Raw genomic sequence first — 461373 nt, 5'->3', positions numbered from 1 at the left:
TCGTTGTTAGCGGGTGCAAATATACACTCTTTTCTAAAACTACAAACAACTTTTCAAAAAACTTTTTCGGTAAAAAAATCCACTAATTTTTGTTAGCGGATAGAGTGCAAATATACGTTCCTTTTATATTAAGAAACTAATATTTCTTTGACTTTTTTTTAAGTAATCTTTAACTCATTGTATTTTAAACGTTAAAGCCACTTTGAAGAGGCTTCAAAATAGTCTATATTTAAAACACTTGGTTGGTTATCTAATATATTACGCTGAAATGATCTCTGTAGAATGTCTTCAATTAAAAAATCTTCTCTATTATTTACTGGATTATATTCACTTTTTAATTCGATATCAAATAAACCTGCAGTAGTATCATACCAAAAAGCTCTCCACCCACTTCTCAAATTTTTGATTAATTGAAATGTTGTTACCCCAGTTTGTCTATGAATTAACTTAACTAAAATTTGACCTTCTGTCCTAGTAAGTTTTTTTAACTCTGCAGCAAACTGCTCCTCGATATACTTTTGAACTATTTTTGTATACTTTCTTCTTTCTGATTTAGATTTAATAGATGCCAATCTTGCATTTAATTCAGAAAGCCTTTCGGATGCAAGTTTTGCATATGGCCAAACCTTTCTTGTCTTTCTTCTTAATATTAAGTATCGCCTTCTTTCTAGGTCTGAAGTGAACTTAATTTTATTAAGTATAATTACTTCTTCAAGATCTATAAATTCTCTTGGGATAGTATCACCTTCAATAATCATGTAGTCATATTCTCTTTCTGTAGAATCTTGTGGTTTACTTTCTACTTGAGAATATGAAAATGACATATAAAGTAGTCCTATTATATATATGTAATATTTCACTGTTATTATTTAGATAATAATTAAATCTAATATCATACCAAATTTAGATAATGTAAGTATGAGTTCTCTTAATTTATATTTAAATTCGTTTAAAATCAAACGAACAATGACAGATAAAAGTATATTGAACAAAAAGTCTTTAAAGTTTTTAGAAGAATATTTAAATAATGCTTCACCTACCGGCTATGAATGGACAGGTCAAAAATTATGGATGGACTATTTAACACCTTATGTAGATGAGTTTATTACGGACACCTATGGGACAGCAGTAGGTGTTATTAATCCTAAAGCAAAATATAAAGTTGTAATTGAAGGACACGCAGACGAAATTTCTTGGTACGTAAATTACATTACTGATGATGGTCTTATATATGTAACAAGAAATGGTGGTAGTGATCATCAAATCGCAACCTCTAAACGTGTTAATATTCATACTAAAAGTGGAATAGTTAAAGGTGTCTTTGGATGGCCGGCAATACACACACGAGATAAGAGTAATGAAAAAGCACCTAAACCAGATAATATATGTATTGATGTTGGTTGCACTACCAAGGAAGAGGTTTTAGAGTTAGATATACACATAGGCTGTGTTATTACCTATCCTGACGATTTTATGATCTTGAACAAAAACAAATTTGTTTGCAGAGCATTAGATAACAGAATGGGTGGGTTTATGATTGCTGAAGTTGCTAGACTCTTAAAAGAGAATAAAAAAACTTTACCATTTGGTTTATATATTACAAATTCTGTACAAGAAGAAATTGGTTTGCGTGGTGCACAAATGATATCAGATCGTATTAAACCAAATGCAGCCATTGTTACAGATGTAACTCATGATACTTATACTCCAATGATTGAGAAAAAAGTACAAGGTGATGCAAAAATTGGGGATGGACCAGTAATTGCATATGCTCCAGCTGTACAACAAAAATTAAGAGACCTTATAATTAATACTGCAGAAGATAAGAAAATTCCATTTCAAAGAGCTGCATTATCTAGAGCTACAGGTACAGATACAGATGCTTTTGCATATAGTAATGGTGGTGTTGCATCTGCATTAATATCATTACCATTAAGATATATGCATACAACTGTGGAAATGGTTCATCAAGATGATGTAGAAAATGTGATAAAACTAATTTATGAAACGTTACTTACTATGAAAGATGGAGAAACGTTTAGCTATTTTGATTAATGACCTTAACAGATAAACAACTTGAGGCAATTTTAAAAGATCCTGAAAAAGCTGCCCAATTTTACAACCTTACTTATGTTTACGACAATCAATTAACTATTGATCGTCGTAAGCATGGTAAAGGTTTCAGATATTTTCAAAATGACAAACCTATTACCAAAAAGGATCTTATTAATAGAATTAAAAGTTTAGTAATTCCTCCTGCGTGGACAGACGTTAGAATAACCGATTTGGCAAATGGCCATCTTCAAGTTGTTGGTAGGGATGAAAAACACAGAAAAGTTTATAAATATCACGATTTGTGGACAGCTTTCAGAAACCAAACTAAGTTTCTCAAAATGTCTTCATTTGGAAATTCACTCCCGTTATTAAGAAAACAAGTTGAAAAAAATCTGCAGCAAGAAGAAATGACCAAATCTAAGGTTCTTGCAATTGTAATTACATTGCTTGAAGAAACACATATTAGAATAGGCAATTATTATTATGCCAAGAATAATAACACCTATGGTCTTTCTACTTTAAGGACTAAACATGTAGAACATATTAAAGACAGTATTCAGTTTCACTTTATAGGAAAGAAGAATAAAGAACATCAAATTAAAATAACCGATGATTCATTGATAGAGCTTGTAAACCAATGTGAGGAAATTCCTGGTTGGGAATTGTTTCAGTATTTTGATGAGGACGGCACTAAACAACGTCTCGATAGCGGAGATATTAATACCTACATTAAAGAATTAAGCGGTGAGCTATTTACTGCAAAGGATTTTAGAACTTGGTCTGCCAGTAAAATTTTCTTTGAAACATTAAGAGATGAACCTTATGCAGAAGATGAAAGCGAAAATAAATCATTGAGATTAAAGGCATATGATAAGACTGCTGAAGCACTTGGTAATACTCGAAGTGTTTGTAGAGAATATTATGTGCACCCTATGCTTAATGATTCTTATAAAGATGGTAGTATTAAACCTTATTTTTCTAAACTTAAGAAGAAGAAAAAATCTTCAAATAAGTACCTATCTCAAACCGAAGAGCTATTGTTGGAAATGATTAGTGATTACGAAATTAGTCTGGAAAAGAACTAATTTTTTTCTTTATCACGTTTTAGTAATTCTACTTGCTCTCTAAGTAGTTTGTTGGTTTCTGTCATTAATTGAATATTCTTAGGAGTAGAAACTGTTTTGTTAGTATCATCTTCTGCTTTCTTTTTAAGACTATTCATCACCTTTACAACTAAGAAAACTACAAATGCAATAATAATAAAATCAATAAAAACTTCTATTAACTCTCCGTAACCTACCGTTATTGCTTTTAACTCTTTACCATCTTCTCCTACTCTAGCCTCTTTAAGTACAATATTTTTATCGGCAAAATGAATACCGTCTGTAAGTAATGATAGAGGTGGAAGCATTACTTTTTTTACAATAACATCTACTACGTCTTTAAACGCAGCACCTATAATTATACCTATAGCCATATCTACCATATTACCTTTTACTGCAAACTCTTTAAATTCTGAAAAAAAACTCATTTAAAATTTATTAAGGTTGTTAAATCACAAACCCCACAAATTAAAAGGTTGCAGGGTTTAAACTAAATGTTAGTAAATACTAGTCTTCATCATCAAATAAACTAGGCTGATCGTATTTGTTTTTTGAATCTAAATTGTTTGGAGCATCATTTGCACCAGTTGTATGTATTTCTTCGTCATCAATAACTTCATGTTCTTCAGCCTTTATAGGTTCAGGAATTTCATAAGGTTCAGGTTCTAAAAGCGTAATTGTATTAACTTTTTCGGATGTTAATTGGTTACCAAGTGCTGTGATTCCTTTTAAAGAAATAAATTCCTCAAGCTTTACAGACTCATTAGGTTTTCTGTCTTTTCCTGGTTTTTTTGTGTACTCTAACTCAATTACTGGAAGATAGTCTGTAGATACAATTTCTAAATATGTTTTAGGGTGTTCTGTAACCACAAGTTCTTCCTTATCTTCATTTTCTATTAAAAAGCGTTTTACATAAAACTTCTCTCTTTCGCCATCCCAATAAACTATTGATATTGGTTTTTTAGGTTGCCATTTTTCCAAAACAATCATATCGCCATCAAAACGTGTGGTTAATTCTGGCTTGATTGTTTTTACAATTCCGCCTTGTGTAATAATAAGGAGTCTGTCTTCTGCTTTAAATTCTCCTAGTAAATCTCCTCGATCATCTACATTTAAGCGCTGCACTGTATCATCAAACCAAATACGTCTTGGTTTTAATGTCGAAACACCTTCTTCTTTTAACTCAATTCGTTTTACAGGATGCTTGGTAACAATATTTCCTTTAACACCTCTGCCTTTTATAGCCATGTCTGAGAAGTCTACCTCAAATTTCAATTTCTTTACTTGTCCAACTTGTCTCAAATAAACTGTTACCACTTCTGCTTCACCATTAGGATTGGCAGAGAAATAGAAAACTTTTGTGTTCTTTTTATCAGAACCCATATTGTATTCTCTATCTCTAGTCATACTAGTTACAGCAAAACGCTTCATATAAGTATTCCTACTTTTAGCGTCTCTATAAATCATATTATATATAGTACGCTTGTCTTTTTTCTTGAAGACCGCTACGTGAATAATATTTTTACCAATAAACGTTTTTGAGTCTACTTTAGTTACCATCATAGTTCCATCTTCTGTAAAACAGATAATGTCATCTATATCACTACAATCTGTAACATATTCATCACGTTTTAGAGACGTACCTATAAAACCTTCTGCCCTATTAACATAAAGCTTGGTGTTTCTTATTACCACCTTAGTGGCTTCAATATCTTCAAAAGCTTTTAGCTCTGTTTTTCTATCTTTATCTTTACCGTAGTCTTTTTTAAGATTAGCAAAATAATTTATAGCAAACTCTACCAAATGATCTAAGTGATGCTTTACCTCTTCAATCTGATCTTCTAAAGCATCTATTTTTTGTTGTGCTTTATCTATATCAAATTTAGATATCCTTTTAATTCTAATTTCAGTTAGTCTTACAATATCTTCTTCGGTAACTGCACGTTTAAGGTGTGCGGTGTGTGGTTTTAAGCCTTTATCAATTGCTTGTATTACACCTTCCCAAGTTTCCTCTTCCTCTATATCTCTATAAATTCTATTTTCAATAAAGATTCTCTCTAAAGAGGCATAATGCCATTGGCTTTCTAACTCATCTAATTTTATCTCAAGATCAGACTTTAATAAGGAGACCGTGTGGTCTGTACTGCGTCTTAATATTTCTGAAACGCCTATAAATTCTGGCCTGTTATTAATAATGATACAACTTAACGGAGAGATAGATTCTTCGCAACGTGTAAATGCATAAAGTGCATCTATGGTTTTATCTGGAGAAATATTTGGTGGTAAGTGCACCAATATTTCGACATTTGCTGCTGTATTATCTTCTATCTTCTTAATCTTAATCTTGCCTTTATCATTGGCTTTTAAGATTGAATCTATTAATGTTGTTGTGGTTGTTCCATAAGGAATCTCAGAAATGAGTAACGTATTTTTATCCTGCTGAGATATTTTAGCGCGTACTCTTACTTTTCCTCCACGCAGACCATCATTATAATTAGAAATATCTGCTTCTCCTCCAGTTTGAAAATCTGGATATATTTTAAAACGTTTTCCTTGTAAGTGTTTTATTGAAGCATCTATAAGTTCAATAAAGTTATGTGGTAATATTCTTGTACTTAAACCTACTGCGATTCCTTCGGCACCTTGTGCTAATAATAACGGAAATCTTACCGGAAGATTTATAGGTTCTTTTCGGCGACCATCATAACTTAATTGCCAATCTGTAATCTTTGGGTTAAATAAAACTTCTAAAGCAAATTTTGAAAGTCTTGCCTCTATATATCTTGAAGCAGCTGCACGGTCTCCTGTAAGAATGTTTCCCCAGTTACCTTGCATATCTATAAGTAGGTCTTTTTGTCCTACTTGTACCATAGCATCTCCTATACTTGCATCACCGTGCGGGTGATACTGCATAGTATGTCCTACTATATTTGCAACTTTATTATAACGGCCATCATCTAAATCTTTCATAGAGTGCATGATACGGCGCTGAACAGGTTTAAAACCATCTTCGATTGCTGGTACAGCACGTTCCAGAATTACATACGATGCGTAATCTAAAAACCAGTCTTTATACATACCGGTTACTTTGGTCAACACATCATCTTGTGTTGGCTCAAGTTCTGGCTGTTCTAAATTATCATTAAGATGATCTTGAGGGTGTTCTTCTGGATTTAAATCTTCGTTGTGTTCTTCGCTCATTGCTACATTATAGTCTTTAGACTGTGGTCACTCTTTATAAATACTTGTGTTTCTCTTTTATTATAACTTAAAGGTTGTATTATCTAAGCTTCTTCAATAACATCTAATTCTACTTTAAGATTATCAATAATAAACTCTTGTCTATCAGATGTGTTTTTACCCATATAAAACTCCAATAATTCTGCTATACTCATATCTTGGTCTAACATTACAGGATCTAAACGAATATCTTCTCCAATAAAATATTGAAACTCATCTGGAGAAATTTCACCTAATCCTTTAAATCGAGTAATCTCAGCTTTTCCTGAGAGCTTTTCTATAGCTTCTCGTTTTTCAAATTCTGAATAACAATAAACTGTCTCCTTTTTATTTCTTACTCTAAATAATGGTGTTTGTAATATATATAGGTGTCCTTCTTTTATAACTTCAGGAAAAAACTGAAGAAAGAACGTGATTAATAACAAACGTATGTGCATACCATCGACATCGGCATCTGTTGCTATTACTATGTTATTATATCTTAAATCTTCAATTGAATCTTCTATATTTAAAGCTGCCTGTAGGAGGTTAAATTCTTCATTTTCATAAACAATTTTCTTACTTAAGCCATAGCTATTAAGTGGTTTACCTTTTAAACTAAATACAGCTTGAGTATTTACATCTCTAGATTTTGTAATACTTCCACTTGCTGAGTCACCCTCAGTAATAAATAGTGTCGTTTCTAAATAACGATCTTTTTTATGATCTCCTAAATGAATTCTACAATCGCGTAATTTCTTATTGTGCAAACTTGCTTTTTTAGCGCGATCTCTGGCTAATTTTCTAATCCCAGATAAATCCTTACGTTCTCGTTCTGCTTGCAGTATTTTTTTCTGAAGTTGATCTGCTACGTCTTGGTGACGGTGTAGGTAATTATCTAATTTAGTTTTAAGAAAGTCATTAATATAAGTTCTAACAGTAGGAAAATCGCCACCCATATCTGTAGAGCCAAGTTTTGTTTTAGTCTGACTTTCAAAAACAGGATCCATTACTTTTATAGCAATGGCAGACACAACAGATTTACGTATATCACTACTTTCATAGTTTTTTCCATAAAACTCTCGCACTGTTTTTACAATAGCTTCTCTAAAAGCAGATTGGTGTGTACCACCTTGTGTAGTATGTTGCCCGTTTACAAATGAATGGTACTCTTCAGAATATTGGGTTTTACTGTGTGTAATTGCAACTTCAATATCATCTCCTTTTAGATGAATAATTGGATACAACCTATCATCTTCTCGTATGGTATCACTTAGTAAATCTTTTAATCCGTTTTCTGAATAAAAACGCTCTCCATTAAAAACAATGGTAAGACCAGGATTTAGATAAACATAATTTTTAAGCATTTTAGCTACATACTCACTTCTGTATTTGTAGTTCTTAAAAATAGCTTCATCTGGAATAAAGGTAACTTTTGTACCACGACGTCTTGAGGTTTCATCTAAAAACTCTTCGTCTGTAAGGTTACCTTGTGCAAACTCTGCGGAAGCACTTTTACCATCTCTGGAAGACTCTACCCTAAAATAAGATGACAATGCGTTTACAGCTTTGGTACCAACACCATTTAAACCTACAGATTTCTTAAAGGCTTTGGAGTCGTACTTTCCACCTGTATTCATTTTAGAAACTACATCCTTTACTTTTCCTAAAGGAATACCACGACCATAATCTCTAACAATTACACGTTCGCCTTGTATAGAAATTTCGATGGTTTTACCTGCATTCATAACAAACTCATCAATAGAGTTGTCTAATACTTCTTTTAGTAAGATATAGATACCATCATCTGCACTGGAGCCATCACCAAGTTTCCCGATATACATTCCGGGACGCATACGTATGTGCTCTTTCCAGTCTAATGAACGTATATTATCTTCAGTGTACTTAGTTTCTTGCTCCATAGGCTTTCTTAAATTGGGAATGTGTGCTAATATAAAGGTATCCGCATCAAAATAAAATATACAAAAGTGAAAGTAATTAACAAATAAGGGTTAAGTTTTGTTAATTGCTGATAATCAAAAAACCAGCTACAAAATTTTTGTAGCTGGTTGTTATGTTTGAAATGTAGATATAAGCTTTAGTTGTTGTTGAAAGACTTGGCAATGTCTTCAAATCCTTCAACGTTTATCATATCATTATCTACCGTTTTGAGCATCTCTATTAATTTTTGAGGATTCATTTGGTTTCCTAACACTCTAGCAACACCAAAACCTTTTTCATAATCCTCACCATAAATAATTATCTCATCTATAGCATCTTCTTCTCCAAGGTATAGAACTTTCGCATTCATCCCATTTTGATTAAACTTCATTAGCACATGAAATTTATCATCTTTAAGAATACTATTTATCTTGGCTTTCTCTTCTTCAAACGCTACAGTATTTTCTTCTTTTTTTGGAAAAGCTAATACATTTACTTTCTTAACAGTTGAAAGTGTTTCTTGTTGCTCTTTGGTCATATTGTCATTAACCATTAACAAGCTAGAAGGCAGATCCAACGATAAAAAGTTTTCATTGTCTTGATTGTCTACATAATATTCTTGTAAACTTTGTTTTCCGTTACAGCTAAAGAATAAAACAACTGTTAGGCTTAAAATTAATTTAGTTAGCGTCTTCATTTACTTTTGTTTTTTAATATTCTTTAACTCTTCAGATCCTGGTACTTTTAAATCTGATGCTAGTTTAGAAACCTGTTTTAAGTTTATATTTCCTGTAATTTGAAGTATAACAGTGGACGGTTTACCATCTTCTGTACCATCTAAATGCATAAATAGCTCATTTACAAAATCATCATTTTTACCTGGTTTTATGTAAAAATTTACTGCTTTACCATCTTCATTAATTCTCATAAGTTGCTCTAAGCCACCAGAAGAAATGTATGATTTTGCATCTGCATTCATAGTAGTTCTTACATCACTCCTATCTGTTACAAAAACTCGTATTTCATTAAGGTTTTCAATAAGGTCTACGTAGTTCTGCATTTCTGGGTCAGAGCTGTTTACATCTATTTTATTAAGTAACTTAAACATCTTACTTGTCATTACCATACTGGTAACGTCTTTCATAGTCTCATACTTACTAAAATCCTGAGCTGTAGCTGTAACACTAGCAAACAAAATTGCTAATACTAAAATTAGGGGTTTTACTGTTTTCATTATCTTATTTATTATTGTCTGTTATTAATTTATTTTTGGTGGTTTCTATTTCTTTAAGGTACACCAATTCATCATTTCCCTCATTCATATAAGCAGAAACAAGGTTGAGGATTGCCTTTGTTTTCTGTAGTGCTATTTCTGGGTCTTCATAGGTACCCAAGTCATTACTGTTTTGTTGTATACCATTATTGTACCAAATTGCAGTTGCAATTAAAACAACACTTGCAGCAATAGCCATCCACGGTTTAAATAAAGGTTTAGAGGTTTGTGGGGTATTGGTGGCAACTGTAAACTGTTCTTTTTTTGCTTTAGCAAAGTAATTAAACAATGGCTTGTAAGACTCTAAATGAGGCGCTACGTTATCACTTAAGTAATAATGCCTTAATTGGTCTTCTTCTTTAAGAGACGTCTCTCCTTCAAGATATTTTTGGGTTAGTATTTCAATGTTCTGCAATTCCATAGTCTTGTAAATTTTGCATTTGCGATCTTAATTTCTTTCTTGCTCTAGAAAGGTTTACGCGTACTGCAGTCTCATTCATATTTAATATTTTGGCAATAGCATCATACTCCATTTGCTCTATTTCTCTTAGCTGTATAATTACCTGCTGTTGCTGTGGTAACTCATTTATTAAATGCTCCACCAACTCCAGTTCATTCTTAGTTTCTAATTGCTTTTGCAACCCTGTTTGGTGGTCTTCATAATTATTATGAACTATCCTAAGGTTGTTGTTTCGTTTTAACCTTAACTCATCTAAACAATGATTTTTAGTCACCGTCATAGCAAAAGCTTCAAGATTATCATATGTTTTTAAGGTCTCTTTGCGTTTCCAAAGTTTAACTAAAACATCTTGAGTTGCATCTTCTGCTGCTTCTTTAGATACTAATAACCTTCTAGCCAAGCGAAACATCTTGTCTTTTATGGGTTCTATTTGTTGTAAAAACCTTTTTTGGTTCATTAGTGTTGGTTATTAGGCAGCTATGCGACTTACTATTACGACGTGTATGTATAAGTTTTGTTACATCTGCCTCTTAAATTTATACGAAATAGATATTTTTGAAGTTACTTAGACACAAGATAAGCCTTATGAAAGCTATAAAAGTTATATTACTTACAGTATTAACCTCAACTCTATTATTTAGTTGTTTTGAAGATCAAGACGATAGTATTGGTAATGCTTCAAACTTAGAAATTAATAACTTCATATATAGAGGTATGAACGCATACTACCTATATAAAGCAGACGTTCCCGAATTAACTAATGGCGCATTTGAATCTGCTACTGAGTTAAATGAGTTTTTAGATAACTATGATAGTCCGGAAGATTTATTTTATAATGGCCTTTTATCTAACCAAGATAGGTTTAGCTTTCTGGTTAATGATTATGTGGCTTTAGAAGAATCTTTTAGTGGTATTACTAAAAATACAGGGATGAAATTTGGTTTGGTAAGGTATCCTAGTGATCCTAGTTTGGTTTTTGGCTATGTACGCTATATTGTACCAAACTCGCCTGCTTCGACTACAATATTAGAAAGAGGAGATGTTTTTACAAGTATAAATGGCACACAGCTAACAGATACAAATTTTAATTCTCTTCTTGCTGCGGAAACTTATAACCTAGGTATGGCTAATTTTGATGGAGAAACTGTTACTGAAACAAATGAAACAGTAAACCTTACTAAAGTGGAACTCACTGAAAACCCTGTACACCTTGCCACAACACTTACTATTAATGGTCAAAATATTGGTTATTTAATGTATAACGGATTTATTGGAGATTTTGATGCTCAACTTAATGAAGCTTTTGGTCAATTTCAGGCAGGCAATGTTACAGACCTTGTATTAGATTTGAGATATAATGGTGGTGGCTCTGTAGAAAGTGCCATAGATTTATCAAGTATGATAACTGGGCAATTTACAGGTGAAATAATTACAACCGAACAGTGGAATGCCGAAATACAAGCAGCTTTTGAAGCTCAGAATCCAGAACGTTTGGTAAATAGATTTGATGATAGAATACGTACAAACGCCGCTACAAATAGTTTAAACTTAAATAGAGTTTATATACTAACATCGCCAAGAACGGCATCTGCAAGTGAGTTTGTAATAAATGGTCTTAATCCATATATAGATGTTGTACAAATAGGAACTAATACCACTGGAAAATTTCAAGCTTCTGTAACTCTATACGATGCTGAAGATTTTAGAAAAACTAATGCCAATCCAGGTCACAGATATGCTATACAACCATTAGTATTAAAAGAAGTAAATTCAGTTGGATTTACAGATTTCATAGATGGTTTAGAACCAGATACGTTTATTGAAGAAGATTATGCTAACCTTGGTATTTTAGGAGATCCTAATGAGCCTCTTTTATCTTTGGCTTTACAAGATATTGCTGGTTTTGCACCATCACAAGAAACAGAAAACAGTACACACTTAAGAACAACATCTCTTGAAGAAATTGGTGAAAGCAATATGAATAGTCCTCTATACCAAAAGATGTATAAGGAAGATCTTTCTGGAATACCTCTATTCAACTAAAGTTACCATTGTCTAAATTCTTTATAAGCAGGACCTTTTTCTTCAAAAAACTCGAATAACTTTAGTTTATCTTGTTGTTTTAAAAGTGGCTTATACCGATCATCTTGAGCACAAAAGTAAATGAAATCTGAAATGTAAGCTTCTGGCACACCACAATATTCCTCAAAATAATGCACTGCCATAGCTTGTTCTCCTTGTACAACCAAACGGTCTAGTTTTGCCCATTCGTTAAGTTTTCTCAATTTTTTAAGCTCTCCATTTAAAGTATTTATCAATAAATCTAAAGGTCCCGAAGATGCTGTATAAATTCGCCTTTCCTCAATGGTTGGCAAAGGTTTTGTAGCTTGAGGCAATCCCAAGTTAGCTGCACTTAAATAGGGTTGTAACGGAATGTTTTTAATATCTGTTTCTTCAATTCCTATTAAATCTACACTACTTAAAAGTACCTCTTGTAACTCGTTTATTTTTGGAAATAGAAAGACCATATAGTTTGGGTCTTCAAGTATTGTAGAGGTTACTTCTACCTCTAATGGTTCAAACTGTATGGATGAAAAATAAAGGTTCTCTCCTATCGAAACATCAATCTTAAAGTCACCTTTTTCATTAGTAACTACACCTGTTTCTCTAGAGAGATTTAAGACACTTACCTCAAGTGTATCTCTTGTTTGTGCAATAACACGTCCAGATAATTCAAATGAGTTTTGAGCTATACAAGTAAAATTTACAAATAGTAGAATAAAAATAAGTAGATGTTTAATCATAAGATTTTGGGTATGCTTTACTTGTGTCTAATAGAAACTGAATGAGCTCTAGTTTTTTAGGAGACTTTATAAGCTTTATAGTTAAACCATTATCCTCTGCATAAAAGATAAAGTTATTTATTTCTTTAAAAGGTATATTAAGTTGTGTTGTGAAAAAAGAATCATTAAACTGCTTACGCAGCTCTACATCCATATCATAAAACCCTTGTGGCGGAAGATTTTTATCTGTCTTTTTCTTTTTAAATACCTTTCTTATAATATTAGCTATGTTAGCACCATTTTGCAGACTTAAACTTTTAAGAGCAACATTATCTACAGAGCTTTCTGGTGTATCTGTAAATTCATAGTTATAACCATATACTGCATCTAGAGAATTAATATCAAAAACAGCACCTGCATTAGTCTCAATATAATTAATATCAACCTCAAAGTTTCCAGACAAATCATAAGGCCTTATAAACACTTCTTCTAAAGTATTTACAGAAGGAACTACCTTAATACTTATGGTTTCAGTATTAATTACACCTTTGTCAATAATAATTGTAAAGACCGAGAATTGTACAGAAGAAAATTCTAGCAAATCATTTTCAGCAACATCAATCTTAAATTTTCCGTAGCTATCTGTTACTGTTCCTTTACTAGAGCTAACATTAAAAACGGTAATTCCTTCTGCACTCATAGAAGATGATACACTTAATTGTCCAGTAACCTCTACTCTATCTTGAGCATTTAAAGAGCATAAGCCTATTGCTAAAAAAAGTAAAAGTATTAAGGCTTTCATAATATTTAGGTTATACCTGATGCGTTATCTAAATTTACAGAAATTTGAGGCTCTCTATTAAAAAGACCCTTAAAAAGTTAAGGTATTACAGAAAATATAAAATTTATGATAAATGCAATAGTTGCAAGTACATCTACAATACACGGCAGTAGCTACCTAGAATACTTGAAACCGGCATTAAAAGAACTATATAAAGCTAGCAATGAGGTTGTATTTATACCGTATGCTAGACCAAGCGGACTTACCCATGATGAATACACTAAAATTGCAGAAAACGGATTAAAAGATTTGGGAGTAAAGGTTATTGGTCTTCACACTTTCAAAAATCCACAACAAGCGTTAACAAATGCAAAAGCAATTTTTACAGGTGGCGGAAATACGTTTCAATTAGTACATATGCTTCACCAACTAAATCTTATGGAAACATTGAAAGAAGCTATAATAAAAGGTACACCGTATTTGGGAACGAGTGCAGGAAGTAACATTTGTGGCCCGACAATGCAAACAACAAATGATATGCCTGTAGTATATCCTTCTAGTTTTAAGACTACAGGTATAATTCCATTCAATATAAATGCACATTATTTAGATCCAGATACGTCTTCTACCCATAAAGGAGAAACACGAGAAACACGCATTAAAGAATTTCATATATATAATTCAACGACAGTTTTAGGTCTAAGAGAAGGCTCTTGGCTTAAAGTTAAAGGAGATGATATTATTTTAGAAGGAGACCTAACTGCTAGAGTTTTCATTAAACAAAAACCGCCATATGAAGTTGAAAAAGGCTTCAACTTTAAAGAACTTATATAAATGGATTATCAAAGTATATTAAACACAATAGAACAGAAGTTAGATAAGCGTAACTGTAAAGGAAAAGTAGCTGCTTATATTCCAGAGCTTGCTAAGGTTCCTGCAGATAAATTAGGAATGCATTTGTATTGTATAAATTCTGGGCATTATAGCTTTGGAGACAGTAATGAAAAATTTTCTATACAGAGTATCTCCAAAGTTTTTACGCTTGCTTTAGCCATTCGTTTTGTTGGTGATAAATTATGGGATCGTGTAGATGTTGAACCTAGTGGAGATCCATTTAACTCACTTACACAATTAGAGTATGAAAATGGTATCCCTAGAAATCCTTTTATAAATGCAGGCGCATTAGTAGTTGCAGATGTATTGGTAACACATCTTGAAAATCCTAAAAAAGAGCTTCTCGATTTTGTACGTCAACTTTGTGAAGATGATACTATCGATTATGATGAACGTATTGCTAAAAGTGAAGCTGCAAGTGGCTACCGAAATGTAGCATTAATGAATTATATGAAGTCTTTTGAAAATATTAATAACGATGTAGATGAAGTCTTAGATTTCTATTATCACCAATGTTCCTTAGCAATGTCATGTAAAGAACTAGCTAAAGCCTTTATGGTATTTGCAAATGCCGGAAAACAACTTAGTACTGGCAAGAGAATTTTAGGAAAGCAAAAAGTAAAACGTATGAATGCATTAATGCAAACTTGTGGCTTTTACGATGAGGCAGGTGAATTTAGTTTTAAAGTTGGTTTGCCAGGAAAATCTGGAGTTGGTGGCGGTATTGTGGCTGTTCATCCACAACAATATTCTGTTGCGGTCTGGAGCCCAATGTTAAATGAGAAAGGAAATTCAGAACTTGGTATGGATGCATTAGAAGAGCTTACTACACTTACAGGTTTAAGTATTTTTTAATTACAAATGTTTCACAAAGTGATAGCCTTTTATATCATAGCCTAAATTCATATAAAATTTATGGCTAGGATAATTGTTTACATAACTATTAAGCTCAAAAGTCTCGCACCCTTTAGAGATGGCATAATTAAAAATCCATTCAAATACTTTTTTACCTAAACCACCATTACGGTTTTCTGGCAGAATATAAACGTGATCTTGCTCACAAGATTTACCTGCATAATGCCTGGTCATAAACCACAATCCAAAAACACCAATTAAATTCTCATCATCGTATATACCAAAACACTCATAATTTTGCTGAAACATTTCAGAATATCGTTGTTTCAAAAGTGAATTGTCTACTGTGTGTCCCATTAATTCATGTACTAATGGCGAAAAAAGATTGAAGTCATTAAAAGTGAGTGGTCTAATGTCTGGTATCATACTGTGGTTTTCTCCTTAATAAATAGTATTTTTAATCGCATAAAATTATAACAACTCAACATTCTTATGACTAAGAAAACATCAAAAATACAAGACTTAATAGATAGTAACTTTTTAGAGGAACGTAAAGTGTTTCTTTGGGGACAGGTAGATGATAAATCTGCAAAACATGTTGTAGATCGTCTTATGTATCTAGATAGCCAAAGTAATGAGGAAATACAATTCTTTATTAATAGTCCTGGTGGTTATGTAACTGCAGGATTTTCTATGTACGATACCATTATGTCATTAAAAAGCCCAGTATCTACAATTGCATCTGGATTATGTGCATCAATGGGTAGTATATTATTATCTGCAGGTAAAAAAGGCAGACGTTTTATACAACCTCATGCAAGAGTTATGATACACCAACCTAGTGGTGGCGCAAGAGGACAAGCTAGTAATATAGAAATACAAGCTCAAGAGATTATAAAAACAAAAGAGCTTAGTGCCAAAATATTAGCAGATAATTGTGATCAAGATTTTGATAAAGTTATGAAAGACTTTAACAGAGACTATTGGATGGATGCTCAAGAATCAATTGACTATGGTATTGTAGATGCCATTTATAAATAATGTAATTATGGGAAATTCAATTTTGCATAAAGAGAACAGTACACATGGTATGTTCTATATAAAAAAGGATAAGGGAATTGCTTCAGAATTAAACTATAAGCTTCATAATGATATTATGACGATAGACCATACTGAAACAAAACCTGAATTTGAAGGCAGAGGTTTAGGTTCTAAACTGGTTGAAGAAGCAGTAAATTACGCAAGACAGAAAAACTTTAAAATAAATCCGTTATGCCCTTTTGTTGAAGTGAAATTTGATGAAACACCTGCATATGAAGATGTGCGCGCATAATGGCTTATGTTGTTAAACAAATTACAGCTGCTGAAACTATTCCTGTAAGACATCAGGTTTTAAGACAAGGAAAACCAATTGAAAGCTGCGTGTTTCAGAACGATGAAGATTCTCAAACATTTCATTTAGGAGCTTTTCATAAAGATGAGCTTATAGGTGTTGCTACATATTTAAAATCAAAAAGCAGCCATTTTTCTCAACAGTACCAATATCAATTAAGAGGAATGGCTGTTTTAAAACACTACCAAGGCAAACAAATTGGCAAACAATTACTACAATTTGGTGAAGAAAAGTTGGCTTTACTAAAAGCTTCACTTTTATGGTTTAATGCAAGAGAAAACGCTTGGAGTTTTTATGAGCGCAATGGATATTCAAAATTTGGCGAAGAATTTATGATTCCAGATATAGGTAAACATTTAGTGATGTATAAACAACTATGAATAGAAGACACTTTATAAAATGTTCATCTGCAATAGGTGCTTTAACTATGCTCCCTATATCCTTATGGTCTCAAGCTACCACAGTATATTCTAAAGATATTTTAACAGGAAAAGGTAATCCGCAGTTGTTTGGAGATGGCTATAGGCTTCAAGAAAAAGCTCATAAAGCATTTAAAGCTATGAAAAGTGAAGCTTTAAAGGAGAATATAAATATACAAGTAGTCTCAAGCTATCGAAATTTTGATCATCAAAAAAGAATTTGGGAAAGTAAATACGCTAGATTCACAAAACAAGGGTTAAACCCAAATCAAGTAATTTCAAAAATCATAGAGTACTCTACTATTCCTGGTACATCTCGGCATCATTGGGGAACAGATTTAGATATTATTGATGCAAACAGTACCTATAAAGGAGATGTATTAGTACCATCTAAATTTCACGGTACAGGTCCTTTTTGTAAACTTAAAGAGTGGATGGATAATAACGCCGCAAACTTTGGGTTTAAATTAGTGTATACAGATAATCCAGCTAGAGAAGGCTTTAAATACGAACCTTGGCACTACTCTTTTGCTGAGATTTCTAAACCTATGCTTTCGGAGTATAGAAATATAGACCTAAAATCATTTTTAAAAGAAGAAAAACTCTCTGGTTCTTCAATTATTACAAGTAAGTTTATAGACGATTATATTACTAAAAATATTCTTGATATAAACCCAGAACTTCTTTAAGAACCTGAAATCAAATTTAAAGACGCACTCAAACTTTCATTCCTATTATATTTAAAAGATGCGTCAGAAAAACTATAAACCATTCTCTACTACAGAAGATTTTTCTAATATAGATCATATAATTATAGGATCTGGTATTGGCAGTCTTACTACTGCCGTATGGCTGGCTAAATCTGGGAAGAAAGTTATTGTTTTAGAACGCCATTACGTTCCTGGCGGTTTTACTCATAGCTTTAAGAGAAAACATGGCTTTAAATGGGATGTCGGTGTACATTATGTAGGTAATGTTGGACCTAATGATTCTCTCAAACCATTTTTTGATTACCTAACTCAAGGAAAATTAGATTGGGAATATATGGGTGATGTATATGATGTAGCTCATATAGATGGTATGGTATATAAGTTTAAAGCTGGAAAAGATCAGTTTATAAATCAAATGATTTCATATTTTCCTCAAGAAGCTCAAGCTATCAAACAATATATTAAGCTTGTTGAAAATGCAAATAAAAGAAGTTCAGCATATTTCTTTGAAAAGGTTTTTGAACCTATTCTTCAAAAGACTTTAGGTAAAATTATAAAGAGTCGATTTAAAAGGTATGCAAAACCAACAACTTTTGAAACCATAAGTAAGCTTACATCAAATAAGCGTTTAATAGCTGTTTTATGTGCACAATGTGGAGATTATGGTTTACCCCCAAAACAAAGTAGTTTTGCTGCGCACGCATTAATTGTTGGTCATTTTCTTAATGGCGGCTACTACCCTAAAGGAGGTTCTGAGCAAATTAGCCTTAAAACGATAGATACATTAAACGAGTTAGGAAGTAAAGTTTATATAAACGCTGAGGTATCTAAAATTGTAATCAGTAATAATAAAGTAACTGGTGTAATTGTAAATAACACATTTCTGCCTAGCAAAAGTATAATTAGCGGTGTTGGCATTTCTAATACAGTAAACCATTTATTAAAAGGCCAAGACAATAAATTAAGCGCAATTAACTTTAAAGCCATTAAACCATCTATAGCGCATATGTGTTTATATGTCGGATTAACTAAAACTAGTGAAGAACTAAACTTGCCGAAGCATAATATTTGGTGGTATGATAATGATAATATAGATGCTATTCTTAATGACACACCTTTAGATGAGGTTTCAGATAAATTTGCATATGTCTCCTTTCCATCTTCTAAAGATCCTTTATGGGAAGACTATAACCCTAACACTAGTAGTATACAAGCTATTTCATTTGCCAATTACAAATGGTTTAAAGAGTTTGAGGAGGAGCCTTGGAAAAAAAGAAGTGTAAAATATGACTCACTAAAGCAAGAATTTGAAACTAAAATGCTTGAAAAGCTATATTTGCTATATCCACAAATAAAGGGTAATGTCTTAGTTACAGAGGTTTCAACACCATTATCTACAAAACACTTTTCTAACTACAAACACGGAGAAATATATGGTTTAGACCATTCTCCTAAACGATTTTTAGAAAGCGACATTAGGCCTAAAACAAAAATTAAGGGTCTATATTTAACTGGTCAAGATGTAACAGTTGTAGGTGTAGGCGGTGCAATGATGGCAGGTGTACTTTGTGCTACAACAATTTTAAAAATGAATAGTTGGAAGAATTTTAGGGAAATGGGAAGATTTAAAAACAAAAAAGACTAACCTTAAAAAGATTAGTCTTTATATGTAGCGTGGGGCGGGCACGATCCGCCGACCTCAGCATTATGAATGCTGCGCTCTAACCAGCTGAGCTACCACGCCAAAATTTCAATTGCTAAGTTAGTCACTTAGCGGGTGCAAATATAATAACATTTCTGAGCGTGGCAAGCACCTTTAAATTTTTTTTTTAGCCAAATTTGTTTTGCCGTTAACAATTAATAATTATATTGGCCAACCAACAAACTACACAACTAATGGAAGACAGAATAAAATATGAAATGGAGTTCGTTATACAGTCGTCTCCTTCCTTGCTTTACAATTACCTATCAACACCTTCAGGTCTTAGTGAATGGTATGCCGACAATGTTAACTCTAGAGGCGAACTTTTTACTTTTATTTGGGAAGGTAGTGAAGAACAAGCTAAACTGTTAAGTAAAAAAACAGATGAACGCGTAAAGTTTAGATGGATGGATGATGTAGATAATGAAGAATCATATTTCTTTGAGCTTCGTATACAAGTAGATGAAATTACCAAAGACGTTTCTTTAATGATAACAGACTTTGCAGATGATGAAGATGAAGTAGAAGAAGGAAAAATGCTTTGGGAAAATATGGTATCTAACCTAAAACAAGTGCTAGGTTCTACTTAAAAAAAATATCATAACCGTATCTTTGACCCGATTTTATAAATCGGGTTTTTTTATGGTAAATTTTAACGGCAATCTAATACCTCAGGAAGAGGCAAAACTTTCTATTACTAATAGAGGCTATTCTTATGGAGACAGCCTTTTTGAAACCATTCGTGTTTTAAACGGTAAGGTAATATTTTGGGAAGATCACTATTTTAGATTAATGTCTTCAATGAGGATATTAAGAATGGATATTCCTATGGCCTTTTCTCCAGAATACTTAGAGACACAGATTAAAGAAACTGTACAATCTAAATCTTTAACTAATGCAAGAGTAAAATTACAGGTGCATAGAAAAGAAGGTGGTCTGTATTCTCCGAAAGACCGTGGCATAGAATTTATAATTATGGCTACAGAACTTAAGGAGCCCTTTTATATGGGTAAAGACCAAGCCTATGAAATTGAACTTTTTAAAGACCATTACTTAACTAGCGGCTTACTATCTTCAATAAAATCTAACAATAAACTAATAAATATTCTAGGAAGTATTTATGCTGAAGAAAATGATTATGCCAACTGTCTTCTTATAAATGAAAACAAAAGTGTTGTAGAAGCTTTAAATGGTAATCTTTTTTTAGTGAAGGGCAATGTTATAAAAACGCCACCAATTTCAGATGGTTGTCTTAATGGCGTTACTCGAAAACAACTCATAAATATTATTGGAAAACTTGAAGATTATACTTTAGAAGAAGCATCTATATCTCCGTTTGAGCTTCAAAAAGCAGATGAGCTATTTATTACAAATGTTATTGTAGGAGTACAATCAATTACAAAATACAGAAAGAAGGAGTTTGAAAATACAACTGCAAAGTCTCTACTAGGAAAACTTAATGCTCACGCAAGGCTAAGTTAATTATAACTTGGATTTTCTGGCGCGTTACTCCAAATTAGGTAATCACCACCTAGTTCGACCATTTTTTCTTTCCAGAAACTTTCTGAAGATTTGCCAATAATATTATTCTTATCTTCATTTTCTAGTACAATCCAAGAGTTTCCAGAGAGCTCATCATCTAATTGGGTTGCATCCCAACCAGAGTAACCTAAAAAAAAGCGAATATCCTCTTCAGATACTTTTTTGCTCATAATAAGCTTAGTGACTTCATTAAAATCTCCAGCCCAATAAATTCCATTAGATATTTCAATACTATTTGGTATAAGATCTGGTACTTTATGAATAAAGTATAGATTGTTCTCCTCTACAGGACCTCCTTTATAAACTGGAAATGTATTTTCTATCTCAGGGATTAAATCACTTAACTCGTAATCTGAATGTTTATTAAGAATAAAACCAACAGAGCCTTCAATAGAGTGTTCTGCTAAAAGAATTACAGACCTATTAAAAGAGACATCTGCTAAAATAGATGGCTCTGCAATAAGTAAATCTCCTTTTTTCGGTTTTGGTGTAAACATTAAGGTGTGGTTGTAAGAAACTAGTTAAGCTAATCTAGATATAAAATACCAATATAACAAATAAGGCTTGTAATAAAAAAAGCCCTGCAATTTTGCAGGGCTCTCATATCTAATAAAGATAAAACTTAGTTTACAGCTTTCTGTAAATCTGAACCTGCTTTAAACTTTACTACGTTTTTAGCAGCGATTTTGATAGTCTTACCAGTTTGTGGGTTTCTACCTTCACGAGCAGCTCTTTTAGAAACGCTCCAAGAACCGAATCCTACTAAAGAAATACGGTCACCTTTTTTAAGACCTTTTTCAATGTGTCCTAAGAAAGATTCTAACGCTTTTTTTGCTGCTGCTTTAGATACTCCAGCATCTTCTGCCATTGCATCAATTAAATCTGATTTGTTCATGAGAATGAATTTTTAAATAATGTTGGTTAAACTTATGCTTAATTGCTCTACAAATTTATACGGATTTCTTTACCACGCAAGGTATAGCAAGGGAAATGCGAGTATTTGTTAATAACTTTAACCTAATGTTGATAAACACAGCTTTAAATCTTAAGATTTTAACAATCCCAACACCAATAAGGGGTTAGACCACATAGCTATCTTCTTTAAAGCTAAATCCATTTAAAAGATCTTTTATTGCCATTTTACGCTTTCCAGGAAGTTGCAACTCTTCTACCAAAATAAACCCATCTTTAGCTGCAATTTTTAAGGTAGAATCTTCAATGTTTATTGTTCCAGGTGATTTCGAATGTTCTTCCTGTCGCATTCTAACTTTGTAAAGTTTCATACGCAACTCCTCATTGTCTTGATAAAGTATTGTGTATGCTACAGGAAAAGGATTTAAGCCTCTTATCTTATTATACACCTCATTAACTGGTAAAGACCAATCTACTCTTGTATTGTCATTATTTAGCTTGTAAGCCGTTTTTAATGTAATATTTTGTGGTTGTGGTGTTGTTGTTACAGTATCTTCCGATATTAGTTTTAGGGTTTCAGTAACGGTACTACATCCCAAATTCATTAATTTATCGTGTAGGTCTCCTACTGTTTCATCTGGCGTAATAGTTGTTTCTTTTTGTAAAATCATTTCACCAGTATCAATCTTTTCGTCTATAAAAAATGTTGATACGCCCGTTGTAGTCTCTCCATTTATAATTGCCCAATGAATAGGTGCTGCACCACGATATTGTGGTAATAATGATGCGTGAAGATTAAACGTACCATATTCAGGATACTGCCAAACTTGTTTTGGTAACATCCTAAATGCAACAACTATTATTACATTAGGATCTAACTCATTTAGTTGCTCACTAAATTCTTCAGATTTTAAATTAGTAGGTTGCAATACTTTTAACCCTTTTTTTACAGCATACCCTTTTACGTGAGACTCGTGAATTTTACGACCTCGTCCTGCTGGCTTATCTGGTGCTGTAACCACACCTACTACATTGTAATCTTCATTAATTACATGATCTAATATAGTTGTGGCAAACTCTGGAGTGCCCATAAATAATATTCTTAAATCTCTCATCGTATTTTATATGTGTTTTCTGGTGTCCTCATAATTAACTCTTCACTTACTAATAAGCTTAATACTTGTAATAAGGTTTGTTTAGGCAGTTTTATAGCTTCTGAAAGCTCATGTGAGGACTTATTAGATTGTTTTAATTGAAAAAAAATAGCTTCTTTAATACTTTTAAAATCTGTTTTTTGTGATTTAGTTTGTTTAGTTGAGCACACAGAGCAAATTCCACAAGGTGTTCCTTCAGTTTCATCAAAATAGTGTAATAGCTGAAGCATTTTACAATCTTCATCATTCTTTACATATTTTAAAAATGAAGAGATTTGGTACTCCTTATGTGATTTTTGTTGATTTATATACGGCACCAAAGGATTAATAGTATGATCATCTTCCCTAGGTTTTAAAAAAGTAATCTGAGCGTCGTGTTTAGAAAATTCAAATGTTATGATTCCTTGTTCATCCAATTCTTTTAACAACTGTAATGCTTCTTTCTCGTAAGTGCCAGCTTTTGCTAAAACCTGCACTAAATTTATTGAAACAGGAGCTTCAAAAATACCTCCATAAGAACGCAAAATGGCTTTTATAATTGGTTCATATTTAGGATTTTCTTCAATAAAATAAAGTAATTGTTTATTTGTAATAATAAACTGCACCTCACTTTTTTTAGCATAACGCTGTGTTAGAGTAATCACACTCGCTCTATCTAAAGTCTGTAAAGTTTGGTATGTTAATAATGTATTTAATTGGTAGTGTTGGCAAAATTCATAAAAATTAAAACTAAATGTTTCTCCTTCACCTTCACCAAAAGCTATTCTAAAAAAACTATTAAGTTTTGAGTACACGTATTTTACACCTTCAACGCTTGGAAGGTTTTTAAGAAAAAGATCTTGTATTAAAACAGTATCGCTTTCATTATAAATCATTACGGCCTCTGCCCTATTACCATCTCTTCCAGCACGTCCTGCTTCTTGGTAATAGCTTTCAAGACTATCTGCAAAATTAAAATGGATAACTTTTCGTACATCTGCTTTATCTATTCCCATTCCAAAAGCATTTGTTGCTACCATAATTTTTTTGGTACCATCTAACCACTGCTTTAGGCGATCTTTCTTTTCTGAGTTTGTAATACCACCATGGTAATTTGTAGCACTAAGATTATTGGTGTTTAAAAAGTTAGAAATATCCAACGTTAACTTTCTATTTCTTAAGTATACAATTGCACTTCCGGAAATGTTTTGCAGTTCCCTTAAGAGAGTTTGGTATTTGTTATTAGATTTTAGAGTTCGCAATGCTAAGTTCTCTCTCTTAAAAGACTGTTTTATTACCTTGGGTTGGTATAAATCTAATAATTGTATTATATCTTTCTCAACATCCTTCTTGGCTGTTGCTGTAAGTGCTAAAAATGTTACTGAAGGATGTAATTCTCGTAAAATTTTAATCTCTCTATATGCTGGTCTAAAATCGTGACCCCATTGAGAAATACAGTGTGCTTCATCTATAGCTATAAGGTTTACATTCATAGCTTTTATACGCTCCTGAACTAAATTTTGCTGTAAGCGTTCTGGAGATAGGTATAAAAACTTATAATTACCATATATGCAATTATCTAAAGCAGCATCTAAGTCTGAATAGCTCATACCACTCGTAAGTGCCATTGCCTTAATTCCTTTATTTTTAAGAACATTAACTTGATCTTGCATAAGTGCAATTAGCGGAGATATTACAATACAAATACCTTCGTTTACCATTGCAGGTACCTGAAAGCACAACGATTTACCACCACCTGTTGGCAAAAGTGCCAAGGTGTCATTATGATCTAATACAGAAGAGATGACAGATTCTTGTGAAGGCCTAAAAGCTTCAAAACCCCAAAATTTCCTAAGGGTATGTTCGGCTTTTATCATAAACCTTTAATATGTGATAGGATAAATTCTACACGTTCACTTACACCAGTTTTAGGTACCATGATTAAATTATAACCTAAGCCTTTATATGTTTTTCTTAAAAACTCGTGTATCTCTAAAGCTTCTTCATAGCTTTCGTAACGCTCATTATCTTGCTTATAAATATCTTTCCAAACAGGGAAATAAAAAATTAAATCATATTTATAAGTTTCATTTGTAATCGTAAATCGCTCTGGGTAAGGTGTTTCCTTATAATCCATATAGGCAGTTACATCTGGAATACCTCTATCAAAAAATATATATTCTTCATCAATTGTTTCTGCATCTATGTATTGCTGTACTCTACCATTCATGAGCATCTCACTAAACAATAATGGCTCTTTTAAAAACAATTGCTCTATACCTTCCTTTTGAGCTTGAGCTGTTACATCTCTAGAAATTTCGTGAAAACATGTATAGCCTTCATCTTCTATAGCTCTTATAACAGATGTTTTTCCTGTACCAGGACCACCTATCATTACAATTTTTTTACTTTCCATGTGACAAATTTCGTGAATTAATGCCATATACTAAACTCAAACTAATTTCAATTTAACAGATTACAAAAATGGTATGATTATGGTATTTTTGTAAATAAACTAATACTATGACAGATAAAAGTGACGCATTTTATAAAAAATTAAAAAGTCAATTAGCAGATACTGCTTTATGGCCTACAGAATACTTATATAAATTTATAATTCCTGCAGATGAGGATAAGGTAAAAGAAATACATACTATCTTTAATGATATGGGCGCTGTAATTAACACGAAAGCGTCTAGTAAAGGGACATATTCTAGCGTGTCTGTTAATGTAAAAATGAAAAATCCAGATGCTGTAATTGCTAAATATAAAGAGGTAGGCGAAAAAATTGAAGGTGTTATTAGCTTATAAGGTTAAATTTATCTTTAAAACATTTTAACTTGCATATAATTTAGTATTTTGCAGTCGTGCTAGATACTTCGGCACCTATTGAGATACCTAATATAAACAACTCATTTTGACAAACGATTTAGAATATAACTCTGAAAGGAGTAAACTCATTATTCCTGAATATGGCAGACATATTCAAAAAATGGTAGAACACGCAGTAACTATTGAAGATGATGCAGAACGAAATAAAGTAGTTAAATCTATTATTTCGGTAATGGGAAATCTTAATCCCCATTTAAGAGATGTGCCAGATTTTCAGCATATGCTTTGGGATCAGTTATTTATAATTAGTGACTTTAAACTTAATGTAGAGTCACCTTTTCCTATACCAACTCGTGAGGAATTATACGAACGCCCAGAAGGTTTAGAGTACCCTCAAAACTTTCCTAAGTATAGGTTTTATGGTAATAACATAAAACGAATGATTGATGTGGCTGTAAAATGGGAAAAGGGTGATAAAAGAGATGGCTTGGTTTATACTATTGCCAACCACATGAAAAAATGTTTTCTCAACTGGAATAAAGATACCGTTGATGATGATGTGATTTTTGATCACCTTTTTGAATTGAGTAATGGTGAAATTAATATGAAAGTTAAAGATGAAGACTTGTCTGAAGCTTCAGATTTAGTTAAACATACTAATAGCCATAACTCAAACAGAAAAACCTATAAAAAGAAATCTTACAGCAATAATAGAAATAAAGGACGCAAAAGACGTTAAACCTTAATCATTACATAACAGTTTCAAGTTTGTAATAGCTTACCTTGAGATCTGTTTAAATTTCAATTTAAAATCTTACCAGACCTTATGGGAACCTTTAAAATAGAAGGTGGTCATCAATTAAAAGGTGACATACAGCCTCAAGGCGCAAAAAATGAAGCATTACAAATTCTTTGCGCAGTTTTACTAACTTCAGAAAAAATCATAATTAATAATATCCCAGATATTAGAGATGTAAATAAACTCATCACTATTCTGGAGCACTTAGGTGTAAAGGTTGAAAAACTTTCTAAAGGCAGTTATAGTTTTCAAAGTGATGATCTGGATTTAGAGTATTTAGAAGGTGAACTTTTTAAACAAGAAGGTAGTGGCTTAAGAGGTTCTATAATGATAGTTGGTCCTTTACTAGCTCGCTTTGGAAAAGGTTACATTCCTAGACCTGGTGGTGATAAAATTGGAAGAAGACGTTTAGATACGCATTTTGAAGGGTTTATTAAGCTTGGTGCAAACTTTAGATATAATAAAGAAGAACGCTTTTATGGCGTAGATGCTCCTAACGGTCTTACAGGTACCTATATGTTATTAGATGAAGCATCTGTAACTGGTACTGCAAATATTGTAATGGCAGCAGTTTTAGCAAAAGGAGAAACTACTATATACAATGCAGCTTGTGAGCCTTACTTACAACAACTTTGTAAAATGTTAGTGTCTATGGGTGCTAATATTGAAGGCATAGGATCTAATTTACTTAAAATTACAGGAGTTGAAACTTTAGGAGGCTGTACTCACAATGTCCTCCCAGATATGATTGAAATAGGATCTTGGATAGGTCTTGCTGCAATGACCAAAAGTGAGGTTACTATAAAGAATGTAAGTTGGGACGATTTAGGATTAATTCCTAATACGTTTAGAAAACTAGGAATTACTGTTGAAAAACAAGGCGACGATATACATATTCCTGCTCACACCAATGGTTATGAAGTACAGAGTTTTATAGATGGTTCTATAATGAACATTAGTGATGCGCCTTGGCCAGGTTTTACACCAGATTTATTAAGTATTATGTTAGTAGTTGCTACACAAGCAAAAGGTAGTGTTCTCATACATCAGAAAATGTTTGAGAGTCGCTTGTTTTTTGTGGATAAACTAATAGATATGGGCGCAAAGATTATACTCTGTGATCCTCACAGAGCAACTATAATTGGACATAACTTTGAGTCGCAATTAAAAGCAACTACAATGACAAGTCCAGATATTCGTGCAGGTATTTCATTACTTATTGCTGCATTGTCTGCCAAAGGAACGTCTACTATCCATAATATAGAACAGATAGATCGAGGTTATGAAAATATAGATGAACGCTTAAAAGCTATTGGCGCAAAAATTACAAGAATTGAATAATCTTTAAGATGCAAATAAAAAGCCCGAAGTTAAAACTTCGGGCTTTTTTTATATCTCATTTATAAAACTAAACATTTTCTGCTGCAGTGTTCTCACAGTGAAACAGTTTCTGTTCCTTTATTAACTTTACCGTGTTAGCAGGTAACATATCTTCCCAATCACTTTCTCCATTCAGAATTTTTTGTAAAACTTCTCTAGAATAGATATTTAAAATTTCAGGGTTGTAATCTTCAACATCAACAACTTTACCATTGTATTTAAAGAATTTGTAAAGCTCTTTCATTCTTGGATGCACTTTCAAGTTTTCACTATTAGTAATTTCACCTGTCTCAGGATCCATTAATGGATATAGGTAAACTTTTAAATCTTTAAAGAATAATTTACCAAAGGCTTCTAATATACCACCACTTAAATGACGGTAGTATTTCTCATCAAAGACATCAATTAAATTATTTACACCCATTGCAAGGCCCATACGTTCTTTAGTAAACCTTGAGAAGTATTCTACAACTCTATAGTATTCCTGGAAATTAGAAATCATAACCGTTTGCCCTAAAGAACATAACAGCTTAGCACGATCCATAAAATCTTCTTCGTCTATCTCTCCTTCTGCTCTAAGATTAGAAAGCGTAATTTCGAAAATACAAACAGAGCGCTCTGGATCTACTTTATTTTCATCTAAGAATAGCTTGTATGATTTTTCATACATATCCATATTAACTTTAGTAACTGGCCTAAAGCTACCTCTTAAAGCTAATACATTTTTCTTGTATAAAATACGTGCTGGCAATACATTGTTCCCATCTGGAGCAAACATGACAGCTTCTGTCATTCCGTTTTTCACAAGCTGTAAACTCATTAATCGGTTATCTACAGTGTCGTCAAACTTTGGTCCAGAAAAGTTAATGGTATCTATCTCTATCTGATCTTTATCTATATGATCGTATAAATATCTAAGTAGTTTTTTAGGAGAATCATATTTATAATAAGCTCCATAAATAAGGTTTGTACCTAATATACCAAGTGTATTTTGCTGTAAACGTGCATCGTTTTCATGAAACCGTACGTGAAGTATAATTTCATTGTAATCTTCAGTAGGATCTACTTGATATCTAATGCCTACCCAACCGTGACCTTTATATTTTTTAGCAAAATCTATTGTAGCAACAGTATTAGCATAAGTAAAGAACAACTTATTAGGATGTTTTTCTCTATCTAATCTGTTCTCCATTAAATCACACTCATGCTTAAGCATTTTTTGTAGGCGAGCTTCTGTAACATATCGCCTATCTTCTTCTATACCATAAATTGCATCACTAAAATCTTTATCGTACGCACTCATTGCTTTTGCAATGGTACCAGAAGCACCACCAGCTCTAAAGAAATTACGTACAGTTTCTTGTCCTGCACCTATTTCTGCAAAAGTCCCGTAAATATTTTGATTAAGGTTTATTCTTAATGCTTTGCTCTTTATGGAAGGAACATTTTCAAATTCCTTGTCGCCCATTATAGTTATTGGCATAACGTGTTTTTAAGTATTCTTTTTCAGTACACATCAAAGGTAGCAAATGCAATGCCAAAAGAAAAAATAATAATTACTTTTGTAAGCAAAGAATTAGATTGAAAATTACCTATCTCGGCACTGGCACGTCTCAGGGAATTCCTATCATTGGAAGTACACATCCTGTTTGCTTAAGTGAAAACATTAAAGATAAACGTTTACGTGTTTCTGTTTTAATAGAAATTAACGGAAAAAATATTGTGATAGATTGTGGTCCAGACTTTAGACAACAAATGCTTACTAACCCTATACCACGTTTAGATGCTATTGTATTTACACATGAACACAGTGACCATACTGCTGGCTTAGACGATATAAGACCTTTTTTCTTTAAACAAGGTGCTATTAACTTATATGGTAATGAGCGTGTGTTTAACTCTCTAAAGCAACGATTCGCCTATATCTTTGAAACAGAAAACAAATATCCTGGAGCACCAGATGTTGTATTAAACCCAATTAAAAATAAACCTTTTATGGTTAACGGTATTTCTATTATACCAATTAGAGTGTTACATAATACATTACCGGTTTTTGGGTACCGAATTGAGAATTTTGCATATATAACAGATGTAAAAACAGTACCAGATGAGGAGTTACACAAACTTAAAAATTTAGAAGTACTAACAATTAGTGCATTAAGAATAGAGCCTCACGCCTCACATTTTAATTTAGAAGAAGCCCTTTCTTTTGTTGAAAAAGTGAAACCTAAAAAAGCATATTTTACTCACATTAGTCATCTTTTAGGATTTCACGATGAAGTAGAATCCCAATTACCAGATCATATACATTTAGCCTACGATAATTTAAAAATTACCCTATAATGAGAAGTCGCATATTTTTATACCTATTTATTTTTGCAGTACTATATATCATATTTCAATATGCCAATGCAAAAGGGGTTTATGAAAATCAAGAATCACAGATTGAAAATCTAAAATTAAATGTTGAAAGATATAAGTCTGAAAATGACTCATTAATTAATGTTGCACTAGAGTCTCAAAAATTCACACTAAGCAGTAATGCATATGCTAGCGAATATTTTTCTGAAAGAGGTGTAACACCAGAAGAAATAGAAGTTTTAATTGAAGATGCCATTATTGGAAGAAATAAAGCAGATGCAGATAATGACCTGGTACCTTATGAAGGTATGGAAGGTTTTATGAGAATAAATAGTATTAAGGTAATTAACAATAAATGGATTTTAGCCAACTTTACAGATGGCACTTATTGGGGAGACCTTTTATTAGATTATTATATTAGTGAAGAAGGAGAACTAACCCTAACCACTAAAGACCAAGTTCTCTACCCTAAATACGACTAAGACTTACCGCTTAGATTTTAATTTCACTGTCCACTCAAAGTGAAATTCTGAAACAATTATACCGTCTTCATTTTTACCAACACTTTTCATCCATTGTGTTTGGCCTTCTCCTGTTGCAATAGTTTTATCTATAGCTTCAGCAATTGCTTGACCATCTAAACACTCAAAGTAAATACGTCCTGTAGCTTTTTTGGTAAATGTAGCTTTGTTGTTTGCTACTAGCATAGAAACTGGTTTTCCTTTTGCTCTTATACTATTCATAACCAATGCACCTGTAGATAATTCAGAGGCCATTGCCTGAACAGCAAAATACATAGACTTAAATGGGTTTTGATTAAACCATTTATGTTTTACACTAACGCTTGCTCTATTAGCATCAATTTCTTTCAACCTTACTCCACACCACCATGCAGAAGGTAATTTAAAAAACAGGAAGGTATTGATTTTACTAGGACTAAGACTCATAATTAGTGTTTTATAGCTTCAAAAATACAACAAATAATCTGCTATAATAAGATTATATAAATGTTAAATTTTAAAATTATATGGTACTTTGTATTGCATAATACCTTTTTTTAACCATATATTTGTATAAGAAAATAATAGGTATACTATTTTTTCTCATTCATCAATCAAAAAATCGAACAGTAATGACATTCAAAAACTCAGTGTATGAAGATTGAAAACACCAAAGCGCAAATGCGCAAAGGCGTCTTAGAGTATTGCATTCTCTCTATTCTTAGAGATGAAGATGCATATGTGGCAGAAATTCTGGACACGTTAAAAGACGCAAAGCTACTGGTAGTAGAAGGAACAATTTACCCTTTGCTAACCAGATTGAAAAATGCAGGCTTGTTAAGCTACCGTTGGGAAGAAAGCACAAGCGGACCGCCACGTAAGTACTATGGCCTTACAGAAACCGGAAAACTATTTTTAAAAGAGCTCTCCTCTACTTGGGATGACCTACACAATGCAGTAACTAAAGTAACGACCAAAAAAACTAAACAAGATGAATAAGACCGTAAACATAAATCTCGCTGGATTCTTTTTCCACCTAGACGAAGAGGCTTACAATAAGCTTCAACGTTACTTGGAGGCTATAAAAAGATCTTTTACAGATGCTCAAGGTCGTGATGAAATTATACACGACATAGAAGCTCGAATCTCTGAGTTATTTTCAGAAAAAATTGAAACAGACAATCAAGTCATCACTTTAAAAGAGGTAGATGAAGTAATTGCAGTAATGGGTCAACCTGAAGACTATCAATTAGATGATGAAATTTTCGAGGATGATTATTCGTCTAAAAAACAACCTAACTACAAGCAACTGTATAGAGATCCAGACCATAAGTATATTGGTGGTGTGTCTTCCGGATTAGGACATTATTTAGGTATAGATGCATTATGGATGCGTTTATTATGGGTGTTACTTACCATTTTTTCTAGTGGTGCTTTCATATTAATTTATATTGTCTTCTGGATTTTTGTGCCAGAAGCACACACAACTGCAGAAAAACTTGCCATGAGAGGTGAAGCAGTGAATATAAGTAATATTGAAAAAAAGGTACGAGAAGGCTTTGATACCGTTGCCAGCAAAGTTAAAGATGTAAATTATGACCAATATAGTAATAAAGCAAAATCAGGTGTTTCTGCAATTGTTGAAGCTATTGGAAAAATCATCATGTTTTGCCTTAAAGTCTTCGTGAAAATTATTGGCGTATTCTTATTATTAATTGGTGGTGTTACTCTTATTGCTCTATTTATAGGACTCTTTAGTGTTGGAACATTTGGTATAATAGATGCTCCTTGGACAGATTATGTCGAAATGGCAAACGTAGGCGCTCCTATTTGGGTGGTTTCTATCTTAATATTTTTTGCAGTAGGAATTCCTTTTTTCTTTGTCTTTTACCTTGGATTAAAAATTCTGGTCAAGAAATTAAAATCTATTGGTACAACAGCAAAATTTGTATTACTTGGGTTATGGTTAGTATGTTTATCGGTTTTAGTTGCATTGGGAATAAGACAAGCAACGCAACGCGCTTTTGATGCCGATGTAGTAAAAACTGAAATCTTACCTATCACACCTAATGATACACTTTCGGTAAGAATGAAAAATAATCCACTTTACAATCAAGGCTATTATAAGCACGGAGATTTTAAAATAAAGTATGATAGTAATGGTAATAAAATACTTTATACTCAAGATGTTGCTTTAATAGTGAGATCTACACAAGATAGTGTTGCAAGTATACAAGTACTTAAAAACTCCGAAGGTTCAGACTATAATGATGCAAAACGATTTGCTTCAAACATTGAGTACAACTATACTTTTACTAACAATACGTTAGCGTTAGATTCTTACTTAACTGCAAATCCGTTAGATAAATTTCACGATCAAGAAGTAGAAGTTACCTTGTTTCTTCCTGTAGGCACAACGCTTTACGTAGATAAAAATGCATCTAGTTATCACAGGAACAATTGGAATAGCAATGACATCCTCGAACATGATATGGAAGAACATTATTTAACCATTGCTAAAGACAAAATTATTTGTGAAACCTGTCCTATTGATGAAGATGATGACGATTGGGATAGTGATGATGACGAAATTAATGCCAGGTTAAATATAAATAACCAAGAAGTTGAAGTAAAAATCAATAAAAATGGTGTTGAAGTTAATAAAGAGAAAGTTAACTCAATTAAAATTGATGAGAATGGTATAGAGATAAATAAGGTTTCTAACGATTCACTCAACTAAATCAACAACTGGGTGAAATTATATTGCTAAACAACTTAATTTCACCCAATTTTATCATTCATAATCAAAAAAACTAATCAAAATGACCACTCTAACTAAAGTAATTATAGGCATAGTTCTTAGCATATTATTAAGTTCTTGCAGCTTCATTTCAGGAGTTAATGGTAATGGTAATGTTACTAATGAAACCATAACTCTTCAATCTAACTTTAATAAGATAGATGCAGGGCACGGCTTAAATGTTATCCTAACTAAAGGTAACTCTCAAAATGTTGTTGTCGAGGCAGATGAAAATCTACAAGAAATCATTTCAATTTATGTAGAAGAAAATACCTTAATCATTAAAACTGATGCAAATATTGGCAGCTCAGAGCGTAAGCACGTATTTGTAACTTATACAGATTTAGAAGAGATTCACGTAAATTCTGGAGCGCAATTAGAGAATGATGGCCAATTAAATGCAGAGTCTTTAGAGGTTAGCACAACAAGTGGCGGCAATGTAACACTTTCACTTAATACAAAGAATTTAGAAGCTAAAGCCACCAGTGGTGGTATCCTAAAATTACAAGGTAATACCAATACATTTAATGTAAAAGCTACAACTGGTGCAAATCTAAATGCAGATAACCTTATAGCTCATAACGTAGAAGCTAAAGCTACAACAGGTGCCAATATAAAGGTAAATGCAAATAAAAAAATTAGCGCAGACGTCTCAACTGGCGGCAATATAAAATACAGTGGTAATCCAGAAGACACTAACATCTTTGATGATAGTACTACTGGTGGAAATATTTCAAAAGGATAAAACTCTTAATTTGTTTAGTTAAATGTTGATTAGCCTCCATTATGGAGGCTTTTCTATTATATTTGTGTTATAATAAATTGAATATGAAAACCAAATTTTTAGCAACAACACTCTTATTTGTATTAACTTTTACAACAATACAAGCACAAGAAAAAATAAAAGGCAGCAGGAATGTAACTGTTGAACAAACTGAAATAGAACCGTTTACCGCAATGGAAATAGGTGAAGAGTTTGAAGTCGTTATTGTTAAAGGACCAACTGCAATGATTGAGATCGAAGCAGATGACAACCTACACGAAGTTATAGATATAGATGTTATAGGAAACGTACTTTACTTACAGACTATAAAAGAAATACGAAGAAGCAAACGTTTGCGTGTAAGAGTAACCTTTACAGATGCTTTAAATGAAATTAGAGTAAAAGAAAAGGCAGAAGTTAGTGGTTTAACAGATTTACTCTTTAACACCGTAACCATTAAGACATCTGGAAGTTCAAGATTTTATGGTACCATTAAGGCAGAAACGTTTACCCTTATTAATAATGACAACGCAAAAGCAGAGCTTAATGTAACTGCAGAAAATACAGTGTTTCAACTTAACCAAAAAAGTGATGTTGAAGCCTTAGTAAATTCGCCTGAATTTAAAGCAGACTTATTAGAAGATGCAGAAGCTAAAATAGAAGGTGATGTGAAAGAGTTTACATTAAGAGCAGATAATTCAACTTCGTTTACTGGAGAAAAATTGACTTCTCAAACCTGTACAGTAATTATTGAAGGCAGAGCAAAAGCTTCAGTAAAAGCAGATAACGCTATAAATATAACTGCTAAAGGCCGTTCGGAGCTTACTATATATGACAGTCCAGACTTTAATATCGTAGAGTTTGCAGACCAAGCCAGTCTGTTTAAAAAGTAAACAGATAAAAATTTAGGAATTTCTTAAGTCATAAAAAGTATCCTTTTGGGTATCTTAAAATAAAAACGACTTATGAAATCTATCAAAACACTTTTATTAGCCTCTTTTTGTACTATTGCAATGTCTTGCAGCAGTGATGATGACGGCACAACCGCTAGTTCTAATGATGGCCCAAATGCAGATATCGAAACAAATATTGAAGGCACCTACACTATAACAAGATTAGATGTAGATAATGTTGCCAGTGAGCAGGATTTTCAAGGCTTCACTTTTCAATTTACAGCTAATGGTACTGTTATTGGCGAAAATGATTTATTTGCGGAAACTGGTAGCTGGAATTATTCAACAACATCAACTAATGATTCATTAAATGAATTTTTGTTTTTAGACTTTAACCAACAAGATCCTTTTACAGATTTAGAACGCAATTGGGTATTAACAGAACGAATAGATAATGAAATTACATTATCAGACACTACAAGTACAAACGTAGATAGGTTAACGTTTACTATACAATAAGCTTAATTTTTATCCTCCAAAAGAGGAACAAACCTAAACTCGCCAAAAGTGGTTTTCTTAAACTCCTTTTGGCTTTTTCTTTCTAACAATGTCATTATCTGAACTTCATCTCCTACAGGAATAACTAACCTGCCTCCTACTTTTAACTGTTGCATTAAAGGTTTTGGTATAAACGGTGCACCAGCAGTAACTATAATCTTATCAAATGGTGCATAATCTGGCAGTCCTAAATAACCATCTCCAAATGTGGCATATTTTGGCCTATACCCTAATTTAGGAAGAAAGCGTTCTGTTTTCTTAAACAATTCTCTTTGGCGTTCAACAGTGTAAACTTTGGCACCTAAGTAACAAAGCACCGCAGTTTGATAACCACTACCTGTACCTATTTCCAAAACTGTGTCACCTCTTTTAATTTGTAAAAGTTCTGTTTGAAAAGCAACTGTATAGGGTTGAGATATGGTTTGGTCTGCAGCAATAGGAAAAGCTTTGTCTTGATAGGCATGATCTTCAAAACTACTATCCATAAATAAATGTCTTGGTATACTACCTATGGCCTTTAAAACCTTCTGGTCTTCAATACCTTTCTCTTGTACAATCTTTACGAGCTGTTGGCGTTTGCCTTGTTGTCTATGGGAATCTTTCACGAGGATAAAATTGATAATTCTTCTTAAACTTTCCAAACAGATTGAGAAATCTTATTTTTGTTGAAAATCATAACACTTATGCTAAAAGCAGGAGTTCTTGGCGCAGGACATTTAGGAAAAATACACTTGCGTCTTTTACAGGAATCTAACCGATATGACCTTGTTGGTTTTTACGATTCAAATAAAGATTACGGAAAAGAAATAGCAGCGCAATTTGGCTATAGGCAGTTTGACACAATTGAAGAATTGTTGGAAAATGTAGATATGGTAGATGTTGTAACACCTACAACATTTCATTTCGAAAATGCCAAACAAATTATTAAGGCTGGTAAACACCTTTTTGTAGAAAAGCCTATAACAAGTACAGTTGAAGAGGCTCAAGAATTACTTCAGTTAGCTAAAGACTATAATGTAAAAGGACAGGTAGGACACGTAGAGCGTTTTAATCCTGCATTTAAATCTGTTAAAGATGAAATCTCCAATACTATGTTTATTGAAGCACATAGATTGGCAGAGTTTAATCCTAGAGGAACAGATGTTCCTGTAGTATTAGATCTTATGATACATGATATAGATGCAATCTTAAGTGTTGTAAAATCAAAAGTTAAACACGTAAGCGCAAGTGGTGTTTCTGTTATTAGCGACACGCCAGATATTGCAAATGCTCGTATAGAGTTTGAAAACGGTTGCGTTGCCAATCTTACAGCTAGTAGAATTTCTTTAAAAAACATGCGTAAAGCAAGATTTTTCCAAAAAGATGCATACATCTCTGTCGATTTTCTAACTAAGAAATGTGAGGTTGTAAAAATGAAAGATGCTCCAGAACAACCAGGAGATTTTGATATGATTTTGCAGAATGCCGAAGGTGTTAAAAAACAAATCTATTTTGACAATCCAGAAGTTACTGAAAATAATGCCATTTTAGATGAGTTAGAGACATTTGCAGACGCAATTGAAAATAACACGACGCCAATTGTAACTTTAGAACAAGGTGCAGAAGCTCTACGTGTGGCAAAACTAATTATAAACGAATTTTAATTAACCCTTTAACCTTCATAGGTTAACTGAAACTTATAAATAACTTACATGAAAAATATAGCAGTAATAGGTGCAGGAACAATGGGCAACGGTATAGCACATACTTTTGCGCAATTTGGTTACAAAGTACAACTTATAGATATTTCTGAGGCATCTTTAAAACGTGGTATGGATACCATTACAAAGAACTTAGACCGTATGGTTGCCAAGGAAAAAATTACTGAAGAAGACAAACAAAACACATTAGATAATCTTTATACTACAACAAGTATAGCTAAAGGTGTTGAGTATGCAGGTTTAGTTGTAGAGGCTGCTACAGAAAATGTAGATTTAAAATTAAATATTTTTAGAGAGTTAGATGAGGTTTGTCCAGACGATACCATCTTGGCAACAAATACTTCTTCTATTTCTATTACACAAATTGGCGCTGTAACGTCTAGACCAGATCAAGTAATCGGGATGCACTTTATGAATCCTGTACCTGTAATGAAATTGGTCGAAATTATTAGAGGTTACAATACTAGTGATGAGGTTACCAATACTATTATGGAGCTTTCTAAAAAGCTAAATAAGATTCCTGTCGAGGTAAATGATTATCCAGGATTTGTAGCTAACCGTATCTTAATGCCTATGATAAATGAATCTATCGAAACACTATACAACGGTGTCGCTGGTGTTTATGAAATAGATACAGTTATGAAATTAGGAATGGCACATCCAATGGGACCATTACAATTAGCAGATTTTATTGGTTTAGATGTTTGTCTTTCTATTTTAGAGGTAATGTATGAAGGCTTTAAAAATCCTAAATATGCTCCTTGCCCACTATTGGTAAATATGGTTCGTGCAGGTAAGTTAGGTGTAAAGTCTGGTGAAGGCTTTTACGATTATTCAGAAAACAGAAAAGCAGAAGTTGTTAGCAAACAGTTTGCTTAAATTCATTAACCATACACACTAATTGTGGCAGTAATACGTCCTTTTAATGCTGTACGACCAACACGTGATAAGGTAAGCCTAATCGCCTCTAGATCGTACCAAAGTTACACGCCAGCAGAGCGTGAGGCAAGACTAGACCACAATCCGTATTCGTTTTTACATATAGTAAATCCTGGTTATAAGTACCAAAAGGTTATTAATGGTGAAGAACGTTTTGAGCTTGTAAGAAATAGATATCAAGAATTTAAAGAAGATGGCATCTTTATAAAAGATAAGGTGCCATCTTTATATATCTATAAAATTATTGATAGAGACTTTCAAGAGTTTACGGGAATTATTGGTGCTTCCAGCGCAGAAGATTACCAAAACAATATTATAAAGAAGCACGAAGATACTATAGAGTATCGCGAAACCTTGTTTAAGGATTACCTTAAAACTGTAGGGTTTAACGCAGAACCTGTATTACTTACCTACGAGGAAAATGAGACCATATCTTCTATAATGAAAAAGGTTATGGCTTCTCGAGCTGAGTATGAGTTTACTACCACATATAGAGACACCCATTACCTATGGCCTATTACTGGCACTCAAGAAATAGATACTATTGTAAAAGAGTTTGAGCAAATGCCGGAGCTTTATATAGCAGATGGCCACCATAGGTCTGCTTCTTCAGTTTTACTAAATCATGATATGTCTTCGAGTAAAGATTCTAACATAAATGAATCTTACAAGTATTTTATGAGTTACTATATTTCTGAGGAGAATCTAAAAATTCATCAATTTAATAGGTTGGTAAGAGATTTAAATGGCCTTAGTAAAGAAGAGTTTCTAATTAAACTCGATATGGTTTTCAGAATAGAAAATAGAGGCACACAACAATACAGGCCTTCTAAAAAACATCATTTTAGTATGTATTTAGATGGGCATTTTTATTCTTTATATCTAAGAAAACGCTATCGTAATTTCAATAATCCATTAGAAGCCTTAGACACTCAAATTTTATACGATATATTACTTAATCCAATATTAGGAATTGAGGATGTTAGAAACGATAAGCGCTTATCTTACATTCACGGTAAAAATGATTTGGTAGATGTAAAGTACGCTGTAGATGCTAAAGAATTTGAAGTAGGGTTTGGTATGTTACCAATTACTATGGAAGAGTTAAAAAGTATTGCAGATAACAACCTAACAATGCCACCCAAAAGTACTTATATAGAGCCTAAATTAAGAAGTGGTATCTGTATATATGAGTTTTAATAAAGTACTTAATAAATATTAGACATTCCCATTACATAGCTGTATTTTTGCAGTGTTATGAATATATCAGAACAAATAAAATACTATAAAAGTCAACTTCCTGAAGACGTTGTATTAGTTGCTGTATCTAAAACTAAACCAGAAGAAGATCTCTTAGAAGCTTATAATGCTGGGCAACGTGTGTTTGGTGAAAACAAGATACAGGAAATGACAGAGAAATGGGAAAACTTACCTAAAGATATAGAGTGGCATATGATTGGTCATGTACAAAGCAATAAAGTTAAGTATATGGCAGAATATGTAAACTTAGTTCACGGTATAGATAGGCTTAAATTAATTAAGGAACTTAATAAGCAAGCACAAAAACATGACCGAACAATAAACTGTCTTTTGCAAATAAAGATTGCTGAAGAAGACACTAAGTTTGGAATGGATATTAATGATGCTGAAGCTATCTTGAATAAAGACTTTAAAAAAACGTACCCTAATGTAAATGTGGTTGGCTTTATGGGTATGGCTACATTTACTAATGATGAAGAGCAAGTACAAAGAGAATTTAAAACACTTAAGTCTCATTTTGACAGACTATCAAAAGATCACAACTCATTAAAAATATTATCAATGGGAATGAGTGGAGACTATAAGTTAGCCATAACAGAAGGAAGTACAATGGTTAGGATTGGAAGTGCTATTTTTGGAGAACGTAATTACAATTAGAAGAGATAAAATAGATTGTACGCAATATTAGACATAGAAACTACTGGCGGAAAGTATAACGAAGAAGGCATAACAGAAATAGCCATCTATAAGTTTGACGGTCATGAAGTAGTAGATCAAGTTATAAGCTTGGTAAACCCAGAGCGTCCTATACAACCCTTTGTAGTAGGTCTAACCGGTATTAACAACGATATGTTACGCAATGCTCCTAAGTTTTATGAGATAGCCAAACGTATTTTAGAAATTACTCAAGATTGTATACTAGTAGCACACAATGCTAAGTTTGATTATAGAATCTTACGTACTGAATTTAGAAGGCTAGGCTATGAATACGAACGTGAAACACTTTGTAGTGTAGAGCTCTCTAAAAAACTATTGCCAGGTCATGCCTCTTACAGCTTAGGAAAACTAACCAAAGCATTAGGAATACCTATTTCATCAAGACATAGAGCAGATGGTGATGCTATTGCTACTGTAAAACTTTTTAAACTCTTATTACAGAAAGATGTAGATAAAGAGATAATTAAAGCCAATATTAAAACAAAACCTAAATCTTCCTTAGACACTAAACTCATTAGGATTGTAGAAGAGTTACCATCTTCTACAGGTGTGTATTATATGCACGATGATGATGGCGAGATTATATACGTAGGTAAAAGTAAAAATATTAGAAAGCGGTTAAACCAACACTTTACAAGTGAATCTGTAAAGAGCCGTGAAATGCAAAATGAAGTTTATGCTGTAACTCATGAAGCTACTGGAAATGAGTTGGTAGCATTACTGAAAGAAAATCAAGAAATTAAAAAACTAAAACCTAAGTACAATAGAGCTTTAAAACGTTCTGTTTTTAATTACGGGTTATACCAAACCTATGATGATAATGGCTACTTAAAACTTTACTACTCAAAAAACCAGACTAAAAAGACTCCTATAACTACGTTTACCAATAAAAATCAAGCACGATCATTTATGGATCGTATAATTGAAGAATTTGGTTTATGTTTAAATTTAACAAGCATTTCTAACTCAGATAGCGCTTGTTTTAATTATTCAATTAAAAAATGTTTTGGTGCTTGTGTTTCAGAGGAATCTGTAGAGGTTTACAATAAACGAATACAAGCTATAATAGATAAGTATAGTTTTTCTAATCAAAATATGATTGTTGTAGATCGTGGTAGAGAAACTTCAGAAAAAAGTGCATTACTTATAGAAAATGGTGTTTTTATGGGTGTTGGGTATTTTGATTTAAATCATCAAATTTCTCATCCAGATATTATAAGATCTATTATTACACCAATGGAAAATGATAGAGATGCACAGCATATCATACAATCTTATATGCGAAGAAATAAACGCCTTAAAATTGTAAAGCTTCAGGCAGATAACTAATTTAGGCTTTTAGTTATCTAATTTCAGAAAGAAATAGCCCAATGTACTATGAGTAAAGGACAAACTAGAGACAAAATTCATGAAATAATTTACGAGGCAGATACGCCTATGGGTAAGTTGTTTGATGTGGTTTTACTAATCTTAATCTTGATTAGTATCATTTTTGTTATGCTAGAAAGTGTGGCTGGATTAGATAAATGGATCTATGAGTGGCTTTATTATGGCGAGTGGTTTATTACAATTTTCTTTACAATTGAGTACATTCTTAGAATAATATCAATAAGAAAGCCTTCAAAATACATCTTTAGCTTTTATGGTATTATAGATTTATTGTCTACTCTTCCACTCTACTTATCATTCATTTTAGCAGGTTCTACTTACTTGCTTACAGTACGTGCTTTAAGACTCTTAAGAGTTTTCAGAATACTGAAAATCGCCCGCTTTATTGGTGAATCTAACAAACTAGTAAAAGCCATAAAAGACAGTACACCTAAAATACTTGTATTTTTATTTAGCGTATTGGTTATGTGTATTATATCTGGGACGCTAATGTATTTAATAGAAGGTGAAGCTAGTGGCTTTAAAAGTATCCCAGTTAGTGTGTATTGGTGTATAGTTACACTTACTACTGTTGGCTTTGGAGATATAGCACCAGTTACGCCTTTAGGACAATTACTTGCGGCTATAATAATGATATTAGGTTACGGTATTATTGCTGTACCTACAGGAATTGTAAGCGCAGAATATGTAAATAAAGATAATCATTCTAATAAAGGAGATATTAAAATCACTAAAGAAGAACGTGATGCTTTAGTACATATTAATACACAGGTTTGCAGGCATTGTAATGCAACTAAGCATCAGGACAATGCTAAATACTGCCATAAATGCGGTTTTATACTTAATGAGGAATAGTTATGGCTAAGACTTTAATAGCAGTAGTTGGTCCTACAGCCATTGGAAAAACAGCCTTAAGTATTAAACTGGCTAATCACTACAACACTGAAATAGTTTCAGCAGATTCGAGACAATTTTATAAAGAGATGACAATTGGTACAGCTGTTCCTTCAAAAGAAGAGTTAAGCGCTGCCAAACATCATTTTATTCAGAATCTAAGTGTCACAGAAGATTATTCTGTGGGAGATTTTGAGCGTGATGGATTAGCATTGTTGGAAAAGCTTTTTAAACTTCAGGATATCGTTATTTTAGTTGGTGGTAGCGGTTTGTATGTAAATGCTATTGTTAAAGGGCTTAATCACTTTCCAGATGTTGATGAAAGCATAAGGCTTAAGTTAAATGATAGTCTTAAAAATGAAGGCCTAGAGCCACTACAAAACCAATTAAAAACTTTAGATCCTAAGTACTTTGAAAAGGTAGATATTCACAACCCTCATAGAGTAATTAGAGCGTTAGAAATTTGTATTGGAACACAAAAAACTTATACTTCTTTTTTAGAACAAGATAAAGAAGAACGTCCTTTTAATACTATTACAGTTGGTTTAGAAGCAGATCGAACCAAGATTTACGAACGCATTAATGATCGTGTAGATATAATGATGGCTGAAGGTTTGCTTAAAGAGGTTAAATCTTTAGAACCTTATAAAAACTACAACGCCTTAAATACCGTTGGTTATAAAGAACTCTTTAACTATTTAGATGATGAGTGGTCACTAGAGTTTGCCATTTCTGAAATAAAGAAAAACACACGCCGATTTGCTAAAAGGCAACTTACTTGGTTTAAGAAAAATAGTGACACGCTTTGGTTTAATTACAAAACTACTGAACAAACAATTATTAAAGTTATAGACAATAAAATGCAATCCCAATAACTTAATTACTGAGATTGCATAGTATATATAACTGGAAACCTAACGTTTATTCGTCTTCTTTAATAACAAGTCTAAATCCTTCTCCGTGTATGTTCAGGATTTCAACAGAATCATCTTTATCTAAGTACTTACGAAGTTTAGCAATATAAACGTCCATACTTCTAGATGTAAAATAGTTATCGTCTCTCCAGATTTTAGTTAGTGCTAGCTCTCTTGGCATTAAATCATTAGCATGTAATGCAAGAAGGCGTAACAATTCGTTTTCTTTAGGAGATAATTTTTCTGGCTCTTGTTCCTTAAACGTAAGGAATCTTAATTTAGAGTTTAGGTGGAAATTACCAATGTTAAACTCAAATTGCTTACTGTCTGCAACTGTTTCTGTACTCTTACGTTGCATGATAGCTTGAATCTTCATTAAAAGCACCTCACTATCAAACGGCTTATTTAAGTAGTCATCTGCTCCAACCTTATAACCTTTAAGGACATCTTCTTTCATTGCCTTAGCAGTTAAAAAGATAATTGGTACTTCCTCGTTCTTTTCTCGTATTTCTTTTGCTAAAGTAAAGCCATCCTTATAAGGCATCATTACATCTAGAATACAAAGATCGTAATCGTCTTTTTTAAATTTTTCAAAGCCTTCCATACCATTCTTGGCATGAGTTACTTCGTAATCATTCATAGATAGGTAATCTTTAAGTACGATTCCAAAATTTGGATCGTCTTCTACCAGTAGGATTTTTTTGTTTTCAGTTTCCATTTGTTATTGATTAATTATTGGTAATTTAATTATAAAGGTACTTCCTTTCCCTCTTTCAGAGTTTACGGTAATTTCTCCATAATGCTCTTCTACTATTCGCTTAGAGTAAGCAAGACCCAATCCATGTCCTTTTACATCATGCACATCTCCTGTATGTGCTCTGTAAAATTTATCAAATATATTAAGTCTTGTTTTTTTATTCATACCAGAACCTTGGTCTCTTATTTTAATTAAAATATGGTTCTTAACATTTTCTGTGTAAATATCTATTTTAGGAGCTTCTGGTGAATATTTATTAGCATTGTCTAAAATATTTACAATAACATTTGTTAAGTGAGACTCGTTAGCTAATACATTTGTTTTTAATGCTCCAAAGTGGCTTTTTAAATAACCATCTCTATTCTCCACAAGAAGTGTTACGTGATCCATAGACTTCTTAATAAGATCGTGAATATTCTTTGGTTCTTTCTTAATATCAAGTTCATTCTTCTCTAGCCTACTTATTTGCAAGATGTTTTCTACTTGACTGTTCATACGCTCATTTTCTTCGCGTATCATCCCTAAATACCTTTGTAGTATTTCTGGTTTAGATTGGGCTTTTGGGTTCTTCAAAAAGTCCAAAGCCAATTTTGTTGTAGCAATTGGCGTTTTAAACTCGTGCGTCATGTTATTAATAAAGTCTGTCTTAATTTCTGAGATTTGACGCTGTCTTATTAATTGGGTTAATGCACTGGTATACGCCACAATAATGATAAGCGTAAAAATGATTGATAATACAGAAAGTAATGTTATACTACTCAGTATCAAGCTATTCTTTTGCGGAAAGTTTACATATAAAGTATAACCACTTTTATTTAATTGCGTGTCAAAAAGCGAGATGCCATAGGTTGAAGATGACTTTAACTCAAAGTCTTCTGTACGAACTTTAGTTGCTAATGAATTACTATAAATACCATATTCAAAATCTGTATTTAAGTTTCTAATCTCAAGCTCTTCAGTTAGATAATCTCGAAGTACATTTTTTGGCACACGCCTATGTATAGGCAGTTTAGATCCATAAATTTGTACAGCACGCCTAATATAATCCTTTTCAAAGGGATCCATATTTATAAGCTCCTGAATACGCTTATCTGATATTTTCGGAGATTTCTGAGCGCTTTTCTCTTTTATAATACGTTCAGCTTGTTGTTTTACAAGCTTTTTAAATTTTAAACTATCAACATTGGAGTTTAAGAATGATGATGATATCTTATAATCTTCCTCTAATAAGCCATTGGAATATATAAATGTCTCATTTGTAAAATCGTCTTGCTGAATTTTGAAGAATTCACCAAAAGAAACATCTTGGGCAGAACCTATACTATCTGCAACTTTCTTAAATGCGAAGTAATATATTTCTAACTCACGTAATTCTAATCTGTTAGAAACATCTAGAAGAATTTGATTGGCTTTTAATGAAAACTGTTGTTCATTAACCTCTACGGTATTTTTAATCCAATACCCTTGAACAAAAACAATCCCAATAAGTGAGACACTCATTAGGGTTACCAGTAAGTAGAAAAGCCTTTTATTCATTCACTCAAATGTACAATTTTAACATTCATAATTGTTAAATTTAACAAATTGTTAAGAATTGTGTTTCTTTATTAATTGACTATTAATTATAGATACTTGTGCTTTTGTGTGGTTTAAATTATCATTTTCAATTACAAAGTCGGCTAAAGGTATTTTCTTTTCATCAGACCATTGATTATTCATTCTTTTCTGTAATTCTTCCTTAGTTGTATTATCGCGTTTTATTAAACGGTCCAATTTCAAATTTTCATCTGCGGTTACTAAAATTGTATAATCAAATTCATTCTGCCTTTCTAGTTCAAAAATAATAGCTGCTTCATATACCGTATAAACTTCGTCTTTATGTTTTTTAAGCCAACGGTTATAGGATTGGTGTACTTTAGGATGAACAATTGAATTTAGTATAGAAAGTTTTTCCTTATTATTAAATACAATACTTGCTATAAATGGTCTATTTAAACCTGTTTCTGTATAGGCGTTATCACCAAACTCTTTAATTAGCTTACGCCTAATAATTTTAGAGGAATTCATTAAGCGTTTTGCTTCTATATCTGCAATAAAAATCGGGATGCTTAAATCTTCAAACATTTTTGCAACGGTAGATTTACCACTACCTATTCCTCCTGTTAAACCTACTGTTATCATTGCTTTATAATAAACTCTACCTTGGTATCTAATACTCTAGATTCTGTAGATAGTTGTGAAGTTTTGTACAATTTAGGGATAAAATAATCTGATTCAGATTTTAATTCTTTAAAGTCTTTAACTACTCTAAAATCTTCAGATGAAATTAAATTGAAATTCTCTAAGCTTGCTTGGTAAACCACATATACCTCTTTAGGAAATATGCTTACAGACACGTTATTGGGAACATTAATTATTTCAATAGGGACTTTAACTCTACCTTCTGTAAACTTGGCTACTTCAATCTCATAAGAAATTTTGGTTTCATAAAATGTAACATCTTTATATTTAGCTTGGTTCACAGTAACTTCTCCAGTAATACTATTGTTTACATTATCATACTTTACTTCTTCTGTATTGATAACTTCCAATGTGTCTAAAACAGATTTTGGACCACTTACTTTAATTGAATCTGGGTTTGTTTTAAAATCACTTACATTAGAAAATCCTACAGCGTATTTAATATTATGTGCAATATTTACAGGAAGTATTTTTACAGTTTTTTGACTAAAAGGAATATTTATTGATTCTTTTTTTAAAGAAATAACATCTTCTGATATTTTTAATTCCTTAGCAATAAACTCTTTATTTTCACTGATGTCGAATATAAATTCGTTTGATGCAATTTCTAAGTTAGATAAATTTATATCTATATAAGGTTTAAAGAACGTGTAACTTATTAATCTAAATCCTGTGGTTTCTATGGTAACTTTTAAGCTATTATCATTATTCTCCACTAATTTATCCTTAGGAATATTTGTGTACCTAATATCAAAATCTAAAGTTTGTTTATAGGGTTTTGCAAACTGTACAAGTATCCAAACAACAAAAGACATGCAGAGAAAAAACAAAAATGCCTTAAAGTTAGATTGCTTAAATTTTTTAAATATAGAAATAGGCTGCTCTTTTTTTCTCATTTAAAAAAAAGATTTGGGAATTGTTGTTGTTCTTGTCTTTTCATAAGTCCAATATATAGTTTTGAAACTGCAAATCCTGTACCATAGCCATAAAACTGAATACACATTGCCAAAACCGAATAAAAGCCAATTTTAATACTTTTATTAATAATAGTAGAGTGAATAAATAGTACTAATGTATAACCAAAATAGCAGTATAACAAAAAGTAAAAATTAAAGAATACTCCTATTAAACCTAGTAAAAAGCCTAAACAAAACAGTAGAGGAAACCAAAATGTTAGTTTAGCACTTGTAGGATGCCATTTAGTTAGTATTGGTCTTACCTTACCAAATTTATTTACCTGAATATAAAATTTATGCCAATTTATACGTCTTTTATGAAAGACCTTTGCTTTTTCTAATAGTTGAGACTTAAATCCTAGTTTTAGTAATCGTAATGATAAATCTGGATCTTCACCAGGATGTATTTTACCGAAGCCTTTAGACGCTAAAAAAGCTGTCTTAGATAATCCCATATTAAAGCTACGTGGCTCAAAATTTATAGTAGACGTTTTATTACCTCGTATTCCACCAGTGGTAATAAAAGAAGTCATCACATAATTTATAGCCTTTTGTATGTCTGTAAAAGAATCATGTGCTGCATCTGGTCCTCCAAAACAGTCTGTGTAATTAGCAGATAAGCCTCTATCTACTTCTAAAAGGTAGTCTTGAGGTAAAATTACGTCTGAATCTAGTATTAAAAAGTAATTTCCTTTGGCTTTAGACATTCCAAAATTTCGAGAATCGCCTGGACCAGAATTTTCTTTAAAATAATAGGAAATATTTAAGCTATTTTTAAACTCATCTACTACAGATTTAGATGAAAGTGTAGAGCCATCTTCAACTATTACAATCTCAAATTCTGATGTAAAATTTAGCTTCTGCATGCTTTGCAGAAGTTCATCAATTTCTTGTGGTCTATTAAAAACCGGTATGATAAAAGAGTACGATAATTTCACTCTGTAAAGGTAGCCAAATAAAAAATCCCGAAGCAAATGCTTCGGGATTTTGAATTATAAAATCTAAATAATAAAGTCTTAAAGATTACTCTTTAATAAAACGCATTGTTTTCTTAACTCCATTATTATCAATAGTTACAACATACATTCCAGTACTTAAATCTGAAACATTAATCATATTCTGTGTTTTAGTTGAAAGAACTTTCTGACCTAACATATTAAATATAGATACGTTAGTAACTTCTTGCAATCCAGAAATATGTAATTCACTAGAAGCAGGATTAGGATAAAGGAAAATATTAGCATTTTCATTAATATCCTCTACACCTACAACATTTGCATTGTAAGCAGAGATTTGGAATTCTCCAAATGCATTATTACCATACTCCCAAGCTCTTACATAAAGTGTTTGGTCTGCAAGTGTCATATCATTTATCTCGATTAAAGAGAATGCACCTTCTCCACCATCGTCATCACAAGCTACAGCTACTAAATCACCACAAGCTCCAGAGTATACATCTATTGTAGTATCTCCTATAGGACTACCAGAAGCTGATAATGTTTCAATAGTAAGAATACCATCACTAGGTACTGTTACTGTAAACCAAACATCTCCTCCATTAAAGCCAAATGCACCACAAGAAGGATCTCCTTGCATAGAATCTGTAGCCCCAATATTATTACCGTTTACAGGGAAATCTTCAAAATCTTGACCTACTGTAAGGTCTGTAGCTACGTCACATTCATCGTTTTGTGCTGGACAAACAAATGTTACTATTTCATCTATATTACAATCTGCATCATCTCCACCTAAAGTCATTAATACATCTGTACTAGAAGCATAAGGACCAAATGTGTAAGTTCCTGTCATTGTTATTGTTTGTGTTGCAGAACCTTGATCATCAAAAGCATCAATAGTAGAGAATGACCCTAAAGAAGTTACATTTACCTCTATTGAAAATTCTCCTGTATCACAACTATCTACTGTACTAAACTCAGCAACTGGTGGCTCACAGTTTAAAGGAGTTCTTACAATAAACTCATCGAAGAAGAAATCATAGTCTTCTGAATCATTAACTGTTCCATCTGTAGCCCAGATTGCAAAAACTGCATTACCTGTATAACTAGATAAGTCTACTATTTCTGTTTGACCTAAATGAGATGGAATGTTTGTTACATCATATGTCATTAATGGTGTCCAAGTAGCTCCATTATCTTCAGAAATCAACATTTGAACAACATCATCCGTACCCATTCCGTTACCTTCTGGCTCATTTGAGTTGGCAAAATCTGTAACCGCAACATTATATACTAATTCATAAGTATCTCCAGACAGGTCGAATGTTGGAGAAATTAACCAATCTTCTCTGTTGTTTGTATACAAATTGATACTAGCTGAATTATCAGAACCACCTGATGCTACAGTATCATTTAAGTAATCATCGTCATTCCAAAGACCAGAACCTAGATCCATTGGTCCAGTTGTAGGATCTCCAGAACCTGCTTCCATCCAACAATCAGGAGCAACAACTCCACCATCAAAATCTTCAGTATAGTTAGGAATTACTATAGCACAAGGAGTAGTAAATGATTCAACATCAGAAAAATCGCTCATTCCATCTGTATCACCACAATCTGCGCTTACGTAAGCATCATATTCAGTATTTTCAGTTAATCCTGAAACTGAAGCAGTAAGAACTCCCATTGCAGTAGTTCCTGTTGCTACTGGTGTGTTAGCTGTATCTGTAGGATCTTCTCCATCTAACATAATTACCCAAGTATATCCATTTGAAGCATTAGCTACTTCTTCCCAAGATAAATCTGCTCCTGTTACTGTAACATTTTCAACTAATAAATTGCTTGGTGCTTCACAACTAATTAGCGTCGTAAATTCTGCTATGTCAGAATATACACTTAAACCGTCTGTGTCTCCACAATCTGCTAATACGTAAGCATCGTATGCTGTATTAGATTCTAAACCAGATACCGAAGCTGTTAGTACTCCAGAAGCTGTAGTTCCTGTTGCAACAGGCGTATTAGCATCATCTGTAGGATCTTCTCCATCTGCCATTACAACCCAAGTATAACCATTTGAAGCATTAGCTTCTTCATCCCAAGATAAATCTGCAGTAAATGCAGTAACTTCTGAAACTGTTAAGTTATTAGGATCTGGACAAGCTGGTGGTGCAATACACGTAATTGCTGCTTCCCAACCTGGATTTGGAACTACTGTTGAAGATATAAATTCGAATATAAGACTACCATCTGCAGCTTCTGAGGTATAAACTAAAGTTTCACCATCAGCTAAATCTGGAATTAATTGAAATCCATTTCCATCTCCTATATCAACACTAAGATCATCAAACGTTGAAGTGTCTACTAAAGTAAATGTAGCAACAACTAAATCTCCTGCAGTATCTGGTAAAATAGTTACTGTATAGTCTTCATTGTTCATGAAATCCATATCAATACCACCAGTATCATAGAAATTACCACCACATACTGGATCTGGAACAGTTGTAGAAACTGTTATCATTTCTGATGTAGATTGACCATCTTCTGTACCACAATCTGCTGTTACATAAACGTCATAACTATTTGCTGCTTCTAAAGTTGAAATTACTAAAGTTACATCTGTAACAGTTTCCGAATACACAGCAGTTGCTGTTTCAGGGTCTGCCTCAAAATCATATACTTCAACTAAATATCCAACTGAAGCATTTGCAACAGCATCCCAACTAATTGAAGCACTTGTTTCGTCTACACTATCAACAGTTAAATTTGAAACTGATGGACAAGTAGGTAATGTAGTAATTTCTACTATATCTGAATACTCGCTTATATTATCTGTCCCGCAATTAGATCTTACATAAACGTCGTAATCTGTTTCTGGAGTAAGCCCTGTTGCAGTTGCTGTAACTTCTGTTGAAGCTGCCGTTGTACCTGTTGCTACTGGTGTATTTGCAGTATCTGTTGGGTCTTCTCCATCTGTCATTACTACCCATTCATAACCTGAGTTTGCTGCTGTAACTTCATCCCAAGATAAATCTGCAGAAGTACTGCCAATATTATCTGCAACTAAGTTAGTAGGTACTTCACAAGCTGGAGGTACTCTAACTATAAATTCATCAAAAAAGAAATCATAATCTTCAGAGTCACTTACTGTACCGTCTGTAGCCCAGATTGCAAAAACTGCATTACCCGTATAACTAGATAAATCTACTATTTCTGTTTGACCTAAATGAGATGGAATGTTTGTTACATCATATGTCATTAATGGTGACCAAGTAGCTCCATTATCTTCAGAAATCAACATCTGCACAACATCATCTGTACCCATTCCGTTACCTTCTGGCTCATTTGAGTTGGCAAAATCTGTAACCGCAACATTATATACTAATTGATAAGTACCTCCAGACAGGTCGAATGTTGGAGAAATTAACCAATCTTCTCTGTTATTTGTATACAAATTGATACTAGCTGAATTATCAGAACCACCTGATGCTACAGTATCATTTAAGTAATCATCGTCATTCCAAAGACCAGAACCTAAATCCATAGGTCCAGTTGTAGGATCTCCAGAACCTGCTTCTAACCAGCAATCTGGTGCAATAACACCACCATTAAATGTTTCTGTGTAATCTGGAACCTGTACAGCGCAAGGTGTTGTAAATGATACTACGCTTGAATATGCACTAAAACCGTTTGTGTCACAGTTTGAAGCAACATATGCATCATATGTGACTTCAGCAGATAAACCACTAATAGTTATAGTCGTATCTGAAGATGTCATAGTTGTACCTTCTGCAACTGGTGTATTATTAGCATCATCTGGATCTTCACCTTCATTCATTACTCTCCAATCATAACCTAATGTTGCACTTACTTCTTCGTTCCATGAAAATTCTGCTGTTGTTGCAGTTACATTTTCAACTAAAGTATTTGAAGGCGTAACACAAGCTGGTGGCGTGTAAGAAAACGCTTCAGAAACCTCAAGTTCTTGTTCCTGTGTATTCCCAAATGCACCGCCTGCGTCTTCATCAGTCCCATCATCTGGAGAAACGCCGCCATTGTTTGCTACCACATTTCCAGAAGCGTCTGTAATGGTGTAAACACCACCATTCCAAGAATCTGCATAGCTATCATAAGCATTTATGTAATAAGTTTCGCCATCTGTTGCACAAAACGGCTCATTGGTTAAATTTCCTGACCCATTACCATATGTACCGTCTCCTTGTGCATAAATAACTGTGCCTGCACCATCTGGTTCAGAAGTTACAGAAACCCATTGTTCAGAAGGAAAGCTTCCGCCACTCGTTGTGATGAAGAGTTGTGATTCTCCAGGATTGCACTGCGCAGATCCGTAGAATACACTAAGCATCATTAATAATAACAATGTAATTTTTCTCATAATTGTTTAGTTTTAAGTTTAAAGTAACTCAAATCTAATCAAAATTTGATTATTCCTTAATCTTTTGTTAATAAAATATACATTTTAACGTTAATCTGATTTAACTGCACGATTACAAACCCTATTTTAACAAATAATATGTAATACAAAAAAGAGCGCCAATTGGCGCTCTTTTACATATATTATATACTTATAACTTACTCATCCATAAACGTTTCCATTACTGCTTGGCTAACTCCCATATTTGAAAAGCCACCATCATGAAATAAGTTTTGAAGTGTTACTCGTTTTGTAAGGTCTGAAAATAAACTTACAGTATAGTTAGCACAATCTAAAGCTGTTGCATTACCCAATGGAGACATTTTATCTGCATACGCTATAAAGCCATCGAAACCTTTAACACCTTGTCCAGCAGTTGTAGGTGTTGGAGATTGTGATATTGTATTGACTCTAACTTTTTTATCCTTACCAAAGAAATATCCAAAGCTACGTGCAATAGACTCTAAATAGGCTTTATTATCTGCCATATCATTATAATCTGGAAATACACGTTGGGCTGCCATATACGTTAATGCAACTATACTACCCCATTCATTCATCGCATCCTTTTTATAAAGAGACTGCATAGTTTTATGAAATGAAACTGCAGATACATCCCAACCTTTGGTTGTATAGTCATAATTCATATCTGTATAATGATTACCTTTTCTTACATTAACAGACATTCCTATTGAGTGAAGAACAAAGTCCAGTTTCCCTCCTAGTTTTTCCATAGCACCATCAACTAATGCTTCAAGATCTTCTACTTTGGTAGCGTCTGCAGGAATGATTTCTGAACCTGTTTTTTCTGCAAGATCTTTAATTTTTCCCATACGCATAGCTATAGGTGCGTTTGTTAAAACAAAAGTTCCTCCTTCTTCATGTATTCTTTCTGCTGTTTTCCAAGCAATAGAGTTCTCATCTAAAGCTCCAAATATAATCCCGCGTTTTCCTTTTAATAAGTTATATGACATTGATATTGGTTGTTTTTATTAGTTAGGGGTAAATATAACAAAACTATTAGTTAAGTAAAGACTTTGCGTGTGCCAAGACAGCTTCACTTTTAGATTTGCCGCCTAGCATTTCTGCAAGCTCAATTACTCTATCTTCTGTTTCTAATTTTCTTATTTGTGTAACTGTTGTATTGTTTAAATCTTCTTTATAAACCTTATAATGGTGTTGTCCTTTAGCAGCTATTTGAGGTAGGTGTGTTATAGATAAGACTTGTAAATCTTTACCCATATCAAACATAATATCTCCTATTTTTTTTGCTATCTCACCAGATACTCCTGTATCTATCTCATCAAAAATTATAGTAGGTAGTTTACTTTTCTTAGCCAGTAAACTTTTTATAGCTAGCATAATACGAGACAATTCACCACCACTTGCTGCTTTTTTAATGTCTGAATAATGTCCGCCTTTATTTGCTGAAAGTAACCAAGCCATATCTTCACTACCATAGTTTGTAAAACGCTCGACTGGATTTATCTCAATTTTAATCTTTGCATTAGGCATGCCCAACTCCGCTAATAGCTTTTCTATATTAGAAACTAATTTAGGTACAGCTTTTAATCGTTTCTGTTGAAGCTTTAAAGCATCTGCCTTAAGTGCTTCTTTATTAGTCTCTATTTTTGAAGTAAGGCTTTTAATAGCGCCATCTGCATTTTGTGATATAGTTACAGTTTCTGCTAACTCTTCTTCAATTTTTAATAGTTCTGAAATAGACTCAACGTTGTGCTTTTTAAATAGGTTGTAAATTAATTGAAGCTTATCATTGGTGCTTTCCAATAATTTAGGATTGTCTTCTAAATTTTCAAATTCTTCTTCTATTATTTCAGCTACATCTTCTAATTCGATAATACTGCTTTCAATACGGTTTAAAAGCTCTGCATAGGTTTTCGAAAAACCAGAGACTGTAGATAAGTTTCTTTTTATAGTCCTTAATTGCTCCAGTACACCTAACTGTTCTTGTTGCAGATCATTTGCAGAACTTCCTAAATGCTCTTTTAAAAGTTCTACATTACTTAGTTGATCTTGAGTTTCTTCTAACTCCTCAAGCATTCCTTTTTTTAAAGCTGCTTTTTCTAGCTCTTCTAATAGAAAGACATTATAATCGTAAACTTTATTAGCTTCAGCTTGATTAGATTTTAAAACTTCTAATTCTTTATATAACCTTCGCAGTTCAGCTAAATCATGTTGGTATTTATGAAGCTCTTTTAGTGAATTTCCAAAAGTATCTAAAACTAAATATTGATAATTAAGATCTCCTAAACTTAAGGTTTCATGTTGACTGTGTATGTCAACCAATTTACTGCCCAAAGCCTGTAATGCAGAAAGGTTTACAGGTGTATCATTCACAAAAGCTCTCGACTTACCAGATGGTAAAATCTCGCGTCTTATAAATGTTTGGTCTTCATAGTCTAAATCTTCATCTTTAAATAATGTGGAGAGTTTATAAGCTTCAATATTAAAGACACCTTCTATAGTGCATTTTTTTGTTGAATCTTTTATTGCACTTAAATCTGCTCTTTTACCCAACAGCAAAGATAAAGCTCCCAAAAGAATAGACTTTCCTGCACCAGTCTCTCCAGTAATTATTGAAAACCCTTCGTTTAGCTGAAGGTTGACATCTTCAATTAATGCAAAGTTTTTTATAGATAATGATTGTAACAAGTCTTGTAGTTTGAATTGGTCTAAAGATACGTGAGAAACCTAAGCTTAAAAAAAAGAAATCTTAGAATTTAATATTTCTCCAATTGTCCTTATAAAACGGTGCTATTCGGTTAAGGTTGTTTACCGTTTCTTTGATTGATAAAGATGGGCCACCAGAAAATATAGCTTCAATTTCATCTGATTTTGCATCGAAGAATACTCTATTTAATAATGAATTAGGTCTACTATTATACATATCCTTTAATAAGGTAATAGAAGATGCTATACTCTGTTTAGCTAACTCCTGATCTTCGTGCATAAGATCTAAACCTTGCCTATGGTAAGTATACATTGCAGTTCTGTAATTAGTAAATGCATTTGCTAATAAATCTGCATTTAACCTAAAGCGTGATTTATTTCCATCTGTAGCTCTCCAACCTGCTGTATTACTCTGTTGTGCAGTATTTACAATTTGTTTTGCTTCTTCATGATACATTGTACCACCTTCCTGCTCAAAAGTGTCTGCATCTAACCCTAGTATTGTATATACATAAAAACTAATTACAGATATTAAATTTGAGTCGAAAGAATTTGGGTCATATGCTAATGGCTGATACTCTGTATAAATAAAGTTGAACTGCTCATCATTAAAGTTAAAAGTTGTGGTTTCTAATGAAGAACCATAAACAGGCCTTGTTGATTGTACTTGTATAGTAGCATTAAAGTTTGTGCCTTCTTGTTTATTTACTGTAATAAACATACTACAATCTATACGTTCTTGTTGGCCAAAGTTTTTATTTGTCCAAGTAGTTTGGTTAATAAATTCCTGTACAGATTTCTCTAAGGTTTTAAATACAGATAAATTAGAATTAGAAGACTGTTGTGCATTAACCACAACTTGACAATTAAGTTCTTGAGCGTTTAAAGACCACCCAAATAATACTAACGCTCCTAATACTAAAAATTTACGCATTTAATTTTGCTATAACTTCATTAATAATATCCTTGGCAACTTCTGCTTTTGATTTTAAATCAAAACTCTTAGCATTGTGTGCCTTATCTATAATTGTAATTTTATTGGTGTCTTTCTTAAATCCAGCACCTTTGTCGTTTAACGAATTTAAAACAATAAAATCTAAATTTTTCTTTTCAAGTTTCTTTTTAGCATTTGCTATTTCATTTTCTGTCTCTAAAGCAAACCCTACTAAAAGTTGATTTTTTTTATGCTGTCCCATAGACAGTAATATGTCTGGAGATTTTTCTAAAACAATAGTCATCTCCTCTCCAGCTTTCTTAATTTTCTGGTCTGCGACTACTTTAGGTCTATAATCTGAAACTGCTGCTGCAGCTATACCAACATCTACAGAATCATAATGTTTGTGTACCTCATCATACATTTGTTGTGCAGTATTAACTCTAATAAGAGTTACACTATCATCAACAATAGTTAAGCTTGATGGTCCACTTACTAAAATTACATTTGCGCCTTGTTTTGCGGCTTGTTTTGCAAGCTCATAACCCATCTTACCGCTTGAGTGATTACCTATAAAACGTACAGGGTCTATTGCTTCGTATGTAGGACCAGCTGTAATAATTACTTTTTTATGTAATAAAGGAGCACTAGCTTTTAGGTGTTGCTCTATAAAAGCAGCTATTTCTTCTGGCTCTGCCATACGACCTTCACCATGTAAACCACTTGCTAGCTCTCCAGAACCGGCAGGAATCATGATGTTTCCAAAAGATTGCAATGTTTTAAAGCTTTGTAAAGAGGATGGATGTTTGTACATATCCAAATCCATAGCTGGTGCAAAATATACTGGACATTTTGCTGAAAGATAAGTTGCTAGTAGTAAATTATCACTTGTACCACTAGCCATTTTTGATAATGTATTAGCGGTTGCAGGAGCAATAACCATAAGGTCTGCCCAAAGACCTAGATCTACGTGGTTGTTCCATTGCGCATTTTCGTCTTCTTCATTATAAAATGACGAAAACACCTCATTTTTGGAAAGTGTAGATAGTGTTAGTGGTGTTACAAAATCTTTAGCAGAAGGTGTCATCACAACCTTAACCTCTGCACCATATTTAATAAATTGGCGTACTAATAGTGCAGACTTGTATGCTGCGATACCACCAGTTACGCCAATAAGTACTTTTTTTCCACTAAGTAGACTCATAAATTATGCGTCTTGACTTTCTTCTTTAGTATTTCTGTAGTAGATTTTTTCTTCTAACCATTCTTGTACAGCCATTGCGTGTGGCTTTGGTAAACCTTCGTAAAACTTAGAAACTTCAATCTGTTCTTTGTTTTCAAAGATTTCATCAAGACTATCTGTATAGGTAGCAAACTCATCTAATTTCTCGATAAGCTCTTTCTTAATCTCAGAGTTTATTTGAGTAGCACGTTTAGCGATAATTGAAATTGCCTCATAGATATTATCTGTAGGCGCATCCAACTTATTCTTATCGATAGTTGTTGTGTTTACTGGTGCATCAATCTTCTTAACGTCCATAGTCGTTCTGTATATAAATTATGAATATTCTTGTAATCTTTCTTCTATATCTGCTTTAAGCTCATTGGCTTTTACAGACAATTCTCCATCTTGGTAATACTTAAAGTAATTATCAAGATAACTTTTAGCTACTAATAAACGCTCTTCAACTAAATAATCATAGCTGTTAATTGCCAATAGATAAGCAGACTCAAATTTGTAATAAATTGCTTTTTCTCTGTACGATGAGCCAGGATAATCTACTAAATAATTATCAAAAGCTTCAATAGCAGGTTTATAGTTTTCTGTATGATGGTATTGCTTAGCTATTTCGTAAGCTTTCTTCTCAAGCTTTTGTCCAAGCTCTGTAGCCATTACGTTTGCTTCCTCAATAAACTGGCCTTCTGGATAGGTAACAAAGTATAATTGTAATTTATCTAAAGCTTTGTCTGTATCTGCTTGATCTAAGGAATATCTTGGAGAGCCTTCATAATAACTTCTTGCACTTTTAAATGCAGCTTCTTCTACCCTATCACTATCTGGATATGCTTTTGTAAAACGTTCAAACTGGTATCCTGAAAGAAAATAATCTTCTAACTCGTAGTATGAATTTGCATAAACAAAGGCTAATTTTTCACCTTGAGGTTTTCCTCTATATTGTGGTAAAATTTGCTCAAACAACTTTATAGCTTTTCTATATTTTGCTTTAGGCCTTTTTGCGCCATCTTGTGCTTGTTCGTAATACGAAATACCAAGTTCGTATTTCTTAGCAATATCATCATTTTTCAATGCTTTTTGATATTCGCTACAAGACGAGAACAAGATAATAGTAAGTAATGTAAAAAATAAGTGCTTCATGTGCTGTAAAAACATCTGGCAAAAGTACTGTATTCTGCCGAGTTATAAAAATTAAAGTTATCTAGTAAAAACAACCAGATTAATTAGAAATTATTGTCTTAGTAATTTGGTTGTCTTTTAGAAATACGATGAATAGTTGCTCTTATGACAAGCTTGTCATAAAATCTTTAATTTTAGCCTGTAAAACTGCTGAAGCTTTTATCAATGGTAGTCTTACTTCTGGAGTGCAATAGCCTTTGTACTCTAGCACAGACTTTATTCCAGCAGGATTTCCTTCTTCAAAAATATAATCTATCACTGGTGCTATGTTATGATGAATTTTAAATGCCTCTTTAGCATTACCCTCAAGGCCGAGATTAACCATTTTTGTAAATTCTGAAGGTAAACCTTGAGCTATTACAGAAATTACACCAGAACCACCAGCCAAGACCATTGGCAAGGTAATCATATCATCTCCAGAAATTACCATAAAATTATCTGGTGTCTCTGCAATCATTTTCATAGCCTGAACTATATCTCCTTTAGCTTCTTTTATCCCAACAATATTGCTAAAATCTTTAGCCAGTCTTGCTATTGTTTCAGGTAAAATATTAGAAGATGTTCTTCCTGGCACATTATAAACTATAATTGGTTTTGTTGAAACTGCAGAAATTGCTTTATAATGTTCGTATATACCGTCTTGAGTTGGTTTGTTGTAATATGGAGATACAGAAAGTATAGCTTCAAACGCTGAAACATCTGTAGTTTTAAATTCTTCTACAACTGCACTGGTATTATTGCCGCCAATCCCTAAAACTAACGGTATACGTTTATTTGTTTGCTTTACAATAGTATTGATAACCAATTCTTTTTCAGATTTGGTTAGAGTTGCATTCTCTGCGGTTGTACCTAAAATTACGATATAGTCTATATTATTTTCAATCTGAAATTCGACTATATTCTGTAGTGCTTCTACATCTACATTTTTATCTTGATCAAAAGGTGTGATAATTGCTACACCTGTTCCTGTTAAGCTTTTCATTTATAGTTTATTGAGTACTTTTAAATATTTTACCATTTCGGTTTTAAATGTATTAATATCTGTAATATCACAGCCTATTATTAAATCATTTAACTGCGGATTAACATTACCTAATCCTACCTTAAATTTTGCAGAACTTTTTGCACTTAGCAATGCAAGGCCTAAAACGTCTTTATTATAGTAATTTATAAGCAAATCTGTTGGTTGTTCTATGATATCCTTTATTTCAGAATCTTTAACCACACCTTTCCAGCCAATCTTTGTGCTTGTAAAAAGCAACCCAGAATAAGTTTTAATGGTTTTCTTTTGAGCTGAATACCCTATAACCTTAAAATCTTTTGGTTTTACACCTAAGGATTCTGCAAATTTATCTAGTTCTTGAACTGTACTAAACACATCGATATCTACCAAACAAACAACTTTCTCTATTTTAGAATTATGGTTTTCTAAAACTCTATTTGTAGTAAGTTTTTGTATGCTTCGTTTTATTGAAGCCCGTTTCATTTTATTTAATACCATAGCTCTTTAAAATCTCGACAAAAATACAATTTATTACTGCAGGTTTTCTTCTAAATACAGAGCGTCTTCTTCAGATTCTTCTTCCAGAATAAATTTCATAAATGAGAATTGAAGTAATGCATAGGAACCAATTACTGGAACTCTCAGAATATCAGAGTTTAAAAAGAAAACCTCTATACTAAAAAGTACAGCCGTAGAGAACATACAAATACCACTTATAAGCAAATAACTTGTTTGCCTACTACTCCTTAAGAAGTATGTGTAAAATGAAAGACCACAATACATACATACTATAAAACCTCCTAAAATAACTAACCAGAAATTACTTTCTAAGTTGTCTCTAAACAAATAGATTTGATATGCAGCAATACACAACAAAGGTGTTGATGTTGCTAATACGGCTAAGAAATTACGTTTTCGGGTTTGTTTAAGAATATAAAATATAAATATTGTGAGATACCCTAAAGAACACAGAACACCAAAGAATAAAAAACTAGGAATACTTCTATCTAAAAATAGGATGTTACTTATAAATGCAAAGAGAAGGCCAGCTTCATAAAGCAATGCTTTTTTAGTTTCTAAACGTTTATAATAAAAGTATAGGCATAAAATTATAAAAGGTTTAAACAACACCTGAAACTCAAAAACGTCTAAATATTCAAATAACATAGTTAAGAGAACACTTATTATAAATGCGTAAAAAATGTGTTGCGTTTTTAACCTCATTGTATTTTATCTAAAAACTCATCTTCTGTTATAATTGGAACATTTAAACCTTCTGCTTTTGTGCGTTTACTAGGACCCATATTTTCTCCTGCAACCAAGTATGTAGTTTTGGAAGATATTGAACTGGATACTTTACCGCCATTATCTTCAATAGCTTTTTTAAGTTCTGTTCTACTTAGTTTATTAAATACACCAGATACAACTATTATTTCGCCTTCAAGCTTATTTGTTTGTCCTTGTAATTGTTCTGCAGATATCTCTAATTGAACACCATACTCTTTTAAACGTTGTACGGTCTCTTTTTTATACTCATCACTAAAAAAGACTACAACACTTTCTGCTATCTTACCTCCTATTTCTTCTACCTCAACAAGCTCTTCCTCTTTGGCATTTGCTAAGTTTTCAATTGTTTTAAACGTTTTAACAAGTGTTTTTGCTACAGTCTCACCAACGTGTCTTATGCCTAAACCAAATAATACACGTTCAAAAGGAATTTGTTTTGAAGCTTCAATTCCATTAATTAAATTTTCTGCACTTTTTTGAGCCATACGTTCTAATGGCAATACATCTTCAATTTTTAATGTATATAAATCTGCATAATTCTTTATAAGACCTGCATTTGCTAATAACGCGACAGTTTCTCCTCCCAACCCTTCTATATCTAAAGCTTTACGTGATATATAATGTTGAATTCTCCCTACAACTTGTGGTGGACAACGTTCTTCATTTGGACAATAATGTTGTGCTTCGCCTTCGTTTCTCACTAACGGCGTTTCACATTCTGGACAATGCTCAATATATTGTGTAGGTTTAGAGTTTTTATCTCTTTTTGTAAAATCGACACCTATAATTTTAGGAATAATTTCTCCACCTTTTTCTACAAAAACAGTGTCTTCTTCTCTTATGTCCAGTTTTTCTATTTGATCTGCATTGTGCAACGAGGCTCTCTTAACAGTTGTACCAGCTAACTGCACAGGTATTAAGTTAGCAACAGGTGTAATGGCACCAGTGCGGCCAACTTGATACGTAATTTTCTCTAATACTGTAGAAACCTGCTCTGCTTTAAACTTATAAGCCATTGCCCAACGTGGTGCCTTAGCAGTATACCCTAACTCTTCTTGTTGCTGTAAATTATTTACTTTTATTACAACACCATCTGTTTCATATGGTAAATCGTGACGATGGGTGTCCCAATAATTAACAAACGCCATAACCTCTTTCGTGCTTTTTGCTAGTGTTGCAACTTCTGGTACTTTAAAGCCCCATTCTCTTGCCTTTTCTAAACCTTCAAATTGGGTTTTGAAATTTAAGTTTTTGCCAATTATTGAGTATAGCAAACAATCTAATGGGCGTTTTGAAACTTCTGTACTATCCTGTAATTTTAAACTTCCAGAAGCTGTATTTCTTGGGTTAGCATAAGCTTCTTCACCGTTGGCTACGCGCTCTGCATTCATTTTTGTAAACCCTTCTAAAGGTAAGATAATTTCACCCCTAATATCAAATCGTTTAGGATAGTCTCCATTTAATTTTAAAGGAATTGAACGTATTGTCTTAACATTATTGGTTACATTATCTCCCTTAAAACCATCACCTCTTGTTACAGCTCTAATAAGCTCTCCATCCTCATAAGTTAAACTTATTGAAGCGCCATCATATTTTAACTCACAAGTATAATGCACATCTCCATCTACCATCTTCATAATACGTTTTTCCCAATCTTCTAAATCTTCTTTAGAATAAGAATTGTCTAGAGAATACATACGATAGTCATGGGTAGTTGTATCGAAGTTTTTAGTGACTTGCCCACCAACTCTCAACGTTGGCGAATTTGCATCATAAAACTCAGGGTTTTCTGTCTCTAAATCCTGTAACTGTTTTAATTTTTGATCAAAATCATAGTCCGAGATTTCTGGCTTGTCTAATACATAATAATTGTAATTATGTTGCCTTAGCTCTTCTCTAAGTTGTTGTATCTGATCTTTAACTGTCATACTATACTTACTCTAATGTTTTATACATATTATGCATTCCTCTATATTTTGGATGCATTCGTTTAAAATCTAACCTAAAGTTACTCGTTATTTTATACCCGCAACGTTTATAAAATTCTAATGCTTGCACTTTAGTATCCATAGCTTCTAGCCAGACACCGTGAAACTTATTATCTTTTGCATACTGCTCTACCCAAGTCATTATATGTTTGCCTACACCTATTCCATGAATGCTATCATCTAAGTACAACCTATGCAATTTTAAAGATTTTAGATCTTTTTTGTCTTTAAACTCTGCATCTCTTACAAACCTTAAAATACCTTTTGCTTCATTTTCAACTAACACAAAATAATAGCTTGCATTAGGATCGCTTAATTCTTTTGATATCTGACTAGGTGTCCAGTTAAGGTTTAAATACCATTCGCCTTGTTCTTCCCAAAGATAACTATAGGCTTTTGTATAAACGACTTTCATTAATTGAAAAAGTGAGGTCGAATCTTGTTGTGTAATCTCTTTTAAGCTTATTTGGTTGGTAATGCTTATCATTTTTAAGCTTGGTCTTTATTCATCCACTCAGGAACTGGTAGTGGTGTAAAGCTTTCCATCTTTTTAATTAATTGGTCTAAATCTGAATCTACCAACAAGAGTTCATAATTTTCTTTAGTAAGCAATTCTTTGTTAACCATTGTTTTTAACATCACTAGCAAATCATCATAGTACCCATTAGTATTTAAAATTCCTATTGGTTTTTTATGAAGTCCTAATTGTGCCCAAGTTAGCATTTCAAAAAGCTCTTCAAAAGTGCCAAAACCACCAGGTAACGTTATTATACCATCACTTAATTCGTGCATCTTAAGCTTTCGCTCTTGCATAGAGTCTGTAATAATTAACTCGGTTAAATGATTGTGTACTACTTCTTTTGTTCTTAGAAACTCTGGAATAACACCAATTACATTTCCGCCTGCATCTAAAGCTCCTTGTGCGACCTGACCCATTAAGCCCAATTTACTTCCACCAAAAACAATATCTAATTTATGAGTGGCTAAGTGTTTTCCAACACCATAAGCTGCTCTAAAAATTGCATCATCATTACTTGGGCTGCTCCCACAAAATACTGCAATAGCGGTTAGTTTACTCATAATTTTATAAAGTTAAAGTGGCTTTAAGCATTCTATCTTTTCCAAAGATATCTTTCTTTAATTCAATATTGGTAAAAGAATCTGAATCTAAAAGAGCTTGAGTTGCCTCTCCCAAAAATTCATTAATCTCTAAATATAATGTGCCATTTGGTTTAAGGTGCGTTTTAGATAGACTTATTATTTTATTATAAAATATTAAAGGGTTATCGTCTTCAACAAATAATGCTAAATGTGGTTCGTGCTCAAGTACATTGTTACTCATTAAATCCTTCTCTAAATTTCTCACATAAGGAGGATTAGAAACTATAACATCATAGTGTTGTGGTAAGCTGTCTGAAGCAAGAATATCTTTAAGTAAAAAATGAATATTAGTATTATTATTCTCAGCGTTTTCTTTAGCGATAGCCAATGCACTAGTAGATATATCTAAAGCAGATACTGTTGCATCTTTTAAATATTTACTAAGACTAATTGCTATACAACCACTGCCTGTACAGAGGTCTAAAACGTCTAAATTCGTTTTGTGTTGGTCCTGTATAATCCACCTAACTAAATCTTCGGTTTCTGGACGTGGTATTAATACATCTGGAGTCACTTTAAAATTAAGGTCGAAGAATTCTGTTTCTCCAATTATATATTGAATTGGTTCAAAAACTTTTAGTCGTTTAAATGCTTCAGTAAAATTAGCAAGAATAGCAGCTGAAACTACAGTGTCAGGGTTCATTACAATATCTAAACGAGACATTTTTAAATAAGCTTCAGACAGTAGCACAAAAAAATTGTGAATTTCTTGTACAGGATACACATCTTTTAATTCTTCTTGAATAGTATGCTTTAATGTAGAAATCGTCAAAACCTAAACCTTTACTGTATTAACTTGTACTGCAGGATTTCCTGCCACTATAACATTACTAGGAACGTTTTTAGTTACAACTGCATTACTGCCAATAACTGCATTTTCTCCTATAATAACACCTTTTAAAATCACAACATTATTACCTATAAAAACATTGTTCTCAATTTTAACTGAAGAAGATGTTCCTTTATTTTCCATTCGATTAGTTGAATGTAAGTCGTGAAAATTAGAATCATATATCTGTACATTGTACCCGCAAACCACATTGTCTCCTATTGAGATAGAAGCATGTTCTGCAACTATGCTAAGATTATTGTTTGCATTAAAATTATGACCAATTGTAACACTAGCGGTTACTTCTCTAGCCTCTATATAACTATATCCTGTATAATAATGTGGAGATCTTATGACACCAAAATGATTGGCTCTCCCAAATTTTAACTCTCCTAACCCATTAAGCAAAAGAGGTTGGTGTTTAATAGGCGAACCTACAACTCGTTTAGCTGAAGATAGCCACGTGTACTTTACACGTCTTAACGTAACAAACAAAAGATTTGACAAACCCATAAGAATAGTATCTTTACAAAGATAGCATTATCCATCATTATGAAGATTCTTCTTATTGGCGAATATAGTGGGTTTCATAACTCCCTAAAAAAAGGCTTACAACAATTAGGACATACTGTTGTTTTAGTTGGTGATGGTGACAACTATAAAAACTATCCTGTAGATATTTCAACAAAGCCTGTTTGGTTCTCTAAATATTATATTCCTAGAAAATTTAAAAATGCAATTTACACCTTATTCAAAATAGATCTTCTAAAGGTAGAACAAGGCGTACGTTACCAATTTCTAAAATCTAAGTTTAAGAATTATGATGTTGTACAACTTATAAATTCAGATGCTTTATTTACATATCCTTGGTTGGCAAAATCTGTATTACAATCAATTTTTAAACATAATAAATCTGTTGTTTTAAGTGCTTGTGGAGATGATACTCACTTTGTAGATTGGTTGCTAAATAATGACAAACCCTATAATTTATTAACACCTTTAAAGCATAAAAAGGTAACTGCAAGTGCGTTTAAATATACTTTAAAATACACTTCAAAAGCTTATAGGTCTCAATATAGCTATGTTGTAAATAATGTAGATGCCATAATTCCTACAGATATGGACTATCTATTATCACTAAAAGGGAATCTTAAAACGACAAAATTAATACCAACGCCAATTGATCATAATGCATTAGAATTTCCTTCTGAATTGCCTACAACGCCTATTCATATTTTTCATGGTATAAGTAACAGTAATTATATTAAGAAAGGAAACGCCTATTTTGAAGATGCTTTAAAGAGTATTAAAGAGAACTATAAGGATCAAGTTAAAATCACTTCTACGTATAGTTTGCCGTACAACGAGTATGTTAGAGCTAATAATTCTGCTCATATACATTTAGACCAAATTTATTCTTACGATCAAGGCTACAATGCTCTAGAAGCTATGGCAAAAGGGAAGGTTGTCTTTACTGGAGCAGAACGTTGTTTTTATGAGCACTACAATTTGCAGGAAGACGTCTGCATAAATGCAAAACCTGATGTCACATATTTAGTGGAAAAGCTTAGTGAGCTTATTGAAAACCCTAAGAAGATAGCATCAATAGGATATAATGCTAAACTATTTGTATCCAAGTATCATAACCTTGAAACCGTTAGTAAACAATATATTGAAGTTTATAATTCAGTAAAAGAATAAATTCTCCTTCCTTAAAATTTGAGATTAAAAAGAGCTTTCCTAAATATTATAAGTACTACTATAAAGTGTATAGTATAACTAAATAAATGTGCCATAGAAGCACCTACAAAACCATAAGTATTTATAAAATAAAGACTAGAAAAGTAAATGGTTAAAACTGAACCTACCTCGACAAAAATATAATGCCAAAACATATTCTTTGCTAGGAATTGATAGGCGATTACAATACTTGCAATTTTTACTAGGTCTCCACTTAGCTGCCAAAAGAATAAAGATGACATTGGTAAAAACTCATCTGTAAGAACAATTTGTATGATATAGGTTTTTAACACATATATAATTAACATTCCAGCAGCAAATAATGGTAAAATGGTTTTATAGAAGCCAAATATTTCTTTTCTAAATGCTTTAGGATCATTAATCTCAGAGAGCTTAGGAAGAATATATAGTGTAAGTAATGTGGTGAAAAAGACCAAGTAATAGTTAGAAATTCTATTCATTGCTTCCCAGTAACCTGCTTCTGTGGCACTTTGTACTGTTACTATTTCAGTTCTTATGGCAATCATAATTAATGGTAAACTTATTGCCGAAACTAATTTCATAATAGCAAAACTCCCTAACCGTTTTATGTAACTATTAGAAATTGAATTTAAGGTAAGAAACGATGCAAAGTTCTTTTGGTTTAATATAAGAACCAACGTGACTAAAAAATTTAATGCAGGTACTACCACAATAGCATACAATGCGCCTGTTAATTGCTGTTGCCATATTAATGTAACAGTTATGAGCATACCAAGTAATGTTGATGCAAATGTGATTAACACATAATTTTTGTACTTAGAAAATCCATTTATTATTGCAATACAAAAAAAGTTAAGCGAATAAAATGGTAACGCAAAGGATATGGCTTTAATTACACTTGTATAATCTTCGCCTTCAAAAAGATATGCATTTATAACACCAGCATTAAAATATATGATAAGCGCACTAAGTATGGTCGAGAACGCACCAAAATAGAAGCTTGTAGAAAATAGCTTTTTAAGCTCAAGGTTGTCGTCTTTAAATTCTGCGGTATATTTTACAATACCATTATACATACCTAGAATACTAACTTGTTGTGCGGCGCCTAAAAAATTTCTAAGATTTCCTATAAGCGTCATTCCTTGTGGCCCTACAAAAACTGCTATTACTTTAGATATTATTAAACCACATACCATTTGGGCTATAACACTCAAAGAATTAAGAGATGTTACTTTTAAAAGTACATTACCACCTATAAGCCGATTTAAAAACTTCATTTATAAGCATTAACAACGTTAATAATGGTAGACACTTCTGTATCAGTTAACATAGGATGGCAAGGTAAACTAATTACTTCATCATGTATTTTCTCTGAAATTGGAAAACTCAATTTACTTAACTCTTGTAATGCTTGCTGCTTATGTGGAGCAACAGGATAATGTATATTATATCCTATCGCGTTATTTTTTAAATAGGTTGAAAATGCAGTTCTATTAGCTACCCTTACAACAAACAGATGAAATACGTGACATTGAGAATTATCATATAATGGTAAAATTATGGCCTCGTTTTGTATCTCAGTAACATACCTTTTAGCAATATGTTGCCTAGAGGCATTATCCTCATCTAGGAATTTAAGTTTTATATTTAAGGTGCTAGCCTGCACGTCATCTAATCTTGAGTTTACGCCTTCATAATCTGCCACGTAGCGTTCATTAAACCCATAATTTCTCAAACTTTTTATGCGTTCTGCTAATGTGTTATCGTTTGTGGTTACTGCTCCAGCATCTCCTAAAGCTCCTAAGTTTTTTGTTGGATAAAAACTGTGTGCAGAAGCATCACATAAATTACCACTAATTAATTTGCTGTTTAATCGCGCGCCATGAGATTGTGCGCAATCATCAATTAATATTAATTGGTGGTTATCACATATACTTCTTATTGCATTTACATCACACAATTGTCCATATAAATGTGTCATTAAAACCACCTTAGTATTTGGGGTTAGGCTATTTTTAATTAAACGACTATCAAGGTTAAACGTGTTAATATCTGGCTCTACCAAAATGGGCGTTAATCCAGCTAGTTTAACTGCTAAAATTGTAGCTATGTATGTGTTAGATGCTACAATAACTTCATCACCTTTACTTAATTTACCTAAAGACATATAGCCTTTTAAGATTAATGTGAGTGCATCTAGACCATTTCCTGTTCCAATACAATGCTCTACCTGGCAGTAACTTGCGTAGTTATATTCAAAAAGAGAAACTTGTTCACCTAATATATAATAGCCAGAATCTAATACATCACGATATGCATTTTTAAAAGCAGTATCGTATTTAGAATTAAGTTGACGTAGATTTAAAAAAGGAATCATAATAAAGACTGTGTTATAAGTTTATGATTCTTAGTATTAATGCTATAAGTATCATGTACTACTGTTCTCGCTCCAAAACATTCTTTCCAATAATTTAAACCTTTATTTAGGGTCTTACCATTATTTGCATTTGAAGTTCCAAAACTAAAGTAAGACTTATCAGAATATCTTTCATTAATTAAATAATCAAATAGAAAATCTAAGCTGCCAAAAGCTTGCCTATCTTCATTACTCGCAATGTACTGAGTATGAGCTACCACATCTGTTTCAAAAATAGTGGCTCCAGCAATTATTGTATTATCGTGATATACATTAAATTGTTTTATATGCTGTGGAAAATTATTTGCCAGTGTAGTTATTTCATTCAATGAGTGCACAGGATTGACATCAAATTGTGTACGTAATGTTGGTATTAAAATTGACTCCCAAAATCTATTAAAATTTATTTCTTCTTTTATTTCAAGTTGATGAGCCCTTGCTTTCTTTACACCTTCTTTTCTGTTAGATTGAATTTTAAATGGCTTTTGTAAATTAATAACAGAAGCTGCTTCACGCTTTTCTAATTTGGCGTTCACCAAGAACAAGGCATAATCTAGGTCTCCAGTAAATTTAGATTCATAAATTTTAGGAAGCGGCTTAAGCTCTAAAGTTTCAATAGAATTATCCTCTAGATATTTAAGTATAGTCTTTAGAATTTCAAGAACATTTGGCAGCTTTACTTTAGGACTCAAAACCAATCCGCCATAAGTAAGGCCATTATGACTATAAAGTGCATAATCTGTTTTATGAGCCGGCAATACAGCTACTAAAGCTTCATCCTCAAAAACCATTAAAGAGTAGTCTTCAAATCTATCCTTATGGTATTCCATAAAATCACGTTGCAAAAGAAATGTAGCATTCTTAGAATCTTGGCAAAACCGATTCCATAGATCTTTAAATTTGCTTGAATAACGGGAAATCTTAAGGGTTTTCAATAGTAACAGTCTTAATTCTGAAAAATACGATAATTATGTCAATCACAATTTTTCAGTATCTTAGTTTTCACAAACCAATTATAATGAAACAAATTGTATTTTCTCTGCTATTTCTAGCACTTCTTCAAAGTTGCAACACCAAAACACCTGTTGATTTAATTGTCTACAATGCAAACATTTACACTGTAGATGATAACTTTAGCAAAGCCGAAGCAATGGCTATTAAAGACGGTAAGTTAGTTGCTGTAGGAACTTCTGAAGACATAACGAACTCCTATACATCTGATGTTCAAAACGATATTAATGGCCAAACCATATTACCTGGTTTTATTGATGCACATTGCCACTTTTACAACTTAGGTATACAACAACAACGTGTAGATTTGGTGGGAACTAAAAGTTTTAGTGATGTTGTTGAGCGTGTAACAGCATTTCAAAAAGAAAAAAATGTTCCTTTTATTACAGGACGAGGTTGGGATCAAAACGACTGGGATGTTAAAGAGTTTCCAAATAAGGATACGTTAGATGTTTTATTCCCAGATACACCAGTAGCTTTAACAAGAATAGATGGTCACGCGCTTATTGCTAATCAGAAAGCTTTAGAGCTGGCCGGTATTACAAACACTACAAAAGTTGAAGGTGGCGAAGTAGAATTAAAAGATGGTAAGCTTACCGGTATTTTAATAGACAATCCTATGTCTCTTGTTAGAGATGTTGTGCCTAAGCCAGGAAGAGAGCAACAAATAGCGGCTTTAATGGAAGCTCAAGATATTTGTTTTAGCTATGGCCTTACTACTGTAGATGATGCTGGATTAAGTAAAGACGAATATCACCTTATTGATAGCTTACAACAAGCAGGCGATTTAAAAATGCGTATATATGGTATGATTAGTAATACCGAAGAAAATTTAGACTACTACTTAAACAAAGGAATTATAAAAACAGACCGACTTAATATTAGGTCTGTAAAAGTATATGCCGATGGTGCTTTAGGTTCTAGAGGTGCTGCACTTAAGCAACCATATTCAGATAAGGACAATCATTTTGGAGCAATGGTTATTGGTCCAGAAGACTTTAAAACCCTTGCAGAACGTATTGCAGCTTCAGAGTATCAAATGAATACTCACGCAATTGGAGATTCTGCTAATATTGTGGTGTTACGTACGTATGACAAATTACTTTCTAAAGAAGAAAATAGAAGATGGCGAGTTGAGCATGCACAAATTATAACAGATCAAGATTTTGATTATTTCTCTACAAATATAATTCCGAGTGTACAGCCAACTCACGCTACTAGTGATATGTATTGGGCCGAAGATCGTGTGGGTGAAGAAAGAATAAAAGGTGCTTATGCTTATAATACGTTACTTGACCAAGCTGGCATAGTAGCGTTAGGGACAGATTTTCCTGTAGAGCAAGTTAGCCCATTCTTAACATTTTATGCTGCAGTTGCAAGACAAGATACTTCTGGATTTCCTGATGGCGGATTTAATATGAAAGAAGCCTTAACTAGAGAAGAGACTTTAAAAGGGATGACAATTTGGGCAGCATTCTCAAACTTTGAAGAAGATGAAAAAGGTAGTTTAGAAGCTGGTAAATTTGCAGATTTTATTGTTTTAAATGAAAATATAATGGAAGTTGAAGCTTCTAATATACCTACTATTAAAGTCCTTGAAACCTACGTGAACGGTGAACAGGTTAACTAAAAAAAAAGCTCGCAAATTGCGAGCTTTTTTTATGATGTTTCCTAAGACTATCTTCCGCCGTTAGCTTGTAAATCATTTATACATTGAGGATCTAGAGAAGGTACACTATTCATACCTATCATACCAGATGCAAACTCAATAGAAGCTATCATAAGGCAATCTTCTACATTACAGTGACCTTGAGAATCTGGATCTACGTGTGGAGTTTGTGCTTCAGTTCCTATATCTACCAAACCAAATAAATGAGCAAACTCGTGTTGTAAAGTAGCAGACTCAATTTCTGAAACAGAAGGTGTATTTAAAGGTTGCCCTGCATTATCTATAGTTTCTTTATATAAAACTAAAGATGTATTTCTATATGCAGTTCCCAATGTAACACTGTTACCTTCATCATTTTCACTTTGTCCACTTAAATAAAGAATAAATACTGCTATTGTATCTTCTGTATTATATAATGTTCTGTTATTATCTTCTATACTCACAATTTCAGAGTTAGAATATGGAGACATCTCTGGAGACTCAATAGTACGCTGTGTAATTGTAATATTAGTCTTAAACGTTCGTGCCTCTAAAAATTCTTCTAAATCTATTAAAGCAGAATTACTTACACTTACATTATCATCTACTGCAATTTCAATTGCTAAATTCGAGAAGTTTTGATCACTAAGCAAATCATTTGCAGAACTCCCTAAAGGTAATTGGTTGCCAGCTTTTGGGTTATTAGGATCTACATTTCCATTATCATTATCTGAATCACTACTACAACTCATTAAGAAAACTCCTACAAATAGGTAAATAATAATTGTATTTAATCTCATAACTCTTTTTTAAATTTATATTAGCGTATCAAAATTACAATAATAACGACCCTATGAGATTATTTGGTATAGCAATTACAATTATTTTAACGTTTAATACAATTACCTACGGGCAAAGCAATTCTTATAATGAAGATATTGTAAGTTATTTAGAAGTGAATGGAACTGAGACGCAATATGCACAAGCAGTAGAGCAATTATTTGTAATGCTTTCAAAACAATATGCAGGAAACAATATATCTAATGATGTCTGGAGACAATTAGAAACTAAATATAAAACCAAAGCCCTTAAAAGTATTAAGCTATTACTTGTTACACCTTATAGAACTACGTTTTCCCACGATAATATTAAACGTATGTTAGCATTTTACAATACAGAGGCTGGCAAACAAATGATGATAGATCCTACAAAACTTACAAAAGCTCAAAAAAGTGTAGCTGGAGATTTTTATGCATCAGATGCTGGAGCTAAACTTTTAGAAAATAAGACTAGCCTAGAACAACGCGTAGCAGAGGTTTCTGAAATTTGGAGCAGAGATTTATATAGAATGGTAACAGAAGATTTACAACAAATGGGCTATACTACTGGACAGTAAGCTTTGCTAAATAGTCATAATGCTCACCTTCATAAATTATATCGCAATTAAAACCGTGTAATTTAGCTTCCTCATTTAAATTATCTTTATCTAAAAACAGCCAATTAAACCAGTCTGTCTCTATAGATTTATAGGACAATTTATATTCCATTTGACCGTAATAACCTTGTACTAAATCATCTTCATCAAACAGGTAAATCAAGTCTGAAGAGTCTATCAAAACTTGTCCGTTTTTGGAAAGGAGAGATTTTAATTTATCAAAAAACGCAGGTATCTCTTGTAACGACCCAATAATTCCTGTACCATTCATTAATAGAATAATGGTATCAAAAGTACCTTCTACTTCTAAAAATGGGAGTTGACGAGCTTGAACAACACCACGCCTTTTACAAGTGGTTATTGCACCTTCTGAGGTATCAATTGCTAAAACATCATGACCTTGCTCTTGTAGGTATAAAGCATGACTGCCAGCACCACAACCAACATCTAATACAGAGCCTTTAGTATTTTGTAATGCAAGTTGTTCAATCTTTGGCATCTCACTAAAATCTCTAAAAAGATAATGAACAGGAATTGTGTCATCTTCAAAATCTTTAGAGTGTACAGAGATATCTGCATCGTTTATACCATTAAAATAATCTGTAATTGCCTTACCAAAAACATCTTTCATAAGAGATGGTTTAATTTATTATAAGCTGAACTAATTTAAAAATACAAGTACCTTTGCAGGATGAAAGATTTTATAGACCAGCTTCCAAATTTGGCCAAAGATAAGCAACAAGAAAATAAGAAATTCTTTTCTAAGCTTAAGAAAAAAACGCCTAAGCACTTGGATAGTTTAATGGTAGAGTTACACGAAGAAGAGTTTTCAAGAACAGACTGTTTAGATTGTGCAAATTGCTGTAAGACAACTGGTCCCCTATTTACAAATAAAGATATTGAACGCATTTCTAAAAAATTTAAGCAGAAACCGCAGCAATTTATTGACCAGTATTTAAGAATAGATGAAGATAATGATTACGTGCTACAATCTGTACCATGTACATTTTTAGACGCAGAAAACCATTGTTTAATTTACGATGTAAGGCCAAAAGCTTGTGCAGAGTTTCCTCATACAGACCGAAAAAAGTTTCAACAAATATCTAATCTTACTATAAAGAATGTAGGCATTTGTCCTGCAGCTTACAATATAGTTGAAGAGATGAAAAAAAGAATTAAATAATATATTTTACTTCTGTCGTATCTGTGAAAAACTAATACCTAAAGTCTTTTCAAAAAATCTAAGCTGCTTTAATTCTTTTGAGTTTACTATAGCTAAAGACATTCCTTCTTTACCAGCACGAGCTGTACGACCACTTCTGTGAGTATAAAATTCATCTTGGCTAGGCAATTCATAGTGAACAACAAAGGCTAAATCTTCTACATCTATACCTCTTGCAGTTAAATCTGTTGCTACTAAAATACGTAAGCTTTCATTTTTAAAAGCACGCATAACTTTATCTCTTTCCTTTTGAAGCAAATCACCATGAATAGCATCTGCAGAGATGTTCTTAGCTATTAATTGTTTTGCTAAAGTCTTGGTAGTGTTTTTAGTTTTACAAAAAACGATACCACGTTCTTTACCTTTAAATTTTAAATATTGTAATAATGTGGTTAGCTTATCTGCATCTTCAACAAGAATATACTTATGCTCAATTTTCTTATTTACTACATTTTTTCCGCTAACCTTAATTTTGATGGCATTACTAGATAAATGAGAGTTTATAATCTGCCTGATGCCTTCTGGTAATGTTGCAGAAAATAACCATCTGTTTTTTGTAGCTGGTAAAGCACTTAAAATGGTATCCAAATCTTTTTTAAAACCCATACTCAACATTTCATCTGCTTCATCTAAAACCACAGTTTTTACGTTAGTAAGGTCTACTACTTTTTTCTTCATTAAATCTACCAAACGGCCTGGCGTTGCCACGATAATATGTGTTGGCCTTTGTAAGGCTTTAATTTGTTTATCTATTTGAGCACCACCATAAACTGTTTCAGAGAATATTTTATCTGAGTATTTTGTAAACTTAAATAGTTGCTTAGAAACTTGCATAGCTAACTCTCTTGTAGGACAAAGTACTAAAGCCTGTACATGATTTTTAGAAGCATTAATAAGCTCTAACATTGGTAAACCATAAGCTGCAGTTTTACCTGTACCTGTTTGTGCTTGGCCTACAAAATCTGTAGGCTTTTCCAATAGTACTGGAATAGCCTGTTCTTGTATTTCGGTTGGATTTATAATCCCAAGTTCAGTAAGTCCTTTAACGAGTTTAGGAGAAATGCCTAAGTCTGAAAATGTCTTCAAAATATATATCTTTAATGAAGTGCAAAGGTACAGATTATAAGCGGTCTAATACTAAGTTCTAATTAGAATAGAACTAAAGTTTTAATATCCATTTAACACTACATTATTTTAGCAGTTTTTAATTGATTGTATCTTGTAGTGAAATCTGTAATTATGAAATATCTTATATACACGCTTTTATTATTTTCTACAGTACTTACTGCACAACAGGACTCCATTAAAGCCTTAGATATTAATTTGAGTAACTATTCATATCCTTACGAGGTTTCTACCCTTACTATTCAAGCTCAAAACCAAAACCTTTCTTTTGCCTATATGGATGTTAAGCCCGATAACTATAATGGTAAAAATGTTATGCTCTTGCACGGTAAAAATTTTAATGGAGCATATTGGGAAACAACTATTAATGCTTTAGCAAAAAAGGGATATCGTGTTATTGTACCAGACCAAATAGGGTTTGGAAAGTCTACAAAACCTGAACATTTTCATTATACATTTCAGCAATTGGCTTTAAACACCAAGAACTTGTTAGATACTTTAAACATTAACAAAACTGTAGTTTTAGGACACTCTATGGGAGGAATGCTGGCTACTCGTTTTGCTTTAATGTATCCTGAAACTACACAACAATTGGTATTGCTTAACCCTATTGGTTTAGAGGACTGGAAGCTTAAAGTGCCTTATAAACCTATAGAATGGTGGTATGCAAATGAGTTAAAGAAGGATTATGAATCAATTAAAGCATACCAGAAAAAAAATTATTACGACAACACTTGGAAACCTGAGTATGATGCTTGGGTAAACCTTTTAGCAGGTTGGACATTAAGTGAAGATTATGAAAGAATATCTTGGAATGCTGCACTTACCTATGATATGATTTTTACACAACCAGTAGTATATGAATTTAAACAAATTGAAAGTCCTACTTTATTAATCATAGGCACAAGAGATCGTACTGCGTTAGGAAAACCATTAGTGTCTGAAGACGTAAGAGCAACAATGGGATTATACGACCAACTAGGTAAAGAGACTCGAGATAAAATACCAAATGCTACTTTGGTAGAGTTGGAAGATTTAGGCCACTTACCTCATATAGAAGATTTTGAAAGGTTTATAACACCTTTATTAAACTATTTAGAGCGCCAGTAACACTAGCGCTCTAAACTCAATCTTATATATGTTTCTTTTATTAAAGTGCCTTTAGTGCATCTTTAATAGGAGTTTCACCTTCAATCATTTCAAAAATTGCATTTTGAGCATAATCATCTGAAACTACTGTAGCTAAAGTTTCAGCTACATCTGCTCGACTAATTTTTCCGCCTTTTTCAAATTGATCTTTAGTTTCAATCTTGCCAACAGCATCATCATTCTTTAAAGTACCTGGTCTTACAATAGTGTAAGTTAAACCACTTGCTTTTAAATGTTCATCTGCTAAATGTTTTGCTTTTAAATACACTTGTAATGAGTCACTGTCTTCCGGATGTCCTGCTCCTATTGAGCTTAACATTACAAATTTTTTGATGCCGCTAAGCTTAGAAACATCTATTAAACGTTTAGCACTTTCTTGGTCTATAACTATTGTCTTCTCGTCTGATGTACCACCACCAGAACCAGCTGCAAATACAACGCGATTTACATCTTTAACTACATGAGTTAAATCTTTTTCAAGGTCTCCTAATATTGTTTGTATGTTTTCGGTTTCAAATTGAGCTTTCTGGTCTTCTTTTCTAACCATTGCTACGGGTTCAAAATTAGATGAATCTTTAAGTTTCATCACAATTTGCTTTCCTGTTGTTCCGTTTGCGCCTACTATAAGTACTTTTTCCATGTCTGTTTTTTATTTAAAATTAAAGGAAAAGTACAACCTAGATAGCTGTAAGGTGAACTTTATCATTTTATTAATACTCTTACTTAACTCAGATTAGCTTTAAATGTTAAACCCTTATTAAGAGTAACTTAAAAAGCACTTAAAACTCCTAAAACACTCCGCATTTAAGGGTGTTTTAACAAGTGCTACTATTCTATATTGTTTAAAACAAAGTATCTTGTGCTAAACAAAAATTCACGTTACTTTGAATCGAAAAATTACATTTCTAGTACTGTTTACAATATGTACTTTTAGCTTTTTACAAGCACAACAATTATCTAACCAAGACATATCTAAACGAATTGAAGAGTACAAATCTTTAGATCGTGGTCCTTATAAAAAAATTGAATGGTTTTGCGAAGATGGTACTCGTAGAGACTCTAAAGACCCTTGTCCAGATAAAATTGGTGGTGGTATACAACACGCTAGTTACAAGGATAATTTAATTGAAATTCAGAAGAAAAACCATTTATTTTTCTCAGATATCTTAGCTTACACAGAGCAAGGAGAGTTTTGGGATAGCAGAAATAACAATTCTCACATTAAACAATATCAACTTAATAAATACCTACAACGTATAGATGATGGTTGGGTAAACAGACGCGCACAATATTACAGAGGTTCTGTTCAATCTGAAGATGAAGAAGAATGGGGTATAGATTTTTATAACTGGTTATTATGGAGTGATGCTCGTATAGATGCAAATTACTTTTTAATTAGAGAATCTGTAAAAGACATTCCTCACAAATCTGAAACACAAGAAGGTGCAATTATCAGAACACTATCTAAAACTATAGGCGATAATTACTCTAGGTTTATGGATATTAGGACTAAAATTCATAACCAACCAGAAAAGGCCAATATTCAATTAGTTGAAGAGTTTCAAGAGAAAAATGCTGAAAAGCTTCCTGAGAAAATAAAAAAACAAACCGATTCACTTATAAAAGTGATGACTGCGTATTACCAACCTATTGATATTAATGAATTTAAAGCTAATGCAAGGGTGCTACCAAACGGTTCATACTTAAGGACTAAAATTGAAAAATTTACTGAAATTCATAAAGACACTATTATAACTTCTGAGTTTATTGAAGATGCATCAAACCTAATGTGTGATATAAGAACAGAATTAACAAGTATTAGAAGCACATCAGACAGGCTTGCAGCTTTAGATATTTCCACAGATTTAGAAAACCTTATTTTTAAAACAGCTCCAGATTGGACACCTACAACTGTCGCAGAGCTTTTAGATAAGATTTACGCACTTAGTCAAGCTTCAGCTAGTGCAGGATTTGTAGAATGGTGGGAATGGAATGAGGTAGACCATTTACTTCAAAATTCAAAAAACAAAGCGCTTACATTAGATGAGCTTAACCAAAAATTAGATGTTGCAAGAAGTCAAGTTGAATGGAGTGCAGGAATGGTAAATGCCATTTATGGTGACGATGTTGAAACTTATGCCGGTTTTGAGCCTAAAGCAAATTCTTTTATAGACGATCGCATAAGATCTTCATTAGCATTACAATTAGGTAATAGTGTTGGAGAACTTGGTAACTTTATTGCAGAAGAAGCTAATCTCTCTAATAAAGTAGAAGGTGTAAGCAACCAAAGCAGTATAAGAGGTCTAAATCCTGGGTATGCACTTGGTGAACTTGTAGTTGTAAAAAATGCAGTAGACCATTACGATGTATCTCCTAATAAGATATATATTTTTCAAAGACCACCTTCAGATCTTAAACCAGTTGCTGGTATTGCTACAGTTACAGAAGGTAACTTGGTATCTCACGTGCAGTTGTTAGCTCGAAATTTAGGAATTCCAAATGCTGTTATTTCTAATGAAACTATAGATGATATAAGTAAGTATCATGGCGAACAGATGTTTTATGCTGTTTCTAATAAAGGAACCGTTATCTTGAAGCCAGCAGATGATATGAGTAATGATGAAGAAGAGCTTTTTGAAGTAAAAGAACGAGATCAGGAAAAAATTGCAGTACCAACTCAAAAAATAGATTTAAGTAGAACAACTCCTATGGATCTTAGTGAGTTAAATGCTGCAAGTTCTGGTAAATATTGTGGTCCTAAAGCAGCCAATTTAGGACAATTAAAACAAATGTTTCCAGATAAAGTGGTTAATGGTTCTGTTATCCCTTTTGGGATATTTAAGGAGCATATGAACCAAGATATGCCATTACAAGAAGGCAGTTATTGGGATTATCTTACAGAGACTTTTGCTCAAGCTTCTAAAATGAGAACAGAAGATTTTTCTGAAGAGCAAGTACAATTATGTACTTTGGACAGAATGCTTCAACTTAGGGAAGCTATCGCAAAAATGCCATTAAAGCAAAGCTTCTTAAATGATTTAGAGCAGAGTTTTCAAAAGAACTTTAATACTTCAATTGGCGGTACACCTGTATTTTTAAGAAGTGATACCAATATGGAAGATTTAGATAGCTTTACAGGAGCAGGTTTAAATCTTACTGTTTTCAATGTAAGAGATAGAGAAAAGATTTTAAAAGGAATTAAAGATGTTTGGGCTTCTCCATATACAGAACGTAGTTTTAAATGGCGGCAACAATATTTAAATAATCCTGAAAATGTATATCCTTCTATTTTGATCATTCCTTCTGTAGATGTTGAGTATTCTGGTGTATTAATTACAAAAGGCATAAGCAACAATAATGAAGACGATTTAACAGTAGCTTTCTCAAGAGGTGCTGGTGGCGCAGTAGATGGTCAATCTGCAGAGGCTTGGTTAATTGATACCTTTCAATCTGCACGTTTACTTTCTCCTGCTAGAGAACCCTATTACAACAGGCTACCTGCAAATGGTGGGTTAGAACGAAACATTGCAACGTTTGAAGCTCCTATACTCTCAGAAAAAAATATTGGAGATATAAGAGATTTGGCCAAAGATATAAGAGTAACCTTACCTAAAACTACTACGGCAGATAATACTGGACCTTATGATGTAGAGCTTGGCTTTTTAAATAATAAACTCTGGTTATTTCAAATTAGGCCTTTTGTAGAAAATGACAATGCCAAAAGTTCTGAATACTTAAAATCCATTAGCCCAGAAGTTGATGGTTCAAAAACTATTTCTTTAAACACAACATTATAATATGAATACATTTTTAAGATACATAGCGGTTATAGGAGTTTGCCTTATCGCATTTGCATTTACAACCACTAAGTCTTATCCTATAGATGGTTATGCAACAACAGGTATAAAGCGCCTATTACAATTAGAACGTATACAAAAAGACAGTACTAAAGAATTTAGAAGAATTAGAAAAGGAGCCCTACTTCCTTTAAACTGCATAAAACTTAATCTTACAGGAAAACAGAACAGTACTCTGAATGAACTTTTAGTAGAAGACCCAGAGTTTTCTAAAAAGCTTAAAGCAATCTTACCAAGTACTAGAGGTTATTCTGTAACTGTAATGGATATGACAAATCCAGACAATTTAAAATATGCAGGTTATAATGAACGCGCAGGTTACCAACCAGGTAGCGTAGGAAAGATAATGGTAGCTAATGCTTTATTTTCACAATTAAAGAAAATTTGTCCTGAATCTTGGGATGCTCGAACAGAGATTTTAAAAAATAAGGTTATAAGAGCTGGAGATTGGGCATTATACGATCACCATACAGTGCCAATTTACGATGTAGAAGATGATAAACTTATAAAACGTACAGTAAGAGCAGATGATACGTTTACACTTTATGAATGGGTAGACCATATGATGAGTGTAAGTAACAACGGTGCTGCAAGTGTGGTTTGGCGAGAAGCTGTATTAATGGAAGCCTTTGGTTACGATTATGTTAGCCTTACAGAAGAACAAGCCAATGCGTATTGGAAAGATACAGACCGTAGAGAGTTAACTCAACTCTCTAATGATGTTGTAAACAAACCAATTCGGTTTTTAGGTATTACTGAAGATGAGTGGCGTTTGGGTAGTTTCTTTACAAGCGGAGCAAACAAACATGTAGGTGATATTGGTGGAAGTATTGGTACACCGCTCGGTCTAATGAAATATTTAGTACAGTTAGAACAAGGTAAAGTTATAGATCCTGAAAGCAGTTTAGAGATTAAACGTTTGTTGTATATGACGGACCGTAGAATTAGATACGCCTACTCTCCTACTTTAAATGATGCTGCAGTTTTCTTTAAATCTGGTAGTTTATACAGTTGTGATCGTAGTAATGGCCAATCTTGCGCAAAATATGCAGGAAACGTTTACAATTATATGAACAGCGTTGCTATAGTAGAGCATCCTGATGGAAAAAAATATTTAGTATGTCTTATGACAAACGTATTAAGAAAAAACTCTGCGTATGATCACCAAGCGCTTGCTGGTAGGATAGATAATTTAGTAACAGAACGAAATGCACCTGTCGAAGTTTTAGAAGAAACAAAAGACGAGAGCTAAATTTTTTAAATTATATATTTAAAGAAAGCCTCTTCCGGATAGTGTGAAGAGGCTTTTTTTATTGCTTTAAATCATTCTCACCCCATTGGTCCAAACCTTTAAGAATATCTTTTAAGCTTAAACCTCGAGAGGTTAATTTATACTCTACTTTAGGAGGTACAACTGGATAAACTTTTCTAGCAACCAAGCCATCTTTTTCTAATTCTCTAACAGTTTGTGTAAACATTTTGTTTGATATCTCTGGTACTTTCTTCTGAAGCACACCAGATCGTAAAGGACCATCTAACAAATGAAATAACACTAAAGGTTTCCATTTTGTTCCAATTAATGACATTGTATAATGTAACGGACAAGAAATAGTTGTTTTCATAATCTATATAACATATTGTAATTCTGCATTTTACTCCTTTAGGTAACTATAGTACATTTAGGTAAGTTATTGCTTTTGAGGTAAATATAAAGTAATTTTACATCATAAAATTATAACTATGAAAGCTAATAAGAATTATCCTAAGTCTTTTTCACACATAGGTATTACCGTTCCAGATATACAGAAAGCAGTATCATTTTACTCAGAAGTTATGGGCTGGTATGTTATTATGGAACCTTCAAAAGTTAAAAAGGAAACAGATACAGCAATAGGCCAAATGTGTATCGATGTATTTGGTAATGATTGGGAAGAGTTTGAAATTGCTCACTTGGCAACTTCAGATGGTATTGGTGTAGAGCTTTTCTCTTTTCCGCAAGGTGTAAAGGAAGCTCCAGAATTTAATCCTTTTAATACTGGTTTATTTCACTTTTGTGTTCAAGATCCAAATATTGAAGACCTTATTGAAAAAATTAAAGCTTATGGTGGTAAACAGCGTATGCCAATTAGAGAGTATTATCCTAAAGAAAAACCTTTTAAAATGTGTTATGTAGAAGATCCTTTTGGGATTGTTTTCGAAATCTATACACACAGTTATGAGTTAACTTACTCTTCTGGTGCTTACACAGGTTAATACTATTTACAGGTAGTAGCCCTATAAATAGCTACTACCTGTATTTATAAAGACTGCAAATTGTCCTTAGCCTGTATTGCAAACGTTCTAATTTTTTTGTGATGATGATTAATAAGTGGCTTTACCAATTTTAAATAACGCTTATCATTTAAATGCTTGAGAAGATATAATACTGCTAGTTTAATTTTAAGATCTCTTCCCTTAAGCAAGCGTTTAAAACATGTATATTCTGAAGGAATGTCACTTAACATAGTATCAGACACATCATTAGATGCAACAAGAGTTGTATTCTCGACAATTGGTAATAAAGTACTTTTTAAGTTAGGTGTTAGCAGCGTATCTAAAAACTCGATAGCATTGGCTTGCATATCTTTCTTTTCGCTTATAATACCTTGATATGCAATATCTATATCCTTTTGCTGGTAACGTAATCCTAATAACTGAAAAATTTGTTCCAAACCATTTTCTAAACGTCTGTCTAATAAATCTATTAAACTTTGTCGTGCAGAAAATTCATCTAAATCGTAATCAAAATTATTTTGATCTTCAAACCTAGAACTTATTTGTTTCTGTAAAGACATAGCACTTAATGTCTCCTGATACATTTTACATTCAGTTAAAAGACGTCTTACTATTCTACGTTTACTAAATGTTAGTTTTGGTTTGTTATTCTTAATCTTGTTTAATGCTTTGGCAGACTCTAACCTTAACACAATGTCTTTATGCCTTAGGAGTTTAAATAACTCGTCTACAGCAGACTGTGTTTCAAATTTAGCCATTATTGCAGGTATAAATTGCTTTGCATTTTCTGCTACAGAGCCCTTATGAAGCATAATTCGTAACGTCTTAATCATTTGTGGGCCAAACTTAAAGAGAGCTTCCATAGCTTCTTCTCTGTATTTTTTTAATAGAAGAAAGTCTAATAAATAGTTTATAAAGACTGCAGCTGCACTATCTCCTGCTGCACGAATAGCAGCCAATACTACACGTTCATCTCTATTGTTAAAATGTGCTGTTATAAATGAATAATATTTAGGGTCGTGAGAATAACCAACAGCTCTTAAAAGCTCAATTGTTTCTTCAGTACGATGGTGTTCACTAGGTAGGTTTAAGTTTATTATAGCTTGCTCCAGTCTATTATGTAAATCATATTGTCTTCCTATTGATGCGTTATCTCTAGATTCTTTAGACAAACATAAAAGTGCCACAGATGAGATATATGGATCGTCATGATTTAAATAAGAATTGAAAATCTTTAGATTGTTTACGTACGTATGCGTTAAAAGATATTCCATTGCTGAAAATACGACGTAATCATTCTTAGAGTGCACTAGTTTTTCAACCTCAACAATAGCGGTTCCTTTGTCTAAATGATATAGGTTAGAAATAGCTTCAGCTTGAATTCTTGGGTTTTTATGATGAAGTAATTGAATAACTAAAGTCTTTAATCGTTTATCTGAAATAGAATTGATACGTTTCAACATATATAATATTTCAGAATCTTCACCTTTTTCTAGTACCTCTATAACTGTTTCCTTTGTAGCCTTTGTTACTTTTTTGGGTGTTGTAGAAGATGTTTTTTCAGCGAAGCTTAATAAATTACTTCTAAACGCATTATAATAGCTTTTCCTCACCTTAAAGATTACGATAACCCAAACTACAATTAAGATTAAAATAATAAGGGTAACATATATTGTAGGCAGTTTTAAACCTCTTATTACAAAGATGAGAAGACAACCTGCTATACCAGTTGCAATACTATCTACAACAACATCTATAAAAGCTTTAGTTTTCTTTTTTAAATCGTTAGAAACTGGTAGATAAAGTAACTCTGTAGATGCTTTATTAACAGATTGCTTAAAGCTTCCATCTATCGCTTTTATTATAATTACAACCCATAATTCTGGGAATACCAAGAACAGGACAGCTGCAACACCAATTCCTATTGGCAATAATAATAAACTGGTTGTAACACCAAGAAAATTGAGTACACGCCTTGTAAAGAATAACTGTATTCCCAATGAAATAACATTAAAGGTGGAAAACCAAAATCCGAAGAATGAAGCCAATTCATCTGAATCTGGAATTTTACGATATGCCAAATCACTAAACAGATAATCTACTAACTTAGCCATTAAAACTCCCAAACCAATAATTCCCGCTATGTAAGTAAGGTGTTTAGATTTTAAGACAAGTTTAAAAGAGGTGTCTTTAGAGTATTCACTTCGTTGTTTTTGCCTAAAAAACCCTAGTTTCTTAACGTGTCTATTCCATATGAAATTTAGTATTGGTATACACGCTAGTATTAATACAGCCGCAATTAAAATTAAGTTTTCATTTCCGATTTTTGGCGCTAATAAGGTTGTTAGGTAACCTCCTACAATACCACCAGTTATGGCACCTGCACCAATGAACCCGAAAAGTCGTTTTGCTTGCCGTATATTAAATACAAGATTGGCAAGCAACCAAAATTGAGATGTAGTTAATAACGCGAATAATGCTACCCATACATAGTATATATACAAAAGCCATTCTGCAAAAAACTTAAGGCTGAGAATAATTTTTAGTGATATAAACACTAAACTGGACACCAAGATGGTTACCGTAATTATCTGATTTAAGGGAAAGTGCTTTAATGCTTTATTATAAAAAAAAGATGTGGCAACAGCTACTAAAGCTACCAACAAAAATGCATAAGGAAGCGCCTCTGATGTAAGCTCAGAAAGAAATAATGCATTTACCGTAGGCTTTACTATTAAAAGCGTAGAAATAATGATAAACACATATAGCTGTAATAGCAAAGAAACGGCAAATTCGCCGCTTCTTATGCCAAATGTTTTTAGAAAAAATTGTTTAATTTTCACAAAGTGAAACTAAACATAAATTAACTGTTTTCAAAGGATCGCAGTTTTTTTATGATTTTTTCAACAGGAACTACTAGGTTACGTATAATCTGTTCACCATTAGGATCATCGACCAAGGCTACCAATATATATTTCCTGCCATCTTCTCCCCAAACAAGTATAGAATCTGAGTGGAAATTTCTCCAAGATCCAGATTTTCTAAACAACCTTGCATTAGGTGCTATTCTGTCTAAGGTATTTACAAATTTATGATGTAATGCTGGGTTTTCCATGATATCCAACATTTCTTGAGAGCGTTCTTTATTAACCAAGTTACCAGTAACTAATTTGTAGTAAAACCTACAAACTTGCTTAACTGAAGCTGCGTGACTTAATCCCTTAATAGGATCTGGCACTCTATTTCCTTGTGCAGCATAACGCTTGCCTACCCAAAGACCACCTTTTTCTCTATCATAAAGGTTGTATTTAGGATCTGTTAATATGTCTGATATTTTTTTGAAGCCTACACGATCTATCATACGGGTTGTAGCTTGGTTATTAGATTTACTAATCATAAGCTTCATATCACTACGTACTTCTGGTGTAGGTATAAGTTCACATTTATCTATAGCATCCATTGCTGCCAAAAGGACTGCAATTTTAGGTAAACTAGCGGCATACATCATCTCTTCGCTATTAATACCTGCGTATTGCACAAAATCTGGATCATTTAAATCGATAATTCCAACAGCAAGACGTTTTTGAGAAGCCAACTTTTTCCAATAAGGCTGACTCTCTATTTCTTGTTCTAAAAACACCTGCAAAGGACCATTATCTATTTCAGAAATGGGTTGAATGGTACTGCTTGGTAACGGTAATTCGTTTTGCGCAGTACTACTTAACGTTGAGGCAATTAATAGAACAACAAATGCACTAAAAATTCTTTTTAACATAAAGTGTTTTAAAATATTACTAAATCATATTATTCACAACGAATAATCTACACAATATTGTGCAAAGACTATACCTATTTTACAATAAATATCTCATTTTTAATATTTAACGAGAAAATTAACTAAATCATCGCTGAAAGAAATGTTTAGCAATGAAATATTACTGTCAATTATATTTAATGTGAATCTAGCGTATTAATATTGCCATTTACGTTCTTTATTTAATTCCTCTTCAGCTTGTAATTCTTCAGTAGGAATTACTTTTAAAAATGAAGGATGTTGCTCAATAGCAAACTGTAATTTTTCTACTATATCATCTACACTATCGTTTTCATAATCAAACTCTAAAGGTTGTTTAATTTCCATTGATTGTAGTATACCGCGTTTTTTTATACGTAATCCTTTTTTATCAAAAGATCTTCTAAAGCCATCTATAACCACAGGTACTACAATTGGCTTATAATGCCTAATGATATGCGCTGTACCCTTTCTAATAGGTTTCCAAGGTTTAGTAGTTCCTTGTGGGAATGTAATAACCCAACCATCATCCAAAGCTTTTGCTATATTGCTTATATCACTCATCTTAACTTGACGGTTTACTTCCTTGCCTTTTGCACGCCAAGTACGCTCTATAGATATAGATCCTGCGTAAGCAAATAATTTTGGAATAAACCCAGATTTCATAGTTTCTGCAGCAGCTATGTAATACATATTTAGCTTAGGATTCCATAAATAACCAATATTCTTAATAGAGTCTACTCTGCCACTTAAACTTGCATTAAACACATGAAACATGGCTACAACATCTGCAAAATATGTTTGGTGGTTAGATACAAAGAGTACATTGTTATCTGGTAGATTTTTTATAATCTCAGAACCTTCAATCTGTAATTGATTAAACCCTTTAAAACGCCTGTGCGTTAAAGCCCCTAAAATACGAATGAGCCATTTTTTTAATATAAGTTTATGCCCGAATGGATTGGTTTTAAATAACCCCATATAATGTCTATAATTAAGTTTTTATTAAAAAACAGAACTTCAAAGATACAAAACCGCTCTTAAAGCACCTGTTTAAACAAGGTTTTGATTTCAGATAGCATCATTGCTGTTGCACCCCAAACCACATGACCATTTAAATGAAAGGCAGGAACTGTTAGTTCTGTAGCATAAGATGTAGTTAATGTTTCTTCAATAAGGCTATCTTCATTTAAGAAATCATCTATATCAACCAAAACTATATCTTCTACTTCATCGTCTTGCTTTATTAGCTTAGGAGTGTCTTCTATATAGCCGATAAAAGGATGTACATTAAAATTAGATGGCGGTATATAAGCCGTTGTCATTTTTTTAATTAGCTGTATATCATCATATGGCACTCCTACTTCTTCTTCTGTTTCACGTTTGGCAGTATCTTTTAAGTCTTTGTCTTCTGGCTCTACCTTGCCTCCAGGAAAACCTATTTGAGCAGAGTGAACACCTTTATAAGTTTTCCTTAAAATGAGAATTAAAAACGTCTGGTTGTCTTTATTAGGATAAAATAATGCGGTTACGGCAGCTTCTCTAGGATTTAATGCTTTAATATCTACATCTTTTAATTCCTTAACACGCTCCATTGGCGCCATTTTAAACAACGCTTTTTTTCCAGGAAGTTCTAGATTCTCTACTTTTGATGCCAATACTTTAAAATCATCAAATGTCATTTTATAAATTCTCTTATTTAGCGTTAATCGTAGTTGTTTTACTTTCGGGTTGTGAAGATAAGCAAACCCAGAAAAAAGGAAACACCAAGACCGTAAGTAAGGATCTTATTCCAGATTCTATCCCAGATGTTGAAACTATTGCAGAACGTAGAGCAAGATTTGAAGCAGAGTTACCAGATGTTGAAAAAATTGAGCAGGAACAACTTATACCCTTTCTTACTGCCTATGGTAAAGACAACCCAGAAAATCGTGTTGTTATAAAAACAGACTTGGGAGATATTTATGTTACGCTGTTTAATGATACTCCTTTACACAGAGCAAACTTTATTAGGTTAGCAAAACTTGGATATTTTGACACTACCTTTTTTCACAGAGTATCTCCTAACTTCGTGATTCAAGGTGGTAATAGCGATCGTACAGACACAGCCAAAATGAGAGGCAAAGTTGGTTCTTTTTTAATTCCTTCTGAATTTAAAGCTGGTTATTCTCATATAAGAGGTGCATTTGCAGCTGCTAAATATTCAGAACAAAATGTTAGCAAAGCATCTTCTCCGTTTGAATTTTATATTGTTCAAAAGAAAAATGGTGCTCACCATATAGATAATGATCATACAGTCTTTGGAAGAGTTACTAAAGGTATGGATGTGGTAGATAAAATAAATGCCGTTGAAACAGACGATAGTGAATGGCCACTAAGAAATATACCTATTACAGTTGAAGTCTTAGACTAATTTAAGTTTTCCAATTCTTCTTTCGAGTAAATTGTAGGCAGTATCCATTTGTAATGAACTGCTAGTAGCCTAAATGTAATTACTATTGATCCTGCTATAACAAAAATAATACCTTCTGGTATAGGAGTTAAGAACAATAACACAAAGTAGGAAACACCTCCTAAAATACAGGCAGTAGCATAAATCTCTTTTCTAAATACAACTGGTATTTCATTACAGAGTATGTCTCGTATTACACCACCAAATGTAGCTGTAACTGTTCCTAATGCAACACAAATTACTGGAGACAAATCTGCAGATAATCCCTTTTCTATACCAACTACGGTGTACAAACCAATACCAATAGTATCAAATAGAAATAAAGAGGTTCTTACATGTCTTAATTTTCGTCTAAATAAAATAGCTAAAATTGTGCATCCTATAATAAAGTAAACATAATAAGTATTGCGTATCCAAGCTACGGGAAATCCTACTAAAAGGTCTCTTAACGTACCACCACCAATTGATGTTACAAAAGCAATAATAATAATGCCAAAAACATCCATACGCTTCTTGGTGGCTGTTAAAACACCAGAAATTGCAAATGCTATTGTTCCTATAAGATCAACAAATACAAAGAAATCCATTACAGTTGGGTATAGTAGTTATAGTCTTTAATGACAGTTTCAATAAACAATATAGGCTTTTGTTCTGTTTCTATATCCATTACTACTTTAAGTTTAGACGCGAGCTTTAATATAATATGATGTTGGCTTTTTGCTTTAGCTCGGTAAAAGATTGTTTTTATATTCTGTATTTCATTATCTGTAAATACCGTAACTTGAGGATATACAGGTTGATAATTTTCTTCTACACTAGAGTATATTATATCATTAAACTTAACTTTTCCTTTAGTTGTAATTACAGTGGTCTTAGCAGCAATATCTCCCAAACGTTGTCCTTTTCCGCTTAATAATAATGTTACTATTGCTACACTACCAGATGTAAATGATATATCTACCAAGCGCAATAACCATCTTATTAAGTAATTTGAAAAATTAGGGTTAGAACCATCTAACATTACAACCCTTATTCCTACAGCTGCTTTACCAGGTGATCTTCCATTCCAAAACGTTTCCCATAACAAGTGGTATAAGAACATTGGCAACATTATAACCATACCATACATCCATTCGTCTTCAGAAGAAATATTTACACCTGAAAGCGATAGCATTACAAGAATAACGTAGGCTATATAAATACAGATATCAACAAAAAAAGCTAACATACGCTCACCAATACCAGCAACTTGTTGTTGTATACTAATATTTTGAGCAGTTTCAATTTGAAAATTATCCATTTAATCTGTTTCTTTGAGGAAATATATCTCTAAATGCGTGAGGCCGCTTTTGTGAAGCAAAATAAAGACAAATGGTTAAGATTTGAAAACATCTTATCTAATAACACACAAGTGTCTCCAGATGAAATTTCTAATCTTTATGTAGAGATTACAGACCACTTAAGCTATGCGCAAACCTTTTACCCCAAAAGTAACACGCTAACCTATTTAAATGGCTTATCTGTAAAAGCTCACCAAAGTATTTATAAAACCAAAAAAGAATCTAGAAATAGATTTTTAAGCTTTTATGTAAAAGAGTTTCCGTTATTTTTTTATGCCTATCATAAGCAGTTACTATTAAGCTTTTTAGTTTTTGTATTATTTACAATAGTTGGCGCTTTTTCTGCTTCTGGAGATGGTGCATTTGTTAGAGCTGTAATGGGAGATGCATATGTAAATATGACGTTAGAGAATATAGCTAATGAAGATCCTATGGCCGTTTATAAACAAGCCAGTGAAATGAACATGTTTTTAGGTATCACCATTAATAATATAAGGGTTTCTTTAATGGCATTTGTATTAGGCATATTTTTAGGAATAGGTACACTGTTTTTAATTATGCGTAATGCCATTATGCTTGGCGCATTTCAATATTTCTTTTACGATAAAGGTGTCTTATGGGAATCTGTGAGAACTATATGGATTCACGGTACTATAGAAATTTCAGTAATCATAATTGCTGGCTGTGCTGGTTTGGTTGTAGGACAAGGTATTTTGTTTCCAAATACGTTTACCAGACTTACATCTTTTGTAAATGGAATTAAAGCAGGTTTAAAAATTGTAATTAGTACAATACCTTTTTTTATAATTGCTGGTTTTTTAGAAGGTTTTGTAACCCGACATACAGAAATGCCAGACTGGTTAGCTATATGCATAATAGTTATATCCTTAGCTCTAATTTTATTTTATTACGTTATTTATCCAATACAACTTCACAAAAAACATGAAAGACAACTCAATACAATTTAAGCGCCAGCGTGAGCTAGGAGAGATTATAACAGATACTTTTAAATTCTTCAGAGAAAACTATAAAGCTTTGTTTAAAGCATTAATAAAAAATGTGGGCCCTTTTTTCCTCATATTGGTAGCCGCTACAATTTATTACAACTACTCTACTCTAGGCTCTTTAGCTAGTGGCGAGTTGTTTAAAACATTTGATACCGGTATGGGCTTAGGAAATTTATTTGCTTCTATGGCATTTCTTATTATTTCAATCCTTATTTATTATGCTTTACTCTACGGTACCATTTTAAATTTTATAAAAGATTATATACAAAATGACGGTAGTATATCTCAAAGTAACATCTCCTATCAAGTAAAGTATACCTTTTGGGAACTAATTGGTCTTGGTGTAGTGTCTTCAATAATTTTATTTTTAGGTTTAGCGTTATGTGTTATTCCTGGCATTTATGTAATGGTTCCCCTAACGTTAGTTTTTGCCATACTTATTTTTGAAAAGAAAGACATATTAGGTAGCATAAGCCATAGCTTTCAACTTATTAAAAGTAATTGGTGGATGTCTTTTATTACGATTTTCATTTTTGGTATTCTGCTTTATATTATTGGTTTAGTGGTTCAAATACCAATGTTTATGTACACATTTGTGAAAGCCTTTACTATATCATCAGAAATTTCTCAAGGCGATCCTAGCTCAATGTTCGATTGGGTTTATGTTACATTAAGTGTTATAAGTAATGTGTTTCAATATCTACTATATATTTTTTATGCAATTATGACATCATTTCTTTACTTCAACCTAAATGAACGTAAGAATTACACTGGTACTATTGAAACTATAGATAATTTAGGAAACCGCTCTAATTCAGAATTATAAAAACATTTCTTTACATATTAATATTCTGCTTTAGCTTAGTTACTAATGCCCAAGTAGACACTATTGCTAAACCCGATAGGCAAATCTTAATTGATGATACTGATGTAAATCCATTACAAATAGACAGGTCATTTATTAAAGACTTAAAAAAAGATTCAGACTTCAATTATGTAGAAATAGTTGAAGAAGTAACTTGGTGGCAAAAAATCAAACGCTGGCTTAATACAAAATGGATTCAATTTATGAATTGGCTATTTGGTGATTATGAAGGCAATGCAATTCTTCTATTTCTAGTAAATTATTTACCATATCTAATTCTTGTTGGCATAGTAGGGTTTATAGTCTGGCTTTTTATAAAATTAAATATTGGTAATCGTTTTTTAAAATCACCAGATTCTGGAGAGGTTTTAATGAGTGAAGATGAAGATATCATAAAGAGACAACACATACCATCTTTAATTGAAGATGCATTAAATAATAAACAGTATAGGTTAGCTATAAGGTACCATTACTTATTTGTTCTTAAGCAGTTGACAGATGCTGAACAGATAGACTATGAATTTGATAAGACTAATACAGATTACCTTAACGAGATCACCAATAAAAATCTAAAAAACGGGTTTACAAACATTACCAGAATCTATGATTTTATATGGTATGGTAACTTTAGTATTACTCAAAAAGACTATGTAAAAGCCAAGGCGCAGTTTAATGAAATTGAAACACTACTATGAGTAAGTCTTACAAAATAATGTTTGGCATTTTCATAGCATTTTTAGCGGGATTAGTTATCCTAGAGTCGCTAGAAAAAGAGCCCGTAAATTGGTTTGAGAGTTATATAAACCAAGATAAAATACCGTTTGGAAGCTATGTCTTATTCGAAAGCTTATCGCAAAATAAAAGTACCGATATAACCTTAGTTGATGTACCTCCTTATGAATTTTTACAAGATACAGTACACCAAGGCACCTACTTTTTTCTTAATAATAACGTTTATTTTGACAAAGATGAATTAAACACATTATTAAATTGGGTTTCAAAAGGCAACAACGTATTCTTATCTGCTAATAGCATAAGTAAACCTACGAAAGATTCACTAGGATTACAGACAGAAACGTTGCTGTCTACTAAGGATATGAGGCAAAGACCTCTTTTAAATCTTTCGAATCCTAAATTTAAGCAAGACAGCGCATATGACTTTGGGAGAACTAGTTATGTATCATATTTCAACGAAATAGACACGCTTAAAACTACAATTTTAGGTTATGCAGACTATCTTAATGAAAATAGAGCGATAAAGGAAAACTACGTAAATTTTATAAAATTACCATATGGTAAAGGCTCGCTTACTTTACATCTTTTTCCTAAAGCATTCACCAATTACTTTATGTTAATGGAAGACAACATAAGCTACACAGAACACGCTTTAGCTTATTTAAATACTAATGACAAAATATATTGGGATAGGCATTATAAAAGCGGTCAAACATTTCAAACCTCATTAATGTATGTGTTGTTTAGTAATAAGTATTTTAAATGGTCTTATTATTTATTGTTAATAACAGGAGTCTTATTTGTAATTTTTGAAGGCAAGCGAAAACAAAGAGCCATTAAAGTAATTACACCACTAAGCAACAAAACTTACGATTATACCAAAACTATTGCAGGTCTATATCTAGATAAAAAAGACCATAAAAGTATTATTAATAAACAAGTTTCTTTGTTTATGGAATATATAAGGAATGAGTTAAGGTTACAAACCACTACTTTAAATGATAATTTTTACAGACAAGTAAGTGCAAGAAGCAATAATACTTTTGAAGACACTAAAGCATTATTTAATTTTTTAAAACAGATGGAAGCAACTAAACATCCTAAAAAAGAAGATGTTTTAAATGTTAATCTACACATTCAAAAGTTTAAATTGAAATAAACCTACAATTATGACCAAAGCTGAAAAAGTTCAATTTGTAATAGATAAACTCCAGGAATTATACCCAACCATACCTATACCATTAGATCATAAAGATCCTTATACGTTATTAATAGCAGTACTTATGTCTGCACAGAGCACAGATGTTAGGGTAAATAAAATTACACCACTCTTATTTGAGGTTGCAGACAATCCTTATAAAATGGTAAAATTATCTGTTGAAGAAATTAGAGATATAATTAAACCTGTAGGTCTTTCTCCTATGAAAGCAAAAGGTATACACGGTTTGAGTGAAATCTTAATAGATAAATATGATGGCAAAGTTCCTGCAGATTTTGAAGCTTTAGAAAGCTTACCAGCTGTAGGGCATAAAACAGCAAGTGTTGTAATGAGCCAAGCTTTTGGCATTCCTGCTTTCCCAGTAGACACTCATATTCATAGGTTAATGTATCGTTGGAATTTAACCAATGGAAAAAATGTGGTGCAAACCGAAAAAGACGCAAAGCGATTATTCCCAAAAGAGCTTTGGAATGATCTTCACTTACAAATAATCTGGTACGGCAGAGAGTATTCTCCAGCAAGAGGTTGGGACTTAGACAAAGACATTATTACTAAAACCATAGGTAGAAAAACTGTATTAGCAGATTACTACAAAAAGAAAAAATAGAACATAAAAAAAACCCATTCGGCTAAGTAATGGGTTTGTTAGAACAATCTAGATGAGACTAGTTTAAAATTGTCTCAAACTTTAGTGGGTCACAATCAATAACTCGCAATGCCTTCGAATAATTCAACAAAAAGGCAATTGTTTCTTTTTTTGGTTTTAATTGAGAAACCTCTTCAGAAGATGTATTTGAGTAAAGTTTTGGCATGGTTTAAATTTATGCGTTAGTTATTCCTAAAAACGCCTAAAATTCAAACATATTGTATTTAGTAATTGGTTAATACAATATTATGCTCCTCTATAACTTTTCTCAAATTAATTAATGCATATCTCATACGCCCTAAAGCAGTATTAATACTCACATCTGTCTGTTCTGCAATATCTTTAAAGCTCATGTCTTTATAAATACGCATTATTAAAACTTCTTTTTGATCTTCTGGCAATTCATGTATTAATTCGCGTACATCGCTTTCTATTTGCTCTTTAATGAGCATCTTTTCAGCATTTAATGTATCTTCTTTTAAAACATCAAAAATGCTAAAGTCACCTTTACCTTCAAACTTAGGCATGCGACTGTTTTTTCTAAAGTGGTCTATAACAAGATTATGAGAAATACGCATAACCCAAGGTAAAAACTTACCTTCCTCATTATATTTTCCTCGCTTAAGAGTTCTTATAACCTTAATAAAAGTGTCTTGAAAAACATCTTCTGTTATGGTACGGTCAAAAACCTTAGAATAAATAAAACTATAAAGTTTTTGTTGGTGTCTATTTATTAGAGTGCTTAGTGCTGTTTCGTCACCATCCATATATTTACGGACAAGAGCTGCATCTGAAGTTGAATATTGCATCATACATGTTACTTTTAGGTGCCTCGAGAGAAGCGATCATAAATTTTTTAAAGTAACTGTATGCTATAGGCAATATGATTTAGTGTGATACGTTGGGCGTAAATATAACAACATTCAAATCAATTATGCAAAATTAAACTTAAAACTTTAACATTTAATGTTTTAAAACCTCAGGATTAAAGCAAAAATGCTTTGCTTATCTTTGCAAAAATTGCAGTTTACTACATATGAAAGTCCAAGATATAGATGTTAATCCTAAGAAAAACATCATCATAAAAGGCGCAAGTCTTCATAATTTAAAAAATATAAATGTTGTCATACCAAGAAATAAATTGGTGGTCATCACAGGACTTTCTGGTTCTGGAAAATCTAGCTTGGCTTTTGACACGTTGTATGCAGAAGGCCAACGCCGTTATGTAGAAAGTCTTTCCTCCTATGCTAGGCAGTTTCTTGGCAGATTAGACAAGCCTAAAGTAGAAAGTATTAAAGGAATAGCTCCAGCAATTGCTATTGAACAAAAGGTTAATAGTACAAATCCTAGAAGTACTGTAGGCACATCGACGGAGGTATATGATTATTTAAAACTTTTATTTGCTCGAATAGGACGAACATATTCCCCTAAATCTGGTCAAGAAGTAAAAAAAGATACAGTAGCAGATGTTGTAAAGCATATCTCCAACTATGAGGAACGTACAAAACTCCTACTATTATCTCCTTTTTTAATTGAAAAAGGAAGAACCCTAGAAGAAAAACTAAACGTATTATTACAACAAGGGTACAGCAGAATTTTGGTAGATGGTGATGTACAACGAATAGATGAAGCCAATCTTCCAAAAAAACCTAAAGATTTGTTTTTAGTGGTTGATAGAATTATCACAAAAAATGACGAAGATTATCTTAATAGACTGGCAGACTCCATACAAACTTCTTTTTATGAAGGTAAAGGCGAGCTTTTTATTGAAGAACTAGATACTAATAAACGTTATCATTTTAGTAATAAATTTGAGTTGGACGGCATTTCATTTTTAGAGCCAAATCCGCATCTTTTTAGTTTTAATAATCCCTATGGTGCGTGCCCTAAATGTGAAGGTTACGGAGATGTAATTGGTATAGATGAAGATTTGGTAATTCCTAACACAGGACTATCAATTTATGAGAATGCTATATTTCCTTGGCGTGGTGAAAGCATGAGTTGGTATAGAGATCAATTAGTTAACAACTCACATAAATTCGACTTTCCTATTCACAAACCTTATTTTGAGTTATCTCAAGAGCATAAAGACTTAGTGTGGACAGGCAACAAATACTTTACTGGCTTAAATGACTTTTTTGCTGAGCTAGAATCTAAAGCCTATAAAATTCAAAACAGAGTAATGCTATCTAGGTATAGAGGTAAAACTAGATGTACTGTATGTAAAGGAAAAAGACTTAGACCCGAAGCCAATTACGTTAAGGTTGGCAATGCAACTATTACAGATTTGGTTGAGCTTCCTCTAAATAATGTAAGAGATTTCTTTACATCTCTAACTTTAAATGAATATGATGTAGTTATAGCAAAGCGGCTTTTAAAAGAAATTACGAGCAGGTTGGAGTTCTTATCTAATGTTGGTTTAGATTATTTAACACTAAATAGAAAAAGTAACACACTTTCTGGTGGAGAATCCCAACGTATTAACCTCGCAACATCTTTAGGTAGTAGTTTAGTAGGATCTATGTATATTTTAGATGAACCGTCCATTGGTTTACATCCTAAAGACACAGAGCGTCTTATTGGTGTTTTAAAAGATTTAAGAGACTTAGGTAATACCGTGATTGTAGTAGAGCATGACGAAGATATCATGAAAGCTGCAGACGAAATTATAGATATTGGTCCAGAAGCAGGAACACATGGTGGTCACGTAGTCGCTACCGGAACCTATAACGATATTTTAAAATCCAACTCTTTAACCGCAGATTATTTAAATGGCACTAAGGAAATTCCCTTACCCGACAAAAGAAGAAGTTGGAAGTATGAAGCTACAATAGTTGGTGCTAGAGAAAATAATTTAAAAAATATTGATGTTACGTTTCCTTTAGGTGTGTTTACTGCTATTACTGGAGTTTCAGGTAGTGGAAAAAGTACTTTGATTAAAAAATTACTGTATCCAGCAATGTTAAAAGAAGTTGGCGGTTATGGTGAAAAGGCTGGACAATTTTCTGAACTTAAAGGTAAATTTGGAAATGTAAAAGCTATCGAGTTTGTAGATCAAAACCCTATAGGTCGCTCTTCTAGAAGTAATCCAGTAACGTATATAAAAGCCTATGATGATATACGAAGTTTATTTGCTTCTCAGAAATTATCTAAAATAAGAAATTACCAAGCAAAGCACTTTAGCTTTAATGTTGATGGTGGCAGATGCGAAACTTGTAAAGGCGAAGGTGAAGTTACTATAGAGATGCAATTTATGGCAGATGTTCACTTACAGTGTGAAACTTGCCAAGGAAAGCGTTTCAAAAAAGAAGTGTTAGAAGTTAAATATGGTGATAAATCTATACATGATATCTTAACTATGACGATAGATGATGCCATTTCATTTTTTGATGAGCAAGCAGAACTTAAAGTTACTCGAAAACTAAAACCCTTACAAGATGTTGGTCTTGGTTATGTACAATTAGGCCAAAGCTCTTCTACACTTTCTGGTGGCGAGGCTCAACGTATTAAGCTTGCTTCTTTCTTAGTTAAAAGCACATCAAAAGACAAGGTATTATTTATTTTTGACGAGCCTACAACTGGATTACATTTTCACGATATTAATAAGCTTTTAAAATCGTTTAATGCACTTATTGAAAAAGGACATTCTGTAATAGTTATAGAGCATAATATGGACCTTGTAAAATGTGCAGATTACATCATAGATCTTGGCTTGGAAGGTGGTGAAACTGGTGGTCAATTATTAGCATATGGCACTCCAGAAGAAGTTGTGAAGAATAAAAAAAGTTACACCGCTAAATACCTAAAAGACAAGGTTTAAATTTACATTCTAATGTATAATAAAAAAACGCTGGTAATTTAATTACCAGCGTTTTACATATTAGTTGAATTTAAAACTTATTCTTTTAAAATAGATTTTACCACAGTTTTACCATCTATTTGTGCTCTTAAGAAATACTGCCCAGCACTTAACGTAGTTAAGTCTAAAGTATAATCTTGGCTATTAGGCTTCTGTTTAATTAATTGCTGTCCTAATAGATTAATTACTTCAACAGAATCAATAGTTTCTTTAGAATTAATAGTTAAATGTCCAGTGCTAGGATTTGGATAATATGTAAAGTTAGTTGCACTAAACTCATCCACAGATAATGTAGCACAAGTTACGTCTGCTAACCAACCTGTCTCTTCAACTGAACTATCTGAAGTAAAAACAATAGTTAATGCACCTGAAGGATCTGTTGATGTAAATGCATCTCCAACAGATAGTAAACTTGTATCTACAGAAGGTGCACCACCATCTCCACTCTCTTCACCACAAAGTGTTTGTGCTAAAACTGGGAATGTGGTATCTGGACCATTATAAATGGTCATAAAATCCCAACAACCATCTTGACTTCCTGCAGCTGTAGCTGTTTCAATATCTACGTAAGTAAACGTAATAGTAACAGCATCTCCAGCGTTGTCTGGTGTAATTGTAGTTGTAGTAACCTCACTAGAAGAATAATTACCATCTACTCCACCACTATCGCTAAAAGTGCCATCACAAGCTGGTGGCGTTATTAAGGTTTCAAACTCTATGTCTGTAGTTTCTGATATACCATCTGTATCACAATCTGAATAAATATAAGCAGTAAACATTGAGTTAGTGTCTAACCCTGTTGCTGTTGCTGTTAAAGTTCCAGATGCAACAGTTTCTGTATAAACAGGCGTTCCAGATCCTGGACTATCACCAAAACTATAAACTTCTAAAACATATCCATTTGTTGCATTAGTTTCTTCATCCCAAGTAAATGTAGCTGATGTATCTGTAATTGCTGAAACATCAAAATTAAGTGGTTGTAAACAAGCCGCTGGTAAATCACAAGTGATATCTGCTTCCCAACCTGCATTTTCAACTACACCTGAAGATGTAAATTGAAATGTTAAGCTACCATCTGAAGCAAATGAAGTATATGAGATTGGAGTGCCTCCCATAGGTATTTCTGGTACTACTTGAGGGCCACTACCATCACCAGTATCTACAGTAAGTACATCAAATTCTGTATTGTTTACAAAGGTAAATGTGGCAGTAACTACATCTCCTGCATCATCTGGAGCAATTATAGTTGTGTAGTCTTCGTTATTTTCAAAGTCACCATTTGGTCCTCCAGTATCATAAAATTTGCCACCACAAGCAGGATCTGGAAAATTGGTTTCAAATGTCACCGAGTCTGATGCAGACAAACCGTCGGCATCACAATCTGCAGTGATGTATGCGTCATATATAGTAGTATCTGATAAACCTGTTGCTGTAGCTGTAAGCGTTCCTGCAGGTATATTTTCTGTATAAACAGGAGTTGCTGTTGTAGGGTCTGCTCCTTCGCTAAATACAGAGAAGATATACCCATTATTAGCATTTGCAACTTCACTCCAACTAAATTCTGCAGTGTCTGTAGTAACATTATCAAGTACTAAATCTGGTGCCATACAAACAGGAGGCACATCGCAAGAGATAACGGCTTCAAATCCACCAAAGTTAAAGACTTCATCAGATGTAAATACAATTGTTAATGCTCCAGACATATCTGTTGATGTGAATGAATCACCTATTTCAAGATTACTTGTATCAACAGATGGTGTTGCTCCAGAACCACTAGCCTCACCACAAAGAGTTTGTGCTAATACAGGAGACGACGTATCTGGTCCATTATAAATGGTTAGGAAATCCCAACAACCATCTTGAGTTCCTGCGCCTGTAGTATTTACTTCAATATCAACAAACGTAAAAGTTAAGGTTACAACATCTCCATCATTTTCAGGAAAAATTGTAGTTGTAATTAACTCACTGTCCTGATAATTGTTATCTCTTCCTCCTGAATCTAAATAACTGTTACCACAAACAGGATCTTCAATAGTAGTTGAAAAACTTAATGTGTTTTGAGCAGAAATTGTACCACCACAATCTGAATTTATATACGCATCGTAAGGTGTAGTTGTAAATAAGCCTGTAGCTGTTGCCATAGTTGTTCCCGCACCATAATTAGCGCTAAACACAGCAGTTGCAGTAGTAGGATCTGCGCCAGCTTCAAAAACTGATAGTGTATAACCATCAACAGCACCTGGAACATTATCCCAAGTAAAATCTGCATTTTCTCCAGTTGGGCTTACTACAAAGTTTTCAGGTGCTAAACAGCCTGAAACTTGTATACAATTACCGCTTATAGTAATTACACTATCTAAGCCGCCATCATTTAAAAGCCATTCATTAGTTGCATTTCCATCATTATCAAATACAGATAACTCTCCTATTACACCTACAGAAGTTGACTCTATACCAACACTTGTTCCTGCAGTATTTGGGTTTCCTTCTAATTGAACCCAATATCTTACAGCTTCTGTACCTGTGCCTGCAAAAGAAATTGTGCTTGGTAAATCTAAAACTACATCGTGTACATCAAATCCAAAAGCTGTCCCTATAACATCTTGAGATGTTGGGACTAAACTAATTATTGAAGCACCTATTTGTGTACCAGGCAAACCAGCATCATCTTCATAAAATGTAATATTAACACTTTCTAAACCACCTTGTGTTAGTATGTTAGCACTAATTTGGTTAACATCAAACGTGTCTGTATTTATTGAAACAAAAAAATCATCTGCAACTTTTTGACCGCCAGCTTCAATAAATAATCCATTTTCAAAATTATTACTTACCTGCTCTTGGCTACAGCTTAAATCGCCTTGAAGGTTAAAACCAGATTGTACGTGTGAGGATTGAATTTCTGTAGATCTCTGTAAAGAATTACTAGACATCTTAAGAGCTTTAGGCGCTTGTTGCTGTGCAGAGATATTTACACGCCTTTCAAAAACTTCTTTTTCCAAACCAAATAGGGTTTGAAGTTTTGCTTCAATTTCTTGTTCTTGTGTTGTTGTTTGTCGCTTTTCTTGCGCTTCCAAAGATGTTAAGGAAATTGTAAATATTAACAAAAAAAGCCAATAAGTAATTTTTTTCATAAGAGGAAATTTAAAATTTGTTAAATAAATTTATACAATTAACATTATACCTATTAATAATATCTTGTTAAAGTTTATTCCTACAAATGAATTTAACAAAAAACACCTACAGCGTTAACTGTAGGTGTTTTTGTTATTAAAATAAAAAACTTAAGCTTTTATTGTTTTTTAAAAACAGGCAATAATTTTGTGGAAACTTCACCAAAACCTAACCTTATGTCTTTATTCTCACAGTAACCTCTAATAATTACCGTATCATTATCTTCTATAAATTTACGATCACCACCTTCTTTTAATTTCACTGGCTTCTCTCCTCTCCAAGATAACTCTAACATAGATCCGTAAGAATCTGGTGTTGGACCAGATATAGTACCACTACCCATCATATCTCCAGAATTTACAGGACAACCATTAATAGTATGGTGTGCTAGCTGCTGGCTCATATTCCAATACATGTATTTAAAGTTTGTATTAGCAACAACAGTTTCTACTTTATCTTCTGGTTGTATTGCAACTTGAAGTTTAATATCAAAGCTCTTTTTCCCTTTGTATTGAAGGTATTCCAACTGTTTCTTTAAAGGTTTTGGGCTGTCTGTCCTAAAAGGTTCCAAAGCGTCCAGAGTAACAATCCAAGGTGATATTGATGAGGCAAAACTTTTTGCTAAGAAAGGTCCTAATGGCACATATTCCCATTTTTGAATATCTCTAGCACTCCAGTCATTAAATAATACTAGTCCAAAAATATAGTCTTCAGCTTCATCTATAGGAATTGGTTCTCCTAAATGATTAGCATCTGTTGTTATAAAAGCCATCTCAAGCTCAAAATCGACTAAACGAGATGGTCCTAATTTAGGGTTATCTGCACCTTTTGGTAATTTTTGACCTAATGGTCTATGTACTGGAATACCACTTGGTATTATAGAAGAACTACGACCGTGATATCCAACTGGTATGTGCAACCAATTTGGTAATAACGCATTATCTGGATCTCTAAACATTGTACCTACATTGGTAGCATGTTCAATAGAGGAATAAAAATCTGTATAATCACCAACTTGTACTGGCAATTGCATTTCTATTTCATCCATTGCAAAGAGAACACGTTCTTTATGCTCATCGTGATTTTGTAAAGATTTATCTTTAACATCAAAAAGCTCTGCGATTCTATTTCTTACTAAACGCCAAGTTTTCTTTCCATCGGAAATAAAGTCGTTTAGCGTATCCTGTAAAAAAATATCATCTGTTAAAGGAATACCCTCAAAGTATCCTAATTGGTGCAATGCTCCAAGATCTATAGCGGTATCTCCAATTCGTGTTCCAATAGTAATGACATCGTCACGTGTAAGGAATACACCAAATGGAATATTTTGAATTGGAAAATCAGATTTATCGGGAACCGGCAACCACGTTTGTCGTTTTGGGTCGTTAGCGGTTATTTTCATAGAGTTTATATGTTTATATGTTGTGCAATAAAGTAATCAAATATATACATTAAAGACAATTTTACACTTGCTTTTTGTTATTTTTGGGCTTTCAATTAAAGATTTACCTCCTATGCAACGTGATACTGAAATATTCGATTTAATTTCTAAAGAAAAAGAACGCCAAACAAATGGTTTAGAGCTTATAGCAAGTGAAAATTTTGTTAGTGACCAAGTTATGGAAGCTGTTGGGTCTGTACTTACAAATAAATATGCCGAAGGTTATCCTGGTAAGCGTTACTATGGTGGTTGTGAAGTTGTAGATGTTGTCGAGCAAATTGCAATAGATAGAGCAAAGGAACTTTTTGGAGCTTCTTGGGCAAACGTACAACCTCATTCTGGATCTCAAGCTAACACTGCAGTTTTTGCAGCTTGCTTAAATGCAGGTGACAAATTTTTAGGTTTTGATTTATCTCATGGCGGTCACCTAACCCATGGTTCTCCAGTAAACTTCTCTGGTAAATTATACAATCCTGTTCATTATGGTGTAGAACGTGAAACAGGACGATTAGATTATGATAATATTCAGAAAATTGCAGAGCGCGAACAGCCTAAGCTTATCATTGCAGGAGCTTCTGCCTATTCAAGAGAGATAGATTATAAGCGTTTTAGAGAAATTGCAGATAGCGTAGGCGCACTTTTAATGGCAGATATTGCGCATCCTGCTGGTTTAATTGCAAAGGGCTTACTATCTGATCCTATTCCTCACTGTCACGTTTGTACAACAACTACTCATAAAACATTACGCGGTCCTCGTGGTGGTATGATTTTAATGGGTGAAGATTTTGATAATCCATTTGGATTAACATTTAAGAGTGGCAAACCTAAAAAGATGTCTTCTTTATTTGATAGCGGCATTTTCCCTGGAAACCAAGGTGGACCTTTAGAGCACGTAATTGCAGGAAAGGCTATTGCTTTTGGTGAAGCGCTTACAGATGAATTTTTACATTATATGGTTCAGGTTAAGAAGAATGCTCACGTTATGGCAGAAGCTTTTGTTGAAAGAGGTTATGATGTGATTTCTGGCGGAACAGACAACCACATGATGCTTATTGACCTTAGAAATAAAAATGTAACAGGTAAACTTGCTGAAGAAACTTTAGGTAAAGCAGAAATTACTGTAAATAAAAATATGGTTCCTTTTGATACTGAGTCGCCATTTGTAACATCAGGAATACGTATTGGTACTGCTGCGGTTACTACTCGAGGTTTGGTTGAAGATGATATGAAAACTATTGTAGAGTATATTGACCGTGTAATTAATAATATTGAAAATGATAGTGAGTTAGATGCTGTTAAAAATAGCATTCATGATATGATGAACGGCAAACCTTTATTTGTTGTTTAATCTAATTTTATAGATATTCTAAAAAGCCTGTCTTCCTAAAAAGGCAGGCTTTTTTACTTAAAAGGCATAAAAAAGTATTCTTGTTAATTTCTATGTTGAAAAAAATGCCTTATCACTTGCATAACATTTACCAGCTTTAGTATCTTTGACAAACTTTACGAAAAAAACTGTTATGTTCGATTTTGACCAATACTTAGGCTTTTTAGCATTCTTAACTATTTTAACCATCGGTTTTTGGTTAATGATATTTTTAGCATCTTTTATTCCTTATTGGATTGGTGGTGCAATTATGGAAATGGTAAAAGAAAAACAAGCTGAGCGTAAAGCTAAAAAACAGGCAAATAGCTAAAATCTTATTTAGCTTTATTTTATAAAAAAACCCTTCTAAATAATTTTAGAAGGGTTTTTCTGTTGTAGAGAGTTAGCTGTACTAACCTTCAAACTCTCCACCTTCATCATCTCCTCCATCGTATCCTCTTTCTCTTTTCTTTTTCTGATTAAATCTATACGTTAAAGAAAGTGTAGCTTGGCGTTGTCTCCATTGGAATTCACTTTCGTTAAAAAATGTATCTGTAAAGGTTTCAGAGCGTCTTTTTCTACTATTAAAAACATCGCTTACATTAAAGCTAATAGTAGCTTGTTCTTTAAATATATCTTTACTTAATGCTACGTTGGTAGAAAATACACCTTCGCTTTTAGACTGTGCATCTTCACTAGGACCACTATAAAACATACGTGTCTGGAAATCTATATTTGCAGGTAACGTAACTTTACTATTTAATCTTACAAAATAACTTGTGTTGTCTGCTCCAAAATCTTGGCCATTAAACGTACCTTCTGTCTTAGAGTTGAATAAGTTAAAGTCAGAATTTAAGGTCCACCATTTTGCAGGCTTGTACATTAATGTTAATTCAAAACCATAACGGTCATTACTGCTTAAGTTTACAGGAAAACGTCTTACTACAGCATCTCCATTATTGGTAACTTGGCCAGTATCTTCACTTATAAATTCAAAAACATCTGTACTTCTTGTATAATAAATAGATGTATTTAGAGTAAAGCCTTTCCAACGTTTAAGGTATCCTAAGTCTACACCATCAGAAAATACAGGGTCTAAGTCTGGATTACCTTGAAATAAGTTTGTTTCACTACTTCTTGATGGAAACGGATTAATAAAACGACTACGAGGTCTTCTTATTCTTCTATTATATCCTAAAGTTGCACTACTACTTTCAGTAAACTCATATCCTAAATTTACAGTTGGGAATAAGTTTGTGTAATTTTTCTTAGCTAAATTATTTGTGGTTATCTGGTCTATAGTAATTTGAGTATTTTCTAAACGTAATCCCAATAACACAGAAAACTTATTAATCTTTTTACCATATTGAGAGTATAACGCATTTACACGCTCTCCATAAAATAACACATTACTTAAAGAGTCATTTCTTATAAAATTGTTATTATCATCTATAGCAGATACTGTATAATCTGTAGTTAAGTCATTAAAGGTTCCTCTATAACCTGCTTCAAACTGAGTGTTTTCATCTATTGGCCAAACGTAGTCTGCCTGTAGTAAAATTTCATTTTGATCTTCCAAAGTTTGTACTCGCTCTTGGTCTGTCACTAGCTCGGCAGGAAATGTGTCTGTATCTGTAATGTTAGAAAATTCGTCTTCACTACTCTTTTCATATTGAAAATCGAATGTTAGCTTGTGGCCATCATCATTAAAATCTTTCACATAGTTTAAAGAATATTGAAATGTTTGGTCATCTTCTGTTTCTGTATCAAAACGTCTGGAAGCGTTAGACAACGCATCTCTTGTATCCTCATACCGGTTTGTAATTGTATTATTTTCTGAAGAGTTGTCTTGGTTTCTTATAAAGAATGAATTTGTAAGAGTAGAGCTTTCATTAATAAACCACTCTAAACCAATATTGCTATTAAATCCTTTTCTAAGCCTTTCAAAATCTCTGTCTTCATCTACAAACCTGTATTGTAAATCCTCATTAAAACTTTCTCTATTATTAAAGCCACCACCATTAGATTTTCTGTAAGAATATCCAGTATTGGTAAATAGGTTTATATCCTTAGTTCTATAATTTACACTTGCAGAAGCTGTATTGTTTGCAGGATCTCCTACTGTCACATTTACGCTTCCATTAAATCCTACAAGTTTATCTTTTTTAAGAATTATATTTAAGATACCACCAGTACCTTCTGCATCATACCTAGCAGAAGGAGATGTAATAACCTCAACACGCTCAATAGCCTCACTAGGTATTTGTCTAAGACCATCACTACCACTAATACCTACTAGTCCAGAAGGTTTACCGTTAATAAGAATACGTACGTTATCATTTCCTCTTAACGCCACATTACCTTCAACATCTACAGATACACTAGGAACATTATCCAATACATCACTCACCGAACCACCACGAACTAGCAAATCTTTACCTACATTGTAAATTTTCTTATCTAGTCTTATATCTACTTGAGTTGTTTCTGCTCTAATAACAACCTCATCTAAACTGTCTGAAGCAAAATCTAAACTTACAGTACCTAAGCTGGTAGACTCTGTTATTGATTTTTCTGAAATTATATAAGGCTCAAAAGAAATATACTCGATTGTAATTTTATAAGTGCCTACAGGAACCTGGATAGAATACTTACCATTTGCATCTGTTACGCCACCAGTTAATTTTGTAGCATCATTAATACTCTGAAATGAAATTGTAGCATACTCCAACGGTATGTTTGCAGATTTATCTACAACAGTTCCTGTTACAGTAACTTCATCTCCAGAAGACTGTTGTGCTAAAATTGAATTAGAAAAAGTTAGTATGCTTATTAAAGCAACTAGAAGGTTTTTAGTCATTACATTAATTTTGTGTGTTTGACTACCTAAGTGTAGAGATGTAAAATCTATAAGAGTTAAGATTGTGTTAAAAGAAAAAAGACCGCAAAATTGCGGCCTTTTAAAATTTAATATGTTGTAAAAAATTACTTTTTACCCAATAGTGCTACATATTGGTTATACTGGTCATTAGTTAGAATTTGCTTTACAGACTCTAATCTATAAGTTTCCATTTTTGCAATTTTTTCAGATTTTGCTGTTGCAGAAATATCTGCATCCATAACCTGTTTTTTGTGAGCTTCAAATTGAGATAGATTTTGCTCCATCAATTTAACCTGCTTTACATCTAAATCTAAAGTGCTTTTAAGTGTTGCAACCTTAGCTTTAGCAGCTTGCTCAATAGCCACATCTGCTTTTTTAGTGCTTGCAGATTGGGCTTGTGTTGTAAATGTAAACCCTACAACAAGGGCTAATACTAGTAATAAGCGTTTCATAAGTTTAGTTTTAAGATTTTAAATATACAAGGATTATATGAAATTCCTAAACTTAAATTGGTTCTTGATTAGGTTTATCTAATAATTCTTCAATTTTTTCTGAAGGTCTTCCTATTACGGCACCATAATCTGTAACAACAATAGGACGCTCTATAAGTTTAGGGTTATTAACCATGGCATTTACAATATCTGTTTTGCTCAAGTCTTTACCCTTATAGTCTTCTTTCCAAATCTTTTCATTTTTCCTTACAAGATCAATTGGTTGTATTCCAATTTTACCAATTATTTCTGTTAGTTCTTGAAAAGAAAGGTTGTCATCTAAATACTTAACAGTTTTAAATTCTTTCCCAGATTCTTCTAAAACTTTTACGCCATCTCTAGATTTACTACATCTTGGATTGTGATATATTGTTATCATGTTGTGTTAAATTGGTTAATCTATTTGTTATCGTCTTTGGTGCTTAGCATCTTTAAATATAAGTCGTATTGTGGTTTTGTAAGTATATTTCTAGTTGCTCTTATACGTTGTTCTTCTAAAACATTAATTTGAAATGTCTTGTTTTTCTTCGGGATGTCTTTTTGTAAGACCTCATCTATTTTTAGGGAATACTTAATTGTATTTCGTTCAAATTCTTTAGCCTGCTTATCTGTTAACCCTAATTCTGAAGCTAGTTGTTCAGTTTGTTGTCTTACCTCTTTTTCAAGTTCTTCACTGGTACGTTCTTGCGTAATACTTTGGGCGTTAAAAGCCACTGTATTAGCTATTAATATGGTAAGTATTATAAGTATACGTTTCATCACTATATATTTTAAATTCTTAAATAATATAATGCTAAGTATATGGACCATCAAAAAAATGCTCTTAAACTTTTCTAAAACTATAGGGTATCTTCTTCTTGTTTTTGTCCTGAAGCCATAAGAAAAGCTTTAAGAAATGCATCTATATCACCGTTCATAACTGCATCTACGTTACCAGTTTCGTGAGCCGTTCTTACATCTTTAACTAACTTATAAGGATGCATAACATAATTCCTAATTTGTGAACCCCATTCAATTTTCATTTTAGAGGATTCTATTTCATCACGCTGTGCTTGTTGTTTGCGCAACTCAATCTCATACAATTGCGATTTAAGCATTTGCATAGCTTTTTCCCTATTTTCTAGTTGTGAGCGTGTTTCAGAATTATGTATCACAATTCCAGAGGGATGGTGAGTAAGTATAGCTTTGGTTTCTACCTTATTTACGTTTTGGCCACCTGCACCACTACTTCTTGCAAAGTCCCAAGAAATATCTGCAGGGTTTATATCTATTTCAATAGAATCATCTGCCAATGGGTACACATAAACCGAAGCAAATGAGGTATGCCTTTTTGCATTGCTATCAAAAGGTGAGATTCTTACAAGCCTATGCACTCCATTTTCGCCTTTTAACCAACCAAAGGCAAAGTTCCCTTCAATTTCTAAGGATACTGTCTTAATTCCTGCAACATCGCCATTTTGTAGGTTAAGCTCTTTAATTTTAAATCCGCGCTTTTCTGCCCACATTAAATACATACGCATAAGCATTTCTGCCCAGTCGCAACTTTCTGTTCCTCCAGCACCAGCAGTAATTTGAAGTACCGCACTTAAATCGTCTCCTTCTTCGCTTAGCATATTTTTAAACTCTAAATCTTCAATAAGATCTTTAGCTTTTGCATAGCGTTCTTTCACGTTGGTTTCTTCTGCTTCGCCTTCTTTGTAAAATTCAAAAATAACTTCTAAATCTTCAACAAATGTAATGGCTTGTTCGTAATCTTCAACCCAAGTTTTCTTTACGTTTAGCTCTTTCATTACAGCTTGAGCTGCACGAGGATTATCCCAAAATTCTGGGGCAAATGTTTGTTCTTCTTCGTTGGTTATCTGTATGCGCTTTGCATCTATGTCAAAGATATCTCCTCAAGCTTTCCACGCGCTTTTGGAGTGATTTTATGTGGTCTGTGGTTATCACGATTGCTAGTAGTTTAAATATTTAGCTCAAAAGTAAGGTTAATGATATGTTGTACCAAATTAAACGGTTTCTATGAATATCTCAATAACGTAATCTTTACATAACGCTCCCATAACGAGCTTTTTTATATCTGCACATATTTTTGTTGCAAATAAGATATATGCAATTCAAGCTTTACACACTGTACTTCTTAATATGTACCATTATTTTTGGCACCACACTAAATTATAACTCAACTAGTGTAAATAACGACTACTACTCTACTCAGATAATTGAGGACAGTAACGCGTTCTTAAATGCAACTAAAACTTTGGATAGTGTAGCTCAACAATTTAGTGCTTCTAAAAGCTCTGTGTCTAACTTAAAGGAGCAATTAGCTACCGCAAGACATTCTTTTAAGCGCATAGAGTTTTATACCGCTTTTAAATATGCAGAGTTTATAGAGTCTCATATAAATGGTGCGCCATTACACAAAGTATCTTACGTAAAGAACCGTTCTGAAATTAAGCCGCCAGAAGGATTGCAAATTTTAGATGAGCTAATTTACAGTGAGGATGTTCACAAAGAAGCCATTAACATTGCCTCTCTTACTAAAAAACTTTATTTCTCCAGCTTAAGGTTACATAAGAATGTACAACAACAACATCCTACACATTCTGTACTAATAACAGCATTAAGAATTGAACTTATTAGAATTTTTACCTTGGGTATTAGTGGATTTGATACGCCAGGATCTTTAAATGGTATAAGCGAGACTAAGGTTGTATTAGATAATATGTCACTTCATCTTAATAAGATTGATAAGCAATCACATCATAAGGCGATAACTCATTCATTGTCGATATTAAATAGAGGTGCTACTTACTTTAATGAAACTAATTTCGAAAATTTTGACAGACTTGGTTTTTTAAAAGAAATTATAGATCCTTTATATAAAACATTGGGAGATTTTCCTTTAGATGACGAAAGCTACAGCTATATCTTAAAATCACTACCCTTGAATTTAAATACAACGTCATTATTTGATGATAAGTTGTTAGATCCTTATTTCTATACAGACCTTACAGAAAAAGAAGATTCTGAATTATTAACGTCTTTAGGTAAAAGCTTATTTTACGATACCAAGTTAAGTACAACAAATACTGTAAGTTGCGCATCTTGCCATAATCCTAAATTGGCTTTTACAGATGGCTTACCAAAACCTATAAGCTTTAAAAATGGAGATACCTTACAAAGAAATACACCTACATTATTAAATGCAGTATATGCTAATCGATTTTTCTATGACTTAAGGGCTTTTAATTTAGAACAACAAGCTGAGCATGTTATCTTCAATGAAAACGAATTCAACTCCAGTTATACAGCAATTCTTAATAGCCTATCAAAAAATGAAGCCTACACTTCTAAATTTAAAAACACATTTGGCGATACTTTAATATCTAGAGAACGTGTTTTAAAAGCCTTGGCATCTTATACAAGTTCTCTCAGATCTTTTAATAGTAGTTTTGATCGTTATGTTAAAGGAGAATCTCAAACCATTCCAGAATCTGTTGCTAATGGATTTAATCTGTTTATGGGAAAAGCCAATTGTGCTACCTGTCATTTTGCTCCTACTTTTGCAGGGTTAGTACCACCATACTATAAAGATTCAGAAAGCGAAGTGCTTGGTGTTTTAAAAAACCCAAGAACAACACACAAAGAACTAGATGATGATAAAGGTAGAATTACAAACGGCATACATACTGAAAGTGCTTGGATGTATGTAAATGCATTTAAAACAACCACTGTAAGAAATATAGAAGTTACTGCTCCGTATTTTCATAATGGCGCTTATAAAACTTTAGAAGAGGTCATCGATTTTTACAACAATGGTGGTGGCAATGGCGTAGACTTAAACGTAACTAACCAAACACTTTCTGAAGACTCTCTAAACCTTTCTGAAGCGGAAAAACAAGACCTCATCGCATTTCTGAAATCTCTAACAGATACTGCTTCATTTTGAATTAACATACTTTATCTACAATTAAACTTGAGGTAACAAAAGGGTAAGATTTACTTAGTTTCATTACAAGTTCATCAGTGTATTTTTATTGAAAATTAACCAACCAAAAAAATATCAAATGAAAAGACATTTACACCTTATAAGAACACTTATAGTATGTTCTTTATTTGTTAGCTACAACCAAAGCAAAGCACAAGATGCAAACAATTGTATATCTTGTTTTACTTCTTTAGCTCCAACAGGACAAGCAGAAACTTTAGATATTCCTAGCACGCATAGATTTCAACTTATTTTTAAGCAAGGTGAATCTTACACCGTACAAAATGACGTGATTGCTAACAATACCGTACCAGGTAATCACGATTTTACAGGTTATGTTCCTATTTCAGGAAGTAGTACTTTAGGATATGTTGCTGTGAATCACGAAACCAATCCTGGAGGCGTTTCTGTCTTAGATGTAAGCTTTGATACAGAAGAAAATTTATGGAGTGTAGATGCTACCGAAGCTGTAGATTTTTATGATGAAAACCTAGTTACAACTATAAGAAACTGTTCTGGTGGCGTTACACCAATGGGAACAATTATTACAGCCGAAGAGTCTTCAAGTGATGACTCCAATAATGATGGCTACCTTGATGTGGGCTGGTTAGTAGAAATAGATCCTGTAACCAAACAAGTTATGGACTATGATAACGATGGCATTAAAGATAAACTTTGGGCTATGGGAAAAATGAACCACGAAAACGTTGTGGTTTCTAATGATGGAACTGCAGCTTATTATGGCGAAGATGGTGGTACACAATGCATGTACAAATTTGTACCAGACACACCTTTCGATTTATCTTCTGGAGACGTATTTGTATTAGTTGCAGACATAAACGATTTACCAGGTATTGGTACTGGAGAAGTTAATAATCCTAGTGCCACTTGGGTACAAGTACCTAACGACACACAAGAAGAGCGCAACAATATAAGAGATACGGCAGCATCTTTAGGAGGTACAAATTTTAATGGTGTAGAAGACGCCGAAATAAGTGTGGTAGATGGTCACGTTTATTTTGCATCAAAAGGATATAGTAGGATATACAGATTTACAGATGATGGTTCAACTACTGCAGATTTAGAAACTTTTGTTGGTGGTGTTACAACAATGTATACGCTACAGACAGAATCTGGACCAAGCGTAGCACCTTGGGCAAACGGAAACGATAATATCACCATAGACAATGATGGTAATGTATGGGTATTACAAGATGGCGGTAATAATTATGTATGGGTTGTAGGTGTAAACCATACACAACTTAATCCAGATGTAAGAATATTTTCAAGAACACCTACTGGAGCAGAGCCAACTGGTTTAACTTTCACTCCAGATAACAAATATGGTTTTTACTCTATACAACATCCATCTGGTACAAATGGTACACAAACAGATGCTACAGGAAACGATGTTAGTTTTAACGGTTCTGCTACTGTCGTATTTGCTTTAGAAGAAAATTTAGGTGCAGAAGTACTTTCTACTGCAGAGTTTCAATCTTTAGAAGGTGTAAGCATATACCCTAACCCAACAACAGGTATTGTAAATATTGAGCTTAGTAGTATACCAGAAAAAGCTTCAGTAAATGTGTTTGATATGTTAGGAAGACAAGTATTAGCAATTTCTTCAAATGACTTAACTATAAATCAAAATACAATAACTGTGGATTTATCTCAAGTAAATTCTGCTAATGGTATGTTGCTTTTACAAGTAACTGCAGATAATAAACGTTTTGAATACAAGGTGTTAAAAACTACAAAGTAGGTAATTTAAGTAGATTAATGAAAAGGCTGGCAACATTTATATGTCCAGCCTTTTTTAGTTATAAACTATTATGTTTAAAGTATTAAAATTTAGATTCTGTATTGGTTTATTTTGTTTGGCAGCAATACCATTTACAAAAGCACAACAACTTAGTCCACTAAAAAATAAGGTGTATTACTCTGTAGAAGATGCATTAACTGAAAATTTACAAGCAAGACAACTTAATTTAAGAGATCAGGAGTTATTACACATCCCAAATAATGTAGAATTACTTGAACAACTTCAGTTTTTAAACCTAATGCGAAATGATATCACATTTTGTTCTGAAGCATTATTTAACCTATCTAATTTAGAAACGCTTAACCTTAAGTTAAATGGGATAACAGTATTACCGGACAACATAGGTAATCTTAAAAAGTTAATTCATTTAAATATTTCGGCAAATAAATTAAAATCACTGCCTAATACAATTGGTAACCTTAAAGACTTGAAGGTGCTTTACCTTTCTTTAAACGCTTTAACTACGCTTCCTACAAGCATAGGACAATGTAAAAACCTTACAGATTTAGATTTACAGAACAACCATATTAGCTACCTTCCAAGTAGTTTTAAAGAGTTACAAAATTTGAAACTACTAGACTTGTCTCATAACCAACTTTATGAATTAGATAATTCTTGGATAGCATCAGCTCAACTTGAACGGCTTAATTTAGAAGATAATGTATTAAACTGGCTACCAGAATCATTTGGAAATTTAACAGGTTTAAAGACACTTAATTTGTCTAATAATCAATTAAAAGTCTTACCAGAATCTTTAGTACACTGTGAACAGCTTGAGCTTTTAATACTATCAAACAATAAACTTACACACTTGCCTAAACACCTTAACAGGTTAAAATCTCTTTCAACACTTACTGCGTTACACAATAATTTTTCTGAAAAAGAAAAGCAGCGCATTAAGAATGCACTGCCTAACTGTAATGTTTATTTTTAAAATTCTTATTGGTTTGGATACCAATCTAACTGTATAACGTTTATTGAAGCATCGCCTTCGTTTACTAGTGATTTAAATTTGGAAACATCACTCAAACCTTCGGTACCTCTATAATGGTATGGATAAACTTTGTTTGGTTTAAAGTCTAAAACAGCGCTTGCAGCATTTTCAACTGTCATAGTATAAGGTAAGTTCATGCATACAAAAGCAATGTCTATATTTTGCAGGCTTCTCATTTCAGGAATATCTTCTGTATCTCCGGAGATGTATACTCGTTTGTCATTTTTTTCAATTACATAACCATTACCACGACCCTTTTCGTGAAACTTTTTAGCTTCTTCGCGCAGGTTATACATAGCAATCCCTTTAATATTAAAATCGCCAATATTGGTATCTTGATCATTGTTTAAAACAGTTACCTTGTCTTGCCATTCCTTCGGTAACTTATCCTTTACCGCTTTAGGAGCAATTATTTTTGTATTTGGTTGGTAAACAGCTGCAACAGTTTCGGCATTAAGATGGTCTCCATGTATATCTGTAATTAAAATAACATCTGGTTGTTTTTGGTCTTTATATGCTTCTGCTCCACCAACAGGATCCACATACATTACAGTATTATCCCAGTTTAAAATTAAGGATGCATGGGATATAGGTGTAATACCTATACCGTTTTCTGTAAGTGTTGTGGTACTCACTTTTGTTTCTGTTATTTCTTTATCTACTTCTGCAGTTTCAGAATTAGGCTCTGTTTCTTTAGTCTCTGTCTTACAACTTATAGCTATAAGTGATAATAGTGTGATAAATGCTATTTTTTTCATTGTTATTAATTTAGTTAAGTACTTTTTCTATTTCTTCTTCTGTATTGTTATTAGAGTTTACCAATTCCATGATTTCTTCTGGAGACATATAAAACTTCATTATTCGCTTTTTGTATTTAGGAGATATTGATGCGTGATTAAGTATAAAGTTTTTTGTTGCTAAAATATACTCATGCATACCGTAATTTACAGCATATGTATCTGCAGAACGCTCTACTTCTTGTATATGAGATTTAGAATATAGATACTTTAATCCAAAAAATATCATGCCTAAATTAGTACGTTCTCTATAGTCCATAACATGACCAAGCTCATGACCAAGCCAACCTATAAGGACATCTTCATCTACATTATGAATATCAAACTCTTCTTCTTCAATATGAAACTTCTCACTAATAAGTATAATGTATCCTCTATCTTCTTTAGATCTAAAAAAACTAGCCCAAGTAGGTTGTGCCTGCATGGTAGACTTTTTTATTGCTTTCTTAAATTTAAACTCGACTGGAGTATCTTTTAATTCTGGATAAAAGGATAAAGCTTTTAGTGCTTCTTTTTCTATACTCTTAGGTATAATTTTATTTTGATATTTCATTAAGGGTTGTGTAGTAGTTTGAGCCTTTACATAGCTAGCCGCTAATAATAGGCTTAGTATGACAAGGCAATGTTTCATAACACTTTCAAGATAATAGAAAAAGCATCAGTTTGTGTTAAAATTTAGGTAAATGAGTATTAAAATTATACTATCAAAACTGTGAAAAATGTACTATAAACTAAATATAGCATAGTATCTTTGTACACTAATAAACGCTTGTGATCCTTTCTAACTATACCAAAGAATTTAGTACCAATCTTAAAATTGCATATCCAGTAATGCTAGGACAGTTAGGTCACGTACTTGTTGCGTTGGCAGATAACTTAATGGTAGGGCAATTAGGTGCTGCAGAATTGGCTGCCGTATCTTTAGGTAATAGTTTAATATTTATAGCTTTATCTTTAGGTATAGGATTTTCCTTTGCAATAACACCTTTAATTGCTGAAGCAGATGGCGCAAATGATATTGATGCTGGAAGAGATTACTTTCAACATGGTGTTATTATGTGCACCTTAAACGGAATCCTTTTATTTTTCTTATTGTTGTTGGCAAAGCCCATATTATATGCATTAAACCAGCCGCCAGAGGTTGTTGCTTTGGCAATTCCATATATGGAGATTGTGGCATTTTCATTAATTCCATTAATGACGTTTCAAGCATTTAAGCAATTTGCAGATGGTTTATCACAAACCAAATATGCAATGTATGCTACATTGGTTTCTAATATTGTAAATATAATCTTCAACTATTTACTTATTTACGGATTTTGGATTTTCCCAAGACTTGAGCTAGAAGGCGCAGCAATTGGGACATTAATTTCAAGATTTTTTATGCTTTGGTTTTTATGGTTTATCCTTAAACGCAAAACAAAATTTGCTCAATATTTTACCACATTTAAAAGGGATCATTTAAACAAAAATGTATTTAAACGATTATTTGCATTAGGATTTCCTACAGCATTACAAATGTTTTTTGAAGTTGCCATTTTTACTGCTACTATTTTTCTTGCAGGTATTTTGGGAACCAATCCTCAAGCTGCAAATCAGATTGCATTAAACTTATCCTCTATGACGTTTATGATTGCGGTTGGGTTAGGTGTAACCGCAACAATACGCGTGGGCAACCAAAAAGGTATGCATAATTATAAAGAGCTAAGACGTATAGCACTGTCTACATTTCTTCTAATTTTCATAATACAATCTATTTTTGCTTTAATGTTTATTCTAACTAAAGATATACTACCTACTTTTTATTTAGATAATGTTGAAGTTATCGTCTTAGCATCTCAGTTGTTAATCGTTTCTGCTATCTTTCAATTAAGCGATGGAATTCAAGTTGTGGTATTAGGCGCATTAAGAGGTCTTCAAGATGTAAAAGTTCCTACAATTATATGTTTTATTGCCTATTGGATAATTGGTTTCCCTATATCCTATTACTTTGGTAAAGCAGAGCAGTTAGGAAGTATGGGCATATGGTTAGGTTTATTGGCTGGTTTAACGGCTAGTGCTATTATGTTATACATCAGGTTTAATTATTTATCGAAAAAGTTGATTTTGACTAAAACTAAAATTCCTAATTTTGAAACCCATTAGGTTAACCACTTAATTTATAAAAGCTTTTTTTATGACACTTCCTAAATTTATTCTTGGAGACAATACAGATCACCCAAATGCCATTTATGTAATACATACAGACTTTCCAAGGTTTATTATTAATCTTGAAGATGATGAGGTTGAATGGCTTGAGGAATTTGATGACCAAGACCAGAAAATAATAGAAGAAGAAATGGAAAACTTCATAAATGAAGCTACTGCGTTTTATGATCGTGAAGTAGAACGTTACCAAGACTAATGGAAGAGTTATTAGACTACGATAAAGATTTATTTTTATACCTGAACAGTTTAGGTTCAGAACAATGGGATATTCTTTGGCTTACTATTACCAACAAATGGATGTCTATCCCAATTTATATTTTGTTATTAGTATTGCTGTTTAAAAAATTTGGCTGGAAACCAACTCTACTCACATTAGTACTTGTTGCAGCAATGATTACTTGTACAGATCAATTAGCAAACCTATTTAAACATGGGTTTGAGCGCGCCAGACCTTGCCAAGCTCATGCCTTAGGAGATTATGCTCGTGTAATTGCTGTACGCTGTGGCCGCTTTGGGTTTTTCTCTGCACACTCTGCTAGCTCTATGGCACTAGCATTGTTTATAGGGTTTCTATTAAAATCTAGGTACAAATTTATACTACCTTTTATGTTATTTTGGGCTTTATTAGTTGGTTATAGCCGTATATACGTAGGTGTACACTATCCTTTAGATGTACTTGTAGGATTTAGTATAGGAGGTTTAATAGGGTTTGGATTTTACAAACTTCATGTATTCTTACACAAAACCTATATAAAATAAATTACTTTAAGTTGAGTAAGTAGGAAGCAGCTTCAAAAGCTGTGGTTTTATGATCCTCAATAGCTTTTAGCTGTTCCTGTAATGCAGTTTTAATATTAGGCTTAGAAAAAAAATCTGCTTTTAAGCGATCTTGTATGGTTTGCAACAACCAAAATTTATTTTGTTCTTGGCGTCTAAATTCAAAATAACTAGATGCTTTAGTTGAAGTTTTGTAATCCTCAATCATCTCCCAAACTTCAGAAATACCTTCTTGTTTTAAAGCACTTGCCAATAATACCTTTGGTTGCCATTGGCTTTCTTTTTCTGGGTATAGATGTAGTGCTTTTCTAAATTCAGACTTAGCTTGCTTAGCTGCTTTTATATTCTCTCCATCTGCCTTGTTTATAACAATAGCATCTGCCATTTCAATAATACCACGTTTTATGCCTTGCAACTCATCTCCAGCACCGGCTAGTTTTAGTAACAAAAAGAAATCTGTCATACTATGTACTGTTGTTTCACTTTGCCCTACACCAACAGTTTCTATTAAAATAACATCAAAACCAGCAGCTTCACATAAAATTATAGACTCTCGTGTTTTTCGAGCTACACCGCCAAGAGAATCGCCACTTGGTGATGGTCTTATAAATGCATTGTCTTCTTTTACCAAATCTTCCATTCTGGTTTTATCTCCCAAAATACTACCATGGGTAACACCGCTTGAAGGATCAACTGCTAAAACTGCAACTTTATATCCTTTTGATATTAATGATGTTCCAAAGGCTTCAATAAAAGTACTCTTCCCTACTCCAGGCACTCCTGTAATCCCTATTCGTATAGAAGGTTTTACATGAGATAAGCAGGCTTCAATTAATTGTTTCGCTTTTTCTTGATGGGTGCTTTGTTGACTTTCAATTAAAGTTATGCCTTGGCTTAAAGCAACTTTATCGCCTTTTAATATTGCTGCTGCTAACTCACTAACTGATTTTTGCTTTTTACGATGCTTTCTTATACGTTCTGCAGCAGATTTACTTAAGTAATCTGGTTGTTGTATGCCATCTTGCTCTGATAATGCAGATTTATGTTGATTTGTGTTAGCCACGTTTATATAAGATTTAGCACAAATTTAGGAATTCCCTTTTTGTTGTAGTAACTGTTAGTTCTTATATTAGTTGAATAACATAAAAACAGAACAATGAAAACATTATATACAGCAACAGCAATAGCAGAAGGTGGTCGTTCAGGTCATGTAAGTGTAGATGATGGTCCTATAGATTTAGATCTTAGCGTACCAAAATCTATGGGTGGCGATGGTGGAGATGGCACCAACCCAGAACAATTATTTGGTTCTGCTTATGCAGCTTGTTTTGGCGGTGCTATACAAGCGATTGCAGATAAGAAAAAAATTGAGCTTGATGAGATTAGTGTAACCGCACACATCTCTTTTAATAAAGACGATGATGGTGGCTTTTTATTAAGTGCCGTTTTAGATGCTTATTTACCTGGTGTAGATCAAGAAACAGGTGAAGATCTTATAAATAGCGCTCACGAAATTTGCCCATTCTCAAAAGCAACTAGAGATAATATAGATGTAGAGCTTAACTTGTTAATGGACGAGTAACCTTATACTATCTATAATAAGAAAGCCCTATCAAATATTTGATAGGGCTTTCTTATTAAATTATACATTTTTATTTAGCAGAAGTTATTGGTAAAGACACCACAACATCGTCCCAAGAAAACAGAACAAGTATTAAGTTTTCAGATTCTTTAAAATCTATTGTAAACTGCTCTGTAACTTTAAAATTCTTATTAACTGGCACTTCAACAACTAATTCATCAAACTTTTCTATTCTTGGAGCCTTACCTGTTTGCCAGTCTGCTCCCCAAGAATATGCCCTGTTATTAAATACTATTTCCCACGATTCTTCTTTTGGTACGGTGAATAATGAATATTCACCAGCTTCAAGCAAAGAACCATCTACCAAAATATTTTTATTTGTAGTAAATGTAGTTTGTTCATTAGCTCCAGTTCGCCAAGTTTCGTTATAAGGAACAAGATCTCCAAATATCGTTCTACCCTTTTTATATGGTCTGTTATAAAATATCTCTAAATTTAAATGGCCGTTGTCATAAACTACGGTATCTTCGGGACTAAGCTTCTTAGTTTGGTATTGCATAACCTGAAGACCTATATATCCCAATACCAATACAGTAGCTACACCAATTATAATCCACTTTAAAGATTTGTTCATCGCAATTATTTTTTTTTATAAAGATATTCAATATTTAAAAAATATTTGCAACATTACAAACTCTAGTTCGTAATTATAAAAGAACAGCAACACCACACTAACCAAAGTTAATGGCATATTGTTACAAACTGAACTCATAGAAAAAGTCAGGAATAACGACCGTAAAGCGCAGATGACTTTATATAATAAGTACTGCGATGGGATGTTCTACGTGGCACTAAGGTATATGAAGAATTCTCATGATGCCGAAGAAGCTATGCAAGAAGGTTTCATTAATGCATTCACAAAACTGCATCAATTTACAGGAGAAGTAACATTTGGCGCTTGGCTTAAACGTATTGTAATTAATAAGTGCCTTGATATGATTAAGGCACGAAAACTTGAAACTGTCGCTATTAACGAGCAAATCTTATCTGTTGTAGAAGATGATGATTCGGGTTGGCATGTTGCAGATCACGTAACCTTAGATCATGTTAAAGCTGCTATAGATGAGCTGCCAGAGCGTTATAAATACGCTGTGCAATTATTTTTGGTAGAAGGATATGATCACGAAGAGGTTTCAGAAATATTAAATATTACACCAGTAGCATCTAGAACCCTAGTACATAGAGGTAAAAAGAAGCTTCAAGATTTATTAAAAGACATCTATGATGGCACAGGATATTAGAGAATTATTTAAAAACGACAACAGTATTCCTAAAGGAAAGTTGTCACAAGGACATCAAGACCGCTTTGCTGCACGTCTTAATGCACTTCATCAAGACCTAGAAGACAAGTCTGTGGTTACAATGAACACCCCTAAGTCTAAATTTCCTTGGATGAAAATTGCAGCTATTTTTATTGTAGCATTAAGCATTGGTATACTAGGATATAATCAACTTAGTGCGCCAACAAATGAAGCCACTACTGTTGTTAATTTAAATAAGGTAGATACAAATAATACACCTACCGATGTTGTTCCGGTGTATTTAAGTGAAGTATCTCCACAGTTTAAGGAGGTTGAAGATTATTACTTAGCAAGCATTAATTTGGAGATTGCCAAACTTCAAGTTAACGATGAGAACAAAGAGCTTATCGATGCATTTATGACCCAATTGGCAGAACTTGATGAGGAGTATGCACAGTTAAACCGTGAGCTTAAAGAAGCTGGCGTTAACGAGCAAACTGTAAATACACTTATCGCTAATTTACAATTACGTTTGGAGTTGCTGTTCAAACTAAAGAGTAAGTTAAATCAATTAAAGAACAATCAAAATGAAACTATTCAAGGTGCGAGAGCATAAATTATTAGTTGTACTGTTGTTAGGTTGCATAGGGCTAAGTTATGCGCAGAAAAAAGAACCAGTACTTAAGGAACGTTTTAACGTTAAAGATGATGTAACCATTAAAGTGGATACACGCTATACTAATGTAGTATTTGAAACTTGGGACAAGAACGAAGTTTCTGTAGAAGCATTTGTTGAAACCACAGATGATGTTACCAAAGATGAAATTAAAAAAATTGCAGATAATTGGAAGATTAATGCAAATGGCAATAGTGGTGAAATAACTATTACTTCTGCTGGAAACCTTAATTGGAATGGTGATATGAATTTAGATTTGGCAGCTCTACAAAGCTTGCAAAATTTACCTCTAGATTTTATAGGACCTATGGTTGAAGGTATTATAGTCCCAATGACCGAAAGTATTGCAACAGAAATGCCAAAAGACTTTTATAAGAATATGCGCGACATAGACTTTGATTACAAAGCCTATAAGGAAAATCCAGACGCGTATATGAAATCTTATGAAAAGCAGATGAAAGAGCATTTTGGAGATGATTATGAAGGTGATCTAGAAGCTTGGGGTGAAGATTTTGGGAAAAAGATGGAAGCTTGGGGAAAACAGTTTGAGGAAAACCTAGGTGATGATATGGAAAAATGGGGAGAAAATTTTGAAAAAGAATATGGTCCTAAGTTACAAGCTTGGGCTCAACAAATGGCAGAACAGTATGGTGGTGAATATGCCACAACAAAATCTACCAACCCAAATGGTAGCTCTACAACCACAATTGTAAAGTATAACACAGTTAAACCAGGCAACTTTACCAATGATAATGTTAAACGTACAATTATCATTAAAATGCCAAAGGAATCTAGGTTAAGATTAGATGTGCGCCACGGAGAAATTAAGCTTGCAGAACGTATTAAAAACATACAGGCCAAATTGTCTCATACAAGATTAGCTGCAAATATTATAGATGGAGGGCAAACCTCCATCTCTGCAGCTTATTCACCTGTGTTAGTAAAGCAATGGAACTATGGTGAACTTAATACAAACTATGTAAAGGAATGTGTTATAGATAATGCCAAGAATATTAAATTGGTATCTAAGTCTAGTGATGTTGTAATAAAAAATCTAGAGGAGATTGGTGTAATATCTGGTACATTTAGCAGAATTGCCATCCCAGAGATTAATCAAAGTATTACAAACTTAGACGTTGTGCTTGAAAATAGTGACTTTATTGTCTCATTGCCTAGTAGTGCATTCAACTTTACATTTAATGGTAACAGGAGTGGTTTAAAATATCCTCCAAGCTTGCAAGTACAAACTGTAAAGAATGCAAATAACGACCGCGTTACAGGATTTCACAGATCAAGAAATACTAGTGCAAATCTTGCTATCTCTGCTCGTTTCAGTAATGTTATTTTAAAATAATTAATTTATAAATTTTATAAAATCATTTTAATTTCCTTCCTATTTTTGTGTGATGAACACATCACAATTCAAAGAGTTTCTTAACTCTATATCTTCTGAATTTATACCGATTATAGATTCTAAATACACTAAGGACGACTATATACACATAGATCTTTCAACAACTAATGAAGACTTAAAATCTATTGACGTTTCTTCTTCTTCACAATTTGAAATTTATATAAAAGACTATCTTAAAAAGCACGATAAAAAGGTAGCATATGGTGGCTATATTGAAACAAGAGGTATTTATAACAGAAGCTCTCACTTTAACCAACAAGACCCTAATACAGAACGGAATATACACTTAGGATTAGATGTTTGGGTACCTGCAAACACTAACGTTTTAGCACCTTTAAAAGGAACTGTACACAGCTTTAAAAACAATACAAATTTTGGTGATTATGGACCAACCATTATCCTAGAACACCATCTAGAATCTATTGTATTTTATACGTTATATGGACACCTAAGCACTAATTCATTGAAAAATATAGACATAGGACAAGTAGTTGAAAAAGGTGATTGCATTGCACAGTTAGGAGTAGCAGAAATAAATGGTGATTATGCACCACACCTTCACTTTCAAATTATAAAAGATATGGGGCGTTATTCTGGAGATTATCCTGGCGTTACTTCTAAGCTTAAACTTAAAGAGTTAATGGCTAATGGAGAAGATCCAAAACTATTACTTAATCTACCTTCTTAGACCTGAAGAATAATGCAACAATTGCAGAGGTTACAACACCCATAGCCAAAGCTCCAAATGCAGCTTGAGCCATATAAGAGTATAAGCTAAAGTATGCTTCTGCAGCCTCTTGTTTCATAACTCCTTTTTCTACAGTGTAAGCAATTACATTCTCAAAATAATTAGGAGTGATAAACTCGTGTGTAAGGTATTGGGCTAATGGAGATAAGATTGCTACAACTACACTTAATATAGTTCCAGATATAAAGCCTTGTGTCCAAGTCATATTACCATTATAAAAGTTTTGCTTTTTGTCTTTCATAAACAAGACATAGACAGCAATGGCAACTATGGCGAAAATATTTGTATAAATGGCATGTTTAGAAATTAACTCATCATGCCATCCAAGTGCTTTTTCTACATACATCCATGCTAGGGCTGCTATTGTAAAGTAAACACCCCATTTTAATTCAATCTTAAATTTATTCATTGTTGTATGTAATTGGTTAGCGCACTAAAATTAGTTAATTTTTAGATGTTCTAAAGTCTGTTTTAAGATTAAGAGATAGTACTAACCTATCAAACGATTGGTTCTCTAAGCTAATTTTTTGATATCCTGCTCTAAACCTTAAATCTTTATTGATGGCATAAGTTAGTCCAGCACCTAACCAGTTTTGAGCAAATACTGGTGAGGTAGTATTTAAGAATATTTCATCATAAACATCTACGCTTAGCTTTTCTGTAATAGGGTGACTTAACTTTAGCATATAGCGTAACCATAAATTGTCATCATTTGTGGTCTCATCATTAAAAAGACGTTGTTCTGCTCTATATCTGTGCGTTATATTCAAGGATTTTAAAGCATCTTTATAAAATACATCTAACACTAATCTATGTTCTGTGAACTTTTGAGGTGTTTCTGCTAAATAGCTAGGGTCTGTTCTAAAATAAGCATATCCTAAAGCACCAGAAACTTTATCTGTAAACTGATAGTTTAAGCTTGTACGAATTTTAAACTGCTCAATCTCACTGGCTAGTTCGTATGTTCTTACTTGAGATTGTAAATTAAAAGTAAGATTATCTGTCATTTTATTATTTGTAGATAGGATATACCAAGTCCCAAATTCATCTTCTGCAGTATTTTGAGCTGAAGCTATTGTTACTATAAATAATAAAACGATGGTAGTTAGTGTACTTAAATTTTTCAAAATTCTAATTTTTGGCAAATATATTTGTTGTGTTGGTAATCACCAAGGTAAATTGAGGTTGTATTATACTACAAATCGTCAGGTTCTATATGAATAAGTACTTGGCCTAAATCTGGTATATCCTGTAGTAATCTATCTTTAAGTTCATGAGAGAGCCTATGTCCTTCTTTTACTGTAATGTGAGCATTTACCATGGCATGCAAATCTACATGGTAGGTCATACCAGATTTTCTAATCATGCATTTTTCTGTTCCTGTAATGCCTTCTACTTTTAAAGATGTTTCTCTTACTTTTTCAATGACATCATCATATATATGCTCATCCATTATTTCTGCTAAAGCAGGTCTAAAAATGAGGTAACTATTATACAAAATTATGAATGATGCTAAAAGCGCTGCCCAATCGTCTGCAGTTTCATATCCTTCACCAAAGTAAAGTGCAATAGTTATACCTATAAATGCCATTATAGAGGTTATTGCATCGCTTCTATGGTGCCAAGCATCTGCTTTAAGAGAACTGCTATTTGTTTGCTTACTACGCTTTAAAACCCATCTAAAAGATATCTCTTTCCATAAAATAATAGCACCTAATACCCAAAGTGTCCAAGCTTTTGGAGTTTCATGAGGTGTTTGTATGTTTTGTATGCTCTCATAAGCAATGATAGTTGCAGATGTCACTAAAAAAGCTACTACCAAAAATGTAATAAGTGGCTCTATCCTACCGTGACCATAAGGATGGTTTTCATCTGCAGGCCGTTTTGCATATTTAAGTCCTAGCAATACTAATAACGAAGAGCAAATATCTGTTGTAGACTCGATAGCATCTGCTATTAATGCATAAGAATTACCGAAAAAACCAGCTAAGCCTTTTATTAAAGCTAGTAGTGTATTCCCAAGAATACTAAAGTATGTGGTTTTTATTGCGGTATCTACTTTTTTCATCAAGCAATCTTTGTTAACTAAAGTTAGAACAAACTTAAAGAATTGTTTAAAAGAAAAACTCCCAAGCATACATACTTGGGAGTTTTTTATAATAACTGAGTAAGATGACTTAGTCTTCAACTAATACCCAATCGCCTTTATCTAATAAAGGAATAGCTTGTTTATATTTCATTGATTTGTTTTCTCCACTCATCACATTCTTTATAGTCACTTTATCATTACGGCCAATTTTAGGACGCTCTCTTATTATAGTTTCTATAACGTCTTGCTTAGATTGTGTTTGACCAGCTTTACGAGCTTCTGCAGCACGCTCATCCATATTTTGGATTTCTTCTTTTTGCGTCTCTACTTTTTCTCTTTTTTGTTGCTTAGCCTCACTAATCTGTGCATTTTGCTGTGGTATTTCACCTTTAAATAAAAATGAGATTACATCTCTATTTACTTGATCAATCATAACCTTGAATAGCTCAAATGCTTCAAACTTATAGATAAGTAATGGATCTTTTTGCTCGTGAACAGCTAATTGCACACTTTGCTTTAATTCATCCATTTTACGAAGGTGAGTTTTCCAAGCATCATCTATAATTGCAAGAGAAATATTTTTCTCGAAATCATTTATAAGTTGCTTTCCTTCAGTTTCATATGCTTTCTCTAAATCTGTAGCAACTTGCAATGTTTTGGTTCCATCTGTAAATGGTACTGCAATACGCTCAAACTTATTATCTGGACGTTCGTAAACTTGCTTTATTACAGGGAATGCCTGCTCTGCTGCAATCTCCATTTTTTGCTGATAATGCTTATATGCAGCTTCGTAAACTTGCTGTGCAATCTTTTTTGAATCTTTTTTCTCAAATTCTGCTTGTGTTACTGGAGAACTCATAGAGAAGTAACGAATAAGCTCAAACTCAAAATTCTTAAAGTCGTTTGCCATTTTGTTACTTTCTGTAATACTTTCAGAAGTATCAAAGATCATGTTTGCAATATCTACCTTTAAACGCTCTCCATAAAGTGCGTGGTAACGACGCTTGTAAACCACCTCACGTTGTGCATTCATTATATCATCATACTCTAATAAACGCTTACGTGTACCAAAGTTGTTTTCTTCTACTTTTTTCTGCGCGCGCTCAATAGATTTAGAAATCATAGAATGCTGAATTACTTCACCTTCTTCCAGACCCATTCTGTCCATTAGTTTAGCAATACGCTCAGAACCAAATAAACGCATTAGGTTATCTTCTAGAGATACATAGAATTGAGAGCTTCCTGGATCTCCTTGACGACCAGAACGACCACGTAATTGTCTATCTACACGTCTTGAATCATGACGTTCTGTACCAATAATGGCTAAACCACCTGCATCTTTAACTTCTTTACTTAACTTAATATCTGTACCACGACCTGCCATGTTTGTAGCAATGGTTACTTGTCCTGCCTTACCTGCTTCTTCTACAACATCTGCCTCTTTCTTGTGTAACTTTGCGTTAAGAACGTTGTGAGGTACTTGACGAATTTTAAGCATTCTACTTAATAATTCTGAAATCTCAACAGAAGTAGTACCAATTAACACTGGTCTTCCTGCTCGAGAAAGGTCTGTAACATGATCTATTACAGCATTATATTTTTCACGCTTCGTTTTATAAACCATATCTTCTTGGTCATGGCGTGCAATTGGTCTGTTTGTAGGAATCTCTACAACATCTAATTCATAAATTTCCCAGAATTCACCAGCTTCTGTAACAGCAGTACCTGTCATACCAGAAAGCTTGCTATACATTCTAAAGAAGTTTTGTAATGTAATAGTAGCAAAGGTTTGCGTGGCATCTTCAATTTTTACACTTTCCTTAGCTTCAATTGCTTGGTGAAGCCCATCGCTATAACGACGCCCATCCATAATACGACCTGTTTGTTCATCGACAATTTTTACTTTATTGTCCATCACTACATACTCCGTATCTTTTTCAAACAATGTATACGCCTTTAATAACTGGCGCATAGTGTGAATACGTTCAGATTTTACTGAAAATTCTCTGAATAATTCTTCTTTCTTCTCTGCCTCTTCTTCTTTAGATAATCCTAATGCTTCGATTTTAGAAATCTCCATTCCCATTTCTGGCATTACAAAGAAGTCTGGATTTTCTTTACCACTTAAAAAGTCTACACCTTTATCTGTAAGCTCTATCTGGTTGTTTTTTTCTTCAATTACAAAATACAACTCTGCGTCTACCTTAGGCATCTCGCGGTTGTTATCTTGCATGTATTGGTTTTCTGTTTTCTGTAGAAGTTGTTTAATTCCTTCTTCACTCAAATACTTGATTAGAGCTTTGTTTTTAGGAAGACCTCTGTAAACACGTAGTAATTTAAAACCACCTTCTTTTAAATCGCCTTCTGCAATTAGTTTCTTAGCTTCTGCTAATACGCCTACTAAATACTTGCGTTGTACTTCTACAACACTAGAAATTTGAGGTTTTAACTCTTCAAACTCGTGAATATCTCCTTTAGGAATTGGTCCAGAAATAATTAATGGTGTACGGGCATCATCGACCAAAACAGAATCTACCTCATCTACAATCGCATAATTGTGTTTACGTTGTACTAAATCATTTGGTGAATGACTCATATTGTCACGCAGGTAGTCAAAACCAAACTCATTATTTGTTCCGTAAGTAATATCTGCATTATAAGCTTTGCGTCTTGCTGCAGAATTTGGTCTGTGGTAATCTATACAGTCTACACTCATCCCATGAAACTGAAAAATAGGCGCCATCCAAGCGCTATCTCGTTTTGCCAGGTAATCGTTAACTGTTACAAGGTGTACACCTTTACCACTTAAGGCATTAAGGTATACAGGAAGTGTTGCTACTAATGTTTTTCCTTCACCAGTTTGCATTTCTGCAATTTTACCTTGGTGCATAGCCACACCACCAATAAGTTGTACATCATAGTGAATCATATCCCAAGTTACCTGCTTTCCAGCTGCATCCCAAGAGTTTTTCCAAATAGCTTTTTCTTCTCCACTAAGTGTTACGTAATCTTTCTCTGCAGAAAGTTCTCTGTCAAAAGGAGTTGCTGTAACTTCAATTTCTTCATTATGGCAAAAGCGTTTTGCTGTTTCTTTAACTACTGCAAAAGCTTCTGGTAAGATATCATTTAATATACCTTCAGTTATTTGGTAAGCTTTCTCATCTAATGCATCAATCTGAGCATAGATATCTTCATTTCTATCTATATCTGTTGAGGCATCTGCTTCACTCTTTAAAGATTCTTTTTCTGCATTTATGTCTTTAAGTGCGTCTTCTATTTTAGCTTTAAACGCTACAGTCTTGTTCCTAAGTTCATCTATAGAAAGAGCTTCCATAGCTTTTTCATGAGACTTTACTTGTTCTACAATTGGCATTATAGCCTTTACGTCTTGTTTGGCTTTATCGCCCACAAATACTTTTAATACGGAATCTAAAAAACCCATAATAGTCGGTTTATAAAATGTTGTTAAGTGCAAAAAAAAAGTCTCTTGGTAGAGACTTTTTTTGAGCGTTATATGTTATTAATATTCATCCTCATTCCAGAGGTAATCGTCGTCTGTTGGATAATCTGGCCAAATCTCTTCGATAGAGTCATAAGAATCTCCTTCATCTTCAATAGATTGTAAGTTTTCAACAACTTCTAAAGGTGCGCCAGTTCTAATAGCGTAATCTATTAATTCATCCTTTGTTGCTGGCCAAGGTGCATCACTTAAATACGATGCTAATTCTAAAGTCCAATACATGTGATACTAATTTTCTGCAAAAATAAATTTTTAGTTCAAAAAGTCAAGTAAAATCGTAATTATTTTAAAGAACGTGTGTTATTTATTTTCAACTTACTAATTTTCATAGCATTAATTACTGAAATTTAAATAACTAAATGAACGGTTAATATACAGCTCTTATGGTAAAGGAATGCAATCTTACTACATCTTCTCGGGTATCCACTTTACCTCATCTGCTTGTAAATCATAGGACAACTTTCGTGCCAGCACAAAAAGGTAGTCAGAAAGACGGTTTAAATACTTAAGCGTTGCTTCTTGAAAAGGCTCTATTTCATAAAGTGCTGTTGCTAAACGTTCTGCACGGCGACATACGCATCTTGCTATGTGACAATATGACACCGTAGTGTGACCGCCAGGAAGTACAAAATGCGTCATTTCAGGAAGATTTTCATTCATTTTATCCATCTCTTCTTCCAACTGCTTTATGTCTTCTTCAGTAATTTTAGGAATATTTAATCGCTCCTTGCCACTTTTTAGCATTGCTTTTTCAGGGTCTGTTGCTAATATTGCACCAACTGTAAAAAGTTTATTTTGTATAATTACTAAAATATCTTTACTGTGCGTATCTATTTCTTGATCTCGTACTAAACCTATGTGAGAGTTTAACTCATCTACAGTTCCATAAGAGTCTATACGGATATGATGTTTTGGTACACGAGTACCGCCAAATAAAGCTGTAGTTCCTTTATCTCCTGTTTTTGTGTAAATTTTCATTTGTATTTACTCATTTATTTATCTTACGAAGTTAGTGAAAGCACTTACAAACACCTTACATGTGTTGCGAAGTTTGTATTTTTGATGTGTCTATGAAAAACAATATTAACATAAAGAACCGTAAAGCAAAGTTTGACTACGAGATTCTTGATACCTACACTGCTGGAATTAAACTGGTTGGTACAGAAATTAAAGCTATTAGAGACGGAAAAGCATCAATTGCAGAGAGCTTTTGTGAATTTAACGACGCAGAAGAATTATTTGTGATAAATATGACCATTCAGGAATATTCTCATGCTACTCACTTTAACCACAATCCTAAAAGCGAGCGTAAACTTTTATTAAATAGAAGTGAGCTTAAAAAACTGCACAAAGAGGTTAGAAATTCGGGTTTAACTATTATTCCGCTTAAAGTGTTTATAAACGATCGTGGTTTTGCAAAGATGAATATAGGTCTTGCAAAAGGTAAAAAACTTTATGACAAGCGTGATGCTATAAAAGATAGAGAAAATAAAAAGCGTTTAGACAGAATACAAAAGGCTTACAAATAATTTAATCTAAACAGCCATTTTCTATAAGCTTAGGTAAGTTTTTATTTAACCATTTATATTTATTAATAATCATAGCGTGAGTTCCGCCAGGTAACACAATAGGATTTTCTATGTGTTCAATAGGAAATACTATATCGTGATCTCCATTAATTTGTATAATCTCAGTTAAGGGTTCTTCTTGATCCCAACACACCATTTGTTTAATAGCCCAATCTAAATAGCGCTTATCCTTTACAGATAGATAAGTTCTATATAATCTTGCTCGTTTTTTAACCATGTTGCCTACTGGCAAATCTTCTAACTTGTGAACATAGTTTACCAAACTTGTAGGTAGCAACTTGTAAATACCTGTTTTGCGTGCCATTTTCATACGCTTAGGTAATTCATGTTTACTTTTTACACTGGAAATTATAATAAGCCTCTTAACATCTATATGCTTGGCCATTTCTTGTACTACTACACCACCAAAAGACACACCAATTAATGTAATGTTATCGTGCTTAATTTTTTCACAAAGCCGCTTAGCGTAGTCCTGTAAGGTTTCTTGCGTATCTGGAATCATCCATTCTAAAAAATGGACACTATAAAATTCTTCTGAAAGTTTAATGTTCTCAAAAATTGAAATATTTGCAGCTAGTCCAGGTACAAAATAAACGTGTTGCAAAGCAGATGTATTCTTAGAAGTATTAGGCATTTTAACAGTGATATAACAATAACTCTAACGGTTTACTTTTATCTTTGTAGATAACATACGACCAAAAGTACTGGAATGACCTTTTATTAATGGGTCTAATGACGTTAAATAAATGAAAAAAGTACATCATCCTTCTCAAACACGTGGAAAAGCTGACTTTGGTTGGCTTAAAGCAAATTACTCTTTTAGCTTTGCAAGTTACTTTAATCCAGAACGTGTGCAGTTTGGTATGTTAAGAGTTTTAAATGATGATACCATAGGTCCTGGACAAGGTTTTGGAACACATCCTCATGACAATATGGAAATTGTGACCATACCACTTTCTGGTTCATTAGCACATAAAGACTCTATGAATCATGAAGAAGTAATTCATTCTGGTGAAATTCAGGTTATGAGTGCTGGTACTGGTGTAACTCATAGTGAGTATAATGCTAGCCAAACAGAAGCTACCAACCTATTACAACTTTGGGTATTTCCCGAACGTAAAAATGTAGAGCCTCGTTACGATCAAAAAGCATTTGATTTTAAAAGTCGTAAGAATGAGTTAGTCACTGTGGTATCTCCAAAAGATGCAGATTTAACTGATGCACTTTGGCTAAACCAACAAACCTATTTTAATTTAGGCGAATTTGACAACAACCAAACCATTGACTACAAACTACATAAAAAAAACCACGGCGTTTATATTTTCGTAATTAAAGGTAGTGCTATATGTGATGACACAGCATTAAAAACCAAGGATGCGTTAGGCATCTGGGAGACAGAAAGCGTGTCTATAACAACAACTTCTGAAGCCAAGATTTTGGTGATAGAGGTTCCTATGAATTAAAAATTGATATTATGATGACAGAAGGATCACTAGAGATTAAAGACAACGAGTTTTTAAGACAGTTTGAGCTAGATATAGAAGGAGATATCGCTAAAATTGAGTATGCACAACAGGAACGTAAAATTTTCCTAACTAAGCTTGTCATGAGTGACGCTCTTAGAGAAAAAGAAATGGTAGAGCCATTTTTAAAAGCAGTTTTTGATATTATTGCAGAGCGCAATACTCGTATTGTACCTAGTAGTCCAGAGATTGCAAAATTTATGAAGAAACACAAACGAAAATATAGAGATTTATTACCTATTGGTATTAATATCTAAAACACAAAAAAACGCCTAAATGGCGTTTTTTTTATATCTAAAATATCAAGACTGCTATAAAACAGAAGCAATTGAAGATTCTTTAGTTGTACTTAAGTCTTCTCCAGCAATAGCTACTTTAACCAAACCATCTTCATCTATTTCAGTTAGGGTTACATCTTGTAACGTATTAACCAAATTAGGATTCCAAGGTGCTTTAATCTTTACATAGTTTTCAGTAAAACCGTGTATATATCCTTCTTTATTTTCTCCTTCAAACAGTACAGTTAAAGAGTTGTTTATTTGAGTTTCATAAAATGCTCGTCTTTTCTTAGCAGATAAGCCTCTTAACATCTTGCTACGTTTCTTTCTAACTTTTATAGGTACAACACCATCCATTTCTGCAGCAAGTGTGTTATCACGCTCAGAATACGTAAAAACGTGTAGGTATGAGATGTCTAAATCATTTAAAAAATTATAAGTCTCTAAAAACAATTCTTCTGTTTCTCCTGGAAAACCAACTATAACATCTACTCCTATACAAGCATTAGGCATAACACTTTTAATACGCGCTACCCTATCTACATACAACTCTCTATTATATCGCCTACGCATAAGTTTTAAAAGCGCATTGCTTCCGCTTTGTAGTGGAATATGAAAATGCGGCACAAACTTATCACTATTCGAAACAAAATCTATAGTTTCATTTTTAAGCAGGTTAGGTTCAATTGAAGAAATACGCAAACGCTCTATACCTTCAACCTTATCTAAATTTTCAACTAATTCTAAAAATGTGTGTTCGTGACGTTTGTTTCCAAACTCACCTTTTCCATAGTCACCTATATTAACACCTGTTAAAACAATTTCCTTAATATCCTGTTCGGCTATTTCTTTCGCATTCTGTAATACATTTTCCATAGTATCACTTCGAGAGATACCACGAGCTAAAGGAATTGTACAGTACGTACATTTATAATCACAACCATCTTGAACTTTTAAGAATGCTCTGGTCCTGTCTCCTATTGAGTAGGATCCTACATAAAAATCGGCATCCTCTATTTCACAAGAATGTACCTCACCAAGATCATTTTTAGTAAGATCGTTTAGGTAATTGGTTATATTAAACTTTTCTGTGGCACCGAGTACAAGATCTACACCATGAACATCTGCTAGTTCTTCAGGCTTTAACTGCGCATAACAACCAATTGCAATCACGAAGGCATCTTCATTTATCTTCTGTGCCTTTTTTACAATATCCTTAAAGCGTTTATCTGCATTTTCTGTTACACTACACGTATTAATAACATATATGTCTGCGTGCTCATGAAACTCTACACGGTTAAAGCCTTCGTGTTCAAAAGAGCGTGCAATAGTGCTAGTCTCAGAAAAATTGAGCTTGCAACCTAACGTATAGAATGCAACGTTTTTGGTATGTGTTTGTGCGTTGTTCAAGACTTGTTTTTTATCTTAGCTGAAATATCTTTATTTGTAGTGATAGCTAGCAATTTGCTAGTCGAAATTCGGACTGCAAAATTACATCAAATTACTTAGTTGAAAAAATTGAAAAACATCAAATACGTTTCAGTATTTTTATCAGTATCAATTAGTTGCTTATTTCTTACTGCTTGTAAGGAGCAAGATTCCGAAAATAAAGACCATTTAGTCTTTAGGTATAATGAACATGCAAATATTACATCTTTAGACCCAGCATTTGCAAAAGACCAGCGCAATATTTGGGCTTGCCACCAATTATTTAATAGTTTGGTTGCTTTAGACGATTCTCTAAATGTTACACCAGATATAGCGAAATATTGGACGGTAAGCGATGACGCCCTAACATATACATTTACTTTAAGAAATGATGTTTACTTTCATAAAGATGAAAGGTTTGGCAAAGATTCCACAAGAACTGTAAAAGCAGAAGATGTTACCTATAGTTTAAAACGTTTACTGGATAATAGCATTGCCTCACCAGGACGATTTGTTATGCAAAATGTAGCGCAAATGTCTACTCCAAACGACACAACTGTTATCCTGAGATTACAAAAGCCTTTTCCAGCTTTTTTAGGCTTACTTTCTACAAAGTATTGTTCTGTTTTGCCTAAAGACATTGTTGAAGCCGATACCAATTTTAGATCTCATCCTATTGGCACAGGTCCTTTTAAGTTTAAGCGTTGGGAAGAAAATGAAAAATTAGTATTTAGAAAGAATAATTTATTTTATCAAAAAGATAGCCTAGGTAACCAACTGCCATATTTAGAAGCTGTTGCCATAACGTTTTTACCAGATAAACAGAGTGAGTTTCTTCAGTTTGCACAAGGAAATATAGATTTATTAAACGCTTTAGATCCTTCCTATAAAGATGAATTACTTTCTGGTAACGGAACTCTTAAAAATGCTTATAAAAACGAAGTTAATATACTTACTGAGCCATTTTTAAATACTGAATATCTAGGTATTTATTTAGACTCTGAAACCTCTGAAATTTCAAATTTAAATCTTAGGAAAGCTATTAATTTTGGCTTTGACAGGCACGCCATGATTACTTACTTAAGAAATGGAATTGGAACGCCAGCCGAACAAGGGTTTATCCCAAAAGGATTGCCTGGTTTTTCAAAACAACGTTATTACTCCTACCAACCAGAAAAGGCGAAAGCCTTTGTAGAAGCTTATAAAGCAGAAACCGGAAACCAAAACCCTGAAATAACAATATCTACAAATGCAAATTATTTAGATTTAGTAGAGTATATACAGCGTGAATTAGGTAAAACAGATCTTAAAGTAAATGTAGATGTTATGCCGCCTAGCACTATTAGGCAACAACGCAGTGCAGGAAAATTAGATGTATTTAGAGCCAGTTGGATTGCAGATTATCCCGATGCAGAAAATTACCTTTCTTTATTTTACAGTAAAAACCACTCGCCTAACGGACCTAATTATACGCATTATAAGAATGAAAGTTTTGATCTTTTGTTTGAAAAAGCCCTTATTACCTCTAAGACTGAAGAACGTATTAAAATGTACAGCAAACTTGATTCCCTAGTAATGTCTCAAGCGCCCATTGTACCTTTATATTATGATGAAGTTGTAAGATTTACCCGTAAGAATATTTCTGGTATGCAGATAAATGCACTAAACCTTTTAGATTTAAGAACAGTAAGAAAAACTATTAAATGATATATTCAAAATCTTATAAATTAGTTGAGTTAGTCTTATTGTTTATACTACTACCTTTAAGTTTTTTATTAGACTATGATTTTAAAGTTAAAGCTGGTTTAGTCATTCTTGGCTTTATTTATATCCTTACAATTCTATTTAAGTTTACAGATGCTTCATTTAAAATTAAATCTTCATTAAACTGGTCTAAGTTCTTTAAAGTTACGGCCATAAAATTTATTGTGATTACTCTAATTACTACGTGTTATGTCCTTTATATTGATAGTAGCTTATTATTTTATGTGCCATTAAACAACCCTAAACTCTTTGTAGTAATATTAGGCGTTTATACGTTTTTATCGGTTTGGCCTCAGGAAATAATTTACAGAAGCTTTTTTTATAAACGCTATCAGGACTTATGTTCTTCTAAAATTGTGTTTATGGTTTTGAATGCGGTAATATTTAGCTTGGCTCACGTTTTTCTAAAAAATATATTGGTGCTAATCTTAACATTTATAGGTGGCTTATTATTTATTTACACTTATACTAAGACTAAATCTACAACCTTAGTAAGCATTGAGCACGCGTTGTATGGAAACTGGTTGTTTACAGTTGGTATGGGACAAATGTTAGCATTTCCTGGAATGGAAGCATAAAAAAAGCGGCTTATTTAAGCCGCTTTAAATATTAGTTTGTAATTGAATAATTATTTTCTAATAACCTGCTTAACAGATCTATAATTTTCATTTTCAATAACTAAGAAATAACTACCAGAAGCTAACTGCTCCATATTAACTTGCAATACATTACCATTAAATACAGACGCATTGTTAGAAATTACTCTTCCGCTTAAATCGATTACTGAAACTTTAGCATCTTTAAGATCTTGTCCAGAAATATTTACAATAGTATTTGTAGGGTTAGGATATATAGACAATCCTTTAAACTCATTATTTGTAGTAGCAAGTACAATCTGGTCTGCTTCAACTACAAAATTATCTACTATTACACCTTCTTCATTTACAGCAGCGTCAGACTGAAATACAAACCTAAACACCATACTAGTTTCGGCACTACCATCATTATCAAAAGCACTAAGGCTGTAACTATATTCGTGCATTGTAGCGTTTAAACCTCCACCTGAGTGTGCGTCTTCTCCTTCACCTGTCCACTGAGAACCAATACAATTAAAGCAATCTGTACCGTCTGGAAGCCTATCGTTATTATACCAATTAGCATCTGATGCTGTTCCTAAAGTTTGCCAAGTTGAACCACCATCTGTAGTATACTGCATATACATAATATCCCAATTTTCTTCAAGATCGAAAGCCATATCAAATTTTAATATAGCATTTTCTACAGAAGATAAATCATAACATTGTGAAACAAGATAAGCTATAGTACCATCTGGATGGTTTCCATCTAAATTAGTTCCGTAAACATCAGATCCTCCAGCAACTGCATCACTTAAAAGCGTTCCTTGAGCTACTCCTCTTTCCCATAAGCTTGAAATAACACCATCATTATAAGAGATTAAAGACTCTTCAACAGTATCAAAAGTATTTACTACATCTACTTCAGCAGCATCGTTTACAACTACTAATACTGTTCCTGTATTGTTTTCTGGACGACCATCGTTTGTTGTAGTTACATCTACGTTTAAAACATTTGCGCCACGAGTTAAAGATCCAATATCTAAAGTTAGAGTAGTAGACTCACAAGTTCCCAAGTTAACTGTTTCAGTAACTGTTGTAGTAGCTGCACCATTTACTGAAAAAGAAATGTCTACATCTCCCAACATATTTGTACCTCCATTAGAAACTACAATTTGAGGGCTAAATGTACCTGCGTCACACCCAACTTCTGTATTGTTTGTAATAGACATTAACGACACATCATCTGCTGCTTCTGCAAATTCTTCGCCTACGTTTACGGCATACCAAGCATTAGTTACAGAAATAACTTCTGGACTGTTTGCGCAATATATAGAGCTAGCTACAGCAATAGTTGCGTTACGAGCATCAAAATATGTTGCATTTGGAGTTAAATAATCACGTTCTGCCAAATAAGCAATCTCTGCAGATTTAACCATACCTATTCCTGCAACATCATAAGTATCTGGTGTTGGCGCATTATTTGTATCTGCAGCACCTTCTGTCAAGATATAAAACCAGTGATTTAAAACACCACTATTGGTGTGAACACCACAATAATCATTTGTTGTTGCATCTGGCACACAAGTACCTTCATCTCCAGTAGATACCCAGTTATCTCCTAAATAAGTATCTGGATCATTTCTTGAATTAGGATCACTCATAGAGCGTAATGGTGGTGAATTAAGGTCTTCACCTATTAACCACACATTAGGATCAATAGCACCATCTATAGAACCTGTTCTTCCGAAATGCTCTACACAAGCACCCCAAATGTCTGAGTACCCTTCATTCATACCTCCAGATTGATTTTGATAAGCTAGATCTGCAGTAAATGTACATACAGCATGACCTATTTCGTGACCGCATACATCTGCCGCTGTAAGAATATCAAAAGTATTTCCGTCTCCATATGTCATTACAGATCCATTCCAAAAGGCGTTATCATAACCTGTATCTAAAAACAAAGGTTCGTCTGCATCATCGTAATGTACGTAGCTTATAATTTGAGCTCCTTCATCATCAAAACTATTTCTGTTAAATATATCTTGCCAGAAATCATAGGTTACTTCTGCTCCCCAATGGGCATCTAATGCACCATTATCTTTTTCATCGTTATCATATTCTGCAGCTGTCCAAGCGTTATCATTATCAGAAAAATGTAAATCTTGATATGCATTAAAACCTTCGCAATTGTAAGTAACAATTCCGTCACCTCTTGTTGTATCTAACAGTATAAATTCAGATCCTTCAGGAGTTGTTTCAATTGGCCTTGTACCACTGTAACGAGTATCTGCAGTTCCTTCAACAAGCGCAGAGTTTAACGTATTCTCAAGTTCTTTTGCCTTTGCTGAAATTTCATTATTAGAAATTAAACGGTCTGCGTGTTTTATAATTGGGTTCTTAAATAAAATATCTCCAGAGTGTGCATCTACATAAACTTCATTACGAGATATAGGTGAAGTAGAATATACATCATACATATACGCTAAATGAACAATACCTTTGTTTACATCTGGAAATATTACCAACTCACCTACGGGTTTTGAGTAACCCATAAGAGCCGCTTGTGAAGCGTCTTCCCACAAGTAAGCGTTAGCATTAGTATGCTCAATTGCACGTTGTAAACCTACTTCTTTAGAGAGGCTCGGTACAGTATTAATAGTTTTTGGATTGTATAATTCACCATTTATTAAAGAGACGCTACCTTGTTTGTTGTGAACTATCATTACACCAAACTGTACCTTAATACCATTAAAATATTGCTGATATCTACTATGAGTATTTCCTAACTTGTCTGTTGTAGTTCTGTACTCTTGAAAAGTTGAGTTTTCATCAAGTTCATAAGATTTGGCAAAATTAGCTATGGCTTCTTGCTGGGACTGGTGGCCACTAACTGTCATCATAGTTTGATGAGCCACATTATCCCTTAATTTGTTTTTATCCTGTGCGTTAGCAACCAGAGTTCCTAAGGCTAAAACAAAAGTTAAGGCGTAATTTAGTTTCATAATTTTATTTTGAAGAAAGAGTTATTTCTCGCAAAGTAGAACTAGAAAAACTAAATGTGTAACATTTTATAATTGATTAACACACTATATGTAGTGATTAGGTGAAATACATATTTATCCGACAAAGAACAATACCCTTTTAAGATAAATTATACAATTACTTTAGATAATTTTGAAGCTAATTTAAGTGCTTGCTCAATATCTGCTTTAAGATCTGAGACCTCTTCTATTCCCACAGAAAATCTTAATAATCCATTTTTTATGCCTTGTTCTTCTCTTTCTTCTTCAGAAAGTAGGCCGTGAGATGTAAGGTGTGGACTTAGTATTGTACTTTCTACACCAGCTAAACTCATAGAAGATTTTATTAAATTTAAACTGTCTTGAAATTGTTTTGAGCATAAATCATCTTTTAATTCGAAAGACAACATGCCTCCAAAGCCTTTCATTTGCTCTTTTGCCAATTTGTAATTAGGGTGCGACTTTAATCCAGGATAATACACTTTGGTTACTTGAGTGTTTTTTTCTAACCATTTTGCCAACTTACGTGCATTTCTGTTTTGGCGCTTAACTCTTAAAGCCATAGTTTTTAGGCTACGCTCTAATAACCAAACAGTAAAATCACTCAATGTGCCTCCAAAGTTTTTGCCAGCATTAAATATGCGCTCTATGTTGGCGTGGCTAGATACTACTGCACCAGCTAAGATATCACTATGACCACTCATGTATTTAGTAGCAGAGTGTAATACAACATCAATCCCAAAAACTATTGGAGTTTGATTTATAGGAGATGCAAACGTATTATCTATCATAGATATAAGCTTATGTTTTTTTGCTAACTCAGCAATAGCTTTAATATCTGTTATTTCTAATAATGGGTTACTAGGAGTTTCTATATAAATAACCTTTGTGTTATGTGCAATCACTTTTTCGTAACTAGCAATATCATTACTCTCTACATAAGAATACTCAATACCAAACTTTTTAAACTCCTCATTAATTAAGTTTCGAGTTCCTCCATAAATAGCATTTTGCAATACCACGTGATCACCACTCTGTAAGAAAGCTAAAAGTGAAGTCATTATAGCCGCCATACCACTTCCAAAAATAAGACCTGCTTCACCATGTTCTAATGCAGCAACTTTTTTTGATAAGCCTTGTTGGTTAGGTGTGTTAAAATATCTTGGATATCGCTTTTCTTCTACGTCTTGAAAAGGGTAAGATGTAGACATATATAGCGGAGAAACTGCTCCACCAAATTGGTGATCCTCCAGTTGTCCTGCGTGTGTACAAATTGTGTTTTTTCCGTAGCTCTTAGATTCCATGATAAAAATTAAATTAGACCCTAAAATTAACCAAGTTATCCTGCATTTGCTAACATACGCGTTATTATTTCGTTAAAGCTTTTCTATCTTTACACTATGGCAATATTACTTAAAAACATAAAGCAACTTTTACAAGTTAGAGAGGCAACTGTTGATAAAGTTTCTGGGAAAGACATGAAGCATTTACCTAAAATTGACAATGCATTTCTTTTAATGGAAAATGGGGTGATTTCAGATTTTGGACCAATGTCCCAACTCCCAGAATCTAAGAATTTTGAAGAAATAGATTGTACAGGTAGGTTTGTCTTGCCAAGCTGGTGTGATAGCCATACACATATTGTATATGCAGGGAACAGAGAGCAAGAATTTGTAGATCGTATAAATGGCTTGTCTTATGAAGAAATTGCCAATAAAGGTGGCGGAATTGTAAACAGTGCAGAAAAGCTTCAACAAACCTCTATTGAAGATTTATACCAACAATCTGCTAAACGTTTAGAACAAGTTATGGCATTAGGCACAGGCGCTGTTGAAATTAAGTCTGGATATGGCCTGACTACAGAAGCTGAGCTTAAAATGCTTAAGGTTATTAAACAACTTAAAGACAAATATAACATTCCTATAAAAGCTACTTTTTTAGGAGCTCACGCAGTACCGAAAGAATTTAAAGGAAATAAGAAAGGGTATCTTAAATTAATTGCCGAGGAAATGCTTCCGAAGATAGCAGAGCTACAGCTTGCAGACTATATAGATATTTTTTGTGAAAAAGGATATTTTGATCTAGATGACACCAACTATATACTTTCTGCAGGAAAATCTCACGGCCTTACTCCTAAAGTACACGTAAACCAATTTAATTCAATAGGTGGCGTAAAGGCTTCTGTTGATCAAGGTGCGTTAAGTGTAGATCACTTAGAGGTTATGACTGCAGAAGATATTGATGCATTAAAGAACGCCACTACTATGCCAGTAGCTTTACCTTCTTGTTCATTATTCTTAAGTATCCCTTATACTCCAGCACGCAAATTAATTGATGCCGGCTTACCCTTAGCTTTAGCAACAGATTTTAATCCAGGCAGCACACCAAGCGGAAATATGAATTTGGTGGTAAGCCTTGCTAGTATTAAAATGAATATGACACCAGAAGAAGCTATAAATGCAGCAACTATTAATGGTGCTTATGCTATGGGATTAAGTAACGAAGTAGGCAGTATTACAAAAGGAAAAAAAGCTAATATAATTCTTACAAACCCAATTCCAAGTTACGGGTATTTACCATACAGTTTTGGTGAAAATTGTATTGCTTCAGTATTTGTTAACGGAAAGATTTTATAGTGAAACATTTAAAAATATTTAGCACAGAAGATCTAAAAATGTACACCTCTCCACGAAAAGGTGAAATTAAATTTGGTGAGCGTATTGGTACAGTAAACTCTTTAGAAACATTGAAAGAAAGCACTGCCAAATACGTAATCTTTGGCATTCCAGAAGATATTGGTGTTCGTGCTAATTTAGGTAAAAGTGGTACTAAAAACGCTTTCAATACATTTTTAAATGCTTTCTTAAATATACAAGTTAACCAATTTAACACACCAGAAAATGTTTTGTTACTTGGCGAAATAGATTGTAAAAACTGGCTTATAAAAGCTTCGCATATCGAAGATAATGACCCGAACATTTCAGCTAAATTACATGATATTTTAATTGAGATAGATGCAGAGGTTTCTCAGTTGGTCAAGACAATTATAAGCTTAGGGAAAATCCCTATCATAATTGGTGGCGGTCATAATAATGCCTACGGAAATATTAAAGGTGCTTCAGAAGCTATTTCTAATCCTATTAATGTTATTAATATAGATGCTCACACAGATTTAAGAACTACAAATTATAGACATAGTGGTAACGGATTTAGTTATGCACAAGAACAAGGCTATTTAAATTTTTATCACATTTTTGGATTGCACAAAAATTATACGCCAGACTATATATTTAAATCTATGAATGCTTCAAAATTTATAGACTACACGTTATTTGATGATATTTTGAGTGATACTATTGCCATACAATCTTATAAAGAAGCTTTAAACCAAATTTCTAAATCAGCTTTTGGTTTAGAAATAGATTGTGATGCCATTTCGGGGTTTCCTAGCAGTGCACAAACTCCAAGTGGTATGTCTTTAGAAACTATTAGGCAATGTATTGCCGAAAGTATTACACATAATACGTGTCACTATTTACATATTTGCGAGGCAAAACCATCTGAGTACTACCCTACTGGAAAAGCCATTAGTTATATGGTTTCAGATTTTATTAGACAACAATGATTATAGATTACAACCCTAAATACGCTCAAGATTTTAAAGCGCTAAATATTGAGTGGCTAGAGACATTTTTTTATGTTGAAGATTATGACAATGAAGTGCTCTCTAATCCAGATAAATATATTTTAGATAAAGGCGGAAAGATTTTCTTTAGCTTACACAATAATAAAGTTGCAGGAACTGTAGCTCTTATGAAAGTTACAGATACTGTTTTTGAACTTACTAAAATGGCTGTAAACACTAATTTAAGAGGTCTTAAAATTGGGCAGAAATTAATGACACACTGCTTAAACGAGGCAAAAGTAATGGGCTTAGAGAAAGTAATCCTATACTCCAACACTAAACTAGAAAATGCCATTTATATTTATAGAAAATTTGGCTTTAAAGAAGTGCCCTTAGAAGAAGGTGTTGCTTATGAAAGAGCAAATATTAAAATGGAATATATAATTAACTAGGCATTTTTATGTAATGCCTCTGCTTGTCCTTTCCAATTATCACGTTCTATACGACCTGGAAAAAACTCAATTAATGCGGTTACATTTTCTATATCTTCCTTTCTAAATTTACTTATCTGTTCATACGTATATATACCTATACTATTAAGCTTTTCTTCAATAAATGGTCCTACACCACTTATTTTTTTAAGATCATCTTTGTCAGCGATATCTGCTTGACCAATTACAGAAAAATCTAATTCTGGTTTTTCCAGAGGTGCAGCTCTATTAACTACTGCTGCTCCAGAGCGCTCTCTAGTTTTTATTGCTTTTATATTTCCTGGTGTAATTATATCTGTATCGTAGTTTTCAACCTTATTTGCAGTATTAGCAGTGTTTATTTGCCTGTCTGCTGTAGCATTATAAGAATATTGCGAGGCTTCTTCAAGCTTTTTCTTGTAATACCAACGCGCAAAAAGATACCCAATAAGAAAGGCAACAAACATTAGTATAAATATCTCTAACCAAGCAGTAGATCTTGCTAAAGGGTTTAACTGTTCAAACATGGGCTTATTTAATTAATTCACTTTTATTTCTATACGTCTGTTCTTTGCTCTATTAGCATCTGTTGTATTTGGAAACTTAGGATCAGATTCTCCTTTGGAGCTTGCTGTCATTTTATTAGCATCTATACCTATTGATATTAGATATTTCATTACTAATTTAGCTCGTTGTTCTCCAATCCATAAATTATCTTCCTCTTCTCCAACAAAATCTGTATGCCCTACAATGCTTACTCGCTTATTTGGGTGTTTCTGTAAGTAAGACTTTAATTCAAGCGCATAACTTTTTAGTGTTGCATCTGGTTTAAAATTCTGTTGTGCAAATGAGGAATATAGCGTTTTATTGGTCACACTTTCCTCTATAGCTTCAACCTTGGCTGAAGAAAGTTGTTTAAACTCCACAACAATGGCTTCATAATTTCTGCCACGAGTATCAAACTCTAATGGGCGTTCAATAGCTTTGGTAGATATTCTATGCTCATTTAAACCATACCTTAAAATTCTATTTTTTAAGAAATTGGCTCTTGCTATTCCTAAAGAATCGGTTGTTTGCTCTGTTGTAGGACTGTATGCGCCATAAACAACCATCTCTGTATTAGGATTGGTGTTCATGTAATTTACAGCTTTAGTTATAAACCCTAAATTTGGTTGTGGAACGTAAATGTTGGCTTTATTTTTATAAGCCGTTAATGGGTTAGGATAATAAAATATAGTATCACCACTTGGCTGTAGTGTTCCAAGAAAATTAGCATTTGTGAACTTATTTTTTATCCTATCAGTTTCAATTGCGAGTTGCTTTAATGAGTCTTGCCTAACCCTTTCTAAACTATCATTATAATGTTTAAGCTTAGCTTGTTCTTGGGATTTTAATTCTTCAGCTGTCTGTTCTGTAGCTTTAGTTTCATTAAAGAAACTAATATCGTTACACAATCCTTTTATAACACAGCTGTAATACCACATTCCAAAAATTGCCCAAATACAAAAGAATAAGAATGCCGTAAAAAAGTTTTTCATGTAGTATGCCTATGTTCTGCTTATAAATTTATAAAAAGTCTTCAAATTGTATATTAACATTTGGATAAATGTGATAAAAGACAGATTATTCTGATAAACGAATGTGAAAATTATGTTATAAGCTATAATTAATCAGTAATATATATTACTTTTGTTGCCATAATGAGAAACACACATACACATCACCATTTTTCTAGCAACGCTCAAGCGATGTAGATTTGGTATGTGAAAAACTATAAATCTAAAACCCGTTTGAGACATTCAAACGGGTTTTTTGATTTTATCCGTTTGCCAAAACTGTTCTCAAACATAAACTGTAACCAATGAGTACTATTAAAATTGCCATTCAGAAAAGTGGCAGATTAAATGAAGATTCTCTTCAAATTCTTAAAGATTGTGGCATATCTATAGATAATGGTAAAGACCAACTTAAAGCTAGCGCCCGTAATTTTCCCTTAGAAGTTTTTTATTTACGCAATGGTGATATACCACAATATCTAAGAGATGGCGTTGTAGATATAGCTATCATCGGAGAGAATGTATTAATAGAAAAAGGTGAAGACATTGCAATTGCAGAAAAGTTAGGCTTTTCTAAATGTAAAGTATCTCTGGCAATTCCTAAGGAAAAAGATTACAATGGTATTTCAGATTTTCAAGGCAAACGCATTGCTACTTCTTATCCAAATACCGTTCAACAGTATTTAAACAAACATAATATAGAAGCAGATTTGCACATAATTAACGGGTCTGTTGAAATTGCTCCAAATATAGGTCTCGCAGATGCTATTTGTGATATCGTTTCTAGTGGAAGTACCTTGTTTAAAAATAACTTGAAAGAAGTTGAAGTCATGTTAAAAAGTGAAGCTGTGTTAGCTGTCTCACCTAAAATAACAAATGAAGCTAAAGAGACGTTAGAAAAGTTACAGTTTAGAATGCGTGCGGTTTTAAACGGCAAAAACTCTAAATATGTATTGCTAAATGCTCCAAATGATAAGATTGAAGCTATTATAGGTATCCTGCCAGGTATGAACAGTCCTACTGTTTTGCCACTTGCAAAAGAAGGTTGGAGTTCTTTACACTCTGTTGTTAAGGATAACGAATTTTGGCAAGTAATTGATGATCTTAAGGAAGCTGGAGCAGAGAGCATTTTAGTTGCACCAATTGAAAAAATGGTTTTGTAATTATGAAGTTTGTATCCTATCCTAAAATAGAAGATTGGCAAGACCTGTTAAAACGCCCTACTCAAACGGTTGAAGATATTGAAGACACCGTAAAACAAATCTTTTCTGAGGTTGACTCTAAAGGTGATGAAGCCATTAAAAAGTATACCGAACTTTTTGACGGCATTAAACTAAATCAATTAGAAGTTTCAAACTTAGAAATTAAGGAATCAGAATCTCTTGTTTCAGAAGAGTTAAAACAAGCCATTACATTGGCAAAGTCTAACATAGAGTTATTTCACAAAGCACAGCGTACCCAAAAAATAGAAGTTGAAACCACGCAAGGTGTACGTTGTTGGCAAGAAAAAAGACCTATTCAAAAAGTAGGCTTATATATTCCTGGTGGTACAGCACCACTCTTTTCAACCATTTTAATGTTGGCTGTTCCTGCCTTAATTGCAGGTTGTGAGGAGATTGTGCTGTGCACGCCACCAGATAAAAAAGGAAAGATTAATCCCGCTATTTTATACACCGCAAATCTTTGTGGCATTTCTAAAATTTATAAAGTTGGTGGCATTCAAGCTATTGCAGGTATGACATTCGGTACAGAGTCTATCTCAAAAGTTTATAAAATATTTGGTCCAGGAAATCAATTTGTAACAGTCGCTAAACAATTGGCTACCAAATTTAATGTAGCTATAGATATGCCTGCAGGCCCAAGTGAATTGTTAGTTGTTGCAGATGATACTGCAAATGCTGCTTTTGTAGCTTCAGACTTATTAAGCCAAGCAGAGCACGGCAAAGACAGCCAGGTTATTTTGGTGAGTACCTCTATGGATCTTATAAAAGATGTCGAGGCAGAAATATCAAATCAACTTAAAGAACTCCCAAGAAAAGATATTGCAGAAGTTGCTATAAAACATTCAAAATCTATCTTAGTTAAAGATAATGTAGAAGCATTAGATCTCATTAACACTTATGGTCCAGAGCACTTTATAGTATGTACAAAAGACAATGACTTTTTTGTAAATGGTATTCAAAATGCAGGCTCAGTATTTATTGGAAATTACACACCAGAAAGTGCAGGAGATTACGCAAGTGGCACCAATCATACGTTACCTACAAATGGTTACGCCAAACAATATAGTGGTGTAAACCTAGACAGTTTTATGAAGAGTATGACGTTTCAGGAAATTTCTAAAACCGGTATCCAAAACATTGGTAATGCTATTGAGCTTATGGCAGAAGCAGAAGGCTTACAGGCACACAAAAATGCGGTAACATTACGTTTAAAATCTCTAGACAATGAATAAAGATTTTAACTTAGATACCTTAGTTCGAGAGAATATAAAAGCGATGAGTGCCTACTCTTCTGCTCGAGATGAGTTTACAGATTTTGAAGATGATATGGTATTTTTAGATGCCAATGAGAATCCCTTTGAGACCAAAGTAAATAGGTATCCAGACCCACAACAATTAAATTTGAAGACTCAGCTATCTTCTGTAAAACGTGTTCCTATAAATCAGATTCTATTAGGTAATGGTAGCGATGAAGTTTTAGATTTAATCTTTAGAGCATTTTGTGAACCAAATCGGGATAACATCATCACATTGCCACCTACTTACGGTATGTATAAGGTGTTGGCAAATACCAATGCAATAGAAAATAAAGAGGTGTTACTTGTAGATGATTTTCAGTTAGATGTTAATGCTATTTTGGCTGAAGTAGATGCAAATACAAAACTTATCTTCATCTGCTCTCCTAATAATCCGACTGGAAACTTAATCGCTTCAAAAGCTATTGAAACAATCTTAAGTAGCTTTAATGGTATTATAGTAATAGACGAAGCTTATATAGATTTTGCTGAAGCTGAAAGTTGGACGACGCGATTACAAGAATTTCAAAATTTAATTGTGACTCAAACTTTATCTAAAGCTTATGGTATGGCAGGAATTAGGTTGGGTATGTGCTTTGCTTCTAAAGAAATCATTTCTATTCTAAACAAAATAAAACCACCATATAATGTTAACGTATTAACGCAGCAAGTGGCTTTAAAACGAATTTTAGAAGAAGAAAATGTTCAACTAGAAATAACAAAACTAATCTCTGAAAGAGAAAAGCTTATGAACCAATTGAACACAATTAACTTTATAAATCATAGTTATAAAACAGATGCAAATTTTATTCTGGTGAAGGTTGATGATGCTAATAAACGCTACAAGCAACTTATTGAAAACGGAATTGTAATACGTAATAGAAGTACCCAACCACTTTGTGAAAACACATTACGATTTACGGTTGGTACAGCTTCTGAAAATGAGAAATTGATTACAACTTTGAAATCAATTTCGAAATCCTGAACTGGTTTCAGGAACTTTTGAATACAACCTACTAAATTAGTTATGAATGATGAAGTGAAAATCTATTACTGCTATATACTTTCAAACAAAAACAGAGGTGTATTGTATATTGGTTACACTGAAAATTTAAAAGTAAGGTTAGAAAAGCATAAAAAAGGGACAGGTGCAGTTTTTACAAAAATGTATAATGTTCACGACTTAGTTTATTATGAAAAGTTTGACATTAAAAAACAAGCAAAACAAAGAGAGAAGCAATTAAAAAATTGGCATAAAGACTGGAAATGAAATTTAGTAAAATCAGTAAATCCAGAATTAAAAACAATTGATATTTAAAAATTAATAATATTAACTGAAACAAGTATTCAAAAACCACTCAGTTAAGTTTAAAAAGACCCTGAATCAAGTTCAGGGTGAAAATTTCAGAATATGAAAAAAGTACTATTCATAGACAGAGACGGCACAATCATTAAAGAAACTGTAGATGAGCAAATTGACGCGTTTGAGAAAATGATATTTTACCCTAAAGCATTTACATTTTTAGGAAAAATAGCTAAGGAACTAGATTACGAATTGGTTATGATCACTAATCAAGATGGTTTAGGAACAGATGTGTTTCCGGAAGACACCTTCTGGCCTGTCCATAATTTTATTATGACATCTTTTGAAAATGAAGGCGTCACCTTTAATAAAGTCTTTTTAGACCGTACGTTTCCGCACGAAAATAAAGATACCAGAAAACCAGGAACAGGATTACTTACTGAGTATTTTTCTGAAGACTATGATTTAGAAAACTCCTTTGTCATAGGTGATAGGCTTACAGATATGGAGCTTGCTAAAAACTTAGGTTCTAAAGGCATTTTTATAAACGACGACACCAATTTAGGAACAGGCGAAATATCAACTTCAGAAAAAGAATTGGAGCAACATATTGCTATTGAAACTAATGATTGGGAACGTATATACGAGTTTTTAAAATTAAAAAACAGAACCTATGAAATTACTAGAAACACCAACGAAACTAAGATTAACATAACACTTAATCTTGATGGAAAAGGAAATAGTAATATAGATACAGGTCTAAAGTTTTTCGATCATATGTTAGATCAATTAGCTCGACACGGTGCTATGGATTTAGATATAAAAGTAGATGGCGATTTAGAAGTAGATGAACACCATACAATTGAAGATACAGCCATTGCTTTAGGCGAAGTATTTGCCAATGCATTAGGTAACAAAATGGGTATTGAGCGTTATGGATTCTGTTTACCTATGGATGATTGTTTAGCACAAGTTGCCATAGATTTTGGAGGTAGAAACTGGCTTGTTTGGGACGCAGAGTTCAACAGAGAGCACGTTGGTGATATGCCAACCGAAATGTTTATACATTTCTTTAAAAGCTTTAGTGATGGTGCAAAAGCTAACCTTAACATAAAGGCAGAAGGCCAGAATGAACATCATAAAATTGAAGCTATTTTTAAGGCATTTGCAAAAAGTATTAAAATGGCAGTAAAACGTGATGTAGAAAAGATGGTGTTGCCTAGTACTAAAGGTGTTCTTTAAAGTTAAAAGCTGTAAGTAAAAAGATCTATCGAGCTTACTGCTTTAATAGCTAATTCAATGAAAACTGCACAAACAATATAGATATACTATGTATTCAAAAATAATAACCTCAAACCTTTCACTTCATACTTCTTACTTATTATGAAACTAGTAATAATTAATTATGGTGCAGGCAATATAAAAAGCCTTCAGTTTGCATTTAAACGTCTAGGTGTTGAGGCGATTTTGTCTAATGATACCGAAACGATTAAAAAAGCCGACAAGGTTATATTTCCTGGTGTTGGTGAAGCAAGTTCTGCAATGAAGAAGCTGAAAGAAACTGGTTTGCACAAACTAATACCTACATTAAAACAACCTGTCTTGGGAATCTGTCTAGGTATGCAGTTAATGTGTAATTATACTGAAGAAGGACAAACAGAAGGTCTTGGTATTTTTGATGTTGATGTTTTAAAATTCGATTCAACCTTAGTAAAAGTGCCCCAAATTGGGTGGAATACAATTACCAATTTAAAATCTGAGTTATTTCAACAAGTTTCAGAGCATAGTTTTATGTATTTAGTACATAGCTACTACGCTCCTATTTCTACTGAAACTATTTCAACAAGCGAATATCAAATACAATATAGTTCTGCTTTACAAAAAGACAATTTTTATGGTGTGCAATTTCACCCTGAAAAAAGTAGTAATGACGGAGAACAACTTTTAAAAAATTTCTTAAACCTATAGCATATGCGAATTATTCCAGCAATAGATATTATAGAAGGTAAATGCGTAAGATTGAGTAAAGGCGACTACTCTACTAAAAAAATTTACAGTGAAGATCCTTTAGACATGGCAAAACGATTTGAGGATCACGGCATTAAATATTTGCATTTGGTAGATTTAGATGGTGCAAAATCTAAGCATATTGTTAATCACAAAGTTTTAGAAAATATTGCCACAAACACCTCTTTACAGATTGATTTTGGTGGTGGTCTAAAAACCGATGACGATTTGAGAATTGCTTTTGAAAGTGGTGCAAAACAAATTACTGGAGGTAGTATTGCCGTTAAAAACCCTGAAACATTTTCGTCTTGGATAAATACCTACGGTGCAGATAAAATTATTTTAGGTGCAGATGCCATGGATGAAAAGATTGCAGTTTCTGGCTGGTTAGAAGAAAGTGACAAAGCTTTAATTCCTTTTATAAATGAGTATCAAAATAAAGGCATAGCCTATGTAATTTGTACAGATATTTCTAAAGATGGTATGCTTGAAGGACCAGCATTTAATTTATATAAGCGTATTTTAAATGAAACCGAAAATGATCTTAAACTCATAGCGTCAGGAGGAATCTCAACATTTGATGAACTTCCAAAATTAGCCGAAATTGGTTGTGAGGGCACTATAATTGGTAAAGCAATTTATGAGAATAGAATCTCTTTAAAGCAACTTGAATCCTTCATTTTAAATTCAAATTAAGAAATTAGAAGAGGCAAATTCCTAATCTTTAAAACCTAATCCCTTGTTAACAAAACGAATAATTCCTTGCTTAGATATAAAAGATGGCCGCACTGTAAAAGGTGTTAATTTTGTTGGGCTACGAGATGCCGGAGATCCTGTTGAGCTCGCGAAACGCTATGCTATTGAAGGTGCAGATGAATTGGTATTTCTAGATATTTCTGCTACAGAAGAAAAACGAAAAACATTGGCTAAGCTTGTCCTTCAAGTTGCAGAACAAGTAAATATACCTTTTACTGTTGGTGGTGGCATCTCAAGTGTTGAAGATGTAGATATCCTGCTTCAAAATGGCGCAGATAAAGTTTCAATTAATTCATCGGCAGTTAAAAATCCGCAGTTAATAAATGACTTATCGGCTAAATTTGGGAGTCAATGTGTAACAGTAGCTATTGATGCTAAACAAGTTAATGGCGAATGGATGGTGCACCTAGTTGGTGGTAAAGTACCTACAGAACTCAATTTATTTACTTGGGCTAAAGAGGTAGAACAGCGCGGTGCTGGTGAGATTTTATTTACCTCAATGAATAACGATGGTACAAAAGATGGTTTTGCTAATGAAGCGTTACGTAAGCTTTCAGAAGAATTAACTATACCTATTATTGCATCTGGTGGTGCAGGAAGTATTCAGCATTTTAAAGACACCTTTCACTTAGGGAAAAGTGATGCAGCATTAGCAGCAAGCGTATTTCACTTTAAAGAGATTGAAATTGTTGATTTAAAGAAAGCCTTACAGGCCGATAATATTGCTGTAAGACTCTAAATTTTAAAATAAAGTAAGTAAGACGACTAAAGATAGAAGAAACTATGACAATTAATTTTGATAAATATACAAACGGTTTGGTTCCAGCAATTATACAAGATTCTGAAACTAAGAATGTGTTAATGCTTGGTTATATGAATGATGAAGCAGTATTAAAGACACAAGAACTAAAGCAGGTTACTTTTTTTAGCCGAAGCAAACAACGTCTTTGGACAAAAGGCGAAGAAAGTGGTAATGTTTTAGAATTGGTTTCTATTAAAGTAGATTGTGATCAAGATGCATTGTTAATTCAGGCAAAACCTAAAGGGCCAACGTGCCATAAAGGAAATGATACTTGCTGGAATGAGAAGAATGTTCAGAATTTTGGATTTCTTTCAGAATTAGAAACTATAATAAGTGAACGTAAAGAAATTTCAGAAGTTGCTCCAGAACAACGTGGTAAAGATGCTAAGAGTTATGTGGTTTCATTATTTGATGAAGGTATAAATAAGATAGCTCAAAAAGTAGGCGAAGAAGCTGTTGAAACGGTAATTGAAGCCAAAGATGATAACGACGACTTATTTCTAAATGAAAGCGCAGATTTATTATTCCACTATTTAATTCTCTTAAAAGCTAAAGGATTTAGCTTAAAGGATATCGAGGCTGTACTAAAAGGCAGACACTAATTTTTAAGTAAGTCTTCCAGAGCTAATTTAATGTGATGGTATTCATAAACAAAACCAGTTGAAGCTATTTTGTGATTGCTAGCCATTTGGCTGCCTAAAACTACGGTAGCCATTTCACCCAACATTAATTTTATAACAGGTTTTGGAATATTTGGTAGCCAAAGTGGTTTGTTAAGGGTTTCTGCAATATACTGTGTAATCTCCTTATTTGTCTGTGGTTTAGATGTAGCTGCATTATAAACACCATCTAAATGTTGGTCTACAACGTGTACAAACATTCTCGCTAAATCGTCTATATGAATCCAAGATTGCCACTGTTTCCCACTACCAAGAGGAGCACCAACACCAAGTTTAACAGGCTGTGCTAATTTAGGCAATGCACCATCTTCTTCGGCTAATACTAACCCTATTCTCAGTTTTGCTACATCTATACCTATGGTTTCAAAAGCATCAATAGCAGCTTCCCATTTAACAACAACATCTGCAATAAAAGTATCATCAACTTCTTTATGCTCTTCTGTATAAAATTTGGTGAGAGAACTTGGATAAATACTTATACCACTAGCCGACACAATATGCTTAACGTTATGCTCACGCTGAGATAAAGATTTTAAAAGAAGTTCTGCAGTTTCAGTTCTACTTTTTATAATCACTTTTTTGTAAGACTCTGTCCAACGCTTTGCAATATTGGCCCCAACTAAGTTAATTATAGCGTCTACACCTTCAAAACAAGAAACATCTATTTCACCTTCCCTAGGATTCCAGTAAAATCCCTTATAGTTAGGCTTATTTTCAATTTTGTCCTTATCTGTTGTAAGATAATTTACAGTATAACCACGCTCATGACAAACGGCTGTAACATGTGTTCCGATTAATCCTGTAGCGCCTGTAATTAATAATTTCATTTGGGGTAATAAGTTTGCTATAAAATTAACTTAGATTATAATACAAACCATAATATTTAATGGCTTTAGAAAACATTTAACGCATTTAACTCAAATACAAAAAACTATCTTAAATTAATGGATAGTCCTATTGCTTAATTTAATACTTGTCTAACCAAATATACAGTTGAGTCCTTAAATTTTACAACTGAGTTATTTTAAATGTAACAATGAAAATGCAAACTATAAATTTACAGGTATAATTTAAAAAAACAACTCATGAAAACTCTTGCATTTGCTATTGTATTACTAGTATTCGGAAATATTTGTTCTGCTCAAAACGAAACTACCAATTTAGAAGTTACTATTAACAACGTTAAAAATGACAATGGTGTGGTTTTAGTTGCGCTTCATAGTGAAGACACTTTTATGAAATTAAAGCCTGTAAAATCGCTTCAAGCTAAGATTGTAGATGGTCACATTAAAGCTACGTTTACTGGTATTGCTAAAGGTGAATATGCTGTTTTAGCTATTCATGATGAAAATGAAAATGGGACTATGGATTTTAATACAAACGGAATGCCTAAAGAAAGTTATGGCGCATCTAACAACGACATGTCTTTTGGTCCTCCAGTTTGGTCAGATTCTAAGTTTATTGTTGGAGAAGAGAATCAATCAATTGCAATTCGATTTTAAATTTGTTGTTATAATTGATTTATTTCTATAGAAAAACACCAATCTTAACATAGCTTTTCATAAGTATTATTGATAGCTTTCTTATTTTTGAAGTCTATAACAATCATTATGACAATTACCCAACTTAATTATGTGCTTGCTGTTGCAGAACATCAAAACTTCACAAAAGCTGCACAAAAAGTATTTGTAACACAACCAACGTTGAGTATGCAAATACAAAAGCTTGAAGATGAACTGGATATTCAAATTTTTGACAGAGGTAAAAAACCAATCGAATTAACCGATGTGGGAAGAAAGATCGTAGCTCAAGCTAGAAATATAGTTAATGAGAGTGATCGTATTAAAGATATTGTAGACCAACAAAAAGGTTACATTGGCGGCGAATTTAAAATTGGGGTAATTCCTACAATTATGCCTACACTATTACCTATGTTCCTTAGCAATTTTACTAAGAAATATCCTAAAGTAAAACTCTCTATTGAAGAGTTGCATACAGAAGCTATAATTGAGCAATTAAAAGAAGGACATATAGATGCTGCAATAGCTGCAACACCATTAGAAGATGAAGAAATTAAGGAACGAGTTTTATACTTTGAACCATTTGTAGGTTATGTTCCTAACAACCATAGATTACAGGGAAAAACTAAAATTGATCCTACAGATTTAGATGTTGAAGATATCTTATTATTACAAGATGGTCATTGTTTTAAGGATGGTATTTTAAACCTGTGTAAGATGGCAGATAGGTATGAGGAAGACCGTTTTAGCTTACAAAGCGGTAGTTTTGAAACGTTAATAAAACTTTCTAATGAAGGTTTGGGTATGACGTTATTGCCTTACCTACATACTTTAGATTTAAGGGACCAAGACAAGTCTCATTTAAGAATGTTCACAGATCCTATTCCGGCTAGAGAGGTAAGTATTATATATCATAAGAGTGAACTTAAAATGCAAATAATTGAAGCATTACAATCTGTAATTGCAGGTGTTGTAAAAGGTGCAATTACATTTCAAAATGTTCAGATAATAAGTCCTATATCTAAATAAGATTTTGCTCTTTTATACACCATAAAAAAATCCCGCATTATGCGGGATTTTTTTATGGTGTAAGATAAATCAAACACTGATTTAAATTTGGATTGTCCTTGGTAAGTCCTTCTATAAATAATTTTAATTCCTCAATCTCATGAGGTAACAGCCTTTTAATTGCCTTCTGAACTTCCTTGCAGAACAACTGTACATCAAAACTAACCTTATTAAGGATTGTTTTAGTGTATTCAAACATAGCTCTCGCCATAATACATTAGTTTTTAGTTAGGTAGGTAGTGGTTTTTTATAGGCGTCTTATTTAGATTACTTAAATATAGTACAAAAAAATTACATTGTAAACGATTGTTAATAAATTGAATACTTAAAATCTGTTGTCACCATCTATCAAGTTACCTAAACCACCAAGTATACTTCCTTCTCCTTTATCTTTACCGCCACCTTGTGGTGCTGCAGCCCATACTCTACTTGCAAGCCTACTAAATGGTAAAGATTGTACATACACAGTTCCAGGACCTGTAAGTGTTGCAAAAAATAAACCTTCGCCACCAAATAATGAGTTTTTTATTCCGCCTACAAACTCGACATCGTAATTTACATCTTTAGTAAAGCCAATAATACAACCTGTATCTACCTTAAGAGTTTCTCCTGGCGCTAGTTCTTTTTGAGCAGTAGTTCCTCCTGCGTGGACAAAGGCCATACCAACACCTTCTAATTTTTGCATAATAAAACCTTCGCCACCAAAAAATCCTCTTCCTAGTTTTTTACTAAACTCCACTCCTACACTAACACCTTTAGCCGCACATAAGAATGCATCTTTCTGGCAAATAAATTTATTGCCAAAACGGCTAAGGTCTATAGGTAATATTTTTCCGGGATAAGGAGATGCAAAACTTAAGCGTTTTTTTCCAGCAGTTTCTGCATGATAAAAAGCAGTCATAAAAAGACTTTCTCCAGTAAGTAGGCGCTTTCCTGCTCCCAAAATACTTTTTAAAAATCCTTTGTTTTGTTCAGAGCCATCACCGAAAATGGTATCCATTTTAATACCGCTATCCATCATCATAAAACTACCGGCTTCTGCAATTACACCTTCTTGAGGGTCTAACTCTATTTCGACATATTGCATTTCTTCACCGTAAATATGGTAGTCTATTTCATGTGCATTCATAAAATGATTGTTTTTTGATTGATTACATTTATAAGTACGTAGCTTAAATAAAATGTTACAAAATATTTAGTCTCAAAGTTTTAATCTTAGTGACACTATGCTGGTTTCTAGCTTTTTCCTTCTCCTTTAAAATGCTGACTTTTATTTTTAAACAGTACATTAAACGTGGTAAGGCTTCCGTAAATTCTTGTAATATATTGTTGCAAGTCTACCTTATCTTGGTCATCTAAACCTTTATGGGCGTTAATCTTTTGTTCCATAACTCTCAGCCTATCTCTTAACAAGACTATTTTATGAAAGAATGTACTAATAGGAATGTCTTTTGAGGACATTGTACGGTCTTCAGGATATAAGGTCATTGTACCTTTTTTATACTTATCTGCAATAGGCACTATTTCAGAAACATCACTGTACTGTTTTAAAATAGACCTTAAGCTTCGTTCTACCTCGTAAAAACTTACAGTATCTAACTCGTCTTCTATAGCTTCAATTACCTCAAAGTTATCATCTAACGGAATGGTCTCAACACCATCGTTTTGAAAAGTAACCCAATATTGAGATGCATCTACATTGGTAACAACACCAAAGCCTAATTCTTCGTGATTAATTCTACTACCTATTCCTAAAATTTGTTTACTCATTTGTCATTATCTTTAAGCTTCTAAAATACAGAAATTCTATAAGTCATGCGAAAATTCTTCAGTGTCTTACTCAAGTTTATAGGTATAATAATAGTCTTGCTAATTATTGGCTTTGCTATAATTTATGCATTATACAATGAGCCACTTCCTAAGGGTAAAAGTGGAAAAGAGGCAGATGCATTAGCGTGTAAGGTTTTAAATGCTGTAAATGAACCAGACTACCTGGAAGCTAGATACGTAGAGTGGAGTTTTAGAAAAACATCCTATAAACTTGACAAAAGAGCACAGTTAGCAATATGCACTTGGGAAGATTATAAAGTAAATCTCAATTTAATAGACACTTCACAAAGTAATGTTTTTAAAAATGGCCTCACCATTCAAGGTGAAGAGCGGGAGAGTGTTATAAAAAGAGCACTAAAGCACTTTAATAACGATTCGTTTTGGGTGTTGGCACCTTTTAAAATATTTGATGAAGGAACAAGCAGACAGGTTATTACATTAGATAACGGCAACAAAGCACTTTTAGTTACTTACACTTCTGGAGGTACAACACCTGGTGACAGCTATCTTTGGATTTTAGATAATAACTACATACCATCTTCATTTAAAATGTGGGTAAGCATTATACCAATTGGTGGCTTAGAGGCAAATTGGAATAATTGGAGAACCACAAATAGCGGTGCTAAAATAGCTTCTAATCGTGAAATATTAGGATTAGAATTACCTCTTAGTGCTATAAAAATTTATAGTAATCCTGAAGATGAATTGGTGGAGACTATTACTAGTGATCTCAAACTTAATACGCAGATTAAAGATATTATAATTACAAAACAAATGCGAAAAGATGCATTACAAAGACATTATTCTAAGAATAAATTTGAAGCTGATATTAACTTTATAAGACCTGTACTTTCTGAGAACGATATTAATCGATTTGCAGAAAATATTATGCTGTTAATGCAAACTAATGATAATGTAGAGCAATTCACATATAATGAAATCTTAAGGTTTAAGATGAGAGATTCTCTTTACTAAATTTAATATATGAATATTACCAACGTTGTAGACGCACAAAAACAGTATTTTAAAACTGGAGCAACACTTCCTATTTCCTTCAGGTTAGCTGCATTAAAGAAGTTGCGCAAAGAAATAACTGCTCAAGAAAACGCCATCTGTGAAGCGTTACACTTAGATTTTAAAAAGCCATATTTTGAAGCAGTAATTACTGAAACCTCTATCATACTAAAAGAGCTAGATGAATTTATAAGTAATTTAAAATCTTGGAGTAAAACAGAAAAGGTAACATCTTCCCTACTTAACTTTCCGTCTTCAGCTTATATTTATAAAGAGCCATATGGCAACACATTAGTTATCTCACCTTGGAATTATCCTTTTCAACTAGCCATTGCGCCATTAATTGGTGCTGTTGCTGCAGGAAACACCGTTATCTTAAAGCCTAGCGAACTTACACTACATACTGCTAATATTCTTTCTAGTATTATAGCTAAAGTGTTTGATAAAGGGCACGTAACTGTTGTACAAGGCGATAAAGATGTATCACAAGAATTACTTTCTAAAGTTTGGGATTATGTATTTTTTACTGGTAGTGTTAGAGTAGGAACTATTGTTGCTAAAGCTTGTGCAGAGCATTTAACACCTGTCACTTTAGAGTTAGGTGGTAAAAATCCCTGCATAGTTCATGAAAGTGCTAAGATAGCAACGACAGCAAGGCGATTGGTTTGGGGTAAATTTATTAACGCAGGCCAAACCTGTATTGCTCCAGACTATATTTTAGTACATACAAGTATTAAAAAAGTATTAGTTACGGCACTTAAAAAAGAAATTGAAGCGTTTTATGGCAGTGATCCAGAGCAATCTCCAGATTTTGCTAGAATTAGCCACAAAGGAAACTTTGAGCGTCTTAGCAAGATGCTTAAAGACTCAAAACTAATTTGTGGTGGCACAACCAATGAAGAAGATTTATACATTAGTCCTACACTTTTAGATGAACCAGCATTGAACAGTAATGCTATGGAGACTGAAATTTTTGGTCCTATACTTCCTATTATATCTTATACTACAGAAGAAGATATACACAAGTATGTATCTCATTACCACAAACCCTTATCGTTTTATGTCTTTGCAGAACAAAAAGCTTTTGCTGATAAATTATTAAAAAAATATAGTTTTGGTGGTGGTGTTAAAAATGACAGCATTGTTCACTTTGTAAATAAAAATTTACCCTTTGGAGGCGTTGGTCAAAGTGGTATGGGAGCTTATCACGGCAAGCGTTCTTTTGAAACATTTTCTCACAAAAAATCTGTAGTTAAAAGAGGAACTTGGATAGACATCCCTTTAAAATACGCACCTTACAAGAATAAATTAAAATGGATTAAAAGTGTATTAAAATGGACATAAGTAAGTTAAAAGTCTACAATCTGAAACTTTATCTTACTACCTAAGGGCTTTTGAGCTAAGCAATTTAATCCATTTTCAGATACTTGCAATACTCTAGCATAACCACCAGTAGTTTGACAATCTCTCATTAGCACAATTAATTTTCCACTTGGTGTAAGCTGCACTGTTCCGGGTAAAACAGGTCCCGTTAAAATATCTGAAACAGAACATTGTATTGTTTCATCAAATTGATATGCCATTCTGTTACTTGCAGCACTTATAGTTAATTGATTAACTAACTTCGCTTTAACGCTATCTGTAAGCAAATCAAACTCTACACCTTTATAAACTTTTATAGTTGTTTTAGACAAATAAGATTCTTGAAACTTAACAGAAGATTGTTGTACAGTCTCTTGAGTTGTATAATCGTTATATTCTAACTCATCATTGTCACTTAACGTTGACAATTCACTAACAGGTTTATAAAAACTACGACTACCTAAAAACTCCTTGGTTTTGAAACCATCTTTAATAGCTAAGTAAGTTCTAAACCCCAATGTACATTTGCCAATTTTTAAGACATCATTCTTTTTTACTGAAATTACTTGATCTTGATTAAAACTCTTATCATTTACTTTAACGGTTGTTCTTGCTCCTGAAATTACAATTTGAGTTGGTGCGTTAAATAAAAAAGTAGCACCAGAAAAGGTTATTTCGATTACAGCATCTGTTGCTGTATTACCTAAAAGTAAGTTTGCAAATTGAGCAGAATATGTATCTAAAACACCACTTATTGGGACGCCTAAATGTGTAAAATTATAACGTCCTAAATCCTGAATAGAACTATAAATACCAGATGAAATAACACTTAGTTTAGCCAACTTTTTCTTTTTTAAGATTAAAATTATGCGTCTCAAAATCGTGTTTTATTTGATGATATTCATCTAAACTTACACTGTAAAACTGTAATTTATCACCGATAGAAAATGGAGAGTAATTTTGCCAATAATTCCCAAATATACTTATTGGGCAGTTCCCTATAATTTGCCAACCGCCAGGAGATTCTTGTGGATAAATTCCGGTTTGTTGTCCTGCAATACCTACTGAACCTTTTAACACGTTTTGCCTAGGAGAAGATTTTCTAGGGCAATATAAAGAGCTGTCTAAATTTAGTAAGTAAGGAAAGCCTGGTAAAAAACCTAAAAAGCAAATCAAATACTCAGTAGAAGAATGTCGCTTAATAATTTCCTTAATAGACAAATTTGTGTGTTCTGAAAGCTCTTCTAAATCTAGTCCAAAACTCTCATCATAACATACTGGCAACAAAATCTTATGTTGTTGTGAGGCACCACTAAGCTTAGCTTCACTTATTAGCTCTAAAAGCGTATTTTTAAGACTATAGAACTTATCTATAGTCGATACATAATTTATTAATAATGAGTTATATCCTAAATTTATATAAAGTATAGATTTAAAATATTTTTCATTGATAATTTGCCTACATCTAACAAGCTTTTTAAGCAGGTTTTCATCTGCAGGTTGTTCAAAAGTAAGTAATATTGAACGTTGAGAATACTGTTTTATAAGAATATTTTCAATGCCCATAAGGTTCAATTTTAATTGAATTTTCTATTAGAAATTTATGCAAATCATCAAGTAACTTAACTGAGTTTTCAGTATCACTATGCATACAAAGCGTTTCAATTGTAATTGGAATAAATGAATCTTTTGACACTTCTACTCTATTGTATTTTAAAATTTGCAATACATGACGCAACACCTCTTCTTTCAATTTTAAAACTGCACCATCTAATTTTCTTGATTTTAAAGTATAATCTGTATTATAAGATCTATCTGCGAAACCTTCTGTAATCATATCAATTTTTCCCTTAACTATTTTTGATATAATAGATTCTGGTGCAACAAAAATTGGAATTTCAGAGTTAAACTCTTGGACTGTTTCAATAATTAACTTTGCTATTGGCTCATCCACATTAGCATCATTGTAAAGTGCTCCGTGAGGTTTTATATGAGTTAATGGATAGTTGTGAAAACTAGCAATATCATTTAATGTATGGAGCTGATTTAGGAGAGAGTCTTTAAGGTCTTGCTTTGGCATGTCTTTAAGTGATACCCGACCAAAATTTTGATGATCTGGATAAGAAGGATGTGCTCCAATTTTAACCTGATGTTGCTTGGCCAAAACTACAGCAGAGTTCATAGTATCTATATTACCAAAATGACCTCCACATGCAATACTGCAAGACGTAATTAATGGCATAAGTTTATGATCATACAAACCACCTTCTCCCAAGTCACAATTAATATCTATTGTTTTCATAACACCTCAATAACTTTAAGTATAGACTTAACTCCCAAAACAACAGTTAATCCTACTATTAATACCCCTAAAATATTCTGTAAAGCATTATTTCTATAAGATCCCAATAAAGATTTATTATTTACCAACCATAATAAGAGAATGGCTACCAACGGAAGCACTATACCATTGGTTATTTGTGCAAACTTTATAATTTCGATAGGATTTATCTTTAATGACGAACAAAATATACCTGTAAGCAAAATAAACATCCAGACCAATCTAAACTTATAGGATGTTTGTGCTTTTTCCCAACCAAAACAACCTTTTGCTACGTAGGCTGCCGCAAGCGGTGCAGTAATTGCAGATGTTATACCTGCAGCAATTAAACCAATATTTACAACTAATGATGCAAAGCTTGAAAATAAAGGCGCTAGGCCTTCTGCTAAATCTGTCACTGCATTTACCTTTGTAAGCCCTGAAGATGCTGCGCAAATTAATATAGACATAGAAACCACGCCACCAACCAAGACGGCTACAATTAATTCTTTTCTAGCCCAAGAAAGCGATGTTGTGTCTTTCCATTTTTCTGAAACTAAAGAAGTGTGTAAAAAGATATTATAAGGTACTACAGTGGTGCCCAACAAAGCGACAACAGTTAAAATATTGTCTGAAGTTAAATTTGGCACTAAAAGCCCTTTTAAAACATCAATAAGATTAGGTCCTGTAATTACCATAGCGATAATAAATGAAATACTCATAATTACCACCAACGCAATTAAGGTGCGCTCCAACAGCTTATTGTTTCCGAAATAAAGCAATACAAAAGCTATGATACCTATAAGTAAAGCTCCTTTATTAAAGCTATCTGAAACTAAGGAAGGAAAAATACCTTGTAACCCTAGTGAAGCACCACTAATATTACCAGCCTCATAAGCTGCATTTCCTATTACTATTGCAGAAAAAATGAGGACTATAACAGGCCATTTTACATAAGGAGACTTGAGTTGATCTTTTATTACATCAGATAAACCACGTTGCGTAACTATCCCTAACCGTGTAGTCATACCTTGTAATATAATACACGTGAAAATTGCTATTAATAAAGCCCATAATAATGAAAATCCAAAATTAACACCAGCCAATGTACATACTGTAATTGTGCCAGGACCAATAAATGCAGCGGTTAATACAACTGAAGGACCTATGTTATCTAGGAATTTTTTCATTCCATTTTCGAAGTATTCAAAGCATATATAGCAAAGCTTCCTAACCAATGACCACCTTCGTAAGAATCTCCCACTAAGTTAGGGTACGAATGATTTACATGTTGATTAGCTAAAGCTCTTAAATGCCCAAATTTTTGTGGGTATTGCTTTGCTAAACCATACAAAACCCAAGCTCTACTAAAGTTTAAACCGTCTAAATGCACAAGTTTACCATCCTTACGGTCTGAAACCTCGCCAACAGCCAAAGTAAAATCCTTATTTAATAATTGCGGCATAAAGTCTTGCATCCAAAGCAAAAAAGCTTCTTTTGGCAGTACTCGCCTCATAACATCTATTTCCTCAAGACAAGGCGATAAAAAATCATAGCCGCTAGGCTCCCAAGTTATAGGACAAGAGTTATCATTTAAATAAAAATCTTTAGACCTTACTTTCAGGAGCTTTGCAAACTCTTCATTTTCGGTTGCTTTAGCATAATCCAATGCAAATGAAATACCAAAAGCCGAGTTTGTATGCTCACCAACTCTAATAGGGTAATTTAACTTTGGCAAAAACTCCTTATAGCGCTCAATAATTAAATTAGTAAGCGGTTTTAGATTTTCTTCTAACTCCTTTGCCATAGGAGATTCCCAAGTGTGTAATTCTTCAGAGAGCTTTAAAACCCAAGCCCAACCATATGTACGCTCATAAGATTTATTGTGTTCTTTTTTAAAATACTCTACCTCAGCTATAATATTCTCCTTAGATAAGTTACTCTGAAGCGTCTCTTTTATAGCTTCCGCTTTTTTTAAGTCTGGGAATTGTTTTAACAAAGATACCATAGACCAATGCGCATGTACAGATGAATGCCAATCAAAACAACCATAAAATGCTGGGTGAAGCTCATTAGGTTGCGCTATATCTGCTTTACTTGCCAAGGTTTGCCCTAATTTATTTGGATATTCTGTATTAACACAAGACAATGGTAAGTTAGCAAGATTGTTAGCTTGCTCCAACGTTAGCACTACAGGCTCATCCTCTAGAGTACCAGCAACATCATCTATAATAGAGGTTGTATCTGTTTCGGAAGTTGAATTATTTAAATCTGTAGTAGACTTCTTACAGCTAAAAATTACAAGTAATAATGCTAGTGAACAAAGATGCTTCATAGTTGTGTATAAATTACGTTCTAAAAATAAGAAATAATAGCTAGCCTAACCAACCTTCACGATCAAGACTTCTGTATTGTATGGCTTCTGAAATATGTGTACCTGTAACCTCGTCTGAAGCTTCTAGGTCTGCAATAGTTCTTGCAACTTTAAGAATACGATCGTACGCCCTTGCAGATAGGTTTAAACGCTCCATTGCAGATTTTAATAACTGCATCGAGGCTTCATCTAGTTTGCAATACTCTCTAATTTGACGTACTCCCATTTGCGCATTATAATGTATAGTATCTAGGTCTTTAAAACGCTCAGTTTGCACTTCTCTAGCTTTGGTTACACGTTTTCTTATTTCAACACTACTTTCTGCTTTTCTGGCATCTGTTAGTTTTTCAAAAGGCACAGGTGTAACTTCAATATGAATGTCTATTCTATCTAATAGTGGTCCGGAAATTTTACTTAAGTAACGCTGCATTTCTGCTGGAGAAGAACTTACCGGCGCATCTGGATCATTAAAATAACCGCCAGGACTAGGATTCATACTGGCAACCAACATAAAACTTGATGGGTAGGTTACTGTAAATTTAGCTCTCGAGATAGTAACCTCCCTATCTTCAAGAGGCTGCCTCATTACTTCTAAAACACTTCGTTTAAATTCTGGTAACTCATCTAAAAACAATACACCATTATGAGATAAAGAAATTTCTCCTGGTTGTGGGTACGCACCACCACCTACAAGAGCAACATCACTAATAGTATGATGTGGACTTCTAAATGGTCGCTCTGCCATTAAACCAGAATGCTCTCTCATTCTACCAGAAACACTATGAATTTTAGTTGTTTCCAAAGCTTCTTTTAAAGACATTGGCGGCAAGATAGATGGCAAACGTTTTGATAGCATGGTTTTTCCAGAACCTGGCGGACCTATAAGAATTATATTATGACCACCAGCAGCTGCAATTTCCATACAGCGTTTAATTGATTCTTGTCCCTTTACATCGGCAAAATCGAATTCTGGATGATCCAATATTTTGTAAAATTCTTTTCGCGTATCAATAATAGTCTGCTCAAGTTTAATGTCTCTATCAAAAAAGTCGATTACTTGAGATATGTTATCCACACCATACACTTTTAGGCCATCTACAATAGCAGCTTCTTTTGCGTTTTGACTAGGTAATATAAAACCTTCAAAGCCTTCTTCCCTAGCCTTAATAGCTATAGGTAATGCGCCTTTTATAGGTTGTAAAGAGCCATCTAACGAAAGCTCTCCCATTATAATATACTTTGCTATTTGTTCTGCTTTTATTTGAGACGATGCGATTAAGATTCCTAATGCTAAAGTTAGGTCGTACGCAGATCCTTCCTTTCGCATATCTGCAGGAGCCATATTTAAGGTGATCTTTTTACCTGGAAGTTTGTAGCCTACATTTTTTAATGCTGCTGCTATACGATAACTACTTTCTTGAATTGCTTTATCTGGAAGACCTACTAAATGATAACCAATGCCTTTGTCAACATTTACCTCTACAGTGATAGTTGTAGCCTCTACGCCAAAGACTGCACTACCAAATACTTTTATGAGCATGTGTGCTTGTTTTCTTTAAAAGTAGTGAAAATAAAAAAAGAATGCTCCGAGTGGCTATTGTAACGTGTTTATGTTGGTTAATACATCACGTATTATATACTCTAAAGTATATAAATCTTTACAGGTTAAGTGCGGTCAACAACTTGAGGCCTGTTAGAATTTGGAGCATTCTATTTTTTCTTAAAATTGGTACTTCAAAATTTAGTTGAAATTTACAGTAGCTATAAATACAGTAAGCTATGTTATTTCATTTAAAATACTTTTAGTTTTCAAAGAGGTGGATTTTGTTCAAAAGAGTGGAGTTAAATCCTAATTTGGGGCAAAATAAATTTCCTATTTCGAACATTGTTTAACCAATGTGCTTAGTTGGATTTATTCTCCACTCTATTTAAACTTCATCTATAAATAGACTCTAACAATTAATCTGATGTAAAAATACGAGGATATTGAGTGTTAAGAGTGATTTTACCCTTAACATAGTTATGGCTGAACCATACTATTTAATTTTTTAATTAAAATTTTAAAGAAAACCCTGTTCTTTAGCTTTTTGGATAAGAGAAACATCGTTTCTTGTGCTAATATCAAACAGTTTTCGTAAAGATTTCTTTCGCTTTTCTATTGCATTAATAGAAAGTGAAACATATTCTGGTAAGTCTTTTGTTTGAACACCTTTAGAAAGATGAAATAATATTTTTCTATCCAGCTCATCTATAACATTTCTATTTGTCATGTCATTTCTTATAAACTGCTTAACAGATTTACTATAATATGGAGGATCGTTATTTATTGTATCAAAAGCCTTTACCAACTCAGATGAGTTTACATCACTCTTTACTAAGAAGCCGTCTGGGTTCACATTTTTAAGAATACTATGAATACGGTAATTATCATTAAACATAGTTAAGAACACAAGCTTAGAAGACGGTGATAACCTGTTTGCTCGTAATCCTAAATCTTCGCCAGATAATATTCTGCCATCTTTAGATGGAGGCAGCTGTATATCTAAAAATATAATATCGTATGGTGTGCCGGTTGTAGAGTTTTGAATCTTCTCCATACCTTCATCACAATCTTGAGCAGATTCTATGATAAGTTCATAATCATCTGATGACATATCTTGGAGAGCATTCTTATAGCCCTCGATAATCATAGGATGATCATCTACAATAAGGAGTTTAAGCCGTTTTTTTGTCAAAATAATTGGTTTTAGGGACTGTAACCTCTATTAAAGTTCCTTTAGAAAGTTCTGAAGTGATTTTTATTGTTCCCTGCAAATCCTTAACTCTTGATGTCATATTTGACAAACCAATTCCTTGTGATTTTTTCTGAACATTAAAACCTACACCATCATCCTCAATAGTAACTTTAATGTGATTTTGATTGGCATTAAAGGTAAGCAAAACTTCGGTAGCATCTGCATATTTATTTATGTTCTGTATGGCTTCCTGTAGTATTCTGTAAATGTTAATTTTAACCTTACCATCTATCATATCCCAATCCAAATCGGTTTGAGTTTGTATAGCATAATTAAAGTTTCCGGCTTTTGATTGTATTTCCAAAAGCTCTTCAATTAAAGAAGTAAAAACCTGTTCCTCTTTTAACACCTTACTTTGTAGGTTATGAGAAATACTTCGTATCTCCTCTTCTATTTCCTTTAACCTATCTATATAGTTTTGCCTGTTATTAATTGCACTTTCATCATGCTTTGTATTTAAACTCCCTAAGCTTAAACGAGTACCAAATAAACTTCCTAAAACACCATCATGGAGTTCTTTAGAAATTCTCTGTTTTTCACGTTTTCTTCCTTCAGAAATTTTATTTTGCTGATCTATCATTAAATTATAAATCTGCTCATTTGCTAACTGTTGTTCACGTTCTAACTTAAGTTGATTGTTTTTAGATAATTGACTCTTTATAACGAATAGTAACCCAAAAACCACTAATGCAATTAATAAGCTTATAGTAATATTTCTAACTCGCTCGCTTAACGCATTGTTCTTATCTATATACTCATCTGTCTCATATCTAATTCTAGCAAATTTATTTTGCATTAAACGTTCTTGAGCTTGCAAACTGTCTGATAAAACTATGTACCTATTTGCATAAGCTCTAGCATTAAGCGTATCTAATTTAGACAACTTGAGTAAGGATGCTAGTATATCATCTGTATAGTTTGATTCTTCTGAAAGTTTTTTTGCTTCCTTGGCATAACTTAACGCCTTATCATAATTTCCTTCTCCCAAAAAGTAATCAGATAAATTTAACCTGCTTTCTATCATACCAGGATCAAACTTTATACTATCTCTTATTTGTTTTGCTTTGTAAAAAAGGTATGGGATCTCTGCATTATTACCGCTCTTAAAGTTAGAGAAGGCAATATTATCTAATAGCGCAGAGTAAAGAATCGTATTTTTATAGAATAAGCTATCAACTGTTAAGGCTTGATTAAATGATGTAATTGCATCATCATAACTACCCTTATTTTTATAAACAACACCAATATTATTAAGAGACACAGCCTTTAAAGTAGGATCACTTTCAAACCTATCTAATGTTTTTAAAGCTTTGCGGTGATAGTATAAGGCATCTTGATATTCTTCCAACTCATTATTAATGATACCAATATTGTTATAACAGCTATATAAATACTGTTGCTTTCCTAAAGGTTCAAATTTATTTATGGCTGTAATCGTTGTATTCTCACTACCTATGTAATCCCTTACATTAGTTTGAATGATTGCCATGTTAAGTAACATTTTAGCAGCATTATAATCATTCCCTAAATCTTCGAATATAGATTTGGCTTTAAAATAACGTTCGTAAGCTTCTTTGTTTTTGAGTTGTTTATCTCTATAATAAGTTGCAGCATCCCATAATAAAATTGCTAGCGTTGTGGAATCATTTATTTTTTCAGAAAGCTCAACCCCTTTATTGTTTACATTTAAAAAGTTGGAAGTATCACCTAATTTATAAAACTGATATGAAATTCTTTTGTAGTAATTATTTTTTAATGAATCTGAATTTATTTGTTCAGCAAATTTAAAAGCTTTTAACAGTATATTGTTTTTCTGTTGGTCAGTTAAATCTTGTCTTTTGTATTCATCAATATAAAATTTAAGGCTATCATTTACTGCTAAATTCTTTTCATGAAAATCAAATCCCTCAGAACAAGAGAGTAAAAAGAATAAAATTAGATATATGTAATATTTATATTTCATACAGAGTTCAAATATATCTAAAACCAATAAAAAAGCCTTTGAAAATTATTCAAAGGCTTTTTTATTTTTTTAAATGTAAAAACTATTATAGTCCTTCATCTTCTCTGTCTGCAGGTACTTGTACCTGATCTCCTACACCGTTGTCAACGTCTTGTGGTAATTCATCTGCTTCACAAGCTGCGAATGAGAATGCGAATACTGTAAGAGCGAAAGTGTAAATTAATTTTTTCATAATAATGATATTTGTTAGAGTTATATTGTATTAAATTGTAATCAAATTAACTAAATAAGATTCTTATTTTAAATCTTACACTACAAAAATATATACAAACTGTTACATACCAACATTTTAAACCCTATCATATGTATGGTTGAACCATACAATTGGTATGGCTATTTATTTGCTGGCTATCCAAGCTTCTACTTTTTGAGTTAGAATATCTAACGGTAATGCACCGTCTTTAAGTATAATATCATGAAACTCTTTAATATCAAAATTGCTTCCTAGCTTTTCCTCAGATAAGTTCCTTAATTCTAATATTTTATTCATTCCAACTTTGTAAGCGGTTGCTTGGCCAGGCATTACTATATGACGTTCAACCATTTTTATACAGTCGCTTTCTGCATTTGGTGTATTCTTTTTATAATACTCAATACCTTCTTCACGTGTCCATTTCTTAGCGTGTATACCCGTATCTACAACTAAACGGCAAGAGCGCCACAATTCCATGGCTAAACGACCAAAATCTGAATAAGGATCTTTATAATACCCTACTTCTTTGGGTATATATTCTGAATATAATGCCCAACCTTCTACATAAGCTGTGTAAAAACTATGCTTTCTAAAAGCTGGTATGTTTTCTAGTTCTTGAGATATTGCAATTTGCATGTGGTGACCAGGTATGCCTTCGTGGTATGCTAAAGCTTCCATTTGGTAGGTAGGCATAGCACTCATATCATAAAGGTTAACATAATAAGTGCCAGGTCTAGATCCATCTATTGCTGGCTGTTGGTAAAAGGCTTTACCTGCACTTTTTTCTCTAAATGGCTCCACTGCCTTTACTACGAGTTCTGCTTTTGGCTTTGTATTAAACAATTTATCTAAGGTACCTTTCATGGTATTGATGATTGCTGTAGCCTTATCTTTATAAGCTTGCTTATCTTCTACCGTATTTTTATAGTAAAACTTTTCATCTTCACGCATAAATTTAAAGAAGTCCTGCAATGTACCGTTAAAACCTACATCTTGCATAATTTGCTCCATTTCCTTGTGTATACGAGCAACTTCATTTAATCCAATCTCATGTATTTCATTTGCTGTGAGACTAGTAGTGGTAGTTCTTTTAAGTGCTAAATTATAAAATTGATCTCCTTTAGGGAATTTCCATACACCATTTTCAACTGTAGCTCTTTGTTGTTGGTCCTGCATTGTAGAAATTAAACCCTCAAAAGCTGGTCTTACTTGTTCTGTAAGTGCTTTTTCTGCTTTATTTAATAAGTCCTCTTTTTCATCCTTAGGTATTGAAAGTGTATTTACTTTGGTCGTAAAATCTTCCATTAACGCACTTACTTCGTTACTCTTTTCAAAAGGTCTTCCTTTAATTAGATTCTTACTATCTCCTATAACTTTCTCAAAAACAAACTTTGGAGGCATTATTCCATTAGTTTCACGAATGCTCAAATTTTCAGAAACGTCTGCATATACTTTTTCTAAACCTTTTAACCTAGAAATATAAGCCTCTGCATCTTCAACAGAGTTTATACTATGCATATTGATAAGGAATGCAGGAATTTCGGCATGCATACCGTGCATTTGATTAACAGGATAATTGTATAATCTAAACGCATAATCTTCAATAGTATGCTCTAAATCTTGTTTGTATAATGTGTAGCTAAGTGCAGTTTCCTTATTTAAAGCGTTTACATTTAGGCTGTCATTTAAATAAGCCAACCTGTTTTTTGCTCTCTCAAGTTCTTTTGCTTCTGCTTGGTTAGAAAAATCATCCCATTCTCCATAATTAGTTTTTACTCCTAATTGTGTTTGAAGCATAGGGCTAATTGAAACATCTTCTTTAAATGAGGCTTCAAAAAAATCATTTGCCTTTTTACTTTCTGTTGCTATTGTTTCTTCAGAAATAGGTTCTGAATTTTGTTTGCAAGAGAAAAGCGCAACGACTAGCGTTGCGCCTATTATATATTTATTCATAAATTAATTTAATATTGAAAACTCAATTGCACTATCTCCAAAAACAGAATGTGTTTGTGTCTTAAAGTCTGAAGCTTTTGCCTCAAAAATATTGTCTACGTAAGTCTGCGGATTTAAATCAATATAAGGGAACCACGTGCTCTGTACCTGTATTTGTAGTTTATGACCTTTCTTTATGGTATGGTGTACATCTTGTAGCTTTATAGTAACTGGAGTTTTTTGGTTTGGCACAAACGGTTCCGGTTGCTCAAAACTGTTTCTAAACCTACCTCTTAACACTTCACTTCTAACCATCATATGGTAATTACTCATTTTAAGGTGGTCTTGTGTTTCTTCTGTATCCTTAGCATCTGCAGGATAAACATCTATAACTTTTACAACCCAATCTGCAGCAGTACCTGTTGTTGCCACTTGTAGCTTAGCTAAAATATCTCCTGCAAGTGTCATATCTTCTGTCATTACTGGTGTTTCAAACACCAAGACATCTGGTCTTCGCGCTGCAAAGCGCTGATCATCTGTCATATATTTTCTAGGTGTAAATACCATTTTAATATCTTCAGAATATGGTACTGGCTTATTTACATCACTAATAAACTTAGTTTCCTGAGTTGCTTCTGGCAGGCTGTTCAACTTTTGTGAGCTGCCTAAATACATTGTTTTTTTAGTAGCATTTTCTGGAGGCCAAGAATCATAAGATTTCCATTCTTTAGTTCCAGAATCATATATTCTCGCTTCACTTAAATTTACGTCGCCTTTACCATCATTCTTAAGGAAGTGCTCAAAGAATGGTGTTTCTAAATCCTTTTGGTAGTAGTCTGAAATATTATCTCCAAAATATACATTACCTATTGCTTGGCGTTCTTTGTTACGCGCCCAATCACCATGACTCCAAGGTCCGAAAACCATTATGTTGAAGTTATCACTCTTAGCTTCAATATTTTTATAGGTTTCATAAGGACCATAAAGATCTTCTGCATCAAACAAACCACCTACTGTCATTACAGCTGGCTTAATATCTTTTAAGTGCTGTATGATACCACGAGATTTCCAGAACTCATCATAATTAGGATGTTCTTTTAACTGTGTCCAAAACTCATTATCTTCTTTATAGTACTCATCTAAATTACTTAATGGACCGTTATCTAAAAAGAACTGATATTGATCTTGGGTATCTAATTGTGGGAAATCATACCAAGACTCTGTAGTAGGTTCTGTCTGGTATCCGAATACAGCTGTTGCTCTCCAATAACTTAATAAATAAGCACCGTTATGATGAAAATCATCAAAAAAGAAATCACCTATACAGGCTTGAGGAGAAACCGCTTTTAAAGCTGGATGCGAGTCTAACAATGAATATGTAGCATAAAAGCCTGGATAAGAAATTCCCCAAGTTCCTACATTACCGTTATTATTGTCTACATTTTTAACTAACCAATCAATCGTATCATAGGTATCACTTGCTTCGTCTACTTGACCTTTTTTCTTATTAGGTATATAAGCACGCATATTATCATAATCTCCTTCACTCATCCAACGACCACGCACATCTTGGTATACAACTATGTAACCATCTTTCATCATATATTCGTTTGGTCCAATTTTAGATTTAAATTGGCCTTCACCATAAGGTCTTGAACTGTATGGAGTACGTTGCATAATCATTGGATACTTTTTAGAGGTATCCTTTGGAGAATAAATTGTGGTATGCAGTGTCACACCATCGCGCATAGGTATATCTACCTCTTGCTTGTTGTAATGTGCAGAAACATCATAAACTGGTTCTGCGCTATCTTGTGCGCAGCTAATTTGAAAGCACGCAAAGCATACTAAAATAAGGGTAACGTAATTTTGAATTTTCATTTGGATAATTTTATCTGCTAAAGATAGAAATTAGCATTACCCTAAACAATTAATGAAACGTTAACATATTAAAGTAGTTTTTAAGATTCCATCCACTTATCCAGCTGTCGTCTTAAGGAGTTTTTAATTCTTGTGGAAGATTTTCTTAAAGCTTGTCTAATTTTAGTTTTAGGTTCAGGTTGTAATTCATGTACGTAGTCTTCTGAAACTAATTTGTACATGCCATTAATAATTTGAAGCCTTTCATTAGGTTGTTGGTAATTCATAGTAAGAGGTAGTTGGTTAAACTACCAACGAAATTAGAACACATTACACAGGAGGATCTCAAATAAATGCCAAACATTAGTTAATGAAATGTTATTGTAGCATAATCTTCAATTATAACCTGAATTACAACTTAATTATATTGGGGTTTACCGATTAAGGTATTAACAAAAAAAAACGCTTCAAACTTAATTGAAGCGCTTTTCTCCTTTTCATAGCAATTTAATATCTTAAATTACCATTCTGCAATTTCCTTCTTTAATTCTTCTTTTGCTTTACCTGTCTTCTCTTGAAGACGTCCTAGCATCTCGTCGAATTTTCCGTCGGCAAAAGTGGTATCGTCATCGGTTACTTTACCATATTTTTGTTTAAAATCACCTTTTACTTGATTCCACTTACCTTCTAATTCAGTCTGATTCATAATTCAATTTTTGTGGTTCGTAATACTTCAAATTTAACGATGAAATTGACCTTTTCATCACAATGAATTCCTATTATTTCCTTAACAATATGTTATTTTTGCCAAATGAAATTTAAACAAATAGCTTTAATACTTTTAATATCAACAAGTTATTCTTGCAGTAGCTTAAAAGTAAGCAAGACACCTACCTATAAGGTTAATTATTTAGATGATTATATTTATCCTAAACAGGTGTTTATTGATGGTAATGAGATAGGTGGCCTGTCTGGAATAGATTATGATGGTAATGCGTATTATTTAATTTGTGACCAACCAAGCAAGCCAAGGTTTTATGAAGCAGATATTATATTAAAGGGCACTACAATAGATACTGTTGTTTTTTCTAAACAACATTTTATTAAAGCACCAAAAGCTATTAACTCTCAAACTTTAATGGATTTAGAATCTATAAGAAAAGTTGATAATGGATTTATAATTTCCAGTGAAGGCAGCATTACAAATAATAAAACGCCAATGGTCTTTTACACAGATAGTACTGGTGCGTTTATAAAATCTGCTTCAATACCAGAATACTTTACTTCTAAAGGTCCTCAAAAACCTAGAAACAATGGAGTATTTGAAGGGTTAACTAAAGCACATCTCGGTAAAGGATTTTGGGTAGCCACAGAGCTTCCTTTAGAATTGGATGGCCCAGAACCTAAAGTTTTTAATACAACCTCTTTAATAAGGTTTACTTTATTTAATGATAATGGTATTGCCATTAAACAATTGCCATATAAATTAGAACGCCTTCAGAAATTACCTTTATTACCATTTGGAGTAAATGGATTAACAGATATGCTACAAATATCTGAAAACCAATTTTTGGTATTGGAACGAAGCTACTCTGCTGGCTATGGCACAAACGGTAATGTGGTACAATTAATATTAGCTACTAATAATAATGCGACTAATACATTAAGCGATACTATCTTAGAAAAGAATGAACTTACTTATCTTGAAAAAGAATTTCTCTTCAATTTTAAATCTGTAAAAAAACAACTGACTAAGAAAAGTATAGATAATATTGAAGGTATTACGTTTGGTCCTAAATTGCCGAACGGAAATTTATCGTTAATTTTAGTGTCAGACAATAATTTTAATAGCTTAGGAGAGCAACTTAATCAATTTATCTTACTAGAGCTTATACCCCAATAATTATGAAATATTTACTTATACTTTTATTAGCAGTTGCTTGCAAGGGACAATCCCATCAATCTGATGATACGGTGTACTACTTTATAAGACACGCAGAAAAAGACAGAAGCAACAGTAATAATAGTAATCCACATTTAAATGCAATGGGTAAAGAGCGTGCACAAGAATGGAAAACTAGATTAGGAGACAAAGGCATTAATGCCATATATATTACAGATTTTAATAGAACTAGGGAAACTGCAGCACCTTTGGCCACTTATTTAAATTTAGAACCGAAAATTTATAGTGCAACAGATTTATATTCTAAAAGTTTTAAAGCTGAAACTAAAGGACAAACAGTTTTAATAGTTGGTCATAGTAATACAACGCCAGCATTTGTAAATTCAATTTTAAACGATACTACTTATAAAGAGTTAAATGACTCTAATAATGGCGCCTTATTTAAGGTCACATTTATTGATGGAAAACCACAAGTAAGCCTACAACAATTTGAAGACGGATTTTAATTTTTCAACAAAAGTTAAAGTTTAAATAAATGTATGATTTTCTGTAATTTTTCGGACTCTTTTTCGTCTAATTATGTAGAGAACCAATAAATTATATTTTACGTAAGTATTGTTAATCAACCAGTTCAATTAAAAAAATTACTCTAAAGAATATTTAGAAGCTTTGAAAAAGAAAATTAGTTGGTGTTAATATTTTGGCATCATAATTGAATTAATAATTTTGGTTGGTTAGTTAGAAAAACCTCGAATCGCTTTATAGCATTCGGGGTTTTTCGTTTTTAATAGTTTTTTTGCCCTTTAAACACTTCTACTCTAACACAATATCACATATACAACTGGTAATTAGGTTTTTACATTTTTGGCACGCTGATTGTTTATAGATTAACAACTCAGTTAAACAATTTAATTGAGATGTAACATTAAAACCCTAAGCTATGAAAAACTTAATGACATTACTTGCGGTATTCTTTATAGGATATACAGCAAGTGCAGACACAGGGAAAGATAGGAGTACCACAACATTTAACTATTATAATGGTGAGAGCTTTATTTTCACAGAAGGTAATGTAGAGTTTTCTGTTTTTCCAGATGGACAATTCGACTTTAGATATATAGGCCCACAACAAGGTACACATGTTTCAATTGGTGGCCCAAACGTAAATATTAGTTTTAACGCTGGTTACGATTATGCTCCATATATACAACGTGACGATTATGGTGCTGTAATACAGATTGAAGATGTGCCAGTGTATTATGATTACTATGGTAGGATTATTAGAGCAGGAAATATTGTATTAGATTATAACAGATTTGGACTTGCACAGGTTGGTAACTTATATATTAATTATAACAATTACGGCCGTTATGTAGGCACAAGAGGTTTTATTAATGTATATAACAGACATTATGTTTATAGACCTTGGCACCAGTATTATGTAAGACCTGTATTTTCTAACTGTATTGTGTTTACAAGACCTTACAGAGCATATTACAATCCTGTAAGATATAGTTATGCTGTTCATTATAACTATTATAGAACAGGATGGTATAAGAAGCATTACAAGTCTAATTATTACAGACCAGGACAGAAAGTGCGTTCTTATAATAGAGGACAGCGTTTATCAAGACAACGTGATCTTGCACAAGTAAGAAACAGAAGCAATCAATCTTATGCAAGAACTAATACTAGAGTAAGCAGATCTAACCGTGAAGGTTTATCTAACCAAAACTCTAGAAGCAGAACCGATAGAACTATAATTTCTAGAACAGGAAATACGAGAAGTAATAATGCTGGACGTGCTACAACGAACACTAGAGGAAACTCTAATGCAACAAGAACTCGAAGCAATACAAGCTCAAGAGCTGTAGCACCAAGTACGAGAACAAACTCTAGAGTAAAAGCTACTACTAGAACTACAACACCTAGAGCTACTCGTACAAATACAACAAGGTCGAGAAATAACAGTGCTAGAGTAAAAAGTAATACGAGTAGAGCGTCTAAAGCTGTAAAGAGTAATAGAACATCTAGATCTTCAGCAAAAGCAAGAACTTCTACTAACTCTCGAGTTAAAGCTAGTTCTTCAAGAGAATCTTCAAACAACAGAGCCTCTTCAACAACAACTAGACGAAGAGGAAATTAAAATTTTTGGTTGGTTAGTTTGACAAGCCCTAAAGCAAATAGCTTCCCCAAGCGAATTGCTTTGGGGCTTTTCTTTTTATCCTATCGCTTTAAATAAGTATCTATAACTTGAGAAACATCATTAGAGAGTTTCAGCTTCCAAGAAAATCCAACAAATAACAATCCGAGTATTACAGATTTTAAAGCAATATTAAGTAGTGGTTGAAAATTGAAATCCCAAAAATAAAAACTAAGTGTAAATAGAGCTATGAGACCTAATGAGACCCATGTTCTTGATGAAAATGGATGCATCTTAAATTTTTTCCAAACCACAATTAGCTTTACTGTATTATAGGTAAAAAATGCAATAAACGTTGCATAACTAGCACCGTACACACCAAATTTTGGAATAAGTAAAATATTAAGTACTACAGCCATAACAGCACATAGCACTCCTATTGCTAAGACTAACCTATAATAATCTGAATTAAATAAAATACTGTTATTATTCCCAATAAGATTTTCATACAACTTAACAATGCCTATTAAAATTACAATTGAAAATCCAATATGGTAATCCTGTGGTATCATCTCATACAACTCTCCAACATTACAAATTATAAGTAAGAATATAAGTCCTCCAACTATTAGCAGTGTGTTCGAGCTACGTTGGTATAAATTCTTTAACCCTGCATAATCCTTATCATTTAATAATTGTGCCGTAAGAGGATATGTAATTTGATGCATTGCTCTACTTGGGACAGCTATTACAGATGCTATATAAATTGAGATACCATATATAGCAACATTTTCAATTGGCAAATAATACTCAATCATCACTTTATCTAAGTCTAACAACATCATAGCAACACTTCCTGCTATGAAAATTAGTGCCGAATATTTTATAACACGTGATGCATTATCCGGTAATTTAAATTGAAGTTTAGGCAAGTGCAACTTAAATGCAAATACCATCATCAATAACGTTCTTAATACATATACTGCCGTCATTATATATAAAAACAGCGGAATATCTATGACATTAATATAAAGTAACCCTAATAAGATCATAATGCAGGCTCTATGAAATACTTCTCGCATTATGTTCCCAAATGTGCTTTTTAAAAATACTTTACTCCAAGAAAAGAAGAGCTCGAAGTAAGCCATAGCAAAGGTTATTACAAAAATGAGCCAGGCATAAGGTTTTACCAATTCATTTTCTCCATTAAAATAAGACAGTACAAACGAATAGCCAAAATAACCTATTAAACCTAAGACTAAACCAACTAAGAGAGGCAATACCAAAACAAAACTAAATAGCTTCTCTTTTTCTTCCTGTTTAGAATACGAAGAGTAAAATTTAACCAATGTATTGTGAGTTCCTAAAGCCATTAATGGCCAGAACAACATACTCGCAGATAATATAAAAGATACCAAGCCATAATATTCTGGCGTCATGAAATTAGGATATAAAAACAGCACATTAATGGCACCCAACCCAAAACCTGCATAGGTACTCACTAAATTTTTAAAAGACTGTTTTAAAACAATACCCATTATGTGGTAACTTTTAAGATAACTTCTGAAAGTTGTTGCGTTAATTGTTTTCTAGAAAACTGCTCGATATTGGTAGAATTTATATGAAGCATCCCATTTTTGTAATCCTGAAATGCACTGAATATATAGTGTTTTAGAATGTCCTTTTCTTCATAATGAAAGACCTTACCAGAAGTTGTATCATTTATAATTTTAGAAACATCCCAATTTTTTGGACCTATAGCTAATATTGGTCGTTTAGCTAAAAGGTACTCAAATACCTTACCTGCAATTATACCTTTAGTCTCATCAGAATCTATTTCAATTAACAACAAAAGTTGGGCGCTCTTCATTTCTTTGAACGCACTTTCATGAGTAATATAACCTAGTAAGTTTATATGGTTTTTTAAATTATAGCTTTGTATGGTAGAAAGTAAATCCTCGCTAACTTTGCCTGCTAATTTAAGCTGAAATGCTTCTGAAAAATCTTTATGCTCTTCAATTAATTCCTGTAATGTCTGCCATAAAACCTGCGGATTTCTATCAGAAAGTAAAGAACCTATGTGCGCTAAAGTAAATTTAGCATCCAAAGCTACTTTTGTAATTAACTTAAAATCTGAAGCATTGTAACCATTTGTAATAACTGAAATTGGTTTTTCAGTTAGCGCTTCAAATTCTTTTTTTGTTGTAAAGCTAGTAGTTATAATATGATCTGCAGTGTTTAGGACTGAGGCTTCTAATACCAGATGTTTACGTTTTGCCCAAGGCATTAGCTTTAGCTTTTTATGATAACCAATTGTTGTCCAAGGATCTCGAAAATCTGCAAGCCAAGTAACATCCATATGTTCTTTAAGTTGCTTTCCTATAAGATGGAGACTGTGTGGAGGTCCTGTTGTTATAATAGCATTTACAGGATTGTTATTTAAGTATTCTTTTAAATAACATACCGAAGGCTTAACCCATGACTTTCGGGCATCTGGAATGAAGAAATTTCCTCGAACAAACAACAAAAACTTTTGTACTAAAGATTGTTTTTTCTCCTTAGGAATTAAGCCAGAGCTTATTGAAGCTGTATCTTTTTTAGAAAAAAAATTAGCAAATCTATAAGGTTCTGAAATGGGTTGTTTTAAAACCTCAACATCTGTTATTTTAGATTGTAATGTTTCATCTAGTATTGGATAACTAGGGTTGTCTGGAACATATACTATTGGTTGTATATTAAAATTTGGTAAGTAATTTACAAATTGTAACCAACGTTGTACGCCAGGACCACCAGCTGGCGGCCAATAATAAGCTATGATGAGAACTCGCTTCAATTACGTTTTATTTTTTTCCTTAAACTCGTAAAAAATACCGCCTAAGATTAATAACATTAAAAGAATAGAGCTTGCTAAAACTATAGTACTACCAGTTTTAATAACTTTAGGTTCAAACCTAAATACAATTTCATGAGTTCCAGAAGGTATTTCAAGACCTCTTAACGTATAATTGACTCTTAAAATATCGACTTCTTTTTCATCTATAAAAGCTTTCCAACCGTTTTCATAGTAGATCTCTGAAAAGACAGCAAATGCATCTTGAGAAGACTTACTCTCATAAATTAATTCGTTAGGTTGATAACTCTTTAAGTTTATAGTAGCCGTAGAATCTTTTTTAAATGTGTGCTGCTTTAGGTTTGAAGTAAATTCTGGAGTAATTAACGCTTTCTCTTTTGTGTTTAGGAAACTTAAATAAAGAATTACTTCATTATCAGTTCTTGTTTCTTGAATACTATCTACAAACCAAGCGTTTCCGTTAGCATAAGGATTTCGTTGTGCAAATAGGTTTCCTTCATTTTTAATAATATTATACTTAACATTAAGCATATTTAAAACCGCTTGATTGCCTTCATACACATGAAACTCAAACAAGTCTTGCATACGTTTTGGCTTTGCACCGTGATATCCACCAATTGAGTTATGAAAGAATGATGCTCTAGCTGAATTTAATGGGCTTCCGCTTAAATCTAAAACACGATAGTTTCCTTTATCTTTTAAAATTTCCTGGTCTGCACTGTTAGGTTGAAATGGCTGATCTATTAAATATTTAGACACAAAGTTATCATCATTAACGTAACGCTTATCTACACCAACTAAATCAAATAAGACTAAGATCACCAAACCTGCCACTACAAGCTTTTCATTTATTTTTTCCTTAATGTAACCAAAGATTAAAACAGCAACTAGCGCAATAAGTATTAGTGTTCTTAAAGTATCTTCAGATAAGAGTGTAGCACGATCTTCACGGATGGCCTTTACAAAATCGACACCCATTTGTTCTATAAACATAGTATCATAAGGGCTTTCGAAATTGAAAAGTGTGTTATTAAAGGCTAAAATTATTAGTGTTATTCCGCCAAGTATAATACTAGTCCATTTTAAAGCATTTAATTTTTCTTCTTTACGTACTACGTTATTAAATAGTTGAGTTAGTCCAAACACAGCTAAAATAGGTATACACAACCTTAAAATAACCTGAGTTGTAGATACAGCTCTAAACTTATCATACATTGGTACATAATCTATAAAGAAACGTGTGAGAAACTCTAGATTTTTTCCCCAACTTAAAAACAGAGATAATACAATACCTGCTACTACCCAATATTTTAATCTGCCTTTTACCATAAACAAGGCAAACACAAATAAAAATATAATAGTAGCTCCTATATATGCTGGTGCTCCAACAAAGGTTTGATCTCCCCAATACATTGGGACTTGTTGTACAAATTGATTAGCTTGTTGAGGTGAAGCTCCTAATTTAATAACTTCCTCAACTGTTTTAGAGTCCTCAGGAAGCGACTCTAAAGAAGAGCCACCCATAAATCTTGGAATAAATAAATTTAAGGTTTCTAAAATACCATAGCTGTATTCAGTAATATAATCAAAACTTAATCCATCTTGTTTTTCTGAAATCGAGCCATCTGTATTAACTGTAATAGCAGATTCTCCTCTTGTACTAAATGCTGTGTATTCTTTAGTTGCTAAAAGACTGGTAGCGTTTGTGGCTATACCAATAACCACAGCAATTATCATAATACCTATACATTTAAAAAAGTGCGGCAGTTGTTTTTTCTTAATAGCATCTATTAAATAAACTATACCAATAATCACTACTAATAACAATAGGTAATATGTCATTTGAAAATGGTTAGCCATTATTTCCAAACTCATACTAACAGCCAATAAGAGAAAGCCCCAAATATGACGTCCTTTAAATATGAGTAAAATTCCTGCTAGTACTAAAGGCATATATGCAATAGCATGAGCTTTTGCATTGTGGCCGGCACTTAATATATCTAACATATTGGTAGATAACCCAAATGCCAAAGATGCTATTATAGCTAACTTCCAGTCTACCTTTAAAATAATTAACAGTATGTAAATACCAATAAAAAACAAGAACATATAATCTGCTGGTCTAGGCAGAAAACGTAACGTTCTATCTAACATTTTGTTGAAACTATAAGGGTACTGCGCGCCTAATTGATAGGTAGGCATTCCACCAAAAGCTGCATTTGTCCAATAGGGTTCTTCACCAGTAGCATCTCTAAAATCTGTTTGCTCTTTAGACATCCCTTTATACTGAGCTATATCACTTTGATTAAGTTTTTTGCCCTCTAACAATGGACTGAAGTAAGCCATTGAGACTATTATAAAGCCTATTATTACAAGTATGTGAGGAATTAGTTTTTTAATGCTTGGATTCATGTGTTGGTTTTATCTATCCATTAGTGAGTTTAAAAGCTCTTGTATGCAAAAAAAAGGTCAATACACTAAATGCTTCTTGACCTTTACACTTATTTTTTAGCAATACTCTCAACAACTGTCATCATGTCTTTAGCTAGTTGATCTGCTTCTTCTTGACTTTTTGCTTCGGTATAAACTCTAATTATAGGCTCTGTATTACTTTTTCTCAAGTGAACCCAATTTTCTGCAAAATCTATTTTTACACCATCAATTGTGGTAACTTCTTCATCTTTGTAATGCGCTTCAACAGCTTCTAAAATAGCATCTACATCTAACTCTGGTGTTAATTGTATTTTATTCTTGCTCATAAAATAGCTAGGATATGTTGCCCTAAGCTCAGAAACTTTCATCTTCTTTTCTGCTAAGTGCGTTAAAAATAATGCTACTCCAACAAGACTATCACGACCGTAATGTAATTCTGGGTAAATAATACCTCCATTGCCTTCTCCACCAATTACAGCATCTGTATCTTTCATAAGCTGTACAACATTAACCTCTCCAACAGCACTTGCTTGGTAACTACCACCATGTTTCTCCGTAACATCTCTTAATGCTCTTGAAGAACTCATATTACTAACAGTGTTTCCTTTTTGCTTTCCTAAGATATAATCTGCAACAGCTACCAATGTGTATTCTTCACCAAACATTTCTCCTGTTTCATCAATAAACGCTAAGCGATCTACATCTGGATCTACAACAACACCAAAATCTGCATGTTCTTCAACTACAAGTTTACAAATATCTCCTAAGTGTTCTTTTAAGGGTTCAGGATTATGTGGAAATTGACCATTAGGTTCGCAATAAAGTTTTACAGTTTCTACACCTAGCTCATTTAAAAGCATTGGTATTGCTAAACCACCTGTACTATTAACACCATCTACCACAACCTTAAAGTTTGCTTTTCTTATTGCATCGGCATCTACCAAATCTAAGTTTAAAATTTCTTCAATATGCAAATCAAAGTACGCATCGTTCTTAGTTATTTCTCCAAGATCATCAACTTCAGCAAACGTTATATTTGCACCTTCTGCTATGTCTAATATTTTTTGTCCTTCAGCACCATTCAAAAATTCACCTTTATGGTTTAAAAGTTTAAGTGCATTCCATTGTTTGGGGTTGTGACTTGCAGTTAAAATTATACCACCATCGGCGTGCTCCATTGGTACGGCAACCTCAACAGTTGGAGTTGTAGAAAGTCCTAAATCTATAACATGAATTCCTAAACCAACTAGGGTATTCATTACTAAGTTTTGTATCATTTCTCCAGAAATACGAGCATCTCTACCTACAACAACTCTGTAATTATCTTTAGTTCTTTGCTGCTTTAGCCAAGTACCATAAGCACTTGCAAATTTAACAGCATCAATTGGTGTTAAGTTATCTCCTACATTACCACCAATGGTACCGCGTATTCCTGATATAGATTTTATTAGAGTCATTCTTAAGTTTTAATTTTGATAATTAGCTGGTTAGAAAATTAGTGATATGTAATTTAAACAACGTTAGCTTTACTTTAAAAGTCTTTTTAACCACTAAACTATAACTATTTATGGTGTTGGAATTCTCTAAAGAGACATTCATTAATTTTCAAGAACAAATATACTATTTCAAAACCGATGTTGTAACTTCGGCCTAATGAATTACCTTGCTCATATTTACCTGTCTAAGGATGACGATTTGCTCAAAATAGGGAATTTTGCTGCAGACTCCATTAAAGGAAAGTCATTTTTAAAATATCCAGAGCGTATGCGCACAGGAATTACCTTGCACCGTGCGATAGACACCTACACAGACTCACACCCTATTGTTAGAGAAAGTGTATCTCGCCTCTTTCCCAAATACTCTCATTACAGTACCGTTATCGTAGATATTCTTTATGACCATTATTTAGCCAAAAACTGGAACGATTTTCATCCACAACCGCTATCAGAATATGTAAATGAATTTTACACACTCCTAGAAAACCAATACAGTATTTTACCCAAACGTGTACAATCATTTCTGCCAGTGATGACAGAGCATAATTGGTTATTAAGTTATGCTACTATTGATGGCATTGGAAAGATTTTATATCAAATGAACATTAGAACAAAACGCCGAAGTGATATGCATTTGGCGGTTTATGATTTACAGAAATTCTACTCAGAATTTGAAAAAGAATTTCGAACGTTTTTTGAAGATTTAGAAACTTACGTAGAAGACTTACTTCCAACATTATTATCTCATGAGAATTTACCTTAGCCTCCTATTTTTATGCATTGTAGCTTTAAGTTGTAAAACTAAACCAGAGCCTAAAAAAACACCAAAATATGGACCTATTGCAGAAAACGCTATGGTAGTTTCTGCAAGAGCAGAGGCCTCTAAAATTGGTAGTGAAATTCTTGAACAAGGCGGTAATGCCTTTGATGCAATGTTTGCCACAGAAATGGCTTTAGCAGTTACCTTTCCATTTGCAGGAAATCTTGGCGGTGGCGGTTTTATGGTGTATCGATTAGAAAATGGAGAAACAGGCGCATTGGACTATCGAGAAAAAGCACCATTATTAGCTAGCAAAACAATGTACCAAGATAAAAACGGTAATATAATACCAAATTTAAGCACAGTTGGTGCTAAAGCTGTTGGTGTTCCTGGTACAATTGCAGGAATTTTTGAAGCACACAGAACATTTGGAAGTATGACAATAGACAGTTTATTAATGCCGGTAATTAAACTTGCAGAACAAGGCTACGTTATAACTAAAAACCAAAAAGAACGCCTTGAGTATTATGCGCCAGTTTTTGATTCGGTTAATGGTAAGACAACATTGTATTCTGAAACTCTTACAGATACAGTGAAAAATATTGCACTAGCTAAAACATTAAAACGAATTGCCACTAACGGAGAAAATGAGTTTTATACAGGTGAAACTGGACAAAAATTAGTGAAGTTTCTGTCAGAAAAAGGTGGTCTTATTACTCTTGAAGATTTAAAAGCCTACGATGCTGTATGGCGTGAACCAATCACATTTACATATGACAATTTAAAAATCATAAGTATGTCACCTCCAAGTAGTGGTGGCATTTGCTTGGCTCAAATTATGGGAATGATAGAGCCGTATGATTTGCAACAGTATAAACACAACTCTGCTAAATACATACAACTTATAACAGAAGCAGAACGACGTGCTTACGCAGACAGAAGTCATTGGTTAGGCGATCCAGATTTTACAGACATTCCTTTAGATTCACTAATTTCTGAAGCATATTTAACCCAAAGAATGAAAAGTTTTAGTTGGGATAATGCCACTAAATCTTCCAATGTTTCTCACGGAAATATAATAGGCTACGAGAGTGATGAAACTACACACTATTCTATAATAGATTCTTATGGAAATGCCATTTCTGTAACCACAACACTTAATGGCGCTTATGGTTCTAAATTATATGTGGATGAATTAGGTTTCTTTCTAAATAATGAAATGGACGATTTTAGCAGTAAGCCAGGCGTTCCTAATATGTTTGGATTAATTGGCGCAGAAGCAAATAGCATAGCTCCAGAAAAACGTATGCTAAGTAGTATGACTCCAACAATTGTTGAAAAAGATGGTAAACTTTGGATGAGTGTTGGCACACCAGGCGGAAGTACCATAATTACATCTGTACTACAGACTATCTTAAATGTGCAGGAGTTTAATATGACTATGCAAGAAGCAGTTGATGCTCCAAGATTTCATCACCAATGGCTACCAGATGTTATAAGGTTTGAACCAGATGTGTTTTCTACTGAAGAGTTGATTACACTTAAAGAAAAAGGTTACTTAATAAATGAAGAGGAAAGTCCTATTATAGGAAAGGTAGATGGTATTCTCATTATGCCAGATGGCAAGCTTGAAGGTGGCGCAGATAGACGTGGAGATGATACTGCAATTGGATTTTAAGATATCTCTAAATAAATAGAGCTCTACAGGAGTTTTAATTTATAATAGATTTAGAATAAAATGTTTAATGCATTTCAACATATATTGAAATGCATTAAACACTTAATAATTATCTAAGCTCTGCTCCTAATTGGTTTTCGAATTGATGCTGCAATTTCCCCATGATTTTATCAACCTGTTTATCTGTCAAGGTTTTATTTTCATCTTGTAAAATAAAGCTCACTGCATAACTCTTCTTTCCGTTTGGCAAATTTTTTCCTTCATAAACATCAAAAAGACTTACATCTTTAAGTAGTTTACGTTCTGTTTTTTGTGCAATGTCATCTATCTGAGAGAAATTTACATTATCATCTAATAGTAAAGCAAAATCTCTTCTCACTTTAGGATATTTAGGAATGTCATTTAACTTAAAACGTTGTTTAGAAGCCATTAGCAACACATTGTCCCAATTAAAATCTGCAAAAAGCACATCTTGATCAACATTCATCTTTTTACAAAGAGTTTTGTTTACTATACCAAAATCTACCAAGGTTGTTTTTCCTAAAGAAATACTCATACCTTCAGAAAGATCGGAATGCTTTGTAGGCGCGTAATTAAGTTTAGAAATACCTAATCTATTTAAAATCGCTTCAATTGTACCTTTGAGCAAAAAGAAGTCGCTTGGCTTTTGCACTATATTCCAAGCCTCTGTATTACGATCTCCTGTTAAATAAATAGCTAAATGTTTAGCTTCTACTCTACCACTATCATAATTGTGGTAGGTTTTACCAAATTCAAACAATTTTAAATCGGCACGCTTTCTATTTACATTAAAAGCAATGGACTCTAAGCCTGAAAACAACATATTCTGTCTCAATACACTTAAATCCTGACTTAATGGATTTAGCATTTTAACTGCGTGCTTAGGATTAGATTGTTCACTTAGTTCTGCATAACGCTCTGCTGTTAAAGAATTAGACAGCATTTCGTAAAAGCCTTGAGACGTAAGTTGATTTCCTACAACATTCTGTAATTTATAATCATCAAATCGACCAGAATTAGACATAGAAGCATTTAACTTCTTACCAACCTTAATATTATTGTATCCATATACTCTAAGTATTTCTTCAATAACATCCGATTGTCTTTGCACATCTACTCTATAGGAAGGTATTGTAAGTCCTAAGCCAGTTTCTGTAACGTTGTTCACCTTTATTTCTAAAGATGCCAATATAGATTTAATAGTTTCTGTAGGTATTTCTTCACCTATAAGTGTATTAATCTTATCGAATGTTAAAAAGACTTGAAAGTCTTCAAACTTTTTAGGGTAATAGTCTTCAGAATCCATTGTAACATCTCCACCCGCAAGTTCTTGTATTAATAAGACTGCTCGTTTTAATGCATATTCTGTACTTTCTGGATCTATTCCACGTTCAAACCTAAAAGATGCATCTGTATTTAACCCATGTCTTTTAGCTGTTTTACGTACGCTTACAGGATTAAAATAAGCGCTCTCTAAGAAAATGCTATTTGTATGTTCTGTAACACCAGAATTTACACCTCCAAATACACCTGCAATGCATAATGGTTTATTTGCATCGCAAATCATCAAGTCATTTTCGTGTAACTCACGTTCTACCTCATCTAAAGTTGTGAATTTTGTTCCTGCAGGTAGCGTTTTTACATTTATAACATCACCTTCAATACGGTCTGCATCAAATGCATGTAATGGTTGTCCTAACTCATGCATAACATAGTTAGTAACATCTACAACATTGTTTTTAGGAGTTAATCCTATTGCTAACAATCTATTCTTCAACCATTTTGGAGACTCTGCTACCTTAATACCAGTAATTGTAGTTCCGCAATACCTTGGTGCTAAATCTGTATCTTCAACATTAATAGCTATACGTCTGCTTCTATTTTCAACTTTAAATTTACTAACAGATGGTGTATTTAAGGTAACGGCATGCTCTTGCTGTATTAAACCTGCTTTTAAATCTCTAGCAACACCCCAATGACTCATAGCGTCTGCTCTGTTTGGTGTTAATCCAATCTCGAATACTACATCATTCTCTATATCAAAGATATCTGCTACAGGTGTACCTACTTTAAGTGACTCATCTAATACCATAATACCATCATGGCTCTTCCCTAAGCCTAACTCGTCTTCGGCACAAATCATACCTTCACTAACCTCACCTCTTATCTTACCTTTTTTTATAACCCAAGGCTCACCATTCTCGTCATATAAAGTGCTACCTACTGTTACAACAGGTACTTTTTGACCTTTAGCTACATTAGGTGCTCCACATACAATATGTAAAGGTGTTTGCTCTCCTACATTTACTGTGGTTACTTTTAATCGATCTGCATTAGGATGAGGCTCACACGTAAGCACTTCTCCTACAACAACACCTTCTAAACCACCTTTCACGCTTTGAAAGGCTTCAATACCTTCTACTTCAAGACCTAAATCTGTTAAAAGTTCACTTGTTTTTTCGGGTGCCCAGTCTATCTGGATAAACTGTTTAAGCCAGTTGTAAGAAATTTTCATTGCAATAATTTTTTCAGTGGGCAAAGATAGGATTTTCTTAGCATTCTTATTTTGAAAATTAAGTGATACCTATAGATTGTATATTCTTAAAAAAAACCACTTTCTAAGCTCTGGTTTGTATCTTTGCTACTATACTAAATCCTATCAATTTCAAGATACCATGAAACTTGTATTTGCTACACATAATAAAAATAAATTTGCTGAAGTAAAGGCATTAATGCCTGAATACATCGAGCTCTTATCTTTAACAGATATCGATTTTCATGATGATATAAGAGAAACAGAAGATACTATAGAAGGTAATGCAATATTAAAAGCAAACTATATTAAAGACAGACTTGGTTTTAATTGTTTTGCAGATGATACCGGTTTAGAGGTTGATGCGTTAGATGGTAAACCTGGTGTTTATTCTGCTAGGTATGCAGGAGAACAACGTAGTAGTGAAGACAATATGGATCTGTTACTCGATAACTTAAAAGGTCAAGATAACAGAGCTGCGCAATTTAAAACCATTATTGCATTAGTTATAGATAAACAAAAGACTTTGTTTTCTGGAATATGCAGAGGTGAAATTATAAAAGAAAAAAGAGGCGAAAAAGGATTTGGTTATGATCCTATTTTTATACCGAATGCATCTAAAAAAACGTTTGCTGAAATGCCTCAAGATGAAAAGGCAAAGCACAGTCATCGCGGAAAAGCCATAAGAGAGCTTATAGATTATTTAAAAGAAGATTGATTTTCAATAGTTTACAATACATTTCTATTTAAAATTCATTACAAAATCTAATTGAATTATTATCATTAATAATCAATAAATAAACCGTACCTTTGCAAAAATTTTAACCGCCTTGAGAGTCGGTCGGCATTGGTGCAAAATTATTCTCGAGGTTTTACATACTATATGAATTTATTCGAGAAACTCGGCTTAAACGCCGAAATCGTTAACGCCGTTAACGATATGGGATTCACTGAACCTAGTGAAGTACAAGAAAAGGCCATCCCAATCCTATTAGAAAAAGACACAGATATTGTTGCGTTAGCGCAAACAGGTACTGGTAAAACTGCTGCTTTTGGTTTTCCTTTAATCCAAAAGATTGATGCTGGATACAAGAAAACTCAAGGGTTAATCCTGTCTCCAACACGTGAGCTTTGTCTTCAAATTACAAATGAGCTTCAAAATTACTCTAAATATGTAAAGGGATTAAATCCTGTTGCAGTTTATGGTGGCGCTAGCATTACAGAACAAGCTAAGCAAATAAAACGTGGTGCTCAGATTATTGTTGCTACGCCTGGTCGTATGCAAGATATGATAAGACGTGGTTTAGTAGACATTTCTGAAATACAATATTGTGTTTTAGATGAAGCAGATGAGATGTTAAATATGGGTTTCTATGATGATATCACAGAAATTCTTTCTCACTCACCAGAAGATAAATTTACTTGGTTATTTAGTGCAACAATGCCTAAAGAGGTAGCACGAATTGCTAAAGACTTTATGAATAATCCTGTTGAAATTACAGTAGGATCTAAAAATAAAGGTACAGAAAACGTATCTCACGAGTATTACCTAGTTGGTGGTCGTGACCGTTATAAAGCATTAAAGCGTTTATGTGATGCAAACCCAGAGATTTTCTCTGTTATATTTTGCCGTACAAAACGTGATACTCAAAAAGTTGCAGAGCAATTAATACAAGATGGTTATAGCGCTGGCGCTATACACGGTGATTTAAGTCAAAACCAAAGAGATTTGGTAATGCGTAGTTTCCGTACACGCCAAATACAAATGCTTGTAGCTACAGATGTTGCTGCTCGTGGTATAGATGTAGATGATATTACTCACGTAATTCATTACACGCTTCCAGATGAGCCAGAAGTATACACACACCGTAGTGGTCGTACTGGTCGTGCAGGAAAAAGTGGTACTTCTATGACTATTGCTACAAAAAGCGAAATGCGTAAGATTAAAGCTATTGAAAAACGCATACAACGTAACTTTGAGCGTAAAGATGTTCCTGATGGTGAAGAAATTTGCCAAGTTCAATTATTTCACCTTGCAAGCCAGATTAAGGATACAGAAATAAATCATGCTATTGATAAGTATGTACCTCAATTAGAAGAAGAGTTAGGTGATTACACTAAAGAAGAACTTATTAAAAAGTTTTTCTCTGTTGAATTTACAAGATTCCACAATTACTATAGTAAGGATAGCATAAGCCAAGTATCTGCAGACAATCGTGATTATAGTGAAGGAGACTCAGACAGTGTTCGTTACTTTATTAACGTTGGTGGTAAAGATGGTTTTGATTGGATGTCTTTAAAAGACTTCTTAAAAGAACAATTAGATTTAGATCGTGATGGCGTTTACAAAGTAGATGTTAAAAACACCTTCTCTTTCTTTAATACAGATGCAGACAAGCTTGATAAGGTTATGGAAGTCTTTGCAGATATGACTCACGAAGGTCGTAGTGTAAATGTTGAAGTGACTAAAGACAAGGGTGGCTCTGGTGGCGGCGGTGGTCGTAGATCTGGTGGTGGCGGTCGTCGTTCTGGCGGTGGTGGCTTTAAAGGAAAAGGCGGCGGTGGTCGTCGTTCTGGAGGAGACAGAAGTAAAGGCTCTAGAGATGGCGGTGGCTTTAAAGGTAAGCGAAGAAGCAGTGACAGCGATAGAGGCGACAGCGGAAGAGACAGAAAAAAATCTTCAAGACGCAGTAGCGATTCTTCTAGCAGAAGCTCAAGCCCTAAACGAGAAAGATCTTCTGAAGGCAGCGGAAGCACGAGAGCAGAAAATGTTAAAAGCTCTATAAGCAGAAGACGTTCTAGACGTAAATAATCATAAATATTAAAATGCCTTGCAACAATTACTTTGCAAGGCATTCTTTTTAATAACGACTTATTCTATATTTGATACGATTTTTTAGCACTAGAGCTTATTTACCTTATTTATGAAAACTTCATTTCCTTTACTTTTACTGTTATTACTTATCGGTTTTACGGCACATTCTCAACAAACCGTAACAGGTATTGTACAAAGCGCCTCAAATGATAGGATACTTGAAAATGTAAACATTGTTAACCTTAACCAGGTTAAAGGAGCTACTACCAATGAAAAAGGTGAATTTGAAATTAGAGCAGAAGTAAATGATACCTTGTATTTTTCATATATAGGTTATAAATCTATTCAAGTAACAGTTTCTAATGACTGGCTTAAGTATGGTGACGTTAAAGTAAAAATGACAGAGGTTGGTATTGCCCTGGAAGAAGTAACTGTAAGACCTGTACAATTAACAGGTTATATAGAAATTGATGCAAAAAACATTCCTATTTACAACAACTATCGTTATTCTATTTCTGGTCTTAATACTGGCTATGAAGGTGGAGATAGACAGCCTAGTGCTGTAACTAAAGTCTTAGGCTCTATTTTTAATCCTGCAGATTTTTTATATAATGTTTTTGGTAAACGCCCAACACAAATGCGTAAGCTTAGACAGATGAAAGAAGATGATGAAATAAGAAATCTTTTGCAGACTAAGTATGATCGTGAGACACTACAAGCGTTACTACAAGTAAGCCGTGTTGATATTGATGAGATTTTAAGAAACTGCAACTACTCCAAAGATTTTATAAGCACCGCAAACGATTTACAGATACTAGATGCTATTTCTGGTTGTTATGAGGAATACAAAGTGCTGAAAAGAGATTAAAGCTAAAAGTATTTCTTCTACTAAATTGCCTTTTTTTTCTTCTTGACCTTTAAAAGTCACTACACATAATTTTTTGTGTAATAACCTCTTTGTTAATAGCTAATATTAAATAAACTTTTATTTACCAGTTTTGAAAACACTCTCGTGTTAAAAACTTTGTGGATAAGGCTACTACAAATTCTTCGATAGTATTAAAAGCGTGCCATATATTTGACATAACAGAAAAGGTCATCCGTTTGTAAGGATAACCTTTGATTTGGATAATAACTTCCAATTGTATGGATGCTATTAAATTTAGAAAACTTACAGTTGTAAGTATGTTTTCAAAAAATGGGGATGTTAGCGCATCCCTATTATTTTTTATATCGCAAATATAGAAGTTTTTACTAATTTAAAAATATTAAACGTTGCCTTTATAAATTAGTTTATAAACCTGTTAGCCAAAATATAGCTTTCATTGACAATCCGTAAATTATTAAATTCACAATATTTAAGGATTCTATTTTACTTACTTCTTTGATTTGCTACTTAAATTTACAGTCCACTTATGTAACCGCCGTAAATATCTTTAAAGCGCATACCATTTGTCATTCTGTATTTACTAAGTTTATTATATTCTACTAATGCCCAAAGGACTAGTTCTTTTATAAAATACAGATCATCTTCATTAACATCATCATCTATATGGTTTTCAATTAATGCTTGTAAAGGTTGAATTGAATCTAACTGAGATTTATATTCATCATTTGCAAAATTATCTAAAAGTTCAAACTTACTTTCTTCAAAAAACCATTCAACTAAATTTTGATAGGGATCTACATCATCTGCTTTCTGAAGCTTTTCAATTTTAGGAAAATATTCAATAAAGATTTGTTTTGTAGCTCTAGACAATAGTTGCATTGCCACTGCAGCAGAGCCTTCTTGCTCACCTTCATACACCAATTCAATTTTACCAGTAATACTAGGAATAACCCCCATAAAATCACTGAATCTTACTGCTGTGGTACCATCACCAGATAATAACATTCTACGTTCTGCTGTACTTAGTAAATTTTCATAAGCAGTTATACTTATTCGGGCAGAGATGCCACTTTTTATATCTACAAACTCACTTTCCCTTGCTTGAAATGATAGTTCTTCCAATAAATTCTTAGCTATTTCAGGAACATGAACGGTGTCTTTTCTTACATCTGCCTTAGCTTCTTGCTGTGTAATGGTTTTAGCTATCTCAACAGTTTCTGGATAATGTGTTAGTATTTGTGACCCTATTCTATCTTTTAAAGGAGTTACGATACTTCCTCTATTTGTATAATCTTCAGGGTTTGCCGTAAATACAAATTGTACATCTAACGGCATGCGTAATTTAAATCCGCGAATTTGAATATCACCTTCCTGTAAAATATTGAATAATGCTACTTGTATGCGCGCTTGTAAATCTGGTAATTCATTAATTACAAAAATGCATCTGTTTGCTCGAGGAATCATTCCGAAGTGAATAACACGATCATCTGCATAACTTAGCTTTAAATTTGCTGCTTTAATAGGATCTACATCTCCAATTAAATCGGCTACTGTTACATCTGGTGTTGCTAGTTTTTCAGCAAAACGTTCATCTCTATGTAGCCACGAAACTGGCGTATCATCGCCTTTCTCAGCAATAAGTTCCACTGCAGTTCTTGAAATAGGATTAAATGGGTCGTCATTAATTTCTGAACCTTCAACAACAGGAATAAATTCATCTAACAAACCAACCATTAAACGCGCCAAACGTGTTTTTGCCTGTCCGCGTAGTCCTAATAGATTTATATTGTGTTTAGATAAAATTGCACGTTCCAATTCTGGTATTACAGTATATTCATACCCGTGAATACCTTCAAAAGAATTTTTTCCTGCTTTTATATTTGTTATTAAGTTATCGCGCAGCTCATCCTTTATTGATTTTGACTTGTAGCCTGAAGCTTTAAGCTGGCCTAATGTTGTTATATTTTCTTTACTCATAGTTTATTTTCTCTTTTCTGTTTAAAAACCACAGAAACTATTTTAAAATTCTCTCTTGAATGGGATTCTGAATCAAGTTCAGTATGACAAGAGTTTTCGTGTTACGTTACTTTACACTTATCGTATCCGTTTTTTCCTATTCGCCTCATAATCGTGGAAAATCATTTCGCCTAAACCTTGCAATCCTGTGTAAAATGCTTTCCCTTGATTTGCATCTGTAAACTCATCTACAAATTGCTGTAAATAAGGATCATTAGCTATCATAAACGTTGTAATAGGTATTCTTAGCTTTCTAGCTTGTTGTGCCATTGCATAGCACTTATTAACTATATGGGAATCTAAGCCATTACTATTTTTGTAATATTGGCCATCTGGCAATTGTATACAACTTGGCTTTCCATCTGTTATCATGAAAATTTGTTTGTTGGAGTTTCGCTTTCTGCGCAACATATCCATTGCTAACTGTAAACCAGCCACAGTATTTGTGTGGTAAGGTCCTACATTTAAATATGGTAAATCTTCAATTTTAATAGGCCAAGCATCATTACCGAACACTAAAATATCTAAGGTATCTTTTGGGTATCGTGTTGTAATTAATTCTGCTAAAGCCATAGCTACTTTTTTAGCAGGTGTAATACGGTCTTCGCCATATAATATCATTGAGTGAGAAATATCTATCATTAACACAGTGCTCATTTGTGCTTTATGCGTAGTATCTTCTACAACAAGATCATTTTCTGTTAAATGAAAATCGCCAATACCATGATTAATTTGTGCATTACGTAAGCTTTCTGTTACCGATACGTGCTCTAAAGCATCTCCAAATTGATAATTCCTAAATTCACCCGTTTGCTCATCTCCAATGCCACTATGCTTTGTACGATGATTGCCTTGACCGGCACGACGCATTTTTCCAAAAATTTGTTCTAATGCTCGTTTTCGTAAAAGGCGTTCTGTTTTTGATGTAATAGCCATTCCTCCTTTTTTGTCTGGCTTTACTTCTTCTCGTATGTAGCCTTTCTTTTTAAGGTCTTCAACAAAATCTTCTAAGGTATAATCTTCTGTAGTTAACTCGTACTCGTCATCTAGTTGCTTCAGCCAATCCATAGCTTCATCAAAATCTCCAGAGGTATGTGTGATAAGCTCTTGAAACACATCAAAAAGACGCTCAAAAGGAGTTTGCTCTTCTGGGCTATGATGCGTAAAAACAATACCGTTTTTTAAATCCTTTTTCATTTTATTAAAAATACGATATTATGGAAGAAATTACCTCTCTAACAATCGTTAAGATTTATAGAAAGATAAGTGGTCATTATTTAACTCAGGTTAAGTTTAATTTATAGTTTCTGCGTTTTTTGGCGCTATAAAAATACGTTCATTTAATACCGTCTCAGAAATAGTAACATTCTTAAATGTAAGTTCTTTTCGTACTTCAAAAGGTTTACCATCTTTAGTACTATACCAAATAAGTGTTTTTGGTAAGCGCAACCCATTTATATCCTGCCATTTGTCATATTTTATATAACTATAATCGTTTGAGAGTTTATCTTCTCCATACGTAACGGTATAGGCAAGCCACTCTAATCTGTTAGTTTCTTTATCTAGATACATTATGTAATTATCTTTCTCAGACAAACCAACACCCATTGCAAAGAAAGTCTTAATACCCTTATAGGTTTTTCCTTGTATTTCAATATCAGGAACATCTGTATAAGAGATTCCATTATCTCCTAAAACAAATGGCATAGCATAAAAATAGAACATAAGATTATGATAAAACTTCACTCTGCCAGAATCGAAAACTGAGTCTTCTTGAGATAGCCAATACTCATTCCCATCATAACCAAGAGCAAACTGTTCTGCTTGTATCTTTGCCTTTCTACTTTTTAAATCTGTAGTATGAGTTTCTGTACCATTCTTACCATCAATTTGAAAACATAAGTTATTCATGGCATCCCAAGTTGTAATGCCACCGTGAGCATTAAATATATGCTTAACAGGTTTAGGATATGGTAATTTGGGATGATTCATCTTATGGTCGGAATGATCCATATGTTGATGATCACTTTGTGACATTGCATCTTGATTCATTTTAGAATGATCTACTTGATCAGATTCCTTTTGGTTTTCATTGTTTTTACAACTTAATAAACAACAAGCTGCAATACATAAATAAAATAGTGTCTTCATAATACCTGTACTTTGTCTAAAAATACGAGGAATACACGTAATTTTGCAGCACGATGAATAAATTTATTTCCAGCACAAGTAATCCTACCTTAAAAAAATTACTTCAGTTACAAGAAAAATCGCGTAACCGTCGTAAGGAAGGTCTTTTTGTAGTAGAAGGTTTAAGAGAGCTTAGGCTTGCCCTTAAAGGAGGCTATAACATATCTGAAGTTTTCTTCTGCCCAGAATTGGTTTCTGAAGACACTTTAAACAATTTAATTAAAGCGCCTATAAGTTATACTGAATTGTCTTTGGAAGTTTATCAAAAGGTTGCATATAGAGGCAGTACAGAAGGTGTTATTACAATTGTTAAAACAAAAGCACATCAATTAGTTGATATTAAAACATCTGAAACACCTTTAATTCTTATAGCTGAAGCTCCTGAAAAACCTGGTAATATTGGTGCGTTACTAAGAACTGCAGATGCTGCAAATGTAGATGCTGTAATAATTGCTAACCCTAAGACAGATTTATACAATCCTAATATCATAAGAAGTAGTGTTGGTTGCGTTTTCACAAATCAAGTGGCTGTAGGCACAACAACTGAAATAATCTCATTTTTAAAAAAACAAAAGGTAAATATTTACTGTGCAGCCTTACAAGCTTCAGAACATTACCATTTGCAAGATTTTACAACAGCCACTGCTATTGTAGTTGGTACAGAAGCAACAGGATTAAGTGACGAATGGCGTAAAAATGCAACCCAAAATATTATTATCCCAATGCAAGGTGAGATAGACTCAATGAATGTTTCAGTAGCTGCAGGAATTTTAATTTATGAAGCCAAACGACAACGCAAGTTTAAATAAGAGAAAACTATATGACTCCTACTACCCTATTTTTTATACTAATTGCAATTATCATTATAGAGTTTGTTATCGATACAACTTTAGATGTTTTAAATGCTAAACACTATGGTGATAAACTTCCGGAACCATTACAAGATGTTTACGACACAGAGGAATATTTAAAATCTCAGGCTTATAAAAAAGAGCGTTTTAAATTTAGTATGGTCTCCAGTGTATTTTCCTTAGTATTGCTTTTAGCTTTTTTCTTCCTAGATGGCTTTGCTTTTGTTGATGAGTTAGCAAGACAATATACAGATCATCCCATTTTAATAGCGCTTATCTTTTTTGGTATTATTATGTTGGGTAGCGACATTCTTACTACACCATTTTCATATTACAGCACATTTGTTATCGAAGAAAAATATGGTTTTAATAAAACAACGCTAAAAACCTTTGCACTTGACAAAATTAAGGGCTGGTTTATGCTCATAATAGTAGGTGGCGCGCTTTTATCTTTAATAATCTGGTTTTACCAATGGGCAGGATCTTCATTCTGGTTATATGCTTGGGCAGTTATCGCTGTATTTTCTGTTGTGATGAATATGTTTTATGCAAAACTCATAGTCCCATTATTTAACAAACAAACACCTTTAGAAGATGGTTCACTAAGACAAAAAATAGAAGCATATGCAAGTAAAGTTGGGTTTAAGTTAGATAACATATTTGTAATAGATGGTTCTAAACGAAGTACAAAAGCAAATGCCTACTTCTCAGGATTTGGTCGTGAAAAACGCATAACACTATACGATACCTTAATAAATGATTTAGAAGAAGAAGAAATAGTAGCAGTTCTTGCACATGAGGTTGGACATTATAAGAAAAACCATATTATAATTAATTTAGTCACCTCCATAGCATTAACAGGTCTTACGCTTTGGTTACTTTCTTTGTGTATTGGTAGTCCATTATTATCACAGGCATTAGGAGTAGCTACACCAAGTTTTCATATTGGTTTAATTGCCTTTGGAATACTATATAGCCCAATCTCAGAAATCACGAGCTTACTTATGAATTTTATTTCAAGAGCTTTTGAATATCAAGCAGATAACTTTGCCAAAGAAACCTATGCTGGAGCGCCATTAATTTCAGGATTAAAAACACTGTCTAAAAATAGTTTAAGCAATTTAACACCACATCCTGCTTATGTTTTTATGCATTATTCACATCCAACATTATTACAGCGTTTTCGTAATATTTCTTCTACATAATTCTATATAGTTTGCTATCTTAGTCATAGCATATGATGACAGACTTACAAATAGAACAAGAGAACATTGCAATTGCGAGTGAGTATAAAAAATTACTTCGCATTAGCTATAGAATGCTCTCCAAAGAAGACAAGAAACTTATTAGGCAGGCATTTGAAGTTGCTGTAGATGCCCATAAGGAACAACGCCGAAAATCTGGTGAAGCCTATATATTTCACCCAATAGCCGTTGCAAAAATAGTTGCATCTGAGATTGGTATGGATGCTACCTCAATTGCTGCTGCTCTTCTTCACGATGTCGTTGAAGACACTACATATACTTCAGAAGACATCGAAAAAATGTTTGGAGAAACCGTTGCTCGTATTGTAGATGGCCTAACTAAAATCTCAAGCTTAGAAAGTGAAACAGACGTTTCATTGCAAGCAGAAAATTTTAGAAAGATGCTGTTAACACTTAATGATGACGTTCGTGTGATCATTATAAAAATAGCAGACCGCTTACATAATATGCAGACTATGGAAAGTATGCGAGCGGATAAACAAGTTAAGATAGCCTCTGAAACCTTATACATTTATGCACCTTTAGCACATAGAATTGGTTTATATAAAATTAAAACTGAATTAGAAGATTTAAGTTTAAAATATACTGAACCAGATGTTTATCAAGATATTCACGATAAAATAAAAGAGACTAAAGAAGAACAGGATGATTATATTAGAGAGTTTTCAAACATCATAGAAAATTCACTTAACGCAGAAGGTTTAAATTACGAAATAAAAGGACGCCCAAAATCTATACATTCTATTAGGCTTAAAATGGAAAAGCAAAACGTAAGCTTTGATGAGGTTTACGATAAGTTTGCCGTTCGTATTATTTATAAAAGTGATTCTGCCAACGAGAAATTCTTAGCTTGGAAAATTTATTCAATAGTTACAGACCATTTTAGACCTAATCCTGTTAGACTTCGCGATTGGATCTCTTCACCAAAATCTACCGGATATGAAGCATTGCACATTACTGTAATGGGTCCTAAAGGCCGTTGGGTTGAAGTTCAAATACGTAGCCAGCGTATGAATGAGATTGCAGAAAAAGGTTATGCTGCGCACTTTAAATACAAGCAAGGTGAAACAAATGAGCAAGAATTAGAGCAATGGCTTAACAAATTACAAGATGCTTTAGAAAACACAGAAAGTAATGCTGTTGATTTTGTTGAAGAGTTCAAACTTAACCTATACTCAAAAGAAATATTCGTATTTACGCCTAAAGGAGATTTAAAATCGCTCCCTAAAGGTGCAACTCCATTAGATTTTGCTTTCAGCATTCATACAGAAGTAGGTTTAAAAACAAGAGGCGCACGAGTAAATAGTAAATTAGTACCATTAAGCCATACCTTAAAAAGTGGAGACCAAGTAGATATTATAACCTCTAATAGTGCAAAACCAACCTCCAACTGGTTAGATTATGCCACTACAGCGAGAGCACGTAGTAAAATTAAAAGCGCATTAAAGGAATCTAAAAAAGAACTTGCCGAAGAAGGAAAAGCTGTTTTAACTAGAAAACTTAGAGCTCAAAAAATTCCTTTAAATGAAAGAACTATAAATGAGCTTGTTGTATTCTTTAAACTGAAAACAAGTTTAGATTTATTTTACAGAGTTGGAAATGGTAGTATAGATAATCATAGCTTAAAAGAATTTGCGGCTTCGCGTAGTAATGCCTTAGTATCATTCTTTAAAAATAAAATAAAAAGACAACCTTCTTCTCAAGATATTAATAAGGATGAAATCACTACTAATTATGACCTATTAGTATTTGGAAAGGAAGAAGAGAAAATGGATTACAAAATTGCAAATTGTTGCAATCCTATTCCTGGAGATTCTGTTTTTGGGTTTATTACAGTTAGTGATGGTATAAAAGTTCATAAAAACAACTGTCCAAATGCAATACAATTACAAAGTAATTACGCCTATAGGATAATATCTGCTAAGTGGATAGACTCAACACAAGAAGACTTTAGAGCAATTATAAAATTAACTGGTATAGATAATTTAGGTCTTGTAAACACTATCACTAAAGAAATTTCTAGAGAAATGCACGTAGACATGAAACATATAAGTTTTGATAGTGACGATGGAATTTTCTCAGGTAAAATCACAGTTGTCGTTAAAAATAAAACCATACTCAAGGCACTTATGGATAACCTTAAAAAAATTAACGGCATCGACAAAGTTACCCGTGAATAATGACTAAATTTGTGTCCTTATTATGGAAATATCAAACTCACACCAAAACGACCAAGCGGTTGTTAAAAACGTTTTTACCAAGTTCTTAGAAGACAACAGTCATCGTAAGACACCAGAGCGTTTTGCTATTCTTCAAGAAATTTACGATAGTGAAGAACATTTTGATATAGAGTCACTCTACATTAAAATGAAAAATAAAAAATATCGTGTTAGCCGTGCAACACTTTACAATACTATAGAGCTTTTAATGGCTTGTGGTTTAGTAAGGAAACACCAATTTGGCAATGGTCATGCACAATATGAAAAATCATATTTTGACAAACAGCACGATCACGTTATACTTACGGATACTGGTGAGGTCATAGAATTTTGTGATCCTAGAATTCAATCTATCAAACAAACTATCGAAGAAGTATTTGATATTTCTATAGATAAACACTCACTATACTTTTACGGAACCAAAAACCAAACTAAATAAATACTTATGGCAGTAGACTTGCTACTCGGCCTACAATGGGGCGATGAAGGAAAAGGAAAAATTGTAGATGTCCTTACAAAAGATTATGATATTATCGCTCGCTTTCAAGGTGGTCCAAATGCTGGTCATACCTTAGAGTTTGATGGCCATAAACATGTACTGCATACCATACCCTCAGGAATTTTTCATGAAACAGCAATTAACCTAGTTGGTAATGGTGTTGTGATAGATCCTGTAATATTCAAAAAAGAATTAGACAATCTTGAAAAATTTAATTTAGACTTACAATCTAAACTTTTAATTTCTAGAAAAGCTCACATAATCCTGCCTACACATAGGTTATTAGATGCTGCGTCTGAAGCTTCAAAAGGAAAAGCAAAGATTGGGTCTACCCTTAAAGGAATTGGCCCAACATATATGGATAAAACTGGAAGAAACGGTTTACGCATAGGAGATCTAGAATTAGACGGCTGGAAAGATAAATACAGAAAGTTAGCAGATAAGCATGAAGCTATGATTAACTTCTATAATGTAGATGTCCAATATGATTTAGCTGAACTGGAAACAGAATTTTTTAAAGCTGTAGAGGTTTTAAAAACATTACAGTTTATTGATTCTGAAGAATATTTGTTCCAAGCACAAAAAGAAGGAAAATCTATATTAGCTGAAGGCGCTCAAGGCTCTTTATTAGATATTGATTTTGGAACCTATCCTTTCGTAACATCATCTAATACAACTGCCGCAGGAGCCTGCACCGGTTTAGGTATAGCACCAAACAAGATTAAAGATGTCTTTGGAATTTTTAAAGCATACACTACTCGTGTAGGCTCTGGCCCGTTTCCAACTGAATTATTTGACGACTATGGCAAAACCATGGCTAAAGTAGGTAATGAATTTGGAGCTACAACAGGACGCCCAAGACGATGTGGATGGCTAGATCTTGTAGCTCTTAAATATGCAGTACAAGTAAACGGTGTAACACAATTAATGATGATGAAAGGTGATGTACTTAGCGGTTTTGATCATCTTAAAGTTTGTACAGCTTATAAATATAAAGGAGAAGAAATACAACATCTTCCATTTAATATAGAAGCAGAAAATGTAACTCCTGTTTATAAAAAAATGAAAGGCTGGAAAGCAGACTTAACAAAAATGACAGAAGCTTCACAAATGCCTGATGCATTAATTGATTATATAAACTTCTTAGAGGATGAGTTAGAAGTTCCAATTAAAATTGTTTCAGTCGGTCCAGACAGAACGCAGACAATTAAGCGATAATAATTATACATTAAATAATTTATCATAACCCTAAAGTTTTCTTTAGGGTTTATTTTTTTCGCTTATTTCTGTAAATAAAATATAAGACTACGCAAAGTATTGGTAAAACAACATATAATATTAAATCTGCTGGATTACTTAAATCTATTGCAGAATTGTTTACAGGATGCGGTACTTCTTTAGGAATTTGAATAACTGATAACATTTTTTATTTAAATGTATAAAGAAATGTTGACACCAATTATTAAATAAAAGCAAAAAACCTACGATAAAAAATATCGTAGGTTTTTAGTTGCGGAGAAAGAGGGATTCGAACCCCCGGAGGTGTGACCCTCAACAGTTTTCAAGACTGCCGCATTCGACCACTCTGCCATTTCTCCAATAGCGAGTGCAAATATAATATCTTTTTTTAATACATAAAAGCACTATTCCTTTTTTTTGAAAAAAAATATTTTACTCTATATTTTCTCTTTAAAGTATTGTTTATCTTTAATCCTATAAATTAATTTAAAAACTATGAAAAAAACATTTTTGTTATTAGGACTTGTAATTTTATCAAGTTGTGGAGGTGCTCAAAAAAGCCTTGAAAATGCAGATCCAACAAAGTATTCTGAAACTATAACACCTAATGATCTGAAAGAGCATTTATTTATTTATGCTTCAGATGAATTTGAAGGTAGAAATACAGGTGAACCAGGGCAAAAAAAAGCTATTGACTATTTAAAATCAAATTATGTAAAATTGGGTATTCCTAGTCCGTTAGGAGATAGCGATTACTTTCAGGAAATTCCAGAGAGCTATTTTAGAGGAAACATTAAATCAAGTGAAAATGTAGTAGCTTTTATAAAAGGAAGCGAAAAGCCTGAAGAAATTGTTGTTTTATCTGCCCATTTAGACCACGTCGGTAAAAAGGATGGTCAAATATATAATGGCGCTGATGACGACGGTAGCGGTACTGTAGCGCTGCTTGAAATGGCTCAAGCTTTTCAAAAAGCAGTTAAGGATGGTTATACACCTAAAAGAAGTATTTTGTTCTTACACGTTACTGGAGAGGAAATTGGTCTTTATGGCTCAAGGTTTTATACAGAAAATCCTATTTTCCCTTTGAAAAACACAGTTGCCGATTTAAATGTTGACATGATTGGTAGAATTGGTGAAGGTAAAGAAGGTAATGATAATTATGTATACTTAATAGGCTCTGATAAACTTTCAACAGAATTACACGAACTAAGTGAAATGGTAAATTCTAAATATGTAAACTTAGAATTAGACTATACTTACAATGACGAAAATGATCCTAATAGATTTTACTATAGAAGTGATCATTATAATTTTGCGAAAAATAATATCCCTATTATATTTTATTTTAATGGTGTTCACGAAGACTATCATCAACCAACAGATACACCAGATAAAATTAACTATGATTTACTGGCAAAAAGAACAAAGTTAATCTTCTTAACAGCTTGGGAAGTTGCTAATAGAGATAAAAGAATTACTGTAGATAAAGCTTCTAAATAAGTATAGCTTTTTTTAATAACTTATAAAAGTCTAGAGTTTATATCTCTAGGCTTTTTTTCATGTCGTATAGATGATTTGGCATTAAAGTTTTATTAATACTCTTCATATTTAAATTATAAAACTCTAAAGTGTATATTAAAGCTTGTTAGGTATTAAGGTTTCAACTTGCTGAAACTGCTGTAATCATTATTATTACACCCATTAGTTAAAAGTATATAACTAAACAAAAAAAAGCCTTGCAAGTTGCAAGGCTCTTTTAAATTATACTATTAAAAATAAACTACTTAAACTGTAGCATCATTTTCAAGTTCTTCCTTCTCTTTATACTTAAGATCAATACCACGTTTTTTAACTGTATCAAACATTACTGGAGTTGCAATAAATAATGAAGAATAAGTACCAACTACTACACCTATTATTAATGAGAACATAAAGCCTCTAAGTGGTGCTGCGAAAATAAATATTGCTAGTAACACTATTAACGTTGTTAAAGAGGTATTTAACGTTCTACTCAAGGTACTACTTAATGCACTATTTATAATCTTAGACATTGGCCATTGTTCATTTTCATTAAAATACTCACGTATTCTATCAAAGACAACTACCGTATCATTTAAAGAGTAACCTATTACTGTAAGTATGGCAGCAATAAATGCCTGATCTATTTCCATATTAAAAGGCATAAACTTGTATGTTAATGAGAATATACCCAATACAATTAATACATCGTGGAATACAGCAGCAACAGCTCCTAAAGAGAACTGCCATCTTCTAAAACGTAATAAGATATAAAGGAATACTACTAACAGTGATCCTAAAACAGCCCAAACAGAAGCCTGTTTAATATCATCTGCAATTGTAGGGCTTACTTTGTAATTACTCATTAAACCAGCTTCCTTATCTGAAGATTCTTGCTTAAAGTCTTCATAAGTCATGCCTTGAGGAAGGTTTTGCTTTAGCGAGTTATAAAGCATTTCCTGTATTTCATTATCAACTTCTGTACTTGTTTCTTCTACCTTGTACTTAGTTGTAATCTTTAATTGATTATTTGCTCCTAATGTTTTAGCCTCTGCACTTTCAAAAGTTGCAATTAAGTCTTGCTCAATTTCGTTAGCATCTACATCTTTATCAAAACGTACCGTGTAAGTTCGTCCTCCAACAAAATCAACACCTTGATCTAATCCTTGTGTAAATAAAGATCCTAAGCCTACAGCTATAATTGCTGCAGAAATCACATAAGCAATTTTACGTTTTTTAAGGAAGTTTACATTTACGTTCTGGAACCATTTTTTAGTGATTGGTGTTGAAAAAGCTAATGATTTTCCATTTTTACCATAACCGTCAATAAATAATCTTGTAATGAAAATTGCAGTAAATAATGATGTTGCAATACCTATTAATAACGTTGTTGCAAAACCTTTAATTGGTCCCGTACCAAATACTAATAATATAAGACCTGTTAGACCTGTTGTAATGTTTGCATCTAAAATTGAAGATAGTGCATTATTGAAACCATCTTTAATAGAGTCTTTCTGAGATTTTCCTTTTGCTAACTCTTCTCTAATACGTTCGAAAATAAGTACGTTGGCATCAACCGAAATACCTATTGTTAATACTATACCTGCAATTCCTGGTAAAGTTAACACAGCTCCTAATCCTGCTAAAATTCCAAATATGAATAAAATGTTTACAACTAAAGCAACATCAGCATAAGCTCCTGCACGACCATAATAGAATATCATCCAAACTAATACAAATAACAATGCTATCACAAATGACATTAATCCACTATCAATTGCTTCTTGCCCTAATGATGGTCCTACTACTTCACTCTGTATAATATCAGCTGATGCTGGTAACTTACCTGCTCGTAAAACATTTGCTAAATCTTGTCCTTCTGCAACAGTAAAGCTTCCTGAAATCTCTGTACGACCTCCAGAAATTGCACCACTTGTAGATGATGGCGCAGAGTAAACCACATCATCAAGCACAATTGCTATTGTAGATTGTTGTTGGTAAGCACGACCAGTCATTTCTTCCCAGATCTTAGCTCCTTTTCCATTCATTTGCATAGAAACTGCTACTTGACCAGCTTGGTTATATACCTGTGCAGCATCTGTTACAACACCTCCACTTAGTTCTGGCTCATTATCACGGTTTCCTTTTACAGCGTATAACTGCACTAAACCATTCTCATCTTCTATTCCCCAAAGAAATTTAGTGTATTTCTGTTCTGCTGGTAATAAAGCTTTTACTTGAGGTTTCTTTAAATAGCTATTAACTTTAGCAGTATCCTTAGCGTTAAAGACAGCTATTACAGGACCACCTTGGTAACCTGGTGCTACTATAAGTTCTAATAACGGGTTATTACCTGAAGCAACTTCTGTAGAGTCGTTTTCTTCAGCTAATAAATCTTCTAAATCATCTCCTGCTGCAGTTTCAGTAGAATCTGTTACTTGCTCTGCATTTTCAATTTCAGTAGAAGTTGATTGAGTTTCTTTTATGTAAGCATCTGCATCAACTAAAAACTGACCAAAATTAGAGCCTACTAATCCATCCCAAAATTCCAATTGAGCTGTACTTTGTAATAGCGTTCTTATACGGTCTACATCTTTAGCTCCTGGTAATTCTACCAAGATACGTCCAGATTCTCCTAAACGTTGAATGTTAGGTTGTGTAACCCCAAACTTATCTATACGCTTACGTAATACCTCGAAAGCAGAAACAATGCTTTCATCAATTTTTTTCTTTAATACTGTTGCAACTTCAGCATTAGACATCTCGAAGTTAATCTCGTCGCTAAGTGTTTTATTAGCAAAGATATCTGGAGACGCTAATCTTGCATCTGGAATGTCATTAAATGCTTCAAGAAATAAATCGATATAATCGTCTTGAGCATCTTTTTGAGCTTCGTCTGCATTAGCCAAGGCTTGGTTAAATGCTGGATCTTTAGAGTTATTAGATAAACCTCTTAAGATATCTTTTACAGAAACTTGAAGAATAACGTTTATACCACCTTTAAGGTCAAGACCTTTATTAAGTTCTTTATCCTTAGATTCATTGTAAGTCATCCCTAAGAAACCTTCTTCGTTTCCTATAGAATCTAGATAACGAGTTTCTACCTCTTCACGAAGAGCAGAGTAGTTTTCTGTACTCTCGCTAATTTGTTGCTTTGCAAATGCTTCTGCATCGCTTTCTGTCTTGTTAGTAAAAAAAGTAAATGAAAGTTGGTACAGAGAGACCAACCCAAACAAAATGGCAAATACTCTAATTAATCCTTTGTTCTGCATTATTCGATAATTTATTGACTTTAGCCTAGTTGCACGGCTAAATGTGCTCTTATTTTAAAAAACGGACAAATATAGGGTTTCAGTTAGGAATAGCCAATAATTTCTTTGGTGATGTTATTCACAAAAAAACCTGCTATATATTACTATATAACAGGCTTGTATCTAAAATTATTAAGACTTGCTTAAAATTCTAATGTGCCATTTGTTTTCTTAACAGCTTCTGCGCTTTCTGTAAGTTTCGTTTTTTCAGCGTCACTTAAATCTATCTCTACAATCTTCTCAATACCATTTCTACCTAATATAACTGGAACACCGATAGCGATATCATTTAAATTATATTCTCCTTCTAACAATGCAGAACAAGGAAACATTTTTTGTTGGTCGCAAGCAATTGCTTGTACTAAAGCAGATACTGCTGCTCCTGGCGCGTACCAAGCAGATGTACCTAAAAGACCTGTTAATGTTGCTCCACCAACTTTAGTGTCTTCCATAACTTGATTTAAGCGGTCTTCAGATAAAAATTCTGAAGCTAATACAGAGTTACGTGTTGCCAAACGAGTTAAAGGCACCATACCTTTATCACTATGACCACCTATTACCATACCATCTACATCACTAATTGGTGCTTCTAAAGCTTCTGCTAGGCGATACTTAAAACGTGCACTATCTAATGCGCCACCCATACCAATAATTCTGTTCTTTGGTAGGTCTGTAGTTTTGTGTACTAAATATGTCATCGTATCCATTGGGTTACTAACCACAATGATAATTACGTTTGGTGAATGTTTTATGATGTTAGAAGATACATCTTTAACAATACCAGCATTTATACCAATTAACTCTTCACGAGTCATACCTGGCTTACGAGGAATACCACTAGTAATTACAGCTATATCACTATTTGCAGTTTTACTATAGTCACTTGTAGATCCTGTTATCTTGGTATCAAAATGGTTTAAAGATGCTGTTTGCATCAAATCCATCGCTTTTCCTTCTGCGTAACCTTCTTTAATATCTAAAAGGACAACTTCACTAGCAAAATCTTTTATAGCAATATACTCGGCACAACTTGCACCTACTGCTCCTGCACCTACTACGGTAACTTTCATATTATTATATTTTATTTGGTTATTTTAATTGTTCTGCAAAGGTATGGAAATCTGTTGTTTTGGAATATTCAAGACCTTATAAAGTTGTATAAAATTTATAGACAACTACCATATTAATCTTGTGAAGGTGACTATATTTATATCGAATAAAAAAATCCTACTCGTTAAAATAGGATTTTTAAAAAGATTAGGGTTATTTATTATTCTTGCACCTCAACATAGATAACGTTTTCAAAAGCCTCTCCATTCTTTAATAATCCTGAGACATTGATTTCATAGCGACCTGTTTTATCTGCCGTTACAACTTTAAACGTAGTTGGCTTTAAAGGAATTGATGGTTTCCAAAAAAGTTGAGCTCTAAAATCTGGTATATTCTTTTCTGAATTTTCTTTGTAGTTTGGTGTAAAGTATGACTTATCGTACTCCAATGCTTGTAGTGTAATCTCTTTAGCTGAAGCATCTAAAGTATTTGGGTAAAAGTCTTTTTCTTTAGTAACTACAGACACAACACCATTATAAATTTGACTACCTCGTCTATATTGCTCTGGCACAATAGTTATATTTTCTATTGTATAAGGGTCTAAGTTAATTAAGGCTTTGGTATTGTATTGCTTAAAACCATCAATCAAAATTAAAGGTGGTTCTTCAGATTGACTCACAGTTTCATCTTCATTGTCATAATTGTATACAAGAAGGTTATAACCATCATCCGTTTTTCTAAAACCCGCAAGGTTTATAACCTCAATAAAAGTTTCTCTTACAGTACCAAAACGTGTATATTCATCTAACACAAAGGTTTCTCCCAAAGGCTCATAAAATTTATCAGAAAATTTAGGCTCTAAGATTGTGTCTTTCTTTGCTTCATAAAATGCATTCTCAATTTGTAGGTCTATACTTTTTTGAAGCAACCAAGAGTTTACAGTCTCACTTACAGCCACAGTATTGTAATTTAACTGATTTTTAAATTTAAATGCTTTGTCATCTAAGTTGATTGAAGCATTTGGAAAACTAGCCTCATTTATACTTACCACAGCATTTTGAGATTTATACGGTGCATTTAACACGAAATAAAATTTACCGCTAGTATTTGTGATAGCCTGTAAATTAATAAAATCTTCGCCAGGCATAGATAAACTCACATTTACATCTTGCAAATTGCCACTTGGACCAGAAACTGTACCACTTATAATTTCTCCTCTTAATTCTGGAATAGCGTTATAGTTTGTTATTGGTTGTATGTTATCGGCATTTGTATCTTCATTAACTTTAATTGGAAGAACTTCTCTAACTGAAAGTGATGCAAACAAAATATCATCTTGCATAGGCATTACATTTATAGTAAGCTCATCTCTCTTATTTAATGTTGAAGTAGAAGTCTCTATTGAAACTACAGAGGTTTTTGAACCCTTTACTACAGAATCGTATGCTATAGTTGCTGTACTGCGCTCCGGTTTGTTATATGTTTTAAACGTATTTATGACATAAACATCCTTTTCAGCAAAAGGTTGTTTTGTATTATATTGAGATAACATAGTGTAGGCTACCAATTTATAATGCCCTGTAGATAAACTTGTAGGTATAAAGTAGTCTGAGTTTGCCTTACCGTTTGCAACTTGTAGCTTATGCTTAAAGATGCTTGTGTTTGTCTCATCAAATAACTCAACGTAAAGCACTTTACTCAAGTTACTAGTTTCGTTATTATTTGTTAATACACACGAGTATAACAGCTTTTCTCCTGCAAGAAAAGTCTGAGAATTACTAGTAAGGTGTACCGTTTCTTCTGGCCACTCTTTTGCTAATTGCTGTGCTTGTATTGTACTACTGCTAATTATAAGCAGCAAACAAAATTGTAATGTTGTTTGTATTATTCTTCCCAAAATTCTGGTATTTCGTTAGAGTTAGCTATAGTTGTACAGTCGCCACATTCTGGCCTTACAAGAGTTACTTCTGGAAACTGAAAGTTTACCAATGTATATAAATCTGAATTTACAAGCTGTATGATAAAGTTACGCTCATTACGATCGCCATCTTGAGCAGAGTTATCGTTGTAGCTTAATAATATCTCTTCACATTCAAAAAAGTAATCTGGACGTGTTAAATTAAAATCTTCATAGTTAAAGAAAATGCGACTTTCGGTGTAACTGGCAACTTCAAAAAAGCCAATAATATTTTCATCTTCATCTGCTTCATTATTAATATTACCTACTACAAATCCTGGCTGATTTTGAGACAAGAAACTTTCTAAATTTCCAAAGTCGTTTAAAATTCTATAAAATGAATTCGCTTCTATACTTTGAGAATATTGTTTTACCAATATACTGTACCGCTCTCGAATTATAGGATCTGTATTTGCTATAAAGCGAACCGGAACATTGTTAACAGATGCGCCTGTAACATTTGAAGTAGATGAGATTCTAATACCGAATGAAGGTGCTGTATTATAGCAAACTCGCTCTTCTTGTTCTCTTTCTGTTATTACTATATCATACTCAAACCCATTAACTGTATTATCCAGATTCTGAATATCTATATCTTGATCTGAATGGCTTGGAGCTATTACCTTATATGTCTCATCGTATTCATACCTAAAGTAATTTACTTGATCACTTGACCCTGTAGAGTTTACAAAAATTTGTAATCCTTGAACATCGTTCTTAACAGCTGGCTCCACAAAAACAGAATCTATTTGGGCTGTTGCTGGCAGTGATTGCGCAGAAGAAGTATAGGTCTTACCGTTTACATTTATAGTTAATGTATAGGTTAAATCTTGCTGTGCTGCATAAGCTTCTGTAGAGACGTAAACACCATCTACATCATATATATATGAATAACTTTGACCATTAGATGCTGTTACAACAACACTCGCATTATCTACATATGCAGATTCTTGAGAGTTAAGCTCAACTGTTTGAGAGAGTTTTATTTGTTGTATCTCATTTACATCGGTTAAGGTGGCTTCAACCACTAACAACGTTTCAAAGTCGAAGGTTTCTAATGGGATTTCATCTTGGCAACTAATTCCTAAGAAAAGTATTCCCAAAACCGCAATTAGTTTAAGTGAATTAGTATATGTTTCTTTTAATTTCATAAGATATATTTTTCCTGGTATGCTTTGTTTTAAAAACATCCTTAAAATTTAAAGTTGTAAGTAATTGTAGGTACTGGCACAGAGAAAATAGATGTTTGGTACGCTTTAATTTCCTTATTATCGTTTACAAAGTACACAGAATATGGATTGTTTCTTCCCAATACATTGTATATAGATATGTTCCAGAAACTGTGAGCTAATTTCATTTTCTTATGATTACCTTCTATATTAAATCCTATATCTAGTCTAAAATAATCTGGTATTCTAAAGTCATTTCTATCACTGTACACAACTTGCTCTTCTCCTGCAAATTCAAATTTTCCTACAGGATATGTAATTGGTCGTCCTGTTTGGTAAGATGCATTAAATGAAACACTGTAACGCTGTGTTATTTTATAGTTTGCAACTAGAGAAAAATCGTGTGGCTTATCATAGTTTGCAGGAAAATACTCTCCATTATTTACACGCTCATCTGGATTTTCACTATCTAATTTTATGAAGGTTCTAGAATAAGTATACCCAAAATACCCATTTAAATTACCTTTTTTCTTTTTCAATAAGAACTCAACCCCATAAGCTTGACCTTCACCTTGCAAAAGTTCTGTTTCTATATTTTCATTTAATGTAAGGTTAGCGCCGGTTTTATAATCTAAGATATCATCTAAAGATTTGTAATAACCTTCTAAACTTACTTCCAAGTCCTGATCATCAAAGTTTCTAAAAACTCCTAAAGAAAATTGAGAGGCTTTTTGAGGCTTTATATTTAAGTCTGAAAGCTTGTAAGTATCTGTAGGAGATATTGTGGTGTTGCTAGACAGCAAGTGTATGTATTGCAATGTCCTATTATAACCAGCTTTTAAAGATAGCTCTGGCGTAAGGAAGTAACGTCCAGAAAAGCGGTATTCTAAACCACCATAGGTTTCTACAACTTCATTATCATCATATGTGTTTTCACTTACTACTGTACTTTCATTTTTAGGCGCTCCATCTTGGTATTCACGTTGTACAGATGGACCTAGGTTTGCATAGTGAGAATAACGTAATCCTAAATTTAACTGAAGCTTCTTATTAACCTCATACTCATCAGATAAAAAGATAGCAGACTCCACAGCCCGTTCACTTTGTATGGATAAAGGCTGAATTGTCGAGCTATCTCCTTTACCTTCAATATTACCTGGATCTATATTATAGTATTTTGCAGCACCACCATATAATAAGGTATGCTTAGGATCTATTTTATGGTTAAGGTTATATTTTAACTGAGATTCATTTATGGTATAATCAAACAAGAAGTCTTTATCACTATTGGCATCAAAATCTATTTCGAATTGATAGTTACTGTGTGAAAGAATTAATTCCCCTTTCTTCTTATCATTCCATTGGTGTGTATAGTTTACTGAAGCTAATGCATTATTATACCTATATAAAGAATCTGATGTAATACTAAATTTATCATCACTATAATATACAGATGCTTTTACTTGGTGCTTGTCGTTAATCTTATCATTATAATTAATGATACCATCGTAAAATGAAGCTTCACTATCTTTTAAAGATTCTTCAGAAAGTGATCTTAATATCCAGCCAGAATAGGTTGCTCTACCTCCAACAAGTATAGACGATCTATCTTTTACAACAGGCACCTCTAATGTTAAGTTACCTGTTACTGGACCAATTGATCCTTCTCCAGAAATCTTTTCTTTATTACCAGCTTTTGTTTCAATATCGAAAACAGAAGACAAACGACCTCCAAACTCTGCTGGAATATTTCCCTTATAAATATCTACAGATCCTGTTGTAAACGGGTTAATGCCTGAGAAAAATCCTAAAAAGTGAGATGGTGAATAAATAACAGCATCATCTAATAAAATTAAGTTTTGATCTGCTCTACCTCCACGAACATTGTAACCTATAGAGCCTTCACCTGCTTTTTGTATTCCTGGCAATGTTACTGCTACTTTAAGCACGTCCCTTTCTCCCAATACTAATGGAATAGTTTTTATTTCCTTTAAGTTAATTCTGGATATACCAACGGTTGCTTCTCTAATATTTTCACTTTTATTAGACTCAATAATAACTTCTTTTAAAAGCTGAGCATCTTCAACTAAATTAAAATTTAAAGAACCACTACCATACAGTACTATTGTTTTAGACTCTAAACCATATCCTAATCCAGAAGTTTCTACCCTATGTTGACCTGCTGGTAACCTTAAGGTGTAAAATCCGTTAGCATCTGTAGTAGTATAAATAGATTTATCATTAGCAGAAATAACCAAATTATCTATACCTGCGTTTGTTTTTGAGTCTCTTATATAACCTGTTAGCTCATACTCACTACCAACTCTAGCAGAAGATCTTTTTCCAATTGTAATAACATTTCCATCTGTAATGTCTTGGTTAAACTCTTCAGCAAAAATGGGGTTTGCTTGTGTGTTGTTTCGCTTTAAACTATCTACAACAAAGCCTTTAGGCAGTTCACTTACGATAGAGTTGTTTTTTACCAAAACAACTTTATCTTCTGAGTATTTGTAAAAGTTTAGTGGTGTATCATCTAAAACCTCTTTAAGTAATGCCTCTAAAGTATATGTGTCTTTTACAACACTTGTCTTTTGGTCTTTTATCCAATCTTCAATCACATAAAACTGAACATTAAACTGTGCTTCAATTTCAGACAGAATGTCTAAAATTGGCTCGTTTACAGCGGTAAAGGTTATTTCTTTTTTGTCTTGAGCTTGTAGGTTAACAGCAAATAATATTACTAAAAACACTATAAGTTTTCGTAAAAACTGATTCATAAAGTAGTGGTCTGCTAATTAATTGTAGTGAGTCTTTTGTCTATAAACCTAGCTAGGTTTACTAGGTATGCCTTTTCATCAGATTTTCTTAAAGATTTGTTGGCTTTATTATAGTCTTTAATCTGCTTTTCTAAGTCTGGAAATAGTTTTATAAAATCACGATGGTTAGAAACTTCTATAAACTCATTATTGTAGTTTAATAAGAAGGTAAATCCTTCAATAAATTTATAACTCACTAAAGAACTGTTTCCTAAAACAGATTTAGGTGTTTTTCTTAGGTCTACGTAAAAATTATAGTGATTACCGAGATAAGCAACTTCATAAAACGAATTGCCATCATTTATAACAGGTAGCTTAACAAATGAGGTGTTGTGAATTTTAAATTCTGAAACCTTGGAAGGTATAAGCTTTAGGTCAAAATAAGAAAGATTATCTTTTGTGTTAACCAATAACACATCTTCTATTAAATCATACCTTAGGAAAACATCTTGATAGGATTGGTTGTTATAGGTTACTTCTCCCAACTGGTATTGTAATTCTTTAAAATACCTATGTTCATTTGCATTACTTCTATATTCATCTTCAAAATTAACACCTTCAAGCAGGTTAATATTTTGTTGACCTAAAAGTTGATCGTGTTGTTGTAATGCTTTGGTTCTTGTTGAAGAATTTTGGGCAGAAAACGAACCAATCGAAAGAAAAATAGAGACTATTAGAGCGTAATTTATATTCACTTAATAAAGATTTTAGCTTTTTGAGAAAGTGAATATAGTTGAAAAACATATATTATCTACGAAGTGTAATTGTTTTAACTTATTTTAACAATTTCACACTATTCTTACAGAGACTTTACTTTTTATCCAGCCAAAGTAAAGAATATAAGCATAGCACAATACAATAAGGAGAAGTGCTAATTTAAAATGAAATTGATCTGTTAAGAAACCATATAAAGGCGGAATTATAGCACCACCAACTATTGCGGTACAAAGTAATCCTGACGCCTGAGGCTTTAAATCTCCTAATCCATCTAAGGTTAGAGTGAAAATTGTTGGGAACATTATTGAATTGAATAATCCTACAGATAATATTGTCCACATTGAAAGTAGTCCTAACGTATTCATAGATGTAAAAATCATAAGTATGGCAAGAAAAGAAAACACACCTAACACCTTACCTGGCGTAATTAATTTGGTTAAATATGCACCTATAAACCTACCTATCATTGCACCACCCCAATAAAAAATCACAAATATCCCTAATAATGATTTTGGGTCTGAAACAGAAAGGTCTTTATTAAATACATTGGTAATGGTATTAGCAATTGCCATCATAGTTTCATTTTCTAATATTATAGGTGTTAACCTCATACTTTGAAAGTAGTTTACCAAATAACTTCCTATAGCAACTTCTGCTCCTACGTATAAAAATATGCCTAGAACACCCATTAATGCAAGCTTGTTTTTAAACAGCTTAGAATAACCACCTTTTGGACTTTTCTCCATAATTGTTGGTAGTTTTACAATCATAAAAACCACAGCTAACACTCCAATAATAGCAGCAATAGTTAGGAATGGTGTCTGTACAGTAGCTGCCTCTGCAGTTAAATAACTTTCTTTTTCCTGAATACTAAGGGCATTAATCTCTGTTGATGTTTTTACAGTCTCACTCAATAAAAAAAGTGCACCAATTATTGGCGCAATTGTAGTTCCTAAAGAATTAAAAGCTTGAGCCAAATTAAGCCTGCTGGAAGCACCTTGCTCACTCCCCAATAAACTTACATAAGGGTTTGCAGCAACTTGAAGTACAGTTATACCTGCTGCTAAAATAAAGTACCCAAGTAAAAACACATTAAACATACGATACTCAGATGCAGGATAAAAGAGCAAGCATCCAAATGCCATAGTTAGTAAGCCAAGAATTATTCCTTTTTTGTATCCTATCCTTGCAAGTATAGATCCTGCTGGAATTGAGAATATGAAGTACGCAAGAAAAAATGCAAATTGTACCAAGCCAGCCTGAAAGTAAGATAACTCAAAAACATCTTTTAGTCTTGGTATTAATGAATCTACAAGGACAGTGATAAAGCCCCATAAAAAAAAGAGCGTTGTAATTATTGCAAATGCTCTTTTGCTTCCTGCGTTATTGCTCATCTTAAATTAATCGTTTAAAATATGTGAAGGTTGTACTCTAGTGTTTTCTTCATTTTCATACTTCTCGTAAGTAAAGCCTTTATGAATACAGGCGCCACCAGTATTTCCTTGTTTATCTAGAGCAATATAAGCTACCTGAAAGTTTTTATAATTCGGATTTCTTTCAATAACACGTTTTACGGCTTCATCACAAGCTTCTTGAGGTGTTTTACCTTGCCTCATAAGCTCTACTATTAAAAAGCTACCAACTGTTTTCATTATTTCCTCTCCCATTCCTGTGGCTACTGCACCTCCTATTTCATTATCTAAGAAAAGTCCGCTTCCAATAATGGCACTATCTCCTACTCTACCTTTCATTTTGTAGCTTAATCCACTTGTTGTACACGCACCAGCAATATCTCCAAATTTATCAATAGCCAACAGTCCTATCGTATCGTGATTTTCAATATTAATAATTGGTTTATATTCTGGGCTTTTAAGCCATTCTTTATACGCTTTTTCAGACTGCTCTGTTAACAAGGTCTCTTTTTTAAACCCATAACGCTCTGCCAATTCTTCTGCGCCTTCTCCAGCTAACATCACGTGTGGTGTTTCCTCCATTACAATACGTGCTAATTGTGCTACGTGCGCATAATCTTTAACATATACCACAGCACCACAATCTCCATCTGGATTCATTACGCAAGCATCTAGAGTTACTTCGCCAGATCTGTCTGGCGCACCACCTTTTCCTACAGTTGTGTTTCTAATATCATCTTCTTCTACTTGTACGCCGGCAATAACAGCATCTAAAGCAGGTTTTCCAGCATCTAAGAATTGACCTGCAGTTTTATTTGCATCAACAAATCCCCAAGTGCAAATAGCAATTGGTCCAGATTTTTTTAATGTTTCTTTTTGGGGTATACTCATTTCTTTATTCAAATTTTGTTCATCACAAGATATTGCTGCACCTGCAACTGCAAGTCCTACTGTTCCTAAAGCAGATTGTTGTATAAATTGTCTTCTTTTCATTATTCATTTATTAAAATCTCATCGGCAAATATCCAACTGGAGCCTTGATGTTCTGCGCCTAAATGCCACTCTGGTAATTCACCTAATGTTTTAGCGACTACTTTTAAGTATCTAAATGATGTTGGATTAGTTGTCTTAAAGTTAACCTCTAGCTTTTCAACTTGTTCATTTTCTTTAACAGAAATCTTTTTTGTAAAAATTTCTTTAAAGGTTTTACCATCTTGTGAACTTAGATAAGTTACCTGTGTAGGATAAAATATCCAAGAACGCTGGTCTTGTAAAAAGCCTGTAGTTATTGTATTGATTTCTTTCTGCTTACCAAAATCGAGCGTTGCTATTAAATCTTGGTTTTGATAACCTTGCCATAATCCTGTTTGAAAATTTGTAGTTCCTGTTACACCATCAATCAACGCTAGGTTTCCGCCACCACTGTAGCGCTCTGGATAGGTTGTGCTTAGCGTGAGCTTTAAGTTTGGATCTATTTTTCTGAATTCTGAAATTTGCTTAGGACTTTCTTTGCCATCCTTGCTACCATATATTTCCAAATTTGCTGTTTCTGAAATATAGAATGGAGTCTTGTAGGTTTTAAAAATTTCTGAAGTATTTATTCTATACTTTATAGAAACATCTTTATCTGCTACTCCTAATGCAATTCTTGTTGAATCTTTAAATGCTAAATTTCCAGTTGTAATATAAGGTGACTGTACAATTAAGTGGTCTTTAATTTCTGTAACTGGTGCAGAATTAGTTGTTGTACCCCATTGCGATGGTGCGTTTGTCATTTTAAATATTAAGTTACCACCATTCATTATAGTATTATGATCTAGGTATGAGTTATTAAGTTGCTTTCCGTTTAAGGTTGCGCTCTGTATATAAATATTTTCTTCTGAAAGTGATTCTGCAATCACTGTAAATTTATTACCGTTTTCTAGGTTTAGTGTTGCTTTTTCTACGTGAGGCGTCCCGATTATATAGGTATTTGATGCAGGTGTTACAGGATAAAAACCTAAGGCGCTAAATACATACCAAGCTCCCATTTGGCCACAATCTTCATTCCCTGAAATGCCATCTGGTGCATTGCTATATTGTTCTGTTAGGATTTGATGAACACGCTCCTGTGTTTTGTAAGGTGTATTTACAAAATTATAGAGATACGCCATATGATGGCTTGGTTCATTACCATGTGCATATTGCCCTATTAAACCCGTTATATCTGCCTGTTCTGCACCAGATGTTTCTTGACTAGCACTAAACAGTTTGTCTAATTGTTGCTCCAAAGCTTTTTTTCCTCCTAGCAGCGTTGTAAATCCTGAAACATCTTGGGGTACATAAAAACTATATTGCCAAGAGTTGGCTTCTGTATAGTTAAAGTTAACCTCATAGGGATCAAAATTAGATGGCCAAGTATTTCTAAAACGGCCTTGCATAAATTTAGTGTCAGGATTAAATACATTCTTATAAAATTGCGCCCTTTGTATATAGGTTTTATAATCTTCAGATTTTTCTAAAGCTTGGGCCATTTGTGCAATAGCCCAATCGTCATACGCATACTCAAGAGTTTTAGACACAGAGCTTCCTTCAGCTTCAACAGGAATGTAATTGTTCTTCTTATAAGCATCTAACCCTAAATGATCTTGAGATGCAGCGAAAGTCATTGCCTGAAAAGCTTTTTCAACATCATAATCTTTAATTCCTTTTAAGTATGCATCTGATATTACAGGTATTGCATGATAACCAATCATGCAACCAGTATAATTATTACTCAAATCCCATATTGGCAATATACCGCCATGCTCATGTTTCTTTATAAATCCTTTTATAAAATCATTAGTTTTATCTTGCTCAATAAGAGTATAAAGAGGATGTGCAGCTCTGTAAGTATCCCAAAGTGAAAAGACAGTATATTGCTCAAAATCTTCAGCTTTATAAATGCTATCATTCATTCCTCTGTAACGCATATCCACATCTTGATGTAAATGTGGCGCCAACATACTATGGTATAATGATGTGTAGAAAATCACTTTTTTATCTTCAACACGATCTTCAATTGTAATTTTCTCTAGTTGCTTTTTCCAAAGTTTTTCAATTTCAGATTTCACTTCATTAAAAGTCTTTGTTCCTATTTCTTTTTCAAGATTCAATTTTGCACCTTGTTCATCAACAGCACTTATTCCTACTTTCACATAAATAGGTTCGTTTTTAGGATTATGAAATTTTAATGCTGCTTTGGTTGAAGTTTTAAAGGTTGAAGACATTAATGTATCTTCTACTTTAAAGGGTTTTGAAAATTGGATATTAAAAAACAACTTCTGATTTGTTGCCCAAGCTTTTGAAAACCTATAACCCGAAATTTCTGTATCTGATAATATATTAAGCTTTACATCATTTAGCTTGTCTCTGTGCTCTAAATCTAAAATAACAATTTGATTTTCAGCTGAAGGAAATTCATACTTATGCATTCCGCTTCTACGCGAAACCGTTAGTGAAACTTTAATGTCTGTATCTTTAAGTAATACTTCATAAAATCCTGGTGATGCATTTTCATCTTCATGTGAAAAGGTTGAGCGGTATCCTTTTTCTCCATCTGCGCCATTATTAAATGTAATTGTATTGGTTGGCATTAATAAAACATCTGCATAATCACTCACGCCAGTACCACTTAAATGCGTGTGTGAAAACCCATAAATATGTTTGTCACTATAGTGGTAACCGCTACAGCCATCCCAACCTTCAAGACGTGTGTCTGGGCTTAACTGCATCATTCCAAAAGGAGCAACGGCACCTGGATAAGTATGACCGTGACCATCAGTTCCGATAAATGGATTTACATAGCTAATTAAAGGCTGATCTTTAACAGCTTTATTTACAGTTACAGTTTTGGTACAAGAAAATAGTAAAAGTGTTAAAGGTAAAAGTAGTAGGTTGCGCATATTTAATATAAAAGAGAGCTAATATATGTAAAATAGCAACCAAAACTTATTATACTAATTAGCTAAAAAAAAACACCTAATGCAATACGAAACATTAGGTGTTTTAGAAAGTTAGCTTTAAGAGGTGAGCTAATTAATTATTTATCACATTCATAATAAGGTTGTAAACCGTCTTTTATAAATCTTACACTATCTACAAATACGTAGATTGAGTTTGAGTTTTCCATATAGAAATCACTTACACCACTACTTAATGCACCAGGCTTTAGGTCTGTTCTATGTGTTGTTCTTGCATTATTTGGTTCTCTGTTATAAACTTCATAGCTAAAGTGAATAACATCATTATATCTATTTCTAAATTGTACGCCCCAAATATGTTTTGAGCCGTCATAATTTTTTCCTCTAAGTTTAACCCTAAAATCTAATCCTTTATAGCAACTTGTGCTTTGCCAACTTCCCCAATTATTAATTGTAACTAAGCTGGTATAATCATCTGGCAGTACATTAGCATTTACTTTAGTATCTAAATTTACCGTAGCAATAAATAAGACAACACAAATGCAGGGCAACAAAAAGGTGAGTAACATTCGTTTCATAATATAGAGTATTTGTTAGAGAATTAATAAAGTGTCTGCAGTACAACCACAACTACAGAGCTTTACTATTTTAATACTATAAATTTATGAAATATGTGTTATAGAAAGAATACCCAATACTGGGTATTTTTTTGATTTTGAGATAACTACAAAAAAAACAAACGCCAATTAATAATTTTAATTGGCGTTTACTAAGTGTTATAAAATTGTAAAATTTAGTCCTTATGCATAAATGCTTGCTTTGCTAGAAGGACCTCATCAGATTCTACATGATCGTCATCTGGTACACAACAATCTACCGGACATACTGCTGCGCATTGGGGTTCTTCGTGAAACCCTTTACACTCTGTACACTTATCCGGTATTATATAATAAATCTCATCACTTATTGGTTCTTGTGCTTCATTAGCATCTACCTCTTTACCATTTGGTAACACCACGTTACCTTCTAAATCTGTACCATCTGCATAACGCCAATCATCTGCGCCTTCGTAAATAGCAGTGTTAGGACATTCTGGCTCACAAGCTCCACAATTAATACATTCGTCTGTTATAATGATAGCCATAGCTCTTATTTATCTTAATTTTGTACAAAAGTAACGCCAAAGGTAGACAATACCAAAAAATACCAATTAGGTTTATGACCCTTAACGAACATATTGAAGCATTTTCGGAATTAGGAAAATTTCTTGAGCAGTTTTTTAATGACTCAAACACTAAAGACGACGAGTTTTCCCAAAGATTAGCAACAGAAATTGAAGCCGCTGTACATTACAATGGCTGGTTTACTAAAAACAATGTTAGGTTTTCTTTACAACAATGGCAGTTAGCATTAACAGAAGACAATTTATCTGCTTGGCTAAAGAATTATGATATTAATACTAAGGTACCCAAAACTATAGGTTTAATACTTGCAGGAAATGTACCCTTAGTTGGTTTTCATGACGTGCTTTCTGTTTTGGTAACAGGACATAATGTGTTAATTAAGTACTCATCTAACGATCAGCGTTTATTACCATTATTATTAGAGAAACTAAAAGCTATTAATAGTAAGTATAATGAGAGAATTAAGACAGCTAAAGATCAATTAAAAGGTTTTGATGCAGTTATTGCTACTGGTAGCAATAATACGTCCAGGTACTTTAATTACTATTTTAAGAATGTTCCAAGTATAATTAGAAAGAACAGACACTCTGTAGCCATTCTTACAGGCGAAGAATCTCCAGAACAAATACAACTATTAGCTAACGATATTTTTAGATATTATGGTTTAGGCTGCAGAAATGTATCTAAACTTCTTGTGCCTGAAGGTTATAACTTTAATACTTTCTTTGAAAATATAATGAATTGGTCTGAGGTTATAAATGACAATAAATACGCAAATAATTACGACTACAACAAAGCCGTATACCTTATGAGCGGTGCTAATATGTTAGACAATAATTTTGTGTTACTAAAAGAAGACAATGGGTTTAGCTCACCAATAGGTGTTCTTTTTCAAGATAGTTATAAAAATCTTGAAGAATTAGAAGAAATCTTAGCTGAAGAAAAGGATAATTTACAATGCGTAGTTTCTAACAACTTACAACCGCAGCATATTTATTTTGGAGAAACCCAACATCCTAAATTATGGGATTATGCAGATAATATAGATACTGTTGAATTCTTGTTGAAAGTTAATTAGTATTTCATACTTAAATTATAACCTTTCAACTCGATATTTAAGATATTTGTATATATAATTTAAACAACATCATGAAAAAGAAACATAATTTTAGTGCTGGACCTTGTATTCTTCCACAAGAAGTATTTCAAGAATCTTCACAAGCTATATTAGATTTTAATAATAGTGGACTTTCAATTTTAGAAATATCTCACAGAAGCAAAGATTTTGTTGATGTTATGGAAGAAGCAAGAAACCTTGCTTTAGAATTATTGGGTTTAGAAGGAAAAGGCTACAAAGCATTGTTTTTACAAGGTGGTGCTAGCACACAGTTTTTAATGACTGCCTATAACCTATTACAAAATAAAGCTGCTTACTTAAATACAGGAACTTGGAGTAGCAAGGCTATTAAAGAGGCTAAGTTATTTGGAGAAGTTTTAGAAGTAGCATCCTCTAAAGACCAAAACTTTAATTACATACCAAAAGGATATACAGTTCCTAAAGATGTAGATTATTTTCACTGTACGAGTAACAACACAATCTTTGGTACTCAAATGAAGAGTTTTCCAGATGTAGATGTTCCTTTGGTTTGTGATATGAGTTCAGATATTTTTTCACGTCAATTAGATTTTTCAAAATTTGACCTGATTTATGCTGGTGCTCAAAAAAATATGGGTCCTGCAGGAACAACTTTAATTATAGTAAAAGAAGATATATTAGGAAAAGTAAACAGAGAAATTCCTTCTATGATGGATTATACAGTACATATTGGTAAATCTAGTATGTTTAATACACCTGCTGTTTTTCCAGTTTATGTCTCTATGCTTACGTTAAGATGGCTTAAAAATCTAGGCGGTATAGACAAAATACAAGAACAAAATGAAAAGAAAGCTAAGCTTATTTATTCTGAAATAGATATAAACCCTTTATTTAAAGGCTTTGCAGAGAAGGAAGATCGCAGTACCATGAATGCAACCTTTAGCTTAGTAAATGGCGATCTAACTGAAACTTTTAATGCTATGTTAGCTGAAGCTGGTATTAATGGTCTTAATGGTCATAGAAGTGTTGGAGGCTACAGAGCATCTATGTACAATGCAATGGCAAAAGATAGTGTTAGTACTTTGGTTGAAGTTATGAGTGATCTAGAACGTAAAGCTTAACTAATCCTTATAATTAAATTAGATTTTAAAAAATAGATATGAAAATTTTAGCAAATGATGGTGTTTCTCAAAGCGGTGTAGACGCTATGGAAAAAGCTGGTTTTGAAGTTATAACTACTAACGTAGCTCAAGATCAACTTAAAGACTATATAAATAAAAACGACATTTCTGTACTATTGGTAAGAAGTGCCACAACTGTAAGAAAAGAATTAATCGATGCGTGCCCTAGCTTAAAAATAATAGGTCGTGGCGGTGTTGGTATGGATAATATAGATGTTAGCTATGCAAAAGAAAAAGGCTTGCACGTTATTAATACACCTGCAGCATCATCCAGTAGCGTTGCAGAGCTCGTATTTGCTCACCTATATGGTGGCGTTAGATACTTGTACGACTCTAATAGAGCAATGCCACTAGAAGGCGATACAAATTTTAAGGCTTTAAAAAAATCTTATGCTAAAGGAAGAGAACTAAGAGGTAAAACCATAGGTATTATTGGTTTTGGTCGTATTGGTCGTGAGGTAGCTAAGATTGCCTTAGGTATCGGTATGAAAGTAGTAGCAAGTGATAACTATGTAGGTGAAGCAGAAATAGAATTAGAATTTTACAATCACCAAACCATAAAGATTCCTATTAAAACAGAACCCGTTTCAGATTTAATACAGCATTCAGATTTTATAACCTTACACGTTCCTGCTCAAAAGGATTATGTAATTGGTAAAGAAGAAATTTCAAAAATGAAAGAAGGTGTTGGTATTATTAATGCTGCACGTGGTGGTGTATTAGATGAAGTGGCATTGGTTGATGCTCTAAATGATGGAAAAGTATCTTTTGCAGCTTTAGATGTTTTTGAAAAAGAGCCTAAGCCAGAGATACAGTTATTAATGAATGAAAAACTTTCATTAAGTCCTCATATTGGCGCAGCTACTCTAGAAGCGCAAGACAGAATTGGTGTTGAGTTAGCAGAGCAGATTGCAGATATACTACAACCTGCATAATTAACAAGATATATTAAAAGTAAAGGAGTGATTATTAACAAATCACTCCTTTTTTAGTATAAAACACCCATATAAACCCCAATTATCTATGGATATCTCAAATATATTAATTACTTGAATTGCATGTAGACTGATGTGACAAAACCTAAGTTATTTGTGACAAAATTTAGTTTACATCTAACACTTGAAAGACTTCATCTTTATAAACGCCACCCATAGGAAACTTCCTATCTCCTATAAAAACCTCTTTACCATTAAATCCAGTTATTTTATCCCTATTTAAAATATAGGATTTATGTACTCTCAAGAAATTTCCTGAAGCTACATGTTCAAACAATTCCTTAACTGTCATCCTTACCAAGTCTACTCCTCCAATTTTATGAATCTCAATGTAATTTCCTGCGGTTCTAAAAAATAATATATTATCAAACAATACTTTTGTATAAGTACCTTCTACTTTAAAAAACACAGACTTACCTTTACCTTGTGTAGATTGTTTTTCTTGTGGCTTCTCGTTTTTATCTGAGTTATGAAGAGCTAACGTAAGTGTTGTAAAAAGATCTGTTTTGTTATAAGGTTTAACCACATAGCCAGATGGCTCTGTTTCAACAGCACGTTCCACAGTGCGTTTGTCTGAGTTAGATGTTAGGTACACAATTGGCATTGGATAAAGAGATCTAATCTTTCTTCCTAACTCTATGCCATCTAATTCTCCTTTAATATTAATATCCAGCAAAGCTAAATCTACACTATTGTTTTCAAGTATTGTAAGTGCTTCTGAAGCTCTTATGGCAATACCTGATACGTTATAATTTAAACGCTCTAAATTGTACTTAATATCTTCAGCAATTAAAAGCTCATCTTCTACTATGAGAATGTTTTTTTTCATTTGTCAGTTTTTGGAAACTCAATTGTATATGTTGTTGGTGATTTAGTTGAAGTATCTATATCAAGATTTCCTTCTAACTGTTTCACCAATATTTCTATTAATTTAAGACCTAAGGTCTTTCGTTTTTTCACTTCTTCAAGATTAAATCCTAAGGCATTATCTGAGATTACTAATTTATAATGATTTGTGTTCTTTTCGTTAAAATTTATAGACAACCTTAGCACATCTTTTTCACTATACTTTAAAGTATTTGTGACTACCTCATTAATTATTAAACCAAGAGGCACAGCTATATCTATATCTACTATTTCTTTAGAGTTAATAGTGTATTCTACTTTATTATCTACTCTATAAGTTGCTATTAAATTTTGCACAAGTTGGCCTATGTAGTCATTAAAAACAATATCCTTATAATTATCTGTTTCATATAACCTTTGGTGTACCAACGCCATAGATCTAACTCTTGCTTGCCCATCTAGTAAAGCCTCTCTTACAACGGTACTACTAATATTGTTACTTTGTAAACTTAAAAGACTGGAAACCACTTGCAAGTTATTTTTTACACGATGATGTATTTCCTTTAAAAGTGTATCCTTTTCCTGAAGTGCTATATTAATTACCTTATTCTTTTCTGCTATAGTTTCAGTTAGTAGTTTAAATTCTTTGTTTTGAGCTTTTTGCTTCAAACTATTCAAACGGTACCAAACTAGTAAGCAGGCTAAAAGTATTATTAAAAGTAAGCCTCCTATAATACTATAATTACGCTTATTTAAGGTTACTTCCATTTCATTAGCTTTTACTTTAGAGGCAAGTAGCTCTGCTTCTTTTTTCTCTAATTCGAAAGCAGACTGTAATGAAATTGCTTCCTCAAGTTTTTCTGCAGCTTTGTTAGAATCTCTAAACTTTATTTGAGCATTTAAGATTTCAATGGCTTTTACATGGTTTCCTTTTTGTTCTGCAATTTTTGCTTTAATGGCAAATAGTTTGTCTCTAAACTCTGGGTTTTGTAATCGTTCTGTAGCATTAGAAATACTATCAAACCTAGACAATACACGTTCGGCTTTTGCTACATTATTAAGTTTAACATGACTTTCTGCTAACAATACAGAGCTTATTAATGCATTGTAGGGAAAATAGTCAAGAGACTTTTCTACATCGTCCTCTAATAATGGGATTGCTTCTTTATAATGCTCCATTAACATATAAGACTGCGCTACATTTCCTTGAACAAACGATCTATATTTATCTGTACTCTTAGAACCATTAAAACCCTCATAATCCAAATAAGACATTGCTTTATTAAAATAAACTAATGCACTATCTGGCTTGTTATAATTATTATAGTAAACACCTATATTATTAGCCCTATTAAATAGAAAGTAATAATCTTTAGGATACAGCTCCTTAAACTTTTCGAACTTAGATTTTGCTATGCGAATAGCATTTTTATAATCACCTAGCTTGTTATAAGATAAATCACTTGACACTAAAAAATATATATCTGGTGCCATACCTGGCTCTCTAGTAGATGGTATATCATCTATAGAGTTAATAATCTGGGCATAGTTAATACTTTGTTTAAACAGCCCAAGCTCTGTGGTAGCAAGGTGGTACATAACAAAATAGTTAACACTGTCCTTTTTTGAAAAGCCTGATAACTTATCACTTATATTATTTAGACTAGAAAAAGCTTTACCAAATTCATTAGAGAGCCTATAAGACCTTGCCTTAAAAAGATAATAGTGATCCTTAAACACTGTAGAGTTCATTAATTCTAAATCTGATTCTACATAATTAAAAAAACCTGTAAAAGATTCTCTGTGCTCTGTGAGTAAGTAATTATCTGTGATCTTATAAAAATAATTCTGTAATGCGTTTGGTGTAACTTCAATAGTTGTTACAGCATTAAACAAATTGTTTAAATCCTTATCATTCTCTTGCGCAGACATTTGCGTAAAGAATAGTAATAAGATAATATAAATGGGGCTATATTTCATATGCTTCAAACCTTATAAAGATATTAATATAGCTATACAAGATCATATACATGTGACGAAAGGCAATATTTTGTGATGAATTTATTTTCTGATTTTTAAATTAATTGACTAACTTTCAAATCTTAAAATTTTAACATTTCAACTAATTCTTTATTATGGCTTCAATTTTAGATTTATTAAATACAGACATTGGCAAACAACTTATTAGTAGTGCTAGTGAAAAAACCAATACTAGCCCAGACCGTACAGCTTCTGTATTAAGCTCGGCTATGCCTCTAATATTAGGAGCAATGAAAAGGAATGCAGCAACTCCAGATGGTGCAGCAAGCCTAAATAGTGCCTTAGAAAATAATAAACACGATGGTTCTTTATTAGATAACTTAGGTGGTTTATTAAGTGGTGGAGGTCTAGATGATTTAATGAGTGATGGTGGTGGTATTTTAGGTCACGTTTTAGGCGGCAAGCAAGAACGTGTAGAGCAAACCATTAGTAAAACAAGTGGTGTAGATGCTGGTAGTGTAGGCCAAATCATAAAAATGGCTGCACCGATAATTATGGGAATATTAGGAAGCCAAAAGCGTAAGGACAATGTAAGTCAAAACGGTCTTGGAGATTTATTAGGTTCTGTTTTAGGATCGCAAAGTACAAATGATCAATCTTTAATTGAAACGCTTTTAGACGCAGATGGTGATGGTAGTGTTATAGATGATGTTGCCGGAATGGTTCTTGGCGGAAATAAGAAAAAAGGAGGCCTTGGCGGTATGCTTGGTGGCTTATTTGGAAAATAATTTTACTACTATATAAATAAAACCAGTTGTCTTAAGGCAACTGGTTTTTTGTTTATATAAAATTGGAATCGTTTTTGTATCTTTTTAGTTATGAAAAAGATTATACCAACATTACTGCTTGCATTGTTAATAATAGCTTGTGCAACTACTAACACTACAGATGCAGCTCATACCGATAAAGAATCTAAAACTAAGTCTCTAGATACTGTACGCATTGCTAATGATAGTTTAGAATATGAAATTATAATTATCGAGCCAGGTTTTCAAAGTTGGCTAGTAACACAACCACCTCGCGGTTATTACATACAAAAGGTTTTAGAAAACAGAAATTTGTTTTCTGTTCAGGAATACAATAGGCGTGTATTAGATTCTCGATATAACAGAACTAACCTTTACGAACAACAAATAGATTACCAACCTGGTATAGATTATGGCTATGAAGTAAATTATCTTTTATTTAATTACTTCGAATTTTTTGAAGAAACTTACAATCAGAAACTAAGGTAAATTTGTAATTTTGCCGAATGAAAAAGCTTAAAGAACGTTGGGGAATTTCTTCTAACTGGCAAGTAGTGGTAATTTTTATAGTGTTTGGCATTACAGGATCTACATCTGCAAAAATTGCTGGTCCTATAGTCGAATTTTTAGGTATTACCCAAGAAAACACTAGCGGTTGGATTTACTGGCCTGTTAGGATTTTGTTAATTTTCCCTGTTTATCAAGTGCTTTTGATTATTTTCGGCTGGATATTTGGTCAATTCCAATTCTTCTGGGCTTTCGAAAAGAAAATGCTTAGACGTCTCGGTTTTGCAAAATTCTTAGATTAAAACATACATTGAAAACAAAGTTTTTTAAACATATTGCAATTATAGCTACCGCTGTACTCCTATTTCCATTAGGGGTTTCATTTGGTCATGCATTAGAGCAACATGAACATAAGCTTTGTGACAACCCTAGCGATACTCATTTTCACGAGAAACATTTAGACTGTAATTTTTATAAGTTTCAGTTAAATCCTGTTGTTGTTTTTAATGTCCCTAATTATGAAATTTGGTCGTTTGTATTACCACAAACCCAAAATTTCAAGATTAATGAAGGTGTGGTCTTAACATCTTCTACATCGGTCTCACTTAGAGGACCACCTTCTTTATCATAATTTCCATTCTTAATATCCTTTGCGTGTATATGCAACAGGATAGTTTTCAATTTTAAAATTTTCACGACATGCAAAAATACCTATGGGTATGTGCTTGTATATGTACACTTTTTGTAAATGCGCAAGAATGTGAGTATACATTGCAAGGAACTATTGTAGATTTTCACGATAACTCACCTTTAATTGGCGCTACTCTTATTGTAGCTGGCTTAGAGAAGGCTGTACTATCAGACTTTGATGGTAACTATACCATTAAAGGGTTGTGTGATGGCAGTTACACATTGCAAGTTTCACATCCTGAATGTGATACCAAAGCAGTACAAGTAACTGTTTCTGGTAATACAACTTTAGATATTAAGCTAGAACATCATTTAGAAGAACTTGGAGAAGTTACCATTAAAGGTGCTGTATTCAAGAAAAACGTACTGTCTGCACAAGAACAGGTTTTAGATTCTGAAATTTTAGATGCAAAAACAAGCGGTTCTTTAGGTGATGCCTTAAAATCTATAAGTGGCGTATCTACTTTAAATACAGGAAATACTGTAGCTAAACCTGTTATACAAGGTTTACATAGCAGTCGTGTCCTTATTTATAATAATGGCACTAAAATGGAAGACCAAGAATGGGGAGCAGAACACGCACCAAATGTAGATTTAAATGCTGCTGGTAAAGTTGCTGTAATAAAAGGAGCCAATGCATTACAATATGGTGGTGGCGCAGTTGGTGGTATTGTAATTGTAGAACCAGAAAAAGCACCATTAAAAGATACTATCTATGGAAAAACTATAATTACAGGATCTACAAATGGTCGTGGCGGCACACTTACTTCTAACCTCACTAAGGCGTTTAAGTCTGGTTGGTATACTAGAGTTCAAGGAACGTATAAACGCTTTGGAGATTTTGAAACGCCAGATTATATTTTAAGTAATACAGGTCAAGATGAAAAAGATTTCTCTTTAGGATTTGGTCTTAATAAGTTTTCTTGGGGTTTTGATGCATATTACTCCTATTTTGATAATGAAGTAGGAATACTAAGGGCTTCTCACCTTGGTGGTGCAGAAGATCAAGTACGTGCTATAAATAGTGACAGACCGTTCATTATAGATGATTTTACTTATGATATAATAGCACCAAGGCAAGATGTGAATCATCATTTAGCAAAACTGAAGCTGTTTAAAAGGTTTGAAAATTTCGGAAAGATATCTGCGCAATATGATTTTCAATTAAACAATCGTTTAGAATATGATATTAGAAGAGATAGTGAAGACAATAGACCAAGTGTAGATTTAGAGTTAGCAACACATCACTTTAATGCAGATTTGGTTTATGATGCTAAAATAGATTATGAAATTAAGACAGGTTTCTCATTTGGGTATCAAGATAATTTTGCAGATCCATCAACTGGAGTAAGACGGTTAATACCAGATTATGAACGTTACGATTTAGGAGCTTATGCCGCACTAACGTATAACCTATCTCCTACGTTAACTGTAGAATCTGGCTTACGTTATGACTTTCAAAATATAGATGCTTTTAAATTTTATAGGCTATCTAGATGGGAAGAGCGCGGTTATGATGAAACCTATCCAGAGTTTGAAATAGATAGAAATGAAAATCAGATCCTTACAAATCCGAATTTCGATTATCATAATGTTTCTGCAACTGCTGGCTTTAGTTTAGCATTAAATAATACATATAAGCTTCTTGGTAACTATTCATTAGCTTCAAGATCTCCAAACCCTTCAGAATTATTTAGTGAAGGTTTACACCATTCAGCATCTCGAATAGAAATTGGCGACTTAAGTTTTAATTCAGAAAGAGCTAATAAATTTAGTGTCACGTTAGAGCACGACACTAAGCATATTTCATTTTCTGTAAGTCCATTTGCTAACTTCATTTCAGATTTTATCTTAATTGAACCAACTGGTATAGAGCAAACCATACGAGGTAATTTTCAGGTTTGGGAATACAGGCAAACTCAAGCAAGATTATTAGGAGTAGATGTTGATGCCAGGTTACAGCTTACTAAAAGTTTTAGCACAAACCACCAGCTTAGTATCGTTAAAGGAAGAGATACCTCTTTAGATCGTGCGTTAATAAATATGCCGCCAGTTAACACAACAAATAGTTTAACGTTTAAAAATGAAAAATTAAATAACCTAAAATTAGGTATTACAAGCCAATATGTTTTTAGACAAAATGAATTTCCAAATAACAATTTTGAAGTTTTTATCCCAGAGACCGAAACTACTGAAGTAGTTGATTTAAGCACACCACCAGATGCTTATCATTTACTAGGTTTTACAAGCAGTATAGACTTTTCTGTGTTTAATAAAAGCACATTAAATGTTGGGCTTGATGTCTCAAATATTTTTAATACAGAGTATCGTGACTACTTAAATAGACTACGCTATTATGCAGATGATTTAGGAAGAAACGTAACTCTAAGACTAAAATTAAATTACTAACAATAACTTACGATGATTGAGCCATTCGAAATCATCATACATAAATTAATATCAAAGTGGTTTCGATAGGTTCAACCACTACATACTAAAAAAGCAAACAATGAACACCTTAAAACAATTATCAACTTTAGCCCTTGCATCATTATTTATTTTCTCTTGTTCAAGTGATGATGATAGTATTCCAGAAATAGTGAATGAAGAAGAATTAATTACTACAACTACAATTTCTTTAACTTCTGAAGGTAACCCAACAGTAACATTTACTGCTACAGATTTAGATGGTGATGGACCAAACGCTCCTGTGATAGATGATGTAAACCTATTGGCTAACACTACCTATACGGGAACAGTTACATTACTTAACGAAACAGAATCTCCTGCAGAAGATATTACCGAAGAGGTTGCAGAAGAGGCAGATGAGCACCAGTTTTTTTATCAAGCATCTACTAGCTTAAATGTTACTACAGATTATGCAGATGCAGATGCAGATGGAAATCCTGTAGGAATTAACTTTAGCTTAATAACCGGTGAAGCTTCAAACGGAACTTTTACAGTAACATTGCGTCACGAACCGAGCAAAGATGCTAGTGGTGTTGCAGAAGGCGACATTACTAATGCTGGTGGTGAAACAGATGTAACACAGACATTCAACGTGATTGTTGAATAATTAATACGCTTTAATTCGTATTGATTTGAATTTAAAAGAGCGGTTGTGGTTAGCCGCTCTTTTTTTGTATAAAAAAACCTCAAGAAAACTCTTGAGGTTATATATTGATTGCAAATGATTTTATGAAACTATCTCCACCTCAATTGGTTCTTGTACTACTTCTTTAGATGTACTCCAAACATAGGTATATAACCACATTAATGTAAATGTTGGAATAACATCTGTAAACGGTAAAATTTCTTCAAGAAAAGTAATTACAGATGCAATTTTCCCTTTTCTGCCAGGAAACATTTCTGTCATTTTCTTAGCTGCAATCGGCGCCCATAAGATATCTACAAACGGCCCTAAAACAGGTATAGCCATTGTAGCCATACCTATAGCATCCATAAGAACACTTTTTCCTAATAATTTATAATTTCGGTTTTTCATGTTGATTAATTTAAATTGATGAATCTATATCTTAATAACAAAAAAGATGCCGAAATTGTTGTGTTCTCTCTAAGCTAAATCGCTACTAATAAGTTTAAGAAACTCATTTCTAGTCTCCTGAGCTTCAAACTGTCCTCTAAAACCAGATGTTGTTGTAGTGCTGTTTTGCTTTTGCACGCCACGCATCATCATACACATATGGCTAGCCTCAATAACAACAGCAACACCTTTTGGTTTTAATGTATCATTAATACATTCTAAAATGTCGTGAGTTAAACGTTCTTGCACTTGTAAACGTCTTGCAAACACATCTACAACTCTTGGTAGTTTACTAAGTCCTACAATATGTCCATTAGGGATATAGGCTATATGGGCTTTACCGAAAAATGGTAACATATGGTGTTCACAAAGTGAATAAAGCTCAATGTTTTTTACTACAACCATATCATTATAATCCTCTTTAAACATAGCGCCTTTAAGGATCTCTGCAGCATCTATATCATATCCAGATGTTAAAAACTGCATTGCCTTTGCTGCACGTTCTGGTGTTTTTACTATACCTTCTCGCGCTACATCTTCTCCTAAGTTAGTTATGATAGAAGAAAATTGAGACTTTATTTCATCTGTTACTTCTATATTAAATTCTTCAAAATTTCGGTATAATGCCATTCTTTAATTTAGTTTATCAGAGAAATACTTCTGTATTTTATTTATTTTAGGATCTATTACAAATTTACAATATCCATACTCAGGATGGTTATTATAAAAATTTTGATGTTCTTCTTCTGCCACATAAAATTCAGAAGCTTCAGTAACCTCTGTAACTATAGGCGCATTAAAAATGGTATCTGCATCTAACTCTTTAATAACAGCTTTAGCCATTTCTTTTTGACTATTGGAATGGTAAAATATAGCACTCCTATATTGTGTACCAACATCTGCACCTTGCCTATTTAAAGTGGTAGGATCGTGTGTAGAAAAAAACACATACAAAAGCTCTTTAAAAGTAATAATATCTGGATTAAAGGTAATCTGTAAAGCTTCTGCATGACCAGTTCTTCCTGAAACAACTTCTCTATAAGGCGGATTTTTAATCATTCCGCCAGTAAATCCAGACTGTACTTTGTTTACACCCTTAAAGCGTTGAAATACGGCTTCCGTACACCAAAAACAACCATTTGCAAATGTTGCTACTTCTGTTTTCTCTTTCATTTATGTAAAATTAGTGTAATTTTTGTTTATCTATTTCAATAAATTAATAAACAAAATTATTTAACATTTCCTTATGAAAAGAAAAGCATTGGAACAATAATTTTGTTTAGACATTCCCAATTTATTAAAACACCTCATTTTCAGTGAATTACTCCTTACCCTTATTTTTTAGCTTATTTTTTATTTCAATACTTACAGCTCAAACAGAGCCATCTAAAATTATCGTTGCAGAACGTATTAGCAATCCACCTAAAATAGATGGTATCTTAGACGATGCTGTATGGCAAACATTACCTATACATACAGATTTTAATATGCTACAACCAAGTAATGAGGGTAAGGCGCCAAAAACACACCGTACGATACTAAAAATGGCATACGATAATAGTGCCGTTTATTTTGCTGCATATATGTATGATGACGATCCTTCTTCCATAAGAAGACAGTTTAGCCAAAGAGACGAAATAAATGTTCAGGCAGATGTAATCTCTATTGCTTTAAATACTTACAACGATAGTATTAATGAAACTCGATTTTACATTACCAGTGCTGGTACCATAGGTGACTCTAAAGTATCTCAAAATAGGCAGGATTTTAGTTATGATGTTGTGTTTGATGCTAAAGCCACTATTAACGACCGTGGATGGTTTGCAGAGTTTAAAATACCTTATAACGCATTACGTTTTCCTGAGGAAGATATACAGGATTGGAGTTTGAATATGTATCGAAGTATTATAGATCGTAATGAAACTTACACCTATAATTATATAAATAGAGAAGTTGGTAGGGAGACTCAATATAATGCTACCATTAATGGCGTAAGAGATATAGAGCCACCTGTGAGGTTAACCTTTTTCCCTTTCGCACAAGGTATTGTCACTAATTTTGATGGTGTAACAGAAACAGAGTTTAGTGCAGGTATGGATTTAAAGTATGGCTTAAGTGACAGCTTTACATTAGATATGACTCTAATACCCGATTTTGGACAAGTTGCATTTGATAATGTTAGACTAAACCTAGGTCCTTTTGAACAAACTTTTGGTGAAAACAGACAGTTTTTTACAGAAGGTACAGAACTTTTTGACAAAGGTGGCATTTTCTTCTCAAGACGTATTGGTAATGGACCAACTAGAGGATCTCGTTTAAATGCCAATGAACGTTATATTGAAAACCCTCAAAAAGTAAACCTCCTAAACGCTCTTAAGATTTCTGGAAGAACCAAAGACAAATTAGGGATTGGTTTTTTAAATTCTATTACAGAAGAAACTAGAGCTATTATTGAAGATACAGTTACAAATACAAAAAGAGAAGTTGTGGTAGAGCCACTTGCAAATTATAATGTATTTGTATTAGATCAACAGTTTAATGGAAACTCATCTATTTCTTTAGTAAACACAAACGTTACTAGAGAAGGAGACTTTAGAGATGCCAATGTAAGTGCTTTTGTATTTGACACTGCAGACAAAAACAACAAATTTGGGGCTTCAGGTAGAGCAATTGTAAGCAATGTAATGGATACAGATGGCATTACCTCTGGCTTTTTATCTGAACTTGATATAGCTAAAATTGATGGTAATTTCAGATATAGAGTTGGTCATGACTTTGCCAACACAACTTATGATATTAATGATTTAGGTTTAGTTTTCAGAAACAATTTTAACAATTTCGTAGCTGCAGCAAGCTACCAAATATTTGAACCTACAAAACGTTTCAACAACTACAGTTTTTCTATAACAGCTAGGCATAACAGGTTATACAAACCAAGCGTGCAAACTAATAATAACATAAATGTAGATGCATATTTTAATACTATAGAGCGTTTTTCTTTTGGTGGTAATGTGTATTATGACTCAGACACACAAGATTACTTTGAGCCGCGTTTACCTGGCAGATTTGTTACATATAGCTCAAGTATTGGTGGTCGTGGCTGGATATCTTCAGATTATAGAAAGAAGTTTGCATTAGATTTAAGTCTAGGTTTCAGGCATTTTTATGAAGACCCTCAAGATAACCTTTCACTTAATGTTTCTCCAAGATATCGTTTTTCAGATAAATTTTTACTAGTGGTTAGTAGTAACTACGCTCAAAATGAAAAAGAGTTTGGTTATATAGATAATAATGGTGATGATGTTTTCCTAGGACAACGTGATCGTACCTCTTTAGAAAATACTATTTCTGCTAATTTTAATTTTGATCCATTTAAAGCCCTTAACCTTAGGTTTAGAAACTTCTGGAGTGTGGCAGACTATACCGAAGATGTATTCTTTAAACTTAATGAAGACGGAACTAGATCACAAATTGCCTATGACACAGAAGATTCTGAAAATAGAGATCCTAACACCAATTTTAATATTTGGAATATCGATCTTTCTTACAGCTGGAGGTTTGCACCTGGTAGCGTTGCAACGTTACTTTACAGAAACCAAATATTTAATCAAGATGACCAGTCTACTGTAGATTATACTGAAAGTCTTAATACGTTATTTGACCAACCAAGCCTTAATCAACTATCGCTACGTTTGGTATATTTTATAGATTATAATAATCTTAAAAACTCATTCGGAAATAAAGCATAGCTTTGTTATTCTTAACAGATGCCCATGATTATAGCAGAAAACATTCATAAACACTACGGTGATTTACACGTTTTAAAAGGCGTTGATCTCCATATTGCAGAACGTGAGATTGTCTCTATTGTAGGTGCTTCTGGTGCTGGAAAAACAACATTACTTCAAATATTAGGTACCCTTGATGCTTCAGACAACAACTCGAACACTCAAGGAAAGCTTATTATAAATTCAAAAGAGGCTACAAGCTTAAAAGGAAAATCACTTTCTAAATTCAGAAATGAACATATTGGGTTTATTTTTCAGTTTCACCAACTATTACCTGAATTTACAGCATTAGAGAATGTATGCTTGCCAGCATTTATTAAAGGCACCTCTAAAGCACAAGCGGAGCAAAGAGCTAAGGAGTTATTATCGTTTTTAGGTGTTGAAAAAAGAGCTTATCACAAACCATCTGAGTTAAGTGGTGGTGAGCAACAACGTGTTGCTGTTGCCAGAGCTTTAATTAATAATCCTGCCGTAATCTTAGCAGATGAACCATCTGGAAATTTAGATAGTGAAAGTGCTGAAAACTTACACCAACTATTTTTTAAACTTAGAGATGAATTTGGACAAACCTTTGTTATTGTAACCCATAACGAAGAACTTGCAAATATGGCAGATAGAAAACTAACAATGGTTGATGGTAAGATAGTTAACTAATTAATAATTAGCTTTCCATAAAATTCTTGAGTACGCCAATCACATAATCTATTTCTTCTTTCGTGTTGTATTTTGAGAACGAAAATCTAACTGAAGGTCGCTTTAATTTATCGTCTTCTAAAATTGCCTGTAAAACGTGAGATGCTTGGCCACTACCACTTTGGCAAGCACTACCTTTAGAGCAAGCAATACCATTTAAATCTAGTTGAAATAAAAGTAAAACTGCCTTTTCTGCTGCAATTGGTAAACACACATTAAGCAAGGTATAGGTGCTATTATCATTATCAGAGCAGCCTCCATTTAAAGAAGCTTCTGGAATATGTTCTTGTAGTTGGTCTTTAAAGTATTGTTTTAAAGATTTTATGTAGGATTTCTCTTCCTCTAAATTTGCATAAGAAATATTTAATGCTTCAGATAAACCAACAATATTGTGCACACTTTCTGTACCTGCTCTAATACCTCGCTCTTGGCTTCCACCTACAATCATAGGTTTTAAACCACTATTTTTTCTAATAAATGCAAAACCAACACCTTTTGGGCCGTGAAATTTGTGAGCACTTACAGCTGTAAAATCTACTGGTATTTCAGAAAAATCTAACTTAAAATGACCTACAGATTGTACTGTATCACAATGAAATAAGGCATTATGAGATTTACAAAGTTTAGCAACAGCTTTTATGTCCAGCATATTACCAACCTCATTATTAATATGCATTAAGCTTACCAATGTTTTTTCGGTACTATTACCTAGCAACTCTTCGAGGTGAGAACTATCTATGCTCCCACAATCTTTCAGGTTTACATAATCTACCGTAACATTATGCTTGTCTTGCATTTCCTGTACAGTATGTAAAACCGCGTGGTGCTCTATTCTTGAAGTTATGATGCGTGTAACCCCTAAATCTTTAACAGACGAGCAAATTGCCAGGTTATCTGCCTCTGTACCTCCAGAAGTGAAAATAATTTCGCCAGCAGAAACATTTAAGTGTTTCGCAACATCCTTTCGAGCCTGCTCTATTAAAGTCTTTGCAGCTCTTCCAAAAGCATGTGTAGATGAAGGGTTTCCATAACACTCACTCATTACCTGCGTCATTTTCTCAATGACTTCTTTTCTTACCTGCGTTGTGGCCGCACTGTCAAAATATACTTTTCTCATAATTGTTTGCTAGTAGCGGCAAAAATAGTAGAAATAAAATTATTCCCAAGCAGAAGCGTTATCAATAGGAATTCAATTAATTTTGTTGAAAATTTTGATAATGACTCGCACCCTATTTCTTTTTCTATTTATAGCTGTATTAGCGTCTTGTGACGATGGTGATATTATTGTAACCAGTTTTGATTTTGAAGATGCAGATCTCTCATTATGTGGTGAAGGCACAACTAAAGTGCTTTACAAAACTAATAATGATGACATTTTTGAATCAATTTCCCTTTCTTTTGAAGACAATGATTTTACAGGAGAAGAATTAGGCGTTATAACAATAGATTTAAACACAAGCAACCAATTAGTGTACAGAACATTTGATAACTCTATTACAGGCAGCAGTTATTTTTGTAATGAAATACCTCCTACTTCTCCAAGAGTATTACAAGAATTTGTGAGTACAAATGGTGGTACAGCTACTTTAACCACAACAGCTATTCCAGATACTGAAGATGAAGATGGAGATGGTTTAACTAATGATGAAGAAAATGAAGATAGCCAGCAAGACACAGATGGCGATGGTATTTTAGATTATCAAGATATAGACGATGATGGTGATAATGTACCTACAAGTGCAGAGTTAGGAAATACTCCAGACACTATGCTGTTAGATACAGATGAAGATGGAGATCCAGATTACTTAGATCCAGATGATGATAATGATGGTATACCAACTAAAAACGAAGATGAAGATATGGACGGAAACCCAAGAAATGATATTGGCGCCAATAGCATAGCAAGATTTAAAGATGTAAATGAAACTGAAAGTTTTGATGTTCCTGAAGAAGTAAATATTGAAAACACCTACACAGTTGTGTTTAGAACTTTGGTAAGGTTAACCAACTTAACGTTTAGTGGTCAAGATATTCAAGCTATACAAGGCACTTATGATTTAGGTATTCTTGAAGTTCCAGATGTAGAAATAACTATTGAAGGCAACTAAGAGTTTTGATATATATAAACTTCTGTAGCACCTAAACCATAGGTTTTATAATCTGCATCATAATACTTTAAGTTATCGTAGCGTCTAAGCATAGTTTCTAACTCAGCTTTTAGGACACCTTCACCTACACCGTGAATAAATACAAGTTTCTGAATACGCTTTTGTATAGCAAAATCTAACTTACGTTTAGCAGTATCTATTTGCAGGTTTAACTTGTCATAAGCCGTTAGGCCACGTTCAGACTTTGTAAGTTTATGTATGTGTAAGTCTACCTCCATTGCTGGAGCGTTTCGCTGTTTAGGCTTTACGCGTTCTTTAGCACCTCGTTTAACAGATGATTTTTCTTTCAAAATCTGTTCAAAATCAACGTGTTTGGTATCAATTTTATATTGAGGTTTTCCTATACGCACAATCTCATTCTCATTAAAGTGAAGTTCAAAACCATCTTCATCTTCAATAGTGATATTATTATTCTCAATGTGTTTAATGTAACCTTCTAGATTATCATCTATAACCGCTATCCTATCGCCAACGTTAAATTTATTGCTCATCCTCTATCTCAGATTGTTCTAAATCATCATTACGTTTTATTAATTTATAAATGCCGAACATTAAAAAGCAAATCCCCAAAAAACCTATGAGTTGCGAAGTACTGTTGTCTGAAAGATTATAAATTACGAGTATAGCACCAACACTAAGACTCAAATAACCAAGGTATTGTGTATTTTTATTAGACTTCATATATTATTAAAAATAATGTATATTTAACCTTATTGTTTATGACAAGTTAAGGCAAAACCTTAATTTTACCCCAAATTTACAAAGTATGAAGTGTATTATTACAATTCTTAGCATTTTAATAAGCGGTGTATCTTTAGCACAGTTATCGGTAAAGCCTACCAATACTGGAGATGACACATTTATTTATGTCATAGATGAAATCTTATATGTAAAAGAAGATGTTAATCTTACAAAGAATGTAAACGATACATTAACCGAAGCCAGTATTTATTTAAGGCGTGAAGCACAACTAATACAAGGTGATGGCGGAGATCAATTAAACAAAGGTGACGGTTTGCTATCTGTATACCAAGAAGGTACAACCAACCAATGGGATTATAACAACTGGACATCTCCTGTTAGTGTAGCTGTAAACAGTTCTGGAGTTACTTTAGCTGATGGTAATGCAACATTTGGACCATCGTCTACTTTGTTTACACCTGTAGATAAAACCTATTCATCTCCTGTTAAATTAATTGGTGGTTATGAAAGTTCTGTTGGAGACGCTAGCGCTACACCAGACCCAGAACCACTATCTTTACCAAGCTATTGGTTTTTCTATTACCCTACTGGAGATGATTATTTAGGATGGCAACAAGTTGGTGGTGATGATTATACTATACCTGCAGGATATGGCTTTACAATGAAAGGTGTAACAGGTGCAGATCCTACAGTATCTGATGCAGGCGAAGGTGTTGTAAACAATTCTGGTAGTGCACAACGTTTTGATTTTAGAGGACGTCCTAATTCTGGAACTATAGAAATTGGAAGTATTACTCCTATAACACCAGGACATTCTGTTTTTATAGGTAACCCTTATCCATCTGCTTTAGACCTTAGTTACTTCTTATTAGAACACTCAGTGAATTCTGATATAGATGATGACAATGATCCAGACACTCCAGATGTACCAGTAACATTAACATCGTGTGGCTCTATTACTAGAAAAGATAATACAACTGGTATTGCTTATTTTTATGACAGTGATCCTAGCGTTCAGTCTCATTTTCTTGTAGATTATCAAGCAGGTTACGAAGCTTTTGCTCCTGTTGATTGTGGCACTACAGGAATGTCTGTTGGCGCTACTTTCATTATGTATACAAATGATGGTGAACCAATCGCAAATTCTGAAACAGGTGTAGAAGGTGATGCTAGAGATAGACGCTACTTACCAATAGCACAAGGATTCTTTGTTGAGACGACCAGTAATTTAGACAACTCATTTACTTTTGAGAATAGGCACAGAGCTTATATCCCAGAAACAGCTTCTTCAAACTCTACTTTTCATAGAAATACTTCAGAAAATATTACTACTGAAAATTTTGATGAAGATGAACTTATAGTCATTCCTAAGTTAAAACTAAATATAGAGTTAAATCACGCTTATAATAGGCAGATTTCTATAGGCTTTTGGCATAACTCATCTCGAGGTGTAGACTATGCAATGGATGCCAGACTTAGAAATTCATTAGCTTCTGATGCTGCTATTTTAAACAATAACGACAAGTATTATATAGATGTAAGACCTTTTGATGTTACAGAAGAAATACCACTTTCGCTAGTTTTAGATTCTCAAATGGACGTGAAGTTTACAGCCACTAGTTTTGAAAATTTTAATACAGAAAATGTTTATATTTTAGATAGTGAAACAGGAGTTTATTATGATATAAATTACAACTCTTGGACCACTACCTTACAAGCAGGAAATTATGATGGGCGTTTCTTCCTAACTTTCCAAGAACAGGAAGTATTAGACACTAAAGACTTTGCAGCTGAAAACTTTGATGTCTTCCAGAATAATTCAGCTTCTCAATTAGAAATAAGAAACCCTAATGCTTTAGATCTAAAATCTGTTGCACTATATGATATTACTGGAAAAAAAGTGATTAACGAACAAAACCTAGAAGGACAATCTGTGTATACTTTTAGTACTAGAAATCTTCAAGAAGCTATTTATGTTGTTAATATTACGACTAGTGATAACATAACATTTTCTAAAAAAATCACTGTTTCAAATAATAGATAGTACATGGAAGACTTCATGCTTCCTTGCCTAAATAAAAAGTTCTTTGGGGTTGAGTGTTTAGGCTGTGGCCTACAACGATCAATTTCGCTTCTTATTCAAGGTGAATTTACTGCCGCTTTTGTAATGTATCCTGCAGTTTACCCATTACTTAGTTTACTCATTTTTGTTGGCGTAAACTTTTTTTACCCAGTTAAATTTTACGGAAAAATTGTAGCCATCTTAGGAGGTTTAACAGCTTTAGTTATGGTTGTTAGCTATCTTCTAAAATATTTATAAATTCAATTACTTACATTTACTATATTTAAACTACCTAATCAGAAACCTTAATCCACATGGAAAAACAAAATTTACCTAATTCAACTTTAATATTAATTCTTGGTATTCTATCTATAATAGGATGTTGCTGCTATGGAGTTATTGGTCTTATTTTAGCCATAATTACAATTGTCTTAGCTAAGAAAGCAACAGAAACTTATTTAGTAAGCCCAGAATTATACTCTGGATATCAAAATGTAAAAACAGGAAAAATATTAGCTTATATTGGTTTAGCTCTTAGTGTTATCTATATATTACTAATCATCGGAATGTTAGTATTTTATGGTGGCATGGAAGGCTTACAGGAAATGCAACAAGAAATGCTGGAACAATATGGTGAAGGTCAATACTAAGTTACCTTTGTTAAAATCACAAAAAAAACCTGCTATAACTAGCAGGTTTTTTATTATATAAGATGTTTTGTAACACTATTTTTCAAATGTTTTAAGTGTTTCTGTAATTATTGAAACACAGTCTAACAATTGTTCTTTAGTCATCACCAACGGTGGTGCAAAACGTATAATGTTTCCGTGAGTAGGTTTAGCTAAAAGACCATTTTCTTTTAATGCCATACACATATCCCAAGCTGTTGAGCTGTCTTCGGAATCATTAATTACAATTGCATTAAGTAAACCCTTACCTCTAACTAATGAAACAATATTTGAAGTTTCAATATATTTAGCCATTTCAGATCTAAATAACTCTCCTAATGTTCTTGCATTCTGAATTAAGTTTTCATCTTGAACAACTTGTAGTGCAGCCATAGCAACTGCTGCTGCCACAGGATTTCCTCCAAAGGTAGAACCGTGTTGTCCAGGCTTTATAACATTCATAATCTCATCATCTGCTAAAACAGCAGATACTGGGTATGCACCACCAGAAAGTGCTTTACCTAATATTAAAATATCTGGTCTACTATATGTTTCTTGTCTTTCACAGTGGTTTTCACAAGAGCAGTTACCACATACTGCAAGTAAACCACCCGTTCTAGCTATACCAGTTTGTATTTCATCTGCAATAAATAACACGTTATTATCATTACACAATTGCTTTGCCTTTTTCATAAAGTCATCTGCTGGTGTGTAAACTCCAGCCTCACCTTGAATAGGCTCAACTAAAAATCCTGCAACATTTTCTTGCTTTAAAGCGTTCTCTAAAGCTTCTGTATCATCGTAAGGAATCTTTATAAATCCTGGAGTGTATGGTCCAAAGTTTTTACGGGCACCTTCATCATTAGAAAATGAAATTATAGTTGTTGTTCTCCCGTGGAAGTTATTTTCACAAACAATTATTTGAGCGTCTGTTTCTTTAACACCTTTTTTCTCATAGGCCCATTTTCTACAAATCTTTATAGCAGTTTCAACAGCTTCTGCTCCAGTATTCATAGGTAAAAGCTTATCAAACTTAAAATAGTCTGATGCAAACTTTTCATATTTACCAAGCATATCATTATAAAATGCTCTAGAAGTAAGCGTAAGCGTTTCTGCTTGGCTATTCATAGCACCTACAATTTTAGGATGACAGTGTCCTTGGTTTACTGCAGAGTAAGCAGAAAGAAAGTCGTAATATTTTTTTCCTTCGACATCCCATACGTGTACACCTTCACCTTTTGCCAGTACTACTGGAAGTGGGTGATAGTTATGTGCACCATATTTATCTTCTAATTCAATGGCTTGTTTTGACGATGTAATAGTGTCAACAGTCATAGTATTTATTTTTTTTCTGAAACAATTATCTATTCCTACTTTGGGAGAGAAATCATCCGATATTCACAAAATTAAGGGTTTGAAAATAAATTTTTCATAAATATGGTATAAAGCCCCAATATTCATAATCATTATAAATTGACCATCTCACACCAATAAAATTAAGGGGTCTTGAATAATTAGTCGGCAATAAAAAATTACCTTTGCGCTATGGCAAGAAAAAAGAAAACCAAACAATTATTTGAAGCAGTAGAGATTACCGGCGCAGGATCTAAAGGCAAGAGTATTGCTAAAGCTCCAGATGGTAAAGTTATATTTGTTAAAAATGCTGTACCAGGAGATGTTGCAGATATACAGACATACAAAAAAAGGCGTGCCTTTTATGAAGGTGAAGCGGTAAACATTGTATCATATTCAGATAAGCGAGTTGAGCCAGAATGTCAACATTTTGGAACTTGTGGTGGTTGCAAATGGCAAAATATGGGCTATGAGCACCAATTAGCTTTTAAAGAAAATGAAGTTATAAATAACCTTAAACGTATTGGTAAAGTAGAGCTACCAGAGATTACCCCTATTTTAGGAAGTGAAGACATTTACTTTTATAGAAACAAAATGGAGTTTTCATTTAGCAACAATCGCTGGATGACGCTAGATGAAATTAAAAGTGATGTAGAAATTACAGATAAAGATGCTTTAGGGTTTCATATACCTGGAATGTGGGATAAAATTTTAGACATAAAAAAATGTCACCTGCAAGAAGATCCAAGTAATGCGATAAGAAACAGCGTTAAAGAATTTGCACTAAAGCATAATTTAGATTTTTTTGATGTAAGAAAGCAAGAAGGTTTACTAAGAACTTTAATGATTAGAACAGCATCAACAGGAGAGATAATGGTGCTTATTCAGTTTTATAAAGATGATAAAGAACAACGCGAGTTACTGTTAGATTATATAGCTGAAACATTTCCTGAGATAACATCATTACAATATGTTATTAATGATAAGGGTAATGATACAATATATGACCAAAACGTTATTTGCTATACTGGTCGAGACCATATCTTTGAAGAGATGGAAGGTTTAAAATTTAAAATAAATGCTAAATCTTTCTACCAAACTAATAGTAAACAGGCTTACAACTTATATAAAATTACAAGAGAATTTGCAGACCTTAGCGGAGACGAATTAGTTTATGACCTATACACTGGTACAGGAACAATTGCACAGTTTGTTGCTAAAAAAGCTAAAAAAGTAGTTGGTATAGAGTCTGTACCAGAAGCTATTGAAGATGCTAAGAAAAATGCACAATTTAACGAGATTAATAACGTTGATTTCTTTGCCGGAGACATGAAACATGTGTTTTCTCAAGAATTTATAGAGGAACACGGCCAACCTGACATTATTATTACAGATCCTCCTAGAGATGGTATGCATAAAGATGTAGTAGCACAAATACTTAATATTAAACCTAAGCGTATTGTGTATGTAAGTTGTAATAGTGCAACACAAGCTAGAGATTTAGAGCTTATGAATGCCTATTATAAAGTAACTAAAACACAGGCTGTAGATATGTTTCCACAAACACATCACGTAGAAAATGTGGTTTGTTTAGAATTAAGATAATATGAAACACTCATTTATTGCAATTTTGGTTTTGTTAGTTATAGGTTTTACAACCAATAGCTGCCAACGTGATGATATATGTCCAGAATCTACACCAACAACGCCTAAGTTAATTATTACGTTTTATGACATTAATGTAACTCCAACCGAGTTAAAAGATGTTCCTAGTTTATCTATAACTGCTGTTGGCGTAAACAACCCAGTAAGTTTAAATGAATCTGGAGAGATTGTAGCTAATACAGACTCTATAGCAATACCCCTAAATCCTGCAAGCACAGTTGTAGATTTTCTGTTTGTAAGAAACTCTGGTAATGATGAGCAGAATATTGATGAGCTACAATTTTCATATACACCACAAGATGAGTACATAAATAGAGCCTGTGGATTTAAATCTAATTATCTAGATTTAAACTTTAGTTTAAATGGAGAAGACACAGACTCTTGGATACAGAATATTGAAATAATAGAATCAAACATTACAGATGAGCTTACTACGCACGTTACTATTTTTCACTAGTATTTTCTGGTGTACCGCAAGTTTCTTTGCTCAAGAAACGCTTATAAGTGTTTCAGACAGCATAAGTTTTAAAGAGAAGTATGGTGTTAGAGTTGGTGTAGATTTAAGCAAACCATTAAGAACACTTTTAGATGAAGATTATAGTGGATTTGAACTTCTTGGAGATTATAGAATCTTAAAGCATTATTTTATAGCAGCAGAATTAGGTAATGAACAATTTGATTATAACGAAACTAATTTAGAAGCCTTTACTAAAGGGAGTTATATTAAAGTTGGAGCAAATTATAACGCCTATGATAATTGGATAGGTATGAGTAATGAAATATTTGTAGGCCTACGCTATGGTTTTTCTACGTTTTCTCAAGAGTTACAAAGCTATACCATTTATACAGACACGCCATTTTTTGACCCAACTGTTGTTAGTGATCCCGTTAATTATGATGGCTTAACAGCTAGTTGGATAGAGCTACAGCTTGGTATTAAAGCAGAACTATTTAACAACTTATACCTATCTGTACATGTACAGCTAAAACGAAGAGTTAGTAATGACAGCCCAGAAAACTTTGATAATTTATTTATACCAGGTTTTGGAAAGACATATGATGGCAGTGAGTTTGGTGCAGGTTATGGGTATTCTTTATCCTACCTCATTCCTATCTTCAACAAAACTGAAAAACAAAAAAACTTTGCTAAAGATTAATCATCATTTAGCTTGTGTAATTTTTTAGTGCCTTCATAAACTTCGTATTTCAGAAATTTAGATTCTAATTTACCATTATATACTTTAATCTTTCGAGACGGTCTTAAGCCCACAAATTTCATAGCTTCTAGATTTGAAGTTATAAACCAGGCTTCACTACCAGGATAATTTTGCTTTAAGGTATCTCCTATCTTGCCGTAAAATTCTGGTACGTTAACTTCAATACGTTCTCCATAAGGTGGATTAAATACCATATGTAAATGACCATCTACTTGCTTTTCAGAAGTAAAGAAATCTTGTCTATTAATTTTTATAAATTCAGCTAGATTAGCATTTTCTATATTTTCTTGTGCTTTTAAAATGATGCTTTGAGATTCATCTGCACCAGTTATCGTATAATCAAACCCTCTAATTTTTCTTAGCGCACTTTCTTCAATCTTCTCAAACAAATCTACATCCCAATCCTTCCATTTCTCGAATGCAAATTGTTCTCTATTAATATTTGGTGGTATGTTACAAGCTATCATTGCAGCTTCAATTAACATAGTCCCACTACCACACATAGGATCGTGAAAATGTGACAAGCCATCCCAACCAGATTTAAGTAATAATCCAGCTGCTAATATTTCATTTATAGGTGCAATATTTGTGTACTCTCTATAGCCTCGTTTGTGCAGAGAATCTCCAGAGCTATCCAATGACACTGTACAATTAGTCTGATCTATATGAATGTTTATACGTAATGTAGGATGATCTAAATCTACATTAGGACGTATGCCTGTTTTCTCTCTAAATTGATCTACAATGGCATCTTTTGTTTTTAAGGCAACGTATTTAGAGTGTGTGAAAATTTCAGAAAATACAGTACCATCAATTGCCAAAGTATCTGTTTCATTAAGATACTGAGACCAATCTATAGCATATATTTTTTTATAAAGATCATCTTCAGAAATCACCTTAAACGTTTCAATTGGTTTTAAGATTTTTACAGCAGTACGGCAGCATAAATTTGCTTTATACATAAAGCCCTTATCACCCTCAAACTCAACGTTTCGGTTTCCTTCTTTTACGTAACTGGCACCCAGTTGTTTTAATTCTTTTGCTAGTAGCGGCTCAAAACCAAACATAGTTTTGGCCACCATTTTGAAATTATTCATCATAAAATTCGACTATCTACGTGCAAAAATACATTAATTTTACAGCCTATGGCATTACCTACCCAAAACTGGTACGCATCGTGGTTTGACACGCCGTACTATCACATACTCTATAAAGATCGTGGTTATGATGAAGCTCAGGCTTTTATGAGAGCTTTAATGGCATATTTAAAACCAAAAGATTCTGCTAAAATATTAGATTTAGCCTGCGGAAAAGGACGCCATTCTGTCTTTTTAAACTCGTTAGGCTACAATGTAACAGGTGTCGATTTATCTAAAAACAGTATAAATCATGCAAAGCAATATGAAAATGAAAGCCTAACGTTTAAGGTTCATGACATGTGTAAGCCAACTAAGAACACGTATGATGTTGTTCTTAATTTATTTACAAGCTTTGGTTATTTTGAAGATGATGAAGATAATTTAAGAACTATTAAGGCTATAAAAGAAGATTTAAAACAAGATGGTGTAGCTGTTATAGATTTTATGAATGTTGCCAATGTTATTTCAAACTTGGTGCCTACAGAAGTAAAAACTATGAAGGGTATAGATTTTCATATAAAGCGATATGTAAAGAACAACCATATTTATAAAGACATTTCTTTTAAAGATAATGATGAACAGTTTGAGTTTACAGAAAAAGTAAAAGCCATTACTTTAGACGATTTTAAGACATATTTTAAAAAAGCTGGATTAACATTAATAAATACGTTTGGTGATTATCAACTTAATGACTTTAATCTTGAAACCTCTAAACGCTTAATATTAGTTTTTAAATGATAGTTTATTTACTTCCTATTCTTGCGGTTTGCATTGGCTTTGCGATTGCGTACTTCTTAAAACGCTCACAACTAACAAGCATTAAACTATTACTAGCTTTTAGTGGCGCATACCTCCTATCTTTAACTGTTTTTGAGTTTTTTCCAGAAGTTTATACTCATGACAATAAACAGGTTGGCTTGTTTATTATGATAGGTATTTTACTGCAAATTCTTTTAGAGTTTTTATCTAAAGGTGCAGAACATGGCCATATTCATCATCACGAAGATCATAAGAGTTTCCCATTTGTATTATTTATAAGTTTGAGCATTCACTCGCTTTTAGAAGGATTCCCTTTACATGATCACGATACGCTTTTATATGGCGTTGTTATTCACAAAATTCCGATTGCTATAATTTTAAGTACGTTTTTATTAAAAGCCAATTTTAGTAAAGTTAGAATTACATTGTTTTTAATTCTTTTTGCTTTAATGACACCATTAGGCAGTTTATTACAAGCTAAGGTTGCGTATTTCAGTACAATTGCTGTTTATATAAATGCTCTAGTTATAGGAATCTTTTTACACGTCTCTACCACCATTTTATTCGAGACAGGCAACAATCATAAATTTAATGCTACCAAGCTTGTAGCTATTATATTGGGTATTGGCATAGCATATTTGTTGTAATTTCTGAACTTTTTAGAATAGTTGTATCTTTCCATAGCTAATTAAAAACCTACTTATAAGTTATGAAACAACTACTCTATTGCCTTACGGTATTATTTATTACCTCTTGTTTTGCGCAAGACACAAAAACACAGATTGAAACAACAATAACCTCAGATGTCATTAAAGGACACATCTATTTTTTAGCAGACGATTTACTGAAAGGTCGTGAAACAGGAACACCAGAAAACAAAATTGCGGCAGCATATCTAGCTAATCAATTACGAACATACGGTGTAAATCCTAATCCTGAAACAGGTGATTTTTATCAAGAAGTAAAACTTCAAAAAGAATCTGCTCCAACTACTTTAGAGCTTAAACTTAATGATGTATCTATTAAAAACCTTGTAGCGCTATCATCTTCAAATGTAGATTTTAGCGGCAATGCAATGTATTTGGGGTATGGTTTAGAAGAAGACTATTCTGGACAAGATACCAAAGGAAAAGTATTACTAATAAAAGCTGGAAGCGAAGATACTAAAGACGCTAGAGCATCTTTTAGGTTACGATCCCAAAAAGAAGAACTGGCTCAAAAACATGGTGCTTTAGCAATTATAGAATTTTTAGATGCTAAAGATAACATGTGGACTTTTATAGACCATAACTTTAATGAACCGCGATTAAGCGTTGCAAAAAACAATGCTTCAGAAGACAGTAAAGAACTAACATATATTTGGGTTCAAGATTTAGGAGCTGACTTAATTTCTGAAGTTTCAACAAATAAAAAATCACAAGTAACTTTAAAAACCTCCACTAAGCTATTGAGTAATGTTACTTCACAAAATGTTGTGGGAATTGTTGAAGGTACAGACCCACAACTTAAAAATGAATACATAATATATTCTGCTCATTACGATCACGTCGGTATCGGCACTCCAGACGAAACAGGCGACACCATTTATAACGGTGCTAGAGATAATGCTGTTGGCACAACAACTGTTTTAAGTATGGCAGAACATTTGGCTAAGCATCCTACAAAGCGTTCTGCATTATTTATATTATTTACAGGAGAAGAAAAAGGATTATTGGGTAGTCAATATTATGTAGATAACCCTATACTGCCACTAAACCAAATGGTATATTGCTTTAATAGTGATAATGCTGGTTACAATGATAAAAGTTTAGCAACTATTATTGGTTTGCCTAGAACAACAGCAGAGCAGCACATTAAAAATGCAGCTAAAACATTTGGTATTACAGCTGTAGATGATCCTGCTCCAGAGCAAGGTTTGTTTGACAGAAGCGATAACGTACACTTTGCAAAAAAAGGTATTCCATCACCAACATTTTCTTTAGGATTTACAGCATTTAATGGCGATGTAACAAAGTATTACCACAGACCAGGTGATGAGGCAGATTCTTTAGATTATGATTATTTAGAACAATTTTTTAGAGCTTATGTAATGGCTGGCGTACTTATAGGTAATGATCCTGTAACACCAACTTGGACTAAAGGAGATAAGTATGAAGAAGCAGCAAAGGAATTATATGGTAATTAATGGATAAGTATTTAACAAACTTTTGGTTAGATTATCCTATTCATAAAGGATTACTCCTAATATTAATTTCAATTGCTTGGATCATAATAAAAACCTACAGAAATAAATCTTTTAATATGGAAGATTATACAGCAGGTGAATGGAAAGCAATCATTAATTCTTGGTCCATTATCCTTTTGCTTATTATCTCAGGAGCATTCTTAATTTTCAGAAATATTTAAAAATTAAAAAACCCTTTCAGAATTACTGAAAGGGCTTTTTTTATAAACGTTGCTTAATGTACTATGCTAATACAGCTTGTACTTTATCTGCAGCTTCTTTAAACTCGATAGCACTTTGTACTGGTAAACCACTATTGTCTATAAGTTCTTTTGCTATGTCTGCGTTAGTTCCTTGTAAACGTACAATGATTGGTACTTTTACCGCATCTCCCATTGCTTTGTAAGCATCTACAACACCTTGTGCCACACGGTCACAACGTACAATACCTCCAAAAATGTTTATTAAGATAGCTTTTACTTCTGGATCTTTTAAGATTAATCTAAAAGCAGCCTCTACTCTAGCAGCATCTGCAGTACCTCCAACATCTAGGAAGTTAGCAGGAGAACCACCAGCTTGCTTAATTAAATCCATAGTTGCCATTGCCAATCCAGCACCGTTAACCATACAGCCAACATTACCATCTAGATCTACATAGTTAAGACCAACTTCTTTAGCTTCAACTTCTGTAGGATTTTCTTCTCTTATGTCACGCATTGCTGCATAATCTTTATGACGGAACAATGCATTCTCATCTAAAGTTACTTTTGCATCAACAGCAATAATTTTATCGTCACTAGTTTTTAAAACTGGATTAATTTCAAACATAGAAGAATCAGATTCCATATATGCTTTGTATAATGCAGTAACAAACTTTGTCATTTGTTTAAATGCCTGTCCTTTAAGACCTAGGTTAAAAGCTATTTTACGAGCTTGAAAACCTTGTAGTCCAGTTGCAGGATCTATCTCTTCTGTAAAAATTAAGTGTGGTGTTTCTTCGGCTACAGTTTCAATATCCATTCCACCTTCTGTAGAATACATTACCATATTTTTACCTGTTGCTCTATTTAAAAGCACACCCATATAATATTCTTCTGGTTCACTATCGCCAGGATAGTAAACATCTTCTGCAACTAATACTTGGTGTACCTTTTTACCTTCTTTAGAAGTTTGAGGAGTTACCAAATTCATCCCGATGATATCATTAGAAATGCTTTCTACCTCTTGAAGGTTTTTAGCCAACTTAACACCGCCACCTTTACCACGGCCACCAGCGTGAACCTGTGCTTTAATCACGTGCCAACCTGTTCCGGTTTGCTCTGTTAATTTCTTTGCTGCCTCAACAGCTTCTTGTGGAGTTTGTGCCACAATACCGCGTTGTATCTCAACGCCAAAACTGCTTAATATTTCTTTTCCTTGATATTCGTGTAAGTTCATAGTGGTTGTCCTAAAATTTTAGATTGCAAAAATAAAAAAAGGGAGTCGATTACCCTAATCTATCTTATAAAGGTTTATCAAAAAAAGAGAAAGCTTGTTATTTAGGAGATTTTATAATACAAAATTTTAAGGTTAAGCGTATTTATTAGAGTTTCTTTAAGAGATATACTCAAAGAGTTGTTTAATTTTACGCCCTTATTTTAATTTCAATTATTTAACAATGAAAAATCAAGACCTTTTAAACATTACTGAGGCATACGGTAGTCCCGTATATGTGTACAATGCTGAGACAATTGAATCTCAGTACAAACGCTTAACCAGTGCATTTAAAAAGGTCAAACAGGTGCGTATTAACTACGCAGTTAAGGCATTATCTAATTTAGCAATACTTCAACTAATGAAGCGTATGGGCGCAGGTCTAGACACCGTTTCTATTCAAGAAGTAAAATTAGGCTTAGCTGCTGGCGTAGATCCTAAGAAAATTATATACACTCCAAATGGAGTGTCTATGGAGGAAATAGAAGAAGTTGCAGCACTTGGTGTTCAAATAAACATAGATAATCTTTCTGTTTTAGAGCAGTTTGGAACTAAACATCCTAAAATTCCTGTTTGTATTCGTATAAACCCTCACGTAATGGCAGGTGGTAACACTAACATTTCCGTAGGACATATAGATAGTAAATTTGGAATAAGCATTCACCAAATTCCGCATATACTAAGAATTGTAGAGCTTACTAGAATGAATATAAATGGTGTGCATATGCATACGGGTAGCGATATTTTAGATATTGATGTTTTCTTATATGCTTCTGAAATTTTATTCGACACGGCTAAAAACTTTAAAGATTTAGAGTTTATAGATTTTGGTAGCGGATTTAAAGTCCCTTATAAAGAAGGCGATATTGAAACTAATATCGAAGAGTTTGGAGACAAGCTTTCTACACGCTTTAAAGAATTTTGCAAAGAATATGGTAAAGACCTAACCTTAGCGTTTGAGCCAGGTAAATTTCTAGTGAGCGAGGCTGGTAAGTTTTTAGCTAAAGTAAATGTTGTAAAGCAAACAACATCTACAGTATTTGCTCAAATAGATTCTGGTTTTAATCACTTAATAAGACCAATGCTTTACGGTTCTCAACATGAGATTATGAACATTTCTAACCCTAACGGGAGACAACGTTTTTATTCTGTTGTAGGCTATATCTGCGAAACAGATACTTTTGCAAACAACAGACGTATAAACGAAATTAAAGAAAATGACATTTTAGCATTTAGTAATGCAGGAGCCTATTGCTTTAGTATGGCTAGTAATTACAACTCTAGATTTAGACCACCAGAAGTACTTTGGTACCAAGGTAAGGCACATTTAATACGCGAACGTGAAACCTTCGACGATTTACTGAAACACCAAGTTCCTATGGAATTTGAACCAGTAACAGCCTAACTATAAAGACAAAGCCGAGCATAATGCTCGGCTTTATTTATTTAACTTAAATTTTAAAATCGAAAAATATTTTTACAAAAAGCTAAATAGAATAATTCTAAATAAATTGTAGTTTTGTGCAACATAATATCTAGACACTATGAAGTTTATAAAAACTATCCTTATCATTCTTTTAGTAGCACTTGTTGTTATTCAATTTATTCCTGTCGAAAAAAACATACAAGACAATTACACTAGCGTTGTTGCTTTTGAGGCAGAAACAAATATGCCAGAAAACATTAAAGCTATAATGCGTAAGGATTGTTATGATTGTCATAGTAACCAAACGGTTTATCCTTGGTATGCACAAATTGCACCTGCAAATTTCTTTTTAGCAGATCACGTAGAAGAAGGTAAAGAACATTTAAATTTTTCTGGCTGGAATGAATATAGCGCAAAACGTAAAGACCATAAATTAGATGAACTTATTGAAGAAGTTGAAGAAGGAGAAATGCCTTTGGAATCTTATACTTGGGTTCATGGCACTATTACCGAGGAAGAAAAAGAAAGTCTAATCTCTTGGGCAAAACTTGCAAGACAAGTATATACACCTCAATTACAGACTACAAAACAATAGAGCATACTTCCCCAAGTTTAACTAAATGTTAAACTTTAAATTTATTTAGAATAAATACAGATAACCTTGTTTAGATTGTATCTAGATAGTATATTTGCACGCAGATATAATTATCTATTTATAATAAATCTAAATAAACACAACCAAAGACTCCATTATGAGACACCTTATGTTATCTGCATTAGTTGCAACAAGTTTAGCAACTGTATCCTGTTCATCAGATGATGATTCTAATGTAATAGACCAGCCTTCAGAAATAAATGTTCCTTCAACGTATAGCTTTTCAAGAGGTGGCGTGTCTACCGTAAGTTTTAGTGGCCAAACTACACGTATATTAATGAGTGAAGAAATTGTGTCTTCATTTAGTGATTTTGACAATGCTACAGAAGCTTCAATCGATGCAATGTTTGCTCACGAAGAAGGCGCAAACGATTTTTCTTCAGAAGACTTAAACGCTTCAAACAAAAGTGTACGTAGTAAAGTTGCTGCAAGTAGAGATTTCTTTAGCACTAACACTACAGAAAGTGCAGAAATTAAAGCAGATTTTGATGGTTTTATTGCAGACCAAGTGAACATTGTATTTCCTAATCAAAACACAGCTGCACAACCTGGTGTTGCAGGACAGATTGCAGACGGAACTTCAACACGCTATGTAAATGAAAGCGGTATAGAGCTTAATCAATACTTTGCTAAAGGTTTAATTGGTGCATTAATGACAGACCAAATCTTAAACAACTACTTAAGTACTGCTGTTTTAGATGAAGCTGACAACAGAGACACTAATGATAATGATATAACAGAAGAAGGAAGTGCTTATACCACTATGGAGCACAAATGGGATGAGGCTTACGGATACTTATTTGGTGCATCTGCAACTGCAGACAATCCTGTAGCTACTATTGGTGATGCAGATTCATTTTTAAATAAATATGTTGGCCGTGTAGAAGGAGATGCAGACTTTGCAGGCACTACACAAACTATTTTTGATGCCTTTAAATTAGGTAGAGCTGCAATTGTAGCTAAAGATTATGAGGTAAGAGATGCGCAAGCAGAAATTATAAGAACAGAAATCTCTAAAGTTATTGGTATAAGAGCTGTTTACTACTTGCAACAAGGTAGTGTAGCCATTACTAACAATGATATGGGAGCTGCTTTTCACGATTTATCTGAAGGTATAGGATTTGTTTACAGCCTTCAATTTACAAGACAACCAGGCACAAATGCTCAACTATTTACAAGAGCAGAAGTACAAGCACTTATCGCTAATTTATTAGACGATGGTGAAAACGGACTTTGGAATATAACTCCTGAAAGCTTACAGGAAGTTTCTGAAGCTATTGCAAGCAAGTTTAGCTTTACAGTAGCACAAGCAGGAAGCGCACAATAAGTGTTAATTTTTTGAATTGGTAAGCGACCGGTTGCTTAAAACAATCGGTTGCTTTTTTTAATAAATTTGCAAACTAATGAGTATAGAAATCACAAGAATGACAAAAGGTTTAAACTGGGTATTATCGCTGTTAACTATTGCAGTTATAGTTAGCTGTTCTTCAGATAGCGGTTCAGATGATGGTACAACTACTGGAGGAAACAACCAAGACAACTTTAACCGTGAAACTATGCTCATAAACTGGGCAGATAATATCATTATTCCTAGTTACATTTCTTTTAAGGCAGATGCAGATGCAATGGTTACTGCAACTACAACCTTTACAACAACACCAAATCAAGCTAATCTTGAAAACTTAAGAGCTGCTTGGGAAACAGCATACCTTTCGTTTCAAAATGTATCTATGTTCGAAATTGGCAAAGCCGAAGAAGAACGCTACAGAAACAGATTAAATGTTTATCCTACAAATACAACAGAAATAGAAGACTTTATTGCTTCTGGTTCTTATGACCTATCCTTACCATCTACTATAGATGCTCAAGGTTTTCCTGCTTTAGATTATTTAATTTACGGTGCAGCCAATACAGATACAGATATTATTGCACTTTACTCTACAAATGCTAATGCAGATAATTACAAACAATACTTAAATGAGCTATCTCAAACTATAGCTACTTTAACAGATATCGTATTAGCAGATTGGCAAACTAACTTTAGAGATACGTTTGTAGCAAACACTAGCTCATCTTCAACAGGATCTGTAGATAAGCTTGCAAACGATTATATTTTATATTACGAAAAAGGTTTACGTGCAGGTAAAATTGGTATTCCTGCAGGTAATTTTTCAAATGAAACTCTACCAGAAAATGTAGAAGGTTTTTATAGAAAAGATTTATCTAAAGCTTTATTTAATGCATCTTTAACAGCTACTCAAAATTTCTTTGAAGGAAAGCATTTTAATAGTAATACAGAAGGCGAAAGCTTTAAAAGCTATTTAAATTTCTTAAACACCATAAAAAATGGTGATGATCTAAGTACACTAATTGTTAATCAATTTGAAGCTTCAAGAACACAAGGAAATTTATTAAATGATGATTTCACTCAGCAGATTGAATCAGATAATTCTGTTATGCTGTTAACTTTTGATGAATTACAACGCAATGTTATTCTTTTAAAAGTAGACATGTTGCAAGCTTTAGATATTAATGTAGACTTTGTAGATACAGATGGCGATTAATAAATGCTAAACAACATTACAACATATCTAAATAAAAATACTGAGACCGCACCATTAGCGGTCTTTCGTATTTTTTTTGGGGTAATGATGTTGGCTAGTATTATTAGATTTTGGGCTAATGGCTGGATTTATAAATTATATATTGAGCCACAGTTCTTCTTCTCCTATTTTGGATTTAGCTGGGTTAAACCTTTAGGGTCTTACACTTACCTCCTATTTGCAATTTGTGGCTTGGCTGCTTTGTTTGTGGCACTTGGCTTAAAGTACAGAATTGCCATTATAACGTTCTTCTTAAGCTTCACCTATATTGAGCTTATGGATAAAAGCACTTACTTAAACCATTACTACTTTATAAGTTGCCTAAGCTTTTTAATGATATGGCTACCAGCTAACAGGTATTTTTCTTTAGATACCAAATACAACCCCAAATTAAAACTTAATCAAGTCCCAAATTGGACAGTTGATGCGATTAAGGCACTACTATTTATAGTATACTTTTATGCAGGTTTAGCTAAATTAAATTCAGATTGGTTGGTAAAAGCTATGCCTTTAAAAATTTGGCTTCCTTCTAAATATGATTTACCACTTTTAGGAAATTTAATGCAACAGGAATGGATGCATTATGCCTTTAGCTGGAGTGGCGCGTTATATGATTTGGCAATTCCTTTCTTATTACTGTGGAGACGAACTAGATTTTTAGCATTTATATTAGTTGTTGTATTTCACGTACTTACTAGAGTACTGTTTCCTATAGGTATGTTTCCATATATTATGATAGTTAGCGCACTTATCTTTTTTGATTCGGGTGTACACCATAAAATATTAGCAGTAATTTCTAAACTTTTTAAAATAGAGACCTCTAGTCTTAATGTTGAAGAAGCTAAATCCCCTAATAAATATAAAGGAAGCTTTAACAAAGGTTTAGTGGGCGTATTCCTTGTTATTCAATTACTTTTGCCGTGGCGTTATTTAGCATATCCTGGAGAGTTGTTTTGGACAGAAGAAGGCTATCGTTTTTCTTGGCGTGTTATGCTAATGGAAAAAGCTGGCTATGCTCAGTTTAAAGTAGTTAATGCAGAAACCGGCAAACAATTTTACGTGGATAACAGTGATTTTTTGAGTCCATTACAAGAAAAACAAATGAGCACACAACCTGATTTTATTTTGGAGTATGCGCAATTTTTAGGACGTCATTTTAAATCTCAAGGCCATCAAAACATACAGGTGTTTGTAGAGAGCTATGTTGCATTAAACGGCAGAAGAAGCCAACCCTACATAAACCCAAAGGTCGATTTATTACAACAACGTGATAATTTTAATCACAAAACTTGGATTTTAGATTTTAAAGATGATATTAAAGGATTATAATATTTTGAGAGTTAAAAGCAAAAGCATCAGTTTAATAAAAAGCATCCTAAACCACACTAAAGATTTAGAGGTTAATGAACTTAAAAATTTCAAGTCATTCTCTCTAACTATTTTGTTTTCAGTTTTACTTTCTACTGTTTCATTTTCTCAATACACCTTTTCTGGCCAAGTAAATTCAGAAGACAGAAACTTACCTATTGCAGAGGCTGAAGTTTATATTACAACACTAGGCATTTCAACAACTACAGATAATGAGGGAAACTTCAGCTTTCAAAATCTGGATGAAGGCACATATAGCATAACCATATTTACCTATGAGTATGATTTATACGAAGAGACAATTCAACTTACAGATAACCTTCAGAAAACATATACCTTAAAACAATTAGGAGATCAGCTTACAGAGGTAATTATCACACAACGTAAAGAACGTATTTTTGCACTAAGACAATTAAAACCTGTTGAAGGCACAGCTATTTATGCAGGAAAAAAGTCTGAAGTTGTTATTGTAGATAATATCTCGATGAACACAGCAACCAATAATGCACGCCAATTATACTCTCAAATTGTAGGCCTTAATATTTATGAGAATAATGATGCAGGTTTACAGTTAAATATTGGTGGTAGAGGCTTAAATCCTAATAGAACTGCAAATTTTAATACGCGCCAAAATGGGTATGATATTTCTGCAGATGTTTTAGGATATCCAGAAAGTTATTACACACCACCAGCCGAAGCTTTAGAAACTATTGAAGTTGTGAGAGGTGCCGCATCTTTACAATACGGTACTCAGTTTGGTGGGCTTATTAACTTTAAACTAAAAAAACCATCTAAAAAGCCTTTCCAGTTTATTACTAGAAACACATTAGGAAGTTACAACCTGTTTACAACTTTTAATAGTGTAAGCGGCACCGTAAAAGACTTTGAGTATTACTCTTACATTAACTACAAAAAAGGAGATGACTTTAGGCCAAACTCTAATTTTGAGTCTTATAATGGTCATGCTCATTTAGGGTATCAACTTTCAGAAAAAACTAAATTAACGTTTGAAGGGTCTTATTTATATTACTTAGCGCAACAACCTGGCGGTCTTACAGATGAGCAGTTTGAAGAAGACCCTACATTTAGTAACCGTACAAGAAACTTCTTTGAAGTAGATTGGAAACTTTATAACCTTAGATTAGATCATAAATTTTCAGAAAAAACTGATTTTAGTTTAAGTTTATTTCATTTAGATGCGCATAGAAAATCTGTTGGATTTCGAGAGAATAGAGTTTCTCAAGAAGACGACCTAGATGCGCCGAGAGAATTAATTGAAGGCAATTTTAGAAATTGGGGTGCAGAAGCTAGAGTGCTTACCAATTATGAGTTATTTGGAGATGATAATGTCCTGCTTTTAGGCGGCAAGTATTACCAATCTAACAATAACGAACGCCAAGGACCTGGTACAAATGGTACAGATGCCAACTTTGAGTTTGCCACAGAAGACTATCCCAACTATGCACGCCAATCTGATTTTGAATTTCCAAATCTTAATCTAGCCTTCTTTGGAGAGAATATCTTTAATGTTACAGATAAGTTTTCTGTAACTCCTGGATTTAGATTTGAATATATAAAAACTGAAAGTCAAGGAGAATTTAAACGTATTAACTTTGATATAGCTGGCAACCCAATCTTAAATGAAGATGTGCCTGACAATCGTGATTTTGAACGCAACTTTGTACTCCTAGGTATTGGTTTTAGTTACAAACCTTATACATCTATTGAGTTATACGGTAATGTAAGTCAAAACTACAGATCTGTAACCTTTAATGATATTCGTATAACTAATCCATCTTTAACAGTAGATCCTAACATAAGCGATGAAGAAGGCTATACTATTGATTTTGGTGCAAGAGGACGTTTAGGAAAATATATTAATTATGATGTTGGCGGATTTTTCTTAAGCTATCAAGACCGTTTAGGAGTAATCTTAAGAGAAGTAAGTGATATTGAAGAAGAACGATTTAGAGGTAATATAGGTGATGCTATTACCTATGGTTTTGAAGGTTTTGCAGATTGGAACATTTGGGACACGTTTTCTGAAAACAAAGATTTTAGACTTAGTGCATTTACTAATTTATCTTTAACAGACTCAGAGTACACATCGTCTCAAGAAAATAACGTTGAGGGTAACAACGTAGAGTTTATACCCGATGTTAACTTAAAAACAGGATTAAGATTTGGATACAAAAACTTTTTAGGCAGTTTACAATATACGTATTTAAGTGAGCAATTTACAGATGCTACAAACTCACCTAGAGATTTAGAAAGCCAAAGTGGTATTGTTGGTGAAATTCCAGCGTATGACATCTTAGACTTATCTGTGTCTTATACTTATAAACGTTTTAAGTTTGAAACTGGTATTAATAACCTATTAGACAACAGCTATTTTGTAAGACGTGCAACCGGTTATCCTGGACCAGGAATAATTCCTAGCCAACCTCTTACCTATTATGGTACACTTCAAATAAAGCTATAAATTAAAATCCTGATAAACCGTAAAGCTTATCAGGATGCATTTATTAAATCTGTTAAGATTATGCTTCAGCTTGTGGTGCCCAAGACGCGCATAACATACCTGCAGATGCGTGATCTGGATGAGCACAATGTTCAGTTTCAAAACGTGCACAACTTAAACAGTTTCTATCATTTTTAAGACTTAGCTTCATATCAAAACTATCACAAGTGTGTTTTCCTGAAACCATTACTTTATGTATTGCACAAATGCCACCATCTACATAATGGTCACAGTTTATACAGTTATTTGCTAATCTAATTGCCATAATTATTATTTTTTAACTAAATTATTAATATTATCATTAAGATTCAATTTAAATAATACGATTAGGATACCTAAATGTTACTAATATTAAATGCTTGTAAATTTATGTTTTACAACGTATTTGAGGAATTTAATCGTTATCTTTGCACGCAATTAAACACGAACTCACTTCTATACTTCAGAAGCCAATTTAATTGCTATGACTGCACACGAAAACAAAATATTAGGAGAAGGATTAACTTATGATGATGTCCTTCTTGTTCCAGCCTTTTCTGAAGTACTTCCTAGAGAAGTCAGTATAAAATCTAAATTTACGCGCAACATAACTATTAATGTACCTATTGTATCTGCTGCTATGGATACTGTTACAGAAAGTAGAATGGCTATTGCCATGGCTCGTGAAGGTGGTATTGGTGTACTTCATAAAAATATGAGCATTAAAAAGCAGGCGCTTAAAGTACGTAAAGTTAAGCGTGCAGAAAGTGGTATGATCATAGATCCTGTAACACTGCCTATCACTGCTACAGTTGCAGACGCTCAAGCTAGTATGAAAGAATTTAGTATTGGCGGTATTCCTATCGTAGATGATAATGGTAAATTATTAGGAATAGTAACCAATCGTGATCTTAGGTTTGAAAAAAATTACAGTCGCTCGATAAGTGAAGTAATGACTTCAGAAAATCTTGTCACTGTATCTGAAGGTACCTCTTTAGAAGACGCTGAAGATATTTTACAACAGCACAAAATTGAAAAGTTACCCGTAGTTAGTGTTGAAGATAAATTAGTTGGCTTAATTACATTTAGAGATATTACTAAACTTTCTCAAAAGCCAATTGCTAATAAAGATGAATATGGCCGTTTGCGTGTTGCTGCAGCGATTGGCGTAACCGGAGATGCAGTTGAGCGTGCAGAAGCATTAGTAAATGCTGGTGTAGATGCTGTGATTATAGATACTGCACATGGTCACACTAAAGGTGTTGTTGCTGTATTAAAAGATGTAAAAAAGAAATTTCCAAAATTAGAAGTAGTTGTAGGTAACATTGCTACTGGAGAAGCTGCTAAATATTTAGTTGAAGCTGGTGCAGATGCTGTAAAAGTAGGTATTGGTCCAGGTTCTATATGTACAACACGTGTGGTTGCAGGCGTAGGATTTCCTCAATTTTCTGCGGTATTAGAAGTAGCTGCTGCTATTAAAGGCTCTGGCGTTCCTGTTATTGCAGATGGCGGTATAAGATATACTGGAGATATCCCTAAAGCTATTGCCGCAGGTGCAGATACTGTAATGTTAGGTAGTTTGTTGGCAGGTACAAAAGAATCTCCTGGCGAAACTATTATTTACGAAGGAAGAAAGTTTAAATCATATCGTGGTATGGGTTCTGTAGAAGCTATGAAACAAGGTTCTAAGGATCGTTACTTTCAAGATGTTGAAGATGACATCAAGAAACTTGTACCAGAAGGAATTGTAGGACGTGTACCTTATAAAGGTGAACTTTATGAAAGCATACATCAATTTATTGGTGGTTTGCGAGCTGGTATGGGTTATTGTGGTGCTAAGGATGTAGATACCTTAAAAGAGAACGGACGTTTTGTAAAAATTACGTCTTCAGGAATTAATGAGAGTCATCCTCACGATGTTACTATTACTAAAGAGTCTCCTAATTATAGTAGATAAAAAAATTTTAAAGTATTTAATATATAAAGCCCAATCATTATAGTTATGATTGGGCTTTGTATTTGTTAACTATTAACAAACTAAATTAGATACTATCTATTTAATTACAATATGGACAAGTTGCCTCATAATCTGCAATGATATCACATAAAAGGTTATACTCTGTTGTATTACCAGTACACTGCGCTAATTGTGCTGTTTGACAAAATTGTGCGATTTGACCTTCTGTTGGTCCATTGTATTCAAGATTACCGCAATCTGTTCCACTGCCACCACCATTACCATCATCATCACTTGTATCAGAGCTAATAAACTCATCTGGTTCTATAACGATATTTTCACCTTCTAAGTTAAAATCCATAGACACATCCTGACTATTACCGCTTTCATCTGTAAATGAAAAATTAAGTGCGCCACTTACTTTTTCTAAAGGATAATCTTGGCGCACACCATCTATTACTTGCTCACGACCATTAGAAACTCGCTCATTAACCACCATAGATATATTCTGAATACTAACAACTACTTCATTTGAAGAACCATTACCAAAATAAGCATCTTGTCCATTAATTACAGCGCCTCTGTAAAAGCTCACTTGATTCTCAAAACGCATTGCAAATGAAAAGAAATAAGGATTTGTTACAATTTGGCCTACCGCTACACCATTAGAATTAAAATCTGTATCAAAGGTGAAATTAAAAACATCTATACCTACACCATTGTTTAACCCAAATCGAAAAGTGCTTGAGTCCCCAAAATGTACAATTTCATTGATATCACAATTTGATTCATCTTGTTCATCATAATATGCACCACCTTTTAACGCGTAGGCTTGATCGTTTACTGTTATAGTAACATCTTGCGTTCCTAAGAAGTTATCTGCAGGATTCTCATCATCGGAACAAGAAATTGCTAAAACTGCTAAGACTACATAAAGTGTAATTCTAAATACTGATTTCATAATTTTAGGTTTTAAACAAAACTAGCTGCTTAAATACAGTTATGTAATACCCATTTTTGGTTATTTTTTTAGTTAAAATAAGTCCATAAAAAAACCCGTTCAAATTGAACGGGTTTTTAAATTTATTTATCTCTTTTAATTCTGTCCTTGCGGTTGCTGTTGTTTAATAGTAACTCCCATACGTTTCATTACAGCTTCTGTAACATCAAATTTTGGATCGGCATAGCCTAATGCTCCAGAACCTATGTTTAAAACCTGAGAATAGTTTTGTGCTTTAGCTTCAGCATCTAAAGCTTTACCTATACGTTGGTACAAAGGCGCTAAAAGTTGATCTCTTCTTAAACTTAACAATTGAGAACCATTTTTTCTAAACTGCATTATATCATTCTCTACGTTAGCAATTTCTTGGCTTTTAGTTTGCTTCATAGCATCAGACATCGTTGCTTGAGCAGCATCAAAAGCTTTGTACTTAGTTTCATAGTCTGTCATCTTAGTTTGCAGTTGTGCAGATAATGATGCCTCGTAATTTGCAAGACTGTCATTAACTTTTTTAAGCTCATCTGTCATGTTGGTTAAGATAAAATCTACATCTACTGTTCCAACTTTAGATTGTGCCATACTTACAGTAGTTGTAACTATAAAAAAGGCTGCTAATAAAATATTCTTCATCATATATTTAAATTTTTACAAATGTAATAAAGCTATAAGAACTAACACATTAGTCTTAATCTTTTACAGCGTGTACTACACCTCTATGTGGTTTTAATGCATCTCTAACAGTTTTCATTTCTGTTTCTAAAACTATTACATATGCTATACTATGCATTTCTGAAAGGCTTTCAACACCTATGCCAAAATGTTCTTTAGACTCAATTTGAAAATATTCTTTGAGGTGAATCTCATGATGTTTAGCTATGGGCTCTGCATCTGGACCTCTAAAATCCCAAATTAGTTTTAGTTGTCTATTTTTTTGCATTTTTCTGAGCTTCTGCCTGTTCCATCATTTCCTGCATTTTCTTAGAAAATCTGTTTTGTTTTTTAGGCTTCTTCTTGTTTGCTTCTATCTTAGCGTGAATCTTATCTTCATCTATAATTACATTCTTAATAACTAACATAATACCAATTGTAATAAGGTTAGAGATAAAGTAATATAATGATAAACCACTCGCGTAGTTATTAAAGAAGAACAACATTAATAATGGCGACAAGTACATGATAAACTTCATGTTAGGCATTCCTGGCTGAGAGTTTTGCTGCATAGTTTGCCCAGTAGTCATCGTCATATAAAAGAAGATAGCGACAGATGCTAATATTGGGAACAAACTCACGTGGTCGCCATAAAATGGAATGCTAAAAGGTAACTCTGCAATAGTATCATAACTTGACAAATCATCTGCCCAAAGGAAACTTTTCTGCCTTAGTTGAAATGCACTTGGGAAAAACTGAAACAATGCATAGAATACAGGCAATTGCATAAGTGCCGGTAAACAACCACTCATTGGGCTTGCGCCTGCCTTACTATACAGCTTCATTGTTTCTTGCTGCTTTTTCATTGGGTTGTCCTTATACTTTTCATTAAGCTCATTTATTTCTGGCTTAAGAACTTTCATCTTAGCTTGAGACAAGTAAGATTTATAAGTAACTGGAGACAGCACTATTCTTACAACAATTGTCATAATTATAATTGCCACACCATAAGATACAACTCCAAAACTTGTAATAAATGCAAAGAATGGTATAAATACATAACGGTTTATCCATCCAAAAATTCCCCAACCTAATGGAATAACCTCATCAAGGTTCCTATCATAATCATTTAAGATTTTATAATCTGAAGGACCGTAGTACCAATTCATATTATAATCTATTTCACCACCTTTAGTTTCTAATGGAAACTGTGCTGTAAATTCCTTTGTGTAAACTGTATCTATATCTTCATCTTCAACCAAATTTTTAGACGTAAACTTACCTGTTTTAAAAGGCGTATCCGTAAGTAAGATTGAAGTAAAGAAGTGTTGTTTAAATGCTACATAAGTAACATCTTCCTCTTCATCATCTGTAAAATCTTGCTGTCCTAAGTAATCATCTTTACCATCTTCATACTCATATATAGCCTCTGTATATCTGTTTTCATATGAAATACTCTTAGCGTGCCTATAACCTTTTAATTTCCAGTTAAGCACAGCAGCTTCAGATGTATTTAATACATTTTCTAAGCCTTTAGAGTTTATAGAAAAATCTAACATATACTCACCTGGCTTAAGCTCATAACGGTATTCTAGATACTCAGAATTTGAAACCTTAAGCTTCATACTTAAAACTTGGTTGTCACCACTTTTAGATAAAGTAGGCTCAAATGCTAAGTTTTCAGTATTTAAAGTGCGGTTGTCAGACGTTTTAAAATTAATATTGAAAGATGCGTTGTTATCTTTTATAAGATGAACAGGAATAGAGTCGTAGGTTTTAAAATTCTTCATTTTAGCCTCAACTATTTGACCTCCTTTGTTTGCAACCTTTAAAAACAAAACGTCATTTTCAAATGTTGTTACTGTGCCATTATCATATTGGTTTGAATAACCGAATGATCCTAATTGTGCATTAGCCCTAGCTTGTTTTATAGAGTCTGTTTCTGTAGTGGCTACCTGAGTAGAGTCAACAGTAGTTGGTGTAGCAACTTCATTAGTCTCGTTTGCTTTTTCAACTTGCTCTGTAGTTGCTTTTTCTTGAAGTTCTTCTTCGGTTGGTGCATTTCTATAAAGCATCCAAATAAGAATACCACCAATTAATATAAAACCGATTAATGAGTTAAGGTCAAATTTTTTATTTTCCATGTATTTATCTTCTGTGGAATTGGACGTTTCAAAAACACGCCCATTTATTAATGATGTGCCAACTTGGCACGAGTTCTTATGTTATCTGTTTTGAGAATATTGTTTACAAGCTTCAACAAAGCCAACAAATAATGGATGCGGATTTGCTACTGTACTTTTATATTCTGGATGGTATTGCACACCTATAAACCAAGGATGGTCTTTAAGCTCAATTGTTTCAACTAAACCTGTATCTGGATTTATACCTGTACTAATTAAACCTGCAGCTTCTAATTGCTCCTTATATTTATTATTGTATTCATAACGATGTCTGTGACGCTCGTGTATGGTTTGAGAGTTGTAAATCTCATGGATTTTAGAACCATCTTTTAATTTACATTCCCAAGAACCTAATCGCATTGTGCCACCCATTTGGGTAATGTTCTTTTGATCTTCCATTATTGCGATAACAGGGTTTTTAGTACTGTCATCCATCTCGATAGAATTAGCATCTGAAAGGTTAAGTACATTTCTTGCATACTCTATAACAGCCATTTGCATACCTAAACAAATACCAAAAAATGGTAAGTTATTTTCTCTTGCAAATTTTACAGCATCTACCTTTCCTTCTATACCACGTTCTCCAAAACCAGGTGCAACTAAGATACCATCTAAATGAGATATTTTGTCTTTTATAGTAGCATCATCAATAAATTCTGAGTGTATGCTTTCTATATTCACTTTTACCTCATTCTCTGCTCCAGCATGAATAAATGCTTCTAAAATAGATTTATAAGAATCTTGCAGCTCAACATACTTACCTACCAAACCAACAGTTACTTCACAAGTCGGATTTTTATGTCGTTTTAAAAAGGCATTCCAATGTGTAAGATCTGGTTGGGTGTCCTTAGAAAGTTTTAATTTATCTAAAGTAATAACATCTAAACCTTCTTCTAACATAAGGTTAGGAACATCATATATTGTAGAAGCATCAATAGATTGTATAACGGCTTCACGCTTTACATTACAAAATAATGCTAGTTTATCACGAAGGTCATCAGACAATTCATGCTCTGTTCTACAAACAAGAATATCGGCTTTTATACCGCTTTCCATTAATGTTTTTACGCTATGTTGTGTCGGTTTTGTCTTTAACTCTCCAGCTGCAGATAAGTAAGGGATTAATGTTAAGTGAATAACTAATGCATTATCATCTCCTAGTTCCCACTTTAATTGCCTTACACTTTCTATGTATGGTAAAGACTCAATATCTCCAACAGTACCTCCAATCTCAGTAATCACAATATCATAATCACCGTGCTTACCTAGCATTTGTATACGTTCCTTAATTTCATTGGTTATATGAGGAACTACTTGCACAGTCTTACCTAAAAACTCTCCACGACGCTCTTTTTCTATAACACTTTGATAAATGCGACCAGTAGTAACGTTATTTTCCTGAGACGTATTTACATTTAGAAATCGCTCATAATGACCTAGATCTAAATCTGTTTCTGCACCATCTTCTGTAACATAACATTCGCCATGTTCATAAGGGTTTAGTGTTCCTGGATCTACATTTATGTAGGGATCTAATTTTTGTATGGTTGTTTTGTAGCCTCTTGCTTGAAGTAACTTAGCAAGTGATGCGGCTATAATGCCTTTTCCTAATGAAGAGGAAACGCCTCCCGTAACGAAAATATACTTGGTTTGTTGCGCCATTGTTTTGTCTTTACGGGATGCAAAGGTAATAAAAGTTAAGCGTGTATTAGTAAGAGATAGGATTAAACTGAATAAAATAGTTATTGTAATAATTAATATTACAACCTTCTAATTATTAATAAAATACCACAATAAATTAAAACCTATCTCTAATAGTTCTAATCATAGGTTCTAGACCATTTACTTTAATCTCGAAAATTTGCTCTAATTGATTGCCTAGTTTTCCTTTTGGAAATCCTTTTTGCTTGTACCAAACAATATAATGTTCTGGTAAATCGATTAAAAATCTACCTTTAAATTTTCCGTAGGGCATTTTAGCTTTAGCAAGCTCAATAAGTTTAGATTGATCTGGAAGTAAACTCAATAGATTATAGTGTTTTTAGGTAAGCAATAACGGCTTTTCTAATATCTCCAGCCAAACTTTCTGCATTTGGAGTAACTACATTAATCACTCCTGGCTCACCCGTTTTTAGCATAGGAACATCAAAACCTTTTAATAAATAATCTGATGTTGCTATCCAATAGGACTCTTCTGCATTTATAGGCTTTCCTTTTACAAGCCAATTACCAGTTTCTGCATCCTGTGTAATGTTATAACGTTGCAAGTATGCTCCTGTTCCAGCACTTTGTTTTCCGTAATCTAACACATCGTTTAACAAGCTTCCTTTAATATTTACTTTTAATAAATTACCTCCAAATGTTAATACTCTAAAAATATCAAAACTACTTATATCGCCTTCTAATTCATCATCTATCCTAAAAGAACCGCCATTTACAAATACAGCATCTACTTCATTATTGTAAGCAAAACTCATTGCTTTAGTCACTATCTTCCCTAAGTTGGTCTGTTTGCTTCTACCCGAAGCGTCTGTACCGTCTAAAACTTCTTTTGCAGTATAAATAACCTCGTAAGGATTGTCTATAACTTTTTTTATTTCAGCATCTTGAATAGCCGTCCATTTATCTACTATCGACTGCACATAAGGGTCTTTAGGAATAGCTTTGGCAATTGGTATTAATGTAGATTTTACACTAACCTCTTTTGTGTTTGTATTGTAAGCAAACTCATGTAAGAATGCAGACTTTGCATTGGCATCTGCTTTTGTAATTCTGGTAGAGCCTACAGTAACGTCAATTGCATCATGTTCATGACCACCAATAATTAGTGGTAACTGTGGTAACTGTTTTGCTAACTCTTTATCTTCTGCTAAACTTAAATGCGTAAAACCTATAACAACATCTGTTGTGTCTTTAATACTATTATAAGCAAAGGTAGCATCCGTTAAGTAATTACCGTAATCTACCCAATCCTGTGGATTAGAATCTATGGTAACACTTACAAAACCTAAAGACATTGCAATACTATCTTTATTATAAATTCTTATAGATTTAGTTTGTGGTATACCATATTTAATGCCGTAGTGTTCTTTGAAAAAAGGTAAGATAATATCGCCACCGTTATATTGAACATTAGCAGACACCCAATTAAACATAGATTCATTTAATCTGGATTGAAATTCTTTTGGTTTCAAATCAAACTCATGATTACCAAATGTTGCCAGGTCAAATTTCATAGCATTCATCACCTCAATCATCTGCTTACCCTTAATACGCTCTCCTTCATATTTTAAGGTTCCCAACAACGATGGATTTAAAAAATCTCCTGCCATTGTTAAGAATGTATTTGGGTTTTCTTTCTTTAATGAATCCCTAAGTGTAGCAACTCGTGCCATACCACCTATTGTACCATTCTCCAATGCTGCAATTTCATAAACATCATTTACGGCTAGAATATTGAAGCGTATTAAGTCTTCTTCAACCACATTTTTGATAGGTGCTTTTGGTAATGAAGAGGTTGTACCACAAGACCACATAATCATGCTTAAAATACAAATGCAGAAAACCTTTATGGTATATGATTTTAAAAATCTGATTGAACGTGTCATAAATGCGATTGCTTAATAGTAAAACCTATTTTTAATGATACTTGGTAAATATTTTAGTGGCTTCATTATAGGAAGATTCAAAGCTCATCATCTTAACATTGGTCTCAGCTTTAACTTGCGTCATGTATGACAATACTTTTTCTGTAGGCATATTTCCTGTAAGGTCATCTTTAGCCATAGGGCAACCGCCAAAGCCTTGTATTGCACCATCAAAACGCACACAACCGGCTTGATATGCGGCGTGTATTTTTTCGTGCCATGTGGTTGGTGTGGTATGCAAATGTGCTCCAAACTCTATGTCTGGATATTTAGGAATAAGGTTTGAGAACAAATAATCTATAGTCTCAGGATCTGAGGTTCCTACAGTATCTGATAATGACAATATCTTAGCACCCATTGCAGATAATTTTTCTGTCCACTCTCCTACAATTTCAACATTCCAAGGATCTCCATAAGGATTACCAAAGCCCATAGATATATAAGTGACCACTTCTTTATTTGAAGCATCTGCAATATTTAAAATCTCTTGAAGTGTTTCAACAGATTGTTGAATGGTTTTATGCGTATTACGCATCTGAAAATTTTCAGAAATAGAAAATGGATACCCTAAATATTGAATTTCAGGATGATTAGATGCATCTTGAGCGCCTCTAGTATTAGCAACTATTGCTAATAATTTACTCTTTGTTGAAGAGAGATCTAACTTAGATAATACTTCAGCAGTATCAACCATTTGTGGTATGGCTTTAGGAGATACAAAGCTCCCAAAATCTATAGTATCAAAACCGCAACGCAACAAGGCTTGAAGGTATTGTACTTTTTTCTCTGTTGGAATAAAATCTTTGATACCTTGCATAGCATCGCGAGGGCATTCAATGATTTTTACAGCGTTGGACATACTTACATTTTGAAGTTATTCAAAGATAATCAAATTGGATGCTTAAATAAATATGAAGATGGCTATTCCTACAAATACTATAATTTGAAGCCACTTTAACACCACGCCTATTGTATTACTTTGTCTTAAATATTTTGATATTTTTCCTGCTAGTATAGCTATACTTGAAAACACTAAGAACGAGACTAACATAAAGGTTCCTCCTAATATAAAGAATTGCAGTGTTGTATTGCCATCTGGGTTCCAAATAAACGCTGGAAAAAATGCTAAAAAGAACAGCATTACCTTGGGGTTGAGTAAATTCATTACAACGCCAATTTTAAATAATTCGATGTATGATTTTTTCTCTTGTGTACCATCTATAGCAATTGATGCATCACTTTTATAAATTTTAAACGCCAGGTATAATAAATAAGCTGCACCAATTAGTTTTATAATAAAAAAGAGTTGTGGTGATGCTGTAATAAGCGCAGACACTCCAAATGCTAGTAATGCAGTGTGTACTATACAACCAGAAATTAATCCAGCTACCGTAGCAATTCCTGCCTTGCTCCCATTGCTTATACTTTGGGTTAATACATATATATTGTCTGGACCTGGAGAAAATGCCAACACAATAGTTGCCAAAGAAAATGAGATAAGTGCTTCTAACATTTAAGCTTGTAACAAAAGTTCTGTATTAATATCTTTAATTAGCTGTGGCCCTTCATAGATAAATCCTGTATAAAGTTGTACTAAAGATGCTCCTGCTTCAATCTTCTCAAGCGCGTCTTGGGCAGAGTGTATGCCTCCAACTCCTATAATCGGAAAAGCCTTATTACTTCTTTCAGAAAGAAATCTTATAACTTCAGTGGAGCGTTTTGTGAGTGGTTTTCCACTTAAACCACCAATCTCTTCTTTATTTACAGATGTTAAACCTTCTCTTGAAATTGTGGTGTTTGTTGCAATAACGCCATCAATTTTTGTAGTTGCTACTATATCTATTATGTCTAATAGTTGGTCTTCAGTAAGATCTGGTGCTATTTTTAATAGAATTGGCTTACGTTTCTCCTTTTGGGCATTTAAGTCTTGTAATGTTGCCAACAACTTAGTAAGTGGTTCTTTGTCTTGTAATTCTCTCAAACCTGGTGTATTCGGTGAGCTAACATTAACAACAAAGTAGTCTACAACATTAAACAATGCATTAAAGCATAAAATATAGTCGTTAACAGCTTCATCATTTGGGGTTACTTTATTTTTCCCAATATTACCACCAATAAGTACATTCTTATTTTTTTGTAATCTAACAACAGCTTCTGCTACACCACCATTGTTAAACCCCATTCGGTTAATAATGGCCTGATCTTCTTTTAATCTAAATAATCGTTTTTTAGGGTTTCCTGGTTGTGGCTTAGGTGTAACCGTACCTATTTCTATAAAGCCAAAACCAAAATGAGATAATTCTTTATAAAGCTTGGCATCCTTATCAAATCCTGCAGCTAAGCCTACTGGATTTTTAAATTTAAGACCAAATACCTCACGCTCTAATCGCGTATCATTAACTTGATACAGTTTTTTAATAATATTCTTAGAACCTGGAACTTTAAATAAACGTCTTACACTTGAAAATGTAAAATGATGAATTTCTTCAGGATCAGATTTAAAAAGGATTGGCCTTAGGATAGACTTGTACATAGCTGAAATTAGGTGCTTCAAAAATAACTGATTTAATTAGGTGCTACAAATAGGCTTCAAAAAGAAATTTTAAAGTTATACACTACTTATCCTAGCTTGTTTTTAGGACCGCATTTCTATACTTTTGAAGTAAAACAAAAAAAGCAATGATGCCCATAGATAAAGAAAAGTTAATTAAACGCTTTGTAAGTTATGTAACTATAGATACTGAGAGCGATCCAGAAAGCAACACCACACCAAGTACAGAAAAACAATGGGTCTTAGCTCATAAACTTGTTGAAGAGCTTAAAGAAATGGGTATGTCTAATGTTACAATTGATGATAATGCCTATATCATGGCTACCTTACCGAGCAATGTAGATTATGATGTTCCTGCTATTGGTTTTATTTCTCATTTTGATACAACTCCAGACTTTACAGGTAAAGATGTTAAGCCTCAAATTATTGAAAATTATGATGGTAAAGACATTATCTTAAATGCTGAAGAAGATATTGTATTGTCTCCAGCATATTTTGAAGATTTACTGCAATACAAAGGTCAAACCATTATAACAACAGATGGCACTACACTCTTAGGTGCAGATGACAAAGCCGGAATTACAGAAATAATGGAAGCTATGAAATACCTCTTAGCTCACCCAGAAATTGAACACGGTGATATAAAAGTAGGGTTTACGCCAGATGAAGAAATAGGAAGAGGTGCACATAAATTTGATGTCGAGAAATTTGGAGCAGAATGGGCTTACACAATGGATGGCAGCCAGATAGGTGAACTTGAATATGAAAATTTTAATGCTGCTGGCGCAGTAGTAACTATTAAAGGAAAAATTGTTCATCCTGGTTATGCCAAAGGGAAAATGGTAAACTCAATGTATATAGCACAAGACTATATAAACTCACTACCAAGATTAGAAACTCCTGAGCACACCTCAGACAGAGAAGGTTTTTTCCACTTATATCAAATGAATGGTAAAGTTGAAGAAACAAAACTTCAATATATTATAAGAGATCACGATAAAGAACATTTTGAAGCTCGAAAAGCTATTATGCAACAAGTTGCTAATGATCTTAATGAACAATTAGAACAAATTGCCATTACTGTTGATGTTAAGGATCAATATTTTAATATGAGAGAACATATAGAACCTGTTATGCATATTGTAGATATTGCTAAAGAAGCCATGGAAACGCTAGGCATACAACCGCTTATTAAACCAATTCGTGGTGGTACAGATGGTTCTCAATTAAGTTTTATGGGATTACCTTGCCCTAATATTTTTGCTGGTGGACATAATTTTCACGGACGCTATGAATATGTACCTGTTGAGAGTATGATGAAAGCTGTACAAGTTATTGTTACTGTTGCAGAACTAACTGCTAAACGATATATTTAAATACTCACTATGGACTCTAAGAAAGATAAGATTGATGCGTTTTTCAAAAAAGACTCTCCATTTAAATCACAGCTACAACAGCTAAGAACGCTACTAAACGACACAGAGTTTACTGAAACTCTTAAATGGGGAATTCCTACTTATACTATAAATGGTAAAAATGTAGCAGGCATTGGAGCCTTTAAAAACCATTATGGTATTTGGTTTTTTCAAGGTGCATTTTTAAAAGATGAAAAAGGATTGTTGAGAAACGCCCAAGAAGGAAAAACTAAAGGGATGCGACAACTAAACTTCACAAAAGATGATGTGTTGCCATTAGAAGATATAAAGTCTTATGTTTTAGAAGCTATACAAAACCAAAAAGATGGGAAGGAAATTAAAATTGCAAAAGCTCCTAAAGCTAAAGATATTGTCTTGCCAGAAGAATTGTTAGCTGCGTTTAAAAGCGATAAAGATTTTCAAACTGCGTTTAAAGCTTTAACACCTGGAAGACAGAAAGAATATGCACAACATATAGCAAGTGCAAAACAAGAAAAAACTAGGGTTAATAGATTAGAAAAAGCTAAACCACTTATCTTAGATGGCAAAGGCTTACACGATAAATACAAGAACTGCTAATTTTAAATTTTAGACTACAAAAAAAGCCTTCTATTAAAGAAGGCTTTTTCATTTAATTGTTAGAAACTTACAGTCCTAGCATATTTTCTTTAAGGTCATCATCTGCTGGTTTTTTTCCTAACCATATTCCAAATAATGCTTTTTTAAATTCCATACCTTTAATAGTACCTAATTCCTTACCATCTTTAAAAGCTACAACTCCAACTCCTGGCTGGTAAGTAATGTCAAATACATTGTTTTTCACAATCTCCTCAGAGAAAAATCCAGTGAATTTTTTAATGTCTGCTGCAATAGCACTTGTATTACCATTAGTTGAAGCATCAAAACCATCATTTACAGCACTTATCATTTTATCACTAGTAATAAGTTTAGATGTAATGTGTAGTTTTATTGCCATTGGTCTATCTGCATTAATAATGTTGCTAGCATTAGATGCTTTTTCTGTAAGGTAAAGACCTCCAGAATAAAGATCAAACCACATTTTTTCTCGTATTCCTGCACCATTAAGTTGCAGACTAGCATCTCCTACTTTCATTGTATTAGGAAGTGTAACATCTCCTACTTTGGTTTGAGCTTGGCTTGGTGCAATCATTAAGAAAGCAATCAGGGTAAAAAGTAAAATTCTCATATTTCTAGTTTTTGTTTATAGCGGTTAAATTAATAAATTTTTATTATGTACGCATAATTTATGCGAAATTCTGTTTTAATCTGTAAATAGATGCATTCAATTCAAAACCTAAAAGGATAATGTTTGAATTAATCCAAATGTATACCATTAGTATTAATAGTGTTCCTATAGATCCATAGAGTTCATTATAATTGCTGAAATTTTCAATATAAATTCCAAATAAATATGTGGTTAACATAATTAGCAATGTTGTAAATAAAGCTCCTGCAGACCAAAAAGAAGTATGTTTTCCTTCTCTTGTTCCTGTATAATACAGTAATGCTGTAATTACATATACAATTATTACAAATACACCATATCTTGCAATTTGCAACCAGAAAACATCATCATTAAAAATACCCATACTGGTTAAGCCATCTATAATATACGATATGTAAACTGTTGCTATAACTGTAGTTAGCAACAACAATGCCAATATTATTGAAACACCTACTGCAACCATATACTGTCTTATTATAGATCTATTTATCGAAGTGTGAAATGAATACTCAAAACCCGTAAATACAGCATTTACACCGTTTGCCATTAAAAATATAGATAGCACGAATGTAAAAGACAGTAAACCACCACGTTGGTTGCTTGCTATATCTGCAAAAATACCATTAAAGAACTCGGTTGTTGTTGGAGGCAAAAGAGCATCCATAAATGTGAGAAACTCTAACTGAAAATCATCAATAAAAGTTATAAAGGGTATAAGGTTAAGCATAAAAAGCAAGAACGGAAATACAGCCATAAAGAAACTAAAGGCTATTGCACTTGCTCTTGTTGAAAAAGTTCCCTTTATAATTCCTACAGAATACATTTCCCATAGGTCGTATAAAGACAGACCTTGCATACCTGGTAAGATGATTTTCTTCCCTGAAGCTACAAACCAGCTAACTATAGGGATTTTTTTTAACTCATCTTCTACAGGTTTACTCATTTAAACGGCTTTAAGACTAAGGTCCAAATTATAAACAGAATGTGTAAGTGCGCCACTTGAAATAAAGTCTACACCACATTCGGCGTACTTTCTTGCTGTATCTAGAGTAATGCCACCACTGCTTTCTGTTAAGCACTTATCTCCTATTAACCTTACAGCGGTTTTTGTGTCTTCGTAATTAAAGTTATCTATTAATATCCTGTAGACACCATCAGATTTTAATATGGTTTTTATTTCATCTAAATCTCGAGCTTCAACAATAATTTTAAGATCTAAGTTGTTTTCTTTTAAGTATGATTTTGTTTTATCTATGGCTTTAGTTATTCCGCCTGCAAAATCTATATGATTATCTTTTAACATTACCATATCATAAAGTGCAAACCTATGGTTGGTACCACCACCTATTTTTACTGCCCATTTTTCAAGAGCTCTAATTCCTGGTGTTGTTTTACGAGTATCTAGAATTTGAGTTTTTGTACCTTCTAATAACTTTACAAACGTATTTGTTTTGGTTGCAATAGCACTCATACGCTGCATTGCATTTAGCACAAGACGTTCTGCTTTTAAAATAGATTGTGATGCGCCTTCTACATAAAAGGCAATGTCACCATAATTAACAGGATCTCCATCCTTTATAAGCTGCTCTATTTTAATTTGAGGATCTACATACGAAAATACTTGTTTTGCAAACTCGATTCCTGCAATAATGCCGTCGTCTTTTACAAGTAATTTTGCCTTTCCTTGTGCCTCTGAAGGTATGCAAGCCAAAGAACTGTGGTCTCCATTTCCTACATCTTCACGAATTGCATTTTTTATAATTTGGTCTATCTCGAACTGAAATTGTTCTTCTGAAATCATTTCTCTGGTTTTAATGGCAAATTATACTTTTTATAAGTTAATTTGAAATTATGAAATTGAAAGTTTTACTTTTATTATCTATTGTTTTCTTTTCCCTTCAATTAAGAACTCAAAACACCAATCCTAATGATACTTTCTATCTAGATGTTTATAAACAGGAGATAGATAAGACAAGGTATTCTGAGTTAAAGCTTACAGGTATGTTTAAAAATATATCATTTAACATCGAAGGTGATACTCACTATAAAATTACTGATAAATATAGCTTTGGAAAAATTTCAAGAGAAAATACCAATTACTTAATTAATTGTTTTTAAAATGAACATACAATTATATGCCATTGGCAAAACAGACCAAAAATTAATTGAAGAGCTCACAGATATATATACTAAACGATTAGGCCACTATATAAATTTTGACTTTACAATTATCCCAGATATAAAGAATACTAAAAACCTTTCTGTAGAACAACAGAAGAACGAGGAAGGCAAACTAATTATGAAACAGTTAGAAACTTCAGATTTTGTTATTCTTCTTGATGAAAATGGTAAAGAGTTTAATTCTGTTAACTTCTCTGCTTATCTTCAAAAACGAATGAACACAGGTTTAAAACGTCTTGTTTTTATAATTGGTGGTCCTTATGGATTTTCCACGGAGGTTTATAGCAGAGCAAATAGTAAACTTTCACTTTCAAAAATGACATTTTCACATCAAATGATTCGTGTGTTTTTTATTGAACAGTTATACCGTGCATTTACAATTTTAAGGAATGAGCCTTATCACCATCAATAGTAAATTACCTATAGCTACTTAATGTAAACTGTCTTTTTATTTACAAACTCTTTTATACCATCTTCAGACAACTCCCTACCATAACCTGAAATTTTTGTTCCACCAAATGGTAATCGCGGATCACTTTTTACCAGCTCATTTACAAATACAGCACCATCTTCAAACAACGGAATTAGTTTTTCAATTTTAGAATCGTTTTCAGTAAATATCGAAACTCCTAATCCAAAATCTGATTGATTTACTAATTCAACTGCCTCTTCATCTGTATTAAATATAGTTACAGATAAAACAGGTCCAAATGTTTCTTCTTTAAAAATTGACATTTCTGGTGTTACATTAGTAACTATAGTTGGCTCAAAGTAAGCATTGGTTCGCTTTCCTCCTATTAAAATTTTAGCGCCTTCTTTAACCGAAGCTTTTAATTGCTCTTCCAATTCTTCAGCTAAATCTTCTCTGGCCATTGTTCCTATATAGGTATCTTCCTCTAAAGGATTCCCGCTTTTTAAAGCAATTACTTCTTTTTTCAATTTATCAAGAAACTCTTCTTCAATAGATTTATGTAATAACAATCGTTTTCCTGCTATACAACTTTGCCCTGTATTTTGAAATCTTGCTTGTACACATGTTGCTACAGTATTATCTATTTCTGCATCTTTAAAAACAACCAGTGCATTACTACCACCAAGTTCAAGTACAGACTTTTTAATTTCTTCGCCTGCCACACTTGCAACCATACTACCAGCAGGTTTACTACCTGTTAAGGTAACCGCTTTAATATGTTTGTGCCTAATAATAGCTTCAACCTTGCTTGAATTTATTGGTAAATTCTGAAAACAATGCTTTGGGAAGCCAGCATTTATAAACACAGCTTCTATATGTTCTGCACAGCCCATAACATTACTTGCATGCTTTAAAACGCCAACATTTCCAGCCATTAATGCAGGTACAATGAACCTAAATACTTGCCAGAAAGGATAATTCCATGGCATAACCGCCAAGACAACACCAATAGGTTCGTAGTTTACATAGCTTTTTGCAGCATCTGTCTTAATTATCTTAGAAGTTAAATGTTGCTCTGCAGTATCTGCATAGTATTCACATAACCAAGCACATTTATCAATTTCTGCTTTAGCTTGAGCAATGGGCTTACCCATTTCAAGGGTCATTGTTTTAGCGTATTTATCTTTATGTTCTCTTAATCCTTTAGCTACAGAACGCATTAAGTTAGAACGCTCACTAAATGAGGTTTTCTTCCAAGAAAAAAAAGCTTCGTGTGCTTTAGTTATTGAAGCACTTACTTGAGATGGCGTAAACTGCGGAAATGTTTGTATGGTTTCTCCTGTATAAGGATTTATAGATTTCATAAACTGTTTTTTATAAAATTACAAAATGCTTATGGCTCTCCTACAGCTATTAGTAGTAGTTTAACGCAAAGTGTTTATAACACGTTAAAAACTAAAGTGACTACTTACAAGATAGTATTTAAAGTATCGTTAAATTTAATAGAAAATGATCTTATTATGAATGATAGAGACAGAGAAATTAAAGCACTGCGTCCTAAAATTGTAACTGCAACAGTTACTGCAAGCACAAGTTCTGGAGAGAAATTTCAAAACGAAACCATTAGGCCTATACTTAAATTACAGAATGATTTATTAATTGAAGTTTTTAGAAATTATATAAGAAAACACAAAAACCTGTTTTACAAGTTAAATGCAGAAAAGCGGTTTGCATATATAGAAAATGCAATTCAGAAAGATATAAAATTTAGGAATAGCCTGAAAGGAATTCTAATAGGACAGTTTACTAAATTAGAATATTTAACCTATATAAATGATTCATCTGCTCTTAACAAACGTATGATGAATCTTACAACAGAACGCTTACAGTCTCAAATACAGCTGTTTGAAACACTAGAAGTTGCCTAATTATTTTAATTTTTTTTAACACATAGTCCTTTGATTAACATTATCTTTGCCCATGTTAAACAAAAACAACCGCAATGAAGAAAATTTTATTAATTGGATTATTATTACTTACAGGCACAATAGTGGCTCAAGAGGCAGACTACAATAAATGGTCTATCGAGTTACAAGGTGGTGCTAGTAAAGCAACAAGACCTTTCACTCCTGGATACGTAGCAGATGAGGCTACTTTTTTCCAAGGTTCTGTAGGTGCACGATATATGTTCAACAATAAATTTGGTGTAAAGCTAGATTTTGGTTACAACAATATCGAAAACGACAATGATAGTAACTTAGAATTTAAGAACAACTATTACAGAGGTTCTATTCAAGGTGTAGCTAATTTAGGTACTATTTTAGACTTTAACACATTTACAGATTGGTTTACAATCTTAGGACATGGTGGTTTCGGATATTCTTCTGCTAAAGCTGATGATATTAACTTTGGTGCAGATGAAGACGATGCTATGTTTCACGCAATTCTTGGTGTAACACCTCAATTTAAATTAAGCGAGCGTGTAACTTTCACTACAGACCTTTCTATTATTGGTCACGTAGGACAAGATGTTACTTGGGATGGACAATCTTCTGTAAGATCTATTGCTGGCGATAATGCTGCAAGAGGTTTTAACAGTATGCTTGTAAATGTATCTGCTGGTATCTCTATTAACTTAGGAAGTGCTTCTACTCACGCAGACTGGTATTACGAAGCTGATGCTTTAGAAGAAGAAATGGATTCTCTTAGAATGCGTATTGCTAAAATAGAGAATGATATGATAGATGACGATAAAGATGGTGTGCCAAACTACTTAGACCAAGACAACAGAACTGAGTCTGGTGTAGCTGTTAATACTCGTGGTCAAGCTATCGACTTAAACAAAAATGGTATTCCAGATGAAATGGAATCTGCTTTAGATGCTAGATACTTAAAAACTGGATCTGAAACTACAGTTAATGGTGATGACGTAATTGCTGAATTAATTGACAAAGGTTACGTAAACGTATACTTTAAGTTTAACAGCGAAGAGCCTTCTGTTTACTCTCTTGAAGCTATTAACTACTTAGTAAAGTATATGAATGCTAATACAGACGCTAACGCTACTTTAGTAGGTTATGCTGATGAAATTGGTAACGAAGCTTACAACCAAAAATTATCTGAGCAACGTGCACAGAAAATTAATGACATCTTAGTTGCTTCTGGAGTATCTGCAAGCAGACTAACTGTTAAAGGTGGTGGCGAAGACAACTCTGTGGACAAGTCTTCTAAATACGCAAGACAATTAATGAGACGTGTGACTTTCAAATTGAACTAATCACACCTACTCTTTTATAAATATTAAAAAGGCTTCAGTTAATTCTGAAGCCTTTTTTTTATACCCTATATTTTAGTCTTTAAGACTACCATATTAGCTAATAGTATTCTATCGCTTCAGGTTGTTTCTGAAGCATAAGAAGTATCTATCCATAAGTATTAACTCATCTTGTCAAGGCTATATTTATAAGAGTACAATTCAACAGGTTTAGCTATACCCTTATAATTGAGAGCTACTTAATTTTAAGCATTCTTAGAACTAGTTTTTAAGATATTGTCACTCAGTCTTATTATGAAATAAAACTATAGAGTCTGCAGAACATCTTTATTGAGACCTTAACCTTGTATCTTTTTTAAGCTTGTTTAGCTTGTCATAGATAACAAACTCACCTTATAACTAAAAAGTCTTTAAACCTTAGGAAACAAAGAATTTTAAAGAATCTAGTATATAGTTAACATTTTGTAGATACACGAAAGTTTAAAGCACAAAAAAAGCTTCAGAATTAACTGAAGCTTTTTTAATATTCTAATAAAGTTAAATCATTATTTAACTACCATCTTTCTTGTTGAAATTAATTTTCCATCTACGTATAAAGTATATAAGTAGATTCCAGCAGACAAATCTGATGCGTTTACATCTAATTCAGAATATCCTCGTTGAGTAAGATCTATTGAAGAAACTGTTTTCCCACTAGTATTTGAAAATTTAACTACTGCAGACTTAGCTTGTTCTGGCACAAAAAGCTTGATAGAACTTGTAGCCTGAAAAGGGTTAGGTATATTTTGGTAAAGTTTTGCAGAGTTTTCTGTAGTCACTTTAGCGTCTACATCTTGAGTTTGAGTTTGTGTTCCTCTAGCATTAGGACCGCCATTAGCTTCAATTGTTTGTGGCTTGTTTTGCCCAGTTGTTTTAATAGTCTGACAAGAACAAGCTTCTAATGCTGTTACACGTTCAGTTAAAGCTTCAACTTGTAAAAGTAAAGCTTTAATAGCTAATTTATGTTCTTCAAAAACTGGTGCCATATCAATATCGATATCATTACCATTAGAAATACTTAGTCTTAAGTTGTTTGCACTTGTTGTAGCAGAAATTGTTTGCTCGTCTGTATTATCCATATAGCTAGAAAAATCTACAGAGCCACCATCTTCTAATAATAACATATGGCCAAACTTTAAAAGGTACTGGTTATCTGTATTATCTCTAAGGTCAGATAAATCAACAGGATCAGCATTGTCTATCAATAGCATATCACCATCTCTGTGAGCATTTTGAGCATACTCTGAAAAATCTACAGAACCACCATCTTCTAATAATAAGGTGTGTCCAAATTTTAATAGGTATTGATTGTCTGTGTTATCACGTAGGTCAGATAAATCAACTGGGTTTGCATTATCTAGATAAAGCATATCTCCATCTCTAGTAATATTTTGATTATCGCTATTATCTAAATAAGTAGATAAACTTGCTTGTGGCAAACCTTGAAAATAAATCATGTGATCTTCACTTAAGGTGATTATTGGGTCAACTTGAGCAGAAAGATTGGAAGAAGAAAGTAAAGTTGCTGCGAAAAGCGCTGCAGTCGTAATTTGTAATGTTGTTTTCATAATAAGAGGATTTAAATTTTTAATACAAATACAATTTACAACTGTATTGCACCTCTTCTTGAATTTTAACAACACTGAAATCTATTTAAGAATATATTAACAAGAATTATTGTACACGCATAATAAAAATTATGGTTAAACCATAACAAAGTATTATTTGAATAATTATGAAATGCTGAAAATACATAGCTTCAAATAAAAAATTAAGATTATATTAAGAATAACCATTTATAAATAGATAATCATGTTAATTTTTTTAACATGATTATCTATTTTATTAAAAAAAACTTAAAATGGTATTTTATTTAACAAAGTGAAGACTGTTAATGCTTGTGCAGAAGCGAAATATTTTGTTAAAAAAGTCTAAAAACGAAGAAATCAATTAATTTTCTTTCAAGTATTCTATTAAATTCTTCGATATTCTTGAAGTAATATTAGAAATATCTGATTTTATAAAAGCCTCACCTGTAATGTTTTCGTAAAGCTCAATATAACGATCTGAGACAGATTTAATATAAGCATCACTCATTTCAGGAATAGTTTGTCCTTCAAAACCTTGAAAATCATTTGCAATTAACCATTGCCTAACAAACTCCTTAGATAACTGTTTCTGGGCTTCACCAGCGTTTTGACGATCTGCATAACCTTCTTTATAAAAATATCTAGAAGAATCTGGTGTATGAATTTCATCAATGAGTAGGATTTTTCCGTCTAAAGTTTTCCCAAATTCATATTTAGTATCTACAAGTATTAATCCGCGCTTGTCTGCAAGTTCGCTGCCGCGTTTAAAAAGCTTTTTAGTATAGTCTTCTAATACCGTATAATCTTCTTTAGAAACAATGCCACGTTTAAGAATATCTTCTTTCGAGATATCTTCATCATGATCACCTTTCTCTGCTTTAGTTGCAGGAGTTATTATAGGTTCTGGAAATTTATCATTCTCTTTCATACCATCTGGCATAGCTACGCCACAAAGAATTCGTTTTCCTGCTTTATATTCTCTTGCTGCGTGCCCAGACAAATATCCTCTTATAACCATTTCTACTTTAAATGGTTCACAAGCTATACCCACAGCAACATTAGGATCTGGTGTTGCTTGTAACCAATTAGGTACTAAATCTTCTGTAGCAGCCATCATCTTTGTGGCTATTTGATTTAGTATTTGTCCTTTATATGGTATTCCTTTTGGCATAACAACATCGAAAGCACTTAACCTGTCTGATGCTACCATAACCAACCTACCATCATTTAATGTATAAACGTCTCTTACCTTTCCTTTATATACATCTGTTTGACCTGGAAACGTAAAATTTGACTCTGTAATCGTATTCATTGCAATGCGTTGATAGGGTTATAAATTGTTGTGATTGTCTTAGGTTATTCTAGCTTTGGTTTTCAATAGCTTTGTAAGCTTCAATAACCTTTTTAACAAGTTTATGGCGTATTACATCTTTGTCATCTAAATACACCATGCCAATACCTTCTGTATCCTTAAGCACTAAAATAGCTTCTTTAAGACCACTAATAATTCGTCTTGGTAAATCTATTTGCCCAGGATCTCCTGTTATCATAAATTTTGCACTTTTACCCATACGGGTTAAAAACATTTTCATTTGTGCATGCGTAGTGTTTTGTGCTTCATCTAAAATAACAAAGGCATTATCTAAAGTACGCCCACGCATAAATGCCATTGGTGCAATTTGTATAACTCCTTTTTCTATATACGTTTCTAGCTTTTCATGAGGTATCATATCTCGCAACGCATCATACAAAGGCTGCATATAAGGATCTAATTTTTCTTTTAAATCTCCAGGAAGAAATCCTAAATTTTCACCAGCTTCAACTGCAGGTCGTGTTAAGATAATACGTTTTACTTCTTTATCCTTTAACGCTTTTACAGCTAATGCTACACCTGTATACGTTTTTCCTGTTCCTGCAGGTCCTATTGCAAAAACCATATCGTTCTTACTCATAAGATCAACCAACTTACGTTGGTTTGCCGTCTGTGCTTTAATAAGTTTTCCGCTAACACCATGAACTAACACATCTCCACTAGTTGCAGAGGTTTCGTAATCAGATTTTTTGTCGCTAGTAAGCACACGTTCTATCACATTTTCATCTAGCTTATTATACTTAGAAAAATGTTCCATTAGCATACTCATGCGTTTATCAAACTCCTCTAAGTGATCTTCATCTCCAAAAGCCTTTAACTTATTGCCTCTTGCAACAAGTTTTAACTTAGGAAAATATTTCTTAAGAAGCTGAATGTTTGAATTTTGTGACCCAAAAAATTCTTGTGGGTTAATTTCGGAAAGTTCTATGATAAGTTCGTTCAAAAGCCGGTAGAATTTATTTACAAAGTTGTGTTTAATTGCATAGTTTTGTCTAACAAATTTAATGAAAATATATCCTCATAAAGTGTTTTCATTCTTAATTTCTTAAATCTAAATATTAACCTTTATATATGGCTATAATTACGCTTACTACAGATTTTGGGGAGAAAGACCCTTTTGCTGGTGCAGTTAAGGGTGCTATATATAATGAGATGCCAGATATGCGTATTGTAGATATTACGCATAGTATTTCTCCGTTTCACATTCCAGAGGCTGCGTACATTATAAAAAATGCCTACAAAAGTTTTCCTGAGGGTACCATTCATATTATTGGTGTAGATGCAGAGCTAACCCCAGAAAACAAACATCTTGCATTAAAACTAGATGGGCATTTCTTTATTTGTGCAGATAATGGAATTATGAGTTTGCTTACTTCAGAAATTAATCCTGAAAAGATAGTTGAGATTAATATTCACGATGCTATTAAGACAAATTTTCCTGTTCTAGATGTTTTTGTAAGTGTTGCTTGCCACATAGCGCGTGGAGGTACGTTGGAGGTTGTCGGAAAAATTAGTGAAACTATTAAAGAGTTACATTACCTAAAAGCTCAAGCTAATAATGACCTAACACAAATTACAGGACACGTAATATATATAGACAATTATGGTAATGTGGTTACCAATATTAGCAAGTCTATTTTCGAGACAATTGGTAAAGGAAGAGCGTTTACCATACACGCGAGAAGTTTAAAGATTTCTAAAATATTTACCAGTTATAGCCAGGCAATTGATTTTACGGTAAATAAAGAACAACGATTTGATGATGAAGGTAAGAAACTTGCCATCTTTAATACATCAGATTTCATAGAGCTGGCAATGTACAGAAGTAACCCTCAAACAAGTGGTGGTGCCTCTAGTCTATTTGGGCTTACCTATTTAGATACTGTTACCGTAACTTTTAAATAATCCTATGTTTGTAAGAATTGTAAAATTGATTATTAAAACTGAAGAGATTTCTTCGTTTAAAACAATGTTTGATGAGAAGAAAGCTTTAATCAGAAATTTTCCAGGATGTCAATTTTTAGAATTATATCAGGATAAAAATAATAAAGAGATTTTTTTCACGTATAGTTATTGGAATCTTGAAGAGGATTTAGAAAATTACAGACACTCAACCCTTTTTAAAGCTGTTTGGGAAGAAACTAAACTGAAATTTAATGGCAAACCAGAAGCTTGGAGTGTCAACAAATTGGTATCATTGTCATAGCTTATGTACGCCATCTTAAAAAAAGACATACAAACCTTTTTCTCAAGTACCATAGGGTATTTGGTCATTGCTGTTTTCCTAATAGTTAATGGATTATTTCTTTGGGTGTTCCAAGGTGACTTTAATGTCTTTAATTATGGGTTCGCTGAGTTGTCTTCTTACTTTAGGTTAGCACCTTGGGTATTACTCTTTCTTATTCCTGCTGTTACTATGAGAAGTATTGCTGAAGAGCGAAAACAAGGTACATTAGAGTTATTACTCACCAAGCCTATTAGCTCTATGCAACTTATTTTAGGGAAATATTTTGGTGCATTGTCATTAATAGTAATTGCAATACTACCAACACTTGTTTATGTCTGGACCATATATGCATTAGGTAATCCTACAGGTAATTTAGATTTAGGTGTTATCCTTACATCATATATAGGTATGCTGTTATTAGCATCTACATTTGTAGCTATTGGGTTATTTGCCTCAAGCGTAACCCAAAACCAATTAGTGGCATTTATAATTGCCGTTCTAATATGTTTTTTAATGTTTTATGGATTTGATGGGATTTCAAGCCAATTAATTAATGAGTCGTCTTTTAATCTTAGCTTTTTTGGATTACAATACCATTATGATAGTTTAGGAAGAGGTGTCTTAGACACTCGTGATCTTATCTATTTTATAAGTATAACTGTTCTCTTTATAGCCTTAACGCATTTCAATATTAAACGCTATACTAATTAATTTGAAAACGTCTAACTCACATATAAAGCCACTCATATTAGTTGTTGTCATACTTGTTATTATAAACAGTGTTTCAAGTTCATTTTTTAACCGATTTGATTTTACAAAAGACAACAGATATACACTTTCTGAAGCTGCTTTAGATATTACCAACAAAGCAGAAGCTCCACTTATAGTAGATGTATTTTTACAAGGAGAATTTCCATCGGAGTTTAAAAGACTTCAAACTGAAACTCGATCTATCCTTGAGGAGTTTAATGCTGAAAACCCTTACATATACTTCAACTTTATAAATCCATTAGAAGGAAATGCCGATGCTGAGGCCATAGCTACACAGTTTTACCAAATGGGGATGACACCAGCCAGAGTGACTGTTAAAGAAAATGGTAAAAATGAGCAACGTATTATTTTTCCGTGGGCAATGGCTAATTATAATGATGAAACTGTAAAAATTCCATTATTAAAAAATAATTTAGGAGCTACCACAGAAGAACGTGTTAACGCTTCTGTACAACAACTTGAGTATGTGTTTGCAGATGCATTTTCTAAATTACTTACTCCAAGAAAGCAAAAAATTGCAATTATGAGAGGTAATGGTGAATTACCAGATCTAAATATTGCAGATTTTATAAAGACTATAAAACCGTATTATCGTGTTGCTCCATTTACTTTAGATAGTGTTGCTAATAATCCGATTGGTACATTAGAGAAGCTAAATGAGTATGATTTAGTGATTGAAGCTAAACCAACTCAAGCATTTACAGAGCAAGAAAAATATGTTTTGGACCAGTATCTTATGCAAGGTGGTAAAATGCTCTGGCTAACAGAGCAAGTTGCTTTTGAAACTGATAGTCTATTTAATCCTTCTCAAACTTCATTTGCATTACCAAGAACACTTAATTTAGATGACTATTTCTTTAAATATGGTATTAGGATAAATACTGAATTAGTAAATGATCTGTATAGCGCGCCATTAATTTTAGCAAGTGGACAAGGTGAAGACACACAATTTAACCCATATCCTTGGTTTTACTTTCCGCTACCAACAGCAACAAAAGCACATCCTATAGTTAACAATATTGAAGCTGTAAGGTTTGAGTATGCCAACCCAATAGACACATTAAAGAATAGTATAAACAAAACTGTGTTACTCACCAGTTCACCCACAACAAAGCTCGACGCTGTACCAAGACAATTATCCTTAAAAGCTTTAGGGCAACAACCAAATTTAGAACTTTATAAAGATAGCGAACAACCTTTAGCTGTATTGTTAGAAGGTTCATTTACATCTGTGTATGAAAATAGATTGAAACCTTTTAGTTATAAAAACAACAAAAACAATAGTGAAGCTACTGCAATGCTCGTCATCTCAGATGGAGATATTATAAAAAACAAAACTAACGGCAATCAACCTTTAGAGTTAGGTTTTGAACGTTATACTGGCGCTGCTTATGGAAACAAAGAGTTTCTCTTAAACAGCGTAAATTACTTGCTAGACGATACTGGGTTAATAGATATTAGATCTAAAGAAATATCTATTGCCTTCCTAAATCCAGATAAAATAGCAGATGAAAAACTTAAGTGGCAGCTTATCAATATTTTATTGCCGCTTGTCTTATTAGCTATATTTGGAGTTGTATTTATAAGCCTTAGAAAACGTAAATACACCTTATAATTTAGCACTTACATTACTTTAATTTTATAGAAAGCTATACCTTTCTACTACGACCAACCAACTTAATTTATTAGTTATGAAAGCATTTTTTGCAACCTTATTAGTGTTCACTACGCTACTATCTTGTAAAACAGAAACTACTACTAACACTCAAGAAAGTCTCCCTTTAAAAACAGGAGATTGGCATGCTGTTTTAGATGTACAAGATGGTAAACAGTTACCCTTTACATTTAAGGTTAATGATAATAATACCTTAACGGTTTTTAATGCCGAAGAGGAAATTAATGTTGAAGATATTAATGTAGAAGGCGACACCATTACTATTCAATTTCCTGTATACGAAGGTATCATTAAAGGCACATTCGACTCTACAAATATTTCTGCTAAGTATATTAAACCAAGCTTAAATCGCATTGTAAACTTTACAGCTACATATGGTAAAAAAGATCGGTTTGAAATTGAAGATGAACCAAGTGTAGACATGACAGGCTCATGGGAAACTATTTTTAGTCCAGGCACAGAAGATAGTTATGTCGCAAAAGGTATTTTTATACAAGATGGTAATACTCTTACGGGTACTTTTAGAACTACAACTGGAGACTATCGTTACTTAGAAGGTGTTGTATATGGCAACTATTTTGAACTTTCTACTTTTGATGGTGCTCACGCATTTTTATTTAGCGGTCAAGTAGAAGGTGATCAATTAAAAGGAACTTTTTATTCTGGCAATCATTTTAAGGAACCCTTTGAGGCTATGCGCAATGATGCTTATGAGCTTCCAGATGCAAATGCATTAACTTATATTAAAGATGGTTATGATGGTTTAGAGTTTACTTTTCCAAATCTTAAAGGCGAAAGTATCTCCTTAAATGATGACAACCTTAAAGGAAAAGTAAGAATTATACAAATTATGGGAACTTGGTGCCCTAACTGTTTAGATGAGACAAGATATTATGTAGACTATTATAATGCTTATAAAACAGATGATTTAGAATTTCTAGCTCTTGCTTTTGAGTATGCTCCTACCAAGGAAAAGGCTTTTAAAAGTATTGAAAGGTTAAAAGACAATGCAAATGTTCCTTATCCTATATTATTAGCACAATATGGTAGTGCAGATAAAGCTAAATCTCAAGAAAAGTTACCTATGCTTAACCAAATTCTCTCCTATCCTACTACTATATTTGTAGATAAAAAAGGTGTAGTAAGAAAGATTCACACTGGTTTTGATGGTCCTGCAACTGGAGAAAAGTATGAAGTTTTTAAAAGAGAGTTTGATGCTTTTGTAACAGAATTATTAGCTGAATAACAAAGAAACCTTAGCTCTCAAACTGTTTTCTTGCAGCAACCTCAACATTCATTTGTTTAATACGGCTGTCTACTTTGCGTTTAAAATCTGTATCTGCTATTATGGCCATATTATCTAGATAGCGAATAACTTCTTGCTTTCTTATGTCAGAGAAATTAAGGCCTTTCATATTGGCTTTCATTAACTCCCTAAGCATATCGAGCTTTGTGTTATAAGTTTTCTTAAAATATATTTCAGGATTTTCATACCAGTCTTCGGGTAAATCGAAATCTGTTAACCTTAGCGAAATTGCACTCTGTATATTTCTTACATCTCTAGAAGAGAAAAATGGAAATACATCTTGTACTTGTTTGTATAACGCTGCATAAAATTGATGCTCGTTAGCTGTATGAGCAGCTTCAACAGTTTCATAAATTTTCAAGACGCGTTCTTCTGTTGGCTTTTCAATTGTCTCCATAAGTTGAGATAAGTTTGAAACCAATTGTTGATCGGCTAAAAAACTATAGTCTGGATTTTTCATACTTACAAAACCAGGCAATGTGGTTTCAAATTTTTTCCACCATAAATAGTCTTGATCTATAAAGTCGTTCTCAGATTGCGCGCCGTCAATTTTAAATCTGCCTTGAATCCTATTTATTACCGCTTTATCTAATTGCTCAGGCAAGTTTGTAAATAAGCCAATAGATGAATTTCCGTAATTCATAGCATATGCACCTTCTGTATACCTTAAAAACACACCTATTACTTCTTTAACACCTGCGGAAACACCTTGTGCTGTACGTTCTTGTAAATTATTCTCAGCATCATCTATAGGTGCAAAGATTAAGCGAGTTGGGTCTTGTAAAGGTTTCATCCACTGTACCATCTTTTCCGCAGAACCACCTTGAAATGTAGATATTAACGTATCTGGCATTGGGTGAAATAAAAATGGAACTTCTAATTGGTCTGTTAACTCTTTTAATCGTGTTGCAATAGCTGCAATTAGCATACTTTTTCCTGTACCAGGAATACCGTAACCCATAAATACTGGCATAAAGCCGCCTAATTCCTGAAACGGATTCTTCTTTGCTTCTACATCATAACTTAGCAAACGCTCTGTTAGCCGTCTAGAAAAATGTTTGGCATCTCGGTTACCAACAATTTCTTCAAACTTAATTTTATTAAACTCTACACTCTTTGCTGTATCTAAAAAATTAAGATCCCAACCTGAGATAGAAAATGTTGAATTCTCTAATTTATATGTTCTGTCTGTAATAGTTTCTGTGTGCTCCAACGCATTTTTACGAAGATTAATTTCTCCTATTAATGCTTCAAAGAAAACAACCGTAAAATCTATACTATCACGTTCTTTAGTAATAATATCTGGATGATTTAAGTACTTGTCATAATAAAACAGCACACACGATAGTCCTTTTGTAGGTGTGTTTAAAGAAAGTTCTGGTATTCCTGCAAACTTGTTTTTCATCACGTTTACAGTTTCACTTGTGCGTTCTTTTAATGTAGTGACTATGTAACTTGCCAAACTAAATAACATAAATGCCGTAGCGGTTTGCATCTTAGCTTCTAAGTCGTGACGCTGGTTAGGTGTTAGGGTTGCCTTGCGTTCATTTAAATCGCTTAAACCAGAGGCATCATAATAACTATCTTTTGCCCATATACCTATGGCTATAGCTTCTTGTAAAACAAATAGCGTCTCATTTAGTTGTAATGGTAATGCTACTGTATCTGGCAACAACCGTTTTTTAAGAGCTAAAATTGTTTTTGAAACAGAAGTAATGTCTGTGGCAGAAGAACCTCCAGTTGCTTTAGAAAGGTAAAGTAATATGTTTTCCTGCTCCTTGGTTTCCTTTTCCTTGCTTTTTGCTCGATAACCTTGCTCCCATTGTATTCCTTTAATATAGGAAGCCGCTTCTTCTCGCAACGCCTTTAAATCTGCTTCTTTTATTGGGAATGTACTGTTATGTTCCATTTGTTTTAGGTTAAGATGGTTGTCAGGTTCTATGAATAAAAATTATAGGAAAGCACTTTACGGCACTATGTGCTATTCCCTAAATTCCTTTTTTCAATGTTCTTTTTTCTTTAAATCAATTTCAAGATCGTCTATTAGGAAAGGAGATTTACTTAACCTTGTAATTGTTTCTGGAACGTTATGATATAACATTTGCAATACACGATGTGGTGCAAATAAGTATTTCTCTGTTGGTTGCTTATCCCAATGCTGAAGGGTTTGCTTCATAAAAAAACTACCTTCCTTAAAAGTGCCTTTTGTAGTTAAGTTGTCTATACTTAACGTTAATGCATAAGAAGATAACGGTAAGTCTTTACTTACAATACTCTTAAGTATTTGGTGTGTGAAAATATTTTCGTCTTTTGCAAATACACTATGAATTGGTCCTAAATCTAATCTCCTTAATAGTTTTGGATATACCTTATATAGTTTTTTGTCTATAAGATATGCCAAGGTATCCAAACTCATAGATCGGTCTGCAGTACTTAACAACACTGTATATAAATCGTCTTTTAGGTCTTCTACGTCTCCAGAATAATCAAAGTACATGAAGTTTAAAAAAGGTCTGTTTAAGCTTACATCATAAAAGCACCAACTCACCATATATTGAGCGTTGTGTGCATTTGCCTTTAGTATTTTTCCCTGTATAAATCTTTTGAAAATTTTATGCTCTTCAACATCGGAGTAATATACTATATATGCTGCTTGAAACAATTGGTGCTCACTAATATGAGTTTTGTCTTTTAAAAGAGTATCTAAAAATTTCTCCTTTAGCTCTTCTACTTTAGGTAGCCTATTAATATGTTCATTTCTTAATGCTAAGTCGTTTATAAGATATCTAAACTCAAGGTAGTTAGGAAAACCAGATTCTGTAACATCAATTTTCATATGATGCTCTTCATCATATTTATATTTAACACGCATCATCTCTAAAGAATACAAGAATAGCTTCATGTATTGCTTAATTAAGACTACTTCTTGGGTATTACATAAGCTATGAGTTTCTAAGCCTTTTAAGACAACATCTATAGCATGTGTTACAATATGATGATAAAAAACATACTGTTCCTTAGTCTCTAAGGTAGCAGAATCTAACGGTGTTACAATTTGATTTAAGGACATGTAATGTATTGGAAAACTAGAATAGACAGTAAAAAAAAGTACAAGTAGTATTGAAAACACTAAAAATGCAACACTATGCGATTACATTTTTAGTGTTTAAAGTTAAAGGGAATTAACTTAAAAGGTCATCTCCAGAAGTGTCTGGTTCACTTGGTTTCTTAGGAGTTTCTGGTTTAGGATTTTGCTTTTTACCATCTGCGTAATATTCTTCAAACAGTTCTTTCATATCTATCCCATATCTGTCTGCAAAATTTTGTCGTATTGTTGCATCCTTTTCTCTTATTTCCTGTAATGCTTCAGCATAACTGCCATACACACCTTTCATAACTTTTTCATGAACAGGAATGTTATCCATCATACTTTGTCTTGCCTTAGCACTTGCTGTATGCATAGATGCCAATGTTTCTCCAATATGCTCATCTGTCTTAACACCTAGGTGTTCTAAGATTGCCGCAAACTCTTGATCTGTACGTGCTTTTAATGCTACAATATAACCATCATAGTATTTTAGACGCTCTTCTGTATCACTCTTTAATTTAGCACGATGTGTTTGTAAGTTACTGCGTAAAGACGTTAAAACTTTAATGGTAAGATTATGTTTATGTACAAAGCTGTCTTTTGAAGCCGCAAGCGTTATATAGGCGTTTCTCAACCCTTCTAACTCTTCTACTTTTTGCTCGATCTGAGTAACTTTTCCTATTGCCTCTGAGTATTGTGTAGATTGCTTGTCAGTAACTTCTTCTAAAGCTTGACGTGCTTGCTTTAACAATGCATATTGCTCTTCTAGCTTTTCTTCTGTTTCTGCTTTTTTCTCAAGTGCTTTTGTATGGTTTTTACTTGCTTCTACAATAGCATCTTGTAATCTGTCTTCTACTTCTTTAATTTCAACTTCTCTATTTTTAAGACGTGTAACTGCTGCTTGAGACTTATAAGATAATTCACCTAAAAGTGTTTGTACATCTGCACTTTCAATACGCCCTTGAAACATTGCTTTAGCTTTATTATCTGCAGCATCTCTAGTTTTCTGAGCTTCTTTAAGTTCTTCTTCTTTCTTTTTAATTCGGCTTTTGCGACCAAATAAATTATTCCACCAAGTATCTTTTACATTTTCTGCATCTTCCAGTTCAATCTTAGCACGTTCTAAAGCTTTTTGAGCATCATCAATCACTTTTTGCTCTTCAGCATTTAATGATGAGAATTTCTCGAATATTATTCCTACTTCATCTTGATAGTCTGTAAGATCTTTAATGGCATCTAATAGTGTAGACCTATCTGTCTCTGCCATTTTCACAACATCGTCTAATGTGGCATTTAAGATTTTTTGTCTTGTTTGTGGGTCTTGTTCCTGAGAAAGTCTAGACTTCATCTGGTCTATGGTTTTGCCCCAGTTTACATCTACTTTTTCTTGGCTCTTTTCTGAAGATGCCGTTTCTAATAAATCAAAATCGTCTGCCATGTTGTATTTAAATTGTGTTAAGTCTTAGTGTTGATTAATGAAAAATGTTATAGCAATTTCGTTAAAATAGTTGAGTATTAAAATTTTGAAGGCTTTCATTTTTACAAGTAAATAAAAATTACTGTGAGTATTAAAATGAGAACTATTGTTGTGAATACGACAATCTTTTTCAATCTCATTTTATGCTCCTTTTTTAATCGTCTTCTTATATCGAATAATAATGATTCTGTAACCTCAACTGAATGTAGTTTTTTAACCTTACCTGAATATACTTTATGCGTGGATTGCTTAAAGAATTCCTGAGTACGAGAAGACGTTTTTTGCCTTCTGTCCTGTAACATTTTCATCTGGTGTGGACCGTAACTCATTTTTAGGATTGTTTAATAGATAAGTAATCAAAATCGTTAAAATGTTACAGTTTATTTACAAAATAAGCCTTAAAGATTAGATTTGGCACAAAAAAAATCCCGATGGTTAAACCATCGGGATTTAATAATTTATAGTATTTAAATAGTGTTTAGTCTAACACAAACTCTGTTGTAGATAGTAATTCATTACCATTAAATACATTTACTGTATACTTTCCTTCTAAGAAATCTCCTCTTGTGTTTTTTACATTTTCACAAACATCTAAAGGCTTGTTCTCGTAGTAGAATCTTGAAATTTTACTATATGTTATCTGCTCACCATCAACTGTAACAGTTTGATTGGCACCCATAATAATACCTTTAGGATCTTTTACTTGTACATATAATACTTTGTCTCCAGGTTCTGCTAAACGGTTTGTAGGTATAGTATAACAAGTTCTTATTAAGTCTACTCTACTTGCGTTGTCATTTTCAACTAAACGTCCTGAGCGTCTTTCAATAACTGCATTAGATTTTAAACTTACTACAGATAATCTAGCTTCTTTGGCAATTACCGTTTCTAACTCTTCTGCTTTAGTAGCTAAAGAATCTTTTGCAGCATTGGTTTGATCTAACTCTTCCTTAGTTTCTGTAACACGCATAGCTAATAAGCTATTAGTACCTCTTAAAGAATCGTTTTGAGCAAATAAATACTCTAACTGCTTGTTAAGCTTATTAACTTGACCTTGGTAACGACGTAATACAGCAATATCTGCTTTCATTACCTCAACAGAATCTATAAGTATTTTTACACGCTCTCTAGCTTCATTTAAGTCTGAGTTTACAAGGTTGTTTTCTTCAATTACCTCATCATACTGCACAACCATTTCATTAAGGTCTTTAAGTACAATTTCTTTCTCTTTCTCTAATTGAGCTTTAGTCTCTTTTTCCTGATTGTATAACTTTACAACCATAATACCCGCAACAACTAGCAATACTGCTAATAGTATAGTGAGTACACGCATTCCTGTGTTATTTTTTTCAGTTGTCATAAATTTAATTTTTATAGCTCTACACTAAACGTGGAGCATTTATACGTTGCAATATTATATAGTTAAACGTCTCGAATGTATTGAAATTATGTTATTTAGCTAAGATTTAACGTGTTTATGTAAAAATATGTTAAAATAAAAAGAGCTTAACTACTGGTAGTTAAGCTCTTGTAAAATTTAATCGACGAACTAATCTCTGGTTAGTCGTTTGTATTTGATTCGTTTTGGCATTAAATCGCCTCCTAATCGTTTCTTTTTATTCTCTTCATAGTCACTAAAACCACCTTCAAAGAAATATACTTGACTATTACCTTCAAAAGCAAGAATATGAGTACAAATTCTATCTAAGAACCAACGGTCGTGAGAAATTACTACTGCACAGCCTGCAAAGTTTTCTAAACCTTCCTCTAATGCTCTAAGTGTATTTACATCTAAATCGTTAGTAGGCTCATCTAACAGTAATACGTTACCTTCTTCCTTAAGCGTCATTGCCAAGTGAAGACGGTTTCGCTCACCACCAGAAAGCTTGCTTACTTTTTTGTTTTGTTCGCTACCACTAAAATTAAATCTGCTTAAGTAAGCTCTAGAGTTAACCTGCTTGCCACCCATCATTACTAATTCTTGGCTATCGCTAAAGTTTTCCCAAATAGATTTATCGTTATCTATATTAGCGTGCTTTTGATCTACATAGGCGATCTTTGCTGTGTCTCCTACCTCAAAATTACCGCTATCTGGACTTTCTTCGCCCATAATCATTTTAAAAATTGTTGTTTTACCAGCACCGTTTGGTCCAATAATACCAACAATACCTGCTTGAGGAAGTTGAAAGTTTAAGTCGTCATATAACAATTTATCACCGTAAGCTTTACTTACGTTTTTAGCTTCGATAACATTTGTTCCTAAACGTGGACCATTTGGAATATAAATTTCCAACTTGTCATCTAACTGTTTTTGGTCTTGAGATAAAAGCTTATCATAATTTTTAAGACGTGCCTTTTGTTTAGTCTGGCGGCCTTTTGCACCTTGACGTACCCATTCTAACTCTCGCTCTAAAGTTTTTTGACGTTTAGAGGCTGTTTTGCTTTCTTGAGCCAAACGTTTAGATTTTTGGTCTAGCCAAGAAGAGTAGTTACCTTCCCAAGGAATACCTTCACCTCTATCTAATTCTAAAATCCAACCAGCAACGTTATCTAAAAAGTATCTATCGTGAGTTACTGCTATTACCGTTCCTTTATATTGTTGTAAATGGTGCTCTAACCAATGTACAGATTCTGCATCAAGGTGGTTGGTAGGCTCATCTAATAAAAGAACATCTGGCTCTCTAAGCAGTAATCTACATAAAGCAACACGACGGCGTTCTCCACCAGAAAGTACACTTATTTTTTTATCTGCATCTGGCGTACGTAGCGCATCCATAGCTATATTAAGCTTTGTGTCTAGATCCCAAGCATTGCTGGCATCTATCTCGTCTTGCAAAACTGCCTGACGGTTCATAAGCTTTTCCATCTTATCTGGATCTGAGTAAACCTCTTCTAATCCAAATTGATCGTTTATTTTATTGTACTCATCTAAAACAGCAACAGTTTCTGCTACACCTTCTTTTACAACTTCCAGTACAGTTTTGTCTTCATCTAATTTTGGTTCTTGCTCTAAGTAACCTACAGAATAGTCTTGAGAGAAAACCACATCACCTTGAAAATTCTTATCTACACCTGCAATAATCTTTAATAATGTAGACTTACCAGAACCGTTTAAACCTAGGATACCAATTTTAGCACCATAGAAAAAACTTAAATACATATTCTTAATTACTGGTGTATTAGCACCAGGAAATGTCTTGCTTACACCAGACATTGAAAAAATTACTTTTTTATCGTCGCTCATAAATAGTCAAAAATTTAAATTTAAAATAAGAGGATTACTAAACGCGTCCTTTTAAGGCATTAAACACCCAAGCAATAGCAAAGAAACCAATTCCCACAGACACAAAGCCCCAACCGGCAACATCGTCATATTTAAAAGCACCTAGAGCAATTAATCCTAGACCTACTAATATCATTATAAATGTGGCCCAAGCCAATACTGTATTTTTATTCATCATCCTTCTATAAAATTTTATTGTGTTATTTGGGCGCTTAAACAGGCTATTCGCTAAATCTCCTTTACAAAGGATGATACCGCTTCTATCCTTAGCGCAGTAATGAAGGACAAATATCGTGTATTGGTAACTTTCCTACAACACTGTTTTTACTTGCAGGAAAAAACCCCTTATAAAATGTAAACTACAATTTATAAGGGGTTTTGAAAAATTATATTAGCTTCAATTTAGCTTGTAGGTCCATTATCGACGTTAGACTCTAACACAGCTTCAATTGAGTTTGGAATATTTTCTAATAAATCATATCCAGTAAGGTTCTCTATAGCATTAACAGTTGTTCTGTACTGTGCCCAATTGCTATTAACGCCTTGGTCATTAGGGACATTAATTGCAATGACTCTAGTGCTTGAGGTTACTCGATTAATATCATCTGTGCCATTATCTAAAATCAATGCCACTTTCCAGAACGTATCTGGCACTGTAATTTGCCCACTATCTATGGTTGCAGCATAACCATTACTTCCTGTACCACCAGAACCATGAACCCCAGAAATAATATGAATTTCCTTGCCTTCATCTGTTAACGATCTTAAATAGTTTTCAAAATTTGCCCAAGTTTGCTGGTTGTTATCTGGAGATTGTGGCGCAATGTTACTCATATAAAAAGTGTTTTCATTAGCACCATCTGTATAAGTTCTATCTGCTGAAGGACACAAATGACCTCTATTAAATCCTGTACCAGTATAATCTCCAGTTGTTGGCTTATAAAAACTGCTAGGTAATGAGTAATCACCTTTAAAACAATCACAACGGTCTGCATTTCCTCTCCAGGCATCACTTAAATGCCAGCTTACCCAATTTGCTGTTCCTCGTGAGTTATTGTAAGACAAAATGAAATCTGGTTTAGAAAGGTAATAGTTGTTAGATGAAGTGTTGGCATTAGATGGATTTCCGAAGGTAATATTGCTATCTCTTGCTGCTGTTCCGCCACCACCATTTCCACTTCCAGATGATGTTGTGATTTCGAAGTTGTCTATATTTATTCTATTGCTACCACCAGAAAGTTTCATAATACCAAATCTTACAGCAGACGTTGTATTTACTGTAAATGTTACAGTGTTTAAGGTTGTAGAGTTTGTGGTTACCGTATCACCTACATAGTACCAGTTTGCTCCATTATCATAAGAAGCAATTAAACGCCAAGTAGATGTACCATTGCTACCGTATTTAGCGTGCCTAACTCTTACTATGTCTGCACCGTTATCCATATTAAAATTCATGATAGCATAACCAGAATTTCTTATGCGCATAGATTTAGAGCCGTATTTTCTATCATTAGATAGTGAGCCTAACAAAGCATCTGTTAGGTACCAGCTTCCAGATGCAAGCGTAACATTTGCACCAGCGTAACTACCTTTAGAGCCGCTTTCAAAAGCTTCAGTAAAGCCATCCACTCTTAGTCCTGAGAAGTTATGTTCATGTGCTCCACTATTATCTTGTAAAGTTGTCTTAGCTTCAATTTCACCAATAACTTCAACAGAAAGTGTTTCTAAAGATTCATAAGTATCATCATCCTTCGAACAGGATACAATAATTAAAAGTGTTGATAATACAATTAAGGGTTTAAATAAAAATGATTTCATAAATGTTTGGTTTGGTTAATACAAGTGATAAATGTACATCTAACTCCCTATATTCTATGTTAATATAAGATGAACAAATACAAATCTATTTGCGTGTTATAAACAGGTTTTAAACATTTTCCATTTATAAAAGGAATACTGCCAATTGAAAAAATATAAACTCTTAAATTTCAAAGTGGTTTTTTGTATTTTCGCAACAATAGCAAACCAACACATCATTATTCTATGGATATCAACTTCAATAAAAATGAAGACGTTAATAAATTAAAGGTTTCAAATTTAAGAGATCGACTTGCAAAAATTAAACTTGGCGGCGGTGAAAAGCGTATTGAAAAACACCATGCTAAAGGAAAGATGACAGCAAGAGAACGTATTAACTATTTACTAGATGATCACGAAGCTGCTATTGAAATTGGTGCTTTTGCTGCAGATGGTATGTACGAAGACCATGGTGGTTGCCCAAGTGCAGGTGTTGTTATTAAAATAGGACACGTTAAAGGCAAACAGTGTATTGTTGTAGCAAATGATGCTACCGTAAAAGCTGGTGCTTGGTTTCCTATGACAGGCAAGAAGAACTTGAGAGCCCAAGAAATAGCTATGGAAAATAGATTACCTATTATTTATTTAGTAGATAGTGCTGGTGTGTATTTACCAATGCAAGATGAAATCTTTCCAGACAAAGAGCATTTTGGACGCATTTTTAGAAACAATGCTGTGATGAGTAGTATGGGTATTACTCAAATAAGTGCTGTTATGGGCAGTTGTGTTGCTGGTGGTGCCTATTTACCTATTATGAGTGATGAAGCGTTGATAGTAGATAAAACTGGAAGTATATTTTTAGCTGGAAGCTATCTTGTAAAAGCTGCCATTGGTGAAACTATAGATAATGAAACTCTTGGAGGCGCAACAACACATTGTGAAATTAGCGGTGTAACAGATTATAAGTCTAAAGACGACAAAGATGCTTTAGATACCATAAAGAATATCATGGATAAAATTGGCGATTTTGATAAAGCTGGTTTTAATCGTAAAAAAGCTCAAAAACCATCTTTAAATCAAGATGAAATTTTCGGAATCTTACCAAAAGCTAGGCATGAGCAATATGATATGATGGAGATTATCTCAAGATTAGTAGATAACTCTGAATTTGAAGCTTATAAAGACGGCTATGGACAAACAATTATTACTGGATATGCTCGCATAGATGGTTGGGCTGTTGGAATTGTAGCCAACCAACGTAAAATTGTAAAAACCAAGAAAGGTGAAATGCAATTTGGTGGTGTAATTTATAGCGACAGTGCAGATAAAGCCACACGATTTATAGCAAACTGTAATCAAAAGAAAATACCGCTAGTGTTTTTACAAGATGTTACAGGTTTTATGGTAGGTAGTAAAAGTGAACATGGTGGCATTATTAAAGATGGCGCTAAATTAGTAAATGCTGTAAGTAACAGTGTTGTTCCTAAGTTTACTATTGTAATTGGCAACTCTTATGGTGCCGGTAATTATGCAATGTGCGGAAAGGCTTATGACCCAAGATTAATTGCGGCTTGGCCAACTGCAGAGCTTGCTGTAATGAGTGGAAACTCTGCTGCAAAAGTGTTATTGCAAATTGAAACTGCATCCTTAAAGAAACAAGGCAAAACAATTACTAAAGAGAAGGAAGATGAAATGTTTAAGAAGATAAAAGATCGTTATGACGAGCAAGTGTCTCCTTACTACGCTGCATCTAGATTATGGACAGATGCTGTAATTAATCCTTTAGATACCAGAAAATGGATTTCTCATGGGATTGAAGCTGCAAACCACGCTCCTATAGAGAAGAAGTTTAATCTTGGTGTTTTACAGGTTTAATATCTTTAATTCATAAGATTTTGATCCAGTGTATTTAATCTATGTATTTTACCTGAATCTGTCTCTTCAAATTTTTCTATAAATATGATTTGTTTTGGACGCTCAAAACGATCTAGTGTTTTCAAGCTTTTTATGGCTTGAGAAAGATTTGTTTTGGTTTCTTCAGAAAATTCTCTCTCTACGAGTAAGATTAGTTTTTCTCCTAGAGAATCATCTTCTACAGAAGCTACAAAAAATCTATGCCCTATTATTTTAGATAATTTGGTTTCAATTTCTTCAGGATACAATTTTACACCACCACTATTTATGACATTGTCATACCTACCACGCCATATAAATTTTTTATAGGTAAGCAGCTCTACAACATCATTTGTTACAAGCTCCTCATCACTAACATTAGGTGCTTTAATTATAAGACAGTCTCTATGGTCTAACTTTATAGTCACCTTAGGAAAGGTCTTAAATGGTATGGTAGTTTTTTTCTGCTTTTTAGGATTTATACGTCGTGCGGCAATATGGCTACAGGTTTCTGTCATACCATAAGTTTCATACACCTTAGTTTTAATTCCTTGTACAAGCTTGCTTAAATTAACAGAAATAGCACCACCACCAACTATTAGTTTTTTTACTAAATGCAGTCTCGCTAATGAGTTATCAAGCTGAAATGGCGTCATTGCACAAAAATCATAACGCTTGTAAACTTGATCTAAAGGATTTGCTTTTGGAGGAACCATATCTAGTTCCCAACCCAAAACTATTGCCCTAACCAACATCATCTTACCAGCTATATAATCTGCAGGCAAACATAATAATGCAGTACATGGATTTTGAAGTTTAAAGAATTTTTGAGAGGCAAGAGCACTATTTATCATATGCTCTTTTTTAAGTTTAATTACCTTAGGTTTTCCGGTAGAACCAGATGTACTAACTTCTACATAGTCTTTCTCATCTAACCAATCTAAAAGAAAATTACCTACTTTCTCTTCATAAGGCTCTCCTTCCTTTACCAAACTGTAAGCAACCACCTTTAGGTCTTGAGAAGAATAATGGTGCTTGTTAAGTTTAAAATCTCGATGTGTCTCTACGGTCTCTATATTTAGTTCTTCTAACATAATTATCAATGTTAGACTAAGATATTAACTTATACGTTATGAGAATACTAAGAAAGCGTTATATTTTTATTCTAAATCTTCAGCATCAGATAGTATACTGTAATCTGGATCAACAGGTTTTTGATAAACATTTACTTTTCCAATTAGACGTTCCTTCCAATTATTCCATTTGTAAACTTTTCCAAATATGAATAATAATAAAGGAAACATTATAAAAACTGGAGCAATTAACTCCACAAACCCTAAGCTAGGATCTGAAATATCTTTAAAAATAGAATCGGTTTGCAATGCTGTCCAGTCTGCGGTAACTAAGAGCGCAGTAAATATATTATTTGCAGCGTGAAACCCTAAGGCCAACTCCATACCATCATCCATTAAGGTAAGTATCCCTAAAAACAAACCTGTACCAATATAATACACCATAACACCATAGCCTAGTTTATCTACTTCTGGGTTTGCAATATGCAATAATCCAAATACTACTGATGTAAGCAGTAATGGAAACCATTTGTTTTTCACAAAATAACCAATGCCCTGCATTAAGTATCCTCTAAATAAATATTCCTCAAAACTGGTTTGAAAAGGCAATAGCAGGAAAGATATAAGACAAAGTATTATGAATGGCTGCCAATTAAAATTTAACACATAATCTTCAGGTGTAACAGCATAATCTAATAACACCAATCCAGATGATAGTATACCCCAAAAGAAGAACGCAAAGAATATTCGTTTCCAGTCTACAGTTTTTCTTGCTGTTGTTAATGAGGTAATGCTTTGCTCGTGTAGTTTTTTTACTGCAAAAAGCAGAAACAATAAACCACCAAGAAACGGAAGAATGATAAAAATTAAATTAACGTTGGAAGAAAATGCTGTCATAACTGCAGAAACATCTTCTAATTGTGAAGCCTCTAATTCACCTTGTGCCACTTTGTAACCTAATCCTATAAGATGTGGTACAGAGAAAACAAAAACACCAACTATAGCTATTATCACACCAATAATATAACGCCACCAATCATGAAGTGTGTTTTGAACTTGTGCTATATACATAAAATTTAATTTAAGGGTTTAGAGATTAGACGCCATAAAAGTATCTATGTTACGTCTGAATATTAGATACAGTAAATTGAATTATTCACCATCTGACATTTCATGCTTTTTCTGTTTAAATGGTCTAATTATTAGTCGTGCAGCTTTATCATAATTAATATAATTATACGTCCAATTAAAGAATGTAACTAACCTATTTCTAAAACCGACCAAAAACCAAAGGTGAATAAACATCCAGATAAACCAAGCAAAAAAACCACCAATACGAAATTTACCTAAATCGACAACTGCTTTATTTCTACCTATAGTAGCCATTGTGCCTTTATCAAAATAGCTAAACGGCTCAAGTGGTTTACTTTTTAATATATGTTTAATGTTTTTGGCAAGTTGTGCACCTTGTTGAATGGCAGGTTGTGCAACCATCGGATGTCCTTTAGGGTATTCATTACTTGCCATTAATGCTATGTCTCCTACCGCAAAAATATGCTCATAACCCTCAACTTGATTAAATGCGTTTACTTTATATCGGTTTGCTTTATCTATAATAGCATTAGCGTTTAAACCTTTTACTGGTGCTCCTGTTACACCTGCAGACCAAATAAACGTTTCGGTTTCAAAAGACAAATCGCTTTTAGTAGTTACTGTTTTACCATCATAGTCTTCAACAAACGTTTCAAAATGTAGCTGTACTCCTAAGTTTTTTAGGAATTTCTCTGCTTTTTTTGAAGCTGCCGCACTCATTGGCGGTAAAACCCTATCTAAACCTTCAATAAGATGTATTTCCATCTCATTTATATCTAGTCCAGGATAATCTTTGGGAATTACATTGTTTTTAAGTTCTGCAATAGCACCACTTAACTCTACTCCAGTTGGACCAGCACCAGCAATGACAAAGTTTAATAATGCTTTCCTCTTTTCTTTTGAAGCTGTAATATTAGCTTGCTCTAAGTTTTCAAGAATTAAGCTTCTAATGTTTAAAGCTTGTGGTACAGTTTTCATCCACATTCCGTTTTCTTCTATACTCTTATTGCCAAAGAAATTTGTTTTGCTTCCTGTAGCAATTACCAAGTAGTCAAATTTTAAATCACCTATGTTGGTTGAAATTGAATTTGTTTCAGCATTTATTTGATGCACCTCTGCCATCCTGTAATGACAGTTGCTTGCATTCTTAGTTATTTTTCGCAATGGATACGCTATGGAATCCGGCTCTAAACCACTAGTAGAAACCTGGTATAATAAAGGTTGAAACGTATGGTAATTTCTCTTGTCTAATAACACCACTTGTAATGGCAATCCTTTAAGTTTTTTTACTAGAGAAATGCCTGCAAAACCGCCACCAATTATAACTAATCGTGGATGTTCTGTTTTTGGAAGATTCATAGAAGATGTTTCTCCCAAAGATACGAAACAAAGCATTTTACTATTCTTAAACAGGCGTTAAACCAGTACTTTTTTAAATATATATTTGCTTCAGATATTTTAAAACTTATTTTTTTTCTAATTGCGCTGTAACAAGTTATAACTTTATACAACTAACAAGTAACTATCTAACAACCTGTGAAAACACAATTAGAACAACGTTTTGTAGCCCAACTCGAGGAAAACCAAAACATTGTGCATAAAATTTGTCGTATGTATACCAACGACCAGCAATCGCACAAAGATTTGTTTCAAGAGATTACCATACAGTTGTGGCGTGCCTACCCTAAATTTAGAGGAGACTCTAAGTTTAGTACGTGGATGTATAGAGTAGCCTTAAACACTGCTATAACATTATACAGAAAATCTAAACGCCGAATTAAAACACAGGATTATGATACGGTTCATTTTAAGATTAGTGACATACCTTATGATGATGAAACAGAACAGCAGCTTAACCTAATGTATAAAGCCGTTAAGCAGTTAAATGACATAGAAAAAGCTTTAGTATTTCTTTATTTAGAAGATAAGAATTACAGAGATATTTCTGAAACCTTAGGAATAAGCGAGGTAAATGCAAGAGTGAAGATGAACCGAATAAAAACAAAATTAAAAACAATATTAAATCCGTAGATATCATGGAAGGATTGGATTTATTGAAACAGGAATGGAAGAAGCAGGATGCTTCTCTTCCTAAATATAAGAGTAACGATTTATATAAGATGCTTCTAGAAAAGTCGTCTTCTATAGTAAAGTGGATATTTTATATAAGTATTATAGAGTTTGTATTCTGGATAGGCTTATCTGTTATCATTGCTATTTTTGATAAGGATAATATGATGACAAAACCAGAATTTCAAGTTTTTAACTGGATTAGTAATATTATCTTTTATGGGGTAATTATCTTTTTTATGGTTAAGTTTTATATAAACTACAAACGCATAAACACAGATGATTCTATAAAAGGACTAATGCGAAATATAATACAGACAAGACGTACTGTTAAGCATTATGTCTGGTTTAACCTTTTATTCTTTGCACTTTCATTTTGTGTAGTAAGTGTATTAATGTATACCCATAATGAATTTGGTACAACTCCAGAAGGTGTATCTCCATACCTGTTGTTGTTTGTATTAATTGCCACTCTAATTGTTATTTTAGGGATACTAATACTTTTTTACAGATTGGTATATGGTATATTAACAAGACGCTTAAAAAAGAACTACAAGGAACTAAAAACTATGGAGATATAAGGAATGTGATGTTGCTTAGTTTAATGACTATTGCTTACTAGCAAACATCTTTACATCTGTTTCTACAATCTCTTTGTTTCCTAAAATTATAAGGCGCTCAACAACATTACGCAGTTCACGTATGTTTCCTGTCCAATCATATTCCTGTAATAGCTTGATGGCATCTTTTGAAAAACTTTTAGCAGGTGTGCCGTGTTCTTCAGATATCTTACCAGAAAAATAGTTTACCAGTAGTGGTATATCTTCTCTACGCTCGTTTAATGAAGGTACTTTTATAAGAATTACTGCAAGCCTATGGTAAAGGTCTTCCCTAAAATTCTTTTCTTCTATTTCTTGTTTAAGGTCTTTATTTGTAGCGGCTACAACACGTACATTTACTTTTATATCCTTATCACTACCCACACGTTGAATCTTATTTTCTTGAAGTGCACGTAGTACTTTAGCCTGTGCTGACAGACTCATATCACCAACCTCATCTAAGAAAATTGTACCACCATTTGCAGCTTCAAACTTACCAGCGCGATCTTTGTTTGCAGAAGTAAATGCACCTTTTACGTGACCAAATAATTCACTTTCAATTAATTCTGAAGGTATTGCAGCACAGTTAACCTCAATCATTGGTCCTTTAGAGCGTTCACTCTTTTGGTGTATCCAATGTGCTACCAACTCTTTTCCAGTACCATTAGGACCTGTTATAAGCACTCGTGCATCTGTAGGTGCTACTTTTTCTATCATTTCCTTAATAGTGTCTATTTCTTTAGACTCGCCTATCATTTGATAGTTTTTACCAACCTTACGCTTTAATCGTTTGTTTTCAACTACAAGTTCTTTTCTATCTAATGCAATTCTAACGGTATTTAAAAGCCTGTTTAAATCTGGTGGTTTAGAAATATAATCGAATGCTCCTAAACGCATAGTGTTTACCGCAGTATCTAAATCGCCATGACCAGAAATCATAACAATTGGAGTTTCTGGTTTAATTTTCTTCGCAGCTTCTAACACTTCGACACCATCCATCTTTGGCATCTTAATATCACAAAGAACCAAGTCAAAATCATTATCTTTTATAAGCTCAATTCCAGAAAGACCATCTTCTGCCTCTTGCACTTCATACGTGTCATTTTCTTCAGAAAGTATTTTTGTAAGTACGCGGCGTATTGCAGCTTCGTCTTCTATTATAAGTATTTTTGGCATTGTTTAGAGTTTAAATTTAATTCCGCCACGAGAATAAAACGTGTTAGAATCGTTTACAGTATACACATCGTCTGTATCTTCGTTTCGCATTCTTATATCATTAAGAAGTGTATATCCTGCATAAGCATAAAGTAACAGGTGATCTGTTAAGTAATATTCGTAACCTAGTCCTGCTAATACAACTGTCATGGAGATATTGTCTGCTGGTTTAGTTGTAGGGTTACCATCTACATCTATGTTATCTTGTATATTTGCAAAAAATCCGTCTAGAGTTACAAAAGATTGTACAATACTCTTTTCACTAAAATAATGTTTGAGGTTAGTTTTTGGAACACCCAACGTATAGCTCCATTTTTCTGAAGCTCTTACATTATAGTTAATTACAGGAAGAGGAAAAGGCCTACCAGCTGTGGTTGAATATCTTAACCCTAAGATTAATCTCCAGTTTTTAGAAGTTCCTGGTTGGTCCTCCATATCTTTATCTTTAATAAAGTATACAGCACCTGAGAATAAAAGATCGTCTGATTTTATACCATCTGTAAAGTTAGACGCTATAATTGTTCCTGTTTTTACTCCAAACCTCCAGTCATTTTTCATTTTAAAGGTATAACCTAATGAAAGATCATAAGACTGGAATCTCTCTAAATCTCTTGTAGGAAATGGCGTTAAATCTTCATACACCAAATTTACATTTCTGTATTCTGCTCCAATAACAAGGTAACTGCCTTCTTTAACTTTTATAGGTGCATTTATTAATGCCCTAAAACGCCTAAATGAATTGTCTGAATCTGATTGTGGAAAATAGGTATATTCAATTCTGGCTAAGTCTGAAGTTTGGGCTTCTGCTTGATGCATGCCAATACTTAAGAAAGCGAATATTACTAAACAGATTCTAGTCATTTGCAAGGTTATTATTTGGGTTATTATTTGGTTGATTAAATATATGCACATCGCGTTGTGGGAACGGTATAGACACATTGTTTAATCTAAATTTCTTATCTATATTAAAACGAAGTTCACTTTTAATTTTAGGATCTACAAAAGAATCGCTAACAAAAAAGTAAACGCCAAAAAGCAGAGCAGAGTCGGCAAAGTCTTCAAACAGGACAAAAGGTGCAGGTTTTTTTAGTATGCCACGTTGTTCTGCAGCACAATCTAAAAGAATCTGTTTCACTTTTTCTGTGTCACTTCCGTAAGCCACGCCAACTTTTACGGCTTCACGTGTGGTCTTATGGTTTTGTGTGTAGTTAAAGATCGTATCACTTATAAATTTATGATTTGGTATGATAATTACCTTATCATCTCTTGTTAAGGCTCTTGTGGTGCGTAATTTTATTTCTATTACACGTCCTACTCTACCTTCCATCTCTATGATATCTCCTACGTGTAAAGATTTATCTGTTATTATAAAAACACCACCAATAACATCTTGAAATAACTCTTGTAATGCTAAACCTAAACCAACAAATAATGCTGCAGAAGCTGCTAACAATGCTGTAATTTGTACACCTGCTGAGTTTAGTGTTATGATAATTACGAACAGATAAATAACATACTTAAAGAAACTAAATATGCTTATAAACTTGTTCTTATCTTCAATTTCCATTTTACGTGTGTAAAACTTCCTAAAGAATCTAAGTGCATATGTAGTGATAAGGAACACTAATATTACCAATAGCAACATTCCGACAGTAAGGTGTATTTCCTTATCGGTACCTGCATTCCAACGCGGGCCATAGTTTAAAAATTCTTTAATGGAGCCCCAACCAAGAATGTCTGTCTCTATAGCTTTTTCTACACCTTCTTCAGCTTTCTCTACAGATTCCTTGACCTTGTCTTGAACGTCTTGTAATAATATAATAAATGATATAAGTAACTTCATTAGTATTTAAGCCATTTATACAGTTCTTTAAATGTTGGTTTTTTACCGTATTTTAAAATTCCTACTTTATAAATTTTTGCTGCTAACCAAACCATACCCCAAATAGACAAAGCTAAAATTAACATGGATAAGGCTACTTCCCAAATAGGTACACCAAAAGGAATACGCATAAGCATTACAATTGGCGAAGTGAGTGGTATCATAGAAAATATAACGGAAACTGTACCGTGAGGGTTTTCGATTACTGAAAAGAAACCTACATATATTCCTAACATAAGTGGCAGTATAACTGGCAACATAAATTGTTGGGTGTCTGTCTCACTATCTACAGCCGCTCCTATTGCCGCGTAAATTGAACTGTACAGAAAATAGCCTCCTGTAAAATATAAGAAAAAACATACAATAAGTGACAACAGTGGTAATTTAGAGAACGCTATTATAAAATCCTGCATCGTATTAGAATTGGAAGCGGCTTCTAAAGCTTGTTGTTGTACTATGGTTCCTTCTGAAGTATCTATGCCTAAAATTGTAGTTACAACAGTTAATAAAATGCTTCCTAAAATAACCCAGATTGTAAACTGCGTTATACCAGCTAAGGAAGTACCTAATATCTTCCCTAACATAAGATGTATAGGTTTTACTGAAGAAATTATAATCTCAATAATCCTATTTACCTTTTCTTCGATAACACTACGCATTACCATGTTACCATAAATTATAATGAACATCATTAAGAGATATCCTGCAATACCGCCAAATACCATTTTAGTAATGTTATCTAACTTAGAGCTTTTTTCGCCCTGAAAGTTTTCTATGTCTAAATTAACAGATGCTCTTGCTTTATCTAACGCAGAAGACTCTACACCTTCAGACAACAACCTCATATTAGATAACTTTCTGGATAGCGTATTCTCTATATTAGATATAACAATAAAGCTTGGTGACTCTTTTGAAAAAAACTTGACTTCAGTTTCAAATGTGGGATTATTAATTTGTTTAGGTATTACTAACAATCCATAATAGTCATCTTTCATAGCTTGTTCTTTGGCAAGCTCTACACTTAACCTAGAAACATCTAAATAGTTAATGTCGTTAGTGTTTTCAAAATCTGAGTAAAATGTACGATTAGCATCATGTATGGCTACTACCTTGGTCTCATCATTATTTAACTTAGCGAGATAGGCAATTAGGACTATCATTCCCACAAAGATTAACGGACTTAAAAATGTCATAATGACAAACGTCTTATTTCTAACACGTGCCAAATATTCTCTTTTAATTATAAGTTTTAAGTTACGCATGATCTGTGACGCTTTCTATAAATATATCGTGAATAGAAGGTATTACTTCCTTAAAATGAACTACTTGACCTTTACTCATTAGGTATTGAAGTAAATTATTAGATGTATTATTTGTATCTACCTGTATTGTACATTTTAATATATTTTCTAAGCTCTTAAAATGTGCTGGAGAAATTGTATATAATTCTTCTAATTCTTTTTGTAGCTCTGTAATGTTTGACGTTTTAATACCAACCTCATATTGATTTGAGCGGTATGCCTTTTTAACTTCTGTAATTTCTCCATCGAGAAGTTTATTACCGTGATGTATTAATGCCACATAATCGCAAAGTTCTTCTACAGACTCCATTCTGTGAGTTGAAAATACTATTGTAGCACCATTGTCTCTTAGCTTTAAAATCTCATCTTTTATAAGATTAGCATTAACAGGATCAAAACCACTAAAAGGCTCATCAAAAATTAAAAACTTTGGTTCGTGTAATACCGTTACAATAAATTGAATTTTTTGAGCCATTCCTTTAGAGAGCTCTTCAATCTTTTTGTTCCACCAACTTTCTATTCCAAACTTTTCGAACCAATATGTTAGTCTTGTTCTAGCTTGCTGTTTGCTTAGTCCTTTTAGTTGCGCTAAATACAAAGCCTGCTCTCCAACTTTCATACTTTTATAAAGTCCACGTTCTTCTGGCAAGTAACCAATATGAGCAACGTGATGTTGTTGCAATGGCTCTCCGTCTAAAAGTATTTGTCCAGATGTTGGAACACTAATCTGGTTAATAATACGCAGCAATGTTGTCTTGCCTGCACCATTAGGGCCAAGAAGACCAAAAATACTGCCTTTGGGAATTGCCAATGATACCGAGTTTAATGCGGTAAAGTCACCGTAAGTTTTGGTAACGTTTTTAGCTTCCAGAATGTAGTCCATATGCTTCAAAAGTAAGGCTAAATGTACATTTTTTAAGGGTGTTTAAGAAGACTTTAATAATGATTTATTACACAGTGACTTCTATAAAAAACAAAACCCATCCTTAGTAAACCAAGGATGGGAAAAAAATTGCTATGAAAAAGAAAATACCACTAATAAGTTATTAGTGATATTCAAATATATGTAAAATATTGTTAAAGAACCTAAATTATGAAAACATATCTTTTACTTTCTCAAAAAACGACTTATCGCCACCTTCTGGATTTGGTATAAAGTTTTCATCATTCTGCATTCTTTCAAAAAACTCTTTCTGTTCTTTGTTTAATGTCTTAGGAGTCCACACATTTACGTGTACTAAAAGGTCTCCTTTTCCATAGTTATTAATACTAGGAATACCTTTTCCTCTCAATCTTAATATCTTACCACTTTGGGTACCTTCATCTATCTTAATTCTTACTTTACCCGTTACAGTGTCTATTTCTTTTGATGCTCCTAAAGCAGCTTCAGAGAAGCTAATATAAAGATCGTAGTGAAGATTGTCTCCTTCACGTTGTAAGTTAGGATGCTCTTTTTCTTCAATAGCTACCAATAAGTCTCCTGCAATACCATTTCCTGGCGCTTCGTTACCTTTTCCAGTAACTTTAAGCTGCATTCCATCTACAACACCTGCTGGTATTTTAATGCTTACAGTTTCCTCAACAGTTGTCATACCTTGAGCATCTGCTCCAGAGCCTTTAGACTCAACAATTTGCCCTGCACCATTACAAACGTTACAAGTAGCTGCAGTTTGCATTCTACCTAAAATTGTATTGGTTACTCTTGTTACTTGTCCAGAACCATTACAGGTTGTACAGGTTTTAAACGTTGTACCTTCTGCTTGTTTCTTTCGTTTTACTTTTATTTTTTTCTCTACACCATTTGCAATTTCCTCAAGTGTAAGTTTTACTCTAATCCTTAGGTTGCTTCCTTTTACACGGCGTTGTCCGCCGCCACCAAAGCCGCCTCCAAAACCAGAGAAACCGCCACCGCCGCCGCCAAATGCGCCGCCAAAGATATCACCAAATTGGCTAAAGATATCGTCCATATTCATACCGCCACCGCCAAAGCCGCCAGAACCATCGAAAGCTTGGTGACCATATTGATCGTAACGTGCTCTCTTTTGAGGATCTCTTAAAACTTCATAAGCTTCTGCAGCTTTTTTAAACATTGCCTCTGCCTCTTCATTACCAGGATTTTTATCTGGATGATATTTTATGGCCTTCTTACGGTATGCTTTTTTAATTTCTGCATCACTAGCACCTTTGCTAATTCCTAATATGTCGTAATAATCTTCTTTCATATCTGTGTTTTCTAAATCCTAAAATGAGGTTTAGATTAAAATCTATGAGTCTACTTTTACATCCAGACTCTGTAAGATGTGACATCTTAATGCCAATATTACATTCCTGTTACCACCTTTGGGTAACGTATTATACGCTCTCCTAACTTGTAGCCTTTTTCAACCACATCAACAATCTTACCTTTAAGCTTGTCTTTTGGAGCTGGAATTTGTGTGATAGCTTCGTGAATTTCTGCATCAAAAGTATCACCTTCTTTTACTTTCATTTCAGTAAGACCTTTGCTTACTAAAGTATCTCTTAACTTATTATGAATAAGCTCTACTCCTTTAGATAGGTTTTTATCTTTTGCTTTGCTTATTTCAGAATGTGCACGATCAAAATCATCTAACACAGGAAGCATAGCACCCATCATTTCTTGGTTTGCTGTCTTATACAACTCCATACGCTCTCTACTTGTGCGCTTCTTAAAGTTTTCAAATTCAGCAAATAATCGTAAGAATTTATCTTTTTCCTTTTGTAAATCTTCTTTTAAAGTTTCAAGTTCAGAAACTTCGGTTGTTTCTTCTTCTGTCTCTCCTTTGTTTTCTTGTTCTTCAGAAACTTTATCTATAGCGTCGTCTAAGACTTCTTCTATATTATCTTTAACTGTAGATTCTTCTTTATTAGTGCTCATTTTCTAAATCAAATTTTATAACTGAATATAAGTTGGCAAAAGTACTGCCAATACTTCTAAAATGTCAAAATGTCATCGCAATAATTTAATAATAATTTAAGAGCATACATTTATATACTATGTAATTTTGCATCATATTAAATTATTTAAAAACTAAGATTATGAAACGATTTTTCTTGAATGCTGCACTTGCTCTTGCTCTTGTAGGTACTACTGTAGCTTGTAAAGGTGATAAAAAAAATGAAACAGAAGCTGGTGAAGCTCAAACTGAAGTTGCTGCCTCTGAAGCTGCTGCTAAATACAAAGTAGATACTGCTGCATCTTCTTTAATGTGGATGGGTTCTAAGCCAACAGGTAAACACAATGGTACAGTAGCTATAGAGTCTGGTGTATTAAACGTTGAAAACGGTACAATACAGAGTGGTACTTTTATTATTGATATGACTACTATTGAATCTACAGATTTAGAAGGTGATATGAAGAATAATTTAGATGCGCACCTTAGAGGAACTGTTGAAGGTAAAGAAGGTGACTTCTTTAATGTTCAAAAATATCCTAATGCTGCATTTTCTGTAACAGGTGTAACTGAAAAAGATGGTAAGACTTACGTACAAGGTAACTTACAAATTAAAGAGAAAAAGAATAATATTGAATTTCCTGTAACTACAACTATGAATGGTGACACTATGACTTTAGAGTCTGAGCCATTTACAATAGATCGTACTAAATGGGATGTAAACTACGGATCAAAATCTGTATTTGACAACTTAGGAGACAAGTGGGTAAGTGACGATATGGAAATTACTGTAAAGCTAGTTGCAAATAAAGCATAAGTTTTAAGTAACAATTTATTAAAGCGAGGCAGAAATGTCTCGCTTTTTTTTGTGTTTTAAATTAAAGAACCAGCGTAATTGCTCACAGTTTTAGGTTATTATAAGGGTGAAATTTAATAACCTAAACTTAAAATTTAAAGACTTTTTAAATTTATAACGTATTTATTTTAAAGTTTTTAAGTATAAATAGCTCTAACTAATTTTATTTTAAGTATTTTCGCACTTTATTAATTAATTATTTTATAATGCAAACAGGAACAGTAAAATTCTTCAATGACACTAAAGGATTTGGTTTTATCAAAGAAGAAGGAACAAACGAAGAGCACTTTGTACACGTTACAGGTTTAATCGACGAGATTAGAGAAGACGACAGAGTTGAATTCGAATTGAAACAAGGTAACAAAGGAATGAACGCCGTTAACGTAAGAGTTATCGACTAAGCATATATTTTTTATCAAAGTAAAAGCCCTATCAAATAAATGATAGGGCTTTTTTTATGTTTAAGCTTTGTTGTTACTTTTCTATTAGTTATTACCTAATATAATTGGCAAACCACCATCGCCACCACCTACAACTACAACTTTAGCATTTGGAGATTTAGATAATTGCAAGGTTGCTTCAATACCTTTTTCCTGTAAAATTTTATCTGTTAAAGATGCACTTAAAATACGGTTTGCTGCTGCTTTACCTTCTGCATCAATACGTTGGCGCTCTGCCTCTTTCTCTGCTTTAGTAAGCCTAAACTCATATTCTAAAGATTCCTGTTCTTGTCTTAATTTACGCTCAATGGCGTCTTTAATTGTAGGTGGCAAAGTAACATCTCTTACTAACACTTCATTTAATTGAATAAACTGGTCATTCACAAGATTTCTAGTTTCTTCAAAAATTTCTTGTTGTATAGCATCTCTCTTGCTAGAATATAATTGCTCTGGTGTATAACGTCCCACTACACTTCTTGCTGCAGATCTTATACTAGGCAACAACACGCGCTCTTTATAGTCACGGCCTTTTTGACGGTGAAGCTTTCCTAAATCGTCATATATTGGTTGAAACCAAGCAGATGCATCGATATTAATTTCTAGACCGTTGCTTGATAATACTTTCATCTTTTCAAATACTTCCTGCTGTCTTACTTCGTATACAATTACTTTGTTCCAAGGTGCAATTAAGTGAAAGCCTTCACCTAGTGGAGACTCTTCTGTTACTACACCGCCACCAAAAGTTTTATAAAGTACACCAGCTTCTCCAGATCCTATTGTGATTGCAGATTTTGCTAGAATTATGATGATAATGACTACTCCTATAATAATTGGTAATCCTATCTTAGGTAATTTGTCCATGTTTTGTTTTTATATTTAGTTATATTAATCCGTTATACTTTCTAATAAACCACTCCAAACTAAGAGTTAAGATTATGATGCCTAATAAATAGTACCAATCTATTAAAGGTTTAATTTGCTTTTGTTGTTTTTGTATGGGGTTATAAGTTTCATTTTCTAATAAATTAGTTATAAGCTGAGCTGAATTACCCATACTGTACAGCTCTTTATTAGTATTAGTCGCTATTTGTTGTAACGGTGTTACATTAGCACTTAAAAATTGTTGCTCCACATTAAATTCAATAATCTCAAAATTTCCAGATCTTGAGATTGACTCGCCTGCAACTGTTACCGAAAATTTGTAGGAATCTGGAGTAAGACTACTTAAGTCTACCTCATACCTATTATTTTTTAAAACCATAGGTATCTCTTGCCTTGTATTGTTGCGCTCACCAATTACAACCATAGAGAGTTTAGCCCTCGCATCGAACTCATAATTCTTATCAAAATACTGAGCGGCTATTACAATGTTATCTCCACCATTGTAAAAAGAGTTGTAATTTATATTTAACCTATTACGCCTTTCCTTAGATGCTAAATATTGTATTAATTTACCAACAAATTCATCAAAGGGTTCAAAAGATTGGTTATCTAAATAACTTTGAGCTCTCCATCTCCAAATACCTTCTCCAAATAAAACAGCGTGTCGTTGTGCTCCATCTTCAATGGTTGTTAGCAGTGAGCTTCCTGTTGGTAGTCCTGAAATTGTTTGCATTAATAGTGGCGTATGGGCTTTTTTAATAGACACTTCACCAAACTCATCTACTAATGGAGGAAAGTTTGAAAATCCTATATCGTCTACCTGAAATGTTGAAAAATTAGAATTGAATTCTGCTTGATAATCTTCAACTTGAGCACTTAATTCTCTAGTAAACAACTCACCATTATCGTTCAAAAATCTATAATCTGTACGTGTTCCTGTTATTGTAAACGTATTTATGCCTAACGTTTTTATAGTTTCATAATAAGGTTTAAAACTTACATTAGGTTGGTAAAGCAATACTGCTTGATAATCTTTTAAATTAATATCTGGCTCATCACTTTTTTTAATAGTAACGTTGCGTTGCTCATTGCTTTCTATTGCTTTTTTTAGTGTCCCTAAATCTGGATGAATTATACTTGTTAAGATTAGAACATTGGTGCGCTCATCTATAACTTCTATTCCAAAAGATTTTTTATTATTTACAGTGTTTTTTTCGGCATCTAAAGCTTGTAAGCTTACAGTATAAGTCTTAACTCCTATTGAAGTTACTGGTAAGGTTACCTGAACAATTTCTGAAGTTTTCTCTTTAGAAAAAGATAATGGCTGACTATAGATTACTCGACCATTTTGAAACACATTTAATTTGGTAGATACTGCTGAATTTCCATTATAATTTGCAATAATTTCAACAGGAAATTTATTGTTTAAAAACGCATATCTATTAGCATTTAACTGAGAAATCTTTAAATCTTGATAGCTTGTGGTGTCTCCAACTATAACAGGATATACATCTTGCTTATATTTTTTAGCAGCGTATTGGTAAGCTTCTCCGTAAGTTTGATTACCATCTGTAATTATTACGGTTGGCGCTACCTTACCCTTATAAATATCTTGAAGCTCTTTAAATGCTGAAGTAACATTGGTTTGGTTTTCTGAAAAGCTAAAAGTGTCTTGAGCTTTTAATGTATTACCAAACGTAAATGTTGAAATGTTATATTTTTCTTGAATATTTTTATTCTCTCTAATTGAAGCTACAAATGCAGTAACCTCATCTGTAGACTTAAAATAGTTTATAGATTGACTATTATCTACAGCTAAAACAAGGTTGCTTTTTTCGAGTACGTAAGAAGTATTTGTAAATTTTGGGTTTATTAAAAGCAGTAATATCCCGAAAATAGAAACAAACCTTAATAACGCTAACATGAAAGACCGCTTAGTACGCTCTTTCTTAGATTTTAAATATTGAAAGACCGCTATTCCTAAAGCAGAAATAGCGGCTAAAAATATTAATAAGATTGTTTGACTTTCCATAGGTGATATTACAAGAATCGTATTCTTTTTGAATCTTGATTTAGGTTAGCATACCACCATCAACATTTAATACTTGTCCTGTAACATAACCACTCATATCACTTCCTAAGAAAACACAAACATTTGCGATATCTTCTGGAGAACCACCACGTTTTAATGGGATAGCATCTCTCCAACTTTGCACTGTTTTCTCATCTAGTTTACCTGTCATTTCAGTTTCTATGAAACCAGGTGCAATTACGTTTGTTCTAATATTTCTGCTTCCAAGCTCTAATGCCATAGATTTAGAAAAACCTACAATACCAGCTTTAGATGCAGCATAGTTACTTTGTCCTGCATTACCTTTTACACCTACAACACTACTCATATTAATAATGCTTCCTTTACGTTGCTTAAGCATAGTACGTTGTACAGCTTTAGTCATATTAAAGACAGATTTTAAGTTAACATCTATAACTTTATCAAAATCTTCTTCTGTCATACGCATTAATAAATTGTCTTTAGTAATACCTGCGTTATTTATAAGAATATCTATACTTTCAAAATCTCTTGCCACATCAGAAACCAAGTCCTGACATTGTTGAAAGCTTGCTGCATTACTTTTATAAGCTTTAGCTTTAACCCCTAAAGCTGAAAGTTCTTTTTCCAATTCTTCTGCAGCTTCAGAAGACGAACTGTATGTAAATGCAATGTTAGCACCGTGTTTTGCAAAAACTTCGGCAATACCTTTACCTATACCTCTACTTGCACCCGTTATAATTGCGTTCTTACCTTCTAATAATTTCATAGTATTAAATCGTGTTTGGTTGTTCAATGGTTGTAAATATAACAAGTTAAATGTATCACGCATAAAAAAACCGTCACAATAGCTGTGACGGTTTATATTAACACTATTAATTAGCTATTACCACCAACCTCTCACATTATAGTTAATTGTTTGTGGTTGATTTTCAAAATAGGTTGTCAATACTTTTTGAGCTGTATCTAAAGACGCTTTTTCTACTTGAGCATCAAGTTTCTGCTGATTTAGAATATACTTCCATTCACGATCCGTAAGGTCTTTTACACGTTTTCCTATATCGTTAGACAGACGTACAGCATCTCTATAACAAGAAGCGTTAGGGTCTATACTAGAAAGTATAATTCCTGCTTTGTCTGCTCCATCTAAATTTTGATCTGTATTCCAAACATTACGTGCATTGTTTAGTTTTAGATTACACTCTGTATCTATCTTCTTTTGATAGTATTCTGGAATTAATGCAGATACTTTGCTATAACAATCTTTACTTACTTGTGGCACTGTGGTTAGGTTAAGTAAAGCCATATCAAAATTGTTTTGTGCAGCCTGGTTTTGAGCTTCAGCTACAATAAAATCACAATTAGTATTATAATACTCTAATATCTTAGGCTTTGCTGCTTCAATTACGCTTTTAAATTCTTTGTTTTCGGGACGTAATTGTTTAAATGCATTTATATATGCCTTTGTTTCATTAGAGCCTACTCCTTTAGCAGTAATAGATCCTGAAGAAAATTTAGTACCAGAAACACCATCTCCTACAAATAATCCAATATCTAAAACAACTACAACTCTAGGTGGCGCCGTAGCCAACACATTTTTCTCTAAGACAGAAACATTTGGTGTAATTATAAATCTTGCATTATTGGTAGATCCTCCTAAACCGTATTTATTAACGGCTCTTGCCAATTTACTTTGTAAGTTATTACGAGCAACTATTGGTAGGTTTTCAATTTGGTTAGAGACATAAGAGGTAAGCTGTATTCTACCTAAATCGTCTGAAGTTCCAAAATCATTTTGAGCTTGTAACGGTAGTAGCGCCAATAAAAGGCCTACCACAACACTATATTTTATATATCTTTTCATGATGTATTATTATTTACTTCCCAAAAAGATAGTGGCTTCGCCTAATCCTCTTGTTGTTAATTTGTTTACAATATTATAAGGCGAATTTTTGAGCATATCACTTAGCCCTTTTGCAAATCGTCTTGTATCCATTGCGCGTTCTCTACCATTTCTAGTAAAATACAATGGAATTCTAACTTGGTCAAAAATCATCATATTCTCTGTAGCATCTGTTGTAGAGAATCTTCCCTTTACTGTATTATCTGCTATCCAATCTTCAATAATAAAACTTAACTCTTCATCTTCTGGACCAAAAGAGCTTTCAAGATCTTCATCCCAATCATCCCAACGTTTAATTCTAATTTTAATCTCGCGACCATTTTCAAATAAATCATCAAAATGATTTTGTAGAGAGTTAGTAAAATTATCCATGTGTGATAGTACAGATTCTTCCAAAAGTACAGGCAATTCTGCAGAGAATGATGGCGCTCCTGTTCCTGCTGCTGTTGCTATCTGTTTATTTGAATAAGCATCTAAGCCTTGTAAGTTAAAGGTTACAGAACGTTTTGGCCCTGTTTTGTTTAACGTCCAGGTTAGTTGCATAATAATATCTGCTTTTGCTACAGCTTTAAATCTATCAATAGGACTTTCTTCTACTTCGCCTCCAGATTTGGAAGACCTTAAGGCATCTTCTGCAGAATAACTATTTAGGGACTTAATTACAGACTCCATATTTTGAAGTGGAAAGCCACGATCTGCCATAAGACCATTAATTTTACTTATAACAAGTAAAAGGTCTGGATCATTTTGAAAAGCGGCTTTGTAATCTGGAATAGTCTCTACAGTACCTTGATTTTCAAAATTCATACTGTACCCATTTTGTATACACCAAGCATCACTTGGTACTACCATAAGAGTAGGTTTTTTTGCTTGCCCAATTGCTAGGGTACTTACAGCTAATAATAAAAGTGTTATAATTTTTCTCATAGTACTTAGTCTATTATGTTATCTCTAACAAGGTGGCTTTTAAGCATCGAAACATCTACTGTTAAGGTTAATGCATAGGCTACATTCTTATTAGTTCTTGGGTTAGGATTAAAAGTTCTATCTAATAATGGCTCTCTATGCATAGCCACAAATTTCTTGTAGGTACTTGTAAAGAAGCGATTAAAATACACCTCATTATTTTCTAATGTATTTGGCTTAACAATTAAGGGTCTGCTTCCGCATTCTTCCTTACCATTTCTTATGCCTTTAAACATGATATCTTTTAAGGCATTTTTTTCAGCATTGGCTTCAGCTTCATTTCTATCTCTTCCAGTTCCCCAACTTTTTACTATGATATTACCATTGTTTTCATTGCCTAAACACTCTACAGAATAATTGTAATATCCTGAACTCTTCTCTGGCGTTCTACAACCAGTTAACACCACGAAGATTGTTAAGGCTGCTATTATAAAGGTGAATTTTAGTTTCATGTTTTTATAGTTTTAAATTAAAATCCAGAAGAAAGTCCTCTTACAATTCCTGCATCTTCTAGCTCCTTTCTTAAGAGTGCCTTATTAACTGAAACTATTACTCCCATTTTGTATTCTTTTCTGCTAATCTTCACCCTATCGCCAGGGCCTATTGCACCATCTGTAGCAAGGTTTACAAACTTCATATACTTTCCACCTTCAGCAAAAAAGTCATTAAAGTAGGCCTGTTTTTCCTGTTCTACGTTAGAGTTTCTTGCTAATGCTGGTTGTGACACACAACCACGTTCTCCTTGAGGAACACCTTTAAAAATAACGCCGTGAACAGCATTTTTCTTTGCTTGCTCCATTGCTACTTGTGGTTTCTTAGAATAAGACCATACTTTTATAAGAGATGTACCGTCTTTTCCTGTTCCTACACAGTCTATCTCATAACGCCAGTTTTTGGTATCTTCATCTGCTCGCTTTTCAAAGCGTTTTTGAGCATTAACTGTTACGCCTGTTATTAAAAACAGTACAGTTAAACAGCATAGTTTTACTTGTTTAATCATAATTATAATAATTAGGGTTATTTAATTTGTCTTATAAGCATTCCTGGATAAAATTTGTTTTTTGCACCTTTAAATACTGTGTAACCAGATTTATTTGCAGTTTGGTCTTCTTCTGCCAAATAGCTGTTGTCCCAAATTTGCTTGTGGTCTACTTTTATTATTCCTACACGCTTGTATTCTGTTACGCCATCATCATTTATGGTTTGTTCTAAAACTTCAAACTTGTCGCCTTTTTCTAAACCTTCTTTTACGCCGATTGCAGCTGTAATAGGTTCTCCACTTAACAATGGAGTTTTAACTCTAAATTGTTCGTATTCTCGTTGAAGTTTTGAGATAGATTTATCTGCTGCGCGAATTGTTGCAATACCTATTAAGTCTTCGTTTGTTTTAGAAGAAAATATAGAAGACTGTAAATTTCTACGCGCTACTTGAGTTCCTACAAACTCTAATTGAAACATGTCTGTATTATCAAATGCTTCTTTTTTAGACGGGTCGTAATTACTTTCATCTATCCACATCTCATTATAAAAACGTGATGCTATTTCTTCGTCCCATTTAAGTTTGTACAGATAAGCCGTTGTTTTTACAAAATAGCCTTTACCCATAGTTGTTTGCGCAATATTTGCAACATCTGCAACGCTTGATACAACATCTAAACCTGCATAGCTTGCAACAGTACTTATTGCACTTAACCAACCACCAGTCTTTTTAGCAGACTCTTCTTTATTAGAATACTTATAGTCGTAAACTACAATGAATGTGTTTTTTATAAGTTCTTCACCTGCATCTGCCAGTAAAGCACTACCACGCTTGCTTTCTTGAGCAACCATAACATCTAACTCACTTGCGTCATAAGATCCGCGCTCTGCAACAAGATCCATATTAAACGTACCATCTGCAGATCTGTTAAACCACTTTGCCACAAGTTCTTTTGCAATGTTATTTTGTGCCAAGAAATTATTAATGTTAAGTGTTTGATCTTCTCCTTCTGTTCCTGGAATTAGGTAAGGACCTACATTATGATCATTAAATTTTTCTGACAATTCAATATCTCCAAAAGAATTTCTGATACGACCATAATGCTCTCTATTTTTATCATTTATCATTAATGTGTATAAAGAGCTACGTCTATACTTTAAACCTGTTTCCTCTAAACTTCCTCTATTATCTTTTACTCTTGCATCTTCATCATAATTTTCCTTAGACACTGCATTTGACACAGATTTATTTACACTTGTAAACCCGTTTTCAAGCTTCATCTTCTGTATTTCTTTATACATAGCATCACGCTTGTTTAAAGAAACTTCTGAAGTTGTTGCAATAGAAGCAATATCTGTAGCAGCTTCTTCTGTACTAGGTCCAGATGAAGCATCTGCAGCATCTGGAGATTGCAGTACAAAGCCATTTTTTTCAGCTATTATACTTGCTATACCAGCAGCTTGATCTTCAATGTTTGCAGAGTCAGCATCACCAGACTCCTGCATTCTTTTAAATTTAATATACTTTTCTTCTCCAGATAAGGCTAACTTATCTATTTGCTGAAGGTCTGATTCATACTCATCATTAAAACTTGCATTGGTTAAAGAAAATCCTGTCTTTAACTGATCGTTGCTCATTTTTAAAATATCCCACTTAAGATTAGCATCTATACCTTCTGTCTTTTCTAGAGTATTAATTAATTCTGCTTGAGCTGCTTTATAAAAGTTTATAGTTTCTGTAGGTACTTCTTCTACCTTTACACTTGTGGTAGTAGCAGCAACCGAAGACGTTGGTGCAGTACTAGTAGTATTTGCGCTTAATCCTACTATAGAGGTTATTCCTGAAAAAATTGAGTTTTTAGATTTAGATTTACTTTTAGGAGCCTTGCCTTTTCTAGCCCTTATAGCATTAATCTTTTCTTCCTGACTATAAATAGAAGTGATTGGCGCTGAAGACACCTGCATAAGACTTGAGTCTTCATCTTCAATTAATTGTCCTGGATATCTTAATGCTGCTGATACATACATCTGATATTTTTTAGATGCTTTAGATCTGTCCTTTAAGTTTGGAGTTAAGTAATCTAAATCTTTACCTAAATCTTTATGAAAATCTTTATTAGATTTAGCATCACTCCTTGCATCAAACAAAATTTGATCCTCTCCTGGATCTGCATATATATAATACTCTTCACCAGCAACTGCATCTAACTGCAATGTATAGGCGTCTTTAGATACTACTGCCGTTAAATTATGAACGCCTGGCGCTACAAATAGTTTAATAATATTTCTTCCAGCTGGAGCACCCAAATACTCATAATCATGAAAAATATCTACTGTAGAACCGCCACCATTTTTAATAATGTATATAACAGCTTCGTTAGTGATATTAGACTCTAAACCAACCGCTCCATTTGTGTGACCTAAGGTGTTTGAATACCCATTAGGTATTAATAAAGCAGAAAAAATAAATGTGAGTAAAAGGAAATATTTAACCATAACGCATAATTTTAGTTAGAAGGCGTTACAAACTTATTGTTAAACAAAACCAAAAAAAATACCCAAAATTGGGTATTTTTTCAATATCATTAAATCGTAATTGTTACATTTTCAGAATATTACTCATTATTTTATTTTAGTTTTTTATAGGAGTTGGGACTTCATAATTAAAAAGATAATCTCTATCTAATTCTATAATTTCACCATACTTGGATAATGCTTCAAAATTGATTTCATTTTTATTGCCTATGACTAATATGTTATAGTTTTCACCTTTTATATTTTCTTCGAAGAAGTTACTTAGATCATCTAAGGTCATTTCCAAAACTGCATTATACATTTCCTGCCTGTTGTCTTTTGAAAGTCCTCTTTTTTTAATGCTTTCATAAGTCCAGAATATATCTGCTTTAGTAATTCTATTAGCTGCAATTTTTTTAAGCGTGGCTTCTTTTGCGGCTTGAAATTGATCTTTAGCTTCTGGCATATTAGACATTAAATCCATCATAGCCTCAACTGCTTCTGGCATTTTATTAGCTTGTGTGCCAATATATGCCATTACATAATTAGGTTCTCCTTTTTCTGACGCATTTTGATATGAAGAAAACGCTGAGTAAGCCAATGCTTTACTTTCACGAATATCCTGAAATACGATTGATGAAAGCCCACTACCAAAATAGGTGTTAAAAAGGTTTGTCGCTGCCATTTTCTTAGCATCAAATTCTTCGCCTTTTGCTATAAACACAATTTCAGTTTGAGTCATATCGTAATTTGTAAAGTAAACACGACCACCTGTATCTTTTTCATTATAATTTTTAGGATCTGGATACTCTTTTAAGGAATCAACAATTTGTAATTGATTAGATATTGCAGAATTAGCAGTTTCAACATCATTACCGTAATAGAAAATACGATGCTTAAAGTCTTGCAGATCTTTAACTTTTTGTACTAAATCTGAAGGTTTAATGTTTTGTAATTCTTTTATAGAATAAATATCTCTTAGCCTGGAGTCTTCTCCGTATTTACCAAAATTCATTAATCCGTTAAAAAGGATATTACGTTTTTCCATTTTTTTATCCTCTCTATTTTTTGCAATACTTTCAACATATTTATCATATGCTTCCTGATTTGGTATTGCGTTATCCCATAGGTGTTGGATAAGCTCTAATCCTTTTTCTAAGTTTTCTCCTAAACCACTTAAACTTATATAAGTTTTATCATTTTGGGTATAAACACTATAATCTACACCTATTTTATAAAATTCCTTTTTTAGTTCCTTAGGCGTATACTTATCTGTTCCTAAAAAATCAAGATAACCAGCAGCTAACGATAATTCTTTATCGTGATCACTACCCATATCAAATATTATATTTAAGGTAAACAACTCATTACTCTCATTTAATACGAATTGTAAATCTAGACCGTTCGCCGTTTTTTGTGTTTTTATTGCTTTGCTATAATCTACAAACTGTGGCTTTAACGTAGGAGAATCCATTGTATTAAAGTCTGTTAAGAACTGAGATTGCTTATTTCTATTTACTTGAATTGGTGTAATATTTGGATTCTCAACCTTTACAGTCGTGCTATCCTTACCTTGTTTTTTAAACGCAACTACATAATTGTTTTTGTAGTGTGCGTTTGCAAACTCTACTAATTCTTGTTTTGTAATTGATTTTAATTCATTTAAAAACTTAAGACGCTTTTCCCAATCTTGTTTACCTATAAATGCATCAAGGTATGCATATGCTGTTGCAGAGTTGTTTTCATATTGTTGTATTCTAGATTTTTTTAAATCGTTTACAACTGCATCAATTAACCATTCATCAAACTTGCCTTGCTTAACTTTTTCTAGTTCACCTAATAATAAAGACTTAACTTCATCTAAAGACTGTTCAGCTTTTGGTATACCATACAGGATATGCATACCATAGTCATTATCGAAATTTGTGAACGAAGATGCTCTTTGTACTTTTTGCTGTTGGTTTAAATCTAAATCTATTAATCCTGCAGCTGAATTTGCAAGTATATAATCTATTAATGTTACAATTTGTTCGTCTTTACTACCAACTCCTTTAGTCCTAAATGCTACATACACAGATTCGGTCGTTGGGCCATAAACAACTTTTTCAATAGGCTCACCTATTTCGGGTTGTTCTGGAAAAGTTGGGTGATTAACCTCTTTATATTTAAAAGTGCCAAATGCAGAATTTATTTTCTTAATAGTTTCCTCAAAATCTAAATCGCCAACCATTATTACTGCCATATTATTAGGTACATAATAGGTATCAAAATAATTATTAATAGCAACCATCGATGGGTTTTTAAGGTGCTCACTAGTACCTATTGTAGACTGCGTACCATAAGGATGATTAGGAAATAAACCTTCTAATACTGCTGCATAATGTTTACGCCCATCACTATCTTGACCTCTATTAAACTCTTCATAAACAGCCTCTAATTCTGTATGAAATAATCTTAAAACAAGTTGGCTAAACCTTTCGCTCTCTACCTTTAACCACTTGTCTATTTCGTTTGAAGGAATTTTACTAATATATACCGTTTCTTCTGTTGAAGTAAAAGCATTAGTATTTTCTGCACCTAAAGAGCTTATCATTTTATCATATTCATTTGCAATAGAATATTTTGAAGCTTCTTGAGACACACTATCTATATCTTTATAAATAGCTTGTTTAGTTATAGGATCTTTTTCATTTTTATGTTGCTCATAAAGTTCAGATATTTTTGAAATAAGTTGTTTCTCTTTCTGCCAGTTTTGAGTACCTATTTCATCTGTGCCTTTAAAAACCATATGCTCTAAATAATGAGCCAAGCCTGTATTATCTTCTGGATCATATGTTGAGCCAGCTCTTACAGCAATTAAAGTTTGAATTTTAGGCTCATCTTCATTTTTACCTAAATAAACTTTTAGGCCATTATCTAAGGTATAAAGCCTTAATCCTGTAGGATCATTTGTTACAGACTCATAGCTAAACCCGTTGGCATCTTCTTTGGTTTGGGTAACAATATCTGTTGTATTCTCAAGATTGTTTTGCTTACATCCTAGAACAGATGTGATAACAATTAAGGTAACAAGTAATTTAATTGCATTCATAGATTTGGGGATCTTGTATAAAATTAACTTGGGTGTTTTAATAGTCTTCTAAAAATAGAAAAATCCGTTGACATACCTGCCAACGGATTGGAAACGTTATGACTAACGTTTTATCTTATAAGTAAGCTTTAGCCTAATACTTCTGCTACTTTTTTACCAATTTCTGCTGGAGAATCTACAACGTGTATTCCAGATTCTTTAAGAATTTTTTTCTTTGCCTGTGCAGTATCTTCACTACCACCTACAATTGCACCTGCGTGGCCCATAGTACGTCCTGCAGGAGCAGTTTCACCAGCAATAAAACCAACGATAGGTTTTTTACTACCGCTTTCCTTATACCATTTAGCAGCGTCTGCCTCTAATTGACCACCTATTTCACCAATCATAACAATGCAGTCTGTTTCGTCATCATTAATTAGCATCTCAACAGCTTCTTTTGTAGTAGTTCCAATAATTGGATCTCCACCAATACCAATAGCTGTTGTAATACCTAGGTTTTGCTTTACAACTTGATCTGCAGCTTCATAAGTTAAAGTACCAGACTTAGATACAATACCTACATTACCTTTCTTAAATACAAATCCTGGCATAATACCAACTTTTGCTTCACCTGGTGTAATAACACCTGGACAGTTAGGTCCTATTAAACGTACATCCTTGTTTTCAATATAATTCTTTACAGTAATCATATCTTTTACAGGAATACCTTCTGTAATACAGATTATTACTTTAATTCCAGCTTCTGCAGCTTCCATTATAGCATCAGCAGCAAATGCTGGTGGTACAAATATGATAGATGTATCTGCCTTTGCTTCTTTTACAGCTTCATCAACTGTATTAAATACTGGCTTATCTAAATGTGTTTGGCCACCTTTTCCTGGTGTAACACCACCAACAACATTAGTACCATATTCAATCATTTGTCCGGCGTGAAATGTACCTTCACTACCTGTAAATCCTTGAACTATTATTTTTGAATCTTTATTTACTAGAACGCTCATTTATTGTTGTTTTGATTGTTTGGCAAAAGTACTTGTTTCGTTTCTAAGTATAAAAGTTATTCCACACTTTTTGGAAGAAACGACTTTAAATTTTCGTGAGTTTCATCTGCTGGTTGACTAATTTGATGTCCTTTATACAATTGACCATCTTTTACTTCGAAAATAGAAATAAAATGTGCTAATGGTGTTATATCGTCTGGATTCTCAATTGTCTTAACATGAAAACTATGCCTTAGTGTAACTGTACCATCTTCTTCCAACAAATGTGTAATATCACATCTTAAGAATTCAAAAGATTTAGACATCTCTAATAGCATTTGAGTAAAGGTTTCTTTATTTAACTTAAAGTAACCAGAACTGCTGTTCCAATATAACTCAAAATCTTCGTGTAGAGTCTTCTCTAGTATTGATGTATCCTTATAGAAATCTGATTCAAAAAAAGTTTTTACTACGTGTTTTGCATTCATAATTAAGATTTTATTTTATCTACAATGCTTGGCAACCTACTTAGTGTTACCATCTCTTTTACTTTAGTTCTAAAATCATCTGCAGGTGAACCTAAATAACGACCATTTTCCTTAAGTGATTTTCCTACACCTGCTTGTGCCAGTACAGTTGCTTTTTTTCCTATGGTTATACCGCTAATAACTCCTACTTGCCCCCAAAGTGTAACTTCATCTTCTATAACAACACAGCCTGCTATGCCAGTTTGAGATGCTATTAAACATTTCTTTCCTATTACAGTATCGTGGCCAACGTGTACTTGATTATCTATTTTAGTGCCTTCACCAATTGTGGTATCTCCAGTTACGCCTTTATCTATAGTACAAAGAGCTCCTAAATCTACATTATCTTGTAGCACCACACGACCACCAGATTTTAGTTTATCAAATCCTTCTGGTCTATTCTTATAATAAAAAGCATCTGCTCCCAATATAGATCCAGAATGTATTGTACAGTTGTTTCCTATAACTGTATGATCATAAAGAACAACATTGCTGTGAATTACACAATTATTCCCTATCCTTACGTAGTTACCAACAAATGCACCAGGTTGTATAATTGTACCTTCTCCAATTTGCGCTGTTTCTGATATTTGTGAGACAGACTTCTTAAATGGTTTAAAATACTCTGTTAGTGTATTAAAATCTCTGAAAGGATCTTCTGAAATTAATAACGCTTTTCCTTCTGGACATTCTACTTCTTTATTAATTAAAATAATTGTAGCCGCAGAATTTAATGCTTTGTCATAATATTTTGGATGATCTACAAAAACTATATCACCTTTGGTAACAACATGAATTTCATTCATTCCCTCAACAGGAAATTTTGCATCACCAACAAATTTTGCATTTATAATTGTAGCAATTTGCTTTAGTGTATGTGTTTGAGGAAACTTCATATAAACTTACTTCTTAGTACCATATATTATTACTCTCGCAAATAAAACGTGAAGAAAAGGAATTTTTGAAAAAAAAACATCTAAACGATACCCAATTTTGTTTATCCAGTTATCGTAGTTCTTGTCTCCGAATATTTTTAATGATATATATCCTGTAATTACTGAGAAAAAATCGAGAAATACGTGCTCGAATGTAAATTTCTCTTTAATAATCTTAAAGTCTTTATTTACTAACGCGTGCTCATCTGGTGTTCGCTCCTTTTTATTAAAGTACCTGTATAGCTTATAAAAAGGATTCATATTTAACGGTTCTGTAAACAGGATTATACCATTTGGTTTAAGAACACGATAAATTTCTGAAATAGATTTCTTTACATCTAAATGATGTAAAATAGCTCCTCCATAAACAACATCAAACATTTCATCTTTAAAGGTTAATGTATTAGCATCCATTAAATGAAATTTAATTTCAAATGGTATGTTTTTAGCATTATTAATTCCTTTTTCTAGTTCAACTTCAGATATATTAATACAATCTAAAGATTTAGGTGTGGCATTTCCTTTTATCCAAGAAACCCATGCATGCGAGCCTATTTCTAAAACATCCTTATCATTAAAGTGTTTTACTTTTTCTTGAAGGAATTTTGACTCTCTTTTATAAGAGTAATGAAAAGCGTGACGACGTAACTTTTTAATTTTACGTCGATCTAATTTATTTTCATTCCAATACTCTGCTTCAGTTTTTGCAATATCATCTATAGAACGCGCTTTCATAAAGCTTAGTCTGTTACACGTTCTTTATAGTTACCTGTTTCTGTATCTATTTTAACTTTGTCTCCTTCGTTTATAAATAAAGGAACGTTTACTTCTGCACCTGTCTCAACAGTTGCTGGTTTAGTAGCATTAGTTGCTGTATTTCCTTTTACACCAGGTTCTGTATGTGCAATCTCTAACACAACATATGCAGGCATCTCAACAGATAACGGCATATTATCTTCTGTATTTATTTGAATAGATACAACCTCACCTTCTTTCATTAAACCTGGAGCATCCAATACAGATTCTACTAGTCTAATCTGAGTATAGTCTTCTTGGTTCATAAAATGATAGAATTCACCATCATTATATAAGAATTGAAATTTATGTGTTTCTACACGAATGTCTTCAATTTTATGACCAGCAGAAAAAGTGTTATCAAGAACTTTTCCAGTTGTAATGCTCTTTAATTTAGTTCTTACAAAAGCAGGCCCTTTTCCAGGCTTTACGTGTAAAAACTCTATAATTTTATAAATATCGTTATTGTAACGAATACATAATCCCTTACGAATATCTGAAGTTGATGCCATAATTAGTTATTGTGTTTAAATTAGTTTGAGAAGTAGCCTTTCATTACACCACGTTGAGAGCTTTTTACAAATTCTAAAATCTCATCTCTCTCCGAAGTAGCTTCCATTTCTGCTTCAATAATGGCTACAGCCTGTGAGTTGTTATAATTTTTTTGATAGAGAATTCTGTAAATATTTTGAATCTCTCTAATTTTTTCTGTTGAAAATCCACGTCTTCTTAAACCTATTGAGTTTATACCAACATAGGATAATGGTTCTCTTCCTGCTTTTACATATGGTGGAACATCTTTTCTAACCAATGATCCTCCTGTAACAAATGCGTGACTTCCTATTGTACAAAATTGCTGTACTGCAGACATACCCGCTAAAACAACGTAATCTCCAACATTTATATGTCCTGCAAGTGTACTGTTATTACTAAAAATACAGTTATCTCCGACAATACAGTCATGCGCAATGTGGCAATATGCCATTATCCAGCAATTTTTACCAATTTCTGTACGCATTTTATCTGTCGTACCTCTATTTATTGTTACGCACTCTCTAATGGTTGTACCATCTCCAATGATAGTTGTTGTATCTTCATCATCAAACTTCTTGTCTTGTGGAATTGCAGAAATTACTGCACCTGGAAAAATATTACAATTTTTACCAATGCGCGCACCTTCCATAATGGTGACATTAGATCCTATCCAAGTGCCTTCTCCAATTGTTACATTTCCATGTATGGTTGTAAAAGGCTCTATAACTACATTCTTAGCTATTTTAGCGCTTGGATGTACGTATGCTAGTGGTTGATTCATTACTTTACTTTTGAAATTTGTGCCATAAGTTCGGCTTCACAAGCTAATTTGCCGTTTGCATAGGCGTAACCTTGCATATGACAAATGCCTCGTCGTATAGGTGATATTAAATCACACTTAAAGACTAATGTATCTCCAGGTACGACCATTTGTTTAAACTTAACATTATCTATCTTCATGAAGTAGGTTAAGTAATTTTCTGGATCTGGAACGGTACTCAATATTAATATGCCTCCGGTTTGTGCCATTGCCTCAACAATTAGGACACCTGGCATTACAGGTGAACCAGGAAAGTGACCTCTAAAAAAGTCTTCATTCATGGTTACATTTTTTGATCCTAATACATGTGTATCAGATAACTCAAAAATCTTATCTATTAATAAAAATGGTTGTCTGTGCGGTAACATTTTCATGATTTGCACAACATCCATCAATGGTTTTTGATTTAAATCTACCTGAGGAACTGCATTACGTTTTTCTATCTTGATAATTTTAGATAGTTTTTTAGCAAATTGAGTATTTACAAAGTGTCCTGGTTTATTGGCAATAATTTTACCTTGTATTCTTGTACCTACCAACGCTAAATCTCCTATTACATCTAATAGTTTATGACGTGCTGCTTCATTAGGATAATGTAACGTTAGGTTATCTAATATACCATTAGGTTTAACAGAGATTGTTTCTTTATTAAATGCTTTCTTTAATTTTTCGACAGTATCTGAGCTTATCTCTTTATCTACATAAACAATTGCATTATTTAGATCACCACCTTTTATTAAGCCGTGTTCTAAAAGCATTTCTAATTCATGAAGGAAACTAAATGTACGTGCGTCTGATATTTCATCTTTAAATTCTGAAAGATTTTTTATTGAAGCATTTTGGGTTCCTAAAATCTTAGTACCAAAATCTACCATTGTGGTAATTTGGTAATCGTCTGAAGGCATTAAAAGTATCTCGCTACCAGTTTCTTCATCGATATAAGAGATGTTTTCTTTAACAACATAAACTTCTCTATTCTTTTCTTGTTCTTGTATTCCTGCTTTTTCTAAAGCTTCAACAAAGAATTTTGAAGACCCATCCATAATTGGAGGCTCAGATGCATTTAATTCAATTAAAACATTATCTATCTCTAAGCCTACACAAGCAGCAAGTACGTGTTCACTTGTCTGTATGCTAACGCCGTTTTTCTCAAGGTTAGTTCCTCGTTGAGTGTTTACCACGTAATTGGCATCTGCCTCTATAACAGGTTCTCCTTCAAGATCAACACGTTTAAAAGCGTATCCAAAATTTTCGGGTGCCGGCTTAAAAGTTAATGTTACTTCTTTACCAGTGTGAAGACCTACTCCTTTAAGAGTAACTTCTTTAGCTATGGTCTGTTGCTTTTGAGCAATGGTTTCAGTCATTACTTTCCAGTTTTTTTTCTAGGTTATGTATTGATTTTACCGTTTGTGGTAAGTTTTTAAAATGCACATAGGACTTATTATAATCTCCATAATTTAATGCTGGAGAGCCTTGCAATGTTTCTTCATCTTTCACATTTCTACCAATACCAGATTGTGCTTGTATACGCACCTTATCTCCGATGGTTAAATGACCTGCAATACCAACTTGTCCTCCAATAAGACAATGCTTACCAATTTTAGTTGATCCTGCAACACCTGTTTGTGCTGCAATTGCAGTATGCGCTCCTATCTCTACGTTATGAGCTATTTGTATTTGATTATCTAGCTTTACACCTTTTCTAATTATAGTAGATCCGAGTGTAGCTCTATCAATAGTTGTACCTGCACCTACATCTACAAAATCTTCAATAATAACATTACCAGTTTGAGGTACTTTTTGATATTCTCCTTTTTCATTTGGTGTAAATCCAAACCCATCTGCTCCAACTATAGCTCCACTATGAATAACACAATGATCACCAATAATAGACTCTGAATAAATCTTTGCACCTGCAAAGATCATAGTGTTATCTCCAATCTTTACATTATCTCCAATATATACATTAGGATAAACTTTTACATTATCTCCTAAAACAACATTCTCACCTATATAGGTAAATGCTCCCAAGTAAATATTTTCACCATACTTAGCAGTTTCTGAGATAAAGTGAGGTTGCTCAATTCCTGTCTTGTTTAACTTTACTTGATTATAATATTCAAGTAATTTTGAAAAACTTTTATAAGCATCTTCAACCTTTATTAATGTGGCAGAAACAGTCTGTTCTGGCTCAAAGGTTGAGTTTACTATGCAAATTGAAGCATTTGTAGAGTATATATATGAATTGTATTTAGGGTTTGCCAAAAACGTCAACGACCCTTTTGTCCCTTCTTCTATCTTGGCTAATTTTGAAACTTCGACGTCGGGATTACCAACAATATCACCTTCTAAAATGCCTGCGATTTGAGCAGCTGTAAATTTCATCGATGCAAAAATAGCAATTTTAGGGTTATTAACGATTGTTAACAAACTTATGCTTTACTTAAGTTATGAACGGATTGTTATTTTAAAGCTATTTGGCTAACAATACTTGCAAAAACTCTGTTTTAATTACCCTTTAATTACTTATACTTTAATTTTAAAATGGAGTGAAAATGATAAACATTATAATTTAGCTGTTATGGCCTTTACTTAGGATAACACCAAAAATATTTTTTCACCACTTTAGATAATGCCTTTAAATTTAGTTGATCACTAGCTTTTACAACATCTGTTATTTTTCCATTTTTATGAAGAATGTTTATAGGATTGGCTTTAATCTTATATGCCAAATTTTCTACACTACCACTAAACACAAAATAGCCAGCTTCGTGTGCAGAAATATCATAACGAGACATTAATAAGTTAATTTGCTTTTCAATTTTTTCTTTAGAAACTTCTCTTTTCTTTAGCTTAACTTTTAGCAGATCTCTATTAATAATCATTTTACAAAGCTCACTTAAGACAAAATCATCGTGGTGCATCCATTGTTTCATTGCAGAGATAACGTCATAATCATCTAATTCTGCAAAGGTGTTTAGGATATCGTCGTTAAATTTATCTTCTGTTATTCTGTTTTCAAGAAAATATAAAAGCGGTTTATTGCAATTTAAAATTTCGCCTTTGTCTGTTAGCTCCTTTGCTCGTTTTAGTACTCTTATCATTAACTGCTCGGCACCTAAACTTGTTTTATGTAAATATACCTGCCAATACATTAAGCGTCTTGCCACTAAAAATTTTTCAACAGAATAAATTCCCTTATGCTCGACCACTAGTTGATCATCTACAACATTAAGCATAGCAATAAGGCGTTCACTATTTATATTACCTTCAGAAACACCTGTATAAAAACTATCTCGCTTTAAATAGTCTAACCTATCCATGTCTAATTGACTTGAAATAAGCTGATGCATAAAGTGTCTGTCATAATGTCCCTTAAAAATTGAGATGGCCAACGTTAAACTTTGGTTAAAGTCGGCATTCATTTTTTCCATAAATAGCTCAGAAATTCGCTCGTGATTCACACCACTTACAATGCTATGTTCCATCGCATGAGAAAAAGGACCATGACCAATATCGTGTAGTAAAATAGCTATCTGTAAAGCTTCTGCCTCTGCATCAGAAATTGCTACACCCTTAAAGCGCAAGACCCTAACAGCTTTTTGCATGAGATGCATGCAACCAAGTGCATGATGAAAACGCGTATGATGCGCACCAGGATATACTAAAAATGAAACGCCCATTTGAGAAATGCGGCGTAATCTTTGAAAATATTTATGTTCTATAATATCAAAAAGACGCGCGTTAGGGATAGTAATAAATCCGTAAATTGGGTCGTTAAGTATTTTAAGTTTGTTACGTTGTGACAAGCTGGTCGTATTTAATAATACAAAACTAAACGAAAATATACTATGAACAATATAAATGTACTGTGGGTAGATGATGAAATTGATCTTCTTAAGCCACATATTCTTTTTTTAGAAAACAAAAACTACAGTGTTACTACATGCCAAAGTGGTACAGAAGCCCTTGAGGAGATTGATGGCAACCGTTTTGACATTGTATTCTTAGATGAGAATATGCCTGGACTAACAGGTCTTGAGACTTTATCTGGAATAAAAGAAAAACAAGCTAATTTACCGGTAATAATGATTACCAAGAGTGAAGAAGAGCATATCATGGAAGAAGCTATAGGCTCTAAAATAGCAGATTATTTAATTAAGCCTGTAAACCCAAACCAAATTTTATTAAGCTTAAAAAAGAATTTAGACCATTCTCGATTAGTTTCTGAAACCACGACTTCTCATTACCAACAAGAGTTTAGAAAAATAGCCATGGATATGTCTAGCATAAACTCCTATGAAGGTTGGGCAGAAATGTATCAAAAATTAATCTATTGGGAAATGGAGTTAGAGAACATTGAAGATACTGGAATGATAGGTATCCTAGAATCTCAAAAATCTGAAGCTAATACTCAATTTTGCAAATTTGTAGAAAAAAATTACCGCGACTGGTTTAATGGCGCAGATGATGCTCCAATAATGAGTCACACTTTATTAAGAGAACGTGTAATTCCTGAATTGGGCGAACAACCAACTCTTTTAGTAGTAATAGACAATTTACGCTATGACCAATGGCGCGCATTTGAACCTATATTAAACAACCATTATAAAAAGCAAAAAGAAGAACCATATTACTCCATATTACCAACAGCAACCCAATATGCTCGTAATGCAATTTTTTCAGGACTAATGCCAGCAGATATGGAAAAACTACATTCAGATCTTTGGTTAAACGATACAGATGATGGTGGTAAGAATATGCACGAGGCAGAATTTCTGAGAAGACAATTAAAAAGGCTTGGACAAAGTCATCTTAAAACAGATTATCATAAAATCACCAACGTAAAAGGTGGCAAAAAATTGGTGGAAAATTTTAAATCTCAGAAAGATAATGACTTAACAGTAGTTGTTTACAATTTTGTAGATATGTTGTCTCATAGTAAGACAGAAATGGAGGTTATAAAAGAATTAGCCTCTAATGATAAATCTTACAGAAGCTTAACAGAAAGCTGGTTTAAAAACTCACCATTATTAGAGATTATACAGCAAGCTCAACAAATGGGCTTTAAGCTGATAGTAACTACAGATCACGGAACCATTAATGTTAATAACCCTTCTAAAGTTATTGGAGATAAAAACACAAGCCTTAATTTAAGATATAAAACAGGCAAAAGTCTTACATACCAAGACAAAGATGTACTTGCTGCAAAAAATCCTAAGGAAATACATTTACCTAGTATTAATATGAGCAGTAGCTTTATTTTTGCAAAAGGCGATTTGTTTTTTGCATATCCAAACAACTTTAACCATTATGTAAGTTATTATAGAAATACCTATCAACATGGTGGTGTTTCATTAGAGGAAATGGTAATACCTTTTGCTGTCCTAGAGCCTAGGTAATCATTATATTAACTAATTTTAAAAAACACCTTAACCATAGATAAGTAATGTGATTAAGGTGTTTTTTCATAATCTAATAAGGATTAAGAACTGTATCATTTTATATACCTTTAAAGATCTAATTGAAAAGACTATACAATGTCTGAAATTATTACCACTGTACTATTTTTATTTGCTGTTATAGATCCGCTTGGATCAGTACCAGTTTACTTAGAGGCTACTAAGAAATTTGACAAAGCAAAAAAAACAAGAGTAGCTATTAGAGCAACACTTATAGCATTCTCTATCTTATTATTCTTTATAGTAATTGGGCAGCTTATTTTAGAAGGTATGGAAATATCTTTAGATGCATTTCAAATTTCAGGAGGTGTAATATTATTCCTTTTTGCATTAACAATGATTTTTGGAGACGGAAAACCATCCCAAGAAAAAAGTCATATAGATGATTATAAACACGTTGCTGTATTTCCGTTAGCTATACCTTCAATTGCTTCACCAGGTGCTATTATGGCTGTGGTTTTAATGACAAACAACAACCTCTATACTATTAAGGAACAAATCATTACAACTATTCTTGTTTTAGTTGTTATAGGCCTTACTTGCTTACTTCTACTTGCAGCCAATGTAGTACAAAAACGTATTGGAGAATATGGGATTACTGTAATAAGTAAAGTTATGGGACTTATACTAGCATCTTATGCTGTACAAAGTATACTAACTGGGTTACGAGATTTTTTCACCGTACTTAATTAATAACAATGAATACAAAGGAAAAATTTGATAGTTGGATAGACACACTTTCTAATGAAGATTTAAAGCATGTCACTCAAATTATTCAAGTTTCTAAAGACGATTTAAGCTCCGATTGGTGGCAACAGCTAAATGTCTTACAATTAAACCAGATAAAGAACGGCTTACAACAACTTGAGAATGGTGCGCTAATGAATTCAAAAACCTATTGGACATATTTAGATGACTAAACACTCTATATTCTGGACAGAGGTAGCTGCTAAAGACTCTCTACGTATTTTAAATATAGTTAGGCATGAAGAAACCTTTGAATCTTATTTAGAGCTAAAAAAAACTTTAAAACATGCAGAAGGTTTAATTTCCAGGTTCCCAAAGCTCTTTCCTAAGTCCTCTAGCTATGGCAAATTACACACCCTAAAACTAAGAGCAGATTTACGATTAATTTACTTGGCAGATATAGAGGCTACAGTAATTATATCTATAATTAAAGAAAGCAAAGAGGAACATTAATCCTTAACCTCTTCATACTCTACATACTCACCAACAGTTTTAGAAGACTTTCTTTTATTTTTTGGCACTTTATCTAAAACAACTTCACCCTCTTTTTCCTGAGACGCCTGTTGTTTATTCATTGAATTAAATTGGCTGAATTGCTCTTCAAACTTCTTCCCCATTTTCTTCATAGCATACTTCATTAACAATGGGCCAAGTAATCTAAAAAGAAACTTTAGGCCAAAGTAAACAAGAAGAATAATTAATATAACTTTTAAAAACTCCATAGTACAAATTTAATATACTCCAACGCCTTAATAAACGTTGTAATCTTAAATTAATGATAAATTCAATTATATTTGAATCAACCTAAATCAAAATCATGAGATCTACCCTACTAACTCTATTTATTTTTAGTGTTTGTATACCATATACCCACGCACAATTTACTGAAACTATTAATTCTAACAGACCAGGAAACTCTCAAGGTGCCTTTTCAGTAGGTACTAACATATTTCAAGCAGAACTAGGTGCTAAGATTGGAAAAGACGATCATAGCCTACTAAATTATGAAGCTGATATTTTTGGCGTAGATGCCTTCCTTAGATATGGAGTGGTGAGAGAGCAACTAGAACTTAGCATAGCTGCAGATTTTCTTTCTGAAACTAGACAATTTACAACTGGAGGACAACAAGAAGTTAAACGAAGTAATTTTGACAGGATTACTATTGGTGGAAAATATTTACTTTATGATCCCTATAAAAGCGGTCCAGAAAAGCCTAATATTTATAGTTGGAAAGCAAACAATAGTTTTAAATGGAAAAGTTTGATCCCAGCAGTATCAGTTTATGCTGGAGCTAATTTAAATTTAAGTGAAGACAATCCTTTTGCTGTACCAGATGAAGGTAAAATAACTCCAAGAATTGAGTTGATAACCCAAAACAACTGGGCTGGCGGTTGGGTCTTTGTCATGAACTTTGTAGCAGACAAAGTAACTACAGATTTTCCAACTTACGCAGGTATCTTTACGCTCACACATTCATTTTCACCTAAGACAGCAGGCTTCTTAGAATACCAAGCTTTTAAAAATGATTTATATAGTGATAATATTATTCGAGGTGGAGGCGCATATCTAATTACTAAAGACTTGCAAATAGATCTTTCTGGTTTATTTAGTTTTAAGGATACACCTTCGCGTTGGCAGATTGGCCTAGGAGCATCTTACCGAATAAATAGCAGAACCGACAAAGATGACATGCTTTTAGAAAATAGTTCTGGAAAAAATAAAGATAAAGATCGAGGCAAGAAGTCTAAGCAAAAGCGAAAAGACACAGATTTTAATGACGGAAAATAATTGTAGCGTAAAAAAAAAGCTTCTCATTTAGAGAAGCTTTTTTTTAAGTATCTATTAATTATTCTGAAGCCATAGCAGCGTCAGATAATCTTTTATATGTTCCGTTTTCTAATCGTTCTCTTATACTACTAAATGCATCTAATGTTTCATTTACATCTTGTAATGTATGTGAAGCAGTAGGAATTAATCTAAGTAAAATTAATCCTTTAGGTATTACAGGATAAACTACTATACTACAAAATACACCGTGATTTTCTCTAAGGTCTTTTACCAAAGCCATAGCTTCTGGAATACTACCTTTTAAATATACTGGCGTTACACAACTTTGTGTTGTACCAATATCAAACCCACGTTCTTTTAAGCCGCCCTGTAAAGCATTTACGTTTTCCCAAAGCTTTTCCTTAAGCTCTGGCATAGTACGTAACATATCTAAACGTTTTAAAGCTCCTACTACTAATTGCATCTGCAAAGATTTTGCAAACATTTGAGATCGTAGGTTATACTTTAGGTACTGTATAATCTCTGCATCTGCAGCGATAAAAGCTCCTGTGCTTGCCATAGATTTTGCAAACGTGGCAAAATACACGTCTATATCATCTTGCACTCCTTGTTCTTCACCTGCACCAGCACCTGTTTTACCTAGGGTACCAAAACCGTGAGCATCATCAACAAATAAACGGAAATTATACTTTTTCTTAAGTTCTACAATTTCCTTAAGTTTTCCTTGCTCTCCGCGCATTCCAAAAACACCTTCAGAAATTAGTAAAATTCCACCTCCAGTTTTTTCTGCAATACGTTCTGCACGTTTTAAGTTTTTTTCAATACTCTCTACGTCGTTATGTTTGTAAGTAAAGCGTTGTCCCATATGAAGGCGAACACCATCTATAATACACGCATGTGCATCTACATCATAAACAATAACATCATCTTTACCTACCAAAGCATCAATTGTAGATACCATACCTTGATATCCAAAATTTAAAAGGTAAGCTGCTTCCTTATTTACAAATTCTGCAAGCTCGTTTTGTAATTGCTCGTGTAAATCTGTGTGACCACTCATCATCCTTGCTCCCATAGGGTAAGCAGAACCATATGCTGCTGCAGCTTCTGCATCTGCTTTTCTTACTTCTGGTCTGTTAGCCAACCCTAAATAATCATTTACGCTCCAGGTAATTACTTCTTTACCTTGAAATTTCATTCTGTTAGAGATAGGACCTTCTAACTTTGGAAATATAAAATAACCTTCTGCTTGACTTGCCCATTTACCTAACGGACCTTTATCATCATAGATTTTTTGAAATAAATCTTTCATTCAATAGTTTTTAAACGAAGCGCAAAAGTACTGAATTTTAGATGTAAACCAATACACTTTGCAAATTCTTAAGTAGAGTATAAAATAAAACACCTGCAACTGCAGGTGTTTCTTAATTTGTTTATTATGAAAACTTAGGCTTAATCTATAATTATTCCCTCATTTTCATTATTTTCAGTATCGTCTGGCATATCTGCAACAGGGCAAAGTTCGCCACCATCTTTACTCTCTCCATTAACTACCATAAACAAACCGCTAACTAATCCTGGACCAATAGGATTGTCACAATTTGTATTAATTGTAGTGTTTAACAATCCGTTTATAGAGATTGAAATTTGATCACTTAATGTACCTTCACTATCTTCTCCTACAATAGTAAACCTAGAACCAGGAAATACAAATGAATTATAAGCTACCTCACCTTGCCCTTGAGTAACTTTTACAATTCCTGCCACTAAACCTTCATACTTTAACGTTAAAGATGTTGCCTTCTCATTACAAGATGTACAACCTTCTTCTACTACTTCCTCTTCTTCTGGAGAGCATAACAAACCGTTATTAGTACTTTCTCCACCAACAACTTGGTAATTACCATAAGTTGTACCTACCTCAACTGGCATTGTACAGTCTGTCTTTAAAGCACCTATATAACAACCATTTTGATAGAACTTTAATGTTCTATGAAGTATAGAGTTGCTGCCGATAGGATTTAGTGTAATTGTTTCATTTGGGTATACATAACCACAAAAATAAGTGCCACTATTGTAACTTCCTTTAATTACTAAATATTTCGCACTATTTCCCGTGTACTTAAATGAGATGTTTTTTAAGCGACCATCACACTCACCACAGTCTTCATTATTGGTTGAATATGTGCTATTAATAACTAATTCTTCAGTGTTATACTCATCAATATTATCTGAGGTACAACTGTTTAACATGAATAATGCTAAAACAAAAACGACGTAATTGTAATTTTTAAACATGAATGTTTATTTATAGATTGATTAATTGTAGATTAATTGTAGTTTTAAAAACTAGTCGATAATTATTGGATCTTCGTCTTCCTCTTCTTCCTCAGGCATAACATCAACCGGGCACAAAATGCCACCATTTCTGCTTTCTCCAGAGACTACAACGAAATCGCCACTTACTAATCCAGGACCAATTGGAATTGAGCAACTAGTGTGTATCATTGTGTTTAGAGTATTATTTTTATAGAAAAATAACTTAGGACTTAAAGTATTTTTCTTAGCAACTCCATAAACCGTAAATTCACCGTTTGGGAATACTAAGCTGTTTTTTACAACCTCTCCTTTTTGCTGAACCACTTTTACGACAACAGCCATATCTCCTGTATATTTAAGAGTTAGGATAGAGACTTTGCCATCGCAAGAATTACAATCTGAGTTATTTAAAATAGATTGGTTGTACCTGAAGTTTTCAGATGAAGCATCGATAGCTAAATTTTCATTATTATCAATACTAGAGTCAATTTCATTATCTACCGAGCAACTATTTAACATAAATAATGTTAAAACAAGCAGTAGATAGCTTGATTTTTTAAACATAAAAGTCTATTTATAAGATGATTAATTGTTAACGCAAAGTTAATCTTATATAAATAACTATTAAAGCATTTCATAACACATCGATGAAATACACAATTTAACGACATAATACTTTTTAACCTGTTAAGAGTATTATGATTTAGATATTTTATTATTATTAATTATATTTAAATGATAATTTAATATGTTTTTTCCTACAACTATGAGTTTAAGTTAAAATTTATACCCAAATCACTAAAAACCAATATGTTAAATATGCTTTGTGAGTTTTTTATAATAATTTTTTGAGAATAATTAAGTATATAGATAAGAATATTTAATTATAAGACTACAATATCCAAAAACGCCAACAATCTTTAAATTAAGATTGTTGGCGTTTTACATTAAAACTATAATTTAGAAAAATTAAAACGTCAATTTTTCGAATAAAAACGTCAAACTTATATTTTTTGAGAATTTGGAATTGCTTTTAGGTTTTCGTGAAGTTCGAAACCTTGATCTTCCATCCATTGGTCGTTATAAATTTTGGCCATATAACGAGAGCCGTGATCTGGAAATAACACCACAACCTTGCTGTCTTTTGTAAATTGACCTTGTAAGGCGTATTGTTTTACTCCTTGCATAGCAGCTCCACTTGTGTAACCCACAAACAATCCTTCCTCTTTAGCAATGGTTCTTGCCATTTGAGCAGCAGACTCATCTGTAACCTTTACAAATTCATCAATAGCATCAAAATCTGTTGCAGTAGGAATTAAGTTTTTTCCTAAGCCTTCAATTTTATAGGAGTATATTTCATTTTCATCAAACTGTCTTGTCTCATGATATTTCTTCAATACACTTCCGTAGGCATCTATCCCTAAAATTTTAATTTCAGGATTCATTTCTTTCAAGTATCTAGCTGTTCCAGAAATGGTTCCGCCAGTACCACTGCATGCTACCAGATGTGTAATTTTACCTTCAGTTTGTTTCCAAATTTCTGGACCTGTACTATGGTAATGAGCATCTATATTTAATTCATTAAAATATTGATTAATATAAATGCTGCCAGGTGTTTCTAAGTGTATTCTCTTTGCTACCTCGTAATAGGATCTTGGATCATCTGCAGCTACGTTTGCAGGACAAACGTGAACCTCTGCACCCATAGCTCTCAACATATCTATCTTATCTTTTGATGACTTGTCTGAGACTGCTAAAATGCACTTGTAACCTTTTACAGCACTTACCATTGCAATACTAAAGCCCGTATTACCCGAAGTAGTTTCAACAATAGTATCTCCAGGTTGCAATAACCCTTTTTCTTCAGCTTGAGATAATATAAAGTGAGCAACTCTATCTTTAGCAGAATGTCCTGGATTAAATGCTTCTACTTTAGCGTAGAATGTACCAGAAATATCTTCTGTCATTTTCTGCAACTGTATTAGCGGTGTGTCTCCTACCAATTGCAATATATTATCGTAAACCTGTAATTCCTTTTTCATAAATAAGGGTACTTATTGTTTCAGCTTGCAAAAATACTATTTTTATATAACTTACTCTGTAATTCCCTCTAAGTCTAATATAAATGCATAATCTTTAGCTATTTCCTTAAGAGCTTCAAAACGACCTGAAGCACCACCATGACCTGCTTCCATATTGGTATCTAAATACAATACATTGGCATCTGTCTTTAAATCTCTAAGTTTCGCCACCCATTTAGCTGGTTCCCAGTATTGCACTTGACTATCGTGTAATCCTGTTGTAACTAACATATTTGGGTATTCCTGAGATTTCACCTGATCATAAGGTGAATATGACTTCATATACTCATAGTAATCTTTTTCATTAGGATTTCCCCATTCGTCATACTCGCCCGTCGTTAGCGGTATTGAGTCGTCTAACATAGTGGTAACCACATCTACAAAAGGAACAGCAGCTACAATACCATTGTATTTCTCTGGAGCCATATTAGCAACTGCTCCCATTAACAATCCTCCTGCAGAACCACCCATAGCATACAAATGATCTGGAGAAGTATATTTCTGATCTATTAAATATGAGCTTGCATCAATGAAGTCTGTGAAGGTGTTTATTTTATTAAAGTATTTTCCGTCTTCATACCATTGACGACCTAAATATTGACCACCACGAATGTGCACGATTGCAAAAATAAAACCGCGATCAAGCAAACTTAATCGTGTTGTAGAGAATGTTGGGTCTATTGTATACCCATAAGAACCATATGCATATTGTAAAATAGGGTTTTTACCATCTCTTTTAATACCTTTCTTATATACTATAGATATTGGTATTTCTTTTCCATCTCTTGCTACTGCCCATAGCCGTTCTGACATGTAGTTTTCTTTTGCAAACTTACCACCAAGTACAGCTTGTTCCTTTTTTACTTCTTTCTCTTTGGTTCTCATATTAAAGTCTACCACAGAAGATGGTGTTGTGAGCGAAGTATAGCCGTATCTTAAAATCTCTGTATCAAAATCTGGATTTGTACTTGCGCCTGCCGCATAGGTCTCGTTATCAAAAGGCAAGTAATAATCTTCTGTTTCATCCCAACGCATCACTCTAATTTGAGACAATCCTAGTTTACGTTCACTTACAACAAGGTAATCTTTAAAAATGTCTATGTCTTCTAAGAGAACATCTTCCCTATGTGGTAAAACATCTACCCAATTTTCTTGCGCAGTTTTACCTATAGGTGTTTTCATGAGTTTAAAATTCTCTGCTTTATCTTTATTAGTAACAATATAAAAGTTGTCTTTAAAATGAGATATACTATATTCTAAACCTCTTTCTCTTGGTGCAAATAATTTAAATTGACCGTCTGGTGTATTGGCATCTAAAATTCTAAATTCATCTGTAAGCGTTGCAGATGATCCTACAATAATATAGTCTTTAGATTTTGTTTTATACACATAAGCATTAAACGTATCATCATCTTCCTGAAATACGAGATTATCGTCTTCTGTTGGTTTACCTAAAACATGTTTAAGTATTTGGTAAGAACGTAGTGTTTCTGGATCTTTTTTTGTGTAAAATAATGTTTGGCTATCATTGGCCCAAACAGAACTGCCTGTAGTATTTGCTACTTTATCTTTTAAAATTTCTCCAGTACTTAAGTTTTTTACGTGAATAGTATATTGCCTTCTACTAACTGTATCTACACCATAAGATACCAACTCATTATTAGGACTAACGCTAAGTGCTGTTAATTTAAAATAACTGTGGCCTTTTGCCATTTTATTACAATCGAATATAATTTCTTCTTGAGCATCTAATGTTTCTTTCTTACGAGAATATATTGGATAATCTTTACCTTTCTCAAAACGAGTTATATACCAATAGCCATTATATTTATAAGGTACAGAGCTATCATCTTCTTTAATCCTTGACTTCATCTCATCAAACAAGTTAGACTGTAGCTCTTTGGTATGCGCAGTCATTTTCTCATAGTAATCATTCTCACGCTCAAGGTAATCTATCACCTCTTCATTTTCTCTGTCTTTAAGCCAGTAATAATTATCTATTCTAAGATCTCCGTGCTTTTCTAAATTTTCTGGAATTTTCTGAGCTATTGGAGGTTGAATTGTATTTTTCAAGGTATTGTCTTTAGGTTGTTTACAAGCGGATGCAAAAGTAAAGATAACTAGACTGAAAAGTAGGATTTGTTTCATCTTAAATAAGGTTTGAAACTCTAAAATAGTAAATTTGCCTATAACTTAAATTTACAATACTATGTTTGGAGATATGATGGGTATGATGTCTAAATTAAAAGAAGCCCAACAAAAGGTTGAAGACACAAAAAAACGTTTAGACACGGTTTTAATTAATGAACAATCAAGCGACAATTTATTAAAGGTTGAACTTACAGCAAATAGAACTTTAAAAAGCATTGAAATAGACGACACTCTTTTAGAAGATAAAGAGCAATTAGAAGATTATCTTATTTTAACTTTAAATAAAGCTATAAAAAAAGCTACAGAAATTAATGAAGCAGAAATTGGTGCTGTTGCCAAAGAAGGTATGCCAAATATACCTGGCTTAGATATGTTTAAATAATCTAAGAATTCTCATTAATAAATGCTCTGTAGTATCGTGGGTCTCCACTATAACCAGAAATATCCTTTAGCACCTTTCCTTTATAGTCTAGCAATAGCATTAATGGGAAGGTGTTTTCTTTATTATACTTTTTAATAAGAGCTTTGTTTTTTTCCATTTGCACTTCAGATATAATATCTAAACGGTAAGGTCTATCTACCATAAGTAATACAAAATCATTTGTTTTATTTAAAAATTCTGAAGTCTCAAAATAATCTTCCTTTAACTTAATACAAGGTTTACACCAATCACTTCCTGTAAAATACATAAATAATGGCAGCTTTTTTTCCCTGGCTATTTTTTGAGCTTCATTGTAATCTGTTAACCATACATCATCTTGTTGCGCTTGTATTAAAACTGAAGACAACATAAATACTAAAAGAAAGATTGATTTCATTATATAGAATTTGAAAATCTTATTACAAAAGATATGCCTAAATATAAAAAGGCGCTTTGAATACACAAAACGCCTTTAAGACTAATTTATTGGGGACTATTAGTTTTCTATAACTCTAAATTGAGTTCTTCTGTTTAACGTATGCTCACGTTCTGTACAAGAAACACCATCTGCACAACGATTACGAAGTTTAGACTCTCCGTAGCCGTTAGATGTTATCTTGCTTGAATTAATTCCTTTAGAAATTAAGTAGTTTGTAACAGCTTGAGCTCTTCTTTCAGATAATGCTTGGTTACTTGAAGCTGTACCTCTAGAATCTGTATGAGATGCAATCTCGACAGAAACACCTTGTTGCATTACTGGTAATAACTTAGCATCTATCTCTGCTTTAGCTGCATTAGTTAAAGAAGCACTACCTAAATTCCAAACTATATTAAGGTCTGTATATTCTAATAATTTACAATCTACTTCTGCCCAAGTCGTTAAACCACCTTTTTGCTTAAGCACCTCTTTAGTTACTGTCTTGTATTTAGCAGCTACCGTTTCCTCTGTTGTGCCAGCATCTTTCACTAAAACTGTTTTCGTGATAGTAGCATACTCTGCAGGAACTTCTTCTTCCACAACTCTCGCTGGCTCTGTAACTACACGCTTAGTATAACTACCAGCTTGCTCTGCTACAGGTGAAGAACTTGTTGATGCATCATTAGCTAAAGTACGAACAGCTACTGTTTGGTACTCTGCAGGATAACCTTTATAACACCAGTAACGACAATCTTCTGGATTGTTCGATTGGCATTCTGCAGGAGGAACATCACTCATTTCCCATTGTGCATAAGCAGGTTTAATCTCGATAGTTTCTGCACTATTACCGAAGGTCGCTGGATTTATACTTAAAACAGAACTACTTTGTTTTTTAACATAGGTAACTGTTTCTGTACCATAAACTGTTGGTATAATTCGTAATTTTTTACTTGCCTCCTTTACTAAAACACGTTCTGTTTGTGTTTCATATTGTGCAGGAACAACTCTAAGTTTCTTATAAGCTGGCTCTACCTCTATCTGTACAGTTTGATTTTCATAAATGTCTGGTGTTGTACAACGCACATAACATTTACCTGGTTCTGGATTAGTTGGTAAATCTTGCGCAAAACCGAAACCAGCTACGGCAATTGCAAGGATAGAGAATATTAGTTTTTTCATATTTGATAAGGATTAGTTAAATATTATATCCTAAATTTATGAAAACACACAACTATTTGTTAAAGATTTATATGTTTTTAGTATTAATTTCGACATAAGGCAATATAAATCGATAAACGACATTTATTATGTAAGAAATGAATTTTAATGTTGTATTAAATGACTAATTTTATAGTAAATAAAAAAATGCAATATGTTTGAATTAAAGAAAAAAGAAGACGGTAACACCTACCATTTTGTACTTAAAGCTAAAAATGGTCAAGTTATTTTAAGCAGTGAAGTTTACAATTCTAAAAGTGCTGCTAGTAATGGTATAGAGTCTGTAAAAAAGAATAGCCAAGATGACACAAAATTTGAACGCAAGACTGCAAAAAATGGAAAATTCTATTTTAATCTAAAAGCTTCAAATGGTCAGATTATAGGTAGCAGCCAAATGTATGCTGGTGAGGCAGGAATGGAAAACGGCATTTCTTCTGTTTCAGAGAATGCTCCAAACGCTAGTATTAAAGAGCTATAAATTAGAAAAACCCGACTTAGCATCGGGTTTTTATTTATTTTTTAAAATCTTGTAGTGTTTTTATAAATGTTTGGTGTTGCTCTTCTGTATAATCTAAATGGGTTACAACACGCCACTTACCTTCACCCATTGCACTTATAATTATACCTTTATCTGTTAAGTGGTTTAGGAAATTTTCTCCAGAAATTTTAGTGTCTAAATAAAAGATTACAATATTAGTTTCAACAGGCTCAACACTTTTTATATAACTAAGATCTAATAGGACATTTTCTATCTCCTTTGCTCTTTGGTGATCTTCTTCTAATCTTTCTATATGATTATCCAGCGCATAAAGTCCTGCAGCAGCAAGATACCCAACTTGCCTCATACCACCACCAAGCACTTTTCTAACACGCATTGCGTTTTCCATAATATCTTCATCTCCTATTAATACAGAACCAACAGGCGCACCTAACCCTTTAGATAAGCATACAGATATTGTTTGAAACAAGTTTCCATAATCCATAGCATTTTGTTTTTTATGCACCAACGCATTAAACAAACGAGCACCATCTAAGTGGTAACCTAAATTATGCGCTGTAGTTACTTTCTTTATAGCTTGTAATTCACTTAAATCATAACAAGCACCACCACCTTTATTTGTTGTGTTTTCAATACATACCAAACTGCTTTTAGGGCTATGATAAAAATCTGGAGCATTAATGTTCTCCTCAACTTGCTTTGCTGTTATTTTGCCTCTATTACCATCTATTAATTTACAGGAAACACCACTGTTAAACGATACACCACCACCTTCGTAATTAAACACATGAGCCCATTTGTCACAAATTAATTGTTCTCCTGGCTGAGTGTGTAATTTAATTGCTGCCTGATTAGCCATACTACCACTAGGAAAAAATAATGCATTCTTCTTTCCAAACATATCTGCTAAGCGGGCTTCTAACTCATTTACCGTAGGATCTTCTTTATAGACATCGTCTCCAACTTTTGCGCTAAACATAGCTTGAAGCATCCCTTTAGTAGGTTTTGTAATCGTGTCACTTTTTAAATCTATCATCCTTAAATTTTGTATTTCAAATGTAATACGAATCGTAAGAGGAAACCAATTGTTTTAGTAATTTGCAGTAGAATAAATTTTACCATGCTACTTATAGCCATTTCATTTATTTACATATTTAGCATCTGTACAGCAATTGGTGTAGGCTTTTACAAACTATTTAAAATTGAAACTTACAAAAGTGTAGAAGTAGCTTTTATTGGCTTATTTTCAATTTCATTATTAGCTTCTATATGGGCTTTTTGGGGACGGATTCATTGGGAGTTTCATCTCTTTCTAATATTAACTTCCTGTATTTCAATTTTATTTAACAAAGACAAAGTTGTCCTAACCCTCAAACACTTAAGATATACTTTTAAGCAATTATCACCATTTTTAAAAGCGTTATTAATTAGTACTGCAGTATTAATTTTAATGCAATGTGCTTCTGCGCCCTATGTAATAGATAATGAGTCTTATTATATACAAACAATTGCAGTACTCAATGACTATGGCTTTATAAAAGGGCTTGCCAATCTTCACTTCTTTTTAGCACAAACCAGTGGCTGGCATATTACACAAAGTGCCTTAAACTTAAACTTTGTTTTTAAGAATTTTAATGATTTAAGCGGATTCTGTCTTTTACTTACCGTTTTATGGTCTTTTGATAAGTTGAATTTTTATTTTAAAAATAGAGTTGATATATGGGATTTAATTTTTGGCCTTTTCCCTTTAGCTAATTTATTTTTCTTTCAATTTATAGGAACACCTTCTCAAGATATTCCTATTTATTGCTTAACATTTATTTGTATTTCAATATTTCAGAAATCCTTTAGATTACCTAAAGCAGATGGCTTTATAGTGTTATGTGCTTTAGTTTTATTTTGCATTTTCATAAAACCGACAAGCTTTTTATTAATTGGCTTTCCTATAGTATTATTTATTAACCACTATAAAACCCTAAGCACTAAGGTTATTAAAGTTTTGCCTATTGCTTTACTAACATTACTAATATTTATAGGCAAGAATAGTATTATCTCTGGCTATCCATTATTTCCTTTATTATATCTTGATGTAATTAATGAAAACTGGAAACTTCCTATAGCGTTAGCTGAGTATTATATTGACCTGACTAAAGCATATGGCTTTTTATTGTTACCAGATGACTATACAAACCTAACTACTTTAGAACGTTTATACCAATGGTTAACATTAGGTAAATTACGTGGTATATTTAATTGTATAGCTGTAATATTTATATGTATTACACCTTTCTTTATAAGAAAAACTACTATTAAAAAAACAGCTACACTAATATTTGTTCTTTATGTACTTCAGTTAATCGTATTGTTTTTCACATCGCCACTTTACAGGTTCTATTTTAACTTGCTTTATATATTACTATGTTTAGTCGTGGCAAGTGTTTTATATAAAAGATTAACTGTTCTTAAGTGCCTACTTACCATTTGTATCTTAATTTCAGGGTTGCCTTTAATTATAAATACACCTATTAATTTTTTAGCAAATAATAGTTTCAGTACTAATTTGAGTCATTTCAACATAACAGAAATAGTAATGCCACACTCAAATTCAAAATTTGAAGATGACTTTAAAACATATAAAAAAGGCAACTTGAATTTTAATCATCCATTAGAAATTGATTTCTTTTGGGGTACCGGTAATGTACCGTTTCCTGCTGTGAATTATGAACAACTTAACTATTTTGAACAAAACTTTAAGGTAATACCACAATTAAGGACCACAGAGCTTAAAGATGGTTTTTACAGCAAAACAATATCGAATGACTAAAACGGAATTGAAAGAATTTTTAGATAGCAAAGTCTTACAATACAACCAACCAGAGTTTATTGAAACAGATCCTATTCAAATTCCGCATCACTTCAGTAAAAAAGAAGATATCGAGATTTCGGGATTTTTAACAGCAACAATTTCTTGGGGTAACAGAAAAAGCATCCTTAAAAATGCAAATAACCTTATGCAACTAATGGACAATGCTCCTTATGATTTTATCTGTAACCATAATGCTAACGATCTGGAAACTCTGCAAACATTTGTTCATAGAACATTTAATGGTAAAGATTTAGCGTATTTCATTTCAGCCTTAAAGCATATATATAATACTCATAATGGATTGGAGGCTGTATTTTCAAAATATCAAGACTCAGACTCATTACAAAATTCCATACATCATTTTAAATCTATATTTTTTGAATTACCTCATTTACAGCGCACCGAAAAACATGTTAGTGATCCTCACAAAAACTCTGCTGCAAAACGAATAAATATGTTCTTAAGATGGATGGTAAGACCAAATGATGGTGTAGATTTTGGGTTATGGAACTCCATATTACCCTCTAAACTTTCTTGCCCTTTAGACGTACATTCTGGTAGGGTTGCCAGAAAATTAAACCTACTTACTAGAAAGCAAAACGACGCAAAAGCAGTTTTAGAATTAGATGAGAATTTAAAAAAGCTTGACCCTAAAGACCCTGTAAAATATGACTACGCACTATTTGGTTTAGGAGTATTTGAAAGTTTCTAAACAAGAATCACAAATTTTAAGACTCATTAAGAAAATAACATTTATTGTATATCTTAGTGTATTATTTGATAATTAACCATTTCCGCTATTAATATCTCTTGCATATGCAGTCACCTAGTTTTCCACTAAATGAGAATAAGCGCCAAAGGGCACTGCGTTCTTATAGGTTGTTAGATACGCCTCCAGAGATTGATTATGATAACATTACTCAGTTAGCATCTTACATATGTAAAACACCTATATCCTTAATTTCTCTTTTAGATGGTGAACGTAATTGGTTTAAATCTACAGTAGGTGTTCCATTTACAGAATCTCCAAGAAGCCTTTCTTTTTGTGGTCATGCAATACATAAGCCTGAAGAAGTGATGATTGTTGAAGATGCTAGGTTAGACAAGCGTTTTTATGACAACCCATTAGTAGAAGAAATGAAGGCCGCTATTTTTTATTTAGGCGTTCCTATTAAATCAGAAGAAGGTTTACCACTAGGCACTCTCTGTGTTTTTGATGATAAGCCTAGACGCCTAGAAGATGAACAGATAACTGCAATGAAGGCTTTAGCCAAACAGGTGGAAAGTCATATTAAATCGAGAAAACATACTATAGAATTACAAAACACTCATAGAAAATTAGAAAAAACAAACAATCTATTAAGCGACTTTGCAGCAGTTGCTTCTCATGACATTAAACTACCAATTGCTAGTATTGTTACAACAGCAGATATCCTTAAAACTAAATACAAATCTGTTTTAGATGAAGATGGTTTAAATAGGTTGAGTTTAATTAAGGAGTGTTCTTTTACAATAAATGAATACATCTCCGGAATGTTGGAAATGTATACAAGTGATAAAGGACTTAGCGACGATTTTGAATTAATTAACCTCAAACAACTGCTTGAAAGTGTCCAAAAAATTAATATGTGTGAAGATAAATGTCAGTTTTGGCTTCCTTCAGAAACACACGTATTAAATAGTAACAAAATTGCACTTACACAGATATTTACAAACCTATTTACAAATGCGGTAAAATACAATGACAAGAATAGTTGTATTGTTAATGTAAATTTCTCTGAAGATGCTTCTCACTATAAATTCACTGTAACAGATAACGGTCCAGGAATACCTGAAGAACATTTAGGAAATATTTTCAAACTATTTAAAACTGCCTTACCTAAAGACAATACAGGAAAAAAAGGAAATGGTATTGGGCTCTCAATAGTTAAAAAGTTAATTAAAAAACTTAACGGTAGGATTTATGTTTCTTCAGAACTTGGTAAGAGCACCACGTTTACCTTTACAATAGGTAAACCAACAACGTTTTCCAATTAACAAAAAAATTTAAATCTTTATTATTACCAGAAACCCTTTATTTAAAAGGGTTTCATTGTTTATATGTAGTATTGAAAATTCTTTAATTAACATTTTTTTAAGTTTTTTAAGAAAATATTATGATTTGATACGACTTTAGATTATTTTTGCTAGCTGATTGATTATTAAAGTGTTCCGAGATATTATTCGAAGCTATGCAAGCACCTAGTTATACATTACAAGAAGATTTAAGACAACAAGCTGTTGATTCTTACCACATAGTTGACACTGAGCCTGAAGAGCAATTTGATAATTTAACAGAATTAGCTATTCAAATTTGTGGTGTTCAGCACGCCTTATTAACCTTTCTAGATAAGGATAGAAATTGGTACAAATCCAATAATAACGTACCGTTTACTGAAGCACCTAGGTCATTATCATTCTGCGGGCACTTAATTCATAATCCTCATGATATTATGATTGTTGAAGATGCACGGAAAGATATACGCTTTCATGACAACCCAATTGTTACAGAACTAAAATCTGTAGTGTTTTATTTAGGCGTTCCTATCTTAAGTGAAGATGGTTTTGCAATTGGCACATTATGTATTTTTGATGACAAACCAAGACAATTAAGTGATTCTCAAATAGCTTCGATGAAGCTTTTGGGCAAACAAGCAGAATATTTACTAAACCATAGAAAACATAAATTAAATCAATCTAATATTCATAAAAAATTAGAGCGAACTAATGATATGCTTAGTGAATTTGCAGCTGTGGCCTCACACGATTTAAAGTTACCAATTGCAAGTATTATTACTACTGCAGACATCATTAAAACTAAATATAAGACCAAGTTAGGGAAAGACGGTCAAGATAGGCTTAACCTTATTAAAGATTGTTCATTTACAATAAATGAATACATAACTGGTATGTTAGATATGTATACAAGTGAGCACGGTATACAAAAGAGTTTCGAGACCATTAATATTAAAGCCTTTTTTGACAATTTGCTAAAAATTAATCTAACATCTCAAAAATGTCAGTTTTGGTTGCCTACAGAAACTCATGTTATAAATTCAAATAAAATTGCTTTAACTCAGATTTTCACCAACTTATTCTCAAATGCCGTTAAATACAATGATAAAGACAACTGCATTATTAGTGTAAATGTTACTGAAAACAAATCACATTATAAATTTACGGTGACCGATAATGGTCCTGGCATTGAAAAAAGTAATTACAAAGAAATTTTTAAGCTGTTTAAAACAGCAAGTGAAACTGATAATAGAGGAAAAAAAGGAAATGGCATTGGCCTTTCGATAGTTAAGAAGTTAGTAAAAAAACTAAATGGTGAGATCTCTGTAACTTCAGAATTTGGAAAATTCACAACCTTTACCTTTACTGTTGAAAAGCCAACAACACTAACTATTAATTAAGTTATACAGAAACCCAGTACAAGTATTATATATTTAGGTATACATCACTATATTTGGCGTATACACTAAATAGGAATGCAGTTTAAATACCCAGAACTACTTTACGCGCTTTTTTTACTGGTAATTCCTATTATCGTACATCTTTTTCAGCTTCGTAAATTTCAGAAAGAAGAGTTTACCAATGTTAAGTTCCTCCAACGCGTAATCTTACAAACACGAAAAAGCTCTCAACTTAAAAAATGGCTTACATTACTTTCACGTCTCTTATTAATGGCGTGTTTAATAATTGCTTTTGCTCAACCTTTTTTTACTGCAAATGATAATGCTACTAAACCACAAGAGACTGTAATCTACTTAGATAACAGCTTTAGCATGCAGGCAAAGGGGCAAAAGGGTGAACTTTTAAAAAGAGCCATTCAGGAGTTATTAGAAACACTTCCTGAAGATGAAGTTTTTACTCTTCTTACAAATACAGATAGATTAAAAAATACAACGTTAAGAGAGTCTCGAAATGAGATACAAGAAATTACTTATGATGCTCAAAGCATATCTGTAAACACTGCTTTAATACGTGCTAAAAATGAGTTTTCAAAAACCAAAGGTGTTGTAAAGAATTTTGTTGCTATTTCAGACTTTCAAATTAATGACGATCCATTTCAGCAAACTCCTGAGGAGATCTCTGTAAACTTTGTACAACTTTCACCTGTAAATAAAGATAACCTTTCTGTCGATAGTGTTTACGTTAAAGATCGTGGCATTAATTCTATCACATTAGCTACAAAAATATCAAGTACTGGTTCACTATCAGGAACACTTCCTGTTGCTCTTTATGACGGTAACACACTTTTAGCCAAAACAAGTGTGCAACTTGAGGAAAACAGCACTTCAGAAACAGTTTTCAACATACAAAACCCAGAAAGTATTAACGGCAATATTCGTGTAGAAGATACTGGTTTACAATATGACAACATACTATATTTTAGCATTAACAAACCAGATCCTATTAAGGTAATTGCAATTAGTGATGTAGATGATAGTTATCTAAAAAAACTATATAAATCACCAGAATTTGAACTTATCACTTCAACAACTGCTCAATTAGATTACAACCAATTAAATAATGCTAACTGTATAATTTTAAATGAAGTCTTGCAATTACCAAATGGGCTTGCTACTATTTTAAATAAATTAACAGCAGCAAACGGTACTGTAATAATTGTACCAGCACAAGAAGCTAATATAAACAGTTACAATTCTTTATTTAACCAATTAGGATTATCACCTTTATCTGAGTTAAAAAATCAGGAAAAACAAATTACCAATATAGTCTTTGCGCATCCTATTTATGAAGGTGTTTTTGATAAGCGTATAGATAACTTTCAATACCCTAAGGTACAATCGTATTTTACAACAACCGCCAATGCTAACAAGGTTTTAGGCTATCAAGATAACTCAAGTTTTTTAGAACAAACTGGCAATGTATACAGATTTACAGCTGCATTAAATTCTCAAAATTCAAATTTCAAAAATGCGCCATTAATTGTTCCTACATTTTATAATATAGCCAAACAAAGCTTAAAAGGCGGAACCTTATATTATACTATAAACAACGCAAATAGTCTTGATGTAAATGTGGCATTACCACAAGATGACATCCTTAAAATTGAAAGTGAAAATGGGTCTTTTATACCATTGCAACAAAACTTTAATTCTAAGGTTCAGATTACAACTAATGAGCTACCAGAGTTGGCAAATAATTATGTGGTTAAAAACGAAAATCAAGAATTGCTTAAACTAAGTTATAATTATAACCGTGACGAAAGTGAGTTAACTTACCAGAATATTTCTCAACTCGAAAATATTACAATTAACAATCAAGTATCTTCATTTTTTAAGCAAATGCAACAAGACAATAGTATAACCGATTTATGGAAATGGTTTGTTATTTTTGCACTACTATTTCTTTGTATAGAAATACTTCTCTTAAAATTCCTGAAATGACCATATTAATTAAATCTGCAAAAATAATAGATCCTAAGAGCGCGTTTCATAACAAGCAAGTAGATATTCTTGTGGAAAATGGTACCATAAAAACTATTGCAGAAACTATAACAACTTCTGCAGATACTGTGGTAAAGTTAGAAAACCTTCATCTTTCTCAAGGTTGGTTTGACTCCAGTGTGAGTTTTGGAGAACCTGGTTATGAAGAACGCGAAACTATAGCTAATGGTCTTAATGTAGCAGGAAAAAGTGGATTTACAGATATAGTCTTAAATCCTAAAACAAATCCTATTGTAGACACTAGCTCTTTAGTTGTGGCTATTACAAACAAAGCTCAACTTCATGCTGTTGCATTACATATATGTGGAGCACTCACAAAACACTCTAAAGGAGTAGATTTAGCAGAGCTGTATGATATGCATAAACATGGCGCAATAACATTTGGAGACTACAAACACGCTATAACTAATGCCAATTTGTTAAAGATCGCACTGCTTTATGCCCAAAATTTTAATGGGTTAGTACAAAGTTACCCGCAAGACAATCAAATTGCTGGAAAAGGATTAGTTAATGAGCATCATAACAGTACACTTTATGGCCTAAAAGGAATTCCTTCATTAGCTGAAGAATTACAAATTACAAGAGACCTTTTCATATTAGAATATACTGGAGGAAAGCTTCACATCCCTACAATAACCACAGCAAAATCTGTTGAGCTTATTAAAGATGCAAAAGCGAAGGGATTGGATATTACTTGTAGTGTAAGTGTAAATCACTTATTACTTACAGATGATAAATTAGAAGAATTTGAGAGTAACTATAAACTACAACCACCATTACGAACTGCCACAGATGTAGATGCTTTACGAAAAGGATTAAAAGACGGCACAATAGATATGGTTACTAGTGATCATCAACCAATAGATATTGAGCATAAGAAAACTGAATTTGAAAATGCTTCTTATGGTAGCATTGGCCTAGAGACAGCTTTTGGTGCCTTAAAAACTATATTTACCACAGAAGAAATCGTTAATTTTCTAACACGAGGAAAACAGAGATTTAATATAAAAACTTCAGAAATTAAGGAAGGTAATAAAGCAAACTTCAGCTTATTTAATCCAGAAGGATCTTCAACATTTACAGAGAAAAATGTCTTGTCTACCTCCAAAAATTCAGCTTTACTTGGCACTACTTTAAAAGGTACGGTTTACGGCATAGTTTCTCAAGGAGATATATTACTTAACTAAATAGATAATTTCTTAGTTTATTATGAATACACAAGAAAACATTATACCAGGAAAAACTATTGCAGTGGTCTCCTACTTAACATTTATAGGTGCACTTATAGCATTGTTTATGCATAAAGATAACCCTACTAAATTTGGAGGTTTTCATTTAAGGCAAGCAATAGGTATACATTTACTGCAGTTATCTTTGGCATTTGTTATTGGTTGGTTTGACAGCCTCTTAATCTTTTCTGCATTTTGGGTATTTATTGTAGTACTGTGGGCTTTTGGCTTTATAGGTGCTGCACAAGGCAAGTATCAAGAAATTCCTGTATTAGGTCCTCTATTCCAAAAATGGTTTTCTATTATAGTACCAACAAACTAAAACTATTACAATTTTGACAACAGCACCCTTATCATTACACCACATCATAAAACCTTCATCTTTAACCAAAAAAGCACCTGTTATCTTTATGTTTCACGGTTACGGTAGCGATGAAAATGATTTATTTTCATTTGCTACAGAATTAGATGACAAGTATATGGTTATCTCTGTGAGAGCACCGCAACCTATGCAACCTTATGGCAATGCGTGGTACACAATTAATTTTGATGCCGCTGGCGGAAAATTCAGTAATGAAGAAGAGGCAATAGAAAGTAGAGATAAGATTTCTAATTTTATAGATGAAGCCCTTAAAGCATATCCAATAGATGAAGACAATGTAACCCTACTAGGTTTTAGTCAAGGTACAATCTTGAGTTATGCTGTTGCACTATCCTACCCAGAAAAAATTAAGCGTGTAGTAGCATTAAGCGGTTATGTAAATGAAGATATTTTAGTTGAAGGTTACCAAGACAACGATTTTTCTAACCTAACATTTTATTGCTCACACGGTTCTGTAGACCAAGTTATTCCTATTGATTGGGCGCGTAAGGCAAAACCTTTTCTAGATCAATTAAATATTAATTATAAGTATTCTGAATTTCCAGTTGGTCATGGTGTTGCACCACAAAATTTTTACGAATTCAAAACCTGGTTAGATTAGGCTTTCAATTAAATTTCAGTAATTTTAAGTAAAACAGAAATTTTGAAAACAGAATCTTCTAAAAAAACCATAGTAGTATTAACTGGTGCTGGTATGAGCGCCGAAAGCGGCCTCAAAACCTTTAGAGATGCAGACGGCCTTTGGGAAGGTCATGACGTGATGGAAGTTGCCACACCGCAAGCTTTTGAACGTAATCCAGAGTTAGTATTAGAGTTTTACAACCAACGCAGAAAACAACTTAAAGAGGTATCTCCTAATGAGGGTCATATTGGTCTCGCTAAATTAGAAGAGCATTTTATTGTACATATCATCACTCAAAATGTAGATAACCTTCACGAACGTGCTGGTAGCAGTAATGTAATTCATCTACATGGCGAGCTTAATAAGGTAAGAAGTACTTTTGATGAAAACTTAGTGCTAGACTGGACAACAGATTTAAACCTAGGAGATTTCTGTGAACACAATCACCAACTTAGGCCTCACATAGTTTGGTTTGGCGAAGCAGTACCAATGCTCGATCACGCAATATCTATTACCGAGCAGGCAGACATACTCATAATTATTGGTACCTCTATGCAGGTGTATCCAGCAGCTAGTCTAATAAATTTTGTACACGAGGAAACCCCTATTTATTTTATAGATCCTAAACCAAACGTAAAGGCATCTAAACGCTTAACAATAATAGAAGATACAGCATCTAAAGGTGTAAAGAAAGTTACAGATAAATTATTGAGAAAAGACTAACACTTTATTCTATTTAAAGCTCTAACGATTGCTTATTTTTGCAAGACATTAGCAGACTATGAACAGAATACACAAAACATTAGCTGAAGACAAAACACTTTTGTCTATTTACTTTACAGCAGGTTATCCAGAACTAAACGATACTGTTACAATCATAAAATCACTCGAAGATAGCGGTGTAGATATGATTGAAATCGGTTTACCTTTTAGTGATCCTTTAGCAGATGGACCTACCATACAAGAAAGTTCAACAAAAGCATTGCAAAATGGTATGACTACCAAACTTTTGTTTGAGCAATTAAGAGATATAAGATCTCAAGTTTCTATCCCTTTAATTATTATGGGATACTTTAATCCTATGTTGCAATTTGGGTTTGAAGCATTTTGTAAAGAATGTGAAGCAATAGGTATTGATGGCTTAATTGTCCCAGATTTACCATTAGCAGAATATGAAGACCATTATAAAGGGATTTTCGAAAAACACAACCTTTCCAATGTATTCTTAATTACTCCACAAACATCAGATGAGCGTATAAAGCAAATAGATGAGGCTTCAAACGCTTTTATTTATATGGTGAGTTCAGCAAGTGTTACAGGTAGTACAAGCGGATTTGGAGAAGCGCAGCAATCTTATTTTAAAAGAATTAAAGATTTAAATTTAACAAATCCACAAATTGTTGGATTTGGGATTAAAGATGAGCAAACCTTTAAAGATGCTACTGCAAATGCTAAAGGAGCAATTATAGGATCTGCATTTATAAAACATCTTACTAAAGAAGGTGTTGCAAATATTCCTCAATTTGTTAAAACCATAAGATAGTTTAACAAAGTCTTAGAAGTCATAGTTTTACATTCTTCTGTTTAATATTTAAATTTAGATATCAAACAAAAAAATACAGAATTATGGATAAGAAATTTGAAAGGAAGACGGAACAAAAACATCCAACGAATCCTACAGGAAACAGAAATATAGAAACTAATAAAGTTGATATTGATGAAAAAACAATCAAAGATCAACAGAATAAAAAATAATTTAAACGCTTAAGGCATTTAAATTTTCTCTTACAGATTTGTGAAAAACTTTCTGTATTGCAAGACTCGGAAATCAATTGTATTGAATTTCGGGTTTTGTTTTTTTAAATCTTTATACAACTGTATACTACCTACTGCTCTATTTGCAGATCCTGACGGTGAGGTTAAAGATACGGTTGTAATCATGCGGTTAGAAGATGGCATTGTAAATTGATGTATTCTAGGCACATCATTATTCACTACTTCTAATTTTAACTGATATTCCTTTAAATGTTTTCTGAAAAAATATTCAGGTCCATTTTTACTGTTACCACCAGTAAACAATAGTGTGTGTATAGTCTTATGCTTTTCCAGATAAGCTATAAGGTCTCTTAATTTTATATCCCGCAATCCAACATCTGAAGCGTCAACCTTATCTCTATATGCTGAATCCACAATATCACAAATACCAATATGATGTTTTTTTAATAACGCTTTTCGTTGTGAAATAGCAACATCTGTGGTTTCGTAATCGAGAGACACCTGAAATACTTGTTCTAAAACTGGCCAAAGTAGACCATCTATACTTCCGTAAGAAAAGGCCACGTCATTTGGTTTTAAAGTACCCGTTGTAAAACGTGGTGGTGGCAATGTACCAACTATCAGTTTTGTTGTATGTTTTGGAATAAAAGGCTGGTATGGATGCGTATGATGAAAGATAGTTTCGGGTTTAGGTAGTTCTAAATTTAATAGTCTTTCAAATTAATCTTTTAACAGCTATCTAATAAAAACTGGTTCTTGTGCTTTCTCTGTATGTACTTCACTAAAACGATAGCCTTCGTAGTCAAAACCTTTAACGTCTTCAAGTGTTTTACAATCTTTATCGACTATATAACGTACCATACTTCCTCTCGCTTTTTTAGCGAAGAAAGCTATTATCTTAAGTTTTCCATTTTTAAAATCTTTAAAAACCGGTGAAATCACAGGAACTTTTAGAGCCTTGGTATCAACTGCCTTAAAGTATTCTTGACTTGCTAAATTTAAAAATAACTCATCATCTTCAAGCTCGTTATTTAAGTATGTAGTAACAGGTTCTTTCCATACGTCGTAAAGGTCTTTATTTCCTCGTCCTACAGGTAATTTTGTTCCCATTTCTAAGCGGTATGGTTGTATAAAATCTAAAGGTTTTAAAATTCCATACATACCACTCAAGATTCGTAATCTATCATTTACAGCATCTATCTTTTCTTCTTCTATTGTATAAGCATCTAAACCTGTGTAAACATCTCCTGCAAAAGCATACATTGCTGGCCGTGCATTTTTCTTGTCATGAGTTTCAGTAAAGTCTTTATAACGTTGGTAATTAAGGTCAGCAAGCTTATCACTAATGCTCATTAACTTACCTAGTTTAGCTTTAGAAAAAGTCTCTAGTTTTCTATTTATTTGAGCAGCCTGTTCTAAAAATGTGGGTTGTGTACCACGCGTGGTAGGCATTTTGGTTTCAAAATCTAAACTCTTTGCTGGAGAAACTACTATCTTCATAAACAATTCTTTATACTCGTAACATTAATTATAACCATAGTAATGGCGTGGATATATTGTCAAAAATACAACCTAATTAGCGTTGCTAAAAATGCTTGACAACGAATTTATTTATAGAAATATAGAGAAATAGGATGCTATTAGTCCATAGCGTGTGTGGCATAATTACGCCACTTGTCTACACAGTCACTTATATCCTTTGGGATTTCAGAATCAAAACTTAACCACTCGCCAGACACTGGATGTTCAAACCCCAAAGTTTTAGCGTGTAGGGCTTGTCGTGGTAACGTTTTAAAGCAATTATCCACAAACTGTTTGTACTTACTAAAGTGTGTTCCTTTTAAGATTTTATCACCTCCATAACGTTCATCGTTAAAAAGAGTATGACCAATATGTTTTAAATGAACACGAATTTGGTGCGTGCGTCCTGTTTCTAATTTACAAGATAATAATGTTACGTACCCTAAACGCTCTATCACTTTATAATGTGTAACGGCTGGCTTACCTTTTTCATCGGCATCATCTTCTAAAAATACGGTATTCTGTAATCTATTTTTAGGGTGTCTTCCAATATGACCTTCTATAGTACCTTGATCATCTTCAACATTTCCCCATACTAAGGCTATGTATTCTCTAGAGCTTGTCTTATTAAAAAACTGTTTAGACAAATGCGTCATTGCATGTTCTGTCTTAGCTACAACTAATAAACCACTTGTATCTTTATCAATCCTATGCACTAAACCTGGACGGTTACTGCTATTATTTGGTAAGTTATCAAAGTGAAAAACTAATGCATTTATTAAGGTTCCTGAGTAATTACCATGACCAGGATGAACAACCATACCGGCAGGCTTATTAACTACCAGTACATCGTCATCTTCGTGAACAATGTTTAAAGGTATATCTTCAGGCGTAAGCAACATTTCATAAGGCGGATGCTCAAATAACACCTTAACCTCATCGCCTGCTTTTACTTTGTAGTTTTGTTTTACAACAGCATCATTTACATAAATATTACCTTCTTTGGCTGCTTTCTGTATTTTATTACGTGTTGCATTTTCAATGAAATTCATTAAAAATTTATCTACTCGTAACGGTTCCTGTCCTTTGCTAGCTGTAAAGGCATAGTGTTCATACAGGTCATCATCATTATCTTCTGATGAGTTTGATGTGTCAAACCCTTTAGGGCTAAGTTTACTGTTCTGTGTCATTGGTGTCTTGTGTTCCGTCATTATCATCATCATTATCCAGATTACCATTATATCTTCCAGAACCATCTCCTAAAATTAAATCAATCTTAGACGTTTTCATAAGCATATCACCTGGTTCTATACGTTTGCCTTTATGGCGTAACTCTAGCACAGCATCTTTAGCAATATCTGGCTTAAAAGTAACATCTCCTATCTCAAACCCTAAAGAACGTAATGTAGGTTCTACTTGTCTACGCGTACGTCTTATAAGGTTAGGAATTTCGATAGTTCCATAACCAGACGGATTTAAAGTAAGGTATATTTTCCTATTTTCTTTCACAAACTTACCTGCAGCAGGTACTTGCTCTATCACAGAATATTTAGGGAAGTCTGGATTGTAATTAGCAGAGTCTAATATTTCTCTTCTAAGGTCTAGCTCTTCCAATTGAGTATCAACCTGATCTAATGCCATTCTAGAAAGATCTGGAACCTCGATACGCTGGTCGTGATTGGTAGATATATCTAAATACCATAATGCGATATAACAGATTACAAAAACTGCTACAATTGCTAAGACAACTTGAATTAAGAATGTCTTACTAAAAATAAATTTTACAATGCTCATTTGTGAAGGTTAAGACGCAAAGATATAAAATAGCTTGCGTTTTGTTAGTAGCGTATTTCGAGTTACTTTTGAAATTGTTAAGCAAATAACGTTTCCTTTCTAATTTTATTGAAAATGAAAACAATTGTGGCCATCGCTATGGGCGGATATTCAAGTGAATTTCAAATTTCACTTAACAGCGGAAATGTTGTTTACAAACACATTGACCTAGAAAAATACACACCTTACCGAGTACATATACTTAAAGAAGAATGGCTAGCTTTTGATGATGAAAATCATAGTTATGTTATAAATAAAAATGATTTTTCTTTTATAAAGCAAGGCAAGACAATAAGGTTTGATGTTGTTTTTAATATAATACACGGCACACCAGGCGAAGATGGTAAACTACAAGCCTATTTGGAGCTGTTAAACATACCTCAAACTGCTTGCGATTTTTATAGTGCCGCACTCACTTTTAATAAAAGGGATACTATTAGCGTTCTTAAACCTTATGGCATTAAAACCGCTACAAATGTGTTTATAAATAAAGGAGACACTGTAAATGTAAATCAGATTATCTCTAAAGTTGGCTTACCGTGTTTTGTGAAAGCAAATAAAGCTGGTAGCAGTTTTGGGATAAGTAAAGTTTATAATGCTGAAGAATTTCCAAAGGCATTAGATGTAGCATTTAAAGAAGATGATGAAGTTTTGGTTGAAAGTTTTCTAGATGGTACAGAAGTTTCTGTAGGTGTAATTACCTACAACACTACTATAACCGCTTTACCAATAACAGAAATTGTCTCTGAAAATGATTTCTTTGATTACGAGGCAAAATACAACGGGCAATCTCAAGAAATAACACCTGCCAGAATCTCTGATGCCCAACGTGATGAAGTACAACAAATAGCAATTAAAATTTACAAGACCTTAAAGTTAAAAGGGCTTACAAGAGCAGAATTTATCTTTCATAATAATGAGCCTCATTTTCTTGAAGTAAATACTTGTCCTGGCTTAAGTGAAGCTAGCATTATACCACAACAAGCTGCAGAAGCTGGCATTTCATTAAAAGATTTATTTAGTAATGTGATAGCTGCTGCAATGCACTAGTCTATTTTTAATTAAGTATCTTTATCTCACTAACAATTCCTAAGACTCCAACCTTATGAAACGTGCTATTTTTCCTGGTTCTTTTGATCCTATTACATTAGGGCATTACGATATTATTGAACGTGGTCTCACACTTTTTGATGAAGTATTTTTGGCTATAGGTGTAAACGCCGATAAGAAATATATGTTTTCTCTTGAAGAGCGTAAGAATTTTTTAGAGGAAACTTTTAAAGATGAGCCTAAGATAAAAGTAGTAACCTACAAAGGTCTTACAGTAGATTTTGCGAAGAAAAACGATTGCCAATTTATATTGCGTGGTTTACGTAATCCTGGAGATTTTGAATTTGAGAAAGCTATAGCGCATACTAATAGAAAGTTGGCAGAAATAGAAACTGTGTTTTTACTAACCTCTTCTGGCAAGAGCTATATCTCATCTTCAATTGTTAGAGATGTAATTAGAAACAATGGTGATTATACGGGTTTAGTTCCAAAGGCAGTTCGTGTAAAGTAATTCTAGTTATCTTTTTCTGTTGCATTAAAATGCTGTTCTTTCTTTAAATCACTCATTCTTCGTTTCACCAGAATGCTTAAATTAGTTTCTGTACCAAATTTATCAATATAACGCTGGTACATATTTAATACAGCGTTTTTATCTTCATAATAATTATCTGCAGCCACTGCTAATTGATAGTGAGCCATTTTATTCTCAGAATTTTCTTCAATAGCAATTTTTAAAAACTTTATAGCTTCAGCATAGTTTTGTTGCTCAACATAGGTCATTGCAAAATTTAAATAATAATCATCTAAAGGTTGGTCTAAAATAAGTAACGCTAAATTTATATGCTTTTGAGCTTCATCTATTTTACCCTCAAAAAAATAAGCGCGTCCTAAGCCATAGTGCCAAGAGCCATTTTGATTGTCGTACGTATTTAATAACTCTTTATAAACACTAATCAATTTATTGTATTGATAGGTTTTTGAGTAGCATACCGCTAAGTTTTTATAGAGTTGTTCTGTATGTTCTCCTAAAGCTTGCAACTCATTATAATGCACTATCGCGTCGTGATAGTTCTCTTGGTGAAAATATTGAAGTGCCTGTAAGTTTAAAAATCTAATATCATCTGGATTGTTAGATAAGTACGACGTAATTAAAGGTTCTGCTCTATTAAACTTTCGTTTAACAACATAAAATTTTGCTAATCTATATTTAGCATTTGTATGCGTGCTATCTATTTTTAATGTCTGCTCAAAATATTGTGTTGCAGAAGAATCTTTCTGAACATCTTTAGATATCCCTAATTGATAAGGTATATTGGGATTGTCTTTATTAGCATCATATATACTTAATAGTAAGCTGTCTGCAGTTTTAAAGTCATTTTTAGATATTAATAGTTTTGCGTAAGCTAAAATAGCAGTTGTTGATTTTGGATTAACTCTTATATAACTCTTGTAATATTTTAAAGCAGAATTAGTTTGACCTAAAGTTTCATAGGCTTTTGCTATTTTAAGTAATTGGTTGTTTTTATAGCTAGAGCTGTTATAAGCTTTTATAGCATTTGTGTAACTGCCAATAGCATAAAGACTGTCTGCAATAGCTAAAGCCCGATCTTGAGATTGGGCTTTAGTTACAATGCAAATACTTATTAGTATATATGTAATTAGTTTATTCTGCAATTTCAAAAACTATAGGTAAAGAGTATAAAACATTTACAGGCTTACCGCTTTGCAATCCTGGAGACATTTTAGGTAATTTAGAAATAACACGTGTTGCTTCTTCAGATAATTCTGGATGAGGTGCTCTAGCCTTAATATCTGTTGCTTCTCCTGTTTTATCTATTTTAAATGCAACATAAATTTTCTGTGTACCACTTAACCCTAAACGTTTTGCCAGTTTTACATCAAAATTTTCCTGTACAAACAGAGAAACTTTGTTAGACATACAAGTTTTTAACTCAGTATTTGTACCTGTACATCCTTGAAATGTAGGCACACGCTCAACTATTGAAAAAGGTACATCCGTTGTAGCTAAGCCATCTGTTTCAACAACCTCTATAACTTCTACATTACCATTTTTAAGGTAGGTATCCTCCTTGTTTGTTATTGCTTTTAGATTAGTTAAAAGCACTTGCTCTTCTTTTGTGAGTGAGCCTTTATCTTCTAAAGACATTTCTAACTCTACAATTTTGTTTTCAACAGATGTATCTTCTTGCACTACAGAGTTGTCGCTTTGACAAGAGGTGTAAAATAAGATTCCGCATACTAATGGAATTGTTAAAAGGTACTTTAGTTTAAACTTCGATTTTGATCTGTTTTTGTGTAACATAATGATTCGTTTTTTGATTAAAGATTGATTGAAAAATGTATTGGTGAATGATAAGTTCTGTGTTTGAAAGACCTCTGTAAGTAAGTCTTGATAATAATTAGAATTGGTTTGTCGTGCCGCTACTTTAGTATCTGCTATATACTCGTGTAATACGCGCAATTGTTTTTGAAATAGGTATACTAGTGGATTAAACCATAACACAATTCTCAAAATTTCGAATAGAAAAAGATCTAAGGAATGTTTTTCTTTAACGTGAACCAGCTCGTGATCTAAGATGCTTTTACGCTTAGGCTCAGAAATATCCTTACCTATATAAATAGTATTGAAAAATGAAAACGCCAAGGTGGACTGCGGAATTATATAGATTTTACATTGCTCTAGTTTTTCTTGAGTAGCCTTTTCTTTCAACTTATAAAGCTGAATTAACTTTATACACATTAACAATAAGGCAATACCAGATCCAACTAACCACAAAACCATAGGTAATGACCATACAGATGATTCTGTTTGTTGTACTGTTGAAACATCTCCTATAAAAACAGTTGGTAATTGCTGGAAGAATGGTGTTGTTATTTCTGTCTTAAATACATCTAACGAAATAAAGGGAAGTACCAAACTTAAGATTGGTGTTACCAAAAGGTATATTCTGTTTGCATTAAAGAAGGTTTCATTCTTTAAAAACAACTCATACACTGCTAAAAACAGTACTTGAAACACTAGTATTTCTATAATTGTCTGTATCATGAGTTTTCATTTTTGTTCATTTGGTTTAAGACATCTTCTAATTCAGAAATACTAATATCATTTTCCTTCATAAAAAAAGACACCATACTTTTAAATGAGCCTTGAAAATAGCCATCAACAAACTTATTTAGGGTTTTATGGCTATAGTCTTCCTTTTTTACTTTTGGAAAATAAATATGGCCTCTGCCCTCTTTCCTGTAATCAACAAATTCTTTGTTTTCTAAAATCCTAACAATTGTCGATATGGTATTATAGGCAGGTTTAGGCTCTGGCAACTTCTCTATAATAGAGGCTACATTAGCTTCTTCCAAATCCCAAAGGATTTGCATTACGTCTTCTTCTGCTTTGGTAAGTGTCTTCAAAATTTGAATAAATTCGTTACTGAATATTCAAATATAACTAAATATTTAGTTTAAACTAATTTTTTAGTTAAAAGATTTTATTTTGAAGCTACCGGCTGGCTTTTAAGTAAATAGAATAATAAGAATGGCACAGAAAATAAAAAGTAAGAAATATCTATCCAACTGCGCTCTGTATAAGCTTCTGTAAAACCGTAAATATTTACTAGGTTAATAGCATAAAGTAAGATAATGCTAAACAAAGTTAAACCACTGTAAAAATACAAGTCGTCTTGGGTTTTTGAGAAGAATGAAAGTACAAATGCAATTACAAAAAATGCTATAATATATGATGTAGGCACAAACAATGTAGAGTGAAATATAAATGGGTTTGCCTCAAAAAACACTGTACCATATACTGCTATAATAATTAAAAAAACAGAAGCAAATGCAGTTGCAGAAAGTGCTGTAAATTTAAATAACTGTAAAAATGTTACTTGCTTTTTCACTAATGGAAACATGAAGAATAATATGTAAACAACTGCAAAATTCCCTCTCGTTGCTAATAATAGTCCTAATACTACTGCAAGAGGCCAACTCTTCTTTAAGTTCTTAATATCTGAGTGCTGTAACCAATATAAAGCAATCATAATTAGCACTGTGTTTGTAATTATATTACTTCTTACTGTAAGTTCCCAAACCATAAAAATAGAGGTCATTATATATAACAATATACCTTTGCGAGTTTTTAAATCGTTATACCTATATACTAATAGATAGAGTATAGATAAATAGCCAAGACTACTAAAAATACTTAACTCGCCCAACCACCAAAAAGGCAAGGATAGTATAAAGTACATTGGCATAGATCCTGGCGGATTTCCCATATGAGAACTTGCCAAATAAGGATACTTACCATCAAAATAAAAAGACCAAAATGAATCTATAACACTCCATCTGTCTACATTTAATGTGTCTAATGGAATTTTTAGATAAGCAATTACAACTAAAGCTATTATTCCTAACCCTGTTATTATAACAGCGCTATTAAACAATTTTTTAGGTATATTAATTTTACTTAAATAAAGAAAACCAAAGAGTTGTATTACAACTAAAATAGCCGCAACAATCCAAGCATTGTCAAACTCCCTAGAAAGATATTTATAACTAAAAATGGCATTTATAAATAAAAGCATCAAGATAGAAAGCGCCTTCTTCATAAGTTAAGAATAGAATTAATAAGACTAAACTACGTTTTTGAAATGAAATGCGTCTGCTATCGTCACTTTTTTATATAATCAATATCTTTAGCATTTAAAATTACAATTATGATCTTACGCTTTTCACTTCTAATGTTGTGCATCTTTAGTTTGAGCAGTTGCGACTTTTCAAAATACAAACTATCTACAGAATTTGATTTTGAAACACGATTTGAAAATTCTAACGGAACTGAAACCGCTACTTATGAAGAGGTTATTACGTATTATCAAAATTTAGCAGAATCTCATCAAGCAATTGCCATTTATGAAATGGATGACACAGATTCTGGTGAACCTCTACATATTGTTACCTACAATGCCAATCGCACATTTGAGTCTGAGTTTAATGATGGTGAAAAACAAAATATAATCTTAATTAATAATGGTATTCATCCAGGAGAAAGTGACGGTATAGATGCCTCTATGATGTTACTAAGGGACTTTGCCGAAAACAGAATTAAAGCTCCAGAAAATACTATAGTCGCAGTAATACCAGTTTATAATATTGGTGGTGCGTTAAATAGAAACAGTACAACAAGAACCAACCAAAACGGTCCTAAAGAATACGGGTTTAGAGGTAACGCAAGAAACTATGACTTAAACAGAGATTTTATAAAGTCTGACACAAAAAATGCAAAGGCATTTGCAAAAATTTACCACACCTTAAAGCCAGATGTATTTATTGACAATCATGTGAGCAACGGCGCAGATTACCAATATACTTTAACACATTTATTTACACAGCATAATAAATTAGGCGGCAGTTTGGGTAATTATTTACACAACAGTTTTATGCCAAATTTAGAAGATCAATTAGAAAAGAAGAATTGGCCTATTACTCCCTACGTAAATGTATTTAATCAAGTTCCTGAAACTGGGTTTTCTCAATTTATGGATCATCCAAGATATTCTACAGGGTACACTACTCTATTCAATTCATTAGGAATGATGGTTGAAACGCATATGCTTAAACCTTATAAGCAACGTGTGGAAGGTACTTATGAGTTTATGCGAACCGTAATCGATATGCTTGAAGAAGATGGTGAAACAATTAAAAAACTAAGGCAAGAAAATGAAGACTATTATAGAGGTTTAACCGAATATCCGCTAGAATATAAAACAGACAGCACGACTAAATCTTCATTAAATTTTAAAGGGTATGAGGCAGAACGTATTAAAAGCAAGGTTACAGGATTACAACGCTTAAAGTATGATCGCGACAAACCGTTTACAAAAGAAGTATCTTATTACAATAACATTACACCAACACGTACTGTATCTGTTCCTAAATCTTATATTATACCACAAGGTTGGCAAGAGGTCATCTCGCTACTACGTTTAAATAAAATTAAGCTAGAGAGATTCGATAAAGATACAACGCTAACAGTAACAGCTTACCGAATAGATGATTATAAAACACGTAATAGTGCTTATGAAGGTCATTACCTTCATTCAAATACAAAAGTAACTGGTACTGAAAACCAAATTACATTTAGGAAAGGTGATTATAAAATTGATACCGACCAGCCAGGAATTAGGTATGTATTAGAAACCTTAGAACCATCTGCTATCGATTCGTTTTTTAATTGGAATTTCTTTGATAGTATACTTCAACAAAAAGAAGGGTTTTCACCTTATGTTTTTGAAGAGGTAGCTGAAAAACTATTAAAAGATAACCCAAAACTTAAAGAAGAATTTGAAGCCAAAAAAGCATCAGATAAATCATTTAGAAGTAATTGGTATTTGCAGTTAGATTGGTTACATAAACAATCCCCAAATTACGAAAGTGCTCATTTACAGTATCCTGTTTACAGATTAGAATAAATACTACAACAATCCTTTAAATTTTCACAAAAAATAATCTTGTAGAAAATTAAGGGTTTCAATTTGATATATATTTATAACCTAACTTACCATATATCAACATGAAACATTTTTTACTCTCTATTGCATTAATTGCATTTTCCTACGTTGCCATTGCACAGGATGATGTGGAAACACTTACCGAAACTACAATTTTAGACGACACAGAAGTTGAGTCTGATGAACTATCAGATGAAGAATACGAAATTCTTGTAGACAGTATTCACGCATCGTTTAACTATGAATACGGATCAATTTCATTAAATGAAGACCTAGCCACATTACAAGTACCTAGTGGTTATAAATTTTTAAATGCAGAGCAATCTAAATACGTTTTAGAAGACCTGTGGGGAAATATGCCTGAAGAAACTTTAGGCTTACTTTTCCCAGAAGATATAGATCCACTTTCAGACAACTTTACATACGCTGTAGAAATTACCTATACAGAAGATGGCTTTATTGAAGATGAAGATGCAGAAGATATAGATTATGATGAGCTTTTAGAAACCATGCAAGAAGAGTCTGAAGCTATGAATGAAGAACGTAAAAAATTAGGCTATGATGGTATAGAACTTATTGGTTGGGCACAACCACCATATTATGATAATACTACCAAAAAATTACATTGGGCTAAAGAACTTCATTTTGAAAATTATGAAACTAACACATTAAACTATAACATTAGAGTTTTAGGTAGAAAAGGGTTTCTAACTATGAATGTTATTGGAGAAATGAATGTTTTACCTATGGTTCAAAATGATTTAGATCCTATACTAAGTAGTGTAGAGTTTAATGAAGGAAACAGATATGCAGATTTTAACCCAGACATAGATACTGTCGCCGCTTACGGAATAGGTGGATTAATTGCTGGTAAAATTTTAGCAAAAGCTGGTTTTTTTGCATTAATACTAAAATTCTGGAAAGTTATAGCCATTGGTGTAGTAGGCGCTTTCGGAATCTTTAAGAAAAAGATTTTCGGTAGCAAGTCAGACTCTACAGAAGTTTAAATACCAACACGGTCATTAGGATGCATTGTAAGATACTCTTTAGGGAACAATAGCTTTATGTTTTCATAGGAGCCTTGCAATGCTTTCTGAGACTTTGCAAAGTTTTTCCACTTTACCTTTTCAATACCTTCACTTGGCTGTGGTGTAAGTTCGCCAGTATAAGGGGTGTGCATCTCATACCACCAAGTCTCTTTAAGCTTTAACTTGCCATTACGTTTAAAAACGTGATACGTCTTAGTAATAAGTTTGGTAATCTTTAGGTCTTCTACGCCAGTTTCTTCCCAAACTTCCCTAATAGCGCACTCTTCTATTGTTTCGTTTTTCTCGATCTTACCTTTAGGAAGATCCCACTTATCATTTCGATAAATAAATAAAATTTCTTGATTGTCATTATAAACCAGTCCGCCTCCAGCAACAACTACAGGTAGTTTTCGCTTTAAATGCTTAAAGAGTTTCTCCTCTTTTTTATGGTAAAGGTTAACGTAGGTAAGTTTTCCTTTCTTTATTTTTTTAATGATTTTCTTAAGCCTAGCAATCTTTATGGGAATATTGGTATACTCCTTGCCTATTTGCTTTTCAGTAGAAAGCATTATTGGCACATCATTCACAAAAACTTTATACATTTGCAGTATGATTTTAGATAAAGAAACCGCCAAGAAAACGGCTGAGTTATTGTTGCAAATAAACGCAATAAAATTGAAACCACAAGAACCGTTTACTTGGGCTAGCGGATGGAAATCCCCTATTTACTGCGATAACCGCATTGTATTGTCATTCCCAACAATTCGAAATTTTATTCGTGAGCATATGGCTCGACAAGTAGAAGAGCTTTATGGCAAGCCAGATGTTATTGCTGGTGTAGCTACTGGTGCTATTGGTATTGGTATGCTTGTGGCAGATTATTTAAACCTGCCATTTATATATATTCGTCCAGAAGCTAAAAAACACGGTCGCCAAAACAAAATTGAAGGCCAGTTAGAGGAAGGCCAAACAGTGGTGGTTATAGAAGACCTTATTAGTACAGGTATGAGTAGTCTTAAAGCTGTAGATGCATTGCATGAGGCAAACGCTAATGTAAAAGGAATGCTTGCCATTTTTTCTTACGGTTTCGATGTTTCAAAAGAAAACTTTAAATCTGCCAATGTAGAGCTACATACACTTAGTGATTATGAGCATTTAATTGAGCAAGCCAGCCAAACAAATTACATTTACCAAGATCAGGCAGAAACACTTCAAAATTGGAGAAAAGATCCTTCTAACTGGGCACCAACAGTGTCAAAATAAATTTCCGCACTTTAATAGCATTTAACCTACACTAAGACCTACAATTATGACTTTAGAATCACCAAAAACACATACTCAAAAATCTCAAGAAGAACTATTTAATTTTTTGAGCAACGTAGACAATTATAAAAGCATTATGCCAGAATCTCTTGAAAATTTCAAGAAGATAGACGATGAAAGCTTCCTGTTTCAATTAAAAGGAATGCCAGAAATTATGCTTGTAATTAAGGAAACAACACCTCACAACCAAGTTGTACTTGGTGCTAAAAGTGACAAACTTCCATTTACATTAACTGCAGATATTGAAGAGGCTCAAGAAGGCAGCGACGTACAGTTACAATTTAACGGTGAGTTTAATGCTATGATGGGTATGATGATAAAAGGACCAATTAAGAAATTTATAGCTACACTTAGCGAAAATATGGGAAAACTATAGTTTCAAAATAAATACATTACTTAAATAACGCCAACCTAATTATTAAAGGGTTGGCGTTTTATTTTAAAATAAAAGCTTCACCTCTTTAAGATCAAAGAGTTTAAGAGCATCATCTGTCTCTACTTTTAAAAGACCACTATCTGTAACGCCTTTAATTACACCATTAAATTTAAAGCCCTCTAAATCTTCAAACACAGAAATTACACCTTTCCTAAATAAAGCTTCTTCATAATTTCTTTTTGTTACTTTAAATGGTAAAGTGTTTAAATACTCAGTCAATTTATCTAACTCATGGAGAATTGTCTGTAAGACTTCATCTAAATTAAATGCTGTATTGCTACATAGTTTTAATGAACTTGCTTTAGGCAGGCCTTCAAAACTAGTTTGATTTACATTTAAACCTACTCCAATCACACTATGTTTTAAATGTGTTCCGGTTATTGAGTTTTCAATTAAAATACCTCCTATTTTTTTGGAGTCTGACATAATGTCGTTGGGCCATTTTAAAGAAAGCTTCGGGACATTTAATACCTGTAAGCTTTTTAATAAGCCTAATGACAATTGCATATTTAACTGATATTGATTTTCAAGCGGAATTAAAATATCTGGCAATAACACACTAAATGTTAGATTTTGAAAGGGTTCTGTAAGCCAGACATTTCCTTTTTGTCCTCTTCCAGCAGTTTGTTGTTCTGCAATTACACAAACAGATTCCTTAAATGATTGTTCTCTATGAAGCTCCTTTAAAAAAGAGTTTGTTGAAGCTGTTTGACTGACACGTATGATGCGCATTGTTAAATTAAGATTAAAGGCACGTTTATTGTACGGCTAACTACTGAAAAATAAGCATAAAAAGAATAACTTTGTCGAAAGAAAATAATTTAATGGCGAAAAAAGAAATAAAGACAGACGAACTGATTTCATATATTGTTGAAGGTATTGAAAATGTAAAGGGACAAGATATAGATATTTTGGACCTAAGAGAGATAGAAAACACCGTTTGCGATTATTTTGTCATTTGCAATGGTACATCCAACACACAGGTCAACGCATTAGTTGGCTCTATCCAAAAAACCGTAAGCAAGGCAATTAAAGATAAGCCTTGGCACGTAGAAGGCAGTGAAAACGGTGAATGGGTTCTTATAGACTATGTGAACGTTGTTGTTCACGTATTCCAAAAACATATAAGAGAATACTACGATATAGAAGGACTTTGGGGAGATGCCAAAGTTACATCTATTGAAACTGCCTATTAATTTTTTGATCCTACAACATGGCTAAAGAGCAACCTAATAAAGCAAAACCTGCTGGAAAAAACTCGCAGGAACCTAAAAAACCTAAGTTTAGTCCTTACTGGATTTACGCAGGTATCATATTAATATTTCTAGGCATACAATTCTTTGCTGGTGGTGGTTTTAACGAACCATCTAAAACAAATCCTGCAGAGTTTGAAACCTATCTTGAAAATGGAGATGTAAAGCGTGTGGTTATTGTTAACCGCAAAATGGCTCAAGTGTTTTTAACAGATGAAGCTAAAGCTAAAGACACCCATAAAAAGACAGAAGATTCTAAATTCTTACCAGCTGCTGGTACTCCAGACTACACTTTTGAGTTTGGTGACCTGCAGAATTTTGAGAACATGATTTCCGATGCTAAGAAAAACAACAGTATTTCTACTGTGGTAACTTATAAAACAGAAAGCAATGTTTGGGGAGACATCCTACTCACATTATTACCTTTTGTTTTAATTATCGGTATTTGGATTTTCATTATGCGCCGTATGAGTGGCGCTGGTGGTGGCGGTGGTCCAGGCGGGCAAATCTTTAATATAGGAAAGTCTAAAGCAAAACTATTTGACCAAAATACAGACGTAAAAGTTTCTTTTAAAGACGTTGCTGGTTTAGAAGGTGCAAAAGAAGAAGTACAAGAAATTGTAGATTTTCTTAAGAATCCAGATAAGTATACTAACCTTGGTGGTAAAATTCCTAAAGGAGCCTTATTGGTAGGACAACCAGGAACAGGTAAAACATTATTAGCAAAAGCTGTTGCAGGTGAAGCTAAAGTGCCGTTCTTCTCCTTAAGTGGATCAGACTTTGTAGAAATGTTTGTTGGTGTTGGTGCATCTCGTGTTAGAGATTTATTTAAACAAGCCAAAGACAAGTCTCCAGCTATTATCTTTATTGATGAGATAGATGCTATTGGTCGTGCTCGTGGAAAAAACAATATGTCAGGTTCAAATGATGAACGTGAAAATACACTAAACCAGTTATTAACTGAGATGGATGGTTTTGGCACCAATACAAACGTTATTGTCTTAGCTGCTACAAACCGTGCAGATGTTTTAGATAAAGCATTAATGCGTGCAGGTCGATTTGACCGTCAAATTTATGTAGACTTACCAGATGTAAGAGAGCGTAAAGAAATCTTTGAAGTACACTTACGCCCGCTTAAAAAAGTAGCTGAAGAACTAGATGTAGATTTTCTTGCTAAGCAAACACCAGGTTTCTCTGGAGCAGATATTGCTAATGTTTGTAATGAAGCTGCATTAATTGCTGCTCGTAAAGGAAATAAAGCTGTCGGAAAACAAGATTTCCTAGATGCTGTAGATAGAATTGTTGGTGGTTTAGAGAAGAAAAATAAAATTATAACTAAAGACGAAAAGAAAGCAATTGCTTTTCACGAGGCTGGTCACGCAACTGTAAGTTGGATGTTAGAGCACGCTGCGCCTTTAGTAAAGGTTACTATTGTTCCTAGAGGACAATCTTTAGGTGCCGCTTGGTATTTACCAGAAGAGCGCTTAATTGTAAGGCCAGACCAAATGCTAGACGAAATGTGTGCTACAATGGGTGGTCGTGCTGCAGAGAAAGTAATCTTCAATAAGATTTCTACTGGTGCTTTAAGTGATCTTGAAAAGGTTACTAAGCAAGCACGTGCTATGGTTACCATTTATGGTCTGAGTGAAAAAGTAGGGAACATTACCTATTATGATTCTTCAGGACAAAACGAATACAACTTTAGTAAGCCATACAGTGAAAAGACTTCTGAGCTAATAGATAAAGAAATCTCTGAAATTGTTGAAAAACAATATGAGCGTGCAATAGATCTTTTAAGTCAACATAAAGATAAGCTTACAGAGCTTGCTGAAATACTTCTTGAAAAGGAAGTAATCTTTAAAGATGATCTTGAAAAAATCTTTGGAAAACGTCCTTTCGAAAAAAGTGAAGCAGTACAATTAAAAGGTACCGTTTCTTATGAAAAAGATAATGACGCAGAAGAAGATCTTGTAAGCCAAGAGGTTCCTACGCCTACACAAGCTGAGGATGAATCTGGTGAAGACAAAGCTCTTTAAGCCATACTTGAAGAATAGATTCATATTAACTACCTTTGATTTTAAGGTGTTTAATTACCACGTAAATTTTCAAGTTTAATGGGCATTTTTGATGTATTCAAAAAAGGAAAATCTCAAGACAAAGGCGAACAACCTAAGCCTGAAGGCAAATATATGCCTCAGTCTAAGCTACCTGTAGATGAACGCTTCATGAAATACTTCATAGAGAATGGCGGTAAATTTATTTATTGCGAAAATCAAGATGAAGTATTAGATGCTTTTGATAACATACTCTTAGAAAATGATTGGTATGAAAGTGAAGTTTGCTGCCTTAGCAGTCATTTCACGCAGAAGTTTGATGGTTTTAATTTAGAGTTCAATACAAATGAAAGTTCTAAATTTTACCTTGGCGGTTGTGAGTATCTTATTGCAAATAATGGTGCTTTACTTGTTACAAGTAATCAAATTAAAGAGAAAAAACTTTCAGAATTACCTTCAAATTTTGTGATCTTAGCGGGTACTAGTCAGCTAGTTGAAGATATTAGTGAAGGTTTACGCCGCATAAAATCTAAAAGCAAAACAGGAATTCCATCTAACATAACTACCATAAAACACTTTGGAGAATCTAAAAGTGATGACTTTATGGCTTATGGAAGTACAACAAAAAACCTATATTTGCTGCTTCTTGAAGATCTTTAAACAACTTATTCCATTTGCTACTTTTACTAGAACTAATCTTGCACTTGGCTTAATCTATAGTATCTCAAAGAACTAAACTAACTACTAACAGATGAAAGAATTTGGGGTTCGGCTATTATCGGCATTGTTATACGCAATACTTTTAGTTGGAGCCATGTTTCATTCTCAAGAAGCATTCCTAACCTTATTTTTTCTTTTTGGTGTAGTAGTAATTAATGAACTTCAGAAACTATTAATTGTAAAAAGCTATATAGCATACATTGTTTTAATAGGGTGTTTTTTAGCTTTCAGCTATTTTGATATTAATGATAATGCTACCTACGTTTTCTTAATAGCTACACTATTTGTAAACTCTGTACTAATAAAAGACTTACTGGTAATAAATAAGATTCCGTTATTTAATCAGAAGAAATACATTGTAGTTTTCTTTTACCTTATAGGCTCTCTCATCTTTTTAACATTAATACCTAGCACACAAGGCTATTATGCTCCAGATGTTATTTTTGGTTGCTTTGCGCTCGTGTGGTTTAATGACTCTTGGGCTTATATTATCGGGAAAAACTTTGGAAAGCATAAACTCTATGAGCGTATTTCTCCTAAAAAATCTGTTGAAGGTTTTATAGGTGGTCTTGTGTTTTCTATACTAGGAGCTTGGGTTGTTACACTACTTACCAATGAGTTAAGTCTTATGCATTGGTTTGTAATTGCATTAATTATAAGTATTTTTGGTACTATTGGAGATCTTATACAATCTAAATTTAAACGACAAGCAGAAGTAAAGGATAGCGGAAATTTAATGCCTGGCCACGGTGGTTTGTTTGACAGACTGGACAGCATTCTTTTTGCAAGTCCTTTTATATATACTTATTTAGAATTACTTAACTATGTTCCATAAAGAAGGTTATAAAATCATCCTTATTACACTATTCCTTGCTATTGGTATAGCATTGGCATCTGAGTTTCTTATTGATTCGGTTTGGATTAAACGATTAATACTAATTGCTATAATTATATTTTTTGTGCTTATCCTTCAATTTTTCAGAAACCCAAAACGTACATTTTATTCAGACGACAAGCAAGTTGTATCTCCTGTAGATGGCAAAGTGGTAGTTATTGAAGAGGTTTTTGAGAAGGAATATTTTAAAGATAAGCGTTTACAGGTTTCTGTATTTATGTCTCCTATAAATGTTCACGTAACAAGACATCCTATAAATGGAGTTGTAAAATACAGTAAATACCATCCTGGAAAATACTTAGTAGCTTGGCACCCTAAAGCAAGTGAAGATAATGAGCGCACAACTGTTGTTGTAGAAAATGATACTATAGGCGCTGTACTTTATAGACAAATAGCTGGCGCTTTAGCAAAGCGTATAGTAAACTATGCTCAAGAAGGGCAGACGGTAGTACAAGGTAGTGACAGCGGGTTTATAAAATTTGGTTCTCGTGTAGATCTTTACTTACCAATAGGAACAAAACTAGACGTAACTCTTAACCAAAAAGTTAAAGGAGGTCTTACAACTATCGCAAAATTATAGGAATGTCTTCTGAAGAACTGGACAAAGAGTTTGAACATGCTGTAGACTGTGTTAACGCACACAAAGATCCTTTTCCTGCAGATACATTATTAAAACTTTATGCCTATTACAAGCGTGCTAATCACGATTCTCAAAGACCAAGTGGCAGCAAGCCTTTAATTAGTGCTTTTAAAACTAATGCGCTTTTTCAAACTAGAAATATGACTATTGATGAAGCAAAACAAGAATACATAGATTTAGTTAAGGATTACTTTGGCTCCTTAGACGATTGCTAGCATAAAAAAAAGCTTCAAGTAAACCTTGAAGCTTTTTTTTATGTTATTAACTATACCTTTATTGCAAACTTGCTAAACTGGCTTTTATAGTTTCAATCTTAGCTTCTGCCTCACTTTGCTTCTTCTTCTCAACTGCAACTACTTGCTCTGGTGCATTATTTACAAAACGCTCATTAGAAAGTTTTTTCTTTACAGATTTTAAGAATCCTTCTGTATAGTCTAACTCTGCTTTTAGTTTCTCAATTTCTGCATCAACATCTATTGCGCCAGCCATAGGAATAAAATATTCATTAGATTTTACTCTAAATGATAAAGCACCATCAACCGACTCATTTACTGTTTCAATAGAAGATAAATTACCCATTTTAGCAATTATGCTATTGTACTTATCTGAAAGCTTTTCAGTATTAATAACCTTTACTTCAATAGTATCTTTAAAAGAAATGTTCTTTTCTTTTCTAATTGTACGTATACCAGAAATTACTTCGGTTACTTTATTAAAGTCTTCAATTATCGAAGCGTTTACATCATATTGTTCTGGCCATTTAGAAATTATTAAAGCCTCATCAGTTGAACGTTCGCTTATATTTTGCCAAATTTCTTCAGAGATAAATGGAACAAATGGATGCAATACCTTTAAGTTATTTTCTAAAATAGAAACTGCACTTTTAAACGTAGTACCATCAATCTTTTCTCCATAAGGCGGTTTTATCATTTCTAAGAACCAAGAGCAGAAATCATCCCAAATAAGTTTGTATGTAGTCATTAAAGCATCGCTCATTCTATATTTAGAATAGTGATCTTCCAACTCTACCAATGCCTTCTGGAATTTTGCCTCATACCAATCTATGGCTGTTTTAGCATAATCTGGCTGATCTTTATTTTCATCTACTTCCCAACCTAATATTAATCTTGAAGCATTAAAGATTTTGTTTACAAAGCCACTACCTTGCTTACATAAATCTTCATCGAACATTAAGTCGTTTCCGGCTGGAGAAGATAAAAGCATACCTACACGTATTCCATCTGCACCATACTTATCTATAAGCATTAATGGGTCTGGAGAGTTTCCTAAAGATTTACTCATTTTTCGGCGTTGCTTATCTCTAACAATTCCTGTAAGGTAAACGTTATTAAATGGCTTTTCTCCACGATACTCATAACCTGCAATAATCATACGTGCCACCCAAAAGAAAAGTATCTCTGGAGCTGTCACTAAATCATTGGTAGGATAATAGTAGTTTATTTCTTTATTGTCTGGTTCTAAAATACCATTAAAGACACTCATAGGCCATAACCAAGAAGAGAACCATGTATCTAATGCATCTGGATCTTGTCTTAAATCCTCTAATTTTAGATCTTGGTTATTAGATTTTTCTTTAGCTAATTTTAAAGCATCTTCCTTTGTTTCTGCAACCACATAATCTTCCTTAGCATCTCCATAATAGTACGCAGGAATTTGGTGTCCCCACCAAAGTTGACGAGAAATATTCCAATCGCGTACATTTTCCATCCAATGACGATAAGTGTTAATAAACTTCTCTGGAACTAATGCCACCTCTTTTTCCAAGACAGCATCTAAAGCAGGTTGTGCCAATTCTTTCATTTTCAAGAACCATTGGTCACTTAACTTAGGCTCTATTACTGCTCCCGTACGCTCACTAGTACCTACTTTATTTATATGTGTTTCAGTTTTAACCAAAACTTCTAATTCTTCTAATTCTTTTACAATATCGCGACGTGCAACAAAACGATCTTTACCTTCGTAATGTAAGCCGTTACTGTTTAAAGTAGCATCATCATTAAAAATATCAACAACATCTAAGTTATGTTTGTCTCCTAACATTTTGTCATTCTCATCATGCGCAGGAGTTACTTTAAGACAACCCGTTCCAAACTCTACATCTACATATTCATCTTCAATAATAGGAATCACTCTATTTGCAATAGGAACAATTGCCTTTTTACCTTTTAAATGTGTAAAACGCTCATCATTAGGGTTTATGCAAATTGCAGTGTCTCCAAAAATAGTTTCTGGTCGTGTTGTAGCAATTGTTAATACATCTGTAGAGCCTTCTATCTTATAATTTAGATAAAATAGCTTCCCTTCTTTTTCAACATGTATAACCTCTTCATCACTCAATGTTGTTTTTGCTTGAGGATCCCAATTTACCATACGGTAACCTCTATATACGTGTCCTTTATTATGAAGGTCTACAAATACTTTTATTACAGATTTAGATAAATCTTCATCCATAGTAAAAGCAGTACGCTCCCAATCACAAGATGCTCCTAGTTTTTTTAGTTGCTCTAGGATAATGCCGCCGTGTTTATGCGTCCATTCCCACGCATGTTCTAAAAACTGCTCTCTAGTAAGGTCATTTTTATTTATGCCTTCTTCTTTAAGTTTGTTAACAACTTTAGCTTCTGTAGCAATACTTGCGTGATCTGTACCTGGCACCCAACATGCATTAAAGCCTTTTAAACGCGCACGGCGTATTAAAACATCCTGTATTGTGTTGTTTAACATGTGTCCCATATGCAGAACACCTGTTACATTTGGTGGCGGTATTACTATTGTATAAGGTTCACGGTCATCTACTTCAGAATGAAAATAGTTGTTTTTCATCCAGTAGTCGTACCATTTATCTTCTGTTGCTTTCGAGTCGTATTTAGAGGCTAATGCCATAGTTTGGTATTGTTTTTGGAATAACTACAAAAGTACTTATAACTTGAAGAATTATAAAGGCTAGAATTTGTTAATAATCAGATTTTGCACAATAACAACATAGCCCTTATATTTACCCTTCTTCTAAAAAGAACTATTATGAAAAAAATAATGACTCTTGCATTGGTATTCTTTATTGGATATGCTGTGCAAGCACAAAACGGAGCTAAAATTGAATTTAAAAGCGATGTTATAGATTATGGTGAAATAGCTAAAGGCAGTGATGGTGTTCGCTCTTTTGAGTTTACCAATACTGGTGATGCTCCATTAGTAATAAATCGTGTATATTCTAGTTGTGGCTGTACAATTCCAGAAAAACCAGAAGAACCTATTGGTCCTGGAAAAACTGGTGTAATTAAAGTGAAATATGACACTAAGCGTGTAGGTCCTATTAGAAAGACCATTACAGTTTACTCTAATGATGCAGAAAACCCAACATTACCTTTAAAAATTAAAGGGACTATTTTAGCAGAAGAAAATGGTGGAAAAAGTGTTCTAGAAAAAACAACACCTAGAAAATAACCACTTAATCACATAGACTTGAAAGCCACGATTAATATCGTGGCTTTTTTTTTTAATTACAATCTACTCTTAAGAACCATTGTTCGGCTAAATTTTAAATTAAACCTTGATATTGTAAATTTTATTTTTTTATTTTCCTGAGAGGAAAACATTTCATTTAACTCATTAAGTGTATACTTAAAAGCTGGTTTCCCATTAATGGTTTCGACAATATCACCTACTTTTAAATCTGCATTTTCTGCGGGTGAATCTGGTCTAATACTTTTAATTACAAATTTAGGCTTTAGCTCATAGTGTGTCTTTAAGTTAATTTTTGAATCTTTCTTCTTAGAAAAATTATTATATCTTGCTTGAGAGTTATTAAGTAGATTTATTTCCTTTTTATTATCAGACTCATCTTTAGGACGCAAGACAACTTTATCTTCATATACTGAAAAGCCATCATGAGCTATAACCAATCCACTCATGTCATAAGTAAAATCATCATAAAAATCTTTATTTTTTTTAAGAAGAATACGTTCACGCGGATAATCTATCACAACTTTAAAGCGTCTCAATACTTCAGACCCTAAACTTCCATTTCTGTCATTTGTAATAGCTTGAGCAGATAATGCCAAAGTGTCTGGATAGGCAGCTGTCACATTTTTTAGTTTAAACTTATCTAGTTTTAAGTGTTTTACTTTACTACGGTCTCCAAAAATATCTCCTGTTAGCCCCAAACCTAAATAGTCTCTAAAACTTTTGGTAGGCTTATTTAGATCTTCAGAAGAGTTGTGAAACAACCACAAACCATCACTAGAGCCACTATCAACTAATAATTTTGTGGTAACAACGTTTCCGCCAACTTGCACCTCTGCATTTATATAGGGTTTATTATTTTCAAACTCTACAGAAAGTGCTGTACAACCTCTGCATTTTTTCCTAACATTATAAGCACTTGGCTCATATACTTTAATAACTTTAGAAATATAATTACACTCTACCACAAAATCTTTAAAAAATTCATATCCTATAATTCCGTGAACTTGCACCCCAAGTTGGGTAGAAAAGTTTAATTCTTGATCAAAAACCACATAAATATTATGATTAGTATTTACTGCCTTTCCTAACTTTACAGTGTTTCCTGTAGATTTTACCGCATCAACAACAGTTTCACCGTCTAAACCAATAAGTTTAATTTTTTCAGCAGAATTCAACTCTAAAGAATCATTAGCTTTTAAGCTAAATATCATAGTGTTTTTCACACCTGTATCTAACAAAAAAGACAGTTCCTTTCCATTTATAGTAAGTGGTACAATCGTTAGGTTTCTAACAAATTCAAAGTCTATTTTATCTTGATTTGTGCCTTGTAGTACAAAGCCATCCTGAGACTTTGCAATAGTTGCAAACGTGAGAAACAAGCAAAGTAAGAGATGTTGTTTTAATATCATTCTAGTAATTTACAAAAAAAGCATGGATAATTGCTATTAGGCTTGTGTATTGATACCTTTGCAAAAACAATAAAACACACCATGCCTACTATATCTCAAAAAGGGTTAGCGATGCCACAATCGCCAATTAGAAAGTTAATGCCTTACGCTGATGCTGCTCGTAAAAATGGAAAACATATTTTTCATTTAAATATTGGGCAACCAGATATAAAGACACCAAATGTGGCTTTAGAGGCTATTAAAAATAATAGTATTGAAATTTTAAGTTACAGTGCTTCTGAAGGATTTGAATCGTATAGAAACAAATTAGCAGATTATTACAAGACTAACAATATAAATGTCTCTGCAGAAGATATTATTATTAGCACTGGTGGCTCTGAAGCTTTATTGTTTACTATGGGTAGTATAGCAGATGCTGGTGACGAAGTTATTATTCCTGAACCTTTTTACGCTAACTACAATGGTTTTGCAACAGCCTCTGGAGTTACAGTAGTACCAGTGAAATCATCTATAGATAATGGCTTTGCATTACCTCCTATTGCAGAATTTGAAAAGCTTATTACACCAAAAACAAAAGCTATTCTTATATGTAATCCAGGAAATCCTACTGGATACTTATACACTAAAGAAGAGATTGAGCAATTAGCTGCAATGGTTAAAAAACATAATTTGTTTATTGTTGCAGACGAAGTTTATCGTGAATTTGCCTATGATGGTAATACGCACCATTCTATTATGAGTGAGCCTGGTTTAGAAGACCATGCTATAATGATAGATTCTGTTTCTAAGCGTTACAGTATGTGTGGTGCAAGAATTGGGTGTATGGTTTCTAAAAACAAAGAACTTATGTCTACAGCATTAAAATTTGCTCAGGCAAGATTAAGTCCACCAACATTTGCACAAGTTGCTGCAGAAGCTGCTCTTGAAACACCTAAATCATACTTTGATGATGTAATTGAAGAATACGTACACCGTCGTAACCTTTTAGTAAATGCATTAGAAGATATTAATGGTGTAAAGGTTGCTAAACCAAAAGGTGCATTTTACTGCATAGCAGAATTACCTGTAAAAGATGCTGAAGATTTTGCAAAATGGTTATTGAGTGATTTTGATGTAGATGGACAAACAGTAATGGTAGCACCTGCATCTGGATTTTACTCTACACCAAACACTGGCTTAAACCAAGTAAGAATTGCATACGTACTGAATGAAGACAATTTATTAAAGTCTGTAAACATCCTTAAAAAAGCACTTGAGGTGTACCCAAACTAAGTATGGACTTACAGCATAATGTTTCTCTTAAATCCTATAATACATTTGGTATAGATGTAAATGCAACATCATTTATATCTGTAACATCAGAAGATGAGCTAATTTCTGTGTTGAAGAAAAATTATGCTGAAACACTTTTTATCCTTGGTGGCGGCAGCAATATGCTGTTAACTGAAGATATAGAAGATACTGTTGTACATTTAAATCTCTTAGGAAAAACTATAGTTAGTGAGGACAACACTTCTATGACTATTGATGTTTCTGCTGGTGAAAATTGGCATCAGTTTGTGTTATGGACACTTGATAAAAATTTAGGCGGTTTAGAGAATTTATCATTAATACCCGGAAATGTAGGCACATCTCCAATTCAAAATATTGGTGCATACGGAGTTGAGTTAAAAGATAGTTTTGTGAGTTGCGATGCAATACACAAACAGACTTTAGTAACTAAAACATTCTCTAAAAAAGATTGTGAGTTTGGTTATAGAAGTTCTGTTTTTAAAACGTCACTAAAAGGAGACTATATAATTACCAAAGTAAGGTTTAAACTTAATAAGGCACCTCATCTACTTTCAACAAATTATGGAATAATAGAGCAAGAGCTTGAGCGTAACAAAATTACTGAACCTACAATACAAGATGTATCTAATGCTGTAATAGCCATAAGGTCTTCTAAACTTCCAAATCCTAATGTATTAGGTAATAGTGGTAGTTTCTTTAAAAATCCAATAATACCAATTAACACATTTAAAACGCTAAAAGCCAATCACGAGCATTTACCAAGTTATCCAGTTAGTGAAGAATTTGTAAAAGTGCCTGCAGGTTGGTTAATAGACCAAAGTGGATTAAAAGGATTTAGAGAAGGTGATGCTGGCGTGCATAAAAACCAAGCTTTAGTTTTGGTAAATTATGGCAATGCAAGTGGTCAAGATATTTTAAACTTAGCAAAGAAGGTTCAAGATATTGTTTACCAAAAATTCAGCATTCGTTTAGAACCTGAAGTAAATATTTATAACTAAAAAAAGGTCTGCAATTGCAGACCTTTTTAATGTTTTGAATGTTAGCTAAAACTTAGCTTCTCATCATTACTGTGTTCACTACGTGTACTGTACCGTTAGATGCATCTAAATCTGCAGCAGTAATTGTAGATTTTTTACCTCTACCATCTGTAAGTGTAATGTTACCAGCATTATTAATTTCAGCTCTCAACTCACCGTCGTTAGCAGTCTTAAGCATATAAAAACCATTGTTAGCTTTAATTAACTCTGTAAGTTTAGCAGATGTTACATCTCCTGGAACTACGTGGTAGCTTAATACATCAGTTAATTTTTCTTTGTTTTCTGGTTTTAATAAGGTATCAACAGTTCCTTTTGGTAATCTGTCGAAAGCATCGTTAGAAGGTGCAAATACTGTGTAAGGACCTTCAGTTTTAAGCATCACATCTAATTGTGCTGCTTTTACAGCTGCAACTAAAGTTGTGTGATCTGCAGAATTCATTGCTACTGCAGCAATGCTAGTTTCTTCTGCCTCTTTCTTTTTCATTTCGGCCATTTTAGCTTCTTCAGCCATCTTCATTTCTTCAGCTTCTGCTTTAGCTTCCATTTCCATTTTCTCAGCTTCCTCTTCAGCTTTTTTATCATTTTTACAAGCTGTAAAAGATAAGGTAGCTAAGGCACCAAGAAGTAATAATTTATTGATTTTCATTTTATTATGTTTTAAATTTATAGCACAAATATAGATATAGATTTGACTCTCCTAACAAAACGAAAATTAAAGTTTAGTTAAATAGTGTAAAGGCTTTCACAACTAAAAAAGCCTAATTTGTTTGAGTTACATGGCTGTATTTTGTAAATTTGCAAAATGAAATTAATTCTTCTCACACTTGTATTATTAGCTTTAGCGGTTGCAGGAATTGCAATAAAAATTTGGGCTAAAAAAGATGGTAAATTTGCTGGTACTTGTGCTAGCCAAAGTCCTTTTTTAAATAAGGAAGGAGATTCTTGTGGTTTCTGTGGTAAGACTCCAGATCAATTTGAAAACTGTAATGAACCAGAACACACTAAATAAAGGTGTTTTACACTGCATTACTTATTGCTTTTGCAGTTATAGTTCTCCTAAATAGTATATGCTATATATACCTAGGTCAATTTACTTTTACGTCGTTTACAGCATTTCACAAACGAGAACACTACCCTACTAGTATTATTATATGCGCTAAAAATGAAGCTGAAAATCTAAAACGATTTTTACCCATTATTTGCAACCAAGTCTTTCCTGTTTTTGAAGTTATTGTAGTTAATGATGGCTCAACAGACAATACTCAAAACGTTCTCTTAGATGTTAAGCAAGCGTTCCCAGAACTTCGTATTATTAAAAATACTAACTGTCTTGGAAAAAAAGCTTCAATCTCAAAAGCAATTGAATTAGCGACTTATAATCACCTATTATTTACAGACGCAGATTGTAAGCCAGAATCTAAGTATTGGGTACAGCATATGACTCAAAATTTTTCTGAAAATCATACTATTGTTTTGGGGTATAGTGGTTATAAGAAAGAGAAAGGCATTTTAAATTCAATAATTAGGTATGAAACGGTAATAACTGCCCTTCAGTATTTTGGAATGGCGCATCACAATAATGCCTATATGGGTGTTGGCCGAAACTTAGCTTATACTAAAGCTTGCTTTAAAGCCAACAAGGGTTTTAATTCTCATAAGCATATTGCGTCTGGAGATGATGATTTATTTATTGCAGAAGCTTCAACGAAAACAAACACTGCAATAAGTTTAAACAAGGCTTCATTTACAACTAGTTTACCTAAAGCAAGTTTAAAAGCTTGGTTTCACCAAAAGCGCAGGCATATTACTACTGCAAATAGGTATTCTTTTAAGATTAAAACCATTTTAGCAGGGTTTTATATAAGTCAGCTATTATTTTGGTTGTTTTGCATCTCTCTACTAATTATTCAGCCGTATTCAATAGTTGTCATTTCTCTTTTTTTAGTTAGAGAACTTATACAAGGATTCATCTTATATAAAACTTTCAAAACTTTACACGAAAGTGCTCTATTATTAATATTTCCACTTTTAGAAATCTTATTGTTATCTGTGCAGGCTTGTCTTTTTATCACTAATATTGTTTCAAAACCTAAGTCTTGGGACTAGCACACACAGATATTGAAGCGTTAATTACTCTGGCAAAAACCGGTAAACAATCTGCCTACAAAAAATTATTAGATGAGTATTGGTCTTATATCTATGGGTTTCAGCTAAAAAGAACCTCAGATGAATTTTTAGCAGAAGATATTACCATACAAACCTTTGCCAAAGCATTTGATAAGTTGAGTACATACAACTCAGACTATAAGTTTAAAACCTGGCTTACTACTATCTCTAAGAATATTCATGTTGATATTATTAGAAAGGAAAATAACGCAGTTGTAACAAATACATCTAAAGCAGAAAATAAAAAGATTAACAGCTTGGCAGACAACACACTTTCTGCAGAAGATGAACTTATTAAAGAGCAAAACCTTAGCTTATTACTACAAAATATAAAGAAGCTTAAACCAGACTATCAAAATATTATAATGCTAAGATATTTTCAAGAGTTAAGCTATAAAGAAATTGCTGAAACTATTGATGAACCCATAAATACAATTAAGGTTAAATTACTTAGAGCACGTAAACTTCTAGCAGATATAATTACTTCAGGAACTAACAAAGTCTAGACGTATTTACAAGTATAATTTATAGAGAATTTTTCAACTCTACAATCTAAGTTCAAAGCTACACTCTACTCCTATTTCTATACAATAAATTGTATCTTTGCATAATGCAAACAGAAACACTTTCAGTTATAAAACCAAAGCCAAAACCAAAATGGCTTAGAGTTAAATTACCGACAGGAAAAAAGTATAAAGAACTAAGAGGTCTTGTAGATAAATATGACCTTCACACTATCTGTACATCAGGAAGTTGCCCAAATATGGGCGAATGTTGGAGTGAAGGAACAGCTACATTCATGATTCTTGGAAACGTCTGTACACGTTCTTGTGGGTTTTGTGGTGTAAAGACAGGTAGACCAGATACAGTTGAATGGGATGAGCCTGAGAAAGTGGCACGTTCTATTAAGTTAATGGACATTAAGCACGCCGTAGTTACAAGTGTAGATAGAGATGATCTTAAAGATATGGGATCTATCATATGGGCAGAGACTGTAAATGCCATAAGACGTATGAATCCTAACACAACACTTGAAACATTAATACCAGATTTTCAAGGGATTGAAAAGCATATAGATCGTATAATAGCCGTTAATCCAGAAGTTGTTTCTCATAATATGGAAACTGTAAAACGCTTAACTAGAGAAGTACGTATACAAGCAAAATACGAACGTAGTTTAGGTGTTTTAAAATACTTAAAAGATCAAGGTATTAAGCGTACTAAATCTGGTATTATGTTAGGTTTAGGAGAAACTGAAGACGAGGTTATACAAACCCTTAAAGATTTAAGAGCTGTTAACTTAGATATTGTAACCATAGGACAGTATTTACAACCAAGTAAAAAGCATTTACCTGTAAAACAATTTATCACTCCAGATCAATTTAAGAAATACGAGGAAATTGGTTTAGAAATGGGCTTTCGTCACGTAGAAAGTGGTGCTTTAGTAAGATCTTCATACAAAGCTCAAAAGCACTTAACGTAAACGCTTGTGACTCCAATTAAAATTGCCATAAACGGTTTTGGTCGCATTGGCAGAAGCCTTTTTAGACTTTTGCTTGATAATCCAGAAATAGAAGTTGTTGCAGTAAATGATTTGGCCAACGTAAACACTTTGGCTCATTTATTAAAATACGACAGTATTCATGGAAGGTTAGACAGAACTGTTTCAGTTATAAATGACACGACAGTTGTTGTTGATGGCGTTGAATTTCCCTTTACAAACCAGCCAGATATTTCCTCTATAAATTGGGCACTATATCAACCAGATGTGGTTATAGAATGTACTGGAAAGTTTAAAACAAAAGAACTTTTACAAAACCACATAACTGGTGGCGCAAAAAAAGTAATACTTTCTGTACCTCCAATTGAAGATGATATTAAAACTATTGTTTTAGGTGTAAATAACCATTTATTAGATGGTACAGAGCAAATTATATCTAATGCATCTTGTACTACCAATAATGCGGCGCCTATGCTTAAGGTTGTGCACGATTTATGCCAAGTAGAACAAGCTTACATTACTACGGTTCATTCTTATACTACAGACCAAAGTTTACATGATCAACCCCATAGAGATTTAAGACGAGCGCGAGCTGCAGGACAATCTATTGTTCCTACAACTACTGGCGCTGCAAAAGCGCTTACTAAAATATTTCCAGATTTGGAACATGCTATTGGTGGTTGCGGTATTAGAGTACCTGTTCCTAATGGTTCTCTTACAGATATGACTTTAAATGTGAAGCGAAAAACAACTGTAAAGGAAATTAACGAAGCTTTTAAAAAAGCTTCTGAAACCAATTTGAAAAATATATTAAGTTATACTGAAGATCCAATTGTTTCAATAGATATTATTGGTCTTCCTTATTCTTGTACGTTCGATGCGCAAATGACATCTGTTATAGACGGCACACTTGTAAAGCTAATAGGTTGGTACGATAATGAACGTGGCTATTCCAATCGAATAATTGACTTAATCTATTGCATTTCATCGAAATAAATTATATTTATAACGATGAAGCACCTTTACACCCTAATTTTACTCTTACTTCTTACTTTCTCCCATTCGTTTAGCCAAACTAAAAAGTTGCTAACTAATGAGGAGACTATCAAGATTAAGATAAACACATTGGTGAATAGGTCTAAAAACCAAAGTGTACAAGAAGCTCAAAACAACCTTCAAGAAGCGCTATACCTTTCCAAAGGACTTAATGACAGTTTTCTCATAGCCAATACTAGTGTAGCTGTAGCCAAACTATATAGCATCCAAAAAGATTATGCTGCTGCAGAGGTTAATATGCTTAGAGCAATACAGGAGTACAGAGATCTTAAAAACAAAGAGTATTTAGGTATAGCTTACAGAGAGTATGCACAACTTTTTATCTTACAAGGAAAGTATAGCAGAGCAAAAGATTATCTGGATCTTGCCGAGAGTATTTTCGAAGAAGAACAACTCCCTTTAAACAAAGCGTATGTCCTTAAAGAAAAAGGAAGAATTGCCTATGAAGAAGGTGATTATATTACTGCAATAGAGGTTATAAATCTGGCTATTGAAGATTTAAGTGATTCTCCAGACAAGTACCCTTATGCACAAGCACTTTACCTTATAGGGAAATCTCATTTTGCTAATTTTAATTATGAATTTGCAGAGAAAAACGTACAACGTAGTTTTGAGATTTCAAAGCGTTACAAGTTCAAGAATTTACAAGCAGATACAGCGTTGCTCCTTAGTCAAGTTTCCTCGCAGTTAAATGACGATAAAAAAGCTGTAAGATACCTTACCATAAGTAATGAAATTAATAAGGAACTAAGCCTAAGCTCCAAAAACATAAGTTTAGATGAGGAAGCCCTAAGAAAATTAGAAGAAAAAGATGAAGTAATTACCAACCTTTCTGAGGTTAACTTACAGCAAGAAAAAGACATAAAACTAAATACACTAATTACATTATTAAGTATTGCCTTTATTACAATTCTCTCATTACTAACACTTTCACTTTACAAGAATAATAAAATACGAGATAAGGCTAACGTATTACTTTTAAAACAAAGAGACGAACTAAAGGAAGCCAAAGAGAAAGCTGAGAAAGCAACACGTGCAAAAGCACAATTTTTATCTACCATTACGCATGAGCTTAGAACGCCACTGTATGCAGTTACAGGATTAACAAATTTATTGTTGGGCGAAAACCCTACAAAAGAGCAAAAGCAACACTTAAATTCGCTTAAATTTTCAGGAGATTATTTACTTTCTTTAATTAATAACATACTGGACTTAAACAAATTAGAAGCTAATAAAGCTGGCTTACGCGTCGATAAATTTAATCTTAAGAAAAGAATCTTAGAAGTAATTACAGCATTAAACTACTCTGCCAATAAAAGTAATGTAAAGGTTCATTTTGAGTTTGATGATCAGATTCCTAACCTTTTAAATGGCGACTCAATCAAGCTGTCTCAAGTACTTATAAACCTTATAGGTAATGCTATTAAATTTACCAAGAATGGTGATATTTGGGTTCGCGTTATCAAGAATTCTGAGTCCTCAGAGGCAACTAATTTAAGAATTGAAATAGAAGATAATGGTTTAGGTATTTCAAAAGAACAACAAGAATTAATCTTTGAGAACTTCTCTCAAGGCTCATTGGATATTAATAGAGAGTTTGGAGGAACAGGACTTGGCCTGTCTATCACAAAACAAATTCTCAAGCTTATGGGAAGCAGCATAAAACTAGAAAGCGAAATTGGTAAAGGCTCTAAATTTTATTTTGATATTGTTTTTGAAATTCCTGAAATACAAGAAGGCACACCAGAAATTATCCCTTTAGAAGATATTAAAAAACTTACCATGCCAAGCGATGGACAAGAAAATCTTAAAGATTCTGAAGCAATTTCTGCCAGCAAGACCATTGAAGATAGCCCAACTAAAATTGAGTCTTTAAGACTAGATAACAGACATATTCTTGTTGTTGAAGATAATAAGATTAACCAAATGATCACACGTAAAATCCTCGAGAAAAATGGTGCTACTTGTGTGGTTGCAGATAATGGAGAAAAAGCAGTTGCTGTTTGTAACGAACTGGAGTTCGATTTGGTTTTAATGGACATACATATGCCTGGAATTGGCGGTATTGAAGCCACAAAACAAATTCGTGAATTTAACTCTACTCTTCCAATAATTGCACTTACCGCAGTTACTCTTGAAGATGATGGCAAGGCGTTTTATGATAATGGGTTTTCTGCTATAATCCCTAAGCCATTTAAACAAGAAGAGTTTTTTGAAACTATAAAACTCGCACTTAACGCTGCAGATAAGCCGCTAACTTAGCATTAAAATGCTCTTCATTATAAAATTTAGTTTCTATAGGCAGATAAAATAAATCTGAAGCTTCTAAATCCTTAGATAATCTCACATAATCCTTTTCTGTAGTAAGAATTAATCCTTTTTGCTTCAAACTTTCAATATCTGTACTACTAAAATTGTGATGGTCTGGAAAGTTGATATGATTAAATTTTAAACCGTTTGCTTCTAAGAAATTTACTAATGGTAACGGATTTGCAACTCCTGTTACCAAAGTAAATGTATCTGCATTTAAGGCTTTTAAATAGCGCTCTTCAACAGCATTATATATTTTATCACTATATGCAATAAAAGAAAAGTAAACTGGCTGGTCTTTGCGCACCTGCAACCTATTGGTAAGTGTTGTTCTTTCTGTTACAGATAAATGTTCAGGACATTTGGTTACCACTATACAATCTGCTCTACGCGCACCACTTTTAGGTTCTCTTAAATTACCTGTAGGCAGCATAATATCATCTATAAAAAGATCATTATAAGACGTAAGCATAATATTAAAACCTGCTTTTACATACCGATGCTGAAAAGCATCATCTAGTAAAATTAAATTTGGAGCAGCCTTCAGTTTTAAAAGTTCGGTAATACCATTTACTCTTTTTTCATCTACTGCTACCTTAATAGTCTTGTATTTTCGTTTAAATTGTAGTGGTTCATCTCCTACACTTCCTGCCGTATCTGTAACCAAAACTTCTTTAAAGCCACTAGTTTTTCGTTTATAACCTCTACTTAAAGTAGCAACGTTATAATAGTCCTTAAGTAACCTTATGAGATACTCAATCATTGGTGTTTTTCCTGTGCCGCCAACATTAAGATTACCTACGCAAATTACAGGTATGCTAAATGATTGCGATTTTAAAATGCCCCAATCAAAACACTTATTTCTAATCCAAACAACACCGCCATAAAGCAAAGCAAAAGGATAAAGTAGGTTTCGTAACAGTTTCATAGACTACGAAAGTATAATTTTTATATTTGTGAAAAGGAATTTCATGACTGTAAAAGACGTCATCTCTCATTTAGAAGAGTTAGCACCATTAGCAACCGCAGAAGATTTTGATAACGTAGGTCTTCTTGTGGGCCAAAAACAAACAAAAGTTACTGGAGTACTTGTAACTTTAGATACTCTAGAAGCTGTAGTAGATGAAGCAATTAAAAACAAATGCAATCTTATAGTAAGCTTTCACCCTATTATTTTTAAGGGTTTAAAAAGCTTAACCGGCAAAAACTATGTAGAGCGCACTGTTTTAAAAGCTATTAAAAACGATATTGCTATTTACGCCATACATACAGCTTTAGACAATAGCTTTATTGGTGTAAATGCTATGATGTGTGAAAAATTAGGATTAATAAACAGACAAATTTTAATCCCACAGACAAGCAGCATTAAAAAATTAGTTACCTATGTGCCTATTTCCTCTGCAGATACTGTAAGAATGGCATTGTTTAATGCAGGTGCTGGTAGCATAGGAAACTATGATAATTGTAGTTTTAATGTTGAAGGTGTTGGAACATTTAACGGCAATGAAGACAGCAACCCTGTTGTTGGCACTAAAGGAAACACGCATAGTGAAAAAGAAATTCAAATAAATGTCACTTATAATAAGCACATACAACACGCAATATTACAAGCTTTGTTTAGCTCACATCCTTATGAAGAAGTTGCTTATGAAATAACAACTTTAGAGAATCAAAATCAAAACTTAGGAATGGGTATGGTTGCAGAGTTTAAAGATGCGATTACAGAAGATGAATTTTTAAAGACTTTAAAAAGCACCTTTAATTGTGGTGTTGTAAGACATTCCAGCATCATTGGAACACCAATTAAGAAAGTTGCTGTTTTAGGTGGTAGCGGTGCATTTGCAATAGGTGCTGCTAAGAGCAAACAAGCAGATGCATATGTGACTGCAGACTTAAAGTATCACGACTTTTACCAAGCAGAAGACAGCATACTTTTGGCAGATATAGGACATTATGAGAGTGAACAGTTTACAAAAGAGCTATTACATTCCTATATCACAAAAAAATTCACTAATTTTGCAACCGTTTTATCAAAGACAAATACCAATCCTATCAAGTATTTATAACTATGGCAAAGAAAACCGAAGTCACTGTAGAAGAGAAGTTGAGAGCACTTTACGATTTGCAGTTAATTGATTCTCGCATAGACGAGATTCGCAGTGTACGTGGAGAGCTTCCATTGGAAGTTGAAGATCTAGAAGATGAAGTCGCTGGACTTAACAAGAGATTAGAAAAGATGACTTCAGATTTGGAGTCTATCGATTTTGAAATCAAAGAGAAGAAAAATAAGATTGAAGAATCTAACTCTTCTATAAAGAAATACTCTGAGCAGCAAAAAAACGTACGTAATAACCGTGAGTTTAATGCATTGAGCAAAGAAGTTGAATTTCAAGAATTAGAAATTGAACTTGCTGAAAAGCACATTAGAGAGTACAAGGCTCAAATTGAGCAAAAGAATGAAGTTATAAACCAAACCAAAGAACGTTTGGCAGAGCGTGAATCTCACCTTACTCATAAGAAAAATGAGTTAGATGATATCCTAAAGGAAACTGAAAAGGAAGAGGTTGCTCTAATTAAGAAATCTGAAGAGTACGAGAAAAATATCGAAGACCGTTTAGTAAAAGCTTATAAGCGTATTCGTGAAAATGTAAAAAACGGATTAGCTGTAGTACCTATCGAACGTGGTGCTTCTGGAGGTTCTTTCTTTACAATACCACCACAAGTGCAAATGGAAATTGCAGGTCGTAAGAAAATCATTACAGATGAGCATTCTGGACGTATCTTAGTAGACGAGCAATTGGCTAATGAGCAAAAAGAAAAAATGCACGAATTATTTGATGGTATCTCTGCATAAAACACTTTTTTAAAATTATAAAAAAAACGCTTTACATTTCTGTAAAGCGTTTTTTTTATGCAATTACTTCGACGTCTCATATACTAAAGATTAACACCGCTTTCACAACACTTCATTAGCTGTATACTATCTTTAGGTATAATAAACTACAATATCATGAAAACTATAATAACCATATTAAGCATACTTTTAATAGTATCCTGCAAATCGAATACAGAAAAAGAAAACGCAGAAATTAATGCAATGCCTAATGAAAGTACATCTATAACCAGTGAATCTGAAACTGGTGCACAAGGCTCAGAAACATCTGGCAATACTTCAGAAACTACAAATACTGCTTCAGAAGTAAATGCTGGCACCTATATTAATCTTGAAAATAAAGATGCAGAAACAGGTTGCAATACGTTAACCTTAAGTTTTAATGCAACTACGCCACTTTGTATAGATAAAGAAGGTATTACAATTAACGTACGGTATAAAAATGAAAATGGAACAACTAATATGTATTATGACAGCTTAGCAAGTAACACCTCAGACAAAAAGGTGCCATTTAATACTTTTGATACTACGGTACCAATTGCCGTATTAACACAGACATCTAACAATACTTTAACGTTAGATTGGAAAGGTTTTAGTGTAAATGGCGACTTAGCTGTTGACTATGCTATTCTTGGAAAGAAAAACCTTGAAGGTAAGTTTGTAAAACAATAACCTTTATTTATCTATGAAATTTATAACACTAATACTTGCGTTAAGTTTATCAACGTGTGGAGGACAAACAACAGAACCTTCAGAAGCACAACAAAAAGTAATTAATGTAGATCCTGTTACAGTACCAACTAATAATGGCTTAGAGCATGCCTATTTTGCTAGTGGTTGTTTTTGGTGTGTAGAAGCCATTTATGAAAGTGTTAAAGGTGTAGAAGATGTTATCTCTGGATACAGTGGTGGCCATACATCTAACCCAACATACGAAGCTAGTAATACAGGACGTACTGGTCATGCAGAAGCTGTGGAAGTAATATACGATCCTAGCATTGTAAGCTTTTCAACATTAGTCGATGTGTATTTTGGATCTCAAAATGTTACTCAAGTAAACGGACAAGGACCAGATAATGGGTCCCAATATAGAAGTATCCTATTTTATCAGAATGCTGAAGAAAAGAGAATTTTAGAAGAGAAAAAAGCTGAAGTTGCCGAAACAGTAAGCAAACCAGTAGCTGCAGAAATATATCCTTTTCAAAAATTTTGGGTAGCTGAAGATTACCATCAAAATTATGAGAAACTACATCCAGAACATCCTTATATACAAAATGTATCTAAACCAAGATATCAACGATTTAAGGCTAAATTTCCTGAGCTAATTAAAGAGAATGCTCACTAAGACATCTAATATTTATATCAACAGCCAATCTTTATTAGATTGGCTTTTTTTTATATAAAAACTTTAAAAAAAACCTAATTTGAAGCTAAAATGAGTTAAATATGACAGTTTTGCCTCTATTTCTGTTTAAATTGAAGAGAATTAAAAATACAATACAGAACTCATGGAACAAGCAAAATATGATGAAATGCAGGGAATGCTTAATAAACTTGAAGATATTAAGAATAGCCAAGAGAGCATTATAGATAAGATAAATCATGTAATTACAGATTTATTTCAAAATCCAGATAAGGATCTTGAGAAGTCTATGGAAAGTGCACATCAAAAAGCATCAGATAATGTAGATGCTATTAAAGAAGCTATTGAAGCCTATGAAATGAAATTTAATAAGCTTCAAATGCAATAATTTTGTTTAATTTATATTAAATATTATTAAACAATTTATATATTGAGTCAAATTAACTTTTGACTCTTTTTTTATGCCCAATTTTAAATTAAATGAGCTTTTAGAGCTAGACAAAATATATAGAGCTAACCTTATAAACAGCTGTACAGGATTTAAATCTGCCAATCTTATTTCAACAAAGTCTAAAGATGGTATTGAGAATGTTGCTGTTTTTAGTTCGGTTACACATTTAAGTAGTAATCCACCTCTACTTGGTTTTATTTTAAGACCCACAACTGTAGAGCGCAACACGTATGACAATCTTGAAAAAACTGGATACTTTACAGTTAACCATATACACCAATCTATTGTTAAAGATGCACATCATACTTCTGCTAAATATGATGGAGATATTTCAGAATATTCTAAAACAAATCTTGTTTCAGAATACAAGGATAATTTTTGGGCACCCTTTGTAAAAGACTGTCCAATACAAATTGCCTGTAAATTTATTAATGAATATGATATTAAGGAGAATGGTTGCAAGCATATTATAGGTGCAATTGAACATATTTATATTGGCGACCAAATACTAAGTAAAGATGGTTGGCTTAATTTGGAAGCTGCGCAAACTGTGACTGTAAATGGTTTGGATGCCTATGCCAGTCCTAAGATTATTGATCGTTTAAGCTTTTCGAGACCTAATGAAACTGTAACTTCTATTTTATAGTATGGCTCACAAAAAATCTAACCTACCTTATAAAACTTGTCCTGTTTGCAAATTAGATTTTGTGTGGAGAAAAAAATGGGAGAAAAATTGGGAATCTGTAATTTACTGTAGTGAGAAGTGCAGGAAAAACAAATAAAAATGAAACATCTAATTTGGTTTCGGAATAACTTAAGAGTGAATGATAATGCAGTATTGAACCACGCGGTTGCTAATAACAACCCTGTTATTGCTGTATATTGTTTTGACCCTAGGCATTTTACAACTACAACATTCGGATTTAAAAAAACAGGACCATATAGAGCACAGTTTTTAATTGAAACCATAAAAAATCTAAAAGAAACATTAAAAGAAAAAAATATAACACTGGTTGTTTCTTTAACTAAACCAGAACATTGCATTTCCACACTTGTAAAGAATCATAATATAAGTGCAGTTTATTACCAAAAGGAGTGGACGCAAGAAGAGCAAGAAGTAGAACACTTAGTAAAAGAAAGTATTAAGACTTCTGAAGTAACACTTCACTCCTATTATGATCAGTTCTTATTTCATCCTAAAGACATTCCGTTTTCCTCTATTAATGAGATTCCTAAGATTTATACAGCATTTAGAAAAGCTTGCGAAAAGAAAGCTGTTGTAAGACCACTTGTTAACTTAGAAATAAATTTACCTAAAACAAACCTTCTTAATGAAGACTACGCAATTCCAAAGTTAAAAGATTTTGGCCTAAGTGAGTTTACAGTGCATCCCAATACTGCATTTCCATATAAAGGTGGTGAGACTGAAGGACTAAAGCGTATAAACGAATATCATTGGGACACCAACCATATAGCATCCTATAAAGAAACACGTAATGGTATGATTGGTTCAGAATACAGCTCAAAATATTCTGCTTGGCTAGCTAACGGTAGTATTTCTGCAAGGCAAATTTATTGGGATATTAAAGACTATGAAAAGAAGGTCAAAAAAAATCAAAGTACCTATTGGATGATTTTCGAACTTATTTGGAGAGACTATTTTATGTATATCTCTTTAAAGTATGGCAATTCAATTTTTAAGTTGAATGGTATACTATCAAAAGATTATAATTGGAACAAATCAAAATCTGCCTTAAAACAATGGATAAATGGGACTACTCCATACGATTTTGTAAATGCCAATATGATAGAGCTAAAGGAAACTGGCTGGATGAGTAATAGAGGTAGGCAAAATGTAGCCAGCTATTGGGCTAAAGAATTACAACAAGATTGGCGTATTGGCGCAAGTTATTTTGAGAGTCTTCTAATAGATTATGATGTACATAGTAATTATGGAAACTGGATGTACAATGCAGGTGTTGGAAATGACCCAAGAGACCGAAAGTTTAACATACAACTACAAGCCAAGCGCTACGACCCTAATAGAGAATATAGGAAACTTTGGTTAAATGATGAATTGTTTTAAAACTTAAAAATGAAAACAATACGATTAATATTAGGTGATCAACTTAACTATGAACACTCTTGGTTTACCAATGTAAATGCTAATGTTACTTATGTGATGTTTGAAATGACACAAGAAACCAATTATGTGAAACATCATATTCAGAAAATTGTAGGGTTCTTTCTAAGTATGCAAGCATTTTCTAATTTTTTAAAGTCTAAAGGTCATAATGTTATTTATTATACATTGGATGACCCAAAAAATACTCAGTGTCTAACAGAAAATCTTCAACAACTTATAAATAAGGAAGAGTTTGAAAATTTAGAATACCTCTTACCAGATGAATATAGGTTAGACAAGCAATTAAAAACCTTTTGCGAATCGCTAAGCATACAATGGGCAGTTAAAGACACAGAGCATTTTTATACTACAAGAAACGAGTTGCAGTCATTTTACAAAGGCAAGAAACAGATTGTGATGGAGTATTTTTATAGAGATATGCGTAAGAAGCATAGCATACTTATGCAAGATTCTAAAAATCCTGAAGGCGGCAGTTGGAATTTTGACAAGAAAAACCGAAAAGCCTGGAAAGGATCACCAGCAATTCCTAAAGCCAAAACTTTTAGTAAAGACGCATCAGCACTTATTAATTTACTTGATAGCTTTAACATAGATTATTTTGGAGCTATAGACTCCAAAAGCTTTAATTGGCCTACAAATAGACAAGAATCTTTAAAAGTGCTAGAATACTTTTGTGAGAATCTATTAATACATTTTGGAGACTATCAAGACGCTATGCATCCTAATGAATTTTATTTATTTCATAGCAGGTTAAGCTTTGCACTAAATACTAAGATGCTTAGCCCTAAAGAAGTTATAAATACAGTTTTGGATTACTATTATGAACACAAAGAGCAAATAGATATAAGCCAAGTAGAAGGTTTTGTTAGACAAATATTAGGTTGGCGCGAGTTTATGAGAGGTATGTACTGGAAAGAAATGCCAGGATATGAAAATAAAAACAGCTTAGAGAACACTAACGCATTACCAGAATTTTACTGGACAGGTAATACTAAAATGTCATGCTTAAAGCATAGTATAAAGCAAAGTTTAGATCACGCTTACGCACACCATATACAACGGTTAATGATCACTGGCAATTATGCCCTATTAACCCAAACGCATCCAGATGACGTAGATAATTGGTATTTGGGAGTTTATATTGATGCAATACAATGGGTAGAAATTACCAATACAAGAGGTATGTCTCAATTTGCAGATGGTGGTATCATAGCAACAAAACCATATGTTAGTAGCGGTAATTATATAAATAAAATGAGCCAATATTGTAAAGGATGTGCTTATAAGGTTTCTAAAACAGTTACAGAAGACGCTTGCCCTTTTAATAGCTTATACTGGAATTTCTTAGATGATAAAAGGCCCTTTTTTGAGAACAATAATAGGATGGCTATGATGTTATCACTCTTAGATAAAAAAAGTAAAAAAGACCTTATAGAAATAAAAGAAAGAGCACAAAATATTATGAAACATCCTGAAAACTACTAAAGTCTAGTTAAACAAATCTTAATTGAAATTTTTGTTTAAGATTTATAATTATCTTTAAGACAGTACTAACTAATACATATTATTATGAAAGATTTAATTTGGCTTATTATCGTAATCCTTTTAGTAGGATGGTTAATAGGTTATTTCGGATTTGGAGACGTTGTTGGTAACCTAATACACATTTTATTAGTGTTGGCTGTAATTGCTATTCTTTATAGGTTAGCTACAGGAAGACGACTTTAATAACTAATACTAATCAATTTTAAATATTTAATTATGAAAATGAATTTCAGAAAAATAGGACTAGGTTTATTTATGTTAGGATTAATGGCATCAGGTTTTACTAGCTGTCGTGAAGAGAAATCTTTAGGAGATGAAGTAGAAGATGTTGCAGATGATGTAGAAGATGCGGTAGATTAATCTTACCTTATATACCTTGAAAAAGCCAGTTGTTTTATACAGCTGGCTTTTTTATTGTAATATTTTTTATCTCTACGTTTGTAGAATTAAATATTTATTCTACATTTGTAGAGCAAATAAGAATTATGACACCATTATCAAAAGCAGAAGAAGAGGTTATGCAGATCCTTTGGAAAAAGGAAAAAGCCATTATGATGGATATTTTAGAAGCGTATCCTGAACCTAAACCAGCAAACACAACTATTGCTACACTATTAAAACGTATACAAGACAAAGGGTTTGTAAGCTATACGCAGGTTGGCAGATCTCGTGAGTATTTTCCTTTAGTAAAGAAAAACGCTTATTTCTCGAAACAAATGAATGGGATGATAAAGAAGTTCTTTAATAACTCTGCTTCTCAATTTGCTTCATTTTTCACCGAAGAAGCCAACATGAGCAAAGAAGAGTTAGAAGATTTAAAAAAGCTTATAGACAATCAAATAAAAAACAAAGACTAATATGGGACTCTATATTTTAAAATCTGTGTTATGCCTATCTGTTTGTTTATGCTTTTACCATTTGGTTTTAGAGCAAGAAAAGGCTCATAAAACAAAGCGTTATTTTTTATTGGCTAGCTTAGTGTTGTCATTTCTTGTTCCGCTAATCACTTTTACATCTTATGAGTATGTTGAGCCAATCTCAGATCCTACCACACTTTTAACATTGGCAGATGGCGAGGATGCTGCAGTTAATAAAGCTAACACCTCTTTAAATATTATTCTTGGTATTTACTGTTTAGGCGTAGCTGTTTATCTTATCAGATTCTTAATCAATTTAAATAAAATAAGGGTAAGTATTTTACAACATAACACTGTGAAGAATAATATATATACAGCAGTGCTAGTACTTAAGAGAATTGTACCACACAGTTTCTTTAATTACATATTTATTAATAAAGATGCCTATACTACTAATGCAATACCTGCCGAGGTTTTTCAACATGAAGAGGCACACATAAAACAAAAACATTCTTTAGATCTCCTTTTTATAGAAGTGCTTCAGATTATATTTTGGTTTAACCCACTACTCTATTTCACTAAAAAAGCAATAAAGCTAAATCACGAATTTTTAGCAGATGAAGCTGTTGTAAATCAACATAAAAACATTGAAACCTATCAACATTTACTCGTCAATTTTTCAAGCAACCCTCATCAGGTAGCATTGTCGAGCTCATTTAATTATTCATTAACCAAAAAACGAATCCTTATGTTATCAAAATCATCATCCAAACTAAAATGGCTTAGGCTATTTGCTATTTTACCCTTATTAGCTGGACTACTGTTTAGTTTCAGCTCAAGAGAAACAATTTACAAAACGATGCTTGTGCCAACAGAAAATGTAGCCTCTAACACAACAAAAGTCATTACAAAGAACCTGTCTCAGGAGAAACAGATTGTTTTAAGTGTAAATGAAAACACTATTAAAATTAATAACAAAGTAGTTGCTCTAGAAAACGTTACAGACGAGATAAATAAAATTACTAAAGGTTGGAGCAAGCAAGAATTAATTGATCCTAATATAAAGGTGAGCTTTAAGAACGTGCCTAAAAATGGTATTGCAAACATTGAGCTTGCATTTAAAGCTTCGCGTCTTGGTAAGGCAAACCCAAAGAAGAGTTTCATTTTACCGCCACCGCCACCGCCACCAGCACCACCTAAGCAAGCAACTAAAGAACTTGTACCACCACCGCCACCGCCACCATTAAGCCCAACACAAACTTCTGGTCAGGTAGAAATTAATGGTAAGGAGCACTATTTTGTAAAAGATGGTGAAAGCATAAGATATTTTAATCGTTTTGCGGGTGAAGTAGATAAAGAAGGAACACCTCTAGATCCAGAAATGACTGAAGAACGTATAAAAGCCTTAGAAAAATTACACGAGGAACGCCAAAAGCTTTCTAAGGAGGAAAAGCACTTAAAAAAGTCTGAAAAAAGGTTGAAAAAATTTGAGGCTAAGGTTGAAGATCACGAGAAGAAAAGAGCAGAATTACTAAAAGAAAAGTCTGAAAAACAACGTGAAGCTTATGAAAAAGCTATGGTAAAAAGAGCTGAAGCTATAGAAAAACGTAGTAAAAAACTTGAAGACCGTAAAGAATATATAACTAAGCGTTACAAAGACAATAAGGTTGTAGAGGTTTATGATGTCTCAGAAGCCGATGAGATGCCACCTATACCACCTTTACCTCCTACACCACCAACGTCAACACCAACAGAGATTATTAAAAACATGTCTAAAGCTGGTGCTACGTTTTACTTAGAAGAAAAGGAAATTACACCTAAAGAAGCATTAGAGATTGTAGCAAAAGACAAAGACATAAATATGCTTGCTAACCCTAACGCTAAACATGGTAAGTATGTAAAGCTTTCAAAAGCACCTATTTCTATTAGTAATTAATAGAATATTTTTAAAAGCAAACTAAAAAGGTTGTAAGAAGTATTGGGATATTTCGACAACCTTTTTATGATTAAACAGTTTAAAGAATCATCTACAAATGCCATTCTCACAATTGGAGATATAGAAGTTCTCAACAACTTTAACACTTCCAATCAATTAGGGTATTATACGTTTATATGGACAGGAAAAGATGCCATTACAGTTAAGGTAGACAGCGTAAATAAAGTTCTGCAACCACATAGCATTACTGCATTAACACCGCTTCAATATTTTAAATTAGAAGAAGAAAATGCTGCTACAGTATATCAATTCAATAAAGAGTTTTATTGTATTTGGGAACACGATAAGGAAGTGAGCTGTACAGGTATTTTATTTTTTGGAAACCAAGTAATTCCAAGTGTTGTCCTAAAAGACTCAGAAAAGGAAAAATTTGAAACTCTACATCAAATTTTAGTAGACGAAATTGCTACAAAAGATACTATACAAGCTGAAATGCTTAGAGTACTAATGAAACGTTTTATTATTAAAACAACCCAACTCATAAAAGCAGAGCACCCAGATGATATCGCTAAGACGAGTAAAATGGACTTGCTCCGAGAATTTAATAGGTTGGTTGAGCAGCATTACAAAGAAGAGCATCAAGTAAGCGCCTATGCAGAAATGATGAATAAATCTGCCAAAACGCTTTCTAACTCTTTTGCTGCATATAATAAAAGTCCCTTAAATATTATTCACGATAGGATTATTCTAGAAGCAAAGCGACAATTGTATTATTCTGAAATCTCTTCAAAAGAAATTGCATTTAGCTTAGGGTTTGATGATCCTTCTCACTTTTCAAGACTTTTTAAAAAACACACTGGAGAATCTCCTACCACATTTAAAGATAAAGTTGAAGCACAGGTTTAATTTTGGGAAGTATTGACATTACCTAAGGAGCTTTTACTATGGTATAGCCTATACATACTACCGATCTTTGTAGTGTAATTAAAAAGATTCATTAAATAATAAACACTATGAAAACTATAATAGTATTAATAGCACTAACAGTTGTTACTCTAGGAAGTTCAACAACTTCTTATAGCCAAGAACAACTAGATGAAGTTATCTTAAGTAATAAAACAACCCAAGTTTATGTAGATGATTTTTCTAAATTCAATAAAACTATTTCATCTTTAAATAATACAAGTTTTAAGGATATATTGAAAAGCACAGATGCGTCTCAAAATCTTGTTTTTAAAACTAATACAATCTCGTTTAAGATTAATGAACGGACTTATGTGAAATCTTTAAGACAAGCAGTTAATAAAAGTGATGATTTTTCTGAGTTCATTTCACTCTTAGAATCAAGGTATCCTAAACTCCACAAACAGATTTCAAAAGATGATGCTTTAAGAGACGTTTATTACACCACTAGAAAGCACACATTTAATGGTTACATCGCAGATTTACCAAGTGTTCTTTAGTAAAAGAATAAAATGAAAGAACACTTTTAAAACTTTTAGAAATATTTAAGTTTAAATACACATTCTATTAACAATCAACAAAATATAACTTCGTATTTTTAAAGAAAAAAACTAAGACTATGAAAAATCGAATTTCAATTCTCCGGCTGGTTGATTTATTTAAAAGACCAATAAAAAAAGTAAACTCGTTTACAATTTCTAACAGCAATTGTGATCAATTTTCTCAACATGATTTTTACTGTGAGGCAGAGCGTCCTTATATAATAAAATCCTAAAACACTATATCTATTATGTTTATAAACGTAATTACAATAGTTTAAAACGGCATACTTTTTAAGTTGCCGTTTTTTTTTGCGCTCAAACAAATACCAAAATATAAGGGTTCTAAAACAGACTTTAGATTTTGTACTTTTACACAAACTTTAAAAATTAAAATGAAACACACATTACTTATAATAATTGCAACTGTAACTTTAATTGGTTGCAAAAATAAAGAAGAGCTAAAAGCTACTAAGGCAGATGCATTAGCAACAGAAAACACAGAAGAAGCTATTAACAAAGAGAATTTAACAACTGCAGAAGCTATAGCCTACGCAAGTGGTTTAGAACATTGGGATAAAGTTTCAGAATTAAAATTTACTTTTAATGTAGATCGTGGTGGTAATATTTTTTCTAGATCTTGGCAATGGAATCCTAAGACAGATGATGTTACTATGATGACAGCTGAAGATACTGTAGCGTATAACCGTTCCTCCTTAGATAGCATTTCAACAAAAGCAGACCAAGCATTTATTAATGATAAATATTGGTTACACGCTCCATATAATTTAGTTTGGGATGAAGGCACAACCATTACCGAAAAGAAAAATGAAATTGCACCTATGTCTAAAGACACGTTAAACATGGTAACCATTACCTATAATGATAGTTTAGGTTACACGCCAGGAGATGCTTATGACATTTATTATGATTCAGAATTTATGCCACGTGAATGGGTATATAGAAAAGGTAATGCAGAAGAAGCTAGTATGGTAACAAGTTGGGAAGACTACAAAACGTTTGAAGGCTTAAAATTCGCAGAAATGCACAAAGACCCTTCAGGAGATTTTAAACTTTTCTTTTCAGACATATCGGTTAAAACAGAATAATGGAAAATAGTTTAGCATACGCAAGAGCTCAAGACCAAGCAGACCCATTAAAAGATTTCAGAACAAAATTTCATCTTCCAGAACAGGAAGATGGCAAAACACTACTCTATTTCTGTGGAAACAGCTTAGGACTACAGCCTAAAAAAGTATCTGAATTTATAGATTTAGAGCTCAAAGATTGGGCAAATTTAGGTGTTGAAGGTCATACAGACGCCAAACATCCTTGGATGCCATATCACGAGTTTTTATCAAAGCCAATGGCCAAAATCGTTGGCGCCAAGCCAAGCGAAGTTGTCGTTATGAATACGCTTACGGCAAACCTTCATTTAATGATGGTGTCTTTTTATAAACCAAACAAAACAAAATTTAAAATTGTTATTGAAAGTGATGCTTTTCCTAGTGATAAGTACGCTGTCGAAAGTCAATTAAAATTTCATGGTATAGATCCAGATGAAGGCTTAATACTTTGGTCTCCAAGAGAAGGCGAAGAACTTTGCCGTTTTGAAGATTTAGAAAACATTATGAATGAGCAAGGAGATAGTATTGCTCTCCTTATGATTGGAAGCACCAATTATTATACAGGTCAATCTTTTCCGTTAAAGAAAATTACACAATTAGGTCATAGTCATAATTGTATGGTAGGTTTTGATTTGGCTCACGGCGCAGGAAATATTCAACCTAATTTACACGATACAGGAGCAGATTTTGCAGTTTGGTGTACGTATAAATACCTTAATTCTGGACCTGGTAGTTTAGCAGGTTGCTTTGTACACGAACGCCATGCAACTAATAATTCTTTAAATAGATTTGCAGGTTGGTGGGGACATAATAAAGACACCCGTTTTAATATGCGTAAAGGATTTGATCCTATTCCAGGAGCCGAAGGTTGGCAATTAAGCAATCCTCCAATCTTATCTATGGCAGCTATAAGAGCATCATTATCTGTATTTGAAGAAGCAGGTTTTGACACTATTAGAGAAAAATCTGTAAAAATCACTAATTACCTAGAGTTTTTATTAAAAGAGATAGACACTGAAAGAATTAGAATTATAACACCTACAAACCCTGAAGAACGTGGATGTCAATTATCTATACAGGTAAAGCATGCAGACAAATCTCTTCATACCAAACTTACAGAATCTGGTGTTATTAGTGACTGGAGAGAACCAGATGTAATTAGAGTAGCTCCTGCTCCACTTTATAATTCTTACGAAGATGTGTTTTTATTAGTAGAGAAACTTAAAGCCTTACTATAATTATGAATATTGAAAATGCTCAAAAAGCTGTTGACGACTGGATAAAAGCTCATGGTGTTCGTTATTTTAACGAGCTTACAAATATGGCACAGCTTACCGAAGAAGTTGGTGAGGTTGCACGTATTATTGCAAGACGTTATGGAGAGCAAAGTGAAAAAGAAAGCGATAAAGGTAAAGATCTTGGCGAAGAACTGGCAGATGTAATGTTTGTTGTACTTTGTCTTGCCAACCAAACTGGTGTAAACCTAGAGGAAAGTTTTAATAAGAAATTAGATATTAAAACTAAGAGAGATCACGACCGCCATCATAACAATGAAAAATTAAAATAGTGTCTACATTTAAAAAAATTATAACCTTAAAATCTTATTGGAAATCTGTATTAGGATTATCTGTAGCATTTATAGTGGTTTACAATCTTATTATGGCAGCTTTTGATGGGTTTAGCTTTACGGCTTTAATTACAAAAGCTACAGAAGAACCCTTAAGGTTTCTTATAGCAAATGTCTTGTCTGGTTTACTATATGGGATGATAATAGCTTATTTTCAATTCAGTAAAAAATTAAAAGAACAGCAAAGATGAATTTAAAATTATCATCTTCTGGACTTAAAAATGCATCAATAGCAGTAACAGGTTCTAAAAGTGAATCTAACAGACTGCTCATTTTACAAGCCTTATACCCTAACCTTACTATTACCAACGTATCTAATAGTGATGATACAAAAGTGCTTCAAAAAGCATTACAACAAAATCAAGGTATAGTAGATATACACCATGCAGGAACAGCTATGCGCTTTTTAACTGCTTACTACGCACTAAAAGCAAACACAGATGTTACACTTACTGGTAGTAAACGTATGAAGGAAAGACCAATGTCTATCCTTGTTGATGCTTTAAAAAAACTTGGTGCTCAAATAACTTACAAAACCAATGATGGTTTCCCGCCATTATTAATAAAGGGAATAACACCAGAAAAAACCTCAGTATCCTTAAATGCTAATGTAAGTAGCCAATATATTTCTGCGCTTATGTTAGTTGCAGCATCATTAAATAGCGGTTTAGACATTCAATTAAAAGGTAGAGTTACTTCTGTGCCATATATTAATATGACATTAAGCTTACTTAATAGAGTTGGAATACGCGGCACCTTTAAAAATAACAGCATTACAATACCACCTTGCCAATCAATCGCAGACCAAATTGTTGTTGTAGAGTCAGACTGGTCTTCGGCTTCATATTACTATAGTTTGGTAGCTCTATCAAAAAATGCTGAAATTTCATTAACGAGTTACAGGCAAGAAAGTCTACAAGGAGATTCTGCTTTAAAAGAAATTTACACAGCTTTTGGAGTTGAAACATTGTTTTCAGACAACACATTACTATTAAAGAAAACCTCTCATAAACTTCAAAAGCATGTAGAGTTTGACCTTAGCAACACGCCAGATATAGCACAAACCATTGCTGTTACTTGCTTAGGCCTAGGAATATCTTGTAAACTTACGGGTTTACATACTTTAAAAATTAAAGAGACAGACCGGCTAACAGCTCTTAAAACAGAGCTTTATAAATTGGGAGGCATTACAATAATTACTAATGATACTTTGGAGCTTAAAGCCACACCATCGGTTAACAGGAATGCAGAAATAGACACCTACAACGATCACAGAATGGCCATGGCATTTGCGCCATTAGCCCTAAAAACAGACCTTACAATAAATGATGCTGGTGTAGTCTCTAAATCCTATCCAACGTTTTGGGAAGACATGAATAGTGTAGGCATTACAACTTTTAATGCAGAAAAAGGGCATTAAAAAAATCTATTTCAATATTTTATGTCAATTTACTTGACAAGGCCTATGCCGAGGTTGTATATTTGCACCTTCAAAAAATGAGCCTGAGAAATAGAAGGTTAACTCTTATTCAAAAGCTCTTTTAATTTTAACACAAAGAAAATTACGTTATATGGGAATGAAACTTTCAAACTTTGGCTTTGACTTACCAGAAAACCTATTGGCAGACCGTCCAGCAGAAAATCGCGACGAGGCTCGTTTAATGGTTTTAAACCGTAAGGAACAAACCATTGAGCACAAACAGTTTAAAGATCTTATTGATTATTTTGAACCAGATGATGTTTTAGTATTAAACAACACAAAGGTTTTTCCTGCACGTTTGTACGGAAATAAAGAAAAAACTGGTGCGCGTATTGAGGTTTTCCTATTAAGAGAACTTAATCCAGAAACTCGTTTATGGGATGTACTTGTAGATCCTGCAAGAAAAATTAGAATAGGTAACAAGCTTTATTTTGGGGATGATGAAAGCCTAGTTGCAGAAGTTATAGACAATACAACCTCTAGAGGACGTACTTTACGTTTCCTTTATGACGGATCTTACGAAGAGTTTCGTAAAAAATTAAAAGATTTAGGTGAGACTCCACTTCCTAAATATATTAAGCGTGAAGTTGAGCCAGATGATGCTGAGCGTTACCAAACTATCTTTGCTAAAGAAGAAGGTGCTGTTGCAGCGCCAACTGCAGGTCTTCACTTCTCTAAGCACCTATTAAAGCGCTTAGAAATTAAAGGAATTAATTTTGCAGAAGTAACACTACACGTTGGTCTTGGTACATTTAACCCAGTAGAGGTAGAAGATTTATCTAAACACAAAATGGATAGCGAAGAGGCATATATTGCAAAACCAGCTACAGAAGTAGTTAATAAAGCAATTTCTGAAAAACGTCGTATTTGTGCAGTAGGAACTACTGTTATGAGAACGTTAGAGAGTGCTGTGTCTTCTAGTGGTACATTAAATGAGTTTGGTGGATGGACAAATAAGTTCATTTTCCCTCCATACGATTTTAGCATCGCTAACTGTATGGTTACAAACTTTCACACGCCTAAGTCTACATTATTAATGATGACAGCTGCGTTTGCAGGACATGAATTTACACAAAGAGCTTATGCAGAAGCTGTAAAGGAGAAATACAATTTCTACACTTACGGAGATGCAATGCTTATCATATAATTAACTATTTGGTTAGTTTATTTAAAAGCCTTGCAATAGCAAGGCTTTTTCAATTTCAAGAAAGTAAAACTTTTACTTACAACAACTTTAGATTCTTTAAATTTGCATTGTGAAAAATAGCAAGAAAGACATACGCGCATTAAGTAAAGAGCAACTAAGAGATTTTTTTGTTTCTGAAGGTGATAAAGCATTTAGAGGCAATCAAGTTTATGAATGGCTTTGGAACAAAGGTGCCCATACCTTTGAGGAAATGACAAATATCTCTAAAGAAACTAGAGATATGCTTGAAGCAAATTTTGTTATAAACCATATTCTAGTTGATCAAATGCAACGCAGTAGTGATGGCACTATAAAAAATGCAGTAAAACTACATGATGGATTAACGGTTGAGTCTGTTCTTATTCCTACGGCTAGCAGAACCACAGCTTGCGTGTCTTCTCAAGTTGGTTGTAGTTTAGACTGTAAGTTTTGTGCTACATCTAGGCTAAAACGTATGCGTAACCTAAATCCAGATGAAATATATGATCAAGTTGTTGCCATAGATAGAGAAAGTAGACTGTATCACGACAGACCTTTATCTAATATTGTATTTATGGGTATGGGAGAACCACTTATGAATTATAATAACGTTCTTAAATCTATAGAAAAAATAACTTCTGAAGATGGTTTAGGAATGTCTCCACGTCGTATTACAGTTTCCACATCTGGTGTTCCTAAAATCATAAAGAAAATGGCAGATGAAGAGGTGAAGTTTAACCTTGCGGTATCTTTACACTCTGCAATAGATGAAGTGAGGACTAAGATTATGCCTTTTAACGAGCATTTCCCATTAAAAGACTTAAGAGAATCTTTAGAATACTGGTATGCAAAAACTGGCAAACAGATCACTTATGAATACGTAGTATGGAAAGATATTAATGATAGAACTGAAGACATTGATGCATTAGTGAAATTTTGCAAATATGTACCAAGTAAGGTTAACTTAATCGAGTACAACCCTATTGATGATGGTGAATTTCAGCAAGCACCAGATGCAGCAATTAATGCTTATGTAAATGCTTTAGAAAGAAACAATATTACTGTAACTGTAAGACGTTCTAGAGGGAAAGATATTGATGCTGCCTGTGGTCAATTAGCAAATAAAAGTTAATTACAACCCTTTTAGCTGTGCTTCTCTTACTTTTTTAAACAAGTCTGAAGAGTATACAAAATCTGTAACATCATCGTTTTCTGTTTTAAAGATTTCATCTTTATTACCTTGCCACACTAAGTTTCCTTTTTTTAGAAAAACGATATTTTCTCCAATTTCCAGAACAGAATTCATGTCGTGTGTATTAATTACTGTTGTAATATCATACTCACGAGTTATTTCTTGAATAAGGTTATCAATTACAATTGCAGTTTTAGGATCTAAGCCTGAGTTAGGCTCATCACAAAACAAATATTTTGGGTTGTTTACAATTGCTCTTGCAATAGCCACACGTTTTTGCATACCACCACTAATTTCTGATGGATATTTATTTTCTGCACCATCTAAATTAACCCTTTCTAATACCTTATCTACTTTTTCATAACGTACATTGCGCTTTTCCTTGGTAAACATACGTAATGGAAAGTCTACATTTTCTCTCACCGTCATACTATCAAACAGCGCACTACCCTGAAAAACCATTCCAATTTTCTTTCTAAGCTCTCGTTGCTTTTCATCAGAAAATTCAGAATAGGCTTGCCCATCGTAAATAATATTACCTTTTGTAGGTTTAAATAAGCCTAATAGACATTTTAAAAACACCGTCTTACCAGATCCAGATTGGCCAATTATTAAATTGGTTTTTCCTTTCTCAAATTTGGTATTGAGACCTTTTAAAATTTCTTCTTCACCAAAACTTTTATGTAGATTTTTAACTTCAATCATTAGCTTAAAAGTACTTGGGTTAATACATAGTTTGTAATTATAATAACTACAGAAGTCCACACGAATGATTGCGTACTTGCTTGTCCTACTTCTAATGCTCCACCTTTCATATAGTAACCGTGATATGCTGGAACTGTTGCTAAAATAAATGCAAACAAGAAAGTTTTAAGAAAGGCATATACAAGGTGAAACGAAATAAAGTCGTCTTGCAAGCCAGATAAAAACTCACTAGACCCTAAGAATCCTCCATAAACACCAGCCATATATGCTCCTAAAATCCCTATAAACATTGCTATACCTATAAGGAAGGGATAAATCATCATTGCAACAATCTTGGGTAATACTAAATAGTTGAGGGAATTTATTCCCATAACCTCTAAAGCATCTATTTGCTCGGTAACACGCATAGTACCAATACTTGACGTTATGTATGAACCTACTTTACCTGCCATAATAACAGATATAAATGTAGGTGCAAACTCAAGGATTATAGATTGTCGTGCTGCAAACCCAATAAGTTCTTTTGGTATTAATGGATTGTTTAAATTTAAAGCCGTCTGTATAGACACTACTGCACCAATAAAAAATGATATAAACGTAACAATACCTAAGGAGCTCATGATTAAATCATCTATCTCTTTAAGTATAAGTCCTCTTAATACAGATTGTTTGGTCATACGCCCAAACACACCTTTAATCATTAAGAAATATTCTCCTATAGAATGTAAATACAGCAATCGTGTAGATTTTTATGTAAATCTAAAGTATCAATTTTTCTTACCAAAGTATTTAACGAAGAATTAAAACCAATGCTCTTTTAATATGTTATTTTTGAACTCAAAATTAAAATCATGCGCCAAGTCTTAATTCTCATAATTTCGTTTTTAGTTTTAGCCTGCACAGCTCCCAAATCAACTAGCGAAACGACAGAAAACAATGAAATTAAAAACACACAAATATCTGCATCTCCAAAATTAGTAGTTGGTATTGTTGTAGACCAAATGCGCTATGATTACCTCACGAGATTTAGTGACAGATATGGAGATGGTGGTTTTAAACGCCTTATTACTGAAGGCTACAATTTTAAAAACAATCATTTTAATTACGTACCTACTTACACTGGTCCTGGTCACGCATCTGTTTATACAGGTACAACACCACAAAACCACGGTATTATTTCAAACAATTGGTATGATAAGTTTGAAAGTACAGAAGTTTACTGTGTACAAGATGATTCTCAAACCACTGTAGGTTCTACAACAACTGCAGGACAAATGTCTCCACATAGGTTACAAACCACAACTTGGGCAGACCAGAATAAACTGCATACCCAAATGCGCGGTAAAACTATAGGTATTTCTCTAAAAGATAGAGGTGCAATTTTACCTGCAGGTCATACAGCAGATGGTGCGTATTGGTTTGAAGGAGGTAACACTGGCCGATGGATTACAAGTTCATACTACATGAGTGCATTACCAAACTGGGTAGAGCAGTTTAACAGCTCTGGAAAAGTAGATAGCTATTTTAAAGTTTGGAACACTCTTTATGACATATCAAGCTATACCGCAAGTGGCAAAGACCTAAACACTTTTGAAGGTAGCCTTGGAAACAATAAAACAACTAGCTTCCCTTACACTATTAACAAAGAAACAGATAGTTACAGCATTCTTAAAGCTATACCGTACGGAAATTCTTTAACCACAGATTTTGCAATTGCTGCATTAGATGGTGAGCAACTAGGAAAAGATACTACTACAGATGTTCTTACAGTAAGTTATTCAAGCACAGATTATGTAGGACATAATTTTGGAGTAAATTCTGTAGAAGTAGAAGACACGTATTTAAGGTTAGATAAAGATATTGAGCGTTTACTAAATACTTTAGATAGTAAAGTTGGAAAAGGAAATTACACGGTCTTTTTAACTTCAGACCATGGTGCTGTACACGTACCTGCATACCTTTCTTCTGTAAAGATTCCATCCGGCTATTTTAATAGCAGAGAATTTTCTGAAACTTTAAAAAAGTATTTGGCAAGTGAATATGCAATTACAGATCTTATTAAAGACATATCTAACTATCAAATCTTCTTTAATTATGAGGCTTTAATTTCTAATAATATTTCTACAGAAGCACTTCAAAAGCAGATCAAGCAATTTTTATTACAGCAAGAACATATTAATAAAGTCTTTACAAGACAACAATTAGAAAGCACAGATTACACAGAAGGCATTGCTCATCTTATACAACAAGGATATCATCAAAAACGAAGTGGCGATGTGGTTTTTGTATTAGAACCATCTTACATAACATATCCCGAAACAGGTTCAACTCACGGAAGTGGTTTACAGTACGATACTCATGTTCCTCTAATTTTTTACGGAAAGGGCATTAACAGAGGCGAAAGTTATAAGAGAACAGAAATTATAGATATAGCACCAACAATATCAGCTTTTTTAGGGATCTCCTTTCCTAACGGAAACTCAGGTGATGTTTTAGGAGAAGTTATAAAGCAATCAAAATAATTTCTGTTTTATACCTTGCCATCTGTATGCTCTAATAAACTTACCTTCTGCTTGCGTAACTAACTTAGGTAGTTTTTTATTTTTAGCATTAAAATAGCCTTTTAGGTATTCAACGAAAACTGAAAGTTTAGATCTTTTAATAGCTATTTTTAAAGATGCTATACACGTAATTACAAAGCCGTAGTCCATTTTATACATGGCTTCACCTTGCTTTTCGTAACCTTTATTTGAGTATGTAGCACCTGTTGGTTTAAGGTGTTTTACTTTTAAGGAAGTATCTGTTATTGTTTTCCAATTATGATATTTTGCTAATAGTACATCTACAGTATCCCAACCTATTGATGTTTTTAAACCACCAATATCTTTAAAGCAATTTTTTCTATAAGCCTTAATCGGGCCTCTTATATGATTTTTATCTGCAATAGCTTCATATACCCAACTATCGACTTCTTTAACGTATAGGTTTCCGCTAGCCATACCAATACGAGTATCTGAAATAAATAAATTATTTAGAGTTTCAAGATATGTTGAAGGAAAAATTAAGTCTGCATCAAATTTACAGATTATGTCTGCATCATTTGGCACCAACTTTAAACCTACATTAAAGGCAGAAATAACCTTACTTCCTGGTAAATGTTCTGCTGAAGATTTTCGAGAAACAACAGTTATAAATGAATAATCTTTAGAAAATGTTTCAGCTATAGACAACGTTTGGTCTGTAGAGTTATCATTTACAATAACTAATTGCTTTGGCTTATGAGTTTGTGAAACTAAAGAAGAAAGAGTTTCTCCTAAAAACTGTGCTTCATTATGAGCTGGTATTACAATATGAAAGTTTAATTCTTGCACAGCACAAATGTAATTATATAAGTGGCTTTAACTTGTTAATAGAAGTACCTACTATTCACGCTCTGCATAAACAATATAGTAACGCGGTGTAAAAAGTCTCAACAACGGTCTTAACCCAATTTTTTTTACAGGGTTTGTCCATTTGTGGCGTTCTTTAATAGTCCAACCTGCTTTTTCTAAAAGCCAATCAAACTGCCAGTCTTCAAATTCATGATAATGCCTATCCCAAGTGTCTGTTTTACTTCTATATGCTGGGGAAAACCATAATCTTAATGGAATACTAGCAACCAATTTATCTGCATTTATATCTTTAATTACATTAAATGGAGATACCAAATGTTCAAATATTTCAAAAGCAGTAACCACGTTTACAGCATCTGTTTTAACAGCTGATGTATCTATATCTAAATCTTCACCAGTAGTATTTGCAACAGCATAGCCTTCTTCAATTAAAATTTTTGAAAAAGGATTTGAGACACCCAAATCTAAAATCTTATCATCTTTAGAGATAACTTTTGATAAAAATTGAAGTGTTTCTTTATATCGTTTTGAGGGAAAGTTTCCTTCGTACATAAGTACGTGATTTTTAGAATTTGTAAACTATGGCATTTATATTCATTCCTGCGCCAACGCTTGCAAATATAACGACATCTCCTTCATTTATTTGATGACCTTCAACTTTATCGTTTAAAATCATATCTAATAATGTAGGTACGGTTGCTACAGAGCTATTTCCTAATTTATGTATTGTCATTGGCATTACATCTTTAGGCATCTCTTGGTTGTATAGCTTATAAAAACGCTCGACAATAGCCTCATCCATCTTTTCGTTAGCTTGATGAATAAGGATTTTTTTTATGTCTTGTATGTTATAACCACTTTCATCCAAACATGCTTTCATTGCATCTGGAACATGGGTTAAAGCAAAATTGTAAATCTTGCGCCCATACATTTTTATATATTGTGTTTTTGAAGGTGACTCAGAATCATACGTACCTCCAAAAAATAAGTATTTAACCTCATCATAAGTAAAAGAAGCAGACTTATGAGCTATTATACCTTTATCATCTTCTTCTGAAGCCTCTACAATACAAGCACCAGCACCATCGCTATAAATCATACTATCCCTATCATGAGGATCTACCACTCTAGACAATGTTTCTGCTCCAATAACCAAACACTTTTTAGCCATTGAAGATTTTATAAATGCATGAGCTTGTATAATACTTTCTATCCAACCAGGACATCCAAACATCATGTCATAAGCTACGCAGTATGGGTTTTCAATTTTTAAAAGATGTTTAACTCTAGATGCTAAACTAGGTACAGTATCACTTTGTATAGTACCGTGTTTAATATCTCCATAATTATGAGCTACTATAATATAATCTAAAGTTTCAGCATCTATTCCTGATGCTTTTATAGCTTGTTTTGCAGCTTCATAAGCAATTTGAGAGGTTACCTTATTTTCTTCAACATAACGGCGTTCTTCAATACCTGTAATTGCAACAAATTTATCTATTACAATTTTACTATCGCCTACAATTTCTGAACCGTCTGAATTATGGAACTTATGATCTAGAAAATCATTATTTGTCTGTATAACTTTAGGGATATAACAGCCTGTACCGGTAATCTTAGTATGCATTAAGGGTCTTTTTTTGATAAAAGTATATAATAAAAAGAAAAAGCGCATATAAATGCGCTTTTTACATAATGATTTACAGAATAATCAAATAGATTACTAAAAAATAGATAATCTTTAATTTAATACCCTTAAAATGAGAATTTAGAAATCATTAAAGGGTATAAATTGTTACTCCATATAACTTTCAATAGGCTCACAAGTACAAATTAAGTTTCTATCTCCATAAGCATCATCTACACGACGTACTGTTGGCCAAAATTTATTATCTGAAATGTACTCTAATGGAAATGCTGCTTGTTGTCTTGTATAAGGCATTTCCCAAACATCTGCTGTAAGCATTTGCAATGTGTGTGGTGCATTTTTAAGTAGGTTTTGCTCATCATCTTTGCTAGATGCATCTATTTCATTTTTAATAGAAATCATAGCATCACAAAAACGATCAAGCTCTTCTTTACTTTCGCTTTCCGTAGGTTCAATCATCATAGTTCCAGCAACTGGAAATGAGACAGTTGGTGCGTGAAATCCGTAATCCATTAAACGCTTTGCAATATCTACAACTTCAATACCATTAGCTTTAAAAGGACGGCAGTCTATAATCATCTCGTGAGCTGCTCTACCGCGTTCTCCAGAATAGAGAGTTTCGTAATGTCCTTTTAAACGTTGCTTTATATAGTTTGCATTTAAAATAGCATGCTCTGTAGCACTTCTTAAGCCCTTAGGACCTAACATTGTAATGTAGGCATAACTAATTAAGCAAGCTAATGAAGAACCAAAAGGTGCTGCAGAAATTGCTGTTATAGCTTGTTCTCCACCTGATTTTATAACAGGATTACCTGGTAAAAAAGGAGCTAACTGTGAAGCAACACAAATAGGACCTACGCCAGGACCACCACCACCATGAGGTATGGCAAAGGTTTTATGTAAATTAAGGTGGCATACATCTGCTCCAATATTTCCAGGACTTGTTAATCCTACTTGAGCATTCATATTTGCACCATCCATATACACTTGACCACCATTATTATGAATGATTGATGTAATCTCCTTAATGGCAGATTCATAAACACCATGCGTAGAAGGATATGTTACCATTAAAGCTGCAAGGTTATCCTTATGTTTCTCTGCTTTTTCTCTTAAATCCTCAACATCTATATTCCCTTTATCATTGGCTTTAGTAACAACTACTTTCATACCAGCCATTACTGCACTTGCAGGATTAGTACCGTGTGCAGATGAAGGAATTAAACAAATATTTCTGGTTGAGTCACCACGAGATTCGTGATATGCTCTAATTACCATTAACCCTGCAAACTCACCTTGTGCACCAGAGTTTGGTTGTAAAGACGTAGCAGCAAAACCAGTAATTTCTGTTAATTGATCTTCTAATTTCTTTAAAACTTCTTGATAACCTTCTGCCTGATTTATAGGTACAAATGGATGAATATTACCCCATTGTGGGTAACTTAAAGGTAGCATTTCTGCTGCTGCATTAAGTTTCATCGTACAAGATCCTAATGCAATCATAGAGTGATTAAGAGATAAATCTTTGCGTTCTAACTTCTTAATATAACGCATTAACTCTGTTTCAGAATGATAGCTGTTAAACACATCATTTTCTAAAAATGGTGTATCTCGTTTTACAGTATTAGATAAAGATGTATTATCTAATAAAGCTTCAACCTTAACAACATCTTTAGCATTAACCTCTGCAAATATTCTTATGATGCAGTTTAAATCATCTAAATTGGTAGCTTCATTTAAAGAGATTGATACTGTTTCTGCATCTGGATAATAAAAATTAACGCCATGTGCTTCTGCATTATTTTTAACTTTAGATGCATCTGCCTTTACTTGAATGGTATCAAAGTAAGACGAGTTGGTTTGGTAATAACCTAATTTCTCTAAACTATCTACCAATGTAGCAGTTTTATTAGAAACATCATCTGCAATAAATTGTAATCCCTTAGGACCATGATAAACAGCATACATTCCTGCCATAACAGCTAAAAGCACTTGAGCTGTACAAATATTAGATGTTGCTTTATCGCGTTTTATATGTTGTTCTCTGGTTTGTAATGCCATACGTAATGCACGACCACCATCTGTATCTTTAGTTACACCTATAATTCTTCCAGGAATGTTTCTCTTATACGCTTCTTTTGTTGCAAAATAAGCAGCGTGTGGTCCTCCATAACCTAAAGGTATACCAAAGCGTTGTGTTGTACCTACAACTACATCTACCCCAAACTCACCTGGAGCACGTAAATTTACTAGGCTTAAAATATCTGCAGCAACAGCAACTTTAATATCTGCACTTTTGGCTTGTTCAACAAAGCCTGCATAATCATAAACTTGACCAGATTTTCCTGGATATTGTAGCAATGCTCCAAAGAAATCTTTTGAGAAATTGAACTCTTCGTGGTTTCCTATAACTAACTCAATATCTAAAGGAATAGCTCTTGTTTTAAGCAAAGAAATAGTTTGTGGCAATACCTCTTCTGAAACAAAGAATTTAGATACATTGTTTTTCTTTTGCTCTCGTTCTCTAACTGCAAAAAGTAAACCCATTGCTTCTGCAGCAGCTGTAGACTCGTCTAACAAAGATGCATTAGCTAGCTCCATACCTGTTAGGTCTGTAACCATAGTTTGGAAGTTAAGCAATGCCTCTAACCTACCTTGAGCAATTTCTGCTTGGTAAGGTGTGTAAGCAGTATACCAACCCGGATTTTCTAAAACATTTCTCTGTATTACAGCTGGCGTGATACTTTGGTGGTATCCTAAGCCAATGTAAGTGCTAAACACCTTATTCTTAGCAGCAAGATTTGTAATATGGTGTAAATATTCAGACTCGCTCATAGCGACATCTAAGTCTAATTCAGACTTAAGTCTTATACCGTCTGGAATAGTTTCATAGATAAGTTCATCTAAAGATGAAGCGCCTACCTTGTCTAACATATCCTTAAGATCGCTTTCACGAGGACCAATATGGCGAAGTGCAAATGATTTGGTGTTCATAGGTCTATAAAATTTGAGTGCAAAATTACGAATATTTAATAGTAATAATGAAGGATTAACGCTTGTTGAAGCCTTAAGTTTTTAACCATTTTAAAAGGTTATAAACACTTTCCTTAATTTTGATTCCTTTACCTTTAGTTTGAAATGAAATCTATATTCAATTTTTATATAAACAGTAGCATTCATGTTGCTCTTGCAGTATGCTCTTTGTGCGCTCTAACCTTTTTGAATTTAGATGAAGTACTGCAATTCAATTTTTTAGGTTTTGCATTCTTTGCAACTGTTACCGGATATAATTTTGTGAAATATGCTGGAATTGCAAAATTGCACCATATGAGCTTGACAGAATCGTTAAGAACAATTCAAATTTTCTCACTTGTAAGTTTTGTTATACTAATGTACTTCACTTTTATTATGCCTAGAGAAGTATTATTAGGTATTGGCTGTTTAGGAATGTTAACTTTATTATATGCACTACCTGTTTTTCCTAAAGCAAATAGCTTAAGAACTATTAGAGGTCTTAAAATTTTCATTATTGCAATAGTTTGGGCTGGTTTTGCTGGTATTTTGCCAAGCTTATATTTAGACAGTACAATTACACATTTAGCTATAATACAAACTTTACAATATGCCATATTTGTATTAGCAATAATATTACCATTTGAAATTCGGGATGTTAAATATGATGCTTCACAACTAGGCACGATACCACAACGTATAGGTATAAAAAAAACTAAAGTATTAGGGCTAGCATTATTAGCACTTATTATTCTGGCTGAATTCTTTAAGAGTAAACTAGAGATAGCTAATCTTATAACACTACTAATAATTTGTTTATTAGCCGCACTATTTATAGTAGGAAGTAAGAAAGAACAGCATAAGTATTATGCTTCGTTTTGGGTAGAAAGCTTACCAATAATATGGTTTGGTTTAGCTTGGGTTACAACATTTTTATTTTGAGAGTTCTTGTTGTATTAAACGCTCTATTTCATTTTTATCTGCATCATTAAACGTTTGTATATTAGACTCTTTCATAATTTTAGTCAGCCTACTATTTTTTGAGGAATACTTTCTGCAAGTTCTGCAATACATAAGGTGTAAAATTAACCGCATTTTCTCCCAAACTGAAGCCTCCTTATATTGATTCTTATCGCAGATGTGAGTTGCTTTTCCGCAGTTAACAAACATTTTTTTAATACTAATCATAATTTTTTAATACCAGTTTTTTTCTAAACATTCTGCCATAGCTGTTCGAGCTCTGTGAATGATAACCCACAAGTTAGACGGCGTTATATTATATTCATTACAAATGACTTCCGTCTCATAATTCTTAATGGTCTTCTTTTTAAAAATTTCTGCGTGGCGTTCATTTAAGCTTCCTAGACATTTATGTATAGCTAAACCTAGTTCGGTATTTTCAAGATCGTCTTCAGCTGTCGTATCAAAAGGATCTGCTACACGCTCTTCTAACCAATCTCCTTCTTGGTCTGCATCCTTATAATTAATATGTACTTCTGCCTTCCCTTTTTTAGAGTTAGTTTTCCTGTAATAATCTATAATTTTTCGCTTAAGAATAGCTATAAGCCAAGTACGCTCACTAGCTTCGCCCTTAAAATTTTTCATAGCCTTTAAAGCTGCCAAGAATGTTTCAGAAATTAAATCTTTAGCCACAGCGCTATCATTAACACGTACAATAGTGTAATTATAGAGATAGTCTGAATATTTTGAGACCCATTTGTTAGGATCTATTTGTGGGGTTGGCATACCATTATGTCTTTAAGGACGCATAAAATTAACAAACAAATTGTAATATTCTATTATCGGTTACTAATTGTTTTTCTTTGTAGTATGAAACACCTACTTGTCATAGGCAAAACTTGGCCCGAACCTCAGAGCACTGGCGCAGGCTGGAGAATGATTCAGCTCCTTAAGCTCTTTAAATCATTTAATTATGAAATTACCTTTGGTAGTGCATCTGCAAAGACAGAGTTTAGCGAAGATTTAAGTGAGATGAACATCACTGAGACTCAACTAAAGATGAATGATTCTTCTTTTAATGAGTTTTTAAAACAACTTGATCCCAATATTGTATTGTTTGATAGGTTTATGGTTGAAGAACAGTTTGGCTGGCGTGTTTCAGAAACCTGTCCCAATGCTATTAAAATTTTAGATACAGAAGATCTGCATTGTTTAAGAGCAGGACGACAACAAGCCTTCTCTGAGCAACGAAGATTTAAAAAACAAGATCTACTTAACCAAACTGCAAAAAGAGAAATTGCAAGTATTTTACGCTGTGACCTTAGTATTATGATTTCAGAGGTTGAAATTAATATACTTAAACAAGTGTTTCAGATAGATGAATCTATCCTACATTATATTCCATTTTTACTTGATCCAGTTTCAGAAGAAGAAAAGGAAACACTACCAACTTTTGAAGACCGAGAAGGTTTTGTGATGTTAGGTAATTTACTACATCCTCCAAATTTTGAATCTGTAAAATTTGTAAAGAAGCACGTCTGGCCTATAATTAAGAAAGAGATGCCAGAAGCCCAAATACATATATATGGTGCATATACTTCTCAAAAGGTTCAACAGTTTCACAATAAAAAAGAAGGCTTCTTAATTATGGGACGTGCAGAAAGCGCTTCAGACGTATTAAAAAATGCTCGTGTCCTTTTATCTCCTTTATTATATGGTGCTGGTTTAAAAACAAAATTTATAAATGCCATGCAAAATGGTACGCCTAACATAACCACTATTGTAGGCGCAGAAGGCATAGGCGGATTGTTACCATTTGCAGGCGAGATTGCAAATGATCCAAAAGTAATTGCCAAAGAAGCTGTTAAACATTACAACTCAAGAAACCAGTGGAGGACTGCACAGAAAAACGGATTTAAAATTATTGAAGAACGTTTCTCTAAGTCCAGCTTCGAAGGTGTATTTCAAAAAAAACTTAATTATCTGGAAACAAATTTAACAGAACATCGCAATCAAAATTTTTTAGGTCAAGTTTTACAACACCATCAATCTCAAAGTACGAAGTATATGAGCAAGTGGATAGAAGAGAAAAACAAAAGTTGATTATAGCGTAACAATTTTAAGTTGGCTACGTCTATTAGTATAGACGATCAAAATAAAACTGCTTTCAGATTAAACCTTTGTCGTTTTTTACAGTCAAACACTAATTATGAAAAAGATAATTTTCCTTTTACTCTTTTGCCTGCCATCTTTAGCATTTAATAATGCCCACAAGTTTTATGTAAGTACTACAGATATAGAGTTTATAGAGGAAGACCAAACTGTACAGATAATCTCCAGAGTATTTATTGACGATTTAGAAAACCTTCTAAAAACAAGATATAGCGAGACTATTAAACTCGGAAAGAACTCAGAAACGAGAAATGCAGATAAGTTTATTGAACGCTACTTTACAGACAAACTTCAGATTACGATTAATGGGGAGAAAATTTTATTCGAATATCTAGGTAATACCTATGATGACGATTTAGTAAAATGTTTCTTTAAAGCTGTAGGTGTAAAAACTCTAAATACTATTGAAGTTAAAAATGAAGTCCTTCTAGATGTTTTTGAAGAGCAACAAAATGTTGTACACATAACTAGAAATAAAACTATAAAGAGCTTATTACTAATGAAAGACCGCGAAAGCGATGTGTTAAACTTTCGTTAAGAAATACTCAGAGATTGATAAATCCTTAATTTTAACAACCTTAAATTAAACTATATATAATGCGAACTATCAAAACTACTTTTTTTGCCTTGTTTTTGGTATTTTCTGCGGGACTCTTTGCCCAAGAAGAGCAACCTCAAGAAGAACCTACAAAACCGCACACAAACAACAATGCGTTCAGACAACTTTACCAAGAGTTTTCTACACCTAACCAATACCGCACAGGTTCTGGAGCGCCAGGTGAAGCATATTACCAAAATACTGCCGATTACAAAATGGACATCACTTTAGATGACCGTACTCAAAAGATATTTGGTGAAGAAGAAATTACATACACAAACAACTCTCCAGACGCTTTAGAATACCTTTGGGTTCAACTAGATCAAAATGTTAGAGCTAAAGATTCTAAGTCTCCATTAATTAATGGTTCTGGTATTGGTGCTGTTTCACAAACTGGTGGTTTTGTATCTCAATATATGACAGAAGGTTTTGATGGTGGTTTTAATATAGAAAAGGTAACTAGAAATGGTTCTCCTTTAAATTATACCATTAACCAAACTATGATGAGAATAGATATGGGACAGCCATTAGAAGCTGGAGATAGCTATACCTTTAGCATTAAGTGGAACTACAACATTCCAGACCATACTATTAACAGAGCAAGATCTGGTTACGAGCATTTCCCTAAGGATGGAAACAATGCTTACGTTATTGCACAGTTTTTCCCAAGAATGGCTGTTTACAATGATGTAGAAGGATGGCAAAACTACCAATTCTGGGGAAGTGGTGAATTTGCTCTTCCTTTTGGAGATTATGAAGTAAACATTACTGTACCTGCAGATCATATTCTTGATGCAACAGGAACATTACAAAACAGAAAAGAAGTCTTCTCTAAAGAGATGATGAAACGTTACGAAAAGGCAAGAACATCTTATGACAAGCCTGTTATTATAGTAACACAAGAAGAAGCAGAAGAAGCAGAAAAAGGCTTTTCTGAAAAAACTAAAACTTGGAAATTTAAAGCTGAAAACGTAAGAGATTACGGTTTTGCAACATCTCGTAAATTTATCTGGGATATGCAAGCAGTTAAATTGGGAGAGCGTACTGTAATGGCAGTATCTATGTATCCTAAAGAAGGTAACCCACTTTGGGAAGAGTTTTCTACTAAAGCAGTAGCATCTACATTAAAATCTTATAGCGCTCACACGTTTGATTATCCTTACCCGAAAGCAATTTCTGTTCACGCTAAAAATCAAGGTATGGAGTATCCTATGATTTGCTGGAATTATGGAAGACCAAATGAAGACGGTACTTACAATGACCGTGTAAAATACGGTATGATTTCAGTAATTATACACGAAGTAGGACACAACTTCTTCCCAATGATTGTTAACAGTGATGAAAGACAATGGGGTTGGATGGACGAAGGTCTAGATACATTCATGCAATATGTAGCAGAACAAGAATTTGGTGAAGAATTTCCAGATGCAATTGCTCCAAACCAAAAGTACCCTTCACGCCGTGGAGAGCCTAGCAAGATTGTAAATTACATGAAAGGTAATCAAGACTTTATTGCACCAATAATGTCTAACCCAGAAAATGTTTACCAACTTGGTAACAACGCTTATGGTAAGCCTGCAACAGCACTTAACATTTTACGTGAGACAGTAATGGGAAGAGAATTATTTGACCATGCGTTTAAAACATACTCTAAGCGTTGGATGTTTAAGCACCCAACACCAGAAGATTTCTTCCGCACTATGGAAGATGCATCAGCAGTTGATTTAGACTGGTACTGGAGAGGATGGTTCTACTCTACTGAAAATGTAGATCTAGGAGTTAAGGAAGTAAAATCTTACTTTGTTACAGATAAACCAACCAAAAAAGGTAAGGAATTATTAGCTCGTTATGGTGTTCAGGATCCAAGTACAATAGATGCTATTTATGTTGTTGAAGAAGGTGATGAAGAGTATGACGCCTCTATGAAGAGTAAGTCTCTTTTTGAAAATGCTCCTACGCTTAAAGAATTCATGATGGACAACTTTTCTGAAGAAGAGCGTAACGCTATAAAACAACCTAAGTATTTATACAACATCGTATTTGAAAAGCCAGGTGGAATCCCTATGCCTTTAATTGTTGAGTATACTTACGAAGATGGTTCAAAAGAGAAAGTAACATATCCTGCACAAGTTTGGAGAAAGAATGATAAAGAAGTAAGCAAAGCTGTAGCTAGTGATAAGGAGATTACAAACATTGTTGTAGATCCAGATTTAGAAACTGCAGATGTTGATACATCTAACAATTCTTGGCCAAGAGCTGAAAAAGAAGGCGAGTTCGAAAAATTCGAGCAAGGCCAAAAAGGTGATAAATAACATTTATTATTTACAATAATATATATAGCCGCCATACTCCTATGGCGGCTTTTTTACTTTTAAATATATACTATGCACAAAAAAATACTTATATACTTCATATTACTAATTGGATATAATAGCTATAGCCAATCTGATTTTGAAAAGGGCTATATTATTAACAACTCTGATAATAAAACACCATGTTTAATTAGGGTTTCAGATTGGTTTAGCTCTCCTATTAATTTTGAATACAAACTAACTGAAGAAAGTAAACCAATAAAAATTACTACTAAATCTATAAAAGAGTTTTCAAGTTTAGATAATTTTAAATATGAGAGACAAACTGTAGATATAGATAGATCTAGCAACCAGATTAAGAAATTAAATTATGATAATACTCCAAAATTTATTGAAGAAACTCTTTTCTTAGAGGTTTTAGTTGAAGGGAAAGCAACTCTATATAAATATGAAGAGGGAAACCTTATACGTTATTTTTTCAAAACTGAAAACCAACCAATTGAGCAGCTTATTTACAAGAGGTACAAATCAACTATAAATTCTTCAATCAAAGAAAATAATCAATTTAAGCAACAACTTTACACTTCCCTAAGCACCTCTAATCGTTCAGTATCAAGTTTTGAAAACATAGACTACACACAAAGAGATTTTTTTAAAATTTTTGAAGAATTTAATAATGAATCTGGTAGCGATTATACTTCTTATAACACATCTGATAAGCGGTTATATTTTAATGTTACTGTAAAACCAGGAATTAACTTTTCTTCATTTGAATTTGAAAATAGTATAGGAAATTCTAGAAGTGTAAATTTTGATAATAAAACATCATTTAGATTGGGTGCTGAAATTGAACTGTATACAACGAAAGCCAAAACGTGGAGTATATTTTTTGAACCAACTTACCAATCCTATAACGCAGAAAAAGATTTTGTAATTTTTGTAAATCCTCAAGTACAAACTGAGTCTCGCGCAATTGTTGACTATAAGTCTGTTGAATTGCCATTAGGTATAAAATATCATATTCCTTTATCTTCAAATACAACAACTTTCTTGAGTGCTGCATTTATTTCTGACATTGCAATTAATTCTACTATACAATTTGATCAAGGCACTAGTGATAAGGATATTGAATCTGGAACTAATTTTATGCTTGGAGCTGGATTAAAATTTAAAGATTATTCTATTGAAGCCAAATATTATACGAGTAGAAGTCTTACAAAAGGTGATGATGATTTCTCATCAGACTACAACACATTTGCTATAGTCTTAGGGTATTCAATACTATAATTATATAAAATTTTATAAATTTAAAATAAACTAAAAATTATGAAACTTAACCTACTATCGCTAATTGTAGCTTTTGTAACAACTCTAGGTTGTATACAAGCACAAGATAAAGCAACTCCTATTTTTGAAAACGGAGAAGCACAACCCGTTAAAGCATTTAGCAACCCTTCAGAATGGATAACACACGACCTTTGGGTAGAAACTGAGTTTAATACCGATGGTGATGATAAACCAGATCGCATGCACGTCTCTGTTACCAGACCTAAGCAAACAGAAACCGAAGGCTTAAAACTTCCTGTTATATATGTGTCTAGCCCTTATTTTGCAGGTGTAGCACCAGACACAGATGGTTTATTTCATAGTGTTGAAGTAGAATTAGGCGATACACCAAAAGAACGTGTACATCCAGAAGTTACACGCCGTGGTAAAAGACCCGTGATTTCGAAATCTCATATTAATACTTGGGTACCTAGAGGTTATATAGTTGTACACTCTTCTTCTCCTGGTACAGGCTTATCTCAAGGTTCTCCTAGCTTAGGTGGTGACAATGAGTCTTTAGCACCAAAAGCAGTAATAGATTGGCTAAATGGTCGTGCAAAAGGGTATACAGAAATAGACAGTAATGAAGAAGTAAAAGCAACGTGGTCCACAGGAAAAGTTGGTATGACAGGTACATCTTATAATGGCACCATACCTTTAGCCGCTGCCACAACAGGAGTTGAAGGATTAGAAGCAATTATTCCTATTGCACCAAACACATCTTACTATCATTATTACAGATCAAATGGTTTAGTACGTTCTCCTGGTGGCTATTTAGGAGAAGATATAGATGTTTTATATGATTTTATTCATAGTGGAGATGAAGCTAAAAGACCATATAATAACAAAACGATGAGAGATGAAATTTTAGCTGCCAATATGGATAGAGAAACTGGCGACTATAATGAGTTCTGGGCAAGCAGAGATTACCTAAATGATATGAAACCTATGAAGGCAGCATTATTAATGTCTCACGGTTTTAATGATTGGAATGTTATGCCAGAACATAGCTACAGAATTTACAAGCAAGCAAAAGAACAAGGCATACCATCACAAATATTTTATCATCAAAATGGTCATGGTGGTCCACCTCCATTTTCTATGATGAACAAATGGTTTACTCGCTATCTGCATGGGATTGAGAACAATGTAGAAGATAATGCTAAGGCTTGGATAGTTAGAGAGAATGATAAAAGAGATAACCCTACATCTTATGAAGATTACCCAAATCCAGAAGCAAAACCAGTTACACTTTATATAAACACAGGTGCGCCTAAAGCCGGAACTTTAAGTACCACAAAGTTAGATAACAAAGGCACAGAAACTCTACAAGATGATGCATCAATTGCTGGAGCAGAATTAGCAACTGCAAAAGAAAGTAAGCACAGGTTACTTTATGTTACTCCAACATTAACTAAAGATTTACATATATCTGGTGTTTCTGATATTACAGTATCGTTATCTAGTAACACACCAGCAGCAAATCTTTCTGTATGGTTGGTATCTTTACCTTGGAATGAAGACAAGAAAGCAAAAATAACAGACAATATTATTACTCGTGGTTGGGCAGACCCTCAAAATTACAAGTCAATAAGTAAAGGCGAAGCACTTAAAAAAGGTGAGTTTTATGATGTAACATTTTCATTACAGCCAGATGATCAAATAATTCCTGAAGGACAACAAATTGGTTTAATGATTTTTTCAAGCGACAAAGAATTTACGCTCCACCCAAAACCAGGAACAGCACTTACTATTGATTTAGATAAAACCTCTCTTAACCTGCCAGTTGTTGGTGGTAAAGATGCTCTAGAGAATGCATTTAAGCAATAAATAAAAGATTTAGCATTGCCTCTTTGGGGTGGATTTAAAAGGTGAAGCCTAATTTAAATCCACCCCATTTTGCTGGGTCACCTCTACTAAATTCTCTTGTTATTAATGTGCGCGTATATTCAGCATAAAACCCTTTAGTCTGTAAAACAAAACCATATGTATATTGTCCTGTAAAACGTTTGATATCATTAGTAGCTATTGTGTATGGACTATCAGTTGTAATTAATCCACCTTGTAAAGTAGCATCATACCCTACTACACTACCAAAAATTTGAGAATAAAAATAAAGTTGAAATTTATCTTTTTTAGCTTCCGAAGAAAATGCAGAATTAATTATCCCTAAGCTGCCATTAAAACCTAAAGATGCGTTAGTAAACAACGTTCCTAGTTTAGCATTAGATTGTGCCTGTATAGAAAAATACTGTCTGTATTTATAAAGCTGCTGCTCTAACCCTACTTCATAATTTAAAACGATGTCATTCTTTATTTGATGTTTCCAGCCTAAAGGAATTTCATTTCCAGTTGCTTTATGAATTTCAACCTGCATTTCTTTACCAAATGCACCTGGCCCAATTATTCCTACATTAAATGAAGAGGTTAATCTGCGTTTAGATAATGTGTTGGTATTAATAACAAAGCTCTTTAAATAGATTGCAGCAGCAAATGGCCGATCTCCAAATTGAATTTCCTCACTACCATAATCATCTGGAGTAAAGCCAATATGTTCAATTGCTAATCCAAATTTAGACTGGTAATTTTTAGGCTTTAAGAAGAGAATATTAATAGGGTTCTTCTCTAATACTGGCAATACTAACTCGAAGCTATATCCTTGTGTGTAATTTTTATCTGAAGAAGAAAAGAAATCGTTATCATAATTAAATCTGAAATAATGATCATTTTCAACATCTCTAAATGAAGAAAGGTTATCTATTTTCTGACTGAAAAGTGAGTTAGAAATAAACAATACTACAAGTATTATTAAGCATTTATTTGTCATACTTAATTTACGTTACAAGATGTAATTAGGTTTTGGCAAAGCAATTATTGGAATAAAAAAAGCCATCAATATTAATTGATGGCTTTGTATAATTAGGTTGTTGAAAATTAGATTTCTCTATTCACATCAAACGCTTCTAAATAATCTTTAACACGTTGAACAAATTGTCCTCCTAATGCACCATTTACAACGCGATGATCATAAGAGTGCGACAAGAACATTTTATAACGTATTCCTATAAAGTCACCATCTGGAGTTTCAATTACAGCTGGTACTTTTCTAATAGCACCTAGCGCTAAAATTGCAACTTGAGGTTGGTTTATTACAGGAGTACCAAACACACTACCAAATGTACCAACATTTGTTACTGTGTATGTACCACCTTGTGTATCGTCTGGTTTTAATTTTCCAATACGTGCACGGTTAGCCAAATCATTAACAGATTTAGACATACCTACCAAGTTTAGCTGGTCTGCATTTTTTATAACTGGCACAATTAGGTTACCATCTGGTAATGCAGCTGCCATACCAAGGTTAATAGCTTTACGCTTTATAATTTTATCACCATCTACAGAGATATTAATCATTGGGAAGTCTTTTATAGTCTTAGCTACAGCTTCCATAAAGATTGGTGTAAACGTTAGTTTTTCACCTTCTCGTTTTTGGTATTCATTTTTAATTTTGTTTCTCCAGTTCCAGATGTTTGTAACATCTACCTCTATGAAAGACTGTACGTGCGCAGATGTTTGCACACTGTCTACCATATGATGAGCAATTAGTTTACCCATACGAGACATTTCAATAATCTCATCGCCACCATTTACACTTACAGGAGCTTTAGGAGGTTTTGGAGCAGCTGTCTTAGATGTTTCTACAGGTTGCATTTGTGGTTTAGGAGCAGCAGTCTTACCTGCTTTTTTATCTTCAATGTATTTTAAAATGTCATTTTTAGTAACACGTTCATCTTTACCTGTACCAGATATTGCATCTAGCTCAGATAATGATACACCTTCTTCTTTTGCTATATTCTTAACAAGTGGAGAATAAAATTTATCAGATTCTGAAAAATCTGTAGTTGTTGCTTCTTTTGCAGAAGTTACAGATTGTGATACAGCTTCAACAGCTTTTTTAGACGACTCTTCTTTAGCCGGCGTTTCTGATGAAGTTGTTTCAGCAGGAGCATCTCCACCTTCAGTTTCAATTATTGCGATAGTCTGTCCTACTTGCACAACGTCATCTGCTTCAAAAAGCTTTTCAACCAAAACACCATCTACCTCACTTGGTACTTCGCTGTCAACTTTATCTGTTGCGATTTCTAAGACAGCCTCATCAGCCTCTATAGTATCACCAACTTCTTTAAGCCAGTTAGTTAAGGTTGCTTCTGCAACACTCTCACCCATTTGCGGGAGCTTTAGTTCAAACTTTGCCATATTCGTAATGCAATAGGTTAATTAATAATTGCGATTGCAAAATTACTTAAAATTACAACGTTATTGTATTAAAATGATGTTAGAATTGCTTTAAACTGAGATTATTTCTTTTATTGAATTTTATCTAGTTCTAAAACCAAAACCTCACCTTTTCCTGTGCTAGTATCACTACCAATCAACACATTAGAAGATTTCAACTTTATCCTAAATGTATTATTATGGTGCCCATACTGCTCTAGAAGACTAATAATTTCTTTGAAATTAAAAAATTGAGAGTCTAAAAACAGCTGTGAATTTTTTAAAGTTAGCTTCTGTAGCTCTTTTAAAGAAAGATGTTGTACTTGCTTATTTTTTAGTTTAGACAAGATGGCAACACAGTCTGAAGAATTACCGATATAGATAAATAAATTTGAAGATATTTCCTTATCTGTATCTAAACCTTGAGCCTTATTTGCCTTCTTAACTACTTTGAGTGCAGCTTTTACAATTAGATTAGTAAACTTACTATTGCTAAAATGTTTTTTATAAAAAAGTTGCATTGCACCATAAAAACGTGCTCTATACACTTCATCTTTAGTAGTACTTTCTCCTTTAAAATGAATTACTGAATCTTTTCCGTAATAGTAGTTTTTATAACCAGACTTAAGTAGTTTGTAGCTAAGGTCTATATCTTCACCATACATAAAGTAGTCTTCATCAAAACCTCCAACTTGTAAATAACGCTGTCTGGACATAAACATAAATGCGCCTACAAGAACATCTACACAACCAATATCATTAGATTCTAAATTACTTGCATAATAGTTAGTGGCGTTGCCTACCATTTTTTGAAAGGCCACTTTAGGAGTAGGTATTTGCCGTTTGCTTTCTGGTAAAAATTGCCCTTTACCATCGATTAACTTTACTCCTACCGCTCCAAAATCTTGAACTGTTTTAACGAACTTCAATAAATTTGAGAAGATTTGCTCAGGCACTACAGTATCTGGATTTAAGATACAGATGTATTTACCTTTAGCTTTTTTTACAGCTAGATTATTAGCTTTACTAAACCCTAAGTTTTCTTTATTTTCGAGTCTTATAACATTTGGAAAATCCTGAGCAACCATTTCCATACTTCCATCTTTAGATGCGTTGTCTGCAACAATAATTTCGGCTTGTATATTTTCTTTAGCCTGCACCACACTTTGTAGGCAAAGCTTTAAAAAATGCTTGACATTGTAATTAAGTATGATTACAGAGAGTTGTACCATTTAAGATTTTAAAGAAGCTTCAAAAGGAATTCTATTTAGGATACTTCTACCTAAGGTGATCTCATCTGCATACTCCAACTCATCTCCTACAGAAATCCCTCTTGCAATGGTAGAGGTTTTTATACCTGTTCCTTCTAATTGTTTAAAAATATAAAAGTTAGTAGTGTCTCCTTCCAACGTACTGCTTAAAGCAAATATAATTTCATCTACTTTTCCTGCTTTAGCCTTGTCTACCAAGGTAGAAATATTTAATTGGTTTGGACCCACACCATCCATAGGACTTATTTTTCCACCTAAGACGTGATAGTGACCACGATATTGGCTTGTATTCTCAATTGCCATTACGTCTCTTATATCTTCAACAACACAAACATATTGTGATTCTCTTTTAGGATTTGCACAAATCTCACAAAGCTTATGATCACTTATATTATGACAGTTAGTGCAGAAATTTATTTGTGTCTTAACATCTACCAAAGCCTTAGCCAAACTTACCGTTTGGTCTTCTGGCTGTTTTAATAAATGAAGTACCAAACGCAACGCTGTACGCTTTCCAATTCCTGGTAATTGAGAGACTTCCTGAACTGCTTGTTCTAAATATTTTGAAGAAAAATCCATATTGCAAAAGTAAGTATTTCACGAGATTTGAGATCACGCTAAATAGACAATACGATAATATTTACATTATATTCGTGCCATAATTATTAAACTATGCAACCGCTACATATTCTTTTCCTCATTGCAGGTTACTTTGGAGTTTTAATGCTTATCTCATTTCTTACAAACAAAGGTGGCACAAATGCTGAGTTTTTTAAAGCTAACAGGCAATCTCCTTGGTACCTAGTTGCTTTTGGAATGATTGGCGCATCACTTTCTGGTGTTACTTTTATTTCTGTTCCTGGTTGGGTTGAAGCTAGCCAATTTAGTTACTTTCAAGTTGTATTAGGTTATACTGTTGGTTATGCAGTAATAGGTTTAGTTTTATTACCTCTTTACTACAAGCTTAATTTAACCTCCATTTACACCTATTTAGATGGTCGCTTTGGTAGGTATTCATACAAAACCGGCGCTTCATTTTTTATCTTATCTAGAATAGTTGGCGCCAGCTTTAGACTATACCTTGTAGCTGTAGTTTTACAAAATTTAATTTTTGATGGGCTTAACGTTCCATTCTGGGCTACTGTTACTATAACCATTTTACTTATCTGGCTTTATACGTTTAAGAGCGGAATTAAAACTATTGTTTGGACAGACACCTTACAAACTTTATTTATGCTTATTGCTGTAGGTGTTACGATTGTATATGTTTCTGAAGACTTAGGGATTAATTCTGGAAATTTCTTTAGCTATTTAGCGGATAGCAACCTTTCTAAAATGTTCTTTTTTGAAGATTGGAAATCTGGGGATTTCTTCTGGAAACAATTTATTAGCGGTGCTTTTATATCTATCGTGATGACTGGTTTAGACCAAGATATGATGCAAAAAAATCTTACTTGCAGGAACTTGAAAGATGCTCAAAAAAATATGTTTTGGTTTACAATTGTGTTAACCATTGTAAACTTTGTGTTTTTAGCACTTGGCTTATTATTAACTGTATATGCTCAACAAAACGGTGTAGATGCTCATAAGGACCAATTATTTCCTGAGCTTGCTACACAAGGCTATTTTGGTATTGGTGTAGCAATAGTATTTATTCTAGGATTAATTGCAGCTGCATACTCCAGTGCAGATAGTGCTCTAACTTCTTTAACCACATCTTTTAGTATAGACATACTAGATATTGAAAAGCGATATAGTGAGAAAAAACAAGTTGTGGTAAGAAAAACCATACACGTAATTATGTCTTTAGTGCTCATAATTACTATTATACTTTTTAAGTATGTTATTGCAGATGCTACTGTTATTGCAAAACTGTTCACTTTTGCAGGCTATACCTATGGCCCATTGTTAGGCCTATATGCATTTGGCTTGTTTAGCAAATGGAAAGTAAAAGATAAACTCGTACCACTTGTGGCGTTGGCTACCCCAATTTTAGGTTATGTTATAAGTATAAATAGCTTAAAATGGTTTGGGTTTGAGTTTAACTTTTTTATACTTGTATTAAACGGCGCTCTTACCTATTTAGGCTTAGTATTGATTCGTCGCTAGCATTACTAACGTGCAAGCTAAATCTACCTCTATATTGTTTGCTTTTAATATTTTATAAAACTCAGGATTCTCTGTTCCAGGATTAAAAATAACACGTTTAGGGTTTAGACTTACAATGTATTCATAATATTCAGGTTGATGTTTTGCTCCCAAATAAAGCGTTACTGTATCTATATCTTTAAAATCTACTTGTTCTTTTTCTATCGTCACACCATTAACTGTACCTTCCCTAAGACCAATTGCTACGGTTGGCTGGTTGTTAGAAACTAACCTATTAATAGCAATGTTAGAATACCTATTCGGCTTTAATGACGCGCCTAAAACTAATGTTTTCTTTTTCATAGTTCTACAAAGTTACAAGAATGATATTTAACTTGCTTAAATAAAAAAGTATCCTAAAAATAAAAAGGCTACTGTAATTACAGTAGCCTTTATTTATTTAAACAGTATTTAGCCTATTTAACTATAAACTTAAATGTTTTATTAGCATCATTATTAAGTCTCACAAAGTAAAAACCAGATTGAAGTGTCGCAACACTTAACTGTATTTGTTGATTTCCTGCAAACTTTTTCTCAATAACTTTCGCACCTCTTACATCGAAAACTGAAGCGCTATTAATAACGATATCTTTAGCTGTTATGTTAACTAAACCACCTTGCGCCACTGGCGAAGGATATAAAGATACACTACTAATTAAAACATCTTTTACACTAGCAGTTACAGGTTGTACAATTGCAAAAGAACTAAATCCTGTAAATGTTCCTTTAAACGTTGCATAACCTTCTGCAGCTGTAAGATCTTCTAACATACTTCCGGTGATTACCGTGTTGCTAGAAGTTGTTGCATCTATATCACTGCCTTCTACTTTCATTATTTGCAGATCTGCCATACTATTAAAGTTTGCCAGTTCATCTGTAGTCATAAATAGTGTAAGGTCATACGTTGCGCTTGAAGCATCAAAACCATCTGCAGTAATTTCTATAACTTTTGAAGATCTATCTACACCTGCATTTGCATTAGTAATAAGGTCTGTACCACTTCCGGTAAGTGTCATTTCAACACAACCTAAGTCTTGAGTGGCACCTTCAATTCTAGCTATAATGCTTCCGCTATCATTACTTGCAAAGTAAACATCATTGTTAGTATTTACAGTATTGCTTGTTGTAGCATTTAATTCTGTTTCAACAGCTGCAGGAAGTGCTTCAACGTGAACATTATCTATAGCAAAACTAAATGCAGACGTTGTTGCATTAGTATCATTAAACCAACGGAAGCCTAAGAAAAATCTTGTATTTGCTAACTCAGGAATTATTTCATCAAAAGTACCAGACATAATACCATCTTCTTCAAGTGCAAAACGCTCACTACCTTCTTCAAAGTTTACACCATCAAAAGAGTATACTAGTTGACCATAATCAAAAGCAGGATTACCTGGATCTAGTTCTCCACCAGCTTCCCAATCGAAAGTTACTCTAACATCATTTAATCCTAAAGCATTTAATTCTGGTGTCTTTAAAATTACATGAGACGGTGAATTAGATTCATATATAGCTGAATTTGTAGATCCAACAGGCGAAGTGTAAGAAATGTAAGCTCTTCCAGATTCTGTACCTGCACCATTGTAATACCATTTATTCATACTAGGATCTACTACAATAATTTCTTCCCAATCATTAGGGATAGCAGAAGAAGCAAACTCTTCGATTGGCATTATTTCTACAACTGAAGCTCCTATTGCTGGAACAACATCATCATCTAATACATTTATTACTTGGGTTTTGGTTTCACCCATAAAATCAAATAATATTGAAATTAACTCATCCTCTTCAACTAAAGCATCATTATATATAGTTACTTCAAAAGACTCTGTAGCAGTACCTTCTAAATCTAAAGTTGTAGTAGATATGTCAAAATCTACTCCTAGTTCTGCAGTACTAGCAGAAGTATCTAAAGTTACTGTAACAGCAGGATTTACCTGTACTGTTGCAACATTTACAGTATATGTTCTAAATGTATTACAACCTGTGTCGTTATTTTTTTCTTGTAAGCTATTTGCATTGGCAGAGCTAAAGAAAACTTGGTTAGGATCTGGTGTGATGTAGCTCTCTCCTACACAAATTCCGAACCACGCATTTGTAGTTTGTATTTCTTCGTTAGAGTCTACTCCATAATCTTGTTGCGCCACTAAGATTGATGCATCTCTCATATCACTAAATGTTGCATTAGGCGTTAATAACACTTCACCTTTAAATGCAATCTGTTCTGCAATTTGAAATCCTAAACCTTCAACACTATATGGATCTCCATTATCGTTTACCTCATCATCTGCAGCACGCTTGTCTCTACCTGGTGTAAATACTTGGCCAGAACCTTCAACTAAAAGATAAAACCACTTATTTAACACACCGCTATTAGAGTGCACTCCACATTGGTCATTCCCTAAATTTGGTGCAGGACAACCAGCTTCAGAAGTATCTATCCAGTTTACACCTTCAAAACATTCTGGATCTCCAGCTGCATTTGGGTCATCCATAAAACGTAAAGCTCTCATATCTGGATTGTCTTCACCTGGCTGAATACCACCATCACGTTCATCTATTTGCTCACCTATACCATAAGGTTGGTATGGCAACGTAGAATCTATCTCCTCTAGGACATAAGCCTCAACAGCTGCAGCCCATATATCTGAAAAACCTTCATTCATACCTCCAGATTGTCTTGCGTAAACTAAGTCTGCAGTAAAATCACAAACACCATGACCTATTTCGTGTGCTGCAACATCCATAGACATAAGTGGTGCAAAAGAACCATTAGGGTTAGTTCCACCTTGGTAACTACCATCTCCGTAAGTCATTGTAGAACTACTATAAAATGCATTATCATAGCCATCTCCATAATGTACAAAGCTTGTAATTTTTTCTCCAGCACCATCAAAACTCCAACGGTTATGACGATCTGCCCAATACCTAATTACAACTTCTGATCCCCAATGCGCATCTAAAGCAACATCATCATTATCAAATTCATTATCAACAGGATAGTTATCTGCTGGTGTTTCAAAACGATCTCTGTAATGCTCATCTGCAGACCAAAAATTATCTGCGATTTCTACATTTAACTGGCCTTCTTCTAATCTAGAGCTACCATCTGTAATTTCATAAGAAGGTATTGTGCCTCCAACATTTAAAGGCACACCACCAATACCATCATAAGATCTTGTTTCATTTAACACAGTTACAGACTCGATAGTCTGGCTATCTGGATTAAATGCATTTACTGTAATTGTACCATCTAGAACATAACGCTCTGGTAATGGATTTACAGGATCACTCGCATCTGCAGATAAAAGAGTAGTTTCGAAATTTCGAGTACCTGCATATCGTGTTTCTCCCATTGCTTGAACCATTGCATATGAAGACATTTTTCTGCGTTCAGCAATTTCATTGTTTAACTCTGCAGCGTGCTTAATATCTTGATCTGCTAGTAAGATTTCTCCATTTACAGCATCTACATATATATCTGCTCTATAAAGAGGTTCTGCTGCATAAATATTGAATTTGTATGCTAATCTTAAAGAAATACCTGGCTCATTATAGTTATCTACAATTACCAATTCTCCCGTAGGATAAACTGAATTTACTGCAGCATCTAATTGTGTGAGACGTGCTGGATCTGTTTCATTAAGTTTAAGGAAGTTATAATAATCCCAAGCATACTCTGTTGCACCCACAAAGTTTAACGCATAATTTAAAGCATTGTCTTCTGATAATGAAGCAGCAACATTAAAGTTATCTTTTAGCTCGTAGTGCTCTAATGTAATAGCCTTAAGCGCATTGTCTTTAGATAACGCATTGTAAATACCATGCTCTACTTTTACCCCTTTAAAATACTCTTGATATTTAACTACTTTAGAACCACTTGGCGTAACATGAGCTCTTTTTTCTGCTAATGTTGTAGTTTCCCTAAGGCCTAAAGCTTCTCTTAAAAATAAAGATGCCTCTTGAGGCTCTACTCTATGAGTTTGTGAATTTGAAAGTTTGATTAAACTTGGAGTACCACGTTCTTTACTAATTTTTACGTTAGTAATTTTTTGTTGGTCTTGCAGTTTTTGAACGGCACTCAAAGACGTTTGTGCTTGCACCATACTCATGGTACCCACAAAAGCACCCAACACCATTAAAAACTTGAAGTTGTGTAATTTAATTTTCATATAAAGAATTTAGTTTATTTGGTTAAAATTAGCACGGTATTCTGCGCCAATTAGCCGAATATACAACAGCTAACTTATTGTTTTTGAGGATTAACAATATCTTAGCCATAATAAAAACAACAATTCGACAACTTGCTTTTTTACACGTTAAATTACAGTTACTGTTTTATATTTAGACATAAAAAAAAAGCCGCTATAAATAGCGGCTTTTAGTTACTTTATAAAGACAATTAATTAACAATAAACTTGAATGTCTTTTTAGAATCTCCATTAAGCGTTACAAAGTAAAATCCAGATTGTAATGCTGAAGTGTTAAGCTTTACAGAATTTAAGTTCTTAAACTTCTCATCCATAATTTTAGCACCTCTTAAGTCGTATACCGCTGCACTCTCAATAGCTATTGATGGGCTATTAATAGTTACATATTGACCTCTATTTACTGGTGTTGGGTATATTGACACATCATTAAAAGTTACATCATCTACACTTGCAACTGCATTTTCAACTATAGCAAAAGAGCTAAAGCCTGTAAATGAGCCTTTAAATGTTGCATAACCTTCTGTATCTGTTAAGTCTTCAAAAACCTCACCTGTAATAACAGTGTTTGCATTTGTAGTAGCATCTATATCACTACCTTCTACTTTCATAATTTGTAAAGTTGCAACTTCACTAAAGTTAGCAAGCTCATCTGAAGTCATATATATCGTTAAATCATAACTTGCTGTAGCCGCATCTGGACCATCTGCTGTTATCTCAATAACTTTAGACGACCTGTCCACACCAGCTTGAGTATTGCTTACTGTTTCTGTTCCTTCTGAAGTTACATTTACAGATACACATCCTAAATCTGCTGATGCATTTTCAATACGAGCAATAATGTTATTGTTTTCTGTTGTTAAGAAGAAAATATCATTTGCTGTACGTACTGTGTGGCTCTGCGATGTATTTGCAGCTGTTTCAACTAATGCAGGAGAACCAGAAATTGTTATGTTATCTATTGAGAAACTATAAGCTGTTCCTAATAACTGGTCATTTAACCATCTGAAACCTACATAAAATTGAGAGTTTTCAACCTGAGGAATTACATCATCATAGCTTCCTGTTAATACTGTACCTCCAATACCTACAAACTGTTCGATACCGAAGAAGTTACTTCCATCAAAACTATATACAAGTTCACCATAATCAAGTGGTGTTCCTGCTTCATCTTCACCACCAACTGTGTAGTCAAAATTAACTGTTATGTCTCTTAAACCTAAACCGTTAATTAATGGTGTCATTAAAACCGTATTAGAGCTACCATCTTGGCTAACTCCAGGACCATTACCATTATACATTGGAGTTTCTGTTGTACCATCTGTAATATAAGCTACACCAGCACCAGCACCAACACCATTCATTTCCCAGTCATTAACACCTGGATCTACTAATTTGTTAATTTGCCATCCTTCTGGTAATTCGTTACCATCAAATGTTTCCATTGGTAATAACTCTTGAATAGAGCTACCTACAGCTGGCGTAATATCATCATCTATTAATGCAATGTCTTGTGTAAATGTTTCTCCGTTATAGTCATAGCTAATAGAAATCATTTCTCCTTCTTCAATAATAGCATCATCAAAAACTTGTACGCTAAAATCATAGATACCAGAACCTGAAACTTCAAGTGTTGTTGGTGATACAATAAAATCTTCACCTTCAACAGCTGTACTTGCTGAAACATCTAAAGTTAGGGTTGTTGGCTCGCTTACTAATACTGAAGCAATACTATACGTGTACGTTCTAGATGTGTTACAACCAACATCTGTATTACGTTCTTGTAATTGTGTTCTGTTATCTGCATTAAATACTATTACATCTCCTTCTGGAGCTACGTAATCATTACCAACACATACTGCAAACCAAGCACTAGTAGTAGATGCTTCTTGTGGAGATCCTTGACCATATAATGTTTGAGCTGCCATAATAGACATCTCTCTCATCTCTGCAAAAGTTGCATTAGGGCTTAATAAAACCTCACCACCAAATGCTATTTTCTCTGCATCTGCAAAACCTAAAGCTGTTACACTATAAGGAGCGTTATTGTCATTTACTTCACTATCTGCAGCTGCTTTACCATCACCTAATTCATAAGTTAGACCTGAACCTACAGCTAATAAATAAAACCATTTATTTAGCACACCACTATTAGAGTGTACACCACATTGATCATTACCTAAGTTTGGAGCAGGACAACCTGCTTCTGTAGTATCTTTCCAGTTAGCACCAAGTACACAATCTGGATCACTTGCTGCATTTGGATCATCCATAAAACGTAATGCTGCCATTTCTGCACTGTTTTCTTCTGGTTGAATACCACCATCACGCTCATCTATCTGCTCACCAATACTAAATGGCTGATATCTATCTGCCAATGTTGGATCTATATCTTCTACTGCAAAATTCTCAACTGCAGCTGCCCAAATATCTGAGAATCCTTCATTCATACCTCCAGATTGTCTTGCATATACAAGTCCTGAAGTAGTATCACAAACTCCATGTCCTATCTCGTGACCTGCAACATCTAAAGACATTAAAGGAGCAAAAGAACCATTAGGATTTGTGCCACCTTGGTAGCTACCATCACCATATGTCATCGTTGCATTGGTATAAAATGCATTATCATAAGCATCACCGTAGTGTACAAAACTTGTTATACGAGTACCTTGACCATCCCAACTGTAACGGTTGTGACGTACGCCCCAATAACGTAATACAATTTCTGATCCCCAATGAGCATCTAATGCAACATCGTCATTATTTGTTTCATTAGTTACAGGATATTGCTCTGTAGGACCTTCAAAACGGTCTCTGTAATGCTCATCTGCTGTCCAATCATTATCACCTACTTCTGTAGATGGAAAACTAGATTCTTCTGGTCTAGATGAACCATCTGTAATTTCATAAGATGGTATTGCACCACCTGCACTAATTGGAGCACCACCTACACCATCGTAAGATTTTGTTTCATTTTCTATTGGTAAAGAAGATACAACTCCTGCTTCTTCGATATCTACTTCAATAGTACCTAATAATGTGTACTCATCCATTGCTGGTGTAGCACCAGGAATTTTTGTAGTCTCAAAATTTCTGCGGCCTGCATAACGTAAATCTCCGATTCCGGTAGCTGGCTCCATTACCATTGCGTATGTAGACATTTTCTTACTTTCAGCTATATTTTCATTTATTTCTGAAGCATGTTTAATATCCATATCTGCTAATAACATTTTACCGTTTTGCGCATCTATGTAAATATCTGCTCTATAAAGTGGCTCTGCTGCATATACATTAAATTTATATGCTAATTTCATATCAACTCCAGCAGTATTGTAATCATCTACAATTACTAATTCTCCTTTTGGGTAAACACTTTCAATTATAGCATCTAATTCTGCTAATCTTTGTGGATCTGTTTCATTCATCTTTAAAGTGCTATAAAGATCCCAAGCGTATTCTGTAGCACCTACAAAATTAATAGCGTGTTGCATAGCAGCTTCTTCAGATAAAGAAGGTGTTATTTGAAAGTTGTCATTAAAATCATAATGCTCCAAACCTATAGCTTGAATCATATCTGATTTAGATAATACAGTATAGTTACCGTGCTCTACTTTAACGCCTTTATAATATTGTTGAAATCTCTCAACTCCTACTGTAGGTGATAAACCAGCCTCAGATTTTTTTCCAAGTGTAATGGTGTTATTTAATCCTAAAACAGTTCTTATTAATTGAGAAGCTTCGGCCTTAGGTGTTCTCTGTGTTGAAAGACCATCAAACTTAACAAGGTAAGGTGTGTTTCTATCTTTATTCATAAGATAGCTGGTCACCTTGTTTTCATCTTGTAGTTTTTGGATTGACTTTAAAGATTCCTGCGCCAAGCCACAATAGCCTGAAACCATAAAGAATCCTAAAACCAACCACTGCATGTTGCGTAATTTAGTTTTCATACTTTTTTATTTGAATTAAATTGTAAAAGATGTTAATAATTGATAATCATTAAACAGATGTGCAATTTAGATGACTATCCTACTTTTTATTGTTAAAAGCAATATAATGTTGTTAATTTTTTAACGAAAAATATGACCGTTTAAAGAGTAAATTAAAAATCTAACCAAATACCCTTCTAATTAAACAAAATTTAATATTGTAGCCGCAATAGTAACAGATACTTAAACTAATATCATATTCTTAACATTATTTATATATGCACGCATAACAAACTGCAGTTTGTCAATAAAAAAAGCCTAACAACTTAAATAGTGTTAGGCTTAATGGTAAAAATTGAATTCAATTATTTTACAACAAGCTTTGTGGTTTCTGCTGCATTATTAATCTTAAGGAAGTAAAGTCCTGAAGATACATTTAGTGTTAAATTAGCATTGGGGTCTGATATATTTTCTCTCTCGTATACACGTTTACCAGATATATCATAAATATATATACTCTCAATTTGTGACGTGCTATTTGAAACAATATGCAATTGTTGTTGCTGATGTAAGATTGTTGGAAACACGCTAAATTGATTTGTACGTATATCTTCAATACTTTGGGTTGCGTTTTCTACAACACTAAATACACCAAATCCAGAAAAATTGCCTTTATAGGTGACAAAGCCAGATGCAGAGTTGTCTTCAAACAATTGGCCTGTAACCGTTGTATTTGTATCTGTAGTTGCATCTACATCTGCACCTTCTACTTTAACCATATTCATTGTAGAAACATCTGTAAATACAGCAAGCTCATCACTAGCATAATACAATGTTAAGTCATAAGATGCACTTGAGGCATTTGTACCATCTGCAGTAATTTCAAAAACTTTAGAGGCTCTGTTAAAACCTGCTTGCGTATTTTCAACAGCTTCGGTTCCACTTTCAATCACACTTATTTGTACACATCCTAAATCTTCAGTTGCATTTTCTATTCTTGCCATAATAGCGGTATTCTCATCACTAATAAAGTAAACATCATTTTGAGTTCTCACCAACTCTGTATCTGATCCTGTTTCTGAAGTTTCAACATTTAAAGGTTCTGCTGTTACAGATACGTTATCTATAGTAAAGCTAAAAGCTGTACCTACAAGTTGATCGTTTATCCATCTAAATCCTACTTGAAAATTTTTGTTTGCCAATTCTGGATACAGCTGTGAAAATGTTCCTGATTGCACTGCAGCTCCTAAAGATTCTGCAGTACCGGTAAAGTTTTCTAATACCACAAAATCTTCACCTTCTATTTTATAGGACACTTGACCATAATCGAACGGTGATGGCGATTCTGTATCTAATTCTCCGCCAGCAGTCCAATCAAAAGATATATTTACATCTTTTAGTCCTGCTGCAGAAATCATAGGTGATAACAGTAACGCATTAGAACTTGCGTCCATAGCTGCTGGATCTGCACCAAGATTACCATCATATGATGGCATTGCAGATGTACCATCTGTAATATATGCTGTACCTGCAGCTAAACCAGCGCCATTAAACTCCCAATGGTTAAGGCCAGTATCTATAGCATCAATAGTTTCCCAATTTTCTGGCAAGGTTGAGGCATCAAAGGTTTCTACTAATAAATCTACAGTAGTATTACCTACAATTGGAGTAACATCATCATCTTTAATTGTTACAGTTGCGTTTCTAGATTCGCCATTAAATGAAAACATAAGGTCAATAGTTTCATCACCTTCTATCAGAGCATCGTTAAAAATATCCATTTGAAAATCGACAGCTCCAGTTCCTTCCACATCAAAAGTTGAGTTTGATAGCATAAAATCTTCGTTAGCTGATGCTGTACCACCATTTACTAAAATTGTGACACTTACTGCAGGCTCTACTTGTATACCGAAAACAGAAATATCGAAAGTTCTAAAAGCATTACAATCTGTGTCAGGATTTGCTTCATTAAAACTTACAGTAGGCATTGCAAAATCCAAAGAACCCATTTGTTCCTGTGCAGCTATTTTACAGAGAGGAAAAAGTAAAATAGTTAATAATACACTATACTTTATAATGTATATATTTTTGTGTAGTTGTGTAATCATAATGTATGGTTTTAAGTTTATTTTTTCTTGTAACTATTTGAAGTTAAGATGTTAAAACCATACTATCATAAAACTTAACTATTTTTAGCGTTGTTATCTTCTAGCATAACTTTTCATCGATAAAAAAGAATACTTTGTAAAGTGTAACAATCCTGTTTTAGGGTCGTCATTAAAATAGTGCTAAGTAAAATAACCAAATTTCATAGTTGATGGTTAGTGTTATATTTGGTTATTGAAAACCCGAAGTTGATCGCTTCGGGTTTTTGTTTTTTCATACTTAATAATGTTTAAGAAATACCATTAAAATAACGTCCTATATTAGAGTATAGAATTACCTTTGCAGAAACCTTATACACCTTGTTGAAAGGAATTATTTATATGGCTATTGCTGCATTTGCCTTTGCGTGGATGAATTTACTGGCTAAATATCTAAATGACTTTCACCCATTACAAGTAGTATTCTTTAGAGCATTTGGAACCTTTATCTTTATATTTCCTTATATGCTTTCAAAAAAGATCTCCATAATAGGTAATAATGTCTTTTGGCTAACTCTGAGAGGCGTATTAAGTTTTGTATCCCTTTCACTTTTCTTTGTTGTTATACAACGTATACCATTAGGATCTGCTGTAGCATTACGCTATACTGCTCCTGTTTTTAGTGTATTCTTAGCTGCGCTTTTTTTAAAAGAGCGTGTAAAAGTGTGGCAGTGGTTTGCCTTAGGCTTAGCGTTGAGCGGTGCATTTATTATGAAAGGTTTAGATTTTAGGATAGACACTGTAAGCTTTGCATTAATTATAGGCTCAGCTATATTAGTAGGTGCCGTTTTTGCAATAGTGAGATATCTAGGCTCAAAAGAGCACTTTCTTACTATTATTAATTATTTTATGGTCTGCTCAATTATAGGAAGCCTATTTTTTATAAACCAATGGCGAATGCCGATTGGACAAGAATGGTGGTTTGTATGCAGCATTGGTGTTTTAGGAATGATTGGGCAAATATTTTTAACCAAGTCTTTTCAACTTGCCGAAACAAGTGTTGTTGCTCCTATAAAATATATGGAACTTGTTTATGCTTTAATTTTTGGATTTTTCCTTTTTGGAGAACACTATACATTATTTCCAATACTAGGAATGTCCTTAATAGTGTTAGGGATGCTATGGAATGTATGGCTCAAAAAATCTTCTTAAACCTTTTGTCCCCTACTGAATTCTCTTTTAAACCAGCAAAAGAAAACAAGGCACAAAAACACCTTTATCTGCTAAATATCAGTAAATTGTGTTAAATATAGTTAATAATTGAAACGTTGAAGTATTTGTCTCGTCTATATAGATGAAGAACGGATATAATTTGTTTTGAATTAGCCTTTTAAACACTGAAACATATCATTCTTATATATAAAAACGCCGGTTAACTCTCATTAACCGGCGTTTGTCTTTTATATAGTTTACTAATTTACTTACCAGCTCATTACAGCACTAGCCCAAGTAAAACCACTACCAAAGGCAGCTAAAACTACCTTATCTCCTTCTTTTATCTTTCCTTCTTCCCAAGCTTCAGTTAAAGCAATTGGGATAGATGCTGCAGTTGTATTACCATACTTCTGTATATTATTATAAACTTTATCATCACTCAACTTAAATTTCTTCTGGATAAATTGAGAGATTCTTAAATTAGCTTGGTGTGGTATTAACATATCAATATCTGAAACTGCCAGACCATTTTCCTTTAAGCCTTCCATGATCACCTCAGAGAATCTTGTCACAGCATTTTTAAATACAAATTGACCATTCATATAAGGGTAGTAATCTGGATTGTCTTGATTGTTTTCTTCAATAATTTCTGGCACCCATTTTTGAGTACTTGGTCCTTTTAAAGAAAGCTCCAGCGCATGTTTACCTTCACTGTGTAAGTGTGTAGATAAAATACCTTGACCATTGTGATCACTTCTAGTTAATACAGCAGCACCAGCACCATCTCCAAATATTACAGAAACACTTCTGCCTCTTGTAGTAAAATCTAAGCCTCCACTATGGTTTTCTGCACCTATTACTAAAACGTTTTTATACATTCCGGTTTTAATAAATTGATCTGCTACAGATAATGCGTATACAAAACCACTACATTGGTTTCTTACATCTAAAGCTGGACACGTTTTTATATCTAAAGCTTCTTGAACCTGTACACCACAACCAGGAAAATAATAGTCTGGAGATAATGTTGCAAATACAATAAAGTCTATATCGTCTTTAGAAATACCTGCACGTTCAATTGCGATTTTTGCTGCTTTAACGCCCATTGAAGCTGTAGACTCTTCATTATAATCTTTTATATGTCTACGTTCTTTTATACCTGTACGCTCTTGTATCCAAGCATCATTGGTATCCATTAACTTTGCGAGATCATCATTTGTGACCACATTTTCAGGCACATATTTGCCTAATCCCGATATTTTTGATTGATACATAATTAATATTTAAAAAAAAGCTATCTCAAAATGAGATAGCTTGCAAGATAGCCAATACCTAATTATGGCTATGCATAATATTATGGGATTTAATATGCTTGCATAATAACTATGCCGTAGCGTTAGGTATGTATTTCTTAAATTGGTTTACATTTATTTTAGCACCTAAGTCGTGTAGTAAATTGTAAAGCCCAAAGAATGTTCTATTTATATATAAAAAGTGTTTACTTCCTCGATTCCCATTCATCTTTCTCAACGTAGTATCCTTAGAATATTTTTCACTTAACTCTGTAATTGAATTCCAAAATGTTTCATCAGAAAAATCGAAAGTGTCACTATGAAATGGGCTTGTAAACAAACTTAACATTTCGTGAAATAATGTAGAGAAGTAATCTATCTCTGCATCACTATCATCTTGTCTTAAAATCTCCAACTCATATAGTTTAGCTCTAAAAAAGTCTGGGTTATCTATATTCTCTGGCACAGCCAACTCAAAATAAGGCACATAAAAATCTTCTGGTACTTCTTTTATACATCCAAAATCTATAGCAATGAGTTGTCCTTTATCATTAACCAAGAAATTACCTGGATGCGGATCTGCATGAACAGCCTTTAAGTAATGCATTTGAAACATATAGAAATCCCAAAGCGCTTGGCCTATTTTGTTAGATACCTCTTGGTCATTTTCCTCGCTAGTGTATTCACTAAGATGTTTTCCTTGCATCCAATCCATAGTGATGATACGCTTGCTAGAAAGAGCTTCGTAATACTTCGGGAAGATTAAATTATCTATATGGCTACAAGCTTCAGAAATCTCTTTGCTTTGCTTAACTTCTAAGATATAATCTGTTTCTTCAAGAAGCTTGCCTTCAACTTCTTTAAAATATTTCTCTGAGTCCTTTCCTTTTATATTAAACATTCTCATAGCTATAGGCTTTACCATAGCTAAGTCACTACTAATACTGCTTGCCACACCTGGATATTGAATTTTCACAGCAAGAATTTTCCCATCTTTTTTGGCCTTATGAACTTGGCCTATACTGGCAGCATTTACAGAATTAGCAGTAAACTCATCATATAAATCTTCTGGATAAGCACCTTGGTAGGTTTTAAAGGTTTTTCTCACCAATGGTGCAGATAATGGCGGCACACTAAATTGTGCCAAGCTAAATTTCTCTACATAAGCATTGGGAAGCAAGCTTTTTTCCATAGATAGCATTTGCGCTACTTTAAGCGCACTTCCTTTTAAACTTTTTAAACCATCATAAATATCTGAAGCATTGTCTTGGTCTAACTCATCTCGAGTTAACTCTTTATCAAATGCTTTCTTACCGTAATATTTAAGGTAGTTACCACCAATTTTCACACCTGTTTTTACAAGCTCTGTTGTTCTTCCCAATTTTGAGGTTGGTATACTATCAATCGTCTTCATATGCGTTCTTTTATACCTATTAAGTTATGCTGGTTTATTTTGCCACAAGAATTTTCCTAAATCTATAATGCTCTCAAGTGGTGTATTATCAAACACATCGAAAACAGTATTTACAGACTTTTCAATAGCCATATCCGTTTTTTCAAATCCTGGAGAGTTGTCTTCTTTCCAAAATTTCATTAGAAATAGCAACTGTACCCAAGTAGCTTCAGAAAATACCATCTCATTTTTCTGTAGCGCTTTTATTTTTTTACCTTCATTAGCATCAGATATTAAACCTTTAGCAAACTCCTTAACATCTTGTCGTAATTGCTTAAGTTGTTCTAAGTTTTTAAGCGGCATTTCATATTTGCTCAACACCATTAGCACATAACTTCTATTTGCTGTAAGCATTTCAAAGAAGGTGTAATAAAATGTTAGAAGCTTCTCTCTGTTCGCATACTGTTGGTAATCTTCACTCTTATGTAATAATGTAATGGTTAAACTGTAAAAATCTGACCAAATGCTGGTTTCTAGATTTTTGAAGCTTGCAAAGTGCTCATAAAATTCTTGTTCTTCAAACTTATGTTCTTTACAAAACTTGTAAACAGATTTAGGATAGGTTTCTGTCATCAACACATAATCCATATAAGCCGAAACTATCGCATCTCTTGTTGTCTTCTTAGTTTTAGTAGTTGATTTTTTTGAAGTGTTCTTTACTGTCGCCATAACTCTTTATTTTCTATGTAAATATACAAAATGTTTAATCATTAATAATATAAGTTAAACAAAATAATTAATACTGATATAAGCTTTTCTAATAGAGGTAAATCAACAATCAATCCGAAGCGTTATTAGAATCAGTTAAAATTATGTCAGTTTGTCACAAACCTATAGATGGTATTTTTTTTGACTATTCACTTTCAGAAATTAATTAATAACCGTGTCTACGCATAGACACTTTTTTATAAAACAATTTAAACATGGCAACAGGAACTATTAATGTATCTGTAGAGAATATTTTTCCGCTTATAAAGAAATTCTTATACAGCGATCACGAAATTTTCTTACGTGAATTAATAAGTAACGCAACAGATGCAACACTTAAACTAAAACACCTTACCGCAATTGGTGAGGCTAAAGGCGTAGAGTATGGTAATCCTCATATCGAAGTAAAGATTGATAAGGATAACGGTACACTTCATATTAAAGACCAAGGAATTGGAATGACGAAGGACGAGGTTGAAAAATACATTAACCAGGTTGCATTTTCTGGTGCCGAAGAGTTTTTAGAAAAGTATAAAGACTCTGCAAAAGATAGTGGTATAATAGGACACTTTGGTCTTGGATTTTACTCTGCTTTTATGGTTGCAGAAAAAGTGGAGATTATCACTAAATCTTATAAAGGCGGTACAGCTGCGCACTGGACTTGCGAAGGCTCTACAGAGTTTACTCTTGAAGATGCCGAAAAGGAAACACGCGGAACAGAAATTATCTTACATATTTCTGAAGATGAAAAAGAATTTTTAGAAGAAGGTCGTATTTCTGAACTATTGACCAAGTACAATAAGTTTATGCCTATACCAATTAAATTTGGTACAAAGACAGAAACGCTTCCTAAACCAGAAGGTTTAACTGAAGAGGAAGAAAAAGACTATAAAGCTGAAACTAAAGAGGTTGATAATATTATAAACAACCCAAATCCAGCGTGGACAAAAGCTCCAACAGAATTAGAAGAAGAAGATTACAAAGGTTTTTACAGAGAGCTGTACCCAATGCAGTTTGAAGAGCCGTTATTTAACATTCACCTTAATGTAGATTATCCATTTAACCTAACAGGAATATTGTATTTCCCAAGATTAGGACAGGATATGAATATTCAGAAAGATAGAATTCAACTTTACCAAAATCAGGTTTTCGTTACAGATAATGTAGAAGGTATTGTACCAGAGTTCTTAACTATGTTAAGAGGTGTTATAGACTCTCCAGACATTCCATTAAATGTATCTCGTAGTTACCTACAAGCAGATGGTGCTGTAAAGAAAATATCTGCTTATATAACTCGTAAGGTTGCAGATAAACTTAAGTCGCTATTTAACGAAAATCGTGAAGACTTTGAGAGTAAGTGGAATGACATTAAAATTGTTATCGAATACGGAATGCTTTCTGAAGATAAGTTCTTCGATAAAGCTAAGAGCTTTACTCTTTATCCTACTGTAAATGATACGTACTTCACTTTAGAAGAGTTAAAAGAAAAGATAAAAGACAACCAAACAGATAAAGATGACAAACTGGTTGTACTTTATGCTAGTGACAAGGATGCACAACACAGTTACATACAAGCTGCAAAAGACAAAGGGTATCAAGTTTTATTACTAGACTCTCCTATTGTACCACACCTAATTCAGAAATTAGAAACTAGCGAAGAAAACATTTCTTTTGTTCGTGTAGATGGTGATCATATAGATAACCTTATCAAGAAAGATGAAGAACAAATTAGTAAACTATCTGATGAGGAAAAAGAGAAAGTAAAAGAAGCTTTTGAAACTGTAGTTCCTAAAGAAACTTATACTGTACAGCTTGAAGCTATGGACAGTACTGCATCTCCATTAATTATTACACAACCAGAATTTATGCGTCGTATGAAAGATATGCAGAAAACTGGTGGTGGCGGTATGTTTGGTATGGGTAATATGCCAGATATGTACAACCTCGTAGTAAATACAAATCATGAGTTAATTGCAGAAATATTAGAAACAAAAACAAAGAAGAAACAAGAACGTTTAATTAGTCAGAGTTTAGACTTAGCAAGACTTTCACAAGGCTTGCTTAAAGGAGAAGCTTTAACTAACTTCATTAAGCGAAGCTTTGAAATGATTAAATAATTAGTATTTAATTTTTAGTTCAACTAAAATCCCATTTTAAAATATTAAAATGGGATTTTTTTATGCGCAATCATATTATTGAAAACCAATTACTTTTTAAATATAATAACATCTAATCCTAAAACTTTGAAAGTTTCTTAACACCATTACGACTCTCTAACCTATATCTTTAAACAAAAAACAACCATGAAAGCATTAATCCTTTTACTATCTGCCACACTAATAATGAGTTGTGGTGAAACAAAAAAACAAGAAGACAACACCACTAAAGAAGACATGATGCCAGTTGAGCCAAATGGCGGCATTGGAGACGGCACACCATCTTTAGATCAAGCATTTGTAAGCAGTGTTGAGAAAGCACACAAAAAAGAAGCTTTTCTAAATAAAGCTGTAGTATCATTTGATATAGACCTAAATTTTAATGGTAAAGATGCTTTAGATGGAACAATTAGCATGTTAACCAACACAAGCAAAATTAAAATTGAGCATGACAATGGTAGTATGTTAGTATTTGATAATGAAAATGTATACAAAAGCCCTAAAGATGCAGAAATGCCTAGAGCACGCTTTTCTATGTTCACATGGCCTTATTTCTTTAGCTTACCTTACAAGTTAAATGATGATGGTGTAAATATTGAAAAGCAAGATATGATGCCTATGGAAGGTGAATCTTTAGAAGCGTTCAAAATGACTTTTGATGCTGGTACAGGAGATGCTCCAGACGATTGGTATTATGTATACACTAACGATAAACAACAAATTGTAGCTGCCGGATATATTGTAACCTTTGGAGGAACTCCTGAAGAAGAAGCTGTAAAAAATGCACACGCCATTGTTTACAACGATTACAAAATGGTAGATGGTATTCCTGTGGCAACATCTTGGGAATTTTATAATTGGAGTAAAGAAGAAGGTATTACAGGAGAACCAATTGGAGATGCTACAATTACAAACCTCACATTTTCTGAAGAAAAAGAAGGTATGTTTGCTGCTCCAGAGAATTCAACAATTATAGACTAATAAATTATGAGTAACTCTTGGCATTTTTATTTAATGGCTGCAATGTATTGCATTGCTGGTCTTATGCATTTTATTAAACCAAGAGCTTATATGCGCATTATGCCTAGATATTTGCCAAACCACAAAATACTCGTGTATTTAAGTGGTTTGGCAGAACTGGGTTTTGGTATAGGATTGCTGTTTGAAAGCACTCGAGTTATATCACTTTGGGGTATTATGGCTATGCTTACGGTATTTTTCTTAGTACACTTTTATATGGTCTCCAATGAAAAAGCAGGAATGGGCATACCTAAATGGTTACTTTGGATTCGCATACTGCTTCAATTTGTGCTTATTTGGTGGGCTTGGTTTTACTTATAACCAAATTTCGTCTCTTTGAATTTATTCCCACAATCAAATGAATTTATAAAACTCCCTTTAAAGAATGCTAATGTTCTTTATTTGGAACAGTTTTACAATTCAGAAACTTCAAATTTTCTTTTCAATACATTGAGAAAAGAGATACAATGGCAACAGGATAATATAAAACTGTTTGGAAAAACATACAAGCAGCCAAGGCTAACAGCTTTATATGCTGAAAATGAAAAGCCATATTCCTACTCAAATATTACGATGTACCCTGAATCATTTTTTAAAGAGCTAGAACAGGTTAAAAGTGATATTGAAGAAAAGATAGCCCATAAATTTACAACCTGTTTAGCAAATCTTTATAGAACTGGAAATGATAGTAATGGTTGGCATTCTGACAATGAAAAGGAACTTGGCCATAATCCTGTAATTGCTTCCTTAAGCTTAGGTGCAACCAGAAGCTTTCAGCTTAAACATAAAACCGATTCATCACAACGGTTTAATATTGAATTGCCATCCGGAAGCCTCCTAATTATGAAAGGCACAACACAAGAGTTCTGGAAACATCAAATTCCTAAAACCAAAAAACACGTAGGAGAACGTATTAACTTAACCTTTCGGACAATTCTCTAAATAAAAAAAAACGCTTGTAAGAGAAGCGTTTTTTTCTAACTTTAAGAGGTATAATATTACTAATACGTGTAATTTATTTAAGAGGATTGTTTTTTTTAATACATTATAAATATAAGACCTTATTCACATAAAACAAACACACTTTTGATAATTTTAACATATTAATTGAATTATTATAATAAATAATTGATTTTTAATAAGTAATTACATATTTAAACATGCAACTAACTGAAAGAGAAAAAGATCGGATTATAGAAATGGCATGGGAAGACCGCACCACTTTTGATGCTATTGAGTTTCAATTTGGTTTGTCTGAGCCTGAGGTCATTAATTTTATGAGAAAAGAAATGAAGCCTTCTAGTTTTAGAATGTGGCGTAAACGTGTACAAGGACGCGCAACTAAACATGAAAAATTAAGACAAGCAAAAGGACGACGCTTTAAATGTAGCAGGCAAAAGCATATTTCTGGAAACAAGATATCTAAGCGATAGTGGCTAACTCCTACGCAGTTTGCTATCTTCGCAAAAAAAATTAATGAGCATACTTTATTTATTTCTAGGATTTCTTTTTTTAGTTGTTGGTGGAGAATTTTTAGTAAGATCTTCTGTAGGATTATCCTACAAACTCAAGCTTTCTAAAATGGTTATTGGTTTAACTGTTGTTTCTTTTGCAACCTCTGCACCAGAATTAATAGTAAGTTTAAAAGCTGCTTTAGATGGCTTCTCAGATATTTCCTTAGGTAATGTAATAGGTTCCAATATTGCAAATATTGGTTTAGTGTTAGGAATTACAGCTATTATTTCTCCTTTAGCTTTAGATAAAGATTTCTACAAATTTAATTGGCCAGTAATGATGGTCATGTCTATCCTACTTTATTGTTTTCTTCTTACCAACGATTCTATTTCGAGACTAGAAGGAATTACCTTTATTGTAGCTCTTGTCCTATATATAATAGTATTAATTACCAGAGCTAAGAAAAAAGCATCTCCATTAACAGATGATGGTTTAGATGATGGCTTAGCAAAAACCTCAAACTTTAAAA

General features: G+C 33.2%; 433 protein-coding genes and 2 tRNA genes (1 of these 435 cut by a window edge). 213 read left to right on the top strand and 222 right to left on the bottom strand.

The window, feature by feature from the left end; all coding sequences use genetic code 11:
* Window positions 1-191: 191 nt before the first annotated feature.
* Window positions 192-824: a DUF4294 domain-containing protein gene (locus CA2559_RS09630; RefSeq protein WP_013187692.1), complete on the bottom strand. Its 633-nt coding sequence runs from the start codon at window positions 822-824 to the stop codon at window positions 192-194.
* Between the two features lie 142 nt (window positions 825-966).
* Between CA2559_RS09630 and CA2559_RS09625 the strand changes: the two genes are divergently transcribed.
* Together CA2559_RS09625 and CA2559_RS09620 are read left to right on the top strand one after the other, a co-directional pair.
* The gene (locus CA2559_RS09625) at window positions 967-2055 is read left to right on the top strand and encodes a M42 family metallopeptidase (RefSeq protein WP_013187691.1); all 1089 of its coding nucleotides are present in this window, start codon (window positions 967-969) and stop codon (window positions 2053-2055) included.
* Window positions 2055-3140: a DNA topoisomerase IB gene (locus tag CA2559_RS09620; protein ID WP_013187690.1), complete on the top strand. Its 1086-nt coding sequence runs from the start codon at window positions 2055-2057 to the stop codon at window positions 3138-3140. Before CA2559_RS09625 ends, CA2559_RS09620 begins: the two co-directional genes overlap by 1 nt.
* Here CA2559_RS09620 and mscL read toward each other — a convergent pair.
* The 7 genes from mscL to CA2559_RS09585 all read right to left on the bottom strand — a co-directional run bounded on the left by mscL (window position 3137) and on the right by CA2559_RS09585 (window position 10508).
* A complete protein-coding gene (gene mscL, locus CA2559_RS09615; RefSeq protein ID WP_013187689.1) occupies window positions 3137-3586 on the bottom strand; it encodes a large conductance mechanosensitive channel protein MscL in 450 nt (149 codons plus the stop codon). The genes CA2559_RS09620 and mscL overlap by 4 nt on opposite strands.
* A gap of 79 nt (window positions 3587-3665) precedes the next feature.
* Window positions 3666-6359: a DNA gyrase/topoisomerase IV subunit A gene (locus tag CA2559_RS09610; RefSeq protein ID WP_013187688.1), complete on the bottom strand. Its 2694-nt coding sequence runs from the start codon at window positions 6357-6359 to the stop codon at window positions 3666-3668.
* An 83-nt stretch (window positions 6360-6442) separates the two neighbouring features.
* Window positions 6443-8299, bottom strand: coding sequence for a DNA topoisomerase IV subunit B (locus tag CA2559_RS09605; protein ID WP_013187687.1), 1857 nt, complete (start codon window positions 8297-8299; stop codon window positions 6443-6445).
* 176 nt (window positions 8300-8475) lie between these two features.
* Window positions 8476-9015, bottom strand: a complete 540-nt coding sequence (locus CA2559_RS09600; protein ID WP_013187686.1) for a DUF4252 domain-containing protein — start codon at window positions 9013-9015, stop codon at window positions 8476-8478.
* Window positions 9016-9552 carry a DUF4252 domain-containing protein gene (locus CA2559_RS09595; protein ID WP_013187685.1) on the bottom strand — a complete coding sequence of 179 codons (537 nt, stop codon included), beginning with the start codon at window positions 9550-9552 and terminating at the stop codon, window positions 9016-9018.
* A gap of 4 nt (window positions 9553-9556) precedes the next feature.
* Window positions 9557-10012: a hypothetical protein gene (locus CA2559_RS09590; RefSeq protein WP_013187684.1), complete on the bottom strand. Its 456-nt coding sequence runs from the start codon at window positions 10010-10012 to the stop codon at window positions 9557-9559.
* Window positions 9993-10508: an RNA polymerase sigma factor gene (locus tag CA2559_RS09585; RefSeq protein WP_013187683.1), complete on the bottom strand. Its 516-nt coding sequence runs from the start codon at window positions 10506-10508 to the stop codon at window positions 9993-9995. The genes CA2559_RS09590 and CA2559_RS09585 overlap by 20 nt, the downstream gene beginning before the upstream one ends.
* A gap of 128 nt (window positions 10509-10636) precedes the next feature.
* Here CA2559_RS09585 and CA2559_RS09580 point away from each other — a divergent pair, with 128 nt between their 5' ends.
* Window positions 10637-12094, top strand: coding sequence for a S41 family peptidase (locus CA2559_RS09580; RefSeq protein WP_013187682.1), 1458 nt, complete (start codon window positions 10637-10639; stop codon window positions 12092-12094).
* Between the two features lie 2 nt (window positions 12095-12096).
* Here CA2559_RS09580 and CA2559_RS09575 read toward each other — a convergent pair whose 3' ends face one another.
* Window positions 12097-12855 (bottom strand): peptidase associated/transthyretin-like domain-containing protein, encoded by a 759-nt coding sequence (locus CA2559_RS09575; protein WP_013187681.1) that lies wholly within the window; start codon window positions 12853-12855, stop codon window positions 12097-12099.
* Window positions 12848-13636: a hypothetical protein gene (locus CA2559_RS09570; protein WP_013187680.1), complete on the bottom strand. Its 789-nt coding sequence runs from the start codon at window positions 13634-13636 to the stop codon at window positions 12848-12850. Before CA2559_RS09570 ends, CA2559_RS09575 begins: the two co-directional genes overlap by 8 nt.
* A 105-nt stretch (window positions 13637-13741) precedes the next feature.
* On the opposite strand from CA2559_RS09570, the gene pepE reads away from it, so the two are divergent.
* Both pepE and CA2559_RS09560 read left to right on the top strand, forming a co-directional pair.
* Complete coding sequence (gene pepE / locus CA2559_RS09565) at window positions 13742-14449, top strand: dipeptidase PepE (RefSeq protein WP_013187679.1); 708 nt, start codon at window positions 13742-13744, stop codon at window positions 14447-14449.
* Window positions 14450-15364: a glutaminase gene (locus tag CA2559_RS09560; protein ID WP_013187678.1), complete on the top strand. Its 915-nt coding sequence runs from the start codon at window positions 14450-14452 to the stop codon at window positions 15362-15364.
* Here the strand turns inward: CA2559_RS09560 and CA2559_RS09555 are convergent, their stop codons facing one another.
* On the bottom strand, window positions 15365-15790 hold the full coding sequence (locus tag CA2559_RS09555; RefSeq protein ID WP_013187677.1) for a GNAT family N-acetyltransferase: 426 nt from the start codon (window positions 15788-15790) through the stop codon (window positions 15365-15367). It abuts the gene before it with no gap.
* Between the two features lie 66 nt (window positions 15791-15856).
* Between CA2559_RS09555 and CA2559_RS09550 the strand changes: the two genes are divergently transcribed.
* Genes CA2559_RS09550 through CA2559_RS09530 form a run of 5 tightly spaced genes read left to right on the top strand, consistent with a single transcriptional unit; the run spans window position 15857 to window position 19531 of the window.
* Window positions 15857-16405, top strand: coding sequence for a ClpP family protease (locus CA2559_RS09550; protein ID WP_013187676.1), 549 nt, complete (start codon window positions 15857-15859; stop codon window positions 16403-16405).
* A 7-nt stretch (window positions 16406-16412) separates the two neighbouring features.
* On the top strand, window positions 16413-16697 hold the full coding sequence (locus CA2559_RS09545; protein ID WP_041241181.1) for a GNAT family N-acetyltransferase: 285 nt from the start codon (window positions 16413-16415) through the stop codon (window positions 16695-16697).
* Window positions 16697-17137, top strand: a complete 441-nt coding sequence (locus CA2559_RS09540) for a GNAT family N-acetyltransferase (protein ID WP_013187674.1) — start codon at window positions 16697-16699, stop codon at window positions 17135-17137. Before CA2559_RS09545 ends, CA2559_RS09540 begins: the two co-directional genes overlap by 1 nt.
* The gene (locus CA2559_RS09535; protein ID WP_013187673.1) at window positions 17134-17865 is read left to right on the top strand and encodes a M15 family metallopeptidase; all 732 of its coding nucleotides are present in this window, start codon (window positions 17134-17136) and stop codon (window positions 17863-17865) included. Before CA2559_RS09540 ends, CA2559_RS09535 begins: the two co-directional genes overlap by 4 nt.
* Before the next feature lie 58 nt (window positions 17866-17923).
* Window positions 17924-19531, top strand: coding sequence for a phytoene desaturase family protein (locus CA2559_RS09530; protein WP_013187672.1), 1608 nt, complete (start codon window positions 17924-17926; stop codon window positions 19529-19531).
* Window positions 19532-19556: 25 nt separating this feature from the next.
* Here the strand turns inward: CA2559_RS09530 and CA2559_RS09525 are convergent.
* A tRNA-Met gene (locus CA2559_RS09525) sits at window positions 19557-19630 on the bottom strand.
* Between the two features lie 152 nt (window positions 19631-19782).
* Here CA2559_RS09525 and CA2559_RS09520 point away from each other — a divergent pair.
* A complete protein-coding gene (locus CA2559_RS09520) occupies window positions 19783-20178 on the top strand; it encodes an START-like domain-containing protein (RefSeq protein WP_013187671.1) in 396 nt (131 codons plus the stop codon).
* 52 nt (window positions 20179-20230) lie between these two features.
* Window positions 20231-21070: an aminotransferase class IV gene (locus tag CA2559_RS09515; RefSeq protein ID WP_013187670.1), complete on the top strand. Its 840-nt coding sequence runs from the start codon at window positions 20231-20233 to the stop codon at window positions 21068-21070.
* Here CA2559_RS09515 and CA2559_RS09510 read toward each other — a convergent pair.
* From CA2559_RS09510 to CA2559_RS09490, 5 genes are all read right to left on the bottom strand, one after another.
* Window positions 21067-21627 (bottom strand): YqgE/AlgH family protein, encoded by a 561-nt coding sequence (locus CA2559_RS09510; RefSeq protein ID WP_013187669.1) that lies wholly within the window; start codon window positions 21625-21627, stop codon window positions 21067-21069. The genes CA2559_RS09515 and CA2559_RS09510 overlap by 4 nt on opposite strands.
* A gap of 125 nt (window positions 21628-21752) precedes the next feature.
* Complete coding sequence (locus CA2559_RS09505) at window positions 21753-22025, bottom strand: HU family DNA-binding protein (RefSeq protein ID WP_013187668.1); 273 nt, start codon at window positions 22023-22025, stop codon at window positions 21753-21755.
* Between the two features lie 184 nt (window positions 22026-22209).
* Window positions 22210-23157: a methionyl-tRNA formyltransferase gene (fmt, locus tag CA2559_RS09500; RefSeq protein ID WP_013187667.1), complete on the bottom strand. Its 948-nt coding sequence runs from the start codon at window positions 23155-23157 to the stop codon at window positions 22210-22212.
* A complete protein-coding gene (locus CA2559_RS09495; protein WP_013187666.1) occupies window positions 23154-25052 on the bottom strand; it encodes a RecQ family ATP-dependent DNA helicase in 1899 nt (632 codons plus the stop codon). Before CA2559_RS09495 ends, fmt begins: the two co-directional genes overlap by 4 nt.
* Window positions 25049-25591: an AAA family ATPase gene (locus CA2559_RS09490; protein WP_041241180.1), complete on the bottom strand. Its 543-nt coding sequence runs from the start codon at window positions 25589-25591 to the stop codon at window positions 25049-25051. The genes CA2559_RS09495 and CA2559_RS09490 overlap by 4 nt, the downstream gene beginning before the upstream one ends.
* Window positions 25592-25698: 107 nt before the next feature.
* Between CA2559_RS09490 and CA2559_RS09485 the strand changes: the two genes are divergently transcribed.
* The 3 genes from CA2559_RS09485 (at window position 25699) to murA (ending at window position 28147) form a co-directional block, all read left to right on the top strand.
* Complete coding sequence (locus CA2559_RS09485) at window positions 25699-25986, top strand: DUF493 family protein (RefSeq protein ID WP_013187664.1); 288 nt, start codon at window positions 25699-25701, stop codon at window positions 25984-25986.
* 106 nt (window positions 25987-26092) lie between these two features.
* A complete protein-coding gene (locus CA2559_RS09480; protein ID WP_013187663.1) occupies window positions 26093-26746 on the top strand; it encodes a DUF4290 domain-containing protein in 654 nt (217 codons plus the stop codon).
* A gap of 87 nt (window positions 26747-26833) precedes the next feature.
* Window positions 26834-28147, top strand: coding sequence for a UDP-N-acetylglucosamine 1-carboxyvinyltransferase (gene murA, locus CA2559_RS09475; protein ID WP_013187662.1), 1314 nt, complete (start codon window positions 26834-26836; stop codon window positions 28145-28147).
* Window positions 28148-28214: 67 nt separating this feature from the next.
* On the opposite strand, the gene CA2559_RS09470 is transcribed toward murA, so the two are convergent.
* Window positions 28215-29669, bottom strand: a complete 1455-nt coding sequence (locus tag CA2559_RS09470) for a nucleotidyl transferase family protein (protein ID WP_041240983.1) — start codon at window positions 29667-29669, stop codon at window positions 28215-28217.
* Window positions 29670-29767: 98 nt separating this feature from the next.
* Between CA2559_RS09470 and CA2559_RS09465 the strand changes: the two genes are divergently transcribed.
* A complete protein-coding gene (locus CA2559_RS09465) occupies window positions 29768-30529 on the top strand; it encodes an MBL fold metallo-hydrolase (protein ID WP_013187659.1) in 762 nt (253 codons plus the stop codon).
* Complete coding sequence (locus CA2559_RS09460; RefSeq protein WP_013187658.1) at window positions 30529-31029, top strand: hypothetical protein; 501 nt, start codon at window positions 30529-30531, stop codon at window positions 31027-31029. The genes CA2559_RS09465 and CA2559_RS09460 overlap by 1 nt, the downstream gene beginning before the upstream one ends.
* Window positions 31030-31032: 3 nt before the next feature.
* On the opposite strand, the gene CA2559_RS09455 is transcribed toward CA2559_RS09460, so the two are convergent.
* Window positions 31033-31494 carry a DUF4442 domain-containing protein gene (locus tag CA2559_RS09455; protein ID WP_013187657.1) on the bottom strand — a complete coding sequence of 154 codons (462 nt, stop codon included), beginning with the start codon at window positions 31492-31494 and terminating at the stop codon, window positions 31033-31035.
* Window positions 31495-31701: 207 nt separating this feature from the next.
* Between CA2559_RS09455 and CA2559_RS09450 the strand changes: the two genes are divergently transcribed.
* The 5 genes from CA2559_RS09450 (at window position 31702) to CA2559_RS09430 (ending at window position 36022) form a co-directional block, all read left to right on the top strand.
* Window positions 31702-32046, top strand: a complete 345-nt coding sequence (locus CA2559_RS09450) for a PadR family transcriptional regulator (RefSeq protein WP_013187656.1) — start codon at window positions 31702-31704, stop codon at window positions 32044-32046.
* On the top strand, window positions 32039-33787 hold the full coding sequence (locus tag CA2559_RS09445; protein WP_013187655.1) for a PspC domain-containing protein: 1749 nt from the start codon (window positions 32039-32041) through the stop codon (window positions 33785-33787). The genes CA2559_RS09450 and CA2559_RS09445 overlap by 8 nt, the downstream gene beginning before the upstream one ends.
* An 82-nt stretch (window positions 33788-33869) precedes the next feature.
* Window positions 33870-34592 carry a head GIN domain-containing protein gene (locus CA2559_RS09440; RefSeq protein ID WP_013187654.1) on the top strand — a complete coding sequence of 241 codons (723 nt, stop codon included), beginning with the start codon at window positions 33870-33872 and terminating at the stop codon, window positions 34590-34592.
* 83 nt (window positions 34593-34675) lie between these two features.
* A complete protein-coding gene (locus CA2559_RS09435) occupies window positions 34676-35503 on the top strand; it encodes a GIN domain-containing protein (protein ID WP_013187653.1) in 828 nt (275 codons plus the stop codon).
* 72 nt (window positions 35504-35575) lie between these two features.
* Window positions 35576-36022, top strand: a complete 447-nt coding sequence (locus CA2559_RS09430; RefSeq protein WP_013187652.1) for a hypothetical protein — start codon at window positions 35576-35578, stop codon at window positions 36020-36022.
* Window positions 36023-36024: 2 nt separating this feature from the next.
* Here CA2559_RS09430 and CA2559_RS09425 read toward each other — a convergent pair whose 3' ends face one another.
* The gene (locus tag CA2559_RS09425) at window positions 36025-36666 is read right to left on the bottom strand and encodes a protein-L-isoaspartate(D-aspartate) O-methyltransferase (RefSeq protein WP_013187651.1); all 642 of its coding nucleotides are present in this window, start codon (window positions 36664-36666) and stop codon (window positions 36025-36027) included.
* Window positions 36667-36744: 78 nt separating this feature from the next.
* Here CA2559_RS09425 and CA2559_RS09420 point away from each other — a divergent pair, with 78 nt between their 5' ends.
* From CA2559_RS09420 to miaA, 7 genes are read left to right on the top strand one after another with little or no spacing between them, the layout of a single operon-like run.
* Complete coding sequence (locus CA2559_RS09420) at window positions 36745-37704, top strand: Gfo/Idh/MocA family protein (protein ID WP_013187650.1); 960 nt, start codon at window positions 36745-36747, stop codon at window positions 37702-37704.
* Between the two features lie 48 nt (window positions 37705-37752).
* Window positions 37753-38640: a 3-hydroxybutyryl-CoA dehydrogenase gene (locus CA2559_RS09415; protein ID WP_013187649.1), complete on the top strand. Its 888-nt coding sequence runs from the start codon at window positions 37753-37755 to the stop codon at window positions 38638-38640.
* A gap of 24 nt (window positions 38641-38664) precedes the next feature.
* On the top strand, window positions 38665-39900 hold the full coding sequence (locus CA2559_RS09410) for a DUF1015 domain-containing protein (protein ID WP_013187648.1): 1236 nt from the start codon (window positions 38665-38667) through the stop codon (window positions 39898-39900).
* 57 nt (window positions 39901-39957) lie between these two features.
* A complete protein-coding gene (locus CA2559_RS09405; RefSeq protein WP_013187647.1) occupies window positions 39958-40617 on the top strand; it encodes a YggS family pyridoxal phosphate-dependent enzyme in 660 nt (219 codons plus the stop codon).
* A gap of 15 nt (window positions 40618-40632) precedes the next feature.
* Window positions 40633-42006, top strand: coding sequence for an exonuclease domain-containing protein (locus CA2559_RS09400; protein ID WP_013187646.1), 1374 nt, complete (start codon window positions 40633-40635; stop codon window positions 42004-42006).
* A 48-nt stretch (window positions 42007-42054) separates the two neighbouring features.
* Window positions 42055-42921, top strand: coding sequence for an ion transporter (locus CA2559_RS09395; protein WP_013187645.1), 867 nt, complete (start codon window positions 42055-42057; stop codon window positions 42919-42921).
* A 2-nt stretch (window positions 42922-42923) separates the two neighbouring features.
* Window positions 42924-43835 (top strand): tRNA (adenosine(37)-N6)-dimethylallyltransferase MiaA, encoded by a 912-nt coding sequence (miaA, locus tag CA2559_RS09390; RefSeq protein WP_013187644.1) that lies wholly within the window; start codon window positions 42924-42926, stop codon window positions 43833-43835.
* Between the two features lie 46 nt (window positions 43836-43881).
* On the opposite strand, the gene CA2559_RS09385 is transcribed toward miaA, so the two are convergent.
* The 20 genes from CA2559_RS09385 to CA2559_RS09290 form a co-directional block, all read right to left on the bottom strand.
* Window positions 43882-44592, bottom strand: a complete 711-nt coding sequence (locus tag CA2559_RS09385) for a response regulator transcription factor (protein ID WP_013187643.1) — start codon at window positions 44590-44592, stop codon at window positions 43882-43884.
* A 3-nt stretch (window positions 44593-44595) separates the two neighbouring features.
* Complete coding sequence (locus tag CA2559_RS09380) at window positions 44596-46131, bottom strand: sensor histidine kinase (RefSeq protein WP_013187642.1); 1536 nt, start codon at window positions 46129-46131, stop codon at window positions 44596-44598.
* A gap of 87 nt (window positions 46132-46218) precedes the next feature.
* On the bottom strand, window positions 46219-46812 hold the full coding sequence (coaE, locus tag CA2559_RS09375) for a dephospho-CoA kinase (protein ID WP_013187641.1): 594 nt from the start codon (window positions 46810-46812) through the stop codon (window positions 46219-46221).
* Complete coding sequence (locus tag CA2559_RS09370) at window positions 46809-47768, bottom strand: YbbR-like domain-containing protein (RefSeq protein WP_013187640.1); 960 nt, start codon at window positions 47766-47768, stop codon at window positions 46809-46811. Before CA2559_RS09370 ends, coaE begins: the two co-directional genes overlap by 4 nt.
* Window positions 47765-48766 (bottom strand): glycosyltransferase, encoded by a 1002-nt coding sequence (locus CA2559_RS09365; protein ID WP_041240981.1) that lies wholly within the window; start codon window positions 48764-48766, stop codon window positions 47765-47767. The genes CA2559_RS09370 and CA2559_RS09365 overlap by 4 nt, the downstream gene beginning before the upstream one ends.
* An 85-nt stretch (window positions 48767-48851) precedes the next feature.
* Window positions 48852-53177 carry a fibronectin type III domain-containing protein gene (locus CA2559_RS09360; protein ID WP_013187638.1) on the bottom strand — a complete coding sequence of 1442 codons (4326 nt, stop codon included), beginning with the start codon at window positions 53175-53177 and terminating at the stop codon, window positions 48852-48854.
* A 197-nt stretch (window positions 53178-53374) separates the two neighbouring features.
* Window positions 53375-54190 carry an enoyl-ACP reductase FabI gene (locus CA2559_RS09355; protein WP_013187637.1) on the bottom strand — a complete coding sequence of 272 codons (816 nt, stop codon included), beginning with the start codon at window positions 54188-54190 and terminating at the stop codon, window positions 53375-53377.
* Between the two features lie 46 nt (window positions 54191-54236).
* Window positions 54237-55889 carry a DNA repair protein RecN gene (gene recN / locus CA2559_RS09350; RefSeq protein ID WP_013187636.1) on the bottom strand — a complete coding sequence of 551 codons (1653 nt, stop codon included), beginning with the start codon at window positions 55887-55889 and terminating at the stop codon, window positions 54237-54239.
* A gap of 61 nt (window positions 55890-55950) precedes the next feature.
* Window positions 55951-56841, bottom strand: coding sequence for a type IX secretion system protein PorD (gene porD / locus CA2559_RS09345; protein ID WP_013187635.1), 891 nt, complete (start codon window positions 56839-56841; stop codon window positions 55951-55953).
* Window positions 56834-58045 (bottom strand): bifunctional phosphopantothenoylcysteine decarboxylase/phosphopantothenate--cysteine ligase CoaBC, encoded by a 1212-nt coding sequence (gene coaBC / locus CA2559_RS09340; RefSeq protein ID WP_013187634.1) that lies wholly within the window; start codon window positions 58043-58045, stop codon window positions 56834-56836. Before coaBC ends, porD begins: the two co-directional genes overlap by 8 nt.
* A gap of 3 nt (window positions 58046-58048) precedes the next feature.
* Entirely contained in the window at window positions 58049-58381 is a 333-nt protein-coding gene (locus CA2559_RS09335) for a DNA-directed RNA polymerase subunit omega (RefSeq protein ID WP_013187633.1), read from the bottom strand.
* Window positions 58382-58399: 18 nt separating this feature from the next.
* Window positions 58400-59218, bottom strand: coding sequence for an outer membrane protein assembly factor BamD (locus CA2559_RS09330; RefSeq protein WP_041240980.1), 819 nt, complete (start codon window positions 59216-59218; stop codon window positions 58400-58402).
* Between the two features lie 142 nt (window positions 59219-59360).
* Complete coding sequence (gene dapA, locus CA2559_RS09325; protein ID WP_013187631.1) at window positions 59361-60239, bottom strand: 4-hydroxy-tetrahydrodipicolinate synthase; 879 nt, start codon at window positions 60237-60239, stop codon at window positions 59361-59363.
* Complete coding sequence (locus tag CA2559_RS09320; RefSeq protein ID WP_013187630.1) at window positions 60240-60758, bottom strand: DUF6913 domain-containing protein; 519 nt, start codon at window positions 60756-60758, stop codon at window positions 60240-60242.
* Between the two features lie 33 nt (window positions 60759-60791).
* On the bottom strand, window positions 60792-61427 hold the full coding sequence (locus CA2559_RS09315; protein ID WP_158305534.1) for a lysoplasmalogenase family protein: 636 nt from the start codon (window positions 61425-61427) through the stop codon (window positions 60792-60794).
* Window positions 61428-61480: 53 nt separating this feature from the next.
* Complete coding sequence (gene ligA / locus CA2559_RS09310) at window positions 61481-63475, bottom strand: NAD-dependent DNA ligase LigA (RefSeq protein ID WP_013187628.1); 1995 nt, start codon at window positions 63473-63475, stop codon at window positions 61481-61483.
* Between the two features lie 7 nt (window positions 63476-63482).
* On the bottom strand, window positions 63483-64022 hold the full coding sequence (locus tag CA2559_RS09305; RefSeq protein WP_013187627.1) for a GNAT family N-acetyltransferase: 540 nt from the start codon (window positions 64020-64022) through the stop codon (window positions 63483-63485).
* Window positions 64023-64024: 2 nt separating this feature from the next.
* A complete protein-coding gene (locus CA2559_RS09300; protein ID WP_013187626.1) occupies window positions 64025-64615 on the bottom strand; it encodes an LOG family protein in 591 nt (196 codons plus the stop codon).
* Between the two features lie 4 nt (window positions 64616-64619).
* Window positions 64620-65468 carry a peptide chain release factor N(5)-glutamine methyltransferase gene (gene prmC, locus CA2559_RS09295; RefSeq protein WP_013187625.1) on the bottom strand — a complete coding sequence of 283 codons (849 nt, stop codon included), beginning with the start codon at window positions 65466-65468 and terminating at the stop codon, window positions 64620-64622.
* Between the two features lie 3 nt (window positions 65469-65471).
* Window positions 65472-66038 (bottom strand): acyltransferase, encoded by a 567-nt coding sequence (locus CA2559_RS09290; RefSeq protein ID WP_013187624.1) that lies wholly within the window; start codon window positions 66036-66038, stop codon window positions 65472-65474.
* Window positions 66039-66077: 39 nt separating this feature from the next.
* On the opposite strand from CA2559_RS09290, the gene CA2559_RS09285 reads away from it, so the two are divergent.
* A complete protein-coding gene (locus tag CA2559_RS09285) occupies window positions 66078-67226 on the top strand; it encodes a glycosyltransferase (protein ID WP_013187623.1) in 1149 nt (382 codons plus the stop codon).
* 11 nt (window positions 67227-67237) lie between these two features.
* Here the strand turns inward: CA2559_RS09285 and CA2559_RS09280 are convergent, their stop codons facing one another.
* From CA2559_RS09280 to CA2559_RS09270, 3 genes are read right to left on the bottom strand one after another with little or no spacing between them, the layout of a single operon-like run.
* Complete coding sequence (locus CA2559_RS09280) at window positions 67238-68524, bottom strand: O-antigen translocase (RefSeq protein WP_013187622.1); 1287 nt, start codon at window positions 68522-68524, stop codon at window positions 67238-67240.
* On the bottom strand, window positions 68521-69624 hold the full coding sequence (locus tag CA2559_RS09275; protein WP_013187621.1) for a DegT/DnrJ/EryC1/StrS family aminotransferase: 1104 nt from the start codon (window positions 69622-69624) through the stop codon (window positions 68521-68523). Before CA2559_RS09275 ends, CA2559_RS09280 begins: the two co-directional genes overlap by 4 nt.
* A complete protein-coding gene (locus CA2559_RS09270) occupies window positions 69621-70493 on the bottom strand; it encodes a hypothetical protein (RefSeq protein ID WP_013187620.1) in 873 nt (290 codons plus the stop codon). The genes CA2559_RS09275 and CA2559_RS09270 overlap by 4 nt, the downstream gene beginning before the upstream one ends.
* Before the next feature lie 188 nt (window positions 70494-70681).
* Between CA2559_RS09270 and CA2559_RS09265 the strand changes: the two genes are divergently transcribed.
* Window positions 70682-72304, top strand: a complete 1623-nt coding sequence (locus tag CA2559_RS09265; protein WP_013187619.1) for an amidohydrolase — start codon at window positions 70682-70684, stop codon at window positions 72302-72304.
* A 47-nt stretch (window positions 72305-72351) separates the two neighbouring features.
* On the opposite strand, the gene CA2559_RS09260 is transcribed toward CA2559_RS09265, so the two are convergent.
* Window positions 72352-73122 carry a hypothetical protein gene (locus CA2559_RS09260; RefSeq protein WP_013187618.1) on the bottom strand — a complete coding sequence of 257 codons (771 nt, stop codon included), beginning with the start codon at window positions 73120-73122 and terminating at the stop codon, window positions 72352-72354.
* A gap of 53 nt (window positions 73123-73175) precedes the next feature.
* On the opposite strand from CA2559_RS09260, the gene CA2559_RS09255 reads away from it, so the two are divergent.
* Window positions 73176-73718 (top strand): DUF2059 domain-containing protein, encoded by a 543-nt coding sequence (locus CA2559_RS09255; protein WP_013187617.1) that lies wholly within the window; start codon window positions 73176-73178, stop codon window positions 73716-73718.
* Here CA2559_RS09255 and CA2559_RS09250 read toward each other — a convergent pair.
* Window positions 73705-74388, bottom strand: coding sequence for a class I SAM-dependent methyltransferase (locus tag CA2559_RS09250; RefSeq protein ID WP_013187616.1), 684 nt, complete (start codon window positions 74386-74388; stop codon window positions 73705-73707). The two genes, CA2559_RS09255 and CA2559_RS09250, sit on opposite strands and share 14 nt — an antisense overlap.
* A 60-nt stretch (window positions 74389-74448) precedes the next feature.
* Between CA2559_RS09250 and CA2559_RS09245 the strand changes: the two genes are divergently transcribed.
* Window positions 74449-74940 (top strand): YkgJ family cysteine cluster protein, encoded by a 492-nt coding sequence (locus CA2559_RS09245; RefSeq protein WP_013187615.1) that lies wholly within the window; start codon window positions 74449-74451, stop codon window positions 74938-74940.
* Window positions 74941-74946: 6 nt separating this feature from the next.
* Here the strand turns inward: CA2559_RS09245 and CA2559_RS09240 are convergent, their stop codons facing one another.
* The gene (locus CA2559_RS09240; protein WP_013187614.1) at window positions 74947-76065 is read right to left on the bottom strand and encodes a DEAD/DEAH box helicase; all 1119 of its coding nucleotides are present in this window, start codon (window positions 76063-76065) and stop codon (window positions 74947-74949) included.
* 153 nt (window positions 76066-76218) lie between these two features.
* Here CA2559_RS09240 and CA2559_RS09235 point away from each other — a divergent pair, with 153 nt between their 5' ends.
* Window positions 76219-77214 (top strand): alpha/beta fold hydrolase, encoded by a 996-nt coding sequence (locus CA2559_RS09235; RefSeq protein ID WP_013187613.1) that lies wholly within the window; start codon window positions 76219-76221, stop codon window positions 77212-77214.
* A 40-nt stretch (window positions 77215-77254) separates the two neighbouring features.
* Here the strand turns inward: CA2559_RS09235 and CA2559_RS09230 are convergent, their stop codons facing one another.
* Window positions 77255-77893, bottom strand: coding sequence for an SDR family oxidoreductase (locus tag CA2559_RS09230; RefSeq protein WP_013187612.1), 639 nt, complete (start codon window positions 77891-77893; stop codon window positions 77255-77257).
* Between the two features lie 244 nt (window positions 77894-78137).
* On the opposite strand from CA2559_RS09230, the gene CA2559_RS09225 reads away from it, so the two are divergent.
* Window positions 78138-81050 (top strand): PEP/pyruvate-binding domain-containing protein, encoded by a 2913-nt coding sequence (locus CA2559_RS09225; RefSeq protein WP_013187611.1) that lies wholly within the window; start codon window positions 78138-78140, stop codon window positions 81048-81050.
* A 1-nt stretch (window position 81051) separates the two neighbouring features.
* Window positions 81052-82362 (top strand): serine hydrolase, encoded by a 1311-nt coding sequence (locus CA2559_RS09220; protein ID WP_013187610.1) that lies wholly within the window; start codon window positions 81052-81054, stop codon window positions 82360-82362.
* Between the two features lie 58 nt (window positions 82363-82420).
* Here the strand turns inward: CA2559_RS09220 and CA2559_RS09215 are convergent, their stop codons facing one another.
* Window positions 82421-82732: a winged helix-turn-helix transcriptional regulator gene (locus CA2559_RS09215; protein WP_013187609.1), complete on the bottom strand. Its 312-nt coding sequence runs from the start codon at window positions 82730-82732 to the stop codon at window positions 82421-82423.
* 118 nt (window positions 82733-82850) lie between these two features.
* Here CA2559_RS09215 and CA2559_RS09210 point away from each other — a divergent pair, with 118 nt between their 5' ends.
* Window positions 82851-83363 (top strand): VOC family protein, encoded by a 513-nt coding sequence (locus CA2559_RS09210; RefSeq protein ID WP_013187608.1) that lies wholly within the window; start codon window positions 82851-82853, stop codon window positions 83361-83363.
* A gap of 44 nt (window positions 83364-83407) precedes the next feature.
* Here CA2559_RS09210 and CA2559_RS09205 read toward each other — a convergent pair whose 3' ends face one another.
* From CA2559_RS09205 to CA2559_RS09190, 4 genes are all read right to left on the bottom strand, one after another.
* A complete protein-coding gene (locus CA2559_RS09205; protein ID WP_013187607.1) occupies window positions 83408-86227 on the bottom strand; it encodes an Npt1/Npt2 family nucleotide transporter in 2820 nt (939 codons plus the stop codon).
* A 20-nt stretch (window positions 86228-86247) separates the two neighbouring features.
* Window positions 86248-87159: a serine hydrolase gene (locus CA2559_RS09200; protein ID WP_013187606.1), complete on the bottom strand. Its 912-nt coding sequence runs from the start codon at window positions 87157-87159 to the stop codon at window positions 86248-86250.
* 195 nt (window positions 87160-87354) lie between these two features.
* A complete protein-coding gene (locus CA2559_RS09195) occupies window positions 87355-88158 on the bottom strand; it encodes a lysophospholipid acyltransferase family protein (RefSeq protein ID WP_013187605.1) in 804 nt (267 codons plus the stop codon).
* Between the two features lie 59 nt (window positions 88159-88217).
* A complete protein-coding gene (locus CA2559_RS09190) occupies window positions 88218-88859 on the bottom strand; it encodes an NUDIX hydrolase (protein ID WP_013187604.1) in 642 nt (213 codons plus the stop codon).
* Here CA2559_RS09190 and CA2559_RS09185 point away from each other — a divergent pair.
* A complete protein-coding gene (locus tag CA2559_RS09185; RefSeq protein WP_013187603.1) occupies window positions 88853-89590 on the top strand; it encodes a peptidylprolyl isomerase in 738 nt (245 codons plus the stop codon). The two genes, CA2559_RS09190 and CA2559_RS09185, sit on opposite strands and share 7 nt — an antisense overlap.
* On the opposite strand, the gene CA2559_RS09180 is transcribed toward CA2559_RS09185, so the two are convergent.
* Both CA2559_RS09180 and CA2559_RS09175 read right to left on the bottom strand, forming a co-directional pair.
* Window positions 89587-90216: a trimeric intracellular cation channel family protein gene (locus tag CA2559_RS09180; protein ID WP_013187602.1), complete on the bottom strand. Its 630-nt coding sequence runs from the start codon at window positions 90214-90216 to the stop codon at window positions 89587-89589. The two genes, CA2559_RS09185 and CA2559_RS09180, sit on opposite strands and share 4 nt — an antisense overlap.
* Window positions 90216-90929, bottom strand: a complete 714-nt coding sequence (locus CA2559_RS09175) for an RDD family protein (protein WP_013187601.1) — start codon at window positions 90927-90929, stop codon at window positions 90216-90218. The genes CA2559_RS09180 and CA2559_RS09175 overlap by 1 nt, the downstream gene beginning before the upstream one ends.
* Window positions 90930-90962: 33 nt before the next feature.
* Here CA2559_RS09175 and CA2559_RS09170 point away from each other — a divergent pair, with 33 nt between their 5' ends.
* The 5 genes from CA2559_RS09170 (at window position 90963) to CA2559_RS09150 (ending at window position 95402) form a co-directional block, all read left to right on the top strand.
* Entirely contained in the window at window positions 90963-91937 is a 975-nt protein-coding gene (locus CA2559_RS09170) for a stage II sporulation protein M (RefSeq protein WP_013187600.1), read from the top strand.
* Window positions 91912-92802 carry a hypothetical protein gene (locus CA2559_RS09165; protein ID WP_013187599.1) on the top strand — a complete coding sequence of 297 codons (891 nt, stop codon included), beginning with the start codon at window positions 91912-91914 and terminating at the stop codon, window positions 92800-92802. The genes CA2559_RS09170 and CA2559_RS09165 overlap by 26 nt, the downstream gene beginning before the upstream one ends.
* 242 nt (window positions 92803-93044) lie before the next feature.
* Window positions 93045-93536: a hypothetical protein gene (locus CA2559_RS09160; protein ID WP_013187598.1), complete on the top strand. Its 492-nt coding sequence runs from the start codon at window positions 93045-93047 to the stop codon at window positions 93534-93536.
* Between the two features lie 17 nt (window positions 93537-93553).
* On the top strand, window positions 93554-94735 hold the full coding sequence (locus CA2559_RS09155) for a DUF4350 domain-containing protein (protein WP_158305533.1): 1182 nt from the start codon (window positions 93554-93556) through the stop codon (window positions 94733-94735).
* Between the two features lie 10 nt (window positions 94736-94745).
* The gene (locus CA2559_RS09150) at window positions 94746-95402 is read left to right on the top strand and encodes an endonuclease III domain-containing protein (RefSeq protein ID WP_013187596.1); all 657 of its coding nucleotides are present in this window, start codon (window positions 94746-94748) and stop codon (window positions 95400-95402) included.
* 263 nt (window positions 95403-95665) lie between these two features.
* Here CA2559_RS09150 and CA2559_RS09145 read toward each other — a convergent pair whose 3' ends face one another.
* Window positions 95666-96253: an RNA polymerase sigma factor gene (locus CA2559_RS09145; RefSeq protein ID WP_013187594.1), complete on the bottom strand. Its 588-nt coding sequence runs from the start codon at window positions 96251-96253 to the stop codon at window positions 95666-95668.
* A 224-nt stretch (window positions 96254-96477) separates the two neighbouring features.
* Between CA2559_RS09145 and uvrA the strand changes: the two genes are divergently transcribed.
* Entirely contained in the window at window positions 96478-99261 is a 2784-nt protein-coding gene (gene uvrA / locus CA2559_RS09140) for an excinuclease ABC subunit UvrA (protein ID WP_013187593.1), read from the top strand.
* Window positions 99262-99338: 77 nt separating this feature from the next.
* Here uvrA and CA2559_RS09135 read toward each other — a convergent pair whose 3' ends face one another.
* Window positions 99339-102434 (bottom strand): T9SS type A sorting domain-containing protein, encoded by a 3096-nt coding sequence (locus CA2559_RS09135; RefSeq protein ID WP_013187592.1) that lies wholly within the window; start codon window positions 102432-102434, stop codon window positions 99339-99341.
* A gap of 158 nt (window positions 102435-102592) precedes the next feature.
* Entirely contained in the window at window positions 102593-103876 is a 1284-nt protein-coding gene (fahA, locus tag CA2559_RS09130; RefSeq protein ID WP_013187591.1) for a fumarylacetoacetase, read from the bottom strand.
* A gap of 112 nt (window positions 103877-103988) precedes the next feature.
* Between fahA and glyA the strand changes: the two genes are divergently transcribed.
* Both glyA and CA2559_RS13875 read left to right on the top strand, forming a co-directional pair.
* Entirely contained in the window at window positions 103989-105263 is a 1275-nt protein-coding gene (gene glyA, locus CA2559_RS09125; RefSeq protein ID WP_041241176.1) for a serine hydroxymethyltransferase, read from the top strand.
* 172 nt (window positions 105264-105435) lie between these two features.
* Window positions 105436-105612, top strand: a complete 177-nt coding sequence (locus tag CA2559_RS13875) for a hypothetical protein (protein WP_013187589.1) — start codon at window positions 105436-105438, stop codon at window positions 105610-105612.
* Window positions 105613-105693: 81 nt separating this feature from the next.
* Here the strand turns inward: CA2559_RS13875 and CA2559_RS09115 are convergent, their stop codons facing one another.
* The 5 genes from CA2559_RS09115 to prfB form a co-directional block, all read right to left on the bottom strand.
* The gene (locus CA2559_RS09115) at window positions 105694-108141 is read right to left on the bottom strand and encodes a TonB-dependent receptor domain-containing protein (RefSeq protein WP_013187588.1); all 2448 of its coding nucleotides are present in this window, start codon (window positions 108139-108141) and stop codon (window positions 105694-105696) included.
* A 125-nt stretch (window positions 108142-108266) separates the two neighbouring features.
* Entirely contained in the window at window positions 108267-108614 is a 348-nt protein-coding gene (locus CA2559_RS09110; RefSeq protein ID WP_013187587.1) for a hypothetical protein, read from the bottom strand.
* A gap of 52 nt (window positions 108615-108666) precedes the next feature.
* Window positions 108667-109032, bottom strand: a complete 366-nt coding sequence (gene arsC / locus CA2559_RS09105) for an arsenate reductase (glutaredoxin) (RefSeq protein ID WP_013187586.1) — start codon at window positions 109030-109032, stop codon at window positions 108667-108669.
* 20 nt (window positions 109033-109052) lie between these two features.
* Window positions 109053-109412: a hypothetical protein gene (locus CA2559_RS09100; RefSeq protein WP_013187585.1), complete on the bottom strand. Its 360-nt coding sequence runs from the start codon at window positions 109410-109412 to the stop codon at window positions 109053-109055.
* An 80-nt stretch (window positions 109413-109492) separates the two neighbouring features.
* A protein-coding gene (prfB, locus tag CA2559_RS09095) for a peptide chain release factor 2 (RefSeq protein ID WP_148232798.1) occupies window positions 109493-110600 on the bottom strand; the annotation gives its coding sequence in 2 pieces (ribosomal slippage) (window positions 109493-110536 and window positions 110538-110600; 1107 coding nt in all).
* Between the two features lie 160 nt (window positions 110601-110760).
* Between prfB and CA2559_RS09090 the strand changes: the two genes are divergently transcribed.
* The 3 genes from CA2559_RS09090 (at window position 110761) to CA2559_RS09080 (ending at window position 115397) form a co-directional block, all read left to right on the top strand.
* Entirely contained in the window at window positions 110761-112602 is a 1842-nt protein-coding gene (locus CA2559_RS09090; protein WP_013187583.1) for a cytochrome-c peroxidase, read from the top strand.
* Between the two features lie 118 nt (window positions 112603-112720).
* Window positions 112721-114403, top strand: coding sequence for an alkaline phosphatase PhoX (locus CA2559_RS09085; protein ID WP_013187582.1), 1683 nt, complete (start codon window positions 112721-112723; stop codon window positions 114401-114403).
* A 70-nt stretch (window positions 114404-114473) separates the two neighbouring features.
* Window positions 114474-115397 (top strand): leucine-rich repeat domain-containing protein, encoded by a 924-nt coding sequence (locus CA2559_RS09080; RefSeq protein ID WP_013187581.1) that lies wholly within the window; start codon window positions 114474-114476, stop codon window positions 115395-115397.
* Between the two features lie 5 nt (window positions 115398-115402).
* Here the strand turns inward: CA2559_RS09080 and CA2559_RS09075 are convergent, their stop codons facing one another.
* Together CA2559_RS09075 and CA2559_RS09070 are read right to left on the bottom strand one after the other, a co-directional pair.
* Window positions 115403-116215: an MBL fold metallo-hydrolase gene (locus tag CA2559_RS09075; RefSeq protein ID WP_013187580.1), complete on the bottom strand. Its 813-nt coding sequence runs from the start codon at window positions 116213-116215 to the stop codon at window positions 115403-115405.
* A 10-nt stretch (window positions 116216-116225) separates the two neighbouring features.
* Complete coding sequence (locus CA2559_RS09070; RefSeq protein WP_013187579.1) at window positions 116226-116807, bottom strand: hypothetical protein; 582 nt, start codon at window positions 116805-116807, stop codon at window positions 116226-116228.
* Between the two features lie 218 nt (window positions 116808-117025).
* Here CA2559_RS09070 and CA2559_RS09065 point away from each other — a divergent pair, with 218 nt between their 5' ends.
* The 3 genes from CA2559_RS09065 to CA2559_RS09055 are packed head-to-tail and all read left to right on the top strand — an operon-like array spanning window position 117026 to window position 119221.
* Window positions 117026-118399 carry an MATE family efflux transporter gene (locus CA2559_RS09065; protein WP_013187578.1) on the top strand — a complete coding sequence of 458 codons (1374 nt, stop codon included), beginning with the start codon at window positions 117026-117028 and terminating at the stop codon, window positions 118397-118399.
* A gap of 31 nt (window positions 118400-118430) precedes the next feature.
* The gene (locus tag CA2559_RS09060) at window positions 118431-118658 is read left to right on the top strand and encodes a hypothetical protein (RefSeq protein WP_013187577.1); all 228 of its coding nucleotides are present in this window, start codon (window positions 118431-118433) and stop codon (window positions 118656-118658) included.
* The gene (locus CA2559_RS09055; RefSeq protein WP_013187576.1) at window positions 118658-119221 is read left to right on the top strand and encodes a phosphatase PAP2 family protein; all 564 of its coding nucleotides are present in this window, start codon (window positions 118658-118660) and stop codon (window positions 119219-119221) included. Before CA2559_RS09060 ends, CA2559_RS09055 begins: the two co-directional genes overlap by 1 nt.
* 1 nt (window position 119222) lies before the next feature.
* Here CA2559_RS09055 and meaB read toward each other — a convergent pair whose 3' ends face one another.
* Window positions 119223-120302 carry a methylmalonyl Co-A mutase-associated GTPase MeaB gene (gene meaB / locus CA2559_RS09050; RefSeq protein WP_013187575.1) on the bottom strand — a complete coding sequence of 360 codons (1080 nt, stop codon included), beginning with the start codon at window positions 120300-120302 and terminating at the stop codon, window positions 119223-119225.
* A 93-nt stretch (window positions 120303-120395) separates the two neighbouring features.
* Between meaB and CA2559_RS09045 the strand changes: the two genes are divergently transcribed.
* Window positions 120396-120821, top strand: coding sequence for an organic hydroperoxide resistance protein (locus CA2559_RS09045; RefSeq protein WP_013187574.1), 426 nt, complete (start codon window positions 120396-120398; stop codon window positions 120819-120821).
* Between the two features lie 70 nt (window positions 120822-120891).
* On the opposite strand, the gene CA2559_RS09040 is transcribed toward CA2559_RS09045, so the two are convergent.
* Window positions 120892-121455 carry a DUF2911 domain-containing protein gene (locus tag CA2559_RS09040; protein WP_013187573.1) on the bottom strand — a complete coding sequence of 188 codons (564 nt, stop codon included), beginning with the start codon at window positions 121453-121455 and terminating at the stop codon, window positions 120892-120894.
* Between the two features lie 172 nt (window positions 121456-121627).
* Here CA2559_RS09040 and CA2559_RS09035 point away from each other — a divergent pair, with 172 nt between their 5' ends.
* From CA2559_RS09035 to CA2559_RS09020, 4 genes are read left to right on the top strand one after another with little or no spacing between them, the layout of a single operon-like run.
* Complete coding sequence (locus tag CA2559_RS09035; RefSeq protein WP_049787204.1) at window positions 121628-122122, top strand: RNA polymerase sigma factor; 495 nt, start codon at window positions 121628-121630, stop codon at window positions 122120-122122.
* Window positions 122103-122738: a hypothetical protein gene (locus CA2559_RS09030; RefSeq protein WP_013187571.1), complete on the top strand. Its 636-nt coding sequence runs from the start codon at window positions 122103-122105 to the stop codon at window positions 122736-122738. Before CA2559_RS09035 ends, CA2559_RS09030 begins: the two co-directional genes overlap by 20 nt.
* The gene (locus CA2559_RS09025) at window positions 122710-124152 is read left to right on the top strand and encodes a hypothetical protein (protein ID WP_013187570.1); all 1443 of its coding nucleotides are present in this window, start codon (window positions 122710-122712) and stop codon (window positions 124150-124152) included. Before CA2559_RS09030 ends, CA2559_RS09025 begins: the two co-directional genes overlap by 29 nt.
* Before the next feature lie 52 nt (window positions 124153-124204).
* Window positions 124205-124900 (top strand): peptidoglycan DD-metalloendopeptidase family protein, encoded by a 696-nt coding sequence (locus CA2559_RS09020; protein ID WP_013187569.1) that lies wholly within the window; start codon window positions 124205-124207, stop codon window positions 124898-124900.
* On the opposite strand, the gene CA2559_RS09015 is transcribed toward CA2559_RS09020, so the two are convergent.
* The 6 genes from CA2559_RS09015 to CA2559_RS08990 form a co-directional block, all read right to left on the bottom strand.
* Window positions 124884-125369, bottom strand: coding sequence for a DUF4199 domain-containing protein (locus CA2559_RS09015; RefSeq protein WP_013187568.1), 486 nt, complete (start codon window positions 125367-125369; stop codon window positions 124884-124886). The two genes, CA2559_RS09020 and CA2559_RS09015, sit on opposite strands and share 17 nt — an antisense overlap.
* 34 nt (window positions 125370-125403) lie before the next feature.
* Window positions 125404-126087 (bottom strand): DUF2490 domain-containing protein, encoded by a 684-nt coding sequence (locus CA2559_RS09010; RefSeq protein WP_041240975.1) that lies wholly within the window; start codon window positions 126085-126087, stop codon window positions 125404-125406.
* 68 nt (window positions 126088-126155) lie between these two features.
* Complete coding sequence (locus CA2559_RS09005) at window positions 126156-127028, bottom strand: cation diffusion facilitator family transporter (protein ID WP_041240974.1); 873 nt, start codon at window positions 127026-127028, stop codon at window positions 126156-126158.
* 109 nt (window positions 127029-127137) lie between these two features.
* Entirely contained in the window at window positions 127138-130491 is a 3354-nt protein-coding gene (gene secA, locus CA2559_RS09000) for a preprotein translocase subunit SecA (protein WP_013187565.1), read from the bottom strand.
* 78 nt (window positions 130492-130569) lie between these two features.
* The gene (locus tag CA2559_RS08995) at window positions 130570-130791 is read right to left on the bottom strand and encodes a DUF2795 domain-containing protein (protein WP_013187564.1); all 222 of its coding nucleotides are present in this window, start codon (window positions 130789-130791) and stop codon (window positions 130570-130572) included.
* Between the two features lie 183 nt (window positions 130792-130974).
* Window positions 130975-131547 (bottom strand): cob(I)yrinic acid a,c-diamide adenosyltransferase, encoded by a 573-nt coding sequence (locus tag CA2559_RS08990; RefSeq protein WP_013187563.1) that lies wholly within the window; start codon window positions 131545-131547, stop codon window positions 130975-130977.
* Between the two features lie 92 nt (window positions 131548-131639).
* Between CA2559_RS08990 and smpB the strand changes: the two genes are divergently transcribed.
* Entirely contained in the window at window positions 131640-132098 is a 459-nt protein-coding gene (gene smpB, locus CA2559_RS08985) for an SsrA-binding protein SmpB (RefSeq protein ID WP_013187562.1), read from the top strand.
* A gap of 1 nt (window position 132099) precedes the next feature.
* On the opposite strand, the gene CA2559_RS08980 is transcribed toward smpB, so the two are convergent.
* A complete protein-coding gene (locus CA2559_RS08980) occupies window positions 132100-132792 on the bottom strand; it encodes an alpha/beta hydrolase family protein (protein ID WP_013187561.1) in 693 nt (230 codons plus the stop codon).
* Between the two features lie 112 nt (window positions 132793-132904).
* Between CA2559_RS08980 and CA2559_RS08975 the strand changes: the two genes are divergently transcribed.
* Both CA2559_RS08975 and CA2559_RS08970 read left to right on the top strand, forming a co-directional pair.
* Window positions 132905-133621 (top strand): pirin family protein, encoded by a 717-nt coding sequence (locus tag CA2559_RS08975; protein ID WP_013187560.1) that lies wholly within the window; start codon window positions 132905-132907, stop codon window positions 133619-133621.
* A 14-nt stretch (window positions 133622-133635) separates the two neighbouring features.
* Window positions 133636-133938, top strand: coding sequence for a GNAT family N-acetyltransferase (locus tag CA2559_RS08970; RefSeq protein WP_013187559.1), 303 nt, complete (start codon window positions 133636-133638; stop codon window positions 133936-133938).
* Between the two features lie 54 nt (window positions 133939-133992).
* Here CA2559_RS08970 and mtaB read toward each other — a convergent pair whose 3' ends face one another.
* Window positions 133993-135369, bottom strand: a complete 1377-nt coding sequence (mtaB, locus tag CA2559_RS08965) for a tRNA (N(6)-L-threonylcarbamoyladenosine(37)-C(2))-methylthiotransferase MtaB (protein ID WP_013187558.1) — start codon at window positions 135367-135369, stop codon at window positions 133993-133995.
* A gap of 108 nt (window positions 135370-135477) precedes the next feature.
* Here mtaB and CA2559_RS08960 point away from each other — a divergent pair, with 108 nt between their 5' ends.
* A complete protein-coding gene (locus CA2559_RS08960) occupies window positions 135478-137094 on the top strand; it encodes an ABC transporter substrate-binding protein (protein ID WP_013187557.1) in 1617 nt (538 codons plus the stop codon).
* Complete coding sequence (locus CA2559_RS08955) at window positions 137091-137729, top strand: CPBP family glutamic-type intramembrane protease (protein WP_013187556.1); 639 nt, start codon at window positions 137091-137093, stop codon at window positions 137727-137729. Before CA2559_RS08960 ends, CA2559_RS08955 begins: the two co-directional genes overlap by 4 nt.
* A gap of 50 nt (window positions 137730-137779) precedes the next feature.
* On the opposite strand, the gene CA2559_RS13595 is transcribed toward CA2559_RS08955, so the two are convergent.
* A complete protein-coding gene (locus CA2559_RS13595; RefSeq protein ID WP_013187555.1) occupies window positions 137780-140734 on the bottom strand; it encodes a M4 family metallopeptidase in 2955 nt (984 codons plus the stop codon).
* A 149-nt stretch (window positions 140735-140883) separates the two neighbouring features.
* Window positions 140884-142056, bottom strand: coding sequence for a trans-sulfuration enzyme family protein (locus CA2559_RS08945; protein WP_013187554.1), 1173 nt, complete (start codon window positions 142054-142056; stop codon window positions 140884-140886).
* 96 nt (window positions 142057-142152) lie between these two features.
* Here CA2559_RS08945 and hutI point away from each other — a divergent pair, with 96 nt between their 5' ends.
* The 3 genes from hutI to CA2559_RS08930 are packed head-to-tail and all read left to right on the top strand — an operon-like array spanning window position 142153 to window position 144829.
* Window positions 142153-143388 (top strand): imidazolonepropionase, encoded by a 1236-nt coding sequence (hutI, locus tag CA2559_RS08940; RefSeq protein WP_013187553.1) that lies wholly within the window; start codon window positions 142153-142155, stop codon window positions 143386-143388.
* Complete coding sequence (locus tag CA2559_RS08935) at window positions 143388-144377, top strand: formimidoylglutamase (RefSeq protein WP_013187552.1); 990 nt, start codon at window positions 143388-143390, stop codon at window positions 144375-144377. Before hutI ends, CA2559_RS08935 begins: the two co-directional genes overlap by 1 nt.
* Complete coding sequence (locus CA2559_RS08930) at window positions 144374-144829, top strand: GNAT family N-acetyltransferase (protein WP_013187551.1); 456 nt, start codon at window positions 144374-144376, stop codon at window positions 144827-144829. The genes CA2559_RS08935 and CA2559_RS08930 overlap by 4 nt, the downstream gene beginning before the upstream one ends.
* On the opposite strand, the gene CA2559_RS13590 is transcribed toward CA2559_RS08930, so the two are convergent.
* Together CA2559_RS13590 and CA2559_RS08920 are read right to left on the bottom strand one after the other, a co-directional pair.
* The gene (locus CA2559_RS13590) at window positions 144826-145374 is read right to left on the bottom strand and encodes a hypothetical protein (RefSeq protein ID WP_013187550.1); all 549 of its coding nucleotides are present in this window, start codon (window positions 145372-145374) and stop codon (window positions 144826-144828) included. The genes CA2559_RS08930 and CA2559_RS13590 overlap by 4 nt on opposite strands.
* A 12-nt stretch (window positions 145375-145386) precedes the next feature.
* The gene (locus CA2559_RS08920; RefSeq protein ID WP_013187549.1) at window positions 145387-146385 is read right to left on the bottom strand and encodes an OmpA family protein; all 999 of its coding nucleotides are present in this window, start codon (window positions 146383-146385) and stop codon (window positions 145387-145389) included.
* 323 nt (window positions 146386-146708) lie between these two features.
* Between CA2559_RS08920 and hisG the strand changes: the two genes are divergently transcribed.
* From hisG to hisIE, 9 genes are all read left to right on the top strand, one after another.
* Window positions 146709-147566: an ATP phosphoribosyltransferase gene (hisG, locus tag CA2559_RS08915; RefSeq protein WP_013187548.1), complete on the top strand. Its 858-nt coding sequence runs from the start codon at window positions 146709-146711 to the stop codon at window positions 147564-147566.
* 2 nt (window positions 147567-147568) lie between these two features.
* Window positions 147569-148858 (top strand): histidinol dehydrogenase, encoded by a 1290-nt coding sequence (hisD, locus tag CA2559_RS08910; protein WP_013187547.1) that lies wholly within the window; start codon window positions 147569-147571, stop codon window positions 148856-148858.
* The gene (gene hisC, locus CA2559_RS08905) at window positions 148851-149906 is read left to right on the top strand and encodes a histidinol-phosphate transaminase (RefSeq protein WP_013187546.1); all 1056 of its coding nucleotides are present in this window, start codon (window positions 148851-148853) and stop codon (window positions 149904-149906) included. The genes hisD and hisC overlap by 8 nt, the downstream gene beginning before the upstream one ends.
* 42 nt (window positions 149907-149948) lie before the next feature.
* Window positions 149949-150191 carry a GIY-YIG nuclease family protein gene (locus CA2559_RS08900; protein WP_013187545.1) on the top strand — a complete coding sequence of 81 codons (243 nt, stop codon included), beginning with the start codon at window positions 149949-149951 and terminating at the stop codon, window positions 150189-150191.
* A gap of 141 nt (window positions 150192-150332) precedes the next feature.
* Window positions 150333-151466, top strand: coding sequence for a bifunctional histidinol-phosphatase/imidazoleglycerol-phosphate dehydratase HisB (gene hisB, locus CA2559_RS08895; protein WP_013187544.1), 1134 nt, complete (start codon window positions 150333-150335; stop codon window positions 151464-151466).
* A 141-nt stretch (window positions 151467-151607) separates the two neighbouring features.
* Window positions 151608-152192 (top strand): imidazole glycerol phosphate synthase subunit HisH, encoded by a 585-nt coding sequence (gene hisH, locus CA2559_RS08890; protein WP_013187543.1) that lies wholly within the window; start codon window positions 151608-151610, stop codon window positions 152190-152192.
* 3 nt (window positions 152193-152195) lie between these two features.
* Complete coding sequence (gene hisA, locus CA2559_RS08885) at window positions 152196-152927, top strand: 1-(5-phosphoribosyl)-5-[(5-phosphoribosylamino)methylideneamino]imidazole-4-carboxamide isomerase (protein ID WP_013187542.1); 732 nt, start codon at window positions 152196-152198, stop codon at window positions 152925-152927.
* A gap of 43 nt (window positions 152928-152970) precedes the next feature.
* Window positions 152971-153726: an imidazole glycerol phosphate synthase subunit HisF gene (hisF, locus tag CA2559_RS08880; protein ID WP_013187541.1), complete on the top strand. Its 756-nt coding sequence runs from the start codon at window positions 152971-152973 to the stop codon at window positions 153724-153726.
* A gap of 44 nt (window positions 153727-153770) precedes the next feature.
* Window positions 153771-154391, top strand: coding sequence for a bifunctional phosphoribosyl-AMP cyclohydrolase/phosphoribosyl-ATP diphosphatase HisIE (gene hisIE, locus CA2559_RS08875; protein WP_013187540.1), 621 nt, complete (start codon window positions 153771-153773; stop codon window positions 154389-154391).
* On the opposite strand, the gene CA2559_RS08870 is transcribed toward hisIE, so the two are convergent.
* On the bottom strand, window positions 154388-155296 hold the full coding sequence (locus CA2559_RS08870; RefSeq protein WP_013187539.1) for a TIGR01777 family oxidoreductase: 909 nt from the start codon (window positions 155294-155296) through the stop codon (window positions 154388-154390). The two genes, hisIE and CA2559_RS08870, sit on opposite strands and share 4 nt — an antisense overlap.
* A 258-nt stretch (window positions 155297-155554) precedes the next feature.
* On the opposite strand from CA2559_RS08870, the gene CA2559_RS08865 reads away from it, so the two are divergent.
* On the top strand, window positions 155555-155971 hold the full coding sequence (locus CA2559_RS08865; RefSeq protein WP_013187538.1) for a DUF2141 domain-containing protein: 417 nt from the start codon (window positions 155555-155557) through the stop codon (window positions 155969-155971).
* Between the two features lie 108 nt (window positions 155972-156079).
* Window positions 156080-157018, top strand: a complete 939-nt coding sequence (locus CA2559_RS08860) for a hydrogen peroxide-inducible genes activator (RefSeq protein WP_013187537.1) — start codon at window positions 156080-156082, stop codon at window positions 157016-157018.
* Window positions 157019-157070: 52 nt separating this feature from the next.
* On the opposite strand, the gene CA2559_RS13930 is transcribed toward CA2559_RS08860, so the two are convergent.
* From CA2559_RS13930 to CA2559_RS08850, 3 genes are all read right to left on the bottom strand, one after another.
* Window positions 157071-157268, bottom strand: a complete 198-nt coding sequence (locus tag CA2559_RS13930) for a hypothetical protein (protein ID WP_013187536.1) — start codon at window positions 157266-157268, stop codon at window positions 157071-157073.
* 114 nt (window positions 157269-157382) lie between these two features.
* Window positions 157383-158186, bottom strand: coding sequence for a TIGR00266 family protein (locus CA2559_RS08855; protein ID WP_013187535.1), 804 nt, complete (start codon window positions 158184-158186; stop codon window positions 157383-157385).
* A 107-nt stretch (window positions 158187-158293) separates the two neighbouring features.
* Complete coding sequence (locus tag CA2559_RS08850) at window positions 158294-158827, bottom strand: hypothetical protein (protein WP_013187534.1); 534 nt, start codon at window positions 158825-158827, stop codon at window positions 158294-158296.
* Window positions 158828-158872: 45 nt separating this feature from the next.
* On the opposite strand from CA2559_RS08850, the gene CA2559_RS08845 reads away from it, so the two are divergent.
* Together CA2559_RS08845 and CA2559_RS08840 are read left to right on the top strand one after the other, a co-directional pair.
* Complete coding sequence (locus tag CA2559_RS08845; RefSeq protein ID WP_148232797.1) at window positions 158873-159862, top strand: hypothetical protein; 990 nt, start codon at window positions 158873-158875, stop codon at window positions 159860-159862.
* Between the two features lie 9 nt (window positions 159863-159871).
* The gene (locus tag CA2559_RS08840) at window positions 159872-161245 is read left to right on the top strand and encodes an aldehyde dehydrogenase (RefSeq protein ID WP_013187532.1); all 1374 of its coding nucleotides are present in this window, start codon (window positions 159872-159874) and stop codon (window positions 161243-161245) included.
* 5 nt (window positions 161246-161250) lie between these two features.
* Here CA2559_RS08840 and CA2559_RS08835 read toward each other — a convergent pair whose 3' ends face one another.
* From CA2559_RS08835 to CA2559_RS08780, 13 genes are all read right to left on the bottom strand, one after another.
* Complete coding sequence (locus CA2559_RS08835) at window positions 161251-162141, bottom strand: 5-oxoprolinase subunit C family protein (protein WP_013187531.1); 891 nt, start codon at window positions 162139-162141, stop codon at window positions 161251-161253.
* Window positions 162098-162829 (bottom strand): 5-oxoprolinase subunit PxpB, encoded by a 732-nt coding sequence (gene pxpB / locus CA2559_RS08830; protein WP_013187530.1) that lies wholly within the window; start codon window positions 162827-162829, stop codon window positions 162098-162100. The genes CA2559_RS08835 and pxpB overlap by 44 nt, the downstream gene beginning before the upstream one ends.
* A complete protein-coding gene (locus CA2559_RS08825; protein ID WP_013187529.1) occupies window positions 162819-163565 on the bottom strand; it encodes a LamB/YcsF family protein in 747 nt (248 codons plus the stop codon). The genes pxpB and CA2559_RS08825 overlap by 11 nt, the downstream gene beginning before the upstream one ends.
* Window positions 163562-164773 carry an Nramp family divalent metal transporter gene (locus tag CA2559_RS08820; protein ID WP_013187528.1) on the bottom strand — a complete coding sequence of 404 codons (1212 nt, stop codon included), beginning with the start codon at window positions 164771-164773 and terminating at the stop codon, window positions 163562-163564. The genes CA2559_RS08825 and CA2559_RS08820 overlap by 4 nt, the downstream gene beginning before the upstream one ends.
* The gene (locus tag CA2559_RS08815; RefSeq protein WP_013187527.1) at window positions 164770-165918 is read right to left on the bottom strand and encodes a DUF2891 domain-containing protein; all 1149 of its coding nucleotides are present in this window, start codon (window positions 165916-165918) and stop codon (window positions 164770-164772) included. The genes CA2559_RS08820 and CA2559_RS08815 overlap by 4 nt, the downstream gene beginning before the upstream one ends.
* A 40-nt stretch (window positions 165919-165958) precedes the next feature.
* Window positions 165959-167497, bottom strand: coding sequence for a YifB family Mg chelatase-like AAA ATPase (locus CA2559_RS08810; RefSeq protein ID WP_013187526.1), 1539 nt, complete (start codon window positions 167495-167497; stop codon window positions 165959-165961).
* 520 nt (window positions 167498-168017) lie between these two features.
* A complete protein-coding gene (locus tag CA2559_RS08805; protein WP_013187525.1) occupies window positions 168018-168692 on the bottom strand; it encodes a response regulator in 675 nt (224 codons plus the stop codon).
* Window positions 168673-170715 (bottom strand): ATP-binding protein, encoded by a 2043-nt coding sequence (locus CA2559_RS08800; protein WP_013187524.1) that lies wholly within the window; start codon window positions 170713-170715, stop codon window positions 168673-168675. The genes CA2559_RS08805 and CA2559_RS08800 overlap by 20 nt, the downstream gene beginning before the upstream one ends.
* A gap of 85 nt (window positions 170716-170800) precedes the next feature.
* Entirely contained in the window at window positions 170801-170947 is a 147-nt protein-coding gene (locus CA2559_RS13825) for a hypothetical protein (protein ID WP_013187523.1), read from the bottom strand.
* A gap of 165 nt (window positions 170948-171112) precedes the next feature.
* On the bottom strand, window positions 171113-172921 hold the full coding sequence (locus CA2559_RS08795; protein ID WP_013187522.1) for a DUF885 domain-containing protein: 1809 nt from the start codon (window positions 172919-172921) through the stop codon (window positions 171113-171115).
* Window positions 172922-172924: 3 nt separating this feature from the next.
* Window positions 172925-174781 (bottom strand): CocE/NonD family hydrolase, encoded by a 1857-nt coding sequence (locus tag CA2559_RS08790; RefSeq protein WP_013187521.1) that lies wholly within the window; start codon window positions 174779-174781, stop codon window positions 172925-172927.
* 80 nt (window positions 174782-174861) lie between these two features.
* Window positions 174862-175047: a hypothetical protein gene (locus CA2559_RS08785; RefSeq protein ID WP_013187520.1), complete on the bottom strand. Its 186-nt coding sequence runs from the start codon at window positions 175045-175047 to the stop codon at window positions 174862-174864.
* Window positions 175048-175280: 233 nt separating this feature from the next.
* Complete coding sequence (locus CA2559_RS08780; protein ID WP_013187519.1) at window positions 175281-175466, bottom strand: CsbD family protein; 186 nt, start codon at window positions 175464-175466, stop codon at window positions 175281-175283.
* 105 nt (window positions 175467-175571) lie between these two features.
* Between CA2559_RS08780 and CA2559_RS08775 the strand changes: the two genes are divergently transcribed.
* From CA2559_RS08775 to CA2559_RS08765, 3 genes are all read left to right on the top strand, one after another.
* Window positions 175572-176663 (top strand): esterase-like activity of phytase family protein, encoded by a 1092-nt coding sequence (locus tag CA2559_RS08775; protein WP_013187518.1) that lies wholly within the window; start codon window positions 175572-175574, stop codon window positions 176661-176663.
* A gap of 2 nt (window positions 176664-176665) precedes the next feature.
* Window positions 176666-177169 carry a SixA phosphatase family protein gene (locus CA2559_RS08770; RefSeq protein WP_013187517.1) on the top strand — a complete coding sequence of 168 codons (504 nt, stop codon included), beginning with the start codon at window positions 176666-176668 and terminating at the stop codon, window positions 177167-177169.
* 434 nt (window positions 177170-177603) lie between these two features.
* Window positions 177604-178809, top strand: coding sequence for a hypothetical protein (locus tag CA2559_RS08765; RefSeq protein ID WP_013187516.1), 1206 nt, complete (start codon window positions 177604-177606; stop codon window positions 178807-178809).
* Between the two features lie 80 nt (window positions 178810-178889).
* Here CA2559_RS08765 and CA2559_RS08760 read toward each other — a convergent pair whose 3' ends face one another.
* From CA2559_RS08760 to glmM, 4 genes are all read right to left on the bottom strand, one after another.
* Window positions 178890-180344: an oligosaccharide flippase family protein gene (locus CA2559_RS08760; RefSeq protein ID WP_013187515.1), complete on the bottom strand. Its 1455-nt coding sequence runs from the start codon at window positions 180342-180344 to the stop codon at window positions 178890-178892.
* Entirely contained in the window at window positions 180344-181639 is a 1296-nt protein-coding gene (locus CA2559_RS08755; RefSeq protein WP_013187514.1) for a glycosyltransferase family protein, read from the bottom strand. Before CA2559_RS08755 ends, CA2559_RS08760 begins: the two co-directional genes overlap by 1 nt.
* Window positions 181640-184069: a YfhO family protein gene (locus CA2559_RS08750; RefSeq protein ID WP_013187513.1), complete on the bottom strand. Its 2430-nt coding sequence runs from the start codon at window positions 184067-184069 to the stop codon at window positions 181640-181642.
* Window positions 184070-184158: 89 nt separating this feature from the next.
* Window positions 184159-185547 carry a phosphoglucosamine mutase gene (gene glmM, locus CA2559_RS08745; protein WP_013187512.1) on the bottom strand — a complete coding sequence of 463 codons (1389 nt, stop codon included), beginning with the start codon at window positions 185545-185547 and terminating at the stop codon, window positions 184159-184161.
* Between the two features lie 196 nt (window positions 185548-185743).
* On the opposite strand from glmM, the gene CA2559_RS08740 reads away from it, so the two are divergent.
* Together CA2559_RS08740 and ggt are read left to right on the top strand one after the other, a co-directional pair.
* Entirely contained in the window at window positions 185744-186349 is a 606-nt protein-coding gene (locus tag CA2559_RS08740) for an acyl carrier protein phosphodiesterase (RefSeq protein WP_013187511.1), read from the top strand.
* Complete coding sequence (gene ggt / locus CA2559_RS08735; RefSeq protein WP_013187510.1) at window positions 186333-188024, top strand: gamma-glutamyltransferase; 1692 nt, start codon at window positions 186333-186335, stop codon at window positions 188022-188024. The genes CA2559_RS08740 and ggt overlap by 17 nt, the downstream gene beginning before the upstream one ends.
* Window positions 188025-188133: 109 nt before the next feature.
* Here the strand turns inward: ggt and pheT are convergent, their stop codons facing one another.
* Window positions 188134-190584 carry a phenylalanine--tRNA ligase subunit beta gene (gene pheT, locus CA2559_RS08730; RefSeq protein ID WP_394330096.1) on the bottom strand — a complete coding sequence of 817 codons (2451 nt, stop codon included), beginning with the start codon at window positions 190582-190584 and terminating at the stop codon, window positions 188134-188136.
* A gap of 136 nt (window positions 190585-190720) precedes the next feature.
* On the opposite strand from pheT, the gene CA2559_RS08725 reads away from it, so the two are divergent.
* From CA2559_RS08725 to CA2559_RS08715, 3 genes are all read left to right on the top strand, one after another.
* Window positions 190721-191296, top strand: coding sequence for a non-canonical purine NTP diphosphatase (locus CA2559_RS08725; protein ID WP_013187508.1), 576 nt, complete (start codon window positions 190721-190723; stop codon window positions 191294-191296).
* 165 nt (window positions 191297-191461) lie between these two features.
* Window positions 191462-193390 (top strand): DEAD/DEAH box helicase, encoded by a 1929-nt coding sequence (locus tag CA2559_RS08720; RefSeq protein ID WP_041240972.1) that lies wholly within the window; start codon window positions 191462-191464, stop codon window positions 193388-193390.
* Window positions 193391-193502: 112 nt separating this feature from the next.
* Window positions 193503-194261 carry a carboxypeptidase-like regulatory domain-containing protein gene (locus CA2559_RS08715; protein ID WP_013187506.1) on the top strand — a complete coding sequence of 253 codons (759 nt, stop codon included), beginning with the start codon at window positions 193503-193505 and terminating at the stop codon, window positions 194259-194261.
* Between the two features lie 534 nt (window positions 194262-194795).
* On the opposite strand, the gene CA2559_RS08710 is transcribed toward CA2559_RS08715, so the two are convergent.
* The 3 genes from CA2559_RS08710 to CA2559_RS08700 form a co-directional block, all read right to left on the bottom strand.
* The gene (locus CA2559_RS08710) at window positions 194796-196259 is read right to left on the bottom strand and encodes a sigma 54-interacting transcriptional regulator (RefSeq protein ID WP_013187505.1); all 1464 of its coding nucleotides are present in this window, start codon (window positions 196257-196259) and stop codon (window positions 194796-194798) included.
* 117 nt (window positions 196260-196376) lie between these two features.
* The gene (locus tag CA2559_RS08705) at window positions 196377-197495 is read right to left on the bottom strand and encodes a vWA domain-containing protein (protein WP_013187504.1); all 1119 of its coding nucleotides are present in this window, start codon (window positions 197493-197495) and stop codon (window positions 196377-196379) included.
* 96 nt (window positions 197496-197591) lie between these two features.
* Window positions 197592-198449 (bottom strand): DUF6503 family protein, encoded by an 858-nt coding sequence (locus CA2559_RS08700; protein ID WP_013187503.1) that lies wholly within the window; start codon window positions 198447-198449, stop codon window positions 197592-197594.
* A gap of 53 nt (window positions 198450-198502) precedes the next feature.
* On the opposite strand from CA2559_RS08700, the gene CA2559_RS08695 reads away from it, so the two are divergent.
* Genes CA2559_RS08695 through CA2559_RS08675 form a run of 5 tightly spaced genes read left to right on the top strand, consistent with a single transcriptional unit; the run spans window position 198503 to window position 204540 of the window.
* A complete protein-coding gene (locus tag CA2559_RS08695) occupies window positions 198503-199297 on the top strand; it encodes a TrmH family RNA methyltransferase (RefSeq protein ID WP_013187502.1) in 795 nt (264 codons plus the stop codon).
* 11 nt (window positions 199298-199308) lie between these two features.
* On the top strand, window positions 199309-200544 hold the full coding sequence (locus CA2559_RS08690) for a M48 family metallopeptidase (RefSeq protein ID WP_013187501.1): 1236 nt from the start codon (window positions 199309-199311) through the stop codon (window positions 200542-200544).
* 35 nt (window positions 200545-200579) lie between these two features.
* Window positions 200580-202784 (top strand): RelA/SpoT family protein, encoded by a 2205-nt coding sequence (locus CA2559_RS08685; RefSeq protein ID WP_013187500.1) that lies wholly within the window; start codon window positions 200580-200582, stop codon window positions 202782-202784.
* 22 nt (window positions 202785-202806) lie between these two features.
* Window positions 202807-203262, top strand: coding sequence for a Fur family transcriptional regulator (locus CA2559_RS08680; protein WP_013187499.1), 456 nt, complete (start codon window positions 202807-202809; stop codon window positions 203260-203262).
* Window positions 203263-203268: 6 nt separating this feature from the next.
* Entirely contained in the window at window positions 203269-204540 is a 1272-nt protein-coding gene (locus tag CA2559_RS08675; RefSeq protein ID WP_013187498.1) for an adenylosuccinate synthase, read from the top strand.
* Window positions 204541-204589: 49 nt separating this feature from the next.
* Here CA2559_RS08675 and CA2559_RS13760 read toward each other — a convergent pair whose 3' ends face one another.
* Window positions 204590-204745, bottom strand: a complete 156-nt coding sequence (locus CA2559_RS13760) for an adenylosuccinate synthetase (protein WP_013187497.1) — start codon at window positions 204743-204745, stop codon at window positions 204590-204592.
* A 90-nt stretch (window positions 204746-204835) separates the two neighbouring features.
* A tRNA-Ser gene (locus tag CA2559_RS08670) sits at window positions 204836-204920 on the bottom strand.
* A gap of 136 nt (window positions 204921-205056) precedes the next feature.
* On the opposite strand from CA2559_RS08670, the gene CA2559_RS08665 reads away from it, so the two are divergent.
* On the top strand, window positions 205057-206061 hold the full coding sequence (locus CA2559_RS08665) for a M28 family metallopeptidase (protein ID WP_013187496.1): 1005 nt from the start codon (window positions 205057-205059) through the stop codon (window positions 206059-206061).
* A 284-nt stretch (window positions 206062-206345) separates the two neighbouring features.
* Here the strand turns inward: CA2559_RS08665 and secDF are convergent, their stop codons facing one another.
* From secDF to CA2559_RS08610, 11 genes are all read right to left on the bottom strand, one after another.
* Entirely contained in the window at window positions 206346-209351 is a 3006-nt protein-coding gene (gene secDF, locus CA2559_RS08660) for a protein translocase subunit SecDF (RefSeq protein ID WP_013187495.1), read from the bottom strand.
* Window positions 209352-209533: 182 nt separating this feature from the next.
* Window positions 209534-210460, bottom strand: coding sequence for a malate dehydrogenase (gene mdh / locus CA2559_RS08655; protein WP_013187494.1), 927 nt, complete (start codon window positions 210458-210460; stop codon window positions 209534-209536).
* Between the two features lie 200 nt (window positions 210461-210660).
* Entirely contained in the window at window positions 210661-212337 is a 1677-nt protein-coding gene (locus CA2559_RS08650; protein WP_013187493.1) for a hypothetical protein, read from the bottom strand.
* A complete protein-coding gene (locus CA2559_RS08645) occupies window positions 212325-213548 on the bottom strand; it encodes a DUF4249 domain-containing protein (protein ID WP_158305532.1) in 1224 nt (407 codons plus the stop codon). The genes CA2559_RS08650 and CA2559_RS08645 overlap by 13 nt, the downstream gene beginning before the upstream one ends.
* Before the next feature lie 41 nt (window positions 213549-213589).
* Window positions 213590-216343: a TonB-dependent receptor gene (locus CA2559_RS08640; RefSeq protein WP_013187491.1), complete on the bottom strand. Its 2754-nt coding sequence runs from the start codon at window positions 216341-216343 to the stop codon at window positions 213590-213592.
* A gap of 14 nt (window positions 216344-216357) precedes the next feature.
* Entirely contained in the window at window positions 216358-217077 is a 720-nt protein-coding gene (locus CA2559_RS08635; RefSeq protein WP_013187490.1) for a hypothetical protein, read from the bottom strand.
* A 93-nt stretch (window positions 217078-217170) separates the two neighbouring features.
* On the bottom strand, window positions 217171-218493 hold the full coding sequence (locus CA2559_RS08630) for a sugar MFS transporter (RefSeq protein WP_013187489.1): 1323 nt from the start codon (window positions 218491-218493) through the stop codon (window positions 217171-217173).
* Between the two features lie 6 nt (window positions 218494-218499).
* Window positions 218500-219504 (bottom strand): isoaspartyl peptidase/L-asparaginase family protein, encoded by a 1005-nt coding sequence (locus CA2559_RS08625; protein ID WP_013187488.1) that lies wholly within the window; start codon window positions 219502-219504, stop codon window positions 218500-218502.
* Complete coding sequence (locus tag CA2559_RS08620) at window positions 219504-222434, bottom strand: GH92 family glycosyl hydrolase (protein ID WP_013187487.1); 2931 nt, start codon at window positions 222432-222434, stop codon at window positions 219504-219506. The genes CA2559_RS08625 and CA2559_RS08620 overlap by 1 nt, the downstream gene beginning before the upstream one ends.
* A 137-nt stretch (window positions 222435-222571) precedes the next feature.
* Window positions 222572-223030 carry a hypothetical protein gene (locus tag CA2559_RS08615; protein WP_013187486.1) on the bottom strand — a complete coding sequence of 153 codons (459 nt, stop codon included), beginning with the start codon at window positions 223028-223030 and terminating at the stop codon, window positions 222572-222574.
* A 215-nt stretch (window positions 223031-223245) separates the two neighbouring features.
* On the bottom strand, window positions 223246-223596 hold the full coding sequence (locus CA2559_RS08610) for a 4Fe-4S dicluster domain-containing protein (RefSeq protein ID WP_013187485.1): 351 nt from the start codon (window positions 223594-223596) through the stop codon (window positions 223246-223248).
* Between the two features lie 74 nt (window positions 223597-223670).
* Between CA2559_RS08610 and CA2559_RS08605 the strand changes: the two genes are divergently transcribed.
* The 3 genes from CA2559_RS08605 (at window position 223671) to CA2559_RS08595 (ending at window position 226848) form a co-directional block, all read left to right on the top strand.
* Window positions 223671-224714, top strand: a complete 1044-nt coding sequence (locus CA2559_RS08605; protein ID WP_013187484.1) for an acyl-CoA reductase — start codon at window positions 223671-223673, stop codon at window positions 224712-224714.
* 71 nt (window positions 224715-224785) lie between these two features.
* Window positions 224786-225853 (top strand): 3-phosphoserine/phosphohydroxythreonine transaminase, encoded by a 1068-nt coding sequence (gene serC / locus CA2559_RS08600; protein ID WP_013187483.1) that lies wholly within the window; start codon window positions 224786-224788, stop codon window positions 225851-225853.
* Between the two features lie 38 nt (window positions 225854-225891).
* Window positions 225892-226848: a D-2-hydroxyacid dehydrogenase gene (locus CA2559_RS08595; RefSeq protein WP_013187482.1), complete on the top strand. Its 957-nt coding sequence runs from the start codon at window positions 225892-225894 to the stop codon at window positions 226846-226848.
* 166 nt (window positions 226849-227014) lie between these two features.
* Here the strand turns inward: CA2559_RS08595 and CA2559_RS08590 are convergent, their stop codons facing one another.
* Complete coding sequence (locus CA2559_RS08590) at window positions 227015-227737, bottom strand: response regulator (protein WP_013187481.1); 723 nt, start codon at window positions 227735-227737, stop codon at window positions 227015-227017.
* Window positions 227734-229734 carry a sensor histidine kinase gene (locus CA2559_RS08585; RefSeq protein ID WP_083798870.1) on the bottom strand — a complete coding sequence of 667 codons (2001 nt, stop codon included), beginning with the start codon at window positions 229732-229734 and terminating at the stop codon, window positions 227734-227736. Before CA2559_RS08585 ends, CA2559_RS08590 begins: the two co-directional genes overlap by 4 nt.
* A 155-nt stretch (window positions 229735-229889) precedes the next feature.
* Between CA2559_RS08585 and CA2559_RS08580 the strand changes: the two genes are divergently transcribed.
* From CA2559_RS08580 to CA2559_RS08555, 6 genes are all read left to right on the top strand, one after another.
* Entirely contained in the window at window positions 229890-230522 is a 633-nt protein-coding gene (locus CA2559_RS08580) for a DUF937 domain-containing protein (protein ID WP_013187479.1), read from the top strand.
* A gap of 90 nt (window positions 230523-230612) precedes the next feature.
* Window positions 230613-231029, top strand: coding sequence for a DUF6146 family protein (locus CA2559_RS08575; RefSeq protein ID WP_013187478.1), 417 nt, complete (start codon window positions 230613-230615; stop codon window positions 231027-231029).
* A gap of 17 nt (window positions 231030-231046) precedes the next feature.
* The gene (locus tag CA2559_RS08570; RefSeq protein ID WP_013187477.1) at window positions 231047-231349 is read left to right on the top strand and encodes a DUF6787 family protein; all 303 of its coding nucleotides are present in this window, start codon (window positions 231047-231049) and stop codon (window positions 231347-231349) included.
* 8 nt (window positions 231350-231357) lie between these two features.
* On the top strand, window positions 231358-231678 hold the full coding sequence (locus tag CA2559_RS08565; protein WP_013187476.1) for a hypothetical protein: 321 nt from the start codon (window positions 231358-231360) through the stop codon (window positions 231676-231678).
* 68 nt (window positions 231679-231746) lie between these two features.
* A complete protein-coding gene (locus tag CA2559_RS08560) occupies window positions 231747-234146 on the top strand; it encodes a TonB-dependent receptor (protein WP_013187475.1) in 2400 nt (799 codons plus the stop codon).
* 100 nt (window positions 234147-234246) lie between these two features.
* On the top strand, window positions 234247-234813 hold the full coding sequence (locus CA2559_RS08555) for a hypothetical protein (RefSeq protein WP_013187474.1): 567 nt from the start codon (window positions 234247-234249) through the stop codon (window positions 234811-234813).
* Between the two features lie 120 nt (window positions 234814-234933).
* Here CA2559_RS08555 and CA2559_RS08550 read toward each other — a convergent pair whose 3' ends face one another.
* From CA2559_RS08550 to msrA (CA2559_RS08540), 3 genes are all read right to left on the bottom strand, one after another.
* Complete coding sequence (locus tag CA2559_RS08550; protein WP_013187473.1) at window positions 234934-235242, bottom strand: hypothetical protein; 309 nt, start codon at window positions 235240-235242, stop codon at window positions 234934-234936.
* A 69-nt stretch (window positions 235243-235311) separates the two neighbouring features.
* Window positions 235312-235911 carry a GTP cyclohydrolase I FolE gene (gene folE, locus CA2559_RS08545; RefSeq protein WP_013187472.1) on the bottom strand — a complete coding sequence of 200 codons (600 nt, stop codon included), beginning with the start codon at window positions 235909-235911 and terminating at the stop codon, window positions 235312-235314.
* A gap of 3 nt (window positions 235912-235914) precedes the next feature.
* Window positions 235915-236454, bottom strand: a complete 540-nt coding sequence (gene msrA / locus CA2559_RS08540) for a peptide-methionine (S)-S-oxide reductase MsrA (protein WP_013187471.1) — start codon at window positions 236452-236454, stop codon at window positions 235915-235917.
* A 143-nt stretch (window positions 236455-236597) separates the two neighbouring features.
* Between msrA (CA2559_RS08540) and CA2559_RS08535 the strand changes: the two genes are divergently transcribed.
* Together CA2559_RS08535 and CA2559_RS08530 are read left to right on the top strand one after the other, a co-directional pair.
* Complete coding sequence (locus CA2559_RS08535; protein ID WP_013187470.1) at window positions 236598-239030, top strand: DUF5916 domain-containing protein; 2433 nt, start codon at window positions 236598-236600, stop codon at window positions 239028-239030.
* 24 nt (window positions 239031-239054) lie between these two features.
* Complete coding sequence (locus tag CA2559_RS08530; RefSeq protein WP_013187469.1) at window positions 239055-239723, top strand: ABC transporter ATP-binding protein; 669 nt, start codon at window positions 239055-239057, stop codon at window positions 239721-239723.
* Window positions 239724-239730: 7 nt separating this feature from the next.
* Here the strand turns inward: CA2559_RS08530 and CA2559_RS08525 are convergent, their stop codons facing one another.
* Window positions 239731-240879 (bottom strand): cysteine desulfurase family protein, encoded by a 1149-nt coding sequence (locus CA2559_RS08525; protein WP_013187468.1) that lies wholly within the window; start codon window positions 240877-240879, stop codon window positions 239731-239733.
* A gap of 100 nt (window positions 240880-240979) precedes the next feature.
* Here CA2559_RS08525 and CA2559_RS08520 point away from each other — a divergent pair, with 100 nt between their 5' ends.
* On the top strand, window positions 240980-241870 hold the full coding sequence (locus tag CA2559_RS08520; protein ID WP_013187467.1) for a hypothetical protein: 891 nt from the start codon (window positions 240980-240982) through the stop codon (window positions 241868-241870).
* On the opposite strand, the gene CA2559_RS08515 is transcribed toward CA2559_RS08520, so the two are convergent.
* Complete coding sequence (locus CA2559_RS08515) at window positions 241867-242421, bottom strand: Smr/MutS family protein (protein ID WP_013187466.1); 555 nt, start codon at window positions 242419-242421, stop codon at window positions 241867-241869. The two genes, CA2559_RS08520 and CA2559_RS08515, sit on opposite strands and share 4 nt — an antisense overlap.
* Window positions 242411-242611 (bottom strand): hypothetical protein, encoded by a 201-nt coding sequence (locus CA2559_RS08510; protein ID WP_013187465.1) that lies wholly within the window; start codon window positions 242609-242611, stop codon window positions 242411-242413. The genes CA2559_RS08515 and CA2559_RS08510 overlap by 11 nt, the downstream gene beginning before the upstream one ends.
* An 85-nt stretch (window positions 242612-242696) precedes the next feature.
* Between CA2559_RS08510 and CA2559_RS08505 the strand changes: the two genes are divergently transcribed.
* The 3 genes from CA2559_RS08505 to CA2559_RS08495 are packed head-to-tail and all read left to right on the top strand — an operon-like array spanning window position 242697 to window position 245344.
* On the top strand, window positions 242697-244676 hold the full coding sequence (locus CA2559_RS08505; RefSeq protein ID WP_013187464.1) for a T9SS type A sorting domain-containing protein: 1980 nt from the start codon (window positions 242697-242699) through the stop codon (window positions 244674-244676).
* Between the two features lie 3 nt (window positions 244677-244679).
* Complete coding sequence (locus CA2559_RS08500) at window positions 244680-244952, top strand: DUF2752 domain-containing protein (protein ID WP_013187463.1); 273 nt, start codon at window positions 244680-244682, stop codon at window positions 244950-244952.
* A 56-nt stretch (window positions 244953-245008) separates the two neighbouring features.
* Window positions 245009-245344, top strand: a complete 336-nt coding sequence (locus CA2559_RS08495) for a CCC motif membrane protein (RefSeq protein WP_013187462.1) — start codon at window positions 245009-245011, stop codon at window positions 245342-245344.
* Between the two features lie 75 nt (window positions 245345-245419).
* Here the strand turns inward: CA2559_RS08495 and rocD are convergent, their stop codons facing one another.
* Window positions 245420-246697, bottom strand: coding sequence for an ornithine--oxo-acid transaminase (rocD, locus tag CA2559_RS08490; protein WP_013187461.1), 1278 nt, complete (start codon window positions 246695-246697; stop codon window positions 245420-245422).
* Between the two features lie 210 nt (window positions 246698-246907).
* Between rocD and rlmD the strand changes: the two genes are divergently transcribed.
* From rlmD to CA2559_RS08475, 3 genes are read left to right on the top strand one after another with little or no spacing between them, the layout of a single operon-like run.
* On the top strand, window positions 246908-248320 hold the full coding sequence (gene rlmD, locus CA2559_RS08485; protein WP_013187460.1) for a 23S rRNA (uracil(1939)-C(5))-methyltransferase RlmD: 1413 nt from the start codon (window positions 246908-246910) through the stop codon (window positions 248318-248320).
* A 1-nt stretch (window position 248321) separates the two neighbouring features.
* Entirely contained in the window at window positions 248322-248837 is a 516-nt protein-coding gene (locus CA2559_RS08480) for a DUF6452 family protein (RefSeq protein ID WP_013187459.1), read from the top strand.
* A complete protein-coding gene (locus CA2559_RS08475; protein WP_013187458.1) occupies window positions 248803-249537 on the top strand; it encodes a DUF6048 family protein in 735 nt (244 codons plus the stop codon). The genes CA2559_RS08480 and CA2559_RS08475 overlap by 35 nt, the downstream gene beginning before the upstream one ends.
* Here the strand turns inward: CA2559_RS08475 and CA2559_RS08470 are convergent.
* Window positions 249534-250697, bottom strand: coding sequence for a THUMP domain-containing class I SAM-dependent RNA methyltransferase (locus tag CA2559_RS08470; RefSeq protein ID WP_041240970.1), 1164 nt, complete (start codon window positions 250695-250697; stop codon window positions 249534-249536). The two genes, CA2559_RS08475 and CA2559_RS08470, sit on opposite strands and share 4 nt — an antisense overlap.
* A gap of 45 nt (window positions 250698-250742) precedes the next feature.
* Between CA2559_RS08470 and CA2559_RS08465 the strand changes: the two genes are divergently transcribed.
* The 4 genes from CA2559_RS08465 (at window position 250743) to CA2559_RS08450 (ending at window position 253901) form a co-directional block, all read left to right on the top strand.
* The gene (locus tag CA2559_RS08465; protein WP_013187456.1) at window positions 250743-251474 is read left to right on the top strand and encodes a class I SAM-dependent DNA methyltransferase; all 732 of its coding nucleotides are present in this window, start codon (window positions 250743-250745) and stop codon (window positions 251472-251474) included.
* Window positions 251471-252142, top strand: coding sequence for a ZIP family metal transporter (locus tag CA2559_RS08460; protein ID WP_013187455.1), 672 nt, complete (start codon window positions 251471-251473; stop codon window positions 252140-252142). The genes CA2559_RS08465 and CA2559_RS08460 overlap by 4 nt, the downstream gene beginning before the upstream one ends.
* Before the next feature lie 62 nt (window positions 252143-252204).
* Window positions 252205-253680 carry a M28 family metallopeptidase gene (locus tag CA2559_RS08455; protein WP_013187454.1) on the top strand — a complete coding sequence of 492 codons (1476 nt, stop codon included), beginning with the start codon at window positions 252205-252207 and terminating at the stop codon, window positions 253678-253680.
* Window positions 253680-253901, top strand: coding sequence for a hypothetical protein (locus tag CA2559_RS08450; RefSeq protein ID WP_013187453.1), 222 nt, complete (start codon window positions 253680-253682; stop codon window positions 253899-253901). Before CA2559_RS08455 ends, CA2559_RS08450 begins: the two co-directional genes overlap by 1 nt.
* A 61-nt stretch (window positions 253902-253962) precedes the next feature.
* Here CA2559_RS08450 and sucC read toward each other — a convergent pair whose 3' ends face one another.
* A complete protein-coding gene (gene sucC, locus CA2559_RS08445; RefSeq protein ID WP_013187452.1) occupies window positions 253963-255156 on the bottom strand; it encodes an ADP-forming succinate--CoA ligase subunit beta in 1194 nt (397 codons plus the stop codon).
* A 220-nt stretch (window positions 255157-255376) separates the two neighbouring features.
* Between sucC and lysA the strand changes: the two genes are divergently transcribed.
* From lysA to CA2559_RS08415, 6 genes are all read left to right on the top strand, one after another.
* Entirely contained in the window at window positions 255377-256597 is a 1221-nt protein-coding gene (gene lysA / locus CA2559_RS08440) for a diaminopimelate decarboxylase (RefSeq protein WP_013187451.1), read from the top strand.
* A gap of 139 nt (window positions 256598-256736) precedes the next feature.
* Complete coding sequence (locus CA2559_RS08435; RefSeq protein WP_013187450.1) at window positions 256737-257213, top strand: heme-binding domain-containing protein; 477 nt, start codon at window positions 256737-256739, stop codon at window positions 257211-257213.
* A gap of 157 nt (window positions 257214-257370) precedes the next feature.
* Window positions 257371-258600, top strand: coding sequence for a DUF4856 domain-containing protein (locus CA2559_RS08430; RefSeq protein WP_013187449.1), 1230 nt, complete (start codon window positions 257371-257373; stop codon window positions 258598-258600).
* A 76-nt stretch (window positions 258601-258676) separates the two neighbouring features.
* Window positions 258677-259837, top strand: a complete 1161-nt coding sequence (locus CA2559_RS08425) for an imelysin family protein (RefSeq protein ID WP_238524703.1) — start codon at window positions 258677-258679, stop codon at window positions 259835-259837.
* Window positions 259838-259840: 3 nt separating this feature from the next.
* Window positions 259841-261205 (top strand): HTTM domain-containing protein, encoded by a 1365-nt coding sequence (locus CA2559_RS08420; protein WP_013187447.1) that lies wholly within the window; start codon window positions 259841-259843, stop codon window positions 261203-261205.
* Window positions 261186-263726 carry a TonB-dependent receptor domain-containing protein gene (locus tag CA2559_RS08415; RefSeq protein WP_013187446.1) on the top strand — a complete coding sequence of 847 codons (2541 nt, stop codon included), beginning with the start codon at window positions 261186-261188 and terminating at the stop codon, window positions 263724-263726. The genes CA2559_RS08420 and CA2559_RS08415 overlap by 20 nt, the downstream gene beginning before the upstream one ends.
* Before the next feature lie 58 nt (window positions 263727-263784).
* On the opposite strand, the gene CA2559_RS08410 is transcribed toward CA2559_RS08415, so the two are convergent.
* Window positions 263785-264030, bottom strand: a complete 246-nt coding sequence (locus tag CA2559_RS08410) for a hypothetical protein (RefSeq protein ID WP_013187445.1) — start codon at window positions 264028-264030, stop codon at window positions 263785-263787.
* A gap of 198 nt (window positions 264031-264228) precedes the next feature.
* On the opposite strand from CA2559_RS08410, the gene guaB reads away from it, so the two are divergent.
* Window positions 264229-265701, top strand: a complete 1473-nt coding sequence (gene guaB, locus CA2559_RS08405; RefSeq protein ID WP_013187444.1) for an IMP dehydrogenase — start codon at window positions 264229-264231, stop codon at window positions 265699-265701.
* 100 nt (window positions 265702-265801) lie between these two features.
* Here the strand turns inward: guaB and CA2559_RS08400 are convergent, their stop codons facing one another.
* The 10 genes from CA2559_RS08400 to CA2559_RS08355 form a co-directional block, all read right to left on the bottom strand.
* A complete protein-coding gene (locus CA2559_RS08400) occupies window positions 265802-266662 on the bottom strand; it encodes a hypothetical protein (protein WP_013187443.1) in 861 nt (286 codons plus the stop codon).
* Window positions 266663-266797: 135 nt separating this feature from the next.
* Window positions 266798-267334: an OmpH family outer membrane protein gene (locus CA2559_RS08395; protein ID WP_083798869.1), complete on the bottom strand. Its 537-nt coding sequence runs from the start codon at window positions 267332-267334 to the stop codon at window positions 266798-266800.
* 52 nt (window positions 267335-267386) lie between these two features.
* The gene (locus CA2559_RS08390) at window positions 267387-267638 is read right to left on the bottom strand and encodes a hypothetical protein (RefSeq protein WP_013187441.1); all 252 of its coding nucleotides are present in this window, start codon (window positions 267636-267638) and stop codon (window positions 267387-267389) included.
* Complete coding sequence (gene yidC, locus CA2559_RS08385) at window positions 267625-269493, bottom strand: membrane protein insertase YidC (RefSeq protein WP_013187440.1); 1869 nt, start codon at window positions 269491-269493, stop codon at window positions 267625-267627. Before yidC ends, CA2559_RS08390 begins: the two co-directional genes overlap by 14 nt.
* An 81-nt stretch (window positions 269494-269574) precedes the next feature.
* Window positions 269575-271194: a CTP synthase gene (locus CA2559_RS08380; RefSeq protein ID WP_013187439.1), complete on the bottom strand. Its 1620-nt coding sequence runs from the start codon at window positions 271192-271194 to the stop codon at window positions 269575-269577.
* Between the two features lie 136 nt (window positions 271195-271330).
* Window positions 271331-271558 carry a DUF3820 family protein gene (locus CA2559_RS08375; RefSeq protein WP_013187438.1) on the bottom strand — a complete coding sequence of 76 codons (228 nt, stop codon included), beginning with the start codon at window positions 271556-271558 and terminating at the stop codon, window positions 271331-271333.
* Window positions 271559-271562: 4 nt separating this feature from the next.
* A complete protein-coding gene (locus tag CA2559_RS08370; protein ID WP_148232796.1) occupies window positions 271563-273140 on the bottom strand; it encodes a bifunctional metallophosphatase/5'-nucleotidase in 1578 nt (525 codons plus the stop codon).
* A 31-nt stretch (window positions 273141-273171) separates the two neighbouring features.
* Window positions 273172-274038: a hydroxymethylglutaryl-CoA lyase gene (locus CA2559_RS08365; RefSeq protein ID WP_013187436.1), complete on the bottom strand. Its 867-nt coding sequence runs from the start codon at window positions 274036-274038 to the stop codon at window positions 273172-273174.
* Window positions 274039-274080: 42 nt separating this feature from the next.
* The gene (locus CA2559_RS08360) at window positions 274081-274692 is read right to left on the bottom strand and encodes a LysE family translocator (protein WP_013187435.1); all 612 of its coding nucleotides are present in this window, start codon (window positions 274690-274692) and stop codon (window positions 274081-274083) included.
* Window positions 274693-275712 (bottom strand): quinone-dependent dihydroorotate dehydrogenase, encoded by a 1020-nt coding sequence (locus tag CA2559_RS08355; protein ID WP_013187434.1) that lies wholly within the window; start codon window positions 275710-275712, stop codon window positions 274693-274695.
* A 146-nt stretch (window positions 275713-275858) separates the two neighbouring features.
* Here CA2559_RS08355 and pepT point away from each other — a divergent pair, with 146 nt between their 5' ends.
* Both pepT and CA2559_RS08345 read left to right on the top strand, forming a co-directional pair.
* On the top strand, window positions 275859-277106 hold the full coding sequence (gene pepT, locus CA2559_RS08350) for a peptidase T (protein WP_013187433.1): 1248 nt from the start codon (window positions 275859-275861) through the stop codon (window positions 277104-277106).
* Between the two features lie 9 nt (window positions 277107-277115).
* Window positions 277116-277724, top strand: a complete 609-nt coding sequence (locus CA2559_RS08345) for a YdeI/OmpD-associated family protein (protein ID WP_013187432.1) — start codon at window positions 277116-277118, stop codon at window positions 277722-277724.
* A 67-nt stretch (window positions 277725-277791) separates the two neighbouring features.
* On the opposite strand, the gene CA2559_RS08340 is transcribed toward CA2559_RS08345, so the two are convergent.
* From CA2559_RS08340 to nadC, 3 genes are read right to left on the bottom strand one after another with little or no spacing between them, the layout of a single operon-like run.
* Window positions 277792-278352, bottom strand: a complete 561-nt coding sequence (locus CA2559_RS08340) for a chalcone isomerase family protein (protein ID WP_041240968.1) — start codon at window positions 278350-278352, stop codon at window positions 277792-277794.
* Window positions 278353-278410: 58 nt separating this feature from the next.
* Complete coding sequence (locus CA2559_RS08335; RefSeq protein WP_013187430.1) at window positions 278411-279334, bottom strand: YihY/virulence factor BrkB family protein; 924 nt, start codon at window positions 279332-279334, stop codon at window positions 278411-278413.
* The gene (gene nadC, locus CA2559_RS08330) at window positions 279335-280192 is read right to left on the bottom strand and encodes a carboxylating nicotinate-nucleotide diphosphorylase (protein ID WP_013187429.1); all 858 of its coding nucleotides are present in this window, start codon (window positions 280190-280192) and stop codon (window positions 279335-279337) included. It lies immediately after the preceding gene.
* A gap of 50 nt (window positions 280193-280242) precedes the next feature.
* Here nadC and CA2559_RS08325 point away from each other — a divergent pair, with 50 nt between their 5' ends.
* Window positions 280243-280509, top strand: a complete 267-nt coding sequence (locus tag CA2559_RS08325) for a hypothetical protein (protein WP_013187428.1) — start codon at window positions 280243-280245, stop codon at window positions 280507-280509.
* Window position 280510: 1 nt separating this feature from the next.
* The gene (rlmH, locus tag CA2559_RS08320) at window positions 280511-280984 is read left to right on the top strand and encodes a 23S rRNA (pseudouridine(1915)-N(3))-methyltransferase RlmH (protein WP_013187427.1); all 474 of its coding nucleotides are present in this window, start codon (window positions 280511-280513) and stop codon (window positions 280982-280984) included.
* Window positions 280985-280998: 14 nt separating this feature from the next.
* Here the strand turns inward: rlmH and CA2559_RS08315 are convergent, their stop codons facing one another.
* Window positions 280999-282348 carry an NAD-dependent succinate-semialdehyde dehydrogenase gene (locus CA2559_RS08315; RefSeq protein ID WP_013187426.1) on the bottom strand — a complete coding sequence of 450 codons (1350 nt, stop codon included), beginning with the start codon at window positions 282346-282348 and terminating at the stop codon, window positions 280999-281001.
* A gap of 156 nt (window positions 282349-282504) precedes the next feature.
* Here CA2559_RS08315 and CA2559_RS08310 point away from each other — a divergent pair, with 156 nt between their 5' ends.
* Together CA2559_RS08310 and CA2559_RS08305 are read left to right on the top strand one after the other, a co-directional pair.
* Entirely contained in the window at window positions 282505-282912 is a 408-nt protein-coding gene (locus tag CA2559_RS08310; protein WP_041241164.1) for a hypothetical protein, read from the top strand.
* A 74-nt stretch (window positions 282913-282986) separates the two neighbouring features.
* Window positions 282987-284261, top strand: a complete 1275-nt coding sequence (locus tag CA2559_RS08305) for an OmpA family protein (protein ID WP_013187424.1) — start codon at window positions 282987-282989, stop codon at window positions 284259-284261.
* 542 nt (window positions 284262-284803) lie between these two features.
* On the opposite strand, the gene CA2559_RS08300 is transcribed toward CA2559_RS08305, so the two are convergent.
* The 3 genes from CA2559_RS08300 to CA2559_RS08290 all read right to left on the bottom strand — a co-directional run bounded on the left by CA2559_RS08300 (window position 284804) and on the right by CA2559_RS08290 (window position 288201).
* Window positions 284804-285865: a T9SS type A sorting domain-containing protein gene (locus CA2559_RS08300; protein ID WP_013187423.1), complete on the bottom strand. Its 1062-nt coding sequence runs from the start codon at window positions 285863-285865 to the stop codon at window positions 284804-284806.
* A 382-nt stretch (window positions 285866-286247) separates the two neighbouring features.
* The gene (locus CA2559_RS08295; protein WP_013187422.1) at window positions 286248-287198 is read right to left on the bottom strand and encodes a phosphoribosylaminoimidazolesuccinocarboxamide synthase; all 951 of its coding nucleotides are present in this window, start codon (window positions 287196-287198) and stop codon (window positions 286248-286250) included.
* A gap of 49 nt (window positions 287199-287247) precedes the next feature.
* On the bottom strand, window positions 287248-288201 hold the full coding sequence (locus CA2559_RS08290; RefSeq protein ID WP_013187421.1) for a PhoH family protein: 954 nt from the start codon (window positions 288199-288201) through the stop codon (window positions 287248-287250).
* Window positions 288202-288329: 128 nt separating this feature from the next.
* On the opposite strand from CA2559_RS08290, the gene CA2559_RS08285 reads away from it, so the two are divergent.
* The 5 genes from CA2559_RS08285 (at window position 288330) to CA2559_RS08265 (ending at window position 293177) form a co-directional block, all read left to right on the top strand.
* Entirely contained in the window at window positions 288330-289163 is an 834-nt protein-coding gene (locus CA2559_RS08285; protein WP_013187420.1) for an SAM hydrolase/SAM-dependent halogenase family protein, read from the top strand.
* A 4-nt stretch (window positions 289164-289167) separates the two neighbouring features.
* A complete protein-coding gene (locus CA2559_RS08280) occupies window positions 289168-289464 on the top strand; it encodes a putative quinol monooxygenase (protein ID WP_013187419.1) in 297 nt (98 codons plus the stop codon).
* A 3-nt stretch (window positions 289465-289467) separates the two neighbouring features.
* Window positions 289468-290196, top strand: a complete 729-nt coding sequence (gene gldF / locus CA2559_RS13870) for a gliding motility-associated ABC transporter permease subunit GldF (RefSeq protein WP_013187418.1) — start codon at window positions 289468-289470, stop codon at window positions 290194-290196.
* A gap of 1 nt (window position 290197) precedes the next feature.
* Complete coding sequence (gldG, locus tag CA2559_RS08270; RefSeq protein WP_013187417.1) at window positions 290198-291871, top strand: gliding motility-associated ABC transporter substrate-binding protein GldG; 1674 nt, start codon at window positions 290198-290200, stop codon at window positions 291869-291871.
* A gap of 76 nt (window positions 291872-291947) precedes the next feature.
* Window positions 291948-293177, top strand: a complete 1230-nt coding sequence (locus CA2559_RS08265; RefSeq protein ID WP_013187416.1) for a TlpA disulfide reductase family protein — start codon at window positions 291948-291950, stop codon at window positions 293175-293177.
* A 10-nt stretch (window positions 293178-293187) separates the two neighbouring features.
* Here CA2559_RS08265 and CA2559_RS08260 read toward each other — a convergent pair whose 3' ends face one another.
* The 7 genes from CA2559_RS08260 to CA2559_RS08230 form a co-directional block, all read right to left on the bottom strand.
* Window positions 293188-295146, bottom strand: a complete 1959-nt coding sequence (locus tag CA2559_RS08260; protein WP_013187415.1) for an AAA family ATPase — start codon at window positions 295144-295146, stop codon at window positions 293188-293190.
* A gap of 93 nt (window positions 295147-295239) precedes the next feature.
* The gene (locus CA2559_RS08255) at window positions 295240-296307 is read right to left on the bottom strand and encodes a hypothetical protein (RefSeq protein WP_013187414.1); all 1068 of its coding nucleotides are present in this window, start codon (window positions 296305-296307) and stop codon (window positions 295240-295242) included.
* Window positions 296308-296419: 112 nt separating this feature from the next.
* A complete protein-coding gene (locus CA2559_RS08250) occupies window positions 296420-297763 on the bottom strand; it encodes a coiled-coil domain-containing protein (RefSeq protein ID WP_013187413.1) in 1344 nt (447 codons plus the stop codon).
* Between the two features lie 517 nt (window positions 297764-298280).
* The gene (locus tag CA2559_RS08240) at window positions 298281-299162 is read right to left on the bottom strand and encodes a coiled-coil domain-containing protein (RefSeq protein ID WP_013187411.1); all 882 of its coding nucleotides are present in this window, start codon (window positions 299160-299162) and stop codon (window positions 298281-298283) included.
* Between the two features lie 189 nt (window positions 299163-299351).
* Window positions 299352-301046, bottom strand: a complete 1695-nt coding sequence (ettA, locus tag CA2559_RS08235) for an energy-dependent translational throttle protein EttA (protein ID WP_013187410.1) — start codon at window positions 301044-301046, stop codon at window positions 299352-299354.
* A 37-nt stretch (window positions 301047-301083) separates the two neighbouring features.
* On the bottom strand, window positions 301084-301260 hold the full coding sequence (locus tag CA2559_RS13755) for a CAL67264 family membrane protein (RefSeq protein ID WP_013187409.1): 177 nt from the start codon (window positions 301258-301260) through the stop codon (window positions 301084-301086).
* A gap of 227 nt (window positions 301261-301487) precedes the next feature.
* Window positions 301488-302903 (bottom strand): DNA/RNA non-specific endonuclease, encoded by a 1416-nt coding sequence (locus CA2559_RS08230; RefSeq protein ID WP_013187408.1) that lies wholly within the window; start codon window positions 302901-302903, stop codon window positions 301488-301490.
* 225 nt (window positions 302904-303128) lie between these two features.
* Here CA2559_RS08230 and CA2559_RS08225 point away from each other — a divergent pair, with 225 nt between their 5' ends.
* Window positions 303129-304757, top strand: coding sequence for an acyl-CoA carboxylase subunit beta (locus CA2559_RS08225; protein ID WP_013187407.1), 1629 nt, complete (start codon window positions 303129-303131; stop codon window positions 304755-304757).
* Window positions 304758-304762: 5 nt separating this feature from the next.
* Here the strand turns inward: CA2559_RS08225 and CA2559_RS08220 are convergent, their stop codons facing one another.
* From CA2559_RS08220 to CA2559_RS08210, 3 genes are all read right to left on the bottom strand, one after another.
* Window positions 304763-305869 carry an AMP-binding protein gene (locus CA2559_RS08220; RefSeq protein WP_013187406.1) on the bottom strand — a complete coding sequence of 369 codons (1107 nt, stop codon included), beginning with the start codon at window positions 305867-305869 and terminating at the stop codon, window positions 304763-304765.
* Between the two features lie 66 nt (window positions 305870-305935).
* A complete protein-coding gene (locus tag CA2559_RS08215) occupies window positions 305936-306919 on the bottom strand; it encodes a CPBP family intramembrane glutamic endopeptidase (protein WP_013187405.1) in 984 nt (327 codons plus the stop codon).
* An 81-nt stretch (window positions 306920-307000) separates the two neighbouring features.
* On the bottom strand, window positions 307001-308299 hold the full coding sequence (locus CA2559_RS08210) for an NAD(P)/FAD-dependent oxidoreductase (RefSeq protein ID WP_041240967.1): 1299 nt from the start codon (window positions 308297-308299) through the stop codon (window positions 307001-307003).
* Between the two features lie 177 nt (window positions 308300-308476).
* Between CA2559_RS08210 and CA2559_RS08205 the strand changes: the two genes are divergently transcribed.
* Window positions 308477-308971 carry an RNA polymerase sigma factor gene (locus CA2559_RS08205; RefSeq protein WP_013187403.1) on the top strand — a complete coding sequence of 165 codons (495 nt, stop codon included), beginning with the start codon at window positions 308477-308479 and terminating at the stop codon, window positions 308969-308971.
* Between the two features lie 5 nt (window positions 308972-308976).
* A complete protein-coding gene (locus tag CA2559_RS08200; protein ID WP_013187402.1) occupies window positions 308977-309591 on the top strand; it encodes a hypothetical protein in 615 nt (204 codons plus the stop codon).
* Window positions 309592-309618: 27 nt separating this feature from the next.
* Here the strand turns inward: CA2559_RS08200 and CA2559_RS08195 are convergent, their stop codons facing one another.
* The 7 genes from CA2559_RS08195 to CA2559_RS08165 form a co-directional block, all read right to left on the bottom strand.
* The gene (locus CA2559_RS08195) at window positions 309619-310785 is read right to left on the bottom strand and encodes a sigma-54-dependent transcriptional regulator (RefSeq protein ID WP_013187401.1); all 1167 of its coding nucleotides are present in this window, start codon (window positions 310783-310785) and stop codon (window positions 309619-309621) included.
* A 3-nt stretch (window positions 310786-310788) separates the two neighbouring features.
* Window positions 310789-311685 carry a DUF6268 family outer membrane beta-barrel protein gene (locus CA2559_RS08190; RefSeq protein ID WP_013187400.1) on the bottom strand — a complete coding sequence of 299 codons (897 nt, stop codon included), beginning with the start codon at window positions 311683-311685 and terminating at the stop codon, window positions 310789-310791.
* A complete protein-coding gene (locus tag CA2559_RS08185; RefSeq protein ID WP_013187399.1) occupies window positions 311678-312667 on the bottom strand; it encodes a mechanosensitive ion channel family protein in 990 nt (329 codons plus the stop codon). The genes CA2559_RS08190 and CA2559_RS08185 overlap by 8 nt, the downstream gene beginning before the upstream one ends.
* Window positions 312667-313968, bottom strand: coding sequence for an ABC transporter permease (locus CA2559_RS08180; RefSeq protein ID WP_013187398.1), 1302 nt, complete (start codon window positions 313966-313968; stop codon window positions 312667-312669). The genes CA2559_RS08185 and CA2559_RS08180 overlap by 1 nt, the downstream gene beginning before the upstream one ends.
* Window positions 313961-314890 (bottom strand): ABC transporter ATP-binding protein, encoded by a 930-nt coding sequence (locus CA2559_RS08175; protein WP_013187397.1) that lies wholly within the window; start codon window positions 314888-314890, stop codon window positions 313961-313963. Before CA2559_RS08175 ends, CA2559_RS08180 begins: the two co-directional genes overlap by 8 nt.
* Window positions 314891-315098: 208 nt before the next feature.
* A complete protein-coding gene (gene dnaJ / locus CA2559_RS08170; RefSeq protein ID WP_013187396.1) occupies window positions 315099-316229 on the bottom strand; it encodes a molecular chaperone DnaJ in 1131 nt (376 codons plus the stop codon).
* Window positions 316230-316327: 98 nt separating this feature from the next.
* Window positions 316328-316903: a nucleotide exchange factor GrpE gene (locus tag CA2559_RS08165; RefSeq protein ID WP_013187395.1), complete on the bottom strand. Its 576-nt coding sequence runs from the start codon at window positions 316901-316903 to the stop codon at window positions 316328-316330.
* A 161-nt stretch (window positions 316904-317064) separates the two neighbouring features.
* Here CA2559_RS08165 and CA2559_RS08160 point away from each other — a divergent pair, with 161 nt between their 5' ends.
* Window positions 317065-317736, top strand: a complete 672-nt coding sequence (locus tag CA2559_RS08160) for a YceI family protein (protein WP_013187394.1) — start codon at window positions 317065-317067, stop codon at window positions 317734-317736.
* A 245-nt stretch (window positions 317737-317981) separates the two neighbouring features.
* Complete coding sequence (locus tag CA2559_RS08155; RefSeq protein ID WP_013187393.1) at window positions 317982-318176, top strand: cold-shock protein; 195 nt, start codon at window positions 317982-317984, stop codon at window positions 318174-318176.
* Window positions 318177-318260: 84 nt separating this feature from the next.
* Here CA2559_RS08155 and CA2559_RS08150 read toward each other — a convergent pair whose 3' ends face one another.
* From CA2559_RS08150 to CA2559_RS08065, 18 genes are all read right to left on the bottom strand, one after another.
* Window positions 318261-319076, bottom strand: a complete 816-nt coding sequence (locus tag CA2559_RS08150) for a prohibitin family protein (protein WP_013187392.1) — start codon at window positions 319074-319076, stop codon at window positions 318261-318263.
* 19 nt (window positions 319077-319095) lie between these two features.
* A complete protein-coding gene (locus tag CA2559_RS08145) occupies window positions 319096-321129 on the bottom strand; it encodes a vWA domain-containing protein (RefSeq protein ID WP_013187391.1) in 2034 nt (677 codons plus the stop codon).
* A gap of 40 nt (window positions 321130-321169) precedes the next feature.
* Complete coding sequence (gene fabG, locus CA2559_RS08140) at window positions 321170-321916, bottom strand: 3-oxoacyl-[acyl-carrier-protein] reductase (RefSeq protein ID WP_041240966.1); 747 nt, start codon at window positions 321914-321916, stop codon at window positions 321170-321172.
* 117 nt (window positions 321917-322033) lie between these two features.
* The gene (locus CA2559_RS08135; RefSeq protein ID WP_013187389.1) at window positions 322034-323011 is read right to left on the bottom strand and encodes a hypothetical protein; all 978 of its coding nucleotides are present in this window, start codon (window positions 323009-323011) and stop codon (window positions 322034-322036) included.
* Between the two features lie 9 nt (window positions 323012-323020).
* Window positions 323021-323977 (bottom strand): DUF6175 family protein, encoded by a 957-nt coding sequence (locus tag CA2559_RS08130; RefSeq protein ID WP_013187388.1) that lies wholly within the window; start codon window positions 323975-323977, stop codon window positions 323021-323023.
* A gap of 5 nt (window positions 323978-323982) precedes the next feature.
* Window positions 323983-324468 (bottom strand): hypothetical protein, encoded by a 486-nt coding sequence (locus CA2559_RS08125; protein WP_013187387.1) that lies wholly within the window; start codon window positions 324466-324468, stop codon window positions 323983-323985.
* A gap of 17 nt (window positions 324469-324485) precedes the next feature.
* Window positions 324486-325016 carry a hypothetical protein gene (locus CA2559_RS08120; protein WP_013187386.1) on the bottom strand — a complete coding sequence of 177 codons (531 nt, stop codon included), beginning with the start codon at window positions 325014-325016 and terminating at the stop codon, window positions 324486-324488.
* Window positions 325017-325033: 17 nt separating this feature from the next.
* Window positions 325034-327490 (bottom strand): hypothetical protein, encoded by a 2457-nt coding sequence (locus CA2559_RS08115; RefSeq protein WP_041240965.1) that lies wholly within the window; start codon window positions 327488-327490, stop codon window positions 325034-325036.
* Between the two features lie 136 nt (window positions 327491-327626).
* The gene (locus CA2559_RS08110) at window positions 327627-330599 is read right to left on the bottom strand and encodes a M16 family metallopeptidase (protein ID WP_013187385.1); all 2973 of its coding nucleotides are present in this window, start codon (window positions 330597-330599) and stop codon (window positions 327627-327629) included.
* 128 nt (window positions 330600-330727) lie between these two features.
* Window positions 330728-331600 carry a succinate--CoA ligase subunit alpha gene (gene sucD, locus CA2559_RS08105; RefSeq protein ID WP_013187384.1) on the bottom strand — a complete coding sequence of 291 codons (873 nt, stop codon included), beginning with the start codon at window positions 331598-331600 and terminating at the stop codon, window positions 330728-330730.
* Between the two features lie 56 nt (window positions 331601-331656).
* The gene (locus tag CA2559_RS08100) at window positions 331657-332067 is read right to left on the bottom strand and encodes a nuclear transport factor 2 family protein (protein ID WP_013187383.1); all 411 of its coding nucleotides are present in this window, start codon (window positions 332065-332067) and stop codon (window positions 331657-331659) included.
* A gap of 2 nt (window positions 332068-332069) precedes the next feature.
* Window positions 332070-333002 carry a UDP-3-O-(3-hydroxymyristoyl)glucosamine N-acyltransferase gene (locus CA2559_RS08095; RefSeq protein WP_013187382.1) on the bottom strand — a complete coding sequence of 311 codons (933 nt, stop codon included), beginning with the start codon at window positions 333000-333002 and terminating at the stop codon, window positions 332070-332072.
* A 6-nt stretch (window positions 333003-333008) separates the two neighbouring features.
* Entirely contained in the window at window positions 333009-333776 is a 768-nt protein-coding gene (locus CA2559_RS08090) for a class I SAM-dependent methyltransferase (protein WP_013187381.1), read from the bottom strand.
* 5 nt (window positions 333777-333781) lie between these two features.
* Window positions 333782-334348 (bottom strand): elongation factor P, encoded by a 567-nt coding sequence (efp, locus tag CA2559_RS08085; RefSeq protein ID WP_013187380.1) that lies wholly within the window; start codon window positions 334346-334348, stop codon window positions 333782-333784.
* 20 nt (window positions 334349-334368) lie between these two features.
* Entirely contained in the window at window positions 334369-335151 is a 783-nt protein-coding gene (gene lpxA, locus CA2559_RS08080; RefSeq protein ID WP_013187379.1) for an acyl-ACP--UDP-N-acetylglucosamine O-acyltransferase, read from the bottom strand.
* Entirely contained in the window at window positions 335151-336554 is a 1404-nt protein-coding gene (locus CA2559_RS08075) for a bifunctional UDP-3-O-[3-hydroxymyristoyl] N-acetylglucosamine deacetylase/3-hydroxyacyl-ACP dehydratase (protein WP_013187378.1), read from the bottom strand. The genes lpxA and CA2559_RS08075 overlap by 1 nt, the downstream gene beginning before the upstream one ends.
* A complete protein-coding gene (gene lpxD / locus CA2559_RS08070; RefSeq protein WP_013187377.1) occupies window positions 336547-337575 on the bottom strand; it encodes a UDP-3-O-(3-hydroxymyristoyl)glucosamine N-acyltransferase in 1029 nt (342 codons plus the stop codon). Before lpxD ends, CA2559_RS08075 begins: the two co-directional genes overlap by 8 nt.
* Before the next feature lie 203 nt (window positions 337576-337778).
* Window positions 337779-338999 carry an HD domain-containing protein gene (locus CA2559_RS08065; protein WP_013187376.1) on the bottom strand — a complete coding sequence of 407 codons (1221 nt, stop codon included), beginning with the start codon at window positions 338997-338999 and terminating at the stop codon, window positions 337779-337781.
* Window positions 339000-339041: 42 nt separating this feature from the next.
* Between CA2559_RS08065 and porX the strand changes: the two genes are divergently transcribed.
* From porX to CA2559_RS08045, 4 genes are all read left to right on the top strand, one after another.
* Window positions 339042-340592: a T9SS response regulator signal transducer PorX gene (gene porX / locus CA2559_RS08060; RefSeq protein ID WP_013187375.1), complete on the top strand. Its 1551-nt coding sequence runs from the start codon at window positions 339042-339044 to the stop codon at window positions 340590-340592.
* Between the two features lie 138 nt (window positions 340593-340730).
* Entirely contained in the window at window positions 340731-341345 is a 615-nt protein-coding gene (locus tag CA2559_RS08055) for a MarC family protein (RefSeq protein ID WP_013187374.1), read from the top strand.
* Window positions 341346-341350: 5 nt separating this feature from the next.
* Window positions 341351-341572, top strand: coding sequence for a hypothetical protein (locus tag CA2559_RS08050; RefSeq protein ID WP_013187373.1), 222 nt, complete (start codon window positions 341351-341353; stop codon window positions 341570-341572).
* Window positions 341565-341852: a hypothetical protein gene (locus CA2559_RS08045; protein ID WP_013187372.1), complete on the top strand. Its 288-nt coding sequence runs from the start codon at window positions 341565-341567 to the stop codon at window positions 341850-341852. The genes CA2559_RS08050 and CA2559_RS08045 overlap by 8 nt, the downstream gene beginning before the upstream one ends.
* Here CA2559_RS08045 and CA2559_RS08040 read toward each other — a convergent pair.
* Window positions 341849-342121, bottom strand: a complete 273-nt coding sequence (locus tag CA2559_RS08040; protein ID WP_013187371.1) for a DUF4834 family protein — start codon at window positions 342119-342121, stop codon at window positions 341849-341851. The two genes, CA2559_RS08045 and CA2559_RS08040, sit on opposite strands and share 4 nt — an antisense overlap.
* A gap of 95 nt (window positions 342122-342216) precedes the next feature.
* Between CA2559_RS08040 and CA2559_RS08035 the strand changes: the two genes are divergently transcribed.
* Window positions 342217-343188, top strand: coding sequence for a transporter (locus CA2559_RS08035; RefSeq protein WP_013187370.1), 972 nt, complete (start codon window positions 342217-342219; stop codon window positions 343186-343188).
* 58 nt (window positions 343189-343246) lie between these two features.
* Here the strand turns inward: CA2559_RS08035 and CA2559_RS08030 are convergent, their stop codons facing one another.
* From CA2559_RS08030 to CA2559_RS08010, 5 genes are all read right to left on the bottom strand, one after another.
* Window positions 343247-344500: an aminotransferase class I/II-fold pyridoxal phosphate-dependent enzyme gene (locus CA2559_RS08030; protein ID WP_013187369.1), complete on the bottom strand. Its 1254-nt coding sequence runs from the start codon at window positions 344498-344500 to the stop codon at window positions 343247-343249.
* 140 nt (window positions 344501-344640) lie between these two features.
* Entirely contained in the window at window positions 344641-345441 is an 801-nt protein-coding gene (locus CA2559_RS08025) for a DUF7467 domain-containing protein (RefSeq protein WP_041240964.1), read from the bottom strand.
* Window positions 345442-345537: 96 nt separating this feature from the next.
* On the bottom strand, window positions 345538-346026 hold the full coding sequence (locus CA2559_RS08020; protein ID WP_148232794.1) for a DUF7467 domain-containing protein: 489 nt from the start codon (window positions 346024-346026) through the stop codon (window positions 345538-345540).
* A gap of 485 nt (window positions 346027-346511) precedes the next feature.
* Entirely contained in the window at window positions 346512-347549 is a 1038-nt protein-coding gene (locus CA2559_RS08015) for a PLP-dependent cysteine synthase family protein (protein ID WP_013187366.1), read from the bottom strand.
* Between the two features lie 51 nt (window positions 347550-347600).
* Window positions 347601-349736, bottom strand: a complete 2136-nt coding sequence (locus tag CA2559_RS08010) for a S9 family peptidase (RefSeq protein WP_013187365.1) — start codon at window positions 349734-349736, stop codon at window positions 347601-347603.
* A gap of 61 nt (window positions 349737-349797) precedes the next feature.
* Here CA2559_RS08010 and CA2559_RS08005 point away from each other — a divergent pair, with 61 nt between their 5' ends.
* Entirely contained in the window at window positions 349798-350121 is a 324-nt protein-coding gene (locus CA2559_RS08005; RefSeq protein WP_013187364.1) for a YbaB/EbfC family nucleoid-associated protein, read from the top strand.
* A 1-nt stretch (window position 350122) separates the two neighbouring features.
* Here CA2559_RS08005 and CA2559_RS08000 read toward each other — a convergent pair whose 3' ends face one another.
* Window positions 350123-350557, bottom strand: a complete 435-nt coding sequence (locus CA2559_RS08000; RefSeq protein WP_013187363.1) for a thioredoxin family protein — start codon at window positions 350555-350557, stop codon at window positions 350123-350125.
* A 99-nt stretch (window positions 350558-350656) separates the two neighbouring features.
* Window positions 350657-351757: an OmpA family protein gene (locus CA2559_RS07995; protein ID WP_013187362.1), complete on the bottom strand. Its 1101-nt coding sequence runs from the start codon at window positions 351755-351757 to the stop codon at window positions 350657-350659.
* A 193-nt stretch (window positions 351758-351950) separates the two neighbouring features.
* Here CA2559_RS07995 and CA2559_RS07990 point away from each other — a divergent pair, with 193 nt between their 5' ends.
* Window positions 351951-352274, top strand: coding sequence for a YegP family protein (locus CA2559_RS07990; RefSeq protein WP_013187361.1), 324 nt, complete (start codon window positions 351951-351953; stop codon window positions 352272-352274).
* Between the two features lie 34 nt (window positions 352275-352308).
* On the opposite strand, the gene CA2559_RS07985 is transcribed toward CA2559_RS07990, so the two are convergent.
* On the bottom strand, window positions 352309-353331 hold the full coding sequence (locus CA2559_RS07985; protein ID WP_013187360.1) for a threonine aldolase family protein: 1023 nt from the start codon (window positions 353329-353331) through the stop codon (window positions 352309-352311).
* Window positions 353332-353415: 84 nt separating this feature from the next.
* On the opposite strand from CA2559_RS07985, the gene CA2559_RS07980 reads away from it, so the two are divergent.
* From CA2559_RS07980 to CA2559_RS13970, 11 genes are all read left to right on the top strand, one after another.
* Window positions 353416-355119 carry an LIC_10190 family membrane protein gene (locus CA2559_RS07980; protein WP_013187359.1) on the top strand — a complete coding sequence of 568 codons (1704 nt, stop codon included), beginning with the start codon at window positions 353416-353418 and terminating at the stop codon, window positions 355117-355119.
* Window positions 355112-355873, top strand: a complete 762-nt coding sequence (locus CA2559_RS07975; protein WP_041240963.1) for a TIGR02757 family protein — start codon at window positions 355112-355114, stop codon at window positions 355871-355873. The genes CA2559_RS07980 and CA2559_RS07975 overlap by 8 nt, the downstream gene beginning before the upstream one ends.
* Window positions 355874-355977: 104 nt before the next feature.
* A complete protein-coding gene (locus tag CA2559_RS07970) occupies window positions 355978-357198 on the top strand; it encodes a sensor histidine kinase (RefSeq protein WP_013187357.1) in 1221 nt (406 codons plus the stop codon).
* A gap of 194 nt (window positions 357199-357392) precedes the next feature.
* Window positions 357393-358616: a sensor histidine kinase gene (locus CA2559_RS07965; protein WP_013187356.1), complete on the top strand. Its 1224-nt coding sequence runs from the start codon at window positions 357393-357395 to the stop codon at window positions 358614-358616.
* 75 nt (window positions 358617-358691) lie between these two features.
* Window positions 358692-360617, top strand: coding sequence for a vWA domain-containing protein (locus CA2559_RS07960; RefSeq protein WP_013187355.1), 1926 nt, complete (start codon window positions 358692-358694; stop codon window positions 360615-360617).
* The gene (locus CA2559_RS07955; protein WP_041241162.1) at window positions 360614-361864 is read left to right on the top strand and encodes a dihydroorotase; all 1251 of its coding nucleotides are present in this window, start codon (window positions 360614-360616) and stop codon (window positions 361862-361864) included. Before CA2559_RS07960 ends, CA2559_RS07955 begins: the two co-directional genes overlap by 4 nt.
* Window positions 361865-361886: 22 nt before the next feature.
* Window positions 361887-362228, top strand: a complete 342-nt coding sequence (locus tag CA2559_RS07950; RefSeq protein WP_013187353.1) for a DUF4870 domain-containing protein — start codon at window positions 361887-361889, stop codon at window positions 362226-362228.
* Window positions 362229-362241: 13 nt separating this feature from the next.
* Window positions 362242-362889, top strand: a complete 648-nt coding sequence (locus tag CA2559_RS07945; RefSeq protein WP_013187352.1) for an alpha/beta hydrolase — start codon at window positions 362242-362244, stop codon at window positions 362887-362889.
* Between the two features lie 93 nt (window positions 362890-362982).
* Entirely contained in the window at window positions 362983-363633 is a 651-nt protein-coding gene (locus CA2559_RS07940; protein WP_041241161.1) for an SIR2 family NAD-dependent protein deacylase, read from the top strand.
* A 58-nt stretch (window positions 363634-363691) separates the two neighbouring features.
* The gene (trpA, locus tag CA2559_RS07935; RefSeq protein ID WP_013187350.1) at window positions 363692-364453 is read left to right on the top strand and encodes a tryptophan synthase subunit alpha; all 762 of its coding nucleotides are present in this window, start codon (window positions 363692-363694) and stop codon (window positions 364451-364453) included.
* Between the two features lie 83 nt (window positions 364454-364536).
* On the top strand, window positions 364537-364665 hold the full coding sequence (locus CA2559_RS13970; protein ID WP_013187349.1) for a hypothetical protein: 129 nt from the start codon (window positions 364537-364539) through the stop codon (window positions 364663-364665).
* 30 nt (window positions 364666-364695) lie between these two features.
* Here the strand turns inward: CA2559_RS13970 and CA2559_RS07930 are convergent, their stop codons facing one another.
* The 4 genes from CA2559_RS07930 to CA2559_RS07915 all read right to left on the bottom strand — a co-directional run bounded on the left by CA2559_RS07930 (window position 364696) and on the right by CA2559_RS07915 (window position 368001).
* Window positions 364696-365364, bottom strand: a complete 669-nt coding sequence (locus tag CA2559_RS07930) for a uracil-DNA glycosylase family protein (RefSeq protein ID WP_041240962.1) — start codon at window positions 365362-365364, stop codon at window positions 364696-364698.
* Between the two features lie 57 nt (window positions 365365-365421).
* The gene (gene yaaA, locus CA2559_RS07925; RefSeq protein WP_013187347.1) at window positions 365422-366186 is read right to left on the bottom strand and encodes a peroxide stress protein YaaA; all 765 of its coding nucleotides are present in this window, start codon (window positions 366184-366186) and stop codon (window positions 365422-365424) included.
* A gap of 140 nt (window positions 366187-366326) precedes the next feature.
* Complete coding sequence (locus CA2559_RS07920; RefSeq protein WP_013187346.1) at window positions 366327-367397, bottom strand: RluA family pseudouridine synthase; 1071 nt, start codon at window positions 367395-367397, stop codon at window positions 366327-366329.
* The gene (locus tag CA2559_RS07915; RefSeq protein ID WP_013187345.1) at window positions 367381-368001 is read right to left on the bottom strand and encodes a PASTA domain-containing protein; all 621 of its coding nucleotides are present in this window, start codon (window positions 367999-368001) and stop codon (window positions 367381-367383) included. Before CA2559_RS07915 ends, CA2559_RS07920 begins: the two co-directional genes overlap by 17 nt.
* Window positions 368002-368115: 114 nt before the next feature.
* On the opposite strand from CA2559_RS07915, the gene CA2559_RS07910 reads away from it, so the two are divergent.
* Both CA2559_RS07910 and coaD read left to right on the top strand, forming a co-directional pair.
* Window positions 368116-369090 (top strand): D-alanine--D-alanine ligase, encoded by a 975-nt coding sequence (locus CA2559_RS07910; protein WP_013187344.1) that lies wholly within the window; start codon window positions 368116-368118, stop codon window positions 369088-369090.
* A gap of 55 nt (window positions 369091-369145) precedes the next feature.
* The gene (gene coaD, locus CA2559_RS07905; protein ID WP_013187343.1) at window positions 369146-369601 is read left to right on the top strand and encodes a pantetheine-phosphate adenylyltransferase; all 456 of its coding nucleotides are present in this window, start codon (window positions 369146-369148) and stop codon (window positions 369599-369601) included.
* 2 nt (window positions 369602-369603) lie between these two features.
* Here coaD and CA2559_RS07900 read toward each other — a convergent pair whose 3' ends face one another.
* The 4 genes from CA2559_RS07900 to CA2559_RS07885 all read right to left on the bottom strand — a co-directional run bounded on the left by CA2559_RS07900 (window position 369604) and on the right by CA2559_RS07885 (window position 373715).
* A complete protein-coding gene (locus CA2559_RS07900; protein WP_238524702.1) occupies window positions 369604-370764 on the bottom strand; it encodes a tetratricopeptide repeat protein in 1161 nt (386 codons plus the stop codon).
* Window positions 370754-372157 carry a M56 family metallopeptidase gene (locus tag CA2559_RS07895; protein ID WP_013187341.1) on the bottom strand — a complete coding sequence of 468 codons (1404 nt, stop codon included), beginning with the start codon at window positions 372155-372157 and terminating at the stop codon, window positions 370754-370756. The genes CA2559_RS07900 and CA2559_RS07895 overlap by 11 nt, the downstream gene beginning before the upstream one ends.
* On the bottom strand, window positions 372154-372519 hold the full coding sequence (locus tag CA2559_RS07890) for a BlaI/MecI/CopY family transcriptional regulator (RefSeq protein WP_013187340.1): 366 nt from the start codon (window positions 372517-372519) through the stop codon (window positions 372154-372156). Before CA2559_RS07890 ends, CA2559_RS07895 begins: the two co-directional genes overlap by 4 nt.
* A gap of 77 nt (window positions 372520-372596) precedes the next feature.
* Entirely contained in the window at window positions 372597-373715 is a 1119-nt protein-coding gene (locus CA2559_RS07885) for a hypothetical protein (protein ID WP_041240961.1), read from the bottom strand.
* 108 nt (window positions 373716-373823) lie between these two features.
* Between CA2559_RS07885 and CA2559_RS07880 the strand changes: the two genes are divergently transcribed.
* Together CA2559_RS07880 and CA2559_RS07875 are read left to right on the top strand one after the other, a co-directional pair.
* Entirely contained in the window at window positions 373824-375578 is a 1755-nt protein-coding gene (locus CA2559_RS07880) for a M14 family metallopeptidase (protein ID WP_049787201.1), read from the top strand.
* A 101-nt stretch (window positions 375579-375679) separates the two neighbouring features.
* Window positions 375680-376624, top strand: coding sequence for a DUF2167 domain-containing protein (locus tag CA2559_RS07875; RefSeq protein WP_013187337.1), 945 nt, complete (start codon window positions 375680-375682; stop codon window positions 376622-376624).
* Here CA2559_RS07875 and CA2559_RS07870 read toward each other — a convergent pair.
* The gene (locus CA2559_RS07870) at window positions 376621-377247 is read right to left on the bottom strand and encodes an NUDIX hydrolase (RefSeq protein WP_013187336.1); all 627 of its coding nucleotides are present in this window, start codon (window positions 377245-377247) and stop codon (window positions 376621-376623) included. The genes CA2559_RS07875 and CA2559_RS07870 overlap by 4 nt on opposite strands.
* A 7-nt stretch (window positions 377248-377254) precedes the next feature.
* Here CA2559_RS07870 and pyrE point away from each other — a divergent pair, with 7 nt between their 5' ends.
* Window positions 377255-377908: an orotate phosphoribosyltransferase gene (gene pyrE / locus CA2559_RS07865; protein ID WP_013187335.1), complete on the top strand. Its 654-nt coding sequence runs from the start codon at window positions 377255-377257 to the stop codon at window positions 377906-377908.
* Window positions 377909-377954: 46 nt separating this feature from the next.
* The gene (locus tag CA2559_RS07860) at window positions 377955-378344 is read left to right on the top strand and encodes an SRPBCC family protein (RefSeq protein ID WP_013187334.1); all 390 of its coding nucleotides are present in this window, start codon (window positions 377955-377957) and stop codon (window positions 378342-378344) included.
* Window positions 378345-378407: 63 nt separating this feature from the next.
* Here CA2559_RS07860 and CA2559_RS07855 read toward each other — a convergent pair whose 3' ends face one another.
* Window positions 378408-379136 carry a biotin--[acetyl-CoA-carboxylase] ligase gene (locus CA2559_RS07855; RefSeq protein WP_013187333.1) on the bottom strand — a complete coding sequence of 243 codons (729 nt, stop codon included), beginning with the start codon at window positions 379134-379136 and terminating at the stop codon, window positions 378408-378410.
* Window positions 379137-379228: 92 nt separating this feature from the next.
* On the opposite strand from CA2559_RS07855, the gene rsfS reads away from it, so the two are divergent.
* The 6 genes from rsfS to CA2559_RS07825 all read left to right on the top strand — a co-directional run bounded on the left by rsfS (window position 379229) and on the right by CA2559_RS07825 (window position 384181).
* The gene (gene rsfS, locus CA2559_RS07850; RefSeq protein ID WP_013187332.1) at window positions 379229-379600 is read left to right on the top strand and encodes a ribosome silencing factor; all 372 of its coding nucleotides are present in this window, start codon (window positions 379229-379231) and stop codon (window positions 379598-379600) included.
* Window positions 379601-379617: 17 nt separating this feature from the next.
* Window positions 379618-381693, top strand: coding sequence for an ATP-dependent zinc metalloprotease FtsH (gene ftsH, locus CA2559_RS07845; protein ID WP_013187331.1), 2076 nt, complete (start codon window positions 379618-379620; stop codon window positions 381691-381693).
* A 78-nt stretch (window positions 381694-381771) separates the two neighbouring features.
* Window positions 381772-382371 (top strand): LUD domain-containing protein, encoded by a 600-nt coding sequence (locus CA2559_RS07840; RefSeq protein ID WP_013187330.1) that lies wholly within the window; start codon window positions 381772-381774, stop codon window positions 382369-382371.
* A 91-nt stretch (window positions 382372-382462) separates the two neighbouring features.
* Window positions 382463-383266, top strand: coding sequence for a phosphatidate cytidylyltransferase (locus CA2559_RS07835; RefSeq protein ID WP_041240959.1), 804 nt, complete (start codon window positions 382463-382465; stop codon window positions 383264-383266).
* A complete protein-coding gene (locus CA2559_RS07830) occupies window positions 383256-383906 on the top strand; it encodes a phosphatidylserine decarboxylase family protein (protein WP_013187328.1) in 651 nt (216 codons plus the stop codon). The genes CA2559_RS07835 and CA2559_RS07830 overlap by 11 nt, the downstream gene beginning before the upstream one ends.
* Window positions 383907-383908: 2 nt before the next feature.
* A complete protein-coding gene (locus CA2559_RS07825; RefSeq protein ID WP_013187327.1) occupies window positions 383909-384181 on the top strand; it encodes an acyl-CoA-binding protein in 273 nt (90 codons plus the stop codon).
* A gap of 58 nt (window positions 384182-384239) precedes the next feature.
* Here CA2559_RS07825 and CA2559_RS07820 read toward each other — a convergent pair whose 3' ends face one another.
* Complete coding sequence (locus CA2559_RS07820) at window positions 384240-386870, bottom strand: valine--tRNA ligase (RefSeq protein WP_013187326.1); 2631 nt, start codon at window positions 386868-386870, stop codon at window positions 384240-384242.
* 138 nt (window positions 386871-387008) lie between these two features.
* Between CA2559_RS07820 and CA2559_RS07815 the strand changes: the two genes are divergently transcribed.
* The gene (locus tag CA2559_RS07815; protein WP_013187325.1) at window positions 387009-387431 is read left to right on the top strand and encodes a DUF1573 domain-containing protein; all 423 of its coding nucleotides are present in this window, start codon (window positions 387009-387011) and stop codon (window positions 387429-387431) included.
* A 56-nt stretch (window positions 387432-387487) separates the two neighbouring features.
* Here the strand turns inward: CA2559_RS07815 and CA2559_RS07810 are convergent, their stop codons facing one another.
* Window positions 387488-388861: a retropepsin-like aspartic protease gene (locus CA2559_RS07810; protein WP_013187324.1), complete on the bottom strand. Its 1374-nt coding sequence runs from the start codon at window positions 388859-388861 to the stop codon at window positions 387488-387490.
* Window positions 388862-388942: 81 nt separating this feature from the next.
* Here CA2559_RS07810 and CA2559_RS07805 point away from each other — a divergent pair, with 81 nt between their 5' ends.
* Window positions 388943-390133: a pyridoxal phosphate-dependent aminotransferase gene (locus CA2559_RS07805; RefSeq protein WP_041240958.1), complete on the top strand. Its 1191-nt coding sequence runs from the start codon at window positions 388943-388945 to the stop codon at window positions 390131-390133.
* Between the two features lie 2 nt (window positions 390134-390135).
* The gene (gene murB, locus CA2559_RS07800; RefSeq protein ID WP_013187322.1) at window positions 390136-391152 is read left to right on the top strand and encodes a UDP-N-acetylmuramate dehydrogenase; all 1017 of its coding nucleotides are present in this window, start codon (window positions 390136-390138) and stop codon (window positions 391150-391152) included.
* A gap of 52 nt (window positions 391153-391204) precedes the next feature.
* Here the strand turns inward: murB and CA2559_RS07795 are convergent, their stop codons facing one another.
* Window positions 391205-391837: a fasciclin domain-containing protein gene (locus CA2559_RS07795; RefSeq protein WP_013187321.1), complete on the bottom strand. Its 633-nt coding sequence runs from the start codon at window positions 391835-391837 to the stop codon at window positions 391205-391207.
* A 156-nt stretch (window positions 391838-391993) separates the two neighbouring features.
* On the opposite strand from CA2559_RS07795, the gene CA2559_RS07790 reads away from it, so the two are divergent.
* From CA2559_RS07790 to CA2559_RS07765, 6 genes are all read left to right on the top strand, one after another.
* The gene (locus tag CA2559_RS07790) at window positions 391994-392200 is read left to right on the top strand and encodes a hypothetical protein (RefSeq protein WP_013187320.1); all 207 of its coding nucleotides are present in this window, start codon (window positions 391994-391996) and stop codon (window positions 392198-392200) included.
* Window positions 392201-392202: 2 nt separating this feature from the next.
* A complete protein-coding gene (locus CA2559_RS07785; protein ID WP_013187319.1) occupies window positions 392203-393297 on the top strand; it encodes a glycosyltransferase in 1095 nt (364 codons plus the stop codon).
* Window positions 393288-393863, top strand: a complete 576-nt coding sequence (locus CA2559_RS07780) for an RNA polymerase sigma factor (protein ID WP_013187318.1) — start codon at window positions 393288-393290, stop codon at window positions 393861-393863. Before CA2559_RS07785 ends, CA2559_RS07780 begins: the two co-directional genes overlap by 10 nt.
* Before the next feature lie 104 nt (window positions 393864-393967).
* Window positions 393968-394840: a lipoyl synthase gene (gene lipA / locus CA2559_RS07775; RefSeq protein ID WP_013187317.1), complete on the top strand. Its 873-nt coding sequence runs from the start codon at window positions 393968-393970 to the stop codon at window positions 394838-394840.
* Between the two features lie 6 nt (window positions 394841-394846).
* Window positions 394847-395854, top strand: a complete 1008-nt coding sequence (gene gap / locus CA2559_RS07770) for a type I glyceraldehyde-3-phosphate dehydrogenase (protein ID WP_013187316.1) — start codon at window positions 394847-394849, stop codon at window positions 395852-395854.
* 15 nt (window positions 395855-395869) lie between these two features.
* Window positions 395870-398176 carry a hybrid sensor histidine kinase/response regulator gene (locus tag CA2559_RS07765; protein ID WP_041240957.1) on the top strand — a complete coding sequence of 769 codons (2307 nt, stop codon included), beginning with the start codon at window positions 395870-395872 and terminating at the stop codon, window positions 398174-398176.
* Here CA2559_RS07765 and lpxK read toward each other — a convergent pair.
* The gene (gene lpxK / locus CA2559_RS07760) at window positions 398148-399152 is read right to left on the bottom strand and encodes a tetraacyldisaccharide 4'-kinase (protein WP_013187314.1); all 1005 of its coding nucleotides are present in this window, start codon (window positions 399150-399152) and stop codon (window positions 398148-398150) included. The two genes, CA2559_RS07765 and lpxK, sit on opposite strands and share 29 nt — an antisense overlap.
* 43 nt (window positions 399153-399195) lie before the next feature.
* Between lpxK and CA2559_RS07755 the strand changes: the two genes are divergently transcribed.
* The 22 genes from CA2559_RS07755 (at window position 399196) to rlmN (ending at window position 417448) form a co-directional block, all read left to right on the top strand.
* Complete coding sequence (locus tag CA2559_RS07755; RefSeq protein ID WP_013187313.1) at window positions 399196-400290, top strand: Nif3-like dinuclear metal center hexameric protein; 1095 nt, start codon at window positions 399196-399198, stop codon at window positions 400288-400290.
* 2 nt (window positions 400291-400292) lie between these two features.
* The gene (locus tag CA2559_RS07750; protein WP_013187312.1) at window positions 400293-401078 is read left to right on the top strand and encodes a zinc ribbon domain-containing protein; all 786 of its coding nucleotides are present in this window, start codon (window positions 400293-400295) and stop codon (window positions 401076-401078) included.
* A gap of 156 nt (window positions 401079-401234) precedes the next feature.
* The gene (locus CA2559_RS07745; protein WP_013187311.1) at window positions 401235-401789 is read left to right on the top strand and encodes a hypothetical protein; all 555 of its coding nucleotides are present in this window, start codon (window positions 401235-401237) and stop codon (window positions 401787-401789) included.
* A 13-nt stretch (window positions 401790-401802) separates the two neighbouring features.
* The gene (gene msrA, locus CA2559_RS07740) at window positions 401803-402462 is read left to right on the top strand and encodes a peptide-methionine (S)-S-oxide reductase MsrA (RefSeq protein WP_013187310.1); all 660 of its coding nucleotides are present in this window, start codon (window positions 401803-401805) and stop codon (window positions 402460-402462) included.
* A 163-nt stretch (window positions 402463-402625) separates the two neighbouring features.
* The gene (locus CA2559_RS07735) at window positions 402626-402868 is read left to right on the top strand and encodes a hypothetical protein (protein WP_013187309.1); all 243 of its coding nucleotides are present in this window, start codon (window positions 402626-402628) and stop codon (window positions 402866-402868) included.
* A 73-nt stretch (window positions 402869-402941) separates the two neighbouring features.
* Window positions 402942-403577, top strand: a complete 636-nt coding sequence (locus CA2559_RS07730) for a flavin reductase family protein (protein WP_013187308.1) — start codon at window positions 402942-402944, stop codon at window positions 403575-403577.
* Between the two features lies 1 nt (window position 403578).
* Window positions 403579-403713 (top strand): DUF2256 domain-containing protein, encoded by a 135-nt coding sequence (locus tag CA2559_RS13690; protein ID WP_013187307.1) that lies wholly within the window; start codon window positions 403579-403581, stop codon window positions 403711-403713.
* Between the two features lie 2 nt (window positions 403714-403715).
* Entirely contained in the window at window positions 403716-405017 is a 1302-nt protein-coding gene (locus CA2559_RS07725; protein ID WP_049787200.1) for a DASH family cryptochrome, read from the top strand.
* A gap of 9 nt (window positions 405018-405026) precedes the next feature.
* Window positions 405027-406562, top strand: coding sequence for a cryptochrome/photolyase family protein (locus CA2559_RS07720; RefSeq protein WP_013187305.1), 1536 nt, complete (start codon window positions 405027-405029; stop codon window positions 406560-406562).
* 84 nt (window positions 406563-406646) lie between these two features.
* Window positions 406647-406805 (top strand): lmo0937 family membrane protein, encoded by a 159-nt coding sequence (locus tag CA2559_RS13750; RefSeq protein ID WP_013187304.1) that lies wholly within the window; start codon window positions 406647-406649, stop codon window positions 406803-406805.
* 33 nt (window positions 406806-406838) lie between these two features.
* Window positions 406839-406982, top strand: a complete 144-nt coding sequence (locus CA2559_RS13820) for a hypothetical protein (RefSeq protein WP_013187303.1) — start codon at window positions 406839-406841, stop codon at window positions 406980-406982.
* 125 nt (window positions 406983-407107) lie between these two features.
* Entirely contained in the window at window positions 407108-407479 is a 372-nt protein-coding gene (locus tag CA2559_RS07710) for a BlaI/MecI/CopY family transcriptional regulator (protein WP_041241157.1), read from the top strand.
* 1 nt (window position 407480) lies between these two features.
* On the top strand, window positions 407481-409415 hold the full coding sequence (locus CA2559_RS13585; protein WP_083798865.1) for a M56 family metallopeptidase: 1935 nt from the start codon (window positions 407481-407483) through the stop codon (window positions 409413-409415).
* A gap of 66 nt (window positions 409416-409481) precedes the next feature.
* Complete coding sequence (locus CA2559_RS07700) at window positions 409482-410321, top strand: helix-turn-helix domain-containing protein (RefSeq protein WP_013187300.1); 840 nt, start codon at window positions 409482-409484, stop codon at window positions 410319-410321.
* A 107-nt stretch (window positions 410322-410428) separates the two neighbouring features.
* Complete coding sequence (locus CA2559_RS07695) at window positions 410429-410878, top strand: hypothetical protein (RefSeq protein ID WP_013187299.1); 450 nt, start codon at window positions 410429-410431, stop codon at window positions 410876-410878.
* Window positions 410879-411312: 434 nt separating this feature from the next.
* Window positions 411313-412026, top strand: a complete 714-nt coding sequence (locus CA2559_RS07690; protein ID WP_041241155.1) for a hypothetical protein — start codon at window positions 411313-411315, stop codon at window positions 412024-412026.
* On the top strand, window positions 412026-413282 hold the full coding sequence (gene kynU, locus CA2559_RS07685) for a kynureninase (protein WP_013187297.1): 1257 nt from the start codon (window positions 412026-412028) through the stop codon (window positions 413280-413282). Before CA2559_RS07690 ends, kynU begins: the two co-directional genes overlap by 1 nt.
* 2 nt (window positions 413283-413284) lie before the next feature.
* Entirely contained in the window at window positions 413285-413611 is a 327-nt protein-coding gene (locus CA2559_RS07680) for a nucleotide pyrophosphohydrolase (protein WP_013187296.1), read from the top strand.
* On the top strand, window positions 413611-413862 hold the full coding sequence (locus tag CA2559_RS07675; protein ID WP_013187295.1) for a hypothetical protein: 252 nt from the start codon (window positions 413611-413613) through the stop codon (window positions 413860-413862). Before CA2559_RS07680 ends, CA2559_RS07675 begins: the two co-directional genes overlap by 1 nt.
* On the top strand, window positions 413859-415091 hold the full coding sequence (locus CA2559_RS07670) for a 3-phosphoshikimate 1-carboxyvinyltransferase (RefSeq protein WP_013187294.1): 1233 nt from the start codon (window positions 413859-413861) through the stop codon (window positions 415089-415091). Before CA2559_RS07675 ends, CA2559_RS07670 begins: the two co-directional genes overlap by 4 nt.
* Window positions 415092-415248: 157 nt before the next feature.
* A complete protein-coding gene (gene queA / locus CA2559_RS07665) occupies window positions 415249-416298 on the top strand; it encodes a tRNA preQ1(34) S-adenosylmethionine ribosyltransferase-isomerase QueA (RefSeq protein WP_041241154.1) in 1050 nt (349 codons plus the stop codon).
* A 109-nt stretch (window positions 416299-416407) separates the two neighbouring features.
* Window positions 416408-417448, top strand: coding sequence for a 23S rRNA (adenine(2503)-C(2))-methyltransferase RlmN (gene rlmN / locus CA2559_RS07660; protein WP_013187292.1), 1041 nt, complete (start codon window positions 416408-416410; stop codon window positions 417446-417448).
* On the opposite strand, the gene CA2559_RS07655 is transcribed toward rlmN, so the two are convergent.
* Together CA2559_RS07655 and CA2559_RS07650 are read right to left on the bottom strand one after the other, a co-directional pair.
* A complete protein-coding gene (locus CA2559_RS07655; RefSeq protein WP_013187291.1) occupies window positions 417449-418213 on the bottom strand; it encodes an ABC transporter ATP-binding protein in 765 nt (254 codons plus the stop codon).
* Complete coding sequence (locus CA2559_RS07650; protein ID WP_041240955.1) at window positions 418213-418950, bottom strand: MlaE family ABC transporter permease; 738 nt, start codon at window positions 418948-418950, stop codon at window positions 418213-418215. Before CA2559_RS07650 ends, CA2559_RS07655 begins: the two co-directional genes overlap by 1 nt.
* A 114-nt stretch (window positions 418951-419064) precedes the next feature.
* Between CA2559_RS07650 and pafA the strand changes: the two genes are divergently transcribed.
* A complete protein-coding gene (gene pafA, locus CA2559_RS07645; RefSeq protein WP_013187289.1) occupies window positions 419065-420735 on the top strand; it encodes an alkaline phosphatase PafA in 1671 nt (556 codons plus the stop codon).
* Here the strand turns inward: pafA and CA2559_RS07640 are convergent.
* The 4 genes from CA2559_RS07640 to gcvP form a co-directional block, all read right to left on the bottom strand.
* Window positions 420727-421584 carry a glycosyltransferase family 2 protein gene (locus CA2559_RS07640; protein WP_013187288.1) on the bottom strand — a complete coding sequence of 286 codons (858 nt, stop codon included), beginning with the start codon at window positions 421582-421584 and terminating at the stop codon, window positions 420727-420729. The two genes, pafA and CA2559_RS07640, sit on opposite strands and share 9 nt — an antisense overlap.
* Before the next feature lie 51 nt (window positions 421585-421635).
* The gene (locus tag CA2559_RS07635) at window positions 421636-422157 is read right to left on the bottom strand and encodes a class I SAM-dependent methyltransferase (protein ID WP_013187287.1); all 522 of its coding nucleotides are present in this window, start codon (window positions 422155-422157) and stop codon (window positions 421636-421638) included.
* A gap of 13 nt (window positions 422158-422170) precedes the next feature.
* Window positions 422171-423232, bottom strand: a complete 1062-nt coding sequence (locus CA2559_RS07630; protein ID WP_013187286.1) for a 3-oxoacyl-ACP synthase III family protein — start codon at window positions 423230-423232, stop codon at window positions 422171-422173.
* Between the two features lie 168 nt (window positions 423233-423400).
* Window positions 423401-426247, bottom strand: a complete 2847-nt coding sequence (gcvP, locus tag CA2559_RS07625; RefSeq protein WP_013187285.1) for an aminomethyl-transferring glycine dehydrogenase — start codon at window positions 426245-426247, stop codon at window positions 423401-423403.
* Window positions 426248-426391: 144 nt separating this feature from the next.
* Between gcvP and CA2559_RS07620 the strand changes: the two genes are divergently transcribed.
* Complete coding sequence (locus tag CA2559_RS07620) at window positions 426392-427207, top strand: UbiA prenyltransferase family protein (protein ID WP_041240954.1); 816 nt, start codon at window positions 426392-426394, stop codon at window positions 427205-427207.
* Here CA2559_RS07620 and CA2559_RS07615 read toward each other — a convergent pair.
* Together CA2559_RS07615 and CA2559_RS07610 are read right to left on the bottom strand one after the other, a co-directional pair.
* The gene (locus CA2559_RS07615; RefSeq protein ID WP_013187283.1) at window positions 427199-427453 is read right to left on the bottom strand and encodes a hypothetical protein; all 255 of its coding nucleotides are present in this window, start codon (window positions 427451-427453) and stop codon (window positions 427199-427201) included. The genes CA2559_RS07620 and CA2559_RS07615 overlap by 9 nt on opposite strands.
* Before the next feature lie 6 nt (window positions 427454-427459).
* Complete coding sequence (locus tag CA2559_RS07610) at window positions 427460-428011, bottom strand: sigma-70 family RNA polymerase sigma factor (protein ID WP_013187282.1); 552 nt, start codon at window positions 428009-428011, stop codon at window positions 427460-427462.
* A gap of 84 nt (window positions 428012-428095) precedes the next feature.
* On the opposite strand from CA2559_RS07610, the gene CA2559_RS07605 reads away from it, so the two are divergent.
* The 5 genes from CA2559_RS07605 (at window position 428096) to CA2559_RS07585 (ending at window position 435463) form a co-directional block, all read left to right on the top strand.
* Window positions 428096-429328, top strand: a complete 1233-nt coding sequence (locus CA2559_RS07605; RefSeq protein WP_013187281.1) for a glycosyltransferase — start codon at window positions 428096-428098, stop codon at window positions 429326-429328.
* Between the two features lie 106 nt (window positions 429329-429434).
* The gene (locus tag CA2559_RS07600) at window positions 429435-429935 is read left to right on the top strand and encodes a DUF6702 family protein (RefSeq protein WP_013187280.1); all 501 of its coding nucleotides are present in this window, start codon (window positions 429435-429437) and stop codon (window positions 429933-429935) included.
* Between the two features lie 59 nt (window positions 429936-429994).
* A complete protein-coding gene (locus CA2559_RS07595; RefSeq protein WP_013187279.1) occupies window positions 429995-432307 on the top strand; it encodes a M1 family metallopeptidase in 2313 nt (770 codons plus the stop codon).
* Window positions 432308-432379: 72 nt separating this feature from the next.
* A complete protein-coding gene (locus tag CA2559_RS07590) occupies window positions 432380-433594 on the top strand; it encodes a porin family protein (RefSeq protein WP_013187278.1) in 1215 nt (404 codons plus the stop codon).
* A gap of 39 nt (window positions 433595-433633) precedes the next feature.
* Complete coding sequence (locus CA2559_RS07585; protein WP_013187277.1) at window positions 433634-435463, top strand: Xaa-Pro dipeptidyl-peptidase; 1830 nt, start codon at window positions 433634-433636, stop codon at window positions 435461-435463.
* Between the two features lie 34 nt (window positions 435464-435497).
* Here CA2559_RS07585 and CA2559_RS07580 read toward each other — a convergent pair whose 3' ends face one another.
* The 4 genes from CA2559_RS07580 to recR form a co-directional block, all read right to left on the bottom strand.
* Complete coding sequence (locus tag CA2559_RS07580; RefSeq protein WP_013187276.1) at window positions 435498-436460, bottom strand: lipid A deacylase LpxR family protein; 963 nt, start codon at window positions 436458-436460, stop codon at window positions 435498-435500.
* Window positions 436461-436567: 107 nt separating this feature from the next.
* Window positions 436568-437890, bottom strand: coding sequence for a dihydrolipoamide acetyltransferase family protein (locus CA2559_RS07575; protein ID WP_013187275.1), 1323 nt, complete (start codon window positions 437888-437890; stop codon window positions 436568-436570).
* Between the two features lie 110 nt (window positions 437891-438000).
* Window positions 438001-439140 carry a glycosyltransferase family 2 protein gene (locus CA2559_RS07570; protein WP_013187274.1) on the bottom strand — a complete coding sequence of 380 codons (1140 nt, stop codon included), beginning with the start codon at window positions 439138-439140 and terminating at the stop codon, window positions 438001-438003.
* Window positions 439141-439758, bottom strand: a complete 618-nt coding sequence (gene recR / locus CA2559_RS07565) for a recombination mediator RecR (RefSeq protein ID WP_013187273.1) — start codon at window positions 439756-439758, stop codon at window positions 439141-439143.
* Between the two features lie 93 nt (window positions 439759-439851).
* Here recR and CA2559_RS07560 point away from each other — a divergent pair, with 93 nt between their 5' ends.
* Entirely contained in the window at window positions 439852-441288 is a 1437-nt protein-coding gene (locus CA2559_RS07560; protein ID WP_013187272.1) for a sodium:solute symporter, read from the top strand.
* Here the strand turns inward: CA2559_RS07560 and CA2559_RS07555 are convergent.
* The 4 genes from CA2559_RS07555 to CA2559_RS07540 all read right to left on the bottom strand — a co-directional run bounded on the left by CA2559_RS07555 (window position 441268) and on the right by CA2559_RS07540 (window position 451569).
* Complete coding sequence (locus tag CA2559_RS07555) at window positions 441268-441630, bottom strand: CoA-binding protein (protein ID WP_013187271.1); 363 nt, start codon at window positions 441628-441630, stop codon at window positions 441268-441270. The genes CA2559_RS07560 and CA2559_RS07555 overlap by 21 nt on opposite strands.
* A 113-nt stretch (window positions 441631-441743) precedes the next feature.
* Entirely contained in the window at window positions 441744-445499 is a 3756-nt protein-coding gene (locus CA2559_RS13580) for a M4 family metallopeptidase (RefSeq protein ID WP_013187270.1), read from the bottom strand.
* Between the two features lie 230 nt (window positions 445500-445729).
* Complete coding sequence (locus CA2559_RS07545) at window positions 445730-449482, bottom strand: M4 family metallopeptidase (protein WP_013187269.1); 3753 nt, start codon at window positions 449480-449482, stop codon at window positions 445730-445732.
* A 344-nt stretch (window positions 449483-449826) separates the two neighbouring features.
* Complete coding sequence (locus tag CA2559_RS07540; protein ID WP_013187268.1) at window positions 449827-451569, bottom strand: T9SS type A sorting domain-containing protein; 1743 nt, start codon at window positions 451567-451569, stop codon at window positions 449827-449829.
* Window positions 451570-451926: 357 nt separating this feature from the next.
* On the opposite strand from CA2559_RS07540, the gene CA2559_RS07535 reads away from it, so the two are divergent.
* On the top strand, window positions 451927-452757 hold the full coding sequence (locus CA2559_RS07535; RefSeq protein ID WP_238524701.1) for a DMT family transporter: 831 nt from the start codon (window positions 451927-451929) through the stop codon (window positions 452755-452757).
* 269 nt (window positions 452758-453026) lie between these two features.
* Here the strand turns inward: CA2559_RS07535 and CA2559_RS07530 are convergent, their stop codons facing one another.
* The 3 genes from CA2559_RS07530 to CA2559_RS07520 form a co-directional block, all read right to left on the bottom strand.
* Window positions 453027-454034 carry a 3-oxoacyl-ACP synthase III family protein gene (locus CA2559_RS07530; RefSeq protein WP_013187266.1) on the bottom strand — a complete coding sequence of 336 codons (1008 nt, stop codon included), beginning with the start codon at window positions 454032-454034 and terminating at the stop codon, window positions 453027-453029.
* Between the two features lie 109 nt (window positions 454035-454143).
* Window positions 454144-455466: an ABC1 kinase family protein gene (locus CA2559_RS07525; RefSeq protein WP_013187265.1), complete on the bottom strand. Its 1323-nt coding sequence runs from the start codon at window positions 455464-455466 to the stop codon at window positions 454144-454146.
* Between the two features lie 24 nt (window positions 455467-455490).
* Window positions 455491-456174 (bottom strand): TetR family transcriptional regulator C-terminal domain-containing protein, encoded by a 684-nt coding sequence (locus tag CA2559_RS07520; RefSeq protein ID WP_013187264.1) that lies wholly within the window; start codon window positions 456172-456174, stop codon window positions 455491-455493.
* Between the two features lie 254 nt (window positions 456175-456428).
* Between CA2559_RS07520 and htpG the strand changes: the two genes are divergently transcribed.
* From htpG to CA2559_RS07490, 6 genes are all read left to right on the top strand, one after another.
* The gene (gene htpG, locus CA2559_RS07515; RefSeq protein ID WP_013187263.1) at window positions 456429-458330 is read left to right on the top strand and encodes a molecular chaperone HtpG; all 1902 of its coding nucleotides are present in this window, start codon (window positions 456429-456431) and stop codon (window positions 458328-458330) included.
* 186 nt (window positions 458331-458516) lie between these two features.
* Window positions 458517-459350 carry a hypothetical protein gene (locus tag CA2559_RS07510; RefSeq protein WP_013187262.1) on the top strand — a complete coding sequence of 278 codons (834 nt, stop codon included), beginning with the start codon at window positions 458517-458519 and terminating at the stop codon, window positions 459348-459350.
* 6 nt (window positions 459351-459356) lie between these two features.
* Window positions 459357-459710 (top strand): DoxX family protein, encoded by a 354-nt coding sequence (locus tag CA2559_RS07505; RefSeq protein ID WP_041240953.1) that lies wholly within the window; start codon window positions 459357-459359, stop codon window positions 459708-459710.
* A 15-nt stretch (window positions 459711-459725) separates the two neighbouring features.
* Window positions 459726-460331, top strand: a complete 606-nt coding sequence (locus tag CA2559_RS07500; RefSeq protein ID WP_013187260.1) for an alpha-ketoglutarate-dependent dioxygenase AlkB family protein — start codon at window positions 459726-459728, stop codon at window positions 460329-460331.
* Window positions 460332-460549: 218 nt separating this feature from the next.
* Window positions 460550-460822 carry a TIGR03643 family protein gene (locus CA2559_RS07495; protein ID WP_013187259.1) on the top strand — a complete coding sequence of 91 codons (273 nt, stop codon included), beginning with the start codon at window positions 460550-460552 and terminating at the stop codon, window positions 460820-460822.
* 43 nt (window positions 460823-460865) lie between these two features.
* Window positions 460866-461373 carry the 5' portion of a calcium/sodium antiporter gene (locus tag CA2559_RS07490; protein ID WP_013187258.1) on the top strand. It continues 443 nt past the right edge of the window, so the window shows 508 of its 951 coding nt (coding positions 1-508); its start codon is at window positions 460866-460868; its stop codon lies beyond the right edge, outside the window.

Source organism: Croceibacter atlanticus HTCC2559, assembly GCF_000196315.1.
Lineage (GTDB): Bacteria > Bacteroidota > Bacteroidia > Flavobacteriales > Flavobacteriaceae > Croceibacter > Croceibacter atlanticus.
The sequence above is the reverse complement of the archived record's forward strand: the minus strand, read 5'-3'. Positions and strand labels throughout refer to the sequence as shown.

Bases quoted from the DNA above. Each gene is read 5' to 3' on its own strand.
- CA2559_RS09630 (WP_013187692.1), bottom strand. From the start codon at position 824: ATGTCATTTTCATATTCTCAAGTAGAAAGTAAACCACAAGATTCTACA.
- CA2559_RS09625 (WP_013187691.1), top strand. From the start codon at position 967: ATGACAGATAAAAGTATATTGAACAAAAAGTCTTTAAAGTTTTTAGAA.
- CA2559_RS09620 (WP_013187690.1), top strand. From the start codon at position 2,055: ATGACCTTAACAGATAAACAACTTGAGGCAATTTTAAAAGATCCTGAA.
- mscL (WP_013187689.1), bottom strand. From the start codon at position 3,586: ATGAGTTTTTTTTCAGAATTTAAAGAGTTTGCAGTAAAAGGTAATATG.
- CA2559_RS09610 (WP_013187688.1), bottom strand. From the start codon at position 6,359: ATGAGCGAAGAACACAACGAAGATTTAAATCCAGAAGAACACCCTCAA.
- CA2559_RS09605 (WP_013187687.1), bottom strand. From the start codon at position 8,299: ATGGAGCAAGAAACTAAGTACACTGAAGATAATATACGTTCATTAGAC.
- CA2559_RS09600 (WP_013187686.1), bottom strand. From the start codon at position 9,015: ATGAAGACGCTAACTAAATTAATTTTAAGCCTAACAGTTGTTTTATTC.
- CA2559_RS09595 (WP_013187685.1), bottom strand. From the start codon at position 9,552: ATGAAAACAGTAAAACCCCTAATTTTAGTATTAGCAATTTTGTTTGCT.
- CA2559_RS09590 (WP_013187684.1), bottom strand. From the start codon at position 10,012: ATGGAATTGCAGAACATTGAAATACTAACCCAAAAATATCTTGAAGGA.
- CA2559_RS09585 (WP_013187683.1), bottom strand. From the start codon at position 10,508: ATGAACCAAAAAAGGTTTTTACAACAAATAGAACCCATAAAAGACAAG.
- CA2559_RS09580 (WP_013187682.1), top strand. From the start codon at position 10,637: ATGAAAGCTATAAAAGTTATATTACTTACAGTATTAACCTCAACTCTA.
- CA2559_RS09575 (WP_013187681.1), bottom strand. From the start codon at position 12,855: ATGATTAAACATCTACTTATTTTTATTCTACTATTTGTAAATTTTACT.
- CA2559_RS09570 (WP_013187680.1), bottom strand. From the start codon at position 13,636: ATGAAAGCCTTAATACTTTTACTTTTTTTAGCAATAGGCTTATGCTCT.
- pepE (WP_013187679.1), top strand. From the start codon at position 13,742: ATGATAAATGCAATAGTTGCAAGTACATCTACAATACACGGCAGTAGC.
- CA2559_RS09560 (WP_013187678.1), top strand. From the start codon at position 14,450: ATGGATTATCAAAGTATATTAAACACAATAGAACAGAAGTTAGATAAG.
- CA2559_RS09555 (WP_013187677.1), bottom strand. From the start codon at position 15,790: ATGATACCAGACATTAGACCACTCACTTTTAATGACTTCAATCTTTTT.
- CA2559_RS09550 (WP_013187676.1), top strand. From the start codon at position 15,857: ATGACTAAGAAAACATCAAAAATACAAGACTTAATAGATAGTAACTTT.
- CA2559_RS09545 (WP_041241181.1), top strand. From the start codon at position 16,413: ATGGGAAATTCAATTTTGCATAAAGAGAACAGTACACATGGTATGTTC.
- CA2559_RS09540 (WP_013187674.1), top strand. From the start codon at position 16,697: ATGGCTTATGTTGTTAAACAAATTACAGCTGCTGAAACTATTCCTGTA.
- CA2559_RS09535 (WP_013187673.1), top strand. From the start codon at position 17,134: ATGAATAGAAGACACTTTATAAAATGTTCATCTGCAATAGGTGCTTTA.
- CA2559_RS09530 (WP_013187672.1), top strand. From the start codon at position 17,924: ATGCGTCAGAAAAACTATAAACCATTCTCTACTACAGAAGATTTTTCT.
- CA2559_RS09520 (WP_013187671.1), top strand. From the start codon at position 19,783: ATGGAAGACAGAATAAAATATGAAATGGAGTTCGTTATACAGTCGTCT.
- CA2559_RS09515 (WP_013187670.1), top strand. From the start codon at position 20,231: ATGGTAAATTTTAACGGCAATCTAATACCTCAGGAAGAGGCAAAACTT.
- CA2559_RS09510 (WP_013187669.1), bottom strand. From the start codon at position 21,627: ATGTTTACACCAAAACCGAAAAAAGGAGATTTACTTATTGCAGAGCCA.
- CA2559_RS09505 (WP_013187668.1), bottom strand. From the start codon at position 22,025: ATGAACAAATCAGATTTAATTGATGCAATGGCAGAAGATGCTGGAGTA.
- fmt (WP_013187667.1), bottom strand. From the start codon at position 23,157: ATGAGAGATTTAAGAATATTATTTATGGGCACTCCAGAGTTTGCCACA.
- CA2559_RS09495 (WP_013187666.1), bottom strand. From the start codon at position 25,052: ATGATAAAAGCCGAACATACCCTTAGGAAATTTTGGGGTTTTGAAGCT.
- CA2559_RS09490 (WP_041241180.1), bottom strand. From the start codon at position 25,591: ATGGAAAGTAAAAAAATTGTAATGATAGGTGGTCCTGGTACAGGAAAA.
- CA2559_RS09485 (WP_013187664.1), top strand. From the start codon at position 25,699: ATGACAGATAAAAGTGACGCATTTTATAAAAAATTAAAAAGTCAATTA.
- murA (WP_013187662.1), top strand. From the start codon at position 26,834: ATGGGAACCTTTAAAATAGAAGGTGGTCATCAATTAAAAGGTGACATA.
- CA2559_RS09470 (WP_041240983.1), bottom strand. From the start codon at position 29,669: ATGCCAATAACTATAATGGGCGACAAGGAATTTGAAAATGTTCCTTCC.
- CA2559_RS09460 (WP_013187658.1), top strand. From the start codon at position 30,529: ATGAGAAGTCGCATATTTTTATACCTATTTATTTTTGCAGTACTATAT.
- CA2559_RS09455 (WP_013187657.1), bottom strand. From the start codon at position 31,494: ATGAGTCTTAGTCCTAGTAAAATCAATACCTTCCTGTTTTTTAAATTA.
- CA2559_RS09450 (WP_013187656.1), top strand. From the start codon at position 31,702: ATGAAGATTGAAAACACCAAAGCGCAAATGCGCAAAGGCGTCTTAGAG.
- CA2559_RS09445 (WP_013187655.1), top strand. From the start codon at position 32,039: ATGAATAAGACCGTAAACATAAATCTCGCTGGATTCTTTTTCCACCTA.
- CA2559_RS09440 (WP_013187654.1), top strand. From the start codon at position 33,870: ATGACCACTCTAACTAAAGTAATTATAGGCATAGTTCTTAGCATATTA.
- CA2559_RS09435 (WP_013187653.1), top strand. From the start codon at position 34,676: ATGAAAACCAAATTTTTAGCAACAACACTCTTATTTGTATTAACTTTT.
- CA2559_RS09430 (WP_013187652.1), top strand. From the start codon at position 35,576: ATGAAATCTATCAAAACACTTTTATTAGCCTCTTTTTGTACTATTGCA.
- CA2559_RS09420 (WP_013187650.1), top strand. From the start codon at position 36,745: ATGCTAAAAGCAGGAGTTCTTGGCGCAGGACATTTAGGAAAAATACAC.
- CA2559_RS09415 (WP_013187649.1), top strand. From the start codon at position 37,753: ATGAAAAATATAGCAGTAATAGGTGCAGGAACAATGGGCAACGGTATA.
- CA2559_RS09405 (WP_013187647.1), top strand. From the start codon at position 39,958: ATGAATATATCAGAACAAATAAAATACTATAAAAGTCAACTTCCTGAA.
- CA2559_RS09395 (WP_013187645.1), top strand. From the start codon at position 42,055: ATGAGTAAAGGACAAACTAGAGACAAAATTCATGAAATAATTTACGAG.
- miaA (WP_013187644.1), top strand. From the start codon at position 42,924: ATGGCTAAGACTTTAATAGCAGTAGTTGGTCCTACAGCCATTGGAAAA.
- CA2559_RS09385 (WP_013187643.1), bottom strand. From the start codon at position 44,592: ATGGAAACTGAAAACAAAAAAATCCTACTGGTAGAAGACGATCCAAAT.
- CA2559_RS09380 (WP_013187642.1), bottom strand. From the start codon at position 46,131: ATGAGTGTCTCACTTATTGGGATTGTTTTTGTTCAAGGGTATTGGATT.
- coaE (WP_013187641.1), bottom strand. From the start codon at position 46,812: ATGATAACAGTAGGTTTAACAGGAGGAATAGGTAGTGGTAAATCTACC.
- CA2559_RS09370 (WP_013187640.1), bottom strand. From the start codon at position 47,768: ATGAGAAAAAAAGAGCAGCCTATTTCTATATTTAAAAAATTTAAGCAA.
- CA2559_RS09360 (WP_013187638.1), bottom strand. From the start codon at position 53,177: ATGAGAAAAATTACATTGTTATTATTAATGATGCTTAGTGTATTCTAC.
- CA2559_RS09355 (WP_013187637.1), bottom strand. From the start codon at position 54,190: ATGTCATATAACTTATTAAAAGGAAAACGCGGGATTATATTTGGAGCT.
- porD (WP_013187635.1), bottom strand. From the start codon at position 56,841: ATGCGTAAATTTTTAGTATTAGGAGCGTTAGTATTATTTGGGTGGTCT.
- coaBC (WP_013187634.1), bottom strand. From the start codon at position 58,045: ATGAGTCTACTTAGTGGAAAAAAAGTACTTATTGGCGTAACTGGTGGT.
- CA2559_RS09335 (WP_013187633.1), bottom strand. From the start codon at position 58,381: ATGGACGTTAAGAAGATTGATGCACCAGTAAACACAACAACTATCGAT.
- CA2559_RS09330 (WP_041240980.1), bottom strand. From the start codon at position 59,218: ATGAAGCACTTATTTTTTACATTACTTACTATTATCTTGTTCTCGTCT.
- dapA (WP_013187631.1), bottom strand. From the start codon at position 60,239: ATGAAAAGCTTAACAGGAACAGGTGTAGCAATTATCACACCTTTTGAT.
- CA2559_RS09320 (WP_013187630.1), bottom strand. From the start codon at position 60,758: ATGGTATTAAATAAAATGAAACGGGCTTCAATAAAACGAAGCATACAA.
- CA2559_RS09315 (WP_158305534.1), bottom strand. From the start codon at position 61,427: ATGTTATTTGAATATTTAGACGTTTTTGAGTTTCAGGTGTTGTTTAAA.
- ligA (WP_013187628.1), bottom strand. From the start codon at position 63,475: ATGACAGTTAAAGATCAGATACAACAACTTAGAGAAGAGCTAAGGCAA.
- CA2559_RS09305 (WP_013187627.1), bottom strand. From the start codon at position 64,022: ATGATAAGCATTACCAACCAAATAAGCTTAAAAGAGATTACACAACAA.
- CA2559_RS09300 (WP_013187626.1), bottom strand. From the start codon at position 64,615: ATGAGTAAACTAACCGCTATTGCAGTATTTTGTGGGAGCAGCCCAAGT.
- CA2559_RS09290 (WP_013187624.1), bottom strand. From the start codon at position 66,038: ATGGGTTTGTCAAATCTTTTGTTTGTTACGTTAAGACGTGTAAAGTAC.
- CA2559_RS09285 (WP_013187623.1), top strand. From the start codon at position 66,078: ATGAAGATTCTTCTTATTGGCGAATATAGTGGGTTTCATAACTCCCTA.
- CA2559_RS09280 (WP_013187622.1), bottom strand. From the start codon at position 68,524: ATGAAGTTTTTAAATCGGCTTATAGGTGGTAATGTACTTTTAAAAGTA.
- CA2559_RS09275 (WP_013187621.1), bottom strand. From the start codon at position 69,624: ATGATTCCTTTTTTAAATCTACGTCAACTTAATTCTAAATACGATACT.
- CA2559_RS09270 (WP_013187620.1), bottom strand. From the start codon at position 70,493: ATGGAATACCATAAGGATAGATTTGAAGACTACTCTTTAATGGTTTTT.
- CA2559_RS09265 (WP_013187619.1), top strand. From the start codon at position 70,682: ATGAAACAAATTGTATTTTCTCTGCTATTTCTAGCACTTCTTCAAAGT.
- CA2559_RS09260 (WP_013187618.1), bottom strand. From the start codon at position 73,122: ATGAGATTAAATACAATTATTATTTACCTATTTGTAGGAGTTTTCTTA.
- CA2559_RS09255 (WP_013187617.1), top strand. From the start codon at position 73,176: ATGAGATTATTTGGTATAGCAATTACAATTATTTTAACGTTTAATACA.
- CA2559_RS09250 (WP_013187616.1), bottom strand. From the start codon at position 74,388: ATGAAAGATGTTTTTGGTAAGGCAATTACAGATTATTTTAATGGTATA.
- CA2559_RS09245 (WP_013187615.1), top strand. From the start codon at position 74,449: ATGAAAGATTTTATAGACCAGCTTCCAAATTTGGCCAAAGATAAGCAA.
- CA2559_RS09235 (WP_013187613.1), top strand. From the start codon at position 76,219: ATGAAATATCTTATATACACGCTTTTATTATTTTCTACAGTACTTACT.
- CA2559_RS09230 (WP_013187612.1), bottom strand. From the start codon at position 77,893: ATGGAAAAAGTACTTATAGTAGGCGCAAACGGAACAACAGGAAAGCAA.
- CA2559_RS09220 (WP_013187610.1), top strand. From the start codon at position 81,052: ATGAATACATTTTTAAGATACATAGCGGTTATAGGAGTTTGCCTTATC.
- CA2559_RS09215 (WP_013187609.1), bottom strand. From the start codon at position 82,732: ATGAAAACAACTATTTCTTGTCCGTTACATTATACAATGTCATTAATT.
- CA2559_RS09210 (WP_013187608.1), top strand. From the start codon at position 82,851: ATGAAAGCTAATAAGAATTATCCTAAGTCTTTTTCACACATAGGTATT.
- CA2559_RS09200 (WP_013187606.1), bottom strand. From the start codon at position 87,159: ATGTTAAAAAGAATTTTTAGTGCATTTGTTGTTCTATTAATTGCCTCA.
- CA2559_RS09195 (WP_013187605.1), bottom strand. From the start codon at position 88,158: ATGGGGTTATTTAAAACCAATCCATTCGGGCATAAACTTATATTAAAA.
- CA2559_RS09185 (WP_013187603.1), top strand. From the start codon at position 88,853: ATGTCATTTTATAAATTCTCTTATTTAGCGTTAATCGTAGTTGTTTTA.
- CA2559_RS09190 (WP_013187604.1), bottom strand. From the start codon at position 88,859: ATGACATTTGATGATTTTAAAGTATTGGCATCAAAAGTAGAGAATCTA.
- CA2559_RS09180 (WP_013187602.1), bottom strand. From the start codon at position 90,216: ATGGATTTCTTTGTATTTGTTGATCTTATAGGAACAATAGCATTTGCA.
- CA2559_RS09175 (WP_013187601.1), bottom strand. From the start codon at position 90,929: ATGGATAATTTTCAAATTGAAACTGCTCAAAATATTAGTATACAACAA.
- CA2559_RS09170 (WP_013187600.1), top strand. From the start codon at position 90,963: ATGCGTGAGGCCGCTTTTGTGAAGCAAAATAAAGACAAATGGTTAAGA.
- CA2559_RS09165 (WP_013187599.1), top strand. From the start codon at position 91,912: ATGAAAGACAACTCAATACAATTTAAGCGCCAGCGTGAGCTAGGAGAG.
- CA2559_RS09160 (WP_013187598.1), top strand. From the start codon at position 93,045: ATGAATTGGCTATTTGGTGATTATGAAGGCAATGCAATTCTTCTATTT.
- CA2559_RS09155 (WP_158305533.1), top strand. From the start codon at position 93,554: ATGTTTGGCATTTTCATAGCATTTTTAGCGGGATTAGTTATCCTAGAG.
- CA2559_RS09150 (WP_013187596.1), top strand. From the start codon at position 94,746: ATGACCAAAGCTGAAAAAGTTCAATTTGTAATAGATAAACTCCAGGAA.
- CA2559_RS09145 (WP_013187594.1), bottom strand. From the start codon at position 96,253: ATGATGCAATATTCAACTTCAGATGCAGCTCTTGTCCGTAAATATATG.
- uvrA (WP_013187593.1), top strand. From the start codon at position 96,478: ATGAAAGTCCAAGATATAGATGTTAATCCTAAGAAAAACATCATCATA.
- CA2559_RS09135 (WP_013187592.1), bottom strand. From the start codon at position 102,434: ATGAAAAAAATTACTTATTGGCTTTTTTTGTTAATATTTACAATTTCC.
- fahA (WP_013187591.1), bottom strand. From the start codon at position 103,876: ATGAAAATAACCGCTAACGACCCAAAACGACAAACGTGGTTGCCGGTT.
- glyA (WP_041241176.1), top strand. From the start codon at position 103,989: ATGCAACGTGATACTGAAATATTCGATTTAATTTCTAAAGAAAAAGAA.
- CA2559_RS13875 (WP_013187589.1), top strand. From the start codon at position 105,436: ATGTTCGATTTTGACCAATACTTAGGCTTTTTAGCATTCTTAACTATT.
- CA2559_RS09115 (WP_013187588.1), bottom strand. From the start codon at position 108,141: ATGACTAAAAACCTTCTAGTTGCTTTAATAAGCATACTAACTTTTTCT.
- CA2559_RS09110 (WP_013187587.1), bottom strand. From the start codon at position 108,614: ATGAAACGCTTATTACTAGTATTAGCCCTTGTTGTAGGGTTTACATTT.
- arsC (WP_013187586.1), bottom strand. From the start codon at position 109,032: ATGATAACAATATATCACAATCCAAGATGTAGTAAATCTAGAGATGGC.
- CA2559_RS09100 (WP_013187585.1), bottom strand. From the start codon at position 109,412: ATGAAACGTATACTTATAATACTTACCATATTAATAGCTAATACAGTG.
- CA2559_RS09090 (WP_013187583.1), top strand. From the start codon at position 110,761: ATGCAATTCAAGCTTTACACACTGTACTTCTTAATATGTACCATTATT.
- CA2559_RS09085 (WP_013187582.1), top strand. From the start codon at position 112,721: ATGAAAAGACATTTACACCTTATAAGAACACTTATAGTATGTTCTTTA.
- CA2559_RS09080 (WP_013187581.1), top strand. From the start codon at position 114,474: ATGTTTAAAGTATTAAAATTTAGATTCTGTATTGGTTTATTTTGTTTG.
- CA2559_RS09075 (WP_013187580.1), bottom strand. From the start codon at position 116,215: ATGAAAAAAATAGCATTTATCACACTATTATCACTTATAGCTATAAGT.
- CA2559_RS09070 (WP_013187579.1), bottom strand. From the start codon at position 116,807: ATGAAATATCAAAATAAAATTATACCTAAGAGTATAGAAAAAGAAGCA.
- CA2559_RS09060 (WP_013187577.1), top strand. From the start codon at position 118,431: ATGACACTTCCTAAATTTATTCTTGGAGACAATACAGATCACCCAAAT.
- CA2559_RS09055 (WP_013187576.1), top strand. From the start codon at position 118,658: ATGGAAGAGTTATTAGACTACGATAAAGATTTATTTTTATACCTGAAC.
- CA2559_RS09045 (WP_013187574.1), top strand. From the start codon at position 120,396: ATGAAAACATTATATACAGCAACAGCAATAGCAGAAGGTGGTCGTTCA.
- CA2559_RS09040 (WP_013187573.1), bottom strand. From the start codon at position 121,455: ATGAACAAATCTTTAAAGTGGATTATAATTGGTGTAGCTACTGTATTG.
- CA2559_RS09035 (WP_049787204.1), top strand. From the start codon at position 121,628: ATGACTTTATATAATAAGTACTGCGATGGGATGTTCTACGTGGCACTA.
- CA2559_RS09030 (WP_013187571.1), top strand. From the start codon at position 122,103: ATGATGGCACAGGATATTAGAGAATTATTTAAAAACGACAACAGTATT.
- CA2559_RS09025 (WP_013187570.1), top strand. From the start codon at position 122,710: ATGAAACTATTCAAGGTGCGAGAGCATAAATTATTAGTTGTACTGTTG.
- CA2559_RS09020 (WP_013187569.1), top strand. From the start codon at position 124,205: ATGAACACATCACAATTCAAAGAGTTTCTTAACTCTATATCTTCTGAA.
- CA2559_RS09015 (WP_013187568.1), bottom strand. From the start codon at position 125,369: ATGAATAAATTTAAGATTGAATTAAAATGGGGTGTTTACTTTACAATA.
- CA2559_RS09005 (WP_041240974.1), bottom strand. From the start codon at position 127,028: ATGAAAAAAGTAGATACCGCAATAAAAACCACATACTTTAGTATTCTT.
- secA (WP_013187565.1), bottom strand. From the start codon at position 130,491: ATGGGTTTTTTAGATTCCGTATTAAAAGTATTTGTGGGCGATAAAGCC.
- CA2559_RS08995 (WP_013187564.1), bottom strand. From the start codon at position 130,791: ATGTATTGGACTTTAGAATTAGCATCGTATTTAAGTGATGCACCTTGG.
- CA2559_RS08990 (WP_013187563.1), bottom strand. From the start codon at position 131,547: ATGAAAATTTACACAAAAACAGGAGATAAAGGAACTACAGCTTTATTT.
- smpB (WP_013187562.1), top strand. From the start codon at position 131,640: ATGAAAAACAATATTAACATAAAGAACCGTAAAGCAAAGTTTGACTAC.
- CA2559_RS08980 (WP_013187561.1), bottom strand. From the start codon at position 132,792: ATGCCTAATACTTCTAAGAATACATCTGCTTTGCAACACGTTTATTTT.
- CA2559_RS08975 (WP_013187560.1), top strand. From the start codon at position 132,905: ATGAAAAAAGTACATCATCCTTCTCAAACACGTGGAAAAGCTGACTTT.
- CA2559_RS08970 (WP_013187559.1), top strand. From the start codon at position 133,636: ATGACAGAAGGATCACTAGAGATTAAAGACAACGAGTTTTTAAGACAG.
- CA2559_RS08955 (WP_013187556.1), top strand. From the start codon at position 137,091: ATGATATATTCAAAATCTTATAAATTAGTTGAGTTAGTCTTATTGTTT.
- CA2559_RS13595 (WP_013187555.1), bottom strand. From the start codon at position 140,734: ATGAAACTAAATTACGCCTTAACTTTTGTTTTAGCCTTAGGAACTCTG.
- CA2559_RS08945 (WP_013187554.1), bottom strand. From the start codon at position 142,056: ATGGAATCTAAGAGCTACGGAAAAAACACAATTTGTACACACGCAGGA.
- hutI (WP_013187553.1), top strand. From the start codon at position 142,153: ATGGCAATATTACTTAAAAACATAAAGCAACTTTTACAAGTTAGAGAG.
- CA2559_RS08930 (WP_013187551.1), top strand. From the start codon at position 144,374: ATGATTATAGATTACAACCCTAAATACGCTCAAGATTTTAAAGCGCTA.
- CA2559_RS13590 (WP_013187550.1), bottom strand. From the start codon at position 145,374: ATGTTTGAACAGTTAAACCCTTTAGCAAGATCTACTGCTTGGTTAGAG.
- CA2559_RS08920 (WP_013187549.1), bottom strand. From the start codon at position 146,385: ATGAAAAACTTTTTTACGGCATTCTTATTCTTTTGTATTTGGGCAATT.
- hisG (WP_013187548.1), top strand. From the start codon at position 146,709: ATGAGTACTATTAAAATTGCCATTCAGAAAAGTGGCAGATTAAATGAA.
- hisD (WP_013187547.1), top strand. From the start codon at position 147,569: ATGAAGTTTGTATCCTATCCTAAAATAGAAGATTGGCAAGACCTGTTA.
- hisC (WP_013187546.1), top strand. From the start codon at position 148,851: ATGAATAAAGATTTTAACTTAGATACCTTAGTTCGAGAGAATATAAAA.
- CA2559_RS08900 (WP_013187545.1), top strand. From the start codon at position 149,949: ATGAATGATGAAGTGAAAATCTATTACTGCTATATACTTTCAAACAAA.
- hisB (WP_013187544.1), top strand. From the start codon at position 150,333: ATGAAAAAAGTACTATTCATAGACAGAGACGGCACAATCATTAAAGAA.
- hisH (WP_013187543.1), top strand. From the start codon at position 151,608: ATGAAACTAGTAATAATTAATTATGGTGCAGGCAATATAAAAAGCCTT.
- hisA (WP_013187542.1), top strand. From the start codon at position 152,196: ATGCGAATTATTCCAGCAATAGATATTATAGAAGGTAAATGCGTAAGA.
- hisIE (WP_013187540.1), top strand. From the start codon at position 153,771: ATGACAATTAATTTTGATAAATATACAAACGGTTTGGTTCCAGCAATT.
- CA2559_RS08870 (WP_013187539.1), bottom strand. From the start codon at position 155,296: ATGAAATTATTAATTACAGGCGCTACAGGATTAATCGGAACACATGTT.
- CA2559_RS08865 (WP_013187538.1), top strand. From the start codon at position 155,555: ATGAAAACTCTTGCATTTGCTATTGTATTACTAGTATTCGGAAATATT.
- CA2559_RS08860 (WP_013187537.1), top strand. From the start codon at position 156,080: ATGACAATTACCCAACTTAATTATGTGCTTGCTGTTGCAGAACATCAA.
- CA2559_RS13930 (WP_013187536.1), bottom strand. From the start codon at position 157,268: ATGGCGAGAGCTATGTTTGAATACACTAAAACAATCCTTAATAAGGTT.
- CA2559_RS08855 (WP_013187535.1), bottom strand. From the start codon at position 158,186: ATGAATGCACATGAAATAGACTACCATATTTACGGTGAAGAAATGCAA.
- CA2559_RS08850 (WP_013187534.1), bottom strand. From the start codon at position 158,827: ATGAGTAAACAAATTTTAGGAATAGGTAGTAGAATTAATCACGAAGAA.
- CA2559_RS08845 (WP_148232797.1), top strand. From the start codon at position 158,873: ATGCGAAAATTCTTCAGTGTCTTACTCAAGTTTATAGGTATAATAATA.
- CA2559_RS08840 (WP_013187532.1), top strand. From the start codon at position 159,872: ATGAATATTACCAACGTTGTAGACGCACAAAAACAGTATTTTAAAACT.
- pxpB (WP_013187530.1), bottom strand. From the start codon at position 162,829: ATGGGCATTGAAAATATTCTTATAAAACAGTATTCTCAACGTTCAATA.
- CA2559_RS08825 (WP_013187529.1), bottom strand. From the start codon at position 163,565: ATGAAAACAATAGATATTAATTGTGACTTGGGAGAAGGTGGTTTGTAT.
- CA2559_RS08820 (WP_013187528.1), bottom strand. From the start codon at position 164,773: ATGAAAAAATTCCTAGATAACATAGGTCCTTCAGTTGTATTAACCGCT.
- CA2559_RS08815 (WP_013187527.1), bottom strand. From the start codon at position 165,918: ATGAAGCATCTTTGTTCACTAGCATTATTACTTGTAATTTTTAGCTGT.
- CA2559_RS08810 (WP_013187526.1), bottom strand. From the start codon at position 167,497: ATGCTCATAAAAGTATTTGGTAGTGCAGTCTTTGGCGTAGAGGCTACA.
- CA2559_RS08800 (WP_013187524.1), bottom strand. From the start codon at position 170,715: ATGAAATATAAATATTACATATATCTAATTTTATTCTTTTTACTCTCT.
- CA2559_RS13825 (WP_013187523.1), bottom strand. From the start codon at position 170,947: ATGAAAAAATTAATTTACACTTTCGCTCTTACAGTATTCGCATTCTCA.
- CA2559_RS08795 (WP_013187522.1), bottom strand. From the start codon at position 172,921: ATGAATAAATATATAATAGGCGCAACGCTAGTCGTTGCGCTTTTCTCT.
- CA2559_RS08790 (WP_013187521.1), bottom strand. From the start codon at position 174,781: ATGAAAATTCAAAATTACGTTACCCTTATTTTAGTATGCTTTGCGTGC.
- CA2559_RS08785 (WP_013187520.1), bottom strand. From the start codon at position 175,047: ATGAATTACCAACAACCTAATGAAAGGCTTCAAATTATTAATGGCATG.
- CA2559_RS08780 (WP_013187519.1), bottom strand. From the start codon at position 175,466: ATGAATCAGACTGAATTAGAAGGTAAGTGGAATCAAGTAAAAGGTGAT.
- CA2559_RS08775 (WP_013187518.1), top strand. From the start codon at position 175,572: ATGAAATTTAAACAAATAGCTTTAATACTTTTAATATCAACAAGTTAT.
- CA2559_RS08770 (WP_013187517.1), top strand. From the start codon at position 176,666: ATGAAATATTTACTTATACTTTTATTAGCAGTTGCTTGCAAGGGACAA.
- CA2559_RS08765 (WP_013187516.1), top strand. From the start codon at position 177,604: ATGAAAAACTTAATGACATTACTTGCGGTATTCTTTATAGGATATACA.
- CA2559_RS08760 (WP_013187515.1), bottom strand. From the start codon at position 180,344: ATGGGTATTGTTTTAAAACAGTCTTTTAAAAATTTAGTGAGTACCTAT.
- CA2559_RS08750 (WP_013187513.1), bottom strand. From the start codon at position 184,069: ATGAATCCAAGCATTAAAAAACTAATTCCTCACATACTTGTAATAATA.
- glmM (WP_013187512.1), bottom strand. From the start codon at position 185,547: ATGACTCTAATAAAATCTATATCAGGAATACGCGGTACCATTGGTGGT.
- CA2559_RS08740 (WP_013187511.1), top strand. From the start codon at position 185,744: ATGAATTACCTTGCTCATATTTACCTGTCTAAGGATGACGATTTGCTC.
- ggt (WP_013187510.1), top strand. From the start codon at position 186,333: ATGAGAATTTACCTTAGCCTCCTATTTTTATGCATTGTAGCTTTAAGT.
- CA2559_RS08725 (WP_013187508.1), top strand. From the start codon at position 190,721: ATGAAACTTGTATTTGCTACACATAATAAAAATAAATTTGCTGAAGTA.
- CA2559_RS08720 (WP_041240972.1), top strand. From the start codon at position 191,462: ATGAATTTATTCGAGAAACTCGGCTTAAACGCCGAAATCGTTAACGCC.
- CA2559_RS08715 (WP_013187506.1), top strand. From the start codon at position 193,503: ATGAAAACTTCATTTCCTTTACTTTTACTGTTATTACTTATCGGTTTT.
- CA2559_RS08710 (WP_013187505.1), bottom strand. From the start codon at position 196,259: ATGAGTAAAGAAAATATAACAACATTAGGCCAGCTTAAAGCTTCAGGC.
- CA2559_RS08705 (WP_013187504.1), bottom strand. From the start codon at position 197,495: ATGAAAAAGGATTTAAAAAACGGTATTGTTTTTACGCATCATAGCCCA.
- CA2559_RS08700 (WP_013187503.1), bottom strand. From the start codon at position 198,449: ATGAAGACACTATTTTATTTATGTATTGCAGCTTGTTGTTTATTAAGT.
- CA2559_RS08695 (WP_013187502.1), top strand. From the start codon at position 198,503: ATGAATAAATTTATTTCCAGCACAAGTAATCCTACCTTAAAAAAATTA.
- CA2559_RS08690 (WP_013187501.1), top strand. From the start codon at position 199,309: ATGACTCCTACTACCCTATTTTTTATACTAATTGCAATTATCATTATA.
- CA2559_RS08685 (WP_013187500.1), top strand. From the start codon at position 200,580: ATGACAGACTTACAAATAGAACAAGAGAACATTGCAATTGCGAGTGAG.
- CA2559_RS08680 (WP_013187499.1), top strand. From the start codon at position 202,807: ATGGAAATATCAAACTCACACCAAAACGACCAAGCGGTTGTTAAAAAC.
- CA2559_RS08675 (WP_013187498.1), top strand. From the start codon at position 203,269: ATGGCAGTAGACTTGCTACTCGGCCTACAATGGGGCGATGAAGGAAAA.
- CA2559_RS13760 (WP_013187497.1), bottom strand. From the start codon at position 204,745: ATGTTATCAGTTATTCAAATTCCTAAAGAAGTACCGCATCCTGTAAAC.
- CA2559_RS08665 (WP_013187496.1), top strand. From the start codon at position 205,057: ATGAAAAAAACATTTTTGTTATTAGGACTTGTAATTTTATCAAGTTGT.
- secDF (WP_013187495.1), bottom strand. From the start codon at position 209,351: ATGCAGAACAAAGGATTAATTAGAGTATTTGCCATTTTGTTTGGGTTG.
- mdh (WP_013187494.1), bottom strand. From the start codon at position 210,460: ATGAAAGTTACCGTAGTAGGTGCAGGAGCAGTAGGTGCAAGTTGTGCC.
- CA2559_RS08645 (WP_158305532.1), bottom strand. From the start codon at position 213,548: ATGAAATTAAAAGAAACATATACTAATTCACTTAAACTAATTGCGGTT.
- CA2559_RS08640 (WP_013187491.1), bottom strand. From the start codon at position 216,343: ATGAATCAGTTTTTACGAAAACTTATAGTGTTTTTAGTAATATTATTT.
- CA2559_RS08630 (WP_013187489.1), bottom strand. From the start codon at position 218,493: ATGAGCAATAACGCAGGAAGCAAAAGAGCATTTGCAATAATTACAACG.
- CA2559_RS08625 (WP_013187488.1), bottom strand. From the start codon at position 219,504: ATGAAAAGAAGACAATTTATACAACAATCTGCTTTAGGAACAGTAGGA.
- CA2559_RS08620 (WP_013187487.1), bottom strand. From the start codon at position 222,434: ATGCGCAACCTACTACTTTTACCTTTAACACTTTTACTATTTTCTTGT.
- CA2559_RS08615 (WP_013187486.1), bottom strand. From the start codon at position 223,030: ATGAAACGAATGTTACTCACCTTTTTGTTGCCCTGCATTTGTGTTGTC.
- CA2559_RS08610 (WP_013187485.1), bottom strand. From the start codon at position 223,596: ATGGCTATCATTATAACAGACGAATGTATTAATTGTGGAGCTTGTGAG.
- CA2559_RS08605 (WP_013187484.1), top strand. From the start codon at position 223,671: ATGACCCTTAACGAACATATTGAAGCATTTTCGGAATTAGGAAAATTT.
- serC (WP_013187483.1), top strand. From the start codon at position 224,786: ATGAAAAAGAAACATAATTTTAGTGCTGGACCTTGTATTCTTCCACAA.
- CA2559_RS08595 (WP_013187482.1), top strand. From the start codon at position 225,892: ATGAAAATTTTAGCAAATGATGGTGTTTCTCAAAGCGGTGTAGACGCT.
- CA2559_RS08590 (WP_013187481.1), bottom strand. From the start codon at position 227,737: ATGAAAAAAAACATTCTCATAGTAGAAGATGAGCTTTTAATTGCTGAA.
- CA2559_RS08585 (WP_083798870.1), bottom strand. From the start codon at position 229,734: ATGAAATATAGCCCCATTTATATTATCTTATTACTATTCTTTACGCAA.
- CA2559_RS08580 (WP_013187479.1), top strand. From the start codon at position 229,890: ATGGCTTCAATTTTAGATTTATTAAATACAGACATTGGCAAACAACTT.
- CA2559_RS08575 (WP_013187478.1), top strand. From the start codon at position 230,613: ATGAAAAAGATTATACCAACATTACTGCTTGCATTGTTAATAATAGCT.
- CA2559_RS08570 (WP_013187477.1), top strand. From the start codon at position 231,047: ATGAAAAAGCTTAAAGAACGTTGGGGAATTTCTTCTAACTGGCAAGTA.
- CA2559_RS08560 (WP_013187475.1), top strand. From the start codon at position 231,747: ATGCAAAAATACCTATGGGTATGTGCTTGTATATGTACACTTTTTGTA.
- CA2559_RS08555 (WP_013187474.1), top strand. From the start codon at position 234,247: ATGAACACCTTAAAACAATTATCAACTTTAGCCCTTGCATCATTATTT.
- CA2559_RS08550 (WP_013187473.1), bottom strand. From the start codon at position 235,242: ATGAAAAACCGAAATTATAAATTATTAGGAAAAAGTGTTCTTATGGAT.
- folE (WP_013187472.1), bottom strand. From the start codon at position 235,911: ATGGCATTATACCGAAATTTTGAAGAATTTAATATAGAAGTAACAGAT.
- msrA (WP_013187471.1), bottom strand. From the start codon at position 236,454: ATGAAAGAGAAAACAGAAGTAGCAACATTTGCAAATGGTTGTTTTTGG.
- CA2559_RS08530 (WP_013187469.1), top strand. From the start codon at position 239,055: ATGATTATAGCAGAAAACATTCATAAACACTACGGTGATTTACACGTT.
- CA2559_RS08525 (WP_013187468.1), bottom strand. From the start codon at position 240,879: ATGAGAAAAGTATATTTTGACAGTGCGGCCACAACGCAGGTAAGAAAA.
- CA2559_RS08520 (WP_013187467.1), top strand. From the start codon at position 240,980: ATGACTCGCACCCTATTTCTTTTTCTATTTATAGCTGTATTAGCGTCT.
- CA2559_RS08515 (WP_013187466.1), bottom strand. From the start codon at position 242,421: ATGAGCAATAAATTTAACGTTGGCGATAGGATAGCGGTTATAGATGAT.
- CA2559_RS08510 (WP_013187465.1), bottom strand. From the start codon at position 242,611: ATGAAGTCTAATAAAAATACACAATACCTTGGTTATTTGAGTCTTAGT.
- CA2559_RS08505 (WP_013187464.1), top strand. From the start codon at position 242,697: ATGAAGTGTATTATTACAATTCTTAGCATTTTAATAAGCGGTGTATCT.
- CA2559_RS08500 (WP_013187463.1), top strand. From the start codon at position 244,680: ATGGAAGACTTCATGCTTCCTTGCCTAAATAAAAAGTTCTTTGGGGTT.
- CA2559_RS08495 (WP_013187462.1), top strand. From the start codon at position 245,009: ATGGAAAAACAAAATTTACCTAATTCAACTTTAATATTAATTCTTGGT.
- rocD (WP_013187461.1), bottom strand. From the start codon at position 246,697: ATGACTGTTGACACTATTACATCGTCAAAACAAGCCATTGAATTAGAA.
- rlmD (WP_013187460.1), top strand. From the start codon at position 246,908: ATGGCAAGAAAAAAGAAAACCAAACAATTATTTGAAGCAGTAGAGATT.
- CA2559_RS08480 (WP_013187459.1), top strand. From the start codon at position 248,322: ATGAAACACTCATTTATTGCAATTTTGGTTTTGTTAGTTATAGGTTTT.
- CA2559_RS08475 (WP_013187458.1), top strand. From the start codon at position 248,803: ATGAGCTTACTACGCACGTTACTATTTTTCACTAGTATTTTCTGGTGT.
- CA2559_RS08470 (WP_041240970.1), bottom strand. From the start codon at position 250,697: ATGATGAATAATTTCAAAATGGTGGCCAAAACTATGTTTGGTTTTGAG.
- CA2559_RS08465 (WP_013187456.1), top strand. From the start codon at position 250,743: ATGGCATTACCTACCCAAAACTGGTACGCATCGTGGTTTGACACGCCG.
- CA2559_RS08460 (WP_013187455.1), top strand. From the start codon at position 251,471: ATGATAGTTTATTTACTTCCTATTCTTGCGGTTTGCATTGGCTTTGCG.
- CA2559_RS08455 (WP_013187454.1), top strand. From the start codon at position 252,205: ATGAAACAACTACTCTATTGCCTTACGGTATTATTTATTACCTCTTGT.
- CA2559_RS08450 (WP_013187453.1), top strand. From the start codon at position 253,680: ATGGATAAGTATTTAACAAACTTTTGGTTAGATTATCCTATTCATAAA.
- sucC (WP_013187452.1), bottom strand. From the start codon at position 255,156: ATGAACTTACACGAATATCAAGGAAAAGAAATATTAAGCAGTTTTGGC.
- lysA (WP_013187451.1), top strand. From the start codon at position 255,377: ATGAAAAATCAAGACCTTTTAAACATTACTGAGGCATACGGTAGTCCC.
- CA2559_RS08435 (WP_013187450.1), top strand. From the start codon at position 256,737: ATGAAGTTTATAAAAACTATCCTTATCATTCTTTTAGTAGCACTTGTT.
- CA2559_RS08430 (WP_013187449.1), top strand. From the start codon at position 257,371: ATGAGACACCTTATGTTATCTGCATTAGTTGCAACAAGTTTAGCAACT.
- CA2559_RS08425 (WP_238524703.1), top strand. From the start codon at position 258,677: ATGAGTATAGAAATCACAAGAATGACAAAAGGTTTAAACTGGGTATTA.
- CA2559_RS08420 (WP_013187447.1), top strand. From the start codon at position 259,841: ATGCTAAACAACATTACAACATATCTAAATAAAAATACTGAGACCGCA.
- CA2559_RS08415 (WP_013187446.1), top strand. From the start codon at position 261,186: ATGATATTAAAGGATTATAATATTTTGAGAGTTAAAAGCAAAAGCATC.
- CA2559_RS08410 (WP_013187445.1), bottom strand. From the start codon at position 264,030: ATGGCAATTAGATTAGCAAATAACTGTATAAACTGTGACCATTATGTA.
- guaB (WP_013187444.1), top strand. From the start codon at position 264,229: ATGACTGCACACGAAAACAAAATATTAGGAGAAGGATTAACTTATGAT.
- CA2559_RS08400 (WP_013187443.1), bottom strand. From the start codon at position 266,662: ATGAAATCAGTATTTAGAATTACACTTTATGTAGTCTTAGCAGTTTTA.
- CA2559_RS08395 (WP_083798869.1), bottom strand. From the start codon at position 267,334: ATGATGAAGAATATTTTATTAGCAGCCTTTTTTATAGTTACAACTACT.
- CA2559_RS08390 (WP_013187441.1), bottom strand. From the start codon at position 267,638: ATGCAAAAAAATAGACAACTAAAACTAATTTGGGATTTTAGAGGTCCA.
- yidC (WP_013187440.1), bottom strand. From the start codon at position 269,493: ATGGAAAATAAAAAATTTGACCTTAACTCATTAATCGGTTTTATATTA.
- CA2559_RS08380 (WP_013187439.1), bottom strand. From the start codon at position 271,194: ATGGCGCAACAAACCAAGTATATTTTCGTTACGGGAGGCGTTTCCTCT.
- CA2559_RS08370 (WP_148232796.1), bottom strand. From the start codon at position 273,140: ATGACACGTTCAATCAGATTTTTAAAATCATATACCATAAAGGTTTTC.
- CA2559_RS08365 (WP_013187436.1), bottom strand. From the start codon at position 274,038: ATGTCCAACGCTGTAAAAATCATTGAATGCCCTCGCGATGCTATGCAA.
- CA2559_RS08360 (WP_013187435.1), bottom strand. From the start codon at position 274,692: ATGTTAGAAGCACTTATCTCATTTTCTTTGGCAACTATTGTGTTGGCA.
- CA2559_RS08355 (WP_013187434.1), bottom strand. From the start codon at position 275,712: ATGTACAAGTCTATCCTAAGGCCAATCCTTTTTAAATCTGATCCTGAA.
- pepT (WP_013187433.1), top strand. From the start codon at position 275,859: ATGATGCCCATAGATAAAGAAAAGTTAATTAAACGCTTTGTAAGTTAT.
- CA2559_RS08345 (WP_013187432.1), top strand. From the start codon at position 277,116: ATGGACTCTAAGAAAGATAAGATTGATGCGTTTTTCAAAAAAGACTCT.
- CA2559_RS08340 (WP_041240968.1), bottom strand. From the start codon at position 278,352: ATGAGAATTTTACTTTTTACCCTGATTGCTTTCTTAATGATTGCACCA.
- CA2559_RS08335 (WP_013187430.1), bottom strand. From the start codon at position 279,334: ATGAGTAAACCTGTAGAAGATGAGTTAAAAAAAATCCCTATAGTTAGC.
- nadC (WP_013187429.1), bottom strand. From the start codon at position 280,192: ATGATTTCAGAAGAACAATTTCAGTTCGAGATAGACCAAATTATAAAA.
- CA2559_RS08325 (WP_013187428.1), top strand. From the start codon at position 280,243: ATGAAATTGAAAGTTTTACTTTTATTATCTATTGTTTTCTTTTCCCTT.
- rlmH (WP_013187427.1), top strand. From the start codon at position 280,511: ATGAACATACAATTATATGCCATTGGCAAAACAGACCAAAAATTAATT.
- CA2559_RS08315 (WP_013187426.1), bottom strand. From the start codon at position 282,348: ATGAAATCTATAAATCCTTATACAGGAGAAACCATACAAACATTTCCG.
- CA2559_RS08310 (WP_041241164.1), top strand. From the start codon at position 282,505: ATGAATGATAGAGACAGAGAAATTAAAGCACTGCGTCCTAAAATTGTA.
- CA2559_RS08305 (WP_013187424.1), top strand. From the start codon at position 282,987: ATGAAGAAAATTTTATTAATTGGATTATTATTACTTACAGGCACAATA.
- CA2559_RS08300 (WP_013187423.1), bottom strand. From the start codon at position 285,865: ATGAAAACAACATTACAAATTACGACTGCAGCGCTTTTCGCAGCAACT.
- CA2559_RS08295 (WP_013187422.1), bottom strand. From the start codon at position 287,198: ATGAATACGATTACAGAGTCAAATTTTACGTTTCCAGGTCAAACAGAT.
- CA2559_RS08285 (WP_013187420.1), top strand. From the start codon at position 288,330: ATGGCTATAATTACGCTTACTACAGATTTTGGGGAGAAAGACCCTTTT.
- CA2559_RS08280 (WP_013187419.1), top strand. From the start codon at position 289,168: ATGTTTGTAAGAATTGTAAAATTGATTATTAAAACTGAAGAGATTTCT.
- gldF (WP_013187418.1), top strand. From the start codon at position 289,468: ATGTACGCCATCTTAAAAAAAGACATACAAACCTTTTTCTCAAGTACC.
- CA2559_RS08265 (WP_013187416.1), top strand. From the start codon at position 291,948: ATGAAAGCATTTTTTGCAACCTTATTAGTGTTCACTACGCTACTATCT.
- CA2559_RS08260 (WP_013187415.1), bottom strand. From the start codon at position 295,146: ATGGAACATAACAGTACATTCCCAATAAAAGAAGCAGATTTAAAGGCG.
- CA2559_RS08255 (WP_013187414.1), bottom strand. From the start codon at position 296,307: ATGTCCTTAAATCAAATTGTAACACCGTTAGATTCTGCTACCTTAGAG.
- CA2559_RS08250 (WP_013187413.1), bottom strand. From the start codon at position 297,763: ATGGCAGACGATTTTGATTTATTAGAAACGGCATCTTCAGAAAAGAGC.
- CA2559_RS08240 (WP_013187411.1), bottom strand. From the start codon at position 299,162: ATGACAACTGAAAAAAATAACACAGGAATGCGTGTACTCACTATACTA.
- ettA (WP_013187410.1), bottom strand. From the start codon at position 301,046: ATGAGCGACGATAAAAAAGTAATTTTTTCAATGTCTGGTGTAAGCAAG.
- CA2559_RS13755 (WP_013187409.1), bottom strand. From the start codon at position 301,260: ATGAATAAAAATACAGTATTGGCTTGGGCCACATTTATAATGATATTA.
- CA2559_RS08230 (WP_013187408.1), bottom strand. From the start codon at position 302,903: ATGAAATCATTTTTATTTAAACCCTTAATTGTATTATCAACACTTTTA.
- CA2559_RS08225 (WP_013187407.1), top strand. From the start codon at position 303,129: ATGGATATCAACTTCAATAAAAATGAAGACGTTAATAAATTAAAGGTT.
- CA2559_RS08220 (WP_013187406.1), bottom strand. From the start codon at position 305,869: ATGTTAGAAGAACTAAATATAGAGACCGTAGAGACACATCGAGATTTT.
- CA2559_RS08215 (WP_013187405.1), bottom strand. From the start codon at position 306,919: ATGTATATAGCACAAGTTCAAAACACACTTCATGATTGGTGGCGTTAT.
- CA2559_RS08210 (WP_041240967.1), bottom strand. From the start codon at position 308,299: ATGAATCTTCCAAAAACAGAACATCCACGATTAGTTATAATTGGTGGC.
- CA2559_RS08200 (WP_013187402.1), top strand. From the start codon at position 308,977: ATGGAAGGATTGGATTTATTGAAACAGGAATGGAAGAAGCAGGATGCT.
- CA2559_RS08195 (WP_013187401.1), bottom strand. From the start codon at position 310,785: ATGCCAAAAATACTTATAATAGAAGACGAAGCTGCAATACGCCGCGTA.
- CA2559_RS08190 (WP_013187400.1), bottom strand. From the start codon at position 311,685: ATGACTAGAATCTGTTTAGTAATATTCGCTTTCTTAAGTATTGGCATG.
- CA2559_RS08185 (WP_013187399.1), bottom strand. From the start codon at position 312,667: ATGAAGTTACTTATATCATTTATTATATTATTACAAGACGTTCAAGAC.
- CA2559_RS08180 (WP_013187398.1), bottom strand. From the start codon at position 313,968: ATGCGTAACTTAAAACTTATAATTAAAAGAGAATATTTGGCACGTGTT.
- CA2559_RS08175 (WP_013187397.1), bottom strand. From the start codon at position 314,890: ATGGACTACATTCTGGAAGCTAAAAACGTTACCAAAACTTACGGTGAC.
- dnaJ (WP_013187396.1), bottom strand. From the start codon at position 316,229: ATGAAAGAAGATTATTACGACATATTAGGAATTAGCAAAGGTGCTAGT.
- CA2559_RS08165 (WP_013187395.1), bottom strand. From the start codon at position 316,903: ATGAGCACTAATAAAGAAGAATCTACAGTTAAAGATAATATAGAAGAA.
- CA2559_RS08160 (WP_013187394.1), top strand. From the start codon at position 317,065: ATGAAACGATTTTTCTTGAATGCTGCACTTGCTCTTGCTCTTGTAGGT.
- CA2559_RS08155 (WP_013187393.1), top strand. From the start codon at position 317,982: ATGCAAACAGGAACAGTAAAATTCTTCAATGACACTAAAGGATTTGGT.
- CA2559_RS08150 (WP_013187392.1), bottom strand. From the start codon at position 319,076: ATGGACAAATTACCTAAGATAGGATTACCAATTATTATAGGAGTAGTC.
- CA2559_RS08145 (WP_013187391.1), bottom strand. From the start codon at position 321,129: ATGGAAAGTCAAACAATCTTATTAATATTTTTAGCCGCTATTTCTGCT.
- fabG (WP_041240966.1), bottom strand. From the start codon at position 321,916: ATGAAATTATTAGAAGGTAAGAACGCAATTATAACGGGTGCAAGTAGA.
- CA2559_RS08135 (WP_013187389.1), bottom strand. From the start codon at position 323,011: ATGAAAAGATATATAAAATATAGTGTTGTGGTAGGCCTTTTATTGGCG.
- CA2559_RS08130 (WP_013187388.1), bottom strand. From the start codon at position 323,977: ATGAGAAAAATTATAACACTTTTATTATTAGCTGTAAGTACCCTAGCA.
- CA2559_RS08125 (WP_013187387.1), bottom strand. From the start codon at position 324,468: ATGAAACTAAAATTCACCTTTATAATAGCAGCCTTAACAATCTTCGTG.
- CA2559_RS08120 (WP_013187386.1), bottom strand. From the start codon at position 325,016: ATGATTAAACAAGTAAAACTATGCTGTTTAACTGTACTGTTTTTAATA.
- CA2559_RS08115 (WP_041240965.1), bottom strand. From the start codon at position 327,490: ATGGTTAAATATTTCCTTTTACTCACATTTATTTTTTCTGCTTTATTA.
- CA2559_RS08110 (WP_013187385.1), bottom strand. From the start codon at position 330,599: ATGAATGCAATTAAATTACTTGTTACCTTAATTGTTATCACATCTGTT.
- sucD (WP_013187384.1), bottom strand. From the start codon at position 331,600: ATGAGCGTTCTAGTAAATAAAGATTCAAAAATAATAGTTCAAGGATTT.
- CA2559_RS08100 (WP_013187383.1), bottom strand. From the start codon at position 332,067: ATGAATGCAAAACACGTAGTAAAAACTTTTTTTGAATCAGATTTCTAT.
- CA2559_RS08095 (WP_013187382.1), bottom strand. From the start codon at position 333,002: ATGAAGTTTCCTCAAACACATACACTAAAGCAAATTGCTACAATTATA.
- CA2559_RS08090 (WP_013187381.1), bottom strand. From the start codon at position 333,776: ATGAAAGCGCGTTCTATAGATGATATTGCAAAAACTGAAGCAGAGTAT.
- efp (WP_013187380.1), bottom strand. From the start codon at position 334,348: ATGGCATCAACTTCAGATATTCGTAAGGGATTATGTATTCGTTACAAT.
- lpxA (WP_013187379.1), bottom strand. From the start codon at position 335,151: ATGAATCAACCACTAGCATACGTACATCCAAGCGCTAAAATAGCTAAG.
- CA2559_RS08075 (WP_013187378.1), bottom strand. From the start codon at position 336,554: ATGACTGAAACCATTGCTCAAAAGCAACAGACCATAGCTAAAGAAGTT.
- lpxD (WP_013187377.1), bottom strand. From the start codon at position 337,575: ATGAAATTTACAGCTGCTCAAATCGCAGGCATTTTAGAAGGTGATATT.
- porX (WP_013187375.1), top strand. From the start codon at position 339,042: ATGAACAATATAAATGTACTGTGGGTAGATGATGAAATTGATCTTCTT.
- CA2559_RS08055 (WP_013187374.1), top strand. From the start codon at position 340,731: ATGTCTGAAATTATTACCACTGTACTATTTTTATTTGCTGTTATAGAT.
- CA2559_RS08050 (WP_013187373.1), top strand. From the start codon at position 341,351: ATGAATACAAAGGAAAAATTTGATAGTTGGATAGACACACTTTCTAAT.
- CA2559_RS08045 (WP_013187372.1), top strand. From the start codon at position 341,565: ATGACTAAACACTCTATATTCTGGACAGAGGTAGCTGCTAAAGACTCT.
- CA2559_RS08040 (WP_013187371.1), bottom strand. From the start codon at position 342,121: ATGGAGTTTTTAAAAGTTATATTAATTATTCTTCTTGTTTACTTTGGC.
- CA2559_RS08035 (WP_013187370.1), top strand. From the start codon at position 342,217: ATGAGATCTACCCTACTAACTCTATTTATTTTTAGTGTTTGTATACCA.
- CA2559_RS08030 (WP_013187369.1), bottom strand. From the start codon at position 344,500: ATGAAAGATTTATTTCAAAAAATCTATGATGATAAAGGTCCGTTAGGT.
- CA2559_RS08025 (WP_041240964.1), bottom strand. From the start codon at position 345,441: ATGTTAAACAGTTGTACCTCAGATAATATTGATGAGTATAACACTGAA.
- CA2559_RS08020 (WP_148232794.1), bottom strand. From the start codon at position 346,026: ATGTTAAATAGTTGCTCGGTAGATAATGAAATTGACTCTAGTATTGAT.
- CA2559_RS08015 (WP_013187366.1), bottom strand. From the start codon at position 347,549: ATGAAAAAGGAATTACAGGTTTACGATAATATATTGCAATTGGTAGGA.
- CA2559_RS08010 (WP_013187365.1), bottom strand. From the start codon at position 349,736: ATGAAACAAATCCTACTTTTCAGTCTAGTTATCTTTACTTTTGCATCC.
- CA2559_RS08005 (WP_013187364.1), top strand. From the start codon at position 349,798: ATGTTTGGAGATATGATGGGTATGATGTCTAAATTAAAAGAAGCCCAA.
- CA2559_RS08000 (WP_013187363.1), bottom strand. From the start codon at position 350,557: ATGAAATCAATCTTTCTTTTAGTATTTATGTTGTCTTCAGTTTTAATA.
- CA2559_RS07995 (WP_013187362.1), bottom strand. From the start codon at position 351,757: ATGAAAAAACTAATATTCTCTATCCTTGCAATTGCCGTAGCTGGTTTC.
- CA2559_RS07990 (WP_013187361.1), top strand. From the start codon at position 351,951: ATGTTTGAATTAAAGAAAAAAGAAGACGGTAACACCTACCATTTTGTA.
- CA2559_RS07985 (WP_013187360.1), bottom strand. From the start codon at position 353,331: ATGATAGATTTAAAAAGTGACACGATTACAAAACCTACTAAAGGGATG.
- CA2559_RS07980 (WP_013187359.1), top strand. From the start codon at position 353,416: ATGCTACTTATAGCCATTTCATTTATTTACATATTTAGCATCTGTACA.
- CA2559_RS07975 (WP_041240963.1), top strand. From the start codon at position 355,112: ATGACTAAAACGGAATTGAAAGAATTTTTAGATAGCAAAGTCTTACAA.
- CA2559_RS07970 (WP_013187357.1), top strand. From the start codon at position 355,978: ATGCAGTCACCTAGTTTTCCACTAAATGAGAATAAGCGCCAAAGGGCA.
- CA2559_RS07965 (WP_013187356.1), top strand. From the start codon at position 357,393: ATGCAAGCACCTAGTTATACATTACAAGAAGATTTAAGACAACAAGCT.
- CA2559_RS07960 (WP_013187355.1), top strand. From the start codon at position 358,692: ATGCAGTTTAAATACCCAGAACTACTTTACGCGCTTTTTTTACTGGTA.
- CA2559_RS07955 (WP_041241162.1), top strand. From the start codon at position 360,614: ATGACCATATTAATTAAATCTGCAAAAATAATAGATCCTAAGAGCGCG.
- CA2559_RS07950 (WP_013187353.1), top strand. From the start codon at position 361,887: ATGAATACACAAGAAAACATTATACCAGGAAAAACTATTGCAGTGGTC.
- CA2559_RS07940 (WP_041241161.1), top strand. From the start codon at position 362,983: ATGAGCGCCGAAAGCGGCCTCAAAACCTTTAGAGATGCAGACGGCCTT.
- trpA (WP_013187350.1), top strand. From the start codon at position 363,692: ATGAACAGAATACACAAAACATTAGCTGAAGACAAAACACTTTTGTCT.
- CA2559_RS13970 (WP_013187349.1), top strand. From the start codon at position 364,537: ATGGATAAGAAATTTGAAAGGAAGACGGAACAAAAACATCCAACGAAT.
- yaaA (WP_013187347.1), bottom strand. From the start codon at position 366,186: ATGAAGATAGTAGTTTCTCCAGCAAAGAGTTTAGATTTTGAAACCAAA.
- CA2559_RS07920 (WP_013187346.1), bottom strand. From the start codon at position 367,397: ATGACACAGAACAGTAAACTTAGCCCTAAAGGGTTTGACACATCAAAC.
- CA2559_RS07915 (WP_013187345.1), bottom strand. From the start codon at position 368,001: ATGAGCATTGTAAAATTTATTTTTAGTAAGACATTCTTAATTCAAGTT.
- CA2559_RS07910 (WP_013187344.1), top strand. From the start codon at position 368,116: ATGAAAACAATTGTGGCCATCGCTATGGGCGGATATTCAAGTGAATTT.
- coaD (WP_013187343.1), top strand. From the start codon at position 369,146: ATGAAACGTGCTATTTTTCCTGGTTCTTTTGATCCTATTACATTAGGG.
- CA2559_RS07895 (WP_013187341.1), bottom strand. From the start codon at position 372,157: ATGATACAGACAATTATAGAAATACTAGTGTTTCAAGTACTGTTTTTA.
- CA2559_RS07885 (WP_041240961.1), bottom strand. From the start codon at position 373,715: ATGAAGAAGGCGCTTTCTATCTTGATGCTTTTATTTATAAATGCCATT.
- CA2559_RS07880 (WP_049787201.1), top strand. From the start codon at position 373,824: ATGATCTTACGCTTTTCACTTCTAATGTTGTGCATCTTTAGTTTGAGC.
- CA2559_RS07875 (WP_013187337.1), top strand. From the start codon at position 375,680: ATGAAACATTTTTTACTCTCTATTGCATTAATTGCATTTTCCTACGTT.
- CA2559_RS07870 (WP_013187336.1), bottom strand. From the start codon at position 377,247: ATGTATAAAGTTTTTGTGAATGATGTGCCAATAATGCTTTCTACTGAA.
- pyrE (WP_013187335.1), top strand. From the start codon at position 377,255: ATGATTTTAGATAAAGAAACCGCCAAGAAAACGGCTGAGTTATTGTTG.
- CA2559_RS07860 (WP_013187334.1), top strand. From the start codon at position 377,955: ATGACTTTAGAATCACCAAAAACACATACTCAAAAATCTCAAGAAGAA.
- CA2559_RS07855 (WP_013187333.1), bottom strand. From the start codon at position 379,136: ATGCGCATCATACGTGTCAGTCAAACAGCTTCAACAAACTCTTTTTTA.
- rsfS (WP_013187332.1), top strand. From the start codon at position 379,229: ATGGCGAAAAAAGAAATAAAGACAGACGAACTGATTTCATATATTGTT.
- ftsH (WP_013187331.1), top strand. From the start codon at position 379,618: ATGGCTAAAGAGCAACCTAATAAAGCAAAACCTGCTGGAAAAAACTCG.
- CA2559_RS07840 (WP_013187330.1), top strand. From the start codon at position 381,772: ATGGGCATTTTTGATGTATTCAAAAAAGGAAAATCTCAAGACAAAGGC.
- CA2559_RS07835 (WP_041240959.1), top strand. From the start codon at position 382,463: ATGAAAGAATTTGGGGTTCGGCTATTATCGGCATTGTTATACGCAATA.
- CA2559_RS07830 (WP_013187328.1), top strand. From the start codon at position 383,256: ATGTTCCATAAAGAAGGTTATAAAATCATCCTTATTACACTATTCCTT.
- CA2559_RS07825 (WP_013187327.1), top strand. From the start codon at position 383,909: ATGTCTTCTGAAGAACTGGACAAAGAGTTTGAACATGCTGTAGACTGT.
- CA2559_RS07820 (WP_013187326.1), bottom strand. From the start codon at position 386,870: ATGGCATTAGCCTCTAAATACGACTCGAAAGCAACAGAAGATAAATGG.
- CA2559_RS07815 (WP_013187325.1), top strand. From the start codon at position 387,009: ATGAAAAAAATAATGACTCTTGCATTGGTATTCTTTATTGGATATGCT.
- CA2559_RS07810 (WP_013187324.1), bottom strand. From the start codon at position 388,861: ATGATATTAAAACAACATCTCTTACTTTGCTTGTTTCTCACGTTTGCA.
- CA2559_RS07805 (WP_041240958.1), top strand. From the start codon at position 388,943: ATGCCTACTATATCTCAAAAAGGGTTAGCGATGCCACAATCGCCAATT.
- murB (WP_013187322.1), top strand. From the start codon at position 390,136: ATGGACTTACAGCATAATGTTTCTCTTAAATCCTATAATACATTTGGT.
- CA2559_RS07795 (WP_013187321.1), bottom strand. From the start codon at position 391,837: ATGAAAATCAATAAATTATTACTTCTTGGTGCCTTAGCTACCTTATCT.
- CA2559_RS07790 (WP_013187320.1), top strand. From the start codon at position 391,994: ATGAAATTAATTCTTCTCACACTTGTATTATTAGCTTTAGCGGTTGCA.
- lipA (WP_013187317.1), top strand. From the start codon at position 393,968: ATGCAAACAGAAACACTTTCAGTTATAAAACCAAAGCCAAAACCAAAA.
- CA2559_RS07765 (WP_041240957.1), top strand. From the start codon at position 395,870: ATGAAGCACCTTTACACCCTAATTTTACTCTTACTTCTTACTTTCTCC.
- lpxK (WP_013187314.1), bottom strand. From the start codon at position 399,152: ATGAAACTGTTACGAAACCTACTTTATCCTTTTGCTTTGCTTTATGGC.
- CA2559_RS07755 (WP_013187313.1), top strand. From the start codon at position 399,196: ATGACTGTAAAAGACGTCATCTCTCATTTAGAAGAGTTAGCACCATTA.
- CA2559_RS07750 (WP_013187312.1), top strand. From the start codon at position 400,293: ATGGCAAAGAAAACCGAAGTCACTGTAGAAGAGAAGTTGAGAGCACTT.
- CA2559_RS07745 (WP_013187311.1), top strand. From the start codon at position 401,235: ATGAAAACTATAATAACCATATTAAGCATACTTTTAATAGTATCCTGC.
- msrA (WP_013187310.1), top strand. From the start codon at position 401,803: ATGAAATTTATAACACTAATACTTGCGTTAAGTTTATCAACGTGTGGA.
- CA2559_RS07735 (WP_013187309.1), top strand. From the start codon at position 402,626: ATGGAACAAGCAAAATATGATGAAATGCAGGGAATGCTTAATAAACTT.
- CA2559_RS07730 (WP_013187308.1), top strand. From the start codon at position 402,942: ATGCCCAATTTTAAATTAAATGAGCTTTTAGAGCTAGACAAAATATAT.
- CA2559_RS13690 (WP_013187307.1), top strand. From the start codon at position 403,579: ATGGCTCACAAAAAATCTAACCTACCTTATAAAACTTGTCCTGTTTGC.
- CA2559_RS07725 (WP_049787200.1), top strand. From the start codon at position 403,716: ATGAAACATCTAATTTGGTTTCGGAATAACTTAAGAGTGAATGATAAT.
- CA2559_RS07720 (WP_013187305.1), top strand. From the start codon at position 405,027: ATGAAAACAATACGATTAATATTAGGTGATCAACTTAACTATGAACAC.
- CA2559_RS13750 (WP_013187304.1), top strand. From the start codon at position 406,647: ATGAAAGATTTAATTTGGCTTATTATCGTAATCCTTTTAGTAGGATGG.
- CA2559_RS13820 (WP_013187303.1), top strand. From the start codon at position 406,839: ATGAAAATGAATTTCAGAAAAATAGGACTAGGTTTATTTATGTTAGGA.
- CA2559_RS07710 (WP_041241157.1), top strand. From the start codon at position 407,108: ATGACACCATTATCAAAAGCAGAAGAAGAGGTTATGCAGATCCTTTGG.
- CA2559_RS13585 (WP_083798865.1), top strand. From the start codon at position 407,481: ATGGGACTCTATATTTTAAAATCTGTGTTATGCCTATCTGTTTGTTTA.
- CA2559_RS07700 (WP_013187300.1), top strand. From the start codon at position 409,482: ATGATTAAACAGTTTAAAGAATCATCTACAAATGCCATTCTCACAATT.
- CA2559_RS07695 (WP_013187299.1), top strand. From the start codon at position 410,429: ATGAAAACTATAATAGTATTAATAGCACTAACAGTTGTTACTCTAGGA.
- CA2559_RS07690 (WP_041241155.1), top strand. From the start codon at position 411,313: ATGAAACACACATTACTTATAATAATTGCAACTGTAACTTTAATTGGT.
- kynU (WP_013187297.1), top strand. From the start codon at position 412,026: ATGGAAAATAGTTTAGCATACGCAAGAGCTCAAGACCAAGCAGACCCA.
- CA2559_RS07680 (WP_013187296.1), top strand. From the start codon at position 413,285: ATGAATATTGAAAATGCTCAAAAAGCTGTTGACGACTGGATAAAAGCT.
- CA2559_RS07670 (WP_013187294.1), top strand. From the start codon at position 413,859: ATGAATTTAAAATTATCATCTTCTGGACTTAAAAATGCATCAATAGCA.
- queA (WP_041241154.1), top strand. From the start codon at position 415,249: ATGAAACTTTCAAACTTTGGCTTTGACTTACCAGAAAACCTATTGGCA.
- CA2559_RS07655 (WP_013187291.1), bottom strand. From the start codon at position 418,213: ATGATTGAAGTTAAAAATCTACATAAAAGTTTTGGTGAAGAAGAAATT.
- pafA (WP_013187289.1), top strand. From the start codon at position 419,065: ATGCGCCAAGTCTTAATTCTCATAATTTCGTTTTTAGTTTTAGCCTGC.
- CA2559_RS07635 (WP_013187287.1), bottom strand. From the start codon at position 422,157: ATGTACGAAGGAAACTTTCCCTCAAAACGATATAAAGAAACACTTCAA.
- CA2559_RS07630 (WP_013187286.1), bottom strand. From the start codon at position 423,232: ATGCATACTAAGATTACCGGTACAGGCTGTTATATCCCTAAAGTTATA.
- gcvP (WP_013187285.1), bottom strand. From the start codon at position 426,247: ATGAACACCAAATCATTTGCACTTCGCCATATTGGTCCTCGTGAAAGC.
- CA2559_RS07620 (WP_041240954.1), top strand. From the start codon at position 426,392: ATGAAATCTATATTCAATTTTTATATAAACAGTAGCATTCATGTTGCT.
- CA2559_RS07615 (WP_013187283.1), bottom strand. From the start codon at position 427,453: ATGATTAGTATTAAAAAAATGTTTGTTAACTGCGGAAAAGCAACTCAC.
- CA2559_RS07610 (WP_013187282.1), bottom strand. From the start codon at position 428,011: ATGCCAACCCCACAAATAGATCCTAACAAATGGGTCTCAAAATATTCA.
- CA2559_RS07605 (WP_013187281.1), top strand. From the start codon at position 428,096: ATGAAACACCTACTTGTCATAGGCAAAACTTGGCCCGAACCTCAGAGC.
- CA2559_RS07600 (WP_013187280.1), top strand. From the start codon at position 429,435: ATGAAAAAGATAATTTTCCTTTTACTCTTTTGCCTGCCATCTTTAGCA.
- CA2559_RS07595 (WP_013187279.1), top strand. From the start codon at position 429,995: ATGCGAACTATCAAAACTACTTTTTTTGCCTTGTTTTTGGTATTTTCT.
- CA2559_RS07590 (WP_013187278.1), top strand. From the start codon at position 432,380: ATGCACAAAAAAATACTTATATACTTCATATTACTAATTGGATATAAT.
- CA2559_RS07585 (WP_013187277.1), top strand. From the start codon at position 433,634: ATGAAACTTAACCTACTATCGCTAATTGTAGCTTTTGTAACAACTCTA.
- CA2559_RS07580 (WP_013187276.1), bottom strand. From the start codon at position 436,460: ATGACAAATAAATGCTTAATAATACTTGTAGTATTGTTTATTTCTAAC.
- CA2559_RS07575 (WP_013187275.1), bottom strand. From the start codon at position 437,890: ATGGCAAAGTTTGAACTAAAGCTCCCGCAAATGGGTGAGAGTGTTGCA.
- CA2559_RS07570 (WP_013187274.1), bottom strand. From the start codon at position 439,140: ATGGTACAACTCTCTGTAATCATACTTAATTACAATGTCAAGCATTTT.
- recR (WP_013187273.1), bottom strand. From the start codon at position 439,758: ATGGATTTTTCTTCAAAATATTTAGAACAAGCAGTTCAGGAAGTCTCT.
- CA2559_RS07560 (WP_013187272.1), top strand. From the start codon at position 439,852: ATGCAACCGCTACATATTCTTTTCCTCATTGCAGGTTACTTTGGAGTT.
- CA2559_RS07555 (WP_013187271.1), bottom strand. From the start codon at position 441,630: ATGAAAAAGAAAACATTAGTTTTAGGCGCGTCATTAAAGCCGAATAGG.
- CA2559_RS13580 (WP_013187270.1), bottom strand. From the start codon at position 445,499: ATGAAAATTAAATTACACAACTTCAAGTTTTTAATGGTGTTGGGTGCT.
- CA2559_RS07545 (WP_013187269.1), bottom strand. From the start codon at position 449,482: ATGAAAACTAAATTACGCAACATGCAGTGGTTGGTTTTAGGATTCTTT.
- CA2559_RS07540 (WP_013187268.1), bottom strand. From the start codon at position 451,569: ATGATTACACAACTACACAAAAATATATACATTATAAAGTATAGTGTA.
- CA2559_RS07530 (WP_013187266.1), bottom strand. From the start codon at position 454,034: ATGTATCAATCAAAAATATCGGGATTAGGCAAATATGTGCCTGAAAAT.
- CA2559_RS07525 (WP_013187265.1), bottom strand. From the start codon at position 455,466: ATGAAGACGATTGATAGTATACCAACCTCAAAATTGGGAAGAACAACA.
- CA2559_RS07520 (WP_013187264.1), bottom strand. From the start codon at position 456,174: ATGGCGACAGTAAAGAACACTTCAAAAAAATCAACTACTAAAACTAAG.
- htpG (WP_013187263.1), top strand. From the start codon at position 456,429: ATGGCAACAGGAACTATTAATGTATCTGTAGAGAATATTTTTCCGCTT.
- CA2559_RS07510 (WP_013187262.1), top strand. From the start codon at position 458,517: ATGAAAGCATTAATCCTTTTACTATCTGCCACACTAATAATGAGTTGT.
- CA2559_RS07505 (WP_041240953.1), top strand. From the start codon at position 459,357: ATGAGTAACTCTTGGCATTTTTATTTAATGGCTGCAATGTATTGCATT.
- CA2559_RS07495 (WP_013187259.1), top strand. From the start codon at position 460,550: ATGCAACTAACTGAAAGAGAAAAAGATCGGATTATAGAAATGGCATGG.